Raw genomic sequence first — 455155 nt, forward strand, 5'->3', positions numbered from 1 at the left:
ATCGCAGCCGCACCAGCTCCAGAAGCGGCACGGTGACACCTTCCCACCATTGATCGGAGAGGATATCGAGGAGCAGCGCATGCCGGGCGGCGATAGCGGGAATTGCCGTCTGTTCATCCAGCGCCGAAGCGATTTCGATGAGCTGGCGCTTCAGCTTGTCGAACCGCCGCGTGCCCTTCAAAAGCGCGATTTCGAGATTGAACATCAGGAGATCGAAGCGCTTGGCCTCTTCGCCCTCTGACCGCTGCTCGTTCGGCAGCGGCGCGATATGGTCGAGAAGCTCGGCCCGGACATCATCCGTTAGGTCGTCCCAGGCTTCGGGTTTTTGATATTTCTCCACCAGTCGCCGTTCAGCGCGAACGATAAAATTGTCTAGGTTCATCGCGGCGACATAGTCTTTCAGGGATTTCAGCGATCGGTGACGCACCACGCTCTCGTTGAGTGCCTCGTCGCCGGCGTCATAGGCATCGCCCTGTTCCGCCATACCCGTGGGAGCATCGTGGTTCTGTAGCTGTTCCTTCTCGTCCAGCGCCCGGATCAGGTCAAAGCGGGCGGCAAACAGCCGTTCGCTGAGTGACCTGGCGTTGCGCCCGTCATCAGGCGAGGGGTTCTGGCTGAAGAATTCGAGGTTCTGGCAGTAGTCGAAGACGCGGAAGAACTCCTTGTCCTCGCCGGGCGCGAATAGGTTCGGGCAAAGCCGCGTGCCACGGCCGATAATCTGCCAGAACTTGGTCTTGGAGCGAATGAGCTTGAACAGCACCAGATTGACGACCTCCGGCACATCGATGCCGGTGTCGAGCATGTCGACGGAAATTGCGACATGCGGATCGCTGTCCTTTTTCGAAAAGTCATCGATCAGGCTTTGAGCGTATTCGGTCTTGAAGGTGATGATCCGGGCGAAATGGCCGGCAAGGTGCGGATAGGCTTTGTTGAAGCGCTCCTCGATGAATTCGGCATGGGCCTGGTTCTTGGCAAAAATGATGGTCTTGCCCAGCCGGTCGCCGCCCGCAACCTTCAGCCCCTCGCGCATGACATGGGCGAGAACCTTGTCGACCGTATCGGCGTTGAACAGCCATTTGTTGACCGCCGCCGCATCGACGCTGTCGGGCGGATCGCCGCCCTCTTCGTCCCAATCCAGCATGTCCCACTGGTCTTTTTCCGCCTCCGAGAGATCGTCATAGCGGATGCCCTCCCGCACGAAACGCAGGGGAACGGAGACGGCACGCGGCGGCACCAGCCATTCGTCCGCCACCGCCTTGTCCAGCGGGTAGGCATCGGTCGGCACGCCGTCTTCGAGGTCGAACAGACCGTAGGTATTGTGGTCGATCTCCTCCGTCGGCGTCGCCGTCAGACCCATCAGATAACTGTCGAAATAGTCGAAGATCGCCCGATAGCGCTGATAGACCGAGCGGTGCGCCTCGTCGATGACGATGAGATCGAAATGGCCGGGCGAGAACCGGGCAGCGCCGCCCTTGCGCTCGTCTATCAGGTTCATCATCGTCGGATAGGTCGAGAGAAACACGCGGCCCTCGGTGTTCTTCTCGGTCACCAGATTGACAGGTGCCGCATCCGGCAGATGCGCCTTGAAGGCGCGAACTGCCTGATTGACCAGAGCCACCCGGTCAGCGAGAAACAGCGTGCGCTTCACCCAGCCGGCTTTCATCAGCGCGTCGATGAGCGCGATCACCGTGCGCGTCTTGCCGGTGCCGGTCGCCATCACCAGAAGCGCCTTGCGCTGGTTCTCGGCCTCGAAAGCCTCCACCACCTTGGAAATCGCCTTGCGCTGATAGGGACGCTCGACAATCGCGGTGTTGATCTTCTGGCCGGAAAGCGGTCGCTTCGTCGTCCGGCGCTGGATCAGAAGCTGCAACTCGTCTTTCTTGAAAAAGCCGGACACGCGGCGGGGCGGATGGGCGCTGTCATCCCAGATCCAATGTTCATAACCATTGGTATAAAAGATCACCGGCCGCTGCCCTGTCGCCTTTTCCAGGCAATCGGCGTAAAGCCTGGCCTGCTGCTGGCCGGCGCGCGGATCGCGCTTGGTGCGTTTCGCCTCGATCAGCGCCAGTGGTTTACCGTCATCATCCCAGAGCACATAGTCGACGAACCCATTGCCCTCATTGTTGGGCATGCCCGTCACCGGAAATTCGCGGTCGCGGGGTTTGTCGAGCGCCCAGCCGGCTTCCTTCAGCAGGAGATCGATATAGAGATCGCGGGTTTCGGCCTCGGAATAATCATGATGGTCGGGACGGGCCTCGTTTTCGCGGCGGATGCGGTCACGCTCGGCGCGCGCGGCCTTCAGTTCATCGTCGAGCCGGCTCTTGTCGCGCATCAGCTCGGCAAAGGCAGCGTGGCGGGCCTCCATCTCCGCCTTCATCCGCGTCAGTTCGGCAAAGGCGCGTTTCAGCAGTTTTTCGTCACCGGAAAGGGCGGCAGCATCGAAGGCAAGCCCATCATCCGGCGGAGCCTTGGCATAGGTGCGGGCAAGCCAGAAGGTGAGGTGAAACAGTTCGCGCACCGCGTCGCCCGCCTCGCGGGCCGAAATTTCGCGCGTCTCATGCACGGCGCGATTGCCGATGCGGATGATCAATTTGGCCTTGGTAAACACCGCCTCGCCGGCGCGCGCCTTGAAGCTCGGCTCATGGATCAGCGCCGAAATCCGGTCATCATAGGGAAAAGTCAGCCCCGGATCGTGTTTGTAGGCCCATTGCACCGCAAGCTCGACCGTGCGCCTGGCATGAAACGCCGCCGTGCGCGGATCACCCGCAGCATAACGCTCCGCCCTTCTGGCGCTGTCGGCGATTTCCGGAAACTCGGCGGAAAGAAAGGCGAAATTGGACATCGGCTTGCATGATTCACGGTATCAATAGGCAGGCCATCCTTGCCGCTGTGCGCAAAAGTTGCAAGTTTAATTGAGGCAGAAGCTCAGAGTTCGCCGGCAAAGGCGCGGAACTGGAGGGAGGCGAAGAGGGATTCATAAACCTCGGAAGACAATATCAACTGGTCAGTCCAGTGATTTATTCGTTCGATTGCTTGTTTGAAATCTTGTTGACGGGCACTGTCCGGAACTTTGATATCAATACTGCCGACGATCTCAAGGTTTAGGTTCGGCTGATTTCCACCACGTCCCATTGACCTGATTTCGTTGTATTTTAACTTGAGTTGATGAAAGAGAAATGTTTCATCCAGCCCTTCAGGTTCGATCGCTGCGCAGGCTTGGTTGATAGTCGCGGGAATACCTAGAATCGCTACATTGCCACGAGTGGTGCCCTGGCCATACATCGCCATAAGAATGGTGCCCGGTTGAAAGGTTTTAAGCCGTGCGGCGGTAGCGCCCTTTTGCGTTACGGTTTCATCGGTAAAATGTATGACTTTCCCTTTGACTTCTGTTGTTTTGACCCAAGGAATCGAACCACCAAAATTCTCAACATCCGACCGACTTGGTGTAGAGCCACTTCTGATAGAAGCTACTTCTGCGAGCTTTCGTGTTTGAGTTTCCTCCCCAAACATCTCCACAAAAATCGACTGGGTGAGGCTGTCGAGAAGGGCGATGGCCTGACGGCGCTTCTGGCGTAACTGATCGGCCTTGTCCAAAATCGCCGCAATCCGCTTTTGCTCCTCTAGGGGCGGTAGGGGGATTTTGAACTTTGCGAGTGTTTTGGGGCTCAGTCGAGGCAAGTTGACGCCCTCCGCACGAGAGGTCGCGAAATCAACCAGTGACGGTTGGCGAAGATAGTGACATAGAAAGCCTCGGTCGATATGTGATCCAGGCAGAATTGGTAGAATGTCCGTGCTACAGATACCACTGAAACTCGGCAGCGCGATTTTCGCTAGATAAGGCCTTAGTTTGCCATACAAGATATGGTTTGAACCAAAAATGAATTTTGTGCTCTTCAGGTCGCCATTTTTAACATTTGTTACTTCTGTGAGTTCACCTCCCGTTTTGATGTTTTCAAGGCCTACATAGGGCGTTTCGCTCTCCAACGACTTAGGATCGATGCCGCTCCTTTCGATGGTGGCAACTTCTTCAAGGGGCACTACTGGCCAAGTCACAGAATCGCCTCCAGTTCCTTCAGCCCCTTGGCAATCTCATCCTCCATCTCCATCAACTCTGTGATGATCTCCTTCGGCGGGCGGTGGTCGACGGCTTCGTGCTCAACTTCCTTGTAGCGATTGATCGAAAGGTCGTAATCGGCGGCGGCAATGTCAGCGCGCGGCACGGTGAAGCTTTGCGCAGTGCGCGGATTGTCGCGTTCCGTTCCGTTGCGGTCTTTCCAGCGGGCGAGAACATCCGGCAGGTTGTTCTTTTCATGCTCGGCCGGTTCAAGCGGCGTTTCCGGCGTCGGCCCCTGCTTGTCTGCGGGCAGAAGCGGCTGGCGCTTGTCGTCAAGGCTCAGACCATCGGCCTGAACGTCATAAAACCAGACATGATCGGTGCCGCCGGAATTGGTCTTTGTGAACAGCAGGATCGCCGTCGACACACCGGCATAGGGGCGGAACACGCCGGAGGGCAGTTTGACGATGCCGTCGAGCTTGTGGTCTTCAACCAGCATCCTCCGGATCGCCTTGTGGGCGCGCGACGAGCCGAACAGCACGCCATCCGGCACAATCACTGCCGCCCTTCCGCCGGGCTTCAGAAGCCGCAGGAACAGCGCCATGAACAGAAGCTCGGTCTTCTTGGTCTTGACGATCGAAAGCAGGTCCGGCGCCGTCGTCTCGTAATCCAGATTGCCGGCGAAGGGCGGATTGGCGAGGATCAGCGAATAGGCGTCTGCATCGTCCTTGGCCGCTTCCTCGCCGGTCTCCGCCGCTTGCGCCGAGGCGAGCGAATCGCGATAGCGCACATCAGCGCCTTCGACGCCGTGCAACTGCATGTTCATCGCGCCGATGCGCAGCATGGTGCTGTCGAAATCGAAGGCATGGAACATATGATTGTGGAAATGGTCGCGCAGCGCATCGTCCTGGAACAGGTTCGCATGGTGGTTGCGCAGGAATTCGCTGGCGACGACCGGAAAGCCGCATGTGCCGCTTGCCGGATCGCAGATCACATCCGTCGGTGTCGGCTCTGTCAGCTCCACCATCAGTTTGATGATCGGTCGCGGCGTGCGGAACTGGCCGTTCTGTCCGGCGCTGGCGATCTTCGCCAGCATGTATTCGTAGAGATCGCCCTTGGTGTCGCGATCGGTGAGCGGAATTTCCGCCAGAAGATCAACGACTTTCACCAGAAGCGCCGGTGTGGGGATGGTGAAGCGCGCGCCCTTCATGTGCTTGCCATAGGACGAGCCATTGCCATTCAACTCGCGCAGGAAGGGAAAGACATAGTCCGAGACGATCTTGAACATCCGTGCCGGATCGTCATTCCTGAAGCGCGACCAGCGCAGCATGTCATAGGTGATCTCGTCCTTGACCTTGCCCGTCTCTTCGTCGCGCTCTGTCCTGTAGATGCCCTCGGGAAAAATCACCCGTCCGATCGGCCGGCCAAGCATATTCGCCCGCTCCTCCGCCAGAAGCTGGGTCTCATCTAGCTGGCGCATGAACAGAAGATAGGTGATCTGTTCGATTACCTCGAGCGGATTGGCGATGCCGCCGGACCAGAAGGCGTTCCAGACAGTATCGACTTTCGAGCGGATTTCACCGGTAAGCATGCGGATGTCCTGACCAAATCAATTGGCCCCAGCTTTAGACCCTGAGAACGAGATGGCAAGAGTTGGGTCGGCGGAACTGGACAATCAGTCGCCGAAAGGCCATCGTCGGCGGGCATGCTAGGGGGATGATATGACTAAATTGGAACAGCTTGGCCGCGTCGTGAAGATTTTTGTCACCGGGCAGGATCCACGCAGCCTGCGCACGGTTGAGCTCGATAACTGGACCGGCGTTGCCACCATGGGCAAGGCGGCCTTCTTCAAGCAGGCTTTGCGGCATGAGGGCATTGATCGGTCTTGCGTCTATCTCTTGATCGGCAGTGGCGGTGACGATGATTTGCCAGAGATCTATGTCGGTGAGAGCGATGACTTTTCCCAGCGCTATGCCAGCGGCAAGTTTCCGATCACCTTCGATACCTTCATGATCTTCACCAGCAAGGACGACAACCTCACGCGGGCGCATGTAAAGTGGCTGGAGCGGGAACTGTGGACAACCCTGTCGGGCAATAGCGGTAAGGTCGTGCTCGCCAATGCCAACCGGCCTACAGGTTCCAACCTCCCGCGCTCGGATATCGCGACGATGCGCACCTACCTGACGAATATGGTGTATCTGCTCGAGGCACTGGGCTTTGATTTGTTTTCGAAGCCCGAGCGCACCGCTGCTATTGAGGCGACAAAACAGGAAGAGGCTGCGGTTCAGACCCCATTGTCAGAAATTCGCTTCTATACCAATGCACTTCCGAAGAATGCCCGCGAGAAGGCATATCTGGTGTTTTCGGACGGATCCTACATGCTGAAAGCCGGTTCAAAAATTAATGAGAAGGCGACAGGCAGTTTGCCCGCGAATGTTCGCAAATTGCGTGAAGGACTGATCAAAAGCGGTGACTTGGTTCTGGGCGAGGGCTATTTTGAGCTGCAGAAGGATCTTGCGTTTTCCAAACCTTCTCCTGCTTCTGCGCTGGTAAAGGGGCGCAGTTCAACTGGCCATGGTGACTGGCTCCGCGAAGATGACAATATGCCGCTGGGTAGCGTTCTCAGTCCTTCGTCGCGTGACAGCGAAGACGCTCTGGCGGATTAGTGAGATGGCCACAGCGATATCAGTAATTGGCTTCGATTCCGCCTGGACCGATCACCCGAAAAAGCCCGGCGCCATCTCCGTGATCAGGATCACGGACAATGTCTGCTCGCTTGCGCGTCAGCCGGAACTCTGCTCCTTCGCTGAGGCCGAGGCGATCATCCGGATTGAACAGGAAGTCTCGGCAAAGTGCATCGTCGCGCTGGACCAGCCAACGATCGTGCCGAACCTCACCGGTTCCCGGCCCGTGGACAAGGTTTCCGGCTCGCTGATCTCCTGGGCTGGTGGAGGTGTGCAACCTGCAAGCCGTGCCAAGAGAGGCACGTTTGACGATGCAGCGCCAATCTGGCGCTTCAAGACGGCGCTCGGTGCATCGGATGATCCAGAGGGCGCGCGCCTTGCCGCTCGTGGGCTGTTTCTTGTCGAAGTGTTTCCCGCCCTCGCGCTCGTGCTGCTCGAACCGAGCTTTCATCAGCGGCTGGCAGCACCAAAATACAACCCGTCCTATCGGAGCAAGTTTCGTCCGGAAGACTGGCGGAAGGTGGCGCACTGTGCTGCAGCCATGGCTGAGCGCTATGGTATCGCGGAAGCAGCCGAATGGTCCCATCGGTCTGCTGCCATGGCGTTACCGCGCAAGGCCGACCAGGATCGGCTGGACGCAATGCTCTGCGCTCTTGTCGGGCTGCACTGGCTGCTGGAACCGCGAGAGCGGTCCCTGATGATCGGCGATCTCCAGACCGGCTACATGATCGCTCCGGCCCTCGACGGGCTTCCCGAGCGATTGGTGCATGCCGCGCGTATTCGGGACGTAAAGCTCTCTTGATCCGGCACACCCCGGCCACACGAAACCGGTGCCGTTGCCTCAAATCTGCAAGACACAGCATTGCCCGTTAAGAGACACCCCGCGTTCAAACGCAGACCACGGCACTTTATGGAGAGGTGGCAGAGTGGTCGAATGCACCGCACTCGAAATGCGGCATACGGGCAACCGTATCGAGGGTTCGAATCCCTCCCTCTCCGCCAGATTTCCGTTAAAATTCAGATACTTATTTACATTGCAGCGCTAGCTTCAATTTGTGCGGTTGTTCGATCCTGTGTGGGAATGATCGAGGGCCACGCTCACGGCACTTTCCTGTCGCCGAGGGGCGTGTCGGCATCTCCCGGCGGCGCGGAAACATCGCGAGACTTTTCATCACCAGAATTTCTCTAACGCAATGATACTCAAAGAAGTTCTGCGAGGCAGACAGAAAACAACGCGATCGATCTGAATTGACTCTTTACAGCCTCGTATAAAACGGCAATGATCCAATTGGTATTCTAATGGTATTGTTGAAGGGCTGATTTTTGGCGCGTCTATCACTCAAGGGTATCGTCAAGCGCTTCAAGGAAACGGAAGTGCTGCACGGGATCGATCTGGAGATCGGAGATCGTGAACTCATCATCTTTGTCGGACCATCAGGCTGCGGAAAATCGACGCTGCTGCGGCTGATCGCGGGCCTCGATCCGATTACCGGCGGCACGCTTTCGATCAATGGCAAGGTCATGAATGACGTTGCGCCCTCGAAGCGCGGGGCTGCCATGGTGTTTCAGTCCTATGCGCTTTATCCGCATATGGATGTCTATGAGAACATGGCGTTCGGCGCACGGCTGATGGGGCTTTCGAAAGATGAGATCAGCGCCCGCATTGCCGAAGTAACCCGGATGCTGAGGCTTGAGGACTATCTGAAACGCAAGCCGCGCCAGCTTTCCGGCGGGCAGCGCCAGCGCGTGGCCATTGCCCGCGCCATGGTGCGCAAGCCTGACGTTTTTCTGCTCGATGAACCGCTTTCGAACCTCGATGCCGCCCTTCGCGCCGACGTGCGCCTCGAGATTGCGCGCCTGCACCGCGATATCGGCGGCACGATGATCTATGTGACTCATGACCAGGTCGAGGCGATGACGCTGGCCGACCGGATCGTGGTGATGAACAATGGCTATATCGAACAGGTCGGCAGCCCCCGCGAACTGTTCGAAACGCCTGCCAACACCTTTGTGGCGACGTTCATCGGCTCGCCGAGGATGTCGCTTCTCGATGTCGACAGCACAGCGGGGAAACTTGCAATAGCGGGCACCGGCGCGATTCGGGCACCGGCCGGCATCGCGGAGGGCGCGCTCACCATCGGCGCACGCCCGGACGGTCTTTCCGTCGTGGCGGGACACGCCGGCGACGGCTTTGCCGGCTCGGTAATCTACACCGAATATCTCGGCGACGATTCATATGTTTACGTTCGGCTGACAAGCGGCGAGCAGGTCACCATCAGGGTGCCGCCAACCGTCTTCTTCGATGCCGACGACGATGTCACCGTGCAGGCGCAGGCAGATGCGCTTCACGTCTTTGACAGGGCGAGCGGGCAGCGTGTTTGATAACGGCTTTTCCGCTTGTCATCGGTAATTCAGGGGAACGGAACAAAAGGAGCAATCTGATGACACCCTTTGCCAAGACTTTTCTGGTGGCCACGGCCGTCGCCGGCATCGCCGCGCCGGCTTTCGCCGAAGATATTTCCTTCTGGGGCTGGCGCGTGGAGGACGTGCCGCAATATGAAGAATTCATCGACACCTTCGAGGCGGAAAACCCCGACATCAATGTCAATCTCAGAATGATCGAAGCCGTCAATTACGGCACCATCCTGTCGACCGCGCTTGCAGGCGAGGCCGGTCCCGACGCGATGATGGTGCGCGCCTACGGCTCCTTCGAGAGCGTGGCATCCGGCGGGTATCTCATGCCGCTTTCGGAAGAAAACGTGCCGGCGCTGAAGGACTTCCCGGCCGATGCGCTGAAGGCGGAAACCCTGCGCGCGGACAACACCGTCTACGCCATTCCCTTCGCCTCGCAGACGATGATGGTGCTCTACAACAAGGATGTGTTCAGCGAGCTTGGTCTTGAACCGCCGAAGACATGGGACGATATGAAAGCGGCCGCCGAAGCGCTTCAGGAAGCCGGTCTCTACGCCTTTGCCAACGGCACGGCGGACGCATGGCAGAACGAAGTCATCACCTTCGGCCTCGGTTCATCGACCATGGGCAAGGCGTTTTACGAGGACGTGATGAGCGGCGATGCCGATTTCACCGATCCGCGCTTCGTCGATGCGCTGGCCCGCATCAAGGATATGAGCCAGTATTTCCCCGACGGCTTCATCGGCCTCGACTACGCCTCTTCGCAGCAGCTGTTTGCGACGGGCATGGCCGGCATGTTCGTTGGCGGATCCTATGAGATTGCCGCCATGAAGGGCATGAATCCCGATATCAATATCGGCGCCATTCCCGCACCCGTGGTCAATGAAGGCGATGAAGGCCTTGTCGCCGTGTTCTATGACGGCGGCTATGCCGGCAATGCGGCCACCGAGCACAAGGATGCGGTGCTGAAGTTCCTGAACTTCCTCGCCTCCAAGGAATTCGGTCAGGCCTTTGCCAACGAGCTCTCCAACATCTCGCCGATCCCGGGCGTCACCTTCGACAACCCGGATCTTGAGGCCGTTGCCGAACTGAACAAGACCTCGATGCCCTACATGATGCTGGTGAATTTCCGCTTCGACCAGCCTTCGGGCTCGACGCTGGTTCAGGAAAACGTTCAGAAGATGATGGCCGGCGAGGCAACGCCTGCAGAGGTCGGCGCGACCGTGACCGAGGGCCTGTCGAAATATTACGAGCCCTTCCAGAACAACTGATTTCTCGAAGATAACGGGCCGGCCTCAGGGCCGGCTCGCTCTGATCAAGACGGAAGCGAATGCAATGAACCGCCTGATGCCGACGCCACGTGGCCTTTGGATCACCTGTCTGATCCTGCCCGCTCTTGCGGTGATGCTGCTCTTTGTCGCCTACCCGATCGTTTCAGCGCTGGCCTACGCCTTCTATCACTGGAACGGCATGGCGCGGGGCGAATTTGTCGGCTTCCGGAATTTCTACGATGTGCTGTTTACCGAACCGTATAAATCGACGGTTCAAAACGCCTTCATCAACAATGTCATCGTCTTTGTCACGCTGATGGTGGTGCAAAACGGCGCTGCCTTCATTCTCGCCTATGCGCTGTGGCGCGAGTTTCCGCTGGCCCGGTTCCATCGCATTGCCGTATTCCTGCCGGTGGTGCTGTCGACCGTGATTGTCGGCTATTTGTGGAAACTCTTCCTCAACCCGCTGTTCGGCATCGTCAACCAGACGCTGAAAGCGGTCGGTCTCGCCGGTTTGGCGCAACCCTGGCTCGGCCAGTCCGACACCGCGCTGGCCTCGCTCATTCTGGTCAATGCGTGGCACTGGGTCGGTTTTCCGACACTGATTTTCCTGGCCGCCATGCAGCGCATTCCAAGCGAAATCTACGATGCCGTCAGGATGGAAACCGAAAGCGAGTGGGTGAAGATCCGCAAAATCATCTGGCCGCTGGTGGCGCCGGCGGCAACTATTGTCTTCGTGCTGCAATTCATCGGCTCCTTCAACTGGTTCGAACTGCCCTATGTGATGGAGGGCATGAGCGGCTCGCCCTACGGTAATACCGATGTGCTGGCGCTTTATTTCTACCGGCTTGCCTTCGGCAATCCCGGCGCCGGAAGCTCGGATTTCGGCCATGGCTCGGCGCTGGCGGCGCTCGTCTTCATCTTCATTACCGTCTTTGCCACCGCCATGACGCTTTACCTGCGCCGCCGGGAGATTGAGCTTTGAGCGATACGACCTATACCGACCGCTCCGGCCTGATGCGCACATTCGGGCGCGACGGATTGCTGCAGATCCTGCTGATCGCCAATACCTTCATCATGATCGCGCCGATCGTGATCATGGTGTTTTCGGCCTTCAAACCGTCAATGGCGATTTTCCGGCAGCCCTTCGCGATTCCCGATTTCACCGATCTGTCGAACTTCGAGGCGATCTGGACCGAAACCCATTTCGTCCGCTATTTCTTCAACTCGCTGCTGATTACCGGCTCGTCCATTCTTGCCATTCTGGTGCTGGGGTCGATGGCGGCCTATGCGTTGGGCCGCTATAATTTCAGGGGCTCCAGCTTTCTGCTGCTGTTCTTCCTGGCCGGTCTGACGCTGCCGCTGAAGCTCGCCGTCATCCCGCTTTTCGTGCTGATGCGCAAGATGGGCCTGCTCGACAGCCAGCTGTCGCTGATCCTCATCTATATCGCCATGGGCCTGCCCTCGACCGTGTTCATCATGACCGGGTTCATTCGCTCGCTGCCCGGCGAGCTGGAAGATGCCGCGCGCATGGACGGCGCGACTGAAGCGCGGATCATGTGGTCGGTCATGCTGCCGCTGGCGCGGCCTGCCATGGTGATTGCCGCCATTCACAATCTCGTGCCGATCTGGAACGATTTCTTCTTCCCGCTGATCTTCATCCAGAACGATCTTCTGAAAACGCTGCCGCAGGGACTGACGAGCTTCATGGGGGAATACACCACCAATTGGGGCGTGCTGTTTGCCGGGCTGACCTTTGCCGCAGCCCCCATCACGCTGCTCTATATCATCCTGTCCCGCCAGTTCATCAACGGCATGACCTCGGGCGCGATCAAGTGACGCTGAAGCTCAAGAAAGGCGGGCTGGTGGTCTCCTGCCAGGCCCGCGCGGACAATCCGCTCCACGGCGCGTATTTCATGGGCGCGATGGCGTTCGCGGCGCGCGACGGCGGCGCATGCGCCATCCGCGCAAATGGCGTTCTAGACGTGCGGGCCGTCAAGGCTGCGGGCCTGCCCGTCATCGGAATCGACAAGCAGTTTTCGGATGCCGTGCCGGTCTATATCACGCCGACGCTTGCAGCCTGCGATGCGCTTGCCGAGGCGGGAGCCGACATTATCGGCATTGACGCCACGCCGCGCCCGCGCCGGGGCGACGAACCGGCAAGGCTCATCCGCCACATTACCGAAACGCTTGGCCTCGAGGCCTTTTGCGATATCGCAACGTCCGACGAAGGGGCGGCCGCCGCAGACATGGGCGCAACCTATGTGGCGACAACGCTTTCCGGCTATACGGATTATTCGGCCCGCAACGACGACATGCCGGACTACGCCCTGATCGAGGCGCTGGTCGCAAGCATCAAGACGCCGGTGGTGGCAGAAGGCCGGTTCTCGACGCCCGAACGCGCGCGCCGCGCGCTGGATTGCGGCGCTTATGCCGTCGTTGTCGGCACGGCGATTACCAATCCGCGCGAGATCACCCGTGGGTTTGTCAGGCAGATCGAGGGCTGAGGCCATGGACAGCTATTTCCTGGGCGGCGATATCGGCGGAACGGCGTCGCGGTTTGTCCTTTGCGATCAGGCGGGAACGATCGTTCAGCGGGGGGCGGCGGCCGGCGCCACCGGCCACACCTTCAACGCCGAATCCCGCGACAGGCTTGCGGAAAGCATCGCCGCGATTGCCGCGCAGATCACCAAGCCGGTGGACGCGGCCGTCTTTGGCCTCACCGGGTATGGCCCGCGCGCGCGTGGCGATATCGAGGATATGCTGATTGCTGCGCTGAAGCTGACGCGCGCGAAGATTTTCATTTCCGACGATATCGAGCTTGCCTACCGCAGCCTGTTTGCGCTTGGAGAAGGTCACCTCGTTTCTGCCGGAACGGGGTCGATTGCCGTTCACCTCGACAGCGAGGGCAGGCTTTTCCGCATTGGCGGGCGTGGCATCCTGATCGACGATGCGGGCTCCGGCGGCTGGATCGGCCTTGCTGCCGTGCGCGCGCTCTACCGCCGGCTCGACGAGGAGGGCGCGCCGGGCGATATGCACCTGCTCGCCGAAGCGCTTTATGCCGCCATTGGCTCTGACGACTGGTCGGATATGCGCGCCTATATCTATGCCGGCGACCGCGGGCGCATCGGCGCGCTCGCGCGTTCCGTTGCCGATGCCGCGGAGGATGGCGACGCATGCGCAAACGCTATTCTGCGTGAAGCCGGCGCTGAGCTCGCCCGCCTTGGCAACATCCTGATTGCCCGCAACGGCAACCACCCCGTCGCCTTTGTCGGCGGCGTGCTGAAGCTGCATCCGGTCATCGCCGAGACGATCCGTCAGAGGCTTGCCGGCGAGGCGCGCTTTCCCGCACTCGATCAGGCAGAAGGCGCCGCCCGGCTGGCCCTTTCCTTTTTTCACGCTGCATCTTCAGGACCTTCCGCCTGAATTCGACTGCCGAAGCTACCTCTTGGAGATGTTTCCGATCTGAGGTCCTGGCCAGATTTCGCCTCCGTCGTTTTGAGCCGATGGGCCGGATTGTCTTTTGAACCGGAAGCTGTCGTTTCCGGTTTCGAGGATGTGACAGTCGACCCGACGCCAGGGCGACGTTACCGGTTCAACACCGATTGGAGATCACGATGGCAGCGCAAGCTCAGAAGAGGTTGGCGTATCAATAAAGCCGTTCCACAGCCGTCCAAAAGCCTGGTTTTCTGCCGTGATCGCGCTGCAGTTTTTCTAAATAGGCATGGTGCGGCTCGCATGGGCCGAAATCGTCGATCTGCAATGCAAGGGTCTCGCACGTCATCAGGTGCCCAGCTGCATGCTTGTAGCGGCTGGAACGGGCGTTCTTCAGGCTGAAGTCGATCATGGCTCTAAGAAGCAGCGTCGCCGCAAGCGGGTATTTTTCCTTCAGCGTTTCGCTGACCGGCGTCAGAAGCTCGTAATAATTGCCGTCGATCTCGGTATATCGAGCCAGAATGAGCGCATTAGCTTCGCGAAGCGCAGGCCATTCCATGAAGAACAGCAGAGCTTGATGGACGCTTGGATAGTCCACGACCCATGCCAGCGCCTTTTCCTCGGCCTCCATGTCATCGAAATCCGGCAAGCGTTTCAGATAGTCGCGGAGATGCTGCTGTTCGAGCGAGGCTTCGAAGCACGCCCATCTGAACCGTTGCGCCTCATTGGCCCTATCCAGCGCCTCAAGCGCATCGGCTCGCGTCTGCTCCCATTCCAGAACCGGGAAGGACCGGTCTTTCTCCGGGGCGGCCTGATCGAGCCGCTTCAGCGCTTCTCCCGCTCGATTAACCTTCAGCAGCCGCTCTGCCATCCTCGCGGCAATCATCGGTGACTTTAGGGCCTGCTCGGTTTGTAGCGCGATATAGGCATCGACATCACCCTCAGCATCGGCAATGGCCTCAAGAGCGATGCGGGCCGACAGATCATCGTGACGGCTATAGACCTCGTCCTCGTAAATCGGTCCGTTCTGGCTCATGCCGATGATCCGGCCGTCACGTCGGGGCTTTTCCTTTCTGGCCTCGTCGAGCCATTGGGTCGACAGGTCTTTCAGACGCACTAGTCCATCAGTTTCGAGCGCCGGTATCATCTCTTCGATTAGCGGGTCATATTGACCGTAGCCATTGTCCTGCAGCGCCTGAAATACCTTTTCGGCCAATGCTTCCGGGGAGGTTTTTGATGCCTTTGCGATGCGTCCGGCATCGACACAGGCGGCATGAAAGCTCTCAACCAGCGAACCGCTGCCATCATCCGAGCGTGCAAAGATAGAGTCTGCGAGGTGCAGAAATCGCCAGATCAGTTCGAGCGCTTCGTCAGGGTCTGCCGGTTCGAGCTTCTCGACGATGGCCGAGCGCTGGGTTTCGAGGTCCGACTTCAGCTTTTTGACCTTCCTCCAGTCGATGAAGCTGCGGGCGCGCTGAATACGGGTGAGATGTTTCCGAATTTCTCGGGCCACCTCGCCACTGCTTTGTTCCCCAGCCAGTTCCAGGCGCAGTCGCCGTTTGTGAGCAGCACTTCCGGTGGAGATTTCGATCAGAAGCTCCGCCAGCCGCTTCGCCCCCAGCGCTTCCAGGTTCTTCGCGTTGAGCGTTGTTTTCTTGGCCATGCGCCAGCCTCCTTCATGTCCGTGTGCACGCTATACCGCAGGCGACAACAGACCAAGACCGCCGCCGTGTTGTGCCGGGATAATCCTTGGCCCTGCCCGTAACCTGATCAGACGTTCAACCAGGACAAAGCTCGGGCGGTCGTTGAGAGCTTCAGCGTCGCACTGGTTCTGTCACCGCGGGGATCTTCACATGCTTGCGCCATTCATGGCGGAATCCGTAGCAGGTAGCCAGAGCGTTCAAACGCTTCTGTCTGGCGCGGATGTTGCGAAGTGAGGCGGTGCGTCCGAGGTAAGATGTTACAATCTGGTCGCTTCGCACGCCGACCTCAAGGCGATCGAGTTCACGCTGAACGCGGTTGATTGCTTCTGGCTGCTCAGCAAGCGAGAGGCACGCAAAAGCTTTATGCGACGGAACGCGAAGCCCAAGTCGACAGGTTCGATGGGCCCGTTGCCGTCACTCTGAATTGCAGACTGTTCCGTCATGATAGTCCTTCCTTCAGTCATGAAATGATGAGGGAAGGCTAGGCGGCGTGGTCAGCGCGCTCATTGACGGCCATCAACAATTCGGGGTTTCCGTGGTCTCGGTATAATTGGCGAAAAGTCGTCGGCCATGGCCTGCTCCCGTTGATGGCTATCAATGACCCGCCGCCCTCTCGCGCTCACGTTTGCGGTCCCAGGAATCCAACGGAATTCCTCAGGGAGGTTGTCATGCAGGACAAGACATTGCGCCAGAACATAATCGATGAACTGGAATTCGAACCCAGCATTGACGCGGCGGATATCGGCGTAGCGGTGGAAAACGGCGTCGTCACCCTGACCGGTCATGTTCCTGCCTACACACAGAAGACGACGATCGAAGCGACTGTCCGGCGGATCCGGGGCGTGCGCGGCATTGCCGAGGAGATCGAGGTCCGTCCAAGGGGCTCTCATGTCACCGCCGATGACGTGGTTGCCCAGCGGGCGGTCAATGCCCTGAAATGGCACGAGATCGTTCCCGACGAAAAGCTTCAGGTGACCGTCAGCAAAGGCTGGTTGACGCTGACCGGGGCGGTGGAGTGGCAGTATCAACGCGATGCGGCGATGCACGCGATAAAGGGGCTTGCAGGCATAACCGGGATCAGTAACCTGATCGAAGTCGTGCCGAAGGTTTCCGCTCCTGACGTCAAGAAACGCATCGAGGACGCGTTCAAGCGGGATGCGGAAATCGAAGCCGATGCGATCAAGGTTCACGTTCAGGATGGCAAGGTCACGCTTGAAGGCAAGGTGAAGGCCTATCGCGAGCGTCAGGCCGCGGAGCGTGCGGCATGGTCGGCAGCGGGCGTCCGACACGTCGATGACCGCATCACGGTTCTTTAGGACATTCCGGGCTGGCAGCAGTGTCGGTCCGTTATCGGAGCGATGACATGAAGGCTATGGTTCTGCGGACCTTGCGAACGCCGCTGGCTCTGGAGGAGAGGCCCGACCCTGTTCCCGGCGCGGGCGAGGTGAGCGTCAGGGTCGAAGCCTGCGCCGTCTGCAGGACCGACCTGCATGTCGTCGACGGCGATCTGCCGGAGGTGCGGCTACCGGTGATCCCCGGCCACGAGATCGTCGGGATCGTCGAACGGCTCGGCGACGGCGTGACCTCGCTCGCGATCGGGCAGAGGGTCGGCATTCCCTGGCTCGGGCACACATGCGGCCATTGCGCCTATTGCCTGGAAGACAGTGAAAACCTCTGTGATCATCCGCAGTTTACCGGCTGCACGCGGGATGGCGGGTTTGCCACGCATGTGATTGCCGCAGCCGATTTCACCTTTCCCATGGAGGGGTTCGACGATCCGGCGGCCGCGGCCCCGCTGATGTGCGCCGGCCTGATCGGGTGGCGGTCGCTGAAGATGGCGGGCGAGGGCAAGCGCATCGGGCTTTATGGCTTCGGCGCGGCGGCGCATATCCTCGCGCAGGTGCTCGCCTGGCAGGGCCGCGAGGTCTATGCGTTTACACGCGCCGGCGATCGCGCCAGCCAGGACCATGCGCGGCGCCTCGGCGCCACCTGGGCCGGGGCGTCGGAAGACAAGCCGCCGCAGGCGCTCGACGCTGCCATCATCTTCGCGCCGGTGGGCGAACTCGTGCCGCTCGCGCTCCGCGCCACCCGAAAGGGCGGCAGGGTTGTCTGCGGCGGCATTCATATGAGCGATATTCCGGCCTTTCCCTATCGCCTGCTTTGGGAGGAAAGGCATATATTGTCGGTGGCCAACCTCACCCGGCAGGACGGACATGAGTTTCTGAAGATCGCGCAGGCCGCCCGCATTTCCACCACCATCAAGCGCTATCCGCTCGAAGCGGCCAACCGCGCCCTCGATGATCTGCGGCATGGTCGGTTTCAGGGGGCTGCGGTTCTTGTTCCCTGACCGGCGTCATCTCGTTTGTTGATAATGATCAATGCCCTTTGCGACAGCCCGTGATCGACTGTCACCAATAAAGGCAACAAGGGAGACCGACATGGTCAAGGATTTGTGTGTGCATCTCGATGGCGGCGATGGCGACAAGGACCGCCTTGAAGCCGCGCGTCAGATCGCGGTGATGTTCGACGCCCATCTTTCCGGCGTCTTCGTCAATCGTCTGCCCGACATGCCGGCGGCGGAGATTTACAGCTATTCGGCGTCCGCTCTCGATGACATGCAAAGACAGGCACGGGAGAAGGGTGACAGGATTGCCGCTGCGCTGGAAGGCCTGCTTTCCGGCCTCGACGTCCGGAACGAGCTGCGTCGTTTCGATGTGCTCTCGTCCCGGTGGCAGCAAACCTTCCTGGCCGAGGCGCGGCTCTACGACCTGTTCGTCTCGACGCTGCCGCAGGAGGACGATCACGAGACAATGGCGCTGGTGGAATCCGTGCTGTTCGGTGCCGGGCACTCGGTCTTGCTGGTGTCGCCGAAATGCATCTCCGCCCTTGATTTCTCGACCATCGTGCTCGGCTGGCGCAACACGCGGGAGGCCGCGCGGGCGGTCGACGAGGCCCTGCCGTTCCTCAAACGGGCCGATCGCGTGTCGGTCTGCATGATTGGCGATGACGAACTGGGCCGGATCGAGCGGGTCACCCAGGGCAATGACATCGCCCGCCATCTCGACCGCCACGGGGTCTCGGTCGAACTCAATCCCCTGCCGGAGGGCAAGGGCGTGGGCGCCACCCTGCTCGACGAGGCCGATCTGCTGAATGCCGGCCTGATCGTCATGGGCGGCTACGGCCATACCCGCCTGCGCGAGTGGGTGCTCGGCGGCGCTACGCGGGAAATCCTGAAGAGATCGGAAGTCCCCGTTCTGATGGGGCACTGACGCAGCCCGTTAACGGGTCGCATTCGGACTTCCACCAATGGGACTGGCCGTGGCGGATGTCGCGGCCGGGCGAAATTTGCGGCATAGATCGCGAGGCACACCATGACGGGTCCCAAGCCATGCCGCGCGGGTTCGCCGTGGCGGGTACGTACGGCTCGTGCCTGCCGAGAGCCTCGTGCCGGGCGATATCCTTCTGGTGGAGGCCGGTGACAGGCTGTCGGCGGATCTGCGGTTGATCGAGGCCGTGAACCTGACGGCGGACGACGCCGCCCTGACCGGTGAATCCCTCCCGACGGACAAGGGCGTGGCGCCGGTCGAACGCGACGCGCGGATCGGTGACCGCCATTCAATGCTCTACAAGGGGACCGTCGTTGCCTCCGGCAGTGGCATCGGTCTTGTCGTTGGGACGGGACTTTCCACGGAACTCGGCCGCATATCGCAACTGATCGCCAAAGCCGAAACCGGGCGTTCTCCGCTGGAAAAACGGCTTTCACGGCTCTCCGGTCAACTGATCTGGATCATCCTTGCGACTGCCGTACTCGTTGCGGTTGCCGGCATTATCTCGGGCAAGGACCCCATGCTGATGGTCGAGGCCGCGATCGCTTTGGCCGTGGCCGCCATACCGGAAGGGCTGCCGATCGTCGCAACATTGGTGCTTGCGCGCGGAATGAGCCCTTTGACGATTTCCCCTGAAAGCAGGAGGTAGAAGGCGGCGGGCACCCAGACCGCGCTCAACGAGAAAGCGCAGGTTCATCATGTCGACGGACTTCAGTAATCTTCCAGCGGATTGGTCTTCAACAACCCTGCCCCTAACTAAAGTCGCCTATAGCTATGAAATCCAGCTACACCAGGCTGCGGGAAGCGATCTCAGATTTAGGTGGCCCACGATGCGTTTGTCGTCACTTAAGCTTGACCAACCGGCTTGCGACCATCCAAGTTGGTTGAGTCGGTTTTTCGCCTGAGGCTCAAAGGTTGACCGCTGTACAAACTGGAGGAATGATTTTGAAAGCAAACAGATCGCTTTGGCGCAGCCTGACACTGGCCGCCGCGCTTTCGGTGGCCGCGGCGCCGATCGCCGATGCTTGCACGCGTGTTGTCTATCATGGTCCGGAAGACCGCATCCTGACGGCGCGTTCCATGGACTGGAGCCTGCCGATGCTTTCCAACCTGTGGGTGTTCCCGCGCGGCATGGAGCGAAATGGCGAAGCGGGCGAGAATTCGCTGACCTGGACATCGAAATACGGAAGCATGATTGTATCCGGTTATGACTTCTCTACCGTGGATGGCATGAACGAGGCCGGCCTGGTGGCCAACATGCTCTGGCTGGTGGCGTCCGAATACCCGAAGAATGACGGGTCGAAGCCCGAAATGTCGCTGTCGATCTGGGCGCAGTATTTCATGGACAATTACGGCAGTGTTGCCGAAGCGGTGGAGGATTTGGAAGCCAATCCTTTCGACGTGGTGACCGCCGACGTTCCCGATCAGCCCGGACGCCTGGCGAAGGTGCATCTTTCGCTCTCGGACGCCAGCGGCGACAGCGCTATTCTGGAATGGCTGGACGGCGAACTGGTCATTCATCACGGCCCGCAATACCGCACCATGACGAACGATCCGCCATACGATCAGCAACTGGCGGTGAAAAGGTATTGGCAGGACGTCAATCCGCGTGAGACGCTGCCCGGCACAACCCGTTCTTCCGATCGCTTTACCCGTGCTGACACCTATATCGACATGGTGGTCCAGTCGGATGACCCGCGCATTGCGGCGGCCGCCGCCATGAGCGTGGTCCGCAATGCTTCCGTTCCCTATGGCATCAACACGCCGGACGCGCCGAACCTGTCGACCACGCGCTGGAGGGTGGTCGCGGATCACAAGGACAAGCTGTTTTATGTCGAATCGGCGATTTCCCCGAACCTGTTCTGGGTCGATCTGAACAATCTGGATTTTTCGGCTGAAGCCGGGGTGCGGATGCTGGATCTGGGCGTTGACATGGTCACGCTGCAGTCAGGCGAAGTGTCGGCGGACTTCAAGCCTGCCGAACCTTTCAAGTTCGAACCGGTCAACTGAGACGTGCCGGCCACCGCATTCCCGTGTGGTGGCCGGATCATCCTGTTCTCAACGGGACTTGTCGTTCCGATCGCGGATGTTCGCGACCAGGCCAATCTCGGTCAGAACCGGTAGGTAATTCCCACAACCGGCCCGCTCAGCCTCGTGTCGTAGACATGACCGTCTTTTTCGTAATCGGTGTCGACGATCTTATAGCCTGCCGAAAATGACAGGTGCTCGCTCAAGGTATAGTTCGCCGTCGAGAGGAACGACCAGGTCAGATCGGAATTGACGTCAAAGCCGCCGATATCGGCCTGAGCCTGAACCGATAAACGATCCGTCAGATTGAAAAACACGCGGGCGCCGACGACGGGGTCAATCCAGCCGAAGCTTTCGTCATAACGGACTGATCTGCCAAGTCCGCTGGCCGTGATCTCATTGGAAATATGCCACAGACGTATGCCGGCCAAAGCGTCGAGCGTAAATGCGGGCGTATCGACAACGCGGTATCCGCCCTGCACGGTGGCCATGAACTGCCTGGTATTGAGTGTGCCGGCCGCTTCAAACGCCGGCAGCTGCGATGTGCCCGGAAACCCATATGTATTCTCGTCGCTCGTATCCGTATACATCATGTCCGCTGAGAGAACGAAACGGTCGTGGCGGCCCCAGACATTGACAAATCCGGCAATATTCAGCCCGTCCCGGCCCTCGGAAAAAGAGCGGTCGATATTCACGGTCGGCCCGACGCCGAAGGGAGAGACCTTCCCCGTGACCCCGGTTGCCCACAGATAGGGAGTGATCTGGAGTGCCCCGTCAGAGGCGCTCGCTGCGGAGGTTTCCGGGGCGGCGGTGGCACTGTCGGCCGCATGGAGAATCTGCGGGACGCATAGAGAAAAAGCGCACGCAAGGATATATTCTTTCAATGTGTTCCCCCCGGTCCGGCAACCTGAACCGATTCCACTTGTATCATCGTCTTTTGTAAGCAGTTACCATCATAGAAGCGAGGTGCAACTCTGCGGTTCCACAGAAACAGCGATTGGCGTGCGGTCCGTCGCCGGTAGGCGAGCGTCTCGGTAACCAGATTTTTAACCGGGCAATTCTATTTTCAGGAAAGCGTAGCCCGTGTTCTCCCTGAAGTGGATTTCAATGTCGTATTTTCTGAACCTGGCACTGGTTCCCTCAATCCTGCTGTTTCTGGTCTTCGGTCTCGCCTTGTTCACCATGACCTATTGGGTTCTGTGCCTGTTTGCCCGATTTGCGCGCACGGATGCTCTCGTCATTCCGCTGGGCGCCTTCATTGGAACGATTGCGACGTCCTGGGCTCTGTCTCTCGGCTTCGTTGCCGCCGACATCTGGACGCTGCACGCAAAGGCTGACCAGGAACTCACCTCGGAGCGGTCCGCGATCAATCGACTGATCGGAAACGCCGAAGCCGAGGTGCTGAACAGGCCTGACCTTGAAGCGGCGATGGAGTTCTATCGTGAAAAGGTGATCTCGGACGAATGGGGTGCCAACGGAAACCTTCATCCCGCGGCTTCGGTCGAGCAGGCCCTTCAGAAAATACGTATCATCATCATGGATATCGCCGAGGGCGATGCGCCCGCTCCGATCATCAACCAGACCGTTGCCATTTTCAACGACCTGCAGGAAACGCGCGATGTGCGCCTCGCCATCGCCAGCACGACCGTCAATCAGTATAAATGGTATATGCTGCTGACGCTGACGATCTTGACATCGCTTACGATCGCCGTGACGCACGCAGACAGAACACGCGCGGGGAGTATAGCGATATTCCTTTATGTGCTTGCAGCCACAACAAGCCTCTGGCTGCTGACGGTGCACGCAAGCCCCTATGCCGGCATCGAGACGATAGAGCCAAGCGGACTGTATCTGAATTTGACCTGACAGCGGACCGTATTTGGGCCCGCGTTCGCACGGCGTCAGGCGCCACGCTTTCCGGGCCAGGCGGTGAGTGCGAGATCGATCAGATGCTTCAGCCGTGCGTTGCAGGCGCCGTCGCAGGCCTGTGCCGACATGCCCTGAATGATCGCGCCATAGAAGCGCGCGAGGGTATCGGTGTCGGTCTGCGCCGGCAATTCGTCGTCCTCGACGGCCCGGTCAAAGCGGGTTTTGAGGGTCTTCATCGAGGCTTCCCGCAAGGCCGCCGTCATCTGCGCGACGGATGCGTTTTCTTCCGCATGCTGCAGAACGGCCGTCGAGACCATGCAGCCGCGCGGCTTGCCGGGCTGCGTGTCTCCATCAGCGATATCGTAGAGATACAGCCTCAGGGCATCGTAAGCCGGAAGAGGGGATTGCAGGATCTCCATCCGGCGGCCGCTTTCACGGGCGATGCCGAACGCGAGCGCCTGCCGGTACAGTTCCTCCTTTGAGCCGAACATGGAGTAGAGCGTCGGCGGATTGATGCCCATGGCCCTGGTGAGGTCGGCGGTCGAGGTGCCTTCATAGCCGCGTTCCCAGAACAGGCGAGCCGCGATGTCGAGGCCCACGTCGCGTTCGAGCGCGCGCGGTCTGCCCCGTTTGCGAGCCGGATTCGACATTAAATAGTGATCCCTATTAAATTGTTGACGACGGCATTCCAATAGTTATTATAGCGGTCACTATTTAATTTAGCAACGGAGTGACCCATGACCAAGAGACTGGAAAACAAGATAGCCCTGATCACCGGTAGTTCACGCGGCATCGGCCGGGCGGTTGCCCTTGCCGTGGCGAAGGAAGGTGCGGCGCTGATCGGCGTGCACTACACCGCCAATGCCGATGCGGCCGATGCCACGCTTCGCGACATCGAGGCGCTCGGGGTAAAGGCGGTTGGCGTCAAGGCCGACCTGCGAGAGGGCAAGGCGGCGGCCGACAGCCTTTGGGAACAGTTCGCCGAAGCCGCCCGTGCCGAGACGGGTTCCGCCGCTCTCGACATTCTGGTGAACAATGCCGGCATCGCGCCCGCCCTGCCATTGAAGCAGACGGACGAAGCCGTGTTCGACGCGGTCATGGCCATCAATTACAAGGCGCCATTCTTCCTGATCCAGGCCGCGGCTGACCATATTCGCGACAATGGCCGCATCATCAATGTGTCGACCGGGTTCACCCGGGTCGCGGCGCCGACGCATCCGGCCTATGCGGCCTCCAAGGGGGCGTTGGAGACCTTGACGCTGGCACTGGCGCCGGAATTTGCCACGCGCGGAATCACGGTCAATGCCGTGCTGCCGGGCGTGACGGAGACGGATATGAATGCCGAGTGGCTGGCATCGCCGGACGCGCGCGCCGGCGCGGAGGCCCTCTCGGTCTTCTCACGTGTCGGAAAGCCGGAAGACGTTGCCGACGTCATCGCCTTCCTGGCATCGAACGAGGCGCGGTGGACGACGGGTCAGATGATCGATGCGACCGGCGGCGCGCGGATCTGAATAACCCCCGCTACGCGGCCATGAGAGGTCCGCTCATGGCCGTGGCGAGCGCGCCGCACTCAAAATGCGCTCGCCGCAGCGTCGTTATCGCAAAGCTGTCAGATCAGCTCAATCCTTCTTCCTCAAGCGCCCGGATGACCGAGGGCATTGCCCTCATACGTTTCAGGCAGTTCAGCAGGTTTGCGGGCAGGTCAACGCCGCTCCGTGGCGCGACCATCAGGACCCAGAAGAGATAGCAGTCGGCAATCGTCATCTCGGAACTGATCAGGAATGCCTTGTCGCCCATCTGATCGGCGAGAAGCGCGAAGGCCTTCTCGATCTTCTCGCGGGCGCGCTGCTTTTCCGGTTCGGGGAAATCCCTGAAGAACGGGGCGTAGGCGCCGTGGATTTCGCTGGACATGTAGGCGAGCGCCTCGAGTGTCCGCCACCTGAGCAGGCGGTCTTCGGGCAGAAGCTTGCCGCTTTCCTCGGCGATATAGGCCAGGATGACCTGGTTCTCGGTCAGGACCACTCCGTCGTCCATCTCAAGGGCCGGAATGTAGCCCTTCGGGTTGAGCGCCAGAAAATCGCGACCGTCCCCGGTCCTTTTTTCGTGGTCGATGCTGACGAGCTGATAGGCAAGCCCGGCCTCGATGAGCGCGATGTGATCGGCCAGGCTGCAGGCGCCGGGATAATAAAACAGCTTCATATGTGGTCTCCTTGTCTGAACCCGGCCAGAGTCAATTTCTGGAACCAGGTCTGAATTGTTGACCACAGCCATTTATGGGACTTAAAAAGGGCCGTCAAAAGCATAAATTCCGGAGCAGGTCAGATGGATATGACCGTCAAGTCCGCCGGCGCCGATTGCCGCGCCGTCAGCGAGATCCTCAGCCGCATCGGCGATAAGTGGACGATCCAGGTGGTCGTCGCGCTTCGCCCGGGCCCACACCGCTTCAACGAAATCAAGCGGCGCGTCGGCGGCATTTCGCAGCAGATGCTGACCAGGACGCTCAAGACGCTGGAACGGGACGGCATGATCGAACGCAGCGTGCGCCACACCACGCCGCCGCAGGTCGCATACGCCCTGACGCCGCTCGGACATTCCCTGTCCGACACGGCAAAGCATCTCGCCGATTGGGCGGCGGCCCACCGTGGAGCGATCGCGGACAACCGCATCCGTTACGACAACCGTAAGCCTTGATGCGTTCACCGTGGCAATAGGGCCGAAGCCCGGACCATCCACACCGGAACGCCTGAATTGGCCTGAGCATCTTCAGGGCAGGAAAGCGCCGTCATCCGCCGCTACGGGAAACTGACTGACCCGATCTGAGGCCCTGCCATCAGCTTGGCGCTTCACAGGCGACAACCCGCCGGTCTCCCGCAAGTAGCGACGCGGCGGACAACCCATTTCACGTTTGAACGCCGCGGCGAAGGCGTATTCCGACACATATCCCAGCGAGGTCGCGATTTCGGCGATACTGTCGCGGGTTTCGATCAGCCGTTCGCCCGCCAGCATCATGCGCCAGCGGGTGAGATAGGCGATCGGCGTCGCGCCGACCTTCCGCTTGAACCGCTGCGCAAAGACGGTGCGCGACATACCGACCTCCCGGGCCAGCGTCTCCAGGGACCAGGCACGCGCGGGCTCCCCGTGAATCGCGCGGATCGCCGGGCCGACATGCGGATCGGCGAGCGCGGCGAGCCAGCCGGTCTCGTCCGGACCCTGTTCCTCCACATGAAGACGCAGCGCCTGGACCAGCATCATGTGTGAAAGCTGTTGCGCCATCAGCGACGATCCGGCGCGCGCCTCCCGCATCTCCTCCATCATCATTTCGATCAAGCCCCGCAGCCGCGCCTGGCCGCCGGTGGCTCTTATGCGAATGAGCGGCGGCAGCGATCGCAGGAGCAGCGCGGCATGCCGTCCGCTGACCTCGAAGCGACTGCCGACCAGATAGCACGCCCCGCCGCCATTGACGGAGATGACATTGCCGCTGCTGTCGGGGTCGAGCACCTCGCTTGCCGGACGGGGCGCAACATCTGGTCCGCTGGCGATGATGACGTCCCGCCCGCTCGGCAGCACGAAGCATTCGCCGGCGGCCAGCCGGATGGCTGTCTCCGTCCCCTCCGCCTTCAGCCAGCAGCTACCGCGGATCACCGCGTAGCATTTGATCCGCCCGGCAAGGTCATCGAGTGAAAGCGCCCATTCGCCGCCGGCGTCGAAACCGGCGGTGATGTAGCTCCGGGGCTTCAGCAGTGACAGCAGGTCGGACAACGGGTCCATGGCAAATCCGAACGATCGCGTAAAAATATGGCACTCTCTCACATAGATCGTATGGGCCAGCGTGTCTATCTGACAGTCTCGTTTCGCACGCCGACATGCATCATCGAAAGGGACAACACACATGACTGAGGTTTATGCGAGCGGCGTCATCGACGCCGATGCGGATACCGTCTGGGCCGGTTTGAGGGACTTCTCAGGCCCCGCGCGTTGGGTATGCAACATCGCGTCCAGCGATATCGAGGGCGAGCATGCTGTTGATCAGGTCGGCGCGGTCCGTCGCCTGGTGTTCGAAAGCGGCAATGAATTGCGCGAACGCCTGATCGCGCTGTCGGACCACGAGCGATATTTCCGCTATGCCCTTCTGCCCCCGACATCGCTTCCGATCCATGACTATAACGGCAAGGTCCAGGTCCTGCCGGTTACGGATGGCAACCGCGCGCTGGTTTATTGGTGCGGCAACTTCACGATCCGCGAAGGCAATCCGGAAGAGGTCAAAGCCTGGGTCCAGGGCATTTACCAGCGCGACATCGATGATATGCGGGCCTATTTCGCCCGATCCTGATCCTTACCCACGGAACAACGCTACCGAGACGGCATCTGCGCAAAGCCATTGGCCGTCTATGTCAAAGAACTGGAGAACGCACCATGAAAGCTGCGATCATCACATCGCCCGAGGCTGGCCCCCGCTACGTCGATTTCCGGGAGCCGGAAGCCGGTGACGGCGAAGCCGTCATTTCGGTAACCGCGGCGCCGATAAGCCCGATCGTGCGTGCCCGGGCCGCGCTGAAACCCGTATCGGATGACGGCAATGGTTTCGTGGCCGGCGTCGATGGGGTGGGGAGGGATGCGTCGGGCCGCCGCGTCTATTTTCTGTTTCCCAAGGCTCCCTTCGGCGCTCTGGCGGAGCGGACGCTTGTCCCGGCGGCGATGACCGTTCCCGTTCCGGACGGATTGAGCGACACGCGCGCCGCTGCCGTTGCAACCGCGGGGCTCGCATCCTGGGTTGCGCTGACCCGCCGCGTGCCGATCAGAGCTGGACAGACGGTTCTGGTCACCGGCGCCAACGGCGCGGCCGGACGCATGGCCCTGGAGATCGCGCGGCATCTCGGCGCGGGACGCACCATCGCGGTCGTCCGTTCCGCTGACAAACTGGATGGCCTTGCTGCCGACGCCGGCATCGCACTCGACGCGCGGGATGCAGACACGGCTCTGAAGACAGCGTTCGAGGCCGGCGTCGACATCGTCCTCGATTTCGTCTGGGGACCGGTGGCAGAGCGTGTTCTCGCCGCGGCCACGGCAGGGCGCGGTTCGCCCGCGGGCGAACCGGCGCGCACATACATGGTTCTCGGAACGCTCGGCGGCGCCACGGTGCCGCTTTCCGGGTACGGACTGCAAAGCTCGGGGCTCGACATTCTCGGCTCGGGTATCGGCTCGGTTCCGGTCCACGACTATCTGGCAGGCGCCGGCGAATTGATGGTCGCGGCGCAAAAAGCCGGATGGACGCTGCCCTTCAAGGTCGTGCCTCTCGCGGATATCGCCAGCGTATGGAGACGGTCGGCCGAAGTGCGCTACATCGTCCATCCGGACAGAACGGGCTAAGGCCGCGCGGATTGCAATTCAATAACAGCGCGGACTTTCGTCTGGACCAGGGAACCTGATGCATTGGTCGACGGATTGACTCCGGTTCAGGGCAACGGTTCCAGCCGTGAGCTTTGCCCCGTAGCCCTTTCGGACCACCACGTCGTCGCCCTCGTCTGCATCGTTCGGCAGCTCGAACAGCCAGTGCATGGGAACGCCGACCGCATTGCTGATCCGCTCCACCGCGCGCAGCGAAGGCTGGCTCAGGCCGCGCTCACCATGGATGGCCTGCCGCATCTGCATATGTCCGATGACGGGCTGATGGTTGCGCTCGGCTACAATGGTCGGGGCATTGCCATGGCGACGGCGCTTGGAACGGCGCTTGGCCGGAATATCGGCGAGGGCGCGCCGCTGGTGTTCCCCGTCACGCCCATCCGCCCGTTGTTCTGGCATGCGCTGCGCAAGCCGATCGTCAATATCGGCGTGCGCTGGTACTGGCTGAAGGATCGCCTCGGCTACGCATCGTGATTGGCGCTTGCAGGCCATCGGGCGGTTTTGTCGAAACGTCCGATGGCCTTGGTGCTCTTCCCGTTGGGGCGGGTTTTCTCCGTCCGCTTCAGTCTATCGTTTCAAGGACGCCGCGAAGGGTCTCCACCATCTGGCCGATCTGGTCTTCCTCGACGATCAGCGGCGGCGACAGGGCGATGATATCGCCGGTGACGCGGATCAAGAGCCCGGCCTCGAAGCACTTCACGAAAGCCTCATAGGCGCGCGCGCCGACCGCGCCATCGCGTGACTGAAGCTCGATGCCCGCCATCAGGCCGAGATTTCGGATATCCTTGACGAAGGGCGCCTCTTTCAGCGAATGGACAGCTTCTTCAAAGAGGTCCGCAAGCGAGGCGGCCCGCGTCAGCAGGCTGCGGCTTTCATAGACGTCGAGCGTCGCCATGCCGGCCGCGCATCCGAGCGGATGACCGGAATAGGTGTAGCCGTGGAACAGTTCGATGCTGCCCTCGGGGCCGGTCATGAAGGCGTCGTGGATATGGTTCTGCGCAAACACCGCGCCCATGGGCACCGTACCGTTGGTGAGGCCCTTGGCGGTGGTGTAGAGGTCGGGCCTGACGCCGAAATAGTCGACCGCGAAGGGCGTTCCCAGCCGGCCGAAACCGGTGATCACCTCGTCGAAGATCAGCAGAATGCCGTGGCGGTCGCAGATTGCCCGGAGCCGTTCCAGGTAGCCCTTCGGCGGGATCAGCACGCCTGTGGAGCCCGCGACCGGCTCGACGATCACGGCCGCGATCGTCTCGGCCCCATGCAGCGCCACGATCCGCTCCAGATCGTCGGCAAGGTTCGCGCCGGTTTCCGGCTGGCCTTTCGTGAAGGCGTGGGCGGAGAGATCATGGGTGTGGGGGAGGTGATCGACGCCGGTGAGCAGCGTGCCGAAATGGCGGCGGTTGCTGACGATCCCGCCGACCGAGATGCCGCCGAAGCCGACGCCGTGATAGCCGCGCTCGCGGCCGATCAGCCTTGTGCGCGAGCCCTCGCCGCGGGCGCGGTGATAGGCAAGCGCGATCTTCAGCGCGGTATCGACCGATTCCGAACCCGAACCGGTGAAGAATACGTGGTCGAAACCCTCCGGCGCAAGCGCCTTCAGCCGTTCGGCAAAGGCGAAGGCCGCGGGGTGACCCAGCTGGAAGGAGGGCGCATAATCCATCTCCTCGAGCTGGCGGGTCACCGCCTCGGCGATCTCGCGATGGCCATGGCCGGCATTGCAGCACCACAGCCCCGCGGTGCCATCGAGAATCTGGCGGCCGTCCTCGCTGCGGTAATACATCCCCTTGGCGCCGACCAGCATGCGCGGCGCTTCCTTGAATTGGCGGTTGGCTGTGAAGGGCATCCAGTAGGCGTCGAGCGCCCGATTATTGCCGACATGTGCGTTCATGAGCGTTCTCCTTTCCCGCAATTTGCGCACCGTTTGCGAGCGGAGAAAAGTCTGTTTCTTTTCTGGCGCAGCCCATTGTTTTTGTTGAATTCGAAGGAGAGGTGTCTACAATCATAAACATGCAGAACACGGATGCGCTTTCGATCGATGTCGGCATCAGGCTGCGCGCCATCCGCGAGGCCCACGGCTACTCGCAGCGGGAGCTGGCGCGCCGCGCCGGCGTCACCAATGGTTTTATCTCGCAGCTTGAATCGGCCAGGATCAATACCTCGCTCAGCGCCCTGAAGCGGGTGCTGGACGGCATCCCGATCGGGCTTTCGGACTTTTTCGCCTATGAGCCGGAGCGGCAGGACAAGGTATTCTATGCGGCCTCCGAACTCAGGGAGATCGGCAAGGGCCGCATCTCCTACAGACAGGTTGGCGGCAATCTGCTCGGCCATGATCTGCAGATGCTCTACGAGGTCTATGAACCGGGCGCCGATACCGGCCGGGTGATGCTGAGCCACGAGGGCGAGGAGGCCGGCATCGTGATCGAGGGCCATCTGGAGCTGACCGTGGACGGCGAGCGCAAGATCCTCGGTCCCGGCGATGCCTATCTGTTCAAGAGCCGCAAACCCCATCGGTTCAAGGCCCTCAGGAACGGCCGCTGTGTCGTCGTCAGCGCCTGCACGCCGCCGTCATTCTGAGGAGAACGTTCGCACGCGACAGGGCGCATAAGTCGCGACAACGTCGCGACCGGACCACGCTGAGGGATCGGAAGCTCCAGCTTCGCTTTACATGGGCCATGAGCGTTCTGCTCCGAAGGTCGTCCTTTCACAGAAGGTTCATATCCCACCAAGACCCGGGAAACGTGGCAAGACTGACTGCATCCTGAGGAGAAGCGCTCCGCGCTGACCGCGACAAGTACCTTCATCATTGAGCGGTGGCCATGTACTCTAGAACTGTTCGTGTCCCGGCCCTGAATGGATCAGGTGGGAGGCTAGCTGGATTCGGCGAAGAAGGTGCGAAAGTCGCAGCATTGTTGCGCCATTTCGGCAATGCGTTTCTTGAAACTGGAACTACGGTCGTGACGGTAAAGCACGGCGTAGCGAATGTGTGGCAGGTCGCCGCGCATGGCCAGGTGCTTCAGCCTTCCGTCCCGAACGAGCTGCCGGGTCACCGGTACGGGCAGATAGCTGACGCCCAGGCCTGAAACCGTGAAGCCGATCTGCGCCAACATGCTTTCGCAATAGATCGTCTTGGAGGGGATAATATTATGCTCGGCAAGCCAGCGGCCGTAGATAAGACCCGTGCCGGAGCGGGTGCCTTGAACCAGCATGGTAAAATTTGAAAGATCCTCGAGCGACAAGGTTTCCCCGCCCGGATCAAGTTCCGGGACGCACATCCAGGCATTCTCCACGGCCTTCAGCGGCGTCACGACGCAGCGCGAATCGTTGAACACGTCGGGAATGACGATCAGATCGATCGTATCGTCCATCAGGCGGTCGAAAAGCGTCGCGCTGAGTTCGACCTCCGGTTCGATGCTGACGCGCGGATATTCTGTCTTGATTTCCTTCACGAGCTGGGGAAGCCAGGTCATGGCGGTCAGCTCCGTGACCCCGATCCGGAAGTGCCGGATCAAAACCTGGTTTGAGCTGACGCGCTCGATGAAATTGTCGCGCTCCTCAAGCAGGGACTTGGCATAGTGCAGGATTTCCGCGCCCTTCTCTGTCAGGCGCGCTGTGCGCTTTGACCGGTCGAAAATTTCGACGCTGAACTGCTGTTCCAGCTCCTGCACCCGCTTCGAGATTGCCGACTGGGTGGTGTTGAGACGGTCGGCAGCCGCTGCGAAGCTCCCAAGTTCGGTTATCCAGTATATCGCTTCAAGCTGTTTGAAGGTAATCAAGCGGTCGCGCTCCCTCTGCCGGCCTTGCAGGTCCGGCATACACTCTGCGGATTTTGCCGTCGCGGGCAAGAGCCCGCAAGCCTTCAGAGGGAGGCGGGTGATACCGGATTCTGTCAGGCAGCAGGACCGGCCGGCTTGCCATAGGCGCCCTTGTAGGTGCCATCGGCAATGCTCTTCATGATCTCGGCCTCCTTCGCTTCCTGGGCGCGGACGCCCTTCAGCAATTCGGCGGCAATGGACTGCGGAAAGGCGACCACGCCGTCCTCGTCGCCCACGACAATGTCGCCGGGTTCGATGACGAAGTCGCCGATGGAGACCGGAACGTTGATCTCGCCGGGACCATTCTTGTAGGGGCCGCGATGGACGGCAGAGCGGGCGAAACACGGAAACGGGTTCTGCGCAAGCGCGCCGGCGTCGCGGATCGATCCGTTGATGACGAAGCCCACGGCCCCGCGCGATGCGCCGATGGAGGTCATGATTTCGCCGACAAGAGCACGGTTCTCATGCCCCTCGCCATCGACCACAAGAACGTATCCGGGTTGCATCTGGTCCAACGCTTTATGAATGAGGAGGTTGTCGCCAGCCGGCACCCGCACGGTCAGGGCCGTGCCCACCATTACGCCGTCCATCTTGTGGAAGGGGCGCAGCCCGACGGCCCCGGGAAGGCGCTCGAGATTATCGCTTATGATCGCTGTTGCGCTGGCGCGGAAGGCTTCGATGATTGCGGGGTCAGCCAGTGCTGCGTTCGGGAAGATGCGATTTCCGATCATGATCCGGTTCCTTCAAGCGGTGCCCGACTGGCGGGCTTTGTTTTCAAACAGCACCTCACAGGCGGCAACAACATTGGCGCAGCCCTGCTCGATGGTCTCGATGCCGGTTGCGAAGGAGAGGCGGATATAGGGAGAGAGCCCGTAGGCGCCGCCATCCACAACGGCGACATTTGCCGCTTCCAGCAGGTAGAGCGCGACGTCCGTGTCGGTCTCGAGCGTCTTTCCGCCCTGCGTGGTCTTGCCGATGAGGCCCGCCACGCAGGGGTATAGATAAAAGGCGCCGGCAGGCGCGCGCACTTCGAGGCCGGGGGCCTCTCCGAGAAGCTCGACCATCCTGTCTCTGCGCTTGCGATAGAGCGCTGTCGCTTCCTCCACACAGGTCTGGTCGCCGTCGAGCGCGGCGACGGCCGCAGCTTGGCTGATGGAACTGGGGCAGGTGGTGCTCTGGCTGAGGAGCTTGGTCATGACATCGATCAGCGTCTTGGGGCCGACCGCATAGCCGATGCGCCAACCCGTCATCGCATAGGCCTTCGAGACCCCGCTGATCACAAGTGAACGGTCCGCCAGGTCCGGCGCGACTTCGATGATGCTTGGCGAGCGTTCGCCTTCGTAGAACAGGTTTTCGTAAATCTCGTCCGTCATGATCCAGACATGCGGATGGCGACGCAGCACATCGGCCAGCGCGGCAAGCTCCTCATGTGCGTAATAGGCCCCGGTCGGGTTGTTCGGGGCGTTCAGCACCAGCCACCGCGTTGCAGGCGTTATGGCCGCTTCGAGTGCCGCCGGCGTGAGCTTGAAGTCATGCTCCGCGCCGCAGGTTACGGTTATGGCCTTGCCGCCCTGCAATCCGACGATATCGGGATAGGAAACCCAGTAGGGGGCGGGAACGATGACCTCCACGTCCGGCTCGACGGTGGCGGCGAATGCTTCATAGATGAGCTGCTTTGCGCCGCAGCCGATGACCACGTTCTCTGCCTTGCAGGCAACTCCCTTTTCACGGACGATCTTCCGGGCCACTGCTTCGCGCAGCGCTGGCGTTCCCGCGGACGCGGTGTAATGCGTCTCGCCGTTCTTCATCGCCGAAATCGCTGCCTCGATGATGTGCGCGGGCGTTGGCTGATCCGGCTCGCCAAGGGTGAAATCGAGAATCTTCCGGCCCGCCGCCTCCAGCTCCGTCACCATTTTCTTGGCGGCGATGCTCGCCGACGGTTTCAGCTTTACGACCCTCTCGGCCAGTTTCAGCGTCATTTCAAGTACCTCGTCGCATGCCGCCTTGCGGCTTTTGAAAGATCATATTCAAACTAAAATATGAATAATAGCGATAATTATTTATGTTTTATCATGAATAATTCGACTTAATTAAGAGTTGCAATTCCCTGTCTTCCGGCCTCTTCCTATGCCGGGATTTCAGCCTTTGCCGGACGTTACCTGCCGGGAATCAGAGCTTGCTGGGCAGGAAGGTCGCGATCTGTGGGAATGCCGCCAACAGGAACACAAAGGCGATCATGATCAGGAAGAAGGGGAACACCGCCCTGGCGATCCGCCCGAGCTTCTCGCCCGTCAGGCCCTGGATCACGAAGAGATTGAGGCCGACCGGCGGGGTGATCTGCGCCATTTCCACGACGATGACTAGGAAGACGCCGAACCATACCTTGTCGTAGCCGACATTCGTGACCAGCGGCAGCACGATCGGCAGCGTCATGACGATGAGCGACATGCCTTCGAGAAAACAGCCAAGAACGATATAAATCACGACGAGAAGCGCAATCAGCATCATCGGGCTGAGATCAAGCGCGTTGATCTGCGCGGAGATCGCCTGTGGCAGGCCGAGATAGACAACCGCTGTCGAAAGGAACGAGGCCGCGCCGATGATGAGGCCGAGCATGCTCGCCGTTCGGGCCGTGCCCAGGCAGGCATCGGTCACGGCCTTGACACTGAGCGTACCCTCGACCGCCATGATCACAAGGGTCGTGAAGACGGCGATGGCGGCCGCCTCCGACGGGCTTGCCAGACCGCCATACATCGATCCGAGCAGCACGCCCATCAGGATGAAGAAGGGCAGCAGGGTGGGAAAGGCGCGAAGGCGCTCCTTCCATATGTTTTCCGACGCGTCTTGCTCCGGTTCGTATTGCCGTTTGAGGACGATGGCGCGAATGGCGAGATAGAGAATGAACATGCAGGCGAGCAGCAGCCCCGGCAGAATGCCCGCCGCGAAAAGCTTCAGCACCGAGGTCTGCGCAAGGACGCCGTAGATGATCAGGATGACGCTGGGTGGAATGAGGAAGCCCAGCGTACCGGCACCCGCCAGCGATCCCATGACGATCGAGCGTTCATAGCCACGCTTTTCCAGTTCGCGCACGGTAATACGGCCGACGGCGCTCGTTGTCGCGGCGGAAGAACCCGAGATCAGCGCGAAGAAGGTGCAGCCTATGACATTCGTATGCAACAGGCCACCGGGCAGACGGCGCACCCATGGTTCGAGCGCGCTGAAAAGCCCGTCGATGAACCGCGAGCGAAACAGAAGCTCAGCCATGAGGATGAAGAGCGGAAGGGCCACCAGTTCCGGTGAGGTGAGGCCGTTCCACACGGTCTGCGCCAGAATTTTGTCCACCGGCAGGGAGCGGAACAGGGTGAGTCCGCCGATACCCACGCCCATCAGGGCAAGGCCGACCCAGGCGCCGCTTGTCAGCAGCACCAGGAACAGGAGAATCGTTGTAACAATCGGCATCATTTCTGCTTCCCTCCGCTCAGTCGGCGCGTGCGGTTTCGTGCCACGGCACCACGAGCGGATTGCCTATGACCGCCTGAACGAGGCGAAGCGCGAGTTGCACAGTCAGCATTGCCGCGCCTGCCGAGACGAAGATTGCCGGAATGATGAGTGGGACGTCATTGATCGTTCCGGATGTGCGACCGGTGGCGCCATAGCCCCATGCCATCCCGAAAAGTGCTTTTGTCAGGTAGGCCGAGATTGCCAGTCCGATTACGGTTGCAACGATTTCGAACAGGCGCGGATTGAGGCCGCGGACCAGCGTGACGCGGATATGCCCGCCGGTCCTGAGCGTGAAGGCCGCACCGAGAAAGATGGCGCTGATATGAAGATAGGATGCGTATTCCCAGACGAAGGGCAGGCTTGTGCCGGCGAAATTGCGAAGAATGATCTCTGCCATCTGCATGACGGCAATGAGCAGGATCGCGGCGCCCGAAAGATAGGCGAGCATGCGGGAAAAGCGATCGACCAGCGAATTGACGGCCTGCCACATCGGTTTCTCTCCTGGAAAGAGCGAGGCGGGCGCGGTTTGTCGCAGGCCTGCCATGCGAGCGCCACGTGGGCGGTCAAACGGATTGCGCCGGCCTGTTTGGCCGGCGCAGGTCTCGATTACTGGTTCTGGAACTCTTCGACAACGGCCTTCGCCTTGTCGCCCATTTCGTTGAGGGCGGCTTCACGCAGCGGCGCTGCACGCTCGCGAAGCGCATCGCGGGTCTCTTCCGAAAGCGTGCCGATCACCATGCCATTGTCGGCAAGGGTCTCCATCGCGTTGGCGTCAACATCCTGTGCTGCCGCCCAGAACTTCGGTTCCAGTTCCTCGGCGATTGCCGAAATTTGATCCTGCTGTTCCTTGGTCAGTGCGTTCCATGCGTCGAGGTTTACGCTGACGACATTGGTGTTCCAGGTCTGCCGGGTCGGGTAGGCGTAGCCCAGGAACTCCCAGAATGCGCCGTCGATCGCGGATGGCGAGGAGGTCGCGACGGCATCGATGGCGCCGGCGGCCAGCGAGGGAATGACTTCGCCCCAGGGAAGCTGTACCGGCGTCATGCCGGCGGCCTTGAAAATCTCGGTCGAGGACTTGTCGTAGGAGCGGATCTTGATGCCGCTCATGTCTTCGATCGTGTTGATTTCCTTCTTGGTGAAGATCTGCTGCTGCGGCCACGGAATGGTGAAGAGCACCTTCTGGTTGGCAGCGCCGAACACCTCGTCGAGGAGCGGACGGTAAGGCTTCTGGAATTCGCGAAGCTCGTCGAAGCTGCCGATCAGGTAGGGCAGGGATTCAAGGCCGAGCAGCTTGTTTTCACCGACCTGCTGGTTGAGCAGCATGTCGCCGATCGGCACCAGACCATCGCGCACGGCGGAAAACATCTCCGGCCCCTTGAAGCCCAGCGAACCGCCGGGATGCAGCGTGATGACGACGTCGCCATTGGTCGCTTCCTTTACCTCATCGGCGAAGATCTGCTCATTCTCGGCAATGTAGTTGTCGGCCGGCCAGGCAAGCGGTAGGTCCCAGCTGGTCTGGGCCACGGCAGATGTTGCGCCAAGCATCAACGATGCGGTGAATGCGGCCGAGAGCAAGGATTTGATCATGAATTTCCCCTTTTGCGTTGAGGGCAAGGTCAAGAGTTTTGCGGAAATGCCCTTCATTATCAGCTATCGAGAGTTTCATAATAGTTCTATTCTGAATAGCGATAATAATTTATCGTATTATATCTCTTTAATTCATTATTTTAGTGGTGCCTTCTCGTGCTGGCGTCAGAAGGCGTGCCGGCAAAACCTCTGCCTTTAGCCATGTCTTTCAAAGCCGGTAGCGGGGCTTGCTGGACTGCGGAGGTTAAATCATCTGATTTAAGAATGATTCAAAATGCGAATTTATCGCTTTTTTGCGCGTTCGGTTTTGGCCATGACTTCATTGGTAATCTTGGAGACCGAAACCGTGAAAATCGACAAGATCAAGGCCTATATCGACCTGGTCCGGAAAGGTGGAATAGCTGAGCTGGAAATCACCGAAGGTGATACGACATCGCGCGCGGCCAGCCCCTTTCATTCGCCCGGCAGGGTCTGGTTTTTACCGGCCATGCCATCGAGTGCCGCCTCAATGCGGAGGAGCTCGCGCGGTTGCGCGGCGCATTGCTTGAAATAGTCGTGGAGGGCATAGAGACCAATGTTCCGCTGCACCGCCGCTTGCTTGATGACCAAGGCTTCATGGTCGGAGGATGCAGCATCCACCATCTGGAGCGCTTATTGAAAGAGCCGCAGGATGCATGAGACCCAACCCTTGCGCTTCAGCCCATTCGGCGAGGCGGCCATCCATTGCGATGCGGCCGGCGAGAAGCTCGACCATGCGGTGCAGGAGCGCATCTGGAGCCTGGCCGCGCTTGCCGCCGGCTGGCCGCATGTCCGCGAAGCGGTCCCGGGCATGAACAATCTTCTTCTGGTTTACGACCCCGAACGTGCCGATTTCGAAGTCATGCGCGCTGCTGTGGAAGAGGCATGGTCAACACTGGACGTGAGTCGCAGGCAAGGTCGCGTCGTGGAGATCCCGGTTTGCTATGGCGGCGAAGCAGGGGTCGATCTGGAGGAGGTGGCACGCCACGCCGGCCTTTCCGTCGAGGCTGTCGCCCAACGCCATGCAGCCAGCGAATGCACGGTCTATTGTCTGGGGTCGCAGCCCGGTTTCGCCTATCTCGCCGGCATGGATGAGCGTCTTGCAACCCCGCGCCGCGACGTGCCGCGCACGCGCGTCGAAGCGGGCAGCGTGGTGATCGGCGGCGCGCAAACGGGCGTTATTTCCTGCGATTCCCCGTCCGGCTGGCATATCATCGGTCGAACGGAGATCAGGCTCTTCGACCCGGATCGCGAGGCGCCCATTCTGCTGTCGCCTGGCGACCGTATACGCTTTCGCATTCAGGAGGTGCGCTGATGATAACGGTGCTTGCCTCCGGCCCGATGATTACCGTTCAGGACCTCGGGCGTCCCGGCTATCGCGCGTCCGGCGTTGGCCTGACCGGCGCCATGGATACGCTTGCCCTCAAACTCGCGAACCTTCTGCTCGGCAATGAACCCGGGGCAGCAGGCATCGAGATTGCCGCTTCCGGCCTTACAATACGCTTCGAGCAGGATATGGTTTTCGCCCTGACCGGGGGCGACTGCAATGCGCGGCTTGGTGAGCGCGCCGTGCCACCCTGGTGGACAATGCTGGCGCGAAAGGGCGATGTGCTTGCCCTGCAGCCGCCGCGCGATGCCTCTTTTGCTTATCTCGCTGTGGCCGGCGGCTTGTCCGTCGAGCCTGTCTTTGGCTCCGCAAGCACTGATCTGAAAGGCCGTTTCGGCGGTCTCGATGGGCGGGCGCTCCGGCCGGATGATCGCCTGCGGGTCAATCCCGCCGCCAATCCCGCGCCTGCGACGAACGGGCCCGAGGCCGGCTTCGGTCTTTCGCCGAGGCTTTTTGAAAAGACGCCTCACGAGCCGGCAATCCTGCGTATTCTCACTGCCGCCGAATATGATGCGTTTACCCCGGAAAGCCGCGATGCCTTATGGGAGAGCGAATGGCGGCTCGAGAGAAACAATAGCCGCGTCGGCTATCGCCTTTCCGGTCCGCAACTGCATCTTGAAGCGCCGATGGAGCTCTTTTCTCACGGCATTCTGCCGGGCGTGGTGCAGCTTCCACCTTCAGGTCAGCCGGTCGTGCAGATGGCCGATGGCAATACGTCAGGAGGCTATCCGCGGCTCGGCGTGATCATCGCAACCGATTTGAGGCGACTGGCCCAATCGAGGCCGGGTGAGGCGGTTCGTTTTGTTGAGGTTTCGCAGCGCGAGGCGCTGGCTGCCGCCCATGAGGAGGACGCTTTCCTTCGCAAGGTCGCACATTTCATATCGCTCGCCGCCATGAGGTCCAAGCCGTGAAACCAGCTGAAATTGCGGCGCTTGCAGAGCGCATGCGCGCGGTGGGCGCGTACGGCCTGGACGTGAACATGACGGGTTTTTCTCTCCGTGTCCGGCTTGCCGCCGCTGCTGCTGCGGAGAGGATTGTTCCGGACCGTGCGCGCAAACAACCCAGCAGTACCGTTGCGGCGGAGACGCCCGGCCTGTTTCGCGCCGCTGAACAGGTTCGGGGTGGGGCGGTTTCGGCTGGCGATGTGGTTGCTTTTATCGATGCGGGACCGCTGGCGTTTCCGGTTCTGGCCCACCGGGAAGCGCGCCTTGGCCTTCCTCTCGTGCGGGAGGGAGAGGCTGTGGAATTCGGTCAGGTTCTTTTCGAGCATGAGGAGATCTAGCATGCGGGTGATCGACATCAATTCGGATCTGGGGGAGGGGTTTGGCCCCTACCGCATTGCCGATGACGAAGCGCTTCTGTCCATCGTCTCGTCGGCAAATATCGCCTGCGGCTTCCATGCCGGAGACCCGTTGATCATGGATGAGACCGTGCGGATTGCCGTTCGCAATGGCGTCGATATCGGCGCCCATGTGGGGTTTGCCGACCGCATGGGGTTCGGGCGCCGTCAAATTCCGATGGATAGCCGCGAACTGGAAACCATGCTTCTCTATCAGCTTGGCGCGTTGCAGGCGATTGCGGGCGCTCACGGGCGCAAGGTTAGCCATGTGAGCGCCCATGGCGCGCTCGGCAACATGTCATTTGTCGACCCCGCGCTGGCGGCCTCTTTGATCCGGTCCTACAAGGCTTTCGATCCCGAGATGATTGTGGTGACCCTGCCGAACACCGAAGCCGAACGGGCTGCGCGCAAGGCGGGAATGCGCGTTGCCTGCCTGTTCCTCGCCGACCGCGCCTATGACGATGCGGGCCGGCTTGTGGCCCGCAATGTGGATGGCGCCGTCATCGCGGACCCGAAGGCAATCGCGCGACGCGTGACCCAGGCAATCGTTGAGGGCACGATCGACACGATTGAGGGCAACACCATTCGCACACAGGTGCACTCCATCCTGGTCCACAGCGACACGCCCAAAGCCGTCGATCTCGGCCAGTCCATCCGAGCTGCTGTCGAGACGGCAGGTTTCACGGTGTCGGGCCTGAGGCAACATCCAGACCTTTGAACGGTGGGACTGCTGCGCGAGATAGGTGGACCGTGCTTCTTTTAAATTTTCCCCTGGCTGCGAATAGAAAACACGACGGGACAAGATCTTGGCGACCGCCAAGGGCTCGAAATCGATGTGACCGTCGTCCGCAGCCGCTACGCGCGGTCCGCGCCCATCAACAGGCTTGTCCAGAAAGGCCTCAATCGCGGCGCGGTGCTCCTTGGTGGCGACAGTCTTCGCGCTATCGGCGGCGGTGCGAACGCAGGCGCTCTTCCGTTTCGACGATCTGCCGGCGTTGATGCCAGACCGCGCCCGCGGTCTCTATGTCCGTCTGCTGTCTGTGTCGTCTCCTTCAGAACCGGCAACCGGCGGCGGTTCAAAGCTGACGGCGTCTTTCTTGCCGGTGTCGACCGACAGCTTGAAAACATCCGGGCGGGCATAGTGACCAACCACATCCAGATCATATTTGCCGCGGGCGATGACGCGCCGATCGATTTCCGCAATCCTGATCATCTCGCCCGAAAAATCCGGCTCGACCAGGATATTGCCGAGCGGGTCGATGATGCACGATCCGCCGCGGATCAGCACGGTGGCTGGGTCATCGCCTTGAATGGGCGCGTAATCCGTCGGCGCATCGCCGCGGGTGAAATACTGGCAGGCCGACAGAACGAAGCAGCGGCCCTCGATGGCGATCGTCCGCATCGTCGGCAGCCAGGTATCGCGGTCATCGACCGTCGGCGCGCAGTAGAGTTCGACGCCCTGGGCATACATCGCCATGCGCAGAAGCGGCATGTAGTTTTCCCAGCAGATCACGCTGCCGATGCGCCCGAGCGGCGTTTCCGCGACGCCGATGGTCGATCCGTCTCCGAAGCCCCAGACAAGACGCTCCAGCGCCGTCGGCATCAGCTTTCGGTGCTTGGAAAGGAGTGCGCCCGTGGGGCCATAGGTCAGCGTGCTGCAAAACAGGGTTCCGCCGTCGCGCTCGATGACGCCGGTGACGAGGTGTACGCCATTGTCGCGCGCGACCGCGGCGAGGCGCTCTGCCTCCGGTCCCGCCATCTCGATCGCGCTTGCAAAGTAACGGCGAAAATCCTCGCGTCCTTCCGGGCTGCGCATGCCGAGGCGCGCGCCGAAATCCAGACCCTTCGGATAGCCGCCGACAAAGGCTTCCGGCAGCACCACGAGCTCAGCCCCTTGATGGGCGGCGTCATGCACGAGGTCGGCCAGTTTCTCTATGGTGCGGGGGGTATCGAACAATACCGGTGCGGCCTGAACCACGGCTGCTTTAAAAGGTTGGGACATGAAAACATTCCTCCGGAAAATCAGACGATGGCTCTGGTGCCGGGCAGGGGCTGGGCAATGAGGCCGGACAGCAGGGAAAGTCCTTCCTCCAGCACGTCGCGGTCGGGCGCCACTCCAAGCGAAATCCGCACTGCCTCGAGGGGGTGCGCGACGGTCGCGAAGGCAAGCGCCGGCACGATGGAAACGCCTGCCCGGTTCGCATGTTCGGCCAAATCCGATGCACGCCAATGCGACGGCAGGCGAAGCCAGAGGTGATGCCCGTGCGGATCGGCGGAAAAGTCCAGACCTGCGAGGTTGGTCGCGGCGATCTTCTGGCGGGCCATGTTCTCCGAACGGATCGACCGGGCGGTTGCATTGAGCGCGCCGGTTGCGATCCAGCGGCTTGCCAGCGCCGACATCAGCGGCGGCGCCATCAGCATGGTCGCGCGCAGGACGCTGGCGAGACGACGCGCTGCATGGTCGGAAGGGGTTGCGACATAGGCGACCCGTAGCGCCGGCGTGGCGCATTTCGAAAGGGTGGCGATGTGCCATGTGATATCCGGGGCGAGCACAGAAAGCGTCGGCGCCGGATCGGGCAGGAGAGCCGCATAAGGGTCGTCTTCCACGATCACGACGTCATGGCGGCGCGCAATCTCGGCGAGCGTCCGCCGGCGCTCTTCCGGCAGCGTTGCCGTCGTCGGATTGTCGATGCTGGGAATAACGTAAAGCAGCTTCACATGGCGATCCCTGCATGCCTTTTCGAAGGCGTCGGGCAGTATCCCGTCGCTGTCCATGGCCAGCGGCGCGATTGAAAGCGCCTTCTGGATCGCGACCGCCTTCAAGCCGGGATAGGTCATGGCGCCTGCGGCGACAACGTCGCCCCGCCCGAGCAGAAGGTCGCAGATAGCGAACAAGGCACACTGGGCGCCGGCGCTGACAACGAGACGTTCCGGGCCGAGACCGTCGATCCGCTCGCCAAGCCAGCGCGCGGCGGCAATCCTATCCGGCTCCGCGCCGGTGCTTTCCTGATAATGAAGATGCAGCATTCCCGCCGGGCTGTTCAGGATTTCCTTCAGCGTGTCGGGGATCATGTGGCCGAAAGCCGCGTCGGCTGGTTGCGGCGGAATGTTCATGCTGAGATCGATGAAGGGCGTGGCGTTCTCCGCTGCGCCGTATGGTATTTCGGAAATGAACGTGCCGCGTCCGGCCTGCGCCGACACCAGGCCGCGCCGGCGCGCCTCGTTGAAGGCGCGGGTTACGGTCGTCAGATCGACGTCAAGCGCTTCCGCGATGGCGCGCTGTGCCGGCAGGCGCTCTCCCCGGACGACCCGGCCGGACTGGATATCAGCCTCGAGCGCCTCGACAATGCCGAGATATTTCATCCGGGCACCTTCGATCAGTCGCGGTGTCCACATCGCCTTAAACTCCAAAAGCCATACAAAAACTATATATTGTATGGATATGTGTGTAAAGCGGATATGATGTAAGTCGACCAGATAGCGCCGTAAAAATATGTTTAAGCTATATAAACTGACTTTTTGTAATTGATTTGTATGTCGTGGCGGGAAGTGTATGGACGAAAATTGATTGCAATAGGCGCATACACGAACTATGTTTCAGCAAATTGTATGGCTCCGCGAGCATTCCACACGCGGTTGGAACATGGCCGCACAGCGCGGGTTGGCACATTATGGTGGATTACGATGACACGTTTCAGATCCTGCTCTCAGAGCTGAAACTTGAGGGACGATACAGGACATTCGCGTAGCTGGACCGCATCGCGGGCGCTTTCCCGGCAGTGCCGCGCCTGAGGCCGCACAATCTCGCAGTCGAGAGCGTAAAACAACACAAAGTGACAGGGTAAAACGATGAACTGGGTTCCTATAGTCCTCATCATTTTCAAGATTGGCGTGCTGGGCGCGACCATGTTCTTCGCAATCAAGTCGCACCGTGATGGAGAAAAGGAGCAGGAAAGAGAGAAGGCAGCCAACCGACGGGATGCCCCCGACGAGCACGCCTTGGATCCCTCAACGCCCGACTTGAAGGTCGATGGTTGACATCAAAGTGAACATAATTGGCCGACCTGCACTTAAAGAGGGCGCGTTGATTTACACATCAGGCCGGATTTCCGATCTGGTCGCGCTGAAACGCCTGGCCGCATGATGTGCTTGTCGAGGCCGGGCAGGGGCTCGGCTGGCGTGGCACCGTCCGCAAGGTCGCCCGAAACAGAATGGACATCAGCCCATGACAGAACCAAAAGACAATACGATGACCGAGACAAATGACCAATGGCCTCGGCTCGAACCCTGGCGTGTCGGCATCCGCGGCAAATGTCCGCGCTGTGGCAAGGGCAAGCTGTTTTCAAGCTTCCTCAAGCTTGCACCCCGTTGCGACGTCTGCGGGCTCGACTATGACTTCGCCGAACCGGCCGACGGCCCCGCCTTTTTCGTGATCTGCTTCGGCTGCGTGCCCTCGGTGTTCTTCGCCGTGTGGGCTGAAGTCACCTTTCAGCCCTCGATGTGGTTTCATGTCCTGGTTTCGATGCCGCTCGTTTTCCTGTCCTGCGTGCCGCTGTTGCGGCCGCTCAAGGGCTGGCTGGTCGCAAGCCAGTTTCACCACAAGGCCGAGGAAGGAAAGCTGGTCGAGCGAGAGGATGCATAGATTCGGCATGCTGGAGTATCCGTTCGAATGGACAACCTTTTGAAAGTCCACAGCTAGAGCGCGCCCCGGCAGCGGATAGGACGAGAGCCAGACGGTGTTTGCGATGACCTGCACCCCTTGCGTCCCTCGTTCAATTCGAGAGTCTGCGGGTTAGTGCTCTGCGCCCATTTATTGGACCGCCGGCTGTTAGATTTTTCCGGCTCTGATCACGATGGCGGGCTGGCAGCGCCACCGGGATTGTGCAACGCGATCGGGACGTTGTATCCGATCGCCGAATGAGGACGATCCTCATTATAGTGCTTACGCCAATCCTCCAACTTTTCGCGCGCATCCGCAAGGGTCATGAACCAGTTTGCGTTCAGACATTCTGCACGCAGCTTGCTGTTGAAAGCTTCGATGAAGCCGTTGTCGGTCGGTTTGCCAGGCCGCGAGAAGTCCAGCGTGACCTTGTTCACATAGGCCCACAGATCGAGGTCACGGGAGATAAATTCGCTGCCATTGTCGACCCGTATCGTCTTCGGATAACCGCCTTTCCTGCAAATCCGTTCCAGCGTTTGCACCACATCCTCACCGCGATAGGTAAAGCGCGGGTCGGTGGCCGGGCTGAAGCGGGAATGGATATCCACAATGGTCAGGATTCGCAGCTTCTTGCCTGCCGCGAGCTGATCATGAACAAAGTCCATCGCCCAGATATCGTTCGGCCCTACGGCCTCCTGGCGATCCTCGCGCAGCTTTACCTTCACCCGGCGTTTCGGGTGCTTGTTCCTGAGCTGCAGCCCTAACGCCTTGTAAATCCTGCGGGTCTTCTTGATATTGACCATCCAGCCTTCTCGTCGAAGGAGTACGTGAACACGCCGATAGCCAAACCGGACGCGTGTCTCGCATATCTCCTTGATCCGTCTTTCAAGAGCGGCCTGACCGATGCGGCGGGATTTGTAATGGTAGGTCGAGGTGTCGAACGTCAGAACCTTGCAGGCTCGCCTGATCGACACCCCCCAGTCCACCAGCATCCCATCCACAAGCTTGCGCGTTCGGGCAGGCCTCAGAGCTTTCGGCGGATGACATCCTGAAGCATCTCGCGGTCCAGCGTCAGGTCCGCCACGATCCGCTTCAGTTTCGCATTCTCATCTTCCAAAGCTTTCAGCCGGCGCATCTCGTCAGGCAGAAGACCTGCGTATTTTTTCTTCCAGTTGAAGTAGGTCGCCTGGCTGATCCCGGCCTTGCGGCAAATCTCCGCCACAGGCACACCGTCATCCCCCTGCTTCAGAATAAACACCTTCTGGGCGTCCGAAAACTTCGATGCCTTCATCTCTTCCACTCCTTCTCCCAGCCAGGAAAATACCGCGGAATACTCCAACAGCAAACGATCCAGTTTTCAGGGCGCAGAGCATTAGTGATTGGTATTTTGGTTGGTCTGCGTGGGCAAGGGCCTGTGCGGCTTCTGCATCAAAACCTTCCATTTCTCGCCGCACTTCGATCGGTGTCTTGTTGCCCAGCGATGAGTGCGGCCTGACATTGTTGTAGTCGTATCGCCACAGGGCCAGTTTCCGGCGCGCTTCCTCCAACGTGTCGAACACCTCTTCATTCAACAGCTCATCGCGCAAGCTGCCATTGAAGCTTTCGATAAAGGCGTTCTGCTGTGGCTTTCCCGGGTCGATATAGTGCCACGGGATGGAGCGCTTGTCGGCCCACTGCAAAATGGCCCGGCTGGTGAACTCCGTCCCATTATCGCTGACGATGCGGGCCGGCTTTCCATAAAGACGAACCAGTGCATCAAGCTCCCGGGTAACGCGCGCACCGGAGATGCTGGTATCGGCAATCAGACACAGGTTTTCCCGGCAGCAATCGTCAATCACCACCAGAACGCGGAATTTTCGGGAAGCGCCGAAGCTGTCCGACAGGAAATCGAGTGACCAGCGGGCGTTGGGATGTGCGGCCTGCGGCATCGGCGACAAGTGAGCCACGTGCCCGTTTGCGTCCGCGCCGGCGTTTTACCGACAGCCCCTCTTCGCGATAGAGCCGATAGAGCTTCTTGTGATTCATGATCATACCCTTGCGCTCAAGCAGGACGCCGATCCGGCGATAGCCAAAACGACGCCGAACATCGGCGATATCCTTCATCTCCTTGCGGACTTCCGGGCTGTCCGGCGGGCGTTGTCGCCGGACGGTCTTCGGGTCGACACTGACAAGCCTGCAGGCGCGGCGTTGCGAGATGTCGTGATCCCGCATCGCACGCAGCGCTGCATCTCGCCGCCTGCTCAATGTCGTCAGTTGTTTCCCAGGAGGTCCTTCAGCACGACATTGTCGAGCATCGTGTCAGCCAGTAGCCGCTTGAGCTTGGCGTTCTCGTCTTCCAAAGCCTTGAGACGGGCGGCTTCAGAAACCTCCATGCCACCATATTTGGCCTTGAACTTATAAAAACTCGCCGGGCTGAGGCCGTGCTTGCGGCAGATCTCGGACGTCGGAAGTCCGGCTTCCTGTTCCTTGATCATCCCAATAATCTGCGCCTCGGTGAAACGGCTCTTTCGCATAAATCTGCTCCATATGAATGAGCAAACTCTACATCAAAACGCGGGACCATGCGGGGGCAGGTCAGCGATGATGGGTCTTCTGGCCGCAAACGACGAGGCCACCGGTTCGGTAAAATTCGACGGAACCGAAATTCTCAACGCCCCGCCTAGGACGAATCGACATTCACCGGATCCAGATGGCGATTGCGGCAAGGTAGGCAAATCCCTCGAAGTGACGTCTTCACCTGTCATATCGCGTGGCGAAACGTCGGAAGTGTTTGAGCCGATTGAAGCAACGTTCGATACGGTGGCGGTAGGCTTCCGTATCGTGGGGAATGATGATCTTGCGCGAATGGTCCAAGAGGATGACCGCCGCAGCCTTCATGGCGGCAATCTTCTCACGCAAGGCATTGCTGTCATAGGCTTTATCAGCAAGAACAGCGCAAGCGGTCTGTCCTTCCAGAAGCGCTTCAGCCTGGGTGCAGTCGCCAACCTGTCCGGCGGTGACGATGAGACGTACCGGACAACCGAGCGTATCGGCCAGCATATGGATCTTGGTCGTCAGTCCGCCTCGCGAACACCCCAACGCCTGATCCTTTGCCCCCTTTTCCGCTCGCCGTCTGCTGATGGGCGCGGACGATGTCCGCGTCACCTTCGATATTTACCGACGGGGCAGCATGCCCTGGCACAAGCCTTTGTCCCTGCATGCCGTCAATGGCGTCAGCTTCGAGCTTCGCCCGGGCGAGACATTGGGTATTGTCGGCGAATCCGGCTGCGGCAAGTCGACGCTGGCGCGCGCCATCATCCGCATGGTGCCGGCAACAGGCCAGGCGCTGTGGAACGGCCGGACGAACCTGCTGGACCTGTCTGCGCGCGAAATGCTGAAATATCGCAGCGATATCCAGATGATTTTTCAGGATCCTCTGGCGAGCCTCAACCCGCGCATGAAGGTCGGCGATATCATCGCGGAACCGCTCATCACCCACCAGAAGGGCATGGCGAAGGAAGAGGTGCGCGAACGGGTTCAGGAAATGATGAGCCGGGTCGGGCTTCTGCCAAACCAGATCAATCGTTATCCGCATGAGTTTTCCGGCGGCCAGTGCCAGCGTATCGGCATCGCGCGGGCTCTGATCGTCCGTCCGAAGCTGATTATATGCGACGAGCCGGTCTCGGCGCTTGACGTGTCGATCCAGGCCTAGGTCATCAACCTGCTGATGGAATTGCAGCGCGAACTGGGCCTTGCGCTGATGTTCATTGCCCACGACCTGTCGGTGGTCAAGCACATCTCGACGCGGGTCATGGTGCTTTATCTCGGGCGTGTGATGGAAGTGGCGCCGAGTGACGAGCTTTATGCCTCGCCGCAGCATCCCTATACGCAGGCCCTGCTTTCCGCCGTGCCGATTCCCGATCCCGAAATCGAACGCAACAAGAAGGCAGTGCCCCTCGAAGGTGATCTGCCGAGCCCGCTCAATCCACCGTCAGGCTGCGTTTTCCGCACCCGTTGTCCCCGGGCGACGGCAATCTGCGCCGAAGAGGTCCCGGCTCTTCGCACTGATCCGGGCAAGGGGCCTCAACACAGTTTCGCCTGCCACCATCCGGGGCCGGAGATAGAGGGTGTCCGCGCCTGATTGCGTTCATCATTTGTGCGCGCGGACGGCCTCGCGCTTGCAGATTGAGGGCCGGTTTCCGCTTTTCCCGGACAAATGCTAAAGCATAATCCGACCGGAGCGAAGCGAGGATCGACAAGATTATGCGTCTCAAACAAATGCATAGAGCGCAGATCTGATCCAATCAGATCGAAACGCGCTCTAGCGGATTCGCTGCTCGTCTGCATCGAAGATGCACATGGCCTCGGGGTCGACCGTCAGGTGGAGAACCGTACCGGGTTTTGCGATCGCCGAACGTTCGACCTCCACGGTGCAGCTCACTTCGCCGATGGTGCCGTAAAGATAGCTCGCGCCGCCGAGAAACTCCGAGAAATCGACCTTGAACGGCACGGAAGACTGGCCCTCCTGCGCGATCTTCCAGTGTTCGGGGCGGATGCCGATCATGATCCGATCCCCGTCGCCGGGCCTGTCCGCGAGCGCGGGCAGAGCCAGCGCCGCGCCAGCCACCTCCGCCGCCGGGCCCTTTACGACGCCCGGCAGGAAGTTCATCTTTGGCGACCCTATAAAGCCGCCGACGAACATGTTGTCCGGGTCATCGTAAAGGGCCGCGGGAGAGCCGACCTGTTCAATGCGGCCGCTGCGCAGAACCACGATCTTGTCTGCCAGCGTCATCGCCTCGGTCTGGTCGTGGGTCACATAGATCATCGTATTGCCGAGTTCCCGGTGCAGCCGCGCGATCTCGATCCGCATGCCGACCCTGAGTTCGGCATCGAGGTTGGAGAGCGGCTCGTCGAACAGAAAGATTTCCGGATCGCGCACGATCGCGCGCCCGATGGCGACACGCTGACGCTGGCCACCGGAAAGCTGGCCCGGACGGCGATCAAGATATTCGGTAAGCTTCAGGATGTCGGCAGCCTGCCGCACCTTGCTCTCCACCTCGGCCCTGGACCGGCCTGCCACCTTGAGGCCGAAACCCATATTCTGCTCCACGCTCATGTGCGGATAGAGCGCATAGGTCTGGAACACCATCGCTATGCCGCGATCCGAAGGGTCCTCATCGGTGACATCCTTGCCGGCAATCAGCACATCGCCGCTGGTCACCTCTTCCAGCCCGGCGACAAGCCGCAGCAATGTCGACTTGCCGCACCCCGAAGGCCCGACGAAGACGACGAACTCGCCCCCTTCTATTTCGAGATCGACATCATGGATAACCTGAACTGCGCCAAACGACTTCGAAACCCGCCGAAGCGAAAGGCCGGAAGGCGCGCGGTCCTGTCTGAAGCTCTGCAATTCGCCGGTCGCCATCTTCAAGCCTCCCTGCGCAACCAGACCAGCATTTCGCCGGGTGCGCGGTTATCCCAGAGATAATAGGGGATCGCCTTCAGTGTCACCGGAGCACGCCTGGGGGGCGTTGTCACGTAGAGCGCATCGTCCGGCTGGCTCTCGGCAATGGCCTCGATCGCAAGGCCGACGGTTTCCGGCAGGTCATCGATATCGGCGACGCGAATCGAAGCGCCATCCTTGACGACATAGGCGTTCAGCGGCGCGTTGTTGTCAGTCTCCTCGACGCAATAGACCAACGGGCCGCGCAGGATCGCCGTTCGACCCTGGTCGGGCGCGACCTTCGGGTTCGCGTAGAGCATCTCGGCCTCCATGGCGAGATCAAGCTTCACCGTGTCGCCGGCCGACCATTGCCGTCTGATCCTGAGATAGCCCTTCTCGGGGCTCGCTGCCAGGGTTTCGCCATTCACCGACACGGCAAAGCCCTTTGCCCAGCCCGGAACGCGCAGCGACAAGGTGAATTCAACGGGCGTTTCCGGCGTCAGCGTAACAGTGATCTGGCCGTCGCGGGGATACTGCGTTTCCTGCCGGAGAGCGACCCTGGCGCCGGCCATATCAATCTCGGCTGTGTTCTCGCAATAGAGGTGCAGCGCCAGCTCATCTTCCGCGACGCCGTAAAAATAGGTTCCGATCGACGCCACCAGCCGCGAAATGTTCGGGGGGCAGCAGGGGCAGCGATGCCAGCGCCAGCGGTGATGCGCGCCATAGCTTTCCAGCGGATTGTCATAGAAGAAGCGGGTCCCGTCCCGGGAGATGCCGGACAGCGCGCCGTTGTAGAGCGCGCGTTCCATCACATCGGCAAACCTGGCATCCGGCTCGCGTCCGAGCATACGGCTTGACCAGAAGACGAGTGCGACGGCGGCGCAGGTCTCGGCATAGGCCGTCTGGTTCGGCAGGTCATAGTCGAAGGTCAGCCCCTCATTGGCTTTGGACGGTCCGAAGCCGCCGGTCGCATAGAGGTTCTTTTCGGTCAGATGCGCCCAGAGCGCCTCAAGTGCAGGATCGAGGCTGTCGTCGGAAAACTCGGTCGCCACATCTGCCATGCCGGCATAGAGATAAGCGGCGCGGACGGCGTGGCCGACCACTTCGCGCTGCGCGCGCACCGGCTTGTGGGCCTGGCAATACTCCAGCGTTCCAAAGTGGAAGTCGTCCGGCGTCTCGCCGCGCGCCTCGGCCTCGACCTCAAAATAAAGCGGCGCCTGACCGCGCTCATCGATGAAATATTTCGCCAGATCGAGATAAGGTTGTTCGCCGGTCACCCGGCCGAGCTTGACCAGCGCCAGCTCGAGTTCCGGATGCCCCGGATAGCCGCGCTTCCGGCCGTCACCGCGCCCGAACGTCCGGTCGATGCAATCGGCATAGCGGCACATGATGTCGAGGAATTTGCGCTTGCCGGTGGCATGATAATAGGCGATCGCGCCTTCGATCAGATGGCCGGCATTGTAGAGCTCGTGACGATCGCGCAGATTGGTCCAGCGCTGTCCAGGCTGGATGCGCTGATACCAGGAATTGAGGTAGCCATCCTCTGCCTGGAGACGGCCATAGGCGTCGATCACGGCATCGACGCGGGCTTCGAGTTCGGCATCGCGGCGGCGGTAGAGCGCGTAAGCCGCCGTTTCAATGCTCTTGCCGAAATCGGAATCCCAGAACATCTGGGTCGTGACCGTATTGCCGTGGTCGAAGGGGATCACGATGCCCGGATTGGGGACATCGGGATCGACCTGCTCCAGCATCCGCGCCTCGATGCAGCGATCGAACAGAAGCTTCGCCGTCGTCGTCGCGATCACGTCGACATGCGGTCCGAAGAAACCGCCGACCTCGACCTGATTGACCGCCAGCGGCCTGAATTTCGATTTCGGCCGAAGCGCGTCGGCAGTCTTGAAGGGGTTGGCTTCATTCATGTTTCTGTCCTTTCGGAAATTCTGGATTACTTGACCGCGCCGGCCGTCAGACCGCGAATGTAGGAGCGCTGGAGAACGAGGAAGAGGATCATGCAGGGGATCATCATCAAGGTGACGCCGGCCTGCACCGCGCCCCAGTCTACCGAGCCGTAGCGGCCGTAGCGCACGGCGGTCATCAAAACGGGAAGCGTGAATTTCGACTGGTCCGTCAAAAGCACCAGGGCCGCCAGAAACTCGTTCCAGGCGTTCAGGAAGGCGAACAGTCCGACCGTAACGACGCCGGGCAGCACCAGCGGCCCCATGACCTGCACGAGCATGCGAACGCCCTTGACGCCGTCCATGCGCGCGGCTTCCTCGATCTCCTTCGGCACGGCATCGAAGGCATTGCGCATCATGAAGACCGAGAAGGGCAATTGCAGCGTCGAATAGATCAGGACGAGGCCGGTCAGCGTGTTCTGCAAACCCATTTTCGCAAGCAGCAGAAACAGCGGCGTCAGGATCGACTGGAACGGGATCATCATCGTTGAAAGCACCAGCACGAAGGCAAGGCCCTTCATCGGAAAGCGGTGTCGCGAAAACCCGTAGCCGGCGAGAATGGCGACGACGATCGTGAGCGCTGACGTGCCGAGCGCCACGAACAGCGAGTTGCCCGCATAATGCAGCACCGACTGGCCGAAATTTTCGAGCCGCTCATAGCTTGCGATGCTGAAACCTTCCATTGGCCACGGCGGCAGCGGCGGCCTGGCGCTTTCGGCCGGCGAGCGGAAGCTCGCAAGCACGACCCAGGCCAGCGGCGCGAGGAACAGCAGAGCCACCAGCGTTGCCGTCGCGTGGAAGATCGCCCGGTGATAGCGGAACCGGCCCCGCCGGGTGGCAGGTGCGACTGTCTGCGAACGGGACAAGGCGGCGGTCATTTCTCCCTCCTGTCGCTCAAAAGCGTCAGCTGCACCACGCTGAGCGCCAGGAGAATGAGGAGCAGCACCATGGAAAGGGCCGCGCCATAGCCGAGGCGGAAGGAGATGAAGCTTTCATTGAAGATCTTGTAGACGGCGGTCACGGTCTTGTTCTGGGGACCGCCATTGAGGATGATATAGAACTGGTCAAAGGCCAGCATCGACCCCGAAACGCAGAGGATCAGCGCCAGGGCGAACGGTTTGCGGATCAGCGGCATGGTGATGTAGCGGAAACGCTGAAGCCATTTGGCGCCGTCGATCCGGGCGGCCTCCTGATAGTCGGCCGGGATCGACTGAAGTCCGCTCATCAAAATCACCATGAAGAAACCGGCCATCTTCCAGACCACCATGGCGATCACCGACCAGAAGGCAGGCGTGAAGCTTGCGAGAATGTTCACGCGTCCCTCGGTCAGCCCGAGATCCTGCGCGAGCGGGGAGAACAGGCCGGTATCGACATTCGACAGCCAGACCCAGAGCAGGGCCGCCGAGGCAAAACCGGTCACCACGGGCAGAAAATAGATGGTTCTGTAGGCCGAAACCGCGCGTCCCTGCCCCTGAACGATGAAGGCCAGCGCCAGGGCGACGCCCAGCAACGCCACCGTCACCACTACGGTATACTCGATCGTGAACCAGAGCGAGGACCAGAAGCTCTTGTCGAAGACAAGCTTCTCGTAATTGTCGAGACCGATGAAGCGGGGCACGCCCATGAGCGGCCATTTGTGTAGCGACATCCACACCGTCATGCCGAGCGGAACAAGGAAGAAGACGGTTACCAGGGCAAGGGCCGGGAGAACATAGAGCAGGCCGGTCCATTGCGAGGATCGTCGCCGGCGCCGGCGCGTGGGTTCCGGCCGCGCCGCAGCGGTCGCCGCGTCATCGGGTATTGTGCTGTCGGACATGGCTGGTTCCTCTTGCAACAAGATATCGGGCAGCGACTGCCGGCCGGTGCGGCCGGCGGTCCTTTCAATGCGTGCGGTATGAAGTCTCAGCGCGAGGAGTCGATGATCGACTGCATCTCTTCCTGGGCCTCGGCCATGGCTTCGTCGACCTCGTCTTCGCTATCGGCGTAGAAGGCCTTGTTGAGCATGGTGATCCAGGGACCGTTGCGTGAGTTGATCAGGTCGTTGAAGACCGGGCTGTAAGGCGTTCTGCCCTTGGCCATCGCTTTCGCAGCGATCAGATACCGTGCATCGAGGCCTTCAAGCGCCTGTTCCGCGATATCGTCACGCACCGGCAGGGAGCCGTTCTGCGCCAGGATCTTCTGCCCCTCGGGCGAATAGGCGAATTCGATGAAGGCCTGGATCGCCGGCATTTTCGAGTCCGCCGTTTTCGCCGACACGACGATATTGTCGCCGCCGGCAAAAGACGACCAGTCGCCATCCTTGCCCGGCAGATAGGTCACGCCATATTCAAGATCCGGATACTGGTTGTTGAGCGCGCCGATCGCGAACGAACCGGACGGCGTGATGCCGATATTGCCGCCGGCGAACGCCGCAAAGAAGTTGGAGCCGGCATCGGTCTGCGATCCGGCGGGAACCAGGCCTTCCTGAACCATGCCGCGATAGAACTCGATCGCCTCCTTCATCTGCGGCGTTTCGACGGTCGCCTTCGCGCCCTCATCCTCGAACAGGTTTCCGCCCGATGCCCAGATCAGCGGCGTGAAGGTGAAGATGTTGCAGCCGCCGCAATTGCCGGAGAAATAGAACCCGTAGGTATCATCCCCCAGCGCCGACACGGCTTCAGCATCCGCACGGATATCGGCCCATGTTTCCGGGGCCTTGTCCGGATCGAGACCTGCTTCCTCGAACAGGTTCTTGTTCCAGATCAGCACCGAGGCATCGGCCGAGAACGGCATGCCATAGATCTTGCCGTCATAGGTGCCGACCGACAGATGCGCCTTCGACAGGCTGTCGTAATAGGGCAGCCCCTCCGCAAACTCGGTAAGATCCTTCAACTGACCGGCCTGCGCGAAGGACGGCGTGTAGATCAGATCGAGCGAAAGCGCATCGGGCTGCGAGCCGCCGGCGGCGGCGATCGCATATTTCTGCACCAGTTCGTTGACCGGCACGATCTGCAGCTCGGCGTTGTCCTCGCCCATGGCGTTGAAGGCTTCGACCAGTTTCGGCATGAACTCCGAACCGTCGGAGCGCACCCAGAGTGAAAACGTCTCCGCCTGGGCAAGGCCAGGCAGCGCGATCGCGGCGATGGCGCCGCCGCCGAGAAAAGTCTTGATATTCATTCCCATTACCTCCCGTTTTGGTGTCATCCGTTGACGCCAATGCATTGCGCCAACGTTTGCGCAAACAGCGCATTCTTTCCCTTCCATCTGGTCGTTCAGCGTGAAGGGGTCAGTTCCGGCGCAAATTCAAACGTCGTTTGCGCCGCAGGACTCACGCACGACAAGCTGACAGGGCGTCTCCCGAACACCCGGTTCCACCGGCTTGCCATCGATGAGGTCGAGCAGCGCCAGACCGGCGCTGCGTCCGAGGCCCGGAAGCCCCATATCAATTGTTGTGAGCGGTGGCCGCGTGGCCTGGGCAAACACTTCCCAATTGTCAAAGCCGACAACCGCCACATCCTGGGGCACCCGCACGCCGGCAAGCGTGAAGGCATCAATCACGCCGCGCGCGATCTGGTCGTTGCCGCAAAAAATCGCATCCGGGACTCCGCCGGCGTCGATCATCGCGCGGGCGGTCTGGAATCCATGCGCTTCCGTCCAGGCGGAAAAGACAGCCGGGCCATGCGGCGCCAGCCCGGCTTCCCGGAGCGCCGAGCGCCAGCCCGATTCCCTCAGACGCGCAGCCTTGAAATCCTCCGGCCCGGTGATATGCGCGATCCGGTTGCGCCCGAGACCGATGAGATGGCGAACGGCAGCACGCGCCGCATTCTCGTCATCGGGAACGAAGCTCACCGCACCCTCGGGCGCGGCGGCATAGACATAAACCACAGGCATACCGAGCGGCGGCAGGTCGATCGGCAGCCCGCGATCGATGCGCTTGCCGGCGATGATCAGGCCATCGACACGCTTTTCCTCCATCGCTCTCAGATTGAGGGTCAGGCTTTCAGGTTCGTACTCACCGGCGCTCAGAAACACGGAAACGCCGCGATCGGCCATTGCGGCGGACAGGCCGGAGGCGAGCGGCAGCGTGAACCGGCCATAGGTATCGTTCGTCAGAAGACCAAGCGTGAAGGAGCGCTGCTGGACCAGACCGCGGGCAATCGAATTCGGACGATAATCAAGCTCGGCGGCTACGGTGCGGACGCGCTCCCGGGTTTCCTCCGACATGCGGCCGGTTCCGTTGAGGGCGCGCGATGCGGTGGTCACACTGACATTCGCCCTGGCCGCAACGTCGCGGATCGTGCTGCGCTGGTACACGCCCGCCGATTGCAGCTTTGCCGCCCTGTCCGTCACCGATGTTCCTCCCTTTGATGCAATCGATAATACATTGAACAAACGTTTGTTCACGTATGGTTTATCGTTTGCGCAAAGAGATAATTGCACTTCATCGACAAAGCGTCAATCCGGTTTTGATGACAATTTCATGCGCTAGGAATACGACGGGCCACGCACCCAGCGCGACAGCCCCTCATGCGATTCGGCTTGCGGGCCTTTGATAGCGTGGCAGTTGCTATCGCTTTGGGGCGCATGCAAAGTCGAAATGGTCACCCGGCCCAGGGATTAAAGTTCTGGGCGTCACGCTTCACGACGAAGAAAACTGGATTGTTTCCGCTGCGGCAAAACCATCCCTCTCTTGAAGGTGTCAGCCGGGATCGCTGCGGCCTTCACGCCCAGGCCGCCAGGGAAGGAGCACCGCAAGCAAGACAAAGGGGCAGATCAACCGCCTGAAGTCTCTGAAGCGAGCAATAATGAATGCCGCGGCAGAGCTACCGTGCGACGAGTCCTGTTTTGAGTGTAGGAAACTCACATCTGAATTGACCTGTCCCTCGCAAGCGCGCGCATTATGTCGGGAAGGCGCGCCTTTGCGTCTGCGCTGAGATCGGCATAGACAGAGTTTCCGTGCGCGTCGATGGCCACTGTCAGCGGTCCGAACATGTCCAGCCTGACCCGGGAAAGGCGGAACTGGACGATCAGATCGTTCCAGCCGGTTTCGCAAATCGCCTCGATACCTTCCGTCAGCAATGGCGCACCACCGCCAAGGATGGAAAGATAGACGCAACCCGTCTTCTTCATGGCCGCGACACAGGCGTCATCGAGTCCTCCCTTGCCGCCGACAAAGGTCAGGCCGAAATGCTCGATGATGCGCGGCATGAAGGCGTTGAAGCGTGTGCTGGTGGTGGGATTGACGTAAAGCGGCCGCAGCGCGCCTTTCTCCTCGCGGCTCATGCAGCCGAGATGGAAGAATGCCCCGCCATCCATCGAAACCGGTGGCGGCCTGTCCTGCTCGACGCAGTCCATCAGGCGCTGATGCGTGGGATAGCCGGCGGTGATCACGGCGTCACCGCGCAAAAAGACTGTATCGCCGAGCTTCAAGGAGCGAGCGAGATCGCGGGAGACCGGCAGATCGAGAATGTATTCACTCAAGATAGGCTACCTCCCCGTCATTGTTGATGCGCGCCCGGGTGCGTCTGTTGATCCAGCAATTGAAACAAACGGCGACAGGGGTAAACCCATGGCCTGAAGCATAATCGATGTGGACACCGAGCGCGGTGGTATCGCCGCCGGTGCCCATCGGCCCGAAACCGGTCTTGTTGACGGCGCGGGTAAGGCGTTCCTCCATCGCGGCGAGGATCGGCTCGGGATTGAGCGTTCCAAAGGGACGCAGCGTCTGCAGTTTCGCCATTTTCGCGGCATGGTCGAACGACCCGCCTATGCCAACGCCGATAACCACCGGCGGACAATGCTGCGAGCCTGCCCTTATCGAGACATCGAGAATATAGCGCTCGATCTCCTCAAGCTTTGGATAGCTGAAGATTTCCAGCGCGGCCCAGCGCCCGGAACCGAGCGCCTTGGGCGAACAGGTGATGTCGATGCAATCGTCGTCCGAGACGAAGTCCCAGGTGATATGCGGCATGTCCTTGCCGTGGTAGCTGCGCTCGCCGGTCAGCGGATTGGTAACGAATTTCAGGATCGGCGGCTCGATCGTTCTCACCAGTTCGTCGAACGCATCGACAAACGCGCTCTTTATGTCGCCCTCGAACCGGGCGTTCGTGCCGATCTTGACGAAATAGACCGGAAAACCCGCATCCGAACAGACATAGGTCGCCTTCTCTTCGGCGCGGCGGGCGCTCTTGATCATGAATTCGAGCGTCGTGCGGGCAGAAGGCGAGCTTTCTGTTTCGAGGGCTTTCTCCAGCGCCGCCTTCGAATTTTCCGGAATGCGCTTGAGCGCCTGATCATACAGCGTCCGCGCGGTTTCCCTGATGATGTCGTAGCCGATGGTCATGGCTCATCACTCCAGAAGTTCCGCGGGCACGGTGATGCCCAGTTGCCGCCCGCGTTCGGCAAGCGCTTTTACGACGGCGGGGGCGAGTCGGATCTCGCCTTTGCTCGTCGCGAGCTGTTCCGCGCTGCGTTCACCGGGTGTATAGAGCCGGTCCACGCCTTCGGCCCTGCGTGATTGCCGTACCCCGGCGATCGCTTCATCCGCTTCCGCCTTGAATTCCTCAAGTGGCCGGAAAGACGCGATATCGAGCACGATGAAAAGATAGGACGACATCTGTGGCCCGACGGTGCTGTCGTCGATCAGGCCAAGCTTTGTTCCCCAGGCCCCGCCGGACAACAACCCCGCGAGAAGGTCGATCATGAAGGACAGGGCAAAGCCCTTCGCGCCGCCGACAGGCAGCAACAATCCTTTCATCGCCTCCGCCGGGTCCGTGGTCGCAATGCCATCGGCATCCAGCGCCCAGCCGGCGGGAATATCCAGGCCAAGTGCGTTTGCCTGACGGATGCGGCCGTAGGTGCCCGCGCTGGTTGCCATATCCAGCACGACCGCCTCCCGCGTCGCCGGTATGCCGATCGCAAGCGGATTGGTGCCCACGAGTTTTTCCACACCGCCGGGAGCGGCCATCACGGGCTTGGTGTTGCCCATGGCAATTCCCACGCAGCCGGCCTCGGCGGCCATGCGCACATAACGCCCGACCACGCCCATATGCTGCGCCCGGCGAACCGCGACGGCCGCAATGCCGGTTTCACGGGCCGTTTCTATGGCCAACATCATCGCATCCTCGGCGACCAGATGCCCTTCCATGCCATCGGCATCGAGCACGATCGCGCCGTGACTTCGGCTGACGACCTGTGGCGCGTCGGCGATCGACATCGCACCGGCAATCAGCCGCTCGATATACCTGTCGGCCTGCAACATCCCGTGCGAACCGCGCCCGGACAGATCGGCCTCGATCAGGGCGTCGGAAACGCGCCCCGCCGCCTGCGCCGAAAGACCCGCCGCCGTGAAAAGATCAGTCGCGTAGCGGCGCAGGAGATCGGCTGAAAAAGTTACCTCATCTGACATTGGCAGAGCTCCGCAGCATGGCAAAACGCATTCGCCTCCAGGCGGGCATGCGTCGGGAAGCCGGGCACGAACTCCGTCCTGCCCGGCTTGTCTGGCTTATTGCGCGGTGATGCCCGCTTCCTTGATCACCACCGCGAATTTTTCATAGTCGCCGGCAATCACCTGTTCGAATTCTTCGGGCGTGCTCGCGGCGATCGCGGTTCCGAGCTTGCCGAAGAACGCCTTGGCCGCGTCGGTTTCGAGATATTCCACGATCGCGGCGTTCAATTCGTCGACGATTTCCCTGGGTGTGCCCGCCGGCGCGACAAAGCCGTTCCAGGCGGTCAGTTCGTAGCCTTCAACGAACTCGCCGACCGCGGGCACGTCCGGCAATATCTCGGACCGCTCGGAGCTGGTGATCGCCAGAGGGATAAGCGCACCGGATTCGATGTGCGGCACGGCCGTGGTCAGCGTATCGAAGGCGAACGGAATCTCGCCCGAGATCAGGGCGCCGAGCAGGTTGCCGCTGCCGGCATAGGGGATATGCACGACATCGCCGCCGATATCCTGCAACAGCATTTCCATCGACAGATGCTGGCTGTAGCCGATCCCGCCGCTGCCATAGTCATACTTGCCGGGATTGGCCTTGATCTTGTCGACCCATTCCGGAAAGGTTTTCACGCCGAAGGACGGGTTCACGAGCAGCAGGTTTGGCGCATAGGAGACCATGGTAATGGCCTCGAAATCCTTGACCGGGTCGTAGTTCACATCCGGGTTCAGCGAGGGCAGGATCGAGAACGACGAGAAGATGAACTGGATGGTGTAGCCATCCGGCTCCGCGCTCCTGACCTCGGATGCCGCAAGCGCGCCGCCGGCCCCCGGCAGGTTCTCGACGACGAAGGTTTCGCCGAACTTGTCGCTCAAGGCGTCGGCAACGATCCGGGAAACGGTATCGGCCGTGCCGCCCGGCGATGAACCGACGACAACGCGGACAAGGTCGTTTGGATAGTCGCTCTCCTGTGCAATGGCGGCGCCTGTCAATGCCGCAAGCGCCAGGGAAACGGAAGTCAATAGTGTCAGGGGTTTCATGGGGTCCTCCTCCTCATTTTGGGTTCAGATCGCGCCTGTTGCTCGCAGGTTGGCGATTTCTTCGGCGCTATAGCCGAGCTCGGCGAGCAATTCCTCGTTGTGCTCGCCCAGACGCGGTGGCGGGCGATCGATCCGCGCGCCGCCGTGATCCAGTTTGAACGCGGCCTTGGGAGCCGTGATCTTTCCGGGAATACCGGGCTCATCTTCGTAATGGTGCAGAATGTCGCGGCTTTCGAGCTGGCCGTGGGCCAGCGTTTCCGGCAACGTCCATATCCGGGCGGCGGGGATATGATGGTCCTGAAACCAGTTCTCCCACTCGGCCGCCGTCTTGGTAAGCAGGATGGGCAACAGGATTGCGCGCTCGGCATCGGCGCCCTTGCGGCGTTCACCATTGTTGGTCTTGACCAGTTCGGGATGCCCCAGCGCCTTCCAGAGCCGCGCCTGCTGGCGCAGATTGATGGCGGCGATCTGAAGCTTGCCGTCAGCCGTGTCGTAGAGCCCGCATGTCGAAAACTCGTGCCGGTTGCCACCCGCCTTCGGTTCCTTGCCCGAACGGCTGTAATTGGTCAGGTGAGCGCCCATCAGCATCAAGGCGGTATCGAGCATGGAAAGATCGATATATTGCCCAAGCCCGGTCCTTTCTCTCTGGAAAAGGGCTGCGGCGAGCGCGAACGCGCCCATCGCGCCTGTGGAATAGTCAACGGCCGGCGTGCCGACCTTCATCGGCACCATATCGGCTGTTCCGTTGACCATCATCAGGCCCGACACCGCCTGGATGACCTGATCGTATCCGGTCTGCCCGCCGCGCGGCCCGTCCTGCCCGAAGGCGGACATCGAGGCGTAGATCAGGCGGGGGTTGAGTTTTCTGAGATCCTCATAGCCGAGCCCCAGCGCCTTCAGTGCTCCCGGCCGGAAATTTTCGACCAGAATATCCGCGCCGGGCACCAGCTTGCGCAGGATCTCACGCCCTTGCTCGGTTTTGAGGTCCAGTGTGAGCGATCGCTTGCCGCCATTCTGGATGATGAAATGGGTGCCGATATTGTCGGCCGAAAGCTGCGGATCGCTGCCATCGATACGGGTCTGTTCCGGTTCGTGCGGGTTTTCGATCTTGATGACGTCGGCCCCGAAAACCGCGAGCTGATAGGTCGCGAAGGGCGCCGCCAGAACATGGGTGATGTCGAGTACCCTGATGCCCTCGAAGGGGCGGATGTCGTTGATGGGGTCCATGGTCTAGCCCTCGCTTTCAATGAAGGCTTCTTCGCGCTTGCGGGCGATCGACGGCAGCGCCAGCAGGGCGAGCACGATGGCGGCGGCAACGAGAAATGCCAGGCTGATCGGCTCGGTCAGGAAAACGGTCGGATCGCCGCGCGACATCAACATGCTGCGCCGCAATTGCTCCTCCATCATCGGGCCGAGAATGAAGCCGAGCGTCAGCGGCGCCGGCTCGCAGCCAAGCCGCATCAGCAGGTATCCGAGCAAGGCGAAGAAACCGAGTTCGTACATCGAGAACAGCGTGCCGGAGGCCGAATAGATGCCGACCGCGCTGAACGCCATCACCGCCACGACCAGCACCGAATAGGGCACCGACAGAAACTTCACCCACAGGCCGATCAGCGGCAGGTTCAGCAGCACCAGCATGAAGTTGCCGATCCACATCGAGACGATCAGCCCCCAGAACATGCCCGGCTGCTTGACGATGATATCGGGTCCCGGCTGGATGCCCTGGATGATCATCGCCCCGATCATCAGCGCCATCACGGCATTGGAAGGCAGACCGAGCGTCAGCATCGGAATGAAGGCAGTCTGCGAACCGGCATTGTTGGCCGCTTCGGGTGCGGCGACGCCCTCGATCGCGCCCTGGCCGAATTCGGCCCGGTTCTTCGAGACCTTCTTTTCCACGATATAGGCCGCGAACGAGGAGAGCATCGCGCCCCCGCCCGGCAGAATGCCGAGTGCCGAGCCAATCGCGGTTCCGCGCACCGACGGCATGAAGATGCGCTTGAGATCGGCCAGCGATAGCCACAGCCCCTTGACCTTTTCGTTGAGGACATCGCGGACCTCGTTCGTCTCCAGATTGCGCAGGATCTCGGCGATGCCGAAGAGCCCGATGGCCAGCGCGACGATGTCGACGCCATCGGCAAGTTCGAGCATGCCCATGTTGAGGCGGGTCGTGCCGGTGTAGATATCCGTGCCGATAATGCCGAGCAACAGCCCGAGCAGCACCATGGCGATCGCCTTCAGCACCGAGCCATGGGCAAGCACGACGGACGCGATCAGGCCGAGCACCATCATCGAGAAGTAGGAGGGCGGCCTGAAGGCCATCGCCACATGGGTAAGCGGGGCCGCAAACAGCGCGATGACCAGCGTGGCAATGGTTCCGGCAAACAGGGAGGAAAGCGCCGCGGTCGCAAGCGCCGGCCCCGCTCTGCCCTTGCGGGCCATCTGGTAGCCGTCGAGCGTGGTGACGGCTGATGATGCCTCGCCGGGAAGGTTGAGCAGGATCGCGGTGGTCGAGCCACCATACTGGGCACCGTAATAGATGCCGGCAAGCATGATCAGCGCCGAATCCGGCCCCATGGAAAAAGTGACCGGCAACAGGATGGCGATCGTCGCCAATGGTCCGACCCCCGGCAGAACGCCGACCAGCGTACCGCCCAACACGCCAACAAAGCAGAAAAACAGGTTCTTGACGGCGAAGGCGACCGAAAAACCGAGCGCGAGATTGTTAATGAAATCCATGGGATCCGCCTCCTATCGCAGCCAGTTGCCGAGAAGCGGCAGGTTGAGGCCGAGCGCGACGGAGAAGATGCCGATGCACAGCAGCGTGACCCCGACAGACAGCGCAGCCGCCTTCGTCAGCGTCATCTCCTTGATCGCCATGGCCGAACAGAAGCACAGCAGGAGAAGGGCAATGGCAAGGCCGAGCGGTTTCATGGCCGCGCCGAACAGGATGAGCGCCACTGGCAGGAGCACGACAGCCCGCCACGGAACATTGGCAAGCGTCAGCGGCGCTTCATCCGACCTCAGACCGTTGACGACGATGACAAGGCCGAGAAGCGCGAGAAGACCGCCAAGCACGGCCGGAAAGAAGCCCGGTCCCATGCGAAACGCGTTACCGATTTTGAGTCCATAGACCGAAGAACCGCAGAACCAGAGACCGAACGCTATGAACAGCAATCCGGAGATCAGATCGGCGTTGAGTTTTGTTTTCTGCATGTTTCGAGCATTTCTCGTCTTTTTTGAAGGAATCCGCTACGGCGCGTTCACAATATCCGCGTGCCGATTCAGCGATACAGCCACTCGCCGACGTTTCGACAGGCGAAAGGCGGGGATAACGACAAGGTGCGCGTCCCCCGGCTCCGGCAAGATGGGCCGGCGCAAGGCTGCTGCCAGAACGGCACGGCTTTCCGGGTAAGCGAGGGAGGCGATAACCGACATGAAAATTACCGAAGTCCGCTGCAGCGGCTACCGATTGCCTTTGAAGCAACCCTTTACCTCCAGCCGCGTGACCATGACCCATCGCGAACTGGTGCTGGTCGAGGTAAACACGTCGGATGGGCAGAGCGGAACCGGCTGGTGCACGACGGCGGGCGTGGGCGCAGCCGCCGTTGAAGCGTTGATCACCGGCTATCTCGCCCCCATGCTGACCGGGATGGATCCGCGCAACACCGAGCAGGTCTGGCAGCGGCTATGGATGGAATGCCATGCCGCCGGGCCGGGCGGCATCACCACGCTGGCGCTCTCGGCGATCGACATCGCCATGTGGGATCTGAAGGCGAAGGCCGCCGGCGAGCCGCTCTACCGGTTGCTGGGCGGCGCCCGAAGCACGGTTGAAGTCTATGCCAGCGCCATCAACCTTCATCTTTCGAAGGACGACCTTCTGGCGCAAACGCGCGGGCAACTCGAAGAGGGCTACAGGGCCTTCAAGCTCAAGGTCGGCAGGCCCGGATTGGATGAAGACCGCGAGCGGGTCATGGCGGTCCGCAAACTGATCGGGCCGGACTGCCAGCTCATGCTCGACGCCAACCAGAAATGGTCGCCCGGCGAAGCCATTCAGCGTTCCCGCCTGCTTCTCGAGGCCGCGCCGCTGTTTCTGGAGGAGCCGCTGCTTTCCGATACGATCGATGGCCATGCCGTCTTGCGGGCAGCAACCGGCATGCCGATCGCGGCAGGCGAGCAGCTTTGCAACCGTTTCGAATTCTGGAACTATATCCGTGCCGGCGCCCTGGATTTCCTGCAGCCCGACGTCTGGAAGGTCGGCGGCATAACCGAATTCGTCAAGATCGCCGCACTCGGCGCGGCGGCGGGCATTCCGGTCTCGCCCCACGGGGCCGCGGAGCTTTCGGTCCATCTCGCGGCGGCGCTGCCGAACGCCATGCATGTGGAGAATATCTTCGGCCTCAACCTGTTCGATTTCGGCGCGACATCCGCACCGCTACCGATCAGCGGAGGAAAACACCAGCTCTCCGATGCGCCGGGTCACGGCGTCCGGTTCGAAAAGGATGCGCTTCAAGCCCACAAGCTCATTCCCGGAAGCACCGTCGAAAGAAAGCCGCTCTACCACTTTTCCAGCTAGCTCATCGTTTTGACGTATCGGGTTATCGAAAACCCGGCGACCACTTTTCGCCCGATGTGTCATTCCGCGCGGCATCGGGACCCCGCATGCTTTGAATATTTCAAAGAGCTATCGTGCCGATCGGCATCGACCCCCTATGCCGATTTACACCGATGGTCAGCCGGTTTCCTCCGGCTGGTATTCCAGGATATCGCCCGGCTGGCAATCGAGGGCGGCGCAGATCCTTTCGAGCGTTTCAAAGCGCACGCCCTTCACCTTGCCCGAACGCAGCAGCGAGATATTCTGCTCGGTGATGCCGACATGTTCGGCGAGGACCTTCGCCCGCATCTTGCGGCGGGCGAGCATGACATCGAGATTGACAATGATCGGCATGGGTCAGACGAAACGCTCATAGTCTTCGTTGATCGAGGTGGCGAGAACCATCACATGGCCCATCACGAACAGGAATCCGGCAAGCAGGAGCAGCATCAGCTGGTCGCTGCCTAGCCCGATTGATATCGCCCGCGCGCCGGGAGGATTGGCAAGCGTTGCCAAGAGCGTTGCGACCGGGCGCAGGACCATGCCCGCAATCGCGCCGGTAAGCGCGATCAGCCCCGCGCGGCGCATAAGGGCGGCCGCCTCGTAGGAAAACGGGCGCTCGCGTTGCAGCCGGTCGAAAAGCTGCCAGACGGTTTGCAGCCCCGCAAGAACCAGCCCCGCCATGATCGCCGCGAGGGCGATGAAAGCCAGCCCGGTCGCCGGGGTGATCGTCACGGCGACGTTCAGGTCGAGAGCGTCCGCCAGCCATGCGGCGAGCCCGTCCGGTCGAAAAAGCGTCGTCCATGATGCGTAGACCAGGCCGACCGCCAGCGCGGCCTGAAGAACCCGCGTCAGGAGTTTCATCCGCTTGCACAGCCGGATCATGGCGGGGGAATTTTGGGTGTTCATCATGATGCCTCTTGATTGACGATATAAAATTATCGTAAAACAATAATAAATATCTGTCAATCGAGAGGAATATCATGCTTCGTCGTTTCTTGCTTCGCGCCTTTTGTTGCGCCGTCCTGGCGCTTCCGGCTGCCTGTTCCACCATTGGCGGCGGTGGACCGCAAGCGCTTGAGGACGCTTCCCCGCTCGATGCCGATCCGCATGCGCTTGTGGTCGCGCTGACCAAGCCGGCAGCGTTGCCGGTCGAGGATGGCGATCTCGCCCTTTCGCTCAGCTGGGCCGTTCCCGGGCGGGACGCGCAGGAGGAGCGGGCGGGCCTGCAGGTGGCGCGCCGCCTTGGCGCCGCGCCCGGCCGCGATACGGTCGAACTCGTGCTTGCGCCCGATGATGCGGAGCGCATGTCGGCGCTGTTGTCTGAGATCAGAGCGGACAAACAGAAGGGTATTGAGGGCAAGGGCGCGTTTTCCGTTTCCTTCACGGCCCGCTGCGTGGATGGCGGCTTTGATCTTGCCGACATGGTGGTCGATGTCGCGCTCACCCTCCAGCCCGGCGAGCCGGCGATTCCGCTGCTGAAGAACTCGAAATTCGGAGCGCTTCTGGCGGCGCGGGGCATCGAGCGCCTGCCGGATTGCGGACGCGGCGCGTGAGCGCGAGGCAGCAATGCCGTTAACTGCCGCCGGACAAGCTGATATCGACCCACCTGTCGATACTGATCCGGGTCGGCAGGATATCGCCGTGCTCGCCGATCGGCGGCCTGGAATACGAGATGGATTGCCGCCGAGTTTTCGATGAATTCGTTCTCTGAACGCCGCGAAACGGTCGGGCGCGCTCCCGCGCGCCATCACAATTGTCAGGCGCGCTGCGGCTCCGCTCCCTGCAGCGCCAGCCGCGCCTTGCGGTGTTCTGCCTGCACGTCCGGATCGGGGTCGAGGCCGGCGGCGAGGAGGCGCTGGGTGTAGAGTTCCTGCGGGTTTTCGAAAATCTGGCGGACGGTGCCCTGTTCGACGATCTCGCCGCGCTGCATCACTAGCACCCGGTCGGCGAAGTCGCGCACCACGGGCAGGTCGTGGGCGATGAAGATGAAGGCGATACCGAGCCGGTCGCGCAGTTCGCCGAGAAGGGCGATCACCTGCGCCTGGATAGAAACGTCGAGCGCCGAGACCGCCTCGTCGCAGATGATCACCTCCGGCTCGAGCGCCAGAGCGCGGGCGATCGCGATGCGCTGGCGCTGGCCGCCGGAAAACTGGTGCGGGTGACGCGCGGCATGCTCGGGTTTCAGCCCAACTTGCTGCAGCAGTTCATTTACCCGGTCGCGCCACTGCGCCTTCGGCAGGATTTCGGGGTGAATGACCCAGGCCTCTGAGATGATCTGGTAGATCGACATATGCGGGTTGAGCGACTGCGTCGGGTCCTGAAAGACCATCTGCAGGTGACGGCGGACGGCGCGCATCTGTCGGTGCGATTTCGTCAGCAGATCCTCGCCCTTCCAGAGCACCTTGCCGCCGGACGCCTCCTCGAGCCTGAGGATCAGCTTGGCGACTGTCGATTTGCCCGAGCCGCTTTCGCCGACGACGGCGAGGGTCTCGCCGGCATGAAGCTCGAAATCGGCATTCTTCAGCGCGGTGAACGCGCCGTAGGTCTTGGTGAGGCCGGAGACCTTCAGGATCGGCTGGCGCGCGCTTTCGCCCGTTCGCATCTCGCCCTTGCCGGGGGCCGCGGCCAGCAGCTTTTGCGTATAGGGATGCTTCGCATTGTGATAGAGGTCGCGCGGCGTGCCGGTTTCGACGATCCTTCCGCCTTCCATCACCACGGCCCGGTCCGCCGCCTCGGCGACGACGCCGAGATCATGGGTGATCAGCAACAGGCCCATGCCGGTTTCCGCCTGCAGTTCCTCCAGCAGCGACAGCACCTCCGCCTGCACGGTGACGTCGAGCGCGGTGGTCGGCTCGTCGGCGATCAGAATGTCAGGTTTGAGCGCCAGCGCCATGGCAATCATCAGCCGCTGGCGCTGTCCGCCGGAAAACTGGTGCGGGTATTTCTTCAGCGCGGCCGTAGCGTCGGGAATGCCGACGCGCTCCATCAGCTTCAGGGCGCGGGCAAAAGCCTCGTCCTTGCCGGTGCCGTGGCACATCGCCGCTTCGGCAATCTGCCAGCCGACCGGATAGACCGGGTTCAGGTGGCTGAGCGGGTCCTGGAAGATCATCGCGATCCGCTTGCCGTTGATCCGGCGGCGTTCCTCGTTGGAAAGCGTCAGCAGGTCGCGGCCCTCGAACAGCACTTCGCCGCTTACGATTTCGCCGGGCGGGCAGTCGATCAGGTTCATGATCGCCGACGCCGAGACCGATTTGCCCGATCCGCTTTCGCCAAGGATCGCCAGCGTCTCGCCCCGGTCCAGGTGCCATGACACGTCGTTGACCGCATCGACCGTACCGCGCGCGGTGTGGAAGCGGACCGAGAGGTTGCGCACTTCGAGGAGGTGGGAACTAGCCATTGGACTTTCCTCCGATTTCGAGCCGCCAGCGCTGGGTCGGGTTCAGCGCGATCCGCATCCAGCTTGAAAGCAGGTTGAGCGACATGGTGGTCAGGATGATCGCGAGCCCCGGCCAGAAGGCGAGCCACCAGGCGCTGGTCAGATATTGCCGCCCCTGGCTTACCATCAGCCCCCAGGTGATTTCCGGTGGCTGAATGCCGATGCCGAGGAAGGAGAGGGCGGATTCGGCCAGCATCACGAAGGCGAAGTCGAGCGTCGCGATGGTCAGCAGCGTCGGCAGTACCACCGGCAGAATGTGAAATAGCACGATGCGCAGATTGGACGCGCCCATCACCTGCGCCGCCTGGACGAACATGCGCTTGCGCACTTCCAGCACCTCGGCGCGCGTGGTGCGCAGATAGATCGGTATCCGGGTGATGGCGAGCACCAGCACCAGATTGGCGATTGACGGTTCCAGCACGTAAAGCACGGTGACGGCCAGAAGCAGCGAGGGGAACGACATGATCACGTCGGCAAGCCGCATGATGATTTCGCTGTGCCATCTGTCGCGGTAGCCGGCGATGAGGCCGAGCGTGGAGCCGATCAGCAGCGAGGCGGCGACCGCGCCGGCGGACACCACCATGGTGTTGCGCGCGGCGACGATGATGCGGGCAAGAAGCGGCCGGCCTAGCGCATCGCCGCCGAGCAGATAGAGAAAGCCGCGGTCGAGCGAAAACGGCGGCGCGTTGCGGGCGCGCAGGTTCTGCTTTGCGGCGACGCCATCCAGCAGCATCGGCCCCAGCACCGCGCAGGCCACGATGACGATCAGGAACAGCACGGCCGCGAAGGCGAGCTTGTCGGCCCACAGCATTTTGAGAAAGCGCCGGAAGGCGCCGGGTTCCTGTCGGCCCATGGTCTCGCCGCCGGTTTGTGTGATGGGTGCACTCATCGGCGGTCCTCAGGTTCGAATGCGCGGATCGAGCACCGCATAGGCGAGATCGATCAGGAGGTTCATGATGAAGATCGCGATAGCGGTCACCATGATGGCGGCGAGGATGACGTTGAAGTCGCGCTGCATGATGGAATCGATCATCAGCTTGCCGACGCCGGGAAAGCCGAAAATGGTTTCAACCACCACCGCGCCGTTCAGAAGGGCGGCAGCCTGATCGCCGATCACGGTGATCACCGGCAGCATGGCGTTGCGCAGCGCGTGGACGAAAATGATCGGCCGGTTCTTCACGCCCTTGGCCCGCGCCGTTTTCACATAGGCGGAGCCGAGCGCGTTGATCATCGATCCGCGCACGATCTGCAGGATCAGTCCGAAAGGCCGGATGAACAGCACGGCCACCGGCAGAACCCAGTGCCATGGGGTGCCCGTTCCCGAGGTCGGAAGCCAGCCAAGCGTGACGGAAAAGACCACGATGCCCACGATCGCCACCCAGAAATCAGGCGCCGATGCGCCGATCAGCGACAGGACGGAGGCGGCCCGGTCGAACCAGGTGCCGACATTGAAGGCCGCGATGGCGCCGACCGTGATGGCGGCGGCGGTCACCAGAACCATGGTGATGAAGGCAAGCTGCAGCGTCCAGGCAAAGGCCTCGATGACCACTTCGAGCGCGGGGCGGGCCTTCCTCAGGCTCTCGCCGAAATCGAGGCGGGCGATATCGGTGACATAGTGCCAGAACTGCACCAGAACGGGATCGTTCAGGCCGTGGATCTCGCGGAAGTTCTCGCGCATCGTCTCGGATGCATCGACCGGCAGGTAAAGCGATGTCGGATCGCCGGTGAGCCTGGATAGGAAGAACACAAGCACGATCAGGACCAGCAGCGAGACGAAGCTCGTCAACCCGCGTTTTCCCAGCGTTTTCTTCATCGTGTTCTCTCGTTTCAAAAAAGGGAAGCACGCGCGGGATGACCGCGCGCGCTCTTCGTGCGAAAGGTCTTACTTCAGGCCGATTTCGGCAAGCTGAAGCTGGCTGTTGGTCGCGATGGTCGGCGTGAAATCCACGTCTTCGCCGACGCGGGCGAACCCGACCATGTGGAACAGCAGCACGTCCGCGATCACATCGTCATGCAGGTAGCCGAAGAGTTCCGACCACAGCGCCTCGCGCTCCGCGCCGGTTGCCGCGGTTGCTTCCTCGATCAGCTCGTCGGCGTGCGCGTCGGCGATACCCGACTGGCGGCCTTCGGAGTGGTACTTGAAGAACATCGAGAACACCGGATCGCCACGCGAATTGTCATGCTGCGCGCCGACCATGATCGGGCCGCGATCATCGACATAGGGCTTGGAGTAGAACTGTTCGTGTTCCGCCACCTCGACCATCTGGAGCTTCACGTTGAAGCCCGCCTCGTTCAGCATGCTGGTGATCGCTTCGTAGAACTCGGTTGCGCCGGGGAAATTGCCGGTGCGGCCGACCAGCAGGATCTCGGTGTCCACCGGAACGCCATCGGCGGCGGCTTCCTCGAGAAGCTGACGGGCGCGTTCGGGATCATAGGGCCATGCCTTCGTGTCCGGGTTCCAGCCGAGCGTCGTCGGTACGTTGATCGCCGTGGCGATATCCGCGCCTTCGGGCAGAATGGTGCCGATAAAGGCTTCACGATCGATGGCGATGTTGAGCGCCTCACGAACCCGCTTGTCGGAAAGCGGCGGCACGGAGTGGTCGATCCGCAGATAGGTCGTTTCCGAGTTCGGGTAGGCGTGGTCGAGATCGGTGGTCGCGTCGATGGCCGAGATCGAGGGTGCGATGTCAGCCTCGCCGGTCTCCACCATGGCGGCGCGCACGGCGGCGTCGGTGCGGAAGACGTATTCCGCCGTCTCCACGGCCGGGGCGTCGCCCCAGTAATCGTCGCGGCGGGTCAGCGTGATGCTCTGGCCCGGCGTCCAGTCGGACAGCACGTAGGGCCCGGTGCCGATCGGCTCGCGGGTGAATTCGATCGGCGTTTCCGACGGCACGATGGTCAGGAGCGACAGCAGCAGCGGCAGGATCGGCTGCGCCGGCTCCGTAGTGAAATCGATGGTGTGGTCGTCGACGACCGTCGGCGTGATCGTGATGCCGTCATAATAACGCGAGATCTCGCAGACGATCTGGTCGCTCTGCGCCCGGTCGAAGGAATGCTTCACGTCTTCCGCGTCGAAGGCCGAACCGTCGGAGAAGCTGACGCCCTCGCGCAGGTGGAAGCGCCAGGTGTTGTCGTCGGTCATCTCCCAGCTTTCCGCCAGGCGCGGTTTCAGCCCCTCATCGCCGCGGACATCCAGTTCCGTCAGCGTTTCGGAGATGTTCTGGAGCACGATGCGCCCGATATTGGAGCGCGTCGCCATGCACGGCTCGACCAGATCCGGCTCTTCCGCCAGAACGACGGTGACCGATACTTCCTCCTGTGCAAAGGCCGGCGTCAGCGATGACGCCAGCATAAGCCCGGCAAGCAAAGTTCTGCGTTTCATTGTTTTCCTCCTCCAGGAACGTCGCAGCATAACGTCGTTCAGGCCCTTGCGCCGCTGCCCGCGCAAAAAAAAAGGACTGACATGGCCCGTCGATGACGCAGGTCCGGCCCGAATGCCGGATCAAGCTCTGCGCAATATTGGTAAAGTTGATAACCTTTGTCAAATGCCTTCTCGATTTAGAGGTGACATCAGATTTTGATATAGAGATAAATAATTGAATTTAAACTATAAAATAATATGTCTGTATGAACGAAAGAGCCCATCGTTTAAAACTTCAACTTGACAACTTGTTTTTGCGCCTGTTTTTTGAAGACCAGAATCAAGCGGAGGAACGTGTGCATGATGCCGGAGGATATCGCCCGGACAATGACGGGAAAATTTGAGGCGCGTCCGGACGGCAGACAGGCCGTTCTTCCCGCGTCGACGGTGCAGAACCATGCCGCCTTCCTGTCGCGCCTGCCGGGCGGGAGCCTTGTCTGCGCCTGGTTCGGCGGCACGCTGGAAGGCAAGTCCGACATTTCCATCCACGCCGCCCTGCTCGATCCCGATGCGGAGGCGTGGGGCGAAGCCGTCCGGTTGACGGATGATCCCGACCGCTCGGAACAGAATCCGGTGATCTTCGTGACGCCGGCAGGCGAGATACTGCTTTTTAACACCGCGCAGCCCGCCGGCAATCAGGATGAGTCTCGGGTGTTCATGCGCCGGCTCACGCTGGAAGGCGGCCGGCTGGCGGCTGCTGAGGCGCGCGACACGGGCCTGCCGCCCGGCACCTTCGTTCGCGCCGCTCCCTATGTGCGGGATGACGGGGCCTGGTGCCTGCCGCTCTTCCGTTGCAATCCGCGGCCCGGCATTCGCTGGACCGGCGCCTTCGACACCGCGGCGGTCGCCGTCAGCATGGATGATGGCGAAAGCTGGAAAGTTATCGATGTGCCGGACTCGGCCGGGTCCGTGCACATGACGCCGGTGAGCCTGGGCGGCGGCGAAATGATCGCGCTTTATCGCCGGCGCCAGGCCGATTTCGTCCATCGCTCCGAAAGCCATGACGGCGGGCGAAGCTGGAGCGCGCCCGCGCCGACGGATGTGCCGAACAACAACAGTTCCGTCAATGCCGTCCGCCTTGAGGGCAGCATCGTGGCGATGGTCTGCAATCCGGTCTCGGCTGCGCAATCGGATGCGCGCCGTGCCTCGCTTTATGACGAGCTTGAGGAGAAGGATGGTCGGCCCGAGGCGGCCGAGGGCTGCAATCCGATCTGGGGCGTCGAGCGCGCGCCGCTCACGCTCTGTCTTTCAGGCGATGGCGGCCGCTCGTTTCCGGTGCGCTACACGATCGAGGACAGCCCCGGCACCTGCCTCACCAACAACTCGCTCGACGGCCGGAACAAGGAGCTTTCCTATCCGGTGCTGCTGCCGCGCGCCGATGGCGGGCTCGATTTCGCCTATACGCTTTACCGCCGGGCTATCCGGCATGTCGCGCTCGATGCCGCAACCGTCGCGGCGCTGGTCGCGCGGGTTCCGGACCGCCGGACGTGAAAGGAGAGAAAATGAACAGCATGGATCGCCCGATCACGCTCCATCAACCGAAGCGACTTGAAGTCGGCGTCGGCACGGCGGCACGGCTCGGCGCGTGGGCGGCGGCCGCGAAACGGCCTTTCGTCATCGCCGGCGGCCCGACGGCCGATTATGTCGCGCGGCTTCGTCTTCCCGGCGATGTGCGGGTCTATGCCGAAGCACCGCCGGAGCCCGATCTTCCCGCCTTCGAGGCGGTACTGGAAGCAGCCCGCGCGCACAGGCCGGACCTCATCGTCGGTCTTGGCGGCGGCTCCGTTCTCGACGTCGCCAAGCTGACGGCGGCGCTCTGGGACGGGGAGCAATCCGTCCGCGATGTCGTCGGACCCAACAAGGTCGCCGGTAGGCGCACGCCGCTGGCGCAGGTCGCGACCACGGCGGGCACCGGCTCGGAAGCCGGTATCCGCGCGCTACTGACCGACCCCGAGACGAAATCGAAACTCGCGGTCGAAAGCCCGTTCCTGCTGGCCGATATCGCCATCCTCGACCCAGAATTGACCTATTCCGTGCCGCCGGCGGTAACGGCGGCGACGGGGATTGACGCGCTGGCCCATTGCGTCGAGGCTTTTACCAATATCCGGGCGCACGACCTGATCGACGGTTACGCCCGGCTCGGCATTGGCCTGATCGGCCGATATCTCGGCCGCGCGGTCGAAAACGGCAATGACGCCGAAGCCCGCGCGGGCATGATGCTCGCCTCCTATTACGGCGGCATCTGCCTCGGGCCGGTCAATACCGCTGCGGGCCATGCGCTCGCCTATCCGCTCGGCACCCGGCTCGGCCTGCCGCACGGGCTCGCCAACGCCATCATCTTTCCGCATGTGCTGGCCTTCAACCAGCCCGTGGCGGCGGATAAGACCGGTGAAATCATGGCCGCGCTCGGCCTTTCGGCGGAAACGCCGGAAGCGGTGCACCGCGCCGCCCATCAGTTCTGCGAACGTCTCGGCGTCGAGATGCGGCTTGAGGTCCACGGCGCCGACGAGGCGGATCTGCGGCTCTGGGCCGAGGAAGCCCATGCCATCCGCAGGCTGATGGACAACAATCCGCGCGACATGTCGGTCGATGACGTGCATGCGATCTATCGGGCTGCATTCTAGGCATTGCCGCAAGAAGGGGAGCGCGGCCATCGGGCCGCCTCCATCCTGTTTTCAGAGTGAAAGGTCGAACAGGCCGCCGCCGAAAAGCCGTTCGCGCGAATGCTCGATATGGGCGCGCATGGCGGCGCGGGCGGTGTCCGGCGCGCGTTCCCTGATGGCGGTGTAGATCGCCTTATGCTCGGCCAGCACCTCCTCCAGCGCCCAGGCGCCATCGGACATCAGCGTCTCGCCGTGCAGCTTCATGCCCACATAGATGTGGTCGCGCAGCGCCTTCAGCGTTTCGCCATAATACTGGTTGTTGGTGGCCTGTGCGACGGACTGGTGAAAGGCGAAATCGGCATCCTCGCGGTGAAGTTGCTGGCCGGTCGCATCCGACAGGAGGTGCAGCGCCCGCTCCATTTCGGCCAGTGCCGCCTCATTGCGCCTGAGCGCCGCAAGGGCGGCGGCATCGGTCTCGACGGTCAGGCGGAATTCGTAACAGCGCTGGATATCGGCGATGGTTTCAACGGGTGTGTAGCCAAGCGCCGTCTCTCGCTTGATCCGCACGAAATTCCCGGCGCCCTGGCGCGAATAGATCAGCCGCTCGTCGCGCAGCCGCTCCAGCGCCACGCGCAGCACCGGGCGCGACACGCCGAACTTGACCGACAAATCCTTTTCCGCCGGCAATTTTTCATTGGCGCCGTAATCGCCGCGCATGATCCGCCCGCGCAGCGCCTCATAGACTTTGTCCGACAGCGAGGTGCGCCGTTGGGCGGCGCCGCGATCCGCGTCCTGGTTCAGATTGTCGGTCATCGCATGTCCTCTTCGTCATCGCCGCTCTCCGCCTCGGCAAAAATCTCGGCGAGAAGCGACGGCGTACCAAAACCGCCCGATTTTGTCACTAGTTGTAAATTTCCCCAAGGCGCAGCGGCGTAACTGACCGGCAGGCCGGGCCGCAATTCGGCGACCACTTGTAAACTCCGGACATCGAGGCGGTCCAGTATGCCGTTGCAGCTCTCACCGCCCGCCACCAGCAGGGATCGTGGCCTGAGTGCCTGCAGCAGGCGGCTGACACCGTCGCAGAAACGGGCACCGGCTGCTTCGCCGGAAAGGTCGCCGCCGCCATCACAGATGGATACTACGAGCGGCAATTCGGTCTCGGCGATTGCCGGAACCGCACCATCGGGCGCATCGACCACCGGCGTTAGAGCCCGCAGACGCTCGGCCTGCGCCACCGTGATCGGATCGCGCGAACCGTTGACGATCATCAGCGGCGGTGTGAGCCGGAAAGGCTGCGGCTCGGGGTGCCCCGCAGCGCGCGCCAGTGCAAAGGCGAGGCCGCGCGCGCCGACCCACAGGACACCGGAACCGGCGCAACGGACAAGGCTATCCATGTCGCGGTCGCTCCCGGTATCCGGTATTTCGGCAGAAACCCCGATGCGGGAGGCGACGTCGATCGGCGCGGCAATGCCATCGCCGCTCAGTATGCCGTCCGTTACGCGACGGCCCATCGTCGGGATCGCCGGGGCGGCGATGATGCGGCGCGTGCCGAGGGTTGCCTGTAGCGCGCCCATTTCGGCGCCGATATTGCCCTTGAGGCGCGAGTCGATCTTCTTCATGATGATCGGAATTTCGCTCATCGGCAGATGGGCGAGAGCTGCCGCCACGCGTTTTGCCGCCTCGTCCGCACCGCATTCCCGGCTTGCCGTGTTGACGGCGAGCACATCCGGCGATTGGCACAGAAGCGCGGGAATGGCACCCGGTTTGCGCGCCACCAGCACGGATCGCCTCGGTCCCGCAAAGGCAACGCTCGAATCGAGCGCGCCCGTCAGGTCATCGGCTATGATCAGAACGTCCGGCGGCACTATCGTCTCCCAAGGTTGTTATTATTGTTACGTTACGATCTTGCGATAAAAAGAGGATAAATTTCAAGGTGAAATGACGCTTCCCATTAATTTATGCGCCGGTTATTGAAACCTGTTTACCTATAAGTTAAAAGCTGTGCGACGCGTCGTTCTCGGGAGGCCTTCATGAAACAGTCAATCGTCATCACCATGGGGGATCCCTCCGGGGTGGGCGCTGAGGTAACGGTGAGGGCGCTTGCCGCGCGCGATGCCGCCTTGCGGGAGCAGGTCCGCGTCATCGGGGACCGGTCGACGGTTGCCCGCGCCGCGGCGGTGTGCGGCGTCGACCTGCCAATCCTCGCGCCGGATGAGGACGGTGACGGTATCCGCGTCGACCATGTCGCCGTCGATGGATTGCCGGGCAAATTCGGCGTCCTGAGCCCGGCTTGCGGCGAGGCCTCCTACCGCTATATCGCCCGCGCGGTGGAACTGGCCATGGGCGGCGATGCCGCCTCAATCGTCACCGCGCCGATCAACAAGGAAGCGCTGAATGCGGCAGGGCATCACTATGATGGCCATACCGGCATGCTGGCGCATCTGACGGGGTCGAGGTCGTCATGGATGCTGCTCGCCTCCGAGCGGCTCAACGTCGTGCATGTCTCGACCCATGTATCGCTCAAGGATGCGATCGGGCGGGCCACCACGGGGCGCGTGCTGGAAACCATCCGCACCGGCCACAAACATATGAAGCGTATGGGGCTCGAAGCGCCGCGCATCGCGGTGGCGGGCATCAATCCGCATTGCGGCGAGAACGGGCTTTTCGGCCGGGAGGATGACGAGGCGATCGCGCCGGCCGTGGCGGCGGCAAAGGCCGAGGGCATCCATGTGGAAGGGCCGATCTCGGCCGATACGGTCTACCACCGTGCCTATAACGGCGCTTTCGACCTGGTCGTCGCCCAGTATCACGATCAGGGCCATATCCCGATCAAGCTTGTTGCCTTCGATACCGCCGTCAACGTCTCGCTCGGCCTGCCGATCGACCGCTGCTCGGTCGATCACGGCACGGCTTTCGATATCGCCGGCACCGGCAAGGCCAATCACGTCAATATGCTGGCGGCGCTCGATTATGCCGCCAAAATGGGCGCCGCCGCGCGCGGCTGAGGGGGAAGAATGACCGACAAAAGGCAAGCGTTCGTCGCGCTCGTCACCTGTTTCAACGACGACGAAACCATCAATTACGCGGCGACGCGGGTGCAGGTACGCCGGCAGGTTGCTGCCGGCAACAACATCATGTGCGCCGGAACGAACGGCGATTTCTCGGCGCTGACCTTCGAGGAGAAGGTGCGGCTTTGCGGCGAGGTGGTCGATGAGGTCGCCGGTCGCGCCCGCGTCATCGTCAATGCCGGCATGCCCGCGACCTTCGAGACGGTGAAGCTTGCGCGCGAGTTCGACCGTCTCGGCGTGGACGGCATCGCCGTCATCACGCCGTTCTTCATCGCCTGCACCCAGGATGGGCTCGAGCGCCATTTCACCACGGTCGCCGATGCGGTGGAAACGCCGATCTATCTCTACGACATTCCGGCGCGCACCCAGAACCATATCGAGCCTGAGACCGCGCGCCGGCTGGCCGCCCACGGCAATATCGCGGGCATCAAGGACTCGGGCGGTGCGCAGGACACGCTTGAGGCCTATATGGAGGTCGGCCGTTCGGTCGCGGGTTTCGACGTCTATTCCGGCCCGGACCAGTTGGTGCACTGGGCGCTGACCAACGGCGCGAAGGGCTGCATTTCCGGCCTCGGCAACGTCATGCCCGACGTGCTGGCCAGGATCGTTTCATGCGTTAACGCAGGCGACGAAGAGGGGGCGGCCAGGGCGCAGGAAACCTACGCCGCCTTCCGCGCAGATCTCTACAAGCTTGGTTATCCGCCGGCGCTGGTCAAGCGCGCCCTCTACCTGCGCGACCCCTCCGTCGGCCTCTCCCGCCAGCCCGCGCTTTTGCCGGATCCGGAACAGGACCGGGCGATCGAGGCGATACTTTCACGGTACGGCCTGTAGAACATCAGGCGGAATGCCTCTGGAGAATAGCGAAATCTGCGGCCCCCGGCCAGGCGATTGCAGTGTAGTAACCCGGCTATCCGCTGGCCGGGGAAGCTTTTCGGGCTGCCGACGCTGTCGTGCGGGGCCTTCCGGTCGATGATCAAGCCCGGGAAAGGCGTTCCGGACGCCATCGTGCAGCTTGTGCGAACAGGCCGGAATAGCTACCGTTGGGCATGAAGAACAAAAAGCCAAGGTCCGGGCCGGGCCGCCCTTCCAGCATGGAAGATCCTTATCGCATGATCTGCGACGCCGCGGCGGCGTTGTTTGCCGAAAAGGGCTTCGACAATACGTCGCTTCAGGATGTCGCAACCGCGGTGGGCGTCACAAAGGCCGGTCTCTATCATTACTTCCGGACCAAGCATGCGCTTTTCGAAGCGATCGTGCTGGACACGCTGCGGGACCTGCATGCGGGCGCGGTTGCCGCCATCGCCGCCCATGATGGCTACCCCGACAAGCTGACCGCCTTCATGACCGCGCATGCGCGGTATTTCTCGGAGCATGGCGAACGGTATCGCGCAAGCTTTTTCGGCCGGGGGGGCGGCGGCGAGCGCGCGCACCTGACTCCGGACGAGCGCGCCATGCGCAAGGCCTATGTCCAGCTTCTGGAGGGCGTTGTGGAGGCCGGCGTCGACGCGGGCACGATCACGGTTTCCGATGTGCCGACCTTCGCCAGAGGCGTGCTCGGCATGCTGAACTGGATGGCCAGATGGTATCGCCCTGACGGGCGGCTCACCGCCGCTGAAATCGCCGAATCCTACGCGCAGATATTGCTGGCCGGCGCGCTGCCCCGATAGGCGTCTCCACGTGCGGACGGATTGACATGTTGCGCGGCATAATTTATTACCGGCCAGACGGTAGTTAAATATGTCATGGCTTTACAGGGATGGGCGCGACATGGGAAAGACCGAACCTTCGGGCGGTTATCTTTCGAAGGAAGATCAGCAGTTTCGTGAAGAAATGCGTGATTTCTTTCAGGAAAAGATTCCCGCGGAAATCCGCGCCAAGGTCAGCGCGGGTCAGCCGCTGGCCAAGCAGGATTTCGTGACCTCGCAGCGCATCCTGAACGCTCACGGCCTAGCGGTGCCGAACTGGCCGCTGGAATGGGGCGGCAGGGACTGGACGCCGATCCAGCGCTATCTCTACATCGAGGAACTGCAGTTCAACGCCGTGCCGCTGCCCTTGCAGTTCAACTGTTTCATGGTCGGCCCGGTGATCGCCGCCTTCGGCAATCAGGCGCAGAAGGAGAAATTCCTGCCGCGCGCCGCCAATCTCGATGACTGGTGGTGCCAGGGCTTTTCGGAACCCAACGCCGGCTCGGACCTTGCCTCGCTGACGACAAGGGCGGTGCGCGATGGAGACGACTATATCGTCAACGGCCAGAAGGCCTGGACGAGCTACGGCCAGTATGCCAACTGGATTTTCTGCCTGGTCCGGACGGATACCGAGGCCAAGAAGCAGAAGGGCATCTCGTTCCTGCTCATCGATCTGGATACGCCCGGCGTGGAGATGCGGCCGATCATTACCATGGACGGCCGGCACGAGGTCAACGAGGTGTTCTTCACCGATGCGCGGGTGCCAGTCGAAAATCTGGTCGGCGAGGAAAACCGCGGCTGGGATTACGCCAAGTTCCTGCTGGCCAATGAACGCTCGGGCATTGCCCGGATTGGCCTCTCCAAGGAGCGCGTTGCGCGCATCCGCCGCCGGGCGAAAGACAACGGCGCCTGGGACGATCCGCTGTTCCGCTCGGAGGTCATCAAGCTTGAAATCGAACTGAAGGCGCTCGAAGTCGCCCAGATGCAGATATTGGCGCGCGCCGGAGAGAGCCAGGGCCGGCCGGACCCGGCATCGTCCATCCTGAAGCTGCGAGGATCGCAGCTTCAGCAGCGCGCTTCGGAACTCCTGATGGAACTCGAGGGCGTGGCGGCGCTGCGTGCGCCGGGCGATGTGGCCGATCCTTACCATGCGGCGGAAGAACAACTGGCGGCCGCTGCCGCACTCAATAACTATCTGAATTTCCGGAAGGTTTCGATCTATGGCGGGTCGAACGAGATTCAGAAGAACATCATCGCCAAGACAATTCTGAATCTGTGAGGCGCACATGGAAGCTTTGACCGACGAAGAACGGATGCTGTGGGACAGCGTGGCCGGCATATTGTCGGAAATCGCCGATCCGGCGGATCTGTGGCCGCAACTGGCCGAACTCGGCATGCTCGGCCTCGCGCTCCCGGAAAGCGCCGGCGGGGCGGAGCTCGGGCCGCAGGCGCTGATGGTGTTTGCCCGCGCCTTCGGGCAGGCGGGTCTCGCCACGCCATTCCTTGCGTCGGAAGCGCTCGCCATGCCTCTGCTTGCGCAATGGACGGATCGTCCGGAGGTCTCTGCCTTACTGGGCGAGATCATGAGCGGCGCGCGCATCGCCACATTGGCGCTCCATGATCTGAAGCCGGTTGTCGCGCGGCGCGCGGCTGACGGCTTCGTTCTTTCCGGCGTCAAGATGGTCGTGCCGGCGGGATCGGTCGCCGACATCGTGATCGTCAGCGCCATGCTTGAGGAGCGCCCGGCGCTGTTCCTGCTCGATCTCCAGGCCATTGCCGCGACCAAAACCGCTTATATGCAGGCCGGCCCGGCGGCCGATGCCGACATTGCGCTGGACGGCGTTACCGTGGGAAAAACGGCGCTCATGGCCGAGGGCGAAGAGGCCGTGCGATTGATTGCCGAGGCGGAAGCGCGCGGCCAGTTGATCACCTGCGCGGAAATGCTGGGCGGCATGGAAAAGCTGCTGGAACTGACGGTGGACTATCTGCGCGACCGGCGTCAGTTCGGCCAGCCGCTCGCAGGCTTTCAGGCGCTGCAACATGCCGCGGTCGACATGTATGTCGAACTGGAAACCGCGCGCGCTATGCTGGATTTCGGCGGCCGGATGTTTGGCGCATCTGCCGATGAGCGGGCGGCGGCGCTGGATGCCGTGAAGCTGAAAATGAACGCGGCGGCAAAGCTGATCGGAGAGAGCGCAGTCCAGCTTCATGGCGGCATCGGCATGACCGAGGAGAGCCTGACCGGCCGCATCTTCGGGCGGCTGACCGCCCTGCGGATCAGCGCCGGCGACAGCCGAAGCTGCATGAAACGGCTGCTCGAAAGCGATCGCAGCGTTGCGCTTGCCTGACGGCATCATAGGACAAGATTGAACTTGCAGGGGAGGCTGCGTGAGATGAAGGTGGATATCGAAAAATTCGGCAGGATCGCGGTCATCACCATTGATCGCCCGCCGGTGAACGCGCTGTCGCAGGCGCTGCGGAAGCTGATAGAGGTGCGGCTGGACGAGGCGGCGGGCGATGAGGCGGTCAAGGGTGTGGTGCTGGCCTGCGCAGGGCGCACCTTCGTTGCCGGGGCCGATATCGAGGAACTGGGCGAGGTCCGGCCGCCGACGCTGCACGCGGTGATCGACAAGCTCGAAGCGCTGGGCAAGCCGAGCGTTGCCGCGCTACACGGCACGGCGCTTGGCGGCGGGCTGGAACTGGCGCTCGGCTGCACCTTCCGCGTGGCTAACCGCGATGCGCGGCTCGGCCTGCCGGAGGTAAAGCTCGGCCTGTTGCCGGGCGCGGGCGGCACGGTCCGCACAACCTATCTGATCGGCGCGGAGGCGACGCTGAAACTCGCCGGTAGCGGCAATATGATGGGCGTGGAAGCGGCACAGGGCATCGGTCTCGTGGATGCTGTCTTCGACAACGACCTGGTCGCCAATGCGATCCGGTTCCTCTCCGACAGGATTGACGCCGACGACATCCCGCCACCTGTGCGCCACCGCCGCGAGGCGATGCCGGCATGCGACCCGCAGGCGCTGGAAAGCCTGACCGCCGAGCTCTGCCGCAAGGCGCGCTCCTCCGCGCCCGAGTTGGCGGCGCAATCGGTGCGCAATGCGCTGACGCTCTCCTTCGAGGATGCGATGGCGGAGGAACGGCGTCTGTTCGAAACCGCGACCCAAAGCGACAGGTTCGGCGCGCTGCGCCATCTGTTTTTCGCCGAGCGGGCGGCGGCGAAACCTTCGGGCGATGTCGCCGAAGCTGAGCCCCGCGCGGTGCAGACCGTCGCCGTGATCGGCGCGGGCACGATGGGCAGCGGGATTGCCATGGCGTTCGCCAATAGCGGTTTCGACGTGATCGTGCGCGAGACCGATGAAGCGGCGCTCGCGCGCGGCATGGAACGTATCGCGGACACCTATGATCGCTCGGTCAAGCGCGGGTCGCTGAGCGCGGAGGAGGCTGGCAGGCGCAAGGCGCGGATTGCGGGTACGGTCGCGATCGCCGATCTGGCATCCGCCGATCTGATCATCGAAGCGGCGTTCGAGGATATGGCGGTCAAGAAGACCATTTTCGCCGAGATTGACGCCGTGGCGCGGCAGGGCGCGATCCTTGCGACCAATACCTCCTATCTGGACGTGAACGCGATCGCGCGCTCGACCACGCGGCCCGCCGATGTGCTCGGCCTGCATTTCTTCTCGCCGGCCAATGTGATGACCTTGCTGGAAATCGTGCGCGGCGACCAGACAGCGCCCGATGTGCTGGCGACGGCGCTGAAACTTGCACGGCGCCTCGGCAAGCAGCCGGTGGTGGTCGGCGTCTGCCACGGCTTTGTCGGCAACCGCATGCTGCAGGCTCGCAACGCAGATCTGTCGCAGCTTATCCTGGAAGGTGCGAAGCCCGCTCAGATCGATGCCGCTTTCCGGGCCTTCGGCTGGCCGATGGGGCCCTGCCAGATGCAGGACCTTGCCGGGCTCGATATCGGCTGGCGGAACCGCAAGGCGCTCGGTGAGACCGATGCGCTGCCCGACCGGCTGTGCGAGCTTGGCCGGCTTGGCCAGAAGGCCGGAAAGGGCTGGTATCTTTACGACGACAACCACAAGCCGCAGCCCGATCCGGATGTGGACGCCATTATCGCCGAGATTGCGGAAATAGGCGGCATCGCGCGGCGGGCGGTCACCGATGCCGAAATCATCGACCGCACGCATGGTCCGATGATCGCGGAGGGGCGGCGCATTCTCGATGAGGGTATTGCGGCGCGCAGTTCCGATATCGACGTCGTGTGGGCGCATGGCTACGGCTTCCCCCGCGATCTCGGCGGGCCGATGTACTGGGACGATCATTTGCGCGAGAGCGCGCAGGAAAAGAAGAAGGTGTAACATGGGTGACGCACACGGGCCGGAACTCGGTCGATTTGTCTGGGACGATCCGTTTCTGCTGGAAAACCAGTTGACGGATGAGGAGCGTATGCTGCGCGACGGGGTCAATGCCTTCGCCCAGGACAGGCTCCAGAGCCGGGTGATCTCGGCCTACGCGAATGAAACGGTCGATCCTTCGGTTTTTGCCGAAATGGGGGAAATGGGCCTGCTCGGCGTGACCTTTCCGGAGCAATATGGCGGGGCGGGCGCGGGCTACGTGGCCTATGGCCTGGTCGCCCGCGAAATCGAGCGGGTCGATTCCGGCTATCGCTCGATGATGAGCGTGCAATCCTCGCTGGTCATGTATCCGATCTATGCTTACGGCTCGGAGGAGCAGCGCAACAGATATTTGCCAAAGCTGGCTTCGGGAGAATGGATCGGCTGTTTCGGGCTGACCGAGCCCGATGCCGGGTCGGATCCCGGCGGCATGAAGACCACGGCGCGCAAGACCGACGGCGGCTATGTGCTGAACGGCGCGAAGATGTGGATTTCCAATGCGCCGATCGCCGATGTCTTCGTTGTCTGGGCAAAGTCGGAGGCCCATGGCGGCAAGATCCGCGGCTTCGTGCTGGAGAAGGGCATGAAGGGCCTCAGCGCGCCCAAGATCGGCGGCAAGCTCAGCCTGCGCGCCTCCGTCACCGGCGAAATCGTCATGGATGGCGTCGAGGTCGGCGAGGAGGCGCTGCTGCCCAATGTCGAGGGGCTCAAGGGTCCGTTCGGCTGCCTCAATCGCGCCCGCTATGGCATTGCGTGGGGCGTGATGGGGGCGGCCGAGTTCTGCTGGCACGCCGCGCGGCGATACGGTCTCGACCGCAAGCAGTTCGGCCGGCCGCTGGCCCAGACCCAGCTCTTCCAGAAGAAGCTGGCGGACATGCAGACCGAGATCGCGCTCGGCCTGCAGGCGGCACTCAGGGTCGGGCGGATGCTGGAGGAGGGCGATGCCGCGCCGGAGATGATTTCGCTGATCAAGCGCAACAATTGCGGCAAGGCGCTGGATATCGCCCGCAATGCCCGCGACATGCATGGCGGCAATGGCATTTCCGAGGAATTCCAGGTCTTCCGCCACATGGTCAACCTCGAAACCGTCAACACCTATGAAGGCACCCATGATGTCCATGCGCTGATCCTGGGCCGCGCCCAGACGGGCCTTCAGGCATTTTTCTAAGGGAAGCGCCGCGGCTTTGGCCGCGGCGACAATCAAAGGGCGTAGTCCTCAAAGCCGCGCAAAGGCGGCGCTGGCGGATGCGGGTGTCCGGTCGCCAGCCCCATCGGTCGTCCCCACGATGTGGTCGGACACAAGGGTGTCGATCTCGTCCTCCGACAAACCAAGCTCGGCCAGTACTTCGCGCGAGTGCTCGCCAAGGCGCGGGGCTGGGGTCGTGGGGGCGATCGCGGCGCCGTTGGCCTTGAAGCCCGCCGTCGGGACATGGACGGTGGTGCCGGGCACTGCTTCCATCGGCGTCGTGAGCTGGCGGACGGCGGCGTGCTCTTCTGCCAGCATCTCGGCGAGATTGCGCACCCTTCCGGCAGGCACGCCGACGGCGTTGAGGTCTTCCTCCCATGCGCTGGCCGACCGGGCGAGAAGGGCGGCCTCAAGGGCGGGGCGCAGCCCGTTCAGTTCGTCCCTCATCGCCGCCGGGTCGCGTCGCGCCTTTTCGGCAAGCTCGGTCAGGCCGAGCGTTTCGAGCAGCGGCACGATCTGGCGGATATTGTTTGCCGCCACCATCAAAAGACCGTCGGACGTCTCGAAGCAGCCTGATGTCGGGCTTCGGCTCCAGGCCTCGTTGCCCGCCGGCTCGGGCTTCCAGCCGGAGCTGAGATGGCTGGTCAGCAGCGATGCCATCAGCATCATCGAGGTGTCGAGCATGGCGACGTCGAGATGCACGCCTTCGCCGGTTGCGCGCCTTTGATGCAGCGCCGCGGAGATGGCATAGGCCGCGTTGAGCCCGGTGGCGAAATCGACATAGGGCGCGCCGACCTTGGTCGGGCCGCTCTCCCGGGTGCCTGTCGTGCCCATGATGCCGCACATGCCTTGGATCACATGGTCATAGGCGCCGCGCCGGCTATAGGGGCCGTCCTGGCCGAAGGCCGAGATCGAGCAATAGATCAGGTCGGGCTTGACCGCCTTCATATCCTCATAGCCGAGCCCGTTGCGCGCCATTGTGCCCGGCCGCATGTTCTCGATGAACACATCGGCGTTCGCCGTCAGGCGCTTGAGGATGTCGCGCCCCTCCGGCGTCTTGATATCAAGGGCGAGCGAGCGCTTGGCGGCATTCTGGGACATGTAGGACAGCCCCATGCCGGCTTCGTTGAGTTCGGGAAGCTGGCCGCCCTTGCGGGTCCAGTCGCCGATGCCCGGGACTTCGATCTTGATGACGTCGGCCCCCAGCAGGGCCAGCTGATAGCCGGCATAGGGGCCGGCAAGAACATGGCTGGTATCGATGACGCGGAGGCCTTTGAGGGGCTCGAACACGGATAATACTCCCGAAAATTCCGGGACGCGACCATCGCGCCCCGGGTATGGTTGGTCAGTTGGGCGCCTCGACGGCTTCCTTGAGCTTGAGCTCGGCGGCGTAGGCCGCCTTGACCTCTTCCATAAGCTCGGCCGATCCCTTCTCGACGGGCGGGAAGTCGAGATTGGCCATGACCTGTCGCACGCTTTCGGTGCGGCCGGCCTCCAGCAGGGCTTTCTCGAGCGTGGCGACCACGTCTTCCGGCATGCCGGCCGGGCCGACCAGAACCAGCTTCGAGCCGTAGCTCGACATGTAGCCGTACTCGTCCATCGTCTTGATGTCGGGGCTGGCGACCAGGCGGTCCTCACCGGTCGAGGCGATCGTCTTGATCTTGTCGGGGTATTTCTGGTGCGCGCCGCCGCTATAGGCGATGTCGAAATCGCCGCCGAGCAGACCGCTGATCATGCCCGCGCCGCCCTTGACCGGCACGAAGTTCAGCTCAAGGCCTTCCTGCTTTGCGACCAGCTCCATCTGCACCTTCGAGGCCGGCGTGATCGTCGCGACCTTGGCGCCGGGGTTTTCCTTGGCGAAGGCGACGAATTCATCGAACGTGTCGTAGGGGCGATCCATCGGCGCGGCGAAGGCCGGCTGGTAGGCCGCGATCGAGCCGATCATGGTGAAGTCGTCGACTTCGTAGTCTGCGGCCGGGTTCCAGATCTGGTTGGTGGCAACGGCGGTTGAAGGCGAGAGCATCAGCGTGTAGCCGTCCGGCTTCGCCATCTTCAGCTTCAGCGCCGCGACGCTGCTGGCCGCCCCCGGCACGTTGACCACGATGATCTGCTGGCCGAGGGTCTCCTTCATCTCCTCGAACAGGACCCGGCCGATCGTATCGGTGCCGCCGCCGGCCTCATAGCCGATCAGCGCGGTGATCGCTTTCGTCGGATAGTCTTCCGCCAATGCCGCGCCCGCGACGAGTGTCGCCGTGGCGACCGCGGCGGCGGCGAGTTTCTTCAGTATGGTCATGAGTTCCTCCCGGTTTCATTGAGTGCGGCGGTCCCTGCGGATATGGCGAGGGCCGCCCGAGTGCGGCGCCGGATTTCGGCCAGCGCCAGGATCGCGATGAGCGCGACTGTCAGGCCGATGAAAACGGCCGCGATTGGATGCTGCACAAGGTTGGTCACGTCCCGGTCGAGCAGCGGGATCGTCTGGCGCAGGGTCAGTTCCAGCGACGGTCCGATGACGAAGCCGATCAGGAAGGTGACAAAGGAAAAGTCGAGTTTCTTGGCCAGCACGCCGAACACGGCGAAGATCAGCATCACCCCGATGCCGAACAGTCCGCCGCCCTGCATGAATGCTCCGATCATGCAGAAGAACAGGACGGCGGGTGCGATCACGCGCATCGGCGAGCGGATCACCCAGGCGAAGAATGATTGGCCGATGATGCCGATCGCCAACAGGGCGAAGCTTGCCACGATCATCGCCGCGTAGAGGGCCTGGACGATCTCTGCGTCCTCGACGAACATCAGCGGACCGGGCGTGATCCCGTGGATGACGAAGGCGGAAATCAGGATCGCCGCGATCACCGAGCCGGGGATGCCGAGCGCGAACAGCGGCACGAAGCTGGAGGGCACCACCGCATTATCCGCGCTTTCGGATGCGGCGACGCCTTCGATTGCGCCCTTACCGAAGCGTTCCGGGGTCTTCGACATGCGCGCCGTGGCACCGTAGGACATGAACGAGGCGACGCTGGCGCCGAGGCCCGGCAGGATGCCGACGAAAACGCCGATCCCGGTGCCGCGCAGGATCACGGGCAGGCAGCGGCGCCAGTCCTGACCGGTCACCCGGCTATCGTCCGGATCGGACGAGACGCGGATTTCGGCCACCTGGCGATCCAGCGCGCGGTGGTTGGCCATCTGCAGGATCATTTCCGATACCGCCATCATGCCGATCGCCACGGGGATCAGCGACAGGCCGTCGAACAGTTCCAGCCGGCCGAAGGTGAAACGGGGCACGGCGGTTTCAACCTCCATGCCCACCGTGGCGACCAGGAGGCCGAGCGTGCCAGAAATCAGGCCCTTGACCAGCGAATTACCGGCAAGCGCGCCGATGAAGGTCAGCGAGAACAGCAGGATGGCGAATTGCTCGACCGGCCCGATCTCGAGCGCGAACTGGGCGAGCGGCGCGGCCAGCGCGATCAGGCAGAGGGTCGAGATCAGGTCGCCGATCACCGAGGCGTAAAGCCCCATCTTCAGCGCCTTGCCGGCCTTGCCCTGCTGGGCCAGCGGGTAGCCGTCGAAGGCCGTGGCCGCCGAGGAGGGCTCGCCGGGCGTATTCATGAGGATGGCGGAGATCGCACTGCCGGCAGTCGAACCCTTGGCGATGCCGATCAAGAGGCCGATGGCGGCGACGGGTTCCAGATAGAAGGTCACCGGGATCAGCACGGCAGTGGCGGTGCCCTTGCCAAGGCCTGGGATTGCGCCGACGGCATATCCCACGGCCACGCCGATGAAGACGTAGAACAGCGTCCAGAAATTGGCGATCGACGCGAAGCCGGCCGCGAGCGGAGTGAAGAATGCATCGATCATTGGAAGCTCGTCCCCAGTACGACGTAGAACAGCAGCCACGCGCCGCCCATGAGACCGGCCGGCAGCAGGGTGAGCATGGCGATCCGCCGCTCGCCCAAGGCCAGCATCGGCAGGATGATGATCATCAGCCCGGGCAGCAGCGGTCCGGTGTAGACGAAGAGCAGCGTGGCGACGGAGAAGAGAACGACGACGCCGAGCGTGGCGATGACTTCACCCCGTGTGAAAATCGGTCCGCTGTCATCGCGTAGCTGGCGCAGAGCCAGCAGTGACTGGCCGATCAGCACCAGGCTCAAGATCACCAGAATGGCCGCGCAGAGAAGCGGCATCATGCGCGGCGATATGATCGCCATCGGCGCCTCGGCGATTTGCCAGGGGATCAGGACAAGCCATAATAAAATACCGAATGCCAGAAGCACCAAGCCGGAAACCAGCTCTGCCTTTTTCATGTTTCCCTCCCGCGCCAGTCTGTTTTGGCGCTCTTTTGCCGCTACCTTTACGGGAGTTTTGGAGGCTTGAGTAACTCAAAGATTGACCACCGGGTATAAGGTTTTTATTATACCACCGCATGAAACTCAAAAATCTGAACACCTTTATCGAGATCGCCCAGGCCGGATCGCTGTCGAAGGCGGCGGGCAGTCTGGGTATCGCGCAGCCGGCGCTGAGCCAGCTTGTCGCCAATCTCGAACATCAACTGGGGGCGACGCTGTTTCACCGCCGCACGACGGGCATGGAACTGACCCCGGCGGGCGAAATGTTCCTGAAATACGCCAAGAAAATCTCTTCGGACCTAGAACAGGCCAGGCTCGACGTGAAGCATGCCAGTCAGGTGCCGGCGGGCGAGGTGTCGGTGGTGATCGCCGCCGCCATCGCCAACCTGCTGGCGCCGGAACTGATGATGCGCGCGGAGGCGCTGTTTCCCGATGTGAAGATCACGGTGCGCCGCGCGATGAGCTATCCGGCCGCACAACTGATCCGGGAAGGGCAGGTCGATGTCGGCATCGTGCCGGGGGCGAAATCCATGTCCAACGTCAAGGCGGAACTCGCCTATATCGACGAGATGATCTTTGCCGGCGGCATCGGCACGCCGCTCGATCAGCCGGGGCCGATCTCGTTTGCCGAGGCCTGCCGCGCGCCGCTGGTGCTGCCCTCCCAGGGCCATCTCACCCACAGGACCATCGACCAGGTCGCCTTCGATCGCGGCCTGCATCTGAACCTGCGCACCCGGCAGGACAGTTCCTCGCTGCTGCGCAAGCTGCTTGCCTGCGGCTATGCCTATACCATCATGCCGCGGGCGGGCATGCTGGAGGGCGTGCGCGAGGGCAAGCTCTTCATCCGCCAGATCCCCGACCTGCCGCTCACCAGGCAGATGTTCGTCATCACCAGCACGGACCGCCCGAACTCCGCTGCAGTGCGCGCGGTGCGTACGCTGCTGTGGCAACAGCTCGAACGGCTGAGCGCGGAGGGAATAGTGCCCAGCCTCGTGCCGCGGGAACCCTCGCCAAACGACTATCCGATTCCGGCGCCCGTAACGGAGGACGCGTCTGTCCGGGCCAGGACCATCTGAGGGCGTCGGCCAAAGGCGTAGCTTGCACGGAACCTATATCGGGATCGCGGCGGCGAGAGCCGTTGATAACATCATCCCGCGTTCTGCAGCGAGATCACCCGGCTTTCGGAGAGTTCGCCGGCCTCAGACAGGATCGGGTAGGAGACAGCGGCGATATGGGCGTTAATGCGCTTCAGGTCGCGCAGGATGTCGAGATGGAGCGTGGATGAGCCGAGCGTTTCCGGCTTTCCGTCCTGCAGGCGCTCGATATGTTTCTTCTGCGAGCGTTCCTCGATCTGGCGGACATGCACCTTTTCGGCGGTCAGGCGGCGGGCGAGATTCACGTCGCGGCTGAGAAACACCGATTGCGCCAGTTCGAGGTTCAGCAGCGTCTTGCGGTAGAGCTCGCCGATCTCCTCCTCGCCTGCGGTGGAGAACTTCACCTGCCGGTCGGCCTTCTTGCGCGCCATTTCGGAAAGGTCGCGATCGATGATATCGCCGATATGTTCGAGATTGATGGCGTAGGACAGGATTTCGCGCATGCGGGCATTTTCGTCCTTGCTGAGCTCGGTGCGGCCGAGGCGGGCGAAATAGAGCTTCAGATCGGTCAGCGCTGCGTCGACGCGGTCGTCGAGCTTGGAGATGTCGCGCCCGGCATCAGGGTCGTCAACCAGCAGAGCGCGCAGGTTCAGTTCCATCATCAGCGCCACCTTGTCGCCGATGCGCAGCACTTCGCGTGCCGCGCCGCCGAGGGCGAGAGCCGGGGTTTCAAGCGCCGCGTCGTCCAGATAGGAGGTCTCGCCGCGCTCCGTGGCGGGGTCGGGCCACAGCAGCCGGCAGAGGCGGTCGAGCGGGCCGAGCAGCGGCAGGAACAGCGCGAGCAGGATGGCGTTGAAGGCCAGATGCGCGGCGATGGCGAGCCGGGCGTCCGGCGGCATCAGGTTGGCGAGATATGGTCCGGCAATGCCGGCTGTCGCCAGCACCAGCAGCGCGCCGATGCCGCGCACCGCCAGATTGCCGCGCACGAGCCTCCGCGCCTTGGGGCCATCGCCGGCAACAGCCAGGCAGGGCGGCACCGCGCCGCCGAGATTGGCGCCGGCCACCAGCACCAGCACCAGCGCGGGCGTGACCGCGCCGCTCTGGGCGAGCATCGAGATGAACAGCACGACGGCGAGGCTGGAGGATGAGGCGAAGGCGAGCACGGCGGCAAGCAACAGGCCGAAGATCAGCCCCTGATCGAGCGCGGACAGGATCGCGCCGGTCACCTCCGCCTCGCGCAGCGGTTCCGTCGCGGCGCCGAGCAGTTCCAGCGCCAGCAGCATCAGACCCAGGCCGATCAGCGCCTTGCCGATGCCGCGCCCGCGCGCCAGCCGGCTGCGGCCATGGGTCACGACGCCGCACAGAATGAGCGCCGGAGCCAGCCAGTGCAGATCGCGCACCAGGATCGCGGCGGTGAGCGCGGTGCCGAGATTAGCGCCCAGAAGCACCGCCTGCGCCATGCGGGGCGCAATGATGTTGCGTGACACGAATGATCCGGCAATCACCGCGGTCGCGGTCGAGGATTGCACGGCGATGGTGACGAGCATGCCGGAGATCGCCGCGAAAACCCTGTTGCCGGTGCCCTTCGCAATGCCCTGCCGGAGCGAGGCGCCGAAGCCCGACAATATCCCCGACTTGATCATGCGCAGCGCCCAGAGAACCAGCGCGCCCGCGCCGAGAAGATCGATGAGAAGGATGGTCGAGTTCATGCCGCGCCTCCGCGTCGTGTCGCGGGCGGTGTGCCGCTGTCAGCTTTTGCTTGAGCGGCGCGGGGCAAGGCATTACGGTGATGAATGAACATGAGTGCAGATATTTTCAAAGGTTGTGCATGACCGGATCGACGACGCCGCGCGCCGACAGGGTTTCCTACGTCAGCGCCAACGAGGTGGCGGAACGCGCCGGGGTCTCCCGCTCGGCCGTGTCGCGCACCTTTTCCGGCGCCGGCAGCGTGGCCCCGGCCACGCGGCGCAAGGTGCTGAAAGCGGCAGAGGAACTGGGCTATCATGCTAATCTCCTTGCGCGTGGTCTGGTCGGCGAGCCCTCCCGGATCGTGTGCCTGATCGCGGCCGATGTCGGTCAGCCTTATCATAGTGCGATGATCGACAAGGTCACCCGCCAGCTTCAGCTTCACGGCAAAGTGGCGATGATGATCAATACCGCCGGCGACGATGATAGCGTCAGCCAGGCGCTGAGGCAAAGTTTGCACTTCCGTGCAGAGGCTTCGGTCGTGCTCAGCGGCTCGCCGCCAGCGAAACTGGTACAGAGCTGTCTTTCGAACGGCCAGCGCGTGGTGCTGGTCAACCGCGACGACGATGCCGAGGGCGCCGAGCGCATCCGCATCGACAACGCCACGGCGTGTCGCGAGGCCCTGGCGCTGCTCAGGCGGGCGGGCTGCAAGCGTCTGGCCTGCGTGTCCTCGCAGGCGCGCACCTCGTCCATGACCACGCGCGAAAGCGCTTTCGCCGCCGCCGCCGCCGAGATCGGCGTCGAGATCGATGTCGTCCGGGTCGGTCCCACCAGCTATGACACCGGGCAGGAGGCCGCGCGCGTGCTGCTCGGGCGGTCGAACCCGCCCGACGGCGTGTTCTGCGTGACCGATCTTCTGGCCTTCGGCTTCATCGATGCCGCCCGCACCATATTCGGCGTCGAAATCCCGCGCGATCTTTGCGTGATCGGCTTTGACGATGTGCCGCAGGCGCGCTGGTCGGGCTATGAACTCACCACGTTCCGCCAGCCCATGGACGAGATGGTGGCGCGCATTGCCGAGATCCTGACGTCTGATACCAGCGGTAGCGATTCCGCTTTCGAGGCCCTGCCGGTTTGGCGCAAGACCGTGCGAATGGGATAGAGCGAGGGCGCCGTTAACGCATAGGCGTAGTCGCTCTAGCACGGCACGAAGGCCTCCCTCAGCCGATCGAGCGCCGTCCTTTTCGCGTCATTTCCGGTCAGAAGTAGGCCGAGCGTGCGCAGAAAAACGGCGAGGATCGCGGCGTCGGAGCCTTCCGGAAAATCCATCCCGGCGCAGCTTCGCGCAAGTTCAGCATAAAGCGCGCGGCGCTCTTTCGAGATGCCGGCCGCAGCACCCCCGCCGGCCTCGCGCAGGCGGTACCAGTCGACGAGGATATCGGCGACGGCAATGGCGGGAAGCCCGGCTTGCGGAAGCGACAGAAGGTCGGCGATCTCGGGCAGGCGCGCGGATCGGGCCATGGCCTGCATCTGCGGCGGCCAGTCCTCCGGCAGGCGGCGTTCAAGAACGATTGCGCGGAAGTGGCGGTCCAGAAACTCGCGGTAATCCGCGACGGACAGGATCGAACCATCCTGGTCTGTCCGATCCGCCTCGGCGACATAGCGGGCGAACCACGCGTCGAAACCGGGGGCGTCGGAAACAGCGCGGTCCGATATGTCCATGCCCCCGGAGCCGATCTCGAGGCACTTCCAGCCGGGCGGATAGGCGACGGTCGAGGGAACGGAGACGTTGACAAGCCCGGCTTCGGCGGCGGTGGCATCCACATGCCAGTGGCCGCTGAAATGGAGCGGAAGGCCGGTGGCCGCTATGGCGGCGGCTACATCGGGCGTCGGCATCCGGCGCGCGCCGGCGCGCGAGCCGGGCAGGGTCTCGAGCGCCGCCGTCAGCCCACGAAAGATATCCGCGACGGGGTAGTGCGAAAAGGCGACGAGCCGTTTGTTTTCGGCTCTGGCCCGGCGGGCGACATCGCGCATCCAGTGGAGCAGATAGGGCTTGTGCCGCACCGTAGCGTTCCAGCCGTCCTTGCTGCAGTCGTCATGGCCGCCGTCCGTATTCGGCAGATAGACGTTGGCGTCGATGGAAAGTAGCCACAGCCCCTCGACCGGCTCGACCAGATAGGACATGTCGCTGATGAGGGCGCTCTCGCCGCCTTCAACGGCGGTCCGCGCCCTGCGATCCGCCATATCGGGCGATGTGCCGAAGGGCGTTTCCCAGTAGAGGTCTGACGGCTGGGGGCGATAGCCGAACTGGCCGGCATAGGGCAGGGTCTCGTCGTAACCGACCATGCGCATGCCGGGACAGGGACGCGCTTCCTTTCCGGGCGCAGCCCCTGGGGCAGCGTACACATCGACATTTCCGACCGGATCCACGAAATTCTTCGCCAGCGGCTTGCCGGTCATCGACCACTGGTCGTGGTTGCCGGGCGTGGCGAAGAAGCGGATGCCGTGAAGCCGGCTGTAGTCTGCCAGAAGGTCCGAGACGGCCTGCCAGTTCGCGGGCTGGCCGTCATCCGTCAGATCGCCGGCGATGATGCAGAGCCTGATTCCCTCGGCGACGACGGCATCGAGCGCCGCGCGAAACGCCGCCTCGCTTTCGTTGAAGATGCGCGTGGAATGCAGGCTGTCGGCCAGCGAGCGCACGAACGGCGCCTCGGCGGCGGCGCTGCCGAAGCGGACGTCATGCAGATGCGGATCGGCGAGGACGGCGATGCGGATCATCGCGGCTCCCTGTCGGCTTGTTCAGGATCGCGATGGTCGATCCGGTCGATCCAGGCGGATGCCTTGCGGGTGGCTTCGACCAGCATCGGCTTGGGCGCCTCGAACCATTCGTCGGGGCGCAGTTCGCGCCGCGTTCGGACATGGTCGAGCGCGACCTGAAGCGTCGGGTAGCGGTCGGGCATCTGCTTGTGCAGCAGCAGCGCCACCAGCGCCACCGAGCGGCTGCGGCCGCCCCGGCAGTTCACCAGCACGTTGCCGCGTTCGCGACGTGGATAGGAGGCGCGGTCGGGCAGGATCTGCGACAGCGCGCCGAGCAACTGGTAATAGCCGGCGAGCATCATCGTCTCGGCATTGCCGGCGCCATCGACGAGGCCGAGCTTGTAATAGCGGTAGGCCCCGTGGCCATAGGTCAGATGGCCCTCTTCCACTGCCGGATCGGGCGCGTCGACCACGTTGATGTCGAGATTGACGGCGCAGTTCACCACGGTCGTGATGTTGTGTTCGCGTAAAAGCGGCAGGTTCGACATGCCCTCGCGGCCGCCGACATAGACGGCGATTCCATAGGGCTCCAGCCGTTCCTCGATCAGGCTGATTTCGGGACGGTCATAGCGGGGCGACTTGGGCATCGGGCTGGCGTGGTTCATGCGATCATCCTTGCGCGATCTGTTTCGTTCGAAAGCGATGCCAGCGGAATGCCGGTCGCGGCGCTGACTTCCGAGGCCAGCGCCGGCACGACGGCCAGCACGGGGCCGCCCTGGCCGAGGCCATCTGCCGGCAGGTCGCTGACCCGGCCGCCGGCCTCCTCGACCAGCAGCAGTCCGGCGAGGCAATCCCAGGCATTCATGTGCAGCTCGGCATAACCGTCCGAGCGGCCATCGGCAACATAGGCAAGCCCCAGCGCGCCGGAGGCGGCGCGGCGGACATTCGCGCCGTAATCGAGCAAGCGGTTCATGACCGTCAGATAATCCTTCTGCGGGCGGCGGTTGCTCCAGCCGAGCTCCAGGCAGGCGGCGGAGAAGCTGCGGGTTCCGGCGACATGGATCGGCCGATCGTTGCAGGTCGCGCCCGCGCCGCGCCGGGCAAACCACAGCTCCTTCGTCGCGGGAGCGTAGATCGCGCCGATCTCGGTAATGCCGTCACGCACATAGGCGATCGAAATGCAGAAATGCGGGATTCCGCGGGCAAAGTTGGCGGTGCCGTCGATCGGGTCGACGACCCAGACCGAGCGTCCGGAAACCGCGCCGCCGGTTTCCTCGCCGAGGAATTCGTCTTCCGGCAAGGCTTCGGCGAGGCGTGCTTTCAGGTGGGCTTCAACGGCGGCGTCGGTCTCGGTCAGGAAGTCCTGCGATCCCTTCATCGCGATCTCTTCGGATTCGCGGCGGCGGAAACCGTCGAGCGCGATCCGGCCGGCGCTTTGGGCAATGGAAAGGCACAGCTCGGCACGATCGATGATCTGCTTGTCTGCTGATTTGGCTGCTTGGCTCATGCAGGGGAGACTCCGTGTAAGAGACGGCGCGCTGGCGCCAGAAATTTGACATGTGCGGGAGCGCGGAACGTCATAGCGCCGGGGCCATGGCGCTTGCGCGGCGGCGGAAATCGATGGCGTCTGCGACCCGGTCGAGCGTCGGAAAGCGGCTGCCGGGGCCGTGGGCGACGTAACCCGGGCAATGATGCGCCGGCGCGCCGTCCGGCTGTTTGCCGAGCGTCAGCGGGCGGTAGCTGCCACCGGCGCGTTCCAGGATCAGGATCGCGGCGGTGACGTCCCAGGCGTTGACGCCGAAACCGGCCGCCGCATCCGCCCAGCCTGCCGCGACATGGCAGAGGCTGAGCGCCGCGCTGCCGGGCCGGCGCAGGCAGGAGAAGGCGGAGATCAGATCGCCGAGCCCGGCCAATGCCGCCTCGCGGCCTTCAAGGCGGAAATCGCGCTGCACCGGATAACCGGTAATCAGCGTCGCGCGCGCCTCGTCGCGGGCTTCAGGGCAGCGGAGCGGCGCGCCGTTGACAAAGGCGCCGTCGCTATCGGCGGAAAACATCGTGTCGGACATCGGATCGTAGACAGCGCCGGCGACGATCTTCCCATCGACCACGGCCCCGATCGAGACGCACCAGAAGGCAAGGCCCGCGGCGAAATTCGAGGTGCCGTCGATCGGATCGACGAACCACTTGACCGGCCCCTTGCCGATCTCGCCGCCTTCCTCGCCGACAATGGCCGACTGCGGGACTTCGGTCAGAAGATGCTCGCGGATTGTTGCCTCGGTGCGCTTGTCATGCACCGTCACCGGATCGTGCAGGTCGACCTTGTAGTCCACGGCCATGTCGGCGCGAAACACCTGGGTCAGCGGTGTTCCGGCCGCGCGCGCCACGGTTTCGGCGACGTCGCGCAGGCGGGCGGGGGAGGGGATCGCGGTTTCGGCGATGGCGGTCATCGTGTTTGGTCCTTCATTGTCCTGTCCCCGGGCCCATCGAAGGCCCGGGGTTTCGCGGCTTGGGAGATCAGCGGCTGTAGTGGATGCGCCAGAAATCCTGCCAGTCCTGGCGGGTGTCCCAGTCTTCCAGGCCGGTCGTGGAATCATAGGCCTGCAGGTTGTCCCAAAGGTCGACGATGCCGGATGGCTCGTCCGCGGGCATGGCGATCGTGGTGTTGGTCGGCACCTTGCCGTCAACCATCTGCGGCGCGATGCCTTCCTCGGTCAGGACGTAGTGCACGAACAGCTTGGCCGCGTTCGGGCTGTCGGTGCCGGTCGCGATCAGCGCCAGCTTGGAATAGGTCCAGCCGACCCAGGGCTCCAGCGTGTCGCAAATGGCCATCGCATAGCCCTTGTCCGCGACGTCGCGGAACTTGGCGGAAGACATCAGTCCGATGAACGGCTTCTCCTGACCGGGCGCGCCGACGGCGGCGGAGGTGTTGTCGTCGCCTTCGGTCACCAGCGGCGCGTTCGCCCCGATGGCCGCGACCCAGGCCTTGGTGGCGCTGTCGAACTCGGTTTCGAGCGGCTTGCCGTAGTGTGCCTCGTAGGCGGCCCGGATCTCGTCGTCGTGATGGCTTTCCATCTGGCTGAACCAGTCGGTGTAGCTCGACTTCGAAAGCGGGTCGATCATGGCGAAGCGACGGTTCCATTCCGGGTCCGTCAGCGCCCAGATGTTGTCCACCGGGCAGGCATCATGGACCTCGGTATTATAGGCGAACACATTGGCATTCGTGGTCACCGTCAACGGGTCCTGATAGCTTTCCGGGATAACCTCGGCCATGTCGGGCGGCAGGTAGTTGTAGATGAAATTTTCCGGTATCAACTGGGCCAGCGCCGCCGGGGCGTCGGTGATCATCAGAACGTCGCCCTGAACGTTGCCGGCCTGCGATTCCCGGATCACCATTTCGAGCTGCGAGGTCGCGCTGACCTTCTGGCCGATGGCGTCGATGCCGTACTTGTCGGAGAAGGCCTCGGCCATCTCGACGATCTTGCCGGTGCTGTCATAGACGGTGAGCTGCGGCTCTCCCTTTGCCGCCTCGACAAGCGCATCGAGGTTGAAATCCTGTGCAAGGGCCGGCGTTGCCAACGCGGCGGCGAGTGCCAGGGCGGTGATGCTCGTTTGCATCTGGGTCAATCTCTTCATTTCGGGTCTCCTCCCCTTGTGATGGCCGGGCGGCGGTGCGCCCGGCCGTTTTGTCTATCGGCTGTAGTTCAGGCGCCAGAAATCCTGCCAGTCCTGCCGGGTGTCGTAGTCCTCGGCGGCGGTGGAAAGGTCGTAGGTCAGCAACTGGTCCCAGGCGGCGCCGATGCCCGAAGGCTCGTCGTCGGGCAGGGACACCTCGGTATTGGCGGACTTCTTGCCGTCGTCGGCCTGCGGAGCAATGCCTTCGGCCGTCATCACGTAGTGGATGAAAAGCTTCGCCGCGTTCGGGCTGTCGGTACCGGCGGCGATCAGGCCGACGCCGGCATTGGTGAAGCCGAGCCAGGGCTCAATGCCCTTGCAGAGGCCGAGCTTGTAGCCGGAATCCGCATTGTCGCGGTACTTGGCCGAACTCATCAGGCCCATGAAACCTTCCTTCTGGCCGGGCGCGCCCACTGCCTCCGCCGCGTTGCTGTCGGAGCTGCCCAGAAGCGGCGCGTTGGCCGCCAGCATGGCGACCCATTGCTCGGTCGCGCTTTGCTCTGAGGTGTCGATCGGCTTGCCGAAGAAGTCCGCATAGGCGGCGGCGAGCGCGTCATTGCCATGGGATTCCATCTGGTTGAACCAGTCGGTGTAGACCGACTTGTTCAGCGGGTCCTGCATGGCGACCTTGCCGTGCCATTCCGGCTGCGTCAGTTCCCAGACATTCGAGACCGGGCAGGTATCATAGAGCTCGGTGTTATAGGTCCAGACATTGGCCATGGTGACCACGACCAGCGGGTCCTGGTAACGCGCCTCGATCGCGTCGGCGAGGTCCGGCGGCACCCAGCTCACCGCGAAGTCGTTGGGCAATAGTTCTGCAATTGCCGCCGGCGCATCCGAGATGATCGAGACGTCGCCCTGCACGTTTCCGGCCATCGCCTCGCGCGCCATCATTTCGAGTTGAGCGTGGGCCTTGACCTTCTGGCCGACCGCGTCAACGCCGTATTTCGCGGAAAAGTTCTCCGCCATGGTCACGATCTTGCCGGTGCTGTCGAACACGGTCAGTTGCGGCTCTCCCTTCGCCGCCTCGATCAGCACGTCGAGATCGAATTCCTCGGCCTGAGCGCCCATAGCCGTCAGGCAAAGGGCGATCGCGCCGGTGGCTTTCAACATCATCAGTCTCATGTCTTTCCTCTCCTCCCGTTGAAATGGTTGCGGCCCGCTCCTCCGGCGGGCGGGCATTTATCGGCTGTAGTGAATACGCCAGAAGTCCTGCCAGTCCTGGCGTTTGTCGAAGTCTTCCGCCGCGGTGGCGGTGTCGTACACCATCAATTCGTCCATGTAGTCCGCGACACCCGATACCTCCTCCGGATTGGCCGGCACGGCGGCGTTGGACGAGACCTTGCCGTCGACCGACATCGGCGCGATGCCCTCTTCGCTGAGCAGGTAGTGGACGAACAGCTTCGCCGCGTTCGGGCTGTCGGTGCCGGAAGCCATCACGGCGAGACCCGGATAGAGCCAGCCGGCAAAGGGCTGCATGCCGCCGCAAATGCCGAGCGCGGTTTCGCCGCTCTCGTTGGAGCGGAACTTGGCGGTGGACATGATACCGAAGAATGGTTCTGCCTGCCCGACCGCGCCCACGGCTTCAGCCACCGACGTGCTGTCGCCCAGAAGCGGCGCGTTCTCGCCATACATCCGCACCCATTGCTGGGTTGCGCTTTCCTCCGACCGATCGATCGGCTTGCCGAAATGGGCCTCGTAGGCCTCCGCCATGGCGTCGTCGTGATGGGTCTCGAGCTGGTTGAACCAGTCGGCGTAGTTGGGCTTCACCAGCGGGTCGAGCATGGCGACCTTGCCGTGCCATTCCGGCTCGGTCAGAGCCCAGATATTGTCGACCGGGCAGGCATCATAGGCCTCGGTGGAATAGGCCCAGACATGCGGGTCCGAGACCACGACCAGCGGGTCCTGCTGGCCTTCTGGAATGTTGCCCGCAAGGTCCGGCGGCAGCCAGCTAGTGACGATGCCTTCCGGGATCAACTGCGCCATGATCGAGCCGACATCGGCGGCAACGCTCAGATCGCCGACAATGTTGCCGGCTTGGTATTCGCGGATCATCAGGTCGATCTGGTCGGCCTCGTTCACTTTCTTGCCGGTGGCCTCGACGCCGTAGGCCTCGGTGAAGGCCTCGGCGGTGCGCACGATCTTGCCGGTGACCGCATAGACGGTGATCGGCGGTTCGGCGCGTGCGGCCTCGACGAGGGCGTCGAGATCGAAGTCACTTTCCTCGGCCGTTGCCGCGCCTCCCAGCGCGATGCCGATGGCCAGGGCGACAAGCGCAGTGGTGGTTTTCAGTTTGATCGTCAAATGGTTCTCCTCCCTTTGAAACAGTGGTTTAAGCGGCGGCCGCGGCCAGAACCTCGTCCGCCGCGCGGATACGGTCGCCCCTGGCGTCGAAGACGTTGAGCGCGCGCGCCGGAACGCGGAAATACATCCGGTCGCCCTCGCGCACGTCTGGCGCGACGTGGGTATTCATGAAGATCACCTCGTTGCCGGTCTCGAGCTCGATGATCCAGCTTCCGCCGGTGGGCAGGATCGCGGCCACCCGCGCCGGCGCGCCGAAATCGCTGTCGGCGAGGTCGTCCTTGCCGGCGACCAGCGAAATCGCCTCGGGCCGGATACCGACCGAGCCGATGCCGGAAATCTCGGGATGACGCCTGGCAAGAAAGCGCATCACGGTCTGGACCAGTTCGTCCTTGCGCTCGAAGTCGAGGATGTTGATCGGCGGCGAGCCCACGAATTCGGCGACGAAGCGGTTTGCGGGTCGCTCGTAGATGTCGTCCGGTGTGCCCAATTGCTGCAGCGTGCCCTCGTTCATCACCGCGATCGTGTCGGCAAGCGTCATCGCTTCCCACTGGTCGTGGGTGACGAACACGATGGTGGTCGAGAACTGGGTGTGGATGCGCTTCAGTTCCGCCCGCATTTCAAGGCGCAGGCGGGCGTCGAGGTTCGACAGCGGTTCGTCGAGAAGCAGCACGCTCGGGTTCACCGCCAGCATGCGGGCGAGCGCCACGCGCTGCTGCTGGCCGCCCGAAAGCTGCGAGGGGTAGCGTTTGCCGTACTTGCCGATGCCGAGCGCCTCCATCACCTCGGCGGTGCGCTTCTGGCGCTCGGCCTTGGCCACTTTGCGCAGCTTGAGGCCGAATTCGACATTCTGCTCGATGGTCAGGTGCGGCCACAGCGCGTAGCTCTGGAACACCAGCCCCATGCCGCGCTTTTCGGGCGCGATGAAGGTGGCCGTCTCGGGGCAGTCGACGACGCGGTCGCCCACGGCCAGTTCGCCGCTGGAGAGGTTCTCCAGCCCCGCGATCATCCTGAGCGTCGTGGTCTTGCCGCAACCCGAGGGGCCGAGCAGGCAGAGGAACTCTCCATCGGCGACCGAAAGGTCCAGTTGGTGGATCGCCTCATAGGCGCCGTAGCTCTTCTTGATGTTCTTCAGCGTAATTCCCGGCATGGCTTATCCTCCCAGGCCTTCGGCGAGATTTGTCTTGGTAAGTTTCTGTGCTGCGAGCGTGCCGAAATAGGCGAGCCCCGCGACGATCAGGACCACCGCATTGGCGGCCTGGGTGTAGTTGTAGTCGACGAGCCGCAGCGAATAGGTCGTCAGCACGTCGGTGGAAGGCACGGCCAGCACCACGAACAGGCTGAGCCCCTTGATGCCGGAGATGAACGGCAGCAGCACGCCGGTGACCAGCGAGCCCTTCTGGATCGGCACGACGATGCGGGTCATGCGGTGGAACCAACCCGATCCCGCGACCTGCGCGGCCTCCTCCGGCTCCTTGCCGAGCTGCATCATCGCCGAGATGCCGGCGCGCGAGGCATAGGGCATCTGGTCGGCAATCAGCGCCAGGATCAGGATCGCCATCGTGCCGTAAAGCGCCGGTATCGGGCCGCGCTGCACGGCGAACAGCGACAGATAGGCGGCCGCGAAGGCGATGCCCGGCACCAGATAGGGAAAGAAGGTCACCTGCCTGAGAAAACTGCCAAGCGGGCGCAGCGGCGTACGAACCACGGCATAGCCCACGAGCAGGCCAAGCAGGCCCGAGACGACCGAGGCCGAGCCGACGATCCACAGCGTGTTCCAGGCCGCGCTCCACAGTTCCGGCGTCAACAGAATGCCCTGCTGCAGCGCGACCGTGTCCAGATTGGTGCCGAGCCAGTAATCCAGCGTGAAATTGTCCCAGGTAAAGCGGGCCGGAACATGCATGACGGTGGACAGGAACAGGGTCAGGACCGGCAGGCCGACGCTGATCAGGAAGATGAAGGCGGCGAAGCCGGTTGCCGGCAAGCGCAAGCCGCGCAACCGGCTCAACCGGTTCATCGAGCCCTTGGAGCCCACGGTCACGAACCGGCGCGCCTCGCGGATCAGATAGGCGTCGATGAGCAGAGTCATGATGCCGAGGATCATGATCGAGGCGGCCAGCACGCCGGCAACGCCGGTCTGGCGCGAGCCGAGATTGCGGTAGAGCGAGGTGGCGAGCACGTCGAACTTCACCGGCAGGCCCAGCACATAGGCGACGCCGAACTCGCCGAGGCATTTTGCGAAGATCAGCACGATCGCCGAAATCAGCGCCGGCTTCATCAGCGGCAGCACGATCGACCAGGCGATCCGGCCGCGGCTGGCGCCCAGCATGCGCGCGCTGTCCTCAAGCTGGCTGTCGAAGCGACGGAGCGCGCTGCCGAACAGCAAAATGATGAAGGGGGTATAGTGCAGCGCCAGGATGACGGTGATCGGCACCTGGCCGTAAGCCAGCCAGTCCGGCGGCGAGAAACCCATCGCCTCGACCCAGCCCTGCTGGCCGCCGACCGTGCGGTTCTTGAACAGCGTGGTCCAGGCCAGCGCGAAGGTCCACGCCGGCAGCATGTAGGGCACAATCAGAGCCGTGGCGAACCAGCGCCGGGCAAACATGTCGGTGCGGCTGATCAGCCAGGCAAGGATGCCGCCGACGATCACCGATACGATGATCGCGCCGAAGGCGACGCTGAGCGTGTTTCGCAAAGGCTCCCAGAACATGTCGCGGGCGACCGGAGAGAAGAAGGTCCTGTGCAGGTAATAGCTGGTCCACTCACCGACAGCTGTATCGGTGCGGCGTGAATCGCCGAACTGCGTCTGTACCGCGTCAAGCAGGATCGAGATAATCGGAACGACGATCAGATAGGTGAACAGGGCCGCCATCAACAGGCCGATCACCGTGGTCGGTTCCCGCATGGCGATCCGGGTTCGGTATTTCAGTCGTGTGGTCCAGCTCGACCGGGCCGGTCGGCCAATTGGCTCCGCGGCGTTACTCATTGCGCAAACCCCGCATGCGCAGCGGTCGCATAATCTGTTTCATATCTCTCCTCCCGTGCTCGCCGCCACCTGCCATCTGTGGGCTTTCCTGTTTGCACTCCCGTGCATCGCGGAAGGCGATATGGCCGTGGATCGACGATCTGATGCCCACGCTTGCAGCATTTTCCAGGAGAGTCAAAGGGAAAATTATAAATATAACACGCAAGTGCAATAAAAAATATCAGCTAAATAACTGATAAAATTATATTTTCTATAACTCTAGAAACTATGATGAGATAATAATGCACATATGTGCATAACTACGAATGCTACTCGTTCGGCAAGCGAATGGCGAGGCAGACGGTTGGGAAATTGGCGCGTAATGCCTCGCTTGCCGAAAGCATGGGCGGCCCGGGCCGGCGCGTTCCGAGCAGCCGGGAGGCGCGGCGATATACGCTCGCGTCCGTTTTTCTGGAAGAAAGCGGCCCTGATGACCGACGTGCCGATACTGATTCCAGGCTACGTTCCGGCCGCCATGACTTGTCTATTAGGTGCGGGCTGGTGGCTTTCGCGTTCTCCCCGCGGTTCAAGGGCGGGTGAGAGGCAAAGCTGTTGGCGCGGCGCTTGTGCCGCGCCGGCGGTCAGGCGAAGATCACGCCCTTGCGCAGGATGAAATTGCCGTAGGGGCGCATTTCGCTGGACTGGACCACGGCAAATGCCTCCTTGGCGCGCTCGTAGAAGGCGAACCGTTCCAGCCCGACCGGCTTGTGGCCAAGGGCGTCGAGCGTCGGCATGGACTCAGCGATCACCGGCGGCACGGTTTGGGGTTCGCCAACCACCTGCATGGTGAGGACGGGGTCGGGCTCGAACTCATCGAGCGGCAGCAAGGACGTGATCGCCGACAGAGCCTGAAGCGCGTCGCAGCCGATCGAAAGCGCCGAGCCGTAGACGGTCTGCTCGCCAACGGAGGCAGCGGGGAAATTGGCGTCCACGATCACGATCTCGTCGCCATGACCCATCATGGCGAGCACGTGCAGCAGGTCGGGTCCGAGAAGCGGGTCAATCCCTTTCAGCATCAGGTTTCCTTTCAGGGCAGCGGGTTGCGGGCCCACGCTCGAATTGTCGCCGTGGAAAAGAGCCCATCGGCCTGTCTTATGGCTTGCCCGATCCGAAAGCAAGACGGTCCACGCCTGCGCGATTTCACGACGTTTTGCGCCGTTTGCCTATCCCATGTCCCGCAGCTATAGTGCCACAAAAACAAAAGCCAAGTTGCGGGAAGGAAACGACTTTCTGCTCAGGCGGGGAGCCGCGATGACCTTCGAGCAATTGCGCATCTTTGTCGAAGTGGCCGAGCGGCAGCATGTCACGCAGGCGGCGCAGGCACTCAATATCGCCCAGTCTGCGGCCAGCCACGCGATCGCCCAGCTCGAGGCGCGCTATGACGTGCAGCTTTTCTACCGCGTCGGGCGGCGGATCGAACTGTCCGAGGCCGGCCGCGCCTTGCTTGCCGAAGCGAGCGCGATCCTCGGGCAGGTGGAGCGCGCCGAACTGGCGCTGAGCGAGTTCAGCACGTTTTTGCGCGGGACGCTGCTGGTCGAGGCGAGCCAGACGATCGCGAGCTACTGGCTGCCGGCTCGGCTTGCCGCCTTCCGCCGCGCCCATCCCGGCATCAACCTGCGCATGAAGATCGAGAATACCCAGCAGGTCGCAGACGCGGTGCTGACGGGGGCGGTGGAGCTCGGCTTCGTCGAGGACGAGGTCGCGCATCCGCAACTTGTCTGTCACCCCGTCGCCGCCGACCGGCTGATCGTCGTCGTCGCGCCCGATCATCCCTGGGCGGGGCTGAAGCGGCTCGATCCCGCGAAAATGTCGGAAAGCGACTGGGTGCGGCGCGAGACCGGATCCGGCACGCGCTCCGCCTTCGAACACGCAGCCCTTGCCATGGGTGCGGATGTGGCGGGTTTCCGCATCGCGATGGAACTGCCGTCCAATGAAGCGGTGCGCGCGGCCGCCGAAGCCGGGCTCGGGGCGGCGGCGATGTCGGCTTCGGTCGCGGCGCCCAGCCTGGAGGCCGGCCTGCTGCACCATGTCCCGATCGAATTGCCCGAACGCCAGTTCATCGCCCTGCGCCTCGCAGCCCGCCGTCCGACCCGGGCGGTGACAGCGTTCCTGAGCCAGCTTGGCATTGTCGAAGCGGTCAATGACGCGGAGGCCGAAGGGCAGGGTTGAGCCCTAGGCTCGGCGCGATGTATGGGCGATGCCTCCCATAAATGATCGGTGGACCGGATTTCGTGTCCGCAATCCATCTTGAATCCAGATCGATTGCATCCGATCACAGTATTGGACCGCCTTGCCCGGCTTCTCTACCTTTGCGCTAACCGGAATTCCGGATGAGGAAGCCGACAATGCGCAACGCCAGTCACGAAGGTATCAAACCGCAGGCCGATCATAGGGTCGAAAGCCCGGATGCGGGCAGCGCCTTGACCGGGCCGCAATTCCCGCCCGAAGGCCATGAGCCCGACTACCGCTTCACGCTTGCCAATGAACGGACCTTCCTTGCCTGGGTGCGCACGGCGTTGGCGCTTCTGGCCGGCGCGGTGGGGCTGATGCATTTCGCCAAACCGCTGACCGGCCTCGACCCCGACAAGCTCTTCGGCATCGCGCTGGCTTCAGCCGGCCTCGTGGCGATCGTCTATGCGACCTGGCGCTGGCACAGCGTCCAGCGGGCCATGTCGCATGACGCGCCGCTGCCCGGCGGCACGGCCATCTGGTTCCTGTCCGGCCTCATCATCTTGACCGGCAGTCTCGCCGGGATCACCGCGCTCGTCAGCGGAGGTCTGCTGTGATCGGGAAAGGACAGGCTCATGAGCGAACGTCTCATCCCCGGCCGACCCGGATTGCAGCCCGAGCGGACGGACCTCTCCTGGGTGCGCACCGCGCTGGTGGTTGCCATCAATGGTGGACTGCTGCTTCTGCGCGAGGGCGGGACGCCGGGCCTGCTCTCAATCCTTGGCGGCAGCTTCGCCATGGCGCTTGCCATCATGATGGTGCTGACCGGGATGAGGCGTACGCGTCTGCTGCGTCTGCGTCCGCTGCCGCTTCACCTCGCGCCGCGACAGGAAGTGCTGATCACCGGCATCTCTGTCGCTCTGCTGGGAGCGCTCACGCTCCTGATGATCGTCGTTCGCTGACCACGGCGGCATCCCCATCGTTTCCGACCGTTCCCACACTTGAAGGAGCCTCAGATGGTGCGCAATGATCGCGGGGCGAACGCCGCCCCATCGCAGCAAGCCCTGCGTGACAGTGCCGCCCCGGATGAGGGCGATGGCGTCGTCACCTCCCCCAAGGTCGGCGACCATGTGGCGAAGACCACCTGCTACATGTGCGCCTGTCGCTGCGGGATCGACGTCCATATCCGCGATGGCAAGGTGCGCTACATCAGCGGCAACAAGGACCATCCGGTCAATCGCGGCGTGTTGTGCGGCAAGGGCAGCGCCGGCATCATGCAGCACTACAGCCCGGCGCGGCTCAGGAAGCCGCTGTTGCGCACCGGGCCGCGCGGCAAGGGCGAATACCGCGAGATCGAGTGGGACGAAGCGCTCTCTATCGTCACCGAGCGGCTTGCCCGCATCCGTTCCACGGACCCGAAGAAGCTCGCCTTCTTCACCGGCCGCGACCAGTCGCAATCGCTGACCGGCTGGTGGGCGACGCAGTTCGGCACGCCGAATTTCGCCGCCCATGGCGGCTTCTGTTCGGTCAATATGGCCGCGGCCGGCCTCTATTCCATCGGCGGCGCGTTCTGGGAATTCGGCGAGCCCGACTGGGAGCGCTCGAAATATTTCATGCTGTTCGGCGTCGCCGAGGACCATGATTCCAATCCGATCAAGATCGGCCTCGGCAAGCTCAAGGCCAATGGCGCCAAGGTGGTGGGCGTCAATCCCTGTCGCACCGGCTATAACGCGATCGCGGATGAATGGATCGGCATCCGCCCGGGCACGGACGGGCTGTTTGTGCTGGCGCTGGTGCATGAGCTGCTGCGCGCAGGCAAGGTCGATCTCGATTACCTGATCCGCTACACCAATCTGCACCAACTGGTCATTCGCGACGAGGGGGCCGCCGATGACGGCCTGTTCCTGCGCGATGGCGACGGCAATATCCTGAGCTGGGAGCGCGAGAAAGGCACAACCGCGATTTCCAGCGATCCGGCGATCGCGCCGGCGCTGACCGGCACCTTTCAGGCGCTGGGCCGCACCGTCAGCCCTGCCTTCCAGCTTCTCGCCGAGCGCTATCTGTCGAAGGACTACGCGCCGGATGCGGTTGCCGACAAGTGCGGCGTACCCGCCGACACCATCCGTCGCATCGCGGCGGAACTGGCGAAGGTCGCCTTCGAGGAGGAAATCGAGATCCCCGTCGCCTGGACCGACTGGGCGGGCCGCGAGCACAAGACGATGAAGGGCCGCCCGGTCTCGATGCACGCCATGCGCGGCATCTCGGCCCATTCCAACGGTTTTCACACCTGTCGCGCCCTTCACCTGCTTCAGGTTCTGCTTGGAACCGTCGATGTGCCCGGCGGCTTTCGCTACAAGCCGCCCTATCCGAAGCCGGTGCCGCCGCCGCTGAAACCTGCCGGCAAGGATGGCGGCAAGCCGAACACGCCGCTTGGCGGCGCGCCGCTCGGCTTCGTCACCGATCCCGCCGACCTGCTGGTGGATGAGAATGGTGGGCCCGTGCGCATCGACAAGGCCTATTCCTGGCAGGCGCCGTTCTCCGCCCACGGGCTGATGCATATGGTGATCCGCAACGCCTATGAGGGCGATCCCTATCCGATCGACACGCTGTTTCTCTACATGGCGAACATGGCATGGAACTCGTCGATGAACACATCCGAGACGACGCGGATGCTGACGGCGAAGGACGAGAACGGCGAGTACAAGATCCCGTTCATCATCTATTCCGACGCCTATCATTCCGAGACGGTTTCCTATGCCGATCTGGTGCTGCCGGATACGACCTATCTGGAACGCCACGACTGCATCAGCCTGCTCGACCGGCCGATCAGCCATGCGGACGGGCCGGGCGATGCGATCCGCCACCCGGTTCTCGAACCCGACCGCGACGTGCGCGGCTTCCAGTCGGTGCTGATCGATATCGGCGCGCGGCTGGGGCTTCCGGGTTTCGTCAACGAGGATGGCAGCGCGAAATATCGCGATTATGCCGATTACATCGTGAACCATGAACGCAGCCCCGGCATCGGTCCGCTTGCCGGCTGGCGCGGCGAGAACGGCGACCAGCACGGCCGCGGTGCGCCGAACAGGAACCAGCTCAAGCGCTATATCGAACATGGCGGCTTCTGGCATCACGATTTCAGGCCGGAAGAGCGTTTCTACAAGATGGCCAACAAGGCCTATCTGGAGACGGCGGTGCAGTTCGGCTTTCTGTCGAAACCCGAACCGATCATCTTCCAGATCTATTCCGAACCGCTGCAGCGCTTCCGCCTTGCCGCGAAGGGCCACGGCCCGATCCAGCCGCCCGAGGCCGAACGCGACCGCGTCGCCACCCATTTCGATCCGCTGCCATTCTGGTCCGAGCCGCTTGAGCAGAGCCTGGTTTCGGCGGATGACTACCCGATCCACGCGCTGACGCAGCGGCCGATGTTCATGTACCATTCCTGGGGCTCGCAGAATGCGTGGCTGCGGCAGGTGATGAACCAGAACAAGCTGTTCGTACATCGCGATCTCGCCGCAAGCCTGAACCTCGTGGATGACGACTGGGTCTGGATCGAAAGCCCGCACGGAAGGGTGCGCGGGCAGATTTCGCTGGTGGAGGGCGTGAACCCGCAGACGGTGTGGACCTGGAACGCAATCGGCAAGCGGCGGCGAACCTGGGGTCTGCACGAAAATGCCGGCGAATCAAATCGTGGCTTCCTGCTGAACCATGCCATTACCGAACTGCTGCCGCCGGATGCCACTGGCCGCCGGTTCTCCAATTCGGACCCGGTGACCGGGCAGGCCGCCTGGTTCGACCTGCGCATCCGCCTGATCAAATGCACGCCGGAAGAGGCCGGGAGCACCGAGCCTCTGGAACCGCCCGTCGAATTGCCGCCGGGCCTTTCCGAGGGACCCGACAAGCTCACCTACGGTGCGGAATTCAGGCCGGGCCACCCACACAAGGAGCGCGCGAAATGACCTGTCTTCCCGAAAAGACCGACCGCAAGCTCGGTCTCGCGATCGATCTCGATACCTGTGTCGGCTGCAATGCCTGCGTCACCTCCTGCAAGGAATGGAATGCGGGCGGCCACATGGCGCCGCTGACCGATCTCAACCCCTATGCCGACAAGGTGGACGGGGTGTTCTTCAACCGCGTCCACACCTATGAGCAGGATACGCCGAAGGGCGGTTCCACCATCCATTTCCCGCGCTCATGCCTGCATTGCGAGACGCCGGCCTGCGTCACGGTCTGTCCCACCGGCGCGTCCTACAAGCGCGCCTCGGATGGCATCGTGCTGGTGGACGAGGACAAGTGCATCGGCTGCAAGCTGTGCTCCTGGGCCTGTCCCTATGGCGCGCGGGAATTCGATGTCGATGTCGGCGTGATGAAGAAATGCACGCTCTGCGTCGACCGAATTTACAATGAAAACCTCGCCGAGGAGGATCGCGTGCCCGCCTGCGTCGCCGCCTGTCCCACCGGCGCGCGCCATTTCGGCGATTTCGGCGATCCGGATTCGGCGATCTCGAAGCTTTCGGAGGAACGCGGCGGCGTCGCGCTGATGCCCGAGCTTGGCTATAACCCCACCAACCGCTACCTGCCGCCGCGCCCGCGACGCGACGCCGCCACCGCGACGGATGCCCTGCCGCTTGAGGATGCTTCGCCAGAGGGCGGCTTTCTCGGCTGGGTCGACCGCATGCTTTCGAGGTAGACGCCGATGCATCCCGCCTTTTCCGTTATCTTCTTCACCACCGCGTCCGGCGCGGGTTACGGCCTGCTGTTCCTGCTCGGCCTTGCCGCCGCCTTCGGCCTGCTGCCGCCAGATCCGTGGCTCGGTCTCGTCGGCTTCGGCCTGTCGCTCGGCCTGATCTCGGCCGGGTTGTTGTCGTCCACCGCCCATCTCGGCCGTCCGGAGCGCGCCTGGCGCGCCTTCAGCCAGTGGCGGTCGTCATGGCTCTCGCGCGAAGGCGTGTCCTCTGTCGCGACCTATGTTCCTGCTGTCGCGCTCGCCTTCGGCTGGGTCATCCTGCAGGCCAGCGGCGGCTGGATGGCGCTTGCCGGCGGCCTTGCCGTCATTGGCGCGGTCGCGACCGTCATCATGACGGCGATGATCTACGCCTCGCTCAAGCCCGTCGCGGAATGGCATGGTCCCTGGACGCTGCCCGCCTATCTGGTCTTTGCCGCGATGACAGGTTTGACGCTGCTCAACGCATTGCTTGTAATCTTCGGCCCAGCCAGCCGGCTCGTTGCCGCGCTGGCGGTGCTCCTCGCGCTGGCAGGGTGGGCGGTCAAGCGCGGCTACTGGGCCTATCGCGACAGCGGCAAGGGTCAGCCCACCGCCAATCAGGCGCTCGGGCTGGGCGAGGGCCAAATCCGCCAGGTGCAGTCCCCGCACAGCGAGCAGAATTACCTGCTGAAGGAAATGGGCTATCGCGTCGCGCGCAAGCATGCCGCAAGGCTGCGCCTGATCGCGCAAGCGCTTGCCTTTGCCCTACCGGCGGCCTGTCTCGTGCTGTCGCTGCTGCTTCCCGGACCGCTGGCGCTGGTGCTCGCCCTTGCCGCCGTGCCCCTGCAACTTGCCGGCATGCTGGTCGAACGCTGGCTGTTCTTCGCCGAAGCGCGGCACACGGTGACGCTTTATTACGGCATGTGAGCGCCGCCGAAGCGGCAGGGCAGCTCAGAGGTCCTTCACCAGCCGCAGGGCGTCATAGATCGCCGCGTGGATGTTGCGGGCTGAAACCGCGTCTCCGATCCGGAACAGTTGATAGTTACCCTCGGGATTGCTGTGCACCGCTTGCGGGTCGCCCGCCACCAGCGCCTCGTAATCGACCGCGCCGAGATTGGACGATTCGGGTTTCAGTTCGAAATAGATATCGTCGAGCGGTCGTGTGCCGTGGTTGACGATCACCTGATCGACAGAGCGGGTGCGGGTCACGCCGCCATAATCGCTGTCGATCGTCGCCAGAAGCCGGTTGCCGTCGCGTTCCACGCGCTGCAGTTTCCATGTCACGGTGAAGGTCACGTCGCGCTTTTGCAGGGCGCGCATGAAGGGCGTCAGCGACATCGCCATCACCTCCGGCGCAAACGCCCGGTCGCGGGTCATGATCTCCACTTTCGCGCCGGTCTCGGCGATTTTTTCAGCGGCCTGAAGGGCCGGATAGTCGCCGGCATCGTCGTATATCAACACATTCTGGCCGGGTTTGACGTCTCCGGTCAGGATGTCCCAGGCGGAAACCACGAGGTCGTCACCCGCGCCCGTCACATCGGTGTGCGGCAGGCCGCCCGTGGCGATGATGACGATATCGGGCTTTTCCGCAAGCACCGCGTCGCCATCAACGAAACTGTTGAAATGGAAGGTGACGCCGAGCCGCCGACATTCGGCAAACCGCCAGTCGATGATCGATATCATCTCGCGGCGGCGCTCGCTCTGGGCGGCAAGCCGAACCTGGCCGCCGGGGTCGTTCGCCGCCTCATGCACGATCACGTCGTGACCGCGCTCGGCGGCCACGCGCGCGGCCTCCATGCCCGCCGGGCCCGCGCCGACAATCACGATGCGGCGTTTCATGTCAGCCGGGGGAATGGCGTGCGGCATGGTTTCCTCGCGGCCCGTGGCGGCGTTATGGACGCAGAAGGCGAGCCCGCCCTGATAGATCCTGTCGAGACAGTAGTTCGCGCCGACGCAGGGGCGGATGCGCTCTTCCTCGCCGGCGATGATCTTCGCCACGATATGCGGGTCTGTCATATGCGCGCGGGTCATGCCGACCATGTCGAGCTTGCCGCTGGCAATCGCGTGGCGGGCGGTCGCGACATCCTGGATCTTGGCGGCATGGAAGGTCGGGAAATCCGTCGCCACGCGGATTTCGCCCGCGAAATCGAGATGCGGGGCGCTGGCCATGCCCTGCACGGGGATAACGTCGGTCAGCCCGGCATCGGTATCGATATGGCCGCGCACGACATTGAGGAAGTCGACCAGCCCGCTCTCCTTCAGCCGGCGCGAAATCTCGAGACCGTCTTCGCGGTCGAACCCGCCCTCGAGCCGCTCGTCGCCGGTATAGCGCACGCCGACGATGAAATCCGGGCCGACGCGCCGACGGATTTCGCCCAGCACCTCGAAGGTGAACCGCAGCCGGTTATCGAGCGAGCCGCCATAGGGCGCGTCCAGATCATTGGTCAGCGGCGACCAGAACTGGTCCATCAGGTGGCCATAGGCCTGGATTTCGATACCGTCGAGACCGGCCGCCTGCATGCGTTCGGCGGCATCGGCATAATCGGTGATCAGGCGGGCGATATCCCAGTCCTCCGCCTTTTTCGGAAAGGCGCGGTGGGCCGCCTCGCGTTCGTGGCCGGCGGAGACGACCGGCAGCCAGTCGGCCTTGTCCCAGCGGGTGCGGCGGCCGAGATGGGTGAGCTGGATCATCACCGCGCAGTCATGCTCGTGACATTCGTCCGTGAGCTGCCGCATCCAGCCGACCACCTCGTCCTTCCAGGCGAGGATGTTGTTGAACACCGGCGGGCTGTCGCGCGCCACCGATGCCGAACCGGCGGTCATGGTCAGCGCCACGCCGGCGCGGGCGCGCTCGGCGTGATAGGCGCGATACCGCCCCTTCGGCATGCCGTCCTCCGGATAGGCAGGCTCGTGCGAGGAGATCATGATGCGGTTTTTCAGGGTGAGGTGCTTGAGCTGGTAAGGGTGCAGCAGCGGATCATTATGCATGACGGTCTCCTCTGGTTGGGAGAAGTTCGCCATAAATGTACATAACTGTCAAGTTAATCGACGTAAGCGTCTATTTTCTTGTTTCGTATCCGCCTTGCGGCTAGTCTTTGGCGCATGGATGCTGAAACGGAAAACACTGCCGGCTGGCGCGGCTCGCGCGCATTGTGGCTCGATGCGGCCCGGCAGGTCTTTGTCGAAACAGGGGTGGATGCGGTCAAGATCCAGCCGCTGGCCGAACGTCTCTCCTTGTCGCGGACCAGCTTCTACTGGTTTTTCAAGGATCGTGCGGCGCTGCTGAACGCGCTTCTGGAACATTGGGAAGAAACCAATACCGGCGCGCTGATCGACGCCTGCGATGCCTATGCCGAAACCCTGAGCGAGGCCATCCTCAACCTGATCAGCGTCTTCATCGCGGAAACGGATTTCGATCCGCGTCTCGATTTTTCGGTCCGCGGCTGGGCGGCGCAATCCGCCGATGTCATGGCCCGCGTCGCCAGCGCGGATGAGAGGCGGATCGCGGCCATCAAGGCGCTGTTCGTCCGCTTCGGCTTTGCGCCGGGGGAGGCGGATGTGCGGGCGCACGCGGTCTATCTGGTGCAGATCGGCTATATCTCGCTGCAGGTCTCGGAGGATACCGCCACGCGCGTGAACCGCGCTTCGGAATATGTCAGGATCTATACCGGCCGGACGCCGAGCGAGCGCGAACTCGCCCGCTTCCGCGCCCGTCATGAGTGCTGAGCCTGCACGGAGCCGGTCGCTGCCGCTCAGCAGGAGCGGAAGTGGATCTGCGGGCGGCCGTGATAGGGAGAGGCGCTGACGGCGGCGGAAACGCGAAAGACGCTTCCGATCATCTCTTCGGTCAACACGGTTTCGGGCGCGCCCGAGGCGACGATGGCGCCATCCTTCAGCACGATGATCCGGTCACAGAACATCGCGGCGAGATTGAGATCGTGCAGGGCAACGATGCTCGTCAGGTCCAGTTGCCGCACGGTGTGCAGGATCTCGATCTGATGGTGGATGTCGAGATGGTTGGTCGGTTCATCGAGGAACAGAACCCGCGGGCTCTGGGCAAGCGCGCGGGCGATGTGCACGCGTTGCCGCTCGCCGCCCGAAAGCGTCTGCCAGGACTGGTTCTGAAGCGGCTCCATGCCGACGCGCCGGAGTGCGTCGGATACCGCTTCCTGATCGGCCGAACTCCAGCCGGAAAGCGCCGAGCGATGGGGCGTGCGTCCCAGGCGGACGACGTCGCGGACCGTGACATTGGTATCGGTCGCCGCATTTTGCTGAACGAATGCCACCTCGCGCGCCAGCAAGCGTCGGGGCACGTGGGCGATGTTGCGGCCATGGATCTCGACATGGCCGCGATCCGGCCGCTTCAGGCCGGCAAGGAGCCTTAGCAACGAGGACTTGCCCGAGCCGTTCGGCCCGATCAGTCCGAGGGTTTCGCCCTCCCGCACGTCAAGGCTGACATTCTTCACGATGACCTTTCGCCGGACGCCCCAGCTTAACTGGTCTGCAACGACGCTCATGTCCGGGGCCTCGCGCGATAGAGGATGATGGCGAAGAACGGTACGCCGACCAGCGCGGTGACAACCCCGATCGGAATGGTCTGCTGCGGCACCAGCACGCGGGAGGCGATGTCGGCGATGACCATGAAGACGGCGCCGAGGATCGCCGAGGCGGGCAGGAGGCGCATATGCACCGGCCCCACGACATAACGCGCGGCATGCGGCACCACCAGCCCGACAAAGCCGATCGCGCCGACCTGGCTGACGATCGTCGCCGTCATCAGCGCCGTGACCCCGAACAGGATCAGCCGCGTGCGGGCCACGGGGATGCCGAGGGCTGCGGCATCCTCGTCGCCGAAGGTGAACGCGTCGAGCGTGCGGGCCATCCATATGCAGATCGCGAGGCAGATGCACAGCACCACGGCCAGCAACTGAAATTCGGGCCAGCGGACGCCGCCGAAACTGCCGAGCAGCCAGAACATGACATTGCGCGCCTGCTGGGCATTGGCGGAGGTGGTGACGATATAGGCGGTGAGCGCATTGAACAGCTGCGAGGCCGCGACGCCGGCGAGGATCGTATGGCTCGGGCCGCTGGTCGCGCCATTCGAGAGCAGGGCCACCAGCGCGAAGGCGGCAAAGGCGCCAACGAAGGCGCCGAGCGACAGCGACACGGCGCCCGCGCCGATGCCCAGCACGATGACGCAGACGGCGCCGGTCGAGGCTCCCGCCGAGACGCCGAGCACGAACGGCTCCGCCAGCGCATTGCGCAACAGCGCCTGCAGGATGGCCCCGCAGATCGCCAGACCCGCGCCGCAGAGCGCTGCAACGAGGCTCCGGCTCAGCCGGAGGTTCCAGACCACGCTCTGTTCGATCCTGGGAATATCGGCGGTCGTCAGGCCGAAATGATTGGTAACCGCCAGAAAGACGGATCTGACAGGTATGTTGTAGTCGCCGATCGCGGTCGCAAAGGCGATCACGCCGATCAGGACAATGGCCGACCCGGCCAGCAGCAGGGCCAGCCTGAGGCCGGCCCGCGTGTCATCCGCGGTGTTCATTTCGAAAGGTCGATCGCCTCGAGCTGTCGGGCGATTTCCTCGGCGCCGTAGAGCGTGCGAATGCTGGGGTTCATGGCCGCCCCGTTCATGACCACGATGCGCCCCTTGCTGACGGCGTCCATCTGGCTCACGGTCGGATCGGACTCAAGGAATTCGATCTTGTGTTCGGCGGTGTCGAGGTCCCACCGGTTGCGGTCAACCTGCGCGGCGACGATGATGGTGGGGTCGGCCGCCATGATGCCTTCCCAGTTGGAAGTCGGCCACTCCGCCTTGGTGTCGAGTGCGTTGCGACCGCCGAGAAGGTCGGCGATGAAGCCGGAAGGGCCGTTGCCGCCGCCCAGATAGGCGTCGTCGGCGGGCGACGGGCTCGAGAACCAGAACAGAAATGTCAGGTCCTCGTTTTTGGAGAATCGATCGCGCAGCGCCTGTTCGCGCGCCTTGAAGTCGGCGATGAGGGCCTGTCCGCGGTCCTCGACATCGAAGATTCGGGCAAGATCGTCGATCTCCTTGTAGAGGAGATCCATGTTCCAGAGCTGGTCGCGGCTTCCATAGGCGTCGCCCGTATCCAGCGTGGTCGAGCAGGCGCTCGGCGAGAGGTAGGCGGGAATGCCCAGGCTTTCGAAGTCGTCGCGCTTGGCCAGTTTGCTGTCCGGTCCCATCAGGATCGGCAGCATCGCCGCGACGAAATCGGGCTGCTGCTCCAGGACGGACTCCAGCGTGGGAAACTCGACGCTCAACAGCTTGACCTTTGCATTGGCCTCCGCCAGTTCGGGCAGAACCTCATTGGGCCAGAAGGCGGTGGCCGCCATCCTGTCTTCCAGGCCCAGCAACAGCATGATTTCGGCGCTGTTCTGGCCAAGCGCAACGGCATGTTCCGGCGCCTTTTCGAAGACCACGGTTGCACCGCAGTTTTCGATCGTGAGCGGGTAGGAGGTGGAAGCGGCCAGCGTCGGCACAGCCGTCAGTCCAATGATCATGCTGCCAATGATGCCCAGCGTCTTCTGCATATCCATGTCGGGTCCCGTTCGCTTGTGTCGTCGGACCGCTCTTTAGAAGTGCCACATCACCAAATCAAGACAAGATTACTCATATTTTATATTACGCCGCTCTTCGGCCCTTCATCGGGATCAACGATCCGTACGCTCAGTATCGTCTTTCTCCGAGGGCCTCGTCTCGGCCAGCAGCCGGCCCGGCGCGCCGGCGGGAATCTCGCCGGTTTGCAGCCATGAAAGCGCGATCGGCCATAGACTGTCCTTGAAGCGGTCGTGGAAGAAGGCGAAATGGCCGATTGTCTCGACGCCTATGTCGTCGGGATGGAGACGCCAGTGCCGCCGGTGACTGGCGGTGAAATAAGCCAGAAGCCGATCGATCGCCGCGGGTGTTCCGTGGGGATCGTCATCGAGGCCGATCGCCAGGATCGGCGCTGTCACGCCGGCGAAGCGCTGGCGCAGTTTCTCGGCCTGGCGCTGGTCGTCGATGATGCGATCCTGCCGCACGGTCTGCTCGAAACGGGCTCTCATCCGGCTCCAGTCGCGCACCACGCCGGCGGGCGTGTCTTCCATCCAGCCAAGACGCTTGGCGGGGAAATAGCCAAAGAGCCCCGTCAGCATCGGCATGACGATATGCCATTTCGCAAACATCCGCAGGCGGTGTCTGGCCGCATAATCGCGCCAGTGGGCGAATTGCGACCCGACGGTGAGGATGCGTCCGATCCGGTGGTTCGATGGCGCAAGGCCGATCGCAAATCCGCCGATCGAGTGGGCGACAACCTGGATCGGCTGGCCGGGAAATTCCGCCCGGGCATGGCAGAGCGCGCCTTCGAGATCGAGTTCACCCCAGTCCACCCAGTCGGCGTCGAAGCCGCGCAGCGATTTCGGGCGGGATTCGCCGATGCCGCGATAATCATAGGTGATGACGTTGAAACCGTGACCATAAAGGTAATCGGCAAATCGCGCGTAATATCGGCAGCGAACCGATGTCGCTGCCGAGATTACCACCACGGGTCTTTCGGCCACGCCATGGCTCCATATGAAGCCGCCGAGCCACATGCCGTCGGGCGCCTGAAGACGCAGCGGCGCGCCCGATCGCGCCTCTCCGGCATGACGTTCCGTCGATTGTATATCGGCTTGTTCGTCCATGCCTCCGCCCCGGTCAGCATCCCTGCATGTTGGATTTTATACGGGACGGCGGCTGAGTCGAATGAGTATCTGTTATGAGTGCGTGAGGAACGCTCATCTATCGAGTGCTCCCGATGGCATCAACGCGCCATGCGCTGACCGGCTTCATCGAAGAGATGGACATCGGCGACATCGAAGGCGACGCGGATGGTCGTGCCGGTTTTAAGCGCGTGCTGGCCGGCAAGCACGGCCATGACCCGTTCGCCGTTTCCGGCTTCTCCGTAGACCACGGTTTCCGTTCCCAGCGCCTCGACCAGGGTGATGGCGATTTCGAAGCCGGTCTGGTCCTCCGCCGCCAGCCTGATGTGCTGCGGGCGCACGCCGAGCGTTACCCTGGCGCCGGAGGCAGGTCTTGCGCCGGTGATCGCGATATCCAGGGTCTCCTGGTCGAGGAGGCTGATCTTCAGTCCGGCCTCATCGGCATCGACAACGCTTGCCGGCAGGAAATTCATTGCCGGTGAACCGATGAAGCCGGCGACGAACAGGTTGGCAGGCGTATTGAACAGCTCCAGCGGCGTTCCGATCTGCTCGACCTTGCCGGCGCGCAGCACCACGATCCGGTCGGCAAGCGTCATCGCCTCCACCTGGTCATGGGTCACATAGACCATGGTGGTCTTCAGCCGGTCGTGAAGGGCGGAGAGTTCGGCGCGCATATGCACGCGCAACTCCGCGTCGAGGTTGGAGAGCGGCTCGTCGAACAGGAAGACGTCCGGGTGGCGCACGATGGCGCGGCCGATCGCGACGCGCTGTCGCTGGCCGCCCGAAAGCGCCTTCGGCTTGCGATCGAGATAGGATTCCAGCTCCAGCATCCGGGCGGCTTCCATTACCCGGGTCTCGATCTCCTGTTTTTTCATGCCGGCGAAACGCAGCGCGAAGCCCATGTTCTCGCGCACCGTCATATGCGGGTAGAGCGCATAGGTCTGGAACACCATGGCGATGCCGCGCTTTGCCGGGTCCTCGTCTGTCATGTCCGTTCCGCCGATCGACAGCGAGCCGGATGTGATGTCCTCAAGCCCCGCGATCATCCGCAAGAGGGTCGACTTGCCGCAGCCGGAGGGACCGACGAAGACCACGAACTCGCCGGACCTTATGTCGAGATCGACGCCCTTGATGACCTCGATCGCGCCGAAAGACTTGCGGATTTGGTTGAGGGAAACATCTGCCATGGCAAACCTCAGCTGATCGTGAAGGCGATAGTATCATCGGCAAAGGCGGCGCAGCGGACCGAAAGCGTCAGCGTCCCGGTCTCGTCGCCCGCCTCGATGTAAAGCCCCGCTGTGCCGCCCCGGAAGCTGGTGATCTCCGGCCCGACGATCCGGCCGGGCCCATCGAGCGAAAGCGCGACCGGCTCATCGAAGAACGGCATGATGTTGCCGCACTGGTCGAGCGCGCGCAGGATCACGCGCACGCAGTCCTTCTCCGCAGCCCTCAATTCGGTCGCATCCGGCGCGATCTCGAGCGTCGTCGGCACGGGGTTGCCGGCAAGCTTCATGGTCCTGGCGGGTTTTCCGTCGATATAGCCCGTCAGCGTGCCGTCGAACCACTGGCGACCCCAGTCTCCGAATTCTTCGGCGGAGACATTGTGGCTGTCGAGAATGACCGGCGGATGAGGGAGGTGCGGGTATGTCGAACGTGCAGGTTCCACCCGCTTGGGCGCGCTGTCGCCGACGGTGAGTTCGATATAATCGCAATTGGTCAGGATGATCAGTGGCAGCACGCCGCCGATATTGCGCTCGCCGCGGGCCCAGAAGGTGACCGGCTGGAGCACCACGCCATTCTCGGGTTCGCCCTGCGAGGCATAGGCATAGGCCGCGAATTTTGGCTCGCGATACATGTCCATCACGCCGTGATAGCAGATCCGGTCGCCGGAGCCGAAATCGCTGTGGGTGTTGTAGTCGAACATGCACCATCCCGTGCTGCCCGCGATCGTCGGGTCGCCGGCAACCGCGTTCAGCATTTGCAGGTGGCGGGTGACGTGCTCGGCCTGGCGGCTCTCCTGATCGAAGCGCTTGGTGGGATACATGTGGCCGTTATACTCGGTGATCATGTAGGGCACCGTCTTCGAAAGCCCGGTCACCTGCCTCTGGTCGCGGGTGCAGATCCGGGCGTGGTTGCGGCCCGGCTGCTCCTCGTCGCCGAGGACGAAGTCGTTCATCGTATAGACGTCTTCCAGCATCTCGCTGTTTTCGATGCAGCGCACGCCGCCGGTCTGGCGGGTGGCGTCGAGTTCGCGGGCGACCCGGTTGGTCTCGGCGTAGAAATCGTGGTCGTCGGCGGATTCGTTGATGCGCACGCCCCAGATGATGATCGATGGATGGTTCCAGTCGCGGGTGATCATCCGGCGGACATTCTCGACCGATTCCCGTTTCCACGCGTCGCCGCCGATATGCTGCCAGCCCGGGATTTCCTCGAAAACCAGAAGGCCGATCTCATCGCAGCGGTCGAGGAAATATTTCGACTGCGGATAATGCGAGGTCCGGGCGATATTGCAGGCGAGTTCGAATTTCAGGATGTCGGCATCCTTTTCCTGCCCGCGCCTGCCCATGGCGTAGCCAAGATGCGGCCAGCTCTGGTGGCGGTTGAGGCCGCGAAGCTTCAAAAGCCGGCCATTGAGGCGGAAGCCATCGCTGGCAAAGGAGGCGGTGCGGAAGCCGAAACGGTTCGCAAAATCGTCCGTGCCTGCTTCGGTTTCGAGCGTCACGGTGAGAGTATAGAGCGCCGGATCATCGATATCCCAAAGCCGGAGGCCTTTCAGGCCTGACAATTCAAGGCGCGCCTGTCGGCCCGAGACGGAAGCTTCGGTGGTGGCGATCACGCTGCCCTCGGCATCGCTGAGCGTCGCGCTGAGCCTGCCGGTGGTCTCGTCGGTCAGGAACACGTCGGCGGTCACGCTCTTGGCGTCGGCGAGCGCGTCGGGCGTTTCGATCTTGACGTTGTCGATCGCGACCGGGGTCGTGATCTTCAGCCAGACATCGCGATAGATGCCGGCAAAGGTCAGATAGTCGATGACATTGCCGAAGGGCGGGATGTCCGGGTTCTCCGATCCGTCGATCTTCACCGTCAGCAGATTGTCGCCGTCTTTCAGGTGCGGGCCGATCTCGACCTCGAAGGGGGTATAGCCATCCTTGTGGGCGGCGATCTCCGTGCCATTGAGGAAAACGACGCTGTCGGCCATCGCCGCGTCGAAGACCAGCGTGACCCGCTTGCCGGCGAAATCGGGCTCGCTGGCAAAAACCTTCTGGTAGGTGAAGGCGCGCTGATAGCGCTTCTCGTCGAAATAGTTGAAGGGCAGTTCGACGGCGGTATGCGGCAGGCGCACGCTTTCGCCATCGCGCAGGGTGTTGGTCGCCGCATCGTCGAACCCTTCGGAGAACACCCAGCCGGCATTGAAATTCTGAACTTTACGCATGTGTATGACCTATTTGACGGAACCGAGCATGCCCTGGACGAACTGACGTTGCATGGCGAAGAAGATGAGGAGCGTGGGAAGGGTGGCGAGGATCGTGCCGATCATCACCGTGCCGTAATCGGGGTAGTAGGCGGAGGCGAGCGAAGAGACGACCAGCGTGATCGTCTTGGTCTCGTTGGATTGAAGCACGATCAGCGGCCACAGATAGTTGTTCCAGTAGAGCATGAACACGATGACGAAGGCCGCCGCATAGGTGGAGCGCATTACCGGAAAATAGATATGCAGGAAGATCTGCCACTCCTTCAGCCCGTCGACCTTGGCGGCATCGCGCAGTTCGGACGGGAAGGCCTTGGTGGCCTGGCGGAAATAGAAGATCACGAAGGCCCAGGCGATGAAGGGCAGGATGATGGCGATATGGGTATCGATCAGCCCGGCCTTGGCGGTCATCATGAACAGCGGGATCATGATCGCCGCGAACGGCACCATCAGAGTCAACAGCACGATCGCGTAGACCCGGTCGCGCAGTTTCGAGCGGAATATCTCGAAGCCATAACCGGCCAGCGAGGTGACCGTGAGCGTGAGGAAGGTGCCGAGGCCCGCGATCTTGATCGAGTTCCACATGATCAACGGCACATCGACCTGCGTGACGAAGGCATTGATATTGGTCATCAGCGCGTTGCCGAAGGTGACCTTGCCGACGACGATATCGGCGGTGGTGTTGGTCGCGCCGATCACCATCCAGATGAAGGGGAACACCGAGATGAAGGCGGCGAGCCCGAGCAGGATATAGGTCAGCGAACCGGCGGCGAGGCGGATGAGGCGGCGGCTCGTCATGCGCGTTCCCTCGCGGCATAGAATTGCAGGAAGGAAAGCACCGCGACGATCAGCACGATGACGTAGGAGACCGTGGCTGCGTAGCCGAAATTGGGCATGAAGCGGAATGTCAGGTTGTAGATATAGAGCGACAGCGTCAGCGTCGCATTCGCCGGCCCGCCCTTGCCCTCGGTCAGGTTATAGACCTCGTCGAAGAGCTGCAGCGTGCCGATGGTGGAGGTGATCGTGGTGAACAGGATCACGGGTTTCAGCATCGGAATGGTGATGTGCAGGAAGCGCCGCCATGAAGGCACGCCATCGATGCGGGCGGCCTCGTAGATCGACCTGTCGATGTTCTGAAGTGCGGCCAGATAGAAGATCATGTTGTAGCCGGTCCAGCGCCAGGTGATGGCAAGGATCACCAGCACCTTTGCCCAGAACGGATCGGTGAACCATTCGATCGGGCTGTCGGCGAGCCCCACCGCCATCAGCGTGCTGTTGATGATGCCATCGGTGGCGAACATGCTCTTGAACAGGATCGAATAGGCAACCAGCGATGATACGCAGGGCAAGAAGATCGCTGTGCGGAACAGGCCGGAGAATCTGAGCCGAGGATTGTTGAGCGCGTTGGCGAGGATCAGCGCCAGCACGATCATGACCGGCACCTGGATGACAAGGAAGGTCAGCGTGTTAGTCAGCGCCTGCCAGAAAATGGCGTCATACCAGAGACGCTCGATATTCCCGAAACCGACGAAATTCATCATCATGCCGCGGCCGGAAAAGAACGACAGCACCAGCGAGCGGATGATCGGATAGAACATGAAGGCGGCGACGAGAATGAGGGCCGGTGCCACGAACAGCCAGCCGTTGACGTCGTAAAACCGCTTCAGATTGCCGGGTCTTGCATTAGCCATGGTCGGTCCCAGTTGCCGGCGGGCCGGCTTTCCAACAATCGTGATGGCGAAAGCCGGGGCAGGCGGGCCCGCCCCGGCAAAGCGCCTTTACTGGATCTGGAACTTGGCCTGATCGTTGATCGCCTTCAGCACCTCGTCGACCGGCTTGCCGTCGATCAGCGACTGCAGGTTGGAGGTGACCGCGACATCGAGTTCGTTGGTGAAGATGCCGTAATCGACGGCCGGGATCTGGTTCAGCCAGTCGGAAAACTTCTGCCAGACCTTCTCGCCGCCGAAGAACGGATCGGCTTCCTGATAGGCTTCGCCCTCGCGCGCGGCCAGAAGCGAGCCGACGGCGCCGCGCTCGACCAGGATTTTCTGGTAGAATTCGGTGTCCTTGGCATAGATTTCGTTGAGGAAATCGATCGCCTCGTCCTTCACATCGGAGCTGTCGAGCACGTACCAGCTCGAGCCGCCGAGATTGGAGGCGTTGCCCGCGCCGTCGACGCCGTCGAGCTTCGGAATGGGCGCGACGCCCCATTTGCCGGACTGGTCCTCCTGCGCCTTGATCGTGCCGGTGATCCATACGCCGGTGATGACCGAGGCGACATTGCCGGAGGTGAAGGCGTTGACATAGTCCGACCAGCCGGTCGCCGGATAGATCAGGCCTTCCTCGGCGATCTTCGCCTGGGTTTCGAGTGCTGCCTTCAGCGCGGCGTTGTCGAGGACATTGAGATCGCCGTTTTCGTCGAAATACCAGCTTCCGGCCGACTGCATCATGATCCGGGTCATGCCGCCGTCATTGAGGTCGAGCGTGGTCATCTTGTGGCCGGTCTTGGCCTCGACTTGCCTGCCGATCTCGATGAACCGGTCCCAGGTGATGTCCTGCATGTCCTCGGGCGTGAAACCGGCTTCCTCCAGATAGTCGCGGCGGTAATACATGCCGGTGACGCCGGTGTCGAAGGGCATGCCGTAGACCTTGTCGCCAACCGTCATGAGCTGCACCTTGTAGGGCGCGAAGGCATCGTAATCGACAACGCCATCCATGGCCGCAAAGGCGCCGGGGAAGGACTGAAGATATTTCTGCGCGCCGTAATCCTCGATCAGCACGATATCCGGCAGCGCATTGGTCGCGCCGGAGGCCAGCGCCGTCTGCAGCTTCTGCTCGACATCGGTCTTGGCGAAGTCGACGACATTGAAGGTCGTGTCGGGGTGAGACTTGGTGTAGATCTCGCCCGCTTCCTTCATGATCGCGACGTTGAAATTGGGGTCCCAGCACCAGATGGTGATCTCACCCGCAAAGGCGGCGGTCGCGCCGAAGACACATGCTCCCGACAGAGCCACACCCGTGATGCGGCCCAGCACTTTCTGCTTATCCATTGGTTCCTCCCGTTTGGACAAATTGCCCGACGGCTCTCCATGCCGCCCCACACGGGAAGCTAACTACAATTTGGAAAACTTGACAATAAAATTTTTAGTAAAAATCAGTAAATAAATTTACCCGGCGGGCGGATGGCGACAGCTGTCGCGCCAGATCATCTCGCCGGGGATGGTTACGCGCTTGGTGTATTCGCGCCCGTTGATGCGCTCGACCAGCAGGTCGACCGCGCATTCGCCGATGGCCTCGCCCGGTATCTTCATGGTGGAAAGCGCTGGATTGAGAAACTGGGCGACCGGTATGTCGTTGAAGGAGGCGATGGCGATATCATCGGGCACCGAAAGTCCTGCCTCGGCCAGTGCCCGCCCGGTTCCAATCGCGATATTGTCATTCGCGGTGAGGATCACATCCGGGCGTTCGGCGCGGTCGAGCAGGTCGCGGGCATGCTCGTAACCGACCTCGAGCCGCAGATTCTGCCCGTCATTGCAGTCATTGTTGAGGGCGATCAGGGTGGGGTCGAAGGTGCCGCGCGCCTTCTGCCAGTCGACATAGGCCCGGCAGCGCGCCTCGCTGTAGGGCACATCGCCAAAGCTGATCCGGTCCTCCGCGCCGATGAAGGCGATGCGCCGATAGCCGGCAGCGGCGAGGCCGTCGAGAATTTTCGTGGTCGCCAGCGCGAGGTCGCTGTAAACACAGTCATAGTGCTCGTCCGAAGGCTGGAAATCGGCGAACACCAGATGGTCGCAACATTCCTCGAGAAAGGCGATCTCCGCCGGCCTGTGCTTGCCGATGGCGATAATGCCGGCAACGCCCTGCAGCAGGCTGCCCTCGTTGAAAAGATCGGCGTGAAACACCTTCACGATCTCGCTCTGGTAATGCTGCGACCGCCGTTCTATGCCCAGCCTCACCCCGATATAATAGGGGTCGATCAGTTCCTCGTCGCGCTCCAGGAAGTGAACCGTGGCGATGCGGGGCATGGCGGCGGTCGGTTGCGGCTGGCGGAACGGCGCGGGCTTGCGGCGATTGCGGTTGCGCGGCGTTGCGTAATCCAGCGCCTCGGCGGTCTCGATGATCGCCTTGCGCTTGGCCTCGCTCACCGACAAAGTCGGGTCGTAGTTCAGCACGCGGGAAACCGTGCCGGCCGAAACGCCGACCGCCTTCGCAATTTCACGGATTGTGACCATCATCTCCCCCGAAGCAGCCGGGACCACAATGGTCTGGCAGGTCTAGTAAATTTTTACCGAAACGTGGATGAAGCGCAACCCTTTCCTGAGCGTTTCGACACTGGCCTTCTGGAAGGGCCCCACTCTGTTTTCGCCGCGCGCCCGAACAAAACCGGGCTGCGCGGCCAAGGCCTAACCTTTTACCGCACCAGTGGTCATCGAGCCGAAGATCTGCTTGTACATCAAAAGCCCGATCACGGCGGGCGGCAGCGCGCCGATGACCATGACAGCGGAGGCCGTGCCCCAGTTGACGCCACCGCCGCTGGCGGCGAAGAAGAACGAGGCGCCGACCGTCATCGGAACGGCCTTGCTGGTGGTCAGCATCAGGCCGAACAGGAACTCGTTCCAGGCGGTGATGAAGCCGAAGATGAAGGTCGTCAGCAGCGCGGGGCGGACCACCGGCCATATGACCTTTCGAAGGATCTGCGGCGTCGACGCGCCGTCGACCTTGGCGGCCTCATCGAGTTCGATCGGCACTTCGGAAATGGCGTTGACGAGGATGACGAGCGCCAGCGGTATGTTGACGATCGTGAGGATAAGCCCGAGGCCGATCCGGGTGTCGAGCAGACCGAGCCACTGATACATCATGTAGAGCGGGATCGCGAAGATGATCAGCGGCACGGCGCGCAAATTGACGACGACGGGAAACAGGACCTTTCGGCCGACCTCCGACCGGGCAATGGCATAGGCCGCGGGGAAGGTCAGGATCATCGCCAGCACGGTGCCGATCAGCGCCGCGACCGTGCTGTTGAACAGGTAAAGCCAGATGTTGAACCGGGTCGTGTCGGTCAGCACCGAGATATAGTTGGAAAGCGTCGGGCTGTTGATCCAGAGCCCGGCATTGGAACTGATTTCGCGCGCGCTCTTGAACGAGGTGATCAGCGTCACGATCACCGGGAAGTTCATCGCGATCGCGGCGATGGCGAATACGATCCAGCGCAGCGTCTTCATCATGATCGGCCCTTTCTGCGTCCGCCAAACGCTGTCAGGGCATAGAGCACGACAAGCGAGGCGATGAACAGGATAACGGAGGCGGCGACGGCCTTGCCGATCGCGCCCTGCTTGAAGAAGGCCTGATAGATGTATATCGACAGCGATGTCGTGGAGCCGCCCGCGCCGGCGCCGGTGAGCGCATAGATGTTGTCGAACACCCGGAACCCGTCGATGAAGCGGATGAAGAAGGCGATCGCCAGCGTCGGCATGATCAGCGGCAGTTCGATCCTGGTCAGCATCATCCATCCGCGCGCGCCGTCGAGCGATGCGGCTTCCCGCACGTCTGTCGGTATCGCGGAATAGGCGGTGTGGAACAGCAGAAACGCGAACGGCGTCCATTGCAGCGTTTCAATGACGACGAGCGTCTTGAAGGCGTTGTCGGCATCGAGGAAGGCCGGACTGTTGCCGAACCACATCCACAGATAATAGGGAACGGGACCGGCAAACTCATGCAGCACCAGCCGGTACATCAGGCCGACCATGGCGGGCGCGACCATCAGCGGCAGCATCAGCGGCGCCATCAGATAGGGCCGCTTGCCGAGAAGCGGATTGAGGAAGATCGCCAGGAACAGGCCGATCACGCATTCCGCAAGCGCCGTGATGATGCCGAAGCGCAGCGAGAACCACGAGGCCTGCCAGAAGTAGCGGTCGTTCAGCACCTCCAGATAGTTTCCAAGCCCGCTGAGTTCCGGAGCGCGGAGATTCTCGAAGGAGACCGACGAGATGGAGTAGACCAGGTTGACGATCGCCGGAAAGCCCAGAAACAGCAGCAGGAATATGACGAGCGGCGACAGAAACAGCCGTCCTTCGCCCGGTTTCACAAGTTGCATGAGGTTAACCGCCGATCTTCATCGTTTATCCGGGAGCCGTCATGGCGGCGGCGATCGCCGCCGCCATGGGGTTTCCTGTTACTGGTTCAGCAGTTTTTCCATTTCCGCCTTGGTGTTGGCGAGCGCCTCGTCGAGGCTCTGCTGGCCGGACCAGTAGCCGGTGAATTCGCGCGCCTGTACCTCGTAGATCGACAGCGCGTTGGCCGAGGTGCCGCCATCCATCACATAGCCATACTGGCTGGCGAAATTGCCGAGGTCCACCAGATCCGGCCGCTCTTCGGCGATTTTGGCGACCACATCGGGCATCAGCGCGGGCGAGCCGCCGTTTTCGGCGTAGAGCAGGGCAGCGTCTTCGGTGGCGAGCCATTGCAGAAATTTCAGCGCGCCTTCCTTGTTCGCCGCGTTCTTGTTGAGGCCGAGGCCGAGACCGTGGATATGGTCGGCGCGGCCTTCCGGGCCCGCCGGCGGGGCGACCACGCCGGTGACATCGGCGACGGCCGGCGTCTTTTCGGGATCGGTCAGCTCGGCTGCCGCCGCATTCCATTGCAGGGCGGTCGCCACCTGGCCGGAGGCGAAGGCCGCATTGGTTTCGGCATATTCGTAGGACAGCGAATCCTTCGGCGTCGCGCCGGCATCATAGAGCGTCTTGTAAAGTTCGAGGCCCTTGCGATAGCCCTCGGAATCGATGGTCACGTTGCCCTCCGCATCGCGCCAGTCGGCGCCATAGGAACGCGGCAGCGACTGGAACACCATCATGTTGAACAGCAGGTTCTTCATCTGCAGAACCGTGCCGTAGCGCACCGGGCTGTCGCTATTGACGGATTTGGTGAAATAGAGCGCGGTCGCCGCCCAATCATCCCAGGTCCATTCGTTGGCGGGCTTTGGTTCCATCGCCTTGCCGAGATATTCCTCGGCGATCTTCGAATATTCGGTCTTGGCGTCGTCGTCGCCCAGCAACTCGTCCATCAGGTCGGTGCGGTAATACATGAAGTGCAGCGAGAGGTCGGTCGGCACGCCATACTGCTTGCCCTCATACTGCATGGTTTCCAGAACCGCCTTGCCGAATACGCTTTCCGCTGCATCGCCAAGGTCGATCGGCTCCATATAGGGGGCGTAGCGGCCGATCGAATAGGTGGCGATCAGGTTGATGTCGAAGGCATCGGAGCCGGCGGCGAGGTCGGCCTGCAGCTTGTCGTAAAAGCCGTCGCGGCTGAAGAAGATCAGCTCGACCTTGTCCTCGTCTGAGGCGGTTTCGTTGTAGACCTCGGTCGCGGCGCGCAGGGCAGCCTCTTCCGAGCCGCCCGGCCAGCCGAGCACGGTGACCGTGGCATTGGCGATATTGGGCAGGGCGGTGCCGGCCATAAGCGCGGCGATCGCCGCCAGTGTCGTTTTCTTGATCATGTTGAGTTCCCTTCTCTTATTGGGTTTCTTCAGTCTTCAGATGATGCACTTGCCTTGATTGTTGCCGCGCGCCAGATCGGCGACGCCGATCAGTCCGGCCTCGGCCCCGCAGCGCGCCGAGACGAGTTCCGGCCTCAACCGGGGCGGCAATGCGGCGAGATGCTGTGAAATACGGGTGAGAAAGCCGTCGGCGAGCCCGATGCCGCCGCCGATGACGATGGCGTCGGGGTCGAACATCAGCTTGATATCGCCGCAGAGCGTCGCGACCTTGGCTGCCGAGCCGTCGACAATATCAGCGGCCCAGGCCTCGCCATCGGCGGCGGCCTTGAACACCGCCGGCGTGTCTTCTTCGTGGCCAAGACGGGCAGCTTCGGCGGCAATGAACTTGCCGGAGACCCGGTCCTCAAAGGGCGTAGCGCCGCCGGAAGCGCTGCGGGTCAGGCCGAAATGTCCGGCAAGTCCGGTCATCAGCGCGCCCTTGCTGACAACGCCGCCGCCGATGCCCGTCGAGATCGTCAGAAACACGATGGTGCCCATCGTCTTGCCGGTCGCCAGATATTCGCCCCAGGCCGCCGCCTGGGCATCGTTGACCGCAAGGGCCGGCGCGCCGAACAGGCTCTCGGCTTTTTCCTTCAGGGGGTAGCGGTCTGGAATATTGAGCGTGGCCCGGTTCAGCGCCTGCCAAACGCCATCTTCCACGAGCCCCGTGGCCGCAATACCGACCGCGCCATAGCGGCCATGCCAGCCGCCGGTGGCTGCGTGGATGGCGGAAAGCCAGCCGTCGGGCGTGCCGCCGACCGCCGTCGGCACCCTGGTCCGCTCAAGCACTTTGCCGCCGGAGATCAACGCCGCCATCGACTTCGTTCCGCCGATATCGATGGCCAGAACCGGCCGGTCGTCGGCAGTGCCGTAGGCGTCGGCGAGCGCGTCGCGGAACCAGGCGGTGGTGTGCTCGGTGCGGGTGATGGCGGAGCCGACCGTGACCGCAAAGGCCCCGGCGCGGGCGGCATCGGCGGCCTGCTGCGGCGTGCGGATTCGGCCCTCGGCAATGACATAGGGCGTGAGCCGGGCCATTTCGGTGATCAACGCGATATCCGGATCATCCGGCTCGGGGCCGCCGACATAGCCGGACAACGTGGTGCCGACGAAATCCATGCCGCAATCCAGCGCATGGCGCGCGTCTTCGAGCGAGGAGCAATCGGCCATGGTGAGCTTGCCCAGCGCCCGGGCCGCGACGACGAGATCGGCAAGGGTTTCCGGGCGCGGCCTGTCGGTCGCGTCGATCGCTATGATATCCGCGCCTGCGTCCGCCAGGTCCTGAACATCGGAGATGAACGGCGTGATGCGAACCGGGCTGTCTTCAAGGTCGCGCTTGACGATGCCGATGATCGGCACGTCGACCTTCTCGCGTACGGCACGGACATAGCGCGCGGATTCGATCCTCAGCGCGCTCGCACCGGCCGCGACAGCCGCCATGGCAAACCCCGCCACGAACACCGGCTCGTCCATCGGCCCGCCGGGCACGGGCTGGCATGACACGATCAGGCTGTTTTTCAGAATGTCTGGCTGCACCGGAGTCCTCGCTGCTTTTTGCCCATAGCAACGCAATAGAGACCAGAATGCAACCAGTTTATGACTGGTATTATCGCTGAAGCTCGAAGACGAAGTCGTAGACATCGCCGCGATAGCGCGTCTCGCAATATTCCACGACCTCGCCCTGCGCCAGGAAGCAGCGGCGCTCGGTCACCAGAAGCGGCGCGGCGGGCGGGCAGGCAAGCCGTTCGCTGTCCTCGCGCGAGGCCGCGCGGGTGCGCATGCGCTGAACCGCCCGTTGCGGCAGAAAGCCGCGCGCCTCCAGCGCCTCATAGAGCGAATTTCCGACCAGTTCGGGCGCGGGCAGATAGCGCTGCGGCACGCTGGCGATCTCGATCGCGATCGGTTTGCCGTCGGCCGTGCGGATGCGCTGCATGCGCAAAATCTGCTCGCTGCCGCCGATGCCGAGCGCCATCATTTCGGTGGGCGAAGGCCGGCTGATAAGCTTGGAAAGCCAGATACATCCGGGCTCCATGCCGCGCGAGCGGATGTCTTCCGAAAAGCTGGTAAGCGTCGATAGCGTCTTTTCGACCTTGGAGGCGATCTCCGTTCTCGCGCCGTGGCGGCGGCTGAGCAACCCGTCCTCCTGCAACAGCGCAAAGCTCTTGCGCACCGTGACCCGCGAAAGCCCCAGCGCATCGGCCAGAATCCGCTCACCCGGCAACCGCTCGCCGGCATGCAGCGCATTGGACAGGATCACCTGCTCAAGCGCCGCCTTCAGCCGCTTGTACAAGGGGATATCGGCTGAACTGCCGGCAAGGGCAGTGCGCACCCGCTCGATAATATCCGTCGCGGCCATGGGTGATTCCGGTGGCTCCAAAAAAAGTTATGTGGACTTATACTGGTATTATCCCTGGATGGCAAATCTGCGAGGTCGCCCACCCGCAGCCTAATTTCCGCGTTGGCTGGATTGCCGGGGACTGCAAAGATTATAAGTAAAAATAGTAATAAATATCGGTATATACATGTTCATATCACAATAATTACTATTAATAAAAATTAAAATAGCCAGAAAAGTTTATTGATATTGATTAAACATAAATATAAAATAGAAGATATTGAAGGTACATGTAGTATAAATTCGAATTAAGGCTATGCCGAGGGCGGTTGCCGTTGTCGGCATGTTGCCGGAGGTATTTTGATGACCTTGGCGCAGCACAGGGAAGGGTCCGTTCTCGCATTGAGACAGTGGCTTCAAGAACCGCAGTCACGACTCTTCCGCATGGTCGTCGGCGGGGCGGTGGCTGGCTGCCTTTTCCTTCACGGCGGCGCGTTTCCCGGAGGGTCAGGCGTGGCTCATGCGCAGAGCTGTGAGTTGAACACCGTGTCCAACGACGGCAGCGTTAGCATCCCAACCGGGCACCGTCGCCAGCAATGCGAGGTCGCTCCCGCTTCAAAGACCCTTTTCCAGAATGATATTTCTCCCGTGATCACGGATGCCCGCGCGCCGGTTGAGACCACCGGCGGCAGTGTCGATGCAGTCGCATCCGGCCAGGGCGAACCCAAAAATGACCCGATCCGCAGGGGAGCCGGGCTAGGGAAAGTGATCAGCAGCCGGGCCAGTTGGACCAACGAAAAGGGCACGCGCACCTATGACTGGAAATCGAACAGCGTCTTCGTCGGCGGCGATGTCGCGGCGTTGTCCAACATGCGCTTTGGCGCGCTTGCCGGCTACGGTCATTCGAGCTACGAGGTCGACGAGGGAAATGCCAGGGGAACGTCCGACGACTTTACGGTCGGCATCTATGGCGGCGGCGTTTTCAGCGGCTTCGATGTCGATTTCGGCGCGGCCTATATCTGGCGCGACGCGTCAAGCCGGCGCGACATCGAGTTCCTGCAACTGTCCGAGCGGATCAGGGGCCGCTTTGATGGCGGGACCTTCCAGCTTTTCGGCGGCATCAGCTATGCGTTCGAGATCACCGACACTTTCCAGTTCGGGCCATTCCTGGATGTTGTCTATGTCCATCAGAAAGCGGATGCGTTCACGGAAACGGGCCGGTTTGCTGTGTTGTCTTCTTTGAGCCAGACCATGGATACCGGGTTCACCACGATAGGCCTCAGCGGGGCTCACGAATTCGCGCTCGGCAGCTATGAGAGCCAGATCACGTCGTCGGTCGGATGGCGCCATGGTTATGGCGATCTCGATTCGGATACGATGGTGGCGTTTTCGGGAGGCGATCCCTTCGGCGTGACCGGCACGCCGCATGCGGTTGACCATGCTGTGTTCTCGGTCGGCTGGCAAACCGCGTTGCAGGATAGGGTCAGCGTTGGCATCACCTATACTGGCGAGTTTGGCGACAGCGCCCGGAGCCAGAACCTGACGGCGTTGCTAAGTGTCAAGTTCTGAGAACCGGTAAGGGAAACCGCCTTTGGCGGCCTATCCGGAACCGCATTTCGGTCGTTTGAAGCAAGCAACGGCCAGAGTTCACACCGCCAGGAAGCCGCCGTCGATCGGCAGCACCGCGCCCGTGACCATCGCGCAGTCATCCGAAAGCAGCATCGCGATGCTGGCGGCGACATGGTCGGCCTCGGCAAACCGTCCGAGCGGATGGCGCACCATCATCGGCTCGCTCTTGGCCGGATCGCTCCAGGCTTCAACGGCGAGTTCGGTCAGCGTGATCGTCGGGGCGACGGCGTTGACGCGGATATTGTGCGGGCCGAGTTCCTTGGCCATCACCCGCGTCGCGCCTTCAAGACCGGCCTTGGAGGCGGCGTAGCAGAGATGTTCCGAGAAACCGCGATGCCCGGCGATCGAGGTGATGTTGACGATCGCCCCGCCGCCGCCGGCCGCGCGTCGGGCCCGCGCGAATTCCTGGCAGGTGATCAGCGCCGCGCGCAGATTGATGCCCAGCACGGCCTCATAGCCCTCGTCGGTCATGTCGAACGTGCTTTCCAGCACGTTGATCCCTGCGCTGTTGATCAGATAATCCGCGGTGCCGGCTTCGGCCATGGCGGCGCGGGCGGCCTTCGGGTCCTGCAGATCGACCTGAACGATGCGGCAGCCGATCTCGGCCTTGAGGTTTTCGAGATCGCTCATGGTGCGGCTGAGGGCGACCACCTCGGCGCCGCGCGCGGCCATGAGCTCGGCGCAGGCGCGCCCGATCCCCTTGCCCGCGCCGGTGATGATGACGGTTTTTCCGGAAAATTGCATGATGGCCTCCATTGCCGCATTTCGCGGCCAGTGGCGAAGATGCGTTCCTAAACCAAAATATGGAGCGGGACCCGCTCCGGTGTGATTGCGCCTATTCGAGAAGCGCCATTGTCGTCTGGCGTATCTCCCGTGCGTTGCGCTGCAGGGTCAGGAACGCCTGATAGCGATTGTCGTGCAGGCGGCGATTGAGCCCTTCTGCCGGATGGCATCGCGTTTCGACGCGGGACATGGTCGGCATCGCCGCTTGCAGGTTCGGATAGCTGCCGGCCGCGACCGCCCCCAGCATGGCCGATCCGAGCAGAACCGGCTCGGGGCAGGCGGTGATCTCGACCGGATAGCCGGTGGCATCGGCCAGCATCTGTCGGCTCAAGGGGTGCGCGCCGCCGCCGCCGCTGACGGAAATCGCGTCAATGGTCGCGCCATTCTCCGCCTGGGTCTCGATGATCTGCCGCAAGCCGTAGCCAAGGCCGCAAATACCGGCGACGTAAAGCGCCACCAGATTGTCCGCGCCGCTCTCCATGCCCTGGCCCATGATGACCGCGCGGGCATGCGGATCGGCGAAGGGCGCGCGGTTGCCGAGAAATTCCGGCACCACATGCAGGTCGTCGGCAAGGCGAACGGCATCGCTCGGCGCGGCGACAATGGCCAGCGCCCGGTCGGCCAGCCATGCGGGCAGGCTTTTGCCGTCCTGTTTCGCTTTCGTTTCGGCTTCTGCGAAATGGGGATGGAGGCGAACGAGCTGATCGATCGCAGCACCCGCGGCCGATTGCCCGCCCTCGTTCAGCCACATGCCGGGCACCATGGCGGAATAATACGGACCCCAGACGCCGGGAACGAAAGCGGGGTCGCGGGTCGTGGTCATGGTGCAGGAGGAGGTGCCGAAGACATAGGCCATGGCGCGCGTCGGATCGCCGGCCCCGCCGCTGGCGCCCACCGTGCCAATGCCGCCGGCATGGGCATCGATCAGGCCGGCGGCGACGGCCGTGCCGGCGTGAAGGCCCATGGCCTCGGCGGCTTCCGCCGTCAGGCCGTGGCCAAGGGCCGTACCGGGATCGACAACCGTCCGGCCGATACGGGCAAAGTCTTCGTCGGCGAGGTCTTCAAGGCCGATCCGGCGGAAATAATCCGCGTCCCAGCGGGTTTCATGGGCAAGATATGTCCATTTACAGGTCACGGTGCAGGCGGAGCGTTCCGTCGCCCCGCTCGCCTTCCATGTCAGGAAATCGGTCAGGTCGAAGAAATGCTCCGCCGCACCAAAAGTCTCCGGGCGGTTTTCCTTCAGCCACAGAAGCTTCGGGGTTTCCATTTCCGGGGATATCCGGCCGCCGACATAGCGCAGCACGTCATGCCGTCCGCTGTTGATCCGTTCGGCCTGTTCGACCGCGCGGTGATCCATCCAGACGATGATATCGCGGTCGGGATGATCGCCGACCGGGAGCGGCCCGTCCGGCCCGCGCACCACCAGCGAGCAGGTGGCGTCAAAGCCGACGCCTTTGATATTTAAGGGGTCGACCGCCGAAGCGCCCACCGCCTCGGCGACGGAGGCGCAGACGGCCTGCCAGATCTGCTCGCTGGATTGCTCGACGATGCCGCCATCAGCGCGGTGGATGTCGATGGGGCGCTTGGCCGTGGCCAGCAGATTGCCCGCCGCGTCGAAAACGCCGGCTCTGGCCGAGCCTGTGCCCACATCGATGCCCACGAAATAGCCGGTCACGCGTCTCTCCTTGTCAGCGCCAGTATCAAACCCTGTCGAAAGCCGTCGGCAGCACGATCATGTCACGAATGGTGACGGTGCGCTTGCGGGTCAGCATGTACTCGACCGCGTCGGCGACTTCTTCCGGGTCGATCAGCGCGCCTGCTTCCTTGGCCTTGCGCAGGTTTTCCTCGGGCCAGTCGGCAAGAAGCGCGGACACCACGGGGCCGGGCGAAACCTGCCCCACGCGCACGCCATGCGGGATCATCTGGCGGCGCATGGTCTGCACGAAGCAGGTGATGGCCCATTTCGACGATGTGTAGATCGGCTCCCAATAGGCCGGGAAATGGCCCGCGATCGAGCAGGTGACGATGATATCGCCGGTCTTGCGTTCGCTCATATGCGGCACCACGGCATGGACGTTCTTCATCACCGCGTTGACGTTGAGGTTCAGCATGCGGTCGATCGTGGCCGGATCGGTATCGACCAGATCGCCGCCGATATAGGTGCCGGCATTGCAGTAGAGAATATCGATGTGATCGACCTTCTGCAGGATTTCGGGCACCATGGCGTTGCAGCTGTCGAAATCCAGGAGATCGGTGACCTGCGCGACGGCCCTGGGTCCGAGGCGGGCGACGAGTTCATCAAGCGCCTTTTCGTTGCGGTCGACCATCACCACCGTCGCGCCTGCGGCCAGAAGCTTTTCGGTTGTGGCAAGCCCTATTCCCGAGGCCGCACCGGTAATGACGGCGATCTTGCCATCCAGCGAAACAGACATTCTTTTCTCCTAGAATCTGCGTTTGTTGTTGTTTTTGAAACCGTTTCAGCGCCACTCGCGGCCGATATAGATGGCGAGCAGGATGATGAAGCCCTTGATCACGTCCTGCAGATAGGGGTTGATCCCCATCAGGTTCAGGCCGTTGTTGAGGATGCCGAGAAGTACCGCGCCGATCAGCGTGCCGAGCACCAGGCCGCGTCCGCCGGCAATCGCGGTTCCGCCGAGGACCACTGCGGCGATCGCGTCGAGTTCGAAGCCGACGCCGGCATTGGGCTGGCCGGACATCAGACGCCCCGTCAGCACCACCGCCGCAAGCGCCGCCGTCAGACCCGAGATCGCGTAGACGGCGAATTTCACATACTGGGTCTTCACGCCGGAGAGCCTTGCCGCCGTCTCGTTGCCGCCGATGGCATAGACATGACGGCCGAAGGGCGTGCGCTGCAGCAGCACCCAGGCGAGCGCGTAGACGATGAACATCAGGATCACGGGAACCGGCACGTTGCCGATCCGCCCGATGCCGAACCAGGCGATCCAGGAGGGCAGGCCGCTGATCGGATAACCGCCGGAGTAGATCAGGCCCAGGCCGCGGGCGATGCCCATCGTGGCAAGGGTGACGATGATCGCCGGCATGCGTCCCCAGGCCACCAGCACGCCGTTGAAGATCCCGAGGCCGATGCCGACGCCGATGCCGGCCAGAAGTCCCACCCATCCGGGCATCCCCATATTGACCATCAGGCCCGCCGCGATCGTTCCGGCAAACGCCATCACCGCGCCGACGGACAGATCAATGCCGCCGGTGAGGATGACGAAGGTCATGCCCACCGCCAGAATGCCGACGATCGAAACCTGCCTCAGCACGTTGAAGATATTGGAGACGCTGAAGAAGTTGTCGCTGGCGATCCCCATCAGGATCGAGACGACGATCAGCCCGGCGAGAGGCAGTACCAACGGCGAATGAAGCAGCGCGCTCCAGTTTCTTTCGGTTGCCTTGTCGTCCGCGTCGGCCGCATTGGCATTTGCATCATGCGACATGTTGAACCCTCCCGGTGGTTGCATGCTTCATTATTTCTTCCGAATTTATGTTCTCGCCCTCGACGGTGGCGACGATGCCGCCCTGGCGGAAAACGCAGACCCGGTCGGACATGCCGACGATTTCCGGAAGCTCCGACGAGATCATGATGATCGAATAACCCTTGGCCGAGAATTCCCGCATCAGCTGGTAGATCTCGGCCTTTGCGCCGACATCGATGCCGCGCGTCGGCTCATCGAAGATCAGGACCTTCATGTCGTGGTTCAGCCAGCGGGCGATCACCACCTTCTGCTGGTTGCCGCCGGACAGCGTGTCGACCCGGGCGCGGGGGCCTTGCGCCTTGACGCGCACCTGATCCATCGCGGTTTGCGTCGACAGCATCTCCTTCTTCATGTCGATGAAGAAGCGGGCCGCGCGATATTTGCGGTAATTGTTGAGCGAAATGTTCTGGACGATCGAAAAGCTGGTGATCAGCCCTTCGGTCTTGCGGCTTTCCGGCAGCAGCCCGATGCCGCGCGCCAGACCGTCTGCCGGTGAGGAGAGGCGCGTTTCCACGCCGTCGATCAGCATCTTGCAGCGGCTTGCCGGATGGGCCCCGAGCATGGCCAGCGCTGTTTCCGTGCGGCCGGAGCCGACTAGACCGGCAAAACCGACAATCTCGCCCTCGCGCAGTTCGAACTTCGAGACCGGCCCGCCCTTGCGCAACTGGAGTTCCTTGACCTCAAGGCGCATGGCGGCATCCGGCCTTGGCTCCGGTTTGGGCGGAAAGCTGTTTTCGATGCGCCGTCCGACCATCATTTCGACGAGCCGGTCGTGATCGACATCGGCGACGCGACAGGTGGCGACGAATTCTCCGTCGCGCAGCACGGTGATGCGGTCGCAGATCTCGAAAATCTCCTCGAGATGATGCGATATGAACACCACCGCGACGCCCCGGCCGCGCAATTCGCGCATGACCTTGAACAGGTGCTCGACCTCCGATGGCGTCAGCGTTGCCGTCGGCTCGTCCAGCACCAGGATCCGCGCATTGAGCGACAGCGCCTTGGCGATTTCGACGAATTGCTGTTCGGCGACCGAAAGCCGGCCGACCGGAACATCGAGCGGAAGGTCGACATCGAGCTGGCGCAGGATCGCGCGGGCGCGCTTATGCATGGCTTTGCGGTCGAGAAGGCCGAAGCGGTTGCTGATCTCGCGCGCGAGAAACATGTTCTCGACGGCGGTGAGATAGGGGATAAGGCTGAATTCCTGGAAGACGATGCCGATGCCGGCGTCGATCGCCTCGTCATAATCGGCGAAATGGCGCTCTTTTCCGTCAACGCGAATTACGCCCTCGCTCGGCCGGAAAATGCCGGAGACGATCTTCATGAGAGTCGACTTGCCGGCGCCGTTTTCGCCCAGAAGCGCATGGATTTCACCCGCCTCGACATGAAGGTCCACGCCGTGCAGGACCTCGATCTTTCCGAAGCTTTTCTTGATCCCGTTCAATTCCAGCATGATCTTTTCCCGAGCATGGAAGAGGAAGCCCGCCCCCGGTTCATGAAGAACGCGGGGGCGGCCCGGAGGAGACGTTACCAGCTGAAGTCGGCTGCGTTCTCGCTGTCGACCACGCGAACGTCGATCGGAACCTCGGCCGGCACAACGCGGGCGCCCCATTTCTGGGCAAGCGCCATGGCAAGGCCGACGCGCACCTGGTCGCGCGGGAACTGCGCGGTGGTTTCGATGAAGGGCGTGCCGTCGCTGATCGCCTTGACGGCTTCAGGCGCGCCATCGACCGAAGTCAGCTTGATGTCCTTGCCGGAACCCTGGATGGCCGCCATCGCGCCCATCGCGCCGCCGTCATTGACGGAAAAGATGCCGGCGAGATCGGGGTGCGACTGGATCATGTTCTCGACCACGCCCAGCGCCACCGAACGGTCCTGGCGGCCGTTCTGGACGTCGACCAGCTCAATGCCGTCGAACTCATCAAGCGCGGCCTTGCAGCCTTCGACACGCTGAAGGATCGGGATCACCGGAATGCCGTCGAGGATCGCAACTTCGCCCGAGCCGCCGAGCGCCTCGCCGAGATATTTGCACGACTGGTAGCCGGCATCGCGGTTCTTGGAGCCGACGAAGGTGTCGACGGGGCCCGCGGCATTGGCGTCCACCGCCACCACGATCACGCCCTGCTGCTTGGCCATGTTGACGGCGGATTCGACGCCGGCGCTGTCGGTCGGGTTCAGCAAAAGAATGTCGATATTCTGCTGCAGCATGTCCTCGACATCGGAAATCTGCTTGGCGACGTCATGGCCGGCATCGGTGACGATCACCTCGGCGCCGAGGCTGGCGGCGGCTTCGTCCAGCGCTTCCTTCATCGAGACGAAATAGGGGTTGTTCATCTCCTGAAAGGTCATGCCGATCTTCAGGCCGTCATCCTGGGCCATGGCCGGCAACGCGGTCGTCGCGGCGAGCGCTGCAGCGGTCAGTGTCTTGGTCACGATATTCATATCAGGTCCTCCCGTTGGTGAGGGCAGGCAAAGGCCGCCCGTTTCCGGACAACACCATGTCGCCCGAATTGCTGAATTCCGGTTGTTGGTCTGCGCCTAGTCGGCCATGGCCAGAGCCCCGTTGGCCGCAAAGGTCGTCCTGAACTGCGAGGGCGACATGCCCTTGAACTTCAGGAAGTGGCGATTGAAGTTGGACAGGTTCGAAAACCCGACCTCGTAGCAGATCTCGGCGACCTTGATCTCCTCTGAATCGAGAAGAAGCCGGCAGGCGAGATCGATCCGCAACTGGTTCTTGTAACGCACCAGCGTTGTGCCCGTGTGCCGCTTGAAGGCGCGCGAAAAGGCGCTCGGGCTCTGTCCCACGAGGTCGGCGAGCTCGCTTTCGTCCACCGGTTCCGTCAGGTGCTCGCGCAGATAGGCGATGGCGCGGTTGACCCCGCGGGAATCGATATCGGAAAGGTCGAGCTCGTAGCTGAGGCTTGCGAGCACTTCCGGATCCTCGGACTCGGCCAGAATGTCGAGGATTTGCCAGAACAGCGACAGGCGCTGCATGCCGCGCGCCTCGATCAGCCGTTCAAGCAGCGGCCGCACGGCCCGGCTCGTTGCGTCGTCGAAGAGCAGGCCGCGATGGCTGCGCTCCAAAAGCGGGCGGATCGCCTGCATCTCCGGCATCGCCGCGCAGGCGTCCTCGATGAATTTTTCGGGAAACTGGATGATCAGCGAGCGTAATGGGACGGTTTCGTCGTGCTCGATATCGCTGATCCAGTTCTGCGGCAGGTTGGGGCCGGTCATGATCAACTGGCCGGGACCGAAATCGCCGATGAAGTCGCCGATATAGAATTTGCCCGAGGTATCCACGACAAGATGAATTTCGTACTCGGGATGATAGTGCCAGCGGACGGTGCGGAACGGGTAGCCGTGCTTCCATGCCGCGAAGGACTCACCCTTGCGAATATGAACAAGCTCCAGATCCGGTTGCATCCTCTGATCCTCCCTCGCCGACTGGCGGCGTTTGCCGTGGCTCCCTCCACGGCATCAACGTTGGAGAAACACTACGCTGCGGCCACCGTTTGCCTCAACATCACCACGGAAAATTTACTGATACTTTTTTGACCGGGAATTATTCGAAATTGAAAGGGTGGCGTTTGTGAGCGCGCCTGAGGCGGCCGCAATGCAGCAGCCTCATATCGCAACGCAGCGTAAAACGGTCGGACTTTCGGCCTAAATTGAGGAAAATGCTGCGAAATACGTCTGACTGCCAATAGTCAATCAGGAAGGCGCGTGGTCGATAAGCACCATTTGGCGCTTATACTTTTCTTGCAGTTTTGAGGGGGTAAAACGGGTTTTCATCAGAACAGGGGGCGCTCGGCCCCAAACCGGTCCCGCCAAGCCGCGGGACCGGTAATCGACGGATCAATCCGGCATGACGATCTGGAGTTTGACGTCGGTTTCACGCGCTTCGACGGCGCGATCGAAGGCGGCGATGCTGTCGGCAAAGGGCAGGGTGTCGGAGATCAGTGGCTTCAGGTCGACCTTGCCAGACGCGATCAGGGCGATTGCGCGGTCATAGACATTGGCGTAGCGGAACACGGTCTCGACGCGAAGCTCCTTCGCCTGCAGGCCGACAATATCGACGGGCACTGGTTCGACTGGCATGCCGACCAGCACGACCGCGCCGCCGGGGCGGGCGAGCTTATCGACGCCGAGGATCGCGGGGGCAGCGCCCGAGCATTCGAAGACCACGTCTGCGCCCCAGCCATCGGTGGCCTCGGCAACCGCCTCGGCGGCGGGACGGTTCCTGATATTGACCGTCTCGATGCCGTCGTAAGCGCCGATAATATCCAGCTTCGGCTGGGCCAGATCGGCGACAATCACCTTGGCGCAACCGCCGGCCAGCGCCGCCAGCGCCACCATCATGCCGATCGGGCCGGCGCCGGTGACCACGGCGATATCGCCGGGCTGGATGCGGGCGCGCAGTGCGGCCTGCATGCCGATCGCGAACGGCTCTACCATCGCGCCCTCGGCGAAGCTCACCGTATCCGGCAGCTTGTAGGTGAAGGCGGCCGGGTGGATCACCTCCGGCGTCAGGCAGCCATGGATCGGCGGCGTTGCCCAGAACCTGACGGCGGGGTCGACATTGTAGATGCCGAGCTTGGACGCGCGCGAGGTGAAATCGGGAATGCCCGGTTCCATGCAGACCCGGTCGCCCGGCGTCAGATTGGTGACCTCGGAGCCGGTCTCGACCACGGTGCCGGAGGCCTCATGGCCGAGGATCATCGGTTCGCGCACGACGAAATGGCCGATCTTGCCATGGGTGTAATAGTGGACGTCGGAGCCGCAAATGCCGACCGTATGGGTTTTGATTCGCACATCCTGCGGGCCCAGCGTAGTGGCGACCGCGAAGTCGCGCAGCGAGAGTTCGCCCTTCTTTTCGAGAACCAGTGCCTGCATGTCATGCCCTCCCATATGAATTTGAAATAATCTCGGCCGCTTCGGCCTCGCATTATCCTTTTCGCTAAACCGGTTGAAACACGCCCGTAAACAAAAAAACGCGTTTCAGCGTCGACAATTTTGGCGGCGGTGAAAAAAGTATCGGGGTCGTTTCTCTGGCGTATCAATGGACGCCTTGGCAGTGTCAATCGGCACGTTACCGATCAGCTCTCGCCGGTGCGGTGGACGCGCGCTCCACCAGCCAGCAAGCCAGCTCCACGCGTCGCGCGGGCAGGCGGGTGACGCCGAGATCGTCGAGCAGTAGGCTGAGCGCGGCGGAGCCGATGTGGCGCATCGGGATATGCATCGTCGTCAGTGGCGGATCGGAAAAGCCCGACAGCGGCAGATCGTCCATGCCGACCACGGAAAAGTCCTCTGGTACGAGGTAGCCCGCCTGCTGGATGGCGAGCATTGCGCCGTAGGCGAGGCTATCGCCGGCGGTCAGCACGGCCGTGAAATCGGCGCCGCGCTGTTCCAGCCGGTCGGCGATTGCGCGGCTTGCAAGTTCCGGCAGCCAGTCATCGACGGTCACCACGAGATCGTTGATATCTTCGATGCCGCGGGCGCGCAGCGCATCGCGCCAGCCTTCGAAACGGCGCTCGATCGTGCGGCGTCCCGGATGCATCAGGAACAGGATGCGGCGGTGGCCGAGATCGAGAAGGTGGTCGGCGGCAAGCCGCGCGGCGGAGCGGTTGCAGGGCGTCACGCTGGAGTGGCGCATGGCCGGATCGTCGCCGTTTATCAGCACGATCGGCTTGGAAAATCCGCCCGAGCGGGTAAGCACCTGCGCATCATCCAGCGTCAGAAACAGGCAGCCGGCAACGGAGGCGTCCGCCTCGCCCTCGGCCAGAAGCTGCGCCTCATCCTCGGGGGTCGCGACCGCGCGGGTGACCAGCTCGATGCCGAGCGCCTCGGCCCGTTCGTTGAGGCCGTCGAGAACGTGGTAGGTGAACTGGTTGCGCTGGTGGTCGATCATCGCAACGCTTGACGTGGCAAGGATAATGCGGCGGCCGGCGGCCGATGTCGGGTTGACATAGCCAAGCGCCAGCGCGGTTTCCACGATCTTCGCGCGCAACTCGTCCTTGACCCCGCCGGTGCCCGCAAGCGCCCGCGAGGCGGTCGATACCGACACCCCGCAATTGCGGGCGATTTCTTCCAGCCGGACCCGTCGGTTCGGCTTGCCGCGCTTGCCGTGAATCGTGAATGCCTCCTGTTTGCGCCGAAACTGCAAAAAATTTGCAAATTGCGCAACCGATTTTTGTGTGGAACAGTTCGGTCGGAGGAATGAATGGGAGGAAGCATGCCGATCACGGCCGATCAGATTTCCGATATGTTGTCGGCGCTGGTGCGCGGGATGACGGGGTTGCGCCATGACGGGCGCTTCAACGAGCCGAATCTCGACGGCACGCCGGGCGATTATGTCAGCTTCGACAGTTGGGAATGGCCGCAGGGCGTCGGGCTGTACGGGCTCACGCGCCTGTGGCGGCACACCGGCGATTCCGCGCATCTGAAAATCCTCGAAGACTGGTACGACCGCCGGATCGAGGCGGGGCTGCCGAAGATGAACGTCAACACCACAGCACCGATGCTGGCGCTCAGCGAAATCTGGCGTCATAAGCGCCAGCTGCGCTATGAGGCGGTTTTGCGCGACTGGGCCGAGCGGGTGGTTTCCGACATGCCGCGCACGCCGGAAGGCGGCTTCCAGCACGATGTTTCCGACAAGATCAACGACAATGAATTGTGGGACGACACGCTGTTCATGGTCGCGCTTTTCCTGGCCTCCTATGGTCAGGCCTCGGGCGAGCGGCGCTTTGTCGACGAGGCGGAGCGACAGTTTCTGGTTCACGCCCGCTATCTCGCCGATCCGAAATCCGGGCTTTGGTATCACGGCTGGACCTTTGCTGGCCGGCACAATTTCGCCCGCGCGCTCTGGGGCCGGGGCAATGCCTGGATCACGGTCGGCATTCTCGAACTGATCGAACTCTGCGACCTGTCTCCCTCGGTGGAGGCCTATCTGCTCGGCGTGCTTGAAACCCAGATCGAGGCGCTGCTGAAATTCCAGACGGCCTCGGGGGCGTGGACCACGCTGGTCGACGATCCCTCGTCCTATGAGGAGATTTCGGCGACGGCCGGCTTCGGCTTCGGGCTGATGAAGGCCGCCCGTAAGGGCCTCGGGCCCAAGGGCTGCGAGGCGGCAGGGCTGCGGGCGCTTGAGGCAGTCATGGCCAATATCAGCGATGACGGCGTGGTTTCGAACGTCTCCTACGGCACACGCATGGGTCACGATCTGCAATTCTATCGCGATATTCCGGTGCAGCCGACAGGCTATGGCCAGGCGCTTGCGATCCTGTGCCTTGCCGAAGGGCTGCATCACAGCAATGAAAGGATGAAGAAAGCATGCTGAAAACGCTTTATGGCGCTTCGCCTGCCGATATCGACAACATGAACACGGCGCGGCTGCGCGACGAATTCATGGTGGAAGACCTGTTCACGCCCGGCGAAATCCGCTTCGCCTATACCCATGTCGACCGCATGATCGTCGGCGGCGCGGTGCCGACCTCCGGCGCGCTCTCCTTCGGCGATGGGGCAGAGGTTGGCACCGAGGCGTTTTTCGACGCGCGCGAAATGGGGATCGCCAATCTCGGCGGGCCGGGCGCAATCACGGTCGATGGCACGCGCCATGAACTCGACAATCGCGATATCCTTTATATCGGCCGGGGCGCCAAAACCGTGAGCCTGGAAAGTGCTGATGCCAGAAAGCCGGCGCGGTTCTACATGAACTCCGTCCCCGCCGGCGCGGACATTGCGCACCGCCTGATCAAGCGGGCCGAGTCCAAGCCGCTGGTGATGGGCGACGAGGCGAAATCCAACAAGCGCGAGTTGCGGATGTATATCCACCCGGAGGTCGTGCCCTCCTGCCTGCTTTTGATGGGGATCACCGATCCCGCGCCGGGCAGCATCTGGAACACCATGCCGCCCCATCTCCACGAGCGGCGCATGGAGGCCTATTGCTATTTCGATCTCGGTGATGAGGACCGCGTCTTCCACTTTATGGGCCGTCCCGACAATACCCGCCATCTGGTCGTCGCCAATGGCGATGTGGTGATCTCGCCGGCATGGTCGATCCATATGGGCGCGGGCACCGGGCCCTATGCCTTCGTCTGGGGCATGACCGGCGAAAATAAAGTCTATACCGATGTCGATCCGGTTGCGATCAGGGAGCTCAGATGAATTCGGCTTTGAACCAGATGGAGACGGACAGGACGCTCCGGCGTCCGCTTGCGGCGGGCCAACCTGTCGTCTACTGGCGGCTTTCGGCGACGGAAGAGGCGCGCTATGACGCGCCCGACCAGCCGATGCAGGGGGAGATGGACCCCTTCTTCTTTCTGACCAAGCACAAGAACTTCATCCCGCACGAATATCCCTGCCGGACGCAGTTTGCCGCCGAGCGGCGCGGCAAGCGGCCCGCGATCGGCGAGACAAGGCCGGACCTTTCGCGCACCTGGCTGCCCTTCGGTTCGCCGCGCGTGGATCTGTCAGGCTTCTGGTTCCGCGCCACCGAGCTCAAAACCTTCGCCGAAACGACGATTCGCGCCGCAACGGCCGGCGAAGCCCGGCTTGCGCTGCGCACCTGCGGCGGCGCGGTGCTGTTCGTCAATGGCCGCGAGGTCGGCTTCATGGCGCCATATGGGCGCAATCTCGAGACCATCGAAGAGTTTACCGTCTCGCTTGAAGCGGGCGACAATGTCATTGGCATCGCCTTTGACGATCTGGCCGAGCGGGATGCGCGCTATTATTTCCAGCTTGATTATCTGTCCGGCCCGGCGGTCGAACACGCCCTGCCCATTCCGGTCGAGGCATCGGTTGCCGATGCCATGGAAGCCATGCTCGCCTCCATGCATTTCGAAAAGCCGGCCTATGGCGCGGGCGAGGTGGCGCTGGTCGCCGATACCGGCCTGCCGGTCGATGTCGCGGCCAAGGTGGTGATCGAGGGCGACTTCATGTCGATCGAGAAGCCGCTGAGCTTTGAGCGGACGCTTGCCGCCGGGGCGCTGCGGCTCGCGGTCGCCGATACCGCGGACCTGCCCGCCGATTTCCGCCATTTCAAGGTGACGCTGGCGCGCGGCGATTACGCCGTTTCGCGTGTCTTCGGCGTTGAACTCTGCCATGTGGCGCGTCAGGGCAAGGCTCCGGAAAGCCTCCCCGAGCGCATCACCGAAGCGCTCGGCGAAGTCGCGAACCACGCCGAGGCCGATACGGTGCGCGCGCTCGCGCGGTTCGCCATCGGCATCGCCGGTGAAGAGACCGACGCGATGATCGAAAGCGCGCTGCCGGCGATCGAGGATTGCCATGATTGCGCCGATTTCATTCTCGTGCCGCTGATCTGGTGCCGCGCCGCCTATGGCGACGAGATCGGGGACAAGGTCCGCGACCACGTCGATGCCGCCATCCTCAACTATCGCTACTGGATGGATGAGCCGGGCAATGACGTGCAGTGGTATTTTTCCGAGAACCACGCACTGCTGTTTCATACGGCGGCTTATCTGGCGGGGCACATGCTGCCCGAGGCCCGGTTCGTACGGTCGCAGCGTACAGGCAAGGAACAATCCGCCATCGGCGCCGCGCGGGTGCGCGCCTGGCTCGATCACTTCGAAAAATGGGAAATGGCCGAATTCAACTCCGCGCCCTATTTCCCGATCGATCTGAAGGGCCTGTGCGCGCTCTATGCGCTGGCGCCCGATCGCGACATTGCGGACCGCGCCGGCAAGGCCATCATCCGGCTCATCGAAATCCTCGCCCGCTCGGCCCATCACGGCGTCATGACCGGCGCGCAGGGCCGATCCTACGAGCACACGCTCAGGGCCTCGCGGACGCTCGAGCTTTCGGGCATTGCGCGGATGATCTGGGGGCGCGGCAATTACGGCATGCGCTTCCACGCCCTGCCGCAACTGGCGCTCTGCCTGCGCGATCACGGTCTGGATATCCCGGAAGAACTGGCCGCCATCGCCTCGGTTTCCGGCAGCGAAGGCCATGAATGGACCTTCGCCCAGGGGCAGGACCGGTTCGCGCGGCTCTATCACTACAAGACCGCCTCCCATGCGCTTGGCAGCGCCGCCGCCTATCGCTGGAACCAGTGGGGCTATCAGGAAACGGTGGTGCATCTCCGTCTCGGCGACAATCCGGATGCGACGATCTGGATCAACCATCCGGGCGAGGTGCTGCATTCGGGCTATGGACGGCCGTCCTATTGGGGCGGCTCGGGCACCCTGCCGCGCGTCCATCAATATCGCGGCCTTGCCGTGGTGCGTTTCGATTGCGCCGCCGAGCAGCCGGATTTCACCCATTGCTGGTTCCCGCAATCCGTCTTTGACGAGGCGCGCGTCGAGGGCGATACGGCGCTGGCGCGCTGCGGCAGCGGCTGCGTGATGCTGAAGGTCGATGCCGGGCTGACGCTTGTCGCGACCGGACCGACGGCGGGCAACGAGTTGCGCGCGCCCGGTCGCAAGGCTACATGGATCGTGCGCATGGCCGAACGCGACAGTCTGGGCGCTGTTGCCGATGACTTCAGGACCCTCGCTCTTGCCGATGAGGCCAATGGCGATATTCTGGTCGACGATCCTGAATATGGCAGGGTCCGCTTCGGGGCCGATGGCTCCGTCGAGGCGGAGGGCCGCAGGCTCGACCCGGCGGAATGGACGATCGCGGGCGAGGCGCGGACGTTCCGGGATTAAGTTTTGCCGGAGGGCAGGGAGAGCCCACGGGAGATGACCGCCGCAAGGCGGGCAACAAAAGCCGATGATCGGCAAGGGCGAGAGCCCGGAAAAGAGGAGGAATTGTTATGAAAAATGCAGTCAGCATTCTATCCATCGTCGCGGCGGGGTTCATGGCCTCGACATCCGCTTTCGCGGGCGATGTGCGGATCATGTGGTATTCGGATGGCGTCGAGGGCGATGTCATGCAGGACCTCGTCAACCGCTTCATGCAGGACAATCCGGATATCAATGTCACGCTCGACAATGTCGCCTACAAGGTGATCCAGGAGCAGCTTCCGATCCAGCTCGAAGCCGGACAGGGTCCCGATATCGCCCGCGTCACGGATATCAAGGCGCTGGCCGATCACTGGCTTGACCTGCGACCCTATCTGTCCGACCCGGCCTATTGGGAGGAAAATTTCGGCGCCCAGGCCGACTGGATGCGTCCCGACGGCTCCGATGCCATCACCGGCTTCATGACCCAGCTCACGCTCACCGGCGGCTTTGCCAACAAGACGCTATTCGAGCAGGCGGGCGTGGAAATGCCGGGCGACAAGGCCACCTGGGATGACTGGGTCAATGCATCGGCCGAAGTCGCCAAGAGCCAGCAGACGGCGGCGGCCTTCGCCATCGACCGTTCCGGCCACCGCATTTCCGGCCCGAACGTCTCCTATGGCGCAAACTATATCGGTCCCGATGGCATGCCGGCGCCGGTGGATGATGGCACCAAGACGTTTGCGACCAAGCTCGTCGACTGGACCAATGACGGTCTGATGCTGAAGGATACCTGGGTATCGGCCGCCGGCTCCACCTATCGCGCGGCCGCCGATGATTTCATCAACGCCCAGATTCCGTTCTATTATTCGGGAAGCTGGCAGGTTGCGAACCTCTCGACCAAGATCGGCGACGCCTTTGACTGGGTGGCGATCGGTTCGCCCTGCGGCACGGTCGGTTGCTCGGGCCTCAAGGGCGGAGCAGCGCTCGTCGGCATCAAATACACCAAGAACCCGGAAGATGTCGCCAAGGTCATGGAATATCTCGCGAGCCCCGAGATCGTGAAGGAGTTCTCCGAGCGCACCCTGTTTCTGCCCGCGCATAAGGGTGTGGTCGCCGCAGGCGGCCTGAACTGGGATACCGACGACAAGAATGTCGGCCCGGCGCTCGATGCCTTCGTCAAGTCCTCGGCGGAGACGCTGCCTGCGGCAGACGCGCTGCCGGCATGGAAATGGGCGTCCGCCTATTACGGCGCGCTCGTCACCCGCATCAGCCAGGTCATGGCCGGTGAACTGACCCTCGACGAAGCCTGGACGCGTATCGACCAGGATATCGCCGACAAGGTCCAGCAGTAGGCAAGCGCGGAAAAGTGGCGAACCTGTCCGACATAAAACACATGGCCGGCGCCGTTATCACGACGCCGGTCATGTGGCTGGCCGCGCTTTTGAACCCGCCGCTCAAGGCGTGGCAGCGGGCCACCGGCACCGGCGGCATGGCGGCGTTCTTCCTGGCGCCGAACATGGCGATCTTCGGCGTGTTCGTGCTGATTCCGCTGGTCATGAACTTCTTCTATTCGATGACATCCGGCTCGGCCTATTTCCTGGCCGACCGGACCTTTGTCGGCCTTGAACAATATGGCCGGCTTCTCGATTGCGGAAATTATCTCGATCCCGGCACCTGCCGCGAGGACCTGTTCTGGAAAGCGGCGCAGAACACCGCGATCTTCGTGTTCTTCCAGGTCTCGCTGATGACGCTGACGGCGATGATCACCGCGCTGATCCTCAACCGCAAGATCGCGGGCCGGGGCTTCTGGCGCGCGGTGTTCTTCTTCCCCGTGCTGCTGTCGCCCGTGGTCGTCGGCCTGATCTGGCGCTGGATCCTGCAGCGTCAGGGCCTGCTCAACTACGTTCTCTACACATTCGGCGCCGATACCCATGACTGGCTGACCGAGCGCCTGCCGGCCTTCACGGCGGCGGTCTCGGTATCGGTCTGGGCGCATATGGGCTTCTTCACGCTGATCCTGCTCGCCGGTCTTCAGGCGATCCCCCGCGATCTCTACGAGGCCGCCGAGATGGACGGCACCAAACCGGCGCGGGTGTTCTGGCGCATCACGCTGCCGCTGCTGATGCCCAATCTTCTGGTGGTCATCGTGCTGTCGCTGATCCGCGCGGTGCAGATATTCGACGAGGTCTATGTGCTGACCGGCGGCGGACCGGGCACCTCCACCATGTATCTGACCCAGTATATCTACGAGGTCGGTTTCGCCTCGCTGCTGCGCAATCCGGGCCTTGCCGCCGCCGCCTCGATCATGATGGGGCTGGTGCTGGTAGTGCTCACGCTGGTGCAGCTTGGCCTCGGGCGGCGCAACGAACAGAAGGGAGCGCGCGAATGAGTGCCGTTTCGAAGTTCCTGTTCCGCCGTCGCGGCGGCAATGGCTGGCACTGGACCGATATCGTCACCTGGGTCTGGCTCATCGGCGGTCTGATCATCATGTTCGGCCCGGCGCTGTGGTTGGTGTTCTCCTCCTTCAAATCGCCGGCGCAATTGGCCGAGTTCCCGCCGACCATCCTGCCCTATGTCAGCCAGCAGGCGGAGGTTGAGGGTTACGACAAACCGCTCAACCTCTATGACGTGACCCTGCCGGACGGCTCGACCAGGGTACTCGCCGAGGTGCGCCGGATCGGCATCGTCGCGCAGATGGTCGATCCCGCCGATCCCGGCGAGATCATCAAGGTCAATATCGCCGAGCGTACGCCGGTGCGCGAGATCGGCTTTGCCACGGAGAACTACGTCACACCGCTGGAGAGCAATGACTTCCTGCTCTATCTGCGCAATTCCGTGTTCGTGACGCTGATGGCGACGCTGATCACGCTGATCACCAACTCGATGGCGGCCTTTGCGCTTTCGAAATACAAGTTCCGGGGGCGTGATGCGGTGCTGATGCTGATTGTCGGCACGCTGATGGTGCCGCTATCGGTGCTCTTGGTGCCGCTCTACTCGGTGGTCAGTGCCGTCGGCCTCTACAACTCGCTCTGGGGCGTGATCCTGCCGACGGTAGCGACGCCCACGGGCGTGTTCCTGCTGCGCCAGTACATGCTGACGATCCCGGACGAATTGCTGGATGCCGCGCGAATGGACAACGCCTCGGAATGGCAGATCTACTGGCGCATCGTGCTGCCGCTGGCCGCGCCCGCACTGGCGGTGCTTGCGATCTTCTCGGTGGTCTGGCGCTGGAACGACTTCCTCTGGCCGCTGGTCGTGCTGTCCTCGAAGGAGGTCTACACGCTGCAGGTCGGGCTCAACACCTATGCCGGCGAACTGAACGTCCAGTGGCATTATATCCTGGCGATGACGGTGGTGACCATGATCCCGGTCGTGCTGGTCTTCGTCTTCCTGCAACGCTTCATCACCTCCGGCATTGCCGGTTCCGGACTGAAATAGGGTGCCATCATGGGACAGATAACGCTGAACAAGGTTGATCGGGCTTATGGCAAACTCAAGGTCCTGCACGACATCAACCTCGATATTCCGGATGGCGAGTTCACGGTTCTGGTGGGCCCGTCGGGCTGCGGCAAGTCGACGCTCTTGCGGCTGATCGCCGGCCTCGACAAGCCCACCTCCGGCGAGATCATCATCGACGGCAAGGACGTTACAAAGGCATCGGCCGCCGATCGCGGGCTTGCCATGGTGTTCCAGTCCTACGCGCTCTATCCGCATATGACGGTGCGTCAGAACCTCGCCTTCGGGCTTGAGAACATCCGCATGCCGAAGTCGGAGATCGAGAGCCGCATCCAAGAGGCCGCGCGCATGCTGGAAATCGGGCCCTATCTGGACCGCCGTCCGGGCCAGCTTTCCGGCGGCCAGAAGCAGCGCGTGGCGATCGGCCGGGCGGTGGTGCGCAATCCGACGGCCTTTCTGCTCGACGAGCCGCTCTCCAATCTCGACGCCGAACTGCGCATCACCATGCGCGCCGAGCTTTCGGGCCTGCATGAGCGGCTGACGACCACCATGGTCTACGTCACCCACGATCAGGTCGAGGCGATGACGCTTGCCGACCGGATCGTGGTGATGCGCGCCGGTCGGATCGAACAGATCGGCAAGCCGCTGGACCTGTTCCACCGGCCGGCGAACCTGTTCGTGGCCGGCTTCATCGGCGCGCCGCGCATGAATCTCGTCCCGGTCACCGTCACGTCGGTCGATGGTGACGCGGTCAATGTCGAAGGCCCCGGCGGGCTGGAGGCGCGGATCGCCTGCAAGGACAGCGGGCTTGCGCCCGGCGATGCAGCGACGCTCGGCATCCGCCCGCATGATTTTTCCGAGGGCGGAGAAGACGCAATCGAGGCGGAGGTCACGTTGATCGAGGCGCTCGGCCCGGAAACCGTTGTCCATGCCAATACGGATGGCGGGCAGAAACTGGTGGCCGTTTTCGGTGGCGGCGCGGTCGATCCCGAGGCGGAGCGCGTTTCGCTGCGCTTCGATCCCGAACGGGTGCATCTGTTCAACAGCGACGAGCAGCGGGTGAACTGAAAAGGCGCGTGTTTCAGTCTGATCTGTCTTCACCGGACGAGGCGAGATGACGGTCGAGAAAGGCAAAAACCGCCGCGCGCATGGCCGGCGTTTCCACATGGCCGGCCTCCGGCTCGCGCACGAGAACAAGCCGGTCAGTGGCCCCCGCCTCTTCATACGCGCCGCGCGTCTGCGCGAAGGCCGTCTCGAAGGCTACGGGCGGCGTCAGCGGATCGAGGTCGCCCACGCCGATGAGCTGCGGTCGGGGTGCGATCAGTCCGGCGATCTCGCCATTGCCGGCAAGCGTGAGAAGGCCGGGGACGGTGAGATAGATGCCGTGGAGGTCGATATTGCCGGCGTCAATCAGGCCGGCGTAATCGGCATAGGCGCAAAGATGCGCGCTGGCCGCGATGCGCGGCTCGGCGGCCGCCAGCCAGTAGCTGAAGGTCGCGCCCATGGAGATGCCGAAAACGGCGATCCGGTCGGCGATGATATCGGGGCGGGATGCCAGCCAGTCGAAGGCTGCGGCCTGCTCGCCGAGCATCTGGCCGGCAAGGCTTTTGCCGTTCCAGAGTGCTGCCTTGGCGCGGGCGCTTTCGCCGGGGCTGGAGCGGGTGCCGAAGGCTGGCAGCTCGATCATCAGCACCGCATAGCCCCGGCGCGCGAATTCAGGCCCGAGCGGCGAGAGCAGCGCCTTGCGCCCGGAGAGAAGTTCGTCCGCGCCGATATCATAGGCATTGCCATGGGCGTGGATGTAGAGAATGGCGGGAACCGGCGTCTCGCCCGGCGGGCGCAGAAGAAAGCCGCGCACGCTCTCGCCATCGCTGGTGGCGAAGGTCAGCCGTTCCAGCACCAACCCCTCGTGCTGGATGCCGATGCGTTCGCTGAGCGTCAGCGGATGCGCGCTGATCTCGAACTTTTCACGCAAATCCTGTCGTAATGTCATCAATCACCCGGAGAGCCGACCATGAGTATCGAAGCCTATCTTAAACACCAGTTCAGCCTTGAAGGCCAGCGCGCGCTGGTCACCGGCGGGGCGAGCGGTATCGGCCAGGCGATCGCCGTGGCGCTGGCGGAAGCCGGCGCGGACGTGGCGATCACCGTGCATTCCAACCCGGGGGATGAGACCGCCCGGCTTGTCGGCGAGACCGGTCGCACCTTTGCCCGCGTGCCGGCCGATCTCGGCGCGATCGATGCCGCGGGCGCGGAAAAGCTGCTCGCGGCCGCTTCGGATGGCCTCGGCGGCGATATCTCGATCCTTGTCAACAATGCCGGCACGATCCGGCGCGGCGATGCGGTCGACCATGCGGCGAGCGACTGGCGGGCGGTGCTTTCCGCCAATCTTGACGCCGTCTGGTTCCTGTCGCAGGCCGCGGCAAGGCGGATGCAGGCAGCGGGCGGCGGGCGGATCATTATGACCGCCTCGCTGCTGTCGTTTCAGGGCGGCATCCGCGTGCCGGGCTATACCGCCTCGAAGCATGGCGTCGCCGGCTTGACCAAGGCGCTCGCCAACGAACTCGCGCCTCACGGGGTCACGGTCAACGCGATCGCGCCCGGCTATATCGCCACGGCCAACACAAAGGCGCTCAGGGAGGACCCGGACCGTTCCCGCCAAATCCTCGAGCGCATTCCCTCCGGGCGCTGGGGAAAGCCGGAGGATATCGCCGGCGCGGCGCTGTTCCTCGCCTCCCCCGCCGCCGCCTATGTCAACGGCCACATTCTTGCGGTCGATGGCGGCTGGCTGGCGCGCTGAGCCCGCGCCGTCAGCCGCTTTCGCCTTCCACCAGCGTCATCGGCCAGATCCGGCGGCTGACGATGTCGGGGTAGAACTCGCGATAGGCGGGCATGGAGCCGAGCAGCGTTTCCGCAAGGGCGATGCCGAGATCGCGCAGCGACAGGTCGAATGAGGTGAGGCTTGGCGACAGAAACTTCGCCTGCGGGCTGTGCCGGCCGATGATGGCGAGATCCTTGCCAGGCGTCAGGCCGACTTCCGACAGCCCCCGGTAAAGCCCCATGACAGTTGCCTCGTTGACGAGCACGATCGCTGTCGGCGGTTCCGCGCATGCCTTGATGTCCCTGGCGATCCGGTAGCCACCGTCTTCATTGGGCGGGCCCTTGAAAATATAGGCGTCGGGCAGGGAGAGGCTGTGACGCGCGAGCGTCTCGCGGATCCGGTCGATGAAGATATAGGCGAGATTGTAATCGCCATGCGGCCAGATGATGCCGATGCGGCGATGCCCGCTTGCGACGAGGCGGTTGACCGCCGTTTCGGCCATGCCTTCGAAATCGAGGTCGATCCAGGGCTGGCCGACGTCTGTCAGGCTGCGGCCGAGCGGGATGAAGGGTATCTTGCGCCGCGCCAGAAGCTCGAAGCGCGGATCGTGCCGCCGCGTGCCGGACAGGATGATGGCGTCGGCGAAGCCGCGCGCGACGATACGGTCGAGATAGGCGTCCGGTTCCTCGCTGGAGGAGCAAAGCAGCGTCACGAGATCGAGCTGGTGACGCGACAACACGCTTTGCACGCCATCGAACACGCTGGTGAAGAACAGATCGCCGTAGCGGGTGGATTCGGTATCGGTTTCCATCATGAAGCCGACAATGCCGGTCTTTCCCTGACGCAAGGCGCGTCCCGCCTGATTGGCGACATAGCCCAGCTTTTCGGCCGCTTCGAGGACGCGGCGACGGGTGTCCGGATTGACATCGGGCTTGCCGTTCAGGGCGCGCGACACCGTGCCGATTGAAATATTGAGATGATCGGCGAGCTGGCGAATGCCGGCCATCGGCTTTTCTCCACGATTCTTTTCGTAAACGATTACGGAAAATCTATTGACATATTCACGAAGCCGTTCATAGTTCCGTAAACGTTTACGGGTGGCATGGAGAAGGAATTTGCCGCCCGAAGGGAGGAAATACGTGAAAATGAAAGCCGTCCTGTGCGGATGCGGAGCTATGGCCAAGGGCTGGCTTCGCGCGCTGCAGGCAAATGAAGAGCTTCGTAACGCGATCGACCTCGTCGGTCTCGTCGATCTGGACCGTGCCACCGCCGAAGCGCTGGCGGCCGAATTCGATCTTGGCGATATCATCATCGGCACGGATTTGCCTGATACGTTGCAGCGTTGCGATGCCGACCTCCTGTTCGACGTGGTTGTTCCCGCCGCGCGCCATTCCGTTGCCGCGACCGGCCTTAGCCATGGCTGCCATGTGCTGAGCGAGAAGCCGCTTGCGGCCTCCCTGGAAGAAGCGCGCGATCTGGTGCGGCTTGCGGCGGAAACCGGGAAGATCCACGCTATCGTCCAGAATCGGCGCTTTATTCCGGGCATCCGCCGGTTGCGCCGCGCGGTTGCGGATGGCCTGATCGGCGACCTCACCGGCGTTCACTGCGACTTCTTTCTCGGCCCGCATTTCGGCGGGTTCCGGGAAGCCATGGATAATGTGCTGTTGCTCGACATGGCCGTCCATACCCTGGATGCGGCGCGGTTCGTTTCCGGCGCGACGCCGCTCTCGGTCTACTGCGTCGAGACCAATCCGGCCGGCTCCTGGTATGCCCATGGCGCGGCGGCGAATGCCATCTACCGTCTTTCCGGCGATGCGGTTCTGACCTATCGCGGCTCGTGGTGCGCGGAAGGCCGCCCGACGAGCTGGGAAGGACGCTGGCGGCTCGTCGGCGCGCGCGGCATGATCACCTGGGATGGCGAAAGCGATTTCGAAGTCACGATTGCCGGTCAGGAGCCGGGACTTCTGAACGGCTTCACGGCGCTCGATATGCCGCCGGTTCCCGATGAGGGAGAGGTTCACGGCCACGCAAGTGTGATGATCGATTTTGTCCGGGCGGTGCTGAACGGGACCCGCCCGGAAACGGCAAGCGATGACAATATCAAGAGCCTCGCAATGGTCATGGGTGCGATCGAAAGCGCGCGCACCGGCCTTCCCGTCGATTTGCAAATAAAGGAATGAATTCGTGACCAATCCCGCAAAAGCGATCCGCATCGGCACCATGATCAAGGCAACGGAAGGCGGCGCGGCCGAACGCATCGCCAAGATTGCCGACATGGGCTTCGAAAGCTTCGAACCGTTCTTCTGGCAGTCCACCCGCGGCCAGGATCTCGCCGAACTCGGCAAAAGCTGCCGCGAAGCCATTGGCGACCGCGACATCACGATCTCGACGCTCGGCATGTTCGGCAATCCGCTTGAGACCACCGATATCGACCGCGAGACGCTGCAGGGCTGGAAGGATTGCATCGACAATGCCCATCATTTCGGCGCGACCTGCGTTGCCGGCTTTACCGGCCGCATCCGCAACAAGCCGCTGACGGACAGCCTGCCGCGCTATCGCGAGATCTGGAGCGAGCTTGCAAAGCGGGCGGCCGACAAGGGTGTGAAGATCGCCTTCGAAAACTGCGCCATGGACGGCAACTGGCAGACCGGCGACTGGAACATCGCCCACAATCCCGACGCCTGGGAGCTGATGTTCAACGAAACGCCGGACGACAATATCGGGCTCGAATGGGAGCCCTGCCACCAGATGGTCTACCTCATCGATCCTCTGCCGCAGATCCGCAAATGGGCGCACAAATTCTTTCACGTGCATGGCAAGGACGCCACCATCCGCTGGGAGGTGATCCGCGAGCATGGCGTTTTCGGCAAGCATCCCTTCGTGCTCATGCGCTCGCCGGGCTTCGGCGATACCAACTGGACCGATGTGATCTCGGAGCTGAGGCTCGCCGGCTGGTCCGGTTCGATCGACATCGAGGGCTGGCACGACCCGGTCTATCGCGATGAATTGGAAATGACGGGGCAGGTTCACGCGCTGAACCACCTGAAAAATTGCCGGGGCGGCGAATTCGTCGTCGATCCGCAATAGCCGCCTTCCCGGCTGTGGGAGCCGGGATGACGCGAAAAATCAAAAGGAGGAGAAAATGACAATTCGCAAGACCCTTATGGCAGGCGCCGTCGCGCTTGCCGGCGTATCGGCCTTGGCCGTTGCTGCCCATGCCGAAGATACGACGATCACCGTCTGGTCGCTGGACAAGGATATCCAGCCCGCGCCCAATCTGGTGAAGGAGTTCAACGATCTCGATAACGGCATCCATGTCGAATACCGCGAGATCCAGTTCGATGACGTTGTGAGCGAGGCCATGCGGGCCTACGCCACCGGCAACGCGCCCGACATCATCGCGATCGACAATCCGAATACCGCCATGTTCGCCTCGCGCGACGCCTTTCTCGATCTCACCGACATGATCGAGAATTCGGATGTCATCAATGCCGACAACTACTTCCCCGGCCCGCTGGCATCGGCGACCTGGGACGGTAAATATTACGCCGTGCCGAAGGCCACCAACACGATCGCGCTCTACTACAACAAGGACATGTTCCGCGTCCACGGGCTCGATCCCGACCAGCCGCCTGAGACCTGGGACGAGCTTGTCGAGACAGCCCGCACACTGACCGATCCGGAAAACAACGTCTATGGCCTCGCGTTTTCGGCCAAGGCCAACGAGGAGGGCACCTTCCAGTTCCTGCCATGGGCGCAGATGGGCGGTGCGACCTATGACAACATCAACACCGAAGGCGCGGTCGAGGCGCTGGCGACGTGGAAAGAGATCATGGACGAGAAGCTTGCTTCTCCCGATACCCTGACCAACAGCCAGTGGAACGCGACGGCGACCTTCAACGCCGGCAATGCCGCGATGGCCATTTCCGGCCCGTGGGAAATCGACCGCATGCTTGCGGACGCCGATTTCGACTGGGGCGTGGCGCTGCTGCCCGTTCCGGAAGAGGGGGCCGAGCGGTCGTCGGCCATGGGCGACTATAACTGGGCGATCTTCTCCAGCACGAAGCATCCGAAGGAAGCCTTCGAGGTACTGGAATATTTCGTCTCGCAGGATGACACGATGTTCGAGAACTACGGCCAGATCCCGGCCCGTTCCGACATTGCGATCCCGCCGACGGGCAATGCCCTGAAAGACGCGGCGCTGGCGACCTTCGTGGAGCAGTTGAAATACGCCAAGCCGCGCGGCCCGCATCCGCAATGGCCGAAGATCTCCAAGGCGATCCAGGATGCCATCCAGGCCACGCTGACGGGCCAGATGGACCCGCAGGCCGCCCTGGACCAGGCCGCCCAGAAGATTTCCGCCGTTCCGGACCGGTAATCTCAGCCTGACCGGCGGCCCTGGTCCTTGGTATCAGCCGCCGGACCCTTTCCTCCCGGAGAGATCATCCGCGCCGCTTCGGCGGGGCGGATGGTTTTACGGGCAACGCCGGAGGAGACATGAAACGCATCCTTTCCAGCCTGACCGATGGTCGCGGCTTCGATATCACGCTGGTGGCCGTGCCGCTCGCCTTCCTGTTCCTGCTGTCCGGACTGCCGCTGCTCTACAACGTGCTGATGAGCTTCCAGGAAGTCGACATGTTCAGCATGGGGCAGCTTGCGCGGCCGTTCGTGGGTTTCCGGAACTATGTCGATCTCTTCAGCCAGCCGGAAACCTTCGGCATCCTCCTCAACACGGCGGTCTTCGTTCTTGCCTCCATCGCCGGTCAGTTCGTCCTCGGTTTCGGCCTTGCCCTGTTCTTCGGCACCCAGTTTCCGGGCGCCTCGTGGCTGCGCGGCCTGTTTCTTGTGTCCTGGGTGATGCCCGGCCTTGTCGTCGGCGCGATCTGGAACTGGATCCTGTCGGGCGATTACGGCGTTCTCAATTTCCTTCTGACCTCCACTGGGCTTACCGATGGCAACATCTACTGGCGCTCCGACCCCTCCTATTCCCTATGGGCGGTCATTCTCGCCAATATCTGGCTTGGAACCTCGTTCAACATGATCCTGCTTTCGGTCGGCCTGTCCTCGATCCCGCGCGATCTCTACGAAGCGTCCGAGCTTGACGGCGCCAACGTGTTCCAGCGGTTCTGGACCATCACGCTTCCGATGATGCGTTCGACGATCGGTGCGGTTGTCGCGCTCGGTCTGATCTTCACCCTGCAGCAGTTCGACCTGTTTGCCGCCATCACCGACGGCGGTCCCAACAATTCGTCCAATGTCGCCCAGTACTGGGCCTGGGATCTGTCGTTCCGCCAGTATGATTTCGCCAAGGGCGCGACGGTTTCGGTCATCATGATCGTGTTCGTGATGTTCGCCTCGCTGGTCTATGTCCGTTCCACGCGCCATGAGGTGAGAGGATGAGCGATACCTCCCGCAACCGCCTGATGCTCGTCATCGCCATCCTGCTGGCGATCGTCTACCTGTTCCCGCTCTACTGGATGTATGTCACCAGCCTGAAGACCGGCTCGGCGATGTTTGCCACGCCGCCGCGCCTGCTGCCCTCCGATCCGCAGTGGGCGACCTATGGCGATGTCTGGGCGAGCCGCAACATGGCGCGCTATCTCTGGAACTCGCTGGTGATCGCCACCGGCTCCGTCGCGCTGATTGCGGCGCTGGGTGTGGGCTGCGCCTATGTGCTCGCCCGCTATCGCAGCGGCTGGGTCGATGCCGGCCTGTTCCTGATCCTGCTGTTGCAGGTCCTGCCGGCCTCGCTGATGATCACGCCGATCTTCGTCGGGTTCTCGCAGGTCGGGCTGCTCGACTTTCCGCGCTTCGCGGTGATCCTTGCGATTGCGGCCAAGAGCATGCCGTTCTTCGTGGTGCTGGTCCGCGCGACCTTCATGAGCGTGCCGATCGAGCTTGAGGAGGCGGCGATGGTCGACGGAAATTCCCGGATCGGCGCGTTCTTCAGGATCGTGCTGCCGCTGGCGCGCAACGGCATCCTCGTCAGCGCCATCCTGATCTTCATGCAGGCCTTCGGGGAGTTCGTCTACTCCAAGTCGATGATCCAGGCCGCCGAGCTTCAGCCCGCCAGCGTCGGACTGAACAGCTTCATGGGCCCGAACACCACCGAGTGGAACAAGATCATGGCCTATGCGACGATCTACGTAACGCCGATCCTCGCCATTTTCGTTCTTCTGCAACGCCGTATTGTGTCCGGCCTCACTTCTGGAGCCCTCAAATGACGTATCACATCCAGTTCGAAGGCGTGAATAAGCATTATGGCGCCTATCATGCCCTGAAAAACATCGATCTCGGCATCCCCAAGGGCACCTTCGTCGCCCTGGTCGGCCCCTCGGGATGCGGCAAGTCAACCCTGCTTCGCTCGCTCGCCGGCCTTGAAAAGATCACCAGCGGAAATCTGACGATCGCCGGCGAGACGATGAACAATGTGCCGCCGCGCAAACGCGATCTGGCCATGGTGTTCCAGTCCTATGCGCTTTATCCGCACATGACGGTCGAGGAAAACCTGACCTACAGTCTTCGCATTCGCGGCGTCGCCAAGGCCGAGGCGAAGAAGGCGGCCGAAGAGGTTGCGGCAACGACCGGGCTATCGGAACTTCTCGGCCGCTATCCGCGCGAATTGTCGGGCGGGCAGCGTCAGCGCGTGGCGATGAGCCGGGCGATCATTCGCCATCCCAAGGCCTTCCTGTTCGACGAGCCGCTCTCCAACCTCGATGCCGCCCTGCGCGTGCAGATGCGCAAGGAAATCCGCGCGTTGCACGACAGACTGGGCGCGACATCGGTCTATGTGACGCACGACCAGATCGAGGCGATGACCATGGCCGATCATGTCGTCGTCATGCGCGCCGGCATCATCGAACAGCAGGGCCCCCCGCTCGAACTCTACGACCGCCCCGTCAACCGCTTCGTCGCCGGCTTCATCGGCTCGCCGGCGATGAATTTCGTGTCGGCGCGCATTGGAGAGGGTGGCGGATCGCTCGTGCTCGAGCTTGGCGGGCCGCAGACCATTGCCGTGGAAACGGGCTTGCCGGAAGGGCGTGCGGTCACCGTTGGCCTGCGGCCGGAGCATCTGCGTCTCGTTGCCGATGACGAGGCGCTGCTGAAATTCTCTGTCGAGACCGTCGAAAGCACCGGCTCCAGCACCTATCTCGCCGCCGCGGGGGCCGAGGACTTCAATCTGGTTGTGAATGGTCGTACCGAGGTCAAGCCTGGGGATGTCGTCGGCGTTGGCTTCGATCTCGCACAGCTTCACCTCTTCGACGCGCAAACCGGCGAAAGGTTGCCCTTCGAAAGCCGGTAGCCGCCGGTGGAGGTTTTGGTTGGAGAGCCGCGGGGTCCGCCTCAGTGGCAGTGAACCTTGCCGACCTTTTTCTCCATGTGGCAGCATTGGCCGGGCGGCGAGCTCTTGCGGCAGCCGCCGCCATGGGCGAAGGCCGTCGTGGTTGAAAGCACCAGCAAGGCCGCGAGGCAGAACCTGATCATGGCGTTTCCCCTCTCCAATTGACATTCCGCTTGTGCCGGTTCGGCGGCATATGCGGTTCCATCAGGCGCATTGAAGCATACATCACCGGAATTCACTTCCGCCCACAAGTGAAAACTGCTTTGGTGCCGTCATGTCTTCCGAACAAACGAATGCAACCGGCCAGCTCACCGGTATTGCCCTGATCACCTTTGCGGTGCTGCTGCTGTCGCTGTCGGACGCTCTGGTGAAGCTGACCGGGGCGCATTACAGCCTTGGACAGCTGATCCTCATGCGCTCGCTGGGGGCCGGTCTTCTGCTGTGCCTGTGGGCATGGGCGCGGGGCAGGCTGCTTGGTGCGGCCCGTCCGCTCTGGGTAACGCTCAGAAGCCTGTGCCTTGTGGCGATGTGGTTCTTCTACTATGCGGCGCTGCCGGAAATACCGCTGGCGCTGGCCGCCGCCTGCTTCTACACCGCGCCGCTCTGGATGGCGCTGCTCTCGCGCGTCGTGCTTGGCGAGCCGCTCGGATTGCGCAGGTCGGTGGCGGTGGTTGTTGGCGCGCTAGGCGTGTTTCTGGCGGTCAATCCGGCTGCCGCCATGCCATCGCCCTATGTCGTCCTGCCGCTGCTTGCGGCGTTCTGCTATGCGTTGAGCGGCATCATTACCTGGAGCCGCTGCCGTTCGGAGCAGCCGGTGGCGATGGCGTTCAACCTGAACGTCGCCCTGGTCGTCGCCGGCGGCGGGCTTGTTGCCGCGCTTTCTATGACGGGGGCGGGCGTCGAGGGCAGTTTCATTTTCGGCGTCTGGCCTTCGCTCGGCGCTGTCGACTGGGCGGTCCTCGGCCTGTTGGCGACGTTCCTGATGATCATCACGGTTTCGGTGGCCGGGGCCTATCGCATGGCGCCCGCGCCGGTGATCGGCCTGTTCGACAATGCCTATCTAGTTTTCGCCGCGCTCTGGGGCGTCGCGTTCTTCGGGCAAATTCCGTCGCCGGTCGAAATGGCCGGAATGGCGCTGATCCTGGCGGCGGCGATCGCGGCGGCGCGCGCGCCCAGGGCCCGGGTCGGCGGTTCGGTGCCCACCCGGATCGCGGCGAAATGATGTCCGCCGGTGTTCATGGCTGGTTTTTAATGCAGGTTAAATTATCGTAAGATATTGAAAATTATGCTAAAATAACAAAACATTCATTTTCCGGAAATTGCAATCGAGAGTAGGCAGTCTTCCGCGGCGAGACGTTTGTCTCCGCCTGCCTCAACAACCGAGGAATACTGTCATGAAGAAGATCATAGCCCTTTCGCTCGCAACCCTGATGATCGGTTCCGGCGCGGCGCTGGCCGCCCAGCCCTTCAACCCGACCATGTACGGCGCGAAGCAGACCACCGCCGATCAGGAGATCGCCCGCATCTCCGCGCCCGGAACCATCTTCACCACCCAGGTTAGCGGCGGGTCCGGCTGGACGGCCTCCAAGACCTACAAGGTGCAGCCGGACGGCACGGCGAAGCTGATCGATCTCGGCTATATCAACAACAACTGATCCGAAAGCCCGTTGATCAGCTCAAGGCCCTGCGGCTGACTGCCGTGGGGCCTTTCATTTGCGCGGATGGGCCCGGTCGTAGATCTCCAAGAGCCGGCCGGTATCGACGCCGGTATAGACCTGTGTCGTCGACAGGCTGGCATGGCCGAGCAGTTCCTGGATGGTGCGCAGATCGCCGCCGGCGGCCAGAAGATGGGTTGCGAAGGAGTGGCGCAGCGCATGCGGCGTCGCCTTGTCGGAGAGGCCGAGCGCACCGCGCATCGCCTGCATTTCGCGCTGTATGATCGCGCTTTGTAGTTTCTTGCCGCGCGCGCCGAGAAACAGCGGCCCCTCCGGTTCAAGGTGATAGGGCACTAGACGGATATAATCGTTGACGGCGGCAAGCGCTGCCGGCAGCAGCGGAACGATCCGCGTCTTGCTGCCCTTGCCGGTGATCCGGAGGCTTTGCGGCGCGCCGGCAAAATCGGCAGGCGTCAGTCCCAGCGCTTCGGAAATGCGCAGCCCGCAGCCATAGAGCAGGCAGAACACGGCGGCGTTCCGCGCCGCGATCCATGGCTCTTCCGCAAGCTGGCTGTCGGCCCGCGACAGCGCCAGGGCATCTTCGGCGTTCAAGGGTTTCGGCAGCGATTTCGGCTGTTTCGGCGCGCGCATGGCCCGCACGCCGGCGGCATTGGCAAGCCCGCGTTTTTCCAGCCAGCGCAGGAATGAACGGATGCCGGCAAGATCGCGCCCGAGCGTGCGCGCCTCCGCGCCACCCTTGCGGCGAAACGCCAGATAGGCGCGAATATCGGCAGGCCGGAGCGCGTCGATATCGGAAAGGCGCACCGGCCGCGCCACATGGCGGCACAGGAACTGCAGAAACTGGCGCGTGTCGCGCTCATAGGCGTTGATCGTATGGTCGGCGAGCCGCCGTTCGCTGTCCAGCGTTTCGAGCCAGTCGCGCCGAAGCGCCATCAGGGCGTCTTCTGCCGGAATGAGCACGTTTTCCATCGATCGCCAGCCGTCATCCACAGGTGTTTATCCACGCCGGCCGGCCCGGGCCATGACCTCGGCGCTTGACGAAATCTTGTTCGCCGACAATCCTGCACTAGATTGCGTTAGAAAAAAGCTAATGCTTCGAGGGGGTGTCATTGTCTTATCATATCGAGTTGGGATATAGACCTTCCACCATTGACGGGACTTTATATGGCGCGCCGTGATTCCTCATCTGCCTTGACGCATTTTGCCGAGACGCTGGCGCTTGTCTCGCAGGGACGGCCGGGCCATATCGTCGACACGCTGATCGCCGAGCGCGGCGAAAAGATTGTCCACAGCCCGTTCTGGCCGGTGATGCGGCCCTTCCTTTATTCCCTGCTCGGCTATGGCAAGGCGATCGAATTCGCCACCGAAACCCAGTCGATGGATGGCTACGGGGTCTTCAACTATCTTTCCGAAAAACTGACGCTGGACATCCATTGCCAGCGCGGCGAGCGGATTCCTGAAGCCGGCGGTTTCATCATGGTCTCCAACCATCCGACCGGCATTGCCGACGGCGTGGCGGTGTTCGACCTCTTGAAGGAACGCCGCCCGGACATGATGTTCTTCGCCAATCGCGATGCGGTGCGCGTCAATCCGCGCCTGGTCGAGATGATCATTCCGGTCGAGTGGCGCGAGGAGTTCAAGAGCAAGCTCAAGGCGCGCGAAACCCTGCAGGTCACCAATGACGCGATCAAGCAGGAAAAGGCGATGGTGCTGTTTCCCTCCGGCCGCATTGCCTATTGGGCCGAGGGCAAGCTCAACGAGCGGCCATGGAAGAATTCGGCGATCGGCTTTGCCCGCAAATACAACCTGCCGATCCTGCCGGTACATCTGAAGGCGCGCAATTCCGGCCTGTTCTACTGGTTCGCCAAATGGTCGACCGAACTGCGCGACATGACGGTGTTCCACGAACTTCTGAACAAGAAGGGCGACCGGTTCGATTTCACCATCGGCAAGATGATCATGCCCGAGGAACTCCACGGCGACGCCGCCGACGTGACGACCGCACTCGAAAACCATACGGTGCATGCGCTGGCGAAGGACCCTGATGCGGACTTCGCGCTGCCGCCGGCCGAACCCAAGGCCGAGGCAGAGGAAGGGGCGGCCTGAGCCGCGATCTGCTTTGCCGCTTCACTTTCCAGGCGTCGGCAGGCAAGCTTGCCAGTCATGACTTCAGATTCGCTTGATCTTTTCGGAAAACCTGTGACGCCTGCCACTTCACGCAGCGTGCCGGTGATGGTGCCGCTGCCGGTGGCGGGGCCGTATTCCTATGCGGTGCCCGATGGCATGGCGGTGATCCCCGGCTCCGTCGTGCAGGTGCCGGTCGGTCCGCGCAAGGTGATCGGCATCGTCTGGGATGAGGGCGATGAGACCGGCGCCGTGGACGCGAAGAAGCTCAGACCCATCGAGCACGTCTTCGACTGCCCGCCGATCAGCCCGGCGATGCGGAAATTCATCAATTGGGTGGCTGGCTATACGCTGACGCCGCCGGGCCTTGTCGCGCGCATGGCCGTGCGCGCGCCGACCGCGCTCGAGCCCGAGCCGATGGTCGAGGGGCTCAGGCTGACCGGCACCACGCCCGAACGGATGACGCCGGCGCGGCAACGCGTGCTGGAACTGGCCTCCGACGGGTTCTCCTGGACGCGGCTCGGGCTCGCCCGCGCCGCCGGCGTCAGCGCCAGCGTGGTCGAGACCATGATGAAGCAGGGCGTGTTCGATACCGTGTTCCTGCCGCCGCCGCCCGCCGTCGGCGCGGCGGATCCCGATTACGCCCCGCCCGAACTGTCGGCGGACCAGCGGGACGCCGCCGACAGGCTGAAATCCTCGGTCGGGCAGGGCTTCGGCGTCACCCTGATCGACGGCGTTACCGGGTCGGGCAAGACCGAAGTCTATTTCGAGGCGATCGCCGAAACGCTGAGACAGGGGCGGCAGGTGCTGATCCTGCTGCCGGAAATCGCGCTGACATCGGCGTTTCTGGAGCGCTTCGAGGCCCGCTTCGGGTCGAAACCGGGCGAATGGCATTCCGATCTCGCGCCGCGCATGCGCGAAAAGGTCTGGCGGCAGACGGCGGAGGGACGCATCCGGGTCGTCGCCGGCGCCCGTTCGGCGCTGTTCCTGCCATTCGAGGATCTCGGTCTGATCGTGGTCGACGAGGAACACGACACCGCCTACAAGCAGGAAGACCGGGTGTTCTACAACGCCCGCGACATGGCCGTCGTGCGCGCCCGGATCGGCGATATCCCGACGGTTCTCGCCTCGGCGACGCCCTCGATCGAAAGCCAGGTCAATGCGCTTGCCGGCCGCTACGAACGGCTGCACCTGCCGGGCCGTTTCGCCGAGGCGGCGCTTCCCGATCTGAAGACCATCGACATGCGGCGCGACCCGCCGGCGCGCGGCGGCTTCCTGTCGCCGGTTCTGCTGAAAGCGGTGGAGGGCGCGGTCGGGCGCGGCGAGCAGGCGCTGCTGTTCCTCAATCGCCGGGGCTATGCGCCGCTGACGCTCTGCCGAGTCTGCGGTCATCGGTTTCAGTGCCCCAATTGCTCGAGCTGGCTGGTGGAGCACCGGTTTCGCGGGCAGTTGATGTGCCATCATTGCGGCCATGCCGAGCCGGTGCCCGAGGCCTGCCCGGAATGCGGCACGCTCGACCATCTGGTCGCCTGCGGGCCGGGCGTCGAGCGCATCGCCGAGGAGGTCGAGCATCATTTCCCCGAAAAGCGTACAATCGTTCTCTCTTCCGATCTCTCCGGCGGCGTCAAGCGGCTCAGGCTGGAGCTGGAGGCGGTGGCAAACGGCGAGGCGGATATCGTCATCGGCACGCAATTGGTGGCGAAGGGGCATAATTTCCCGCTGATGACGGTTGTCGGCGTCGTCGATGCCGATATCGGCCTTGCAAACGGCGACCCGCGCGCGGCGGAGCGCACCTTCCAGTTGCTCGCCCAGGTGACCGGGCGGGCAGGGCGCACGGGGCTCACGAGCCACGGCTTGATCCAGACCTATCAGCCCACCCATCCGGTGATGCGCGCAATCGTTTCCGGCGAGGCGGAGGGCTTCTATGCCCGCGAGATCGGCGAGCGCGAGAAGAGCGGCCTGCCGCCGTTCGGACGGCTTGCCTCGGTGATCGTTTCGGCGGAAACGCGTGGCGAGGCCGAGACGCATGCCCGCGCGCTCCGGGCTGCCGCGCCGCAAAGCCGCTCGATCTCGGTGCTCGGCCCGGCGGAGGCGGCCCTTGCCCTGATCCGCGGCCGCTACCGGTTCCGGCTGCTGGTGCATGGCGCGCGCGGCGACGACATGCAATCGTTTCTGGCGGCGATGCTCGAAAACGGGCCGAGGGCGCGCGGCTCGGTAAAGGTGCAGGTCGACATTGACCCGCAGAGCTTTCTCTAGATAATGATCCCCAAAGGGATGCGGGCGCGTGTCCCGCAATACTGGAGGGTGTGTAATGAGTTTCTATTGGCCGGAGAGCTTCGTGGGTCAGGTCGCCCTGTTCATGGCGGTGGTGATCCTGATCTGGGGGCTGATCGTGGCGCTGGCGCCGCTGCGCCTGATGGCGTTGACCGGGTTTTCGGGCCACAAGGTCGAAGATGGCGAAACGATCCATGTCCGCTCGCTGATCGGCGGCACCTATGCGGCAATGTCGCTGATGGCGCTGCTGTTCGATCAGCCGATGATCTACCGCACCTTCGGTCTCGCCCTGATATTCGGGTTTCTCACAAGGCTATTGTGGATGGCGACGCTCAAGAGCCGGTCCATCAAGGGCGGTATATTCCTGGCCTGCCAGGCCGTGGCCGGGGTGTTCATGCTGCTCTACGGTCTTGGCTGGGCATAGCGTGACCGGGTAAGCGGCAGGCGAGGCGCATCTGCCTCCTGCATGTGTCGGCGCGGCACGGTTTCCGTTTCGGGGAATAAATGTGCTTCGGCGGTTGCTGTAAAATCTCGTTTTTACAGGGCTTTTCGGAGATTGCGGCAAGAAACGCGCGCCAATGCTCCAAAGGGGCTTTGAGCGTGTTGCGAGTCGCTATTACCTGTGCTAGACGGACCCCGACTATTGGGAAAGGCGGGTTTGATCACCGCAGTTCTCCTGGGGATATTGAAAAGTTCTAAGGGGTGGAAACGTCGGCAACAACCGCCGTTCCTACCGGTTAAAAAAAGGGAATCTGTGCCTGTGGCGGACCTATCCCATTCTGTTTCGAGCGTCGCGCAGCGCTATGCCGTTTCGCTGTTCGAACTGGCCAAGGAAGAAGACAAGATTGACGCCTTCGGCGCTGATCTCGACCAGATCGACAAGATGCTCAAGGATAGCGACGACTTCCGGCGTCTGGTCATGAGCCCCGCATTCAGCGCCGATGAGCAGCTGAGGGCGGTGAAGGCTATTCTCGAAAAGGCGAAGATCGGCGGCTATGTCGGCAATTTCGTCAAGGTCGTGGCGAAAAATCGCCGTCTGTTTGTCCTGCCGGGCATGATCGCCGCCTATCGTGGCGCGGTTGCGGCCTATCGGGGCGAGGTGACGGCCGAGGTGACGGTGGCCCATGCCCTGTCGAAGGAACAACAACAGGAATTGAAGACTGCGCTGAAGGATGTGACGGGCAAGGATGTTGCGCTCGACATAACCGAGGACGCTTCCCTTCTCGGCGGCATGATCGTCAAGGTGGGATCGCGTCAGATCGACACATCGCTGCGCACGAAACTCTCCAAACTTAAGCTTTCACTGAAAGAGGTTGGCTGATGGATATCCGGGCCGCGGAAATTTCCGCAATTCTGAAAGAGCAGATCAAAAATTTCGGCGACGAGGCGGAAGTCTCTGAAGTCGGCCAGGTGCTTTCTGTTGGTGACGGCATTGCCCGCGTCTACGGTCTCGACAACGTTCAGGCCGGCGAGATGGTGGAGTTTGCCGGCGGCGTGCGCGGCATGGCGCTCAACCTCGAAAGCGACAATGTCGGCGTCGTTATCTTCGGCTCCGACCGCGAGATCAAGGAAGGCGACGTCGTCAAGCGCACCGGCGCCATCGTTGACGTTCCGGTCGGCCCCGGCCTGCTCGGCCGCGTTGTCGACGCGCTCGGCAACCCGATCGACGGCAAGGGTCCGATCAATTCCGATACCCGCGCCGTTGTCGACGTCAAGGCGCCCGGCATCATTCCGCGCAAGTCGGTTCACGAGCCGATGTCGACCGGCCTCAAGGCCATCGACGCGTTGATCCCGGTCGGCCGCGGCCAGCGCGAGCTGGTCATCGGCGACCGCCAGACCGGCAAGACCGCGATCATTCTCGACACCTTCCTCAACCAGAAGCCGATCCACGACAACGGCCCGGACGCCGACAAGCTTTACTGCGTCTACGTCGCTGTCGGCCAGAAGCGTTCGACGGTTGCCCAGTTCGTGAAGACGCTCGAAGAGCGCGGCGCGATGGAATACTCGATCGTCATCGCCGCTACCGCCTCCGATCCGGCGCCGATGCAGTATATCGCGCCGTTCGCCGGCTGCGCCATGGGCGAGTATTTCCGCGACAACGGCATGCATGCCCTGATCGCCTATGACGACCTTTCCAAGCAGGCCGTTGCCTATCGTCAGATGTCCCTGCTGCTGCGCCGTCCGCCGGGCCGCGAAGCTTATCCGGGCGACGTTTTCTACCTGCATTCGCGTCTTCTCGAGCGCGCCGCCAAGCTCTCCGACGAGCGCGGCGCCGGTTCGCTGACGGCTCTGCCGGTCATCGAAACCCAGGGTAACGACGTTTCGGCGTTCATCCCGACCAACGTGATCTCGATCACCGACGGCCAGATCTTCCTTGAAACCGACCTGTTCTACCAGGGCGTTCGTCCGGCCGTTAACGTCGGCCTGTCGGTTTCGCGCGTTGGTTCGGCCGCCCAGATCAAGGCGATGAAGCAGGTTGCCGGCTCGATCAAGGGCGAGCTTGCCCAGTATCGTGAAATGGCCGCCTTCGCCCAGTTCGGCTCCGACCTCGATGCCGCGACCCAGCGCCTGCTGAACCGCGGCGCGCGCCTGACCGAACTCCTGAAGCAGCCGCAGTTCTCGCCGCTGAAGACGGAAGAGCAGGTTGCCGTGATCTTCGCCGGCGTCAACGGCTATCTCGACAAGCTGCCGGTTGGCAAGGTACGCGACTTCGAGAAGGGCCTGCTGTCGCACATGCGCGGCGAAGCCAAGGACGTTCTCGAAGCGATCCGCACCGAAAAGGCGCTGAGCGACGATCTGAAGGCCAAGCTGAAGTCCGCCATCGAAGCATTCGCCAAGAATTTTTCGGCCGAGTAACACCAGACGGGGACTGAACACCCATGGCTTCATTGAAGGATCTGAAGCTTCGCATTGCCTCGGTGAAGGCGACGCAGAAGATCACCAAGGCGATGCAGATGGTCGCCGCGGCGAAGCTGCGGCGCGCCCAGGAGGCCGCCGAGAATGCGCGGCCTTACACCGAGCGCATGGCGACCGTGATGGCCGACCTGACGGCGGCTGTCGGCGAGGGCGAGGAAGTGCCCGCGCTGATGAAGGGCACCGGCAAGGACGATGTCCACCTGCTGGTGGTCTGCACGGCCGAACGCGGCCTTTGCGGCGGCTTCAACGCGCAGATCGCCCGTCATGCCCGCCTGCATGCCCGCAAGCTGATTGCCGAGGGCAAGACGGTCAAGATCTTCAGCGTCGGCCGCAAGGGCTATGACGCACTGCGCCGCGAATTCGCCGACCTCGTCGTCGAGCGCAAGGATCTGCGTGACGTCCGCAAGATCGGTTTCGAAAATGCCGAGGATATCGGCAACCGCGTCATCGAGATGTTCGCAGCCGGCGAGTTCGACGTCTGCACGCTGTTCTATTCGGAGTTTCATTCGGTGATCTCGCAGGTCCCGACGGCGCTCCAGCTCATTCCCGCCGCTCCGCCCGCAGAGACGGAAGAGCGCGAGAGTGCGGCGCTTTACGAATACGAACCGAGCGCCGAGGCTATCCTTGACGATATCGTGCCGCTCAACATCCGCGTTCAGATTTTCCGGGCGCTTCTGGAAAATGTCGCTGGCGAGATGGGCGCGAAGATGAGCGCGATGGATAACGCCACGCGCAATGCCGGTGAGATGATCGACAAGCTGACGCTGTCCTACAACCGTCAGCGTCAGGAAAAGATCACCACGGAACTGATTGAAATTATTTCCGGCGCGGAAGCGCTGTAAGAGCTTGAAAAGAGGGTTTTATCATGGCTGAGGCCTCTATCGGTAGAGTGACGCAGATTATCGGCGCCGTCGTTGACGTCGCTTTCGACGGCGACCTGCCCCCGATCATGAACGCGCTTGAAACCGACAACCACGGCAACCGGCTGGTTCTCGAGGTCGCGCAGCACCTCGGCCAGAACGAAGTGCGCACGATCGCCATGGACGCGACCGAAGGTCTCGTTCGCGGTCAGGAAGTCAAGAACACGGGTTCGCCGATCCAGGTGCCGGTCGGCGTCGAGACGCTTGGCCGCATCATGAACGTCATCGGCGAGCCGGTTGACGAAGTCGGCCCGATCAAGACCAAGGAAAAGCGCGCGATCCACCAGGACGCTCCTCCCTATGTCGATCAGTCGACCGAAGCGGAAATCCTGGTCACGGGCATCAAGGTCGTGGACCTGCTCGCGCCTTACGCCAAGGGCGGCAAGATCGGCCTGTTCGGCGGCGCCGGCGTTGGCAAGACGGTTCTCATTCAGGAACTGATCAACAACATCGCCAAGGCGCACGGCGGTTACTCCGTGTTTGCCGGCGTTGGCGAGCGGACCCGCGAAGGCAACGACCTCTATCACGAAATGATCGAGTCCAACGTGAACGTCGACCCGGCCGAGAACAACGGTTCGGCCGAGGGTTCGAAGTGCGCTCTGGTCTACGGCCAGATGAACGAGCCGCCCGGCGCCCGCGCCCGCGTTGCGCTTTCCGGTCTGACGATCGCTGAAAACTTCCGCGATGAAGGCCAAGACGTTCTGTTCTTCGTGGACAACATCTTCCGCTTCACCCAGGCCGGTTCGGAAATCTCGGCTCTGCTCGGCCGTATTCCCTCGGCCGTTGGCTATCAGCCGACGCTGTCGACCGACATGGGCGCTCTGCAGGAGCGCATCACCACCACGACCAAGGGCTCGATCACCTCGGTTCAGGCGATTTACGTTCCCGCCGACGACTTGACCGACCCGGCGCCGGCCACCTCGTTCGCCCATCTGGACGCAACGACCACGCTGTCGCGTTCGATTGCGGAAAAGGGCATCTATCCGGCCGTGGACCCGCTCGACTCGACCTCGCGCATGCTCGACCCGATCATCGTCGGCGAGGAGCACTATCAGGTGGCCCGTGCGGTTCAGTCGACCCTGCAGCGCTACAAGTCGCTTCAGGACATCATCGCCATTCTCGGCATGGACGAGCTTTCCGAAGAGGACAAGCTCACGGTTGCTCGCGCCCGCAAGATCGAGCGCTTCCTGTCGCAGCCGTTCCACGTGGCTGAAGTGTTCACCGGCGCTCCGGGCATCCTGGTCTCGCTGGAAGACACGATCCGCTCGTTCAAGGGGCTGGTCGAAGGCGAATACGACCACCTTCCGGAAGCCGCCTTCTACATGGTCGGCACCATCGACGACGCCGTCGAGAAGGCCAAGAAGCTCGCTGAGGCGGCTTGATTTTTTGAAACGGGGCGGCGCAAGCCGCCCGGTTCAACCGGTAATCTGTGAAGACGGGAAAGTAGAACGTCATGGCTGACACGATGGTTTTCGAGCTGGTGACCCCCGAGAAGCTTCTGGCTTCTGCGGAGACGGATGCAGTGGTTATTCCGGCCTCCGAGGGTGAAATGACGGTCATGCCGAACCATGCGCCGACCATGACCACGATCCGGCCGGGTCTGGTGAAATTCAAGAACCACGACGGCAAGGAACTCCAGTTTCTGGTGTTCCACGGCTTTGCCGATATCCAGGGCAAATCCTGCACGGTGCTGGCCGAAACAGCGGTGCCCGTCGGCGAGGCGAGCGGCGCGATTGAGGATCGCATCGCCACGCTGCGCAAGGAACTGGACGAGGCGAGCCATCACGAGCACAAGAACGCTCTGGAGCAGATGCTGGGCGAACTGACGCATCTGGGGCAGACTGTACTGCCTGCCTGACGTCTTCTTCTATTCAAGACATTGTTATTAAAGCCGCGGTTTATGCTGCGGCTTTTTTCGTTTCTCTGATATTCTACATGGACCGAGCGGCCGTCGGAGCCGCAATGGACGTGCTCGATATGACCTTCCGTTCTGGTATGTCCGCCAACAAGATCAGGATGCGCGCCTTTGCACTGGCCGAAATTTGATAAGAGATATCTAAACGACGTCATCGTCATGATCATTCTCGGCGTAATGGTGATGGCGTTGCTGGTGTCGATTGATTCTTTCGAACGCTTGCATGATTTTTCCCGGGCGCATGAGGATTGGCAGCTCGATGAGCTGTTTACGGGCTTTATGGTCGCCAGCCTGGGTCTGGCGATATTGTTGTGGCGGCGGTCAGGTGCGCTGCGCAAGGAGGTCGACCGGCGTCACAAGGCCGAGCGGTTGGCGCAGGCGCTCGCCAGACAGGATTCTTTGACGGGCCTGCCGAATCGACGCTCATTCGAGGAAGAGTTCGACCGTCGGCTAACGCGTGCGCGGCGCAAGACCGACGGGCTTGCAGTCTTGTTCATCGATTTCGACAGGTTCAAGCAGATCAACGACAATCTCGGCCACGAGGCCGGCGACCGCCTTCTGCAGGAGGTGGCCGAGCGACTGAAGAAGAGCCTGCGGCCACAGGACTTTCTCGGACGGCTTGGCGGTGACGAATTCGCAGCGCTTGTCGAAGGCGATGTGTCTGGCGATTTGACCGAACAGATCGCGGAACGTCTGCTTTCCGCGGTCGCCGTGCCTATAACGCTGCTTGGACGCGTGGTCACCCCCTCGGCCAGCATCGGCATCGCTGTCTATCCGCGCGATGGCGGTACCCGGGAGATGCTGCTGAAGAAGGCCGATGCGGCGATGTACAAGGCCAAGGAGGACGGTCGCAGGCGGTTTGTGGTGTATGATCCCGAAATTATCCACGCCGCGCGCGATCATCAGATGCTTGAGCTTGAACTGAAGGATGCGATTGCCAAGGGCGAGATCGTGCCATTCTATCAGTTGATCCGGAATTGCGAGAACGGTGCGGTGGGCACTGTGGAGGTTCTGGCGCGCTGGCGGCATCCAAACCTCGGTCTTCTGAGCGCTGGCGATTTTGTTCCGCTTGCCGAGGCGGCGGGGCTCATCCAGGAGATGTTCGAATCGGTGCTCGATCAGGCCTGCCGCGACGCGAGGGACTGGCCGGGCACGCCGGCAATTGCTGTCAATGTCACGCCCCATCAACTCGCCGACAAGGCATTCTCCGGAAAGCTGTTCTCCTTGCTTTCGCGGCATGGCTTCCCGGCCGCGCGGCTCGAGATCGAGATCACCGAGGATGCGCTGATTGTCGATGTCGCCGCCACGCGTCGCTGTATCCGCAAGCTGAAGGAGCGGGGCGTGCGGGTCGTACTCGATGATTTCGGCACGGGCTATTCGAGCCTGCGGCAGTTGCGCGAACTGCCGTTCGACCGGGTCAAGATCGACCGCAGCTTTATCGCCGGCGTCGGCACGGACCGGCAGAGCGAGGAAATCGTGGTATCCACGATCAATCTTTGTCGGGCGCTGGGGCTGCAGACAGTTGCCGAGGGGATCGAGGACCAGGTTCAGGCGGACTGGATCTGCGCCCATGGCGCGGATGCCGCGCAGGGCTTTTTCTATGCCCGCCCGGCGCCCGCCGCGGAGGTTCTGGAAAAGCTGAAGGGTTTCAATCCGCGATCGTGATGATGCCGCAATCGCCGGCTTCGGAGGCAAAGGCGAGCCGTTTGCCGTCCTCATCCCAGGAAAGCGCGGAGATCGCGCCCTTGCCCGGCCGGCGCAGCAGCGCTTCCTTGCCGTCGGAAATCCTGACCGCCAGCACCATGCCGTCGACAAAGCCGATCGCAAGCATTTCTTCATGCGGGTGGAAGGCGACCTGGGTGACGAGGATATCCGAACGCGTCCCGAGCTCGAGCGGGGCCTTGCCCATCGGGCCGTCCTTGCCGGAAAACGGCCAGACGATCGCCGCCGGCGCGCCGGAGGTCGCGAGCCATTTTCCGCGCGGGCTCCACGACCATGACTTGACCTTGGCGGGGTAGCCGCTCATGCGCATGTCGCGAAAACCGTCCTTCGGCTTGCCGTCGAGTTTCCAGCCGTGCAGCGCGTTTTCCTGCATGGTGGTCACGAGGAAACGGCCGTCCGGCGAAAAGGCCGCACCGAGATGGGCGCCTTTCCAGGGCAGCCAGATCGCGGGCGCGGCGCCGCCGACCCAGCGCAGGCTGACGCCGTCATAGCGGGCAACGGCAATTCTCAGCCCCTTCGGCGCGAAGGCGATGCCCTCGACGCTGCGCTCCTCCGGAAAGCTCACGGTCTTGCCATCGGCAATCACCCGCGACTCGCGGCCTACGGCATAGGCAACCGCGCCCTGCGGCCCGCCGGCGACGACCGAGATCCACTTGCGTGGCTCGTTTGCGAGTTCTGTGAGGGAACCATCTGCGGAGATGCGCAGCACCCGCCCATCCTCGCCGCCGGTGATCAGAGAGCGGCTGAAGGGATCACGGATGCAGGTCAGCAATCCGTCATGAGCCTCGGTAACCTTCTCGCCCTCGTCCAGCCTGTGGATCGTGCCGGAAGCGGTGGCGAAAAACGGCACGCCGCCAAGAAAGGCGGCGGCGATGACATGGTCGTCGATGTCGAAGGGCGCGACGCTCGGCATTACGACTTGGCCTCGCAGGCGCGGAAGCTCTTCTCAAGCTTGTCGCGGTCGAGCTCGCGCCCGATGAACACAAGCCGGCTTTCACGGGCCTCGCCATCCTTCCATGCGCGCTGGTGATCGCCCTCGATGATCATGTGAACGCCCTGCACGACATAGCGCTCGGGGTCGTTCTTGAAGGCGATAATGCCCTTGAGGCGCAGAATGTTCGGCCCCTGGTTCTGGGTGACCGACTGGATCCACGGGAAGAACCGGTTGGGATCGAGCTCGCCGCCGCGCAGCGAGACCGACTGTACCGTCACGTCATGATGATCGGACAGGCCGTGGTGGTGGTGATGGTCGTGATCATGGTCATGATGGTGGTGATGATGGTCGTGGTCGCAATCCGGGCCGCATTCGTGGTCATGATCGTGATGGTCGTCATGATCGAGGAAGTGGGGATCGTCGGCGAGCACATGCTGCAGGTCGAAGGCGTTCTGGCCGAGAATGTTATTGAGGTCTATGCTCGAGCGTTCCGTGTGATGGATCTTCGCTGCCGGGTTGATGGCGCGCACCAGGCGTTCGACATTGGCGAGCTCCTCGGCGCTGACGAGGTCGGTCTTGTTCAGGAGCACGATGTCGGCGAAGGCGATCTGGTCCTCGGCCTCGCGGCTGTCCTTGAGGCGCAGCGGCAGGTGTTTGGCGTCGACCAGCGTGATCACGGCGTCGAGCGCGGTCTTGGCGCGGACATCGTCATCCATGAAGAAGGTCTGGGCCACGGGAACGGGGTCGGCAAGGCCGGTGGTTTCCACGATGATGCCGTCGAAGCGCGGGCGACGCATCAGGCCTTCGACCACACGGATCAGGTCGCCGCGCACCGTGCAGCACACACAGCCATTGTTCATCTCGTAGATTTCCTCGTCGGATTCCACGATCAGGTCGTTGTCGATGCCGATCTCGCCGAACTCATTGACGATCACCGCATATTGCTTGCCGTGGTTTTCAGAGAGGATGCGGTTCAGAAGCGTGGTCTTGCCGGAGCCGAGATAGCCGGTCAGCACGGTCACGGGAATGGGCTTTGCGAGCGTTTCGGTCATGGATCAATCCTTGAAGCGGACCTTGAGAGGGCGTTTGCGCCTATATAAGGAGCGCAGCAGGGAGGAGCAAGAAGGCGGTGGGGATGAGCCATCCCTGTTGATAAGACGCGGCGATTAAAACGATTGTAGATGCACAGTTGAAATAGCCAAGATTTTTGTTTAAAAAATTTAAATGAACGCGGCGCAGAGGGGCGCCGCACGTCAATTCGGAGTATGTCGTGGCTCAGAAAGTCAAACTCTCCACCATCGCGGAGTCGCTGGGCATCTCGACGGCCACGGTCTCGCTGGCGTTGCGCGACAGTCCGCTGGTGGCGGCGGCAACGCGCGACCGGATCAAGGAACAGGCCCGCGCGCTCGGCTATATCTACAATCGCCGCGCGGCGAGCCTGCGCACCTCGCGCTCCGGCATTATAGGGGTGGTGGTGCATGACATCATGAACCCGTTCTACGGCGAGATCCTGAAGGCGATCGAGAGCGAGCTCGACCGCAACCAGCATACATTCATCCTCTCCAACCATTACGATTCGGTCGAAAAGCAGCGCAACTTCATCGAGACGCTGCTGCAGCTCGGCGGCGACGGCGTGATCATGTCGCCGGCGATCGGCACGCCGGCCACCGATGTTCAGCTTGCCGAGGATAACGGCATGCCGGCGATTTTCGTGGCGCGCACGCTGGAAGAACTCGACCTGCCGACCTATCGCGGCGATGACAGCTACGGCATCGCGCTTGCGACCAACCACTTGATCGGTCTCGGCCATCGCTGCATCGCGATGATCGGCGGGACCGACCAGACGTCGACGGGCCGTGACCGCTATGCCGGGTACGTGAATGCGCTGAAGAAGGCCGGAATTCCGGTCGATCCGGGCCTGCGCATTCCCGGGCCGCGCTCCAAGCAGGGCGGATTCGAGGCGGCGGTGCATTTCCTGTCGCTGCCGCAGAAGCCGACGGCCGCGGTATGCTGGAACGATCTGGTGGCGATCGGCCTGATGAACGGCATTTCCCGCGCCGGGCTGACGCCGGGCGTCGACATTTCCGTCACCGGCTATGACGATCTCGAGGAAGCCTCGATCGCCACGCCATCGCTGACGACCGTTTGGAACGGCCAGGCCGAGGTCGGCCGGCTTGCCGCGCGCGCGCTGCTCGACCGGCTCGCGGGTTCCAGCGCGCCGAACGGCATGCATCTGATCAAGCCGGAGATGCGCATCCGCCAATCCACCGGTCCCCATCGCGAGACCGCGGACAACCCGCTCGCGGTCTAATTCATCATTCAGAAAAAAATACCCTCGGAGGCCCCATGCCCAAACCCGCCGTGCTGCTGTCGCAAAAGCTGAACAAGTTCATCGAAGAGGCGCTCGCCGATGATTACGACCTGCTGGACATGCCGCAGGAGGGCGTGAACGCGCTCGGTGCCCGCGCGAATGATATCCGCGCGGTGATTGCCTTTGGCGGGTTTTCGGCGGAGCAGATGGACGCGCTGCCGAACCTTGAAATCATCACCTGCCCCGGCGTTGGCTATGACGGCATCAATACCGACCATGCCGCAAGCCGCGGCATCATCATCACCCACACGCCGAATGTGCTGAACGATGAGGTGGCCGACACGGCGGTGGCGCTGCTGCTCAACACGGTGCGGCAGTTCTATTTTGCCGAAAAGTGGGTGCGCGACGGCCGCTGGGAGCGCGATGGCGCATTCGAGCTTTCGCCGTTCTCGCTCAAGGGGCGCAAGGTCGGGCTTTACGGCCTCGGCCGGATCGGCGAGGAGATCGCGGCGCGCCTGGAGCCGTTCAAGGTCGAGATTTCCTATCACACCCGCAGCCCGAAAAAGGGCGTGGCCTATGCCTATCACCCGACGCTCGCCTCGCTGGCGGACGCCGTGGATACGCTGATTGCCATCGTTCCGAAAACCGACGAAACCCACAAGACCATCAACGCCGATATCCTGAAAGCGCTGGGCCCGAACGGCATCCTCATCAATGTCGGCCGTGGATGGACCGTGGACGAGGACGATCTGATCGCGGCCCTTGAGGCCGGCACGCTCGGCGGCGCGGGCCTCGACGTGTTCTATGACGAGCCGCACGTGCCGGAAAAGCTTCTGAGTTTCGACACGGTCAGCGTCCTGCCGCATGTCGCCTCGGCCTCCGTCGCCACCCGCCGCGCCATGGCCCAGCTTGTCGCCGACAATCTGAAATCCTGGTTCGCCGAAGGCCGCCCGGTCACCCCGGTCCCGGAAACGCCGTTCACGCCGAAAGTGTAAGACTGAAGTTTACGATTGCCGCTTTCTGGCCGCGATGATCTTCTGCATGAGTGAGATGAATTCTGCGCTCTCCTCGTCCGAAAGGGCGAGGAGAGCGTCTTCGTTTTCCGCCGTGGCGGCGGCGATCGCGGGATCGCGCAGGGCGCGCGCGCGCTCCGTCAGCCGGATGCGCTGAACGCGGCCGTCCCCTGGGTCCTTTTCCCGCCTGATCAACCCGTCGCGTTCCATGCGGGACAGGGTGTTGGCCATGGTCGCCTGCTCGATATCGAGCCGTTCCACCAACTGCTTCTGCGTCAGTCCGTCATTTTCCCACAATTCCAGCAGCGCCGGGAAGGTGCCGGTCGTCAGCCCGAGCGGCCGGATGCGGGCGGCAAGCCCGCGCTCGAGAAGCCGCGCGAGGTGGTTGGTGAGATAGCCGGCCGACAAGTCTTTGAAAAAGGTCATAAGCACCAATAGCAATTGCATAGCTTGCTATGCAATGATATATAGCTTGCTATATAAATTGACAGGAGCATGATCATGCTGAAGACTTTGCATCCCGTGGCCGGCGCGTTCGCGCTTGTGCTCATCACCACATTCTGGCTCTCGACCGTTATGGCGGAGGTCTTCGCCGGCCCCGAACTGGTGGCGCTGGTCAAGGCCGCTATCCCCTGGGGCTTTCTGCTGCTGGTGCCGCTTCTGGCACTGGCGGGCGTTTCGGGCTTTCGTCTTGCGGGAAAAATGCGCGGGCCGCTGGTCGCGGCAAAGCGCAGGCGTATGCCGATCATCGCCGCCAACGGTATCGTCGTGCTGATCCCCTGCGCGCTGTTCCTCGCGTCAAAGGCGGAAGCGGGCGCGTTTGACGCATCGTTTTATGCCGTGCAGGCAATCGAACTCGTCTTCGGCGCGATCAATATCGCGCTGATGGCGATGAACATGCGCGACGGATTGCGGATGAAGGGGCGGCGGCGCTGATCCGCGCAGTGGCTCGCAAATTTTGCCTGGCTTTACTGAGCGGCGGCGTTGACCCCGTCCTTCGACCGGGCGAATGCGCGCACGGCATCGCCGAAAGCTTCGAACAGCTTGCGGGACGCGCTATCGGTGCGGGCCCAGTATTCCGGGTGCCACTGGACGCCGACGGCGAAATTCGTGGCTCCGATGACCGAGACCGCCTCGACGGTGCCATCCTCGGCGACAGCCTCCACCGCCAGTTTCGGCGCGAGATCGCCGATCGCCTGCCGGTGCAGCGAATTCACCGCCACTTCGCCGGCCCCGAGAATGTCGGCAAGGCAGGTGCCTTCCCTGATGAAGACCGGCTGGCGGATCACGAATTTCTCGTCGCGATTGCCGGTTTCGGGCTCGCGGTGGTCGTGGCGGTCATCGAGTTCGTGCACCTCGCTGATCAGCGTGCCGCCGAGCGCGACATTCAGTTCCTGAATGCCCCGGCAGATGCACAGAAGCGGGATGCCGCGCGAAATGGCGCCGCGGATCAGCGGCAGGGTGATGGCGTCGCGGCCGGGATCGAAGGGCCCGTCCTTTTCCTCGGCCTGTTTGCCGTAAAGCTGGGGGAAGACATTGCTGGCCGCGCCCGTGATCATCACGCCCTCGACCCGGTCGAGCACGGCGTCGATGTCCGCGCCCTGGGCATAGGCCGGGACGATCAGGCTCATGACTCCTGCGACATCCATCGCCGCCCCGACATATTGCTGCTGGGCCGAATGCCAGGTGATCTCGCCCATGACCTTGGTATCTGCGGGAACGGCAATGATGGGGGTGGACATGGATTTTTCCCTGCCTGTTGCGAATGAGTGAAGTGATGTCGAGTGGCAGCAGCGCTGTCAAATGTTTCCTTTGACCGCGCGATGCGAATTTCGATTGGCCTGATAAGCGAAATTGATGCGCCGCCTATTAGACCTTCGTTTAAAGCCGGGCATCTGACGGCCTAAAAACGCGCCCGGCGGCTCGTGCAGGAGTTGAAACCACGGGAGCAAAGTGCTTTCCTCAAAGGACGTCCGCCGGAGGAATTATGTGCGGGCACATCACAACTGGGAGGTATTTATGGACCGTCGTTCCTTTATGAAAAAGGTCGGTGCGGGCGGCGTCGGCGCTGCCGCCGCCACCGCGCTCGCCGCGCCCGCCATCGCGCAGGAAAATCCGAAGATCACCTGGCGCCTGACGTCGTCGTTCCCTAAGTCGCTCGATACGATCTACGGTGGCGCGGAGGATGTCGCCAATCACGTCGGAGCCGCCACCGGCGGCAATTTCGAGATCCAGTGCTATGCCGCCGGCGAGATCGTTCCCGGCCTGCAGGCGCTCGATGCCGTGCAGGACGGCACGGTGGAAGCAGCGCACACCTGCTCCTATTATTTCTGGGGCAAGGACCCGACATTCGCAATCGGCACGGCAATTCCCTTCGGGCTCAACGCGCGGCTTTCGAATGCCTGGTTCTATCAGGGCAACGGTAACACGCTGATGAACGAGTTCTTTGACGGTTACGGCGTCTACGGGCTTCCCGCCGGCAATACCGGGGCACAGATGGGCGGCTGGTTCTCCAAGGAAGTGAACACGGTCGACGACCTCAAGGGCCTGAAGATGCGCATCGCCGGCATCGCGGGCAAGGTGATGGAAAAGGTCGGCGTCGTGCCGCAGCAGCTTGCCGGCGGCGATATCTATCCGGCGCTGGAAAAGGGCACGATCGACGCCGCCGAATTCGTCGGCCCCTATGACGACCAGAAGCTCGGCTTCTACAAAGTGGCCAAGTACTACTACTATCCCGGCTGGTGGGAAGGCGGTCCGGTGATCCACGCCTTCTTCAACAAGCAGAAATATCAGGAACTGCCGAAGCACTATCAGGCCGCGCTTGATGACGCCTGCGCCTTCGCCAACACCAACATGATGGCGAAATATGACGTCAAGAACCCGGTCGCGATCCGCGAACTGATCGCCGATGGCGCGCAGATGAAGGGCTTCAGCACCGACATCATGCAGGCCTGCTACAATGCCGCAATGGAAGTCTATGCGGAGATCGGCGCCGAGAACCCGACGTTCAAGAAAATCTACAACGATCAGACCGTCTACAAGAACGACGCCTATGGCTGGCTGAAGACCTGCGAATTCCGCTACGACCAGTTCATGATGGCCGCCCAGAACGCCGGACAGATCAAGCCGCTTTCGTAAGGTATAAATGCTTTTTGAAAAACGAACCCCGGAGGCCGGCGCTTCCGGGGTTTTCTAATGCCTGACCCCACGATACTCCAATCTCCCCCCTTGAGGGGGAGATGTCGCGAAAGCGACAGAGAGGGGTATGAGGCACAGGCCGCCAACGCCGTGCTCTCGGAAAGGGTTCACCCCTCTCTGCCCCTGTCGGGGCATCTCCCCCTCAAGGGGGGAGATTGTTTGCTGATCGATTGTACGAAAAAACAAACGCCGGGCTTTTTATTTCCGGCGTTTGTCATATCGATCAGTTGAAATTCAGATCCGGCGGATCATCGAGGTTGAGGCCATCTGAGCCGCCGTCCGCGGGCTGGTCGCCGCTGCCGAAATCGGGCAGGGCGAACGGATCGCTGCTTTCGCCGCCGAAGCCGCTGTCGAAGCCGAAATTGTCGCCGCCTTCGCCGAAGGAGGGCATTTCGATCTGGATCGTGTCCGGATCAACCCGGACGACGTCATCCTGATAATGGGTGACCAGTTTCGGGAAGAAGATCACCGCCAGGATCGCCAGGAACTGGATGATGATGTAGGGCACGATCCCCTTGTAGATCTCCAGCGTTCTGACGCCGCGCATCATTCTTCCCGTCGCCTTGTCCTGCCATTCGCCGGCCGGCGTCACCGAGCGCAGATAGAACAGCGAGAAGCCGAAGGGCGGGGTCAGGAACGAGGTCTGCAGGTTGAGGCCGAGAATGATGCCGAACCAGATCAGGTCGATGCCGAGCGCCTGGGCAGGGGCCACCAGAAGCGGCACCATGATGAAGGCGATCTCAAAGAAATCGAGGAAGCAGCCGAGGATGAAGACGATGATCGTGACCACGATCAGGAAGCCGTATTCCCCGCCCGGCAGGCTGGTCAGCAGGTCCTCGATCCAGACATTGCCATTGATGCCGTAGAAGGTGAGGCTGAAGACGCGCGCACCCATCAGGATCATCATCACGAAGGCGGAGAGCTTGGTGGTGCTGTCGAGCGCGGCCTTCAGCGCCGTGAAATCGAGGCGACCCTTGGCGATTGCGAGCAACAGCGCACCGGTCGCGCCCATCGCGCCGCCCTCCGTCGGCGTGGCAATGCCGAGGAAGATCGTTCCGAGCACCAGGAAGATCAGTGCCAGCGGCGGCACCATCACGATGATGACCTGCTGGGAAAGCCGCGACAGGATGTTGAGCTTGAACCGGTCATTGGCGAGTGCCGCGAGATAGATCACGATCACGCCGAAGAACAGCGCCGCCACGAACCGCCAGGCCTCGTCAAGCGCCGTGAACAGAACGTGATAACCGAGAAAATAGAGCGCCGCCGCGATCGCGATCATCACGAACAGCGAGGTTACGCCATTGCCCAGCGTACGCGCCTCCACCGGCATGGCCGGCGCCGCCTTGGGGCGGATCATAGTGGTGATAAAGACGTAGAGGCAGTAGGCCGCGATGACCATCAGCGAGGGATAGAGCGCGCCGACATACATGTCGCCGACCGAACGGCCGAGCTGGTCGGCCATGACGATCAGCACCAGCGAGGGCGGCACGATCTGCGCCAGCGTGCCGGAGGCGGCGATCGTGCCTGTCGCGAACGAGCGGTCATAGCTGTAGCGCAGCATCACCGGCAGCGAGATCAGCCCCATCGCCATGACCGAGGCCGCGACCACGCCAGTGGTGGCGCCCAGCAGCGCGCCGACCAGAACCACGGCATAGGCAACCCCGCCGCGGATCGGGCCGAACAACTGCCCGATCGTGTCGAGCAGATCCTCGGCCATCCGCGAGCGCTCGAGGATGATGCCCATGAAGGTGAAGAACGGAACCGCCAGCAGTGTCTCGTTCGACATGATGCCGCCGAAGAAACGATCTGGATGGGATTGCAGCAGCGGCCAGAACAGGTTGATTTCCGGCGAGATCGAGGAGAACTCGACGCCTAGCACGAAGAAGATCAGCCCGCCGGCGGCGAGCGTGAAGGCGACCGGATAGCCGAGAAGCAGCATCGCCATCACGGAAACGAACATGATGGGAGCAAGGTTGTGCGCGACAAGGTCAATCATGCGGCAGGTCCTTGGTCATCATGTGGGCGGCGTTGCCGGCGTCGGCATAGAGTTCTTCGTCTTCTTTCAGATGACCGGAAAGCGCGGCCGCCCGTTTGATGATCTCGGAAAAGGCCTGCAGCAGAAGCAGGATGAAGCCGATGAGGATGAAGGATTTCGCCGGCCACAGGATCAGCCCGCCGGCATTGGTCGAGTGCTCGCCGGAAAGGAAGGAGCGCAGGAACCATGGCCAGCTGAGATAAACCATCATTGACGCGAACGGCACCAGGAAGATGATGTGCAGCACGAGATCGATCCAGTCACGGGTCCGCCGGGACCACGATCCTGACAGGATATCGATGCGGATATGCTCGTTCTTCAGAAGCGCGTAGGCGGTCGCCAGCATGAACACGGCGCCGTAAAGGTACCATTGCAGCTCCAGCATGGCATTCGAGGACAGCGAAAACAGCTTGCGGCTGACCGCATTGCCTGCGCTGACCAGGATCGCTACCAGAAGGAGCCAGGACACGGAATGTCCGATGAATTCGTTCAGCCTGTCGATCGTACGGCTTATTATTATTAGTGGTCTCATTGGGGCCTCCAAACCGTCCGTCCTCCTTAATGGAAGTTGTCAAGGCCACGCAACATGCCTTTGGTACAATACGGACCGAAAAACGCACGGTTTTGGAACAAAACGACGGTTTTCCGCTCTTTCGGGATGGAAAATTGCTGAAAGGCGAACTGATCGTGGTGAGAGCCGGGGCTTTTATTGGTCTGGAAAGCGCTCGACATGGGTTTCGGCGGTCCGTCCGAAGTAAACGGCGCGGCGGCCGGAGAACGATACGATGTAGCCAGCGCACCCTGCCTGCGCTGCCTTCCTGCAGAAGCCCTCATAGGTGTAGCCGGGAACCATCTGCTGGGCCTCCCGGATAGCGGTCTCCAGACGCGCTGCGTCGAGCGCCGCCGCCACAGGAGCATCGACCCGATGGGCCGGCAGCTCAATGTTCTCGCCGTCGGGCAGATAGTAGATTCCCGTCGAGCGCCGGAAGTCGATGGCATAGCTTTCGAAGCCGGCCTCCATCAGCTTTGCCACGATCTGGGGAAAGGCGAGGGTGTTGTCGCTTGCGCCCTCAAGGCAGGTTCGGGCAATAGCTTTCTGTTGATCGTTCATTGTCGTTTCTCCGTGTGGCAGGGTCGAAATTGTTCATTTGACCGGGATTGCTGTCATCTGGCTGCGCTGGGCCAGGCTCTTCAGGAGGCGCTCCAGGGTTTCACGTTCATCCGGAGCAAGGCAGTCGAAGAATTCGGCATCGTTGCGGTCGGCGAGTGCCGCCAGATCCGGCACGATCGCGGTTCCGCGTTCGGTCAGCGCCAGCGTTTGCGCGCGGCCATCGTCGTCGCTGGCCTTCCTCGTGACCAGCGATTTTGCGATCAATCGGTCAGCGAGCTTTGTGATCGCACCCCTCGTCATACCCATCTCCTCGGCAAGACGGCTAGGCGGCGTCGGCGCCTTGCCATAAAGCGCGCGCAGGAAGCACCATTCGGCAACCGTAACTTCCCGGCCGGCGAGTTTGGTTGCGAAGGCCTGGGATACATGGTTGGAGACCATGCGCAGCCAGAAGCCGAGATGCGCGGTGAGTTCGGGAACGGGACGAACGGGGAGCATGGCATGCCTCAATTGAAGTTGACTAGGAAACTATACGAGTATGGTTTCCTAGTCAACTATATGACTGGCGACGCGAGGGCGCAGCCTCTCTCACACGCATGCGAACCGCATCGCCCTCGGCGCGTTCCCCATGCGTGCATCTGAAAGTGCGGTTCATGCCGGCTGCGGCGCGGCCGTGCCGCGGCTTGCGCGGGAGCGGAAGGTCAGCGCCATCAGCGTGGCTCCGATGCCCATGCCCCAGGCGCCGACATACATCCAGGTGTATGTCGCAAAGGCATCGTAGATCAGCCCGCCGGCGAGCGGGCCGAGCGCCATGCCGAGGCCGCCGGCGAGCCCGGTGCCGCCAATGACGGTGCCCATCATCCGCTGCGGGAAGTTCTCGCGCGCCAGCACCGCATAGAGCGGCATTACGCCGGCATAGATGAAGCCGAAAAGCGCCGCGACGGCGTAGAAGCCGGCAAGCTCGCGCACGAAGGCGTAGGCGAGCGCGCCGAAGGCCTGGGCGAGAAGGCCGGCGACCAGCACCCGCTTGGCTCCCAGCCGGTCGCCGAGAATGCCGAAGGCGACGCGACCGCCGAGCCCCGCCAGACCTTCGATCGAATAGATCGAAACCGCCGCCATCAGCGGAATGCCGCAGGTCACGGCATAGCTGACGGTGTGGAAGATCGGGCCCGCATGGGTGGCGCAGCAGAAGAAATTGGTGAGGCAAAGCACGATGAATTGCGGCGAGCGGATCGCTTCCGCCACCGTGATCTCCGGTTCCGCGCCGGCCATGCCGGGCTGGCTTGCCTCGATCTGCGGCGGGCGGCGGATCAGCATCGCGGCGGGCAGCATCAGCACGGCCACCACGATCGCGATGATCTGCATCGCGGTGCGCCAGTCATACCCCTCGACCAGCCACGCGGCGAGCGGCGACATCGTCATCGGCGCGACGCCGAAGCCGACCGAAACCAGAGACACGGCGAGCGAGCGGTGGGTATCGAACCAGCCGACGATGGACGACATCATCGGGGCCATCAACGCCGCGATCGCCAGGCCGGATACCAGGCCGAAGCTCATTTGAAACGCCAGCAGGCTGGGGCTGACGCTGCCGAGGAGGAGGGCCGCCACCATCGCCACGCTACCGGCGAGAACCACGGGGCGCGGGCCGATCCGGTCCGACAGCGATCCCATGATCATGCTTGCAAGGGCCGAGACGATGAAGCCGATGGTCATGGCCGTGGAGATGCCGGTGGTCGACCAACGGGTCGCATCCGCCATTGGCCGCAGGAACACCGGCAGCGAGAAGATCGCGCCGATGGCGAGGCAGCCGATCACCGCGCCCGCGGCAACCATGATCCAGCGATAGGGAATAGTGCGCATCAAAATCCGGCCCCCCGTGCCATCACGACCGCGCAGGTCGATCGTCTAATGATATAAGTTGATATCAACCTAAATAAATGCTGTCAATTGTCCTCATCAATAATCGATTGAATGGGCGGAGTTTTCCGATGGCGTTGTTGAAAGCGTGAAACAAGGTATGATAATCGGGAGCCCCGAGGGAGTTTGGCCGGCCGGAGATGGCGGCGAGCGCGGTGACGCCGCAAAGGAGGGAAGTCTATGCAGAATGTCGAAATGTCCCAGCCCGCAGACGAGGCGGATTTTTCGGAACACGCCAAAACCTACAAGATGTTCGTCAATGGCACGAAGTACGGCACGATCCATCTGGTCGCGCTCATGGTGGCCATGGCGGCGGGTCTGCTTGGACCTTTCGGTTTCATCGGCAGTCTGATCATCTTCATCGTCATCAGCGTACTTGGCTACGTTATCCTGCGCTGAAAGCCTTGGAAGAAATTCGATTTTCTGCGGAACAGGGCGTACCGGCAAGCCGGCGCGCCGCTGACGGCTGCCGTCCGTTCCGACTTCAATCTGGGAGCATGTCTTGAGCAAGACACTATTCGTACCGAAGGAGACGGCGGACGCGGAAACGCGCGTTGCCGCTTCTCCTGACACGGTCAAGAAACTGAAGGGCCTCGGCTTCGATGTTGTCGTCGAAAGCGGCGCTGGCCTCAAATCCCGCATGGATGACGAGGCGTTCCGCGCCGCCGGCGCCGAGATCGCCGGTCCCGAAGCGGCGGCCAACGCCGATGTCATCTTCCGCGTCCGCCGCCCCGGCGAGCAGGAATTTTTCGGCTACAAGAGCGGCGCGATTGTGATCGCAACCATGGACCCCTACGGCCATGAGGACGCGCTTGCGGCAATGGCCGGAAAGGGGATTTCCGCTTTTGCGATGGAACTGATGCCGCGCATCACCCGCGCGCAGTCGATGGACGTTCTGTCCTCGCAGGCAAACCTTGCCGGCTATCAGGCCGTGATCGAGGCGGCGTCCGTGTTCGACCGCGCCATGCCGATGATGATGACGGCGGCGGGCACCGTGCCGGCCGCGCGCGTGTTCGTGATGGGCGCGGGCGTTGCCGGCCTCCAGGCGATCGCAACGGCGCGCCGTCTCGGCGCCGTGGTTTCGGCGACGGACGTGCGCCCCGCCGCCAAGGAGCAGGTCGCCTCGCTCGGCGCGAAGTTCATCGCGGTCGAGGATGACGAGTTCAAGGCGGCCGAGACCGCTGGCGGTTACGCCAAGGAAATGTCGGCCGAATATCAGGCCAAGCAGGCCGAACTCGTCGCCTCGCACATCGCCAAGCAGGATATCGTCATCACCACCGCGCTGATCCCCGGCCGCCCCGCGCCCCGGCTTGTCAGCCGCCAGATGCTTTCGGCGATGAAGCTCGGCTCGGTCGCCGTCGACCTCGCGGTCGAGCGCGGCGGCAATATTGAAGGCGCGGTCGCCGGCGCGGTTACCGAGGTCGAGGGCGTCAACGTCATCGGCTACGAAAACCTGCCGGGCCGGATCGCCGCCAGTGCCTCGGCGCTTTACGCCAAGAACCTGCTGACCTTCTTCGAAACGCTGGTCGACAAGGAAACCGGCGATCTGAAAATCAACCGGGAAGACGAACTCGTCGCCGCCACGCTTCTGACGCATGAGGGCGCGCTCGTTCATCCGAAATTTGGCGGTCAGCCCGCCGGGGGAGAGGCCTGATGCCGTTAGATGATGTTCATAGCTCGATCGACCAGGCGATGATGTCGCTGGAGCACGCCAAGAGCGCGCTCGGCAATCTCGAGGACGGCTCGCTCGCAGCTCTCGCCCATGGCGCGACCGGCGGGGTTGTCGATCCTTTCGTATTCCAGCTCGCGATCTTCGTGCTTGCAATTTTCGTCGGCTATTACGTGGTGTGGTCGGTCACGCCGGCGCTGCATACGCCGCTAATGGCGGTCACCAACGCGATCTCCTCGGTGATCGTGGTCGGCGCGCTTCTCTCGGTTGCCCTTTCGGCAAGCGGCATCGCCACCGGCATGGGCTTTGTTGCCCTGATCCTGGTCGCGATCAATATTTTCGGCGGCTTTCTCGTCACCCAGCGCATGCTGGCGATGTACAAGAAAAAAGAGAAGTGAGGCCATAGACGATGTCTGTCAATCTTGCAGCCTTGCTGTTTCTCGTTTCCGCCGTGCTGTTCATTCTGGCGCTGCGCGGCCTGTCGCATCCCTCCACCAGCCGCAAGGGCAACCTTTACGGCATGGTCGGTATGGGGATCGCGATCGTCACGACGCTGTTGCTCGCCAAGCCGGATTTCCCGGCGCTGATCCTGATCGTGCTGGCGCTTGCCATCGGCGGCGGCATCGGGGCCTATATCGCCCGCACGATACCGATGACGGCGATGCCGCAGCTCGTCGCTGGTTTCCACTCGCTCGTCGGTCTTGCCGCCGTGCTGGTGGCGGGCGCGGCGCTTTATTCGCCGGAAAGCTTCGGCATCGGCACGCCGGATGATATTCATCTCAGGGCCCTGATCGAGCTTTCGATTGGCGCCGCGATCGGCGCGATCACGTTCACCGGCTCGATCATCGCCTTCCTGAAGCTCGATGGGCGCATGTCCGGCAAGCCGATCATGCTGCCGGCGCGCCACATCATCAACATCGCGCTTCTGGCCGGTCTGGTGCTGTTCATCGTGTCGCTTTCGGCAACGGCCAATCCGATCCACTTCTGGCTGATCGTCATTCTGGCGCTGGTGCTGGGCGTGCTGCTGATCGTGCCGATCGGCGGAGCCGACATGCCGGTCGTGGTCTCGATGCTGAACTCCTATTCGGGCTGGGCTGCTGCCGGCATCGGCTTCACGCTCGGCAATATGGCGCTGATCGTCACCGGCGCGCTGGTTGGCTCGTCGGGCGCGATCCTGTCCTACATCATGTGCAAGGGCATGAACCGGTCGTTCATCTCGGTCATTCTCGGCGGCTTTGGCGGCGATAGCGCAGCGGCAGCCGGGGCGTCGGATATCGACCGCACCGTCAAGACCGGGTCTGCTGACGACGCGGCCTTCCTGATGGAAAACGCCTCCAGGGTCATCATCGTGCCCGGCTACGGCATGGCGGTTGCCCAGGCGCAGCATGCGCTGCGCGAGCTTGCCGACAAGCTGAAGGAGAAGGGCGTCGAGGTGAAATATGCCATTCATCCGGTCGCTGGCCGCATGCCGGGGCACATGAATGTACTGCTGGCCGAAGCCAACGTGCCCTATGACGAAGTGTTCGAACTGGAGGATATCAACTCCGAATTCGCCCAGGCGGATGTCGCCTATGTCATCGGCGCTAACGACGTCACCAACCCGGCGGCGCGCGACGACAAGGCTTCGCCGATCTACGGCATGCCGATCCTCGATGTCGACAAGGCCAAGACCTGCCTGTTCGTCAAGCGATCGCTCGGCTCGGGCTATGCCGGCATCGACAACGAGCTGTTCTACAAGGACGGCACGATGATGCTGCTGGGCGACGCCAAGAAGATGACCGAGGACATCGTCAAGGCGATCGAATAGCCAAAGCCTTGAAATAACTGGAAACCCGGTGGCTCATCCCGCCGGGTTTCCTGTTTGTTGCGTCCGCTTGAGCGGAACCGTCCATCACCACTGCACGTTGTCCCATGGCAACATCAACCGAGGACAAACCGTGGCCATTCCCAGGAAACCCCTGACCGTCGCTCTCATTCCGGCGATGGCATTATGCCTGATGGCGCTCGACCTTCCCGACAATCCGCCGGTGCCGGAGCAGCGCCCGGATGGCGAAGCCGCCGCGGAAGCGGAGGCTGCGCCAACGCCGGCAACGGAAGAAACGACGGAGACGGCGGAGCCCACTCCTGCGGAAGACGAGGCCGCCGAGGAGGTCGAGGAGGATCTCCCGGACGATCCGCCCGTGCCCGAGGAACGAGCGGAGAACCCGCCGCCGCCCGATCCGAAGCCGCCGGAGGAAGACAATGGCGAATTTCTCCGCTGCACGGCGGCGCTCACCGCGCTCGGCGCGGAATACGAAGTGCTGGAGCCGATCGACGGGGAGGGGGCTTGTGGCATGGCGCGGCCGCTGAAGGTGACAAAGGTTATGGAAGGGGTGGCGCTTTCGCCGGAAGGCACGATGCGCTGCGAGACCGCGCTTGCGCTTGCCACATGGGCCAAAACCTATGTCGAGCCGACGGCGAAGATCGCGCTGTCCCCGGATGCGCGGCTGACCGAGGTGGAGCAGGCGTCAACCTATGTCTGCCGCAGCCGCAACAATGTAGACGGCGCCAAGATTTCCGAACATGCCAAAGGTAATGCCGTCGATATCCGTTCGCTGACCTTTTCCAGCGGCGAAACCGTGGAGATGCTGCCGCGCATGAAGGACGGCAGCGTCACAGGCGCCTTCCAGCGCACCGTCAGCGCCGCCGCCTGCCTCTATTTCACGACGGTGCTTTCGCCCGGCAGCGACGCAACCCATCAGGACCACATGCATCTCGACGTGATAAAGCGCAACAGCGGATTCCGCTACTGCCGGTAGGTTTTGGTTAGTGCGGTCAGGTCGCCAGCCAGGAGATGGCCTCGTTCTGGTTGTCAGGGGCGAACACCTTCACGTCCGCATGGAACAGCATGCCGAACATCTGCACCGCCTGGGTAAAGCCCTTGTTGGCGCTGACGATCGCGATACTCTTGAACTCCAGCGGTTCGGAACGGCGGAAGGGCTGGCCGCCCATCGCGGTGCCGACATCCGAGCCGGCGAAATCCGCGCCGGTTACCAGGAGCAGGCGCAGCCCGCCACCCTTGGTGCTCTGGGTTTCGAGCGCCGGCAGCAGGACATTTTGATAGTCATTGGCGCTCAGCGCCTTGCGGATCGTGAAGCCGATCATGTTGTCCGGCAGGCTTTCGATTTTCTCAAGCATGGAATTCCTCCGATTTTGCGTCGTGTTGTAACGCGGCCATGGCGACTTTGAAAGCGCCGCAGGGCAGGATTGCCGATTTGTAATCCGCAAAACCGGGTCAGGATAAAAACATGAGTAGAACTATCATATTTAAACTTTACCTTTTTTATCATGTTTTATATGCTCGCCGCGACAATGCGAAATTCCCCGTATCGAGGAGGCATTCATGGCGAAGAAGAACCGGCGCAAGGCCACGCGGTCCGAACAGAAATCCGATGAGGTGACGCGTGTCGCGGACGCGCCGGAGGGACTTGCCGGACGGAGTTTTCTCTATGTCGGCGGGCGCGACTGTCAGGTCGCCCATCTGCGCGCGGTGGCCGACGGCTTCGGCGCCGAACTGATCCATCACGATGGCGGCCTGCGCGAGGCGGTATCACGGATCGACCGGGTGCTGCCCTCCGTCGACTGCGTGTTCTGCCCGATCGACTGCATCAGTCATGACGCCTGCGTCCGGGTCAAATCCGGCTGCAAGAAATTCAACAAGGCGTTCATCCCGCTCCGCAACGGCTCGAAATCCTCGCTGGAGCGCGCGCTTCACAGCATGAACGAGCGCGGCAACGGATGATCTGTGATCTTGATGGGGTCCGCCTGATCGGCCTGCACCGCGCGGACGCGGCCGGTAATGTTGCGAGCCGGTACGGGCCGATGCGCGCCGGGGCCGCCATTCTCCCCTTTCCACAGCGCCGACGTCGCGCCGGTATATACGGCGCCGGTGAGGTGATACACGTGGCGGACTGGCATCGCCGGGTTCAGAACAAGACAGCAGAGGTAAGACAATGTATATCGCAATGAACCGCTTCAAGGTCGCGACCGGTTCCGAGGAGGCGTTCGAGGCCATCTGGAAGGGGCGCGATTCGCGCCTTGCCGAACTCGCCGGCTTCATCTCCTTCCACCTCCTGAAGGGCAAGCACTTCGCCGCTGACGGCTATACGCTCTATGCCTCGCACACGATGTGGGAGAGCGAGGAGGCGTTCACCAACTGGACAAAATCCGAGCAGTTTCGCGATGCCCATAAGAATGCCGGCGAACGCAAGGCGGAATATATCGGCCCGCCGGTCTTCGAAGGCTTCAATACGGTCGAGGGCGCGTGATGAGCGATCCGGCGCAAATCGAGGTCCTGCCCGTTCTGCCCTCGGTCGATCTTGCCGAGACCAAGGCCTTCTACACCGAAAAGCTCGGATTGTCGGAAGTGGTGCACGAGGATGACACCTATCTCATCCTCCGCCGCCCCGGGCTTGAGCTGCATTTCTGGCTGACCGACGACAAGACGCTTTGCGAACGGACATCGGTCTATATTCGCGGCGGCGGCATTGACGCGCTTTATGCCGAATACGAAAAGCGCGACATCCTCCATCCGATGGGCTTCACCGAGCGCGAATGGGGCATGAAGGAATTCTATGTCTCCGATCCGCACGGCAATCTGCTGCGCTTCGGTCGCATACCGGATGGCCAGGAGGGATAGTCAGTCCCGGCTCGCCGGCAGCAGGGCGGCGAGCGCCGCCATCAGCCAGCCGGCGATGATCGCGGTGCCGCCGACCGGGGCGGCCATGCGGAAAAGGCCGGAGCCCATATAGGAAAGCGCCGCGATATCGCCTGCGAACAACAGCGTTCCGAGCGCGATCGCGAGCCCCGCCGCGGTTGCAACGGCCGTGCGCATCGCCAATACGGCGAGCGCCAGCAGCGCCGGGCCATTGGCAAGGCAGACCAGCGCCGCCGATTGCAGCACGGCGCTGTCGCCGTGATAGGCGGCGGCGGCGAGCATGATTCCGGCGGCTCCGGTGAGGCCTCCGCAAAAAAGCAATATGCGCGATGAAAGCGGAAGGCCAGCCATCCTCAACTCCTGTTTTGCATGTGATAGGCGAGTTTTTCGATCGGCGGCATGATCACGGCGCGCAACCGGATATCGGGCACGGTCTCTTCCAGCGCACGGCGGAAGCACAGCAGCCACTCATCGCGCTCCTCCGGCCCGATCGGCGCCGGCATGTGGCGCATCCTGAGGCGGGGATGACCGTGCTTTTCCACATAGACCGGCGGGCCGCCGAGATAACCGGTCATGTAGTCGCGGAATTTCGCTTCCGAGCCCGAAAGTTCGGCGGGATGGATGGCGCGGCAGCGCGCGGCCTCCGGCAGGGTGTCCATCAGCTCGTAGAAGCGGCGCACGAGCCGTTCAACGGCATCAGCGCCGCCTATCGCCTCGTAGAGTGTGATGGTTTCGCGCGCGTTCATAAGCGCTCCAAAACTGGGGTTGATGGTGTGGTCTGTTGAATACCGATATTATGCCTCAACGCAATGCAGCGCGACGCCTTTTTCCTGCAAGACGTTGCGATGCTCCTCGGCCAACTCCGATCCGGTGAACACGGCGGTGAAGGTTTCGAGTCCGGTCAGGAAGTGCAGTCCGGGGCGGCCGAACTTGGTGTGGTCGGCGAGAAGCACGCGGCGTTCGGCGCCCTTCACGATCAGCCTTTTGGTCTGCACCACTTCCGGATCCTGATGGAAGGCCGCGCCCTCATAGATCGCGGAAGCCGAGATGAAGCCGATATCGGCGCGAAGCCCCCTCAGCGCGTCTTCCGTCAGCAGGCCGAAAAAGCCGTTGAACTTGCGGCTGTACTGGCCGCCAAGCGCCATCAGCTCGATGCCGGCAATGCCGGCGAGTTGCGATATAACACTCAGATTGTTGGAAATCACAGTCAGCGGCAGGCGGTGGGTGAGATGTTCGGTCAGGTTCGCCGCCGTCGATGAATCGTCGATCATCAGCGTCATGCCGGGCTCCACCAGCGCCGCGGCGCTTGCCGCGATCCGCGCCTTTTCGCTTGCCGCCATCTTCTGGCGATAGCGGAAATCGGCCTGAAACATCGCCGATGACTGGACAGAGGCCCCGCCGCGCACCTTGCGGAGCTGTCCGGAAGCCTCGAGCTCATCGAGATCGCGGTGCACCGTCATCTTCGAAACATGGAATCTGAGACTCAGCTCATCGACGCTCGCCGTGCCTTTTTCCATCAGCAGCGCCATCATCGCCGCCCGTCTTTCATCGGCTTTCACCGGCCTCTCCATGTCCAATGTTGTGGCGTTTTTGATGTAACACCCTTGTCCGTGATAGATATCACATTTTATAACGATTAAAATAACAATTAATGTGTTGTTTGTAAAATAGTATTGTTATTTTCTTCGCAACTCCTATCATCAAAATACAAAGCTGCCATACTCGGGCGGCTAAGGAACATTTGATGAGCCGCCGGCAGAGGCGGCGCGCAATCACAGGAGACTTGGCGATGCCCATGATTACCTTGCGGCAGTTGCTCGACCACGCGGCCGAATACGGCTACGGCGTTCCGGCCTTCAACATCAACAATATGGAACAGGGCCTTGCGATCATGGCCGCGGCGAAGAAAACCTCCTCGCCGCTGATCATCCAGGCAAGCAGGGGCGCGCGCTCCTATGCCAACGATCTGGTGCTTGCCAAGCTGATCGAGGGCCTGTCGGAGCTTTATCCCGACATTCCGCTGGTGATGCATCAGGACCACGGCAACAATGAAGCCACCTGCATGACGGCGATCAAATACGGCTTCACCTCGGTGATGATGGATGGCTCGCTGAAGGCCGATGGCAAGACCCCGGCGGATTACGAATACAATGCCGGCATTACCCGGCGCGTATCGGATTTCGCCCACTGGGCCGGCGCATCGGTGGAAGGCGAGATCGGCATTCTCGGCTCGCTGGAAACCGGCGAGGGCGAGAAGGAGGATGGCCACGGTTTCGAGGGCAAGCTGGAGCATGACCAGTTGCTGACCGATCCGGATCAGGCCGTGCAGTTCGTCAAGGAAACCCAGGTGGATGCGCTGGCGGTTGCCATGGGCACCAGCCACGGCGCCTACAAGTTTACCCGCAAGCCGGATGGCGACGTGCTGGCGATGAATGTGATCGAGGAAATCCACCGCCGCCTGCCGGACACCCATCTGGTCATGCACGGTTCCTCCTCCGTGCCGGAAGAGCTGCAGGAGATCATCAACAAGTATGGCGGCGAGATGAAGCCGACCTGGGGCGTGCCGGTGGAGGAGATCCAGCGCGGCATCAAGCACGGTGTGCGCAAGGTCAACATCGACACCGACAACCGCATGGCGATGACCGGCGCGATCCGCAAGGTGTTTGCCGAAAACCCGTCCGAGTTCGATCCCCGCAAATATCTCAAGCCTGCCATGGAGGCGATGACCAAGCTCTGCGTCGAGCGCTTCGAAGCCTTCGGCACGGCCGGCCACGCCGACAAGATCAAGGCGATCCCGATGGCGGACATGGCCAAGCGCTACGCCGATGGCTCTCTGGCGCCGAAGATCGGGTAAAGGTCGGCGGGCGCGTCAGCCCCGCCTGTCCATCGAGCGCGACACCAGCAGCACCGGGATCAGCCCCGCCAGAATGATGATGATGGCGGGCACCGAGGCGCTTTCGACCTCGGCGCGCGACGCATCCTCGTAGACGAGGGTTGCAAGCGTGTTGAAGTTGAAGGGGCGCAGCAGGATCGTGGCCGAAAGCTCCTTCAGCGTTTCGATGAACACCAGCAGCGCCGCGGTCCAGAGCGCCGGGCGCATATTGGGCAGCAGCACGGCAAACAACGCCTTCAGCGGCGTTCGCCCGAGCGTGCGGGCGGCCATGTCGAGATTGGGCGAGAGCTTCTGGAAGCCGGAATCCACGCTGCCTTCGGCCATCGCCAGAAACCGCGCGGTGCAGGCATAGACGATCGCAAAGCCGCTGCCCGAAAGCACCAGACCGGTGGAGATGCCGAAGGAGGATCGCATCAGCCCGTCGGTCCAGTTATCGAGGCCGGCAAGCGGGATCAGCACGCCGATCGCCAGCACCGTGCCGGGAATGGCATAGCCGAGCGAGGCGAGGCGGGCGAGGCTGCGGGTCCTGGGCGAAGCATGGCTTCTGACGGCATAGGCGAGGGTGAGGCCGAAGATGACCGCCACGATCGCGGCGAGCCCGGACACGGTGATGCTGGTCACCAGCGCTTCCAGCAGGCGGGTGGATGCGAAATCGTCCAGCCGTTTCAGCGCGAAGTCGAGCAGCACCAGCGCCGGCACCAGAAAGCCGATGGCAACCGGAATAGTGCACGAAAGGGTCGCGAGCGCGGCCTTCGCGCCGACAAGGCGCTGGCGGGCGGCCTCGCCGCTGGCGCGAGAAGTCGCGTAGCGCTGATTGTGCCGCGCCAGCCGTTCGAGCAGGATCAGCGCCAGCACGAAGACCAGCATGATCGCCGAAAGCTGGGCGGCGCCGCCGAGATCGCCCCGGTTCAGCCAGGTCTCGTAGATCGAGAAGGTCAGCGTGTTGACGCCGAGATACTGAACCGCGCCGATATCGTTCAGGCTTTCCATCAGCACCAGAGTCACGCCGACGATGATGGCGGGCCGCGCCATCGGAAACTGCACCCGCCGCAGCACCCGCCATCGCCCCGCGCCAAGGGTTCGCGCCACCTCCGCCGCATTGCGCCCCTGCATGGCGAAAACCGCGCGGGCGGTCAGATAGACATAAGGATAGAGCACGGCCGACATCACCAGCACCGCGCCGCCCAGCGAGCGGATATCGGGGAAATAATAATCGCGCGCGCTCTGGAAGCCGAAGATCGAGCGGTAAAGCGTCTGCACCGGGCCGGTGAAATCGAGGAATTCGCCGAAGGCATAGGCGGCGAGATAGATCGGCATGGCGAGCGGCAGCACAAGGAGAGACGAGAGCAGGCGGCGGAAGGGGAAGTCGAACGACACCACCAGCCATGCCGTCATCACCCCGACCACCCCGGTGATCAGGCCGTTGAGCAGCAGCAGCCAGAAGGTCCGCCGCGCGGCGCCCGGCAGCACCGTCGTCGCCAGATGGGCGAGCGACGAAAGATCGGATGTGAACGCAAGCCAGACGATCGCCGCGAGCGGCAGCAGCATCAGCGCCGCAATCGCGCCCGCCGCAAGCGTGAGCGGCGCTGGCGCAACCCGCCGGAATATGCGCGTAGGGGTGTTGATCTCTGTTGCGGACATGGGGTGCGGCCTTCAGCCGAGCCGTTGCGGATGACCGTTCTTACGATCTCACTCCGCTCCGGGCAATACGCGTCGCGCGCTCAATAATGCAGCGGCCTTGTCTGCCGCTCGGGCAGGAACACCTCGACCAGCATGCCTTCATTCGGAACCGCCTGCACCTCAAGGCGCGCGCCGAGACTTTCGGCAAGCCTGCGGGCCTTTTCCAGATGGGTATTTTCCGCGCCGCCCTGTTCGGACCGCGCGCCGCCATTGCCGACGCGCCGGCGCGAGGGCGCGATGCCGTTGTCGCGGAACCGCAGCACCGTCGCCCCGTCCGCCGTCAGTGCAGTCGACACCACGACCTGGCCGCCCGCCGGGGTGAACTGAACCGCGCCCATCAGCAGTTCCTGGGCGATTTGCCTGAGTGTTTCCGCAGAACCCGGCGCATTGCCGACGCTCGGCGAAAGGGCGGCGCGGATGATGATCCGGCGTCCATTGGCGCGCGGCTGGACCATGCTCACGGCCTCGGCAACGGCGTCATTGATGCGCGCCGCCTCATCCTTGCGGGGGGTGATTTCGGGTTCGGCCGGGGGCGGAGCGATCTCGGGTTCGGGCTCCGGCTCGCCCAGAAGCCTGCCGATCACGCCGCGGGCATGACGGCCCTTGAGCGCGATTTCGCGGGCGATGCGGTGATAGCGCTGATCGCCGATCGCGCCAAACGGCTGGTGATCAAGCGTTTCGGAAAGCGATACGATCGCGTCGATCGGCTGGCGCACTTCGTAGCGCAACGCCGAGATGAAGGCATCGCGGTCGTCTTCGGCCTGGCGCGCCTCGCGCCGGGCCGCCCGCAGATCATCCTCGCGGCGCTTCAGCGCGGTGATGTCGCGCAGCGCCATGCAGATGCCGTCCGATTGCGGCAGCGGGCCGAGCGTCACGTAGAGCGGTATCAGGCCTCCGCCGGATTCGCGGCCGATCACCTCCAGCCCCTCGGTGGCGATCTCGCCGGCCGGCCGCTGAGCGAGGCGGTCGAGGTGCCTGTGGATGTCGCCGTGGCTTTCCTCGGCAAACAGGATATCCACCGGCTCGCCCGCAATCTCGGCCGTGTCGGTGGCAAACAGCGCGGCGGCGGAGGCGGAGAGCGAGCGTAGTTGCCGTTTCCCGTCCAGGATCACGATGCCGTCGGTGGCGGTGTCGAGGATCGAGGAAAGTTCCGCAACCTCGGCGTCCTTGTCGGCGCTGGGGGCGGGCGCCTCCGCCGGCTTCGACGCGGCGCCGACCAAGGGCGTTGCGAGCGTGTCGGAATCCTGCGCCGGTCGCAATGTCAGGGCAAGCGCACGGCCATCGTTCCAGGCGATCGCCTGCATGTGGAAGGATACCGGAAGCCTGTCGCCGTCTGCGGTGCGGAGGAACAGGCGGTCGTCGCTGCCGCGCTCGACAAAGGCATCAGTGCCGCCGGCGGCGATCACCGCCTCGAGCGAGCCATAGCCGGACACCGCCAGAAAGGCAGGATTGACGTGAAGAATGCGCTCTCCCGCCTGGATCACGATCGGGTTCTCGCTGCGATCGAATTCGGAGGTGTCCGCTGTGGTTTCGGATTTCTCGGCAGGCGCGGTGGTGCGGCGGATCACCGGGCCGCAGGGCTGCGGCTCCGGCGCTTCCGGCTGAATGTCTTCGGCGGGGGGCTCAGGGCGCAAGTCTTCGGCAGGGGCCGCGGAGCGCAACTGGCTCGCGATCTCATCCAGCGCATGGCGCTCGTCATCCGTCAGCGTCTTCGCGCTTGTGGTCTGTCGGGCCTCCGGAATACGTGCAGGCCGTGGCGCTTCCCGTTGCTCGCCGAGCCGAACGAGGCCGAATCCGCGAAAACCGTCGAAACGGCGCTCCCGGGTAAAGGTGGGCAGGGCCGCAAGATCGACCGGCACGAGCATATTGGTTTTGCCGAGCGGCCATTCGACGCTGCGGCCCGACCAGGTTTCCGTCGTTTGCAGCAGGTCGCCGATCGCGCCGGCGCCCTTGACGCCGAGCCGCGATTCGACCTCGGCGAAGGTGAGACCGGAGATCGCGCCGGTCTCCTCGCCGACGGCTTCCACCAGTTCGCTCGAGACCTCGGTGATCCGCCCATAGATATCCGTGCGCCAGACGAAGCGGCGCGGAAGCGGCCCTTCTACGGCTTCCGGTTCCGGGGTCCGCGTCTCCTCGGCCGCCACAAGCTCGGGCTGCTTCCTTATCACCGGAGCGGCGGGCTGAATTGCCGGGTCAGCAGGCTCCAGGATGGGTGCAGCGGACTCCGCCGGGCTTTCCTCCATCAACGCGCCGAAGCTTTCGTCAATCGCGGCGATGACGTCGCGCGCCGGTCTTTGTGGCACAGGCGCTTCGCCGCGTTCTGGGCGTATATGCGGCCTGATCTCCGCCGAAAGGTCCGGCGAGACGGCGAGCAGGAAAAGGTCGGGTGTGCTGGAAAGCCGCCCCAGCGCCACCGGCCAGATTCCGGCTTCGTTGGTGACCAGCCGCTCGATATAGCTGTCGGCCCGTCGCGAAAGGCTCTCGACGATGTCGGCAATATCGGCCTCGCCAAGGCTAGTGGCCGCGAAATCGTCAGAGCGGAGCGTGATCTGCCCGTCGCCGTTCACGAGCGCCAGATGTTGCGATCCGCGCACGAGGCTTGCGTCATCCCTTGCGTCGGATTCGCATTCCAGCAGGAAATATCGATGGTTGGCGAGGATGAACAGGCTCGCCGTCGCCTTTCTCGTCACCCGCCGGAAGCGTTGCGTCAGGTGAATGGTAAGGCTTTCGCTGTCGCCCGGCTCGGTAAGCCTGCCGGCGACGGCGGCGAACTGGCGGCGGAGAATCGGATCGCTCGGGCCCGTCCCGATCGCCGCGTCTACCCCGGAATAGCCGAAAAGCCTGGCGCCTGCTTCATTGGCCCAGACGATCGCGCCGTCCGGCGCATCGAGCACGAGCATCGGCCGCGCTTCCAGGAATCGCTGGCGCAGGGCAGGGTGCGATGCAAAGGCGATGAAGGGCGGGTTGCTCATGAACGGCTGTCCGGTTCGCGTTGTCGGCCTGGCGCTTGGCCTTTTAATGCTTTTTTAATGATAAATGCCAATACGGTCCAGAATGCGGTGCGGTTTTTCACGCTCCACGGTTAATGTCCGGAGGCCCGGCGTCTCAAATCTACTCGGGAAGAGATGTTGGGGCTTGCAAATTCGGTTCAGGCATTTTAAACGGGCCGCGATGCATCACGCGTCGCCCTTAAAGCGTCGCCCATCAAGCGTCACCTTGTGCGGTTGTAGCTCAGTTGGTTAGAGCGCAGGTTTGTGGCACCTGAGGTCGGTGGTTCAACTCCACCCAACCGTACCATTTCTTCATCTTATCGTTTTTCGCCAAAGAGGCCTTTGCTGGCCGTGTTTATGGCCGCGCAGCAACTATAAGTTAACGTTAACATCCGATTGTGATCGTTATAAACAAGTCGCTGTGCTGGTGGTATTGCGGCGTCCGGATGGTGCTGGCAATGAATGAAGACCTTTCGGGCGCTTGTGAACAGCATGACGATGATCTATGGTTCCGGCGATTTCAGAGACATTTTCGGCCGGGACCTGGCGGTTGACAGATAGTATGACCAACCTGACCGCTTATATCACGGGACTTTGCCTTTCGGCTGCCGCTGGCCTGTGCGCTGGCGTAGAGCCGGCATCGGCGCAGTTGCTGGAAGGGCCGGGCGCCCTGTTCCTCGATCAGACCCCGATCGAGATGATGGCTTCCAACTATTCAAGCTTCGAGACCGGCTATCTCCTGCCCCGCGGCGCGGTCTATCTGCAAGTCGGCTCCGACCAGACGACTGCTGGCTCAGGAACAGGCACCGAGGTTTATACCTTGCGCGGCGATTGGGCCGTTGCCGACTGGCTTCAGGTCAGCGCCTTCGGCCATGCATTCGACGATCCGCCGCTTTGCGGGACGTCGGCATGCGCTGACAACCTGACCTTCCTTGCCGGCGGCGGCGGTTTGAAGCTCGGTCTCGTCGAAAGCTATGGTCTTTCAATCGCCGCTTCCGGGTCGCTTGAAACGCTGTATCTCTCCGGCGATCTTTACGGCAACGAAGCAAACGGCAATTGGGAGATGGCGGGCAGCCTGCAATTGCCGATGAGCCTGACGGTTACCGACAGTCTGAGGTTTCACCTGACCCCCGGCGTCTCGTTTCTGCCGGAGACCGTCAACGGCGTGCCCTATTACGGCACGATCCCCTATGTCGGCGCGGGGCTCACCTGGCAGCCCATCACCGGCCTCCAGTCCTATGCCACCGTCATGCTGCCCTATGGCACGGATGGCAATGCTCTTTCGAGCTCCGGCGGGTACGAGGTCACACCGGTGTGGTTGGCAGGCGTCAAGCTTGCGGTGACGCCCAAGGCGGCCGTCGATATCTTCGCGACCAATGGCTGGGGGCAGACGCCGGCGACCAGTATTCTGGCGTTTCCCGGCAATGACGAGATCGCCTACGGCATCAGGCTGAGCTACACGCCGTGGGTCGGGGTTGCGACTCGGGATGTCTATTTCGACAGCTATCGCGTGGATATGCTGAGCCCGGTCACCCAGCTCGAACAGGCGCGCCAGTTCGACGGATTGACGCTGACCAGCGCCAATACGCTCACCCCTCATCGTATCCTGGCCGAGGCCGGCATCGGTAGCCGGGATTTCATGGATGTCCATCTCGGCTTCAGCCCGGACCAGGATCTGCAGCTTGACGCGATCTTCTCGCAATATCCGGGCGGCGGCATGGCGGGAGACGCGGTCAGCCCCTGGGGGGATGAATGGGCCTATATGGCCGGCGGCAAATTGCGGCTCATGGACCAGAACTACGGCGACCTGTTTTCGCTGGCGGGGCAGGTTCTTGCGGGCCGGGATTTCAACGAGCCCACGACCGGTATAATTTACGCCTCGCTGCCGGCGAGCCTTGACCTTTCGGATGCGGTCTCCGTGGCAGTCGAGCCGAAATTCGCGGCCTATGGCGACGAACGTCTGAAAGCGATCGGCGGCGGCGTGACCGTGCGTCCGCTGCGCGATCTGGCGCTGATCGGCGAGGTTACGGCGGTTCTGGACGGCGGCGACCCGGTATGGGCGGGCGGCGCGCGCTACGCCCTTCCAAACACACCGTTCAGCGCGGATGCCTATGTTACAAATGCAACAGGTCTGCACGGAGTCGGAACAATGCTCGCTCAGGATGAGGCCCGCTATGGACTCACTTTACGTTTTGCGTATTAAAGTCATCGCATAAATTTGGAATGCGATATTTAACGGGATGCCTGCAGTCCGTTTGGAAGCTGTTTAGGCATTAGATTATTTAAATGCTTCTTGAGGTAGGTCTGTTTTAATCCATTCTCAACTGTTCGCGCGTATCCCGTAAGCGTAAAAGTGCGTTTCCTGGTGCATGTGTTCAGAAGGCTCGAATGCCAGAGCAAAAACAAGGCAATTCGGAGAGTTTCTAGGTGCGTGCCGTAACAACCATTTGTCTGACCGTGCTGCTTTCCAGTTGCAGCGCCATTTACAATGTGTCGGAAGTGCGCCCGGTCGTGGGCCAGAGTTCGTCCGTGAAAGTTGTGCCGGTCACGAGCGAGAACGTGCTGCTTGCCAACGCTCTTACGCCTTATAAGCCCTTGTCGCTGCCTCCCGTGTTCGATCAGACGACGACCCTTCAGGGCTCTGCTGTTCCGCAGATCTCCGCCTACAAGCCGCAGGCGCAACCCGGCCCCATCGCGACCAAGTTGCCGCCGCTCCAGCAGCCGAAATCCTACCGTATCGGAGTTGGCGATGTGGTGCTTCTGGCGACTCCGAACGCTGAGTCGGCGCTGGACGAGATCAATGGCCTGCTCGCGGCGCAGAACGCAAGACAGGGCTACACGGTCCAGGATGACGGCGCCATTGCGATCCCGACCGTGGGGCGCGTCAACATCGCGGGCATGACGCTCCAGGAAGCGCAGTCCGCGCTGTTCCAGAAGCTTGTCGCAAGCCAGATCGATCCGACCTTCAATCTAGAGATTTCGGAATTCAACTCGCAGCGCGTAGCCGTGGGCGGCGATGTCGGCGACCCTCAACTTGTGCCGATCACGTTGACACCGCTCTATCTCGACGAGGCGATCACCGCGGCGGGGGGCGTCCAGACGATCGATCCGAGCTATGCCACGGTGCGGCTCTATCGTGACGGTGAGGCCTACCAGATCGCGGCTACGAAACTGTTCGCCAAGAACGACATCCCGAAAGTGCTGTTGCAGACCGGAGACCGTGTTTTCGTGGACAGCGAATATTCCGTGGAACTTGCCGAGGGCTATCTCCAGCAGGAGCTCAATCTGGCACGATTCCAGCGCGACGTGCTGGAAGAACAGCGCGATATCTTCAAGACCAGGGTGAGCATGGACGCCGTCGATCGCGACTATGTCTATGTCTTCGGTGAAGTGAAGACCCAGGGCCGTTGGCCGTTGCCATTTGATCGCTATGCGAGCCTTGCGGACGCGATGTTCGAACAGGGCGGGATTTCGCCGGTCACCGGCAATCCGCGTCGGATATACCTTCTGCGGAAGAATCCTCTGCAGACCGCCGGCCCGATGGAAATCACCGCATGGTCGCTTGATGCGCAGAACACCGCCAACCTGCTTTTGGCGACGGAACTGCAGTTGCGGCCGAACGATATCGTCTTCGTCGCCAGCCAGCCGATCACCAACTGGAACCGCGTGATTTCCCAGTTGCTGCCATCGATTTCCATTCTCGGGACCGCGAACGCGATCCTGGATTGATAAGGACGAGTCTTCTCGTCTGATTTTTCTGAACACATGATAGCGAAACGGCGGCAAATTGCCGCCGTTCGTTTTCGCGAGGGACCCCTGACAATCAGGGGCCGTCGTTGAACCTTACCTTGTCGACCAGTTCCGAAGCTTCCTTGCGGTGGGCGGCCACCTCGGAAAGCGGCAGCGTATCGGGATTGATTTCGCCGAAGGATTGCACGATCTCGGAGGCCTCGGCGCCGGGCAGAACGGGATATTCGAAAACCTGCTCGGCATAGATTTCCTGGGCCTCGGGCGAGGCGAGGAATTCCATCAGCTTCAGCGCGGTATCCGGATGGGGGGCGTTCTTGGCCATGGCCATGCCGGAAATGTTGACATGCGTGCCGCGATCATCCGCATTGGGGAACAGAACCGTGATTGCCTCGGCCCAGTCCTTCTGCTCCGGCTCCTTGTCGTTGGTCATCATCAGGCCGACATAATAGGTGTTGCCGAGCGCGATATCGCATTCTCCCGACATGATCGCCTTGGCCTGACCGCGGTCATTGCCGTTCGGCTTGCGCGCCAGATTGGCCTTGAAGCCCCGCAGCCATTCCTCGGTATATTCGGCTCCGTGGTGCGCGATCATCGAGGCGATCAGCGCGATATTGTAGGGATGCTGGCCGTCGCGGATGCAGATCGCGCCCTTCCATTTGGGATCGGCCAGTTCCTCATAGGTGATCGGAATATCGCCGACGCGATCCTTCGAGGCATAGACCACGCGGCCGCGCTTGGTCAGCGCGAACCATTCGCCATCTTCGTCGCGGTATTGCTCGGGAATATCGGCATTGATCAGTTCGCTTTCGACCGGCTGGGTGACGCCGCCGTCCTTTGCTTCCGTCAGACGTCCGATATCGACCGTGAGGATGACGTCGACGGGGCTGTTGACCCCTTCGGCCTGAATGCGTTCGACAAGACCCTTGTCGAGGAAGAGGACGTTCGTCTGGATTCCGGTTTCCTCCTCGAACCGCTCCAGGAGCGGCGCGATCAATTCCGGCTGGCGGTAGGAGTAGATGTTGACCTCGTCGGCGGCGAAGGCCGGCGCGGCGAACGCCACTACCCCTGCCGTCGCCAGAATGCGGGTGATCGCTGAAAGTCTTGTCATTGCCTTCTCCCTGTGATCTCATATCTTGAGTATCGTAATCAGGTAATAGCGGGTCCCTGTCAACCATGCCCTGGAAGACTTGAGTGAAAATTTCTTCTTTTGGAATTGTTCAAAAGAGGCAAAGGCGCTATAACGTGGAAAGATTCTAAAGAGGAGCACGGCATGCGCCTGACAAAGCAGACAAATTACGCGGTTCGGATGCTGATGTATTGCGCCGCCAATGACGGCAAGCTGAGCCGCGTGCCAGAGATTGCCAAGGCCTACGGGGTTTCCGAACTGTTCCTGTTCAAGATCATCCAGCCGCTGCACAAGGCCGGCATCATGGATACCGTGCGCGGCCGCAATGGCGGCGTGCGTCTCGGCCGGGCGGCCGCTGATATCACGCTCTTCGATGTCGTGCGGGTCACGGAAGAAAATTTCGCGATGGCGGAATGTTTCGAAGTCGGCGCCGAGACGGATTGCCCGCTGGTCGATAGCTGCGGCTTCAATTCCGCGCTCCGCGAGGCGCTCAACGCCTTCTTCGCGGTTCTGGCGAAATACACGATCGCCGATCTCGTGCGCCGCCGCACCGATATCTTCAAGCTGCTCAACATCGAGGAAGACCGCAAGACCGAGCAGTCCGCGGCCTGAAGCCTAGCCGTCGCCGATCTAGGATCGGACGTCGGCAAACACCTCCGCGATGGTCTTTTCCAGCGTATCGAACATCCCCTCCATTTCCTGACGGGTGATGATGAAGGGCGGCGCCAGCACGACGGAGGCGCCGAGCGGACGGCAGATCAACCCGTTCTGAAGCGCCGTGTTGGCGATCTTTTCGGAGATGCCGACCTTGCTGTCGAAAGCGGCTTTGGTGTTCTTGTCGGCAACAATCTCGATTGCACCCATGAACCCGACGCCGCGCACCTCGCCGGCGTGAGGGTGGTCGGCGAACCGGCCAAGCCGCTCCTGAAAGTGCGGGGTAAGCGCACGCACATTGTCGATCAGCCCCTCATTTTCGATCACATCGAGGGCCTTCAGCGCCACCGCGCTGCCGAGCGGGCTGCCGGCGGCGGTGAAGCCGTTGGGGAATTCGCCGAAGCGCTCCGACGCCTCCATCAATGCGGCCGTGAGCTGCTCACCCAGAATGACCGCGCCCATCGGATAATAGCCGGCCGTCAGGCACTTCGACGCGATGATCGCGTCGGGTTCGATGTCGTAGACGTCGCTGCCCCACATTTCGCCAAGGCGTCCGAAGCCGCAGATCACCTCGTCGGCAATCAGCGGAATATCATATTTCCTGAGGATCGGGCGGATTGCCTGGAAATAGCCCTTCGATGGCGGAATCACGCCGCCGGCGCCCTGCACCGGCTCGGCAAACATGCCGGCGATGGTTTCCGGTCCCTCGCGCTCGATCAGGTCTTCGAGGTTGCGCGCCATGCGCTGGGTGAAGTCCTCCTCGCTTTCCTCCGGCAGGCCGTAACGCCAGAAATGCGGGCAATCTGCATGGAGAAAACCGGGCAGCGGCAGGCCGAATTCGGCATTATAGGGCTTGCCCGTCATCGAGGCGGTGGCGATGGTGACGCCGTGATAGGCGTTATGCCGGGTGATGATCTTGCGCCGCTCCGGCTCGCCCCTGGCGCGGTTGATCATCCACAGCATCTTGACCATGGTGTCGTTCGCCTCGGAGCCCGAATTGGTGTAGTAGACCTTGCCATCCTCGAACGGCGACAGGCCGATCAGTCGCTTCGATAGTTCGACCGTGACGTCGGCCACCCGGCCGAAGAAGGAATGGTAGCCGGGAAAACGCCGGGCCTGCGCGCACAGCGCATCGATCAGGCCCTGATGGTTGAAGCCGGCGACATTGTTCCAGAGCCCGGAATTGGCATCGAGATAGCGTTTGCCGTCGATATCGACCACGTAAATGCCGTCGCCGTGGGAGAGCACGATCGGGCCGACCTCATCCAGCGAGGCGAAATCGGAAAAGCCCGGAAAGACGTTCTCCATCCCTTGTTTTTCCCATGCGTGCATCATCGTCTCCGTCATTTCCCGTGGCAGCGAGGTTTGTCGCGAACGGCCGCCGCCGTCAACCCGTGTCGACCGTCCGGTGTAACGGCGGATTTAGGCCACGCGACGATACCAATTGTCTACGAAACGATTTAAGCAGGGCGGGAGCGTTTTTGCTGGCCTCTTTGCGGCCAGCGGTTGAGGAACCTATCGGGAGGACATCATGACGGATAACGGTATCAGAAACCCCATATTGCCGGGGTTCAATCCCGATCCCTCGATCTGCCGCGTCGGCGATGATTACTATATCGCGACATCGACCTTCGAATGGTATCCCGGCGTGCAGATCCATCATTCCCGTGATCTCGCCAATTGGCAGTTGGCGGCGCGACCGCTGAACCGCGCCGGGCTGCTGGATATGCGCGGCAATTGCGACAGCGGCGGCATCTGGGCCCCATGCCTGACCCATGCGGACGGACTGTTCTGGCTGGTCTACACCGATGTGAAGCGCATTTCCGGCAGCTTTAAGGACGCGCCGAATTACCTCACCACCGCACCGACGGTGGAAGGGCCTTGGTCGGACCGCGTCTTTCTCAATGCCAGCGGCTTCGATGCCTCGCTGTTTCACGCGCCGGATGGTCGAAAATATCTGCTGAACATGCTCTGGGACCACCGCCAGAAAGGCCATGGCGACCAGTTCGCCGGGATCGTGCTGCAGGAATATGATGTCGCGGCGCAAAAGCTCGTCGGTCCGATCCACAACATCTTCCGGGGATCCGAGCGTAAGCTCACCGAGGCCCCGCACCTCTATTACCGTAATGGCTGGTACTATCTGATGACGGCCGAAGGCGGCACGGGCTATGAACATGCGGTGACGCTTGCCCGCTCGCGCGATCTTCTCGGGCCGTACGAGATGCATCCGAATACCCATGTGCTGACCACGTTCGATGCGCCGGACGCGCCGCTACAGCGCTGCGGCCATGCCGATATCGTCGAAACGCAGACGGGCGAGACCTATATGGTGCATCTCTGCTCGCGCCCGGTTGACGTGGAATGGGACGAGGGCAAGGCCGCTTTTCGCCGGGGGCTGCCGGGCGAGGAAAACGAGCGTCGCCGCTCGCAGATGGGGCGCGAGACCGGCATCCAGAAAATGGAATGGCGCGATGATGGCTGGCTCTACCTCGCCGAGGGCGGCCATGCGCCGACCAGCCTGATCACCCCCGCGCCGAAAGGGCTTGAGCCCGCGCCGTTCGACGCGCCGCCGGTCCGCACCCGGTTCGCGTCCGGTCCGCTGCCCACCGACTTCCAGTGGCTGCGCAGCCCGGAGCCCGAGCGGATGTTCTCGCTCGATGCCCGGCCGGGTCACCTGCGCATCTTCGGCCGGATGTCGCCGGGCAATGTGTTCGAAAACGCCATGCTCGCCCGCCGCCAGACAGAGCATCGCTTCACGGCGACCACTGAGATCACGTTCGATCCGATCGACTTCCAGACCTTCGCCGGGCTGATGTGCTGGTACAACATGGCGCAGCATCATTTCCTCGCTGTCTGCCGCGAGGATGACGGTAGCCGCGCCCTGCGGATCATGTCGGCGCTCGGCGATTTTCCCTTTGGCAAAACCGTTTTCGGCTGCGATCCCGAGCTGGTGCCGGATGGACCGCTGGAACTTCGGGTCTCGGTCGACAAGGCGGCGTTGCAGTTTTCCTGGCGCAGCGGGGAGGGTGCGTGGCGTGATATCGGGCCGGTGCTCGACGCGACGATCCTTTCCGATGAAGCGGGCGTGGGTGAGGGCAATAATTTCACCGGCGCCTTTGTCGGCATGGCGGCCTATGACACCGGCGGTCGCGGCCACCATGCCGATTTCGCCTGGTTCGATTACGCGCTTCGCGATTGAGGGTGGCCTCGCTCGATTGACAATGCTGACTGTTTAACTCAACTATTGCGCCCTGTTCATAACCAGCAGGGGTCATCATGCATTCGGGCATTCTCGCATCCGCCGTCCTTTCCATCTCGCTCCTTACCGGTGGCGTCGCGTTCGCAGGGCAGGTGATCGACCATGCCATGGGTACGACGGAGGTGCCGGACGCGCCGCTCAGGGTGATCACGCTCACCAATGAGACGACCGAGGCCGCGCTGGCGCTCGGCGTAACCCCGGTCGGCGCGCCGCAATCCTGGTATGGCGATCCGTGGTATCCGCATCTGGGCGACAGGCTTGAGGGCACGGAAGTGCTCGGGACCGAACTCGCCGTCAATGTCGAACTGGTGGCCGCGCTCGAGCCGGACCTGATCATCGGCAGCCGCAAGCGCGACGAGGAGATTTACGGCCAGCTCTCGGCGATCGCACCCACGGTATTCATCGAAGGGCTCGGCGCCTGGAAGGACAATTTCGCCTTCGTCGCCGATGTGCTGAACCGCGAGGCCGAGGGCGAGGCGGCGCTCGCCAGCTACGAGGCGCGGGTTGCGGCCTTGAAGGACGGTCTCGGCGACAAGGTGGGCGAGAGCCTGTCCGTGGTGCGCTTCGTGCCGGGCCAGACCTATCTCTACCTCAAGGGCAGCTTCCTTGGTCATGTGCTGGCCGATGCCGGCTTCGCCCGCCCGCCGCAGCAGGATGCCGACGGGCTGTCGCTTGCGGTCGGGCGCGAAAGCATTCCCGACATGGATGGCGACCGGATATTCTGGCTGACCTATGACACCGGCGACGGCAAGGGCGATGCGATGGCCGAGGAATTCCTGTCCGACCCGCTGTGGTCGCGGCTTTCGGCGGTCAAGGATGGAAAGGTCTACGAGGTTGATGACGGCGTTTGGGCAACGGCCGGCGGCTGGTTCGCGGCGCAGGAAATGCTGGACGATCTCGCCGATGTCTACGGCGTGGAACTGCCGCCGGCGGAGGCGGCCTCGGACTAAGCCGACTGTCGCGAAAGCGGCACGATCACCGGCAGGTCGGTTTCCGGCAGCGGCAATATCCGGCAGTCGATATCGAATACCGCGCTGATCCGCTCTTCGGTCAGCACGTCGCGGGTCGCGCCTTCCGCCGCGATGCGGCCGTTTTCGAACAGCACGACATGATCGGCATAGCGCAGCGCGTGGTTCAGATCGTGCAGCACGATCACGAAGCTACGTTGTTCGCGCCGGTTCAGCATCACCAGCAAATCCAGGATTTCGAGCGCGTGGGCGATGTCGAGGTGGTTGGTCGGCTCGTCGAGGAATATCCGCGGCGCGTCCTGCGCCAGCGTCATCGCGATCCAGGCGCGCTGCACCTGTCCGCCTGAAAGCTGGCCGATGCTGCGCCCGGCAAGCGCCTCCATGCCCGTGGTCCTGAGCGCGTTTTCGACCGCGCGCCGGTCCTCGGCGGACGGGCCGGAAAACCGGCTGCGGCGGGAATAGCGCCCGAGCATGGCGAGATCAAACACGGTCATGTCCTCCGGCGCATCCGGCGACTGGCTCAGCATCGCGATTTCGCGGGCCAGCGCGCGCGGCGTCCAGTCGTCAAGCGCCTGACCTGCCACCTCCGCCTCGCCGCCGCTTGGCGCATGAAGCGCGCGCAGCACCTTGAGCGCGGTGGATTTGCCGCTGCCGTTCGGCCCGCAAAAGGCGATGATCTTTTGCTCCGGCAGTGTGAGGTCGATCGCATCAAGCGCGGTGAACCCGTCATAATGCGCGGAAAGCGTGGACATTTCGGCAAGCGGCTTAGACATTGCTGCGCTGGCTCCTGAGGATAAGCATGAGGAAAAGCGGCGCGCCGATCAGCGCGGTGACCGCGCCCGCCGGCAGTTCCAGCGGACTGGCGATGGTGCGGGCGAGCGTATCGGCAACCAGCACCAGCATCCCGCCGATCATCGCGGTCGCGACGAGATAGCCAGCGGCGAACTGGCCATGGAAGAGACGCGCGGCGTGCGGCGCGATCAGCCCGACAAAGCCGATCGCGCCGACCTGCGAGATCGCGAGCGCCGTCAGCAGAACCGAAAGCACCATGAGCGCGATCCGGTTTCGGTCGACCGAAAAGCCGGTGGTCGCCGCCGTCTGGGCATCGAGCACGATCTGGCGCATCGGCAGGCGCATGAAGATCAGCACGGGCACCGCCGCCGCGAGGCCGAGCGTCACCACGCCGACATCGATCCAGTGGGCGGCGCTGACCGAGCCGGTGATCCATTGCAGGGCCTGGCTTGCGCGATAAACCGGGCCGATGATCATCATCAGCGTGACGGCGGCCTTGGCGAGCGCGGAAAGCGCGATGCCGTAGAGGATCACGCGCACGGGATCGCGGCGGCGGGTATCGGCGAGCGTCAGCAGTCCCACAAGAGCGGCGAAGGCGAGCGCGCCGATGATCGCGGCGAGCGGTTGCCACTGGATCGAGACGGTCAGCACGTTGGCTTCATCCGAAAACAGCCACAGGAAGGTGACGACGCCAAGCGCCGCGCCATCGGTGATGCCGAGGATCGAGGGGGCGGCCATCGGATTTCTGAGCGCCCGCTGCAGAATCGCGCCGGCAAGGCCGAGCGCCATGCCCGCCGCCGCCGCCAGCGCCACCCGCGGCAGGCGCAGGGTCCATACAATCACCGTATCCATCCGGGCGCCGTCGCCGAGGAGGGCGGCGATCACCCGATCGGGGCCGATGAAGCTCGAACCGAGACCGGTCGCGCCGATCACGCAGAGCGCCAGCAACGCGGCAAGCACGGTCAGGCGGAGGGCAGGGGCGTTCATACGCCGACCTCCCGCAAACGCTTCGCGCGCAAGAGCGCGATCAGGAACGGCACGCCGACAAAGGCGAGTACCGCGCCGATCGGCGCCTCGCCGGGGGCGACGATCAGGCGCGCCAGAATATCGGCCAGCACGGCGATGATCGCGCCCGTCAGCATGGCAAGCGCAGCCATGCCGATAAAGGCAGGGCGGCCCGGCGAAAGCCGGCGGGCAATATGCGGCGCAATCAGCCCCAGAAAGGCGACCGGGCCGGACATGGCGACCGCGCCGGCGGAAAGCAGCGCCGCAAGCGCCAGCGCGGCAATGCGCGTGCGCGCCACGTCGACGCCGATGCCGGCGGCGCTGTGATCGTCAAGCCGCAGCGCATCGATCGACGGGCCGAGGAGGGCGCAGCCGGAAAGCGCGACCGTGAGCGCCAAGACGCCGAGCCAAAGCAACGCAAGCGGGCGATCGGCAAAGCCGCCGGAGAGCCAGAACAGCAGCGTCTCAAGCGCGGTTTCATCGAGAAGCAGCGCAAGCTGGGTGAGCGAGGCAAGCATGGCGGCGACCGTGACGCCGATCAGCAATATGCCCGTTGGTCCCGTCTGCGGCCCGAGCGCGGCGGACAGGCCGAAGACCAGCGCGGTGGCGGCAAGCGCGCCGCAGACCGCAAGCAGGCCGATCGCGCCGACCGAGACCACGCCGAACAGCACCAAGCCGAAGGCGACCGCGAAGGCGGCGCCGGCATTGACGCCCAGAAGGCCGGGTTCGGCGAGCGGGTTGCGGGTGGTCGCCTGCATCAGCAGGCCGGATATGGCAAGCGCCGCGCCGGTCGCCATCGCGTTCAGCGTGCGCGGCAGGCGCAGCGTGCGGATGATGATGTCTGCCGTGTCATTGCCGCCGGAAAAGGCCGACCACACCGTTGCCGGTCCATAAAGCCGCACGCCGAGATGCAGGCTTGCAATCGCGGCGATCAGCAATGTCAGGCTCAACAGCAGCAGCGTCTTTCGCACGGGTTCCCCTTTCGCAGCGACGATTGACATTGCTGATTGAAATGGTCAACTTTAAAACCAAAAAGATGAGTACAATATTCAACTAGGGAGTTTCAGTGGTTCGACCGATACGACTGGCAGCAATGGCTGCCCTTGCCATCCTGTTTGCAACCCCGCTTGCCGCCCGCGAGGTGAGCGATGCCATGGGCACCGTCACCGTTCCGGACCTGCCGGAGCGTATCGTGGTGCTCACCAATGAGGGCACCGAGGCGCTGCTGGCGCTCGGCGTTCACCCGGTCGGCGCGGTCAATTCCTGGCAGGGCGATCCGTGGTGGGATCACATCGAGGCGCAGATGGGCGATGCCGAACCGGTCGGAACCGAAAGCGCGGTCAATCTGGAACTGGTCGCAGCACTTCAGCCCGATCTGATCATCGGCAACCGCCAGCGCCAGGAGGATATCTATCCCCAGCTTTCCGCGATCGCGCCGACGGTGATGTCGAGCGAGTTGCGCGGCGACTGGAAGGTCAATTTCAAGCTCTATGCCGAGGCGCTAGGCCTTTCCGACAAGGGCGAGGAGGTGATCGCCGAATATGATGCCAAGGTCGCCGATCTCCGGGAAAAACTCGGCGATGCGACGAATGAGGAAGTCTCCGTCATCCGCTTCCTGCCGGGGCAGATTCGCATCTACCAGCTCGACAGCTTTTCCGGCGTGTTGCTGAAGGATATCGGGTTCCAGCGCCCGGAAAACCAGAATGTCGAGGAGTTCGCGATCCGCACCGGCAAAGAGAGCATTCCCGACATGGATGGCGACCGTATTTTCTATTTCACCTGGGAGGTCGGCAATGGCGAGGGCAAGGCGCTTGAGGAGGAGGTTCTGGCGGACCCGCTCTGGCAATCGCTCTCCGCCGTCAAGGCCGGCAAGGTCCATGGCGTTTCCGACGCGATCTGGAACACCGCCGGCGGCGTGATCGCGGCCGACCTGATGCTCGACGATATCGCCCGGATCTACGGCGTTCAGTAACTGTTTCCGGTCTTCTTGAAGTCTCGTGCCGCGCGGGTGGAGAGCCCGCGCGGCATTTGCGTCTGAGCGCGCCCGATTGACCTTCCGGCAACGAAGCGGTAAACGGGCGACATATGGTGTCCGGCCGGGTTCGAACCCCGTCAGACCGGATCGATCAAGAACACGAACGAACCAGGACTTTTATGACGAGAGCTACCTCCTCGGCGCCCTCCCAGCGCATGCTTCGCGTTGGCGAACAGGTGCGCGCCGCCATCACCAAGGTGCTGCAGCGCGGCGACCTTCTCGACCCGCTGATCGAGACCACCGTGATTTCCATTTCCGAAGTGCGGATGTCGCCGGATCTCAAGGTCGCGACCGCCTATGTCACGCCGCTCGGCCAGACCGATCACGACGCGGTGGTCAAGGCGCTCAACCACCATGCCAAGTTCCTGCGCGGCCGCATCACCCGGGAAATCCGGCAGATGAAGAACATTCCCGAACTCAGGTTCCGCGACGACACAAGCTTCGAGAATTTCCGCAAGATCGACGAACTCCTGCATTCGCCGGAAGTGGCCCGCGATCTCGATCACGATGACGACGACGGTAAAGAATAAGAAAATGGCGCGACAGAGAAAACCCAAGGGCCGTCCGATCTCCGGCTGGCTGATCCTCGACAAGCCGATCGATTACGGCTCCACCGAGGCCGTTTCCAAGATCAAGTGGCTGTTCAAGGCGCAGAAGGCGGGACACGCCGGCACGCTTGATCCGCTCGCCTCCGGCATGTTGCCGATCGCGCTCGGCGACGCCACCAAGACCGTGCCTTACGTGATGGACGGCCGCAAGATCTATGAATTCACCGTCACCTGGGGCGAGGAACGCACCACGGACGATCTCGAGGGCGAGGTCAGCGAGAGCTCCGACAACCGCCCGCAGCGGGCTGATATCGAGGCGCTGCTGGAAAAATATACCGGCGTCATCGAACAGGTGCCGCCGCAGTTTTCCGCCATCAAGATCGATGGCAACCGCGCCTATGATCTGGCGCGCGAGGGCGAGACCGTCGATATCCCGACCCGCGAGGTGGAGATCCACCGCCTGACGCTGCTCGGCTGCCCGGACGAAAACACCGCGGAATTCGAGGTGGAATGCGGCAAGGGCACCTATGTGCGCGCGCTTGCCCGCGACATGGGCCGCGATCTCGGCTGCTTCGGCCATATCTCGTCGCTGCGCCGTCCTTTCGTGGCGCCGTTTTCCGAGGATATGCTGGTGCCGCTCTCGGAACTGACCGCGCTCGAGGAGATCGAGGACGACGAGGAGCGCTTCGCCGCGTTGGAAGAATATCTCGTTGACACCTCGGAAGCGCTTGCCAGCCTTCCCCATGTTCCGGTGAACGAGGATCAGGCCCGCCGGCTGAAGCTCGGCAACCCGATCATCCTGCGCGGTGCCCATGCGCCGGTGGAGGAACCAGATGCCTACGCCTCGCTCGCCGGCAAGCTGGTCGCGATCGGCGAGATCGCCGAGGGCCAGTTCAAGCCCAGGCGCGTATTCGGGTGAGACTTTGCCCCACCGGTTTTGAAATAAGGCGGGCGCCATCTCATAGGCTGGGCTTCAACGGAATCGCATTCGGTATGACTTATTCACGGTGATTTCTTCAGCAGTTCCGGATGTCGTGACAGACGATAGCTGATCACGCTCGCCGCCAGAAGCGGTATCAGTACGCAGATGAGAAGTGCCGTGACAAGCCATGGCCCTGTGGGCAGCAGGAAAGTCAATACGGCGAGCACCACCGCGAATTGGATCATCAGCTTGCCGGCGATTCGGTGCGCGGCCTGCCAGATGGCAGCATCGCGCATTGTCCATGGCAATCGCAACCCGGCAAAGGCGTTGGCGCGCGATTTGGGCATGGCATTGCCGACAAGCGCCAGCAGCAGGGCCACCGCCAAGGTCACGATCTGCGGCATGTCGATGTTACGGTCGAGAGCCGTCATCACAATGCCCGACTGTATCGCAAGGCATATTATGAGTGAGGCGGTGATCGCCGCCCTGGCTATATGCCTGCCATTTGCGGCGGCCCTGCGATGGGCGACCAGAATATTCAAAAGCATCGTTGCGAGCGCGACGCAGGGCGGGACGGCCAATGCATAATTGCGCTGCCAATAGGCATCCACCTCGCCCCGGACGTTCCAGTGCACGGGAAGCGCCGTCAGCGCCGGGATCTCGATCAGCCCGAATATCGTGATTGCCGCAATTGCGGCCAGCAGCAGGATCTGTGTGAGTGTAACGGAGTCAGTTTTTCTCATCAGGACGATCCTTCAAGCTAAGAAGCCCCGCGATCGATTCTTCCAGAAGCGAAGCATTGAGATGGTAGATGAGGCTGGTGCCTTGACGCTCTACCGTCACAAGTTCCGCCTCTCTCAGTTTTGCAAAATGCACCGATAGCGTCGGCTTGGTCAGGGCGAAATGCTCCGCGAGCGCGCCGGCGCTCAAAGGGCCTGTGCGCAGCAGAATCAGAATCTGCCTTCTGACTGGGTGAGACAGGGCCTCGAAAACGACGCCGATACCGATAATAGTCTCCCTATATAATTCGTAATTTATCTAATTAGTGTTTTTTCTAAATATGTCAAGACCCCTCGTTGGGCTATGTATGTCATCGAAGACCGTGCTGGCGATAGGGCGGATTTAGCCCTCCAGGTTGAAACGGAAGGGTGGCCGGTTAGGCGAAAATTCGGACAGCCATTGCGTCGCCGTTCATCCTGTGTTGGAAAACTTGTTGTAGTGGGGGAGAGTGTCGTTCTCGCCGGATTTGCCGTCATAATGTCTTTCGGTTCCGGTGGCAAAAGCGTACAGAGTCTGATAACGCTGGCTTACTACAAGGGGAGGTTGCATGCTGGATATGCTCATGCGGTGCATCGTGCCGATCGCCGCCGCCTTTTTCACCGTCATTGCGATTGCCACGGGCTGGTTCTGGATCCTGCTGATCACCATTCCGTTGCTGGCGATCGCCTTCTATGACTGGTTCCAGTCGTCCTGGACCATTACCCGCAACTATCCCGTTGCCGGCCGCATACGCTGGATCGCATTGTCGCTGCGGCCTTTCATCCGCGCCTATGCGGTGGAGGATGACACCCACGGCACGCCCTATTCCTATGCCGCGCGGCAACTGATCCGGACGCGGGCGCATGGTCTTTCCGACACGGTGCCCTTCGGCACGGAACTTGAGGTCTACGAGGATCCGCATCACTGGATCTCCCATTCCATGGCGCCGCATACCGATCCCGATCGCTCGCCGCGCGTCACGGTCGGCAACGAGCAGTCGTCCAAGCCCTATGAGGCGTCGATCCTCAACATCTCGGCTATGAGCTTCGGCGCGCTTTCGGCCAATGCCGTGCGCGCGATGAATATCGGCGCGAAGACCGGCGGGTTCTACCAGGACACCGGCGAGGGCGGGCTCAGCCGCTACCATCTCGAACATGGCGGCGACGTGGTCTGGGAAATCGGCTCCGGCTACTTCGGCGCGCGCGACAAGGATGGCCATTTCGATCCCGAGAAGTTTCGCGACAAGGCCGCCAATGACGCCGTCAAGATGACCGAGATCAAGGTCAGCCAGGGCGCCAAGCCCGGCCATGGCGGCATGCTGCTCGGCTCCAAGGTCACGCCCGAGATCGCCGAGGTGCGCGGCGTACCGGTCTACCAGAACTGTCTGTCGCCGCGCGGCCACTCTGCATTTTCGACGCCTGTGGAGATGCTCGAATTCGCGGCCAAAATGCGTGATCTTTCCGGCGGCAAGCCCGTCGGCATCAAGTTCTGCGTCGGCCAGCCGCATGAGCCCTTCGCGCTGGTCAAGGCCATGCTTTCGACCGGCATCTATCCCGATTTCATCGTGATCGACGGCGCCGAGGGCGGCACGGGTGCTGCCCCGCTGGAGCTTGCCGACTGGGTCGGCATGCCGCTCTGGGACGGGCTGATCATCATGCGCAACGCGCTTGTCGGCGCGGGCGTGAAGAAGCATGTCCGTCTTGCCGCCAGCGGCAAGGTGTTCTCCGGCATGGGGCTTGCGCACAACCTCGCGCTTGGCGCTGACTGGTGCAATGCGGCCCGCGCCTTCATGATGTCGGTCGGCTGCATCCAGGCGCAGCGCTGTCACACCGGCACCTGTCCCACCGGCGTCACCACCCAGGACAAATGGCGCCAGCGCGCGCTTGTGCCGGAAGAGCAGGGCGCCAACGCCGCCCGCTTCCACAAGAAGACCGTAGAGGCGCTGTCGGAAATCGTGGCCGCCTGCGGTTATGCCCATCCGCAGGACCTGCAGCCGCACCACATCATGCACCGTCTCGGCTCGCATGACGCCGTGCCGCTCGACAAGCTGCATACCTTCCTGCCGGAAGGCGTGCTGGTGGACGACCCCGATTCGACGCTCTACGCCGACTGGTGGCGGGCGGCGAGCCCGGACAGTTTCCGCCCCGCCGCCGACCTGGTGCGGATGCGCGCCAGCGCGGGCTGAACCTGCCGGTCCGTTCGGCAAGGCCGCCGTTTGATCGGTTCCGGTTGCAATTTGGACGCAATGCCGACGAATTTAAACGTAAGGCGCGAAACCGATTGACTCGGTTTCGCGCCCGTTCAAATAATTGAAGCCGAATATTGCATATTCACTGTAGTAAGCCAGCAGGGGTGGTCGGCTGCACTCGTTGAAGCGCATTGAGCTAAGGGGGATTTTCTATGGCGATGCGACGCGAAATCGGGCTGATCGGACTGACATTTGTCGCGGTCGGCGGTGTTCTGGGCTCCGGCTGGTTGTTTGCTCCGCTTGATACGGCGCAGCTGGCGGGACCCGCCTCCATCATAGCCTGGCTGATCGGCGCGGTGGCGATGCTTCTGATCGCGCTCACCTATGCCGAAAACTCCACGCTGTTTCCGATCGCCGGCGGCATCGCCCGCATTCCGCAGTTCTCCCACGGCCGGTTGCTGGCGCTCGCCATGGGCTGGAGCGCCTGGGTCGGCTATTGCACCACCGCGCCGATCGAGGTGAAGGCCTCGCTCGGCTATGCCTCATCCTATCTGCCGTGGCTGACAAACAGTGCCGGCGGCCTGACCGTTTCCGGCTATCTCGCCGCCGCCGTGTTCCTCGCGGTGCTAACGGTCATCAACGTCTTCGGGGTGGCGTGGTTCGCCCGTATCAACACCGCGATGACATGGTTCAAGCTGTTCGTGCCGGTGGTGTTCATCGTGGTCATCGTCGCGGCCCGGTTCGAGCCCTCGAACTTCACCTCCGCCGGCGGTTTCGCGCCGTTCGGCGTTCCCGGCATTTTCGCCGCCGTTTCCACCGGCGGGGTCGTGTTCGCCTTCATCGGCTTCCGCCATGCGATCGACCTTGCGGGCGAGGTGCGCAATACCCAGCGGGTGATTCCGCTGGCGCTGATCCTGTCGGTGCTGATCTGCCTTGCGATCTATGTCGGCCTGCAGATCGCCTTCGTCGGCGCCATCGACCCGGCATCGCTTGCGGGCGGCTGGCAGACGATCGAGGCGACCCATGAACTCGGTCCGCTTGGCGCGCTGGCAACCTCGATCGGGGTGTTGTGGCTGCTCAGCATGCTGAATGTCGCCGCCGTGATATCGCCCGCCGGCAGCGGCCTCGTCTCGGTCAGCTCGAATGCGCGTCTGGCGCTGGCGATGTCGAACAATGGCGTGTTTCCGCGCCTGTTCGCCAAGCTTAACGAATTTGGCGTTCCGCTCTGGGCGCTGATCCTGAACTATGTGGTGGCGCTGTTCATGCTGATCGTGCTGCCGTTCCAGCAGATCCTGGCGCTGAACAGCGCGGCGGTCGTACTGTCGTTCATCGCCGGCCCGGTTTCCATGGTCGCCTTCCGCTATCTCGCGCCCAATGCGCGCCGGCCCTTCGTGGTGCCGGCCGCGGGCTTCGTCGGCGCCGTCGCCTTCGTGATCGCGAGCCTGATGATCTTCTGGTCCGGCTGGAGCACGATCTGGCTTCTGCTGGCGCTGCTTGCCGTCGGCGCGGTGCTGTTCCTGCTGCGCTTCGCGGTGATCGGCCGGGAGGATCTGGAGCCGAAGAGCGCGGTCTGGTTCGGCATCTACATGGCCGGCATCGCCGTCATCTCCTATCTTGGCGGCTATGGCGGCGGTCTCGGCGTTATCCCGCACCCGCTCGATTCAGTGCTGGTCGGCCTGTTCGCCGTGGTGATTTTCCTGATGGCCGTCCGCGGCCGCGTCTCCCAGGAGGTCTTCGACCGCTTCCGCCACGAGCAGCACGAGATCGAACGCCAGGAATATGACGGCGACGACATCGAGGACGCGATGACGCGGGAGTAATCCTGTCGACCTGCCAATATGCCTGAGCCGCCCGTTGCTATCGACGGGCGGTTTTTATGTCACTTCTCTGGCCCGGGAAATCAATGCCGGCTGCCGGCGTCATAGGGCGAATCCAGCGAGAAGGCGGGGATGTCGATCTTGAGGAGGCGATTGTCGGCGGTCCTGGCGATATAGTGGCCGACCATGATGCCGGAGGGCGTGTCGAGGGGAGCGGCGGACTGGTAGGCGTAGCGCGCGCCCGGTTCGATCGTCGGCTGCTTGCCGGCGATGCCGCTGCCCGACACGGTCTCGACAATGCCCTCCGCATTGGTAATCGTCCAATGGCGGGAGAGGATATCGATCCGTTCCGCGCGGTGATTGACGATTTCGATGTCATAGGCCCAGACAAAATGCCTGTCTTCCGGCATCGAGTGGCCATCAAGGAAGCTCGGCCTGACGCTGACCTCGATATCGTTGGTTATTGCCCTGTAGGCCATTGGCATCCCCCGGCGACGGCCAGCGCGGTTGCGATCGCGCAACCGCTCATCAGGGCAATGTGGCTCAAGCTGGCAATTTCGCAAGGGCCTGGGCGAAATCCTCGATGAGGTCGTCGGTATCCTCGATGCCGGCCGAGAACCGGATGGTGCCGCCGGTGATGCCAAGTTCGAGGCGGGCTTCCTCCGCGAGGTTCTTGTGCGTCGTGGTCGCCGGATGGGTGATCAGGCTCTTGGCATCGCCGAGATTGTTGGAGATCGAGACGATGTCGAGCTTGTCCTGCAGCGCGAATGCCGCCTCCTTGCCGCCCTTCAGCTCAAAGGCGATCAGGGTGGAGCCGGCGGCCATCTGCTTCTTCACGATATCGGCCTGCGGATGGTCGTCGCGGCCGGGATAGATGACGCGGGCGACCTGTTTCTGGTCGGCCAGGAAATCGGCGATCCGGCCCGCGCTTTCCGTCTGCTGGCGCACGCGGAGCGGGAAGGTTTCGAGCCCCTTCAAGAGCAGCCATGCATTGAACGGGGAGAGCGCGGGGCCGGTATGGCGGAAATAATCCTGCAGCTCTTCCTCGATCCATTCCTTCGACGACAGCACGATACCCCCAAGGACCCGGCCCTGACCGTCGATATGCTTGGTCGCGGAATAGACCACGATGTCGGCGCCAAGTTCCAGCGGCTTCTGGTAGAGCGCCGTGGCGAACACATTGTCGACCACGGTGCGCGCGCCGGCCTGTTTGGCGAGTGCCGCGACGCCGGCGATATCGACCACTTCCAGCGTCGGGTTGGTGGGGCTTTCGAGGAAGAACAGCTTGGTATTCGGCCGGATCGCGGCTTCCCAGTTGGCAAGGTCGCGGCCATCAACCAGCGTGCATTCGATGCCGTATTTCGGGGCCAGCGTTTCGACCACCCAGCGGCAGGAGCCGAACAGCGCGCGGGCCGCGACGATATGATCGCCGGCCTTCAACTGGCACAGGATCGCGGCGGAAACGGCGGCCATGCCGGAGGCGGTGGCGCGGGCATCCTCCGCACCTTCCAGCGCGCACATGCGTTGCTCGAACATCGCATTGGTCGGGCTGCCGTAGCGGGCGTAGATGAAGCCTTCTTCCTCGCCCTTGAAACGGGCCTCGGCGGCGGCGGAATTCTCGTAGAGAAAGCCCTGGGTGAGGAAGATGCCCTCCGACATTTCGCCATACTGCGAACGGAGGCTGCCGCCGTGAACGAGCTTGGTCTGAGGACGCCAGGACTTTTTCATCATATCTCTCCAAACAAAAAAACCGGTCGCCAAGGGACCGGTTCACCCGGCCTTTTAGCTAGTTGTTTAACGTGGCTGCAAGCCGACCGGCCAAATCACCACGGGTATAAAGGCGGCATAATCCCTATAAGCGCTTGCGTCAATTCTGAAAGCTTGGTTTTGTCGCCCGACAGGAGCAAAACATGTCACAAAAGCCCGGAATTCTGGCAGATCGCGCGATCGCCAGCCTGTTTGAGAACGGAAATCTGATCGCCGGCGCACCGCGCGATCACGACCAGATCCAGCCCGCGAGCCTCGATCTGCGGCTCGGCGCGAAGGCCTATCGCGTCCGCGCAAGCTTCCTGCCCGGGCCCGGCCACAAGGTCGAGGACAAGCTGTCCCGCCTCAGCATGCATGAGATCGACATTACCGAGGGCGCGGTGCTGGAGACCGGCTGCGTCTATATCGTGGAACTGATGGAGGCGTTGAAGCTTAAGGACGGGCTGTCGGCCTCGACCAATCCGAAAAGCTCCACCGGCCGCCTCGATATCTTCACCCGGGTGATCTCCGATTACGCCCAGGAATTCGACATCATCCCGGCCGGCTACGAGGGCCCGCTCTATCTCGAAATCTCGCCGCGCACCTTCCCGATCATCGTCCGACAGGGATCGCGGCTGTCGCAGATCCGCTTCCGCACGGGGCAATCCGTTCTCACCGAGGCAGCGCTTCTGGCGCTCCATGAGCGCGAGACGCTGGTGGCGAGCGAGATGCCGAATGTCTCCGGCGGCGGGATCGCGCTGTCGATCGATCTGGCGGGCGAGGGGCTGGTCGGCTATCGCGGCAAGCACCATACCGGCGTGATCGATGTCGACCGCAAGGCCGGTTACGACATTCTCGATTTCTGGGAGCCGATCCATGGCCGCGGCAAGGGCGAACTGATCCTCGATCCGGATGAATTCTACATTCTGGTCTCGCGCGAGGCCGTTCACGTGCCGCCGCTCTGTGCCGCCGAGATGACGCCGTTCGATCCGCTGGTGGGCGAATTCCGGGTGCATTATGCCGGCTTTTTCGATCCCGGCTTCGGCCATGCGGGCGCCGGCGGCAAGGGCGCGCGGGCGGTGCTGGAGGTGCGCAGCCACGAGGTGCCGTTCATCCTCGAACACGGACAGATCGTCGGCCGGCTGATCTATGAGAACATGCTGGAAATGCCCGAGACCCTTTATGGCGCGGGCCTCGGCTCAAACTATCAGGCGCAGGGCCTGAAGCTTTCCAAGCACTTCAAGGCCGGATGAGCGGATCAATTCTGCGTTGCGGCAGGCCTTGCGGCCGTGCTCAGTAGAGCCGCGGCATGACGCCGGTGAGGATCAGGCGCTGCAGGAAGAACACGATCAGAAGCACGATCACCGGCGAGATGTCGATCCCGCCGAGATTGGGCAGGAAATTGCGGATCGGCCGGTAGACCGGCTCGGTGACCGCGTAGAGCCCGCGCCCGATCGAGTTGATGAACGGGCTGTGTGCATTGATGATGTTGAAAGCGTAGAGCCAGGAGAAAATGGCGCTGGCGATGATCACCCACTTATAGATTTCAAGTGCGTAGTAAATCGTCTCGAACAGCGCGATCATGAAGGACTCCCGTTTTTTCCTTGCAAACATTTAGACATTCAATTCTAAACGAGCAAGGGGCGGCGGGTTTTGTCCGGTATTTATTGCCGGTTGCGCCCTCAGCGCAATGTGTCTCCCGAAAGCTTATCTAATACCAAGGACCGATGATTAGGACCCATATGATGCGCGCTGGAATGGCTATCCGAGTAGGAAAACACCGCAGAGCGATGCTTGAGCATCGCGCGAGGATTTTGACGCCCTCGGGGGCCATTCCAGCCGCACCCTTTCAGGGCCGGGCGCTTTTGAAAGCCTGCGTCGTTGAAAGTCCTCGCCGTAGCTATGGCTACGACTGCGGCTTTCGCCTAGCCGGCTTTCAAAAGCGCTCCGGTCATATGGGTTCTAATCATCGGTCCTTGGTATAAGATGACCCTGTCCCAGTCCGGCGCACGCTTCGATGCCTTCCGCCACAAAGGCTATTCGCTCTATTTCTTCTCGCGGTTTCTCGGCACGTTCGCGGTTCAGATCGTGTCCGTCGCCGTCGGCTGGCAGATGTATGACGAGACCGGAAACGCCTTCTATCTCGGTCTGATCGGCCTGTTCCAGTTTCTGCCGGCGTTGCTTTTGACGCTGGTGACCGGCACTGTCGCCGACCGCTACAACCGCCGGATGATCGCGGCGATCTGCTTTGCGGTGGCCACCGCCTGCGCCGCCTGCCTTCTGGCGATCACAGTGCTCGGCCTGTTCTCGCCCTGGCCTGTGTTCGCGCTTCTGGCGCTCTTTGGTACGGAACGCGCCTTTTCCGGCCCGGCACTGCAGTCGCTCGCGCCGAACCTGGTGCCGGAGAAGGATCTCGCCAATGCGATCGCCTGGAACTCCTCGTCCTGGCAGATCGCCTCGATCGTCGGCCCGGTCGCTGGCGGCCTGCTTTACGGCGGCGGCGCGACGCTTGCCTATTCCTCCGCGCTCGCTTTGTTCGCCGCCGCCACGGTGCTGATGCTGACGGTGCCGAAGCCGAGCCAGCGCCGCCCGGCCAGCGCGGTCACGCTCAACACCATTCTCGCGGGCTTTCGCTTCATCACCTCGGAAAAGGTGGTGCTCGGGGCGATCTCGCTCGATCTGTTCGTGGTGCTGCTGGGGGGCGCGGTGGCGCTGATGCCAGTCTTTGCCCGCGACATTCTGGATCTCGGCCCGTGGGGCCTCGGGTTGTTGCGCGCGGCCCCCGGTTTCGGCGGCGTGCTGGTCGCGCTGCTGCTTGCCAGCGTGCCGATCCGCCACCATGCCGGCTATTACATGTTCGCCGGCGTGGCGATCTTCGGCCTTTCCACCGTCGTCTTCGGCCTGTCCGAAAGCGCCTGGATTTCGATTGCCGCACTCGCCGTCATGGGCGGGGCCGACATGATCTCGGTCTATGTCCGCGAAACGCTTATCGCGCTGTGGACGCCGGACGAGTTGCGCGGCCGGGTCAACGCCGTCAACATGGTGTTCGTCGGAGCCTCAAACGAACTTGGAGAGTTTCGCGCCGGCACGATGGCGCATGTCATCGGCGCCGTGCCGGCGGTGGTCTTCGGCGGGGTGGGGTCGCTGGCGGTCGCGGTGATCTGGGCCGCGAAGTTCACCAAACTGCGCAAGGTCGACAGCCTGGAGACGCCCGAGCACCTGCTGGGCGAATCGGATCAGCCCTGAAGCGTTTTCGCCGGTACGCGTTCGAACACGATGTCGAGGAATTCGCTGAGCCAGGCCTTCAGCGCCCGGTCGTGCAGCATCCGGCCTTCGAGGTGAAGGTGGCCCGCCTGCGCCTGGGGCAGCGAGAACCGGCTGGCGCCGTGCACCACCCATCTCTGCATCATCGCCCGCGTCAGTTCGGCGTGAAACTGCACGGCATAGGCTTTCTCGCCATAGCGGAAGGCCTGGTTGGGGTAGAGGTCGCCGCTGGCCAGCAGTTCGGCGCCGTGCGGCAGCTCAAATCCCTCGCGATGGAACTGATAGACCATGGACGGCCATTTCATCAGCAGCCGGCCGTGTTCGGTCGCGTGCAGCGGATACCAGCCGATCTCGACCGAGCCGTCGCTATTGCTCTGGACCTTGCCGCCGAGCTGGCGGGCCAGCATCTGGGCGCCCAGACAGATGCCGAGATAGGGACGGTTTTCCTTCAGCGGAATTGACAGCCAGTCGATCTCGCGGCGGACATAATCCTCGTTGTCATTGGCGCTCATCGGGCCGCCGAACACCACCGCGCCCGAATGGGCGGCGAGCGTCTCCGGCAATTTGTCGCCGAGCGCCGGCCGGCGGATATCGAGGCGAAAGCCCTTTTCGACAAGCATCTGGCCAACGCGGCCGGGGGTCGAGCGTTCCTGGTGAAGGATGACCAGGATCGGTCGTGTCGGTTCAATCGTCACCGGGCAGTTCTCCATCGTCGACAATGGCCGCGCGCTTGAGCGCGGCCTGGCGCTCCAGCACCCGCTCGCGGCCCGAAACCCCGATCAGTTCGGCAATCCGCCAGACGACATTGTCCTCCATCTCGCTGCGGCTACCATCGGCATAGGCGATATCCCACAACAGCCCGATAAGGCGCACGCGCTGGTCCTCGTCGAGATGGCGCTTGACGTCGGAGGTGAAGCGGTAGAAATCCACCGCCTCGTTGCCGGCTTCCTCGCCGGCGGAGATCAGCTCTTCCAGCCCGGCGCCGTGCAGGTCGTACTGGTTTTCAATCAGTTCCCGAAGCCTGCTGCGCTCGCTGTCGCTGATGACGCCGTCGGCCTCCATCACCTGATAACAGAGCGCCACCACCGCCACGCGGGCATCGTCGGGTCGGGCCTCGCCCCTTGGAGCGTCATTGCCGATGTCCTGGAGAAACCTGCTGATCTTTTCAAACATTCTGGGAGATTCGCCTTGTTCAATACGCCATCATGACCCGCGCGGGCCGCTACGCCAATAGATCACTTAACATCAGTCAATCAAATTACGGTTACGACACATGATACGACCGGATCAGAAAAACAGGCGTTTTTTCGCGGCCGGCGGCGTTTCGTCGTCGTCGCTGTCGTCGATCCCCGGATCGTCCGGCGTGCGTCCGCCAAAGGGTTTCAACGGCGCGCTGGCGTCATCGTCCTCTTCCACGCTGCCCTCGGCGGGCTTGGGCGGAATGTCTTCCGAACGGGCTTCCACCACGAGCGGCTTTTCCTCCGGCGCGATCTTCGCTTCCTCCGATTTGATCGCGGAAGCGCCGGTGGGCGCGTCCATGATCACCGGCCGGACCGATTCCGTTTTCGGGGCGTCTTTCTTGCTTCCGTCCTCGGCGGGGGCCACAGGCTCGGGCGTTTGCGCCGTCTCGGCCTCAGCTTCAGGCTTGGCCTCCTCCTGGAAGATCGGAGCGTCCTCCGCAGGCGTTTCCGGTTCCGCTCGGCTTCCGCCGACAGGGGGAAGGCTCTTCAGCGCCTCATCGAGGCGGGAGGCGCTGCCTTCCTCGATCGGGCCGGCGATTTCGCCGTAGGGCACCTTCCATGAGAAGGCGTCAAGCTGGCCGGTCGTGGGCGAGAACGGCCGCCAGTATTCGGACACCAGACCATCGGCGACCCAGGTCGGGTCGCGTTCGGAGCGGAGCGCCTGCGCCATCCAGTGGCGCACGCGGCCCTGATCGCCGGTTTCGGCTTCCTCGAGATCGGCGAGCAGCAGGAAGGCGCTTTCGCGCGGCTGCATGCGCGCGGCGGCTTCGGCCTTTTCGCGGGCCTTTTCGAATTCGCGTGCGTCGAGTGCTGCGCGGGCGACGACCATCAGCGAAACCCAGTTGTTGGGCTTCAGCGCCTCCAGCTTTTCCGCCCGCTTCAGCCGGTCGACGGCGCTGTCGCCGCCGCGGGCGCGCACGTAAAGCGCGCCGGTCTGGGGGTGGGGTTCCTTCTTCCACACCATCTCCAGCACGCCCGCGGATTTTCTGAGATTGCCCTGCGCCAGATAGGCCTTGGCGGCGATGATCGCGGCGGGGTGGAAATCATCGCGCAGCTTCAGCGCCTGCAGCGCGTCGGCCGCGGCCGCTTTCGGATCGGTATCGAGCCTGCTTTCGGCGCGCGCGGTCAGCACCACGGATTTCAGACGCGCCGATTCGTCCTTGTCGGTCACCTTGGCGGAGCGCTGCTGGTCCAGAAGGCGGATCGCGTCGTCCCAGCGGCCCTGGCGGGCGCGGGTCTCCAGCGTCGCCTTGGCGGCCCAGGCGAGATAGGGCGCCTTGTCGGCGGCCTGCTCGGCGAAATGCTGGGCGGCCTCGTCGGCGCCGACGCGCTTGGCCTCAAGATAGAGCCCGCGCAGACCGAGCTCGGCGGTTTCGGGATCCTCCGACATCGCCTCGAACAGACGCCGCGCCTTGTCGTAATTGCCTTCGGTCAGCGCAACCTGCGCATCGAGCACATGAATAAGCGGCTCCTGATCGGCGCTGAGCAGCGCATGGGCACGCGTGCTCATCTTGCGCGCCTGCACGAGATTGCCGGAGCCGACGGCGATCAAGCCGGTCGAGATCGCCTGATAACCGCGATCGCGCTTGCGGGCGCGGAAATAGCGGGTCACGCTTTTGGGCGAGGTCCAGATCGCGCTGATCAGCCACCAGACGATCATCACAACGAAGATGAGGGCGATCAGCAGCGCGAGCGCGGTCGTCAGCGGCGTTTCGAACATCTGGCCCTGCCAGACAAGCGTCAGCTCGCCGGGCCGGTCGGCAAACCAGGAAAAGCCCAGCGCGAAGGCAAGAACGATGATCGCGAAAATCAAGAGCCTGATCATATCCTACCTCCTCAATTGCCGGATGGCGTAACGGGCGCGCCGGCGGTGGCGCCAAGCGCGCTCGAAAGCGTGGTGGAAACCAGATCATCGGCCTCGATCCGCGCCTTCAGCCCGTCGGCGAATTTCTGCGAGGCCTGTTTTCCGGCCTCAGGCAGCGTTTCCCATTCGCTCTCCGCTGTCTTCAGGTCGCCCTTCGTCAGCGCGCTCTCGATGCGCGCGACGATTGCCGGCACGGTGTCGCCCTCGACATCGCCGACGGGACGCACGCTGACGAGGCCTTTGGCGCTGTCGACCAGACGATTGAGGATATTGCCCTCCGGCGGCGGCGGTTCGGCGGCCGCGATGATGGTGTCGGCGGTCTCGGAGAATTCGGCGGCGAGTTCCTCGCGGGTCGGGATGCCGCTTGTCGCGAGCGCCTTGAGCTTCGAGAGATCGGCGTCTGCTGGCGCGACCTCGGCATAGGTCGCAAGCTCGGTCGCGAAACTGTCGCCCCGGTCGATCGCCGATTTCAGGGCGGCGGCGGCGATAGCGCGGGCAACGGCCAGATCCTTGCCGGGCGTATTCACCTTGGTTTCCAGCGCCGAAAGCTTCTGCTGCATGTCCTGCTGGCCGGAGGCAAGGCTGGATTTCAACTGGTCGAGGCCGGATTGCAGGCTCTTGACCGCGCCGACATCGTTCTGCTGCGTGCTCTGGATGGCATCGATCTGCTGCTTCAGGCTGGCAATGTCCTCGCCCGAGGAACTGGAGCTCTGCACCTGCTGTTTCAGCGCATCAAGTTGCGACTGGATCGCGGCCGAGCCGTCATTGGCCTTCAGCGTCTCGATTTCCTGGCGGAGCGCGGCGATCTCGTCATTGACCTTGCCGCCCATGCCATTGCCGAGCATGCCGGCGGAGGAGAGCGCATATGCGCCCGCAAGCGCGATCACGGCGCCGGCCACACCAGCCAGAAGCACGAGGCCGAAGCCGGGGCCTTTGCGGGGTGGAACAGGCGGAGCCGGCGGTTCTGGCGGCGGCGCGCTGCCTACCTTTTCTTCGACGACCTCTTCATCGCCAAGCCTCGCCGCCTCCGAAATCTCCTCGCCCTGATGTTCCTCATGGCGCTTGATCGCGGCGGCGACATCGGCCATCGCTGTTTCGACGGCGGCATCATCCGTCCGGGGCGGGACGGGCGCTTGCGCGTTCGTGGCTTCCGGCGCCGTGTCTTCTGTTGTCGCGTCGTTTTTCTTGTCGTTTTTCGAAGACGGCGTATCCGAAACCATGGCTACCTCTTTTGCAGTTCTCGGTTCTAGGGTAGTGGCCGAGTGGTATTAAGAAAAGGCTTTTGTTGAAGACTTGTTCCCCGCCGCCCCGGCCTTTCTGGCGAAACGCCTCACGCCAGCAGCGCAAGCAGGCTTTTCTCGTTCGTCCTGTCGGCGATGCGCACATGATCGGCCAGTTCCGCCGGCACGGCATGCGCCACATTGGCCGAAAGACAGATAAGGGCCGGCGGCTCGCTGCGTTTCGCGAGCGCCTTGCCCGCGCCGAGCGCGAAGAAGCGCGCCGCCGTCATATGGGAATAGAACAGGATCGCGTCGACCGCTCCGACAAGGGCATCGATTTCCGCCACGACATAGGTCACAGGCTCCATGGCATAGACAGTGACGGTCTCGAACGGCACGTGCAGGGCCTCGAGCCTGCGCTCCAGCCAGGGCGCGCGGGGAGAACCCGCCAGATAGAGGAGTGGCGCGCGGATAAACAGCGAGGGTTCGGCGGCGATCGCCTCCGCAAGCCGCTCGCCATTGCCCTGGCCGGTGAAAACGCGCGTGAAACCGACGTCCTTCGCCCTGCCGGCGGTCTCCGCCCCGACGGCGAACACCGGACGATCGAGCATGTCCGGCGAGTCGCGCTTCGCCTCGATCCCGTGCAGGGCCTCGGTGCTGGTGACCGCAAGCGCCGCCCAGCTTTCGCGGGCGATCCTATCCCTGGCTTTGTCCGGATGGTGCACGGTCTCGAACAACGGCATGGAAACCGGCTGGTGGCCCATGGCAGTAAGCAATGCGCCGGTCTTTTCGGCCTTGTTTTGCGGACGGGTCACCAGAACGCGCATCGCAAGCCTCAGACCCAATCCTCGAAAAAGCGCGGGCCGGCCCGCCCGCGCAGCGTTTCGCCGGCCGCGCGCCCGAGCGCTTGGGCTTCGGCGCGCAAGCCTTCGACGGCGATGTCGTGGGCCTGCCGCCCGTCCGGCGTCAGGATCAGGCCGGAGAAACGGATCGTATCGCCGTCAAGCAGCGCATGGCCCGCGATCGGCGTGCGGCAGGAGCCATCGAGGGCCGCCAGAAAGCCGCGCTCGCAGGCAACGGCGTCATAGGTGTCGCGATCGTTGATCGGGGCGAGCAGGGCCGATATCCGTTCGTCGCTCTCGCGCTGCTCAATGCAGATTGCGCCCTGGGCCGGGGCAGGAATAAATTCCTTCGGATCGAGAACCTCGGTCGCCACATGCTGCATGCCAAGCCGCGTCAGGCCAGCATAGGCGAGGAAGGTGCCGTCAACGGCCCCATCGGCGAGCTTCTGCAGCCGCGTCTGCACCGAACCGCGGAAAATCACCACTTCGATATCGGGCCTGAGCCGGCGAATCAGCGCCTGGCGTCTGAGCGAGGCGGAGCCGACGATCGCGCCTGCCGGCAGATCGGCGAGGTTTTTCACGGTGCGGCCGATAAAGGCATCGCGCGGGTCGGCGCGCGGCAGGAAGGTGGAAAGCGTCAGCCCTTCCGGCAGCGCCGTCGGCATGTCCTTGGAGGAATGCACGGCGAAATCGAGCGCGCCGGAATGCAATTGCTCCTCGATCTCCTCGGTGAAAAGCCCCTTGCCCCCGATTGCCGCCAGCGCGCGGTCGGTGATCCGATCGCCCTTGGTGGAGAGCACCACGATCTCGAACATCTCCTCCGGCAGGCCATGGGCGGCCATCAGCCGGTCGCGGGTTTCATGCGCCTGGGCCAGCGCCAGCGGGCTGCCGCGCGTTCCGATCCTGTAAGGTTTCGTTTGCATCCTGCGTCCACCATTGTTACCGGGTGTCTCGTAAACCGGATTGCGCCCTGCCGCAAACAATCGCGATGAAAAAACAGACACGCTTTCTCGGCATCGAATCGAGTTGCGACGAAACCGCCGCCGCCATCGTGGCGATGGACGGGGATGGTCGCGGCGAGATTATCGCCGATCTGGTGCTGAGCCAGTTGGAAGAACACGCGGCCTTCGGCGGCGTGGTGCCGGAGATCGCCGCGCGCGCGCATGTGGAGGCGATGGACGGGTTGATCGCTGGCGCACTTCAGGAAGCAGAGATCGGGTTCGGCGATCTCGACGGCATTGCCGCGACAATCGGTCCCGGGCTGATCGGCGGGCTGATCACCGGCGCGATGAGCGGCAAGGCGATCGCCTATGCCGCTGACAAGCCGTTTTACGGAATCAATCACCTCGAAGGTCATGCGCTGACGGCGCGGCTGACCGATGGCGTCGCCTTTCCCTTCCTGATGTTGCTGGTTTCCGGCGGCCATACCCAGATCGTGCTGGTCAAGGGCGTCGGCGAGTACGAGCGCTGGGGCTCGACAATCGACGATGCGCTCGGCGAGGCTTTCGACAAGACGGCGAAGCTGCTCGGGCTCGGCTATCCCGGTGGGCCGGCGGTCGAGCGCGCGGCGGCTGAGGGCGATCCGAAGCGGATCAGGCTGCCGCGGCCGATGAAGGGCGAGGACCGGCTGGATTTCTCCTTCTCCGGTCTCAAGACCGCCGTGCGTCAGTCGGCGCAGGCGCTGGCTCCGGTGAGCGAGCAGGATATCGCCGATATCTGCGCCGCCTTCCAGCTTGCCGTGACAGATACGCTGGAAGACAGGATTGCTCGCGCGCTTCAACGCTTCAGGGCGGAAGGTCTCGCTGGCGATAATCAGCCAGCGCTGGTGGCGGCGGGCGGCGTTGCCGCCAATGGCGCGATCCGCGCGATGCTGACAGGGCTTTGCGCAAAAGAGGGGTTCGCCTTCGTCGCGCCGCCCTTGCGGCTTTGCACGGACAATGCGGTAATGATCGCCTGGGCGGGGCTGGAGCGCCGGCGCGCCGGATTCGATCCGGATGGCATGGAGATCTCGGTGCGCTCACGCTTTCCGCTCGACGGCAATGCGGCGGCGCTGATCGGCAGCGGCAGAAGAGGGGTCAAGGCATGACCAGGAACACAGTCGTCATCGGCTCCGGTGCGTTCGGCACGGCGCTTGCCGCCGTCTTTGCCCATGAGGGCGAGGACGCTGTCACCCTGCTCGGCCGGGATGCCGGGCTGATCGCGATATTGCAGAAGACCCGGCGGCATCAGGCAGCACTTCCGGGCATCACTCTGCCTCAAGCCCTTGCGTTCACGATCGATCCCTCGGTGCTCGAGACGGCCGATATCGTGGTGCTGGCGGTGCCGGCGCAGGCCCAGCGCGCGGCGGCACTCTACTACGGCCCCTATCTCAATCCCGATGCCGTGATCGTCTCGGCCGCCAAGGGTATCGATCGCGCCAGCGGCCGGCTGATCACCGATGTGCTTTCCGAGGCGTTGCCGAACCATCCCGCCGGCGCGCTGTCCGGTCCCGGCTTCGCCGTCGATCTCGCCGCCGGCAAGCCGATCGCCATGGTGTTGGCGTTTGCAAACGGAGAGCGTGCCAAAGAGACCGCGACCATTCTTTCCGGCCGGACCTTCCGGCTTTATGCCTCGGGTGATCCCGTCGGCGTGCAGATCGGCGGGGCGCTGAAGAATGTTCTGGCGATCGCCTGCGGCATTGTCGAGGGCGCGGATCTCGGCGAATCCGCCCGCGCGGCGCTGATATCGCGCGGCCTTGCGGAAATGTCGCGGCTCGCGGTCGCCATGGGCGGTGAACCGGAAACCGTGCGCGGGCTTTCCGGCCTCGGCGATCTTGTGCTGACCGGCACCTCGCGCCAGTCGCGCAATTTCCGCTATGGCGTGGCGCTGGCCGAGGGTAATTTCGAGAGCGTTAATGCAGCACTTGTCGAAGGCGTCTACAGCGCCTCCGTCGCCAGCGAGCTTGCCGCAAGCCATGGCGTGGAGATGCCGATTTCAAGCGCCGTCGCCCGCGTGCTCGAGGGCAAGCTCGGCATTCCGCAGGCGCTCGAGGAACTGATGAGCCGGCCGATCACGACCGAATGAAGGAGAAAACCATGCTCTATGCCGTCTTGTGCAAGGACAAGCCCGACCATATCCATGTCCGCATGGAAAACCGCCCGCGCCATCTCGAATGGCTCGACGGGCTCAACGATAAGGGTACGCTGAAGATCGCCGGCCCGTTTCTCGATGGCGACGACAAACCCTGCGGCTCGATGCTGCTCATCGAAGCCGACAGCCAGGCGGACGCGGAAGCGATCGCGGCCGAGGATCCCTATGGCAAGGCCGGCCTGTTCGAAAAGGTCGAGGTCAAGCCCTACAAGTGGCTCTACAACAATCCGGAGGCATAAGGCATGGCCTATTGGCTGTTCAAATCCGAGCCGTTCAAGTTTTCCTGGCAGATGCTGAAAGACAAGGGCGCGGCCGGGGAAGAATGGGACGGCGTGCGCAATTATCAGGCGCGCAACAATATGCGGGCGATGGAAATCGGCGACAAGGGCTTCTTCTACCACTCCAATGAGGGGTTGGAGGTCGTCGGCATCTGCGAGGTCTGCGCGCTCGCCCATCACGACAGCACCACCGATGACCCGCGCTGGGAATGCGTCGACATCCGCGCCGTCGAGGACATGCCGAAGCCGGTGACGCTGAAGGATGTGAAGGCCAATCCCAAGCTTGCCGACATGTCGCTCGTCACCTCCATGCGGCTCTCCGTTCAGCCGGTGAAGGAAGACGAGTGGCTGGAAGTCTGCCGCATGGGCGGGATGGACGTCTGAGAGGCGGAGCGATTTCATGAGTATCTGGAATTTGTTGATTCTTGCGGTATTCGTTGTCGGCTACATCTGGCCAACGACGATCATCCTGAAGCGGCTGGGCTATTCGCCCTGGTGGGCGCTCCTTTCGGTGATCACGCCGCTGAACATGATCGGCCTCTGGGTACTGGCCCGCGCCCGCTGGCCCCGCGTCGAGGAAAAGCTTTAGGCCTCACATAGCCCGCCATCTCTATCGTCTAAAGTGCGCCAATGGCACTTGACGCTTCGGCTGCGGCCCATCACTCTCCCTTTGGCTGCGGGACGCGGGAGGAACAGGACGTCCCGGCAGCGCTATACGGCGGTTTCGGACCAGCCGGCAGGTGGGAAACCTTCCGACAGGGCGATTTTCGCCGCGAGGTCAATTCGGTCGACATGCGCCTTCGCGCCGGCCGTAGAGGGAAGGAAAGCGAAATGACGATACTGCTTGCCGTGATTGTCTGCGGCCTTTTGTCGATCGTGTACGCCCTGTGGGCGATCCGCTCGGTCATGGTCGCCGATCAGGGAACCCCGCGCATGAAGGAAATCGCGGGCTATATCCGGGAAGGGGCGCAGGCCTATCTGACGCGCCAATATACCACGATCGCCATCGTCGGCGTCGTCGTCTTCATTCTGGCCTGGCTGCTGCTTTCGCTGACGGCGGCAATCGGCTTCGTCATCGGCGCGGTGCTTTCCGGTGCTGCCGGCTTTATCGGCATGCATGTCTCCGTGCGCGCCAATGTGCGCACCGCCCAGGCGGCGTCCTACAGCCTGGCCTCCGGCCTCGATATCGCCTTCAAGTCGGGCGCGATCACCGGCATGCTGGTGGCCGGTCTCGCGTTGCTCGGCGTCTCCGTTTACTACTATATCCTGACCGCCATCCTGGGCCACGCGCCGGATGACCGCCATGTCATCGACGCGCTGGTCGCGCTCGGTTTCGGCGCTTCGCTTATTTCGGTGTTCGCGCGTCTCGGCGGCGGCATCTTCACCAAGGGCGCGGATGTCGGCGGCGATCTGGTCGGCAAGGTCGAGGCCGGTATTCCGGAGGACGATCCCCGCAACCCGGCAACCATCGCCGACAATGTCGGTGACAATGTCGGCGACTGCGCCGGCATGGCGGCCGACCTGTTCGAGACCTATGCCGTCTCGGTGGTCGCGACCATGGTGCTCGGTGCGATCTTCTTCGGCGGTGCGGCGGTGCTTGGCGATGTCATGCTGCTGCCGCTCGCGATCTGCGGCGTCTGCATCCTCACCTCCATTGTCGGGACCTTCTTCGTCAAGCTCGGCACCAATGGCTCGATCATGGGCGCGCTCTATCGCGGCCTGATCGTGACCGGGTTGCTGTCGATCGTCGGCATCGGTCTTGCCATCTGGGCGACCATCGGCTTCGGTTCGATCGGGGAAGTCGCGGGCCGCAACATCACCGGCCTGGCGCTGTTCATCTGCGGCATTGTCGGCCTGATCGTCACCGCGCTGATCGTGGTGATCACCGAATATTATACCGGCACGGGCAAGCGCCCGGTGGTATCGATTGCCCAGGCATCGGTTTCCGGCCACGGCACCAATGTGATCCAGGGGCTGGCGGTTTCGCTTGAGTCGACGGCGCTTCCGGCAATCGTGATCTGCGGCGGCATCATCTCCACCTATCAGTTGGCGGGCCTGTTCGGGACCGGCATCGCGGTCACCGCCATGCTCGGAATCGCGGGCATGATCGTGGCGCTCGATGCCTTCGGCCCGGTCACGGATAACGCCGGCGGTATCGCGGAAATGGCGGGACTGCCGCCGGAAGTGCGTAAATCCACCGACGCGCTCGATGCGGTTGGCAACACCACCAAGGCGGTGACCAAGGGCTATGCGATCGGCTCGGCCGGTCTCGGCGCGCTGGTGCTGTTTGCCGCCTATTCGAACGATCTTGCCTTCTTCGCGGCGCACGGTGATCAGTATCCGTTCTATGCCAATATGGGCGATATCTCGTTCTCGCTCTCCAACCCTTACGTGGTCGCAGGCCTGATCTTCGGCGGGCTGATCCCCTACCTCTTCGGCGGCATCGCGATGACGGCCGTGGGGCGGGCGGCAAGCGCCGTGGTGGCCGAGGTGCGCCAGCAGTTCCGCGACAAGCCGGGCATCATGAACGGCACGGAGAAACCGGATTACGGCCGGGCCGTCGACATGCTGACCCGCGCCGCGATCCGCGAGATGATCGTGCCCTCGCTGCTGCCGGTGCTGGCGCCGCTGGTGGTGTTCTTCGGCGTCTGGCTGATGTCGGGCTCCAAGGCCTCCGCCTTCGCGGCCCTCGGCGCCTCGCTGCTCGGCGTCATCGTCAACGGCCTGTTCGTCGCGATCTCGATGACCTCCGGCGGCGGTGCCTGGGACAATGCCAAGAAGAGCTTCGAGGACGGTTTCGTCGATGCAGACGGCGTTACCCACGAAAAGGGCTCGGAAGCGCACAAGGCCTCGGTCACCGGCGATACCGTCGGCGATCCCTACAAGGACACCGCCGGCCCCGCCGTCAACCCGGCCATCAAGATCACCAACATCGTGGCGCTGCTGCTGCTGGCGGTGCTGGCGTAAGGTTCATTCCCCCGGCTTCGGCCGGGGGAACTTTTCGGGTTGGTCGAGCCCGCGGAAAAGGAGAGGAATTGCATGAAAAGACTTTTGGTGGCCGCTCTCGGCCTTGGCCTTCTTGCGGGTTGTCAGTCGACGCAGGAAGCAAATGAATTTGCTGTGGCCCAGACGGCGCTGGCCGGCAGCAAGGCCATGCAGCGGGAAGTTTCAAAAGAGTGCGTCAACGAGATGAAGGTGCTTGGCGCCGAAGACATTCGTATGATTGCGGTCTTGCTCGACACGACAAAGTCCAAGGCTCTGCCCCTACTATGCTCGCGCATCGTAACCGCCATGGCCAATGGTGATCTGACCTATCAGGATTACAAGGCCGCCCAGCGTGGAGGACTTTCGCCGAAGGTCGTTCGGGTGATGCAGGGCACGAACTGAGCGCCTGCAAAAATCGCCGGTCAAATGAAATGGCAGGCCCGAGGGCCTGCCATTTGCTCTTGAGGATTACGGTCCGACCACGCCGGCATTGTTGCCTGCGCCGAAGAAGTCGCGGGCGGCGCTGCCGCCAGTGCCCTGCAGGATCTGCTGGATGAAGGTGATGTCCTTGCCGCCGGTCGGCGTCGTTTCGGTCGCCATATCGATGACGTTGCCGTCCTGCAGCGTGTAGCGGCCGATGCGTTCGACCCGGCCATTGCCGTCGAAATAGACCGCGAGGATTTCCTGGTCGACAAGGCGCGGCTTCTGGAAGGTGAAGCGCTTTTCCTTCTTCTGAGAAATGTAGAAGAACACCTCATTGTCGAAGGTCGCGGTGGTCGAGGGCTCGCCGAGCGTGAGCACAACCTGTTCGCGGCTGGAGCCGACCTTGACGAGTTGCAGCATCTCCTCGTCGACGACATAGCCCTGGTAATAGACGTTCTTGCTGCCGATGACATCGCTGGTCGAGCAGCCTGCTACAAGAAGGGTAACGGCGACAAGGGCACCGGCGGCTGCCGGTCGGGCCGGCCTCAGATCAAATTTCACACCGTGCGTCTTCAACATACACTCCCTGGCAGGTCTCGGTGCCGGTGGGGCGAACCCCCCGGCTGTTTGTTTTCATCATTCGCCAACGTCAGGCAATGCCTGTTGCCGGCGACGATTCCCGGTTGCGGCCAGCCCCCGCGCAAACTACCATTGTCCATGGTTGGTGCAGGGGACTGCAGCCATCTTCGGTCGGCCCGTCATCGAGCTTCGCGTTTTCCAGGGTAACTGGATAAACCAGCTTGGGTCCGGATGCAATTGCGTCGGGCGGGTGCGATGCCATGGAATTTTTGTAAAGAGAGTGGGACGACCTTGGGACTATTCAGCAGAAGACGCGGCAACCGTCAGGTGGTGCAGCGCCAGTATGGCGTAATCACGACCACGGCGCGCCAGCCGTGTTTTTATACCGATTATAACGTGCCGGACACGGTGATGGGGCGTTTCGAGATGCTGTCATCGGTGATGATCCTGTTCCTGTGGCGCACCGCGAAGTCATCCGACAGCGGCAAACAGCTCTCGCAGGAGGTCGTCGACGCCTTCTTTCTCGACATCGATTACTCCATCCGCGAACTGGGCGTCGGCGACAATTCCGTGCCGAAGCGGATGAAGAAGCTCGCCGGCATGTTCTACGGCCGGCTGGAGCGTTATGTGCGCTGCCTCCAGGACCGCGATCTCGGCCAGCTCGCGATCGCGCTTTCGCAGAATTTCCACGGGGTCGAGTCCGAACCGGTCGACATGGCGGAACTCGCGCGCTGGATGCTGGCCAATGCCGATCATCTCGCGCGCATGGACGAGGTCATGGTCGAAACCGGCATGGTGAGCTTCCTGGTGCCGGAAAGCACGGAGGTTGCCCGTGGCTGAAGAAAATGCCGACGACAGAAAACTGCCTTTTTCGCGGCCGTTCGCCGTTGCCCGCGCTTCCTCCGTCGCCTTCGACATGCGCGTCGAGGCCGATGAAGCCGAACGCGCGGCGATCGCGGCGTTTCTCGATGTCCGCTCGGTCGAAAGCCTTTCGGCGGATCTGAGAATCTCGCCCTGGCGGCGCGATGGCGTCCGGGTCAAGGGCACGGTCAGGGCCGACATCACCCAGAACTGCGTGGTCACGCTCGAGCCACTGGAGGCGACGATCGAGGAGGAGGTGGATGCCACTTTCCTTCCGGAGAATTCCCGCCAGTTCCACCGCAAGTTCAACGAGGAAGGCGAGTTGATCGTCGATCCCAACGGGCCGGACGAGCCGGAGCCGTTTGCCGGAAGCGAGGTCGATATCGCCGCCTTGGTGATCGAGACGATCGGCCTTGCGATCGACCCCTATCCGCGCAAGCCTGACGCGGCCTTGCCCGATGACCTCGCGGAAGACGACGATCCCGAAGAGGAGGACGCCGCGCCTTCGCCCTTCGCTGCTCTGAAGAACTGGAAAAAACCGTCGGAATAAGGGGTTGGCCTGCTGTCAACAGCGGTGCTGCCGGTGGAAACTGGGGTTTTTCAACCGGAGTAGTTGTCTCGGGAAGCAAAAAGGGTATTTTGGCCCGGCTCCGCCGATGCACGTGTAAACAGGGACCTGGAACGTTTGATTAGAATTTCCATTGATGTCATGGGGGGGGATGTCGGGCCGGAAGTCGCGATTGGAGGCGCTGCCCAGTCGCTGATGCGGCATCCCGATATCAGCTTTCTCCTCTACGGCAGGAAGGACGCGATCGAACCGATTCTCGCAGGCTATCCGAAGCTTGCCGAGCGATCACAGGTCATCGATTGCGAAGTCACCGTAGAGATGGATGAGAAGCCGAGCCAGGCGCTCAGGCGCGGCCGTAATGTTTCCAGCATGTGGCGCGCGATCGACGCGGTCAAGGAAGGCCAGTCCGATGCCGCCGTCTCCGCCGGCAATACCGGCGCGCTTATGGCGATGGCGATGTTCTGTCTCAAGACCATGCCGGCAATCGACCGCCCGGCGATCGCCGGCATCTGGCCGACGCTCAGGGGCGAGAGCATCGTGCTCGATATCGGCGCCACGATCGGCGCCGACGCCAAGCAATTGCTCGATTTCGCGCTGATGGGCGGGGCAATGGCCCGCGCGCTGTTCGAGATCAAGAAGCCGACCGTCGGCCTCGTCAATGTTGGCGTCGAGGAGGTCAAGGGCGTCGAACAGGTCAAGGAAGCCGGCAAGCTCTTGCGCGAGGCCGATATCGACAATCTCGAATATGCCGGTTTCGTCGAGGGCGACGATCTCGGTCGCGGAACCGTCGACGTGTTCGTGGTCGAGGGTTTTACCGGCAATATCGCGCTGAAGACCGCCGAGGGCACGGCCCGCCAGATCGCGGAATATCTGCGCTCCGCGATGTCGCGAACCTGGATGACGCGGCTCGGCTATGTGCTCGCCCGCGGCGCGTTCCAGATGCTGCGCGACAAGCTGGACCCGCGCAAGGTCAATGGCGGCGTGTTTCTGGGGCTCAACGGCATCGTCATCAAGAGCCATGGCGGCACGGATGCGGAAGGCTACGCCTCGGCGATCGATGTCGCCTATGACATGGTCCATAACGGTCTGCAGGCCAAGATCCAGCATGATCTGAACGAGTACCACGCCCGTAATGAATCACCGATGGGGCCGGAAGCGGCCTGAGGCCGGCGACGCCGGATAAACGCAGCCCGCGGCTGCCAATAAGGAAAAGAAACATGACCCGTTCAGTCGTTTGCGGTTTCGGTTCGGCCCTGCCCAGACGCGTCGTGACCAACGAGGAGCTCCAGAAGCTTGTCGATACCTCCGATAGCTGGATCCAGCAGCGCACCGGGATAAAGCAGCGCTATATTGCCGGCGAGGGCGAGACCACGGCTTCGCTTGGCGAGGCCGCCGCGCGCGCAGCCCTTGCCAATGCCGGTCTGAGCCCCGATGACATCGACCTCATCGTGGTCGCGACCTCCACACCCGACAACACCTTCCCGGCCACCGCCGTCAATATTCAGCATCGCCTGGGGATGAACCACGGCTTCGCCTTCGACATGCAGGCGGTCTGCTCGGGTTTCGTCTACGCGGTGACGACGGCGGACAATTTCATCCGCGCGGGGCGGGCGAAGCGGGTTCTGGTGATCGGCGCCGAGACATTCTCGCGCCTGCTCGACTGGACCGACCGCACCACCTGCGTGCTGTTCGGCGATGGCGCCGGCGCGATCATCCTTGAGGCCGCGGACGACGCGGCGGCCGGCGATCGCGGCATCATTGCCGCCAGCCTGCGGTCCGATGGCGCGCATTGCGAAAAGCTCTATGTCGATGGCGGCGTATCGACGACGGGCGATATCGGCCATTTGCGCATGCAGGGCCGCGAGGTCTTCAAGCACGCGGTCGGCATGATCACCGACGTGATCGTGGCCGCGTTCGACGAAGCCGGCATCACCGCTGACGAACTCGACTGGCTGGTGCCGCATCAGGCCAATCGCCGCATCATCGAGGGCTCGGCCAAGAAGCTCGGCATCCCGATGGAGAAGGTCGTGGTCACGGTTGACCAGCACGCCAATACCTCCGCCGCCTCGATCCCGCTGGCCCTAGCGGCAGCCGCTGGCGATGGCCGGATCAAGCGCGGCGACACGGTGATGCTGGAGGCCATGGGCGGTGGGTTCACCTGGGGCGCGGTGCTTTTGCGCTGGTAGCGGCGCTCATCGCGGATTCCGTCCCATCAGGCGCTTGACCGCCATGCCGGTCGGCAATAGTGTCTATGCGACGGGGAAATAGACAAAAATCGGGATGCGGTAATGCCTGGCAAAACTGTGACGCGCGCGGATCTGGCCGAATCGGTTTTCCGCAAGGTGGGACTTTCGCGAACGGAATCCGCCGAACTGGTGGAAACCGTGATCGATGAAATCTGCGACGCCATCGTGCGCGGCGAAACGGTCAAGCTCTCCTCTTTCGCGACCTTCCAGGTGCGCGACAAGAACGAGCGAATCGGCCGCAATCCCAAGACCGGCGAGGAAGTGCCGATCTCGCCCCGCCGCGTGATGACCTTCAAGGCGTCCAACGTGCTGAAGCAGAAGATCCTGAAGTCGCACCTGACGCGCCGCAACAAGGCCGAGAAGGCCGCCGCCAAGTCGGCGGGCTGAATCTCAAACCCAAAATTCCAGTTCCGTCTTGTCATCGCGGTTCATTCGCGGTGAAATGATTGCGATTCGATTGTAGCGGGGAGCGTTTGACTGGCATGGACAAAAGTCCCGAGGCGTTTCGCACCATTTCCGAGGTTGCCGAAGAACTGGAACTGCCGCAGCACGTGCTCCGGTTCTGGGAAACGCGCTTTACTCAGGTCAAGCCGATGAAACGCGGCGGCGGGCGGCGCTATTACCGGCCCGAGGATATCGAGCTGCTGAAGGGCATCCGCCACCTGCTCTACGATCACGGCTACACCATCAAGGGCGTGCAGAAGCTTTTGAAAAGCAATGGCAATCGCTTTGTGACCGCCGTCGGCAGCGGCGATGCCGAGCTGATCGAGGCGCTGGCGCCGCAACCCGAGGCCCGTAAGGAGGATCAGCATTCGATCTTCGACGATGACCAGGTCGTCGGCCGGCCCAAAAAGGCAAGCGGAAAGAGCTTTTTCCGGCGCGCCAAGGAAGGCGAGGGCGATGTCGATCCCGCGTTCGGCCTTGCGCGTTCCGACGACGCGATGTTGAAGGAGGTGCTCTCCGACCTTCTGGAATGCAAGCGTCTTCTCGATCAGGTGCGATAGCTACCGCCAAAAACATGCCGGTTTGATCGACGTCATCCAATTATCGCGCTTTTCGTGTAGCGATCCCTTGGTACACGCATATTGCCAAACCGCCCGCGTTCTGTTTCCACTTATGGTGGCGAGACCGTGCGGTCTCGCAAGCGCCTTTGCTGGAGTTGGACGATGGCTGATGAAGCGGCAGGAACGGACCTCGAAAACGCGCCGGTCGACGCGGTTGTGGATGAGCTGAAAACTGATATCGCGTCCGGCCTTTCCGAGGACGAGGCCTCCAGGCGACTTGCGACCTATGGCCCGAACGCGCTGCCGGAGAAAAAGACCAGTCTGGCGCGGCAGATCCTGCGGCACTTCGTCGGGCCGATCGCCTTCATGATCGAGGCGGCGGCGCTGGTCTCGCTTCTGCTCGGCGATATGGGCGATTTCGTCATCATTTTCGGCCTGCTGCTCTTCAATGCCGGCCTCGAATTCTATCAGGACAGCAAGGCCACCAATGCGCTTGCGGCGCTGAAGAACTCGCTCGCCCCGCAGGCAAGCGCGTTGCGCGGCGGCGTTGTCAAGACGGTGGATGCCGCGACGCTTGTGCCGGGCGATATCGTCAACATTCGCCTCGGCGGCATCGTGCCGGCCGATATCAGGCTGATCTCCGGCGACTATGCCTCGATCGATCAGGCCGCGCTCACCGGCGAATCGCTGCCCGTCACCAAGAAGGTTGGCGATCTCGCCTATTCCGGCAGCGTTGTGAAGCAGGGCGAGATGGCCGGCGTCGTGATCGGCACGGGCGGCAACACGTTTTTCGGCCGCACGGCCAGGCTGGTGGCGGGCGCGGGCGCGGTCAGCCAGGCGCAGAAGGCGATGTTCCACATCGGCAATTTCCTGATCGTGCTCGCCGTGGTTCTGGCGCTGATCATGGTCGCCGTTCAGGTCTATGTCGACATCGTGAAGGCCGACAATTGGGGCCTTGCGGATGCGCTGGCGATCCTGCAATTCGTGCTGGTGCTGCTGGTTGCCTCGATCCCGGTGGCCATGCCCGCCGTGTTTTCGATCACCATGGCGCTCGGCGCGTTGGCGCTGTCGAAGGAAAAGGCGATCGTCTCGCGGCTTTCCTCGATCGATGAAATGGCTGGCGCCGACATCCTCTGCTCCGACAAGACCGGCACGCTGACCAAGAATATCCTGACGCTCGGCGAGCCGATCCCGCTTGATGGCGTCGATTCCGCCGAGATCGTGTTCTGCGGCGCGCTCGCCGCACGCGCCGAGGACAGCGACGCGATCGACGGCGCGGTGATTGCGGCGCTGCCGGACAAGATGGTGCTTGGAAAGTACCGGCTGTCGCGGTTCACGCCGTTCGACCCGGTCTCGAAACGCACGGAGGCGTCTGTCGCCGGGCCGGATGGCAAGACGTTCCTGGTCTCCAAGGGCGCGCCGCATGCGATCGTGGCGCTTTGCGGCGGGGAAAATGCCGCGGCGGTCGATGCCCATGTGGCGGAACTCGGCGAAAAGGGCTACCGCGCGCTCGCCGTGGCGCGCTCGGATGATGACGGGGCGCATTGGCAACTCCTCGGCATCCTGCCGATGTACGATCCGCCGCGCGATGATTCCAGGCAGACCATCGACAATGTCCGCGCCAAGGGCGTGACGGTGAAGATGATTACCGGCGACGACACCGCGATTGCGCGCGAGACCGCCCGCCAGCTTGGCCTCGGCGCAAATATCCTTGCCGCGGCGGATGTGTTTCCCAAGGACATGGACCCCGACAATGTGCCGGGTCCGATCGCCAACCGCATCCTGACGGCGGATGGTTTCGCGCGCGTCTTTCCCGAGCATAAATACGCCATCGTCAAGACATTCCAGAAGAATGGTCATCTGGTGGCGATGACTGGTGACGGGGTCAATGACGCGCCGGCGCTGAAACAGGCCGATTGCGGGATCGCGGTCTCGGGCGCGACCGATGCCGCGCGCTCCGCCGCGGCGCTGATCCTCACCGCTCCGGGGCTTTCGGTGATCGAAAACGCCATCGACGAGGCCCGGCGGATTTTCGGACGGATCACCAGCTACACCGTCTATCGCGTGGCGCTGACCATGACGATCATGTTCCTGGTGGTGCTGTCGACGATCTTCCTCGGTTTCCAGCCGCTGACGCCGATCATGATCGTGCTGATGTCGCTGCTCGACGATATCCCGATCATGACGGTGGCCTATGACAATACCACCGTGTCGGATCAGCCGATCCGCTGGCGGATGCCGCATCTGCTGACGGTCTCGGCCGTGCTTGGCTTCGCCTCGATCGTCCAGTCCTTCGGGCTTTTGCTGATGGGCATGGAGGTGATGTCGGAGCCGGCGCGATGGCCGGGGCTTGGCATTACCGACACTGCGCATCTGCAATCGATGATGTTCCTGCAGCTTGTGGCCGGCGGTCATCTGCTGCTTCTGGTCGCGCGCAAGGAAAACTGGTTCACGAAGAGACCCTATCCTGCGCCGCCTCTGATGATCGCCATGGTCGCCACGCAGCTGGTGGCTGTGCTGATGTGCGGTTTCGGCATTCTGGTGCCGCAAATCCCGTGGCTGCTGATCGGCCTCGTCTGGATCTACCTGATCGTCTGGCTGTTCGTGCTCGGGCTGGTGCGGATCGGCATTGACCAGGTGCTGGAAAACCGCAGCGCGCGGCGGGCGATGTCGATCGATGTGATGAACGAGCGCCTGTTCCGCTAGAGCCTTTCCGCATTTCACGGAAACGCGGGAAGGCTCTATCTCTTTGTTTTTACGCAATTCCGGACGGTGAACCGGTGTCCACTTCACCTGGAATTGCTCTAACAAGAATTTGCTGCCGTTTTTGTTGCTCGTGCGTTAGATTTCATGACAGCGCAGAGCATGGGAGTATGTCATGGATTTCCGTAAGAAGCTTGCCATCGAGCCTGGCAGCACGGTTTCGCTTGCCGATATCAATCCGGAACAGGATGGCGGGATCGAGAGCAAGGAGGAGGGCAAGGAGAAGCTTTCCGGCATACTGGACGAAATCACGCCGCTCCAGGAAATGCTCTATGCGGAAAAGAAGCATGCGCTGCTGATCGTGCTGCAGGGCATCGATGCCGCCGGCAAGGACGGCGTCTGCTGGCACGTGATCCGCGCCATGAACCCGCAGGGCACCTATGTGGCGAGCTTCAAACAGCCGACAGAGGTCGAAAAGGCGCATGATTTTCTCTGGCGCGTGCACCAGCGCGTGCCGGCCATGGGGCAGGTCGCGGTCTTCAACCGCTCGCATTACGAGGATGTACTGGTGGCGCGGGTGCACAATCTCGTTTCAAAGCAGGTTTGGTCGAAGCGCTATCACGAGATCAACAATTTCGAGGAATTCCTGACCGAGAACGGCGTCACCATCGTCAAGTTCTTCCTTTATATTTCCAAGGATGAGCAGCTCGAACGGTTCGAGAAACGGCTGGAGGACAAGGACCGGCAGTGGAAGATTTCGGCTTCCGATTATGCCGAGCGCGATCGCTGGGATGAGTATATCGAGGCCTATGAGGCGATGCTATCGCATTGCTCGACAGCCCATGCGCCCTGGTATGTGATCCCGGCAAACCGCAAATGGTTCCGCAATCTCGCCGCCGCCGATATCATCCACCGCGCTATGCTCGACATGCAGATCGAAAGCCCGCGGCCGACGGTGGATATCGATGAAATCTATCGGCGCTATCATCACGCCGTGCGGGAGGCGTAAGCGCTTTGGTTCGGGCGGAAAGCACGGCGCGGTCGAGCCTCTGACAAGAGGCCCTGACCGCAGGATTTTTTATCGCGGTTTGATACTCTTCAGGGAGATGGTGCTTCTTATCTTTGTTTCTGGTTGATTGCTATTGTCGGTTGTGTAAAGTGGTAGTTGCTTTTAACGGCTTGCAAGGAGCCGGTTATGCGTATTTTCAAGTGCAAGAAGTGCCATCATCATCTTCGATATGGCACCAATGATTGTTCGATCTGCTACACACCCTCGCCGATTGCCAACAGGAAATGGGCCCTGCCGGCGTTTCTTGTCGTGATCATCGGTCTGGTCGCGGTTCTTATTTCTTTCTTCTGATCGATTTTCATGCCCGGCTGACGGCGTCCAGCCCGCGCCGTCTTTCCTGCAAACAATGGCTGTCTGAAAACCTGTCGCGGTTTTTGTGCGCAAACCCGGTTTTGCCTCTTGCGCCTGCGTGAGCGAAAGTCTAAAGGGGACGGGCCGTCTAGACGGTTGGTCGGGGTGTAGCGCAGCCCGGTAGCGCACTTGACTGGGGGTCAAGGGGTCGTGGGTTCGAATCCCGCCACCCCGACCATTTCTCCGGATTTTCTTCTCGATTTGGATCGTCTTCCGCGTCCCCCGTTTGCGGGACTGCGACAACGCGCCGTTGGCAATCGCCGGCCGGAATTGCTACAGGGAACGCGATGAGACGACAGCAGCAAGACTGGGAGCGGATCGATGAGCGTTGAGGGCAAGGGGAGCTGCTGTGCGGTATCCCGCAACAGTGAAAAACCTGCTATTGAGGCCGCTCCGATCATCCCGGCAGGCGTCGGTGAACGCTCCAACGCGATTGCCCTTCCAGGCGGGCGCAGCCATGTCGGCATTGATAATCCCGCGATCCCGCAGGATGGCGAGGGGCCGGCGCGCTTCGTCAAGCTCAATCCCTTCGCCCTCGAGGCGCAGACCGTCACGATCAGGCGCTTTGCGGAATTCGTCGATGCGACCGGTTATGTCTCCGAGGCCGAGCGCTTCGGCTGGTCCGCCGTGTTTGCCGGCCTGGTCTCGAAAGATACAGAGGTGATGGGCAGTGCCCCCGACACGCCGTGGTGGTGGCGGATCGACGGCGCCTGCTGGCGCCACCCGGAGGGCCCCGGCAGCAGCGTCGAGGACCGGCTCGATCACCCCGTCACCCAGGTCTCCCACGCCGATGCGGTGGCGTTTGCAACCTGGGTTGGCGGAAGGCTGCCGAGCGAGGCGGAATGGGAGCGGGCGGCCCATGGCGGCGTCGTCGGCCGCAAATTCGTCTGGGGCGATGAGGAACCGACCGACACCAAGATCTTCTGCAATATCTGGCAGGGGCGTTTTCCCGATCACAATACCATGGCTGACGGCTATATGGGCACCGCGCCGGCGCGATCCTTCGAGCCGAACGAGGGCGGGTTCTACAACATGGCCGGCAATGTCTGGGAGTGGACCGCCGATCCCTATCGCATCCGCTCGCTCTCCCGCCACGCCAAGCAGCGCAATGCCGCAGCCGTTGCCGCCGATGAGCGCCTGCTCAAGGGCGGCTCGTTCCTCTGCCATTACAGCTATTGCTACCGCTACCGGATCGCCGCGCGCATGGCGCTGACGCCGGACAGCGCCGCCAGCAATGTCGGTTTTCGCGTCGCCTACGACGCCTGATCAGCCGAGCTCGCTTTCGGGCCGGTGCGGCATGCGTTCGGGATGAACGCCCGCTTGTTTCAGGGTCCGCTCCAGCAACTGCTCGTAGATCGGCTGTCCGCCGAGCCAGCGGGCCGCGACATTGGCGGTGACGCATGTGGCGATCAGCGGCAGCGTCATGGTGTAGGCCCCCGTCAGTTCCAGCGTCAGCGCGACGCCGACCACCGGCGCGCGCACCGAAGCCGAAAACAGCCCGCCCATGGCGGCGATGCCGAAGGCGAGCGGAATGGCGGTTCCTTCCGGCAGCACGCCTTCCAATATTGTACCAAAGGCAAGGCCGATCGCGATGGCGAGCGCCAGCATGGGCGCGAAGATGCCGCCGGGTGTGCCTGCGGAATAGCTCACCACCATGGTGGCGAACCGCAAGACCGCAAGCAGCAGAAGCGCGCTCAGCACGACATGGTCGCGGGCAAGCGAGACGATCACGTTCTCGCCGCCGGTGACGGCGCGCGGAAACAGGATGAACAGCGCCCCGATCGCAAGCCCGATCAGCGCCGGCATGAGGTAGGGAATGCGCTTGTGCATCGCGATGGTGAAGCCGGAAACGCTCATCAGGCTGGCGTTGAGCGCAACGCCGACGAAACCGAGAAGCACGCCGAGAACAACGAAGGCCGGGAGCAGGGCCAGCGCGGGCGTGGCGACCGACATCGAGAAATCCGGAGCGGTGCCGCCGATCACTTCCGTCATCACGGTGGAGAAGAAGGCGGCGACGATGACGCCCATATAGCTGCGGAAGTTATAGGGAAACTGGTTGTGCGTTTCCTCGATGATGAACAGCACGGCGGCGAGCGGCGCATTGAAGGCGCAGGCAAGACCGGCGGCCGCTCCGGCACCCAGCAGGCCGCGCCTTTCGGTATCCGAGACCTTGAAGAAATCCGTGGTCGCCGCCGCGATCGACGCGCCGATATGGATCGTCGGCCCTTCTCGTCCGAGCACAAGGCCGGATGACAGGGCCCCGATGCCGGTGAGGAACTTGACCGGCAGAACCCGGCGCCAGCGCACATTGCGCAGATTGCTCATCGCGCCTTCGATTTCCTGCACGCCGCTGCCGGCGGCCTCCGGCGCGTAGCGGCGCACGACGGCGACCATGGCGACGGTGACGACCATGGTGATCAGCGCCGCCGCCAGAACGAGCCAAGGCCCGTGCAGAAGACGCCCCAGCGCCTGCGGCCAGGTCGACAGCCGGTCGATTGCAAGGTGGAAAAACGAGCCGATCGTGCCCGTGACAATGCCCGTCACGGCCGCCATAGCGATAAAGCGGGTCTCCGCGCGTCGGTCGCGCCCCTCAAGCGCTGCGTCTTCCGGTTCGCTCATCTTGCGCGTGCCGCGCTGAGGCGCGCCGAAGTTGGTCTGTGCATATATGGCCCCTCTTTCTGATTGCACTATGCAGACTGAAAATGTCTTGTCCAGAGCGCCGCCAGCAGCACGCGTCCTCATCCAGCGGCATAGTTTGCTGTTGATTGCATGCAGCTTTCGGGCAAGACTCCGGCCCGATCGAAAACGGCCTGCAAAGAGGGGACATGAATGGACCGCGAACACGATCCCAGCCAGCTTGAAATGGTGGTGCTGATGACGCCGGACATGGCGAATTTTTCCGGCAAGGTGCATGGCGGCGCGCTGTTGAACCTGCTCGACCGCGTGGCCTATTCCTGTGCGGCGCGCTATTCACAGGATTATGCGGTGACGCTGTCGGTGGATCAGGTGACGTTTCGCGAGCCGATCAATGTCGGCGAACTCGTCACCTTGCGGGCATCGGTGAACTATACCGGCCGCACCTCGATGGAGATCGGCATCAGGGTCGAGGCGGAGGAGGTGCGCAGCGGCCATCGCCGCCACACCAATTCCTGTTATTTCACCATGGTCGCTGTGGACGCGCATGGCAAGCCGACGCCGATCCCGAAGCTCGACCTCAACACGCCGGACAAGGAGCGCCGCTTCAAGGAGGCGCAGATGCGCCACCAGTTGCGCCGCGAATATGAGAGCCGGTTCAAGGAGTTGAAGGCGGATTAGAGCAATTCCAGGTGAAGTGGACACCGGTTCACCGTCCGGAATTGCGTAAAAACAAAAAGATAGAGCCTTTTCGCGTTTCCGTGAAACGCGAAAAGGCTCTAGAGCACTGCAAGCTGCAGCGCGTATGCGATAATGCCCCGCGACGGCATGGATCCGTCGCGGGGCGTCTCCTCAGTAATACGGCGAAACGCACTGCTGCCTTGGCCCATGATAGGGCTGGTAGGTGTTGTCGGAGACGCGGTACGATTTGTAATGATCCTCGCACCATTGATAGTGCTTCGGATTGATCGTCGGCGTGGTCGCGGTATTGACAGTGTTGTCGTTGTTGGTCGCCGCAACAACGCCGCCGCCGATCAGCGCGCCCGCCGCAAACGGTACCCAGGCGGTGCCGTTCCAGCCCCAGCCCGGTCCATAGGGGCCATAGGGCGGGCCGTACCAGTAGGGGCCAAGTGCTGCCGGTCCGTAATAGGGACCCCAATTGGGCGGCGGCGGACCATGCCAGTGCGGCGGCGGCGGGCCGTGCCAATGCGGGGGCGGGCCGCCATGCCAAGGCTGGCCATAAGGCGCGCGAACCGGGCCGGGGCCGCGCGGGCCGCCATCATGCGGACCATTGTGCCAGTGGGGCGGAGGGCCCTGCCAGTGGGGGCTGCCGCCGCCATGAAAGGCCGGGCCGAAGCCCGGGCCATGCGGCGCAAACCCGCCGTGAAAACCACCGCCGTTAAAGCCGCCATGAAAGCCGCCGCCGTGGAAACCGCCTGCCGGGTGGGCAAGCGCTGCCATCGGCGAAAGGGCAAGCGCCGCGGCCGCCACAACGGCCACAAGTTTACTGCGTGCAAGTCCGAACATCGCATTCCTCCTGCATCTCGAACAAAAACCGCCACGCGATCATTATAAAACCGCAGGTAGCATTTCTTTGCTGAACGCAAGCTGAATAATTCGGGACCTCGCCCACCCGGGTTTCTCAGCCGTCCTCCATGCCCAGGAGCACGTTTGCGACATTGTGGCCGATCTCGGTGACGCCGTAGCCGCCTTCCATGACGGTCACGATCGGCAGGTCCGACGCCGCCAGAACCGCACCCATGCGCTGGAAATCGGGCGTGGTCAGCCGGAAGAAGGAGATCGGATCCTTCTCGAAGGTATCGACGCCGAGCGAGACCACCAGCGCCTCCGCGCCGAAATCCGCGATCCGCTTCATCGCGCTTTCCAGCGCCGCGCGATAGGCGTTCCACGGCGTGTTGCGGGGCAGCGGAAAATTGGCGTTGAAGCCTTCGCCCCTGCCTTTGCCGGTTTCCTCCGCATGGCCCCAGAAATAGGGGAACGCATCGTCCGGATCGCCATGGAGCGAGGCGAAGAAGATATCGTCGCGCTCATAGGTGATGTCCTGCGTGCCGTTGCCGTGGTGAAAGTCGACATCGAGGATCGCGACCTTCGCCGCGCCGTGATCGATCAGCCGCTGGGCGGCGATCGCGGCATTGTTCAGGAAGCAGTAGCCGCCGAAGAGATCGATGCCGGCATGGTGGCCCGGCGGGCGGCAGAGCGCGAAGACGTGGCGATTGCCGGCGGTGATATGATCGGCCGCCGAAATCGCGCAGTCATTGGCGGCAACGGCTGCCCGGTAGGTGCCGTCGGTGATCGAGGTCTCGACCGAATTGGCGTAATAGCCGAGCAGCCCGTCGATATTCTTCGGCGGGCGGGCGTGGTAGGAGCGGCGGACGGGCAGCGAAATCGGGATCGCCTCGCTGGTGAAGCCGGCAGCAGTCCAGCGCTCCCATATGGTTTCCAGAAATTCGAGATAGCCGGCATCGTGAAGCTTGCCCGCGACCGAAAGGCCGTGCGCCTCGGGCGCGACAATGTCCGAAAACCCGTTCTCCTGCAGCGCCGCCAATATCCATTCCGCCCGGAACGGCCCTTCGAACGGCTTCACCAGTTCGCCGCCATGCAGCTCGGTTTTGGCATCGCGGAACTTGTGGTCCTCGGAATAGATAATACGCATGGTTCAAGCCTTCCCTGTTGACGTTCTCATAGCGCATCTGCGGGAAGACAGGAATCGCTTTCAGTGCATCATCGGGGCATCGAGGTGTCTTAGCTTGTCGGGATTGCGGATGACATAGATCGCGGCGATCTTGCCGTCGCGGGGCAGGAGGGCGGTGACCTGCAACTCGCCATCCGCTTCGCGCGTGACGAATCCCGGCAGGCCGTTGACATAGCATAGTCGCACGAGCTCCGTGTGCTGCGTCCAGGCGATCTCGGCAAGTCGTTCATGGATGGTGATGATATCCTCGACGCCGGTGACAACCCGGAATGCCGCCGACCGCTTGCCGCCTCCATCGGCATGAAAGCTGGCATCGGCCACCAGCATGTCGCGCAAAGCGGCAATGTCGCCGCTGCGCGAGGCCGCGTGAAAGGCGCGGGCGACATCGAGACCCAACTGAGGTTCGACCGGGAAGCGGGGCCCGTCTTCGCGAACATGGGCGCGGGCGCGGGCCGCAAGTTGTCGGCAGGTCTGCGGGCTGCGCTCCAGAGCGTCGCCGACGGCGGCGAAATCAAGGCCGAAGACGTCATGCAGCAGGAAGGCGGCGCGTTCCAGCGGCGAAAGCCGTTCAAGCGTCAGCATCAGCGGCAGGGTGAAGTCGACCTCCGGCTCCTCCTCGATCGCCGGCTCCGGCAGCCAGGGACCGATATACGTCTCGCGTTGCGCCCGCGCCGATTTCAACTGGTCGAGGCAAAGCCTCGAAACCATGCGCCGGAGAAAGGCTTCGTCGGATCGTATCGCGGCGTGGTCGGCCTTCATCCAGCGGATGAAGGCCTCCTGAACCATGTCTTCGGCATCGGCGTGGGAGCCCAGCATGCGATAGGCCATCCGCTTCAGAAGCGGGCGATGCTTCTCGAAAGCTGTCGTTGCTGCCCTGCCATGATCGGTGAGCATCAGGCCGCCGCCGCCGGTTCGAACCACATTTTGAAACCGATCGCGATACGGTTCCAGCCATTGATCACATTGATCATCATTGTCAGCTTTACCTGCTCCTCGGGGCTGAAATGTCGCGCCAGTTCGTCATAGGTGTCCTGCTCGACCGATGCCTCTGAAATCCGGGTCAGTGCGTCGGTCCAGGCGAGCGCCGCGCGTTCGCGTTCACTATAGCACGGCGCCTCGCGCCATGCGGAGAGAAGGTAGATGCGCTGTTCGCTCTCGCCGGCACGGCGTGCTTCGGCGGTGTGCATGTTCAGGCAATTTGCGCAGTTGTTGATCTGGGAGGCGCGGATTTTCACCAGTTCGACAAGCTCTTGTTCAAGACTGCCGGCAATCTCGGTGGAAAAGCCGAGCCATTTGCGGGCAATGTCGGGGCTGGAGGCAAAGATATCGACGCGGGCATTCATGGGGATACTCCTTTCAAGGTTTGCATCTCCATGACGATCGCGCGCCGCCAAACGTGACATCGGCCAGGAAAAAAAGTTGAATGCTCGCGATAGCGGGCCTGTTTGGGTTGGCGTCAGACCCCGAGCCGCTTGTAGAAAAACGTCGTGCCGCAATAGCCGCCATCCGGATAGAGCGCGTATTCGGGCACAACGCCCACGCGCTGCCAGCCGAGGCGGGGATAGATCGCTTCGGCAGCGCTTCCGGTCGCGGTGTCGAGCACCATCAGCCAGCGGTCGCGTTTCAGGCATTCCGCCTCCAGCCGCTCCATCAACAGGCGGGCGATGCCCCGGCCGCGCATGTCGCGGCGCACGATCAGCTTCATCACATCGCCGCGATGCGGCTGGTTGGGCTTGCGCGCGAACCCGGCCTGCACCGTGCCGACGATATCGTCTCCGTTCGCCGCCACGGCGAGCACGGTGAAACCGTCCCCCAAGCCATCGGCAACCCCCTGCCAGAAGGCGCGGGCTTCGGAGCGGTCATAGGGCGCCATGAAACCCATCGAAGCGTTGTCCTCGATGCTGTCGCGCAGGAGTTCGCTGAGCGCCGGGATCGCGGCCACGGCTTCCTCGGCGGATAGAAATCTGATGGTCGTCATGACGCTCCTTATCGCGTGCGTTCGATGATGACGGCGTAGAGCACATCGGTATCGCCGGCATTGGCAAAGCTGTGCGGATCGGCGACCGGCATATAGAGGCAGTCTCCCTTGAACAGGAGATGGGTCTCCTCGCCGATCTCGACTTGCAACGTCCCGCTCATGATCCAGATATGCTGGCTCAGCCCGTCTGCGCCGTGTTTGGGCGGATAGGAAATGCCGCCGCCGACCGGAAAGCGTATCAGCACGATGTCGACGCCGGAACCGGTGCCGGATGGCGAGATCGAGCGGCGCGAATAGCCGGTTTCAGGATCGCGCCACACCGGCTGGTCGACCCGGCGCGAGAGCGGATCGACGGGCCGGTCGGCATCGGCGAAGAACGCCGACAGCGTGGTGCCGAGCGCGGCGCAGAGCTTCGCCAGAATGAGCGCCGAGGGCGAGGCCTCCGCCCGCTCGATCCGCGAGATCATCGCCCGGCTGACGCCGGAGGCTTCCGCCAGCCCATCCAGCGTGAAGCCGCCGGCGGTGCGAAGGCGCTTGAGGTTGACGGCAATGGCGTGGTCAAAGGTGAGGTCTAGATTTTCCATGATGAGATCATGGAATTCTATTATCTTAGAGTCAAGGGTGTGATCATAGAAACGGCCTGCCATGAGAAGCTGCCTTTATGGCGGGATTACCGTGAGCCGCCATATCAGTTCCTGCAGACGCTCGTCTTCTGATCTCGCGGTCCCGCCCGCAATTTCGCTTTGAAGATGCCGCGTCCACTGCTATATGCGCGCGCATGAGCACAAATGAAGATCGCGTTCCACTCGACCATATCCGCAACTTTTCCATCGTGGCCCATATCGACCACGGCAAGTCGACGCTTGCCGACCGGTTGATCCAGATCTGCGGGGGGCTGGCCGAGCGTGAAATGTCGGCGCAGGTGCTCGATAACATGGATATAGAGCGCGAGCGCGGCATCACCATCAAGGCCCAGACCGTGCGCCTGCACTACAAGGCGAAGAACGGCGAGACCTATGTGCTGAACCTGATCGACACGCCCGGCCATGTCGACTTCGCCTATGAGGTCTCGCGCTCGCTTTCGGCCTGCGAGGGCTCGCTGCTGGTCGTCGACGCCTCTCAAGGGGTTGAGGCCCAGACGCTCGCAAACGTCTATCAGGCGATCGACAACGATCATGAACTGGTGACCGTGCTGAACAAGGCCGACCTGCCGGCCGCCGATCCCGAGCGGGTGAAGGAGCAGATCGAGGATGTCATCGGCATCGATGCCTCCGACGCGCTGCTGATTTCCGCCAAGACCGGCATGGGCGTGCCGGACGTTCTGGAAGCCATTGTCCACAAGCTTCCGCCGCCGAAGACGGAAAAGGGCGCGGACGCGCCGCTGAAGGCGCTGCTGGTCGATAGCTGGTACGACACCTATCTCGGCGTCGTGGTTCTGGTGCGCGTCATCGACGGCGTGCTGAAGAAGGGCCAGACCATCCGGATGATGGGCACGGATGCGAAATATCCGGTCGACCGCGTCGGCGTGCTGACCCCGAAAATGCTGGTGGTCGACGAACTCGGCCCCGGCGAGATCGGCGTTATCACCGCCTCGATCAAGGAAGTGGCCGATACCCGCGTCGGCGATACGATCACCGAGGACAAGCGCCCAACCGAGACCATGTTGCCGGGCTTCAAGCCGGCGCAGCCGGTGGTGTTCTGCGGCCTGTTCCCGGTCGATGCCAATGATTTCGAGGATCTGCGCGCCGCCGTCGGCAAGCTGCGCCTCAATGACGCGTCGTTCTCCTACGAGATGGAAAGCTCGGCCGCCCTCGGCTTCGGCTTCCGCTGCGGCTTTCTCGGCCTGCTGCATCTCGAAATCATCCAGGAGCGGCTGGAGCGCGAATTCGATCTCGATCTGATCGCAACCGCGCCCTCCGTGGTTTATGAACTGACCATGACCGATGGCCGCGAGATCGAGCTGCACAATCCGGCCGACATGCCGGACGTGGTCAAGATCGCCGAAATCCGCGAACCGTGGATCAAGGCGTCGATCCTGACGCCGGACGATTATCTCGGCGGCATCCTCAAGCTCTGCCAGGACCGTCGCGGCGTCCAGACCGATCTGACTTATGTGGGCAACCGCGCGATGCTGGGCTACGAGCTTCCGCTCAACGAGGTCGTGTTCGATTTCTATGACCGGCTGAAGTCGATCTCCAAGGGCTATGCCTCGTTCGACTACCATCTCGCCGATTACCGCGCCGGCAATCTCGTCAAGATGTCGATTCTCGTCAATGGCGAGCCGGTCGATGCGCTGTCCATGCTGGTCCACCGCACGGCTGCCGAGAAGCGCGGCCGCGACATGTGCGAGAAGCTGAAGGAACTGATCCCGAAGCACATGTTCAAGATCCCGATCCAGGCCGCGATCGGCGGCAATGTGATCGCGCGGGAGACCATCTCGGCGCTGCGCAAGGACGTAACCGCCAAGTGCTATGGCGGCGATGCCTCGCGCAAGCGCAAGCTGCTCGACAAGCAGAAGGCCGGCAAGAAGCGCATGCGCCAGTTCGGCAAGGTGGAAATCCCCCAGGAAGCCTTCATCGCCGCGCTGAAGATGAGCGACGAGTAAGGGCTTGGGTTAATCCGGTTCAGCCGAAGCGCAATTGTTTTTCGGTTCCTGGCTTTTTACGGAACTCTCAAATTCAATCTCTCCCCTTGAGGGAGAGATGCCCCGAAGGGGCAGAGAGAGGTGAACCCTATCCGAGAGCACGGCGTTCGCGGCCTCTGCCCATACCCCTCTCTGTCGCTTGCGCGACATCTCCCCCAAAAGGGGGAGATTGGGAACGGTGGGGTCTCAGGTGAGGGGACGCCTCGTGATTCGGCGCTTATCGGTTAAAGATATGCAGTTCGTCAGCCCGTGCTCAGGCTCGACGCCCGTTCGCCCCGTCACTCCGCCGGCGGGGTTGCGGTGGCTGCGGCGCCGAGGGGGCGGATGCGGAGTTTGGTGATGCGGTTCTTCTCGCGTTTCATCACGATGAAGCGCTTGCCGTAGAAGGTGAAGGACTGGCGCTCCTCGGGGATGGTCTGGCTTTCGTGGATGACGAGGCCTGCGATCGTGGTCGCTTCCTCGTCGGGCAGGTTCCAGTCGAGCGCGCGGTTGAGGTCGCGGATCGGAACCGTGCCGTCGACCACGATCGAGCCATCGGCCTCCTGCTGCACGCCGGAGATTTCCAGATCGTGCTCGTCGGCGATATCGCCCACGATTTCCTCGAGAATATCCTCCAGCGTGACGATGCCCTGCACCTCGCCATATTCGTCGACCACCACCGCGATATGCACCTTGCGGCGCAGAAAGGCGTTGAGCTGGTCCTTCAGATTGGTGCTGTCGGGCACGAACCACGGCTTTTGCGACACCTTGACGATATCGATGGTGGAGGGTGCGGCATGCGGTTCGGCGAGCGCGCGCGAGAGGTCCTTGGAATGGACCACGCCGATGATGTTGTCGATCGAACCGCGCCAGACCGGAAGGCGGGTATAGGGGCTTTCGAGCACGGTCTTGACCGCCTGTTCCGGCGGGTCGTCTGCATTGACGGCGCGCATGGCGGTGCGGTGGATCATCACGTCGGAGACTTCGAGTTCGCCGAGATCGAGCACGCCGCCGAGGCGGTCTCGGTCGGCCTTGATCACAGAGCCCTCGCGGTGGAGAAGATCGACCGCGCCGCGCAGTTCCTCATGCGCGGTCAGCATTTCCGTGCCCTTGGTCAGAGTCACGCCGAAGACGCGCAGGATGCCGCGGACGACGATGTTGACGAGGCTCGAAAGCGGACCGACCACCAGAACGAACACCCGCACGAAGGGCGCCACGACAAGCGCGAACCGGTCGGTGGCCGAGATCGCCCAGCTTTTCGGCAGCACCTCGGCGAAGATCACCAGAAGCGTCGTCATGATCAGTGTCGCATAGGCAACGCCCTTGTCTCCGAAAATGCTCAGGAACAACGTGGTCGTCAGTGACGAGGCGAGAATGTTGACGAGGTTGTTGCCGATCAGGAGCGCGCCGATCAGCCGGTCGCGCCGGGCGATCATGGCATTGACGAAGCCGGCGCGGCGGTCGCCCTGCTGCTCCAGCGTATGCATGCGCGCCCGCGAGACGGCGGTCAGCGCCGTTTCCGAACCGGAGAAGAAGGCCGAGACCACGATCAGGGCGAAAATGATCGCCATGGTGAGGCCGTAGTCGGAGAAGAATTGCGAAATATCGCCTGTGGTCATTGCGGATGTTTTTCCGTCAGAAACGCCAGAACCTCGGAAGGCGGCACATCATCTGCGATGAAGGCTTCTCCGATGCCGCGGGTGAGAATGAAGGTCAGCTTGCCGCCCTTCACCTTTTTGTCCTGGCCGATGGCATCCAGCATTATATCAGGCGGTGGCAGGTCCCCGTCAATATCGCCAAGCGATGTCGGCAGGCCGGCCTCCTTCAGGTGACTCGCGATTCGTTTGGCGTCGTCCGGGCTTGCGAGGTTCATGCGCGCGGAAAATTCGTGCGCCAGCACCATGCCGATCGCGACGCCCTCGCCGTGGACCAGCCGGGCGCTGTCGTAACCGGTGGCCTTTTCCAGCGCGTGCCCGAAGGTGTGGCCGAGGTTCAGCAGCGCGCGCCGGCCGTTTTCGCGCTCGTCGGCGGCAACGACGGCGGCCTTGGCCGCGCAGCTTTGCGCGATCGCCTCGATCCGGGCATCGCCGCCGGCAAACACCGCCTCGCGGTGCTTTTCCAGCCAGTGGAAGAAGTCGGGCTGGTCGATCAGCCCGTATTTGACGACTTCGGCATAGCCCGCGGCGAATTCGCGCGGGCTCAGCGTATTGAGCGTTGTGGTGTCGGCGAGCACCAGATCGGGCTGGTGGAAGGCGCCGATCAGGTTCTTGCCGTGGCGCGAATTGATACCGGTCTTGCCGCCGACGGAACTGTCGACCTGGGCCAGCAGCGAGGTCGGGACCTGGATGAAGCGCACGCCGCGCCGGGCGATGGCGGCGGCAAAGCCGGTGAGATCGCCGATCACGCCGCCGCCGAGCGCGATCACCGCGTCGGAACGTTCGATCCGGGCTTCGAGGATGAAATCGACCACGGCGGTGAGGTTGTCGAAGCTCTTTGTTTTTTCGCCCGCCGCAAGCGTCATCGCGAACGTCTCGATGCCGTCGGTCTGCAGGCTTTCGACGAGCGTATCGAGGTAGAGCGGCGCGACATTGACGTCGGAGATGATCGCGACCTTGCGGCAGTCAAGCCGGGCGAGCGTCTCGCCGCCGGCGCTGGTCAGAAGGTCCGGGCCGATCAGGATGTCATAGCTGCGGTCGGCGAGATCGACGCGGACGATCCGCTTGTCGGATACGCTTTCAGTCATGGGACTATTTTCCTTCATCAACGGCGGCGAGCGCCTTCAGCACATCGCGCATCACGGCTTCCTTGCGGACATTGCGGGAGTGGACGATGACGTCAGCCTCGGCATAGACCGGATAGCGCTTGTCCATCAGATCCTTGAGCGTCTGCTTCGGGTTCTCGGTCTTCAAAAGCGGGCGGGTCTGGCGGCGCTTGACCCGGTCCCACAATGTCTCGAGGTCGGCCTTCAGCCACAGCGACAGGCCGGAACGGGCGATCAGTTCGCGGTTCACCGGATTGATGAACGCACCGCCGCCGGTGGAGACGATCGCCGGCCCTTCCGCCAGCACGCGCTCGATGACCCGCGTTTCGAGCGCCCGGAATTCCGGCTCGCCATAGGCCGCAAAAATATCGGCGATCGACATCTGGGCGGCGGATTCGATTTCGTGGTCGGTGTCGATATAGGGCAGGCCGAGCTGGGCGGCGACGAGCTTGCCGATCGCGCTCTTGCCGGCGCCCATCAGGCCGACCAGGATCAGATTGCGCCCGGCAAGGCCGGCAATCGCCTTTTGCCGCAGTCCCGCGCCGCCGGTATCTTGTTTTACGTTCATAGCGTGCCCATTCTTGTCCTGCCACGTATCGGCAAATGCCGTGATGGCGTCAAGGCGAAGGGCGTCGAATTCCGGTTTCAGATGGCAGGGAGTTAAACGCATTGGATCTTTCCGGCGCCCATATCGAGGCGTTCATCGAAATGCTGAGCGCGGAGCGCGGGGCGGCAGTCAATACGCTTGCCGCCTATCAGCGCGATCTCGACGATTACCGTGATTTCATGATTGATCGCGGGGTTGCGGTCGATGACGCGGCTTCCGGCGACGTTTCGGCCTATCTCGCGGACCTTGCAAAACGCGGCTTTGCGGCCACGTCCCAGGCAAGGCGGCTTTCGGCGCTGAAGCAGTTCTATCAGTTTCTCTATGCCGAAGGCCTGCGCGGCGACGATCCGACCGGCGTCATCGATGCGCCGAAAAAGGCGCGGCCGCTGCCGAAAACCCTTTCGGTCGCCGATGTCGACCGGCTGCTGGATCAGGCGGCGGCCGAGGCCAGCGCCCCCGGTCCACAGCATTTTGAGAAGCTGCGCATGAGCGCGCTTCTGGAGACGCTTTATGCCAGCGGCATGCGGGTTTCCGAGCTCGTCACGCTGCCGGCGAACGTGATGAAGAAGAAGGAGCGGTTCCTCACGGTGCGCGGCAAGGGCAACAAGGAGCGCGCCGTGCCGCTGTCGCTGAGGGCGCTGGAGGCGCTCACGGCATTCGACGCCGAGCGGCAGAAGGCAGCGGGCGACGACGAGAACCCCTATCTGTTCGCCTCGAGAGGCGCTGCCGGGCATCTTTCGCGCCAGGTCTTCGCCCGCGACCTGAAAGGCTTGGCCGCGCGGGCGGGGCTCAGGACCACAGCGATCTCGCCGCATGTGCTGCGCCATGCCTTCGCCAGCCATCTGCTGCAGAACGGCGCGGACCTGCGCGCGGTGCAGGAAATGCTCGGCCATGCCGATATCTCGACCACCCAGATCTACACCCATGTGCTGGAAGAAAGGCTAAGGGAACTGGTGGAAATGCATCACCCCCTTGCAAAAGAAGCCAAAAAACGGGATTAAGCGGCACAATATTGTAAGTGGAAGCCCGAGAACGCGGTTCCGGGCGCGGCGGAAAACCCAGGGAAATTGCGACAATGTACAGCTATCTCGATTTCGAAAGGCCGATCTCCGACCTGGAGGCCAAGATTATCGAGCTGAAGAAACTGGCCGACGACGGCGAGAGCATCGACACGTCGGAAGAGATCGCGCGCCTGGAAACCCGCGTCAGCGAGGCGATGACCGATATCTACGGCAAGCTTTCGCCGTGGCAGAAGGCGCAGGTGGCCCGCCACCCCCAGCGCCCGCACTTTCTCGACTATGCCAAGCGGCTGTTCACCGAGTTCACCACGATTGCCGGCGACCGCAATTTCGGCGAGGACGCGGCGATCCAGGCGGGCCTTGCCCGGTTCCGCGGACGCCCGGTCGCCGTGATCGGCGAGGAAAAGGGCCACGACACCAAGAGCCGCCTGAAGCATAATTTCGGCATGCCGCGGCCGGAAGGCTACCGCAAGGCGATCCGCCTGATGGAGCTCGCCGACCGCTTCAACCTGCCGGTGATCTCGATCGTCGACACGCAGGGCGCCTATCCGGGCGTCGGCGCTGAAGAGCGCGGACAGGCCGAAGCGATCGCGCGCTCGACCCAGATGTGCCTCAGGCTCGGCGTGCCGATGATCACGCTGGTGATCGGCGAGGGCATGTCGGGCGGCGCGATCGCGATTGCGGCGGCCAACCGGGTCTATATGCTGGAGCACGCGATCTATTCGGTGATTTCGCCGGAAGGCGCGGCCTCGATCCTGTGGCGCGATTCCGCCCGCGCCAAAGAAGCGGCCACCAACATGAAGATCACCGCCCAGGATCTGAAGGGTTTCGGCATCGTCGAGGAGATCATCCCCGAGCCGGTCGGCGGCGCGCATCGCCATGCCGATACCGTGATCGATGCTTCGGGCGACCAGATCGCCGAGGGGCTCAACGAATTCGAAGGCAAGTCTTCCGAGGAAATCCGCAATATGCGGCGGCAGAAATTCCTTGCCATCGGCCGCAATCTCTGAGGGCTGCGCGCTCTTGCCGGGTTGCCGCCATCGGGGCGGAAAGAAAGAGTTAACGCTTTCTTGAAGTTTGACTGTGCATTATGGTGCCACTCAGCGGCGGGCGACCGTTGCGTTTGAAAGCAAAATCCGGCAGGTTCTATCCATGCGCTTGACTGTACTGGCCCCGATAATGTTCGCCGCTGTGGCGCTGACGGGCTGCAACAGCTTTTTTGACAGTACCGACTTCTCCTCCGTGCAGGAGAAGATGAACTATTCTTTGCCGTCTTCCATGGTGGCGAAGATGAGCAAGTACGACATGGCCAAGAACGCGCCGATCACGATCCGGATTTTCAAGGAAGAGGGCGTTCTCGAAATCTGGAAGCAGAAGCGCGACGGCACCTATGGCGAACTCGAGACCTACGAGATCTGCGCCTGGTCCGGCAAGCTCGGCCCGAAGAAGAAGGAGGGCGACCGGCAGGCGCCCGAGGGCTTCTATCCGCTCTCCAAGGGTCTTCTGAACCCCTATTCGCAATATTTCCTGGCGATCAATACCGGCTATCCGAACCGCTATGACCGCGCCAACCAGTTCACCGGCTCCGATCTGATGATCCACGGCGCCTGCTCCTCGCGCGGCTGCTATTCGATGACTGACGAGCAGATACTGGAAATCTTCGCCTTCGCGCGCGATGCCTTTTCCGGCGGCCAGCAGGCGATCATGCTGCAGGCCTATCCGTTCCGCATGACCGCGGAAAACATGGTGCGCCACCGCTATAACGAAAACTATCCCTTCTGGCAGATGCTGAAGGAAGGCTACGACTATTTCGACGTGACCCACAAGATTCCGGACGTCGATGTCTGCGGCGGCGAATATCTGTTCAACAAGGACCCGGTCAATGGCGGCGATCTCGCCTCCGATCGCGCCTGCCCGGTCATGGCGTCCAATCTTTCCGCCCAGGACAAGATGGCGCTGGCTCAGAACCAGAGCGACTATCAGAAGCAATTTGCCAAGGCGCTCGCCGAGAACGACGACAAGGTCTGGATCGATCCGAGCGAAGCGGAACGCAAGGCCATCGTCGCCGATCTGCGCGAGGATCCGACCGATGCGCTCTACCAGCCCACCGGTTCCTCGCTGGAAGCCGGCCGCTTCGTGACCGTGGAACAGTACCGGATCTCGAAATACGGCCCGCTGGAAACGCCGGAAGATGTCGCTTCCGAAATCGATACCGTCACCCAGACGGCCGCGATCCCGGATGTTCCGGACGTGCCGGTTTCCTCTGCGGTGCCGATTCCCGAGCCGAGCCCGATGGCGGCCTATGCCGAGCCGGAGCAGCCCACGAAAGGCGACAGGCCTTTCTGGAAATTCTGGTGAGCGACGGCTTCGTGCCGAAGTCCTTCCATTATGATCTGAAGGGGCTGAAATGCCCTCTGCCGGCGCTCAAGACCGGCAAGCGTCTGGCCGAGCTTGCGCCCGGAAGCCTGCTGACGGTGGAAACCACCGATCCGCTTGCCGTGATCGACATACCCCATCTCTGCCAGCAGGACGGACACCGGCTGATCGAAAGCGAAAAGACCGAGAGCGGTCATCGTTTCGTGATCGCGCGATCGTGAACCCTGTCAGCGCCTGAAGCCGAAGGCCGCGAGCGGATTGTCCTCAAGTGCTGCCCGGTCCGGACGGTCGATCGCCGGCCGGTTCAGGAAGCTTGCGAAGAGATCTCGCACCGCCTTCTCGCTGAGGTCCGCGCCAATCACGACGATCCGCGTTTCAGGCGCGCAGTCCACCGGCCAGCCGGCGAGATAACGCGACGGATAGACAGTGGCGCCGACGCCGTGGATCACAAGCGGGCGAGGCTCGCCGGCAATCGCCAAGATCCCCTTGATGCGCAGGATATGGTCGCCGTGTTCGCGGGCAAGGCGATGCTGGAAGGCTTCGATGACCTGTCGCGACGGGAGCGCGCCCGCAAGAAGCGCGAAGGCGCGGATATGCTCGTCATGGCGATTGACGTCGTGATGGTGGTGGTCGTGGCCGGTTTCGGCCGCCCGCAGCCATTCGCCGACCTCGGCCGATTTGCGCGCCGGATCGAACAGGCCCGCGACCAGAAGGCCGGGACTGGCGGCCATCGGCGCCGCGCCGTCCACGATTTCCGCGGTCGGATTGATGCCGGCGAGCCGTTTGGCAAAGCTTGCCGCAACCTCGGTGGCGACGAGATCGGTCTTGGTGATGACGAGGCGATCGGCGACCGCGACCTGGCGGGCCGCTTCGTCATGGCGTTCCAGCGCCTCGATCCCGGTCACCGCATCCACCAGGGTCACCACGCCATCGACCGAAAAGGCGGCGGCGATCGCCGGATGCGCCATGATCGCCATCAGCACCGGAACCGGATCGGCAAGGCCGGTGGTCTCGATGATCACCCGGTTAACCGGTTTGATCTTCCCGGTCTGCATCCGGTCCAGCAGGTCGGCGAGCGTGTCGATCAGCTCGCCGCGGACGGTGCAGCACAGGCAGCCATTGGCAAGCTCGATGACCGAATCGCCGGAGCGTTCGACCAGAAGATGGTCGATGCCGACCGCGCCGAATTCGTTGATGATCACGGCCGCGTCGGCAAGCGCCGGATCACCGAGAAGGCGGTTCAGAAGCGTCGATTTGCCCGCGCCGAGAAAGCCGGTGACGATCGAGACGGGGATGGGATGCGATGGCTGATACATTCTGGCTTCTATTGCTCGGGCCGGGCATAGGGCAGCGGCACATAGGTGAGATTATCGAGCGCGCCCGCCACGGTTTCGGTGTCGTTCGGCAGGCGGAAGGCGTCGATGGTCGCGTATTCCTTCGGCAGCGGCTTCAGATAGGGCGACTTGAAGATGTAGTTGCCGTCCTCATCGCGGATATCGCCGCGGTCCTGGACGGCCTGCGCGCTGCAGACCTCGTTGGTGATATCGGCAACGGGGCGATCCGGAGCGGGCGGCGGCAGATAGCTCGAAAGCTCCGGCCCGGAACGGTCGTTGGACGTCAGCCCGGCCTGCAGCAGCTCGGCGGCCTTGTCGGCGCGCGCGGGCACGCTGTTGGCGCCGAAGGCGACGGCAATCACCTCGCGGCCGCCGCGCTTGGCCGAGGACACCTGATTATAGCCCGAGGCGCAGACGAAGCCGGTCTTCATGCCCGTGGCGCCGTCGAAATTGCCGACCAGCAGATTGGTGTTGCGGTATTTTCCGCTGTCGGCCGCTATGCCGGGGATGGTGAAATAATACTGGTATTCCGGAAAGTCGCGGCTCATGGCAAGCGCCAGCACAGCCATGTCGCGCGCGGTGGTATATTGGCCGGTCTGCGGATTGGCCATCGAGGTCATGCCGTTGGCGTTGACGAAATGGGTGTCGACCATGCCGAGTTGCTTGGCCTTTTCATTCATGCGCGCGATGAAGGCGTCGCGGCCGCCGATCGCGGCATCGGCCACGGCATGGGCGGCGTCATTGGCCGAATGCACCAGCATCATCTTCAGCGCGTTGTCGACCGACACGCGCGTGCCGGGGGCGAAATACATCTTCGAGGCGGGCTCGTTGGCGGCGGCGGCCGAAAAGGTGATCGCCGCGCGCGGATCGAGCCGACCCGCTTTCATGTCCTCGAATACGAGATAGGCGGTCATCAGCTTGGTGAGGGACGCCGGATACCATTTCTTGAACGGTTCATTGGCAAACAGCACGCGCCCGGTTTTGGCATCGACCACGATATAGGGATGAGCGAGCGCCGCCGCGCCGGCGGAAACCAGCGTTGCGAGCATTATTCCGGCGAACAGCACAGCGGCGGCCATCCTCCGACCAAGGTGCCGGGTTGTCGATTTCGTCCTGGCGATTTGAAACACGGTAGCTCTCTCTGCTTGCCTGTCGGCTGCTATCGATATACCCCTTGAAGGGCTCGTCTTCTTGATGCGGACACGTTTTGATCCCACTTAATATTAGCGTGTTTTACAACGAATTTTGCAAAAATGCAGGGGTATCATTAATGCCGGTGCTGAACTACGCCGCCGAACTCCAAAGTCAAGCGACCGAATGGCGCCATCACCTTCATCGGCATCCGGAACTGCTCTACGACGTCGAGGCGACGGCGGGCTTCATAGCAGAACAATTGCGGCAGTTCGGTGTCGACGAGGTCGTTGAAGGCATCGGCCGCACCGGGCTTGTCGGCGTCATCCATGGCCGGGCGGGCGAGGGGCGCACGATCGGCTTGCGCGCCGATATGGATGCCTTGCCCATCAATGAGAAAACCGGCCGTCCGTGGGCCTCGACGGTTCCCGGCAAGATGCATGCCTGCGGCCATGACGGCCATATGGCGATGCTGCTGGGTGCGGCGAAATACCTCGCCGAGACGCGGAATTTCAGGGGCAGGGTGGTCGTGATCTTCCAGCCGGCGGAAGAAGGCGGCGGCGGCGGCAAGGCGATGATCGAGGACGGGCTGATGGACCGGTTTTCGATCGCCGAGGTCTACGGCATGCATAATTTCCCCGGCCTTCCCGTGGGAGAATTCGCGATCCGGCCCGGCCCGATCATGGCGGCGACCGACGAGTTCCGGATCCTGATCCGGGGAAAGGGCGGTCACGCGGCCCAGCCGCACACGACCATAGATCCGGTCGTGATCGGCAGCCAGATCGTCGGCGCGCTGCAGACCATCGTCTCGCGCAGCGCCGATCCGGTGGGCGCGCTTGTGGTTTCGGTGACCGAATTTCATGCGGGCTTTGCCCACAATGTCATCCCTTCGGAGGCCGAACTCGGCGGCACGGTGCGCTCCTTCACGCCGGAAAACCGCGACATGGCGGAGCAGCGGCTCAAGGCCATCGCCGAAGGCATTGCCGCTGCCCAGGGCGGCGAGGCCGTGGTGACATACACCCGCAACTATCCCGCGACGGTCAATCACGAGGAAGAGACGCGCCATGCCGCGGATGCGGCGATCGCGGTTGCCGGGGCGGAGGCGGTCAACACCGCGGTTGCGCCCTGGACGGCGGCGGAGGATTTTTCCTACATGCTGGAGGCAAGGCCCGGCGCCTTCATCATGCTCGGCAATGGCGACAGCGCCGGCCTGCACAATCCGGACTATGATTTCAACGACGAGGCGCTCGCCCACGGCATTTCCTACTGGGTCCGCCTTGCCGAAGCCCGCCTCGCCGCCTGAGGCATGGTTGCCGCAAAGCAAAAACAGGGCTTTTCATCGGGGCCCTGCTTTTGTATGGAGAGGCGAGTGGTCCCGTAGCTCAGCAGGATAGAGCATCAGATTCCTAATCTGAGGGTCACGCGTTCGAATCGCGTCGGGATCACCATCGATTTCAATCATACAATCCGTCATCCAGAGCGGCTCACCGGATTTTCCAGGTTCGGTGCTTTGTCCAGCCTCGTCATCTTGTTGCCTCAGGCCTTGCCTCGCCTGCCGGGTCCGTAAGTTGTCCTGTATTCACTGATAAAACTTGACTACAAAAATCATGTTAATATAACGCGATTCTTGTATCGCTTTACTCGTGGGAGACGTTGATGAAAGTCTGCATAGCCACTGGAATCCTGTCAGGCGCGTTCATTGCCCTGGCCGCGCATGCCGCCATGGCCGATCCGATCGAAATGACCGATCAGGCGGGACGGGAGGTCAGGCTCGAAGGGGCGGCGGAACGGGTCGCGTCGATCCCGATGCCGATGGCATCGACGCTGATAGCGATTGATGGCGGCGTCGAAAAGCAGGTCGGCATGAACCCGGTGGCCAAGCAGGCCGTTCTGGAAGGCATTCTGGGCAAGATCTATCCGGAAGCCGTCAACATTCCCTCCGACATCACCGCGCCGAACTTCATTCCCAATGTCGAGGAACTGGCGGCTACCAATCCAGACCTCGTCGTCCAATGGGCGGATCGCGGCGATGATCTTGTCGATCCGATTACCAATGCCGGCCTTACCGCCATGCTGATTTCCTACGGCACGGAGGAAAAGACGCGCGAATACATGACGATGTCGGCCAAGGCCATGGGGCGCGAAGACCGTATCGGTCCGCTGATCGAATGGCGCGAAGACGTGGCTTCGGATGTCGCCGGCAAGGCCTCCGCGATCGCAGACGCAGAAAAGCCCAAAGTGCTCTACCTGCAGCGCGCCATGGAAACCCTGATCGCTTCCGGCGCCAGGAACAACTACAACACCTGGTATATCGAATTGACGGGCGGAACGAGCGCGTCGGCCGATCTCGAAGCCAACGGCGTCACGATCAATCCGGAACAGATTGCCGAATGGAACCCGGACGTCATCCTGCTCAACAATTTCGAGAGCGACATCTCGCCGGAACGGATTTACGACGACCCCATCCTCTCGCTTACCAATGCGGCTCAGAATCACAAGGTCTATCGCATGCCGCTCGGCGGCTACCGCTGGGACCCGCCGAACACCGAGAGCCCGCTGACCTGGATGTGGCTCGCCGATCTTCTCCATCCGGATGTCTTCGACTACGACCTCAGGGCCGAGATGAAGAAGGCCTACAAGACCATCTATGACTATGACCTGACCGAAGAAGATATCGACAACATCCTCTGGATCGACCTCAACGACGGGGCAGCCAACTACGATCAGTTCAAGTCGAAGTCATGAGCATGACGGAAGCCGGCGCCCGGCTGCATGGCGGGGCCGGCGCTCTCAGGGCGGGCCTGTTCGGGGCGATGCTGGCGGCGCTCGCCGCAGCCTTCATCTTTTCGATCGGAGCTGGGCGGTTTTCGGTCTCCCCGGGGCGGATCGCGGAAATCATCCTGCAATGGATCGCCAATCCGTCCGCGCCGCTAGACAGCATCGACCAGCGCATCGTGCTTCTGGTGCGCATGCCGCGCGTGCTGATCGCGGCCGTCTCGGGGGCCGCTCTTGCTGTCGGAGGGGCGGCGCTTCAGGGGGTCTTCCGCAACCCTCTGGTCTCGCCCCAGGTGCTCGGCATCAGCCAGGGTGCGGCCTTTGGCGGAGCGCTCGCTATCCTGCTTGGCTATGCCGGCGTGACGCTGCTGGGGCTTGCATTCATCTTCGGCCTCGCGGCCCTTGTGCTGGTTGGCCTTCTCGCCCGCATCAACGGGCGGACCGAGATCGTCACCGTCATCCTTTCGGGTATGGTGATCGGCGCGCTTTTCGCCGCGCTCGTTTCGATCGTCCAGTTCCTCGCCGACCCCAACACCTCGCTTCCAGCGATCGTCTACTGGCTGATGGGATCGTTTTCGACGGCCACCTGGGCCCGGTTCTGGCTGGGGCTGCCGGGGCTCGCCATCGGCCTCCTCGCCGTCTGGCTGTTTCGATACCGGCTGAACCTGCTGGCGCTGGAGGACACCGAGGCCCGTTCGCTCGGCGTCGATCCGGATCGCGAACGCTGGTATATCTTCGTCGCCACGGCGCTGATGACGGCGACATCCGTCGCGGTTGCCGGCATCATCGGCTGGATCGGTCTCGTCGTTCCTCATGCCGCCCGCATCCTGGTCGGCGAGGACCACCGGGTTTTGATACCGGCATCCGCCATTCTGGGCGCGGCCTATCTCACCTTTGTCGATACGCTCGCCCGCACGCTGACCGCGGCGGAGATACCGCTCGGAGTGCTGACGGCGCTGATCGGCGCGCCGGTGTTCGGCATTCTGCTCAGGCGTCATTTTTCGAAGGCGAACCAGCCATGATCGGACTTGAGGGGGCTGCCATTTCCTTCGGTAGCCGGGTTATCTTTCGCGATGTCACCTTCGAGGTCCCTGTCGGGCGGAGCATGGCCGTTCTCGGACCGAACGGGCGCGGCAAGACGACGCTGCTGCGGGCCCTGCTAGGCTTCCAGCCGCTTGCGGCCGGCAGGCGTACCGCCCCGAAGATTGCAGGTTATGTGCCGCAGCATGGCGCGTCGCAGGCGAAGCTTTCCGGCATTGACGTCGTGGTCATGGGCCAAGCCGCCCGCATCGGGCTTTTCGGCCAGCCCGGGAAGGATGATATCGAGGCGGCGCGGGAAGCGCTGGATATCGTAGGCGCTTCCCACCTTGCCGATCAGCGCTACGACCGCATGTCCGGCGGTCAGCGGCAGATGATCCTGATTGCTCGCGCGCTCGCCACCGGCTCTCCGGCGCTCGTCTTCGACGAACCGACCTCTGCGCTCGATCTCGGCAACCAGTCGAAGACACTCGACCTTCTGAACATGTTGCGCGCCCGCCGCGACCGGGCGATCCTGTTTACCACGCACGATCCCAACCATGCGCTGGCGGCGGCCGACGACGTGCTGCTGATGATGCCGGGCGGACGCGAAATCAACGGCACGGTCGAGGCAATGGTCACGCCGGATCTGTTGAACACGCTCTACGGCGTCGACATGCGCTGGGTGGAAATGGAAGGCCAGGCCGGAGGCGCGCGTCGCGCCGTGGTGCCGGCGTTTGCGGGACGCGAATACGCATGACCGTGCTCTATGTGAAATCATCCTTTGAAGGCCCCTCGGAAACCGTTCGTCGCGCCGCGGCCGATGGCGTGCTGGACATTGTGGAACAGAACGCCCTGAAACCGCAGGATCTGTCGCGATATAACGGGCTGATTACCTCCAACCAACTCGATCAGAATGCAATGCTGGCTTTCGGGCCGGCGCTCGAAGCCTTTCTCGCACGCGGCGGCCGCTGGTTCTTCAATGGCCATATGGTGCGCCCACTGGTCGCCGGTATGGAACAATACCGGCCGATCAGGATGCCCAAACGGGCCGATTTCGACCTCACTGCCGTGAACACCCACCCGATCTTCGACGGTATCGACCTGAAAAAGCTGGAAACCAACAAGAATGTTGCCGGATTCTACGGACGAGGTTGCAATCCGCTGCCCGAACGCGCCGTCGCCGTCAATGGTCTCGGTCCGGCCCAGGTGCCTGTCGATTGGGTCTGGGAGCGGCCCGGCGGCGGACGTATCTTCAGCCATTCCGGCAATGATCTGGCGACCATGGGGCGCGAATGGGAATTGCCGGCGACCCTTACCGCCCGGATCATGAACTGGACAGCCGGCGGCGCCTGCATCGACGGCATGTCTGCTGTCCGTACCGATGAGAGCTACCGGCAAGCTCTGGCGGAACCGGAAACCTATCGGGGTACGGGAGGCGCGTCGGGAAACGGGAGGCGTCTCGTCCTGCCCTCCTCCGGCTGCTATTATCATATCCATGCGCTGGAGGCTCCGCGTCATGCGCAATATCTGGACGTCATCACCACCCCAGAAGCACTGCCAGAAACGCTGATGCCTGACGATGCGTTGTGGGTGCCTTGTCGCACCCCTGCCCAGCGAATGATTGCCGCAAAGGATTTTGTCGCGGCCCATCTTCGGGCTGGCGGGACCGTCGTGGCATTGGGCGAAAGCCTCTCCCATCTCTGGCTGCCGAATGTGGAATTTACCCCGACGCCGACAAATTGGTGGTGGTGGCTGGAAAAGGGCGCCGATCTCGGCGTGGATATCGTTGCTCCTGAGCATCCGTTGACGGCGGGAATGACCGGCAGGGATGTCACCTGGCATCTGCACGGCTGGTTTACGCCGCCCGACGGCGCGGACGTCCTGATTCAGGACGGCGAAGGCAGGGCGATTCTTTATGTCGATGAAGCATCGACTCCGGGGCGGATGATCGTCTCGTCGCTCGACCCGATATTCCATCACGGTTCGCATTTCATGCCGGCGACGACCCGTTTCCTTGACCGGTTCATTCCCAATCTGAAAGAATTTCTCAATGCATGACACGATAACTGTTTGCGAAAACGGACGGGAACTGACCTTTTCGTTCGGTATGATCATGGCCTATCACGGCGGCGGCTTTCCCGGCGGCGTGGTGCATGGGCTGAAAGCGATGCAGGCGGCGTTTCCGCTTCTGGATGAGAGGCCGCTCGAGCGACGCGAGATCTCCATTCTGACCGCCTTCACCGGGCCGGGCGGCCGCGATGCGCTGGAAATGGTGACCCGCGCGCTGACCGAAAACCGGTTGGCGGTCTTCCGTCCGCTCGGCGGCAAAGACGTCATCTCAGATCCGCCAGGCCCCTATGTCTTCCGCTTTGCCTATCGCGGTAAGGTCGCGGAAGCAGTGATAAAGCCCGGCCATGTTCGTGAGGAATTCGTGCGGCTTGGCGGCAAGGCCCACAAGTCTGCCGACGAAACGGCACGCCACGAAGCCCTGAAGGCCGAGATGGCGGAACGGCTCCTGCCGCTGGCCGCGGATGAGATATACCGAGCGCGGCTGCTTGAGTGATCTTCGATCGGTTTTACTACAGAACGCGTTTCCGAAGGCGATCCGGCGACGCCCACAGGCAGAATATGCAGACTTCGCGCGTTCGTTCTGGCCGCCGACGTAAACCGGTCGCTCTTCGAGGCACGGCGGGCTGTTCCGGATCGGGCGCAGAGCCCGCTTGCGGCGGCGAAATGGTATCGTCCCTATGGCAAAGGAAGGGGCGCGCGGCTTATAAAGCTTGCGATACACATGCTGCCCGATAGCCCCGGCGCGCGGAAGACCCGCGTTCCAGGGAGCTCAGGCCGTCATCGGAGGCGGAACTGTCGATGAACGCGTGGCTTCCCAGATACCTCAAGGCCGGCCTTCTTGCCATTGCCGCGCTCGGGCTTGGCGCGGGACTCGCGCTCAACCTCGCCGGCCTTTCAGAGCCGGCGACCGTTCTCTGGGCGGCGGGCGTGATGCCCGTCCTTGCCGCTTTGCTGGTCGAGATCGTGCGCAGCCTTGCGAAGGGCGAGGTCGGGCTCGATATCGTGGCGGCTCTGTCGATGTCGGCGGCCCTGTTGGTTGGCGAAACTCTCGCCGCGGCGGTGGTCGCCGTGATGTATTCGGGCGGCACGTTTCTGGAGAGTTTCGCCGAGGGCCGCGCCCGCCGCGAAATGAGCGATCTTCTCTCCCGCGTGCCAAGAACCGCGACGCGGTACAGCAATGGCGCGCTGGAGGAGGTGTCGTTGAACGCCATCGCGCCGGGCGATCTTCTGCTGATCCGCCAGGGCGATGTCGCATCCGTCGACGGCACTGTGGAAAGTGATCGGGCGGTGCTGGACCAATCGGCGTTGACGGGCGAATCCATGCCCGTGCGTCTGGACCGGGGCCAGGATGTGATGAGTGGCTCCACCAATGCCGGCGATGCATTCGATCTGCGGGCCACGCGGCGGGCCGCCGAAAGCACCTATGCCGGGATCGTCCGGCTGGTCGAGGCGGCGCAGGCGTCCAAGGCCCCGATGGCCCGGCTGGCCGACCGCTGGTCGCTGATATTCCTCGCCGTCACCATCGCTCTTTCGGCGGCGGCCTGGTGGACAACCGGCGATCCGATCCGCGCGGTGGCGGTTCTGGTCGTGGCGACACCCTGTCCGCTGATCCTTGCCGTTCCGGTGGCGCTGGTCGCAGGCATGTCGCGGGCGGCCCGGTTCGGCGTTCTGATCAAGGGCGCAAAGCCGCTGGAGGCGTTGGCGCGGATCAGGACGCTGATTCTCGACAAGACCGGTACGCTGACAGACGGACGCCCGCAGCTGGTATCAACCCAGACGCTTGGCGATATGACCGAAGACGAAGTCCTCTATTTCGCCGCCGCGCTTGATCAGGCATCGAAACACCCGATTGCGCAGGCGGTCGTGGCTGCCGCCCGGCGCCATGATGCCATTCTCCCGGTTCCGGAAAACGTGGTCGAGATGCCCGGACAGGGTGTTTCGGGAACCATCGGAGGCAGGAAGGTGGTGGTCGGGGGCGCGCGTTTCGTCGCCTCTCAGATCGGTATGGCCGATACCGACAGCGCGGTGGTCGCGGCCGGTTCGGTCGTCGTGTCGCTGGCGGTCGATGGCAAGATCATGGGTCATCTGGTGATGGCGGATGCGCTGCGGGCAGGCACCGCAGGGCTTCTGGCGGGATTGCGCCGGCTTGGAGTTGCGCGCATCCTGTTGGCGACCGGTGATCGCCGAGCGGTGGCGGAGGCCGTGACGGACGGCTTGGGTCTCGATGCGGTGCGGGCCGAACTGACGCCAGACCAAAAGGTGCTTCTGGTTTTGACGGAGCGCAAGAATGGCCCGGTGATGATGGTCGGCGACGGCGTCAACGATGCTCCCGCGCTGGCGGCGGCCGACATCGGGGTCGCGATGGGGGCACGCGGCGCCGCGGCCTCGGCGGAGGCCGCGGACGTGGTTCTGCTGGTCGACAGCCTTGACCGGCTTCTGTCGGGGATCGAGGTCGCCCGACGGTCGCGCAGGATCGCGCTTGAAAGCGTGGCGGTCGGCATCGGCCTTTCCGTTGCCGGGATGATTGCCGCGGCCCTGGGGTATCTCACGCCCGTCGAGGGCGCGATACTTCAGGAAGTGATAGACGTTGCCGTTATCCTGAACGCGCTGCGCGCCTTGAGGATCGTGCCAAAGCAGGCGGCGCAATCCGCACAAGGCCTCCAATCAACGGGCTTCACAGAGCAGCGGGTCAGTGCGCGGCCATGAGCCCGTCAGCGTCGAATGCGTGTTGGCCGAGCGCTTCGAGCGGGATGATCTTCGGCGTCGATGCCTGCTCCTTCAGCGTCGCCAGATCGAACTTCGCATAGCCCAGGCTGTTGTAAGTCCGAACGAAGACGGCGCCGCGGGCGAGGTCGATCAGGGTGATCCACGAGGTATATTCGGTAATGAATTCGGGCGGCGCCCCGCCGGACTGGCCCGTCAGGTCGCCTGCCGATTTGGTCAGGGCGCTCGCTTTCGCGCTCGAATAGACCGAGGCGCCCTTCGGGCGGTCGAACTTGTTCATGACATGGCCGAGCTGTCGGATCGTCGCTTCCTGGCCGTCGGTCTTTTCGGAGAAATTGGCATAGTAGACCGCGCGTACGAAGCGATCGACAGCGGTGTCGGAGGAGGGCAGCGTAACCGTGGCGATGCCCGAATCCGGCTGGATGAAGTCCTGGCCGAGAAAGGTCGCGTTGGAATGATCGACATTGCTGAGATGGGTGTAATTGTTGAGGTTGGTCAGGTGCCAGTCGAAGCGCGGGCTGTTGGTCATCACCCCGGTCGGATTGTCGAACACATGGCGCTCGCCGTTGAAGAACTCGATCACGATCGATGCGCCGGTCTTGTCGTGAACGGTGTAGTGGAACGGCGGCACGACGCCGCCCAGCGCGGCCAGCGGATCGACCAGCACGGACTGTTCCTCCAGCGCGGCCTTGACCTCGGCGACAGTGGAAAACCGCGCCAGCATCCAAGCGCCGAGATCGATGGCGGAAAGCACCGGCACATCGGCGGCAAACGTGTCGTCCGGACCATGGGTCTCGGAAAAGGCGAGCAGGCTGAAGTTGAGCCCGGCATCGTTCAAGCCTTCGACGACCTTGAGGTCGTCCGCGCTGCCATTGGGCACGACGATGCCGAACACGTCATATTTGCAGTCGTAATTCAGCGGCGCGTGGTTGCCGGCCTTCGATGAAAGCTTCGTGCCCTTCGGAAGGAACGCGACGAGATAGGGCAGTTCCACCGGCAGTTCGAGTGTGCGCCCCGCATAGACGGAGCCCGAAAGGTCTTTGAGAAGAAGCGATGTGCACATGGTATCCTCTTTGAAGCTTTGCTGGCCTGGTAGGTCGTTCGCGGTTACCGAAGGCGGATCAGATTACCGTGACGGCGTGTTTTCGTGCACTGTCCGATCGAACAGTCGGCATAGCCCTTGTCCGTCATCCGATCTCCCCCTTGTCCTGTCGGTTTCAGCATATCAGACGCCATTGTTCAATGCGCCGCGTGGCGCGCCTCGACCATGCTCAGCGCGGCGGCGACGAAAAAGCAGAAGGCCCCGAACCAGAGATTGGCGTTGGAGGCATCGAGCGCCCATTGCGGATCGGTGCCATGGGGCACATAGGCGACCGTCGAGGCGATCATGAAGGCGATGCAGCCGAGAAGATTGATCGCGACGATCCACCAGGCGATCTCGCGCCGCGGGCGGATGTCGTGCGCATGGCTGGTCTCGATATAGGCGAGATAGGCCGAGACCAGGAACAGCACCGAGCCGATCATGCCGGGCAGCCAGATCACGGTATTCTGCATCAGCCAGCCGGACGGGGCCTTGATGGCGTCGAAGGTGTTGAAGTTGAAGGCGACGGTACCCACGAACTGGGTCGCGGCGCTGATCCAGCCGACGCTTTTGGGGTCCCATCCGAAGAGGTTGGGCCGCTTCGCGCCGCTGGTATAGGTCTCGTCGGCATTGGCCGCCTGGAAAAGCTGAAGATAGGCGGCGGTGGTAAACGGGATCGAGCCGGCGAAGAAGGTGACATTGGCCGCCCAGTCCGGCAGGCCTTTGGTCAGCGCCGGAAACAGCGCCAGCACGCTGCCGAGCATGAACAGGAACGAGCCGATGCAGAAGATCAGCCCCATGATCCAGTTGTAGCGCGCGGTGTGCCAGGGCGCTGCCCGGGTGTGCTCCAGCGCGCGCCGTTCCCGGAACAGTCCCTTGCGGTGGTCGCGGGCGAGCCAGAGCAGCGGTCTTCCGGCCCTGTGATACCGGCGGAGCGTCACGAACGGCCAGGGGCCGCGCGCCTCCTCATGGGGCTCTCTGGCGGGGTTTTGGGCTTTCTGGTTCATCATCTCGTCCGCACCATCAGCTTATCAGCACGATCACGATGCCGAACAGGGTCAGGATCGTGCTCGATGTTGCGTAGGGGACCGAAAAGCCGAGAGACGGCACCTGGCTTTCCGCCTTGTCGGTGATCATGCCAAGCGGAGCGGCGGCCGTGCGCGCGCCGGCGCAGCAACCGAGCAGGATCGCATCATCGAAGCGGAAGATGTATTTGCCGATATAGATCGACAGCAGCATTGGCAGCGCAGCCGCGAAAATGCTCCACAGCACGAAGACGAAACCAAGCTCCTTCAATCCCGCGATCACGCTTGGCCCCGCCGAGAGGCCGACCACGGCGATGAACATGTTGAGCCCGATCGAGTTCATGAACCAGGTCGTTGCCTGCGGCACCCGGCCGAAGGCAGGGCGGATCGAGCGCAGCCAGCCGAATAGCAGGCCGACCAGCAGCACGCCGCCAGCCGTCGACAGCGTCAGCGGCACCGAGCCGACCCGGAGCGTCAGCGAACCGATCAGCGCGCCGACGATAATGGCGGCGGCGATGAAGGCGATGTCGGCGCGGTTGGTCTCGCGGTCGAGATAGCCGAACTTGCGTGCTACCGCTGAAATATCCGCCGAGCGCCCGACCACGGTGACGACATCGCCGCGATAGAGCCTGGTATCGGGCAGGATCGGTATGTCGACCGACATGGCGCCCCGCCGGATGCCCGTGAGGAATATCCCGCGCGTCTCGGGCATGTGGGCGAGTTCGGAAAGCGACTTGCGGTGAATGTTCTTCGCCGTCACCAAAATGTCGGTGCCCTCGACCTGCACGCCGAGAAGCTCCGCGTCATCGACCTCGGCGAGCACCCTGCCGATCTCGCCGAGCAGCACGTGGCGCTCGCCGGCGAAGGCAAGGACATCGCCCGGCTTGATAACCGTGTCGGCGGTCGCCTCGGTGATCGCGCCGTCCCGGCGCAGGCGGGCGATGAACAGGCGGTGGCCCTTGAAGAAATGTTCGGCCGCAAAGACCGTCAACCCGTCGAGCGGCGCGCCCTCGTCAACGCGGTAGGCGCGCGCGACATATTGATGCCAGGCCGTGCCTCGGCCGCTGCGGTCGCCGGCGCCGCCGACCCGGCGGATATAGTCGCGGCAGGCGGCGGCGATGTCGACCCGCATCAGCTTGGGGCCCAGTATGCCGAGCATCACCACCGAGCCGAATGTGCCGATCACATAGCTGATCGAGAAAGCGGCGGGGAGGATCTGGTTGGCGCTGGTCTTGGCGGCGGCAGAGATCGCCGATTGCGAAATCGCTGTTTGGGAGAGGCCGAGCGCGGATGATGTCGTGGTCGAGCCGGCGTAGAGCCCGGCGGCAATGCCGACGTCATATCCGGCAAGGCGGACGGCGAGGTAGACCGCGCCGAGGCTCATCAGGCAGACGAGCGCGGCGAACGCCGCCTGCTGCAGCCCGCCCGAGAAGAGACCGCGCACGAATTGCGGCCCCGCGCTGTATCCGACGGCAAACAAATAGAACACGAAGAACACCGTCTTCACGTCGTTCGAGACGGTGATGCCGATCTGGCCGATCACCAATGCTGCCAGCAGCGTTGCGGTGACATCGCCGAGCGAGATGCCAGCGATCTTGACCCGTCCGAGAGTGTAGCCCGCGAACAGGGCGAGGAAGAGGGGAATTTCCACGTTTTCACGCAGCGTGGTTGCCAGCCAGTCGAGCATGTTATGCATTCACTCCGTTTTCAGGGCACCAGCGTCAACAGGACGAAGACGACGAAGATGACGAGGTGCACCGCGCCTTGCAGCACCGTCGTCCGTCCCGTGCCGAGCGTGAGCGTGCTCACGAACAGGGTCAGAAGCAGCATCACCATCTGTTCCGGCTCGAGGCCGAGGGTGAGCTGCTGGCCGATGAAGATCGACACCAGCGCCACGATCGGGATCGACATGCCGATGCTGGCAAGCGCCGAACCCAGCACCAGGTTGATGCTCTGCTGGATCCGGTTCTTCGCCGCCGCCTGCACCGAGGAAATGCCTTCCGGCAACAGCACGAGCGCCGCGATCACGACACCCACCAGCGCATGCGGCAGGCCGGCTGAGGTGATGGCGAGGTCAAGAGGGTGCGACAGCGCCTCGGCGAGCAGAATCACCACCAGCAGCGACACCGGCAGCATGACGGCACTGATCGCCGTCATCCGTGCCGATGGCTTTTCGGGGTGTTCGGGGAAGAAGCCTTCTTCGCCCTCCGGCGCAGGACCATCGGCGTCGTCGACGAAATAGTTACGATGGCGCACGGTCTGCACGAACAGGAATACGCCGTAGAGCGTCAGGCAACACAGGCTGATGACCAGAAGCTGCGCCCAGGAATACTGCCTGTCCGCGCCGGAGATCGCGAAATTGGGGAGCACGAAGGCGAGCGTCGAGAGCGTGCCGAGCACGGCGAGCGCGGCCGAGGCGGCGGGCAGCTTGAAGCTCTGCTCGTGATAAATCCGGCCGCCACGCACGAGGCAGAGGCCGATGATACCGTTCAGCACGATCATCACCGCGGCGAACACCGTGTCGCGTGCGACCTCTTCTCCGCCCTCGATGCCGGAGAGCATGATCGAGATGATCAGCGCGACCTCGATCAGCGTCACGCAGCAGGCGAGGATGATCGAGCCCATCGGCTCGCCGAGCCTGGCGCCCAGCACCTCGGCATGCAGCACCGAGGCGAACACCGAGCCGCCGAGAAGCAGGATCGCCGGCAACACGAACACCGTGGCGGTGTCGTGTAGCACGCCGGTGATCTCAAGCGCGGCCCATGCGAGGGCGGCGATCGGCAGCAACAGGCTCCACCGGGGGATCGAATTGCGGGCGTGCATGGGTTTCTCTCTTCTCGGCTGTCTGTTCCGGTCATAATGCCGGAACTGGCTTTCTGTTATCGTGGCGTCCCGGCCGGTATCGCGCTGGTCGATGTGCCGAGCACGAAGGCGAGGTTGGCCGCCGCCGTGAAGGCCGCCTCGCGCGCATCGCCCTCGGCGAGCCGCGCGTCGAGCAGGCCGTTTTGCGCCGTGGCGAGAGCGGAAACCGTGCCGACGCCGTTCTGGTAGGATTCGAGCGCCGAATCATATGTCTTGTAGGCCGCCTGCCGCAGCTTGACGGCGGAATCATTGGCCTGGATCGCCGTTGTCAGCGCATTGGAGGCGACCACGATTTCGCGGGCGGCGGCATCCTTCAACTGGTCGAAATTGCGCTCGGCGGCCTCGACCCGGCTTTGGGCCTGCTTCAGATTGGCGTCGCGCATGCCGGCATCGTAGAGCGGGATGGTGGCGCCGAACATGATGTTGCCGTTGAGGCCGTTGTTTTCCACCGCGGGCAGCCCGGCGGCGTCGAGCTGGGTCTCATAGGTGGAGAGCGTTCCGAACACGCCGATCTTCGGCATGAAATCGGATTTCGCCTTCTTGACGCCCTGACGGCTCGCCTCAAGCGCGGCATAGCCTGCGAAGATATCGGGACGGTTGGCGAGCGCGATTTCGATCATCGTCTCGGTCGGCATGCTGGAGGCGCGCGGAAGCCTGCGATCCTTGGTGTCCTCGATCTTCAGCTTGGTCATCGGCGAGAGGCCGACCGCCCCAAGCAGCGCCTGATAGGTATCCTGTTCGCTGCCGCGCGCCTGAACCACGCGCAACTCCTCCTGCGCCACGATCTGCTCGGCCTGGGCAAGGTCGACCGAGGTGGCGAGCCCGCGCTCGCGCCGCGCCCTGATCGCGTCGTAAACCGTGCGGCTGTTGGCAAGCGCCTGGCCGGCAGCGCGGCTGTGGGCGCGGGCGGCGTTGTAATCGTGGAATGCGCTGGTGACCTCGAAGATCAGCCGCTGATGGGTGGCGTTGAACTGGTAGTTGGCGGCCAGCGACAATTGCTTCGCCCCTTCCACCACCGCGCTACGGCCACCAAAATCGAAGGCCAGCCACTGCAGCGCCATGAACGGCACGACGCCGTTGATATTGGAGTTGAAATAGGCATTGCCGCCGATCGGTATCGGCAGTTCGGCGGCATTCTCGTTGCTGCCGCCGATGACATTGGCGGTGATCACCGGCAGATAGGTCGCCTCCGCCATGCCGACGGCGAGCGCTGCCTGCCGGGCCTGTTCCCAGGCGACGCGGGTATCGGGATTGCTGCGCTGGGCGAGATCGATCAGTTGCGGCAGGCTGTAGAGCCGGCTTTCGTCCACCGCCGGCGCTGTGAGCGCCAGCGCGCCGCTTGCCTCGGCCTGCCGGCGCATCTCGCCGGCGGAATCGCCGTCACCGGGCTGCCATTGCGCGTCGGGTGATTGCGGGGCGAGCGCGAGCGTGTCGGCCACGCAGCCGGAAAGCGCCAGCATCATAGCGAGAAACGCGCCGCGGCCGAGGGCAGGCATCAGATGTCGTCTCATCGGCTCTCTCCCGTTCCCGCCTGTTCCATCCCGGCTGTTTCCTCCGTTGCGGCGGTCTCCCCCGCATCGATGCGTCGTTCCGCAACAGCCAGCCGCGACCGTGTCTCATCATCGACCACGGGCCTGAAATAAAGCGCCAGCGACAAATCCTCCAACATGGCGGCGTCGCGACGATAGGTTTCGCGCTCGGTTTTCCCCGGACGCATATGTCGCGGTTCATAGGAGGCCATGTCAACCGCTTCCCGGATAACGCCGAGGTCGGTCTGGATCGATGCGACGAGCCCGGTGGAGGCCTGGCGCACCGGCTGGTCCGCGTTTGCGAGCGATTTCAGCTTGGCGATCGCCGCCGCCGTGCGCCGCTTCACCTCGTCCTTGACGCTGACCGGCCAGATATTGGTGAAGATCACATAGACCACGGCATTGCCGAGCAGGATTCCGACGATGCGGTCGCTGGCGGCGCTCAGGCTGGTGCCGGGGCCGAAGCCCTGGATTACCGTCAGCAGGAAGGCGAGCGCGATCTGCACGCCGCCATAGGAGATGCGCTCATTGCCTGTGGAAACCCAGGCGGCAAGCGACACGACGGCGAAGATCAGGAAGGCCAGTCCGCCGACCGAATCAAGCTGCGGGATCACGAACAGGATGGCGATCAGGCCGAAAAACGCGCCGATCAGGCAGCCGGTGATCCGCAGCACCAGTTTGTGGACGGTGTCGCCGGTGGTGCCGAGCGCCGCGACATAGCAGGTGATCATCGCCGTATGGATGCCCTGCCAGTCGATCGCGGTATAGATGAAGAAGCATGTGACGGCCGCCAGCGTCGTTTTCAGCGCGAAATGCAGGTGGCGCGGATGGGAGAAGATGTCGGGCGCGACTGGCGGATCGTCCACCGGGGCGCCCTTTTCAAGCGGTGCGACTCGGCTGATATCGCCGAGTGCGCCGGCAACCGGTTCAAACTCCACCGGCAGGTCGGCAGCGGGTTCAGGTTCGGGGAGGTCCTTCCTGGCCAGCACCGCCGCGGCAAGCGCGCGGCAGTCAGCCGCAAGCCCTTGCCGCGCCGGGCCAGTATCTTGCGCGGGGTCTTCCTCCGGCAGGGCCGAGACGGCCAGCATCAGGCGATAGCTGTGGGAGTGCGTCCGCTCCAGAAATTCATAGGCCCGACCGCGCAGGATGGAGAGCAGCTTGATCAGCAGAAGCCGCTTTTCCTGTTCGGCGGTTCCCTCGCCGATGAGGTCCATCAGCTTTTCGCGGGCGTCCTCTCTTCCTTCGAGCGCGTTGGCGGATTGCTCCAGCCGCTCGGCGATGGCTTCCCGCAGCAGCTTTTGCGGCGGAATGCCGAAAAGGAGGTTGTAGACCGCCATTACCGCCATCGGCACGAACACCATCGCCCAGGCGTAGAGCACGGCCCGGGTCGCGATCTCGCCAATCGGCACATTGCCGAGCAGGGTCAGCACGAAGGCGATGACGAGGGCCACGATACCGGCCTGCTCGCCGGCCTTGGTGGCGGAATCGAGATAGAGGAAGATGAACGAGGCGATCACGATCGCCGCGATCTGCGCCGGCGGGAAATCGATGGTGAGGTTGATGATGCCGATCAGCAGGAACACCACGAGGCTCACCGCGATGATGATGCCGATGCCAGTGACCACATTTTCGGCGGCGTTGGCGCGCATCAGGAAGATCACGAGGTAACAGCCGATCGCCGCTTCCGGAAAATGGTACATCATCGACAGCACGGTCGAGATCGCGCAGATCGCGCCGATCGACAGGGACAGCCTGAGCCGCCCCGGAAACGGCATCAGGTCCTCGATCAGGCGGTGGGACCGCCGCCTGAAGTCGCTGCGTTCAGCAGTGCTCGCCATGGCGAACCACTGTCGAGGCGGATGCGCCGATGCGCATCAGGTTTTCCGGCGGATCGATAAGCTTGATGCGCACCGGAAAGCGCTGCGCGATCCGGACCCAGTCGAGTTCCTTCGGCACATAGGGAAGGGCGCTCGGAATATCGATCGCGCCGCCGGAGATGACGCCCCAGCCGATGCCCTGCACCACGCCCTTGATCTCGACGGATCGGTCGGCCATCACATAGACCGAGGCGCAGGTGCCTGCCGGCAGTTTTTCCAGTTCGGCCTCCCGGTAGAGCGCGGAAGCGTACCATTCGCCGGTGTTGACCAGCGTGAACAGCGGCGCGCCGGAGGCCACGAACTGGCCGCTCGAAGTCGTCAGCCCGACCACCCGGCCGTCATGCGGGGCGTAGATCTTAGTGTTGGCGAGATTGCGCCGGGCGATGTCGAGCGCCGCCTGCCGGCTCTGGATCAGGGCCAGCGTTTCTTCCGGGGAGGAAACCAGCGCATCGGCCGCCTTGCTCTGCTGCAGGGCCTGTTCGAGCGATACCTCGGCATCGCGCTTGGCCGTGCGCGCGTCCTGCACTTCCTGATCGGTGACGTAGCCCTTGGGCTGGAGCGGCAGCAGGCGATCGAGCGTTTCCTGCGCCAGTTCGAGGTTGACGCGGGCGCGCTCGATCTGTTGCAGGGCGATCTCCGCATTCGCCGCCTCTGCGTCGATATTGCGTTTCTGGGTCTCGTGCATCGCCTCGGCTGCCTTCAGGTCGCCTTCGGCCTGGACCACGAGGAGGCGGTAGGATTCGTCCTCGATCTCGAACAGCAACTGCCCCTTCTCGACCTTGTCGTTCTCCGCGACATGGATCTCCGAGATCCGGCCGGGAACGGTCGAGGAAATCTGGGTGATCGGCGCGGTCAGCGTGGCGTCCTGCGACAGGATGTCGGCGCCCATCCGCGCCATGTGCTTCCAGCCGAGAAAGGCGGTTGCGCCGATGACGACGATGGGGATGAGGGCGAGGGCGGCGGTTTTTGGGCTCAGCATGGCTCTACCGTCCGAACAGGATGAGGGAGGCGGCAAGCCCGATGGCGATTGCCAGGAACAGGTAGACGATCACCCGCACGGGCATCACGTCATCGAGCCCGATCTTGATGAACACCAGACGGACGATGACAGCGCCGAAAATGCCGATCAGCGAACAGGCGATCCAGGATGGGAAATAGGCGCCGAAGAAGGGAATCACGGGACTGCTGCTCGCGAATGCGCGAAACGGCGTGAAAAGTCCCGCCATGAGGAGAAGCATTGAACCCGTTATACGCACGCAAGCACCCAGTTTTATTATATTCCGCCCCCGAGGGTTGTGGCGCAGGAACGACTATCCTGCATAGCAGGAAAGTCTGTCAACCGTTAGGGCTGACAGTCTGGGGCTAGAACCGGAAGCTCAGCCCGACGGTCGGGCCTTGCAGGACGGTGTCGAAGACATGCCCGTCATCATCGTAGTCGATGGACATGTATCTGTAGCCGAAGGAGAGCGCGGTCGCTTTCGTGATCCGGTAGTTGACCGTGGCCATCGCCTGCCAGGTCAGGTCCGAGCCCACCGAGAAGCCGCCGACATCGGCCTGGCCGACGAGGCTGACGCGGTCGCCGGCATCATAGGCCATCCGGAACCCGAGGGCGGGATCGACCCAGCCGAATTCGCTTTTCGCGCTGTAGCCGAGCGGGACCGACGGAATTGTGGCCGTCACCTCGGTGGTGAGATGCGCGAAGCGGACGCCGCCAAGCGCATCGAGGCGGAAGTCATCGGTTTCGGCAAGCCGCACAGCGCCGAACAGCGCGCCGGAAAACAGCTTGCTGTCGACGCTGACGTCTATACCGGGCACGGTGATGCCGTAAGCCGGGATCGCCACCGGGCCGGAGGCCTCGTTGGCGGTGGTGTCGACATACATCAGGTCAGCGTAGAATCCGAACGCGCCGTTGGTCCCCCAGGCATTGGCGAAACCGGCGATATTCAGTTCCTCGAGGATATCCGAGAAGCTGCTGTCGATATGAACGGTGGGCGCCCGCCGGAAGGGCGATACGCTGCCCGACATCCCGGTCATCCAGACATAGGGCGTGATCTCGAACTGCCAGCCCTCGGCCGACGTCTCCATCACGGCTGGCGGCTGCGGCGCGGGCGGCGCGGCCGACAGGTCGGCTGCCTCCGCGGTCAGGGCCATCGGGCATGCCAAAGCCGACACGGCAAATAAAACGGACTTCAAATGTGCCCCCAATTGTCTAGCCCTCTAGGCTGTTCTTGAAAATGCGGCCGTCCTTCATGATTACCGCGAAATTGTCCGGATTTGCAACCAGGGCGATATTATCGAGCGGATTGCCATCGACCAGCAGCATGTCCGCGAAGGCGCCCTTCTCGATCACGCCGAGACGACCGTCATAGGGGTTGCGCTCGCCCGACAGAGCCAGCAGTTCGCCGCTGCGGCTGGTCGCGAGCTTCAGCACGTCCGCCGGCGAGAACCATTCCGACAGTCTTGCGAGCTGGGCGCCTTGCGTTTCGGTTTTGGCCGGGTTGAACAGGATATCGGTGCCCCACACCATGCGCTCGAAATTGAACTTCTGCGCCCATTCGAAACAGCGTCTCGTGCCCTCGGCAATCATCTGCTGCTCGCCGCGTTGCTTGTCGGTGCTCATCGGATTGGCGAACTCGCCGCCGAGGAAGGGCTGGATGCTCCACCAGATGCCCTTGTCGAGCATCATCCGCACCGTCTCCTCGTCCGCGAGCTGGCCGTGTTCGATGCACTGGACGCCGTTGTCGATCGAGCGGCGAATGCCCTTTGCGGTGTAGACATGGGTGCAAACATAGGTGCCCCAGTCGGTTGCCGCCTGCACGGCGGCGCGGATTTCATCCGGCGTGAACTGCAGGCTCGGCACGGGATCGTAGAGCGAGGACACGCCGCCGCCGGTCATGATCTTGATCTGGCTGGCGCCGAGCAGCAACTGCTCGCGCACCCGGTTCAGGACCTGCGGCACGCCGTTGGCGATCGAGGAAATGCCGGCCTCTTCGGCATGGCTGAGATTGCTCTGGTCGGAGGCAGGGATCTCGTATTCCATGCGGAAATCGCCATGGCCGGAGGTCTGGGAGATCATCGCGCCGGATGGATAGGTGCGCGGGCCCACCGCCTTGCCGGCGTCGATCGCGCGCTTCAGGGCGAAGGACGGCCCGCCGACATCGCGCACCGTGGTGAAGCCGCGCATCAGCGTCTTTTCCGATTCATTGGCGGCCACCAGATGGACATAGGGAACCTGCGCGGCCATGGCGGTCTGCATCGGAATGGCGCAGAGCAGCGAATGCCAGTGCGAATCGATCAGGCCCGGAATCAGCACCCGGTTGCCGCAATCGATGACGTCGACATTGGCGATATCCTCGTTGACCGGGACCAGCGCCTCGATGCGATTGCCGCGCACAAGAACGTTGTGCCCTTCGACAAGCGCATTGGAAAGACCGTCGAACACCCGGACATTCGAAAACAGGATCGCCCGTTCGCCGTCCTGCGCGAAGGCCGGGACCGAGGCGAGCGTGCTGGCCGCCGCCGCTCCGATGATGGCCTTAAGCACCGAGCGCCGGTTGACGCCCTGCATCAACCGCTCGTTCAGCCGGATCACCTCTGGCGTGTGGCAAGGACAGCCTGCATGGTGGACAAGGTGCTGGTATTTGGAGCCGGCGCGCATTTTTTTCCTCCCGAGGCTGTGACAATTTTGGGGACGATTGTTTGGGAAGATCGCCGCGATTGCAAGGCGGCGATCGCGAAACGGCTCATGCCTATTGCACGGTCAGGGCGACGCGGCCTGCGCAGGTTCGAAGAAACGTCCACCGGCCTGACGGAAGCCGCTGCTCACCATGTCGTCATTGTCTTCCAACTCTTTGTATAGCGACGCCATGGCGGTGTAGCGGCTGTGGCGCAGGGCATCGGTCGAGGAGATCGACGAGATGTCGAGGAGCAGGATATTCATTTTCTTGGCGGCTTCCACGACCTCCGGATCGGTGATGTCGAATTGCCCGGCGCGCTGGCGGTTGCCCTGCAGCAGGCGCGATACGCGCAAGGCGTAATCGTCGCTCGAAACCATCACCATCATCGGCGGATCCAGCGGCCCGATGGCGTCAACCTGGGTGGCGAACACATCTTCATCGATATCGGGCGCCGCCAGGATGACGTTGAGCTTTTTCAGAGCCTTGACGTCGCCCTCGAGGCTGAGCTGTCGGAGCGCCTCCATGGTCAGCCAGCCGCCCATGCTGTGGCCGAACAGGAGAACCGAGCGCACGCCCGGCTGGCCGGTGACCTGCTGCAGCACGTCCGTCAGACCGTCGCGGGAGAAGGTCGCGGATTCCTTGTCGGTCACATAGTCGAAGATGCGGGCCTGAGACGGCCAGGAGAACAGGATCGGCACGCCGGATATGTTGGAATCGGCCGAAAGCTGCGCGATCCGGAACACCGCCTCCTGGAAGCTGACATTGAACCCGTGGACGAACATCGCCGCCTTGCCGCTTTCACGGGCGGCCCTGCCGATCCGGCTGTCGAAGGCGGCCCGCGAGAGCGCCGTGTGGCGGAGCACGGTGAAATCCTGATCAGGACGGGCCTTGCGCGAAAGCGGCCATTCGATCTCGCCGGGAACATGATCCGGCGGGATCGAGATCACGAATTCGGCATAGCTTAATTCGTCTTCGCGCTCCCGCGTATACCCCTCGATGCGGTTTTCGGCCGGCTCCCGCGTGGTCGCGACATAGATGGTCACGGTCCGCGCCGGCGCGGCGGCATCGGGATGCGGATAGAGGACTTCGGTTCCGGGACGCTTTCCGCAGCCGGCGGCGACGAACAGCAGCAGGCAAAGGGAGATCGCGCGCAAGGTGACAGCCAGAACGCGGCGCGGATCTGCAAGTTCCTGCTGTGGAAAGATGACGTTTCCGACATAAACCGCGATCCGCATTGTCGCTGCCCTCGATAACTCGTGATCTGTCGTCCCGCGTAGATGCACCGCCGGACCCCTCGCTTTTTACTACGGACGAACCCGCCGAAAATCAATGGCGCGCCCTTATGGCACGGCCAGACCAAGCATCGAGGCGGTGATCGTGAAGTAGAGCAGCAGGCCGGTGAGGTCGACAATGGTGGTCAGCGCCGGGCCGGAGACGACGGCCGGATCCTGCCGGACGGCGACGGCCACCAGTGGCAGCACCGCGCCGATCAGCGTTGCGGAGATGACCTGGGCGGCAAGCGCGATCGCGATTGCAAAGCCGATCCCCTCGAGCGTCATCGTGGCGGGCACATCGGCGGCGTTGGAGATCAGCAACACCTTCAGGAAGGCGAACAGGAACAAGGTTCCGGCCATCAGCAGTGACACGCGCGTCTCTCGCCACAATATCCAGAGCGTTTCGCGCGCCTTGACGTCGCCGGTCGTGAGCGCGCGCGTCACAAGGCTTGCGGATTGGGTGCCGACATTGCCGCCGGTGTCGGCGACCATCGGCATATAGAGGGCGAGGATCACCAGCGCGTCGAGCGCATCTTCGTAGATGTGGACCACGTAGCCCGCGGCAAGGCCCGCGACGGCCAGCGCCAGCACCCAGGGAACCCGGCGGCGGAAGTCGGACCAGACGGTGTGATCGAAGTAATCATCCTTCACCCCGCCCGCGATGCCGACCCAGCGATCGGCGTCCTCATGCAGTTCCTCGACCAGAAAGGCGTTGGCCTTTTCGGCGTGAACCACGCCGGCCACGCGGCCATCCCGTTCCAGCACGGGCATGATGTCGATCCCGCGGTCGATCATGTCATAGGCCGTCCGTTCGGCCCCGGCTTCACCGCGCCTGGCGGACGGAACCTTCGTCGTCATGACCGCTTCGATGGGACCGCTTCCGTTGAGGCAGTCCCTGAGGCTGACAATGCCGAGAAGACGGCCATCGCCATCGACCACGCAGGCGCTGGTGTGAAAAGCGCCGCTTCGGCTGGCAAAGCGATCCGTCGCCTCCGGGCAGGTGAGGTCGGGGGTAAGCAGCAGCGGCGCGGCATCCCAGATCGCTTCCACCGGATGTTCCGGCGCGAGCATGGAACTGGCAATATCGGTCATTTCGTCGTCCCCCATTTCCTTCGTCACAGGCCTTCCGGCGCTTTTGCCGGTCATCGGCGCCGCAGCAATAGCGCGCCAGCATTAAAGTTTTTCGAAAGCCGCGATCGCGGCAGACGCCGAGCATGAGACAGTATCAGCTTACCGTCACTCCTTGACCCCAAGTCAACCGCTGGGTACTTCTTTTGCTGGTTCCAGATTAGGGGAGAGACCTGTGGCTGACAAATCCGCCGAAGACGACCTGTTCGATCCGAATGACGAAACCTACGGCTCTGCAGATTTCCTGACCGTTCTGCCCAAGGCGGAATTCCCGCAGAAAACCCGCGCGCCGCGTTCCGTCTATGCCGCGGTCAAGGACGAGTTGATGATGGACGGCAATGCCCGCCAGAACCTCGCCACCTTCTGCCAGACCTGGGAAGAGCCCGAAGTCCACCAGTTGATGGACGACTGCATCGACAAGAACATGGTCGACAAGGACGAATATCCGCAGACCGCCGAGATCGAGGCGCGCTGCGTGAGCATGCTCGCCGACCTGTGGAACGCGCCCAAGGGACCAGCGACCGGGGCTTCGACGACCGGTTCGTCGGAAGCCGCGATGCTGGGCGGGCTGGCCATGAAGCGGCGCTGGGAAGCGCGACGCAAGGCAGAGGGCAAACCCACCGACAAGCCCAATCTGATCACCGGGCCGGTGCAGATCTGCTGGCACAAGTTCACGCGCTACTGGGATATCGAGCACCGCGAAATTCCGATGGAAAACGGGCGGCTGCTGATGACGCCCGAGGAGGTTCTGAAGCTCTGCGACGAGAACACGATCGGCGTTGTGCCGACCCTCGGCGTCACCTTTACCGGCGAATACGAGCCCGTGAAGGCCATCGCTGACGCGCTCGATGACCTGCAGGCGCGCACCGGGCTGGATATCCCGATTCATGTCGATGGCGCCAGCGGCGGCTTTCTCGCGCCGTTCTGCGCGCCGGAGCTTGAATGGGATTTCCGGATTCCGCGGGTGAAATCGATCAATGCCTCCGGCCACAAGTTCGGCCTTGCGCCGCTTGGCGTGGGCTGGGTCGTGTGGCGCGAGGAACAGGACCTGCCCGAGGAGATGATCTTCTGGGTCAACTATCTCGGCGGCAATATGCGCGACATCACGCTCAATTTCTCACGTCCGGGCGGTCAGGTCGTCTGCCAGTACTATAATTTCCTGCGCCTCGGCCGTGACGGTTACCGCAAGGTGCATGAGGCCTGCTATCGCAGCGCTGCCTATCTGGCAAGCGAACTGGAAAAGACCGGGCTTGTGGATATCGTGTTCGACGGCGACATGAAGCGCGGCATTCCGGCGGTGTCATGGAAGCTCAAGGAAGGGGTGAAGACCGAATACACGCTGTTCGACCTTGCCGACAGGCTGCGTTCGCGCGGCTGGCAGGTGCCGGCCTACACGCTTCCCGCCAATTGCGAGGATCAGGCGGTGCAGCGCATTCTGGTGCGCAACGGCGTCAGCATCGATCTCTGCTCGCTGCTGATCCGCGATATCAAAGCCTCGGTGGACTATTTCAAATCCCATCCGATCACCAGGTCGGTCTCCGAGGAAGAAGCCTCCGGCTTCCATCACTGAGTAAGCAGAGCGACCGTCGCGCCATTGAGGCGCGGCGCTGTCGGTCCGGTCAATCGCTGAACCCCATCGCGGCATAGAAGGCCGCCGCCTGGGCCCGTGAGGTGACGTCGAGCTTGGTGAGTATCTCGCTCACATGGTAGGCGATCGCGCGTTCGGTGCGCCCTACGATGCTTGAGATTTCGTTGTTGGTCTTGCCTTTGGCCATCCAGCTCAGGATTTCCACCTGAAGGTCCGACAGCAATTTGAAACGGCGGAGATCATATTCGGTGAACTGGCCTTCCTTGAACGCGGCCAGGCGCGCCACTGCCACGCTCGACAGGATCGTGACCTCCGGTATCACGTCAGGCGATTGCGGCGTCGGGTCGATGGACAGAAGCGTAATTGCACTGGCCTTTCCGTTGAGCGCCGGCAGCGACAGCGTCAGCCCGCCCATGATGCCCTGGAAACGGACATAATCATAGTATTCCTCTTGTCCGGGCATATCCCAGTTCTTCTGGTGCCACAGCAGCGGTGTCTTGTTGAACTCCAGATGCGCCATCAGCGGATCGCGCCCGGCCCACCTGTCGTTGACATAGGTGTCCAGCTCTTTCGTCGTGAAGGTGCTCAGCGTCGGCTTCTCCATGAACTCGGAGACGGTCGATCTGTTGATGCTGATGTTGTAGCCGACGAAACCCAGCCTGTTCACACTCTGTGTGAAGGCGCTCTTGACCTCCGGAAGGCTTTGGGCGAAAGCGATTCTGGTGACATCGTTGGATAGCGGCTTTAGCATGGTGTCCCCCAAAACTCTCTATACATTAGTGCATCCTAATGTTGAAAATTGATGACTGTCAATTCTGACAGTCGGTGCTCGCGATCGGTCCGTCTCCTGTCTCGCCGCCACAGGGCGCCACGACTAGAATATGCGTTTGAGCAAAAAAAACAAAGGCGCTCAGGGGCTTGAATGAAGTGGACGCATGCCGGCGTTTATTCGCGTGGAAAGGTTTGCGACCATGTGAGTTGCCGTGTCTCCGGTTGTATCCGCGCAACTGTCCGTTCTGACAGTTCCCTCTTCTGCGCGCTATCATTTAACTGTGGAAGCCGGTCAGGCTGGCCGGCTTTCAATTGGCTTTTGCGTCCGCAACGTCGGACTTCGGTCGCCGATTTTCATCATCAAACGCTCTCTTGGTCTTCAGAAAAGTATGACGTTTCTGTCTTGACGTCATACTCGTTCGTACTAAATTGCTTACTCACTGAACCAGGGGGCGTTTCATGAAAATTTTCGGTGCAGGTGTGTTGATCGTATCGGGTGTGCTCGCCGCAGCGGTCCCCGCCGCCGCCAAATCCGAGCTTATCCTTGCCATCGGCGGCGAGCCGGATACCGGCTACGATCCGCTGCTGGGCTGGGGGCGCTATGGCCATCCGCTGTTTCAGTCGACCCTGCTGAAGCGCGATGCGGCGCTTGAAACCGTTCCCGACCTCGCCAGCGCGCGGTCGCTTTCCGACGACAGGCTGGTCTGGACCATAACGCTCAGGCCGGGCGTGACCTTCAGCGACGGCACGCCGCTTTCGGCCGAGGACGTGGCCTTCACCTTCAACGAGGCGGCCAAAGCCGGCGGCGTGCTCGACCTTACGGTGATGGACAGCGCCGAGGCGATCGACGACCTGACGGTGGAAATCCGCCTGAAGCGCCCCTGGGTGACATTCTCGGAGAACTTCTACTCGCTCGGCATCGTGCCGTCGGACGGCTATGGGCCCGGCTATGCCCGCAACCCGGTCGGCTCCGGCCCCTTCAGGATGGTCTCCTGGACGGAGGGCGAGCAGCTCATCGTCGAGGCCAATCCGGATTATTATGGCCAGAAGCCGGAATTCGAACGTCTGACCTTCGTGTTCTCGGGCGAGGACACCAGTCTCGCAGCGGCCCGCACTGGTCAGGTCGATATGATCTCCGTGCCGGCGTTGATGGCGGATGACGACATTGACGGGTTCCGCAAGGTCATCATGCCCTCGGTCGACAATCGCGGTCTTTCCTTTCCCATGACCGCGCCCGGCGAGGTGAACGGCGAGACGGTGGGCAACGACGTGACGTCCGATCTCGCCATCCGCCGCGCCGTCAATCTCGGCGTCGACCGGGAGCAGCTCGTCGAGGTGGCGCTGAACGGCTATGGCCGCCCGGCCTATGGACCGGCGGACGGATTGCCCTGGTCCAATCCCGATGCAGCCGTCGCCCATGATCCGGATGGCGCGCGCGCTTTGCTGGACGAGGCGGGGTGGGCTGTCGGCGATGACGGCATCCGCGTTCGCGACGGCGTGAAGGCCGCGTTCGACATCTATTATCCGGCCTCCGATTCGGTGCGCCAGGCGCTTGCCGTCGTCACGGCGGAACAGTTGAAATCGCTCGGGATCGCCGCCCGGCCGATGGGTGCGACCTGGGAGCAGATCGGCCGCGTCGACCACCAGCAACCGGTCATGTTCGGCTGGGGCAGCCATAGCCCGCTCGAGGTCTACAGCCTTTATAATTCCGCCTGGGGCGGCATCGAATTCTACAATCCCGGCTATTTTTCCGACGAAACCGTCGACGCCCATTTCGCCGATGCCCAGCAATCGGCAAGCCTCGAGGCGTCCTATCCCGACTGGCAGGCGGCGGAATGGGACGGGCAGACGGGCTTTTCCGCGCGCGGCCTTGCCGGTTGGGCCTGGCTCGTCAATCTCGATCACGTCTATTTCGCCAACGACTGCCTCGATATCGGCGATACCCAGATCGAACCGCACGGCCACGGATGGCCGATCACCGCCATGATCGAACAATGGAAATGGACGTGTGAGTAATCCCGGCTTGAGCTCCGTCCCAAGGTTGGTGGCCACGCGCGTCGCGCGGCTTGCGGCCGTGCTTCTTCTCGTGGCCGTCGTCGCCTTCGCGCTCGCCAAAATCTCCCCGGTCGATCCGGTCAATGCCTATCTCGGCATCGATATCGCCCGGGTGGGGCCGGAACAGCGCGCCTTGATCGCGGCGCGCTGGGGGCTCGACCAGCCGCCCTTGGCGCAATTCACGCTCTGGGTGCGCAACCTGTTGCACGGCGATCTCGGCTATTCGATGATCTACAATGCGCCGGTTTCGGAGGTGATTGCCGCGCGGTTCTGGACCTCGCTGCCGCTTGTGGGTCTGGCATGGTTGTTTTCAGGCATTTTCGGCTTTGCGCTTGGCGTTGTCGCGGGCGCGAATTCGGGTTCCTGGGCCGACCGGGTGATCCGGCTCTACGCCTATTTCCTCTCCTCCGCGCCGACCTTCTGGATCGCGATCCTGCTCTTGATCGTATTCTCCGTCGAGCTCGGCTGGGCGCCGGTCTGTTGCGCCGGACCGCTCGGCGTCGTGCCCGCCGATGTCACCTTCGCCGAGCGGTTGCAGCATCTCGCCCTGCCGCTCGCGGCTCTCACCCTGCTCGGCGTGGCGCAGGTCGCGCTGCACACGCGGGCCAAGATCGCCGAGATCCTGCAGCTTGACGCCGCCCTATACGCCCGCGCCCAGGGGGCGGGCAAATGGGACGTCGTGCTCCGGCACGGGGTGCGCAACGCGGCGCTGCCGGCGATCACCATCCTGTTCGCCTCGCTTGGAGAACTGTTTGGCGGCTCGATCCTGGCGGAACAGGTCTTCGCCTATCCGGGTCTCGGCCAGGCCGCCGTTGCTGCCGGCGTGCGGGGCGACGTGCCGCTGCTGCTCGCCATTACCCTGTTCCTCACCTTGTTCGTGTCGGTCGGCAACATGATCGCCGACATGCTCTATCATCTCGTTGATCCGCGGATCCGGGAGGCGGAATTCACGGCGGGAGGCGCGCATGGCTGAAACCCTCCACCAGCCGGTGCCGGAACCGATGATCCTGCCGCGCATGGGCAACAGGGTCTGGACGCTGTCGTTCGCTTCGCTCGGGCTGGCGCTGATCCTGTTCGTTCCCGTTGCCGTGCAGATGGCGGGATCGGCGGGTGTGGCCCCCGATTTCGCCGCCCGGCTGTCGCCGCCCGACTGGCAGCACTGGTTCGGAACCGACCAGATGGGGCACGACATGTTGGCGCGCACGTTGAAGGGCCTCAACACCAGTCTCTGGGTCGGGCTTGTGGCCTCGACCTGTTCGGTGCTGATCGCCACGGTTCTGGCGATCGTCTCCATCGTCGGCGGCAAGTGGGTCGACGGGCTGGTGTCGCTTCTGGTGGATGCCGCCATCGGCCTGCCGCATCTGGTGCTGCTGATCCTGATCTGCTTTGCGCTCGGCGGCGGACCGGTTGCCGTGACGCTCGCGGTCGCGCTGACCCACTGGCCGCGCCTGACGCGGATATTGCGCGCCGAAGTGCTGCAGATCCGGCAGGCGCCCTATGTCGTCGCGGCCCGCCATTTCGGCAGGTCCTGGGCGTCGATCGCATTTGGGCACATCCTGCCGCATCTGCTGCCGCAGATGCTGGTCGGCCTAGTCCTGATGTTTCCACACGCGATCCTGCACGAGGCGAGCCTGACCTTCCTCGGGTTCGGCCTTGATCCGACGCGACCGGCGATCGGCGTGATGCTGGCGGATTCGATGCGTTACCTGACCGCCGGAAAATGGTGGCTGGGCCTGTTTCCCGGCCTCTGCCTGCTGGCGCTGGTGCTGTGCTTCGATGCCGTCGGCAACGGCCTTCGTCTGATTCTCGATCCAAGGACGGCAGAGACATGACGCTCCTTTCCTTCCACGATTTCGGCATCGGCTTTCGCCGCTACAGCGGCCTGCTTTCGACGCGGGAGGTGCCGGTGGTCAACGGTATCGGCTTTACCGTGCGGCGCGGCGAGGTGGTGGCCTTGATCGGCGCTTCCGGCGGCGGCAAGAGCCTGATCGCTCATGCACTGTTCGGTGTGCTGCCGCCCAATGCTTGCACAACAGGTGCGATCCGCTTTGAGGGCCGGGTGGTCGATGAGCGCAGCCGCCCATCGCTGCTGGGACGACGCATGGCGCTGATGCCGCAATCGGTGAGCCATCTCGATCCGATGGCGCGTTGCATCAGCCAGCTTCGCTGGGCGGCGCGGCGGGCGGGTGCTGCGGCGGATGATGCCCGCCTTGCCGCGACGCTCGCGCAGTTCGGGCTCGGGGCTGAGGCGGGCAACGCCTTCCCCCACCAGCTTTCCGGCGGCATGGCGCGGCGCATGCTGATGGCGATCGCGACCATCGGCGATCCGGACCTGATCGTCGCGGACGAGCCCACCAGCGGGCTCGACGACGACAATGCCGATATCGTGCTGGCGCGGCTTCGCAAGCTTGCCGGCGACGGCAAGGGTGTTCTGCTGGTCACGCATTCGCTCGCCTCCGCGCTTGCCTATGCCGATCGGGTCTGCCTGATTCGCGATGGCCGGCTCGAGGGCGAGGAAGACGCCGCCGGATTTTCGGGCGGCGGCGGCGGGCTGCGCACGGCCTATGCCCGCGTGCTCTGGCGGGCACTGCCGCAGAACGAGTTTCGGGGTGGCGACCATGCTTGAGGCGAGACGCGTTCGGTTCGGGTACGGCGTGCGCGCGCCGGTGGTCGACGGGGTCGATATTTCCATCCGCCCGGGCGAGATCGTCGGCCTCACCGGCCGGTCGGGCGCCGGCAAGTCGACGCTGGGGCGGCTTCTCGCCGGCTACCACAGGCCGGCCGCCGGCGAGGTGCTGGTCGATGGCAAGGCCCATGCGAAGGGCTACAACACGGTGCAGTATCTCCACCAGTCGCCGATCTTTGCCGTCGACCCGCGCTGGACGGTGGGCCGAATCATCGCGGAGGGCTGGTCGCCCGACGAGGAGACCCGGCAGGCGCTCGGCGTTTCGAAGAGTTGGTACGATCGTTTCCCGCACGAAATCTCGGGCGGGGAACTGCAGCGCATCGCGGTGCTGCGCGCGCTTGGCCCGCGCACAAGATACCTCGTGGCCGACGAGATCTCCGCGCCGCTCGATCCGCTGACCCAGGCCCAGATCTGGGACGCCCTCATCGGCGCGGTGCGCAAGCGCAATCTCGGCATGCTGGTCATCAGCCACGACCGTCCGCTGCTCGCCCGCCTGTCCGGGCGCCTCGTCACGCTTTGATCCTCTCTGCCCGGTTGGCGAATGCTGAGAAGGCGGCTATCAAGGGGTGGTGGAGCAATGAAGGAACCGAGCCATGCAGCGCGTCACCGTAACCCTCGACGACAATCTGATGGACGAGTTGGACAAGGTCGTCCGTGAACGCGGCTACCAGAATCGATCGGAGGCGATCCGCGACCTGACGCGCGCCGGCATGCAGCAGACCCTCGTCGACAGCGGCGCGGTGGAAGAATGCATCGGCGTGCTGAGCTATGTCTATGACCACGAGGCGCGCGATCTGGCGCGCCGGCTGACAAACACCTTCCACCACGATCACGACCTCTCGATCGTCAGCACCCATGTTCATCTCGACCATGATCGTTGTCTGGAGGTCTCGATCCTCCGGGGCGAGCCGCGCATGGTGAAACATCTCGCCGACCACGTGATCACGGAGCGTCATGTGCTCCACGGCAAGCTGGTGCTGATACCGGTGGAGGACAATGAGGCGGGCGGCGAGGGCGCCTAAGCCTTTCTGTCGGTTGGTTCAGGATTTTCTGGCGTTCGTCAGTAGCGGCAATATCAGCGCGGCAAGCGCGATCCCGCCGATCGTCAGCAGCACGCGGTTCGCCGTGATCTCGAGAACGCTGCCATCGGCCTGCAGATTGAAGGCCAGGGCGATGGCGGTCAGGCAGAACGACCACGGCGCATATTTCTTGGCGCCGATCATCAGCATCGTGAAAACGAGCCCGCCCACAAGCGCGGCATGGAGCCACGGGATGGGAGACAGGCCGAGGATCAGCCCGCCGGCTGCGGCGCCGAGCGTGGTGCCGAGGCCCCGTGCCTTCATCCGGTAGAGCGTCTGCTGACGCGTCGGCTTCATCACCCTGAGGCCGGCCGCCGGAAGCCAGCACGGATGGGAGCCGGGCAGGAAGCAGGCGAGGCCGCTTCCCGCAAGCGCAACGCCGACCATGCCGGCGGCAAACCGCCGCTGGCCGGAATCCGCCGCAAGGGCGAGCCTCCCGCTTTCGGGCGGGGAGACGGCCAGGGGAATGGCGAGGCTGACGAAAATGCCTGCCCAGAGCGTTCCGGCGAGAAAGCTCAGGCCATAGGCGGGAATCCCTCCGGCCGGCACCTGACCGACCGAGAGAAAATAGGCGAGCGCGCCAAGGGCGATCGGCAGGCGAAGATAGCCGCCCTTCAATTCGCCGAGGCATTGCGCCAGCGCCGCGATCACCGCACCGGCAAAAAACAGGCCGGATCCCAGCGAAACGGAAGCGCCCAGCGTTGCGAACAGGCTGATGGCGATGGCCGAGGAAAGCAACAGCGGAACGCGGCCGGAGGGCGGAAGGCGGGGAAACGAAACGCCAAGCAGATAGGCCCCGAAGGAAGCAACCATGCCGTGCGCGGTTTCGCCCGCGGCAATGCCCGCAACCCAAGGAGCGATAATGGCCAGCGCCATTATGGCTGCGCTTCGACCTTTTCCGCCAAAATCGATCAAGCGCATTTCCAGTCGAGAACCTGCTTTAACGCGTGGAAAACTTGGTTGGCGGTCGCAGGCCGCGTCGCCCGTGGAGGTCGCGTCGGGCGCGTTCGCAAAGCGATATGCCGGCCACAGATTATCAAGCATGCCTCCGTTCCCAAGACCTTACAACTGTCAATCCTGACAGTTTATCGCGCAATATCTTACTCATATCCTTCTTCTCACAAAGCGGGACTTCAGATCGAAGCGGCTCCTCCTCGGCTTCTGGATTCTGGAAACGTCTCCGGAACCGGGCGGAAAATATAAAGTCGATACTTTTCAGTTATTTACCTTGGCGGGTGTCGTCGACAAAGACGTTTTTCTGAAGATCACGCTGGTGCGCATCCAGCCTTTATGACAGGGGAGACCTATATGCATTTCACGCCTCGAGAGATCGACAAGCTGATGATCTACACGCTCGCGCAGGTCGCGCAGCAGCGCAAGGATCAGGGCCTGAAGCTCAACCATCCCGAAACCGTCTCGCTCATATCCGTGGCCGCGCTGAACGGCGCGCGCGCCGGCAAGACCGTCGAGGAGGTCATGGAAATCGCGCGCAAGGAAATCACGCGCGACGATGTGATGGAGGGGGTCGTCGACATGATCCCCTATGTCCAGGTGGAGGCCGTCTTCACCGATGGCAGCCGTCTCGTCACCATCCACGATCCGATCCAGTGAGGGCTTGAACATGGCGAATGAAAAGAAAACCCCGGTCGGCGGACTGGTCCTCGGCAAGGGCGACATCGAGATCAATGCCGGCTATCCGACGACCACGCTCAAGGTGCGCAACACCGGCGACAGGCCGATCCAGATCGGTTCGCATTTCCACTTCTTCGAGGTCAATGCCGCACTGGAATTCGACCGCGAACAGGCGTTCGGCAAGCGCCTGAACATTCCTGCAACCACCGCCCTGCGTTTCGAGCCGGGCGATGAGAAAGAGGTCACCCTTGTTCCCTATCAGGGCAAGCAGCGGGTGCTTGGCTTCAACGGTCTCGTCAACGGCTGGGTCGGCGACGAGAGCTACAATGACAGCCGCCCGCGGCTGGTCGACGCGATGGAGCGCGCGGAACGCTACGGCTTCAAGTCGTCCAAGTGACCGCCCCGCACAACCTCATTCGACAGGATTTCTGAAATGGCCAAGATTTCAAGACAGCAGTATTCCGACCTCTACGGTCCGACGACCGGCGACAAGATCCGCCTCGGCGACACCGATCTCTACATCGAGATCGAAAAGGACCTCCGGGTCTATGGCGAGGAAGCCGTCTATGGCGGCGGCAAGACACTGCGCGACGGCATGGGCTACGACAACGAGCTCACCAATGCCGCCGGCGCCCCGGACCTCGTCATCACCAACGTCACCATCCTCGACCCCGTGCAGGGCGTCATCAAGGCCGATGTCGGCGTCAAGAACGGCAATATCTGCGCCATCGGCAAGGCCGGCAACCCGTCCACCATGTCGGGCGTGACGCCCGGACTGGCGCTCGGGCCGGGTACCGACGCGATCTCCGGCGAGCACCTGATCCTGACGGCGGGGGGCATCGATGCCCACGTCCACTTCATCTCGCCCCAGCAGGCGGAAGCCGCGCTTTCCAACGGCGTCACCACGCTGTTCGGCGGCGGCATCGGCCCGACCGACGGCACCAATGGCACCACCATCACCCCCGGCACCTGGAATGTCGAGATGATGCTGCGCTCCTTCGACGGCTGGCCGGTCAATGCCGGCGTGCTGGGCAAGGGCAATGTCTCCGCCCGGCTGCCGATCGAGGAGCAACTGCGCGCCGGCGTCATGGGTCTGAAGATCCACGAGGACTGGGGCAGCACGCCGGAAGCGATCCGCACCTCGCTGCGCGTCGCCGATGAGTTCGACGTTCAGGTCTGCATCCATACCGATACGCTGAACGAGGCCGGCTTCGTCGAAAACACCATCGCCGCCTTCGAGGGCCGGACCATTCACACCTACCATACGGAAGGTGCGGGCGGCGGTCACGCGCCGGACATCATCCGGGTCGCCGGCCAGTCCAACGTCATTCCGAGCTCGACCAATCCGACGCTGCCCTATGGCATCAATTCGCAGGCCGAATTGTTCGACATGACGATGATCTGCCACAATCTCAGCCCCAAGATCCCGACCGACGTCGCGTTCGCCGAGAGCCGCGTGCGCCCGGAAACCATTGCTGCTGAAAACGTGCTGCACGATCTCGGCGCGATCTCGATCCTGTCGAGCGACAGCCAGGCCATGGGCCGCGTCGGCGAGAACTGGGCGCGCACGATCCAGACCGCGCATCTGATGAAGGACCGGATGGGCGCCTATGATGGCGACACGTCGGGTAATGACAACGAACGCGTGTTGCGCTTCGTCGCCAAGGTCACGATCAATCCGGCGATCGCGCAGGGCGTCAGCCATGTGATCGGCTCGGTGGAGGTCGGCAAGATGGCCGACCTCGTGCTCTGGGAGCCGGCCTTCTTCGGCGCCAAGCCGAAAATGGTGATCAAGGGCGGCCTCATCTCCTGGGCGCTGATGGGCGATCCGAACGCATCGCTGCCGACGCCGCAGCCGGTACTCTACCGTCCGATGTTCGGCGCCTACGGTTCGGCGCTGCCGAAGACCCGCGTCACCTTCACATCGCTGGCAGGCTATGAGGACGGCATCGTCGACCGCTACCAGCTCCAGTCGCAGGTGGTGCCGGTCTATGGCACGCGCACGATCAGCAAGAGCTCGATGGTGCGCAACAGCGCCCTGCCGGAGATCGAGGTCAACCCGGAGACCTTCGCAGTGACCGTCAACGGCAAGCACGCGACCGTCGAGCCGGCGACCACGATCCCGCTGAACCAGCTTCACTTCTTCAGCTGATTGCGATGCCGGGCGAAGCAAACCTTCGCCCGGCCCGTCCAACAACAAAGACGCCGGGGACGTTCAGCCGGAAGGCGGCATCGTGGGCCAGACAGGCTCCGGTGCATTTCGGCTCTTCTTTCCAGGCGCAGAGAATGCGGCGAACACCATGATCCTTGTCGAAAAAATCCTTGGCAACCTGAAGGATGCCGACTGGCACAAACGCTCCCACGACGCGACGGTCGACTATCTCGCGCTCGAACAGTGGGAAGCGCCTAAGAACCGCCTGCGCAAGGCGAGCGAGGGCGGAACCGAACTCGCGATCTCGCTGCCGCGCTCGGAGCATCTCCACAATGACGATGTCCTTTATTACGATGAGGCCAGCAACACCATCATCGCTGCCCGCATCGCGCTGAAGGAGGTCATGGTGATCGAGCTCGAAGGGCTCGAAACGCTGGCGCCGCAGGAAATCCTGCGGATCTGCTTCGAGCTGGGCCACGGGCTCGGAAACCAGCACTGGCCGGCAGTCATCAAGGGCAGCACCGTCTATGTGCCGCTCTCCGTCGACCAGAAGGTCATGGCCTCGGTGATGAAGACCCATGCCTTTGAGGGCGTGAAGAGCCATTTCGCGCCGGGCGAGGAAATCGCCGCCAAGCTCGACGCGCGCGAGGTGCGCATGCTCTTTGCCGGGGCCGATGCGACGCCGCATCACCACCATGACCATGGTCACGGCCATGGCGACCATCACCACCACTGATCGCGAGGCAGGGGCATGGCAGATGAGAACAGCAGCAGGACAGGCTCGGCAGATGACATGATCCTGCTCGCGCGTCTTCTGCAGTTTTCGGATTCGACGTTGCCCGTTGGCGCGTTCGCCTTTTCCAACGGGCTGGAATCGGCGATCCAGACCGGCGTCGTCGCCGATGCGGCAAGCCTGGAGCGCTTCGTCGAGACGGTGGTGCGACAGGCCTCGGGCATGGATGGCATCGCTTTCCTCCATGCCCATCGCGCGGCCCGCCGCGGTGCCTATGACGCCGTGCTTGAGGCCGATCGGGAATTGTGGAACCGGCGCGTGGGCGAGGAGCAGCAGATGATGCTCGCCCGCATGGGCCGCAAGTTCGCGGAGCTTTCCCTGAAGATCAGCACGTTTCCCGTTCTCGAACGCTGGCTTGCCGATATCAAGGCCGGAGCGACGCCGGGCTGCTTCCCGGTCGGCCAGGCGGTGGCGCTGGCGCATATGGGCGCCGATGAGAAGCAGGCCTTCGTGGTCCATCAGTACGGCGTCGCGGCGATGATCATGAGTGCCGCGGTGCGGCTGATGCGGATCGATCATCTCGATACCCAGCGCATCCTGTTTGCCGTGCAGGGCCGCGTTGCGGACGATTACGCGCGCGTCAGCGGGCTGGAACTCGACGAAATGTCCGGCTTCGCGCCGGTCTTCGATGTCCTCGTCGCCCATCACACCAGAACCCATGTCCGGCTGTTCATGAACTGACCGGCGAAACAAGGCCGGCGGAAAAAGAGGATTGGCACAATGAAGAAAATCACGCGTATCGGCATCGGCGGCCCGGTCGGATCGGGCAAGACGGCCGTGATCGAAACCATCACCCCGCGGCTGATCGAACTCGGCGTCAAGCCGCTGATCATCACCAATGACGTCGTCACCACCGAGGACGCCAAGCAGGTGCGTCGCACGCTGAAGGGCGTGCTGGTCGAGGAAAAGATCGTCGGCGTGGAAACCGGCGCCTGCCCGCATACCGCGGTGCGCGAGGACCCGTCGATGAACATCGCCGCGGTCGAGGAAATGGAGGAGAAATATCCCGACAGCGACGTGATCCTGATCGAATCGGGCGGCGACAACCTGACGCTGACCTTCAGCCCGGCGCTCGCCGATTTCTACATCTACGTCATCGACGTCGCCGCCGGCGACAAGATCCCGCGCAAGAACGGCGCCGGCGTCTGCCAGTCGGATATCCTGGTGATCAACAAGACCGATCTCGCGCCTTACGTCGGCGCCGACCTCGGCGTCATGGACCGGGATTCCAAGCTGATGCGCGGCAAGAAGCCGTTCGTGTTCACCAATTGCAAGACCGGCGAGGGCGTGGACGAACTGATGAAGCTGATCATGGATATGGCGCTGTTCGACGTGACGCCCGCCTCCGGCCAAGCCGCCGAGTGATCTGATGAGCCTGCATGAAAGCCTGCGCCGGATCGACGAATACCGGGAACTGAACGGTTTCAGGACCGAGCCTCAGCAGATGCGCGCGGCCGGACCGGGAAAGATCGGGGCGTTGCGCCTCGGCTTCTCGATGCGGGGCGGCCGCTCCGTGCTGTCCGATCTCTACCGGGTCACGCCGCTTCTGGTGCAGCAGGCGCTCTACTGGGATGAGGCGATGCCGGAACTGCCGATCTGCTCGATCATCTCGATCGGCGGCGGCATTTTGCAGGGCGATCGCTACACGATCGATATTTCGGTGGATGAGGGGGCGTGCGCCCAGGTGACCTCCCAGGGCGCGAACCGCATCCACCAGATGGACGCCAACTACGCCTCGCAGCACCAGACGGTGACGCTTGCAAGAGACGCCTATCTCGAATTCCTGCCGGACTTCACCATTCCCTATCGGGACTCGCGCTTCATCAACGACACCGATCTTGTGGTCCATGAGGATGCAACCCTGCTCTATGGCGAGATGATGATGACCGGCCGCAAGCATCACCACGCGAGCGAACGCTTCGGCTTCGACCTGCTGTCGATGACCGTCAATGCCCGACGGCCCGACGGACGCAAGCTTTTCACCGAAAAGGTGCTGATCGAGAAGGGCAACGAGACGATCGATTTTGCAGCGGTGATGGGCGGCTACGATGCCTTTGCCAACATTCTCTGCATCGCGCCGCCGGCGGTTGCCGAGCGCATCCGGGAGCGGGTGAACGTCAATTTCGGCGACGAACCTCCGCGCGCGATCTCGGGTGTCTCGACGCTTCCTAACGGCGCGGGACTGATGCTGCGCGTGGTCGGGATCGAAAGCTACGACGTGCGCGCGGAGGTTCGGAATTTCTGGAAGGTCGTCAGGGAAGAAACCCGCGGCAGAACGCTGCCGGAGGAATTTCTCTGGCGTTGATCAAGGGCCAAGAAGGGGGTGCGGATATGACGGAGAAGCGGAAAGATTTTGGAACGCAATGCCTGAGGGGCGCGGGGCAGGTGTTCTTCATGGAGAACGCGCTCACGGGCGCGTTGTTCATCGTCGCGATCGCCTATGCAAGCTATGCCGGCGGAAACTGGTCGACCACGATCGGCGCCGTCGTCGGCCTCATCGTCGCCACGCTGACCGCCCGGCTTCTCGATTGCGATGAGGATTCGATCACCTCCGGCCTGTTCGGCTTCAACGGCATTCTCGTGGGCGTCGCGCTGCCGACCTTCATCAGCGTCTCGCCGCAGCTCTGGTTCTATGTCGTCATCGGCGCGGCCATGAGCACGGTGGTGACGGCGGCGCTCGGGGCGATGATCACCAAAAGCTGGGGCATTCCGGGCTCCACCGGCCCGTTCGTGCTGACCGGCTGGCTGCTGGTGGCGGGCGCCTATACGTTTGGCGCGCTCGATGTTTCCGGCGACCATCCCGAACTGGCCTCCGACTATATCAAGGGCGTGACGATGATCCCGTCCCATGTCGAACTGGTCCAGATCTTCTTCCGCAATATCGGCCAGGTCTATCTTCTCGGCAACGAGATCAGCGGCGCGATCATCCTGCTCGGCATTCTGATCGCCTCGCGCGTGGCCGGCCTCGCCGCCATTTGCGGATCGCTGATCGCCATGGCGACTGCGATCATGCTCCGAGCGGAGCCGCATTCGGTGGTTCAGGGGCTCTACGGCTTCAGCGCGGTGCTGACGGCGATGGCGGTCGGCGTCATCTTCCTGAAGCCATCGCCGCGCGTGGTCGTCTATGCGCTGCTGGCCACCATCGTCACCGTGTTCCTGCAGGGCGCCTATGACGTGCTGACCGAGCCGCTCGGCCTGCCATCCTTCACCGCACCCTACGTGCTGACGATGTATCTGTTCATCGCGCCGAAGAAGCTGCTCGCGCCGCATCCGCACAGTGCGGTCGGAGAGCATCTGGTCACCGATACCAACAACTAAAGAGCGGCGCGACCGGGGCGGTCGCGCCAAAAAAACAAGCTTTTCAAAGGAGAAGGTTATGCAAGCGATCAATGCGGGGGACACCGCGTTTGTTCTGATCTGCACGGCGCTGGTCTGCATGATGACCCCGGCCCTTGCGCTGTTTTACGGTGGCCTGGTGAAGCAGCGCGATGTGCTGTCGATCATGATCCAGAATTTCGTGTGCATTGGGATCGTCAGCATCATCTGGGTGTTTGGTGGTTTCAGCCTGGCCTTCGGTCCGTCGATCGGCGGCATCATCGGCGATATCCGGCCTTATTTCGGCATGTATCATGTGGGTATCAGTCCGAATGACACCTACGCGCCGCACATTCCCTTCATGATGGTCTTCGCCTATCAGATGATGTTCGCGATCATCACGCCGGCACTGATGACCGGCGCCTTTGTCGGTCGTTTCAAGTTCGGGGCCTATCTGTTCTTCGTCGGTTTGTGGACGATCCTGGTATACCTGCCGGCAGCGCACTGGATCTGGGGCGGCGGTTTCCTGGCCAAGATGGGCGTCGTCGATTTTGCCGGCGGCATAGTGATCCACACCGCTGCGGGTTTCTCGGCCCTTGCGGCTGCCCGCTTCCTCGGCAAGCGCAAGGTCGCCGTCGGCGATCCTGAAAGCCAGCCGGCGAGCCTGCCGCTGGTGGCGCTCGGCGCGGGGCTGTTGTGGTTCGGCTGGTTCGGCTTCAATGCCGGCGGCGCCTATGCGGCGGATGCGCTTGCGGCCTACGCCTTCACCAACACCATGCTCGCCGGCGCGATCGCCATGCTGGTCTGGATGTTGTGGGAGTGGCGCGAGCACAAACGGGTCTCCTTCTCCGGCGTTCTCGTCGGCGCGGTGACCGGCCTTGCGACCATCACGCCCGCCGCCGGCTATGTCGAGCCGATGGCCGCGCTGCTGATCGGGGCTATCGGCGCGACGGTCTGCTACAACGCCAAATATGTTCAGGAATGGTTGAAGATCGACGACACGCTGGAAGTCTGGCGCGCCCATGGCGTCGGCGGCATGACCGGGGCGATCCTGATCGGCTTCATGGCCAGTTCGCATATCAACGCCGTCTCGGCGAGCGTTAAGCAGCTTGGCGTGCAGGTGCTGGCCGTCGTTATCGTCGCCGCCTATTCCTGGATCATCACGACGATCCTTCTGAAGATCCTCGCGGGCTTCGGCCATCTGCGGGTAGCTGACGATATCCAGGAAGGAGGCGTCGATGAAGACATGGTCGGCGAACGCGCCTTCAACCTCTTCAACATGAAGAACGACATCAACAAGTAAGCAAAAACCACGACAGCCGGGCGGTCTCAAGGCTGTCCGGCTGTCGTTTTGTATTTCCCGTCAACCGCCGGAGCCTTCGTGGATATCACCGTCATCATCTTTCTTCTGGTCTATCTGGCGCTGGCGCTTGGTTATCTGCCGGGTTTTCGCGTCGACCGGACCGGAGCGGCGGTTGTTGGCGCGCTGGCGATGATCGGTTTCGGGCGGATCACCGACAAACAGGCCTGGGACGCGATCGATTACCACACAGTCGGGCTGCTGTTCGGCCTGATGGTCGTATCGGGGGCTTTCACGGTTTCCGGTTTCTATCAGTGGTTGGCCGGGCGGGTTGCCTCGCTGAAGGTCTCGCCGCCGGCGTTGCTTGCTTTCCTTGTGGTTACCGGCGGTGGGCTTTCCGCCGTGCTGACCAATGATGTCGTGATTGTCGCGATGACGCCGCTTCTGGTCTCGATCACCATGTCGCGCGGCCTCAATCCGGTTCCCTTCCTGCTCGGCTTCTGTTTCGCGACCAATACCGGGTCGGTGGCGACGATCATCGGCAGCCCGCAGAACATGATCGCCGCGCAGACGCTCGGCCTGTCGTTCACTGGCTTCATGAAGGTGGCGCTGGTGCCGGCGCTGATCTCGCTGCCGGTCGTCTGGGGCGCGGTATGCCTGATCTATCGCGGGCGCTGGAACCTTGCCGCGGTGGAAGAACGGCCCCCGTCCGCCACGGTCGCCGCGCCCGCCCAGAAACTCGATATCGCCGAGACCATCAAGGCGGCCATCGTTACCGTCGCCGTTGTCGCCGCCTTTGTCTTTACAGACTGGCCGCGCGAAATGGTGGCCCTTTCGGCCGCCGCCGTCATGCTGGTCAACCGTCAGGTGTCGTCGAAGGAGGTCATCGGAACGGTCGATGGCAATCTCCTTCTGCTGCTGGCCGGGCTGTTCGTGGTCAATGCGGCGCTGGCCCAAACCGGAATGCCGCAGAAGGTGGTTCACGATCTTCAGGGAGCAGGCGTCGATTTCGCCAACCCCTCGATCCTGTTCCTCGTCGCATCCGCGCTCAGCAATATCGTCGGCAACAATCCGGCGGTCATGCTGCTCGCGCCCTTCCTGCCGCATGCGGCCAATACCGATGCGCTGGGTGCGGCCCTTGCGCTCGGCACGGGCTTTTCCAGCAACCTGATCATCTTCGGCAGCCTTGCCGGCATCATCGTGGTCGAGCAGGCGAAGGACCGGGGCGTGAAGATCGGCATGGGCGAATTCTGCCGTGCCGGCGTCCCCGTCACGCTGCTGTGCATGGTGCTTGCGCTCCTCTGGATCGCGTTTCTGACCTGACGTCGCCCTGCCCAAAAAGGGGCGTGGTGATCAGCGGCTCGCTTCGATAAGCGTTTCGGCGCCCGACGTCAGCAACAGCGCGCCGTCCGGCCCGAAGTCGAAGCTTTCGCTCGCATCCAGCGCCTCAAGGAAGGCCTGTTCCTGCTTCATCAGGGCGTCGTCGCAGGCCATCCGCGTCGTTGCCAGCGGGCCGATGGCGATGCCGCCCTCGCCATTGACCGAGAACGCCCCGGTGAAGCGATTGCAGCCTGTGGTGCCGAAGATCTGGCCTTCGTCGCTGATCGAGAAGGCGGGGCGAGCGGCCATGTCGGCGAGCACGCTGCCGTCGATCGCGTCGACGGTCCAATCGGGGCCGGTCAGCAGTTCGAGCGTATCGCCGCCGCAGCCCTTCAGCGTTCCGGTTGCCGTTTCCAGTTCGACGCTTTGCGGAAACAGCCGGCCGCTCATGTCATCCTGGCATAGGCCGGCTCGTACGGTGAAGGCGAGGGCGTATTGGTCGAAACCGTAGCGATAGGCTCCGTCGACCACCTCCGGCTCCGGCAGGCGGAGGTCGAGGCGGTCTTCCCCGTAATTCATGTCCAGCCCAAACCGGTCACCTGCGATGACGGCGCGCCAGCCGGGCTCATTGCCCTGCGCCGACCATGCCTTTTCCGCCTCAGCCGGCACCATGACGCAATCCGGCAGGTCCTCGCCATCGAGCGTCACCAGCGCGCTGTCGCCCTTGCTCCAGAAGACGTTTCGGCCGTCCTCGGACTGGTATTTCGCGCCATCCGCGGAGATTGCCGGGGCGAGGTGGTAAATCCTCTCATCGGTCTCGACCACGGCTTCCTCGCCCTGAAAGCCGGCCTGAAGGCGGATATCACCGCACATGAAGGTGCTGCTGAAGGCCGTGGGCGTGAACGCCGTCAGCATAAGGTCTCCGATATCGGCATCATTGTTTCCCGCCGCGATCATGACCGGTTCGCTCACAAACCGGTTGGCGCCGTCGATCCGGATCGCCGCTGTCAGCTTCGCCGCGACGCCTTGTGGGATGGCCAGTTCGAACGGCCATGGCACCTGCCGGCCGTTCGACTCATCGCTGTGCGTCGCCAGCAGGGCGTTTTGAAAACCGCGTGCCTCGACGACAAGTTCGGCATCGTCCGGCAGCGCCATGCGTTCGCGCATCATGGCCTCGCCGGTGATCATACGCATGTCCTGCGCATGCGCGGTCGTTGCCGCCAGAAGGCTAGCCAGAACTGTCAGAACGGAACGGGACATGGTGTTTCCTTTGTCGTCTTCACGGGTGGACGGTATGCCGCGCCGGAGACGGTTCCGCGTTTCTGGCGGAGCAGCCCGGACCCACCGGCGAGGGCCGCGCTGCGCGGTCAGGCACGCGCGCCGTCGCTGCTAATCTAACACGGTATTTGTAGGTTACCGCAACCGGTCGAACAACATGTCAGACCATACAGTTGACCCTTTGCGCGCAGGCTGACTATCAGCAGATCGGGCCTGCTAGAGCGCAGGTCCCGCCCTCCGGCAGGACGTAGCGATCACGGAATCGTTGCTCATTTTTTTTAATCCCCCTCTGGACATGAAGCGCCATGGATAATTCCGCAGAAGAGCTCGAGCAACCGGGAAGCCGGAACGCGCAGATCCGCTTCGTCGCCCTTGCGGCCCTGGCGGGAATTCTGACGGGGTCCGTCGGGTCCGTGTTCCATTTGCTGATCGACTGGCTTCAGGCATGGCCCCGCGTCCTCGCAACGCATGTTGATGGCGTCGTGCTTGTCGCCGCTGCCGCCCTGATCACGATGTGCGCGACGCTGGTCTCGGTCTATGTCGTCCGCCGATACGCACCCGAGGCTGGCGGCAGCGGCGTGCAGGAGATCGAAGGCGCCATGCAGGGCTTGCGCACCGTTCGGTGGCAAAGAGTGCTGCCGATCAAGTTCCTGACCGGCATCGTCTCGATCGCGTCGGGGCTGGTGCTCGGCCGCGAAGGCCCGACGATCCATATCGGCGCTTCGTTTTCGGCGGCGATCACTGATTTCTTCAAGGTCAGCGAAACCGAGCGGCGCGGCATGCTGGGCGCCGGTGCGGCCGCCGGTCTCGCCTGCGCCTTCAATGCTCCGCTCGCCGCCATCCTGTTCATCGTCGAGGAAACCCACCGGCAGTTTCCCTATACCTTCCGCACCTATATGGGCGTGATCATCGCCGCCGTGCTCGCGACGGTCATGACCCAGGTTATCGGCGGCACGGCGCCGGATTTCTCGATGGCGGTGGCGAGCCCGGAGCTCTACCTGCTGCCGGCCTTCGTCGTCCTTGGGGTGCTGCTTGGTTTCCTGGGCGTCAGCCTCAACGCGGCGCTGATGTGGACGGGCTCGTTCGCCGCCCGTCTCAACGGGCGCGTGCCCTATCTCTATCCTGCCGTGGTCGGCCTCGTCGTCGGCGGATTGTTCGTGACGATGCCGCTTGCGGTGACTGGCGGCGAGCATGTGGTGACCTCGCTTGCCGCCCACAGCGCCAGCCTTCAGGTTCTGCTGGCGCTTGCCGTAATCCGCTATGTCACCATGACGGCGAGCTATTCGGCGGGCACGCCGGGCGGCATTTTCGCGCCGATCCTGGCGCTTTCGATGTGCGTCGGTCTGGCCTTCGGTGGCATCGTCGAACTGGTGACGCCCCACGGCATACCGCTCGCCTTCGGCATGGCGGCGATGGGCGGACTGTTTTCCGCCTCCGTGCGCGCGCCGATCGTCGGCGTGGTGCTGACGCTGGAACTGACCGGCGCCTACACCATGGTCATGCCGCTGATCGTCACCTGCATGACGGCAAACATGGTCGCCGAATGGATCGGCGGACGCCCGATCTACGACCAGTTGCTGGAACGCACGCTGAGAAAGGCCGGCATCGACCCGGCGGCCAAGGGCGAGGACAAGACCGGCCTGGCATGAGCCTCTAGTTCACATCATCATCACGATCACCAGGCCGAACAGGATCAGCAGCGTGGTGGAGACCGCGTATCCGACCGAAAAGCCGATCGCCGGGACCTGGCTTTCAGCCTTTTCGGTCAGCATCGCCAGCGCCGGGGATGATTTTCGCGCTCCCGCGCAGCAACCGAACAGGATGGCGTCATCGAAGCGGAAGACGTATTTCCCGAGATAGATCGCCAATAGCGACGGGACGATGGAAGCGACCAGGCTCCAGAGCAGGAAGACCGGCCCCAGCTCCTTCAGCCCGCCGGCAAGGGCGGGCGCGGCGGCAAGGCCAAGGGCTGCGATGAACAGGTTGAGGCCGATCGAGTTCATGAACCACAGCGTGGCTCCCGGTACCCGGCCGAAGACAGGGTGCACCGAGCGGAGCCAGCCGAAGAAGAGACCGATAAGCAGGATGCCGCCGGCCGTCGACAGCGTCAGCGGCACCTCGCCGACCCTGAAGCTCAGCGCGCCGATCACGGCGCCGGCGACGATCGCGGCGCTGATGAAGGCGATGTCGGCGCGCTCGGTTTCCCGGTCGAGATAGCCGAATTTCTTCGCGAAACCGGCGATGTCGGTGGGCCGCCCGATGATCCTGATCACGTCGCCGCGATAAAGCGTCGTGTCGGCGAAAACCGGTATCGACACGGACAGGGCTCCGCGATGGATAGCGGTGATGAACACGCCGCGCGTCTCGGGAAGGTCCGCGAGCGCCTTCAGCGTCTCGCCGGCCAACGCGCTCGACGTGATCAGCACGTCGGTGCCCTCGACCTGGACGCCGAGCAGCTCCGCGTCGTCGACTTCCTCGAGCACCTTGCTGACTTCGCTGAGAAGCACATGCCGCGATCCGGCAAGGGCGATGATGTCGCCGGCCGCGATCGTGACGGAGGTGGTGGCCTCCATGATCTCGCCTTCCCGGCGCAGGCGCGCCAGGAACAGCCGGTGATTGTCGAAGAAATGTTCGGCATCGGCGACGTTGAGGCCGACCAGCGGGGATTTTTCATCGACGCGATAGGCGCGCGCGACATATTGATGCCAGGCGGTTCCCCGACGGGCCTTGCTGTCATTGCCGCCCATTTTTTCGACATAGGCGCGGCAGGCGGCGGCGAGATCGATTTTCAGAAGCCGGGGCCCGACGATCGCCAGCACGATCACGGAACTGAGCGTGCCGATGATGAAGCTGATGGAGAAGGCAGCCGGCATGAGGTCGAGCGCGTGGGCCTTGGCCGCCGCCGTCATGGACGATTTCGCGATCGCGGTTTCGGAAAGCGGGAGGGATGGCGAAGTGGTTGCCGAGCCGGCGAAGAAACCTGCCGCCGCGCCCACATCGAGACCGGCAAGCCGGGCGACGGCATAGACACTGAGCAGGCTCATGATACAGACGACGACCGCAAACCCCGCCTGCTTGAAACCGCCCTCGAACAGGGCGCGGACGAATTGCGGACCGGCGCTGTAACCGACGGCGAACAGATAGAGCGAGAAGAACACGAATTTCATCTTCGGCGAGATTTCGAATCCGATCTGGCCGATGGCGAGCGCCGCAAGCAGCGTGGCGGTCACTTCGCCAAGCGAGATGCCCCTGACTTGAACCCGCCCCACGGTGAAACCGACGACAAGGCAGAGAAAGAGCGGTATTTCCACGTTTTCTCGCAACGTGGCGACAAGCCATTCGGTCATTCACTACATTCTTTTTATCGTGCTTTGCATCGCGCCGGCGCAAGGTCGGTGGCCAAGAATAAGAGCAAAGGTCGATCGGGAAAACTGTAAGGTCTGACAACCCGGCTGAGAGGCCCGGAATTTGTGGCATCGAAGGCTTTCAGGTGGGGTAGACGTTTGGTTACGCGCTCCAACCGGCTCCGCAGCCCCACGAACGCCAGAAGCCCGGATTCCCGCCTGAGGGCTCCAAGCTTCATGGTTTCATGCCTTCTTCGATTTTGTTCCCTCAAGGACGGAAAAAAATCACCTTCTCTCACCGGCGATCATGAGTCACAATGCTCGATATAGAGGGTTTCGGCCCGTCGCGCGTGACGGGCCGTTGGTCTTCCGGAGACATCCGGAAGCAAATGGAGCCGCCTCCGTATCCGGAGCGAAATCCGGGCTATTCGCAGGCGGGGAGAGATGACCGGCCCCCGGCCGGCGAAAGGAAATAATCATGCGTGAGATGCCAGGACGTCCGTCTCGGCGCGGGTTCCTCAAGGGAACGGCCGCCGGGGTGGCGATTGCTTCGCTTGCCGGCTCGGCCAATGCGCAAGCGCCCCAGAAGGAACCCCCGCCGCCGCTCGATCAGTATGAGCGGGTCTATTTCAACGAGGCCGAATGGGCGTTCGTGATGGCCGCCTGCGACCGTCTGATTCCCTCCGGCGGCAATGGTCCCGGCGCGATCGACTGTCGGGTGCCGGTCTTCATCGACCGGCAGCTCGCAGGCAATTTCGGCACGGCCGCGGACTGGTACATGCAGGGCCCGTTCGATCCTGCCGCCAATCCCACGCTCGGTTTCCAGAGCCCGCTGACGCCGGCAGAAATCTACCGCCAGGCGATTCCCGTCTTTCAGGACTGGTGCAAGACCAACCATGGCGACAGTTTCGAAAATCTCGAAGCGGCAACACAGGATGCCGCGCTGACATCGCTGCAAAAGGGCGAGGTGGGGCTGGCCCCCGAGCTGCGCGATTTCTTCCAGTTCCTGCTCGCCAACACCAAGGAGGGCTATTTCGCCGATCCCGGTTATGGCGGCAATCACGACATGCAGGCCTGGGTCTATATCGGCTTTCCCGGCGCGCGCGGCGCCTTCACCTCCTGGCCGGGCCGCGAGAACGCCAAATATCCGCTCGGTCCCGTGTCGATCAGCGGGGAGAGGGCGTAAACCATGGCAACGAGAACAGATCCCAAGAAAGACGTCGTCATCATCGGGCTCGGCTGGACCGGGGCGATCATGGGCATGGAACTGGCCAATGAAGGGCTGGATATCCTCGCGCTCGAACGCGGCGACGACCGCAGCACGGTGCCCGATTTCCAGTATCCCAACATTTTCGACGAGCTGAAATACGCCGTCCGCTACGACCTGATGCAGAAGCCGGTCAACTCCACGCTGACCGTGCGCCACAATACGCAGGAGACTGCGCTTCCCTACCGTCATCTCGGCTCGTTCCTGCCGGGCGACGGCGTTGGCGGGGCAGGCGTCCACTGGAACGGCCAGAACTGGCGCCCGCAGGCGGTCGAATACCGTCTGCGCTCCTATGTCGAGGAGACCTTCGGCGCCGATATCATTCCCGAAGACATGCAGCTTCAGGATTGGGGCGTGACGGCAGAGGAGCTGGAACCGCATCTCACCAAGTTCGAGAGTGTGGCGGGCATTGCCGGCAAGGCGGGCAACATCAACGGCGAGATTCAGGAGGGCGGCAATCCGTTCGAAGCGCCGCGATCGGTCGAATATCCGATGCCGCCCTTGAAGAACACCTGGGATTCGGAACTGTTCGCCGATGCCGCGCGCAAGATGGGCTACCATCCGTTCCCGCGTCCTTCGGCCAATGCGTCGATCCAGTATGTCAACGACTACGGCATGCAGCTCGGGCCCTGCAATTATTGCGGCTTCTGCGAGCGCTTCGGCTGCAACAACTATTCCAAGTCGTCGCCGCAGGTCTGCATTCTCGACGCGCTGAAGCGCAAGCCGAATTTCAGCTACAAGGCCAAATGCGAGGTGCTGAAGATCGAAAAGGCCGCCGACGGCAAGACCGCGACCGGCGTGACCTATTTCGACGACAATACCGGCGAGGAGGTGTTCCAGCCGGCCGATCTCGTGCTGGTCTGCGCCTATTCGCTGCACAATGTTCACCTTCTGCTGCTTTCCGAGATCGGGCAGCCCTACGATCCCGATACCGGCGAGGGCGTCGTCGGGCGGAACTATTCCTATCAGATGACCGGCGGCACCAGCCTCTGGTTCAAGGACAAGGTGTTCAACCCGTTCGTGGGAACCGGCTCCGGCGGCATGACGATCGACGACTTCTCGATGTCGCAGATCGATTTCGGCAAGGAAGGCTTCATCGGCGGCAGCTATATCACCTGCGGCCACACCGGCGGCCGCCCGATCCAGCAGATGGCGCTTCCGCCGGGCACGCCGGCCTGGGGCGCGGGCTGGAAGGAGGCCGTCGGCGAATGGTACGGCCACAACCTCTCGATCGGCTCTCATGGCTCCAACATGGCCTATCGCGACACCTGTCTCGATCTCGATCCGACCTACAAGGACCGCCATGGCCGTCCGCTGATGCGCATGACCTTCAACTGGAAGGACAACGACATCAAGATGACCCAGTTCATGAAGGCCCGGATCGAGGAAATCGCCGAGAGCATGAACCCGGATGCCATGGCATCGGGCTACAAGGGCGACGGCGCGCAATATGACGTGCGTCCCTACCAGTCGACCCACAATGTCGGCGGCGCGATCATGGGCACCGACCCGAAGACCTCGGCGATCAACCGCTATCTCCAGAGCTGGGACTGTCACAACGTCTGGGTCATGGGCGCCTCGGCCTTCCCGCAGAACATCCAGTATAACCCCACGGGCGCGGTCGGTGGCCTTGCCTACTGGGCGCTGGAGGCGTTGCGCAAGGATTACCTGCCCAACCCCCGGCCATTGATGTGAGGAGTGCGGATCATGAAAACCTTTCTTCGCATCATTCTCGCCCTCATCGTCATCGGCGTCGTGGCGCTCGCGGCGATCATCTTCGTGCCGCCGTCCCTCACCAAACCGGATGACAAGCTGGCAGCCGACTGGCAGCCGGCGCCCGGCGAAGCCCAATACGTCACCCAGATGGCCGACTGTCAGGCCTGTCACACCGCCGAGGGCGGCAAGCCCTTTGCCGGCGGACGGGCCATCGAAAGCCCGATGGGCACGATCTGGTCGAGCAACATCACCCCCGATGGGGAGACCGGGATCGGCAATTGGACCTACGACCAGTTCCACGCCGCCCTCGTCGACGGCATCGCGCCCGGCGGGGTGCACCTCTATCCGGCCATGCCCTACGAGAACTACCGGCACATGAAGGAGGAGGATATCCGGGCGATCTGGAGCTATATCCACAACGATGTCGCGGCGGTCGACAACCCGGTGAAGGAGACGGCGCTCGACTTCCCGTTCAACCAGCGCTGGGGCATTCGTCTGTGGAACTGGGCCGCACTCGGCAAGCCCGGCTTCCACCCCGATGACGTTGCGACCGAAAGCGACACGCTTGATCGCGGGGCTTACCTGGTGCAGGCGCTCGGCCATTGCGCGGCCTGCCACAGCCCGCGCAACATGATCATGGCGCAGGATGGCACCAATGCCGACAATCCGGCCTTCCTGACGGGCGGCGAGATCGGCGGCTGGACGGCGCCCGACCTGCGCACGGCCGCGTCCGCACTGCAGACATGGACCGACGCGGACCTGAAGGACTATCTGACGACCGGCCGCAACGCCCATTCCGCGGTGGTCGGCGAGATGCAGCTCGTGGTCGGCGAATCCCTTCAATACATGAAGGACGAGGATGCCGATGCGATGGTCGCCTATCTCCGGGCGATCTCGGACGTCAAGCCCGACCCGCAGCCCGTGCCCGACGAGCGGACGACGGACCGGCTCGATGCCGCCGACGATCCGACGACGGCGAAGCTCAAGGCAGCGGCAGACCTTACGGATGGAGAAATTCTCTATCTCAACAACTGCAATGCCTGTCATATGCCGGACGGCCGCGGCGCCCCCGGCGTGTTCCCGGCGCTGAAGGGCAACTCGCTGGTGACGGCTCCGACGACGAAGGGTCTGACGGAGGTCATTCTCCATGGCGCCGCGATGCCTTCGACGGGCGAGCGTCCGGAACGGCTGGCAATGCCGGCCTTCGGCGTCCGGCTTTCGGATGCCGATATCGCAACGCTGGCGACCTTCCTGCGCAGCGCCTGGGGCAATTCCGCGCCCGCCGTGAGCGCGGACGACGTCAAGGCGTTGCGCCAGTAAGACCAAGGGCCCGCCGCTTCGATGAGGCGGCGGGCTCTGCAGGATCGGGCAATGCCCGCAACGGGAAATGCCCCTCTTTCTGAATGACGCAGGCAAACCGTGCCCGGCGCCGCGAGCCGTTGCGGAAGCCTCCGGCAATGCGCTGTCGCCCCGTGCGCAAAGCGACACTCGACATTACGCTCTGTTTGGCCTATATGGGCGCCAGCATTGAAACAGATGCGCATGAATGGCCCCTGCTGGACGACATCCCGGCCCGGGCGACTTGAAACACCCTCATTTCTTAAAGAAAGGATGACCGATGTCGATTACTGCTGAACGCAAGGCAGCGCTGATCAAGGAATACGCAACCAAGGAAGGCGACACCGGTTCACCGGAAGTACAGGTTGCCATCCTGACCGAGCGGATTACCAACCTGACCGAGCACTTCAAGGACCACAAGAAGGACAACCATTCCCGCCGTGGCCTGCTGACGCTGGTTTCGACCCGCCGTTCGCTGCTCGACTACCTTAAGCGCATCGATGAAAGCCGCTATACGAGCCTTATCGGCCGTCTGGGCATTCGCCGCTAGGCTTAATCCGGCGGGCGTTTGCGCCCGCCGTTTCCATTTGCGCTGACAAAGCGCCGGTTTTGCGCCGTGGCGGGCGCTGGATCAGAAGACGCGGCCCCGGAACGTCCGGCGCCGCATGCCGAAACGGACCTGTCATGGGGCAGGATTGCAGGCTGCTTCGCAACCGGAAGCAGCACGTTGTCTTGCCCGTGACGTGTCGAACGAAACGTGACGCCGTGATTTCGCCTTTCCTTCGGGCAGGAGCGGGATCGCTGCATTTGTTAAAGGACAAGACATGTTCAACTCCCACAAAGTGGAAATCGAGTGGGCCGGCCGCACGCTCACGCTTGAGACCGGCAAGGTTGCCCGTCAGGCTGACGGCGCGGTTCTGGCCTCCTATGGCGAAACCACCGTTCTGGCCACCGTCGTCTCCGCCAAGGAGCCGAAGCCGGGCCAGGATTTCTTCCCGCTCACCGTCAACTACCAGGAAAAGACCTTCGCGGCCGGCCGGATCCCCGGCGGCTACTTCAAGCGCGAGGGCCGCCCGAGCGAGAACGAGACCCTCGTTTCCCGACTGATCGACCGCCCGATCCGCCCGCTGTTTCCCGAAGGCTACAAGAACGACACCCAGGTGGTGGTCACCGTTCTCCAGCATGACCTCGAAAACAACCCGGACGTTCTGGCGATGGTCGCGACCTCGGCCGCGCTGACGCTCTCCGGCGTTCCGTTCATGGGCCCGATCGGCGGCGCGCGCGTCGGCTACATCAACGGCGAATACGTGCTGAACCCGCATATCGACGAAATGCCCGAAACCGCGCTCGACCTCGTGGTCGCCGGCACGGGCGACGCGGTCCTGATGGTGGAATCGGAAGCCAAGGAGCTGCCCGAAGACGTCATGCTCGGCGCCGTCATGTTCGGCCACAAGGGCTTCCAGCCCGTGATCGACGCGATCATCAAGCTTGCCGAAGTCGCCGCCAAGGAGCCGCGCGAATTCGAGCCGGAAGATCATTCCGCCCTTGAAAACGACATGCTCTCCTTCATCGAGAACGAGCTGCGCGACGCCTACAAGATCACCGAAAAGGCCGCGCGCTACGCCGCCGTCGACGCCTGCAAGGCCAAGGTGAAGGAGCGCTACGCCCCGGCCGAAGGCGAGGAAGCCAAGTACACGGCGGAAGAAATCGGCGCGGTGTTCAAGCACCTCCAGGCCAAGATCGTCCGCTGGAACATTCTCGACACCAAGAGCCGCATCGACGGCCGCGATCTCGAGACCGTCCGTCCGATCGTCTCCGAAGTCGGCATCCTGCCGCGCACTCACGGTTCGGCGCTGTTCACCCGCGGTGAAACCCAGGCGCTGGTCGTCGCCACGCTCGGCACCGGCGAGGACGAGCAGTATGTCGACGCGCTGACCGGCATGTATAAGGAACGCTTCCTGCTGCACTACAACTTCCCGCCCTATTCGGTGGGTGAGACCGGCCGCATGGGCTCCCCGGGCCGCCGCGAGATCGGCCACGGCAAGCTTGCATGGCGCGCGATCCGTCCGATGCTGCCGACCGTGGAACAGTTCCCCTACACGCTGCGCGTCGTCTCCGAGATCACCGAATCCAACGGTTCGTCCTCGATGGCGACCGTGTGCGGCACCTCGCTGGCGCTGATGGATGCCGGCGTTCCGCTGGCAAAGCCGGTTGCCGGCATCGCCATGGGCCTGATCCTGGAAGGCGAGCGCTTCGCGGTTCTCTCCGACATTCTCGGTGACGAGGACCACCTCGGCGACATGGACTTCAAGGTCGCCGGCACGTCCGACGGCATCACCTCGCTGCAGATGGACATCAAGATCGCCGGCATCACCGAGGAGATCATGAAGGTCGCGCTCGGCCAGGCCCAGGGCGGCCGCAAGCACATTCTTGGCGAAATGGCCAAGGCCATCACCGAGGGCCGCGAGCAGCTCGGCGAATACGCCCCGCGCATCGAGATGATGACGATTGCCGTCGACAAGATCCGCGACGTTATCGGCTCGGGCGGCAAGGTCATCCGCGAGATCGTGGAAAAGACCGGCGCCAAGATCAACATCGAGGATGACGGCACGATCAAGATCGCATCGTCCTCCGGCAAGGAGATCGAGGCGGCCAAGAAGTGGATCCACTCGATCGTCGACGAGCCGGAACTGAACGCGATCTACGAGGGCACGGTCGTCAAGACTGCCGATTTCGGCGCTTTCGTGAACTTCTTCGGCCCGCGTGACGGTCTGGTCCACATCTCGCAGCTTGCAGCGGATCGTGTGGCCAAGACCACCGACGTGGTCAAGGAAGGCGACAAGGTCTGGGTCAAGCTCATCGGCTTCGATGAGCGCGGCAAGGTCAAGCTGTCGATGAAGGTCGTCGACCAGGAGACCGGCAAGGAAATCGAGCGCAAGCAGAAGTCCGACGCCGCCGAGTAAGGCTGACGGACCAACGGGTTCTGAACCTTCGGAGCAGTGATGCTCCCTCCAATCTCCCCCCTTGAGGGGGAGATGTCGCGAAAGCGACAGAGAGGGGTAATGGGTATCAGCCCGTAGCTCCGCATTTGCCGATAGGGTTTACCCCTCTCTGCCCCTTCGGGGCATCTCTCCCTCAAGGGGAGAGATTGAGGGAGAGAACCGCAAGGCATTCATTTTCAGGCGTGAGCAGCTATCGCTCGCGCCTTTTTCACAGGTAGAATCATGGCTCGTGAGACGCTGAAAACCATTTTCCATCCCTTCGAAAGCGGCACGATCGCCATGCCCGAGGCTGGCCGTTGCCTGTTTCTGGGCGCCGAGCCCGGTTACCGGGTGCCGGAGGGCTTCGGCGCCTCGATCGAGGCGGTGCAGCCCTATCGCCCGCATTTCATCGGGCTGGAGCGCGCGCATGCCGATGTCGCGCCGGAGGCGGGCGAGGGGCCTTACGATCTGACGCTCATCCTGCTCACCAAGCATCGCGGCGAAAACGAGAACCGGATCGCGGAAGCGCTCGCAAAGACCGTGCCCGGCGGCTTCATCGTGATCGCGGGCACCAAGGAGGAAGGCATCCAGTCGCTGAGGAAGCGGCTCGGCCATCTGTTTTCCGATCTCGAATCGATGCCGAAATATCATGGCGTGGCGGTGTGGTTCACCCGCCCGGATGATGCCTCGGAGGCGATAGAAAAGCTGACCCATCCGACCGTCGAGATCGATGGCCGCTTCACCACCGTGGCGGGCCTGTTCTCGCATGACCGGATCGACGAGGGCTCGCGCATTCTGGGCGAGCGCCTGCCGGAAGATTTTTCCGGGCTTGCGGCCGATTTCGGCGCGGGTTGGGGTTATCTTGCCGCCATGCTCGCCGAACGCGCGCCGCGCGCGGAGGGCATCGATCTCTACGAGGCGGATTACCGCGCGCTGGAACGCGCCAAGGTCAATCTCGCCGGCCAGCAGGGCGCGTTTCGTTATTTCTGGCAGGACCTTGCGGGCGAGAAGGTCAGGACGCGCTACGACCTGATCGTCATGAATCCGCCCTTCCACGCCGGAAAGGCGGCAGAGCCCTCGCTCGGCAAGGCGCTGATCAAGGCCGCTTGCGATGCGCTGAAGCCCGGCGGGCGACTGCTTCTGGTCGCCAATCGCGGCCTGCCCTATGAGCCGGTACTCGCGGAAAACTGCAAGTCGAGCGGCGAGGATTATCGCAACGCCCGCTTCAAGATCCTCTGGGGCCGCAAGTGAGGTTCAACGCCCTCATCCCGGAACTCGGCGTGAGGGACCTGGCTCAGAGCCTCGAGTTCTACGTCGGGTTGATCGGCTTTTCGGTCGCCTATGACCGGCCGGAGGAGGGCTTTGCCTTTCTGGAACTGGGCGCGGCGCAGCTTATGCTGGACGCGATCGGCACGGGGCGAACGATCGGCGATGAGGAGTCAGCACTCGGCGGCGGTATCAATTTCCAGCTCGAGGTTAGGGATTTCGACGGCATCGTCGCGCGGCTCGCGAAAGCGGAGTGGCCGCTCGTGCTTGGTCCGGAGGAGCGGCGCTATCGAACGCCGAATGGCGAAAGAGGCCAGCGCCAGCTCTGGGTGCGGGACCCGGACGGATATCTCTTGAGGCCGTTTCAGCCGATCTGATCTTTCCGCCCGGAGCGAGCCTCACTGTTCGCCGAGCTTGATTGACGGGTCATACTCCTTGCCCTCGACTTCCTTCACCACGGCCTGGCCGCAATAGGTCTTACCGAGATTGGGATCGAAGGTCAGCGACGGCGAGCCATGCAACTCCCAGCCCTTGTTGAGGGCGTCGGTGACGCGGTGGCAGAAGGACGATTCGTCCGGGCCGGTGAGAAAGCGATAGAGTTTCATCGGGTATCCTTTGTCGATTGAATGGCGGTGACCTGCGCCAGCAGCGATCGGGCCTGCTCCAGATGCAGGCGCTCGACCATGCGGCCATCGAGATCGATGACGTTTAGCGCCTCCGCGCCCGGTCTGGCAAATGCTTCCACGATCGCGCGCGCCTCGGCAATAGCGTCTTCGGACGGGCTAAAATGGCGGTTGGCGGCCTCGATCTGGTTCGGGTGAATCAGCATCTTGCCGTCAAATCCCATGGCTGCGCCTTCGGCGCATTCTGCTTCGTAACCCTCCTGATCCGTGAAATCATTGTAGACGCCGTCGATGACGCGGATACCATAGGCGCGGGCGGCAAGCACGGTCTGCATCAGCCATGGCACCAGATAGGCGCGGCTGGGCGAGGGCGCCACGCCGGTTTCCGCGCGCAGATCATTGACCCCGACAACCAGCGCCTCCAGCCGCCCGCCGGCCCGCACATCGGAAAACGCCCCGGCAATGGCCGCGGCATTGACCACGCCCTCCGGCGTCTCGATCATCGCCCAGAGCTTGATGCGCTCCGGCGCGCCGTTTCTCTTCAGCAGAGCGCCCGCCGCGGCCATGCTTGCCACATTGCCGACCTTGGGCAGCAGAACGGCATCCGGCTGGCAGGCCAGCACGGTCTTCATGTCCTCGCTGCCGTCTGCCGTATCGAGCGGGTTCACCCGGATCGCGGTCACGCCCTCGGGCCGGTCCTCGCTGTAAAGCCGCTCCAGGTTCTCGCGCGCCTCGGCCTTTTTGCCTGGCGCAACGGCATCCTCGAGATCGTAGATTATGATATCGGCCGCAAGCGTCCTCGACTTTTCCAGCGCGCGGCGGTTGATGGCGGGTACGCTTAGCAGAGAACGCCACAGTTTTATGGGGGGCATGGCCATATTCCTGACAATTTCCGGACTCACTGGTTTTAGCAGTGCCTGAAAATGATGCTTCGCAAAGTTTTGGTTCGCATTCAATGAGACAAAATGGTCGCTGCCCCTTGCGCAACGGTCACCGACGCGCCAGATTAGCAAGTGTGAAAGGAAACTGACGATGGAAAACATCCGCTCCGTAGTAATGGCAATTGTCGGGCTGGCCGCCGTGGCCTTCGTGACCGTATTTGCTTTTTCCGTTGGTCTGGCGCTGGTTGGCGTTCTCGCCGTGCTGACCGTTGCTCGCGTGGTTGCCGGCAAGCTTAACCGTGCACCGGTTCCGGTTCGCACCCGCGATTGCCGCCGCAAGGATGGCATGCGCGTATGGGATGATGGCAAGGGCAAGATCATCGACCTCTGAGAGGTTCGATTTCGCAGCTCGATCGCTTTTCAGGCAGCCCTTGCGGCTGCCTTCTGTTTTTCCGCGCCCGTACCAAAAGGTACAGTTTTTCGTTGAAAGCGGCGTGAAACCGCTATAGAGCGATGGCAAGCTCAATAAACGTGCCGAGGATGTCCCATGGAAAAATTTGTCAAGCTGACGGGTGTTGCCGCGCCGCTGCCCGTGGTCAATATCGATACCGACATGATCATTCCCAAGGATTATCTGAAGACGATCAAGCGCACCGGTCTCGGCGCCGGTCTGTTCGCCGAAGCGCGCTTCAATCAGGACGGTTCGGAAAATCCGGATTTCGTGCTGAACAAGCCGGCCTATCGCGAGGCCAAGATCCTCGTGGCGGGCGACAATTTCGGCTGCGGCTCCTCGCGCGAACACGCGCCCTGGGCGCTGGCCGATTTCGGCATCCGCTGCGTGATCTCGACCAGCTTCGCCGACATCTTTTACAATAACTGCTTCAAGAACGGCATTCTGCCGATCATCGTGTCGCCGGAAGAGCTGGAAAAGCTGATGGACGATGCCGAGCGCGGGTCGAACGCGGTTCTGACCGTCGATCTTGAAAGTCAGGAAATCACCGGTCCCGATGGCGGCTCGATCAAGTTCGAACTCGATGCCTTCAAGCGCCACTGCCTGCTGAACGGTCTCGACGATATCTCGCTGACGCTGGAAAAGAGCGACAATATCGCCAGCTACGAAAGCAAGCTCGCCACCGAGCGCCCCTGGGCCTGATTATCACGGCAATATAATCAAGCGAGGCCGGCCTGAAGCTGGCCTCAGTTCTTTCCAAAGACGCTATCGCTCTGCGGTCCCCCGTCAAGGTTCGGGCGACATTCTTCCCTTTCGTGATGAGCAACAGCCGCTCTATTGTCTCATGGGGAGAACATGAAAGACCCCAAGGCCTTCATTCTCGAAAACACTGAAATCCTCGTTCCACCGCATGTGCCGGAAATCCGCCTGCGGCTGGCGAGCGAGGTGCATGATCTGTGGCAGAAGACCGAGAGCGAGCTTGAGGAAATCGGCCTGCCGCCGCCATTCTGGGCCTTTGCCTGGGCCGGCGGGCAGGGGCTGGCGCGTTATGTGCTCGATCATACGGATTGCGTGGCCGGCAAGCGGGTCGTCGATTTCGCCAGCGGCTCCGGACTGGTGGCGATCGCCGCTGCAAGGGCGGGCGCCGCCTTTGTTCTCGCAGCGGATATCGATCCGTTCTCTGGCGTTGCCGCAAAGCTCAATGCAGACCTGAACGGCGTCACGATCAGCTTCACCGAAAAAGACTTGATGGGAACCACCCCCGATTGCGACGTTTTGCTCGCCGGCGATGTGTTTTACGATGCCGCATGGGCAGCCGCGCTGCTGCCCTGGTTCGAGCGACTGACGGCACACGGCATCACCATTCTCGTCGGCGATCCGGGGCGGGCCTATTGCCCAACGGAACAATTGCAAAAACTTGCCGAATACCAGGTGCCGGTGACGCGGGTTCTGGAGGACAGCGAGGTGAAGCGGACCACGGTCTGGCGGTTCGCCGGACACGACTGAGTCGTTAAACTTGAGTTCAGTGCTCATGTTAAGCGCTTGAAATTCCACGCCCCGGATGGACTTGTTGACAAAAGCATGCGATTTTCCGGGCCCGATAAACGGTCTTTTTCAATCCGCCGACTGTCAAACCGATTAAATCGGGACGGGCGGAGCGAATCGACTTGTCGCGGCGGTTTGCGGTGGCTACACCACCGGTGAACGTCGGTTGCGTCCGGCTCTGGTTGCCGGGCGACGCCGATTGCACAATTGCCGCGTCCTACAGAACGCCTGCGAGGTTTTGATGGCCACTCCGACCAGCAACCGGCCCCTATCGCCGCATCTTCAAGTCTACCGGTTCATTCCGACCATGGCGATGTCGATCATCCACCGCATTACCGGCGGTGCGATGTATTTCGGCACGATCCTGCTTGCCGCCTGGCTGGTGTCCGCCGCCATGGGCAAGGAAGCCTTTGATTGCGTGAGCTGGTTCTTCGGTTCCTGGCTCGGGCTTTTGATCCTGTTCGGCTACACTTGGGCGCTGGTGCATCATCTGCTCGGCGGTCTTCGCCATTTCGCCTGGGATCTCGGCCACGGTCTCGGCAAGGAATTCACCACGAAGCTGGCGATCGCGCTGCCCTTCGTGTCGGTCGCGGTCACGGTCCTGCTCTGGATCGTCGGCCTCACGGTCTGGTAGGGAGAGCACCATGGATATGCGTACACCGCTGAAAAAGGTTCGCGGCCTCGGCTCCGCCAAGGAAGGGACCCATCATTTCTGGATGCAGCGGATGACGGCCGTCGCGCTCGTGCCGCTGTTCATCCTGTTCATCATCTTCATCATCGCCCATATCGGCGCGCCCTATGAAGAGGTGGTGGCGAGCCTTGCCAACCCCTTCATCGCCGTGCTGATGGGCCTGATGATCGTCGCCGGCCTCGTGCATATGCGCATCGGCATGCAGGAGATCATCGATGACTACATCCATGGCGAAGTGCTGAAGCTCGTCGCGGTGATGGCGAACACCTTCTTCACCGTGCTGATTGGCGGGCTCTGTCTGTTCGCCATCCTGAAAATCGCGTTTGTAGGATAATATTCACATGGCTAATCCTTCTTCCCCCGCCGCCAACGGCAAGGCCTATGAATATGTCGACCACGCCTATGACGTGATCGTGGTCGGCGCCGGCGGTTCCGGCCTGCGCGCCACGCTCGGCATGGCCGAGCAGGGCTTCAAGACCGCCTGCATCACCAAGGTTTTCCCGACGCGCTCGCATACCGTAGCCGCCCAGGGCGGCATCGCCGCCTCGCTGCAGAACATGACGCCCGATTGCTGGCAATGGCATCTCTACGACACCGTCAAGGGTTCCGACTGGCTCGGCGATGTCGACGCCATGCAGTATCTCGCCATGGAAGCGCCGCAGGCGGTCTATGAGCTCGAGCATTACGGCGTGCCGTTCTCCCGTAACGAAGAGGGCAAGATTTATCAGCGCCCCTTCGGCGGCCACATGCAGAATTACGGCGAAGGCCCGCCGGTGCAGCGCACCTGTGCTGCCGCCGACCGTACCGGCCACGCCATCCTGCACACGCTTTACGGCCAGTCGCTGAAGAACAACGCCGAGTTCTTCATCGAATATTTCGCGATCGACCTGATCATGAGCGATGACGGGACCTGCACCGGGGTCGTCGCCTGGAACCTTGATGACGGCACGATCCACCGCTTCTCCGCCAAGATGGTGGTGCTGGCGACCGGCGGCTATGGCCGCACCTATTTCTCGGCGACCTCCGCGCATACCTGCACCGGCGATGGCGCCGGCATGATCGCGCGCGCCGGCCTGCCGTTGCAGGACATGGAATTCGTGCAGTTCCACCCGACCGGCATCTATGGCGCGGGCTGCCTGATTACCGAGGGCGCGCGCGGCGAGGGCGGTTATCTGGTCAACTCCGAGGGCGAGCGCTTCATGGAGCGCTATGCGCCGTCGGCCAAGGATCTGGCCTCACGCGACGTTGTCTCGCGCTGCATGACGATGGAAATCCGCGAAGGCCGTGGCGTTGGCAAGAACAAGGACCACATCTTCCTGCATCTCGACCATCTCGATCCGGCTGTGCTGCATGAGCGACTTCCGGGCATTTCCGAGAGCGCCAAGATCTTCGCCGGCGTCGATGTCACCCGCGAGCCGATCCCGGTTCTGCCGACGGTCCACTACAATATGGGCGGCATTCCGACGAACTATTTCGGCGAGGTGCTGAACGCCGATGGCGACAATCCCGAGCGTCTCGCGCCCGGCCTGATGGCCGTCGGCGAGGCCGGTTGCGCCTCGGTGCACGGCGCCAACCGTCTCGGCTCCAACTCGCTGATCGATCTCGTGGTCTTCGGCCGCGCCGCCGCGATCCGCGCCGGACAGGTGATCGACCGGGAAAGCCCGATCCCGGCGCTGAACACGGCCGCCTGCGACCGGATCATGGAGCGCTTCGACAAGACCCGCCACGCCTCCGGCTCGCAGCCGACGGCCGTGCTGCGCGACAAGATGCAGCGCGCCATGCAGGAAGAGGCGGCCGTGTTCCGCACCCAGGAAACGCTGGAGGAAGGCTGCCGCCGGATTTCGGAAATCTGGAAGGAACTGCCGGACGTCAAGGTCACCGACCGCTCGATGATCTGGAACTCGGATCTGGTCGAGACGCTGGAACTGCAGAACCTGATGGCCTGCGCGATCACCACAGTCTACGGCGCCGAGGCCCGCAAGGAAAGCCGTGGCGCGCACGCCCGCGAGGACTATGCCGACGGCCCGTTCTCCGGCCGCGACGACGAGAACTGGCGCAAGCACACGCTCGCCTGGGTGAACGAGGCCGGCGACGTCAAGCTCGACTACCGCCCGGTCCATACCGACCTCATCGCCGACGGCATCGACATCAAGAAGATCGCGCCGAAGGCGCGGGTGTATTGATCGAGGATAGATGTGATGGGTGAGATAACGATCAAGGTCGCGGACGAGGCGCTGGTACGGCGGCTGACCGAACTGGCCCACACCCATCAGATCTCGCCGGAAGCCGAGGCGACCGCAATTCTCCGCCGCGCTACCGGCGTTCCGCTCGATCGGGAGAGCAGACTGGCGACGGCGAGGCGTATTGCCGCCCTGACACCGCACCGGCGGCAGACGGACGCGACGGAAATGCTGCGCGAGGATCGCTCGCGATGACGTTGGTCATCGATTCTTCGGTGATCGTGAAGTGGTTCGTGCGGGAAGAAGGGCACCCGGAGGCGGTGAAACTGTTGGAGATGACGGAGCAACTGAGCTGTCCAGACTTTGCCTTGGCCGAAGCCGCCAATGTTCTTTGGCGGAAGGTGCGGCTTGGTGAAATCGGCTCCGGGCAGGCAAGGGAGGCCGTGGGCCAGATGACGGTTTTTTTCGATTCGATCGTTCCGTCTTCCGCCCTGCTGGAGGCAGCTTTCGATCTGGCTGGAACGCTTCAGCACAGCGTTTATGACTGCATGTTTCTCGCTTGTGCGCTGCGGAGAGAGGGCGACGTTCTGGTGTCGGCCGATGAGAAATTTCTGACGAAAGCTTCAGAGAACGGATTTGCGGCGTCGGTCCGGCCGCTGTCCGGGTTGAACCTCTGAGGCGAGACGGTATATTTTAGGAACACAGGATAACCGCCATGGTTGAATTCACGCTTCCCAAGAACTCGAAGATCAAGACCGGCAAGACCTGGCCGAAGCCGGAAGGCGCTTCCAATCTTCGCGAGTTCAAGATCTACCGCTGGAACCCGGATACCGGCGAGAACCCGTCGATCGACACCTATTTCATCGATCTCGATGATTGCGGGCCGATGGTTCTCGATGCGCTGTTGTACATCAAGAACAATATCGATCCGACGCTGACGCTGCGCCGCTCCTGTCGCGAAGGCATTTGCGGTTCGTGCGCGATGAATATCGATGGCACCAACACGCTCGCCTGCACCAAGGGCATGGACGACATCAAGGGCGCGGTGAAGATCTACCCGCTGCCGCATATGCCGGTGGTCAAGGACCTCGTGCCGGACCTCAACAATTTCTACGCCCAGCACCGTTCGATCGAACCCTGGCTCAAGACCGTCTCGCCGCCGCCGGCGAAGGAGTGGAAGCAGAGCCATGAGGACCGCGTGAAGCTCGACGGGCTTTATGAATGCATCCTGTGCGCCTGCTGCTCGACCTCCTGTCCGTCCTACTGGTGGAACGGCGATCGCTATCTCGGTCCCGCCGTGCTGCTGCAGGCCTATCGCTGGTTGATCGACTCCAGAGACGAGGCGACCGGCGAGCGGCTCGACAATCTGGAAGATCCTTTCCGGCTCTACCGCTGCCACACCATCATGAACTGCACCCAGGCCTGTCCGAAGGGGCTGAACCCCGCCAAGGCGATCGCCGGCATCAAGAAGATGATGGTCGAGCGTTCGGTTTGATCGTTCTTTCCGGCGCTACGGTTTCTTACGCCGCTTACGCAATCGTGAAGCCGGTTGAGGCCCCGGCGTGGTTGCGCTTTCGGGTGAATGTGGTGTAGCCCTTGCCGTATTGGACTTGCGCACGATATGATTGCCGGCAGGTCCGGTCGTCTCCTCGCCTTGTTGGCGTGGCGGGCAGGCAGGCACTTTGAAGCTGTGCAACGGGGCTGTGCCCCATTGCGCCAGAGGAGCAGGAGTTCGGGTTGATGGTTCACAAGGTTTTGGTGGTCGCGGCAGTGACCGGGGTTCTCGCCCTCAGCGCATGTCAGCGGACGACCTATGATTATTCTCCGCCGGCGCCCCCGCCGCCGCAGCCGCTGACCCCGGCGCCTGCCGGACAGGTGCAGAGCGGCTCGCTGCCGCCGCCCGCTGGCGCTTCGGCCTATCCGACCAGCACTTACGGCGCCACCCAGCCGGGCATGACCGATACGGCGACCGGGCAGTATCCGGCAGCCCCGGGTGCCCCGACCGAAACGGCGGGGGGCATGGGCAATGTCGCGGCTCCCGCAGGCGCGGTTGCTGTTTCCAACGCGGCGCTGGTTGGAAGCTGGAAGGTCAATGAGGGCGGTGTTTCCTGCGACATGTTCCTGACGCTCACCAATCTCGGCGAAGGCCTGCGCGGCGGCACGCGCGGCTGCACCGGCGGGCTTTCCACCATGAAGTCCTGGGGCATCAACGGCGACCAGGTCGTGCTGAATGATGCCAATGGCTATGCCATTGCAAGGCTTTACAAGACCGCCGACAATCGCATTGAAGGCACCAGCAGCTCCGGCCAGCAGGTTGTGCTGAGCCGCTGATAAAAGGGCCCGGACGGGCCCTTTTTTCTGCCTTCCCCGGCGGACCCGCCTGGCTGAGCCCGCCGCAGATTCCCAAAAACCGGAAATATTGATGGCTGCGACCGTGACCGAGCGCCTGCAGGCGCTGACTGACGACAAGACACTGAGCCCGGATGAAGCGCAGCGCGCCGTGGCGGCCGAACTCGACACGGTGCTGGAGGGGCTGAAGGCCGCGCCGTCGCGGCGGAAGGGCAAGCTGCTGTCGCGGCTGTTCAACGGCGGCAAGAGCGGCGGACCGCTGACGCGCGGGCTCTATATTCATGGCAGCGTCGGGCGCGGCAAGACCATGCTGATGGACATGTTCTTCGAACTTGCGCCGATCGCGGACAAGCGCCGCGCCCATTTCTTCGCCTTCATGGCCGATGTGCAGGACAGGCTGAACGCCTATCGCCGCAAGCTCAAGGCTGGCGAGGTGAAGGAGGCGGACCCGATCGGCCCGGTGGCCGACGAGATCATCGCCGAAAACCGGCTTCTGTGCTTCGATGAATTCACCGTCACCGATATCGCCGACGCGATGATCCTGTCGCGGCTGTTCTCGGCGCTGTTCGAGCGCGGCTGCGTGCTGGTCGCGACCTCCAATGTGGCGCCGGACGACCTTTACAAGGACGGCCTCAATCGCGGCCTGTTCCTGCCCTTCATCGATGTCCTGAAAGAGAATGTCACGGTAACGACACTCGATTCTGCTACCGACTATCGCATGGAGAAGTTCGAGGGTCGTCCGGTCTACCTGACCCCGCTTGACGAGAAGACGGCGGCGCGAATGGACGAGAACTGGGATCTGCTGACCGGCGGCAAGGAGGGAGAGCCCGAGGAGATCGAAATGCGCGGCCGCGTGCTGCATGTGCCAAAGGCCTGTGGCGAGGTTGCCCGGTTCAGCTTCGATGACCTCTGCAGGAAGCCGCTTGGGGCAACGGACTATATGGCGATCGCCAAGCGATACCGCACCGTGTTCATCGATGGGGTGCCGGTGCTTGGCAGCGATAGCCGCAATGAAATCAAGCGCTTCATCATGCTGATCGATACGCTTTACGATCAGACGATCCGCACGGTGATTTCGGCGGCGGCCATGCCGGAGGATCTGCTTCCGGAGCGCAAGGGACGTGAAGGCTTCGAATTCGATCGCACCGCGTCGCGGCTTTTCGAGATGCGCAGCACGGATTACTTTGCAGCGCACAAGAAAAAATGGGCCGCAAATGCGGCGGAATGACGATCACGTCTTTTTGAATTCTTACCTTTACGTCAATTAAAATATATATAACCGATTGAAAATATTAGCGTCCGAAAAACCGGTTGAAAATCGCCCGGATAGGGGCTATCCCAACGTGCGACATGGGCAGGCTTTGCGGCGTGCTCGGAAATGGATTTTTCAGAGGATATAATTCATGGCGCGCAATAAAATCGCATTGATCGGTTCGGGCATGATCGGGGGCACGCTCGCGCATCTCGCCGGGCTCAAAGAACTGGGCGACGTCGTCCTGTTCGATATCGCGGACGGCCTGCCGCAGGGCAAGGCGCTCGACATCGCCGAATCCTCGCCGGTTGACGGCTTCGACGCCAAGCTTACCGGCGCATCCGATTATTCCGCCATCGCCGGCGCCGATGTCTGCATCGTCACCGCCGGCGTGCCGCGCAAGCCCGGCATGAGCCGCGACGACCTGCTCGGCATCAACCTCAAGGTCATGGAAGCCGTTGGCGCGGGCATCGCGCAGCACGCTCCGAACGCCTTCGTGATCTGCATCACCAACCCGCTCGACGCCATGGTCTGGGCGCTGCAGAAATTCTCCGGCCTTCCGGCCAACAAGGTCGTCGGCATGGCCGGCGTTCTCGACTCGGCCCGCTTCCGCTACTTCCTCGCCGAGGAGTTCAACGTTTCGGTTGAAGACGTCACCGCCTTCGTCCTCGGCGGCCATGGCGATACCATGGTTCCGGTCGCGCAGTATTCGACGGTTGCCGGCATTCCGCTGCCCGACCTCATCAAGATGGGCTGGACCACCCAGGAAAAGCTCGACGCGATCATCACCCGCACCCGTGGCGGCGGCGGCGAAATCGTGGCGCTCTTGAAGAACGGCTCGGCCTATTACGCGCCTGCCGCTTCCGCCATCGCCATGGCCGAAAGCTACCTCAAGGACAAGAAGCGCGTCATGCCGGCCGCCGCCCACCTCACCGGCGAATACGGCGTTGACGGCATGTATGTCGGCGTTCCGATCGTCATCGGCGAGGGCGGTGTCGAGCGCATCGTCGAAATTCCGCTGGAAGGCGAGGACAAGGCCGGCTTCGACAAGTCGGTGGACGCCGTGAAGGGCCTTTGCGATGCCTGCAAGGAAATCGCGCCCTCTCTGAAATAAGCCGCTTTCTCTAAAAGGACGGATATCGAATGAATATTCATGAATACCAGGCCAAGGCTCTGCTCAAGAGCTACGGCGCGCCGGTGGCCGATGGCGTCGCCATCCTGACCAAGGATGAAGTCGACGCCGCGGTGGCGAAGCTCCCGGGCCCGCTTTACGTGGTCAAGAGCCAGATCCATGCCGGCGGTCGCGGCAAGGGCAAGTTCAAGGAACTCGGCCCCGATGCCAAGGGCGGCGTGCGTCTGGCGAAGTCCGCCGATGAGGTGAAGGCGTTTGTGGACGAAATGCTCGGCAACACGCTGGTGACCAAGCAGACCGGCCCCGCCGGCAAGCAGGTCAACCGCCTCTATATCGAGGATGGCGCCGATATTGATCGCGAGCTTTACTGCTCGCTGCTGGTTGACCGCACGGTCGGCCGCGTGGCCTTCGTGGTTTCGACCGAAGGAGGCATGGATATCGAGACCGTTGCCGAGGAAACCCCGGAAAAGATCGTGACAGTCGCCATCGATCCGGATACGGGCGTGACGGCCTCCGACGTCAAGACGCTCTGCGAGGCGCTGAAGCTTGAGGGCGATGCCGCCAAGGACGCCGAGCGTTTGTTCCCGATCCTCTACAAGGCCTTTGTCGAGAAAGACATGAGCCTTCTCGAGATCAACCCGCTGATCGTCATGGAAAACGGCCGTCTGCGCGTCCTCGACGCCAAGTGCTCTTTCGACGGCAACGCGCTGTTCCGCCACGACGATGTGCGCGCCCTGCGCGACACCACGGAAGAGGATGCCAAGGAAATCGAGGCCTCCAAGTATGACCTCGCCTATGTCGCGCTCGACGGCAATATCGGTTGCATGGTCAATGGCGCAGGCCTTGCCATGGCGACCATGGACATCATCAAGCTCTACGGCGCCGAGCCCGCGAACTTCCTCGATGTCGGCGGCGGCGCGTCCAAGGAAAAGGTTACGGCGGCGTTCAAGATCATCACCGCCGATCCGGCCGTGAAGGGCATTCTGGTCAACATCTTCGGCGGCATCATGCGCTGCGACGTTATCGCCGAAGGCGTGATCGCCGCGGTCAAGGAAGTCGGTCTCAAGGTGCCGCTGGTCGTCCGTCTCGAAGGCACCAATGTCGAACTCGGCAAGAAGATCATCAACGAGAGTGGCCTCAACGTCATCTCCGCCGATGATCTCGACGACGCGGCCCAGAAAATCGTTTCGGCCGTTAAGGAGGCCTGAGTACCCATGTCCATTCTGGTAAACAAAGACACCAAGGTTCTGGTTCAGGGCCTCACCGGCAAGACCGGTACCTTTCACACCGAGCAGGCGCTTGCCTATTACGGCACCAAGATGGTCGGCGGTATCCACCCGAAGAAGGGCGGCGAGCAGTGGAGCTCGGGCGTTGACGGCACAAATCTGCCGATCTTCGCTTCGGTTGCCGAAGGCAAGGAAAAGACCGGCGCCGATGCATCCGTGATCTACGTTCCGCCGGCTGGCGCGGGCGCTGCGATCCTGGAAGCCATCGAAGCCGAAATTCCGCTGATCGTCTGCATCACCGAAGGCATTCCGGTGGCCGACATGGTCAAGGTCAAGGCCAGGCTCGACAAGTCGAAGTCGCGCCTGATCGGCCCGAACTGCCCCGGCGTTCTGACGCCGGAAGAATGCAAGATCGGCATCATGCCGGGCTCGATCTTCAAGAAGGGCTCCGTCGGCGTTCTGTCGCGCTCCGGCACGCTTACCTATGAGGCCGTGTTCCAGACCACCAATGAAGGCCTCGGCCAGACCACGGCCGTCGGCATTGGCGGCGACCCGGTCAAGGGCACCGAGTTCATCGACATGCTGGAAATGTTCCTGGCCGACGACGCCACCCAGTCGATCATCATGATCGGCGAGATTGGCGGCTCGGCCGAGGAAGAGGCTGCCCAGTTCCTGAAGGACGAGGCCAAGAAGGGCCGCAAGAAGCCGATGGTCGGCTTCATCGCGGGCCGTACCGCCCCTCCCGGCCGCACCATGGGCCATGCCGGCGCTGTTATCTCCGGCGGCAAGGGTGGCGCTGAAGACAAGATCGAGGCGATGGAATCGGCCGGCATCACCGTGTCGCCGTCTCCGGCGCGTCTTGGCAAGACGCTGGTTGAAGTCCTGAAGGGCTGATCCAGTTGAGAAAGATGTCGTGGCGACCGGCGGGTCGCCACGAAAATACCGTTTTCCGCGTGATGTCACGGCGGCTCGACGGAATTTCAGAGGGTGGACCGGCGTGAGGCCGGTTTCACCGTTTCAAGCGGGAGGCGGACGAATTCGTCCGCGCGTGCACATGTCCAGGCAAGAAGCCAACGAACAATTTCTCCTGACCTCGTTTCTCGATGGGGCGAATGCCACCTATATCGAGCATCTCTACGCGGCCTATGAGGATGATCCGAATTCGGTGTCGGAAGAATGGCGCGATTTCTTCAAGGCGCTCGGCGATGATCCGGACGCGGTGAGGAAGGCGGCCGAGGGCGCGTCCTGGAAAAAGGACAACTGGCCGGTAAAGCCCGCCGACGAGCTGACCGCCGCCCTTGACGGCAATTGGGGCGATGTCGAGCGCGTTGTGGAGAAGAAGCTCACCGCCAAGGCGGCGGCCGAGGGTGCCGCCCTTTCCGGCGAGGAAGTGCTGCGCGCCACCCGCGATTCCGTGCGCGCGCTGATGATGATCCGCGCCTTCCGCATGCGCGGCCATCTGCACGCCAAGCTTGACCCGCTCGGTCTCGCCGGCATGGCGGACGACGATTACAACGAATTGTCGCCCCAGGCCTACGGCTTCACCGAGGCCGATTTCGACCGCCCGATCTTCATCGACAATGTCCTGGGACTGGAATACGCCACGATCCCGCAGATGGTCGATATTCTGACCCGCACCTATTGTTCGACGCTCGGCGTCGAATTCATGCACATCTCCAATCCGGAGGAAAAGGCGTGGATTCAGGAGCGGATCGAAGGTCCTGAAAAGAGCATCACCTTCACCGAGAACGGCAAGAAGGCGATCCTGCAGAAGCTGGTCGAGGCCGAGGGCTTCGAGAAATTTCTCGATGTCAAATACAAGGGCACCAAGCGTTTCGGCCTGGATGGCGGCGAGTCGCTGATCCCGGCCATGGAGCAGATCATCAAGCGCGGCGGTTCGCTGGGCCTGAAGGAGATCGTGCTCGGCATGCCGCATCGCGGCCGCCTCAACGTGCTCTCGCAGGTGATGGCCAAGACCCACCGCGCGATCTTCCACGAGTTCAAGGGCGGCTCGTTCAAGCCCGACGACGTCGAGGGTTCCGGCGACGTGAAGTACCACCTCGGCGCGTCCTCGGACCGCGAATTCGACGGTAACAATGTCCACCTGTCGCTGACGGCGAACCCCTCGCATCTGGAAATCGTCGATCCGGTGGTGATGGGCAAGGCCCGCGCCAAGCAGGATATCCTCGCCACCCAGCGCGAGGGCGAGATCGTTCCGCTTTCCGAGCGCGCCAAGGTCATGCCGCTCTTGCTGCACGGCGATGCCGCCTTTGCCGGCCAGGGCGTGGTGGCCGAGGTTCTGGGGCTTTCGGGCCTGCGCGGCCATCGCGTGGCCGGCACGGTGCATTTCATCGTCAACAACCAGATCGGCTTCACCACCAACCCGGCCTTCTCGCGCTCCTCGCCCTATCCGTCGGATGTGGCGAAGATGATCGAGGCGCCGATCTTCCACGTCAATGGCGACGATCCGGAAGCCGTGGTCTATGCCGCCAAGATCGCGACCGAGTTCCGGATGAAGTTCCACAAGCCGGTCGTCATCGACATGTTCTGCTATCGCCGCTTCGGCCATAACGAGGGCGACGAGCCGTCCTTCACCCAGCCGAAGATGTACAAGGCGATCCGTGGTCACCAGACCGTGACCCAGCTCTATGCCGAGCGGCTGATCAAGGAAGGCCTGATCACCAAGGACGAGTTCGAGCAGATGCTTTCCGACTGGAAGGATTTCCTCGAACAGGAATTCGAGGCCGGCTCCTCCTACAAGCCGAACAAGGCCGACTGGCTGGACGGCGAGTGGTCGGGCCTGCGCGCCGCCGACAATGCCGATGAGCTGCGCCGCGGCAAGACCTCGGTTCCGATGAAGACGCTGAAGGAAATCGGCAAGAAGCTGACCGAGGTTCCGGAAGGCTTCAACGTGCACCGCACCGTGCAGCGCTTCCTCGACAACCGCGCCAAGATGATCGAGACCGGCGAGGGGATCGACTGGGCCATGGGTGAGGCGCTGGCCTTCGGCGCGCTCTGCCATGAGGGCTTCAAGGTCCGTCTGTCGGGTCAGGATGTCGAGCGCGGCACCTTCTCGCAGCGCCATTCGGTGCTCTACGATCAGGAAACCGAGGAGCGCTATATCCCGCTCCAGCATATTCACCAGGCGCAGGGCCGCTACGAAGTCGTGAACTCGATGCTTTCGGAGGAAGCCGTGCTCGGCTTCGAATACGGCTATTCGCTGGCCCGCCCGAACGCGCTGACGCTGTGGGAAGCCCAGTTCGGCGATTTCGCCAATGGCGCGCAGGTGATCTTCGACCAGTTCATCTCGTCGGGCGAGCGTAAATGGCTGCGCATGTCCGGTCTCGTCTGCCTTCTGCCGCACGGCTATGAGGGGCAGGGGCCGGAGCACTCGTCCGCCCGCCTGGAGCGCTGGCTGCAGATGTGCGCCGAGGACAACATGCAGGTTGCCAACTGCACCACGCCAGCGAACTATTTCCACATTCTGCGCCGCCAGCTGAAGCGCGACTTCCGCAAGCCGCTGATTCTGATGACGCCGAAGTCGCTGCTGCGCCACAAGCGCGCAACCTCGACGCTGTCGGAAATGGCGGGCGAGACCGCGTTCCACCGCCTGTTGTGGGATGACGCGGTCGAGCACGACACGCCGATCAAGCTGGTCAAGGATGCCAAGATCCGGCGCGTGGTTCTGTGCTCGGGCAAGGTCTATTACGACCTGTTCGAGGAACGCGAGAAGCGCGGCATCGACGACATCTACCTTCTGCGCGTCGAGCAGCTCTATCCCTTCCCCGCCAAGGCGCTGATCAACATGCTGTCGCGCTTCAAGAACGCGGAGATGGTATGGTGCCAGGAAGAGCCGAAGAATATGGGCGCATGGTCGTTCATCGAGCCTTATCTGGAATGGGTGCTGACCCATATCGACGCCAAGCACACCAGGGTGCGCTATGCCGGTCGTCCGGCGGCTGCTTCCACGGCCACAGGCCTGATGTCGCGCCATCTGGCGCAACTCGAGGCCTTCCTGGAAGACGCGCTCGGCGAGTGATTTGAACTTTCCCAGCATGCCGGTCGAGGAGCCCGGCATGCGCAAACCGCCTCAAGGCGTTTTGAAACAGACATTATCAAGATCGGGACTTTTGAAATGGCCACTGAAATCCGCGTTCCCACTCTGGGCGAATCCGTTACCGAGGCGACGGTCGGCACCTGGTACAAGAAGGTCGGCGACGCGATTGCCGCCGACGAGCCGATTGTCGAGCTTGAAACCGACAAGGTGACCATCGAGGTTCCCGCACCCGCCGCCGGCGTGCTGTCGGAAATCGTCGCCGCCGAAGGCGAGACGGTTGAGCTGAATGCCCTGCTCGGCCAGATCGGCGAGGGCGACGCCGCCGCCGCCAGCGAGAAGAAGGAAGAAAAGCCCAAGGAAGAGGCGCCGAAGGAAGAGGCCAAGGCTGAAGAAAAGGCCGATGGCAAATCCGGTGATATGCCGGCCGCTCCCGCCGCCGCCAAGATGATGGCCGAGAAGAACATCTCGGAAGATCAGGTCGAAGGCACCGGCAAGCGCGGCCAGATCCTGAAGGGCGACGTGATTGCCGCAGCCGCCAAGGGCACGTCCTCGCCCGCTCCGTCGGACACGAAGGCGCCGGCGCGCGGCCCCTCAAAGGTCGAGGATGCCGACCGCGAAGAGCGCGTCAAGATGACCCGCCTGCGCCAGACCATCGCCAAGCGTCTCAAGGACGCCCAGAACACGGCCGCGATGCTGACCACCTTCAACGAGGTGGACATGACGGCGGTGATGGAGATGCGCAACAAGTACAAGGACCTGTTCCTGAAGAAGCACGACGTCAAGCTCGGCTTCATGGGCTTCTTCACCAAGGCCGTCTGCCACGCGCTGAAGGAAATCCCGGCGGTGAACGCCGAGATCGATGGCACGGACATCATCTACAAGAACTTCTGCCACATCGGCATGGCCGTCGGCACCGACAAGGGCCTCGTGGTCCCGGTCGTGCGCGATGCCGACCAGATGTCGATTGCCGAGATCGAGGCCGAGATCGCGCGTCTCGCCAAGGCGGCCCGTAGCGGCCAGCTTTCCATGGCTGACATGCAGGGCGGCACCTTCACGATCACCAATGGCGGCGTCTACGGCTCGCTGATGTCCTCGCCGATCCTGAACGCGCCGCAGTCCGGCATTCTCGGCATGCACAAGATCCAGGAGCGGCCGATGGCGATTGGCGGCCAGGTCGTCATCCGCCCGATGATGTATCTGGCGCTGTCCTACGACCACCGCATGGTCGATGGTCAGGAAGCGGTGACCTTCCTGGTGCGCGTCAAGGAAACGCTGGAAGATCCCGAACGCCTCGTTCTCGATCTCTGATCAACAAAACCTGGGGGCCGGGACATGAGCATCGAATTCCTGATTACGGCGCTGATTGTTGTTCTGGCTCCCGGCACGGGCGTGGTCTACACGCTCGCGACAGGGCTGGCGCAGGGCAGGATGGCAAGCGTGGCGGCCGCCTTGGGCTGCACGCTCGGCATCATTCCGGCAATCCTGGCCTCCGTCTTCGGCCTCGCCGCGCTGTTTCATACCAGCGCGCTGCTTTTCCAGACGGTCAAGTTCGCCGGTGTTGCCTATCTGCTCTATCTGGCCTGGCAGACGCTGAAGGATCGCGGCGCAATGCGTGTCAGCGGCGAGGGCGTCGAGCGGCGCAACCTTTTCCAGATCGCCCGCAACGGCTTTCTCATCAATATCCTGAACCCGAAGCTCTCGATCTTCTTCCTCGCCTTCCTGCCGCAATTCGTTTCGCCGGCTGCCGCTTCGCCGGTCCTTGAGATGCTGGCGATGTCGGCCGTGTTCATGGCGATGACCTTTGCGGTCTTTGTCGTCTACGGTCAGTTTTCCGGTCTGATGCGTGACCGGGTGCTTTCGAGCGAGCGGGCAATGGCATGGATGCGGCGGAGCGTGGCGCTGGCCTTTGCCGGTTTCGGACTGAAGCTGGCGCTCTCCAGCCGCTGACAACATGCCAAGGAGTTTTCCGTCAGTCATGTCTTCGTCCGCTTCGATTGTCTCTGCACTGGCTGTCGCGTTGACGATTGCTGGCTGTCAGAAAAAGGAGCCCTTCGATATGGCTGCCGTCTCCAGCAATCTCGAAGTCTTCTCCATGGACAGCGCGGCCATGAAGGCGAACTATCTGGTAGAAGTCCCGATCGGCGAGCTTGAACTACCGGATGGCCGGCTCGTCGCGATGGACCCGCTGGTGATGCCGGAAATGGAATCATTCGAACGGAAGGTTCCCGAAGGCGTCTACCCGGTGACGTTCATCCGGGGCGACGAAGAATATGCCCGACCCGCGCTTCTGGTGATCCGTTTCTCGGATGAGCCGGTCGAGCGCTTCGAACTGGCAACGCGACCGGGACAAAACGTGGAAGACCTCGAAGAGGGCTATTTCTATGGCATTCCGGTCGACACCGGACTTGCCGCATTTGCCAATAGCGGCTTTGCCGCCGCCGAGAAGAAGCGCGACGCCGAGGAACGCGAAAGGCACGGTGACGACTATATCTCCTATTACGACGATGTGCTCGCCGAGGCGCTGCCGGGCGACAGCAATGATGAGCATGTGCTCCACCATCCCATAGAGGGCGATTTCGGTGCGGCGGCGATCAGCCAGTCAGGCTGGGGCGACGGGTTTTACCCGGTGATATGGGGGCTTGCCGCAGACGACAGCCCGGTGCTTGCCTTTATCGATTTCTATGTGATCGAGAACGGCGAGGGGCTGGAGCCCGGCGAACTTGCCAGCCGCAGGGCGCTGGATGCGATGACCGAGCAGCAAAAAGCGGATAATGTCGCCGCATATGACGCCATGAAGATGGGCGATATGAATGGCTTTGCCGCCTATGTCGACGACAAACGGATCAAACCCGAGGATCCGGTCATCCTTACGGGTGGGTCATTCATGGCGGAGGCGATCAGGCTGAACAACGCAGAGGCGCTGAAGATCATGATGGACGCTGGCGCGCGCGCCAAGCCCGGTGCGGTCGATTCGGAGTGGATCGAAAGTTATTACGGTTATGCGGAAGACCTGAACGAAGGCGCCCGCAAAACCGGAACGATACCGCCACGCTCCGAGGAGTTGATGGCGCTGTTGAGACAACTCGAAAGCGGGAACGCCGGACAATAGGCGGTTTCTGCCCAAGCAGAGGATAGAAGAATGGCATATGATCTCATCGTAATCGGTTCCGGTCCCGGCGGCTATGTCTGCGCGGTCAAGGCATCGCAGCTCGGCATGAAGGTCGCCGTCGTCGAGAAGCGCGCCACCTATGGCGGCACCTGCCTGAACATCGGCTGCATCCCCTCCAAGGCGTTGCTGCATGCCTCGGAATATTACGCACACGCCGCCCATGGCATGGAAAGCCTCGGTATCAAGCTTTCCGGCGTCGAACTCGACCACGACAAGCTGATGGGCCACAAGGACGCGGTGGTGAAGTCGAATGTCGAAGGCGTCGCCTTCCTGTTCAAGAAGAACAAGATCGACGGCATTCAGGGCACGGGCAAGATCCTCGCGCCCGGCAAGGTGCAGGTGACCAAGGAAGACGGCTCGACCGAGGAGCTTGAGGCGAAGAACATCGTGATCGCCACCGGCTCCGATGTCGCCGGCATTCCGGGCGTCAATGTCGAGATCGACGAGGAGACCATCGTTTCCTCCACCGGCGGCATTGCGCTCAAGAAGGTGCCGGAAAAGATGATCGTTGTCGGCGGCGGCGTGATTGGCCTCGAGCTTGGCTCGGTCTGGTCGCGTCTCGGCGCCAAGGTGACGGTTGTCGAGTTTCTCGACAAGATCCTCGGGCCGATGGATGGCGAGGTCTCCAAGCAGTTCCAGAAGATGCTTGTCAAGCAGGGCCTTGACTTCAAGCTGTCCGCCAAGGTGACGGCGGTCGAGAAGGCCGAAAACGGCGCGAAGGTGACCTTCGAACCGGTGAAGGGCGGCGATGCCGAAACCATCGAGGCCGATATCGTGCTGATTTCGACGGGCCGCAAGCCCTACACCGAGGGCCTCGGGCTGGAAGAGGCCGGCGTCAAGCTGGACGATCGTGGCCGCGTGGAAATCGACAACCACTTCAAGACCAATGTCGACGGCATCTATGCGATCGGCGATGTGGTCAAGGGCCCGATGCTCGCGCACAAGGCCGAGGACGAGGGCGTGGCGCTCGCCGAAATCCTTGCCGGCCAGGCCGGCCACGTGAATTATGACGTCATCCCGAGCGTGGTCTACACCCAGCCGGAAGTCGCCTCCGTCGGCAGGACCGAGGAAGAGCTGAAGAAGGCCGGCGTCGCCTACAATGTCGGCAAGTTCCCGTTCATGGCCAATGGCCGCGCCCGCGCGATGGAGGCGACCGACGGTTTCGTCAAGGTGCTCGCCGACAAGGAGACCGACCGCGTGCTCGGCGTTCATATCGTCGGCTTCGGCGCGGGCGAGATGATCCACGAGGCGGCGGTGCTGATGGAATTCGGTGGCTCGGCCGAAGACCTCGGCCGCACCTGCCACGCACACCCGACCATGTCGGAAGCGGTGAAGGAGGCGGCACTCGGCGCGTTCTTCAAGCCGATCCACATGTAAGGCAGGCGGGGTGCGCCAAGGCTCGTTGAGCCTATCCCACTCTCCTCCGTCATGCTCGGGCTTGTCCCGAGCATCTAAGCACGTATCAACACGACAGGCGTTTCGGATGAAAAGGTCTTCAAAGACAATTCATTACGAACCGCCCACGCCGCTCGTGCGGAAGGGTGGTTAGATCCTCGGGACAAGCCCGAGGATGACGTCCGCGCAAGAGGTAGGGTCGTCGACAATCTGAGAGCGCTTTCCGCCCGCTTCATGAAAACTTCGTGACCTTCGAAAGTGCGGCTTGCTTTGCGGGCCGCATTTTCGTTTCATGGTTTATACGAACAAGCTCTTGATAAGAGGGGTAAATCCTGTGCGTCCGACTCCGGTTTCCTTTTCGCGTTCGCAGCGCGCCCTGCACTGGATCATGGCGTTGCTGATCCTGTTCAACCTGCTGTTCTCCGATGATCTGGTGCGCTGGGGCGTTCTGTATTACGGCAACAAGCCCATTCCGGACGATGTTCAGCTCTCGGCCAATATTCATGCCTATGTCGGTATCGCCGTACTGATCCTCGCTTTGATCCGGCTGGCGCTGCGCTTCATCCAGGGCGTGCCGCCCGAGCCTGCGGGCGAGCCGGCGATCTTCCGGCTGCTTTCGAAGGTGGCGCACTGGACGTTTTATCTGATGTTCATCGTGATGCCGCTTGCCGGCATCGCCGGCTATTATTTCGACAGCGGGGCAGCCGCGCTGGCGCATGCCAATCAGATGAAGCTCGTGATGTGGTTTCTGATCATCACCCATATCGCCGCCGTCGCGGTCCACCAGCTCTACTGGAAGACCGGGATATTGAAGCGGATGACCACCGGTTGACGGCTACCGCGCGGTCGCGAGGCGGTGTCCGGCCTCGTCGAACGCATGGCAATGCGCGGGCGCGGCGGCGAGGTGGATCGTGGCTCCGGCGGCAAGCTCCCGGCCGGCCGGCTGTTCCAGGATGATCGGACCGTGGCCTTCGACATCGGCATGGACCAGCCGCGCATTGCCGAGATATTCCGTCAGCCTGACCTTCGCGGCGATGGCGCCCTGATTCTCTGACGTGATTTCGAAACTGTCCGGTCGGATGCCGCAATAGCGGGTTTCGGGCGGAAGCCCGCTCGCGGCGCGAAGGGTTTCGAAGGCCGGCGTCAGCTCGAAGATGTTCATCTTCGGCGCGCCGATGAACTGGGCGGCGAACAGATTTGCCGGGCGTTCATAGAGATCCTCGGGGCTGCCGACCTGCTCGATTTTGCCATCGCGCAGGAGCACGATCTTGTCGGCGAGCGTCATCGCCTCGACCTGGTCATGGGTCACATAGATCATCGTCCGCTTCAGCCGCGCATGCAGCTCCGAAATCTGGGTGCGCATATGTACCCGAAGCTCGGCATCGAGATTGGAGAGCGGCTCGTCGAACAGGAAGGTTTCCGGCTGGCCGACAATCGCGCGGCCGATCGCCACGCGCTGGCGCTGGCCGCCGGACAGCTCGCGCGGATAGCGCTCGGTGAGCGTGTCGAGCTGCAACGTGGCGACCGCCTCTTCCACCAGCCGGTCGATCTCGGCGGTCGGCGTCTTGCGCACCTTCAGCCCGAAGGCGATGTTTTCGCGCACCGTCAGATGCGGATAGAGCGCGTAGGACTGGAAGACCATCGCCACGCCGCGCCGGGCGGGCGCGATGTCGTTCATGCGCTTGCCGCCGATTTCCAGTGTGCCGCCGGTGATGTCCTCAAGGCCGGCGATCATCCTGAGCAGCGTTGACTTGCCACAGCCCGACGGGCCGACGAACACGCAGAACTCGCCGTCCTCGACCGCAAGATCGATGCCCTTGATGATCTCCGCCGCGCCATAGGACTTTCTGACGCCCTTCAGTTCAAGCTTGGCCATGTCTTCACTCCACGCGTCCGAACAGTTCGAGTCGCGGCGTCTCGCGGATATGCTGCGGCCATGCGAGTGGCACCTCGAAGCGGCTTGTCAACAGGTTCTGGAAGTCCGCCAGCCGCTCCGGCGTCTCGCGCACGCCGCGCGGCGAGATGTCGTTGTCGAGGCAGTAGGCGGCAAGCGCCCCGACGCTTTCGCCGATGTTCCACTCGACCGGATGCAGCCGGTAACAGCCATTGGTCAGATGGGTGGTTCCGATATTCTTGCAGGCGGGCAGCATGTTCTCGACCCGCTCCGGGATCAGGCTGCCCAGCGGAATCTGGAACGGCCAGTTGGCGATGTCGACATAGTTGCGCGGCGCGGTGGAGGGGTGAAGGTCGATGCGATAGGAGCCGACGCCGACGCTGTCGAAGAACTGCTCGGCGCCCTTCAGCCCTTCGCGGGCATCGATGCCGACATGGTTCTCGGTCACCGTGAAAAGCGCCTTGATGCGGCGGCTCTCGCGGATATAGGGGGCGACCGTCAGGCCATCAAGCGTGCCCATCACGCTTCCCGCCGGCTTTAGCCCGCGATAGCCGTAGCCGCCGTCATGGCGCGGGGCTTCGGTTTGCATCCAGTAGAGCATGGAGAGCGAGAGCTGGCGCGCACCTTCCAGATGCTTCTCCGCTTCCTCGGGCGAAACGCCGACGATCGGCCCGCCGCAATAGTCGATCTGCGGCCAGTTCACGAGGCAGATGTCGGAGGGATAGCGGTTGCCGACATGGTTCTTGCGATAGAATATCCGCCGGTAGTGCCAGTTGTCCGGCGCGAATTTCGCGTCGCTGTCGCCCACGAACAGCGGCCGGTTGTCTGGCTCCAGCGTCACGGGATTGGGGCCGATGAAGGAAAGCTGGCGGTCGGGCCAGAAATCGAGCCTGAAATCGCGCCAGATATCATAGTCGCGCGGGCGCTCGATGGTGTGGTCCTCGTCCGGGTGGTAGCTCATGGCGAAGCACCAGCTCACCGCCTGCTGGTCATTGGGGTCGGCCTCGCCCGCAAGGGCTGCCGGCTCGCCGGTCTGAGCCTGGCTTTCCGCGCCGATGACGTGCTCGACATTGCCGAGTTCCAGGAGATCGCCGAGCTCGGTGGCGTCGATGAAGTAGCGGCCGGTCAGAACCATCTCGCCGTGCTCGGCGGAGCGAACGGTGACGGCGGTGAAGCGGTCGCCATCGGTTTCGGCGGAAATCGGTTTGGCGTTCATAAGTACGGTCAGCCGCCCGGTCGCATACCACGGCGCAAGCAAGGCTTCGATCGCCGCCACACCGGCGCGCGGCTCAGCGCAGATCGGCGAGACATTGCCGCTGCCAGGGTTGAGGTTTTCGTCGTTGCGGGCCTCGTCGGTCAGCGGATAGTGGTCGCGGTAGTAATCGCGGATGTTCCGGCGAAGCGCGCGGTAGCTCGCGGTCGAGCCGTCCTTTTCGATCCACGGATTTTCATCCGGCGGCACGGCCTGCGTCGTCAACTGGCCGCCGAGCCATTTGAATTCCTCGGTCAGGATGACGCTGCGGCCGAGTTTCAGCGCCGAAAGCGCCGCCGCGACCCCGCCCAGACCGCCGCCGATGATGACGATGTCGCTGGTGAGTTCCTTCATTTTGTTATCCTTTCACGCCAGACAAGGCGAAACTTTCAACGATCTGGCGCTGGGCCAGAATGTAGACGATGAGCATGGGAATGACGGCGAGCGCGGTGGCCGCAAGCTGCAGGTGCCAGAGCGGCAGGCCGTAGGTGTCGGTGAAATTGGCAAGCGCCAGCGGCAGGGTGAACAGCTCGATGTCGTTGACAAACACCAGCGGCTCCAGAAACAGGTTCCACGAAAACAGGAAGGTGATGATGCCGACGGCGGCAAGCGCCGGCTTCGACAGCGGCAGCGCCACCTTGAAATAGACGCCGAAGCGCGTCAGCCCGTCCATGCGGCCGGCCTCCTCCAGCTCCTTCGGCAGAGCCAGGAAATACTGGCGCATCAGGAAGGTCGCCATCACCCCCTGCGAGCCGAAGATCGGGAGCAGGATCAGCGGCATATGGGTGTTCATCAGGCCGAGATTCTTCATCAGGAAGAAGTTCGGCACGATGGTGACCTCCTCCGGCATCATCAGCGCCGAGATCAGCAGCAGCAGCACCAGCGCGCTTCCGGCAAAGCGCAGCCGCGCCAGCGCATAGCCGGCCATCGACGACAGGAACAGCGTCAATCCGGTGACGAGCACGGCGATATAGAGCGAGTTGAAATATTGCCGCGCGAAGGGCTGATAGGCGAAGACCTCGGAAAAGTTCGACCAGTGGAATGTCGCCGGGATCAACGCGGCCGAGGAGAACACGTCCGCCTGACCCTTGAGCGCGCCCGACAGCATCCAGATGAACGGGAACACGAAGGGAATGGCGAGTGCGGAAAGGCCGATAACCCAGCAGATGCGGGTGATCTTCTGTTGCAGGCGGTAGTTCATTTGCGCACCGTTTTCAAAAGCATCTGCAGGATGGTGAGCGCCAGGATCAGCACGAACAGGACCACGGCGAGCGCCGAGGCATAGCCGGTGTTGAAGAACTTGAAGCCCTGCTCATAGATATAGAAGGCGAGCACGAGGGTGGCGTTCTGCGGCCCGCCGCCGGTCATCAGATAGATATGGTCGAACACCTTCAGCGAGCCGACCACCGTGATCACCATGATCACCAGCGTCGTCGGCGCCAGAAGCGGCCATGTGATGCGGCGGAAGATGTCCCAGCCATTGGCACCCTCCAGCCGCGCGGCCTCCTCATAATCGCGCGGGATCGCCTGGAGTGCGGCGATATAGAGGATCATGTTGAGGCCCACCGTTTTCAGCACGCGGGTGACGATCACCGAGGCCATGGCCCAGCGCGGCTCGTGCAGCCAGTTCGGCCCGTCAATGCCGACGACCGAGAGCGCCTGATTGACCGCGCCGCTTTCATGCTGGAGCAGGAACGTCCAGATGATCGCCCACGCCACCGCCGATGTGATGACGGGCGCGAAAAACAGCGTGCGGAAGACGACCACGCCCCGGAAGGGCCGCGACAGCGCAATCGCAAGCCCGAGCGCCAGCGCCATGTTGAGCGGCACGAGGCCCGCCGTGAACACCAGCGAATTGCCGAGCACGTGCCAGAACGTGTCGTTGCGGGTCAGCGCGTCGACATAGTTCTCCATGCCGACGAAGCGGGATTGCTGGGTCAGCAGGTTCCATTCCGTGGTGGAATAATAGAACACGGCGATCAGCGGGCCGACGAAGAAGATCAGGAACCCGGTCAAGATCGGGCTGACAAACAGCCAGCCGGCGATCGCCTCACGCGTCTTCAGTGTCAGTCCGGAACGGAGAGCGGACATCATCGCTTCCTTTATGCGGGCGAATTTCGAATGTTTTTGGTTTCCGGCGGATTGCCTTTGTCAGAAGGCAGACCGCTGGGTATTGCAAAGCGCTTCCCCGTCTTCAGCGTCATCCTCGGGCTTGTCCCGAGGATCTAACCACCTCACCTCGCGAGAAGCGTGGGCGGGCTTCCCGGTCGCGGGGGATCGGAGCCAAAACCCGCTGGCTCCTCTCGCGACAATGGGGATTAGATGCTCGGGACAAGCCCGAGCATGACGCCAAGGAGGAGGCTAGTCTTCCTTACTTCAACAGCGGGTCGATATCGTCGCAGAGCCTGGCAAGCACGGCGGGCACATCGGCGTCAGCTGCCCACAGCGCGTCGAAATCGGGCCGCGATGCTGCCTCGATCTGCGGGTAGCGCTCATGGCTCGGCAGCACTGAGCCGCCTTCGATCCCGGCCGCCACGATTTCCATCTGTTCCGGCGTCACGGCAGGGTTGCTGGAGAGGAATGCGTCGCTTTCCAGAACGCTGATGCGCGCCGGCGGGAAGAACTCGGCCATCTTGGCGACGTTTTCCGCCGAGGTCATATGCGCCAGGAATTCGGCCGCGACCTCCTTGTTCTTGCCCTGCGCGAAGGCGACGACGGCGGCCTGGCCGACGGTCGAGGCTTCACCCGCCGGACCGGAGGGCAGGGGCGCGATCCCCCAGTCGAAGCCGACATCCGCCAGCTTGGTGACGCGCGAAATCTGCGTCATCGTGAGCGCGGCGTTGCCGGAGAAGAAATCGCCCTGCTCGCCCGGCGGCACAGTCGACTGATCGGCATAGACCATGTCGTGGAAAAGCTGGACGGCCTCGGCCGCTTCCGGGCTGTCGAGCGTGCAGGCGCCATCGGTCCAGGCCTCGCCGCCATAGGCGCGCACGATCGGCATCAGACTGTGCATCACGCGGGCGCCATAGCCCTGGCCGTCGACGGTCTCATAGCCCCAGACGCCGGCATCGGCGTTGCGCAGGGCCGCCGCATCGGATTTGAGCTGTTCCCAGGTCCATGTGCCGTCCGCCGCGCGCTCGGCAGGCGTTTCCAGACCGGCCTCGTCATAGAGCGTCTTGTTGAAGTAGATCAGGAAGGGCGAGGTGGAGAAGGGGATGCCGTAAACCGCATCGCCCTTGGTCCAGAGCCCCATCGCCGGCTCGGAGAAATCGGCATAATTGTAATCATCAGCCGCCGTCAGCGTGTCGGAAACATTCTCAAGCACGCCGGCATTCACAAACGCGGGCGCGGAGCTTTCCAGCAGCCAGCCGAGATCAGGCGGATTGCCGCCGGCAAGCTGGAGCGTCAGCTTCTGCACATAATCGCCGAACGGAATGGTGTCGAACTGCACAGTGACGTCCGGATGGGTTTCGGTAAAGCTTTCGGCAATGCCGTTCAGCATCGCCAGATGCGCCTCGCTGCCGGTCCACACGGTGAACCGAAGCTCCTCGGCCGCCGCCGCCGAGGCGAGGGTGCCGGTGAGGGCTGTTGCGATGATTAAACGCTTAATCATTTGGGTCGACATGATCTCTTAAACCTCCCGTTTCAGATCAGATTCAAATTGCTTGCAATGTTGCCCCCGGCACATAGCCGCAGGGCAGTGTGGTGCGCATGATGTCGTGCTCGGGATCGCCGATCCTGGCAATCAGGTTGCGCACCGCGCGTTCCCCCATCTCTTCGCGGGGAATGGATATCCGGGTCCATCGTTCGACTCCGGCCGGGTCGAGCATCGGCGCGGCGAGCGCGACGATGGAAGCGGTGCCGGGCACGCTGCCGCCGGTCGCCGCGATCTGCCGTTCGAGCGCGACGGCATGGCTGAAGGTCTCGGTCAGGAAGACCGTGACGCCCGCGCCAAGCCAGGCGGAAACCTTCTCGGTGTCGATCGCCGCGGGCTCAAGCCGTTCGACCGCAAGGGTCAGCCCCTCGGCGGCGCTCTTGCGGAAGCCCGCCTCGCGGTCGGCATGCTGTTCGCGCACTTCGGTGCCGCCCAGAAACAGCATCTTCTTGTGGCCGAGTGCGGCGCAACGCTCGACGACGTCGCTGACGGCGGAAGCATAGTCGGCGGCAACCCAGTCAATCTCGGCGCCTTCCGCCTCGCGGCGGCCGATCGTCACGAAGGGAAAGCCGGTGTCATGAAGCCGTTTCAGCTCGCTTTTGTCCGGTTCCTCGCCCAGCAGCACCGCGCCATCGGCCACGCCCATGCGGTTGGTGCCGGAGGGAAAGATGCTGCGCGGGCCGGTGTCGAGCGAGGACGAGGTGAACAGCAGCAGGTCCTGCCCAAGCTTCATCGCGCCGCGTTCGATGCCCAGCAGAAACGGATAGAAGAAGTTCTCCCGGTCGGAGGGAAACATCGCCTCATAGGTGAACACGCCGATGATATTGCGTCGACCGCGCGCCAGCGATTGCGCCACGATATTCGGCGCATAGCCAAGCGCTTCCATGGCAGCGCGAACGCGCTTTTCGGCCTCCTCGCCAACGCGGATGGTCTTGCCGGGCTTCGGCGAAATCACGGCGGATACGACGGCGGTGGAAACCCCCGCCATCGCCGCGACATCGCTCTGGGTCACGCGCCGCGCGCGCTTCGGCCCGGTCAAAGTCAAGATATCCTCCCGAATGCTTTTGATTAAGCGTATAATCAAAGCGAAACGCGGTCAATGGGGTCGGTGTGAAATCTTTGCCAGGTGCGGATTTGAACTGACTTTTCGCCCTAGACGCCTGTCGAGCAGACGCGTTCTTAGATGCTCGGGACAGGCCCGAGCATTGGCGGCGTTGAGGGGGAAGGCCTTATCACCAGACTGAGTTATCTGGATGGCTATCTCGTCATCAACGTCTCGAAGCATTAGAATTCTGGTGCTGCCGATGAACGGCAAGGGGTGAAAAGGAGAACCAGATGACAAAGTCGCAATTATCGGTGCGCAGCGCCCGCGCGCGCAATTTGGCGCATCGTCTGGCCCAGCGCGAAAGATGTTCCATTGCCGATATCGTCGAGCGCGCGCTGGAGGCTTATGCCGAGCGGGAGGCCGGATGGGAGCCGGCACGGCAATTCTACGCGCGAATTGGCGGCGCGAAGGATGACGATTTCGAAGTAATTATCGCTGCCCACCGCAAACCTCATGCAGGGCCGGAATTGTAGCCTTTTCGGCTCCGACACTCAACGAGCCCTTACCGCCGCGACAGCGCAACCGACGAACAGGGCGCATCCAGCAGGTCGGCCAGTTCGTCATCGAGATGCATCAGCGAGATCGAGACGCCGGCCATGTCGAGCGAGGTGTAGTAGCGCCCGACCAGCGATCGCGTGACCTTGAGCCCGTGCGCCTTGAGCCGCTTTCTGATGCGGCCGTTCAGGATGTAGAGCTCCATGTCCGGCGTCGCGCCCAGCGAATTGACCAGCAGGGCGACGCGATCGCCTTCCTTCGGCATCATTTCATCGAGCAGGCGGTCGATCACGAGATCGGCGGCCTGATCGGCCGTGCCGATGGCGGCGCGGGCAATGCCGGGTTCGCCATGAACGCCGACGCCGATCTCCATCTCGTCGGGTCCGAGCTGAAAGGTCGGGCGGCGGGTTTCGATCGAAGCGCCGGGCTCCAGCGCCAGTCCCATGGTGAAGGTGCGCTCATTGGCCCGCCGCGCCACTGCCACGCAGGCGTCAAGCGGCATCATCCGCTCGCAGGCCGCGCCCGCGACCTTGAAGATGAACACATTGCCGGCGACCCCACGCCGCGTGGCCCGCATCTCCTTTGGCGATGAGGCGATGTCGTCGGTGGTGACGACGGCCTGCACTTCAATGCCCTCGGCCGCGGCCATTTCGGCGGCGATCTCGAAATTCATCACGTCGCCGGAGAAATTGCCGAAAATGTGCAGCACGCCGGCCCCGCCATCAACCGCGCGGGTGGAGGCGAGGATCGGGTCGGGCGGCGGGGCGGCGAACACATTGCCGACGACGACCGCATCCGCAAGCCCCTGGCCGACATAGCCGAAAAAGCCGGGCTCGTGCCCCGCGCCGCCGCCGATGACGAGGCCGACCTTGCCGGGGCGGGGAGCGTGAACCGAACGCAGGGCGCGCGGTGCGCCCGGAACCGGGGCCAGGATTTCCGGATGCGCCAGAAGCGCGCTCGCCAGCGTTTCGTCGACCGCGTCCTGCGGCCGGTTGATGAATTTCTTGGTGTGGACCCGTTCGGGCAGTTGCGGCGCTCTGGCGGTCTCCATCCGCTGCGGGCGAATATCCACATTCTCGGAGCGCAATATGCCCCAGGCGGTGTCCACATCGGTGACCAGCACGCTGACATAGCCGCCGCGCAGCGCCGCGAGGATCGCCTGTACCTTGTCGATCCCGCCGGCGACCGCGATCCTCTGGGGAATGGCGCGCAGCGCGGCAAGCTCGATGCCGACCGTGCGCCCGTCGAGCGGGCCGGCCACGGGTTCGCCGCGCGCATTGATCAGCCGCCCGGCAATGCTGCCGACAGCGGCGTGATAATGCTCGTTGACATCCACCTTGTCGAAGAAGCCGCTGGTGTGGATCGTGCTTTCAGCGCGCAGCGACGAGATGCCGAGCAGGATGCGGTTTGCTGCTGCCAGCACGCCGAGCTGTTCGGCGATGACCGGCTCTTCGAACAGCACGTCCCTAACTGAAGCGGATGACAGGATCGCGGGCGAGGACAGCGGAATGCAACGGGCGTCGAGCGCCTCGGCCAGCCGCGTCGCGCAGGCTTCCGGCGTCCACGGGATCTTGGCGGTCGTGCCGCCGGTGGCCTGAACCACGCGCATGTCTCTGAGATTGACGCGCTCGACGGCATTGGCGATCGCCAGCATCGTCCGGCCCCAGGTCACCGCGATGGTGTCGCCGGATTGCGCATGCAGCGCCAGCACCTGCGCGCCCGCGGCCCCCAGCCGCTCCGTCAGCGTGCGCTCGCCGCCGGTTGACGGGATCACCAGACAATCGGCGAGGCCGAAATGCTCCTTCAGGCTCTGAGCGAGCGACAATTGCCGGAATTTTTCCGGCGCGATCTCGATCGAGACAATGCCGCGTGTGCGGGCATCGGCGAGATAGGCGTTCACGGTGGGGCGCGAAATGCCCATGGCGACGGCAATGTCGCCCTGGGTCATGCCCTCCTCGTAATAAAGCCATGCCGCCCACAGCAGTGGATCGCCGCCGAAGCGCAGGGGCAGTTGGGAGCTGGATTGCCTCTCGGAGGCGGACAGGGCGCGCGGACCGCTCTTTCGTGCCATCAAAGGGTCTCTCGCTCAGTTGCCGAGCAGACCCATTCGCGGGCGGTGTCGATCAGCGCGGCCGCGGAGACCGCGCCGGGATCGAGATGGCCGATAGTGCGCGCGCCAAGGCGAGCGGCGCGGCCCTTGGCCGCCACCATGCCGCGCGTCGCCTCGGCCCCTTCTTTGGCGGCGGCAGCGGCGCGGGTCATGATCTGAGCGAGTGTTTCACCCTCATTCCTGGCATCGCGGATCGCATGGGTCGCCGGCAACCACGCATCCAGCATGGTCTTGTCGCCGGGGGATGCCTTGCCGCGTTCCTCGATTCCTTCCGAAATCGAGATCAGAATATCGGCAAGGCGCTCGATCGGCACCTGTTTGTCTTCCGGCATGGCAAGGCCCGCGCGCGTCAGCCCGCTGGCATAGAGCGGACCGGTGGTGGCGCCGACGGCGTTGAGAAAGGAGCGGCCCGCCTGCGTCAGCGCGATCCGGAGCGAGGGATAGTCGGCGGCATCGTGGGTCAGCGCCACGGCGGCGGCGGAAAAGCCTTCGGCCATGGCCGTGCCGTGATCGGCATCGCCGATCGCCCCATCCAGTTCCGCGAGATAATCGCGTTCATCATTCATCCGGCGCGCGAAGGCGCGAAACAGATCGGCGAGGGCATGGCAATCGAGATACATCATGGCCGCATTATGCTGCGAGGAGGCGGGCGAGCACAAGCGATTCCGTGCCCGCCCGCGCCGCCTTCATCAATCCTGAAGGCGGCGGGAGAACCCGTTTCCAAGTTCGGTCAGGATCATGCAGCAGGAGGTGGCGCCTGCATCCAGAACCCCGCGCGAGCGCTCGCCGAGCCGGCTGGCGCGCCCGATGCGGGCAACCAGATCGACGGTGGAATCCCGACCCTTTTCCGCGGCTTGCGCCATCGCCTGAAGGGCAGGGGCGAAGCCGTCCGCCTTCGCGGCGTCGAATGCCTCGACGGCCGGAACCAGCGTGTCGATCAGCGTCTTGTCGCCGACCTTGGCCGAACCGGTGGAGCGCACGCCCGAAAGACCCGCATTTAGCATCTGCGAAAACGCATCGGCATCGATGGCGGTGCGCCCCTTGATCGACGAGGCCATTTCCTGGAACATCAGACCATAGAGCGGACCCATGGAACCGCCGATCTCCGACATCAGAACATCCGACAGCACGCTCATCGCCTCGTCGAGCGTCATCTGCGAACCAGCGATCCGCTCGGCGGCGCGGCCGAAGCCCTTGGCCATGTTGATGCCGTGGTCGCCATCGCCGATCTTGCCGTCGATCTCCGAAAGCCAGGCCTTGTTCTCGACGATCACCGCCGCGATCTCCTCGACGATCGCTGCATTGCCGGCATTCTTCACCGAAGGGCCGTTGATGGTTTCGGGCGCGCGCGGAGCGTCGTTCTCGGTGTTTTCCGTCTTCGCTGGAGCGATGGTCGAAGCCTTGGCGGCAGCTGGCTGGATGTTCGGCGCGGCATTGCCGGTCTGGCTGAAGCCGGGCGCGGTCGCTTCCATATCCAGCAGCGCCTTCATCTCGTCATCCAGCACCATGACCGACAGGGTCGCGCCGATCATTTCCAGCGAGGTGAAGTAATTGCCGACATAGGCGCGGTAGACGGTGGCGCCGCGCGCCTCGATTTCCTGCTCCATGCGGTCGTAAAGCACATAGAGTTCGTTGACCGGGGTTGCGCCCAGGCCGGAGACCAGCACGGCGACTTCGCTGCCCTTCGGCAGATCATGATCGTCCATGACGATCTTGACCATGTCGGCGGCGACCTCATTGGCGCTCTTCAGCGGTTCCACGCGGGTGCCAGGCTCGCCGTGGTGGCCGATGCCGACCTCCATCGTGCCCGGCTCGATCTGGAAATTCGGATGACCGACGGCCGGCAGTGTGCAGGGGCCAAGCCCGACGCCGACGGAGCGCACGCTGTCGATCGCCTTCTGGGCGGCGGCCTGCACGTCGGCAAGCGTCCCGCCTCTAGCGGCGACCGCGCCGGCGATCTTCCACATGAAGATCTCGCCGGCCACGCCGCGGCGCTTCTCGCGCTCGGAAAGCGGGGCCGAGCAGACATCGTCATTGGCGACCACGGTCGCGACCGCGATGCCCTCTTTCTCAAGCATGCCGGCGGCCATTTTGACGTTCATGTTGTCACCGGCGTAATTGCCATAAAGCACCGCAACGCCAGCCCCGCCATCGGCGGCGCGCATCGCATCGGCAAAGCTCTTGGCCGTCGGCGAGGAGAACAGTTCGCCGACGGCGACCGCGTCCACCATGTTGCGGCCGGTATAGCCGATGAAGGCCGGCTCGTGGCCCGAACCGCCGCCGGTGACGATGCCGACCTTGCCGGAAACCGGCGCTGTCTGCGATACGATCACGCGCGGATTGGCCGGGTCGAGCCGCACCAGATCGCGGTGGGCCCTGACGAAACCGGCCACGGTCTCGTCGACAAGATCGTCGGGGTTGTTGATAAATCTCTGCATTGAAGCGACCTTATCGTTCATCATTTACCGGACGGTGTAGCCGCCATCGACAAGAAGGTCCGCGCCGTTGATCATCGCCGCCTCATCGGAAGCGAGGAACACGGCGGCGGCGGCGATTTCTTCCGGCTCGGCAAAGCGGCCGCTCGGGATCTGGGCCTTCATCGCCTCGCCCTTTTCGCCTTCCCATGCCTTGCGGCCGAGATCGGTCATCACCACGGTGGGCGAGATCGAATTGGCGGTGATGCCGTGTTTGCCCCATTCCAGCGCCAGCGTCTTGGTGACGCCGATGACGGCGAATTTTGTGGCGCAGTAGGCGACATGGCCTTCGATGGCGACCGAGCCGGCCTGGCTTGCAAGGTTGACGATCCGCCCGCCCTTGCCAGCGGCAATCATCGCGCGCCCGACGGCCTGGCACATCAGATAGGTGCCGGTCAGGTTGACGGCGATGGTGCGGTCCCACGCGGCCTTCGAAAGTTCTTCGGCGGGGGCGAGGTCGACAATGCCGGCGGAGTTGACGAGAATATCGATCTCGCCGAGTGCCGCTTTGACGTCGGAGACCGCAGCTTCGATGCTGTCGCTTTCGGTGACGTTGCATGCGAAGGCCTTCGCGCCGTCAAGCTCGGCGGCCATGGCATCGGCCGCATCGCGGTTCATGTCGAGAATGGCGACGCGCGCGCCCTTGGCAGCAAACGCCCGGGCAATCGCCGCGCCGATGCCGGATGCCGCGCCGGTGACAACCGCGACCTTGCCGGCAAGTGAAAATTCAGGGGAAGACGCCATCGAAACGTCCTTTCTTCTGGCTGCTGTGACGGCCGTGCCGCGACGGTGACGCCTGCGGCCGGCAAAGGCCGCAGGCATGTTTCAAAGCTTACTGACGCTCTTTCAGAAGCGCGTCGACATTGTCGGCGGTCACCGGCGTCCACGGCACATTGTACTGCTTGGATTCGCCGTTATTCCACTGCATTTCGGGGTATTTTTCCCAGATGCCAGAGGTCGGCTCGTAGTCCGGGTTGACGGCCTTGATGGCGACGTCGATCGCGCCGAGCGCCTGGGCCTGGCCATCCTGCAGGATCGAATGCATGTCGCCGCGCTTGACGGCTTCCAGAGCATCGGTCACGCCGTCGACGCCGGCAATCGAGAAATCGCTGACATTCATGCCGGCGGCCTTGATCGCCTCGATCGCGCCGAGCGCCATCTCGTCATTCTGCGCGATCACGCCCTTGATGTCGCCGCCATGGGCGGTCAGCCAGTTTTCCATCAGCGACTGCGCTTCCGCGCGGCTCCAGTTGGCGGTCTGCTGTTCGACAACGCTGACGCCGTCGCCGCATTCGGCGATCGCCTTTTCATTGCCTTCGCCGCGCTGGATCTGCGCGGACTGGCCTATCGGGCCTTCGATGATGACTACATCGCCCGAGCAACTGATGTCATCGAGAACGGCCTTGGCTTCGAGATAGCCGGCTTCGACATCGTCGGAGCCGACATAGGAGGTCAGCAGGTCGGAGTTGACCTGGGTGTTGGAGCCCACGACCGGAATGCCGGCATCGTGTGCTTCCTCGACGGCGGTTGCGCCCGCTTCGATGTCGATCGGCACGAAGACGATGGCGTCATAGCCCTGGGTGATCATGGTTTCGAACTGTTCCTGCTGAACCAGCGCGTCATAACGACCATCGAAGATGGTCAGGTCGACGGAACCGTCCTTCACCGAGGGATGGTTTTCTGCGGCATTGGCCCAGAGCTGCATGAATTCGGCGTTGAGACCGTAAACGGCGGCGCCGATCTTCAGCGGGTCCTGCGCGCTGGCGGTGGTGGCGACGAATGCGGCGCCGACCAGGGCTGTGGTTGCCAGGATATTACGAAGTTTCATGTCGGGTTTCCTCCCTTTGGTGACATGGTGGGTGCCGCTATGCGGCGTGGAAGAACCGGCGATGCCGGATTTCAGGCTTCGCTCTTGCGCGAGCGGTCGAGCATGACGGCGGCGACGATCAGCGCGCCCTTGATGACCTGCTGGTAGTAGGATTCGACGCCCAGCAGATCGAGGCCGTTGTTCATCACGCCGATCAGCAGCGCGCCTATGACGGTGCCGCTCACCCGGCCGATGCCGCCGGAAAGGCTGGTGCCGCCGATCACTACCGCGGCGATCGCGTCAAGCTCGTAGGCGACGCCGGCCTGCGGCAGCGCGGAACCCGTGCGGGCGGCAAGCACCATGCCGGCGAGCCCAGCCAGCGCGCCGGAAATGACATAGACCATGAAGCGGATGCGGTTGACGCTGAGGCCGGAGACCTTGGCCGCATGCGGATTGCCGCCGACGGCATAGATGTGGCGTCCGAACCTTGTGTTGGTCAGCACGAAATGGGCGACGAGGAACACCAGCGCGAACAGGATGATCGGGACCGGAAGGCCGAAGATATCGCCCGTGCCGATCCAGCGATAACCGTCGGTCAGTGCCGGGATCGGGCGGCCGCCGGAATAGATCAGCGTTAGGCCGCGCGCCGCCGACAGCATGCCGAGCGTGGCGACGAAGGCGGGCACCGAGAACCGCGCCACCGCCGTGCCGGAAATCGCGCCCATGGCGATGCCGGCGGCAAGGCCGATGACGATCGCGATCGGCGCGATATAGGGCGTGCCGGGAATGAAGGCGCTGGATGAGGTGGTGGCGAAGGAGGCCGAGACCACCCCGGCAAGGGCGACCACGGAGCCGACCGAAAGATCGATGCCGCGCGTCAGGATCACGAAGGTCATGCCAATGGCGAGGATGCCGTTGATCGAGGTCTGCCGCAGCACGTTGACGATATTGCGCGGGCTTAAAAAATTCTCGCTGACGATCGAGAGCACGATGCAGACCAGGATAAGCGCGATCAATATGCCGTAGCGCTGGGCGATCGGCCCCAGCCGCTCGGTCATCGGCCGCTTCTGCTCGGTTCCGGCGCCCGCCGGGTTTTTGGCATTATCAGTGTCAGTCAACGTATGGTCCTCCCCGATTGACGGGTTATCGGCAGGTGGAAGGCGCTCGTTTTGCGGCGTCCAGGTCCTGCGACATTTTTTTACGCTGCGAGATGCAGCAGTTTTTCGGCGGACATCTCCGCCCGGTCCAGCGTTCCGGCAACCCGGCCGTCGCGCATCACGATGGCGCGGTCGGCCATGCCAAGCACTTCGTCGGTCTCTGAGGAAATCATGACCACGGTTCCGCCGGCCTTGGCGAAATCGGACATGACGCGATAGATTTCCCGCTTGGCGCCGACATCGACGCCGCGGGTCGGCTCATCCAGAAGCAGCACGTTCGGCTCGGTCAGGAACCACTTGCCGAGAACCACCTTCTGCTGGTTGCCACCGGAAAGATTGGAAACGCCGAGCTTCAGCGATGCGGTCTTGATATTGAGCGTTTCGACCATGCGCCCTGCGGCCTCCGTCTCGGCCCTGCCGTTCATCATCAGCGGGGTCGACATCCGGTCGAGGGTCGCAAGGCAAAGGTTCTCCCGGACATCGCCGGTGAGGACAAGGCCCGAGACCTTGCGGTCCTCGGTGACATAGGCAAGGCCCGCCGCAATCGCCTCGGCCGGGCGGCTGATCTCTCGGCGCACGCCGTTGATCTCGATCGTGCCGGCGGTCTCGTCCGACAGGCCGAACAGCCTGTCGAAAATCTCGCTGCGTCCGGAGCCCATCAGCCCGTAAAGCGCCAGAATTTCCCCGCGATGGGCCTCGAATGAAACGTCGCGCACGCCATGGTTGGCGGCCAGACCCTCGACGCGCAGGGTTGGCTCGGTTCCGGCGGTGTTGTCCTTGACGAATTCCTCCGTCAGCGGACGTCCGACGATCAGGCTGATCAAGCGATCCTTGTCGATATCGGCAAGCGCGCCGTCCTCAACGAAGCGGCCATCGCGGAACACGGTATAGCTGTCGCAGATCGTGAAGATTTCGGAGAGGCGGTGGCTGACATAGATCACGCCCTTGCCGCGCGCCTTCAGCGTCTTGACCGCCTCGAAAAGCTGGTCGGCCTCGGCCTCGCCAAGCGCGGAGGTCGGCTCGTCCATGATGATGACTTCGGCATCATAGGAAAGCGCCTTGGCAATCTCGACGAGCTGTGTCTGGGCCACCGTCAGGTCCATCATCATGTCGGTTGCGCGGATGGTGAATTTCAGCCCGTCCAGCAGTTCTTGCGCTTTTGCGTTCATGGATTTGAAATCGATGCGGCCGAAGGCGCCGCTCGGCTCGCGCCCGAGAAAGATGTTTTCGGCCACCGTCATCGCCGGCACGGGGCTCAGTTCCTGTTCGATAATGGAAATGCCGTTGGCAAGCGCCTCGCCGGGGGAGGAGAACTGCACGGTCTCGCCATTGCGCTTGATTGTGCCGCGGTCGCGCGGCTGGATGCCCATGACGATCTTGAGGAATGTCGACTTGCCGGCGCCATTGCCGCCGCAAAGCGCGTGAACCGATCCCGGCATCAGCCGGAATGCGCCGTCTATCAGCGCGGGCACCCCGGAAAACGATTTTCCGAGCCCATGCACCTCAAGCAAAGCCTGCACGACAATTCCTCCCATTCTCAGTCCATCGAACTAATGTAAAATTACGCTCGACAATTGTCTTTTAACGGTATCGCTTTGCGTATGTCAAACGTGTTCTGACATTTTTAAAGCTGGTATGTGGATAAGCGGGATCGTCCCGGCTGATTGAGGCGGGTGTTCGGGACGGTGATGCGGAAAGGGTAAGGCGGCCGGAATCCTGGCGCGCTTTCAGACCCGGCGCCTCGGGCGCGGGCGAATGTCGACGTCTCTATCCGAGTGGTTACAGCCTGCGGCCGTCCTTCGAGAACAGCATCAGGCGTTCCGCGTCGAGCGACAGCGAAACGGTCTCGCCGGCGCGGATCGCGGGCTGGCCGCGCAGTTCGGCGACGATGCCTTCGCCATCGGCGCTTCTGGCGTGCATGTAGGTGACGTTACCGAGCCGTTCGGTGACCTCGCATGTGAGGGTCACGGGTGTTGCCGCACCCTCGGCGGAGAAGCAGTCCGGCCGTACGCCAACCACGACGTCGCCGGAGAGCGGCGCGGCGGTGTCGCGCGGCAGGACCTGAAGCCCCTCAAGGCCGAGTTCGGGGATGGCGAGGAGGACAGCGCCATTGTCGCCGCGTCCCGTCACCCGGGCGGGGATGAAATTCATCTTCGGCGAGCCGATGAAGCCGGCGACGAACATGTTGTCGGGGTCATTGTAGAGTTCGATCGGCGCGCCGACCTGCTCGATATTGCCGTCGCGCAGCACCACGATCTTGGTGGCAAGCGTCATCGCCTCCACCTGATCATGGGTGACATAGACCATGGTTGCACCGATCTCCTCATGCAGACGGGCGATCTCGAGGCGCATGCGGACCCTGAGTTCGGCGTCGAGGTTGGAGAGCGGCTCGTCGAACAGGAAGATCTTCGGATTGCGCACGATCGCGCGGCCGATGGCGACGCGCTGCCGCTGGCCGCCCGAAAGCGCCTTCGGCTTGCGGTCGAGATAGGGGCCGAGATGCAGGATATCGGCGGCCTTGCGCACCTCCGCCCTGCGCTCCTCCTTGCTCATCCCGGCCATTTCCAGCGGAAAGCCGATATTCTCCTCCACCGTCATATGCGGGTAGAGCGCGTAGGACTGGAACACCATGGCGATGCCGCGTTTGGCGGGGTCGGTGTTCGTGACATCGTGGCCATCGATCGATATCGAACCCGCCGTCACCTCCTCGAGACCGGCGATCATGCGCAGCAGCGTCGACTTGCCGCAGCCCGACGGGCCGACGAAGACGACGAAGGCCCCGCTTTCCACGTCCAGATTGACGTCGTGGATGACTTCGGTACCGGAAAACGACTTGCGGACATTGCGGAGCGAGAGTTCTGCCATCGAAGCAATCCTATTTGACCGCGCCTTCGGTCAGGCCGCTGACGAACCAGCGCCCGATGAAGGCGAACAGAATGACGACCGGCACGGTGCGCTTGGCGTCGGAGATGATGAGAACCGAGGCGAAGACGTATTCGGTCCATGAGGTGATGAAGGCGAAGATGGCGACGACGAAAAGTCAGATGCCGCGGAAATCGCTGGGCGCGATGCCGCTTGCCCGCACGGCCTCGGCAACGACCGTCTTCGCCGCCTGCCATGAGCGCGCCGGGTCGAGTTCGCTGAAACCGGGCTTCGGCCGGTCGATCGGCGTGCGCTCGCTGGCCTCGCTCAATTGCCGCCCGGAACGGTCGAAAACCGCGCATTTGAGAAGGGATGAACCGGCATCGATGCCGATGAAATAGTCTTTCATGGGAAGGTCCTGCTGTCATGGCGGCCCTGAAGCCGACACGCGCATGATATCGCGGAACGCAGGCCGGATGTCGACCCTCAAGAGGGCGACGCCGTGATTGCTTGCAGGATCTGACCCTCCGCGTAACGCCTTAGTTGCTCAGCCGCACCAGCGCCGCCAGCACATCCGAGCGGCGGATGAGGCCGACGAGGCGGTCGCCGTCTATGACGGGGAAAATGCGGTGCGGATGTTCGAGGAAGGCTTCAGCGGCGGTCATCAGATCGGCGCTGGCCGGCAGGGTCACCAGCTCGGTGGTCATATAGTCGCCGACCGTACCCTTCCATTCCTGGTAATAGCTCGCCTGCAACGTCGGGCGGAAACAATCCTTCTGGGTCAGAAGGCCGCAAAGTGTGCCGGTGTCATCGATGACGGGCGCGCCGGCGGCCTTGTTTTCCACCAGAAGCGCCACGGCGCGGCGGATCGCCATGTCCGGCGTCACCGTCAGCGCATCGGCGCGGGTGATGTCTTCTATGGTGCCGGTCACTGCGCCTCCTTTTCCGCGCGGTGCGGGCAGCCTTCGCAGGCGACGTCCTTGAGGCAGGCCATGCCGCCGCAAGAGCCCTTCAGCGGTCCGCGCCCCAGCATCAGCCCGAGCCCGAGCCCGGCCGCCACCAGTGCGAAAATACCGATTGCCAGAACGATTTCCATTACCGCCTCCTTGCCCCCTTTATAGCAGAAAACGGTCGAAACCGTTCACGCTTTCGCTTCTGAGACCGGTCCCGTCATGAAACAGGAACAGTGCGGAGATGCCACGGCGTCTCGCCAGTGCCGGGCCTTCAGCGCCCGCAGCCGTCAGCGCCGTCGCCCAGCCATCGGCGGTCATCGCATCCGGGGCGATCACCGAGACGGAGGCGATTGCGCCCGCGACCGGGCGGCCGTGATAGGGATCGATGATATGGCTGTAGCGCGTGCCGCCAAGATCGTAGCTCTGGGCTCTGAGGCCCGAGGTCGCGATCGCCGCATTGTCGAGCCCCAGCACGGCGAACGCCCCATCGGCTTCAAGGCGCGGGTCTTCCACCGCCACCTGCCATGGCCGGCCCTCGGGGTGGCGGCCGCTGGACAGGAGTTCGCCGCTGATGGTGATCAGGAAATCCTCATGGCCGGCTTCGCGCAGTTCCAGCGCCATAAGATCCAGCGCTCGGCCCTTGGCGATGCCGCAGAGATCCATGGTGAGGCCCGGCGCGCGCTTGACCAGCCTGTTGCCTTCGACGGCGAGCGCGCGCCAGCGCGGCGCGGCCTCATCCTCGGGGCCGACATTGCCTTCGATCGGGCCGAAGCCGTAGCGAGCGACGAGCGGGCCGATGGTCGGGTCGAACCAGCCATCGCTTGCCGCTGCCACGGCAAGCGCGGCTTCTGCCGTGAACGCGGTTTCGGCGGAAATCCGAGCGGTTTCGCCCTTCTCCGTGTTGAAACCGGTGATCTCGCTGTCGGCGCGCCAGGGCGACATCATCCGGTCGATGCCGGCGAGCAGCCGGTCAAAGCGCTGTTTCAGGCCGGCCGCATCGGTGCTATCGGCCAGCGTCACGCTCCAGTCGGAGGCGAAGGCGGTGCCGGTGACGTGCCGTGTCGCGGGGGCCGCGCGCAGCAGGCCGGGGACGGCGAGGGCGCAGCCGGCAGCGCCCGTGGCGGCGAGAAGATGACGGCGGGTCAGATATGCGGTCATGGCTCAGACTCCGAAATCGTCGTTGAAGATGGAATGCGGCTCGACCCCGAGCCGCGCCAGCGTCGCCAGCACCGCCGAGATCATCACCGGCGGGCCGCAGAGATAATATTCGCAGTCCTCCGGCGCGGGGTGCTTTTGCATCGCGGCGCGGACATTGTCGTGGATGAAGCCGGTCGCGCCGGTCCAACGGTCGCCGGGGGCGGGATCGGAGAGCGCCGGCGTCCACGAGAAGTTCGGATGCTCGGCGGCGATCGCATCGAACTCCTCGACATAGAACAGATCGGCGAGCGAGCGGGCGCCGTAGAAATAGCGCATCTTCCGCGTCGTGCCCTTGCCGATCTGTTCGTGGATCATGGCCCTGAGCGGCGCCATGCCGACGCCGCCGCCGATGAACACCATCTCGCGGTCGGTCGGCTGCACGTGGAATTCACCGAACGGGCCGGAAGCCTGCACCTCATCGCCCGGCTTCAGCGCGAACAGATAGGACGAGACGATGCCCGGCGGGATTTCCTGCTCGCGGCCCGGCGGCGGGGCGGCGAGCCGTATGTTGAACACGGCGCGGCCTTCCGCTGCGTCCTGTGGGCGGTTGGCGATCGAATAGGCGCGGGTGACCGGGTTATCGGAGGTTCCCGTCATCTCCTGCCAGCCGGCAATGCGCCAGGAATCTGTGAAGGCCTCGTCGATTTCGATATCGTGGAAATCCAGCCGGTAGGGCGGCGCGGTTAATTGCATGAAGCCGCCGGCGCGATAATCGAAGGGCTGGCCCTCGGGGAGCTGCAGCACAAGCTCGCGGATCAGCGGGGCCTTCATGGTGTTGGAAACCACGGTGCAGGTGAAGCCGGTCGCGCCGACGAAATCCTGCGGGACCGTGACGGTGCAGGGCCCGCGCAGCGCCGTCTGGCAGGCAAGGCGCATGTGGGACCGGCGCTCGGCGGCCGACAGCACGCCGCGCTCGGTCGCCTGCGGTTCGCCAGCACCTTCGCCCTCGACATGGACGCGGCAGAGCCCGCACGTACCGGAACCGCCGCAGGCTGCGGGAATGCCGATGCCCGCGCGGTGCAGCACGCCAAGCAGCCGCTCGCCGCGCTGGGCCTCGAGGGACATCGCGCCGTTCACGCTGATCCTGATTTTCTCGGCCGGGATCAGACGCGTGCGGGTCATCAGCAGCGCAAGCGTCAGGATCACGACCAGCGCGACGACGATGACGGCGGCGAGCGCGATCTCGTTCATGGCGACACCATCTGCGCGAAGGCCGAAAAGCCGAGCGACATCATGCCGGCAATGGTGAAGGTGATTCCCAGCCCGCGCAGGCCGTTCGGAAGGTCGGAATAGGCAAGCCGGGTGCGGATCGCGGCGAGCATGACCACGGCAACCCCGAAGCCGAAGCCCGCGCCGAGACCGAACACGGTCGATTCGACCAGATCGTAGTCCCGCTCGACCATGAACAGGCTGCCGGCGAGGATGGCGCAGTTGACCGTCAGCAGCGGCAGGAACACGCCGAACGAGGCATGAATTGCCGGAAAATAGCGGTCGAGCACCATTTCGACGAGTTGCACCACGGCCGCGATCACGCCAATGAAGGCGATCAGCTTCAGATAGGAGAGGTCGGTGTCCGGCATGCCGGCCCAGGCCCATGCGCCGGGTTTCAGCAGCGCGTTGTAGATCAGGTTGTTGAGCGGCATGGTGACGCCCATCACCGCCACCACCGCGATGCCGAGGCCGAGGGCCGAACCCGTGCGGCGCGACAGCGCCAGAAAGGTGCAGAGCCCGAGAAACAGCGTCAGCGCCATGTTCTCGACGAAGGCCGCGCTCAGGAAGAGGCCTGCAAGCTCGCTCATCGGCCTGCCTCCTCTGTGTCCGGCGGCGTGAACTCGGCGGCTTCAACCTGTTCCGGCAGCACGGAACGGATCGCCCACACGAGCCCGCCGATCAGGAAGAAGGCGCTGGGCGCGAGCAGCATCAGGTTCAGCGGCTCGAACCAGCCGCCCTGGTCGGTCGTGGCGAAGAGTTGATAGCCCAGCAGCTTGCCGGTGCCGAACAGTTCGCGCAGCGATCCGATGACGATCAGCACCAGCGAATAGCCGAGCCCGTTGCCGAGCGCGTCGACCATTGACGGCAGCGGCGGGTTGTTGCGCGAAAAGGATTCGGTGCGCCCCAGCACCAGGCAGTTCGTGGTGATCAGGCTGACGAACACCGACAGCCGCTTGCTGATGTCGAAGAAATAGGCCTGCAGGAACTGGTCGATGACGATCACCAGCGAGGCGACGATCACGATCTGCACGATCAGCCGGATCGAATCGGGAATGTGGCGGCGGATCAGGCTCACCAGCAAGGCCGACAGCACGATCACGACCGTCAGCGATGCCGACATGGTGACGGCGGTGGCGACCGATGTCGTCACCGCCAGCGCCGAGCAGATACCGAGGATCTGCAGCGTTACCGGGTTTTGCCGGATCAGCGGTTCCGTCAGCGTCGTCCACAGGCTGATGGGCTTGGCCATATCAGAACTCCCCGCGCTTGATCGCCGCGATCAGCGGGCCGTAGCCATCCGGGCCGAGCCAGAAGCGGATCGTTCTGGTGAGCGCGTTCGAGGTTCGGGTCGCGCCGGTGATGCCGTCGACCTCATAGGCGTTGCCGGCCTTGCCGTGGGCGACGGCGAAGCGGATATTGCCCGATGGATCGGCAACTTCCGTGCCGGCGAACTGGGCGAGGAAGGCGGGTTCCTCGATCCGCCCGCCAAGACCGGGGGTCTCGACCTGGTCGGTGATCGCAAGGCCGGCGATCGTGTTCATGTCGCCGTTAAGCGCCAGAATGCCGTTGATCGGGCCGACATAGCCCGCGCCGCTGATCGGCAGCAGAGCCAGTTCGATATCGCCGGCATCATTGCGCAGCAGGTAGATCTGCACGAAATCCGGGCGGCGGCCTATGCCGGCGGTATCCTCGCCGGGCGTCAGCGTCTTCCAGTTCGCGGCATTGTCGAGTGCCGCCGGCAGGGTTTCGGGCGTGATGTCGTCGGCGGCCCGGCCCTTGGGCAGGTTGATGACGACGGTCGAAAGCGCGCCGCCGGATTGCTCCAGAAGCTGCGTCATGCCGGGAATGCCGGCCACCAGCGCCTCCAGCCGCGCCTGCTGTTCGGCGGCACGGTTCGCCGCCTGGATCGGGCGTAGCACCACGGTCGCGCCGCTCACCATCAGCGCGCAGACGGCCGATACGATGAAGGCGATTGCCACCGTCTTGAAGCGGTTCTCGTTGGGCAGGGCCAGAAAACGGCGCCATGCCGAAATCGGGTTCAGGTCAGCCATGACGTTTTCTCCTGCTGGCATGCCAGAGGGCGATCGCCGCTTCATCCAGAAGCGGGGCGAGAAGCGAGGCAAGAAGCGCCGCCGAAACCGTCGCACGCACCGGCGAAGCGCCCTCCCAGTTGAGCGTGAACATGATGACGAGGGCGGCGAAAATGCCGCCGTTCAGCCAGCCGCCAAGCCGCGTCGAGGCGCTTGCGACGGGGTCGGCCACCAGCAGCACAAGCGCCAGCGCGAAGGCCGGCAGCACCGGCTGAAGCGGCATGCCGGCGAGGAAGCCGGCGGCGAGCGCCGCCACCGCGCCAAGAATGACTCGGGCCGGCATGACGCCGACGAACATGCCGATGATCGCTGCCGGGATCGCCGCCCAGGCGACGGGCAGGTCGATATCCGGCCAGGGGGCGGTGACGAAGCCGAAGCCGAGAAAGGCGAGCGTCACGGTCGCCGGGTTCAGGATATTGCGCCCCCAGCCGCCGAACACGAGTTCCGCCATCACCGAACCGAAGCTGATGCCGAGCACGAAGGGCAGGAAGCCGAGTTCCTCCGGCGCCAGAATGGCGACGGCAAGCGCCGTCAGCGCGCCGGCGAAGGAGGGAGGCTGGGCGCGCGCCAGCATGAAGATCAGATGCCACAGCCCGGAAATGACCAGCGCCAGAACCAGCCGCAGCGCGGCATCCATGCCGCCATACCAGAGCCAGGCAAGGGCGACCGGCATCGCCGCCGCCAGCAGCAGCAGGGCGACCATCTCGCGGTCCCACATTCCCCGCGTCGGGCCATGGGTCATGCTGCCACCTCTTCCTGCTCGATCTTGTCCAACAGCACGCGAAGCTGGGCGGAGAGGCTCGGCTCGGCCGCCGTCACGTAATCGGCGAGCGCCAGATCCTCCTCCACCAGCGAAAGCGCGCCGAGGCGGGTGGCGGTTTCCTGATCGCCGGCCGAAAGCGCGCGGATCAGCGCCACGGCCGGAATATCGCTGCCCAGCGCCTGTTCGAGCGCTGCGGTCGGGATGATCGGCAGCGGCCGCGCGGCTCTCGTCAACGCCGCCGAGAACCAGTGGTTCCGGCGGTGGCCGGCGTCATCGCCGAGCACGGTCACCTGCCGGTCGCGGGGGCCGAGCCAGTGGCCCGGATGGCCGTCGATATGCGAACCCGCGATGATGTGATGCGGGCCGGGCCGCACGAAGCCGAAGCACAGGCCGCGCATATCCGCGCCGGGCTGGCAGCGCACCAGACGCTGCTCGGTGAGCGCGGGGCCTGTAACGGAGACCAGCCGCGTTTCCGGCACCATTCCGGTCTCAAGCAATTCGCCGATATCGGCGACATCCTCGGCATGGATATCCCATACCCTGCGATCGAGCGCGGCCGGCGCAAGCCGGTGCACCTGTAGGCCCGCAAGGCCGAGTGGGTGCAACGCGCCGACCTTGACGCGCTGCACGCCTCGCGGCAGGTCGGCCTCGATCTTCGCCGACTCGCAGAAGAAAAGCCGCCCGCCAGCCAGAGGTCCGAGTGCCGCCAGCCCGCGGGCCAGCGCTTCCTCGCGGCCCTTCAAGGCGTGGACGGGGGAGGGCGCGCCGGGCCTGCTGTCGGTCGCCATGACGATGATCGCCGACGGTGTCTCGTCCGGCCCCGGCATGCGGCCGAAGGGGCGGCTCAGAATCCGGCGCCAGAGCCCGGATGCCTTGAGCCGCGAGCGCAGGCTGGCGGCATCATGGTCGGCGTCTCCAACGTCATAGGCAAAGCGCGCGCCGGTGTCCTCGGCGAACAGCAAAAGCCGGGTCAGCCGTCGTCCGGGCTCCAGGTCGATGGCGGCGATGCGCGCGGCCATCGGCGCGACCAGTTGGATGTCCGGCGCATTGCGCAGGCTCAGCACCGGCTGGCCCTGCGACACGATGTCGTCGACGCCGACGAGCGGCGTCACGCGCAACGCCTCGCCCCGGGCCGGCGTCAACGCGGCCTCGACGGTCAATGCCGTTGTAATGTCGTTATAATCCGGTGATATCGAGCCGGTGGTCAAAGACAGACCAGTGCCGAAAAGGCCGACCAACGCGTCGCTCCTCAAGAACTTGAATGCAAATACAACGCAAACATCATGACATTTGATTTGCCGGGATGGAACAGATTGTTTAGCATTCCCACACGTTCAAACTGAAGTTTTTCAGCGGGGGTGGAAAGATATGTCATCGGTAGTTGGTCGCGTTAACTCAAGAACTCTGTTCATGATTGCTGCGATATTGACAATTGTCAATTTTTGTACTGCCAATGCACAGGAGAATTCTTCCGACGCGGTGGAGGCGCTGAAGCTCTATGTCATGCCGCAGTCCGGCCCGTTCCGCCCGGATCAGATACCGGTTCCCCAGCAGGAGCTGATTTCCGCCTGGGCACGGTCCGCCCATGCCGATGCCTCCGCCGAAGCCTTTACCCACTGGGATGGCGAGGGCGAGATTCCCGCGAATTGCGCCGCCTGTCACTCCGGCGCGGGCTTCCGGGATTTCCACGGCTTGGATGGCAGCGCGCCGGGCATCGAGGGGCCGACGCCGGTCGGCGGCGTGGTCGATTGCGACACCTGTCACAACCCCGGCCTCGGGGAAATCGCCGCGATCACTCTGCCGAGCGGCATCGAGCATCCGGTGGCGCCGGGCGCCCAGGCCGCCTGCATGACCTGTCACATCGGCCGCGAGGCCGGTGTCAGCGTGACGAGGGCCGTCGGCGAAAAGGCCGCGGATACGCCGGACCCGTCGATCAATTTCGTCAATCCCCACTATGCGCTCGCCGGCGCGATGTGGCTCGGCAGCATAGGCGGGGGCGGTTTCGAATATCCCGGAAAGTCCTATAGCGGACTGTTCTTCCATGCCCGACCGATCAATGATTGCGCGTCCTGCCACGATCCGCATACGCTGACCGTTGCCGAGCAAACCTGTCTCAGCTGTCACGAGAGCGGCGCGCCGGGCGCGATCCGCATCTCCAGAATCAGCTATGACGGCAGCGGCGATCTCTCCAAGGGCATCCGTTCCGATATCGAGGCCAATTCGGCACTGCTGCTGAAGACCATTCAGGACTACAGCGTCGACATCGCCGGCGCGCCGATTGTGTTCGAGCACTCCTATCCCTATTTCTTCCTTGATGCCGATCAGGACGGGCGCGGCGACAGGATCGACGGCAAGCCGCAGACCTACAAATCCTGGACCCCGCGCATGCTGAAGGCGGCCTATAACTGGAAATTCGTCAATGCGGATTCCGGTGCCTTCGTCCACAACCCGCATTATGCGCTGGAACTGCTCTACGATTCGATCGAGGACCTTGCGGGCCCGCTGAACATCGACGTCGAGGCGCTGGGAATCCAGCGCTGACGGCGAAGCGTTAACCCTTGCCTGCGACCCGGCGGGCCATTTCGTCGGGGCCCAGGCCGGTCGTCGGCACGCCGCCCCGGAACAGGCTGTGCCAGCTTCGTTGCCGGCATAGCCATGGACCTTGGTCAGCCCGCACATAGATATCTTCCACGCGACTGATGGCGATCGGCGGCGCGGAAAGCTGGGGCGCTTCGCCGTCATGGGCGTAGAGCGTGCAGATCCAGTCGGCCTCGGCTCTGATCCCGGTGAGTGACTTCAGCCAGAAATTGCCGACGAGATGCACGTTCACCCTCGCGCCGCGCTCCTTGCGCCAGGCGTAGAATTCCCGGATCTGGTCGCGGCCTTCGTAGCGGGCGGTCTGGCTTACGAACACCGCGTCATGCGTATAGTCCGCCGCGGCGTTTTCGCCCCAGTTGAAATCGACATCGTGCCAATAGGCAATGAGGCGCTGCTCAAGATGGCGGGAAACCGCCTCGATCTCGTCGGTCATCATCCTCACGCGCCGCCCGCGTTCCAGTCGTTGAAGCAGTCGCGCATGGTCACGGTTTCGGTCATCACATCGTCGCTGCTGGCGTTGAGGAAGTCCTGATGGACGTATTCGATGGCCAGCGCGCCGTCATACCCGGCATCCCGGAGCGTGCCGAACAGCGCTGGGAAATTGATGCTGCCGCGGGCAAAGCGTTCCTGCAGCTTGCCCATGCGCGCCTGCCGCAGATGGATGTGGGCGGCATGCCGGCACAGCGGATCGATCTGTTCCTGGGTATAGCCGAGGCAGACGAAGTGCGAATAATCGAGCGCCAGCCGGATGCCGGTGCGATCGACCAGCTCTTCGACCACCGCCGGAGATTCCGCAAAGGAGCGGATGATCGGCTCGATGCAGATCTCGGCGCTGAAGTCCTTGGCCACATCCAGCAGCGCCCTGATGCTCTCCGCCGCCGCCGTCATCGCCTGAGACCGCGACTGGCCGGGATTGATGATGCCGGGCAGGAAGAAGATCGTCGCAATCCCGGCCGCATCGGCAAATGTCAGCACCTTTTCCAGATCGCGCTGATTGGCGTCGATCGTGCCGGGCAGGGCGAGGTTGCGGTCGGCAAGGCTGTCGCCGAAATGGTGGTAGAAATTGGGGACCTTCACCTCCAGCGCGGCGACCCGCTCGGCGGTCGCGCGGGGATCATCGAGCAATTGCGCCTTGTCGAGGCCGGGCCGGCCCTTGGTGCTGATGTCGAGCGCGCCGATGCCAATGATGCGGGAAATAGCTGCGGTCTCCTCCAGCGTCAGCGCTGGAAACGACCAGGATGTGAGCGACAGATACATGTTTCCTCCTCGGCCTTTCGATGCCAGAGCAAACATCGTTTCGGTCCATATTGAAACAGAATAACGCGGCGCGATCGGCGGAAAACGGGCGAGGGTGGCCGTTTCATATCCTGAAACGCGAACGCCTGCCGGCTTGCGCCGGGCGGTGCGGGGAGCGGTAAAACAGGCAAGCCGGGCAATGGGAGGAACCGATGAACGATATCCGTCTGGGCGACGTCACCATCTCCGCCATCCTCGAACACCAGAAGTTCGGTATGAAGCCCGAGGACCTGTTTCTCGGCAGCGACACGGAAACCATCCGCCGTCACGCCGCCGCCATGGAGCCGTTTCTGTTCGACCCGGAAACGGGACGCATCACACTTGCCTTCCAGAGCTTCCTGATCCGCACGCCGTCAAAGATCATCCTCGTCGATACCTGCAACGGCGCCGACAAGATGACGGACGCGGTGACATGGGATACGCAGCCCTGGCTCGACCGTTTTCACGCGCTGGGCCTGACGCTCGAGGACGTCGACTATGTCCTCTGCACCCATCTGCATATCGACCACACCGGCTGGAATACCCGGCTGGAGAAAGGCCGGTGGGTACCGACCTTTCCGAACGCGACCTATCTGTTCGACCGCGGCGAGTATGCCTATTGGCAGGAAGTCTCCAGAACCGGCATCGTGCCGCCAAGACAACGCGAGGAGGTCTGGCGGATAAACTGTCTTCCGGTCGCCGAAGCCGGCCAGGCGGTGCTGGTCGATGGCGCTTACCGGCTGGACGAGCATGTCTCGATCGTGCCCACGCCCGGCCACAGCCCCGGACACTATTGCGTGCGCGTGCAATCGCGCGGGTTCGAGGCGATCGTACTGGGCGACCTTGCCCATCACAAGCTGCAATGCTGCGAGCCCAACTGGTCGACGCCGTTCTGCCACGATCCTGCGATGGCGGCGAAATCGCGCCGGAAGCTGTTCTGCGAGGCGGTCGATAGCGGCGCGCTGCTGCTGCCCACCCATTTCCCGAGCCCGACGGCCGGCCGCCTGAGCGCGCGGGGCGAGGCGTTCCAGTTCGATTTCGTGACGGATTGAGGGCGGGCGTTTCAGACAGTGAAACCGGTTGGATGGGCGATAGAACCGCCCGGTTGTGCCGGTACGGTATATGTCAACGGTCGGGAGGCGCAGGCGCTGTCCGCCGTTTGGGGAGATCAAGGGAGGATACTATGACCATCGCAATATGCAGTTTCCGCACGCTCGCAGTCGCCGGCATGGTTGTTGCCACGCCCGCGCTTGCCGCAGAATGCCCGGAAGGCTTTCCGCAAAAGCCGGTCGAATTCGTTGTCGCCTATGGCGCGGGCGGAGGAACCGATGCCATTGGCCGCACGCTTGCCGCCGTGATCGAGGAACAGCAGGGCTGGACGGTTCCGGTCAGCAACCGCCCGGGCGCAGGCGGTGCCGTGGCAACCACCGTGCTGAAATCGACCAAACCCGACGGCTATACCCTGCTTGTCGGCGCGACCAACCCGATCGTGATCGATCCCTATGCCAGCGACGCCGTCGATTACGACTGGACGGATTTCTACTATCCGGGCTCGGCCATGGAGGTGTTGTTCGGCCTCGTGGCGCTTGAGGACAAGCCCTATGATACGCTGGAGGAACTGGCCGACTATGCCCGAGAAAACGGCCGGGCGACGATTTCCACCTCGGCCATCCATCTGGAGCGGCTGGTGCGCGATATCGGCGATTTCTACGGCGTCGAATTCGTTCCGATCCCGAGCGACGGTTCGGCCGATGCAATGCAGAAGGCGCTCGGCGGCCATGTGGACGCGACGATCCAAGGCAGCCAGCACATCCAGCAGATCGCCGCCGGCAACATGGTGCAGCTTGCAACCCTCACAGACAGTCGCGTGCCTTACGCGCCCGACGTCAAGACGCTTCAGGAATACGGCATGGACCTGTCGGCCTCCGCCTACACCATCTTCGTCATGCCGAAGGACCTGCCGGAGGCGCTGCAGGTCTGCTTCGAAGGCGTGATCGAGGAGGCGATGGCCTCAGATGCCTATCAGGAACTGATGGCCAATTTCGACAACCGGGCCGCCAATCTCGGCCCCGACGGGCTCACCGCGCTGATGGAGAAGCAGGCGGCCCGCTATCAGAAGATGTTTGCAGAGTGAGACCGGCGGACCAGACGACATGACCGCTGATCGCATCCTGGGGGGAGCCGTCGCGCTGTTCGGCGTCTTCCTCCTCCTCTGGGGCATCCCCGAAAACGTCAGGACGGTGCCGGGCATATTCGTCTATCCGAATCCGGCATTGTTTCCGCAGATTGCCGCCGCGCTCCTGGTTGCGCTCGGCGTGATGCAGATGGTGTTCACCAAAACGAATGCGGATGTGCCGAGCTTTCGCAAGATCGCGCTGTTCATGGCGGTGGCGGGCGCGACGCTCCTGGCCATGGTCGGCATCAGAACCGTCGGCTACCTGCCCGTCGCCATCGCGTTGATGGTTCTGATCTGCCTCATCACCGGTGAAAGACGGCCGCTCTGGCTTGCCACTGTGGTCATCGGCCTGCCGGTGGGAACCTGGCTGTTCTTCGAACAGATACTGAGCCGTCCCTTACCCTGACTGGAGCCGTCGATGCCTGACCTGAGTATCATCCTGGCCGGAATGACGGACGTCTTCACCGTCTCCACCCTCCTCTACATCGCCCTTGGCGTTCTCGTGGGGCAGATCGTGGGCGCGATCCCCGGCCTCAGCATCTTGATGGCGCTCGCCATCGCGATCCCGCTCACCTATGCGCTCGACACGCTGACGGCGATCGCCTTCCTGATTTCCGTCAACAAGGGCGGAACCGTCGGCGGTGCGGTGCCCGCCATTCTCCTGAATACGCCCGGCACGCCCGAAAGCGCGGCCACCGCGCTTGACGGCTACCCGATGGCCAAGAAGGGGCTGGGCGGCAAGGCGATGAAATATTCGCTCTACTATTCCGTCTCCGGCGACGTGTTTTCGGACCTCATCCTGATCACCGTTTCGGCGCCGCTGGCGGTGGTGGCGCTGAAAATGGGCCCGATCGAGATCACGGCGCTGATGATCCTCGCCTTTTCGGTCATTGTCGGGCTCGTCGGGGAATCGATGATCAAGGGCATGATCGCGGTCGCCTTCGGCTGCCTGCTGGCCTCGGCCGGCATCGACCCTTCCACCGGTTCCGGACGGTTCACATTCGGCAATGTCGAGATGCTGGACGGGTTGCCGCTGACCGCGCTTGCGGTCGGCATGCTGGCGCTCAGCGAAATCTTCGTACGTCTCTCCGACCGCGCGTCGCCGAAATCAAAGGAAGGCGGACAGACGAGCGTCACCGACAAGACGCTCGAATTTGCAGATAGCGCGGATCAAAAGCTCACTTTCGCGGAGTTCTGGGCAAACCGGGTGGTCGCCTTCCGGGCGATGGTTATCGGCACGGTCATCGGTGCGATCCCCGGCCTCGGGTCCACGACGGCGGGTTTCCTGAGCTATTCGATCACCAAGCAGGCCGCCAGGGACCCCGAAAAGCTCGGGACCGGCGATCCGCGCGGGATCGCGGCCTCGGAGGCGGCGAATTCCGCCGTGGTGGGCGCCAACCTGATACCGCTTCTCACCCTCGGCATCCCCGGCAATATCGCGGCGGCGCTGCTGGTTTCGGCCTTCATCATTCACGGCGTCCAGCCGGGGCCGCTGTTGTTCCAGAACCAGGGCCAGCTCATCTACGGCCTGTTCGCGGCCATGCTGATCGCCAACCTGTTCAATCTCGGTATCGGCCAGTTCGGCATGCGGTTCTGGGCCTTCGTCGTCGGTGCCCCGGCATCGGTGATCTATGCGAGCGCATTGCTGATGTGCGCGACCGGCATGTTCTTCGCCACCGGAAGCACGCTTGGCATCGTCATCATGGTCGGCGCCGCCGTCGTCGGCTGGGGCATGCGGATCTACGGCTATTCGATCATCGCCTTCATCGTCGCCTTCGTGCTGACGCCGATGCTGGAGCGCTCGATCAACCAGACGATCCTTCTGACCAATGGCGACTGGTCGATCCTGCTGAAACACCCGATCGCGATCGCGCTGTTCGTCATGGCGATCGTCTCGATCCTCTATCTCGGCCGCCGCAAGCGTCTGCCCGGCGCGGTCGCCGCAGGATGAGGCGGAGCCGCTTCGGCGGAGCGGCGAGGTAACAAAAAAGAAGGCCGGGGGCGATGAACCGCCCCCGGCCTTTTGTCTTCGGTTGAACCCGGCTCAGCGCAGGAATGCATCCATGCGCGCCAGAAGATCGTCGCGGCCGCGCTCCGGGCGGTCGAGCAGGACGTAGTGGGTGGTGTTCTTTTCGGCCCACACATCGACCGCTTCGGCATGTTCCAGATCGGCAACCAGCGCTTCGAGGTCGGCGGGCGTGCAGAGCGTGTCGAATTCCGGTTTCACGATCATGACCTTGCAGTAGATCTGGCTTGCGTGAAACAGCTTCTGGGCGTTGCAGCCCATGCGGTAGAGGTCCTCCAGCATGCCGTTGGGGCTGCGGTAGCTCGGCGGGTCGCGGTCCATCGCGGTCGGGTCGCCGTCGATGAGCGCCTGCCGGAACGCCTCGAACATCGCCGGGTCGCGCCAGGAATCCTTGTCCGCGATCGGGATCTGCTCGTTCCAGTGCCTGTCCAGAACCTCGAGCGAATTGAAGGTGTAATTGCCGAAGCGCTTCTGGTTGAAGTGGCCCGGATTGTCCGGGTCGTCCCAGATCGAGCCGATCTGGAAGCTGGGCTGGTCGCCGGCCCCGCCATAGATCACGGTGTAGAGCACGATATGGCTGATCTTTTCCGGCCAGAGTGCAGCATACATACCGCAGCAGGTGCCGCCCACACCCCAGCCGAACAGACCGACCTTGTCGTTTCCGGTCGCAGCCCGGAGATGGTCGACCGCTGCATCGACATCGCGGGTGATCTCGATGGTCCTCACCAGCGGATCGGCGCCGGGAACCGGCGGTTCGTCCATGGCGGCCGGTCGCTCGGAACGGCCGAAACCGCGGGCATCAAGGATATAGACCACATGGCCCTTGGCCGCGAGGTCTGCTGCAAGCGAGCCGTGCTCCACCGGCAGATCGAATTCCGAAAGGCCCGGAATTCGCGTGCCATGCAGCAGGATCATCGGAACGCGGTCGGTCCTGTCCGAGCGGACCTCGCGGATCGCGACCGAATAGCCGTCGACCGTTTTGACGTGGAAATCCTTTCGCACGACATCTGACATAAAAGCTTACTCCTCTTGGTAATTGGGCGCGGCCTATCTCGGGCCGGAAATGGTCTGCGCTGCGTCGATCTTCAGGGTGATACCGGTGATCGACCGCGCCTCTTCGGACGCAAGAAATACCGCGCCGTCGGCGATTTCGTCGGCCTGCACCAGCCGGTTGAAAGGCGACAGCGCCTTGCGCCGCTCGAGCGCGGCTTCGTCGGCAATCGTCGCCACCCCCGGCGTCGGCACCGTTCCGGGCGCCAGCGCGTTGACGCGGATGCCAAGCGGCGCAAGCTCGATGGCCTGCTGCCGGGTGAATGCGTCGATGGCGCCCTTGATCGAGGTGTAGACTGCCGCGCGGGGAATGGCGATGGAGACGGCGATCGAGGACAGCGTGATGATCGATCCGCCGCCGGATTTCGCGATATGCGGCGTCGCCGCCGCCACCGCCCAGAACGTGCCCTTGAGGCCGATATCGAGCATCCTGTCGACCACGTCCTCGGGCATGTCCACCAGCGGCGCATAGTTGAAGTACACAGCGTTGGGTACCAGAATATGCAGGCCGCCATTCGCGGCGTAACCGTCGATCGCTTCGAACACCGCCTTGCGGTCGGAGACATCGACGACGATGGACGTGGCGTTCGGGATCTCGCGCGCGGCGGCCTCCGCGGTTTCGGGATCGATGTCGGCGATGGCGACTTCGGCGCCCGCCTCTGCAAGCCCCATGGCGATCGCCTTGCCGATGCCGCGACCGGCCCCCGTTACAAATGCCCGTTTGCCTTGCAGCCGTTTCATCCCTGCGCCTCCCGCCAATGTTGTGTTGCTACCGGCGAAATCAGCATCTCGAGGGTGCTTCGGTCGACCCGTTCCTGACCGTGTTTCATAGTGTGAAACCCTGTGAATCCCCGGTGTCTTGGGGATCGTGTGCCGCACTAGTTTCACGGTGAGGAAACGAGAGGGACAGATCCGAATATGTCAACGGAACAAACCGGCTTTGCGGCGCGATTGCGGGCAGGCGAGCCGCTTTACGGCACATTCGTCAAGACGCCGACATTTCACGCCACCGAGATCCTTGGATCAGTCGGCTATGATTTTGTCGTCATTGACGAGGAGCATGCGCCGATCAACCGCGAGTCGATCGAGGCCATGATCCTCGCCGCGCGGGCGCGGGGTGTGGCCGCGTTGGTGCGCGTCGGCGAGCCGACCGATTTCAACCTGATGGCGCAGCTCGATGCCGGGGCGGCCGGCGTCTTCATCCCGCATGTCAATTCGGTGGAGAAGGCCGAGCGCGTGGCGGGGGCCTGCCGCTACAAGGGCGGCCGTCGCGGCTTTTCGCGCACCGGCAGGGCCGGGGATTACGGCGCGGTCGCAACCGGCCAGCATCTGGCCGAGCAGGATGCCAACACGCTTTGCATCCCGATGATCGAAGACCCGGAAGCAATAGAGGTGATCGATGCCATCGCCGCCGTGGACGGGATCGCCGCCCTGTTCGTGGGGCGCGGCGATCTGTCGGTCGCGATGGGGGAGGCGAGCCAGACCTCGCCGGCCATACAGGCCGCTTCCGAAAAGGTGATCGCGGCGGGCCGCAAGGCGGGGAAGCCGGTCCTGATGCTTGCCACCAGCAGCGAGGACCAGGCCGCGCTCACGGCGTTGGGCGTCAGCGCCTTTCTGACGGGCTCGGATCAGGCGTTTCTCCGCCGCGCGGCTGCCGAGGCGCTCGCCGCCTGCCGCGCCGTCGACCAGAAAACGAAATCATAAAGGACGATATCATGTATGTTGCCTCCGACCCGAGGTCGAAACTGGCCAAGGCCGCGAGCGAGGAAAAGCCGGACGCGGCCCCGGTCGCTGCCGCCGGCTATTTCATGTTCGATGACAGCCAGCCCTGCGACCAAAATGGCGATGTCCGGACCTGGTATGCCGAGGCGCAGAATTTCGTCGCGACCTATGCCGACCAGCCGGCCGGCAGCCGGATCGTGCGCGACCGGCAGGAGGACGAATATGTCGTCATCCTGCCCGAAAGGGAGACCCGCGCCGTTGTTTCATGGAACGGTTCGGAAACCCCGGTCGACGGATATTCCGTGGTCGTGGTGCCGGGCGGGCCGAGCGTGATTTCGTTCGAGGCCGGCGGGCCGGCGATCTGCTTCTTCACCCGAAAGGCCGCCGATATCGTCGCGCGCTGCGAGGCGCTGCTACCGGCCCATGAGCCCGATCGCAACGTGCCGCCGCTCGAGCCCTGGCCCGATCCCGTCGGCGGGTTCAAGGTGCGGGCCTATTCGCTGGACGTGCCGCAGGAGGAGGGCCGGTTCGGCCGGATCTTCCGCTCCACCAATTTCATGATCAATTTCGTCTATCCGCGGCAGGGACCGCGCGACCGCACCCAGCTCTCGCCGCACAAGCATGACGATTTCCAGCAATGCTCGCTGTGCCTTGCCGGCACCTATGTTCATCACCTGCGCTGGCCGTGGGAAACGGACGCCAATCTGTGGCGCGACGACGACCATGTGACCATCGGCGCGCCGTCGATCGCCATCATTCCGGCGGGCGCGCTGCACACGTCGGAAGCGGTTGGCGGGGGCACGAACCAGCTTGTGGACGTCTTTTGCCCGCCGCGCCGGGATTTTTCCAGACAGACCGGCTGGGTACTCAACGCCGATGATTATCCCGCCCCCGCCAATGAGACCTGAGGAGACACTGAATGGCTGAATTCGAAGCGCCGCCGAGACCGGAATACAATGCGCGGGTGGAAAAACTACTGGAGGGATCGGTCGATCTGCATTGCCACAGCGGCCCCGCCGCGATGCCGCGCATTCTCGACCATCATGAGCAGTTGATGGAAGCCGGCGAGGCCGGGTTCAAGGCCGTGGTCACCAAGGATCACTACTATCTCGGTACCTCGCACGCCATCATCCTGGAGAAGCTGTTCCCGGAAACGGGAGTGCGTTTCTTCTCCGGCATCGCGCTCAACAATGCCTCGGGTGGCATCAATCCGCATGCGGTCGATCATGCCGTGCGCCTTGGCGGCAAGATCGTGTGGATGCCGACGCTTTCGGCGGCCAACCACATCAACAAGGTTTCGACCGAGGCCAAGGGTTTCCCCAAGGTCGCCGGCGCGCCCGACCCGATCCCGCTGACGGTGCTGGACGCAAATGGCAGGCTGACGGACGAAACGAAGCATGTGCTCGATATCATCGCCGCCGGCGACATCATCCTGGCGGGCGGTCATCTTGGCGTCGACGAGCAGTTCATCATGTTCGAGGAGGCGAAGGCCCGTGGCGTGCGCAAGATGCTCGTCAACCATCCGACCTATCTGATCGGCTGCAACGAGACCCATATCCGTCAGCTTGCCGGCATGGGGGTGATGATGGAGCATTCCATCACCCAGTTCATTCCCGGTCGCGGCCAGAAGAGCCCGCCGCAGGCCGTTATTCCGCTGATCGAGGCGGCGGGCGTGGCGAACACCGTGTTCGGCTCCGACCTCGGCCTCAAGGGCGCCGCGCGTCCGGTGGACGGCTTCCGAATCATGATCGCCGAACTGCTCGACGCCGGTTATTCCGAGGATGATATCCGCAGGATGTTCGGCAGCAATGCCGCCGGGATGCTGAATCTGGATTGAGACGGCAGGGCGAAAGCCGCGGGCGGCAACGTCCGCGGCCTTTTGTTTTCTCGCGGCCAAAGCTTCAGCGGTCCTGCGTAAGCCCCATAAGCTGCGCCGCGTTTTTCGCCAGCATCATCGTCATGTCTTCCTGCGCGATCCCGTGCTGCAGGCAGAGCCCGATCAGCGCGCGCAGCCCTTCCACGGGCTTGAGATTGCCGGTGTGACCGAGGCCCGAGCTGAAGACGATGCGTTCGGGACTTGCCGCCGCGATAACCGATGTCAGAACGCCGGGCGGGTGGCGGCGGTCCGGACTCTCGATAAAGGCGGCCGCGGTCAGTTCGATGAACGCGCCGTCCCGCGCCAGCTCCTCGATGTCCGCAAGCGTCGCGCCGGCGTAGTGCAGCGGCTGATTGACAAGCATGCGTCTGACGCCCGCCGCCCGCGCCGCTTCAAACAGCGGCAGGATTTCGCTGATATGCAGATGGCCGGACGCCAGCACGGCATCGTGTTGGGCAGTGATTTCGAGGATTTCGCGCACCGGCGCGGTAATCGCCCCTTTGGTGTCGAGCACGCTCAATGCCTCGCGCGGACGCATGGCGGGTCCGTCGTCGTTACTCCGATAGGCCATGCGGAGGTGATTGGCCGCCGAGATCGTCGGCATCCAGATGATCCGTCCGCCGAGCTTGAGTTCATGCTCGACCGCGTAGGGATTGAGACCGCCGACATAGTTGTTGAGCACCACGCCTGAGAGGAGTTTCAGCGGCAGATCGGCGTAGACCGTCTTTTCGAGGATCGCGGCGACCGGCGTTGTGGGATAGAAATCGTCCCGGAACGCCACGGCGGCCATGCCGGCTGCGGCGGCTTCCTCGGCGGCGTAATCATGGGTGAAATGGCGCGGCTCCAGCGAAGGGCCGGTGCGGCAGTCGAGGTCGATCGCGCCGGTCAGGAGATGGTCGATATCGTCAAGGGGCGTGGTCATAACGGATCATCCGGCGGGTCGATGCCGATCAGGCGGCAGGCATTGGTCGAGGTCATGGTCCGGATTTCCTGGACGGTGAAACCGAGATCGAGGCAGAGTTCGATGACCGCGCGAAAACCGGTAACCGGCTTGGGGTTGAAGGTCTGGCCGAGATCGGAGCCGATGATGGTACGGTCGAGACCCGCAGCGTCGACATAATCGCGCAGCGCCTCGAACGGAAACTTGCGCGACGGCCCCTCGATCAGCATGCAGGCGCAGTGTTCGAGATAGACCCCGAGTGCGGAGAGTTCCTTGAGATCATCCAGCTTGGCCTCGATCCAGTAGGTCGGATGGCTGACGAGCATGCGCGTGACGCCGCGCGCGCGGGCCTCGGTGAACAGCGGAAACATTTCGCTGACATGCAAATGTCCGCCGCACAAAACCGCGTCATGTTCGGCGATCAGGTCGAGGATGTCCTTGACCTCCGGCTTCAGTCGGCCCCGGTCGTCCAGTACGGAAAGACGCGTCGGTTCGCGCAGGCCGAGACGGCCGTGGAGGTTGTAGCGGAAGGCGGTCGTGAGGTGATTATGCGCGCATAGCGTCGGCATCCAGACCATGCGCGCGCCAAGCATCAGCCCGTGTTCGACCGCATACGGGTTCAGCCCGCCGAGCTGATTGTTGAGCGGCACGCCCGAAAGCAAGGTGAGGTTGGCATTGCCTTCCCTGAAACGCTCGAGCACCTGCATCACGGGCGTGTTGGAATAGAAATGATCCTTGAACAGCACGGCGTGGAGCCCCACCGCCTCCGCATCCCGGATTTCCTCCATATGGTCGAGCTTGCGCTCCATGATCGAGGGGCCGCTGTGGCAATGCAAATCCACGGCCCCGCGCAGCAGGCTGTCGACGATTTCGGAGCGCGATTGCGTCGCGTCTTGCTGGTTGGCCATTTCTTTCCTCCCCGGCACCTCTACAGGGAAACAGAGCGCATGCGCGGCGACACCGCCAATTCAACTCCGTTTCACAATGTGAAATCCCGGGAACGAGCAAGTCCGCATCGCCGAAGACTTGGCTAGCCTTCCTGAAGATTTCGGGAGGATAACCAGAATGAATACACTCCACCCTCTTGCCAATGACCCGACAGCCACGGTCGAGCGCCATGATGTGCTGGTCGAGCGTTTGTCGGATGCCGACCCGTCCGCGCTGGTGATGGTTCTCGTGCAGCTGACCGGCGACATGGCGCTGCTCGACCATTACGGTCCGATGCTTTCCAAGCCGGGCGCCTTCGAGCACAGCATTCCCGATGGCGATATGCAGGCGTTCTTGAGCCGGCTTGCCGATGTCCTGCTCGATCCGCACCATGTCGAACCGGAAATCACCCCGGACCAACTGCATCGCATGATGAACGTGTTCTGCCGGGAGGAGGTCTCGGCGCGCTACCTGCCCATGCTGTTCGAGGATCTGGGCTTCAAGCCGACGCCTGAGCATTTCGAAAACGCCAGTCCCAGGGCCAGGGCCCGCGCCGAAAAGTTCAACGTGCTGGTGATCGGGGCGGGCGCTTCGGGCATCAATGCCGGCATCAAACTGAACGAGGCCGGCATTCCCTATGAGATCATCGAGCGAAATGAGGATGTCGGCGGCGTCTGGCATGAAAACACCTATCCCGATTGCGGCGTCGACAGCGCCAACCATCTCTACTGCTATTCTTTCGCGCTCAATCACAACTGGTCGCGCTACTACGTGCGGCAGGAGGAGCTGAAATCCTATCTTCGGGACTGTGCCCTCCGCTACGACGTTCTGAAACATGTCCGGTTTCAGCAGGAAGTGCTGTCGCTCAGATACGACAATGAGGAAAAACTCTGGCATGCCGTGATCCGCATGCCGGATGGCACGACACGCAGGGCGAGCGCCCACGCGATTATCAGTTCCGTCGGCCAGTTGAACCAGCCGATGATCCCCGACATCAAGGGGCTTGAGAACTTCAAGGGCGAGCAGATGCACACCGCGCGCTGGAATCACGATTATGATTTCACGGGCAAGAACGTGGCCATGGTGGGAACCGGCGCGAGCGGCATGCAGGCCGGCCCGGCGACGGCCCGGATCGCGAAGCATCTGACCATTTATCAGCGGGCCGCCCCATGGGTCATTCCCCGGCACAACTACCACAACCTCGTCACCGACAATGTCAAATGGGTGCTTGCCAATGTGCCGCACTATGCCCGCTGGTACCGGTTCCTGCTGTTCTGGGCCTATGGCGACGGCATTCACGACGCGTTGGTGCGCGATCCGGCCTGGGCGGGCCGCAAGGATGCGATATCCCAGCGCTCCGCGGATATCCGCAAGGAATGGACGAAATATATCGACGAGGTGATGGCCGACCGCCGGGATCTGCGCGCCAAGGTGCTGCCGGATTATGCACCCTTCGGTAAACGGTCGCTCCGCGACAATGGCTGGTTCGAGACGCTCAAGCGCGACAATGTCGAGCTTAACAATGACGGCATCGATCATATCGAGGCCGATGCGATCGTCGACAAGGCGGGCAGGCGCACGCCGGTGGACGCGATCATCTGGGCGACGGGGTTCCATGCCAGCCGGATGATCTATCCGATGGAGGTCGTCGGCGCGCATGGAAAATCGCTGCGCGAACTCTGGGGCGATGACGATCCGCGCGCCTATCTCGGCATCTGCGTGCCGGACTTCCCGAATTTCTTCATGACTTACGGTCCCAATACCAATCTCGCCCATGGCGGCAGCATCATCTTCCAGGCCGAATGCCAGGTGCACTACATCGTCGAGTGCCTCGAAATGCTGCTGGAGCGCGGCGACGCGGCGATGGAATGCACGAAGGCGGCGCATGACGCCTATAACGAGAAGCTGGACGCGATATTGAGCCGGATGGTCTGGACCAATGAGGGGGTCACCAACTGGTACCAGAACAAGCGCGGACGGGTGACCACCAATTCTCCCTGGAAGCTGGTGGAATACTGGGAATTGACGCGCAAACCCGACCCGGAAGCCTTCGAATTTATTGGCGAGGACGCCTGATATGCAGGAACAACCCGACAAGTCCTATATGCTCATCGGCACCTGGAAACTGGTCAACATCGAAAACCGTGATGCCGACGGCAATATCCTGCGCTCCTCCTATGGGCCGAAGAAGATGGGACTGATCAGCTTCAACGACGATCACCGCATGATGGTGGTGATCCAGGACGGCCGCGAGCACCGGCCGTCCACAAGACCGCGCGAATATTCATCCTATGCCGGAACCTATCGTTTCGACGGTGAGACGCTGGTGACGCGGGTTGATTGCTCGACGGTGCCCGACCGGATGGACACCGATCAGGTGCGCCCGGCGCGCTTCGAGGGCATGCGGCTGGTGCTGACCGCGCCGCCCGCCACATTCGACGGCGTCGTTAACTATCGTAATCTCACCTGGGAGAAGATACACTAGCCCGATGGCGGAAAGATCGGAATGCTCCGCCTTCGATACATGCGCATTCTCAGGGCAATGGATCGCCGCACCGCGTTGGAGGACGCGCGGCGATCGGCATCCGGTTCTCGCGAGCGGGTGCGGCTGAGAATGCGAGCGGGGTTCAAGGGAGGAAAACATGAACTCTTATCTGCCGGTCAATTCCGTTCTGCGTTCGCTTGAGGTCCTGAAGATTCTCAACCGCCAGCGGGTTTCGTCCGTCGATCATATCCACCGGGTATCGGGTCTGCCGAAACCGACGGTGGTGCGTCTTCTCGAAACGCTGATCGAAGCGGGCTATGTTTCCAAAAGGGAGAGCGACAAGGGCTATCGCGTCACCTCGCAGGTGGCAGCGCTCAGTTGCGGTTTTCACGGCGCGCCGCTGGCGGTGGAGGCGGGGCGGCCCTGGGCGCAGGAACTGACCCGCGTCCACAAATGGCCGGTCGCGATCGCCGTACCCAACGGCAATGCGGTGATGGTCTGCGACACCACCTGCGGGGAAAGCCCGATGGCGCCCTATCACGCGCTGATCTACAAGCGCATGGGGCTGGTGACGACCGCGCTCGGTCGCGCCTATCTTGCCTTCTGCCCGCCGGAGGAGCGCCGGCTGACGATGCAGTTGCTGAAGAATTCCTCCCATCCCGACAGCGAGATCATGGAACTCTCCGACATGGTGGATCACGTGATCCGCGTGACCCAGAAAATGCGGTTTGCCGAACGCATCGGCGTCAAGGCCTCGGAGCCGTCCTCCAGCGTCGCCGTGCCGATCTACGGACATGACGAAGGCAAGATTCTCGCCACCATCGGGATGACCTATTACACGCGGGCGGTGCGCCGTGAGGATGTTCTCAAACGTTATGTGCCCCAGTTGAAGGCTGCCTCCGCCGCGATCACGGAAAGCATCAAGCGCATGAGCAACGCGCTCGATACCGAAAGGGCGGAATGGCCAGGCGATGTTCCCGCCAGAAACGGCGAGTCCGAGCCGGTTGCCATCGGCGCCTGAGGCATATCGTGCCTTGGCCGCTCCCGGTTTTCATGCGGGCGAGTTTCATGGCGTGAAATGCGTGGGGCTGCCGCTGGCGCAGCCCTCTGCTTCCTCTACTCTCCCGCTTCAAGCCTTGACTGGCGCGCCTGCCGGAAGTGGAAAGGCGTTTCGGCTTTCACTGGAGGAAATGGCAAGCCGACCGTCGGGCGACTGCATTCGGAGGAGCAGGCCTCAGGGCCGCAGGAGGAGAAAAAATGTTTCAGAAGCTCTCGATCATCGCCGGATTGGCCTTGATGCCGGCATCGGCCGTTCTGGCCGACGATGTCAAATTACCGAGCACGATTGCCGTCACCGCGGCCGATGTCGGCGGAACGTCCTATAACCAGGCGATCGCCATCGGCAAGGCGCTGCAGGACGCCTATGGCGTTTCGCTGCGCGTGGTCGGCACCGGCAATCCGCAGGCCAAGGTGGCGCCGGTGCGCGAGGGCCGCATGCCGTTCTCGATCGCCGGCAGCGACGTGTTCTTCGCCTTCGAGGGGGTGGATGACTACGCCTCGCCGGATTGGGGGCCGCAGGATCTGCGCGCCGTCAGCCTCGTCGGCGGCGACAATTGCCTCACCTATATCGTGGCCGGCGACGCCGGGATCGAAACCATGGCGGATTTCAAGGGCAAGCGCATTCCCTGGGTCGTCGGCTCCAGTCCGCTTCAGGCCAATGCCAAGGCGATGCTGGCCTTTGGCGGGCTGACGATCGACGATGTCACCCTTGTCGAAATGCCGAGCTATGGCGCGGCGATCGACGCGATGATCAACGGCCAGGTGGACGGCGTGACCACGGTCAGCACCGGCGGGCTTGTCGAAAAAGCGGTCGCCGGTCCGCGCGGCCTGAAATATATTCCCTATCCCCATGACGATGCCGAGGGCTGGGCGCGGATGCGCGAGGTCAATCCGCATTTCGCCAAGCGGGTCGCGACCCAGGCGGCGGGCGGTCTCAAGGAGCCGCTGGAATGCATCGGCGTGCCCTATCCCGATGTCATCACCTATTCCGAGGATGACGACCTCGTCTACAATTTCACACGGGCGCTGATCGATCAGGTCGACGTCTATTCCAAGGCCGATCCGAGCACGGCCGGCTTTGCCGCCGACAAGCAGATGTTCGAGTGGACGGTTCCCTATCATGAGGCTTCGATCAAGGCCTATAGGGAGGCGGGCGTGTGGACCGACGAACTCGACGCCCACAATGACGCGCTTCTGGCGCGCGCCGCCGTGCTCGCCGATGCCTGGGCGACGACCGAGGATATTCGCGGCGATGCCGACTTTCAGGCAAAGTGGATGAAAATCCGCGCGGAGGCCCTGCAGGCGGCGGGCATGCCGGCCTATTTCGAATAGACGAAAGCGCGATATGTCCGACACTACGGTCAATAACGATGTTTCAGGCGGGGACACGGTCTCCGCCAGAGAACTCGGGGGCGCGGCGCGCTGGATAGCCCGGCTCGCAACGGTGGCACTGATCGTGCTGTCGATCAACCAGGCCTTCAACATCAGTTCGCGCATGGGCTATACGCTGATCGAGCAGCAATATCTCTATACCGTGCTGTTCCTGACCATACCCGTCGCCTTCCTGCTTTTCCCGATGCGGGCAAGCCAGGCAAAGCGCGGGCCGACGATCATCGACTGGGTTCTCGCGGGCCTCTCGGCCGCCTGCTTCATCTTCTTCATCTATTACGCCTACTCGATCATCCGCTATGGCTGGGAGATGATGCCGCCCTTCAACACGGTCATTGTCGGCGCGGTGCTGTGGGTTCTGGTGATCGAGGCGGCGCGTCGGGCCGGCGGGTTGGTTCTGGCCGTCATCGTGCTGTTTTTCTCCGCCTATCCGCTTTTCGCCGACAAGCTGCCCGGGCCGATCTCGGCCTTTGCGTCGCCGTTCGAATATGTCGCGGCCTATCACGCGATGTCGCTCGAGAGCATGATGGGGATACCGCTCCGGGCCTTCGCCAATCTGGTCTTCGGCTTCATCCTGTTCGGCGTGGCGCTGGAGCATACCGGGGCAGGGCGGTTCTTCATCAATCTCGCCTTCGCCCTGCTCGGCCATGTGCGCGGCGGGCCGGCCAAGGTGGCGATCATGTCGAGCGGGCTGATGGGCTCGCTTTCGGGCAGCGTCGTCACCAATGTGCTGACCACCGGGGTGATGACGATCCCGGCGATGAAGCGCTCGGGCATGAAGGGCGTCACGGCGGCGGCGATCGAGACTTGCGCCTCCACCGGCGGCGTGCTGATGCCGCCGGTCATGGGCGCCGCCGCCTTCGTGATGGCGAGTTTCCTGCAGGTGTCCTATTCGACGATCGCGCTCGCCGCGGCCATACCCGCGCTACTCTATTTCTTCGGCCTGTTCATCCAGATCGATGCGCGGGCCGCTCGCGACGGGCTCAAGGGACTGCCCGAGGCGGAACTGCCCGATCTGAAGCAGACACTGAAGGAAGGCTGGCACCATAGCTTCGCGATCGTGCTACTGGTCTTCATGCTGCTGGTCATGCGCCAGGAATCGCTCGCGCCCTATTATGCGACCGCGATTTTGCTGATCATCAACCAGATCGTCTCGAAGGACGGACGCTGGGGCAGGAAAGAGGTGCTGGCCTTCATAGATGGCAGCGCGCAGCTGTTTTCCAATCTTGCCGCGATCCTTGCCGGCGTGGGCATGATCGTCGGCGGTCTGTCGATGACCGGGCTTGCCGGCACGCTGGTGAACGACCTGCTGTTCATCGCCGGCGGTAACCCTTACGTGCTCTTGATCATGGGCGCGGTCACCAGCCTTGTGCTCGGGGTCGGCATGCCGTCCACGGCCTGCTACATCTTCCTGGCCATCATGCTGGCGCCGGCGCTGATCCAGGCCGGGCTGGAGCCGATCGCGGTGCATCTGTTCATCTTCTACTGGGGCATGCTGAGCTATATCACGCCGCCGCTTGCGCTTGGCGCGTTTGCGGCCGCCTCGGTTGCCAAGACGCCGCCGATGCAGACCGGCTATGAATCGATGAAGATCGGCTCGGTGATCTATTTCATCCCGTTCTTCTTCGTACTTGATCCCGGTCTGGTTCTGGTCGGGCATTGGCAGAACATCGTGTTTTCCAGCGCGCTCGCCGTGTTCGGCGTGTTCATCTTCGCCGGGGCAATTCAGGGCTATCTGGCGGGGATCGGACCTCTGTTCACGAGAACGCCGGCGGGACTGTTGTTGCGGGTGCCTATCCTCGTGGGCGCGGTATTGATCGCCCTGCCGGGCGAGGCCATTCCGGGCGTCAGCGATGTAGAACTGCTGATCGCGGGACTGGCGCTGATCGCGCCGATCCTGACCGCGGCATTTATCCTGAACCGCAGGACGGCTGTCGCCGCTGCCTGAAGCGTCCCAAAGGCCTCAAACGCCGGATTATTGCGCGTGAGAGGGCAACGGGCTAAGAGTTTCGGCCGGGTCGCCGGAGACGATCGTTTTTTGCGCTTGCGGCGAGATAGCCGGTCCCGCCTTTGCCGGGCGCGCTTGAGAACGGGCGCACCGCATGCAATGTGAGGGGCAATGCCGAAGACGATAGCCAGGGTCGAGGACCTTCTCGATACGCTTTCAACGTTGCCGGCCGGCGCGCGCCGGCTCGTTGCGATTGCCGGGGCGCCCGGCAGCGGCAAGTCCACGCTTGCTGACGACCTCGTCGCCCGGCTCAATCGGCGTGCGCCGGGCTCAGCCGCCGTCATTCCGATGGACGGGTTTCACCTTGATGACGGGTTGCTGAAGGCGCGCGGAACGCTGTCGCGCAAGGGCGCGCCCTATACGTTCGATGTCGGCGGGCTGGCGGCGATGCTCCGCCGTCTCCGCGCCAACGAAGAGGATGAAATCATCGTTCCGCTGTTTGACCGTAAACTCGAAATCTCCCGAGCGGGCGCGCGCGCTGTCCCGCGCGCAGTTCCGCTGTTGGTGGTCGAGGGCAATTATCTGCTGCTGGACGAGCCCGGCTGGCGCGAACTTCGCGCCATTTTCGACCTGACCATCAGTCTCGATGTCCCATTCGATGTTCTGAAACAAAGGCTTTTGCAGCGCTGGACGGATATGGGTTTTGCGCCGGAAGCGGCGCATGCCAAGGCCTATGAAAACGACCTCCCCAACGCCAGGACCGTCATTGACCGCAGCCACCCGGCGGATATCGTCTTCCGGCCGGTTGGCTGACAGTCTTTTGGCTCAGCTCACGCCGCCAAGCAGCTTGGCGTTGCCGCCGGCCGCGGTGGTGTCGACGCAGACATGGCGTTCCTTCAACGCGTGGCCGGCATCCGGCGCGCCCGTCACCAGCGGCAGGATCGGGCCCTTGCGGCTGGCGAGTGCCTTGCGGAGCGCCCGCGCGGTCTCCTCGTCGCCCCACCAGAGAACGGCTGAAATGCCTTCCAGATCGGCAAGGCTTTCCGGCGCGATCGAGCCGGTTGCGACGGCCGGACGACCGCCCTGCGCGCCGACCATCATCGCCTGCTGTCGGGCGGCCTCCTTGCCTGGGCCGAGGCAAAGCAGCGGCGCGCGGGGCAGCGCGGTGAGCACGTTCGATTCGCCCGTTGGCCCGGGAAGCGTGTCGCGGAACACGCGGCCCGACTCGACGGCCGCGCGCGCAATTTCGTCCCTGAGCGCTGCCGGCGACATTTCCGTATCCCAGGCCTCGCTAGCGGTCTCGGCCGCGTGTTTGCGGAAACGGTCGAGATAGCGCGGGCCGCCTGCCTTCGGGCCGGTGCCGGACAGGCCTTCGCCGCCGAAGGGCTGGCTGCCGACGATCGCGCCGATCTGGTTGCGGTTGATGTAGATGTTACCGGCCTGGATGCGGTCGGAAACGTGCTGCACGCGGTCGTCGATCCGGGTCTGGAGGCCGAAGGTCAGGCCGTAGCCGGAGGCGTTGATGGCATCGATCACCGCGTCGATCTCGTCCGCCTCGAAGGTTACCACATGCAGGACCGGGCCGAAGATTTCGCGCTCCATATCCGCGATGCCGCCAATCCTGATCAGGGTCGGGGCGATGAAATGGCCGGTGTCGGGCGTCGTGGTCGTCTTGAGGATGCGTCCCTCGTCCTCGGCGACGGCGAGATATTCGGCAATGCCCGCCTTGGCCTCGGCATCGATGACCGGGCCGACATCGGTGGAAATATGCCATGGCCGCCCGATCCTGAGCGCATCCATCGCGCCCGTCAGCATGCGCAGGAAATGGTCGGCAATGTCCTTCTGGACGTAGAGGCAGCGCAATGCCGAGCAGCGCTGGCCGGCCGACTGGAACGCCGACTGGACGATGGCCGCGACCGCCTGTTCCGGCAGCGCCGTGCTGTCTACGATCATCGCGTTGAGGCCGCCGGTCTCCGCGATGAACGGCGCGCCGGGCGCGAGGTTTTCGGCCATGGCGCGGTGGATGATCTGCGCTGTTTCGGTGGAGCCGGTGAAGGCGACGCCGCCGACCGCCGGATTTGAGGTCAGCGCCTTGCCGACATCGCCGGCGCCGGGTAGAAGCTGAAGCGCGGTTTCGGGCACGCCAGCCTCATGCAGAAGCTGGCAGGCGCGGAAAGCGATCAGCGGCGTCTGTTCGGCGGGCTTGGCAAGCACGGCGTTGCCGGTTGCAAGGGCTGCGGCGATCTGGCCGGTGAAGATCGCCAGCGGAAAGTTCCACGGGCTGATGCATGCAAAGACGCCGATCGGCGGCGCGCCCTCGGCCTGTCCGGCGTAGTAGCGCAGGAAATCCACCGCCTCGCGCAGTTCGGCAACCGCGTCCGTAAGCGTCTTGCCGGCTTCGCGGGCGAGAAGCGCGAAGATTTCGCCGAAGTTTTCCTCGTAGAGATCGGCGGCCTTTTCCAGCACCTTGCGGCGCTCGCTGGCGTCGGCCTCCCATGGGCGTGCAGCCGCGCAGGCGGCATTGACGGTTTCAGCCGAAGCCCAGGTTACGCTGCCGACGATATCATGCTGGCGGGCCGGATTGTTCATCTCGGCCGTCTCGCCGGCGGGGGCTTCACCGGCAATGATCGGTCCCGCCTGCCAGCGATGGCTCTCGAACCGATCGCGCGCCTCATCGATCATCGCCAGCGTCGGGCGATGGGCGAGATCGAAACCGGCGGAATTCTGCCGTTCCGGCGCAAACAGGGTGGAGCCGGTCCGCAGCTTGGTCGGCTTCACCTTGTCGAACGGATCGGCGGCAACGGTTTCCGGCGGCACATCCTCGTCGACGATCTGGTTGACGAAGGAAGAGTTGGCGCCGTTTTCAAGCAGGCGGCGGACCAGATAGGCCAGAAGATCGCGGTGCGCGCCAACGGGCGCGTAGATCCGGCAATGGGTGTTGTGGCGTTCCTTCAGGATCGAATGCAGCGCCTCGCCCATGCCGTGGAGGCGCTGGAACTCCCAGGCCTGGTTGTCGCCGGCCATATCCAGGATTGCCGCGCAGCTATGGGCGTTGTGGGTGGCGAATTGCGGGTAGATCCGGTCGGTCATGCCCAGCAGCTTGCGGGCATTGGCGATATAGGAAATGTCTGTGGCGGGCTTGGCGGTGAACACCGGGAAACTGTCGATGCCCTCGACCTGGGCAAGCTTGATCTCGGTGTCCCAATAGGCGCCCTTGACGAGCCGCACCATGATCTTGCGGTCGAGCCGGGTCGCAAGCGCGTAGAGCCAGTCGATGGTCGGCCCGGCGCGCTTGCCGTAGGCCTGCACCACCACGCCGAACCCGTCCCAGCCGGCAAGCGACGGCTCGGACAGAACCGCCTCGATCACGTCCATCGACAGGCTGAGGCGGTTGGCCTCCTCGGCATCGATATTGAGCCCGATGCCGGCGGAACGGGCAAGCTGGGCGAGCGTGCGCAGACGCGGCACGACATGATCCATCACCGTGTCGTGCTGGGCTTCTTCGTAACGCGGGTGGAGCGCGGAGAGCTTGACCGAGATGCCGGGATTGTTGCGGATATCGTCTGCGGTCGCGGCTTCGGAGATCGCGCCGATCGCACGGGAATAGGCGAGGTGATAGCGTTTGGCATCGCCTTCGGTGCGGGCGGCCTCGCCGAGCATGTCGTAGCTGTAGGTGTAGCCCTTTTCTTCCATGTTCGCGGCGCGCTTCAGCGCAGAGGCAATTGTCTCGCCGAGCACGAATTGCGAGCCCATTTCCTTCATCGCGCGGCCGACGGCGGTGCGGATCACCGGTTCGCCGAGGCGCTTCACCGCGCCGCGCAGTGTGCTCACCACGCCCTTGTTTTCTTCCTTGAGAACCCGGCCCGTCAGCATCAGCGCCCAGGTCGAGGCATTGACCAGCGGCGAGGTGGAATGGCCCATATGCCGGCCCCAATCCGACGGCGCGATCTTGTCCTCGATCAGCGCGTCGATGGTTTCGGCATCGGGCACCCTCAGCAGCGCCTCGGCGAGACACATCAGCGCGATGCCCTCATCGGTGGAAAGGCCGTATTCGGCGAGAAACACCTCCATCATGCCGGGCTTGGCATGATTGCGGATGGCGCGCACCAGATCGGCCGCGTCTTCCGAGATGCGGGCGCGATCCTCGGCGCTCAGCTTCGCCTCATCGCGGAGCCGCTCGATCAGTTGCGCCTCGTCGGCATAGGTGCCCGCGTCGATAGCGTTGCGCAGGTCTGCCTCATTGTTTTCTGTCATGACAATTCCCTCTGGACTACCCTATTATAATCGGTAGACGGCAGGCGTTTTGCCTGATTGATATGAAAAATATTATCGTTTCGTCTGAATTTGAGGGGTTTTCCAGTGAATGAGAGCAGTGCCGATCTCGACCGATTCGACCGCGCAATCATGAGCACGCTGGCCGAGAACGGCCGCATCTCGATCACCGATCTCGCCAAACGCATCGGCCTGTCGAAATCGCCGACCCAGGCGCGGGTGCGTCATCTGGAGGAGGCTGGCATCATCAGGGGCTATCGCGCCATCCTCGATCCCATTCAACTGGGCCTCGACTATGTCGCCTTTGTCGAGGTGAAGCTGTCGGATACGCGCGAGAAGGCGCTGTCGGAATTCAACAAGGCGGTGGTCGGGCTCGTCGAGGTCGAGCAGGTGCACATGATCGCGGGACGCTTCGATTACCTGCTGAAAATCCGCACCGCCTCGATGCGATCCTACCGACGGGTGCTCGCCGAGCGGATTTCGACGCTCCCGCATGTGGCCTCGACCTCGACCTATATGGCGATGCAGTCGATCAAGGAAAACGGCATTTCAGAGGACGGCTGATGGCGCTGGAGCATCGGGCGATTGGTCGGCATCGCCCGATGCTCCAGAGTCGTTCTTTTGGCGCGTCGGGTTAGCGGAAAACCGGTGACCACTTTTCCGCCCGACGCTTTATCCGCCGCGGATCGAAGAGCGCCATACGAGCTCGGCATGCAGCGTCACGGTCGGGCTTGCAGCGGGTGCGGAAAGCGGGGCGGAGAGCCACTCGACCGCCTGTTGGGCGATCTGGTCCACCGGCTGGTCGAAGGTCGTGAGATCGTAGGATTCCCAGCCGGCCTGTTCGATATTGTCGAAGCCCGCGACGCAAAGCTGATCGGGGATCGACAGCGAAAACTGGTTGCGCGCGGCATCCATGAAGCCGCAGGCGAGCAGGTCGGTGGCGCAGAACACCCCGTCTGGCCGGTCCTTTCGGGTCAGCAGGCGCTGGGCGAGCGTGCGGCCTGAAGCATAGGCCGTCTGGCCGTAGCGCTCGACGATCACCTCGATGCCCTCGGCCTGTCCCGCGGCGAGGAAACCGCGTTCGCGCGCCAACAGGCTCGGCGTCATCGAGGCCGAATTGGCGAAGGCGAGGCGTCGGCAGCCGGCGCGCAGGAAGGCGGTCAGGATCCGCCGCGCGGCCTCGTCATTGTCGAAATTGATCCTGAGCGGGCCTTCCTGATCGTCATCGCGGTTGATCAGCACCAGCCGCTGGCCGTTGCGCAGACAGAGCTGGACGATCGACTTGTCCGGCAGGCCCGAGAGAATGATGGAGGCATCCGCCCGGTAGCTGATCGCCTGGCGCAACGCCTTGTCGGCGCTGCCGTCGGAACGGTCGGTGTTGACCAGCATGGCGATCTTGCTGTGATCCTGCAGCTTCTGGGTAATGGCGCTGACGAGCGCAGAGCGATAGGGGGTCGCGACTTCGGAGGCGATCAGGCAGACGATCCCGCTTTCATTGCGCATCAGCCCGCGGGCGAGATGGTTGACGTGGTAGCCGAGCTCCTCGGCCGCCGCCATCACCTTGCGGCGCGTTTCCGCCGAGACGCTGGCGCCCGGCGTGAAGGTGCGCGAGACGGCTGAGCGGGAAACACCGGCGCGGCGAGCGACTTCCTGCGCGCTGACAAATTCTTTCTCGGCCATCGTTCCCCCTCGACAACCTCATTCTGCTTTGGAATGCACTGTTGTGCAACAAAGCCTTTATGAAGTTTTTGCGACCGAGCATTGACTTTCGAGAGCGGCCAAAGCGCATGGTGCACACCTTTGCAGCGACGCATGCACTGTTCCCTGCGTTGCTCCTATTCGATGGCGGCAGTGCGGAGCGCCCGGCGCTCAGCCCACCGCGATCGTCTTCTTCTCCTTCACCGCCCGCACGGCCGCATCCGCAAGCGCGAGCGCCATCAATCCGTCCTCGATCGAGGGCGAGGGGGCGGTGTCGTTTTCGATGCTGTCGATGAAGGCGGAGATTTCCGCGGCATAGGCGGCGGTGTAGCGGGTCATGAAGAAATCATGCAGCGGCGGACGGGTGTAGCCATCCTTGTTGGCGATCTCGATCGACACCGGGCGCTGGTTTTCGGCCGACACCGAGCCGAGCGAACCCAGCACCTCGATGCGCTGGTCGTAGCCATAGGCCGCGCGGCGCGAATTCGAGATCACGCATTGGCGTCCGCTTGCGGTGGCGAGCACCAGGCTGGCGCTGTCGTAATCGCCGAGTTCGCCGATTTCCGGATTCACCAGTACGGACGCCGTGCCGGAAACGGTGGCGATCTCCTCGCCAAGCAGGAAGCGGGCCATGTCGAAATCATGGATGGTCATGTCGCGGAAAATGCCGCCGGAGACCTTGATGTATTCCGCCGGCGGCGGGCCGGGGTCGCGGCTCACGATCGTCACCATCTCGACATCGCCGATCCGGCCATCGTCAATCGCCGCGCGCACCGCCAGGAAATGCGGATCGAAGCGGCGGTTGAAGCCGAGCATGACGCGCCCGCCCACCTCTCTCACCACGTCGGCGCAGGCGCGGGCGCGGGCGACATCGAGATCCACCGGCTTTTCGCAAAAGACGGCCTTGCCGGCGCGGGCGAAGCGCTCGATCAGGTCGGCATGGGTGTTGGTCGGGGTGCAGATGATCACCGCGTCAATGCTGCCATCGGCCTCGATCGCGTCGATGGTCATCACCGCAGCACCGGTCGCCTCGGCGATTGCGGCGGCAGCCGGCGCCATCGCGTCGGCGACGGCCACCAGCCGGGCGCGCTTGTCCTCGGCGATCGCCTTCGCATGTACCTTGCCAATGCGGCCTGCGCCCAGCAGCGCTATCGTCGTGACCATGTTATCCTCCCGGTGAGCGCTGCCGGGCATGCCGGCGGCGTAAATCTTGTTGGAATATATATTCCATTTTGCTAGTTTGCGGCATGGTTTATGTCAATATCATTGTTGAGGGGAATCCATGACGGCGCCGGCCACGATCAGGGAATTCGAGGAACGACTGGCGGAGCTTGCCGGCACAATGCCCAAAAGGCTGCGCCAATGCGCGGATTTCGTGGCCGCCAACCAGGACAGGATCGCGGTTTCGACCGTGGCGGAAATGGCTGAGGGCGCGGGCGTTCAGCCCTCGGCCTTCATGCGGTTCTGCCAGATCATCGGCTTTTCCGGCTTCTCGGAAATGCAGAAACTGTTTCGCGATTCCTATGTCGGCGGCTGGCCGGATTACCGCACCCGGCTCAAGCATCTGCGCGAGACGGCGGCGGGAAGCCCGGTGGCGCTGCTTGCCGAATTCACCGATGCGGGCCGGACCTCGCTGGAAGGTCTGCTGAAGACGGTGGAGCCGGCCGAACTGGAGAAATCGGTGGGACTGCTTTCCGAAGCGAAAATGATCCACATCATCGGCCTCAGGCGGGCGTTTTCGGTGGCGACCTATATCGCCTATGCCTTCGAGCGGATGAATGTGCCGGCCATGCTGCACGGCGCGGTCGGCGGACTTGCCAATTACCAGGCCGTGCGCCCGGGCGATGTGGTGATCGCCATCAGCTTCGCGCCCTATACCGCCGAGACGGTGGCCTTTGCCGAGCAGGCGGCCGAAAACGACATTTCCGTGGTCGGCATCACCGATACGGTCGTCAGCCCGTTGCGGCCGTTTTCCGCCGCCACGCTTTCGGTCACCGAGGTGGATTTCGGGGCCTTCCGTTCGCTCTCCGCCACGCTCGGTCTGGCGATTGCCCTGACGGTCGCCGTCGGCGCCGCGCGCAATGGTTCGTGAGGCCTGAAATCCGAATAATTTTATTGAAATGAGAAAAAATAGAATTTATAGTCTAAAATGAAATTTGGACGGACGTCGTGACCCCACGCGGCGCAGAGGCCGGGAACGATTCCGGCAGGGAGGCATCATTGTCGTCACTTGACCTGATCACCATCGGCCGGTCGTCGGTCGATCTTTACGGCGCGCAGGTTGGCGGGCGGCTGGAGGACATGGCCTCCTTCAACAAGTATATCGGCGGTTCGCCCACGAATATCGCCGCGGGCACAGCGCGTCTCGGCCTCAAGTCCGGACTGCTGACGCGCGTCGGCGACGAGCATATGGGGCGGTTCATCCGCGAGCAGCTCGTGCGCGAGGGCGTCGATGTGCGCGGCGTCAAGACGGATCCGGAGCGGCTGACGGCGCTGGTCCTGCTCGGCATTCGCGACCAGGAACAGTTTCCGCTGATCTTCTACCGCGAGAACTGCGCAGACATGGCGCTGTCGGAAGAGGATATCGACCCCGCTTATATTGCCGAGGCGCGCTGCGTCTGCGCCACCGGCACGCATCTTTCCCATCCCCGCACCGAGGCCGCCGTGCTGAAGGCGCTCAGGCTGGCGCGCGGGAACGGCGCGCGGACCGCGCTCGACATCGACTACCGTCCCAATCTCTGGGGCCTTGCCGGCCACGGCGCGGGCGAAAGCCGCTACATCGAATCGGATGCCGTCACCGCCAAGCTGCAATCGACCCTTGGCCTGTTCGATCTGATCGTCGGCACGGAAGAGGAGTTCCACATCGCCGGCGGCAGCACCGATACGCTCGCGGCGCTGAAGGCCGTGCGAAGGGTCTCGAAGGCGACGCTGGTCTGCAAGCGCGGCCCGATGGGCGCTGTGGTGTTTGATGGCGACATCCCCGCGAGCCTCGATGACGGCCAGACAGGCGAGGGATTCCCGATCGAGGTGTTCAACGTGCTCGGCGCCGGCGACGGCTTCATGTCCGGCCTGCTGAAGGGCTGGCTGAGCGACGAGGACTGGCCGACCAGCCTGAAATACGCCAATGCCTGCGGGGCTTTCGCGGTGTCGCGTCATGGCTGCACGCCGGCCTACCCAAGCTGGGAGGAGCTGCAGTATTTCTTCCGCACCGGCATTCGCGACAAGGCGCTGCGCAAGGACAGGGCGCTGGAGCAGGTGCACTGGTCCACCAACCGCACGGGCGACTGGCCGGAAATGCGCGTCTTCGCCTTCGACCACCGTATCCAGCTTGAGGAGATGGCGGACGAGGCGGGCGTTGCGCATGACAGGCTCGGCCCGTTCAAGGAACTCTGCCTGAAGGCCGCGCTCCGGGTCGCCGATGGCAGGCCGGGCTACGGCATTCTCTGCGATGGCCGGCTCGGGCGTGTTGCGCTCTATGCCGCCACCGGAACGGGGCTCTGGATCGGTCGCCCGGTGGAGCTGCCCGGCTCGCGCCCGCTTGAGACCGAGGCCGAGATCGGCCCGGATTTCGGCGGGCTCGGCGAATGGCCGGTCGATAATGTCGTCAAGGTGCTCTGCTTCTATCATCCGGATGATGACGCCGCCATGCGGGCCGGGCAGGAGGCGACCGTATCGCGTCTGTTTTCCGCCGCGCGCCGCAACGGGCTCGAATTCCTGCTGGAGGTGATTCCGTCCAAGGTTGCTGCCATCCACGACGACACCACAGCGGCGATTATCGACCGCTTCTATGAGATCGGCGTCTATCCCGACTGGTGGAAGCTGGAGCCGATGAAATCGGCAGAGGCCTGGGAAAAGGCATGCGCGGCGATCGCTCGCCACGATCCCTATGTGCGCGGCATCGTCGTGCTGGGGCTCGATGCGCCGGCAGCCGAACTGGAGGCAAGCTTCGCGACGGCGGCGAAATTCGATCTGGTCAAGGGCTTCGCCGTCGGCCGCACGATATTCGGAGACACCGCGCGCAAATGGCTCGCCGGCCGTATCGACGATGATACCGCCATTGCCGAAATGGCGGAAAAATACCGCAGTCTCGCCGCAGTCTGGGACCGCGCGCGCAAGGAGAATGCAGCATGAAAACCATCCGGCTCACGGCGGCGCAGGCAACGGTGCGCTATCTCGCAAACCAGTATAACGAGGACGGCGAGCCCTTCATCGCCGGCGTTTGGGCGATCTTCGGCCATGGCAATGTCGCGGGTCTGGGCGAGGCGCTTTACGGCATGCGCGACACGCTGCCGACCTATCGCGGCCAGAACGAGCAGACCATGGCCCATGCCGCGATCGCCTATGCCAAGCAGTTGCGGCGCACCCGCGCGATGGCGGTTACCTCCTCCATCGGCCCGGGCGCGCTCAACATGGTCACGGCCGCCGCCCTTGCCCATGTCAACCGGCTGCCGGTGCTGCTGCTGCCGAGCGACGTCTTCGCCAATCGCGGGCCCGATCCGGTGCTCCAGCAGCTTGAGGATTTCGGCGACGGCACCATGACCGTCAATGACTGCTTCCGTCCGGTGAGCCGCTATTTCGACCGCATCATGCGCCCCGAACAGCTGATCACCGCATTGCCGCGCGCCATGCGGGTACTGACCGATCCCGCCGAATGCGGCCCGGTGACGCTGTCGCTATGCCAGGACGTACAGGCGGAGGCCTTTGATTTTCCCGAGACGCTGTTTCAGAAGAAGGTCTGGCGCCAGCGCCGGCCGGAGCCGGACGCGGCCGAGTTCGAAGCCGCCGTCGCGGCGATCGAGGCCGCGAAGAACCCGGTGATCGTCGCCGGCGGCGGGGTGCATTTTTCCGGCGCGACGGAGACGCTCACGGCATTCGCCGAGCGGCATTGCGTTCCCGTGGTCGAGACGCAGGCCGGCAAATCCGCGCTTGCCTGGGATCATGAGCTGAATTTCGGCGCGGTTGGCGTTACCGGCACGGCAAGCGCCAACGCGGTTGCCGAAAAGGCCGATCTGGTGATCGGCGTCGGCACGCGGTTTCAGGATTTCACCACCGGCTCGTGGTCGCTGTTCAGCCATCCCGAGCGCCGGATACTGGCGCTCAACGTGCAGCCCTTCGACAGCGCCAAGCACGATGCGATCCCGCTTGTGGCCGATGCCCGCGTGGGGCTCGAAAAGCTGAGCGCGGCGCTGGGCGACAAACGCTTTGCCGAGCCCGATGCGACGTTGAAGGTCGAATGGTTTGCGAAGGCCGACGCCTATACCGCGAAGCCCGAAGACACCAATGCGCTGCCGACCGACATGCAGGTGATCGGCGCGGTCCAGCGCGCCGCGCGCGACAACACCGTGGTGATGTGCGCCGCCGGCACCATGCCGGGCGAGCTGCACCAGCTCTGGAAGGCGAAGCTGCCGCTCTCCTACCATATGGAATACGGCTTCTCGACCATGGGCTACGAGATCGCGGGCGGGCTTGGCATCAAGATGGCGGAGCCGGAGCGCGACGTGATCGTCATGGTCGGCGACGGCTCCTACATGATGGCGAATTCCGAGCTTGCGAGCGCCGTCGCCATGGGCGTCAAGATCACCGTCGTGATCACCGACAATCGCGGCTATGGCTGCATCAACCGGCTGCAGATGGCGACCGGCGGGGCCGAGTTCAACAACCTCTACGCCCATTCCAATCACGAAAACCCGATCGCCATCGATTTCGCCGCCCACGCGGCGGCTATGGGCGCGAACGCCACCAAGGTCGCCTCGATCGCGGAACTTGACGATGCGCTGGCCGCGGCGCGGGAGGCGAGCGCGGTGACCGTGATTGTGATCGACACCGATCCCTATCCGACGCCGGATGCCGGCGGCCACTGGTGGGATGTCGCGGTGCCGGAAGTCTCCGAACGGAACGAAGTCAACGAAGCGCGCGCCGGCTATGAGGCCGCGCTCAAGAAGAGAAGCTGAGCATGATCCTCTACGGCACAAATCCGATTGCCTGGACCAATGACGATGACCGCAGCCTCGGCGCCCATATCAGCCTCGAGCAATGCCTGGACGAGACCGCGAAGATCGGTTTCGACGGTATCGAGAAGGGGCACAAGTTCCCGCAGGACCCCGAGGGCCTGAAGGCGGTGCTGGAACCGCGTGGGCTGAAATATGTCTCCGGCTGGCATTCGCTCAACCTGCTCACGCATTCGGTCGAGGACGAGAAGAAGGCGATGCAGCCCGCGCTCGATCTCTTGAAGGCGATGGGCGCGAAGGTCATCATCGTCTGCGAGACCTCCAACGCGATCCACGGCGATGATGGCAAGCCGGTCAACGACCGGCCTAAGCTTGCCGATGACAAGTGGGCAGATTTCGGCGCGGGCGTTGAGGCCCTGGCGCAATATGCCGCCGATCAGGGCATCGCGCTGGTCTACCATCACCATATGGGCACGATCGTCGAGACCGAGGATGAGATCGACCGGCTGATGGCAAACACCGGGCCGGCGGCAAGGCTGCTGCTCGACACCGGCCATTGCCTGTTCGGCGGCGGCAATCCGGAACGGCTGGCCGCAAAACATATGGCCCGCGTCGGCCATATCCACGCCAAGAACGTGCGGTCTGCCATTGCCCGGCGGGTGCGCGACGAAAATCTCTCCTTCCTCGAAGGCGTGCGCCGCGGCGTGTTCACCGTGCCGGGCGATGCCGAAGGCGGCGTCGATTTCGCGCCCGTGCTGAAGATTGCTGCCGATGCCGGCTATCAGGGCTGGCTGGTGATCGAGGCCGAGCAGGACCCGGATGTGCGCAATCCGTTCGAATATCAGTCGCTCGGGCTGAAAAGCCTAAAGGCGATGGCGACGGAAGCGGGTCTCGACACCGCCGCCTGAGGCGGACGACAGAAAAAGGGAAAGCAAGCGATGAGCAATCTTCTCAGAAAACCGACGGCCGCTTCGGGCAAGGTGCACGACATCACGCCGGAAACCGCGAACTGGGGCTATGTCGGCTTCGGGCTCTATCGCCTGAAACCCGGCGAAAGCGCGCACGAAGACACCGGCGACACCGAAGTGATTCTCGTGCTTGTCGAGGGCAAGGCCGAGATTGCGTCGGGCGATGTCTCCTTCGGCGCGCTTGGCGAGCGCATGAGCGTGTTCGAGCGCCTGCCGCCGCATTGCGTCTATATTCCCGCTGGCAGCGAATGGTCGGCCACCGCCACGACCGATTGCACGCTCGCGGTCTGCACCGCGCCGGCAAAGCCCGGTCGCAAGGCGCAGGTGATCGGCCCGGAAGGCATCGCGCTGACCGAGCGCGGCAAGGGCGCCAATACCCGCTACATCTATCCGATCGCCATGGAAGAGCGCGATGTCGCCGACAGCCTACTGGTGACGGAGGTGTTCACGCCTGCCGGCAACTGGTCCTCCTATCCCCCACACCGCCATGACGAGGATCGCTTCCCCGACATGACCTATCTGGAGGAAAGCTATTACCACCGCCTGAACCCGGCCCAGGGCTTCGCCTTCCAGCGGGTGTTCACTGAGGACGGTTCGCTGGACGAGACCATGGCGGTGGCCGATGGCGATGTGGTGCTGGTGCCGAAGGGGCATCATCCGTGCGGCGCGCCCTATGGCTATGAACTCTACTATCTCAACGTCATGGCCGGGCCGCTACGCAAGTGGCGATTCGAAAACCATCCGGATCACGACTGGATCTACCAGCGCGACGCCAAATCCGAGTAAAATCGGGTCTTCCGGGGAGGGCGGGACAGGCGGTCTGGCGACGGTTTTCCAGGCTGCCTTCAGCTCAGAGGCTCCGGGCGGTTCATAACCTTACGCCTCGCGTCAAAAAAATATCGCGGGGCGCTTGCCGAAGCAGGCAGGCTGTTTTATAGAGCAGCCGCTGGTCACGGAGTGTAGCGCAGCCTGGTAGCGCACCTCGTTCGGGACGAGGGGGTCGCAAGTTCGAATCTTGCCACTCCGACCATCGCAATTTCCCGAAAAATTCCTGAAAATTTGCGCCTTGAGGCTGTTATTCGACTTCGCGCAGAGGGCGGAAGCTCATGCGGTGAAGCGGGCAGGGCCCGGTGTCGATGATCGCCGCGCGATGGACCGCGGTGCCATAGCCGACATGGCCGTCAAACCCGTAGGCGGGATAGATGGTCGCGGCCTGTGCCATCATCCGGTCGCGGGTGACCTTGGCGATGATCGAGGCGGCGGCGATCGATAGCGAACGGGCGTCGCCCTTGATCACGGCTTCGGCGCGGCACGGGATTCCGGGCGGCTGATCGCGACCATCGGCAAGCACCATCGCCGGCGGCAGCGCCAGGCCCAGCACCGCGCGGCGCATCGCATCGAGGGAGGCCCGCAGGATGTTGATCCGGTCGATCCGGCCGGGACTGCTTGAGGCGACCGAAACCAGCGCCGTATCGAAGATCGCCTCGAACAGCGCCTCGCGGGCCTTGGCCGTGAGCTTCTTAGAGTCGTTCAGGCCTTCGGGAATATTATCCGGGTCGAGGATGACGGCGGCCGCCACCACCGGGCCGGCAAGCGGGCCACGGCCGGCCTCATCGCAGCCGGCGACGGGCCAGAACCCGCGCAAACGCGCAGCACTTTCCAGCGAAAAATCAGGCACTGCCGGCGGCAGATCGAAAAGGGCAGGAGAATCGGAAGGAAGCGCGGATGACATGAAGTCATTTCACACCGCCTTCCGATCTCCCGCAAGTCCCCTTCGGAGCAATTCTGAGAACTGCTCATGTGCGGCAGTGAAGGGGACCTCTTCGGCCGGGTCCAAGGGCTTTCCCGGCCGGAAAGGGATCAGAACAGGTTGAGCTGCGCGCCGCCGCCATCGGGCGGGGTGAACAGGTCTTCCCTCAGCGCCGTGCTGCGGCGGGTGAGCTTCAGCCGCTTGACGGCCATTTCGAAGCGGCGGGCGATCTGCCAGGCATAGGGGCCGCTGCCCTTCATCCGCTTGCCGAATTCTGCGTCATAATCCTTGCCGCCGCGCATCGATCGGATCAGGCTCATCACATGGCGGTAGCGGTCCGGATGGTTCTCCAGCAGCCAGTCCTTGAACAGCGGCGCGACCTCGAGCGGCAGACGCAGCAGGATATAGCTCGCCTCGGTCGCGCCGGCCGCAGCGCCGCTGTCGAGGATCCGTTCCAATTCGTGATCGGTCAGCACCGGAATGATCGGCGCAACGGAGATGCCGACGGGTATGCCTGCCCCGGCAAGCGCGCGGATCGTCTCCAGCCGGCGCGGCGGGGTGGCGGCGCGTGGCTCCATGCTCCGGGCAAGCTTGCGGTCGAGCGTGGTCACCGACATCGAAACCTTGACCAGATGCTTTTCCGCCATCTGCGACAGGATATCGATATCGCGCAGGATCAGCGCGGATTTGGTGGTGATGGAAACCGGATGGTTTGCATCGGCAAGCACTTCCAGCACCTGGCGCATGATCCGCCATTCCTTCTCCACCGGCTGATAGGGATCGGTATTGGTGCCGATCGCGATGGTCTTGGCATGGTAGCCGGGTTTGGAAAGCTCACGGGCAAGCTGGCGGGGCGCATCTGGCTTGGCAAACAGCCGGGTTTCGAAATCAAGTCCGGCCGACAGCCCCATGAAGCCGTGGGTGGGCCGCGCGAAGCAGTAGATGCAGCCATGCTCGCAGCCGCGATAGGGATTGATCGAGCGTTCGAACGGCACGTCCGGCGAGGTGTTGCGGGTGATGATCGACTTCACCTTCTCGACCTGCACCTCGGTGGCAAAGGCCGGCAGATCCTCCTCCAGATGCCAGCCGTCGTCAAAGCCCTCCCGGCTTATCGGCTCGAACCGGCCGGACGGGTTGGCGGTCGCCGCGCGGCCGCGCCGGCGTCCATGATCGACCGGGTCGAAATGACGGGTCGGGGGCGGCGTGAAGCCGGCGATGTCCATATCGAATGCGTCTTCCATGATCATCTCCCGTCTGTTTTACCGGAGGGTCTTCATGCCCTTTGGCAACACCTGACAGGAAATATAGGTTAACTTTTAGAACAAAGCAAGAACATACGACGCGGCTTTCGTTCACATGGGCGTTCGCCCTTGGCAAGAGCCGTGCAAATTGCCTAGATAGCGGCATGTTAAGCGTTCTGATCGAAAGCAGAAATCAGGAGGCCGAGCTTGCGCACACGCTCTCGGCTCTGGTCGCTGGCGCCGTCGAGGGGCTTGTCAGCGATGTCATCGTTCTCGAACACGGCGCCGGCGAGGGCGTCGAGCGCGTGGCCGATGCCGCCGGCTGCCGGTTCATGCGGAGCTGGGACCTGCCCGACGTCATCCGCCAGTCGCGCGGCGATTGGGTGCTCGTTCTGGAGCCTGGCGCGCGGCCGCTTTCCGGCTGGGTGGAAACGGTGTCGGAGCATATCGCGCTGGAAAACAGTCCCGCGCGGTTCTCGCGTTCGAAAAGGCACCGGCGCTCGCTCCGGCAACGGCTTTTTTCGAAACGCTGCCCGCTGGAAGTGGGCGTGCTTCTGCCCAAATCCATGGCCCTGGAAAAGGCCAGTGCCGGTGGTGATTCGCCGTTCCTGCTCGCCCGAAGGCAGATGACGCGGCGGCTTTCCTGCGAGATCATCCCGGCCTGGGCGATGATCCGGACCTGACCCGAATCAGGCGCGATGCCGGCGTTTACGCGTTCCGCTTCAGGTGTTCGTCCAGCCGGGGCATGATTTCCACGAAATTGCAGGGCATGTGGCGATAGTCGAACTGCTGGGCGATGATCCCGTCCCAGCCATCCTTGCAGGCGCCGGGCGAGCCCGGCAGCACGAAGACGAAGGTTTTTCCGACGAGCCCCGCGGTCGCGCGCGACTGGACCGTCGAGGTGCCGATCTTCTCGAATGAAATCCGGTGGAAGATCGCCGAAAAGCCGTCCATCCGCTTGTCGAACAGCGGCTCGATCGCTTCCGGCGTCACATCGCGGCCGGTAAAGCCGGTTCCGCCTGTGGTCACCACCACATCGATCGCGTCATCGCCGCACCAGGCTTTCACCGTTTCGGCAATCGCCGTTCGGTCGTCGCCGACGATGCGGCGATCGGCCAGAACATGACCCGCGGTTTCGATCCGCGCGGCCAGCGTATCGCCGGAGCGGTCGTCGGCAAGCGTCCGGCTGTCGGAAACGGTGAGCACGGCAAAGCGGACGGGAATGAAGGGGCGGTCGCTCATGCGGCATCTCCTGAAGAAATTGTGGTCGTGGCAACGACGAACCAGTCGGGATAGGCGGCCGCAAGGTTGCGCGCCGCAATCTCGGCGCTCGCAAGATCGGGGTAGAGCCCGAAACAGGTTGCTCCCGATCCCGACATGCGCACGAGTTCGGCCCCGGTCGCCGCCAGCGCATCGGTAACGGCAAAGATCACCGGCGCGATGCGGCTTGCGGGAAATTGCAGATCGTTGCGCGCGCTCTTGATGAGGGCAAGCCAGTCCTCGGCCCGTTGCGGCATATCGCCGTCCAGAATTGGCGAATTATCGCGATGTTCCAGCGCCCCGAAAACCTCGGGCGTCGCGACCTGGTGCAAGGGGTTTACAAGCACGAGGAAGAGCCTCGGAAACCCGATTGCCGGCGTTATCGCATCGCCGATCCCGCGCGCAAACAGCGGCTTTCCGGCAAGGCACATCGGCACGTCGGCGCCGAGCGAAAGTGCGAGCGGCGCGGGTATTTCTCCGGGCAGGCGCCAGAGCCTTGCAAGGCCGCGCAAGGTCGCGGCGGCATCGGCCGAGCCGCCGCCGATGCCGGATGCGGGCGGCAATTGCTTTTCCAGGTGGATATGCACAGGCGTCGCCGAAAACCCTTCCGCCTCGGCATACTCCCGCAGCAGGTTGCGGGCCTTCAGCACCAGATTGCCGCGGTCCGGTTCATCCCCGCGCGGCACGGCGTCGGCAAACCGGCCGGAAAGCGTGAACCGGTCGGCATCGGCTTCCGCGAATGTCAGCCGGTCGCCGAATGTGGCGAACGTCACCAGCGTGTCGAGCAGATGATAGCCATCGCCGCGCCTGCCGGTGACATGAAGCGCAAGGTTGATCTTGGCGCGGGCGTCGACCGTCAAAGCCGCGCCGTCAGCCGTGGTCACGGCGTCTTGACGGCGTCTCCGTCTCCCTCAGCCTTGGCAAGCGGCGTCTTGTCGTCTTCAAGCGTCAGCCCGTTGGCGATCTTGTCGTTTAGCTCCGGCACCAGGTCCTCCGGCGGGTCGTCGGAAAGCGCCTTCTTCCACTGGTAGATCGCCTCGAGCTTGCGACCCACCTGCCAATAGGCATCGCCAAGGTGATCGTTGATCGTCGGATCGCCGGTGTCGAGCACCACCGCGCGCTCAAGCTCGCGCACCGCGTCGTCATAGCGCCCGAGCCGGAAATAGGCCCAGCCGAGCGAGTCGATGATATAGCCATCATCGGGGCGCTGATCGACGGCCTGCTGGATCAGGTCGAGACCCTCCTCCAGATTGATGCCCTGATCTATCCAGGAATAGCCGAGATAGTTCAGCACCTGCGGCTGGTTGGGATAAAGTTCGAGCGCCCGTTTGAAATCGGGTTCGGCCTTGTCCCACTCCTTCAGCCGCTCATAGGCAATGCCCCGGCGGTAGAAAATGCCCCAGTCCTCGGGCGAGGCGACCGGACCGATGCGCGCCACCGCCTGGTCCAGCAGATCGGCCATCGCCTGGAAATCCTTTTGCTCCGAATAGACGCCCGACAGCGCCAGATAGGCGCGGCGGTCATCCGGCGCCTCTTCGATCAGCGCGGTCAGGTGGTCGCGCGCCTCGTCAAAGCGATCGAGCCCGGCAAGCGCAAGTCCCTGCTGCAGTTCGGCGAGACGATATTGCGGGGCATCCTCGGGAATGCGCGAGAAATAGCCGAGCGCGCGCTCCGGCTCGTCATTGGCGGCGGCAACCACGCCGCGAAGATAAAGCACATCGGTATCTTCCGGCGTCAGCGCCTCGGCAAGCGCCAGATAGAGCGTAACAATATCATCGCTGCCGCCCTGATTGAGCGCCGCCGCCACTTCGAACAGGGCGCCGCTGGCGCCCTCCGCAGCGGTTTCCGGCAGCGACTGGATCGGTTCGCCGGCCTCGATGCGTTCACGCACCGGATTGAGCACGGCCGGATTGAGGCCGTAGGTCTCCGCGGTCGAGACCGTATCGAGCGCCTTGCGGGTATTGCCGGCCTTGGCCTCGATCGCCGAAAGCGCGATGACGGTCTTCAGCATCGTGTCGGGCGAGGTCGCCGAGCCCTGGCGGTCGAGCAAGGCATCGTTGAAATAGCTGCGCGCCTTGGCGGTATCGCCGGAAGCGGCCGCAATCGCGCCGGCATTGTAATTGGTGAAGAGATCGTACCAGGGCGGGCCGGAGAGCGCGTCGACCGTCTTCAGCGCTTCGTCGGTCTTGCCCTCGCCATAAAGCGCCCAGGCTTGAAGCAGGCCGGAAACCAGGTCGTTGAGCGGCGCGCCGCCATAGGCTTTGAAACGGGGAATCGCTTCCGCGTAGCGTCCGTCCTGCAGGGCCGCGAGCCCGAGCGCCAGCTCGCGCACGGGCACGAGTTGCGGTTCGTCGGATGTCCTGTCCGCCTGCGCCTCGGCGGCCTTCAGGTCGCCGTTGAAGATCAGGGTGACGAACAGCTGATTGTTGGTGCCGCTGTCATAAGGTTCGTGCTGCAGCGCCCGCCGGAAATAGGCGATCGCCCGTTCCAGGTCATTGTCCATGGCAGCGGTCTGGCCGGCCAGCAGCGCGCCGGCAAAGCTCAACGCGCCCTGGGCATCATAGGCCGGGTCGTTCACCGTCGCGTCCTTGGCGCCCGCCGTCATCGGCAAGGCCAGCGCTGCGGCAAAAAGCATGGTTCTCAGGCGACGTTTCTTCAGGCTGGTCATCCGCTCCCTTTCATTGACGGTCCGGCATTGGCAGTCCGGGCGGCACCCGCCGATCAGTTGATCCGCGCGATGCAGAAGTCGATCACTTCCTCAAGGGCGTGACGGCCGTCGGAACGCGGCAGACCGGACAGTGCCGCGCGCGCCGCTTCGCCATAAGATAGGGCACGATCAACGGAATCGGCGAGCGCTGCGTGTTTTTCGAGGAGGAATCGGGCTTTTTCGAGGGCGGCATCGTCGTTCTCGCCGCCTTCGATGGCATTGCGCCAGAACGCCTTTTCGTCGTCGTTGCCGCGCTGATAGGCGAGAATGATCGGCAGCGTCACCTTGCCTTCGCGGAAATCGTCGCCGACATTCTTGCCGAGATCGGCGCTGTCGCCGCCATAATCGAGCACATCATCGACGAGCTGGAAGGCAATGCCGAGCGCCATGCCGTAATCCCGCAAGGCCTTGCGGTCGGCAGCGGTTGCGCCGGCGATGATCGGCCCGACTTCGGCGGCGGCGGCGAACAGCTCGGCCGTCTTGCCGCGGATGACGGCGATATAATCATCCTCGGTGGTTTCCATCTTCTTGGAAACGGAAAGCTGCAGCACTTCGCCCTCGGCGATCACGGCGGCGGCATCGGAGAGCACCGAGAGGGCCTCCATGGAGCCGGTTTCCACCATCATCCGGAAGGCCTGGCCGAGCAGAAAATCGCCGACCAGAACGCTTGCCTGGTTGCCCCAGATCATCCGGGCGCTGGATTTGCCGCGCCTCAGATCGCTCTCGTCCACGACATCGTCGTGCAGCAGCGTTGCGGTGTGCATGAATTCGACGCTGGTCGCGAGCCGGATATGATGCTCGCCGCGATAGCCGAACAGAGCGGCGGTCGCGAGCGTCAGCATCGGCCGCAGCCGTTTGCCGCCGGATGAAATCAGGTGATTGGCGACTTCCGGAATCATTTCGACATCAGAGCCCGCCTTCGACAGGATCAGCGCGTTGACGCGCTCCATGTCGGAACGGGTCAGGTCCACGATGGGCTTGACCGAGCCGGATGTTTTGTTCTCTTTAACCAGTGGTGCGACGGAACCCAAGTGAGCTCGCTCCTTTTCATGCATTCATGCCGACAATAGGGAGCGGCATAAGCAGCGACAAGGGGCAATGTGCTCCTTTCACGCGAATTTCGGGAGTGAAGAATGGCCCTTGTCAATCTGTTGAGGACCAATGACGCCGTGGTGCTGGGCCTTGTCGAAAGCCTCATGAAAGAAGCCGGAATCCACTATTTCGTGGCGGATCGCTCGATGAGCGTGATGGAGGGTTCGCTCGGCCTTCTGCCGCGCCGGCTGATGGTGGAAGAAAGCGCGAAGGCGGAGGCCCGCGCCTTGTTGATCGATGCCGGGCTCGGCAAGGAACTGGAGCCGGAATGACGGCCGAGGCTTCCACCGTCGACGCGTTCCATCGCGGGCGGTTCCATCTCGTGCAACCGAAGGGAAGGGGGCACCGCGCCGGCATGGATGCGATGCTGCTCGCCGCGATGGTCGAATCGAAGGCCGCAAGGGGCGAGAAGGGGCTGCGCATCGCCGATCTCGGGGCCGGGGCAGGGGCTGCCGGATTTGCCGTTGCCGCCCGCATTCCCGAGGCAGAGGTCTCGCTGTTCGAGCTTTCGCCGGAGATGGCGGATTTCGCCCGCCGCTCGATGGCGCTTGCGGAAAACGCCGCGTTCAACGCCCGCATGAAAGTCTTCGAGGCCGATGTCACGCTTACCGGTGCGCGACGCAATGCCGCGGGCCTTGCGGACGACGCCTTCGACCACGTCATCATGAATCCGCCCTTCAACGCGGCCGGTGACCGAAAGACGCCGGACCGGCTGAAACAGGTCGCCCATGCGATGGAGGAGGGACTGTTCGAGGCATGGATCCGCACCGCCGGCGCGATCCTGAAGCCCGGCGGCCAGCTCTCCCTGATCGCCCGCCCGCAATCGCTCGCCGACATCATCGCCGCTTTCGGCATGCGTTTCGGCGGGATCGAGATCACGCCGGTGCATGCCCGCGCCGGCGAGGATGCCTTCCGCGTCCTGGCAAGCGCCATCAAGGGCTCGCGCGCGCGGCTCTCGCTGCGCCCGCCTATCATCATGCATGGCAGTGACGGCCACGCCTTCCTGCCCGAGGTTGATGATCTCAACAATGGCCGGTCATGCTATCCGCGCCGTCAAACCGGCAAAACGGGCTGATCAAGGCGTTATTCGTCTGTCCGGCCTTGTCTTCGGCGGGATCGCGCATACATGCGGGCAATCGAGTTGAAACGCGCAGAGGACGCCATGAAAAACCTGGTCGCCGGTCTTGTTCCCAAGAGGTTCCGCAAGGACAAGACGATCATCCCAGTCGTCCGGCTTGCCGGCACGATCATGGCCAGCGGCTCGCCCGGGCGGCGCAATCTGAACCTCGCCTCGGCGGCGCCGGCGCTTGAAAAGGCGTTTTCGATCAAACAGGCGCCCTGCGTCGCGATCTCGCTCAATTCGCCCGGTGGTTCGCCGGTGCAGTCGCGGCTGATCTATCAGCGCATCCGGGCGCTTGCCGAGGAAAAACAGAAGAAGGTGCTGATCTTCGTGGAGGATGTCGCGGCATCCGGCGGTTACATGATCGCGCTTGCGGGCGATGAAATTTTCGTCGACCCGACATCGATCGTCGGCTCGATCGGCGTCGTATCCGGTGGTTTCGGCTTCACCGAGATGATCGGCAAGATCGGCGTCGAGCGCCGGGTCTACACCTCCGGCGAGAACAAGGTGATGCTCGATCCCTTCCAGCCCGAGAAGGAAAAGGACGTCGAGTTCCTGAAGGACTTGCAGAACGAAATTCATCAGGTCTTTATCCAGATGGTCAAGGACAGGCGCGGCGCGAAGCTTGCCGACGATCCGGATCTGTTTTCCGGCCTGTTCTGGAGCGGCAATGGCGGCGTCGAGCGCGGTCTGGTCGATGGTATCGGTGATATGCGCGCCACGCTGAAAGGCCGCTATGGCGACAAGGTGGAACTGAAACTCGTGACCGGCCCGACCAATTTCCTCGGGCGCAAGCTGCCGGGTGTCGTTGCCGGCGGGTTCAACGGTGCGGAAATTGCCGCAGGCTTTGCATCGGGGCTTGCCGAAACCGCCGAAGAGCGGGCATTATGGGCGCGTTACGGTCTGTAGACGACGGAGGAGCGTGAAATGGGACGACTGATGTTTCTGGCAGCCATCGCCGGTGGCGGCTACATGCTCTACCGCAAGTTCATCAGCGACGCCGAGGCGCTTTCTGCCCGCGGCGAGCAGAAACGCGCCGAACAGAAGAGCGGTGCCACCGGCACGCTGGTGCAGGACCCGGTGACCGGCGAATATCGGGTCAAGAACGCCGATTAACCTCTCGTCAGCCGACGAAATCAGGCTTGATCTTTTGCGTGTCTGAGCGTTCAATGGCGATCGGAACGAGCTCCTTTGTGACGTCCTCGGATGATCACGTGCCCGCACTTCATGTGCTAGGGAGCCGTTCCACCCTCGCGCTTTCTCCCCTCCGTTTGCTCCGTTGAAAAGTTGACGTTTCGCAACCCGCTTGCTCCGGCTTTCTTCCCGGTGCTACAGTTTCCATCTGAACGGTAACCGGGGATTCGCGCCGAAGACGCGACGCCGTTCAGCCGGAGTAGGGCTGTGCGCCGTTTCAAGGCCTGCTCCTCGCCACAGGAAAGACGCGGCGGCCATCGGCTTTCGCGATTTCCTTTAGGGGAAACCAAGCGAAGGAGAGGGCCATGAGTCTTGGTATCACGATCAGCCTGACGGCGTATTTTCTGCTGATGATCGGCATCGGCATTTACGCCTGGCGGAAATCCACATCGAATTCCGAAGAATATTTGCTCGGCGGCCGACAGCTCTCGCCGGGCGTTGCGGCCCTTTCCGCGGGCGCCTCCGACATGAGCGGATGGCTGCTGATGGGGCTTCCGGGCGCGTTGTTCGTCTCCGGTCTTACCCAGAGCTGGATCGGCATCGGCCTCGTCGTCGGCGCGTTCTTCAACTGGGTCATCGTCGCGCCGCGACTGCGCGAACAGACCGAGCGCTATGACAACAGCCTCACCATCCCGGAATTCCTGTCCAAGCGCTTTCCGAGCAAGGCGCTTTCGCTGAGAAGCATTTCGGCGATCGTGATCGTGATCTTCTTCTCGGTCTACACCGCCTCGGGGCTGGTGGCGGGCGGCAAGCTGTTCGACACCGCCTTTCCCGATCTGATCCATATCGGCGGCATGAGCGCCTATCAGACCGGCATCTATCTCACCCTCGGCATCGTGCTGATCTACACCATGGTCGGCGGCTTTCTCGCGGTCAGTCTCACCGATTTCATCCAGGGCTGCATCATGATGCTGGCGCTGGTGATCATGCCGATCGTCGTGCTCATCAAGGCTGGCGGCTTCGGCGTCTCCGAGGCGCGGATGATGAGCGTCGATCCGAATTTCCTGTCGATGTTCCACGGACTGACCGTGATCGGCTTCCTGTCGGCTGTCGCCTGGGGGCTCGGTTATTTCGGCCAGCCGCACATCATCGTACGCTTCATGGCCGTACGCTCGGTCAAGGATGTTCCGGCCGCGCGCAATATCGGCATGGCATGGATGATCATCTCGCTCGCGGGCGCGGTCGGCGTCGGCATTTTCGGGCGTTCCTATACCGTCGGCAACGATATCAACGTCCCCGATCCCGAAACGATCTTCATCATTCTCGCCAATCAGCTCTTCATTCCGCTGATCACCGGCTTTCTGCTGGCCGCGCTGCTGGCGGCGGTGATGAGCACGATTTCGAGCCAGCTTCTGGTGGCCTCGTCGTCGCTGACGGAGGATTTCTATCGGCTGTTCCTGCGCCGCAACGCCAGCGAACGGGAAATCGTCAATATCGGCCGGTTGTTCGTGTTGGTGGTGGCGATCGTTGCTGCCCTCATCGCTCACAATCCCGATTCTGAGGTGCTTGGTCTCGTCTCCCACGCCTGGGCCGGTTTCGGCGCGGCCTTCGGCCCGCTGATCATCCTGTCGCTGACGTGGCGCGGCATGTCGGGCGCGGGCGCGGTGGCTGGCCTTGTGGCAGGTGCTGCGACCGTCATCCTCTGGATTTCCCTTGGTCTCGACCAGAGCTTCATGGGCGGTCCCGGCATCTATGAAATCATTCCGGGCTTCATCGTCGCCTGGCTTGCGATCTGGCTGGTCAGCCTGGCAACGCCGACCAAGGATGAGTTCCGTCCACTCGCGGCGGAATAGGCATCAACCGGGTGGCCGTGCTTAAGCGCGGCCACCCGACCCTTGACCCTTCTCTGCTTTAGTGGCACTCACCGCTCATCCAAGAATGACGGAAGCCTTCTGCCATGTCCGAAGCGACGATACCGCCCCACATGCACCCGACCCGCTCCTTTCAGGGGCTGATCCTGACATTGCAGGCCTATTGGGCCGACAAGGGTTGCGCCATCCTGCAGCCCTACGACATGGAAGTGGGCGCCGGTACGCTGCATCCCTCGACAACGCTGCGCGCGCTCGGGCCGAAGCGCTGGAACGTCGCCTATGTGCAGCCTTCGCGCCGCCCGGCCGATGGCCGTTATGGCGAGAACCCGAACCGCCTGCAGCATTACTATCAGTATCAGGTACTCCTGAAGCCGTCGCCGCCGGACCTGCAGGAACTCTATCTCGGCTCGCTGAAGGCGATCGGTCTCGATCCGCTGCTGCATGACGTGCGCTTTGTCGAGGACGACTGGGAAAACCCGACGACAGGCTCCTGGGGGCTTGGCTGGGAATGTTGGTGCGATGGCATGGAAGTCTCGCAGTTCACCTATTTTCAGCAGGTCTGCGGCATCGAATGCGCGCCGGTCGCCGGCGAACTGACCTACGGGCTTGAGCGCATCGCCATGTATGTGCAGGGCGTCGACAGCGTCTACGACCTCAATTTCAACGGCCGCGAGGGCGACGAGAAGGTCACCTATGGCGACGTCTTCCTGCAGACCGAGCAGGAATATTCGCGCCATAATTTCGAATATGCCAATACCGAGATGCTGCACCGGCACTTTCTCGATGCGGAAGCCGAGTGCAAGGCGCTGCTGGCAGCGGGCAACCCCGGCGAATCTGGCATGCTGCATAAATGCGTGTTCCCGGCCTATGACCAGTGCATCAAGGCCTCGCACATCTTCAACCTGCTCGATGCCCGCGGCGTGATTTCCGTGACCGAGCGGCAGAGCTATATCCTGCGCGTGCGCACACTGGCCAAAGCCTGCGGCGAGGCCTATCTTCTGACCGATGCCGGGGGCTTTGAAGCCCGGGCCGCCTGAAGCCGGCCATTCGACCGGCGATTAAGAGACCGGAGCGGGAAGGAATACGCATGATCACCCTGATCGTTGTCATCGTCATCATCGGAGCCCTCATCGGCTTCGTCATCTCGCTCTATAACGCCCTCGTGCGCGCCCGGCAGACGGCGGAGGAAGCCTGGTCCGGCATCGACGTGCAGCTGAAGCGCCGCGCCGATCTGATCCCCAATCTGGTGGAAACCGTGAAGGGCTATGCCAGCCACGAGCGCGGCACGCTGGAAGAGGTGGTCGAGAAGCGCAACAAGGCCCAGAGCGTCGCAGCCAACGACGTGGCCGGCCGCGCCCAGGCGGAAGGCGAACTCAGCCAGGCGCTCGGCCGGCTGTTCGCGCTGTCGGAAGCCTACCCGGACCTCAAGGCCAACCAGAATTTCGCCGATCTTCAGGCCTCGCTGGAAAAGACCGAAAGCGAAATCCAGATGGCGCGGCGCTATTACAACGGCGCTGCCCGCGACCTGAACATCAAGGTCGAGAGCTTCCCGAGCAATATCATCGCCGGACAGTTCGGTTTCCAGAAGCGCGACTATTTCGAGATCGAGGAACCCGGCGACCGCGCCGTGCCCAACGTCTCGTTCTGACCGTTCGCCGCCGCAACAGGCGGCCTGATGAAAGTGCCCTCGCATGGACAAGCTCACCATCATTCCGCCCGGCCGCGCGCTTTCGGGCCATGTCAGCCCGCCCGGATCGAAATCGATCACCAACCGGGCGCTGCTGCTCGCCGGCCTCGCCAAAGGCAAGAGCCGGCTCACCGGCGCGCTGAAAAGCGCCGATACCAAACATATGGCGAATGCGCTCAGGGCGACGGGCGTCAAAGTCGAGGAACCGGATGAGACGAGCTTCGTCGTCACAGGCAGTGGCCACCTCGAAGCGCCGTCCGGACCGCTCTTTCTGGGCAATGCGGGCACGGCGACCCGGTTCCTGACGGCGGCCGCGGCGAGCGTCGACGGCACCGTCATCGTCGATGGCGACGAGCATATGCGCAAGCGCCCGATCGGCCCGCTGGTCGAAGCCCTGCAGCGGCTCGGCATCAAGGCCGAGGCCCCGACCGGCTGCCCGCCGGTGACGATCACCGGCAATGGCCGCTTCGGCTCCGGCCGCATCGAGATCGACGCCGGGCTTTCCAGCCAGTATGTCTCTGCCCTGCTGATGGCAGCGCCCCTTGCCCCCGCCCCGGTCACCATCGCGCTGACCGGCACGGAAATCGGCGCGCGCGGCTATATCCGGCTGACGCTCGACGCCATGGCCGCCTTCGGCGCGACCGCCGAACAGGTGGATGAGGCCACCTGGGAGGTGCAACCGGGTCACTATCAGGCGACCGATTTCCACATAGAACCCGACGCTTCCGCCGCCACCTATCTCTGGGCCGCCGAGCTTCTGATGGGCGGAAAGATCGATATCGGCACGCGCGCGGAAAGCTTCACCCAGCCGGATGCGAAATCTTACGCGGTGATGGCCGCTTTCCCGCATATGCCGGCCGAGATCGACGGCAGTCAGATGCAGGATGCCGTGCCGACGCTCGCCGTGCTGGCCGCCTTCAACGAGACGCCGGTGCGCTTCACCGGCATCGAGAACCTGCGCGTCAAGGAATGCGACCGCACCCGCGCGCTGTCGCTCGGGCTCAACGCTATCCGCGAGGGACTGGCGGAGGAGGACGGCGACGACCTGATCGTCCATGCCGATCCGGGCCTTGCCGGCCAGCGCCTGCCTGCCGAAATCGACACCTTCGCCGATCATCGGATTGCGATGAGCTTCGCGCTCGCGGGCCTGAAGATTTCCGGCATCACCATTCTGGACCCGCTCTGCGTCGGCAAGACCTATCCCGGCTACTGGGACGCGCTGGCCTCGCTGGGCGTTGAATACGAAACCTGAGGAGAAACACCATGGCGAACCGGACACTGTCAGTCTCGCGCGAGGTAGCCATGCGGCGGGTTTCGAGGATACAGACCTCCCTTATAGCAGCGCTCCCACCAATCTGCCCTTTTGAGGGGAGATTGGTGGGTGGTTTTGCCGCAGAGCCCCCAAGTCTTCTCGCCCCGGAGGGGAGAGATGTCGCGACAGCGACAGTGAGGGGGGAGACCTTCCTCACGAAAGCCCTCACGAAACTGAAAAGCTGCTTCACCCTCACTGCCCCTTTCGGGGCATCTCTCCCGCAAGCGGGAGAGAATATTGGGTGCAAGCCTCAAGACCGAGCACGACCGACTTGCCTCAAGGGGGGAGATTGGAAGGCGCGCGGCATCGCCGTGCTTCTCACAACGCTCCTCCTCGCCGCCGCACCCGTGCACGCCGCCGAGGTCATCAACAGCTTCACCTCCGACGTCACTGTCGAAAAATCCGGGGTTTACGACGTCACCGAGACCATTGCCGTCCATGCCGAGGGCGACCAGATCAAACGCGGGATATTCCGCGACTTTCCGCTGCGCTTCGAGACGGATGATGGCCGCACCGGCGATGTCACCTTCGATCTCAAATCCGTCACGCTCGATGGCCAGCCGGTGGATCATCACACCGAAAGCATCACCAACGGCATCCGCATCTATATCGGCTCCGCCGACACGGTTCTGCCGCCCGGCAACCACACCTATCAGCTCACCTACGAGACCGACCGGCAGGTCCGTTATTTCGACGACCACGACGAAATCTACTGGAACGCAACCGGCAATTTTTGGGCCTTTCCGATCGAGCAGGCGACCGCGACGATCACGCTTCCGGAAGGCGTGACGCCGACTCGGACGACCTTCTACACCGGTGCCTACGGCTCGCGCGAACAGAACGCCCGGGAGACGACCAACGGCAATGTGGTGACCTTCGAGACCACGGCCCCGCTGGGCCCCAAGGAGGGGCTTTCGGTCGTTGTCGCCGTGCCGAAGGGCGCGATCGACGCGCCGACGACGTCGGAAAGCGCGTCGTGGTTCCTGAGCGATTACCGCAATTATTTCATCGGCTTCGGCGGGCTGCTGCTGGTCTTCCTCTATTACCTCCTGTCTTGGCGCAAGGTTGGCCGCGATCCGCCCGCCGGGGTCGTCGTGCCCCGTTGGGAGCCCCCGGAGGGCCTGTCGCCGGCGCTTGTCGCCTATGTCCAGAACCAGGGGTTCGGAGCAAGCCGGTTCGATGCGATTGCCGCCACCGCGATTGACCTTGCCGTGAAGGGCTTCCTGATCATCGACGAGCCGAGGAAGGGCATGACGCTGAAGCGTACATCGAAGCCCTATGACCCGGCCCTGCCGGCGGGGCAGAAGGCCTTGCTGAAAGCAGTCGATGACGCCGGCGGCGTGTTCATCGTCGACAAGGCGCATGGCTCGAAAGTGTCGGCAATGGCCAGCGCCTTCACCTCGGCGATCACCGGCGAGCATCGCGGCGAGTTCTTCGTCCGCAATATCGGTTATCTGGCGGGCGGTATCGCGCTTTCCGCGCTTGCGGGCCTGGCGCTGCTGGTGTTCGGCACGATCTCGAACGCCGTCATTCCGGTGCTGTTCTTCTCGGTGTTCATTTCCGTGTTCATCGGCCTGTTTTCGTCGATGATCGCAAAGTCGTTCCGGCGGCGCGGCCGTTCGATGTCCTCGGCGATCGGCACTCTTGTCGCCGCCGGATTTATCGGGTTCTTCCTGCTGCAAGCCCTCGGCGGCATGGCGGTGACGATTCTCAGCGACAGTATCGATGCCGCGGATTGGGCGGTGATCGTTGCCTGTGGCGGGCTCGTGCTCACCAACCTGATCTTTGTCTTCATCATGGGCGCGCCGACGACGGCGGGCCGCAAGAAGATGGATGAGATCGCCGGGCTGAAACAGTATCTGACACTCGCGGAAGCCAACCGCATGAACATGGCTGGCGCGCCGAAAATGTCGCCGCAGCACTTCGAGACGCTGCTGCCCTATGCCGTGGCGCTTGGCGTCGAAAAGCCATGGTCAAAGGCCTTCGATACGTGGCTAGCCGCAGCGGTCGCCGCCGGCACGGCCGGCTACTATTCACCCTACTGGTATGCCGGCGATTTCCGCCACCAGAACCTCTCCGACCAGATCGGCAGCTTCTCCTCGTCGATGGCCTCCACCATGTCATCATCGATGCCGACGCAAAACACCTCTTCCTCCGGCTTTTCGGGCGGCGGCGGGTTTTCCGGCGGCGGCGGTGGTGGAGGCGGCGGCGGCGGCTGGTAGGTCGCTCAGAGCATCGGGCGAGAAAGTGGAATCCGGTTTTTCGATAACCCAAAGCGCCGAAACAAAGAGCTGGATTATCGGGCGGTTAGTCTGAACCGCCTGATAAATCTAGTCGGCCATGCGGGTGAAGAGGATGCCGGACGACCGCTCGGGATAGCCGGCATCCGGGGCGCTGTCCCATACCAGAGGCAGGCGACCGAACTCGATGCCGTTCTGGTTGACCCAGACGCTGTCCTTCAGTTCCGTGCCGATGGTGGGGAACGTGTAGGGCGCGCAGGTTCTGCCCGCGGCATCGCGCGGCACGTCGGTCTGCCAGCCGTCCAGGCCGCAGCCGGCGGAATCCACATTGGCGTTGTAGTAGGTGGTCACGTCATCGGCGAGCAGCGTGTAGAGAAACGGTCCCGTTTCCTGCGTGAAATCGATGCGATTGCCAGTCTCCCGAGCGCTGGTAACGATGCCGCGATAGTCGGCGCGCACGGTCGGGACATCGCAATTATTATGCGCATAGGTTTGTGCGCTGGCTGAAATCGTGTCGCCCTCGATCGAAACCTCGGCGATCAGCCCATGGCGGCCGTCCTTGCCGATCTGCAGGCATTCGGTGCGGAAATTGCCCTGGGGCAGCAGCGTTTCGGCAGCAGCCGGGGCGGCGTTACTCGCCAGAATGACGAGCGGCAAAAGCGACAATGTGTGCAAGTTCGGTCCTCCTGTCTGTCAGCACAGAATAACAAGGAATCCGGCTCAATGCGGGCGCAAAAACGGTTCTTTTCCGGCCATGCTTCGAAAAAGCGCATTGCCGGATGACTTTTTTCCCGGAGCTTGCTAACACCGCCACACCCAAGTTCCTGACAATGATAGAAGCCCTTTCCGATGCCAGACCTTTTGCTTGAACTTCGCTCAGAGGAAATCCCCGCCAGCATGCAGCGCCGGGCGGCGGGCGAGCTGAAAAAGCGCGTCACCGATGCGCTGGTGGACGCGGGTCTGACCTATGAGGGCGCGCGCGACTATTTCACGCCGCGCCGGCTGACGCTGGACATTCACGGGCTGACGGCGCGCTCCGCCGATGTGCGCGAGGAGCGCAAGGGCCCGCGCGTGGGCGCGCCGGAAAAGGCGCTCGAAGGCTTTCTGCGTGGTGCGGGACTTTCCGATATTTCCGAGGCGAAGATCCAGTCGGACCCGAAGAAGGGCGATTTCTATGTCGCCGTCATCGAAAAGCCCGGCCGTGACGCCGAGGAGATCATCCGCGATGTGATGCCCGGCATCATCCGCAATTTCCCCTGGCCGAAATCAATGCGCTGGGGTGCGGCCTCGGCGGAGCCGGGAAGCCTGCGCTGGGTGCGCCCGCTGCAGTCGATCGTGTGCACCTTCGGCACGGAGATCGAGGAGACCAAGGTCATCGATTTCGAGATCGACGGCATCGTCGCCTCGAATGTCACCTATGGCCACCGTTTCCACGCGCCGGAACCCTTCACGGTCAAGCGCTTCTCCGATTACGCCGCCGGGCTGGAAAAGGCCTGCGTGGTGCTCGATGCCGAGCGCCGGAAGGACATCATCCGCGATGACGCCGCCAATCTCGCCTTCGCCAATGGGCTCGACGTGGTCGAGGACGAGGGGCTCTTGGACGAGGTTGCAGGGCTGGTCGAATATCCGCAGGTGCTGCTCGGCGAATTCGAGGAGGCCTTCCTCGAAATTCCGGACGAGATCATCCGGCTGACGATCAAGACCAACCAGAAATGCTTCGTGGTCAGGAAGCACGGCGAGGAAAGCCTCACCAACAGGTTCATCCTGGTCGCCAATATCGCCGCCACCGACGGCGGCAAGGAAATCCGCCATGGCAATGGCAAGGTCGTGCGCGCGCGCCTTTCCGACGCGCTGCACTTCTGGCATATCGACCAGCGCGACCTGCCGGACCTCGCCACGCTGAAGGCATCGGCCGAAAAGTTCGGCCTCGACCTGAACAAGCCGCTCGACCAGCGCATGGCCAAGCTCGATGCGCTGAACGTCACCTTCCACGCCAAGCTCGGCAGCCAGGGCGACCGCGTCGCCCGCATCCGGGCGCTGGCCGCCAAACTCGCGCCGATTGTCGGCGCCGATCCGGCAGAAGTCGACCGCGCGGTGGTGCTGGCCAAGGCCGATCTCAGAACCGAAGCCGTCGGCGAATTCCCCGAGCTGCAGGGCGCGATGGGCCGCAAATATGCGGTTCTTCAGGGCGAAAGCGAAGATGTCGCGGCGGCCATCGAGGAACACTACAAGCCCCTCGGCCCCTCCGACGTCGTGCCGCGGGGCAAGGTCTCGCTGACGGTCGCGCTCGCCGACAAGCTCGACACGCTCACCGGCTTCTGGTCGATCGACGAAAAGCCCACCGGCTCCGGCGACCCCTATGCGCTGCGCCGCGCCGCGCTGGGCGTCATCCGCATCATCCTTGAGCGCGGCGTCCGTCTTCCGCTGTTGTCGGTTTTCGATGACCGCGATCTCCTCTCCTTCTTCCACGACCGTTTCAAGGTCTATCTGCGCGACATGGGCGCGCGGCACGACCTGATCGACGCGGTGCTGGGGCCTGATGCCGATGATCTCGAAGTCGTCGCCCGCCGGGTTGAGGCGCTGACGAAATTCCTCGACAGCGAAGACGGCCAGAACCTGCTGGCGGGCGAGAAGCGGGCAGGGCAGCTTCTGGCGGCGGAAGAAAAGAAGAAGACGCGGGTTGCCGACACGGTCGATCCGGCCCTGTTCGAACTCGATGCCGAAAAGGCGCTTCATGCCGCCATTCAGGATGCCGCCCGGAAGGCGAAGGCCGCTTCCGACAAGGAAGACTATTTCGCCGCCATGGAGGCGCTCTCGGTGCTGCGCGCGCCGGTGGACACCTTCTTCGAGGATGTGCTGGTCAACGCCGAGGACGAGGCCGTGCGCGCCAACCGCCTGGCGCTGCTGGCCATGATCCGCGAGGCCACCGGCACGGTGGCGGATTTCTCGAAGATTTCGGGCTGAGGGCGTCGGGGCGCTGTGGTTTCAGCGTTCTGCCTCGCCTTTCGACCATACCTCGGATATTCTGAAAGCACTTGCGGCCATTAATCTCCCCCCTTGAGGCAGGGGAATCGCGTATGGCTTTTAAGCTATTGAATATTTGACGCAAATCGATTCATCTTCAGCCTTTCTGTTGTGGAGGGTTGGATGGACGGATTTGCGTCTCTTTTCGGGTCGGTTCCGGACCCTCGGGCGGCCAATGTCCGCTATTCGCTGAACAGCGTTTTGTTCATTGCCTTGGCCGCGGTGCTGTGCGGGGCCGAAACCTGTCAGGACATGGCCGACTTTGGCGTCTCCAAGCACAAGCTTTTGAAGGAGATCGTGCCTCTGCCTTACGGCACTCCCAGTCACGACGTTTTCTCGAATGTTTTCAGACATATCGACCCTGAGGCTTTCGAAACGGTCTTTGCACGCTTCGCGCAGGCTTTCGCAAAATCCATCAGCGGCGTCATCGCCATCGACGGCAAGGCCGTGCGCGGGGCCTACAAACGCGGCGACAAGGCCTCGCCCCTGCATCTGGTCAACATCTGGGCCGCCGACCAGCGCATGGTCATCGGCCAGCAGCTCGCGCCGGGCCGCAGTGAAGTCAAAGGCGTTCTGCAAGCTCTTTCATGCTTGTCGCTGGATGGCTGCATCGTCACGGCTGACGCGCTGCATTGCAGGGCAGACACAGCCTCTGCCATTCTCAAGACCGGCGCCGACTATGCGCTTGCACTCAAGGGCAACCAACCGGGCCTTCTCAACCGGGCGATCGCCCTGCTTGAAAAGGAAAGCAACCCCGACAGAGCCGAAAAGGCCGATGGCAAGGCCCATGACAGAACCGAAACCCGACGCGCCGTCATCGTCAAGGCGGAAGGAATGGATTTTCCCGGCGTCAAGGCGATCGCACGGCTTGAAAGCATCCGGGTGGAGCCCGATGGCCGGCAAACGCGTCACATCCGACATTTCCTGCTGTCCAGGTCAGTCAGCGCTACCGCCTTTCTGGACATCGCCAGAGCGCACTGGACGATCGAGAACCAACTGCACTGGGTGCTCGACGTCGCCTTCTGCGAAGACGCCGCCAGAAACCGAAAGGATCACGGGCCCCGGAACCTCTCGATCCTTCGCAAGCTCGCTCTCAACATCATCCGACACCACCCGGACAAGGCGTCCATCCGGCGCAAAATGAAAAAAGCCGGATGGGACGATACCTTCCTAATCTCAATGATCGCTCATATGCGATAGCCCTGCCCCTTGAGGGGGAGATGTCGCGAACGCGACAGAGAGGGGTATCGGCGCAAGCCGCAAGCTCCGAACCTGTCGAGAGGGTTCACCCCTCTCTGCCCCTGTCGGGGCATCTCCCCCTCAAGGGGGGAGATTGTCTGGTGGCTTCCTGCGGCCTTTCACAGAACCTGAACTCCTCGCGGTTAACGCCCCGTCACCGCCGCGTTCACGCTCTCTCAACCCTTCGAAATCGGATTTTGATAACCATTGATGCGCGTTGGAATTTCTTAACCGTGCTTGTTAAGGCGGCTGGTAACAACCTCGCCTATGATCGCCCTCAGACGAACGGAAAAGTTCGCAAATGTGCGCCGGATACCGGGGACTAAGACAAGGGTGACGAGATGACGAATACGCAAGTTTTGAGGGGGCGGGATGATACGGTTCTGAGAATCGACCCCGCATATTTTCCGCAGAAATTCTCCTACACGGCCAAGGGCACCGATGCCCGCATCGCCGTCAAGCTCGATACCCGCGGCGCGGTGGTGCGGCGCAACCTGCCGTCGAGCAACCTGCCGTTCTCGATCGCGCTTCCGGGCCGGGCTTTCAAGGGCGTTGCCGCCCGCGCGGTGGCCCATGTCGATGGCGCGATCACGGTGACGCTGGAGCTGCATCACGCCGATCCGGAACTGTGCATTCCGCTGCTCGTCGCCCATGATCTCGAGGCGATCGTGGCCGACTGGCAGGAATGGGCGCTGCTTTATGATATTCCGATGCTGATGGTCGAAGCCGATGGCGCCGCTCGCGCGGTCGATTTCCAGCCGCACCGGGTGACGGCTGCCAACGATGAAGCCGGCCCGCGTCGCCGCAAGGCGACTCGACCCAACCCGCGTCTGACGGTGCGGATGGAAGACGGCAAGCTCGGCGTTGCCCTCAAGGTTGCGGGTCGCGCGGTCGCGGCCTGACGGCCAACCTCAAAGATCAGCCAATGAAGATCGCGGCCACCAGTCCGGCGAAGATCGCGATGCCAACATGGTGGTTGGCAAGAAACAGCCGCTTGCACTGGTCGCCATCCTCGATATCGAGTACCAAGATCTGCCAAAACAGCATGCCGCCGCCGACCGCGAGCCCGGCAAAGGCTGGCCAGCCAAGCCCGGCTCCCCGGAAGGCAATCGCCATCAACACCAGCATCACGCCGTAAAAGCCGATCAGCCAGGGCTTGGTGTTGTCGCCGAACAGACGCGCCGTGGAGCGCACGCCGATAAGGGCATCATCTTCCTTGTCCTGATGCGCGTAGATCGTGTCATAGCCGATGGTCCAGAGAACCGCGGCGACATAGACGAGCAGCGCCGGCCCCGACAGCGCGCCGAACACCGCCGCCCATCCCACCAGCGCGCCCCAGGAAAAGGCGAGCCCCAGCACGAATTGCGGCCAGTCGGTGAAGCGCTTGGCGAAGGGGTAGATCGCGACGATCGCAAGCGAGGAGATCGCCAGTACGATCGTGAAGAGGTTGAAGCAGAGCAGCACCGCAAGTCCGGTGAGCGCCTGCAGCAGGATGAAAATCTTCGCCTGGCGGCGGGTCACCCGGCCGGAGGGCAGCGGCCGCGAACGGGTTCTCGCCACCTGATTGTCGATGTCGTGATCGACCAGATCATTATAGGTGCAGCCCGCCCCGCGCATGGCGACGGCGCCGAGCCAGAACAGCAGACAATGGGCGATAAACTGGCCGGGCCGAAAGGCGCCGGCATCCGCCGTCACGCCAGCGGCCATCGCCGCCGACCAAAGGCACGGCCACAACAGCAACTGCCAGCCGATCGGCCGGTCCCAGCGGGCGAGCTGGGCATAGGGCCACAGCGAAGGCGGCAGCAGCCGGTAGACGAAATTATCCGACGGCGCGTCGACCACGCGGCCGTTATCCTCGAAAATATTGCTCATCTGCCTGCCCTGAATAAAGCCGGATCAGGAAAACGCGACCGGCTCCAGCGGCGCCCGGTTCGCTTCCGCGGCTTTCAGTTTGTCTTCCGCCTCGAACATATAGCGGCGGTTATTGGGCGTGGCAAACTGGCTCTTTGAAAGCTGCATCTGGAAGATGAACATCTTGTCCCACTCGAACGCCATTTCCGAGCCGGCGAGATAGAATTCCCACATCCGGAAGAATTGCTCGTCATAGAGTTTGATCGCCTCTTCCTTGCGCGCAACAAAGCGCTCCCGCCATGCCCTCAGCGTATAGGCGTAGTGCATCTGCAGGATTTCGATGTCACGCACCAGCAGGCCGGACTTTTCGACCGCCGGCAAGACTTCCGCAAGCGAGGGGATGTAGCCGCCGGGGAAGATGTACTTCTCGATGAACGGGTTGTTGAAGCCATGGGCCGCGACATCGCGTCCGATCGAATGCAGCACCATCACGCCGTCGTCGTCCAGAAGCTCGAAACACTTGTCGAAAAAGTTCTGGTAGCGACCGATGCCGACATGTTCGAACATGCCGACCGAGACGATCCGGTCGAAGGGCTTGGCCTTCATGGTGCGATAGTCCTGCAACTCGAAACGAACCTTGTCCGAAAGTCCGCGCTTTGCCGCGCGATCGGCGGAAATCGCAAGCTGCTCGTGGGAGAGCGTGATGCCGGTGCAGTCCACGCCAGCCATCTCGGCGATATACATGCTGAGCCCGCCCCAGCCGGAACCGATTTCCAGCAGGCGCTGGCCCTCGTTCAGCCGCAGCTTGGCGGCGATATGGCGCTTCTTGGCAAGCTGCGCCTCGTCGAGCGAGATATCCGGCGGATCGAAATAAGCGCAGGAATACTGCCAGTCCTCATCCAGAAACAGGCTGAACAGCGGCGGCGTCAGGTCGTAATGGTGCGAGACGTTCTTGCGGTTCCTGTTGATCGGCAACCGCGTCTGCAACTGGGCAAGTCCGGTGCGCCAGAACAGCCTGGCCGCCATCAGCGGCGAGAACACGATAGCGAGCGTATTGCGGCGCACCAGCGACAGAAAGTCGTAGATATTGCCTTCTTCCATCTGGAAGCGGCCCTGCATGTACATCTCGCCAAGCGCGAGCGCCGGGTCTCTGGCGATCAGCTTTTCCGCTTCGCTGTCGGTGAACCGGACGGCAATCGGGTCGCCGGTGCCATCCCCGAATGTTGTGATCGTCCCCGTTGCGTCTTTGACCCTTAATGTCCCGGTATTGATGATCTTTTCGATCAGGTTGAATAGCTGTGAAGCCATCGCAATCCCCCGAATGCCTGCTTATGTCATATATTATTTCACGCACATTATTCATTCTGTCGCAAGAAACAAGGGCAGCGGAAACGCGGCAATGCAATGGTAAATCGGACGGTTGACAGGCCCATCTGCGGGAAATCGGCCTTGTTTCACCCTGCGCTTGCAACGGCGAAGGGATCAACTCCCATATCATGCCGAATCGCGAATCGGCGCTTTTGGCCCTTTGGATTTTCCGCGCATGCGCGCGATCGCCTGCCGGCGGGTCATTCAGGCGCGCGGACCCGCGAGGCCGAGCGCTCACTTCTTCCGCAGCGCATCCGCAAGTGCTGCGCCGAACGCACCCTGCGACTGCGGCTTGCCGCCCCGGTCATTGCTGCCCGCACGCGGCCGATCGTTGCGGGGGCCGCGGGCGGCCTGCGCGCCGTCGTCCTTCTTCATCGAAAGGCCGATGCGCTTGCGCTTCACGTCGACGTCCACGACCCGAACCTTCACCACGTCGCCGGCCTTGACCACCTCGTGCGGGTCCTTGACGAAGCGGTCGGCGAGCTGGGAGACGTGAACGAGGCCGTCCTGATGCACGCCGATATCGACGAAAGCGCCGAAGGCGGCGACATTGGTGACGGTGCCTTCCAGCACCATGCCGGGTTTCAGGTCGGAGATCTCGTCAATGCCATCGGCAAAGCTTGCCGTCTTGAACTCGGGGCGCGGGTCGCGGCCGGGCTTTTCCAACTCCGACAAGATGTCGCGCACGGTCGGCAGGCCGAAGCGGTCATCGACGAAGGCGCGCGGATCGATGGCCTTCAGCGCCGCGCTGTCGCCCATCAGCGCGCGCAGATCACGTCCGCAGGCGGCGACGATCTTCTTCGCCACGTCATAGGCTTCCGGATGGACGGCGGACGAATCGAGCGGCTCGACGCCGTCGCGGATGCGCAGGAAGCCGGCGCTCTGCTCGAACGCGCGCGGGCCGAGTCGGGCGACCTTCAGCAATTCCTTGCGGCTTTTGAACGCGCCATTGGCATCGCGGTGGAGCACGATCTGCTCGGCGATCGAGGGGCCGAGGCCGGACACGCGGGCAAGCAGCGGCGCGGACGCGGTGTTGAGGTCAACGCCCACGCCATTCACCGCATCCTCGACCACGGCATCCAGCGAGCGCGACAGCTTCATCTGGTCAACGTCATGTTGGTACTGGCCGACGCCGATCGATTTCGGCTCGATCTTCACAAGTTCCGCCAGCGGATCCTGCAGGCGGCGGGCGATCGAAACCGCGCCGCGCAGCGAGACGTCGAGCTCGGGAAACTCCTTCGCCGCCGTCTCCGAGGCTGAGTAAACCGAGGCCCCGGCCTCAGACACGATGACCTTCATCGGTTTCGGCTCGGGCACCGCCTTCAGCACGTCGGCGACCAGTTTTTCGGTTTCGCGGCTGGCCGTGCCGTTGCCGATCGCGATCAGCGAGACGTTATGGCGCGCGATCAACGCCTTCAGCGCGGCCATCGCGCCCTGAATATCATTGCGCGGCTGGAACGGATAGATGGTGGCGGTATCGAGCAGCTTGCCGGTGCCATCGACGGCGGCGACCTTGACGCCGGTGCGGATGCCCGGATCGAGACCGAGCGTGACGCGGGAGCCGGCGGGGGCGGCCAGCAGCAGGTCCTTCAGGTTGCGGGCGAACACGTTGATCGCCTCGTCCTCGGCGCGTTCGCGCATTTCCCGCATCAGATCAAGCGAGAGCGAGGTGGACAGCTTCACCCGCCAGCACCAGCCGGCGACCTGCATCAGGAAGGCATTGGCCTTGCCCTCACCGTCGATATCGAAGAAGCGCGCGATCATCTGCTGGGCCGGTTTCACGGGGGAGGGATTGTCGCGGTCGGCCTCGATCGCCACCGACAGCACTTCCTCGTTGAAGCCGCGCAACATGGCGAGAACCCGATGGCCGGGCGCGGTCGCGAATTTCTCGGCATGGTCGAAATAATCCGAGAATTTCTGCCCGGCCTCTTCCTTGCCCGCGACCACCGTGGCGTAGAGCATTGCATTGTCGCGCATATAGTGCCTGAGCCTGCCGACGAGTTCGGCGTTTTCGGCGAATTCCTCCGACAGGATATCGCGCACGCCGTCGAGCGCCGCGCGCGTGTCTCCGACCTTGTCGTTGACATAGGCCTCGGCAAGCTTCTCCGGGTCCGAGGTCCGATCCTGGAAAATCGCGTCGGCCAGCGGCTGAAGTCCGTTCTCTCGGGCGATCATCGCGCGGGTGCGGCGCTTCGGCTTGTAGGGCAGATAGAGGTCTTCCAGTTCGGACTTGGTGGTCACAGCGGCGATCTTGCCGGAAAGCTCATCCGTCATCTTGCCCTGGCTGGTGATCGATTCGACGATCGTGGCGCGCCGGGCTTCCAGTTCGCGCAGATAGCCGACGCGTTCGGCGAGCGTGCGCAGCTGGCCGTCATCCAGCCCGCCGGTGGCCTCCTTGCGGTAGCGCGCCACGAAGGGCACGGTCGCGCCCTCATCCAGAAGCTTCAGCGCGGCATCCACCTGTTCAGGGCGGGCCTTGATCTCTTCTGCGACGATGCGGGCGATTTTTTCTGCGGCCATGTGTCTCGTTCCATCTTCCAAGGGAGAGGCGAATTTAGGCGTTCATAGCGCCGAAACAATGGCTTTGGCGAGGGCGCGCGCGGCCTTCCACAATATTGCCCCGGATGTTAACGCGTCCCGGCCTTGACCTTTGTCGCCGGCCTGCTTACCCAACCGCCAGCAGGTGACAACTGGAGCGAACCCCATGCATGTCCTTCTGATCGGCTCTGGCGGGCGCGAACACGCGCTGGCCTGGAAACTCGCGCAATCCCCCGAAATTGGTGATTTCTATGCGGCTCCGGGCAATCCGGGCATTGCCGCCCATGCAGTCTGTGTGGCGCTCGATGTCACCGACCATGCGGCGGTCACGGCGTTTTGCCGCGAAAAGGCGATCGACCTCGTGGTGGTCGGTCCCGAGGCCCCGCTGGTCGCCGGGCTAGCGGATGACCTGCAGGCCGCAGGGCTGAAAGTGTTCGGCCCCACCAAGGCGGCGGCGCAGCTTGAGGGTTCCAAGGGCTTCACCAAGGATCTGTGCGCCCGCTACAACATTCCGACCGGGGCCTATCAGCGCTTCGACAATGCAGAGGCCGCAAAGGCCTATGTGCATGAAATCGGCGCGCCGATCGTGATCAAGGCCGATGGCCTTGCCGCCGGCAAGGGGGTCACCGTCGCCCGGACCAATGACGAGGCGCTCGCCGCGATCGACGATTGCTTCTCCGGCACGTTTGGCGCTGCCGGCGCGGAAGTGGTGGTCGAGGAATTTCTGGTGGGCGAGGAGGCGAGCTTCTTCTGCCTTTCCGACGGAAAACACGCTTTGCCGCTCGCCACGGCGCAGGATCACAAGGCCGTTGGCGATGGCGATACCGGACCGAACACCGGCGGCATGGGCGCCTATTCGCCGGCGCCCGTGATGGATGCGGCGATGATCGAACGCACGATGAAAGAGATCATCGAGCCGACGATCCGGGGCATGGCGGAGATGGGCCATCCGTTTCAGGGCGTGCTCTATGCCGGGCTGATGATCACCGAAAAGGGCCCTGAGCTGATCGAATACAATGCCCGCTTCGGCGATCCGGAATGCCAGGTGATGATGATGCGGCTGAAGAGCGATCTGCTGCCGATCCTCGTTGCCTGCGCCGAGGGCAGGCTTGATTCGGTTGGCGCCGATTGGAGCGAGCAGACTGCCCTGACGGTGGTGATGGCGACCAAGGGCTATCCCGGCGCCTACAGGAAGGGCAGCGAGATCAAGGCGCTGCCCGCCGATGACGCCACCGCCCGCACCTTCCATGCAGGAACCGCGATCAAGGACGGCAAGCTTGTCGCCAATGGCGGACGGGTGCTGAACGTCACCGCGCTTGGCCCCAACGTCACCGAGGCGCAGACCCGCGCCTATGAGTTGATCGAGAGCATCGACTGGCCGGAAGGCTTCTGCCGCCGCGATATCGGCTGGCGCGCGGTTGCCCGCGAAGAGGGCTGATCGGCGAGCCGCCGGCAGGCCACAGTTCCAGCAGGTTACCCGTGGAAAAGTGCCGGCCGGGACACGACCCGGCGATGGTTAAAGAGGCTTTAACCCATCGCTGTTAGCCTCGGCTGCGAATCTGCCGGGAGACCCCTTCGTTTCCGGGCGGGTGCGTTCGGTTGAAGGTATGAGGGTATTGGTCATGGCTGCACGGGCAGAGCGGTTTGAACACGGAAGAGGCGGCGAGTTCTCGCTTATCGGGTTTGTCCGGCGCTATGTGGCAGCCCTTTTCGGGTTCGCGCTGTTCGTGGTCCTCTGCCTTGCGATCGCGGCGATGGCGACGTGGAATGTCGATGATCCGAGCGCGCTTCATGCCACCGGCCGCCTGCCCACTAATATTCTCGGCTATCCCGGCGCCGATTTCGCCGACATCGTGATGCAGGCCTTCGGGCTCGCAAGCGTGTTCGCGCTGCTGCCGGTGCTCGCGTGGTCGCTGGCGATGATGGCGGGAAAGCGTATCTATCGCAAACCCTCGCGCTTCTTCGCCTGGATCGGCGCCGCGATCCTCACCGCCGCGGTGCTCGGCTGCGTGCCGCCGCCGCCGACATGGCCGCTGCCGAACGGTCTCGGCGGGGTTTCCGGCGATCTGATCCTGCGTTTCCCGGCCCTGTTCATCGGGCAATATCCCTCGGGCATTGCCGCGATGATCGTCGGCGGCATTTTCGCGTTGCCGGCGCTGTTTCTCCAGCTTTATGCCGCCGGCCTGATCATTCGCCAACCCCGGATCGTTCCGGAAAAGCCCGCTGCGAAACGTCAGTCGAGCGATCCCGGCGCGCCGACCGTCTCCGATCTTTCGGAGGAGCGCGAAGGCTGGTTCTCGCTTGCGCCGCTGATCGGCTATGCCGCCCATACCTGGTACATTTCGCGCGCTCGCCTCAACAAGATCTTCGGCCGGCGGCGGGAGGAGGACGAGGATTTCGACGCGCCCTATGACTTCAACGAGGACGGTCTCGACCGGCTGGACGATGACGAGCCGGCCTATCCGTCATGGCGGCGCAGCGGCGAGCCGAGCCTTGTCGATCCCGACCGTCCGCGCGAGACGGGCTACAGGCCTGCCGACCCGCCGCCCTTCGATTATGACGGCCGGATGGGCGATGATTTCGACGATGATAACGACCTGCCCGAGGGCGTGCTGAGCGCCGATTTCGGGCCTACCGAGCCGCGCGTCACACGCCAGGCGCCCCGCGCACCGGTGGTGGCGGCCCCCGCGCCGCCGCCCCAGCCGGTGAACGCGGAAACCATGCGCCGGCCCTCCCGAGGCGCGTTTTCGCCGCACGGCTTCGAACTGCCATCCGCAGCATTGCTGGCCGAGCCCAAGGGGCTTGCCCGCGACAAGGCGCTGTCGAAAGAGGTGCTGGAGGACAATGCCCGCACGCTGGAAAAGGTGCTCGACGATTTCGGCGTGAAGGGCGAGATCATTCATGTCCGGCCCGGCCCGGTGGTGACGCTTTACGAACTGGAGCCGGCGCCCGGGATCAAATCCTCGCGGGTCATCGGCCTTGCCGACGACATCGCCCGCTCGATGGCGGCGATTTCCGCCCGCGTCGCGGTCATTCCCGGCCGCAACGCCATCGGCATCGAACTGCCAAATCCGCACCGTGAGACGGTATTCCTGCGCGAGATCATCGCCAGCCAGGATTTCCAGAATTCCAAGGCCAAGCTCGCCATGGCGCTCGGCAAGACGATCGGCGGCGAATCGGTCACGGTCGACCTTGCGAAGATGCCGCATCTGCTGATCGCCGGCACCACCGGTTCCGGTAAGTCGGTCGCGGTCAACACCATGATCCTGTCGCTGATCTACCGGCTGTCGCCCGAGCAGTGCCGTCTGATCATGATCGATCCGAAAATGCTCGAACTCTCGGTCTATGACGGCATTCCGCATTTGCTGTCGCCGGTCGTCACCGATCCCAAGAAGGCGGTCGTTGCACTGAAATGGACCGTGCGCGAGATGGAAGAGCGCTACAAGAACATGGCCAAGCTCGGCGTGCGCAATATCGACGGCTTCAACAGCCGCGTCGCGCAGGCCCAGGAAAAGGGCGAAACGTTGTCGCGCACCGTCCAGACCGGCTTCGACCGGGAGACCGGCGAGGCGATCTACGAGACCGAGGAATTCGATCTCGAGCCGATGCCCTATATCGTCGTGATCATCGACGAGATGGCCGACCTGATGATGGTCGCCGGCAAGGACATCGAGGGCGCCGTCCAGCGTCTGGCGCAGATGGCGCGCGCGGCCGGCATCCATGTGATCATGGCCACCCAGCGACCGTCGGTCGACGTCATCACCGGTACGATCAAGGCGAACTTCCCGACCCGTATCTCGTTCCAGGTGACCTCCAAGATCGACAGCCGCACCATTCTCGGCGAGCAGGGGGCCGAACAGCTTCTCGGTCAGGGCGACATGCTGCACATGGCCGGCGGCGGGCGCATCCAGCGCGTTCATGGCCCGTTCGTTTCTGACCCCGAAGTCGAGGACATAGTCGCCTATCTGAAGACCCAGGGCACGCCGGAATATCTCGATGCGATCACCGCCGATGACGACGAGGACGGCGACGGCGGCTATGATGGCGACGGCGGCAGCGCCGGCAATATGGCGAAGTCGGACGATCCTTACGACCAGGCGGTGGCGATCGTGCTGCGCGACGGCAAGGCATCGACCTCCTATGTCCAGCGTCGCCTCGGCATCGGCTACAACCGCGCGGCGAGCCTGATCGAGCGGATGGAGCAGGAAGGCATCATCGGCTCGGCCAATCACGCCGGAAAGCGCGAAATTCTGGTGCCGACGGAACAGGACATCATTGAAGGCCCGCGCTGACGCCCCATCTTTGCCGCGAGAGACATGCAGGCCGCCGCGCCCCGAAAACGCCCTTTTGGCGGCGCAACGGGGCCGCAATCAGTTTTCAGGATCGGATATATGAGCAAGACTAAAAACACTTCGTCCATGGTTCGCCGGCGGTTCCTCGGCGGTCTCGCTGGCGGCGCCGCGCTGCTGATCGGCCTGCCGGCCGTTGCGCAAACCCTTCCGACGGGCGCCAATGTGCCGACGCCGACCAAGCGGGACGGTTCGGTTCAGGTTGCCCAGGCCGCGCCTGTCTCCTCCGGCGTCGCGGCACAGCGGGTTGCCGACCACTTCTCCTCGGTCAAGTCGATGACCGGCGAGTTCATGCAATTCGGTCCGCGCGGCGAGCAGTCGGGCGGCAAGTTCTATCTGGAACGGCCCGGCAAGCTGCGCTTCGACTACGATTCGCCGTCGACGCTGAAGGTGATCGCGGACGGCCGCAACGTCGCCGTCGGCAATGGCGATCTCGATACCTGGGATTTCTATCCACTGTCGCGCACGCCGCTGTCGCTGCTTCTCGCCGACCAGATCGACCTCCAGCACCGCATGGTGCGCGATGTGCGCGAGCAGAACGGGCTGACGGTGATCGTGCTCGGCGACAAGTCGATCTTCGGCGATCAGGTGATCACCATGATGTTCGACAGCAAGACCTTCGATCTGCGGCAGTGGACGATCACCGACGCTCAGGGCAAGGACACCACCGTGATCCTCTCCAATGTCCGCACCGGCGTCAAATTCGCCCGCTCGGTGTTCCGCATTCCCTATGACCAGATCATGGCAAGCCCGGGCAGCAACAACTGACGCCCTTCCGGTCTCCGGGCGAATCGCCTATTGCTGATGCCCCGTTCAGCAAGGAAGGCGCGCGCCCGTGGAACTCAGTCTCACCACCTGGAACATCAATTCGGTGCGCCTGCGCCTGCCGATCGTCGAGCGGTTCCTGAAGGATTATCAGCCCGATATCCTGTGCCTTCAGGAAATCAAATGCCTGAACGACCAGTTCCCCTACAAGCCGCTGCGCGAACTCGGCTACGAGCATATCGAGGTCCATGGCCAGAAGGGCTATCACGGGGTCGCCATCGTCTCGCGCGTTCCGCTGGGCGAGGGGTTTTCGACGGATTACTGCGCCATGGGCGACACCCGCCACATCTCGGTGGTGTTCGATGCCGGCGGGCGGAAGATCAGGCTGCATAATTTCTACGTGCCGGCCGGCGGCGACGAGCCCGATCCCGAGATCAACCCGAAATTCCGCCACAAGCTCGATTTTCTCGAGGAGATGAAGGTGCTGAAGGCCGATCAGGGCGACGGCATCGGCTCGATCCTGGTCGGCGACCTCAATATCGCGCCGATGGAAAACGACGTCTGGTCGCACAAGCAGTTGCTGAAGGTCGTCAGCCACACGCCCGTGGAGACCGAGGGCATGAAGGACCTGATCGCCAAAGGCGGCTGGGTGGACCTGATGCGCCACGTCACGCCGGAAGACGAAAAGCTCTACACCTGGTGGAGCTACCGCGCCAAGGACTGGCAGGCCGCCAATCGCGGCCGCCGGCTGGACCATATATGGACCTCGCCGGACCTCGTCCCGGCGTTCCAGCGCTTCGATATCCTGACGGAAGCGCGCGGCTGGGAAAAGCCGTCCGACCACGTGCCGGTGACGGCGTCGTTTGCGTTTTAATTCTTCGGCGGCAGTTCCCGTACCGCGCCCATCAGCAACAGGCCAAGGACCGTGGCATTGAGGATATGCCAGAGGAAGTGGGTGCCGATTCCGGCCGTCGCCATGCAGGTGGACTGGTCGAGGCTGCGGAATGTCAGCGACATGATGAAGATCGCGGTGGCGCCGGCGAAATAGCGCCAGACCGGATGATCGCGCCAGACCGCGATCACTGAAGCAACCGCCATGGCGATCAGGGCAGGGGCGTATTGCAGCGATCCGTTGAGCGGCGCCTCTCCGCCGCGCGAGAGAAGACCGACCAGATAGACGACGAGCGCGAAGCCCATGATCGTCGCGATCATGTAACCGATGATATCGAAGGTCTTGCCGTTGGTGATCCGCACGAACAGCAGCAGGATATAGAGAAAGAAGAACAGCCAGATCGGGATCACGTCGAGCGCTGCCGAAAGCGGCGTGGCGAGCGTGTGGAACAGGAACGAGCCGACGCCGATGACGCCGACCAGCGCGATGACCGTCAGTTCCAGCAGGCTGCGCTCGCGCCTGCGCCAGGCCGCGGGCCAGACGACGAGCGCCGCGATGATGAAGGCAAGGTTCGTTAGCGCGTTGATCGGCTCCGCCCAGAAGGCGCCGGTCGTGCGTTCGCAATAGATGTCGATAAAGGGTGCGGGGTCCATCGTTTTCACCGGAGCGTTGTGCCTGAACGTCCCGGATGGTTTCCCTGTTTTGCCCCCTCATGCAAGGGGCAGTGGGCATTTTTCGGCGCTTTCGAGAAACTCAGTATTCGCCCTCGTCGCCGTCCGCCTTCGATTCGTCCTCGGCGACGGGGATGGCGTAGGAGCCGGTCAGCCAGCGCGACAGGTCGAGTTCGCGGCAGCGATTGCTGCAGAACGGGTAGTCCTCGCGGGTCGAGGGGCGTCCGCATTCGGGGCATTTGCGCGGTTTGCGCAGCGGTTCCACGCTTGCCTTGGTCGTCATGTCCATTCTCCTGCGATATTGAAGCCGCGCCCGGAAAGCAGCATCGCGGTCTCATAAAGCGGCAGGCCGATCACGGCGGAATGGGAGCCGACGAGCTGGCTGATAAAGGCTGCCGCCGGCCCCTGGATGGCGTAGCCGCCGGCCTTGCCGTCCCAATCGCGCGAGGCGAGATAGCCCGCCATTTCCTGTTTCGAAAGATGCTTGAAGGTGACGCGGGTTTCGACGACCCGCTCCTTGTGGCCGCTTTCGCCGACCGGGTGAACGCAGAGCCCGGTATAGACCCTGTGCCCGCGCCCGGACAGAAGCGCCAGACAGGCGCTCGCCTGGTCCTCGGTCTCCGCCTTCGGCAGCACCCGCCGACCGACGGCCACCACCGTATCCGCCGCGATCACAAGCGCGCCCTGCCATTCGGGATCGCCCGCAAGTGCGCTGCAAACGGCCTCCGCCTTCTGCCGGGCAAGCCGACCGGCAAGCTGGCGCGGGGTTTCCTTTGCAAGCTGGCTTTCATCGATATCGGCGGGATAAACGCGGTCCGGCGTCACGCCGATCTGGGCGAGAAGCTCGACTCTGCGCGGCGACGCCGATGCCAGCACGAGTTTGGGGTTCGGTGCGGTCAAGCCGGATCCTCGGCGCCGGGCGCTTTTACTTGAAGCGGTAGGTGATGCGGCCCTTGGTCAGGTCATAGGGGGTCATCTCGACCAGGACCTTGTCGCCGGCGAGAACGCGGATGCGGTTCTTGCGCATGCGGCCAGCGGTGTGGGCGATGATTTCGTGCTCGTTTTCGAGCTTGACCCGGAAAGTCGCGTTCGGCAGAAGCTCGACGACGACGCCCGGAAATTCAAGTACTTCTTCTTTTGCCATGTATGTCGTTTCTTTTCCTTGTTGCGTTGCCGGAAGACCGGTCAAAACGCCACGACCCCGCAGGGGCTTGACGCCGGCGGGGAAGTGCCAGTTTCATTGAGTTGCAGCCCTGGCGCAGCGGGTGAACGCGCGGAGAACTGCGGGATTTGCGGCGGAACCTACACAATAGTTCGCCGTTTGTGAACCTTGTTTGCTGGCATGAACGCTTTTTGTTCCGTCCAGCCCGCAAGGCCTGCGCCGCGCCGATCAGCCGCGCCAGTAGAGCACGCAAAACAGGGTGAAGAGCCGTCGCGCGGTGTCGAAATCCATCTCGATCTTGCCCTTCAGCCGGTCCTGCAGCGTTTGCGAGCCTTCGTTGTGGACGCCGCGCCTGCCCATGTCGATCGCCTCGATCTTGGCGGGGGAGGCGGATTTGATCGCTTCGTAATAGCTGTCGCAGATCATGAAATAGTCCTTCACGATCCGCCGGAACGGCGTCAGCGACAGAATATGGGTCGCGACCTTCTCGCCGTTTTCGAGCGTGATGTCGAACACCAGCCGCTTCTCGATGATCGAGAGCGTCAGCTTGTAGGGGCCGCCGGCATGGCCGACCGGTTTGAAGTGGTTTTCCTCCAGGAGATCGAAAATCGCGACCGCGCGTTCGTGCTCGACATCGGGCGAGGCCCGGCCGATGCTCTCGTCGAGTTCGACATCGCTCAGCCTGAATTCGCCCTCGCTCATTGCTATTCCTTGCGGTTGAGGCGGATGGATACCGATCGCCCGTGGGCGGACAACCCTTCGCATTCTGCAAGCTCGATGGCCGCCGGCGCAAGCGCATTCAGCTGGTCGGGGCCAAGTTTCAGGATCGAGGTGCGCTTCATGAAGTCGAGTACCGACAGGCCGGAGGAAAACCGGGCGGAGCGGGCGGTCGGCAGAACATGGTTGGAGCCGCCGACATAATCGCCGATCGCCTCCGGCGTGAAATGGCCGACGAAGATGGCGCCGGCATTGCGCACGGAGGGGATCAGCGCGTCCGGGTCATCGACGGCGAGCTCCAGATGCTCCGGCGCGATGCGGTTTGCGATCGGCATGGCGGTATCGAGATCCGGCACGGTGATGATCGCGCCGAAATCGCGCCAGCTCGCAGCCGCGATCTCGGCCCGGGGCAACGTCTTCAACTGCCGCTCCACGGCCTCTTCAACGGCGCGGCCCAGTGCCGCATCGGTGGTGATCAGGATCGCCTGCGCGCCGGTATCGTGTTCTGCTTGGGCCAGAAGATCGGCCGCGATCCAGTCGGGATTGTTGTCGCCGTCGGCGATCACCAGCACCTCGGAGGGGCCGGCGATCATGTCGATGCCGACCGTGCCGAACACGGCGCGCTTGGCGGCGGCCACATAGGCATTGCCGGGGCCGACGATCTTGGAGACCGGCGCGATGGTTTCGGTGCCGTAGGCAAGGGCCGCCACCGCCTGTGCGCCGCCGATGCGGTAGATCTCAGTGACGCCGGCGATCTTGGCGGCCGCAAGCACGGCCGGATTGACCGCGCCCTTCATCGCCGGCACCACCATGACGACGCGCTCCGCGCCCGCGACCTTCGCCGGAACCGCATTCATCAGAACCGAACTCGGATAGCTCGCCGTGCCGCCCGGCACGTAGAGCCCGACCGCCTCGACCGCCGTCCAGCGATGGCCGAGCCCGACACCGATATCGTCCTCGTAGAAATCGTCCTTCGGCAGTTGCCTTGCGTGGTGGCTGCGGATGCGCTTTTCGGAAAGAGTCAGCGCTTCGATCACCTTGGGGTCGACCGCCGCATGGGCGGCTTCGATCTCGTCCGCGCCGACCCGCATCGGGGTGACGGCCAAGTCGATGCTGTCGAAACGGGCCGAGTAATCGGCAAGGGCGGCATCCCCTTCGGCGCGCACGCGGGCGAGGATCGTCTCGACGACGTCGGAAACATCCTTCGAGACCTCGCGCTTCATCGAAAGCAGGTCCTTGAAGGCGCTCTCGAAACCGTCATCCGCCGCGTTTAGCCAGATCGCCATATTTGCCTCGGTCACTCAATTGAAGAAAGGGTCAGCGGAAGGGTTCAGCGCGGGTGGTGCGGTCTGGCGCGGGCTTCCCAGCTACCGGAAAGATCGCTCATCAGCGCCTCGATGCACTCGACATCCGCCACGATCTCGCCGCCGCCCGACAGCGTCAGCACGATCGAGCCTTCCGGCCCATCGCCGGTCTTCTCGAACTGGATCGACAGCAGATTGTTGACCGCGTCGCGGGCATCGCGTTCCAGCCCGATGCTGCGCACCGCCTTCACCCGCTTGAACACCAGCGCCGCGCGCCGCCGCTCGGGCTTTTTGAAGAAGCCGCGCTTCTTTTCCCAGACGAAACGGTTGGTGAGAAGCTGAAGCTGCCCGGCCACCTTGGAGAACGACACATCCGGCGAGAGAAAGACGGCATCCTGCATATGCGCCGAAATCACGGCGAGGTCTTCCTCGTCGAGCGCCATAAGCTTCAGGGGATCGGTCGTCATTGCATAAATTCCCGGCGATTGGTGTTTACACCGAGATAGAGCCAAGGGAGGGATTTCGCAACCGCTCGACCCCGTCCCCGGCCAGTTTATCGGCGTCAGTCGGAAATCCGCTCGATTTCGGCGCCGCAATTGGTGAGTTTTTCTTCCAGACGCTCGAAACCGCGGTCGAGATGGTAGACGCGCGAGACATTGGTTTCGCCCTTTGCGGCAAGCCCGGCGATTACCAAAGACACGGATGCGCGCAGATCGGTCGCCATCACCGGCGCGCCGTGGAGCTCCTTGACGCCGCGAATGGTCGCCGTCTGGCCGGACAGTGCGATATCGGCGCCGAGGCGTGCCAGTTCCTGCACATGCATGAACCGGTTTTCGAAAATGGTCTCGACGATCCGCGCCGTGCCCTTGGCGCGGGTCATCAGCGCCATGAACTGCGCCTGGAGGTCGGTCGGAAAACCGGGGTAGGGCTCGGTGGTGACGTCCACCGGGCAGATATCATCGCCGTGGCCGACGATATGGATGCCGGTTTCGGTGGTGGTGATCTCCGCGCCGGCGGCGCTCAGCGCGGCGAGTGCCGCCGAAAGCAGCTTGGCATCGGTATTTTCAAGCGTGACTTCGCCGCCGGTCATGGCGACCGCCATGGCATAGGTGCCGGTCTCGATCCGGTCCGGCAGCACGGTATGGCGCGCGCCGGAAAGCGAGGTGACGCCCTCGATGGTGATCGTGGTCGTGCCCGCGCCCTCGATCTTCGCGCCCATGGCCTTCAGGCAGTTGGCGAGGTCGATGATTTCAGGTTCGCGCGCGGCGTTTTCCAGAACGGTGGTGCCATTGGCGAGCGTCGCAGCCATCATCAGCGTGTGGGTGGCGCCGACCGAGACCTTGGGGAACACATAGCGCCCGCCGGCAAGCCCGCCCTTGGGCGCCTTCGCCTCGACATAGCCGCTGTCGATCTCGATCTCCGCGCCCATCGCCTTGAGGCCCTCGATGAACAGGTCGACAGGGCGGGTGCCGATCGCGCAGCCGCCGGGCAGCGAGACCCGGGCAATGCCCTCGCGCGCCAGAAGCGGGCCGATGACCCAGAACGAGGCGCGCATCTTGCGCACCAGTTCATAGGACGCGGTGGTGTCGGTAATCGTCGGGCAGGAGAAATGAATGGTGCGGGCATAGCCGTCGCCCTGGCGCTCGCGCCGGCCCTTGACCGAGATATCGACGCCATGGCTGCCGAGAATGCGCATCAGCGATTCGACATCGGCCAGATGCGGCACGTTCTCCAGCGTCAGCGTGTCGCTGGTGAGCAGCGAGGCGATCATCAGAGGCAGGGCGGCGTTCTTCGCGCCGGAGATGGGGATGACGCCCTTGAGCGGGTTGCCGCCGACTACTCTGATTCTATCCATATGATGTCAATCCGGGGCAGGCCCGGCCTCTCCTTGAAGCTATGGGGCGTCGCATTAGACGAAACGGCCCGTATGATCAATCGCATTGGTTGACAAGTCGTTGCCGAAACCGGCGGATTTGCGCGAGATTGAATGAGTTGCGCGGGATAGGCCCAAGGGACCGGCCAAAAATGGCAGGGGCGTGGCGGACATGGCGGAAAGCGCCGGGTCAATTCGCCAGGGTTAATCCTCTGTGTTCTTCCGGCTACTGGAGGCCGGCAGGCCGTCGGTCTCGTCGGCCGCGCCCTTGCGGCGCGCGCGCGACTGCTGCTTGCGCCGCATCAGGTTTTCCCTGAGCTTCTGCGCCGCGCGGGCCTTGCGTTCTTCTGCGGCGCGCTCGGATGCTTTCTTGCTCGGCTTGTCGTCCATGGCTGTTATCGTTTCGGCAAAACGGTTGGGATCGGAAAGAATTATCCTGAAGCGTCTTGCACTCGAAGTCGAGCTATGGCAATAGGCCGCTTGCCTGCACCGGACCGGTGCCGGAAACCTTCCGCAAGTCGGAAATACGGGCTGCCGTAGCTCAGGGGTAGAGCACTCCCTTGGTAAGGGAGAGGTCGAGAGTTCAAATCTCTCCGGCAGCACCAGTCATAACTCACGTATCATTCCAAGAGTTTCGATCCGGCTGCGCTGGCTTCTGCCTGGTTGCGCGGCAGTTTTCTGCTTCCATTCCGGAGCCCTGCGTTTTTTGCATAGGCGCAATGCTCAAACGTCTCTGTTCGCGTTCGGATCAATCGATTATATCCCGGGTCAAGACGAATTGATGAGCGTCAATCAGACGCTGCCGAACGAAGGAGAATGACAATGGGTGTTACGCGCACTTTCAACAACTGGATGAAGTACCGCCAGACTGTTGCCGAGCTTGACCGCATGTCGACCCGCGAGCTCTCCGATCTCGGCATCAACCGTCAGGATATCCGTCGGGTTGCCCGCAAGGCTTCCTTCTGACACGACAAAATTCGGAATTCGTGGGGCATCCTCCTCCTCCTCCCAAATGCCCCTCGATAGGTCGGTGATCCTCCTCCTCCTCCCAAATCACCGGCCAACCAAAATGACGCTCACCGGATCCTCCTCCCCCGGTGAGCGTTATTTTTTTGTCTTGATGGCAGCGTCATGACCGATCCGCATCCCTCTTCCGTACCGGAAATATCAAGCCTTGCGTTCAGTGCATAGGACTGTTGCTTTTGCCTATCTGCCAGGCAGCCGTTGAAACGCCTATATCGGGATTGTCGAAAGACAGGGATGCGCCGCAAGGAATGCGACGCCAGAAACCTTCAAACGAAGGGAGATAGACATGAGCATGGCACGTAGCTTCAACAGCTGGATGAAATACCGTCAGACCGTCAGCGAACTCAATCGCATGAACAGCCGCGAGCTGGCCGATCTCGGTATCAACCGCGAAGACATTCGTAACATTGCCCGCAAAGCGGTCAAGTAAGCGATAGCGGTTCAGCCGCCCAAAGCCGGCGGCACATTTTTCCCCTGCGCCCTCTGCCCATCCTCCCGGGCAGGGGGCGTTCTTTTTGGGCCTAACGAATGCGCTTTCTTCGCGCGCGCGGACCAGCAGGCGCCGGCGTTTCCACCGCGCTCATCGCGTCAACCGTACCGAAATTTAAAAAATTAGCGTCTTGCCCAGCGCGGCAATGTCGCGTAACAAAGCGGCTATCGAATTTGTTTGTTAAGTTACGTCTGCGCGAAAGCGCCCAGAACGATCTTCTATCAAAGTCGAGCAAATGCATGATGTAGATCATGTGATCTTTGAACGCACGATTTGAAAGGAAATCGTTATGAGCGTCGGAACCGTAAAATTCTTCAATTCCACCAAGGGCTATGGCTTCATCGAGCCGGAAGATGGCAGCAAGGACGTATTCGTTCACATCTCCGCCGTTGAGCGCTCCGGCATGACCACGCTTTCGGAAGGCCAGAAGGTCAATTTCGAAGTCGTCGCCGACCGCCGCACCGGCAAGAGCGCCGCTGAAAACCTCAGCGCCGCCTGATTGGCGAAAGCCATCGGCTGAAATTGAAAACCCTCCGAGGCGATCGCTTCGGAGGGTTTTTGGTTTACTGACAAACCTATCCTTTTTTACGGGCGTCATCCTCGGCCCTGTGCCGAGGATCTAACCACCTTTCCGCACGAGCGGCGTTGGCGTTTGGTCGTGGCGTGTAGTGAAATAGAGTTTTCGTCCGAGACGCTTGTCGTGTTGATACGTGCTTAGATGCTCGGGACAGGCCCGAGCATGACGGATGAGAGTGGGACGAATCCCGTCGGCCCTCCGAGGCGCCGCTTCGGAGGGGTTGTCAGGGATCGATATGCTACTTGTCCGTGCCCAGTTCGGTTGCAGTCTCGTAGCCTTCCATCTCGATTGTCTTGATATCGGCGGCATCGAGGTCCTGCGCCTTCAGGTCGACAAAGCGGATGCTGCTGTTGTCGTAGGTGCGGAAATAGAAGCGCTGCTTCTCCAAGTCGTTGGCCGTCGTCCACTGCGTGTAATCCTGATGCACCTGGCCATCGGCGTCGGTTTCGCGGATCGCGCCCTTCGGAATATCGAAATTGTTCAGGATGTGGAACGCCTCAAAGACATCGTCCTCACTGGTCGCGCCCTGGTCCACGCCGGTCTGGAACAGCGCCGCGCGCACGAAACGCGAGGGTGAGGTGAAGTCGCCCGGCACGCCCAGCATGCCCGTGCCTTCTCCGAAGCCGGTGATCTTGACGTTGCCGAATTGCTTGGGTGGAACGTTGTCATAGCTCAGATTGACGTAGTTCTTCAGATTGGTCATGTGCCAGTCGAAGGGCGGGTTGTTGGTGATCACGCCGACTTCGTTGTCATGGATGTTCAACTCGCCGTCGACATATTCGACGACGATGGTGTTGCCGGCGGCGTCGGTGATGACATAGTGCAGCGGCAAAACGATACCGAAATGCGCGAAGGTGACCGGTGCCACGGTGATATCGGAAAGCGCGGCCTTGGCCTCCTCGACCGTCGCGAAATTATCGAGAATGTAGGAGCCGAGCTGCCAGGGGGCCAGCGTGCTGTTCTGCGCATCGGCGGTATAGGGCTGGTAGCCGGCCGACTGGCTGAAATAGAAGATGCCGATCGAAAGGCCCTTTTCGTTGAGGCCGTCGACGATGACCGGCATGTCGACGCCGTTGGTGCCCACACTTGCGTATTTCGAGGTCCAGGTCAGGCCGGGCTTGCCGTCCGGGGTTTCGCCGACGCGTTCGAAATTGCGCGGCGAGACGATCACGTTGGACTGAAGGTCGACGCCGAATTCCATCGTGCGCGCACGCACGACCGAGCCGTCCTTGGCCATCAGCGTGATGCCGGTGCAGGCGTCCGCCGTCGAGGCAAGCAGCATTGTGGATGCCAGCGCGCCCGCCGTAAATCGGATGCACTTGGAAATTTTCGTTCTGAACATGGTCTTCTCCGGTGTTTCGGTGTCGGCCCTGTGTGTCGCCGGTCTCGGTCTCACAGGCGTTCTGGCGCGCAATAGCCGATGAAGACCGGGCTAGCAGATAGCGGTTTGCGCGTCTGCACACGTTAACGGAGAGCAGCGGGCCGCTGGCGCAATTCTCAGGGAATTATGCAATATAAACAATCGCCTGAGGGCTGGATGCCGGCGCGGCTGGTCGCTGGAGACACCAAAAAAAGTCCGACGCCTTTGAACGCGCGCATGGCTGCAGCCACGCGCGCGCTGATCCTTGGCATTATCGCACCAGCAGAACCGGGATCTTGCAGGCGCGCAGAACGGCCGTCGTGGTGGAGCCGATCACCAGCGTGCGGATGCGCGAATGGCCGTAGGCACCCATCACCAGAAGATCGGTCTTTTCCTCCGCGGTAACCTCCTCGATCACCGTTTCGGCGTGGCCGGGGCGGATGACGAGCCGGGCGGCGACATTGGCGGCCGCGAGCCGCTTGACGGCATCCGCCGCCTTTTGCGCCAGCTGGTCGCTCTCCTTGCAGACGGCAAGCAGCGTCACGTCGGTCTTTTCCAGGATCGGGCTTGAGGTTACCCGCTCCACCGCCTTTTCGGCGCTCGCGCCGCCATCATAGGCGATCAGCACCTTGTGGATCGGTTTGAACGCGCGGGCGGCAACGAAGACCGGGCGCTTGGCGGTGCGCACCGCCCGCTCCAGGTTGGAGCCGAGATGACCGGAGGCGAAATCCGCGCCTTCGCCACGCTTGCCGATCACGATCAGCCGCGAATCCGAGCCGACGTCCTCGATTGCCTCGACGAAATCGCCATTGCGCATCTTGGTGGTGACGGCGGTGACGCCTTCCACCGAAAGCCGCTCGACGGCGGCTTCCAGCAGCAGCCGGCCGCGCTGTTGCGCAAGCTTGGCATTCTGCGCATCCGCCTCGGCAAGCTCCTCCAGCAGCGCCGACCGCGCGCCAAGGCCGATGGAGCCGGAGAGGTTGGTATGCGCCTGGCCACTGCGCTCCAGTACATGCACCAGCTCGACGGAGATGCCCAGTTGCCCGGCTATCCATGCGGCATGGTCGCACACGCTTTCGGCATAATTCGAGGCATCGATGAAAGCTGTCAGCTTTTCCATTTCCATATCCTCCTCTAGTGGCCCTGTTGCTTCATGTATTCTTCGAGCGCGTCCGGCTTGTCGTGGACGGCGAGACGGTCGACGATCGTGGCGCTCGCCTCGTTGAGGCCGATAACCTCCACATCCGCGCCCTCGCGGCGGAATTTCATCACAACCATGTCCAGCGCCGCAACACTGGAAATATCCCAGATATGGGCGCGGGTGAGGTCGATCACCACTTTTTCAAGCACTTCGCGGAAGTCGAAGGCGGCGTTGAAATCCTCCACCGAGGCGAAGAACAACTGTCCCTCCACATGGTAGGTCCGGGTCTTGCCGTCCTCGGAAAGCGCCGAACGCACGCCGAAGAACTGCGCGATCTTCCAGGCGAAGAAAATGCCGGAGAGCAGCACGCCGACGAGCACGCCGATGGCAAGGTTGTGGGTGGCGACCACCACCGCGACCACCGCGATCATGACGACCGAGGAGGAACGCGGGTGATCCTTGAGGTTCCTGATCGAGGACCATGAGAAGGTGCCGATCGAGACCATGATCATCACGGCCACCAGCGCCGGCATCGGGATCTGGCGCACCCACTGGTCGAGCACGACCACCAGGATCAGCAGCACCACGCCGGCGATGAAGGTCGAAAGCCGGCCGCGGCCGCCGGATTTGATGTTGATCATCGACTGGCCGATCATTGCGCAGCCGGCCATGCCGCCGATGAAGCCGGTGCAGAAATTGGCGATGCCCTGGCCGGCGCATTCCTGGTTGCGGTTGGAACGCGTGTCGGTCAGGTCGTCGATCAGCTGCGCGGTCATCAGGCTTTCCAAGAGGCCGACGACGGCGACGGCGAGCGAATAGGGCAGGATGATCAGCAGCGTTTCAAGCGTGAACGGCACCATCGGCAGGTGGAAGAACGGGAAGCTTTCCGGCAGTTCGCCCATATCGCCGACATTGCGGACATCGAGGCCGAGGGCGACGGCGACGATGGTGATCGTGACGATCGCCACCAGCGGCGAGGGCACGGCCTTGGTGAAGCGCGGCAGGATGTAGATGATCGCGAGCGCACCTGCCACCAGAACATAAGTCATCGGCGTGACGTCGATCAGCTCCGGCAATTGCGCCATGAAGATCAGGATCGCCAGCGCATTGACGAAGCCGGTCATCACCGAGCGCGAGACGAAGCGCATCAGCGCGCCGAGTTTCAGCACCCCGAAGATCACCTGAATGACGCCGGCAAGCACGGTGGCGGCCAGCAGATATTCCAGCCCGTGGCCGGCGACCAGCGGCGTCATCAAGACGGCGGTGGCTGCCGTTGCCGCCGAGATCATGCCCGGACGGCCGCCGACAAAGGCGATGATCACCGCGATCGAGAACGAGGCGAACAGGCCGACCTTGGGGTCGACGCCGGCGATGATGGAAAAGGCGATGGCTTCCGGAATGAGCGCCATCGCCACGACGAGGCCGGAGAGAATATCGGCACGCGGCGTGCCGAACCACTCGCGGCGGTACGTGGAGAGCGAAAATGACATGTATGGTCCCTGAAATACTGTTTGCGGCGGGCAGCGCCCGGCTTTGGGAGGAAACAGGTTTCAACGGTTGTCCGGCGGATCGGCGGCCGGAAGAGCCACCCGGATTTTCACCGGGTCCGGGGTTCAATGCGGCTTTCAATAGCGGGGAGCCGGGCCGGGGGCAAGGTTCGGGCGCGCAAAATATGGCGGAAATGCGCCAGCCGGACGGCCTAAGCGACATTTGGCCCCTAACGCCTTGGGGAACCAAAGGCCCTGCCTCCCCGTTGCAATCGCGTAAAGAGTATTTGTATCCGGAGCATGGACCATGGCCTCGAGAGCGATTTGGAAAGGGCAGATGCGGTTGTCGCTGGTGTCGATCGCGGTGGAACTTCATTCGGCCACCAGCCGGGCGTCCAATATATCCTTTCGCCAGATCCATAGGCCCACGGGCAAGAGGGTGCGTTATGAGAAGGTGGTCGAGGGCGTCGGGCCGGTCGATGCCGACGATATCGTCAAGGGTTACGAGCAGAATGACGAGTATATCCTGATCGACCCCGAGGAAGTGGACGCGATCAAGCTAGAGACCAAGAAAACCTTCGAACTGGTGCAATTCGTCGGCTCCTGCGAAATCCCGCCGATCTATTACGACAAACCCTATTATATCGTACCCGCCGATGATCTGGCGGAGGACGCCTACCGGGTGATCCGCGATGCGCTGAGGCGCTCGGAGAAGACCGCGCTTGGCCAGCTCACCATGCGCGGCAAGGAGTATCTCGCCGCCGTGCGCCCCTGCGGCGACGGGTTGCTGCTGGAGACGCTGCATTACGCCGACGAGATCCGCAATGCCGATCCGCTGTTCTCGTCGATCGAGGACGAGGCGAGCGACGACGAATTGCTTGAGGTCGCCACCTCGCTGATCGAGCGCAAGAGCGCGCCGTTCAAGGCGGAGAACTATCACGACCACTATCGCGAGGCGCTGACGGAGCTGTTGAAGGCCAAGCAGAAGAACCGCAAGACCCCGCGTGCCAGCGCCGACGAGAAGGACCGCGGCTCCGGCACCAGCGACAATGTGGTGGACCTGATGAGCGCGTTGAAGAAGAGCCTGGACGGCGCGAAATCCGGCAAATCCTCGTCCACCGCCAAGCGCGGTACGGCGGCGAAGAAGACCTCCGGAAACAAGTCATCGACAAAATCCACAGGCCGCAAGAAGGCATCGTGACATGGCCGCCCCCGACACGCTTGCCGAATACGAAACCCGTCGCGACTTTGAAAAGACGAAGGAGCCCAAGCGCGGCCGCGCCCGCAAGAGCCGCTCCGGCGACCTCAAATTCGTGGTGCAGAAGCACGACGCCCGCCGGCTGCATTTCGATTTCCGGCTGGAGTGGGACGGCGTGCTTTTAAGCTGGGCGGTCACCCGGGGCCCGAGCGACGACCCCGGCGAAAAGCGGCTGGCGGTGCGCACCGAGGACCATCCACTCGACTATGCCGATTTCGAGGGCACCATTCCCAAGGGGCAATATGGCGGTGGCACGGTGATGGTGTGGGACACCGGAAGCTGGGAGCCGCTGCATGACCCTGATGAGGGGCTGAAGCAGGGCAAGCTGCATTTCCGCCTGAAGGGCGAGCGCATGCAGGGCGGCTGGGCGCTGGTGAGGATGCGCGGCCGGCGCGGCGAGAAGCGCGAGAACTGGCTGCTGATCAAGGAGCGCGACGACAAGGCCGGTGAGGAGCCCGACCGGCTGACGGAGGACTTCGAGGACAGCGTCACCACCGGCCGCTCCTTCAGCGAGATCGAAGCCGGCCACGATGTGTGGAAACGCCGCACGAAAAAGCCCACTGACAAGCAGGAACCGCAGAAGAAAAAGCCGCGCGTAAAGGCGAAATTCCCCGCCTTCCGCAAACCCCAGCTCGCCACGCTCTATGATGAAGCGCCCGACGGCGAGGACTGGATCCACGAAACCAAGTTTGACGGCTACCGCTGCATCGCCGCCCTCAGCAATGGCGAGGCGCGGTTCTACACCCGCTCCGGCAAGGACTGGACGGAGAAATATGGCGATCTGGCCGAGGCCTTCGCGCCGCTTGAGGGCGAAAGCCTGCTGATTGACGGCGAGATCATGGCGGCCTCGGTGCCGAAGGATGGCTCCGCCTTTTCCGCCCTGCAGGCAGCGCTTCAGGATGGCGCGCCGCTGATTTTCTACGTCTTCGACATTCTGGAGCGCGACGGCAAATCGCTGACCGACCTGCCGCTGAGCGAGCGCAAACAGGCGCTGGAGGAGGCGCTGTCGCCGCTCGATACCGAAAAGGGGCCGATCCGGCTTTCCACTTGGGTCGAGGGCGATGGCCGGGATATCCTGGCAAAAATCTGCAAGGCCGGCGGCGAGGGGATCGTGTCGAAGCGGGCGGATGCGCGCTATCGCCACACCCGCACCAGCGCGTGGCGCAAGATAAAATGCTCGCGCCGGCAGGAATTCGTGATCGGCGGCTATTCGCCGTCTACGAAGAAAGGCCGGCCCTTTGCCTCGCTCCTCATCGGCCAGTATGATGATGACGGCGTGTTCTGCTATCGCGGCCGCGTCGGCACGGGGTTTGACGAGAAAACGCTGGATGATCTCGGCGACCGGCTGAAGCGCCTTGCCCGCAAGACCGCGCCTTTTGCCGAGGTGCCGCGCGCGATTGCCCGCGATGCGCGCTGGGTGACGCCGAAGCTTGCGGCGGAGATCGATTTCGCCGAGTTCACCGCCGATGGCCATGTCCGCCACGGCGCGTTTCTGGGCTTGAGAGAGGACAAGGAGGCTGGCGCGGTGCAGGCGGAGAAAGCGAAGGGCGACAAAGTCGCCGGCATCGAAATCACCCATCCGGACCGCCAGCTTTACGGCAAGGCCGGCGTCACCAAGGCCGATGTCGCGCGCCATTACGCGGCGGTCGGCAGCCGCATGCTGGAGATCGCCGGCCGCCGCCCGGTCTCTCTGTTTCGCTGCCCGTCGGGTATCGATGGCGAGAGCTTTTTCCAGAAACACGCAGGCAAGGGCTTTCCCGACGAACTCGCCCGCATCGACATCGAGGAGAAGGACGGCGACACCGGCGAATATCTCTATGCGAAGGATGTGACGGGCTTTGTCGCCGCAGCCCAGATGGGCACGATCGAGTTTCACGGCTGGGGCGCGCGCGCCGACAGGATCGAAGCGCCCGACCGGCTGATCTTCGACCTCGACCCGGATGAGGGCCTTGGCTTTACTGAGACGAAGAAGGCCGCCTTCGAGATGCGCGAAGCGCTTTCCGACATCGGCCTCAAATCGACCGCCATGGTCACCGGCGGCAAGGGCATCCACGTCATCGTGCCGTTGAAACGGACGGTGAGCTGGGACACGGTCAAGGCCTTCGCCAGGACCTTCGCCCATATGATGGCCGAAGAAGACCCCGAACGCTACATCGCCACCATGTCGAAGGAAAAGCGCAAGAACCGCATCTTCATCGACTGGCTCCGCAACGAACGCGGCGCCACCGCCATCCTCCCCTATTCCCTCCGCGCCCGCCCGAACGCCTCCGTGGCAACCCCCGTGACCTGGGAGGAACTGAACGACCTGAAAAGCGCCGCGACGTTCACGATCGGCGATATGGCAGGGCGGCTGAAGGGCAGGGACCCGGCGCTGGCGGTGAAGCCGCAGACGCTGGGGAAGGCGGTGATTGGAAGGCTGGAGAAGCGGGTGGGGTGAGGGGATGGAATGGAGCTGGGGGGACTTTCGGGTTTAGAACCAGCGATTAGCGAAGCGGACATTCCTGCTTGGAAGGTGCATCGTCACACCTGGCCTATGGCAGGCTTTGGGCCTGAAGTCCTGATGCTGCGGTGCAGCTTTCCTAAAGCAGACATTGATGGACCACCAATGCTGACGGTTCAACCTATGATAAACCTGCCAGATTTGCTCAGAGGTGTCAGCGCCAACCGACTAATCTCGGGCGAATCAATAGATCCGACGAACCGTGGCTATTTTCGAATTCAGGAGGCCGTGGAAGCATCCAGATATTGGTATTTGCCGAATTCTTGATCCGCTGTTACCTGTTGGCGACGCCAAGGAAAGGGAAGAGATGTTTCCAGTATCGGTTATAAACTCCAGCTTGTGGAGTAGTGCATTCAGGGATCAATCAGATCACAGCGATGTCATTCAGCGGCTTATAACGTCCCTAACCATCATGAGATCGAAGGCTGGCCAGCTATCGTCACTCGTCCGAGCAGATTTTCCTGATCTAACAGCACACGATGTTTCCCATTTGGATGCATTGTGGGAAGTCGGAAGTACGATTTGTGGGCCAAGTTATCCGATCAACCCACTCGAAGGTTTCATTCTCGGTGCCTCCATTTTGCTGCACGATACAGCTCTTAGTTTCACCGCGTATGAGGGCGGTGCTGATAAACTTCGTGAGACTACTGTTTGGAAAGACAACTATAGTTTTTATCATCGATCCAATCGAAGCGGTGATGATGAAGTTGCTCGAAATAACGCAGATTTTGCGACTGTTCGGTATCTTCATGCATCTGAATGCCGAGAGCTTGCAGTAAGAGAGTGGCGTAGAGATGACCGCAACGGGGAATACCTAATTGACGATGCTCATTTGAGAAATCACTATGGAGAGTTGATCGGTGACATCGCTGGCTCCCATCATTGGGATATTGACCATGTGGCCGATCATTTCAACGAACAAAAGAATCCGACTGGCGAGCTTCCACCGTCTTGGGTCGTTCATCCTCTAAAGTTGGCATGTATCCTGCGTTGCGCTGACGCCGGCCATATCGATGGCAGAAGAGCACCAGATTTCCTATTGTCGGTCCTAGCGCGCAACCGCGTCTCTCAAAGCCATTGGCTTGCACAGAACTACCTGAGCAGGTTGTGCGAGCATCAGGCGGACCGCTCTGGGCAAACGCTCTCAATCAATTCTACTAGGCCCTTCAAAGCCACAGAAGCACCAGCTTGGTGGGTAGCGAAAGAAGCTATCGATATTTTGTCTAAAGAAATCCGAGATAGTAACAAAGTCTTAGCGGACTACGAACGGCCTAATGCTCCGGCGTTTAAACGCAAGTTCGTCTACGGAGCTGAAGACACTGCGAGTCTGACTTTGCTCGTCACTACGCAGGGCTGGCACCCAACTGAGGCGAAAGTAAAGATTGGAAATGTTGAGTCGGTTGTGACTCAGCTTGGGGGGGATCAACTGTATGACGGTCAAACAAAGTTTGGCGTTGTTCTAAGAGAATTAATTCAAAACGCCAGAGATGCGATCTGTGCACGCCAAATCATTGAGCCGACATTCAAGAATGGTGCGGTTAAAGTTTCGCTTGAAAAATCAGACGATGGGTGGGTTCTGGTTGTTAAAGATAACGGTGTCGGTATGTCCGAGTCCACACTAACTGGGCATCTACTAGACTTCGGTTCAAGTTTCTGGAAGTCGCAGCTGATACAGTCTGAATGGCCAGGGTTACTTTCGTCAAGTTTCCAATCTTCAGGTAGATTTGGAATTGGCTTTTTTTCATCATTCATGATTGCTAACTCTTTAACCATATCATCGCGGCGGTTCTCGTCTGACATCACGAGCTTTAGGACACTTGAATTCCAGAATGGTATGACGCTCCGACCACTTCTTTCGTCAACGCTACCGCCCGATGTTAGCACCGATCTGTCCACCCGCGTTGCTGTCAAGTTAAACAGTGGTTTAGTCAATCAGTTGGGAGAAGTCTTGATGTTTGATGGCGGACACAGAGACCGGCGTACTGTTCCATTTTGTGATTTTTTGGGTGCGACAACTGCATTGCTCGATGTTCCGGTTTATTATCTGAACGAATCCGATCAGAGTGTGTTGCTTCCGAGTATGCCGGATCAGTTAGCCGACCATGCGATCGTACTTGATTGGATTTCCACTCTTAATGCGCACGAATATGGAGAAAAAATTAGCGAGCACATTGATCCGGAACGCGACTTAACTCGCTTGCGATATGTATACGACAATGAAAAGAAGGTGGGCTTGGCCGCGTTGGACATAGGTTATCGACAAGGATACTATTATTCCCACGGAATGGTGGGTATCTCGGGCCTTATATCTCTGGATGACGGTGGAAACAGCAACATCATTGGTGCGGTGAGTGTGCCACCCTCTGGAGCGGCACGAGAAACCCGAACAGACAACTGGATTCGCGCAATTGCGCACGCTTCGGCAAGTGCTTGGCTAGTCGAACAGGTAAGTATCCTAGCTGGAATGGACATCCAACTAAAAGATATTCAAGACACTATTCAGAACGTTGTTGGATGGGGCTTCGATGCGTACCCTATTTGGAAAGAGAACCAGTTCATGTTGGATGGAGAGGTTCACTTGGTAAAAAACTCTGATCTACTTGGTTTTGTCGGCAGCCGAACGATACTGTTTAACATAGATTTAAGGAGACACATGCGTCCAAATCAAGTAAATCAGCATATTTGGCTTGGACCCTCTGGATACAAAAGAAACTTTGACGACGAAATTCTATATTTAAATGAATTCACCATTCTGTCAGGCGATGACTATTGGGATGCAGATTACTCCAACCCTGATCTGGCCAATCAAAACTGTCTGATTGGATACTTCGAGAGATACATCCAATCTCAAGGATGCAGGTCTCGATGGGAAGAAGTCACCAGATCGATAAAAGATGAGGATGGTGGTGAGCGCGAGGTACGATACCTGGCACTAAACATTGAGCAATAGATGCGCGTATGCGGACAGGTGCACTCGACCAAGTTGATTGAAGTCTTGGACAGAGGTTTGTGTCAACAATGTCAGCTTTCTGCCTCGGGTCTTGGAATGCTTGTTATTGCAACGAACGAAAGCTCTCCGCCCGCTCCAGACATTTTTTCGACCCGCCACGGACGGCAGCTTTGCAAACCGGGCCGAGAACTCTTGAGCGTCCGAAACGAAGGTGCGGAGCGGACTGAGCTCTTCTCTTCACCCCCCAAGCGCCGCCCCCACCAGCGCCTTGGCATCGGCGCTATCCCATTCCGCCGGCCCGTTCATCGCGCCCAGCAAACACCCGTTCTCATCGATCAGCACCGTCGACGGCAGGCCGAAGGCCAGGCCTTGCTTTTTCAGGGTGTTGAAGGTCGTCATGGTTTCGTCGCGGTAGAAGGCGAGGGCGTTTATGCCGATGTCTTCGAGGAAGCGGAGCGGTTTTTCGTCGGTTCCGGTGTCGATGTTGACGGCGACTACCTCGAAGTTTTCGCCGCCCATATCGGCCTCCAGCCGGTCGAGCGCCGGCATTTCCTCGCGGCAGGGGATGCACCATGTGGCCCAGAGGTTCATCAGCACGGTCTTGCCGGAAAGGTCTTCAAGCGCGGTTTCGCCGTCGCTGTCGCGGAAGGCGAGGTTCGGGAGCTTTTGCGGCTTTTCGGCGGGGATGAAGGCGGCGACTTCGCCGATCGCGAGCGGCTTCAGGCGTTCGGCGGTCTCGGCGGCGGGTTTGCACTGGCTTTCGGCGAGATCGCCCATGCCATTGCCAGTCACGGCGTTTTTCACGTATACCGCGACGGCGCCGGCAATCAGGCCAGCGGCAAGCGCGATTAGAACCAGTTTGGC

General features: G+C 62.8%; 418 protein-coding genes, 6 tRNA genes, 3 pseudogenes, 1 riboswitch and 1 other annotated feature (2 of these 429 only partly in view). Of the genes and pseudogenes, 223 read left to right on the top strand and 204 right to left on the bottom strand.

From position 1 onward, the window contains the following. The 3 genes from Mame_RS08930 to Mame_RS08940 form a co-directional block, all read right to left on the bottom strand. A protein-coding gene (locus Mame_RS08930) for a DEAD/DEAH box helicase family protein (RefSeq protein WP_018067806.1) crosses the window boundary here: on the bottom strand, nucleotides 1–2842 show its 5' portion. The gene continues 584 nt to the left of window position 1, outside the view; 2842 of the gene's 3426 nt are visible here — the first part of the coding sequence; it begins with the start codon at nucleotides 2840–2842; its stop codon lies off the left edge, out of view. A gap of 83 nt (nucleotides 2843–2925) precedes the next feature. Then, the gene (locus Mame_RS08935; RefSeq protein WP_079920738.1) at nucleotides 2926–4053 is read right to left on the bottom strand and encodes a restriction endonuclease subunit S; all 1128 of its coding nucleotides are present in this window, start codon (nucleotides 4051–4053) and stop codon (nucleotides 2926–2928) included. Beyond that, nucleotides 4050–5645 carry a type I restriction-modification system subunit M gene (locus Mame_RS08940; protein ID WP_018067804.1) on the bottom strand — a complete coding sequence of 532 codons (1596 nt, stop codon included), beginning with the start codon at nucleotides 5643–5645 and terminating at the stop codon, nucleotides 4050–4052. Before Mame_RS08940 ends, Mame_RS08935 begins: the two co-directional genes overlap by 4 nt. A 130-nt stretch (nucleotides 5646–5775) precedes the next feature. On the opposite strand from Mame_RS08940, the gene Mame_RS08945 reads away from it, so the two are divergent. The 9 genes from Mame_RS08945 (at nucleotide 5776) to Mame_RS08985 (ending at nucleotide 13847) form a co-directional block, all read left to right on the top strand. Further along, a complete protein-coding gene (locus Mame_RS08945) occupies nucleotides 5776–6720 on the top strand; it encodes a DUF4357 domain-containing protein (RefSeq protein WP_033411408.1) in 945 nt (314 codons plus the stop codon). Nucleotides 6721–6724: 4 nt separating this feature from the next. Beyond that, the gene (locus tag Mame_RS08950) at nucleotides 6725–7540 is read left to right on the top strand and encodes a DUF429 domain-containing protein (protein WP_018067802.1); all 816 of its coding nucleotides are present in this window, start codon (nucleotides 6725–6727) and stop codon (nucleotides 7538–7540) included. Between the two features lie 110 nt (nucleotides 7541–7650). Next, nucleotides 7651–7740 (top strand) — tRNA-Ser (locus tag Mame_RS08955). A gap of 321 nt (nucleotides 7741–8061) precedes the next feature. Continuing rightward, nucleotides 8062–9120, top strand: coding sequence for an ABC transporter ATP-binding protein (locus Mame_RS08960; protein ID WP_018067703.1), 1059 nt, complete (start codon nucleotides 8062–8064; stop codon nucleotides 9118–9120). A gap of 59 nt (nucleotides 9121–9179) precedes the next feature. Next, complete coding sequence (locus tag Mame_RS08965) at nucleotides 9180–10421, top strand: extracellular solute-binding protein (RefSeq protein WP_018067702.1); 1242 nt, start codon at nucleotides 9180–9182, stop codon at nucleotides 10419–10421. A gap of 76 nt (nucleotides 10422–10497) precedes the next feature. Further along, nucleotides 10498–11406 (top strand): carbohydrate ABC transporter permease, encoded by a 909-nt coding sequence (locus tag Mame_RS08970; protein WP_235726891.1) that lies wholly within the window; start codon nucleotides 10498–10500, stop codon nucleotides 11404–11406. After that, nucleotides 11403–12260 carry a carbohydrate ABC transporter permease gene (locus tag Mame_RS08975; RefSeq protein ID WP_018067700.1) on the top strand — a complete coding sequence of 286 codons (858 nt, stop codon included), beginning with the start codon at nucleotides 11403–11405 and terminating at the stop codon, nucleotides 12258–12260. Before Mame_RS08970 ends, Mame_RS08975 begins: the two co-directional genes overlap by 4 nt. Then, complete coding sequence (locus Mame_RS08980; protein WP_018067699.1) at nucleotides 12257–12928, top strand: N-acetylmannosamine-6-phosphate 2-epimerase; 672 nt, start codon at nucleotides 12257–12259, stop codon at nucleotides 12926–12928. Before Mame_RS08975 ends, Mame_RS08980 begins: the two co-directional genes overlap by 4 nt. 4 nt (nucleotides 12929–12932) lie before the next feature. Continuing rightward, nucleotides 12933–13847, top strand: coding sequence for an N-acetylglucosamine kinase (locus Mame_RS08985; protein WP_018067698.1), 915 nt, complete (start codon nucleotides 12933–12935; stop codon nucleotides 13845–13847). A gap of 223 nt (nucleotides 13848–14070) precedes the next feature. Here the strand turns inward: Mame_RS08985 and Mame_RS08990 are convergent, their stop codons facing one another. Then, a complete protein-coding gene (locus Mame_RS08990; RefSeq protein WP_018067697.1) occupies nucleotides 14071–15519 on the bottom strand; it encodes a DUF6880 family protein in 1449 nt (482 codons plus the stop codon). A 708-nt stretch (nucleotides 15520–16227) separates the two neighbouring features. On the opposite strand from Mame_RS08990, the gene Mame_RS09000 reads away from it, so the two are divergent. From Mame_RS09000 to Mame_RS09020, 5 genes and pseudogenes are all read left to right on the top strand, one after another. Continuing rightward, complete coding sequence (locus Mame_RS09000; RefSeq protein WP_018067695.1) at nucleotides 16228–16875, top strand: BON domain-containing protein; 648 nt, start codon at nucleotides 16228–16230, stop codon at nucleotides 16873–16875. A gap of 47 nt (nucleotides 16876–16922) precedes the next feature. Continuing rightward, on the top strand, nucleotides 16923–17906 hold the full coding sequence (locus Mame_RS09005) for a zinc-dependent alcohol dehydrogenase family protein (protein WP_026173969.1): 984 nt from the start codon (nucleotides 16923–16925) through the stop codon (nucleotides 17904–17906). 91 nt (nucleotides 17907–17997) lie between these two features. Continuing rightward, on the top strand, nucleotides 17998–18828 hold the full coding sequence (locus Mame_RS09010) for a universal stress protein (protein WP_018067693.1): 831 nt from the start codon (nucleotides 17998–18000) through the stop codon (nucleotides 18826–18828). A gap of 130 nt (nucleotides 18829–18958) precedes the next feature. Then, nucleotides 18959–19534 (top strand): annotated as a pseudogene (locus Mame_RS09015) (P-type ATPase actuator domain-containing protein); the annotation flags it as partial. A 290-nt stretch (nucleotides 19535–19824) separates the two neighbouring features. After that, the gene (locus Mame_RS09020) at nucleotides 19825–20895 is read left to right on the top strand and encodes a linear amide C-N hydrolase (protein WP_018067691.1); all 1071 of its coding nucleotides are present in this window, start codon (nucleotides 19825–19827) and stop codon (nucleotides 20893–20895) included. A gap of 101 nt (nucleotides 20896–20996) precedes the next feature. Here Mame_RS09020 and Mame_RS09025 read toward each other — a convergent pair whose 3' ends face one another. Continuing rightward, on the bottom strand, nucleotides 20997–21797 hold the full coding sequence (locus Mame_RS09025; protein ID WP_018067690.1) for a hypothetical protein: 801 nt from the start codon (nucleotides 21795–21797) through the stop codon (nucleotides 20997–20999). Nucleotides 21798–22020: 223 nt separating this feature from the next. Between Mame_RS09025 and Mame_RS09030 the strand changes: the two genes are divergently transcribed. Next, nucleotides 22021–22779, top strand: a complete 759-nt coding sequence (locus tag Mame_RS09030; protein WP_018067689.1) for a bestrophin-like domain — start codon at nucleotides 22021–22023, stop codon at nucleotides 22777–22779. A gap of 35 nt (nucleotides 22780–22814) precedes the next feature. Here the strand turns inward: Mame_RS09030 and Mame_RS09035 are convergent, their stop codons facing one another. Beyond that, nucleotides 22815–23432: a TetR/AcrR family transcriptional regulator gene (locus Mame_RS09035; RefSeq protein WP_018067688.1), complete on the bottom strand. Its 618-nt coding sequence runs from the start codon at nucleotides 23430–23432 to the stop codon at nucleotides 22815–22817. Between the two features lie 87 nt (nucleotides 23433–23519). Between Mame_RS09035 and Mame_RS09040 the strand changes: the two genes are divergently transcribed. After that, nucleotides 23520–24293 carry an SDR family oxidoreductase gene (locus tag Mame_RS09040; protein ID WP_018067687.1) on the top strand — a complete coding sequence of 258 codons (774 nt, stop codon included), beginning with the start codon at nucleotides 23520–23522 and terminating at the stop codon, nucleotides 24291–24293. Between the two features lie 103 nt (nucleotides 24294–24396). Here the strand turns inward: Mame_RS09040 and Mame_RS09045 are convergent, their stop codons facing one another. Beyond that, on the bottom strand, nucleotides 24397–24981 hold the full coding sequence (locus Mame_RS09045) for a glutathione S-transferase N-terminal domain-containing protein (protein ID WP_018067686.1): 585 nt from the start codon (nucleotides 24979–24981) through the stop codon (nucleotides 24397–24399). A 123-nt stretch (nucleotides 24982–25104) separates the two neighbouring features. Here Mame_RS09045 and Mame_RS09050 point away from each other — a divergent pair, with 123 nt between their 5' ends. Continuing rightward, nucleotides 25105–25473, top strand: a complete 369-nt coding sequence (locus tag Mame_RS09050) for a winged helix-turn-helix transcriptional regulator (protein ID WP_018067685.1) — start codon at nucleotides 25105–25107, stop codon at nucleotides 25471–25473. 72 nt (nucleotides 25474–25545) lie between these two features. Here the strand turns inward: Mame_RS09050 and Mame_RS09055 are convergent, their stop codons facing one another. After that, nucleotides 25546–26550, bottom strand: a complete 1005-nt coding sequence (locus tag Mame_RS09055; RefSeq protein ID WP_018067684.1) for an AraC family transcriptional regulator — start codon at nucleotides 26548–26550, stop codon at nucleotides 25546–25548. A gap of 121 nt (nucleotides 26551–26671) precedes the next feature. Between Mame_RS09055 and Mame_RS09060 the strand changes: the two genes are divergently transcribed. The 3 genes from Mame_RS09060 (at nucleotide 26672) to Mame_RS26655 (ending at nucleotide 28656) form a co-directional block, all read left to right on the top strand. Further along, nucleotides 26672–27112 carry an SRPBCC family protein gene (locus Mame_RS09060; RefSeq protein WP_018067683.1) on the top strand — a complete coding sequence of 147 codons (441 nt, stop codon included), beginning with the start codon at nucleotides 26672–26674 and terminating at the stop codon, nucleotides 27110–27112. Between the two features lie 83 nt (nucleotides 27113–27195). Continuing rightward, nucleotides 27196–28149, top strand: coding sequence for a quinone oxidoreductase family protein (locus Mame_RS09065; protein ID WP_018067682.1), 954 nt, complete (start codon nucleotides 27196–27198; stop codon nucleotides 28147–28149). A gap of 63 nt (nucleotides 28150–28212) precedes the next feature. Then, nucleotides 28213–28656: an FAD-binding oxidoreductase/lyase gene (locus tag Mame_RS26655; protein WP_155122066.1), complete on the top strand. Its 444-nt coding sequence runs from the start codon at nucleotides 28213–28215 to the stop codon at nucleotides 28654–28656. An 88-nt stretch (nucleotides 28657–28744) separates the two neighbouring features. Here the strand turns inward: Mame_RS26655 and aptA are convergent, their stop codons facing one another. Next, a complete protein-coding gene (gene aptA, locus Mame_RS09080; RefSeq protein WP_018067679.1) occupies nucleotides 28745–30070 on the bottom strand; it encodes an omega-aminotransferase AptA in 1326 nt (441 codons plus the stop codon). Nucleotides 30071–30189: 119 nt separating this feature from the next. Between aptA and Mame_RS09085 the strand changes: the two genes are divergently transcribed. Further along, a complete protein-coding gene (locus Mame_RS09085; protein WP_018067678.1) occupies nucleotides 30190–30756 on the top strand; it encodes a cupin domain-containing protein in 567 nt (188 codons plus the stop codon). A gap of 293 nt (nucleotides 30757–31049) precedes the next feature. Here the strand turns inward: Mame_RS09085 and Mame_RS09090 are convergent, their stop codons facing one another. The 7 genes from Mame_RS09090 to Mame_RS27005 all read right to left on the bottom strand — a co-directional run bounded on the left by Mame_RS09090 (nucleotide 31050) and on the right by Mame_RS27005 (nucleotide 37724). Further along, nucleotides 31050–31955 carry a LysR family transcriptional regulator gene (locus Mame_RS09090; RefSeq protein ID WP_079920992.1) on the bottom strand — a complete coding sequence of 302 codons (906 nt, stop codon included), beginning with the start codon at nucleotides 31953–31955 and terminating at the stop codon, nucleotides 31050–31052. 113 nt (nucleotides 31956–32068) lie between these two features. After that, entirely contained in the window at nucleotides 32069–32725 is a 657-nt protein-coding gene (locus Mame_RS09095) for an RraA family protein (protein ID WP_018067813.1), read from the bottom strand. A 12-nt stretch (nucleotides 32726–32737) separates the two neighbouring features. Next, complete coding sequence (locus Mame_RS09100) at nucleotides 32738–33973, bottom strand: aminotransferase class I/II-fold pyridoxal phosphate-dependent enzyme (RefSeq protein WP_018067814.1); 1236 nt, start codon at nucleotides 33971–33973, stop codon at nucleotides 32738–32740. A gap of 190 nt (nucleotides 33974–34163) precedes the next feature. Beyond that, entirely contained in the window at nucleotides 34164–35456 is a 1293-nt protein-coding gene (locus Mame_RS09105) for a TRAP transporter large permease (RefSeq protein ID WP_018067815.1), read from the bottom strand. Nucleotides 35457–35472: 16 nt separating this feature from the next. Next, the gene (locus Mame_RS09110) at nucleotides 35473–35985 is read right to left on the bottom strand and encodes a TRAP transporter small permease (RefSeq protein WP_018067816.1); all 513 of its coding nucleotides are present in this window, start codon (nucleotides 35983–35985) and stop codon (nucleotides 35473–35475) included. 116 nt (nucleotides 35986–36101) lie between these two features. Further along, nucleotides 36102–37082, bottom strand: a complete 981-nt coding sequence (locus tag Mame_RS09115) for a TRAP transporter substrate-binding protein (protein WP_026173997.1) — start codon at nucleotides 37080–37082, stop codon at nucleotides 36102–36104. Between the two features lie 453 nt (nucleotides 37083–37535). Beyond that, nucleotides 37536–37724 carry a hypothetical protein gene (locus Mame_RS27005; RefSeq protein ID WP_018067818.1) on the bottom strand — a complete coding sequence of 63 codons (189 nt, stop codon included), beginning with the start codon at nucleotides 37722–37724 and terminating at the stop codon, nucleotides 37536–37538. Between the two features lie 28 nt (nucleotides 37725–37752). Between Mame_RS27005 and pxpB the strand changes: the two genes are divergently transcribed. Genes pxpB through Mame_RS09140 form a run of 4 tightly spaced genes read left to right on the top strand, consistent with a single transcriptional unit; the run spans nucleotide 37753 to nucleotide 40544 of the window. Next, entirely contained in the window at nucleotides 37753–38415 is a 663-nt protein-coding gene (pxpB, locus tag Mame_RS09125) for a 5-oxoprolinase subunit PxpB (RefSeq protein WP_018067819.1), read from the top strand. Further along, nucleotides 38415–39398, top strand: a complete 984-nt coding sequence (locus Mame_RS09130) for a 5-oxoprolinase subunit C family protein (RefSeq protein WP_018067820.1) — start codon at nucleotides 38415–38417, stop codon at nucleotides 39396–39398. The genes pxpB and Mame_RS09130 overlap by 1 nt, the downstream gene beginning before the upstream one ends. Continuing rightward, on the top strand, nucleotides 39395–39769 hold the full coding sequence (locus Mame_RS09135) for a biotin/lipoyl attachment domain-containing protein (protein WP_033411414.1): 375 nt from the start codon (nucleotides 39395–39397) through the stop codon (nucleotides 39767–39769). Before Mame_RS09130 ends, Mame_RS09135 begins: the two co-directional genes overlap by 4 nt. Before the next feature lies 1 nt (nucleotide 39770). Then, the gene (locus tag Mame_RS09140; RefSeq protein WP_018067822.1) at nucleotides 39771–40544 is read left to right on the top strand and encodes a LamB/YcsF family protein; all 774 of its coding nucleotides are present in this window, start codon (nucleotides 39771–39773) and stop codon (nucleotides 40542–40544) included. Nucleotides 40545–40847: 303 nt separating this feature from the next. Here Mame_RS09140 and Mame_RS09145 read toward each other — a convergent pair whose 3' ends face one another. Continuing rightward, complete coding sequence (locus Mame_RS09145) at nucleotides 40848–41828, bottom strand: carbon-nitrogen hydrolase family protein (protein ID WP_079920745.1); 981 nt, start codon at nucleotides 41826–41828, stop codon at nucleotides 40848–40850. Nucleotides 41829–41848: 20 nt separating this feature from the next. Next, the gene (locus Mame_RS09150) at nucleotides 41849–43222 is read right to left on the bottom strand and encodes an aminotransferase-like domain-containing protein (RefSeq protein ID WP_026174002.1); all 1374 of its coding nucleotides are present in this window, start codon (nucleotides 43220–43222) and stop codon (nucleotides 41849–41851) included. 453 nt (nucleotides 43223–43675) lie between these two features. On the opposite strand from Mame_RS09150, the gene Mame_RS09155 reads away from it, so the two are divergent. Together Mame_RS09155 and Mame_RS09160 are read left to right on the top strand one after the other, a co-directional pair. After that, nucleotides 43676–43864 carry a hypothetical protein gene (locus Mame_RS09155; RefSeq protein ID WP_018067873.1) on the top strand — a complete coding sequence of 63 codons (189 nt, stop codon included), beginning with the start codon at nucleotides 43676–43678 and terminating at the stop codon, nucleotides 43862–43864. A gap of 187 nt (nucleotides 43865–44051) precedes the next feature. After that, on the top strand, nucleotides 44052–44468 hold the full coding sequence (locus Mame_RS09160; protein ID WP_235726898.1) for a DUF983 domain-containing protein: 417 nt from the start codon (nucleotides 44052–44054) through the stop codon (nucleotides 44466–44468). A gap of 206 nt (nucleotides 44469–44674) precedes the next feature. On the opposite strand, the gene Mame_RS09165 is transcribed toward Mame_RS09160, so the two are convergent. The 3 genes and pseudogenes from Mame_RS09165 to Mame_RS09175 all read right to left on the bottom strand — a co-directional run bounded on the left by Mame_RS09165 (nucleotide 44675) and on the right by Mame_RS09175 (nucleotide 47630). Next, nucleotides 44675–45777, bottom strand: a protein-coding gene (locus tag Mame_RS09165) for an IS3 family transposase (protein WP_155122068.1) whose coding sequence is annotated in 2 segments (ribosomal slippage) — nucleotides 44675–45516 and nucleotides 45516–45777 — 1104 coding nt in all. Because the reading frame shifts where the segments join, the coding sequence is not laid out codon by codon here. 88 nt (nucleotides 45778–45865) lie between these two features. Continuing rightward, nucleotides 45866–46999, bottom strand: a pseudogene (locus Mame_RS09170) (IS3 family transposase); the annotation flags it as partial. A 220-nt stretch (nucleotides 47000–47219) separates the two neighbouring features. Next, nucleotides 47220–47630 carry an IS5 family transposase gene (locus Mame_RS09175; protein WP_157624474.1) on the bottom strand — a complete coding sequence of 137 codons (411 nt, stop codon included), beginning with the start codon at nucleotides 47628–47630 and terminating at the stop codon, nucleotides 47220–47222. On the opposite strand from Mame_RS09175, the pseudogene Mame_RS09180 reads away from it, so the two are divergent. Then, nucleotides 47605–48606: pseudogene (locus Mame_RS09180) on the top strand (oligopeptide/dipeptide ABC transporter ATP-binding protein). The gene Mame_RS09175 and the pseudogene Mame_RS09180 sit on opposite strands and share 26 nt — an antisense overlap. A gap of 180 nt (nucleotides 48607–48786) precedes the next feature. On the opposite strand, the gene Mame_RS09185 reads toward Mame_RS09180, so the two are convergent. The 13 genes from Mame_RS09185 to Mame_RS09250 form a co-directional block, all read right to left on the bottom strand. Further along, complete coding sequence (locus Mame_RS09185; RefSeq protein ID WP_018062971.1) at nucleotides 48787–49890, bottom strand: ABC transporter ATP-binding protein; 1104 nt, start codon at nucleotides 49888–49890, stop codon at nucleotides 48787–48789. 2 nt (nucleotides 49891–49892) lie between these two features. Continuing rightward, on the bottom strand, nucleotides 49893–51827 hold the full coding sequence (locus Mame_RS09190; protein WP_018062970.1) for a glycoside hydrolase family 127 protein: 1935 nt from the start codon (nucleotides 51825–51827) through the stop codon (nucleotides 49893–49895). Between the two features lie 26 nt (nucleotides 51828–51853). Then, the gene (locus Mame_RS09195) at nucleotides 51854–52741 is read right to left on the bottom strand and encodes a carbohydrate ABC transporter permease (protein WP_018062969.1); all 888 of its coding nucleotides are present in this window, start codon (nucleotides 52739–52741) and stop codon (nucleotides 51854–51856) included. Beyond that, nucleotides 52738–53679, bottom strand: coding sequence for a carbohydrate ABC transporter permease (locus Mame_RS09200; protein ID WP_018062968.1), 942 nt, complete (start codon nucleotides 53677–53679; stop codon nucleotides 52738–52740). The genes Mame_RS09195 and Mame_RS09200 overlap by 4 nt, the downstream gene beginning before the upstream one ends. An 86-nt stretch (nucleotides 53680–53765) precedes the next feature. Beyond that, the gene (locus tag Mame_RS09205; RefSeq protein WP_018062967.1) at nucleotides 53766–55019 is read right to left on the bottom strand and encodes an ABC transporter substrate-binding protein; all 1254 of its coding nucleotides are present in this window, start codon (nucleotides 55017–55019) and stop codon (nucleotides 53766–53768) included. 126 nt (nucleotides 55020–55145) lie between these two features. Beyond that, on the bottom strand, nucleotides 55146–56192 hold the full coding sequence (locus Mame_RS09210; protein ID WP_018062966.1) for a LacI family DNA-binding transcriptional regulator: 1047 nt from the start codon (nucleotides 56190–56192) through the stop codon (nucleotides 55146–55148). 510 nt (nucleotides 56193–56702) lie between these two features. Next, nucleotides 56703–57323, bottom strand: a complete 621-nt coding sequence (locus tag Mame_RS09220; RefSeq protein ID WP_018062965.1) for a fumarate hydratase C-terminal domain-containing protein — start codon at nucleotides 57321–57323, stop codon at nucleotides 56703–56705. Then, nucleotides 57316–58185: a fumarate hydratase gene (locus Mame_RS09225; protein ID WP_018062964.1), complete on the bottom strand. Its 870-nt coding sequence runs from the start codon at nucleotides 58183–58185 to the stop codon at nucleotides 57316–57318. Before Mame_RS09225 ends, Mame_RS09220 begins: the two co-directional genes overlap by 8 nt. 6 nt (nucleotides 58186–58191) lie before the next feature. Next, nucleotides 58192–59250: an Ldh family oxidoreductase gene (locus Mame_RS09230; RefSeq protein ID WP_018062963.1), complete on the bottom strand. Its 1059-nt coding sequence runs from the start codon at nucleotides 59248–59250 to the stop codon at nucleotides 58192–58194. Between the two features lie 96 nt (nucleotides 59251–59346). Beyond that, nucleotides 59347–60318: a Bug family tripartite tricarboxylate transporter substrate binding protein gene (locus Mame_RS09235; protein WP_026173163.1), complete on the bottom strand. Its 972-nt coding sequence runs from the start codon at nucleotides 60316–60318 to the stop codon at nucleotides 59347–59349. A gap of 24 nt (nucleotides 60319–60342) precedes the next feature. Continuing rightward, nucleotides 60343–61545: a CaiB/BaiF CoA transferase family protein gene (locus Mame_RS09240; RefSeq protein WP_018062961.1), complete on the bottom strand. Its 1203-nt coding sequence runs from the start codon at nucleotides 61543–61545 to the stop codon at nucleotides 60343–60345. Between the two features lie 3 nt (nucleotides 61546–61548). Further along, entirely contained in the window at nucleotides 61549–63057 is a 1509-nt protein-coding gene (locus Mame_RS09245) for a tripartite tricarboxylate transporter permease (RefSeq protein ID WP_018062960.1), read from the bottom strand. Between the two features lie 12 nt (nucleotides 63058–63069). After that, complete coding sequence (locus tag Mame_RS09250) at nucleotides 63070–63534, bottom strand: tripartite tricarboxylate transporter TctB family protein (RefSeq protein WP_018062959.1); 465 nt, start codon at nucleotides 63532–63534, stop codon at nucleotides 63070–63072. Nucleotides 63535–63754: 220 nt separating this feature from the next. Between Mame_RS09250 and Mame_RS09255 the strand changes: the two genes are divergently transcribed. Further along, nucleotides 63755–64894, top strand: a complete 1140-nt coding sequence (locus Mame_RS09255) for a mandelate racemase/muconate lactonizing enzyme family protein (RefSeq protein WP_079920747.1) — start codon at nucleotides 63755–63757, stop codon at nucleotides 64892–64894. Between the two features lie 156 nt (nucleotides 64895–65050). Here the strand turns inward: Mame_RS09255 and Mame_RS09260 are convergent, their stop codons facing one another. Together Mame_RS09260 and Mame_RS09265 are read right to left on the bottom strand one after the other, a co-directional pair. Next, nucleotides 65051–65266: a helix-turn-helix domain-containing protein gene (locus Mame_RS09260; protein ID WP_018062957.1), complete on the bottom strand. Its 216-nt coding sequence runs from the start codon at nucleotides 65264–65266 to the stop codon at nucleotides 65051–65053. A 3-nt stretch (nucleotides 65267–65269) separates the two neighbouring features. Further along, complete coding sequence (locus tag Mame_RS09265) at nucleotides 65270–65824, bottom strand: DUF2975 domain-containing protein (RefSeq protein WP_018062956.1); 555 nt, start codon at nucleotides 65822–65824, stop codon at nucleotides 65270–65272. A gap of 71 nt (nucleotides 65825–65895) precedes the next feature. On the opposite strand from Mame_RS09265, the gene Mame_RS09270 reads away from it, so the two are divergent. After that, a complete protein-coding gene (locus tag Mame_RS09270; RefSeq protein ID WP_018062955.1) occupies nucleotides 65896–66468 on the top strand; it encodes a hypothetical protein in 573 nt (190 codons plus the stop codon). Between the two features lie 203 nt (nucleotides 66469–66671). On the opposite strand, the gene Mame_RS09275 is transcribed toward Mame_RS09270, so the two are convergent. The 4 genes from Mame_RS09275 to Mame_RS09290 form a co-directional block, all read right to left on the bottom strand. Beyond that, a complete protein-coding gene (locus tag Mame_RS09275; protein WP_018062954.1) occupies nucleotides 66672–68312 on the bottom strand; it encodes an ABC transporter ATP-binding protein in 1641 nt (546 codons plus the stop codon). After that, nucleotides 68305–69204 (bottom strand): ABC transporter permease, encoded by a 900-nt coding sequence (locus Mame_RS09280; protein ID WP_026173162.1) that lies wholly within the window; start codon nucleotides 69202–69204, stop codon nucleotides 68305–68307. The genes Mame_RS09275 and Mame_RS09280 overlap by 8 nt, the downstream gene beginning before the upstream one ends. Before the next feature lie 45 nt (nucleotides 69205–69249). Continuing rightward, nucleotides 69250–70164 (bottom strand): ABC transporter permease, encoded by a 915-nt coding sequence (locus Mame_RS09285; protein ID WP_026173161.1) that lies wholly within the window; start codon nucleotides 70162–70164, stop codon nucleotides 69250–69252. Nucleotides 70165–70233: 69 nt separating this feature from the next. Continuing rightward, nucleotides 70234–71733: an ABC transporter substrate-binding protein gene (locus Mame_RS09290; protein ID WP_026173160.1), complete on the bottom strand. Its 1500-nt coding sequence runs from the start codon at nucleotides 71731–71733 to the stop codon at nucleotides 70234–70236. Between the two features lie 339 nt (nucleotides 71734–72072). Here Mame_RS09290 and Mame_RS09295 point away from each other — a divergent pair, with 339 nt between their 5' ends. Next, nucleotides 72073–73263: a sialidase family protein gene (locus Mame_RS09295; protein ID WP_018062950.1), complete on the top strand. Its 1191-nt coding sequence runs from the start codon at nucleotides 72073–72075 to the stop codon at nucleotides 73261–73263. 11 nt (nucleotides 73264–73274) lie between these two features. Continuing rightward, the gene (locus Mame_RS09300; protein ID WP_018062949.1) at nucleotides 73275–74396 is read left to right on the top strand and encodes an iron-containing alcohol dehydrogenase; all 1122 of its coding nucleotides are present in this window, start codon (nucleotides 73275–73277) and stop codon (nucleotides 74394–74396) included. 51 nt (nucleotides 74397–74447) lie between these two features. Here the strand turns inward: Mame_RS09300 and Mame_RS09305 are convergent, their stop codons facing one another. Next, the gene (locus Mame_RS09305; protein WP_018062948.1) at nucleotides 74448–75188 is read right to left on the bottom strand and encodes a FadR/GntR family transcriptional regulator; all 741 of its coding nucleotides are present in this window, start codon (nucleotides 75186–75188) and stop codon (nucleotides 74448–74450) included. Continuing rightward, on the bottom strand, nucleotides 75185–76240 hold the full coding sequence (locus Mame_RS09310) for a four-carbon acid sugar kinase family protein (RefSeq protein ID WP_018062947.1): 1056 nt from the start codon (nucleotides 76238–76240) through the stop codon (nucleotides 75185–75187). Before Mame_RS09310 ends, Mame_RS09305 begins: the two co-directional genes overlap by 4 nt. Nucleotides 76241–76405: 165 nt before the next feature. Between Mame_RS09310 and pdxA the strand changes: the two genes are divergently transcribed. The 7 genes from pdxA (at nucleotide 76406) to Mame_RS09345 (ending at nucleotide 84693) form a co-directional block, all read left to right on the top strand. Further along, nucleotides 76406–77380, top strand: coding sequence for a 4-hydroxythreonine-4-phosphate dehydrogenase PdxA (gene pdxA / locus Mame_RS09315; protein WP_018062946.1), 975 nt, complete (start codon nucleotides 76406–76408; stop codon nucleotides 77378–77380). A 9-nt stretch (nucleotides 77381–77389) separates the two neighbouring features. Then, nucleotides 77390–78274: a dihydrodipicolinate synthase family protein gene (locus Mame_RS09320; RefSeq protein ID WP_018062945.1), complete on the top strand. Its 885-nt coding sequence runs from the start codon at nucleotides 77390–77392 to the stop codon at nucleotides 78272–78274. Nucleotides 78275–78552: 278 nt separating this feature from the next. Continuing rightward, nucleotides 78553–79110, top strand: a complete 558-nt coding sequence (locus tag Mame_RS09325; RefSeq protein WP_018062944.1) for a TetR/AcrR family transcriptional regulator — start codon at nucleotides 78553–78555, stop codon at nucleotides 79108–79110. Between the two features lie 100 nt (nucleotides 79111–79210). Continuing rightward, the gene (locus Mame_RS09330; RefSeq protein WP_018062943.1) at nucleotides 79211–80407 is read left to right on the top strand and encodes an acyl-CoA dehydrogenase family protein; all 1197 of its coding nucleotides are present in this window, start codon (nucleotides 79211–79213) and stop codon (nucleotides 80405–80407) included. 7 nt (nucleotides 80408–80414) lie between these two features. Next, a complete protein-coding gene (locus Mame_RS09335; protein WP_018062942.1) occupies nucleotides 80415–81476 on the top strand; it encodes an acyl-CoA dehydrogenase family protein in 1062 nt (353 codons plus the stop codon). 45 nt (nucleotides 81477–81521) lie between these two features. Next, nucleotides 81522–83489 carry a 3-hydroxyacyl-CoA dehydrogenase NAD-binding domain-containing protein gene (locus Mame_RS09340; RefSeq protein WP_018062941.1) on the top strand — a complete coding sequence of 656 codons (1968 nt, stop codon included), beginning with the start codon at nucleotides 81522–81524 and terminating at the stop codon, nucleotides 83487–83489. 1 nt (nucleotide 83490) lies between these two features. Beyond that, entirely contained in the window at nucleotides 83491–84693 is a 1203-nt protein-coding gene (locus tag Mame_RS09345) for an acyl-CoA dehydrogenase (protein ID WP_018062940.1), read from the top strand. 48 nt (nucleotides 84694–84741) lie between these two features. On the opposite strand, the gene Mame_RS09350 is transcribed toward Mame_RS09345, so the two are convergent. From Mame_RS09350 to Mame_RS09365, 4 genes are read right to left on the bottom strand one after another with little or no spacing between them, the layout of a single operon-like run. Beyond that, nucleotides 84742–86001, bottom strand: a complete 1260-nt coding sequence (locus Mame_RS09350; protein ID WP_018062939.1) for a CaiB/BaiF CoA transferase family protein — start codon at nucleotides 85999–86001, stop codon at nucleotides 84742–84744. A gap of 55 nt (nucleotides 86002–86056) precedes the next feature. After that, nucleotides 86057–87004, bottom strand: coding sequence for a Bug family tripartite tricarboxylate transporter substrate binding protein (locus Mame_RS09355; RefSeq protein WP_018062938.1), 948 nt, complete (start codon nucleotides 87002–87004; stop codon nucleotides 86057–86059). Then, nucleotides 87001–88566 carry a tripartite tricarboxylate transporter permease gene (locus tag Mame_RS09360; RefSeq protein WP_018062937.1) on the bottom strand — a complete coding sequence of 522 codons (1566 nt, stop codon included), beginning with the start codon at nucleotides 88564–88566 and terminating at the stop codon, nucleotides 87001–87003. The genes Mame_RS09355 and Mame_RS09360 overlap by 4 nt, the downstream gene beginning before the upstream one ends. Further along, the gene (locus Mame_RS09365) at nucleotides 88563–89012 is read right to left on the bottom strand and encodes a tripartite tricarboxylate transporter TctB family protein (protein ID WP_018062936.1); all 450 of its coding nucleotides are present in this window, start codon (nucleotides 89010–89012) and stop codon (nucleotides 88563–88565) included. Before Mame_RS09365 ends, Mame_RS09360 begins: the two co-directional genes overlap by 4 nt. Nucleotides 89013–89131: 119 nt before the next feature. Between Mame_RS09365 and Mame_RS09370 the strand changes: the two genes are divergently transcribed. Further along, a complete protein-coding gene (locus Mame_RS09370; protein WP_018062935.1) occupies nucleotides 89132–90130 on the top strand; it encodes a LysR family transcriptional regulator in 999 nt (332 codons plus the stop codon). 71 nt (nucleotides 90131–90201) lie between these two features. Here the strand turns inward: Mame_RS09370 and Mame_RS09375 are convergent, their stop codons facing one another. Continuing rightward, complete coding sequence (locus Mame_RS09375) at nucleotides 90202–91857, bottom strand: Na/Pi cotransporter family protein (RefSeq protein WP_018062934.1); 1656 nt, start codon at nucleotides 91855–91857, stop codon at nucleotides 90202–90204. Nucleotides 91858–91976: 119 nt separating this feature from the next. On the opposite strand from Mame_RS09375, the gene Mame_RS09380 reads away from it, so the two are divergent. After that, nucleotides 91977–92996 (top strand): LacI family DNA-binding transcriptional regulator, encoded by a 1020-nt coding sequence (locus Mame_RS09380; RefSeq protein WP_018062933.1) that lies wholly within the window; start codon nucleotides 91977–91979, stop codon nucleotides 92994–92996. 35 nt (nucleotides 92997–93031) lie between these two features. Here Mame_RS09380 and Mame_RS09385 read toward each other — a convergent pair whose 3' ends face one another. The 10 genes from Mame_RS09385 to Mame_RS09430 form a co-directional block, all read right to left on the bottom strand. Beyond that, nucleotides 93032–94612, bottom strand: a complete 1581-nt coding sequence (locus Mame_RS09385; RefSeq protein ID WP_018062932.1) for a metallophosphoesterase family protein — start codon at nucleotides 94610–94612, stop codon at nucleotides 93032–93034. Beyond that, nucleotides 94609–95256, bottom strand: coding sequence for a dual specificity protein phosphatase family protein (locus Mame_RS09390; RefSeq protein WP_018062931.1), 648 nt, complete (start codon nucleotides 95254–95256; stop codon nucleotides 94609–94611). Before Mame_RS09390 ends, Mame_RS09385 begins: the two co-directional genes overlap by 4 nt. Beyond that, complete coding sequence (locus Mame_RS09395) at nucleotides 95253–96098, bottom strand: inositol monophosphatase family protein (RefSeq protein ID WP_018062930.1); 846 nt, start codon at nucleotides 96096–96098, stop codon at nucleotides 95253–95255. Before Mame_RS09395 ends, Mame_RS09390 begins: the two co-directional genes overlap by 4 nt. 70 nt (nucleotides 96099–96168) lie before the next feature. Continuing rightward, a complete protein-coding gene (locus Mame_RS09400) occupies nucleotides 96169–97038 on the bottom strand; it encodes an inositol monophosphatase family protein (RefSeq protein WP_018062929.1) in 870 nt (289 codons plus the stop codon). A 67-nt stretch (nucleotides 97039–97105) separates the two neighbouring features. Then, the gene (locus Mame_RS09405) at nucleotides 97106–98224 is read right to left on the bottom strand and encodes an ABC transporter substrate-binding protein (protein ID WP_026173156.1); all 1119 of its coding nucleotides are present in this window, start codon (nucleotides 98222–98224) and stop codon (nucleotides 97106–97108) included. A 54-nt stretch (nucleotides 98225–98278) separates the two neighbouring features. Further along, on the bottom strand, nucleotides 98279–99379 hold the full coding sequence (locus tag Mame_RS09410; RefSeq protein ID WP_026173155.1) for an ABC transporter substrate-binding protein: 1101 nt from the start codon (nucleotides 99377–99379) through the stop codon (nucleotides 98279–98281). A 66-nt stretch (nucleotides 99380–99445) separates the two neighbouring features. Continuing rightward, the gene (locus Mame_RS09415) at nucleotides 99446–100567 is read right to left on the bottom strand and encodes an ABC transporter substrate-binding protein (protein WP_018062926.1); all 1122 of its coding nucleotides are present in this window, start codon (nucleotides 100565–100567) and stop codon (nucleotides 99446–99448) included. Nucleotides 100568–100595: 28 nt separating this feature from the next. Beyond that, on the bottom strand, nucleotides 100596–101714 hold the full coding sequence (locus Mame_RS09420; RefSeq protein ID WP_018062925.1) for an ABC transporter ATP-binding protein: 1119 nt from the start codon (nucleotides 101712–101714) through the stop codon (nucleotides 100596–100598). 3 nt (nucleotides 101715–101717) lie between these two features. Continuing rightward, entirely contained in the window at nucleotides 101718–103550 is a 1833-nt protein-coding gene (locus tag Mame_RS09425) for an ABC transporter permease (protein WP_026173154.1), read from the bottom strand. A 620-nt stretch (nucleotides 103551–104170) separates the two neighbouring features. Next, entirely contained in the window at nucleotides 104171–104605 is a 435-nt protein-coding gene (locus Mame_RS09430) for an RbsD/FucU family protein (protein ID WP_018062922.1), read from the bottom strand. Nucleotides 104606–104840: 235 nt separating this feature from the next. Here Mame_RS09430 and Mame_RS09435 point away from each other — a divergent pair, with 235 nt between their 5' ends. From Mame_RS09435 to Mame_RS09460, 6 genes are all read left to right on the top strand, one after another. Next, nucleotides 104841–105758 (top strand): LysR substrate-binding domain-containing protein, encoded by a 918-nt coding sequence (locus Mame_RS09435; RefSeq protein ID WP_018062921.1) that lies wholly within the window; start codon nucleotides 104841–104843, stop codon nucleotides 105756–105758. A gap of 161 nt (nucleotides 105759–105919) precedes the next feature. Further along, nucleotides 105920–106375, top strand: a complete 456-nt coding sequence (locus Mame_RS27510; protein WP_210162214.1) for a YidH family protein — start codon at nucleotides 105920–105922, stop codon at nucleotides 106373–106375. An 18-nt stretch (nucleotides 106376–106393) separates the two neighbouring features. Continuing rightward, nucleotides 106394–106720 carry a DUF202 domain-containing protein gene (locus Mame_RS09445; protein ID WP_018062919.1) on the top strand — a complete coding sequence of 109 codons (327 nt, stop codon included), beginning with the start codon at nucleotides 106394–106396 and terminating at the stop codon, nucleotides 106718–106720. A 54-nt stretch (nucleotides 106721–106774) separates the two neighbouring features. After that, the gene (locus Mame_RS09450; protein WP_018062918.1) at nucleotides 106775–109714 is read left to right on the top strand and encodes a molybdopterin oxidoreductase family protein; all 2940 of its coding nucleotides are present in this window, start codon (nucleotides 106775–106777) and stop codon (nucleotides 109712–109714) included. Next, nucleotides 109711–110445: a 4Fe-4S dicluster domain-containing protein gene (locus tag Mame_RS09455; protein WP_018062917.1), complete on the top strand. Its 735-nt coding sequence runs from the start codon at nucleotides 109711–109713 to the stop codon at nucleotides 110443–110445. Before Mame_RS09450 ends, Mame_RS09455 begins: the two co-directional genes overlap by 4 nt. A 6-nt stretch (nucleotides 110446–110451) precedes the next feature. Beyond that, nucleotides 110452–111387 carry a dimethyl sulfoxide reductase anchor subunit family protein gene (locus Mame_RS09460; protein ID WP_018062916.1) on the top strand — a complete coding sequence of 312 codons (936 nt, stop codon included), beginning with the start codon at nucleotides 110452–110454 and terminating at the stop codon, nucleotides 111385–111387. A gap of 24 nt (nucleotides 111388–111411) precedes the next feature. On the opposite strand, the gene Mame_RS09465 is transcribed toward Mame_RS09460, so the two are convergent. Beyond that, the gene (locus tag Mame_RS09465; RefSeq protein ID WP_018062915.1) at nucleotides 111412–113448 is read right to left on the bottom strand and encodes an NADH:flavin oxidoreductase; all 2037 of its coding nucleotides are present in this window, start codon (nucleotides 113446–113448) and stop codon (nucleotides 111412–111414) included. 114 nt (nucleotides 113449–113562) lie between these two features. Between Mame_RS09465 and Mame_RS09470 the strand changes: the two genes are divergently transcribed. Then, nucleotides 113563–114186: a TetR/AcrR family transcriptional regulator gene (locus tag Mame_RS09470; protein ID WP_018062914.1), complete on the top strand. Its 624-nt coding sequence runs from the start codon at nucleotides 113563–113565 to the stop codon at nucleotides 114184–114186. 26 nt (nucleotides 114187–114212) lie between these two features. Here the strand turns inward: Mame_RS09470 and Mame_RS09475 are convergent, their stop codons facing one another. From Mame_RS09475 to Mame_RS09545, 15 genes are all read right to left on the bottom strand, one after another. Next, a complete protein-coding gene (locus Mame_RS09475) occupies nucleotides 114213–114977 on the bottom strand; it encodes an ABC transporter ATP-binding protein (protein ID WP_018062913.1) in 765 nt (254 codons plus the stop codon). Beyond that, the gene (locus tag Mame_RS09480) at nucleotides 114974–116011 is read right to left on the bottom strand and encodes a FecCD family ABC transporter permease (protein WP_018062912.1); all 1038 of its coding nucleotides are present in this window, start codon (nucleotides 116009–116011) and stop codon (nucleotides 114974–114976) included. Before Mame_RS09480 ends, Mame_RS09475 begins: the two co-directional genes overlap by 4 nt. Then, the gene (locus Mame_RS09485) at nucleotides 116008–117024 is read right to left on the bottom strand and encodes an ABC transporter substrate-binding protein (RefSeq protein WP_018062911.1); all 1017 of its coding nucleotides are present in this window, start codon (nucleotides 117022–117024) and stop codon (nucleotides 116008–116010) included. Before Mame_RS09485 ends, Mame_RS09480 begins: the two co-directional genes overlap by 4 nt. 114 nt (nucleotides 117025–117138) lie before the next feature. Next, nucleotides 117139–118149: an alpha/beta hydrolase family protein gene (locus Mame_RS09490; RefSeq protein ID WP_018062910.1), complete on the bottom strand. Its 1011-nt coding sequence runs from the start codon at nucleotides 118147–118149 to the stop codon at nucleotides 117139–117141. Nucleotides 118150–118268: 119 nt separating this feature from the next. Beyond that, the gene (locus Mame_RS09495; protein WP_018062909.1) at nucleotides 118269–119354 is read right to left on the bottom strand and encodes an ABC transporter ATP-binding protein; all 1086 of its coding nucleotides are present in this window, start codon (nucleotides 119352–119354) and stop codon (nucleotides 118269–118271) included. Nucleotides 119355–119362: 8 nt separating this feature from the next. Further along, nucleotides 119363–121597: a glycoside hydrolase family 2 protein gene (locus Mame_RS09500; protein ID WP_018062908.1), complete on the bottom strand. Its 2235-nt coding sequence runs from the start codon at nucleotides 121595–121597 to the stop codon at nucleotides 119363–119365. 9 nt (nucleotides 121598–121606) lie between these two features. Continuing rightward, nucleotides 121607–122431, bottom strand: coding sequence for a carbohydrate ABC transporter permease (locus Mame_RS09505; protein WP_018062907.1), 825 nt, complete (start codon nucleotides 122429–122431; stop codon nucleotides 121607–121609). Continuing rightward, a complete protein-coding gene (locus tag Mame_RS09510) occupies nucleotides 122428–123324 on the bottom strand; it encodes a carbohydrate ABC transporter permease (protein WP_018062906.1) in 897 nt (298 codons plus the stop codon). The genes Mame_RS09505 and Mame_RS09510 overlap by 4 nt, the downstream gene beginning before the upstream one ends. Nucleotides 123325–123411: 87 nt before the next feature. Beyond that, a complete protein-coding gene (locus Mame_RS09515) occupies nucleotides 123412–124683 on the bottom strand; it encodes an ABC transporter substrate-binding protein (protein WP_018062905.1) in 1272 nt (423 codons plus the stop codon). Nucleotides 124684–124800: 117 nt separating this feature from the next. Then, nucleotides 124801–125865 (bottom strand): LacI family DNA-binding transcriptional regulator, encoded by a 1065-nt coding sequence (locus tag Mame_RS09520; protein WP_018062904.1) that lies wholly within the window; start codon nucleotides 125863–125865, stop codon nucleotides 124801–124803. Nucleotides 125866–126036: 171 nt separating this feature from the next. Beyond that, a complete protein-coding gene (locus tag Mame_RS09525; RefSeq protein ID WP_018062903.1) occupies nucleotides 126037–126858 on the bottom strand; it encodes a carbohydrate ABC transporter permease in 822 nt (273 codons plus the stop codon). Further along, nucleotides 126855–127727 (bottom strand): carbohydrate ABC transporter permease, encoded by an 873-nt coding sequence (locus Mame_RS09530; protein WP_018062902.1) that lies wholly within the window; start codon nucleotides 127725–127727, stop codon nucleotides 126855–126857. Before Mame_RS09530 ends, Mame_RS09525 begins: the two co-directional genes overlap by 4 nt. A gap of 78 nt (nucleotides 127728–127805) precedes the next feature. Then, nucleotides 127806–129128 carry an extracellular solute-binding protein gene (locus Mame_RS09535; protein WP_018062901.1) on the bottom strand — a complete coding sequence of 441 codons (1323 nt, stop codon included), beginning with the start codon at nucleotides 129126–129128 and terminating at the stop codon, nucleotides 127806–127808. 36 nt (nucleotides 129129–129164) lie between these two features. Continuing rightward, on the bottom strand, nucleotides 129165–130700 hold the full coding sequence (locus Mame_RS09540; RefSeq protein ID WP_018062900.1) for a putative N-acetylmannosamine-6-phosphate 2-epimerase: 1536 nt from the start codon (nucleotides 130698–130700) through the stop codon (nucleotides 129165–129167). A 70-nt stretch (nucleotides 130701–130770) separates the two neighbouring features. Beyond that, nucleotides 130771–131520, bottom strand: a complete 750-nt coding sequence (locus Mame_RS09545) for a GntR family transcriptional regulator (RefSeq protein ID WP_018062899.1) — start codon at nucleotides 131518–131520, stop codon at nucleotides 130771–130773. Between the two features lie 342 nt (nucleotides 131521–131862). Between Mame_RS09545 and Mame_RS09550 the strand changes: the two genes are divergently transcribed. After that, on the top strand, nucleotides 131863–133068 hold the full coding sequence (locus Mame_RS09550; RefSeq protein ID WP_079920748.1) for an autotransporter outer membrane beta-barrel domain-containing protein: 1206 nt from the start codon (nucleotides 131863–131865) through the stop codon (nucleotides 133066–133068). A gap of 78 nt (nucleotides 133069–133146) precedes the next feature. Here Mame_RS09550 and Mame_RS09555 read toward each other — a convergent pair whose 3' ends face one another. The 9 genes from Mame_RS09555 to Mame_RS09595 all read right to left on the bottom strand — a co-directional run bounded on the left by Mame_RS09555 (nucleotide 133147) and on the right by Mame_RS09595 (nucleotide 143577). Continuing rightward, nucleotides 133147–133872, bottom strand: coding sequence for an SDR family oxidoreductase (locus tag Mame_RS09555; protein ID WP_026173150.1), 726 nt, complete (start codon nucleotides 133870–133872; stop codon nucleotides 133147–133149). 91 nt (nucleotides 133873–133963) lie between these two features. Beyond that, nucleotides 133964–135586: an FGGY-family carbohydrate kinase gene (locus tag Mame_RS09560; protein WP_018062896.1), complete on the bottom strand. Its 1623-nt coding sequence runs from the start codon at nucleotides 135584–135586 to the stop codon at nucleotides 133964–133966. 25 nt (nucleotides 135587–135611) lie between these two features. Continuing rightward, complete coding sequence (locus Mame_RS09565) at nucleotides 135612–136343, bottom strand: SDR family oxidoreductase (protein WP_018062895.1); 732 nt, start codon at nucleotides 136341–136343, stop codon at nucleotides 135612–135614. A 45-nt stretch (nucleotides 136344–136388) separates the two neighbouring features. Further along, nucleotides 136389–137375, bottom strand: coding sequence for an ABC transporter permease (locus Mame_RS09570; RefSeq protein WP_018062894.1), 987 nt, complete (start codon nucleotides 137373–137375; stop codon nucleotides 136389–136391). Then, nucleotides 137365–138867 carry a sugar ABC transporter ATP-binding protein gene (locus Mame_RS09575; protein WP_018062893.1) on the bottom strand — a complete coding sequence of 501 codons (1503 nt, stop codon included), beginning with the start codon at nucleotides 138865–138867 and terminating at the stop codon, nucleotides 137365–137367. The genes Mame_RS09570 and Mame_RS09575 overlap by 11 nt, the downstream gene beginning before the upstream one ends. 74 nt (nucleotides 138868–138941) lie before the next feature. Beyond that, nucleotides 138942–139856 carry an ABC transporter substrate-binding protein gene (locus Mame_RS09580; protein ID WP_018062892.1) on the bottom strand — a complete coding sequence of 305 codons (915 nt, stop codon included), beginning with the start codon at nucleotides 139854–139856 and terminating at the stop codon, nucleotides 138942–138944. Between the two features lie 96 nt (nucleotides 139857–139952). Next, nucleotides 139953–140837 (bottom strand): AraC family transcriptional regulator, encoded by an 885-nt coding sequence (locus tag Mame_RS09585; protein WP_018062891.1) that lies wholly within the window; start codon nucleotides 140835–140837, stop codon nucleotides 139953–139955. A gap of 432 nt (nucleotides 140838–141269) precedes the next feature. Beyond that, the gene (locus Mame_RS09590) at nucleotides 141270–142307 is read right to left on the bottom strand and encodes an NAD(P)-dependent alcohol dehydrogenase (protein ID WP_018062890.1); all 1038 of its coding nucleotides are present in this window, start codon (nucleotides 142305–142307) and stop codon (nucleotides 141270–141272) included. A 196-nt stretch (nucleotides 142308–142503) separates the two neighbouring features. Next, nucleotides 142504–143577: a LacI family DNA-binding transcriptional regulator gene (locus Mame_RS09595; protein WP_018062889.1), complete on the bottom strand. Its 1074-nt coding sequence runs from the start codon at nucleotides 143575–143577 to the stop codon at nucleotides 142504–142506. Between the two features lie 69 nt (nucleotides 143578–143646). Between Mame_RS09595 and bglB the strand changes: the two genes are divergently transcribed. From bglB to Mame_RS09630, 7 genes are all read left to right on the top strand, one after another. Beyond that, entirely contained in the window at nucleotides 143647–144750 is a 1104-nt protein-coding gene (bglB, locus tag Mame_RS09600; protein WP_018062888.1) for a beta-galactosidase BglB, read from the top strand. After that, complete coding sequence (gene kduI / locus Mame_RS09605) at nucleotides 144744–145577, top strand: 5-dehydro-4-deoxy-D-glucuronate isomerase (RefSeq protein WP_018062887.1); 834 nt, start codon at nucleotides 144744–144746, stop codon at nucleotides 145575–145577. Before bglB ends, kduI begins: the two co-directional genes overlap by 7 nt. Beyond that, nucleotides 145574–148078 (top strand): hypothetical protein, encoded by a 2505-nt coding sequence (locus tag Mame_RS09610; protein ID WP_018062886.1) that lies wholly within the window; start codon nucleotides 145574–145576, stop codon nucleotides 148076–148078. The genes kduI and Mame_RS09610 overlap by 4 nt, the downstream gene beginning before the upstream one ends. A 107-nt stretch (nucleotides 148079–148185) precedes the next feature. Next, nucleotides 148186–149448 (top strand): ABC transporter substrate-binding protein, encoded by a 1263-nt coding sequence (locus Mame_RS09615; RefSeq protein WP_018062885.1) that lies wholly within the window; start codon nucleotides 148186–148188, stop codon nucleotides 149446–149448. 71 nt (nucleotides 149449–149519) lie between these two features. Beyond that, entirely contained in the window at nucleotides 149520–150485 is a 966-nt protein-coding gene (locus tag Mame_RS09620; protein WP_412768640.1) for a carbohydrate ABC transporter permease, read from the top strand. Then, on the top strand, nucleotides 150482–151534 hold the full coding sequence (locus Mame_RS09625) for a carbohydrate ABC transporter permease (protein WP_018062883.1): 1053 nt from the start codon (nucleotides 150482–150484) through the stop codon (nucleotides 151532–151534). The genes Mame_RS09620 and Mame_RS09625 overlap by 4 nt, the downstream gene beginning before the upstream one ends. A gap of 9 nt (nucleotides 151535–151543) precedes the next feature. Continuing rightward, on the top strand, nucleotides 151544–152620 hold the full coding sequence (locus Mame_RS09630; RefSeq protein WP_018062882.1) for an ABC transporter ATP-binding protein: 1077 nt from the start codon (nucleotides 151544–151546) through the stop codon (nucleotides 152618–152620). Nucleotides 152621–152633: 13 nt separating this feature from the next. Here Mame_RS09630 and Mame_RS09635 read toward each other — a convergent pair whose 3' ends face one another. After that, nucleotides 152634–153545, bottom strand: a complete 912-nt coding sequence (locus tag Mame_RS09635) for an alpha/beta hydrolase family protein (protein ID WP_155122074.1) — start codon at nucleotides 153543–153545, stop codon at nucleotides 152634–152636. A gap of 21 nt (nucleotides 153546–153566) precedes the next feature. Between Mame_RS09635 and Mame_RS09640 the strand changes: the two genes are divergently transcribed. After that, a complete protein-coding gene (locus Mame_RS09640) occupies nucleotides 153567–154352 on the top strand; it encodes an SDR family oxidoreductase (RefSeq protein WP_018062880.1) in 786 nt (261 codons plus the stop codon). Nucleotides 154353–154362: 10 nt separating this feature from the next. Here the strand turns inward: Mame_RS09640 and Mame_RS09645 are convergent, their stop codons facing one another. After that, nucleotides 154363–155379 (bottom strand): LacI family DNA-binding transcriptional regulator, encoded by a 1017-nt coding sequence (locus Mame_RS09645; protein ID WP_018062879.1) that lies wholly within the window; start codon nucleotides 155377–155379, stop codon nucleotides 154363–154365. A 133-nt stretch (nucleotides 155380–155512) separates the two neighbouring features. Between Mame_RS09645 and Mame_RS09650 the strand changes: the two genes are divergently transcribed. The 6 genes from Mame_RS09650 (at nucleotide 155513) to Mame_RS09675 (ending at nucleotide 161676) form a co-directional block, all read left to right on the top strand. Beyond that, complete coding sequence (locus Mame_RS09650) at nucleotides 155513–156553, top strand: Gfo/Idh/MocA family protein (RefSeq protein ID WP_026173146.1); 1041 nt, start codon at nucleotides 155513–155515, stop codon at nucleotides 156551–156553. Nucleotides 156554–156557: 4 nt separating this feature from the next. Next, the gene (locus Mame_RS09655) at nucleotides 156558–157460 is read left to right on the top strand and encodes a sugar phosphate isomerase/epimerase family protein (RefSeq protein WP_018062877.1); all 903 of its coding nucleotides are present in this window, start codon (nucleotides 156558–156560) and stop codon (nucleotides 157458–157460) included. 55 nt (nucleotides 157461–157515) lie between these two features. Beyond that, on the top strand, nucleotides 157516–158751 hold the full coding sequence (locus Mame_RS09660; protein ID WP_026173145.1) for an ABC transporter substrate-binding protein: 1236 nt from the start codon (nucleotides 157516–157518) through the stop codon (nucleotides 158749–158751). 119 nt (nucleotides 158752–158870) lie between these two features. Further along, nucleotides 158871–159773, top strand: a complete 903-nt coding sequence (locus tag Mame_RS09665) for a carbohydrate ABC transporter permease (RefSeq protein WP_018062875.1) — start codon at nucleotides 158871–158873, stop codon at nucleotides 159771–159773. Beyond that, a complete protein-coding gene (locus Mame_RS09670; protein WP_018062874.1) occupies nucleotides 159770–160597 on the top strand; it encodes a carbohydrate ABC transporter permease in 828 nt (275 codons plus the stop codon). Before Mame_RS09665 ends, Mame_RS09670 begins: the two co-directional genes overlap by 4 nt. Further along, the gene (locus Mame_RS09675) at nucleotides 160594–161676 is read left to right on the top strand and encodes an ABC transporter ATP-binding protein (RefSeq protein WP_018062873.1); all 1083 of its coding nucleotides are present in this window, start codon (nucleotides 160594–160596) and stop codon (nucleotides 161674–161676) included. The genes Mame_RS09670 and Mame_RS09675 overlap by 4 nt, the downstream gene beginning before the upstream one ends. 41 nt (nucleotides 161677–161717) lie before the next feature. Here the strand turns inward: Mame_RS09675 and Mame_RS27010 are convergent, their stop codons facing one another. Continuing rightward, entirely contained in the window at nucleotides 161718–161858 is a 141-nt protein-coding gene (locus Mame_RS27010) for a hypothetical protein (protein ID WP_018062872.1), read from the bottom strand. Between the two features lie 131 nt (nucleotides 161859–161989). On the opposite strand from Mame_RS27010, the gene Mame_RS09680 reads away from it, so the two are divergent. Together Mame_RS09680 and Mame_RS09685 are read left to right on the top strand one after the other, a co-directional pair. Next, complete coding sequence (locus Mame_RS09680) at nucleotides 161990–162937, top strand: DMT family transporter (RefSeq protein WP_018062871.1); 948 nt, start codon at nucleotides 161990–161992, stop codon at nucleotides 162935–162937. A 172-nt stretch (nucleotides 162938–163109) separates the two neighbouring features. Then, nucleotides 163110–163370, top strand: coding sequence for a hypothetical protein (locus Mame_RS09685; protein ID WP_018062870.1), 261 nt, complete (start codon nucleotides 163110–163112; stop codon nucleotides 163368–163370). Between the two features lie 54 nt (nucleotides 163371–163424). On the opposite strand, the gene Mame_RS09690 is transcribed toward Mame_RS09685, so the two are convergent. After that, nucleotides 163425–164360, bottom strand: coding sequence for a tyrosine recombinase XerC (locus tag Mame_RS09690; protein WP_018062869.1), 936 nt, complete (start codon nucleotides 164358–164360; stop codon nucleotides 163425–163427). 195 nt (nucleotides 164361–164555) lie between these two features. Here Mame_RS09690 and Mame_RS09695 point away from each other — a divergent pair, with 195 nt between their 5' ends. From Mame_RS09695 to Mame_RS09735, 9 genes are all read left to right on the top strand, one after another. Beyond that, the gene (locus tag Mame_RS09695; RefSeq protein WP_018062868.1) at nucleotides 164556–165497 is read left to right on the top strand and encodes a GNAT family N-acetyltransferase; all 942 of its coding nucleotides are present in this window, start codon (nucleotides 164556–164558) and stop codon (nucleotides 165495–165497) included. A 57-nt stretch (nucleotides 165498–165554) separates the two neighbouring features. Continuing rightward, nucleotides 165555–167771 (top strand): primosomal protein N', encoded by a 2217-nt coding sequence (locus tag Mame_RS09700; protein WP_026173144.1) that lies wholly within the window; start codon nucleotides 165555–165557, stop codon nucleotides 167769–167771. Nucleotides 167772–167826: 55 nt separating this feature from the next. Next, the gene (locus tag Mame_RS09705; protein ID WP_018062866.1) at nucleotides 167827–168213 is read left to right on the top strand and encodes a hypothetical protein; all 387 of its coding nucleotides are present in this window, start codon (nucleotides 167827–167829) and stop codon (nucleotides 168211–168213) included. A 330-nt stretch (nucleotides 168214–168543) separates the two neighbouring features. Beyond that, nucleotides 168544–169110: a F0F1 ATP synthase subunit delta gene (locus tag Mame_RS09710; RefSeq protein ID WP_026173143.1), complete on the top strand. Its 567-nt coding sequence runs from the start codon at nucleotides 168544–168546 to the stop codon at nucleotides 169108–169110. Then, entirely contained in the window at nucleotides 169110–170645 is a 1536-nt protein-coding gene (atpA, locus tag Mame_RS09715; protein WP_018062864.1) for a F0F1 ATP synthase subunit alpha, read from the top strand. The genes Mame_RS09710 and atpA overlap by 1 nt, the downstream gene beginning before the upstream one ends. A 23-nt stretch (nucleotides 170646–170668) precedes the next feature. Next, the gene (locus tag Mame_RS09720) at nucleotides 170669–171547 is read left to right on the top strand and encodes a F0F1 ATP synthase subunit gamma (protein ID WP_018062863.1); all 879 of its coding nucleotides are present in this window, start codon (nucleotides 170669–170671) and stop codon (nucleotides 171545–171547) included. Nucleotides 171548–171570: 23 nt separating this feature from the next. Beyond that, the gene (gene atpD, locus Mame_RS09725; RefSeq protein ID WP_018062862.1) at nucleotides 171571–173007 is read left to right on the top strand and encodes a F0F1 ATP synthase subunit beta; all 1437 of its coding nucleotides are present in this window, start codon (nucleotides 171571–171573) and stop codon (nucleotides 173005–173007) included. A gap of 71 nt (nucleotides 173008–173078) precedes the next feature. Further along, the gene (locus Mame_RS09730) at nucleotides 173079–173483 is read left to right on the top strand and encodes a F0F1 ATP synthase subunit epsilon (RefSeq protein WP_018062861.1); all 405 of its coding nucleotides are present in this window, start codon (nucleotides 173079–173081) and stop codon (nucleotides 173481–173483) included. A 216-nt stretch (nucleotides 173484–173699) separates the two neighbouring features. After that, nucleotides 173700–175205: a putative bifunctional diguanylate cyclase/phosphodiesterase gene (locus Mame_RS09735; protein ID WP_018062859.1), complete on the top strand. Its 1506-nt coding sequence runs from the start codon at nucleotides 173700–173702 to the stop codon at nucleotides 175203–175205. Here the strand turns inward: Mame_RS09735 and Mame_RS09740 are convergent. Together Mame_RS09740 and Mame_RS09745 are read right to left on the bottom strand one after the other, a co-directional pair. Continuing rightward, nucleotides 175189–176175, bottom strand: a complete 987-nt coding sequence (locus tag Mame_RS09740) for a WD40 repeat domain-containing protein (protein WP_018062858.1) — start codon at nucleotides 176173–176175, stop codon at nucleotides 175189–175191. The two genes, Mame_RS09735 and Mame_RS09740, sit on opposite strands and share 17 nt — an antisense overlap. Next, nucleotides 176175–177248 (bottom strand): CobW family GTP-binding protein, encoded by a 1074-nt coding sequence (locus Mame_RS09745; RefSeq protein WP_018062857.1) that lies wholly within the window; start codon nucleotides 177246–177248, stop codon nucleotides 176175–176177. Before Mame_RS09745 ends, Mame_RS09740 begins: the two co-directional genes overlap by 1 nt. Nucleotides 177249–177466: 218 nt before the next feature. Between Mame_RS09745 and Mame_RS09750 the strand changes: the two genes are divergently transcribed. Then, nucleotides 177467–178507, top strand: a complete 1041-nt coding sequence (locus Mame_RS09750; RefSeq protein ID WP_018062856.1) for a LacI family DNA-binding transcriptional regulator — start codon at nucleotides 177467–177469, stop codon at nucleotides 178505–178507. A 35-nt stretch (nucleotides 178508–178542) separates the two neighbouring features. After that, nucleotides 178543–179502, top strand: coding sequence for a 2-hydroxyacid dehydrogenase (locus tag Mame_RS09755; protein ID WP_018062855.1), 960 nt, complete (start codon nucleotides 178543–178545; stop codon nucleotides 179500–179502). A gap of 9 nt (nucleotides 179503–179511) precedes the next feature. Here the strand turns inward: Mame_RS09755 and Mame_RS09760 are convergent, their stop codons facing one another. Continuing rightward, nucleotides 179512–179946, bottom strand: a complete 435-nt coding sequence (locus tag Mame_RS09760; protein ID WP_018062854.1) for a MarR family winged helix-turn-helix transcriptional regulator — start codon at nucleotides 179944–179946, stop codon at nucleotides 179512–179514. A 75-nt stretch (nucleotides 179947–180021) separates the two neighbouring features. Here Mame_RS09760 and Mame_RS09765 point away from each other — a divergent pair, with 75 nt between their 5' ends. Beyond that, on the top strand, nucleotides 180022–180456 hold the full coding sequence (locus Mame_RS09765) for a hypothetical protein (RefSeq protein ID WP_026173141.1): 435 nt from the start codon (nucleotides 180022–180024) through the stop codon (nucleotides 180454–180456). 32 nt (nucleotides 180457–180488) lie between these two features. On the opposite strand, the gene Mame_RS09770 is transcribed toward Mame_RS09765, so the two are convergent. Beyond that, nucleotides 180489–181262 (bottom strand): gamma-glutamyl-gamma-aminobutyrate hydrolase family protein, encoded by a 774-nt coding sequence (locus Mame_RS09770; protein ID WP_018062852.1) that lies wholly within the window; start codon nucleotides 181260–181262, stop codon nucleotides 180489–180491. 277 nt (nucleotides 181263–181539) lie between these two features. Here Mame_RS09770 and Mame_RS09775 point away from each other — a divergent pair, with 277 nt between their 5' ends. Continuing rightward, the gene (locus Mame_RS09775) at nucleotides 181540–182658 is read left to right on the top strand and encodes a TRAP transporter substrate-binding protein (RefSeq protein WP_018062851.1); all 1119 of its coding nucleotides are present in this window, start codon (nucleotides 181540–181542) and stop codon (nucleotides 182656–182658) included. Nucleotides 182659–182941: 283 nt separating this feature from the next. On the opposite strand, the gene Mame_RS09780 is transcribed toward Mame_RS09775, so the two are convergent. From Mame_RS09780 to Mame_RS09800, 5 genes are all read right to left on the bottom strand, one after another. After that, nucleotides 182942–184714 (bottom strand): TRAP transporter large permease, encoded by a 1773-nt coding sequence (locus tag Mame_RS09780; protein WP_018062850.1) that lies wholly within the window; start codon nucleotides 184712–184714, stop codon nucleotides 182942–182944. Beyond that, a complete protein-coding gene (locus Mame_RS09785) occupies nucleotides 184707–185285 on the bottom strand; it encodes a TRAP transporter small permease subunit (RefSeq protein WP_033409247.1) in 579 nt (192 codons plus the stop codon). Before Mame_RS09785 ends, Mame_RS09780 begins: the two co-directional genes overlap by 8 nt. 174 nt (nucleotides 185286–185459) lie before the next feature. Further along, the gene (locus Mame_RS09790; protein ID WP_018062848.1) at nucleotides 185460–185864 is read right to left on the bottom strand and encodes a DUF1398 domain-containing protein; all 405 of its coding nucleotides are present in this window, start codon (nucleotides 185862–185864) and stop codon (nucleotides 185460–185462) included. 33 nt (nucleotides 185865–185897) lie between these two features. After that, a complete protein-coding gene (locus Mame_RS09795; protein ID WP_018062847.1) occupies nucleotides 185898–186359 on the bottom strand; it encodes a MarR family winged helix-turn-helix transcriptional regulator in 462 nt (153 codons plus the stop codon). Nucleotides 186360–186512: 153 nt separating this feature from the next. Then, nucleotides 186513–187721 (bottom strand): MFS transporter, encoded by a 1209-nt coding sequence (locus tag Mame_RS09800; RefSeq protein WP_018062846.1) that lies wholly within the window; start codon nucleotides 187719–187721, stop codon nucleotides 186513–186515. A 237-nt stretch (nucleotides 187722–187958) separates the two neighbouring features. Here Mame_RS09800 and Mame_RS09805 point away from each other — a divergent pair, with 237 nt between their 5' ends. The 5 genes from Mame_RS09805 (at nucleotide 187959) to Mame_RS09825 (ending at nucleotide 192245) form a co-directional block, all read left to right on the top strand. Further along, nucleotides 187959–188177: an aa3-type cytochrome c oxidase subunit IV gene (locus tag Mame_RS09805; protein WP_018062845.1), complete on the top strand. Its 219-nt coding sequence runs from the start codon at nucleotides 187959–187961 to the stop codon at nucleotides 188175–188177. A 103-nt stretch (nucleotides 188178–188280) separates the two neighbouring features. Then, entirely contained in the window at nucleotides 188281–189432 is a 1152-nt protein-coding gene (locus tag Mame_RS09810) for a Re/Si-specific NAD(P)(+) transhydrogenase subunit alpha (RefSeq protein WP_018062844.1), read from the top strand. Then, nucleotides 189432–189845, top strand: coding sequence for a proton-translocating transhydrogenase family protein (locus tag Mame_RS09815; RefSeq protein ID WP_018062843.1), 414 nt, complete (start codon nucleotides 189432–189434; stop codon nucleotides 189843–189845). The genes Mame_RS09810 and Mame_RS09815 overlap by 1 nt, the downstream gene beginning before the upstream one ends. Nucleotides 189846–189856: 11 nt before the next feature. Beyond that, nucleotides 189857–191254 carry an NAD(P)(+) transhydrogenase (Re/Si-specific) subunit beta gene (locus tag Mame_RS09820; RefSeq protein ID WP_018062842.1) on the top strand — a complete coding sequence of 466 codons (1398 nt, stop codon included), beginning with the start codon at nucleotides 189857–189859 and terminating at the stop codon, nucleotides 191252–191254. Between the two features lie 130 nt (nucleotides 191255–191384). After that, nucleotides 191385–192245, top strand: coding sequence for an extensin-like domain-containing protein (locus Mame_RS09825; RefSeq protein WP_235726775.1), 861 nt, complete (start codon nucleotides 191385–191387; stop codon nucleotides 192243–192245). Nucleotides 192246–192261: 16 nt separating this feature from the next. On the opposite strand, the gene Mame_RS09830 is transcribed toward Mame_RS09825, so the two are convergent. Continuing rightward, nucleotides 192262–192624 carry a SpoIIAA family protein gene (locus tag Mame_RS09830; RefSeq protein ID WP_018062840.1) on the bottom strand — a complete coding sequence of 121 codons (363 nt, stop codon included), beginning with the start codon at nucleotides 192622–192624 and terminating at the stop codon, nucleotides 192262–192264. Between the two features lie 205 nt (nucleotides 192625–192829). Here Mame_RS09830 and Mame_RS09835 point away from each other — a divergent pair, with 205 nt between their 5' ends. The 3 genes from Mame_RS09835 to Mame_RS09850 all read left to right on the top strand — a co-directional run bounded on the left by Mame_RS09835 (nucleotide 192830) and on the right by Mame_RS09850 (nucleotide 194125). Continuing rightward, nucleotides 192830–193228, top strand: coding sequence for a DUF2325 domain-containing protein (locus Mame_RS09835; RefSeq protein ID WP_018062839.1), 399 nt, complete (start codon nucleotides 192830–192832; stop codon nucleotides 193226–193228). A 211-nt stretch (nucleotides 193229–193439) separates the two neighbouring features. After that, nucleotides 193440–193754 carry a heme-degrading protein HmuQ gene (hmuQ, locus tag Mame_RS09845; RefSeq protein ID WP_018062837.1) on the top strand — a complete coding sequence of 105 codons (315 nt, stop codon included), beginning with the start codon at nucleotides 193440–193442 and terminating at the stop codon, nucleotides 193752–193754. Then, nucleotides 193754–194125, top strand: coding sequence for a bleomycin resistance protein (locus Mame_RS09850; protein ID WP_018062836.1), 372 nt, complete (start codon nucleotides 193754–193756; stop codon nucleotides 194123–194125). The genes hmuQ and Mame_RS09850 overlap by 1 nt, the downstream gene beginning before the upstream one ends. Here the strand turns inward: Mame_RS09850 and Mame_RS09855 are convergent, their stop codons facing one another. From Mame_RS09855 to Mame_RS09865, 3 genes are all read right to left on the bottom strand, one after another. Beyond that, entirely contained in the window at nucleotides 194126–194425 is a 300-nt protein-coding gene (locus Mame_RS09855) for a DUF423 domain-containing protein (protein WP_235726774.1), read from the bottom strand. A 71-nt stretch (nucleotides 194426–194496) separates the two neighbouring features. Next, the gene (locus Mame_RS09860) at nucleotides 194497–194889 is read right to left on the bottom strand and encodes a group II truncated hemoglobin (protein WP_018062834.1); all 393 of its coding nucleotides are present in this window, start codon (nucleotides 194887–194889) and stop codon (nucleotides 194497–194499) included. Between the two features lie 48 nt (nucleotides 194890–194937). Next, nucleotides 194938–195702 (bottom strand): DeoR/GlpR family DNA-binding transcription regulator, encoded by a 765-nt coding sequence (locus Mame_RS09865; RefSeq protein ID WP_026173138.1) that lies wholly within the window; start codon nucleotides 195700–195702, stop codon nucleotides 194938–194940. Between the two features lie 230 nt (nucleotides 195703–195932). Between Mame_RS09865 and fba the strand changes: the two genes are divergently transcribed. Next, nucleotides 195933–196997, top strand: a complete 1065-nt coding sequence (gene fba / locus Mame_RS09870; protein ID WP_018062832.1) for a class II fructose-bisphosphate aldolase — start codon at nucleotides 195933–195935, stop codon at nucleotides 196995–196997. A 15-nt stretch (nucleotides 196998–197012) separates the two neighbouring features. Here the strand turns inward: fba and Mame_RS09875 are convergent, their stop codons facing one another. Next, the gene (locus Mame_RS09875; RefSeq protein WP_018062831.1) at nucleotides 197013–198677 is read right to left on the bottom strand and encodes an ABC transporter permease; all 1665 of its coding nucleotides are present in this window, start codon (nucleotides 198675–198677) and stop codon (nucleotides 197013–197015) included. A gap of 80 nt (nucleotides 198678–198757) precedes the next feature. Next, nucleotides 198758–201688, bottom strand: a complete 2931-nt coding sequence (locus Mame_RS09880; RefSeq protein WP_018062830.1) for a PAS domain-containing sensor histidine kinase — start codon at nucleotides 201686–201688, stop codon at nucleotides 198758–198760. Between the two features lie 248 nt (nucleotides 201689–201936). On the opposite strand from Mame_RS09880, the gene Mame_RS09885 reads away from it, so the two are divergent. From Mame_RS09885 to Mame_RS09895, 3 genes are all read left to right on the top strand, one after another. Next, nucleotides 201937–202013 (top strand) — tRNA-His (locus Mame_RS09885). A gap of 255 nt (nucleotides 202014–202268) precedes the next feature. Beyond that, the gene (locus Mame_RS09890) at nucleotides 202269–203909 is read left to right on the top strand and encodes a hypothetical protein (protein WP_018062828.1); all 1641 of its coding nucleotides are present in this window, start codon (nucleotides 202269–202271) and stop codon (nucleotides 203907–203909) included. Between the two features lie 224 nt (nucleotides 203910–204133). Further along, a complete protein-coding gene (locus tag Mame_RS09895) occupies nucleotides 204134–205435 on the top strand; it encodes a polysaccharide biosynthesis/export family protein (protein WP_210162213.1) in 1302 nt (433 codons plus the stop codon). Nucleotides 205436–205529: 94 nt separating this feature from the next. Here the strand turns inward: Mame_RS09895 and Mame_RS09900 are convergent, their stop codons facing one another. Beyond that, nucleotides 205530–206564, bottom strand: coding sequence for a Fe(3+) ABC transporter substrate-binding protein (locus Mame_RS09900; protein ID WP_018062826.1), 1035 nt, complete (start codon nucleotides 206562–206564; stop codon nucleotides 205530–205532). Between the two features lie 162 nt (nucleotides 206565–206726). Here Mame_RS09900 and rirA point away from each other — a divergent pair, with 162 nt between their 5' ends. Beyond that, nucleotides 206727–207194 (top strand): iron-responsive transcriptional regulator RirA, encoded by a 468-nt coding sequence (rirA, locus tag Mame_RS09905; RefSeq protein WP_018062825.1) that lies wholly within the window; start codon nucleotides 206727–206729, stop codon nucleotides 207192–207194. Between the two features lie 18 nt (nucleotides 207195–207212). Here rirA and Mame_RS09910 read toward each other — a convergent pair whose 3' ends face one another. Next, on the bottom strand, nucleotides 207213–208544 hold the full coding sequence (locus Mame_RS09910; protein ID WP_018062824.1) for an aminotransferase: 1332 nt from the start codon (nucleotides 208542–208544) through the stop codon (nucleotides 207213–207215). A 223-nt stretch (nucleotides 208545–208767) separates the two neighbouring features. On the opposite strand from Mame_RS09910, the gene Mame_RS09915 reads away from it, so the two are divergent. Continuing rightward, a complete protein-coding gene (locus Mame_RS09915; protein WP_018062823.1) occupies nucleotides 208768–210435 on the top strand; it encodes a glycoside hydrolase family 43 protein in 1668 nt (555 codons plus the stop codon). Nucleotides 210436–210512: 77 nt separating this feature from the next. Then, nucleotides 210513–211445: an ABC transporter substrate-binding protein gene (locus tag Mame_RS09920; protein ID WP_018062822.1), complete on the top strand. Its 933-nt coding sequence runs from the start codon at nucleotides 210513–210515 to the stop codon at nucleotides 211443–211445. Here Mame_RS09920 and Mame_RS09925 read toward each other — a convergent pair. The 3 genes from Mame_RS09925 to Mame_RS09935 are packed head-to-tail and all read right to left on the bottom strand — an operon-like array spanning nucleotide 211442 to nucleotide 214231. After that, nucleotides 211442–212236, bottom strand: a complete 795-nt coding sequence (locus tag Mame_RS09925; protein ID WP_018062821.1) for an ABC transporter ATP-binding protein — start codon at nucleotides 212234–212236, stop codon at nucleotides 211442–211444. The two genes, Mame_RS09920 and Mame_RS09925, sit on opposite strands and share 4 nt — an antisense overlap. Then, nucleotides 212229–213242: a FecCD family ABC transporter permease gene (locus Mame_RS09930; protein WP_018062820.1), complete on the bottom strand. Its 1014-nt coding sequence runs from the start codon at nucleotides 213240–213242 to the stop codon at nucleotides 212229–212231. Before Mame_RS09930 ends, Mame_RS09925 begins: the two co-directional genes overlap by 8 nt. Next, complete coding sequence (locus tag Mame_RS09935; RefSeq protein WP_018062819.1) at nucleotides 213239–214231, bottom strand: FecCD family ABC transporter permease; 993 nt, start codon at nucleotides 214229–214231, stop codon at nucleotides 213239–213241. Before Mame_RS09935 ends, Mame_RS09930 begins: the two co-directional genes overlap by 4 nt. A gap of 122 nt (nucleotides 214232–214353) precedes the next feature. On the opposite strand from Mame_RS09935, the gene Mame_RS09940 reads away from it, so the two are divergent. The 3 genes from Mame_RS09940 to truB all read left to right on the top strand — a co-directional run bounded on the left by Mame_RS09940 (nucleotide 214354) and on the right by truB (nucleotide 216762). Beyond that, a complete protein-coding gene (locus tag Mame_RS09940) occupies nucleotides 214354–215232 on the top strand; it encodes an ABC transporter substrate-binding protein (RefSeq protein ID WP_018062818.1) in 879 nt (292 codons plus the stop codon). Nucleotides 215233–215414: 182 nt separating this feature from the next. Next, nucleotides 215415–215825 carry a 30S ribosome-binding factor RbfA gene (gene rbfA, locus Mame_RS09945; RefSeq protein ID WP_026173135.1) on the top strand — a complete coding sequence of 137 codons (411 nt, stop codon included), beginning with the start codon at nucleotides 215415–215417 and terminating at the stop codon, nucleotides 215823–215825. A 4-nt stretch (nucleotides 215826–215829) separates the two neighbouring features. Next, a complete protein-coding gene (truB, locus tag Mame_RS09950; RefSeq protein ID WP_018062816.1) occupies nucleotides 215830–216762 on the top strand; it encodes a tRNA pseudouridine(55) synthase TruB in 933 nt (310 codons plus the stop codon). Between the two features lie 83 nt (nucleotides 216763–216845). On the opposite strand, the gene Mame_RS09955 is transcribed toward truB, so the two are convergent. Continuing rightward, nucleotides 216846–217508, bottom strand: a complete 663-nt coding sequence (locus Mame_RS09955) for an SdpI family protein (protein WP_018062815.1) — start codon at nucleotides 217506–217508, stop codon at nucleotides 216846–216848. Then, nucleotides 217495–217803, bottom strand: a complete 309-nt coding sequence (locus Mame_RS09960; RefSeq protein WP_210162217.1) for a metalloregulator ArsR/SmtB family transcription factor — start codon at nucleotides 217801–217803, stop codon at nucleotides 217495–217497. Before Mame_RS09960 ends, Mame_RS09955 begins: the two co-directional genes overlap by 14 nt. 289 nt (nucleotides 217804–218092) lie before the next feature. Here Mame_RS09960 and Mame_RS09965 point away from each other — a divergent pair, with 289 nt between their 5' ends. Both Mame_RS09965 and Mame_RS09970 read left to right on the top strand, forming a co-directional pair. Continuing rightward, the gene (locus Mame_RS09965) at nucleotides 218093–219709 is read left to right on the top strand and encodes an FMN-binding glutamate synthase family protein (RefSeq protein WP_018062813.1); all 1617 of its coding nucleotides are present in this window, start codon (nucleotides 218093–218095) and stop codon (nucleotides 219707–219709) included. A gap of 215 nt (nucleotides 219710–219924) precedes the next feature. Then, complete coding sequence (locus Mame_RS09970; protein WP_018062812.1) at nucleotides 219925–221532, top strand: APC family permease; 1608 nt, start codon at nucleotides 219925–219927, stop codon at nucleotides 221530–221532. Between the two features lie 80 nt (nucleotides 221533–221612). Here Mame_RS09970 and apaG read toward each other — a convergent pair whose 3' ends face one another. Both apaG and Mame_RS09980 read right to left on the bottom strand, forming a co-directional pair. Next, on the bottom strand, nucleotides 221613–222008 hold the full coding sequence (gene apaG / locus Mame_RS09975) for a Co2+/Mg2+ efflux protein ApaG (RefSeq protein ID WP_018062811.1): 396 nt from the start codon (nucleotides 222006–222008) through the stop codon (nucleotides 221613–221615). Between the two features lie 64 nt (nucleotides 222009–222072). After that, nucleotides 222073–223257, bottom strand: coding sequence for an O-succinylhomoserine sulfhydrylase (locus tag Mame_RS09980; protein WP_026173134.1), 1185 nt, complete (start codon nucleotides 223255–223257; stop codon nucleotides 222073–222075). Nucleotides 223258–223291: 34 nt separating this feature from the next. Beyond that, a riboswitch (SAM riboswitch) is annotated at nucleotides 223292–223369 on the bottom strand. 70 nt (nucleotides 223370–223439) lie between these two features. On the opposite strand from Mame_RS09980, the gene Mame_RS09985 reads away from it, so the two are divergent. Beyond that, nucleotides 223440–224528, top strand: a complete 1089-nt coding sequence (locus Mame_RS09985) for a 2'-deoxycytidine 5'-triphosphate deaminase (RefSeq protein WP_018062809.1) — start codon at nucleotides 223440–223442, stop codon at nucleotides 224526–224528. A gap of 40 nt (nucleotides 224529–224568) precedes the next feature. Here the strand turns inward: Mame_RS09985 and Mame_RS09990 are convergent, their stop codons facing one another. Then, complete coding sequence (locus Mame_RS09990; protein WP_018062808.1) at nucleotides 224569–224859, bottom strand: YggT family protein; 291 nt, start codon at nucleotides 224857–224859, stop codon at nucleotides 224569–224571. A 402-nt stretch (nucleotides 224860–225261) separates the two neighbouring features. Here Mame_RS09990 and Mame_RS09995 point away from each other — a divergent pair, with 402 nt between their 5' ends. After that, nucleotides 225262–226521, top strand: coding sequence for an MFS transporter (locus tag Mame_RS09995; RefSeq protein WP_018062807.1), 1260 nt, complete (start codon nucleotides 225262–225264; stop codon nucleotides 226519–226521). Here the strand turns inward: Mame_RS09995 and Mame_RS10000 are convergent. The 6 genes from Mame_RS10000 to hemC form a co-directional block, all read right to left on the bottom strand. Next, entirely contained in the window at nucleotides 226512–227234 is a 723-nt protein-coding gene (locus Mame_RS10000; RefSeq protein WP_018062806.1) for a glutamine amidotransferase, read from the bottom strand. The two genes, Mame_RS09995 and Mame_RS10000, sit on opposite strands and share 10 nt — an antisense overlap. Next, the gene (locus tag Mame_RS10005; protein ID WP_018062805.1) at nucleotides 227224–227712 is read right to left on the bottom strand and encodes a tellurite resistance TerB family protein; all 489 of its coding nucleotides are present in this window, start codon (nucleotides 227710–227712) and stop codon (nucleotides 227224–227226) included. Before Mame_RS10005 ends, Mame_RS10000 begins: the two co-directional genes overlap by 11 nt. 114 nt (nucleotides 227713–227826) lie before the next feature. Further along, complete coding sequence (locus tag Mame_RS10010; RefSeq protein ID WP_018062804.1) at nucleotides 227827–229605, bottom strand: heme biosynthesis protein HemY; 1779 nt, start codon at nucleotides 229603–229605, stop codon at nucleotides 227827–227829. 11 nt (nucleotides 229606–229616) lie between these two features. Continuing rightward, nucleotides 229617–230864: a hypothetical protein gene (locus Mame_RS10015; RefSeq protein ID WP_018062803.1), complete on the bottom strand. Its 1248-nt coding sequence runs from the start codon at nucleotides 230862–230864 to the stop codon at nucleotides 229617–229619. Between the two features lie 110 nt (nucleotides 230865–230974). Further along, nucleotides 230975–231691 (bottom strand): uroporphyrinogen-III synthase, encoded by a 717-nt coding sequence (locus Mame_RS10020; RefSeq protein ID WP_018062802.1) that lies wholly within the window; start codon nucleotides 231689–231691, stop codon nucleotides 230975–230977. 8 nt (nucleotides 231692–231699) lie between these two features. Then, nucleotides 231700–232629 (bottom strand): hydroxymethylbilane synthase, encoded by a 930-nt coding sequence (hemC, locus tag Mame_RS10025; RefSeq protein ID WP_018062801.1) that lies wholly within the window; start codon nucleotides 232627–232629, stop codon nucleotides 231700–231702. A 65-nt stretch (nucleotides 232630–232694) separates the two neighbouring features. Here hemC and tsaD point away from each other — a divergent pair, with 65 nt between their 5' ends. From tsaD to Mame_RS10060, 7 genes are all read left to right on the top strand, one after another. After that, nucleotides 232695–233792 (top strand): tRNA (adenosine(37)-N6)-threonylcarbamoyltransferase complex transferase subunit TsaD, encoded by a 1098-nt coding sequence (gene tsaD / locus Mame_RS10030; RefSeq protein WP_018062800.1) that lies wholly within the window; start codon nucleotides 232695–232697, stop codon nucleotides 233790–233792. Next, nucleotides 233789–234769: an NAD(P)H-dependent glycerol-3-phosphate dehydrogenase gene (locus Mame_RS10035; protein ID WP_018062799.1), complete on the top strand. Its 981-nt coding sequence runs from the start codon at nucleotides 233789–233791 to the stop codon at nucleotides 234767–234769. Before tsaD ends, Mame_RS10035 begins: the two co-directional genes overlap by 4 nt. Nucleotides 234770–234780: 11 nt before the next feature. Further along, nucleotides 234781–235074, top strand: a complete 294-nt coding sequence (locus Mame_RS10040) for a YciI-like protein (RefSeq protein WP_018062798.1) — start codon at nucleotides 234781–234783, stop codon at nucleotides 235072–235074. A gap of 3 nt (nucleotides 235075–235077) precedes the next feature. Further along, nucleotides 235078–235497 carry an EVE domain-containing protein gene (locus Mame_RS10045; RefSeq protein WP_018062797.1) on the top strand — a complete coding sequence of 140 codons (420 nt, stop codon included), beginning with the start codon at nucleotides 235078–235080 and terminating at the stop codon, nucleotides 235495–235497. A gap of 16 nt (nucleotides 235498–235513) precedes the next feature. Then, entirely contained in the window at nucleotides 235514–235702 is a 189-nt protein-coding gene (locus tag Mame_RS10050) for a hypothetical protein (protein ID WP_018062796.1), read from the top strand. A 242-nt stretch (nucleotides 235703–235944) separates the two neighbouring features. Continuing rightward, the gene (locus Mame_RS10055; RefSeq protein WP_018062795.1) at nucleotides 235945–238080 is read left to right on the top strand and encodes a sodium-translocating pyrophosphatase; all 2136 of its coding nucleotides are present in this window, start codon (nucleotides 235945–235947) and stop codon (nucleotides 238078–238080) included. A gap of 72 nt (nucleotides 238081–238152) precedes the next feature. Beyond that, nucleotides 238153–238500: a hypothetical protein gene (locus tag Mame_RS10060; RefSeq protein WP_018062794.1), complete on the top strand. Its 348-nt coding sequence runs from the start codon at nucleotides 238153–238155 to the stop codon at nucleotides 238498–238500. 66 nt (nucleotides 238501–238566) lie between these two features. Here Mame_RS10060 and Mame_RS10065 read toward each other — a convergent pair whose 3' ends face one another. Then, nucleotides 238567–239100: an outer membrane protein assembly factor BamE gene (locus Mame_RS10065; protein WP_051085053.1), complete on the bottom strand. Its 534-nt coding sequence runs from the start codon at nucleotides 239098–239100 to the stop codon at nucleotides 238567–238569. Between the two features lie 255 nt (nucleotides 239101–239355). Between Mame_RS10065 and Mame_RS10070 the strand changes: the two genes are divergently transcribed. The 11 genes from Mame_RS10070 (at nucleotide 239356) to Mame_RS10115 (ending at nucleotide 249168) form a co-directional block, all read left to right on the top strand. Further along, nucleotides 239356–239940, top strand: coding sequence for a ubiquinol-cytochrome C chaperone family protein (locus tag Mame_RS10070; RefSeq protein ID WP_051085052.1), 585 nt, complete (start codon nucleotides 239356–239358; stop codon nucleotides 239938–239940). Next, entirely contained in the window at nucleotides 239933–240511 is a 579-nt protein-coding gene (locus Mame_RS10075) for a YceD family protein (protein ID WP_026173130.1), read from the top strand. Before Mame_RS10070 ends, Mame_RS10075 begins: the two co-directional genes overlap by 8 nt. Before the next feature lie 135 nt (nucleotides 240512–240646). After that, nucleotides 240647–241693, top strand: coding sequence for a phosphate acyltransferase PlsX (gene plsX / locus Mame_RS10080; protein ID WP_026173129.1), 1047 nt, complete (start codon nucleotides 240647–240649; stop codon nucleotides 241691–241693). Nucleotides 241694–241746: 53 nt separating this feature from the next. After that, on the top strand, nucleotides 241747–242715 hold the full coding sequence (locus Mame_RS10085) for a beta-ketoacyl-ACP synthase III (RefSeq protein ID WP_018062789.1): 969 nt from the start codon (nucleotides 241747–241749) through the stop codon (nucleotides 242713–242715). A gap of 102 nt (nucleotides 242716–242817) precedes the next feature. After that, entirely contained in the window at nucleotides 242818–243162 is a 345-nt protein-coding gene (locus tag Mame_RS10090) for an integration host factor subunit alpha (protein WP_018062788.1), read from the top strand. Nucleotides 243163–243257: 95 nt separating this feature from the next. Continuing rightward, on the top strand, nucleotides 243258–243779 hold the full coding sequence (locus Mame_RS10095; protein ID WP_018062787.1) for a MerR family transcriptional regulator: 522 nt from the start codon (nucleotides 243258–243260) through the stop codon (nucleotides 243777–243779). A gap of 162 nt (nucleotides 243780–243941) precedes the next feature. Next, the gene (locus tag Mame_RS10100; RefSeq protein ID WP_018062786.1) at nucleotides 243942–246485 is read left to right on the top strand and encodes a plasma-membrane proton-efflux P-type ATPase; all 2544 of its coding nucleotides are present in this window, start codon (nucleotides 243942–243944) and stop codon (nucleotides 246483–246485) included. A gap of 172 nt (nucleotides 246486–246657) precedes the next feature. Continuing rightward, the gene (locus Mame_RS10105; RefSeq protein WP_018062785.1) at nucleotides 246658–247491 is read left to right on the top strand and encodes a polyphosphate kinase 2 family protein; all 834 of its coding nucleotides are present in this window, start codon (nucleotides 246658–246660) and stop codon (nucleotides 247489–247491) included. Between the two features lie 186 nt (nucleotides 247492–247677). Continuing rightward, complete coding sequence (locus Mame_RS26660; RefSeq protein ID WP_018062784.1) at nucleotides 247678–247842, top strand: hypothetical protein; 165 nt, start codon at nucleotides 247678–247680, stop codon at nucleotides 247840–247842. A 161-nt stretch (nucleotides 247843–248003) separates the two neighbouring features. Continuing rightward, nucleotides 248004–248080: transfer RNA gene (locus Mame_RS10110), tRNA-Pro, on the top strand. A gap of 143 nt (nucleotides 248081–248223) precedes the next feature. After that, nucleotides 248224–249168 (top strand): formylglycine-generating enzyme family protein, encoded by a 945-nt coding sequence (locus Mame_RS10115; RefSeq protein WP_018062783.1) that lies wholly within the window; start codon nucleotides 248224–248226, stop codon nucleotides 249166–249168. Here Mame_RS10115 and clcA (Mame_RS10120) read toward each other — a convergent pair whose 3' ends face one another. After that, nucleotides 249169–250455, bottom strand: coding sequence for a H(+)/Cl(-) exchange transporter ClcA (gene clcA / locus Mame_RS10120; protein ID WP_018062782.1), 1287 nt, complete (start codon nucleotides 250453–250455; stop codon nucleotides 249169–249171). It abuts the gene before it with no gap. A 276-nt stretch (nucleotides 250456–250731) separates the two neighbouring features. Between clcA (Mame_RS10120) and Mame_RS10125 the strand changes: the two genes are divergently transcribed. Continuing rightward, nucleotides 250732–251217 (top strand): acyl-CoA thioesterase, encoded by a 486-nt coding sequence (locus Mame_RS10125; RefSeq protein WP_018062781.1) that lies wholly within the window; start codon nucleotides 250732–250734, stop codon nucleotides 251215–251217. A gap of 171 nt (nucleotides 251218–251388) precedes the next feature. Here the strand turns inward: Mame_RS10125 and Mame_RS27615 are convergent, their stop codons facing one another. From Mame_RS27615 to Mame_RS10155, 6 genes are all read right to left on the bottom strand, one after another. Further along, nucleotides 251389–252063 carry a BA14K family protein gene (locus Mame_RS27615; RefSeq protein ID WP_051085051.1) on the bottom strand — a complete coding sequence of 225 codons (675 nt, stop codon included), beginning with the start codon at nucleotides 252061–252063 and terminating at the stop codon, nucleotides 251389–251391. Nucleotides 252064–252178: 115 nt separating this feature from the next. After that, nucleotides 252179–253210 carry a histone deacetylase family protein gene (locus Mame_RS10135; protein WP_018062780.1) on the bottom strand — a complete coding sequence of 344 codons (1032 nt, stop codon included), beginning with the start codon at nucleotides 253208–253210 and terminating at the stop codon, nucleotides 252179–252181. A gap of 60 nt (nucleotides 253211–253270) precedes the next feature. Next, nucleotides 253271–254143 carry a sigma-70 family RNA polymerase sigma factor gene (locus Mame_RS10140; RefSeq protein WP_026173128.1) on the bottom strand — a complete coding sequence of 291 codons (873 nt, stop codon included), beginning with the start codon at nucleotides 254141–254143 and terminating at the stop codon, nucleotides 253271–253273. After that, nucleotides 254143–254592: a carboxymuconolactone decarboxylase family protein gene (locus Mame_RS10145; RefSeq protein WP_018062778.1), complete on the bottom strand. Its 450-nt coding sequence runs from the start codon at nucleotides 254590–254592 to the stop codon at nucleotides 254143–254145. The genes Mame_RS10140 and Mame_RS10145 overlap by 1 nt, the downstream gene beginning before the upstream one ends. Nucleotides 254593–254705: 113 nt before the next feature. Further along, on the bottom strand, nucleotides 254706–255227 hold the full coding sequence (locus Mame_RS10150) for a GNAT family N-acetyltransferase (RefSeq protein WP_018062777.1): 522 nt from the start codon (nucleotides 255225–255227) through the stop codon (nucleotides 254706–254708). A gap of 8 nt (nucleotides 255228–255235) precedes the next feature. Next, nucleotides 255236–255811 (bottom strand): helix-turn-helix domain-containing protein, encoded by a 576-nt coding sequence (locus Mame_RS10155; RefSeq protein WP_018062776.1) that lies wholly within the window; start codon nucleotides 255809–255811, stop codon nucleotides 255236–255238. A gap of 194 nt (nucleotides 255812–256005) precedes the next feature. On the opposite strand from Mame_RS10155, the gene lepA reads away from it, so the two are divergent. After that, complete coding sequence (lepA, locus tag Mame_RS10160; RefSeq protein WP_018062774.1) at nucleotides 256006–257832, top strand: translation elongation factor 4; 1827 nt, start codon at nucleotides 256006–256008, stop codon at nucleotides 257830–257832. Nucleotides 257833–258149: 317 nt separating this feature from the next. On the opposite strand, the gene Mame_RS10165 is transcribed toward lepA, so the two are convergent. From Mame_RS10165 to Mame_RS10175, 3 genes are read right to left on the bottom strand one after another with little or no spacing between them, the layout of a single operon-like run. After that, on the bottom strand, nucleotides 258150–259469 hold the full coding sequence (locus Mame_RS10165) for an HlyC/CorC family transporter (RefSeq protein WP_018062773.1): 1320 nt from the start codon (nucleotides 259467–259469) through the stop codon (nucleotides 258150–258152). After that, nucleotides 259466–260593 carry a 3-dehydroquinate synthase gene (aroB, locus tag Mame_RS10170; RefSeq protein ID WP_018062772.1) on the bottom strand — a complete coding sequence of 376 codons (1128 nt, stop codon included), beginning with the start codon at nucleotides 260591–260593 and terminating at the stop codon, nucleotides 259466–259468. The genes Mame_RS10165 and aroB overlap by 4 nt, the downstream gene beginning before the upstream one ends. A gap of 4 nt (nucleotides 260594–260597) precedes the next feature. Beyond that, nucleotides 260598–261179 (bottom strand): shikimate kinase, encoded by a 582-nt coding sequence (locus tag Mame_RS10175; protein WP_026173127.1) that lies wholly within the window; start codon nucleotides 261177–261179, stop codon nucleotides 260598–260600. 101 nt (nucleotides 261180–261280) lie between these two features. On the opposite strand from Mame_RS10175, the gene xerD reads away from it, so the two are divergent. The 4 genes from xerD (at nucleotide 261281) to Mame_RS10195 (ending at nucleotide 264834) form a co-directional block, all read left to right on the top strand. Then, on the top strand, nucleotides 261281–262219 hold the full coding sequence (gene xerD / locus Mame_RS10180; RefSeq protein ID WP_018062770.1) for a site-specific tyrosine recombinase XerD: 939 nt from the start codon (nucleotides 261281–261283) through the stop codon (nucleotides 262217–262219). A 74-nt stretch (nucleotides 262220–262293) separates the two neighbouring features. Beyond that, on the top strand, nucleotides 262294–263247 hold the full coding sequence (locus Mame_RS10185; protein ID WP_018062769.1) for an acetyl-CoA carboxylase carboxyltransferase subunit alpha: 954 nt from the start codon (nucleotides 262294–262296) through the stop codon (nucleotides 263245–263247). A gap of 142 nt (nucleotides 263248–263389) precedes the next feature. After that, nucleotides 263390–264595: a L,D-transpeptidase family protein gene (locus tag Mame_RS10190; RefSeq protein WP_026173126.1), complete on the top strand. Its 1206-nt coding sequence runs from the start codon at nucleotides 263390–263392 to the stop codon at nucleotides 264593–264595. Then, nucleotides 264592–264834: a sulfurtransferase TusA family protein gene (locus Mame_RS10195; protein ID WP_018062767.1), complete on the top strand. Its 243-nt coding sequence runs from the start codon at nucleotides 264592–264594 to the stop codon at nucleotides 264832–264834. The genes Mame_RS10190 and Mame_RS10195 overlap by 4 nt, the downstream gene beginning before the upstream one ends. Nucleotides 264835–264840: 6 nt before the next feature. Here Mame_RS10195 and Mame_RS10200 read toward each other — a convergent pair whose 3' ends face one another. After that, nucleotides 264841–265929 (bottom strand): CobW family GTP-binding protein, encoded by a 1089-nt coding sequence (locus tag Mame_RS10200; RefSeq protein WP_018062766.1) that lies wholly within the window; start codon nucleotides 265927–265929, stop codon nucleotides 264841–264843. A gap of 8 nt (nucleotides 265930–265937) precedes the next feature. Then, a complete protein-coding gene (locus tag Mame_RS10205) occupies nucleotides 265938–267026 on the bottom strand; it encodes a D-alanyl-D-alanine carboxypeptidase family protein (protein WP_018062765.1) in 1089 nt (362 codons plus the stop codon). 191 nt (nucleotides 267027–267217) lie between these two features. Between Mame_RS10205 and Mame_RS10210 the strand changes: the two genes are divergently transcribed. The 8 genes from Mame_RS10210 to Mame_RS10245 all read left to right on the top strand — a co-directional run bounded on the left by Mame_RS10210 (nucleotide 267218) and on the right by Mame_RS10245 (nucleotide 275649). Further along, nucleotides 267218–268381: a M20 aminoacylase family protein gene (locus tag Mame_RS10210; RefSeq protein WP_018062764.1), complete on the top strand. Its 1164-nt coding sequence runs from the start codon at nucleotides 267218–267220 to the stop codon at nucleotides 268379–268381. A gap of 68 nt (nucleotides 268382–268449) precedes the next feature. Beyond that, nucleotides 268450–268526: transfer RNA gene (locus Mame_RS10215), tRNA-Arg, on the top strand. 208 nt (nucleotides 268527–268734) lie between these two features. Further along, on the top strand, nucleotides 268735–269823 hold the full coding sequence (locus tag Mame_RS10220; RefSeq protein WP_018062763.1) for an ABC transporter substrate-binding protein: 1089 nt from the start codon (nucleotides 268735–268737) through the stop codon (nucleotides 269821–269823). Next, a complete protein-coding gene (locus Mame_RS10225; RefSeq protein ID WP_018062762.1) occupies nucleotides 269820–270875 on the top strand; it encodes a FecCD family ABC transporter permease in 1056 nt (351 codons plus the stop codon). The genes Mame_RS10220 and Mame_RS10225 overlap by 4 nt, the downstream gene beginning before the upstream one ends. Further along, nucleotides 270872–271630, top strand: coding sequence for an ABC transporter ATP-binding protein (locus Mame_RS10230; RefSeq protein WP_018062761.1), 759 nt, complete (start codon nucleotides 270872–270874; stop codon nucleotides 271628–271630). The genes Mame_RS10225 and Mame_RS10230 overlap by 4 nt, the downstream gene beginning before the upstream one ends. Further along, a complete protein-coding gene (locus Mame_RS27295; RefSeq protein WP_018062760.1) occupies nucleotides 271627–272931 on the top strand; it encodes a hypothetical protein in 1305 nt (434 codons plus the stop codon). The genes Mame_RS10230 and Mame_RS27295 overlap by 4 nt, the downstream gene beginning before the upstream one ends. Next, nucleotides 272924–273436, top strand: a complete 513-nt coding sequence (locus Mame_RS10240) for a hypothetical protein (protein ID WP_018062759.1) — start codon at nucleotides 272924–272926, stop codon at nucleotides 273434–273436. The genes Mame_RS27295 and Mame_RS10240 overlap by 8 nt, the downstream gene beginning before the upstream one ends. Before the next feature lie 305 nt (nucleotides 273437–273741). Beyond that, complete coding sequence (locus tag Mame_RS10245) at nucleotides 273742–275649, top strand: heavy metal translocating P-type ATPase (protein WP_018062758.1); 1908 nt, start codon at nucleotides 273742–273744, stop codon at nucleotides 275647–275649. Here Mame_RS10245 and Mame_RS10250 read toward each other — a convergent pair. The 12 genes from Mame_RS10250 to Mame_RS10305 form a co-directional block, all read right to left on the bottom strand. Then, nucleotides 275633–276730 carry a linear amide C-N hydrolase gene (locus Mame_RS10250; RefSeq protein WP_018062757.1) on the bottom strand — a complete coding sequence of 366 codons (1098 nt, stop codon included), beginning with the start codon at nucleotides 276728–276730 and terminating at the stop codon, nucleotides 275633–275635. The two genes, Mame_RS10245 and Mame_RS10250, sit on opposite strands and share 17 nt — an antisense overlap. A 176-nt stretch (nucleotides 276731–276906) precedes the next feature. Next, the gene (locus Mame_RS10255; RefSeq protein WP_155122077.1) at nucleotides 276907–277755 is read right to left on the bottom strand and encodes a YrhK family protein; all 849 of its coding nucleotides are present in this window, start codon (nucleotides 277753–277755) and stop codon (nucleotides 276907–276909) included. A gap of 16 nt (nucleotides 277756–277771) precedes the next feature. Further along, a complete protein-coding gene (gene aspT, locus Mame_RS10260) occupies nucleotides 277772–279460 on the bottom strand; it encodes an aspartate-alanine antiporter (protein ID WP_026173125.1) in 1689 nt (562 codons plus the stop codon). A gap of 20 nt (nucleotides 279461–279480) precedes the next feature. Continuing rightward, entirely contained in the window at nucleotides 279481–280596 is a 1116-nt protein-coding gene (locus Mame_RS10265; RefSeq protein WP_018062754.1) for a calcium:cation antiporter, read from the bottom strand. Between the two features lie 56 nt (nucleotides 280597–280652). Further along, the gene (locus tag Mame_RS10270) at nucleotides 280653–282146 is read right to left on the bottom strand and encodes a TolC family protein (RefSeq protein WP_018062753.1); all 1494 of its coding nucleotides are present in this window, start codon (nucleotides 282144–282146) and stop codon (nucleotides 280653–280655) included. Then, complete coding sequence (locus Mame_RS10275; protein ID WP_018062752.1) at nucleotides 282143–284002, bottom strand: FUSC family protein; 1860 nt, start codon at nucleotides 284000–284002, stop codon at nucleotides 282143–282145. Before Mame_RS10275 ends, Mame_RS10270 begins: the two co-directional genes overlap by 4 nt. Further along, a complete protein-coding gene (gene mdtN, locus Mame_RS10280; RefSeq protein ID WP_018062751.1) occupies nucleotides 283986–285020 on the bottom strand; it encodes a multidrug transporter subunit MdtN in 1035 nt (344 codons plus the stop codon). Before mdtN ends, Mame_RS10275 begins: the two co-directional genes overlap by 17 nt. Before the next feature lie 4 nt (nucleotides 285021–285024). Further along, on the bottom strand, nucleotides 285025–285219 hold the full coding sequence (locus tag Mame_RS10285; protein WP_026173124.1) for a YtcA family lipoprotein: 195 nt from the start codon (nucleotides 285217–285219) through the stop codon (nucleotides 285025–285027). Between the two features lie 184 nt (nucleotides 285220–285403). Beyond that, a complete protein-coding gene (locus Mame_RS10290; RefSeq protein WP_018062749.1) occupies nucleotides 285404–286192 on the bottom strand; it encodes a porin family protein in 789 nt (262 codons plus the stop codon). Nucleotides 286193–286250: 58 nt separating this feature from the next. Beyond that, nucleotides 286251–287699 (bottom strand): metal-dependent hydrolase family protein, encoded by a 1449-nt coding sequence (locus Mame_RS10295; protein ID WP_018062748.1) that lies wholly within the window; start codon nucleotides 287697–287699, stop codon nucleotides 286251–286253. A gap of 102 nt (nucleotides 287700–287801) precedes the next feature. Next, nucleotides 287802–288953, bottom strand: a complete 1152-nt coding sequence (locus Mame_RS10300) for an alpha/beta hydrolase (RefSeq protein WP_018062747.1) — start codon at nucleotides 288951–288953, stop codon at nucleotides 287802–287804. A gap of 105 nt (nucleotides 288954–289058) precedes the next feature. Further along, nucleotides 289059–290084 (bottom strand): magnesium transporter, encoded by a 1026-nt coding sequence (locus Mame_RS10305; protein WP_033409301.1) that lies wholly within the window; start codon nucleotides 290082–290084, stop codon nucleotides 289059–289061. 211 nt (nucleotides 290085–290295) lie between these two features. Here Mame_RS10305 and Mame_RS10310 point away from each other — a divergent pair, with 211 nt between their 5' ends. Beyond that, nucleotides 290296–291690 carry a glutamate decarboxylase gene (locus Mame_RS10310; RefSeq protein WP_018062745.1) on the top strand — a complete coding sequence of 465 codons (1395 nt, stop codon included), beginning with the start codon at nucleotides 290296–290298 and terminating at the stop codon, nucleotides 291688–291690. A 49-nt stretch (nucleotides 291691–291739) separates the two neighbouring features. Here Mame_RS10310 and Mame_RS10315 read toward each other — a convergent pair whose 3' ends face one another. Continuing rightward, nucleotides 291740–292459 (bottom strand): LuxR C-terminal-related transcriptional regulator, encoded by a 720-nt coding sequence (locus Mame_RS10315; RefSeq protein ID WP_018062744.1) that lies wholly within the window; start codon nucleotides 292457–292459, stop codon nucleotides 291740–291742. 479 nt (nucleotides 292460–292938) lie between these two features. Between Mame_RS10315 and Mame_RS10320 the strand changes: the two genes are divergently transcribed. The 6 genes from Mame_RS10320 (at nucleotide 292939) to nikR (ending at nucleotide 298242) form a co-directional block, all read left to right on the top strand. Next, nucleotides 292939–294495: an ABC transporter substrate-binding protein gene (locus tag Mame_RS10320; RefSeq protein ID WP_026173122.1), complete on the top strand. Its 1557-nt coding sequence runs from the start codon at nucleotides 292939–292941 to the stop codon at nucleotides 294493–294495. Continuing rightward, nucleotides 294488–295507, top strand: coding sequence for an ABC transporter permease (locus Mame_RS10325; RefSeq protein ID WP_235726773.1), 1020 nt, complete (start codon nucleotides 294488–294490; stop codon nucleotides 295505–295507). The genes Mame_RS10320 and Mame_RS10325 overlap by 8 nt, the downstream gene beginning before the upstream one ends. Next, nucleotides 295500–296366, top strand: a complete 867-nt coding sequence (locus tag Mame_RS10330; RefSeq protein ID WP_018062741.1) for an ABC transporter permease — start codon at nucleotides 295500–295502, stop codon at nucleotides 296364–296366. Before Mame_RS10325 ends, Mame_RS10330 begins: the two co-directional genes overlap by 8 nt. Then, entirely contained in the window at nucleotides 296363–297160 is a 798-nt protein-coding gene (locus Mame_RS10335) for an ATP-binding cassette domain-containing protein (RefSeq protein ID WP_018062740.1), read from the top strand. Before Mame_RS10330 ends, Mame_RS10335 begins: the two co-directional genes overlap by 4 nt. Next, nucleotides 297153–297740 (top strand): ABC transporter ATP-binding protein, encoded by a 588-nt coding sequence (locus Mame_RS10340; RefSeq protein ID WP_018062739.1) that lies wholly within the window; start codon nucleotides 297153–297155, stop codon nucleotides 297738–297740. Before Mame_RS10335 ends, Mame_RS10340 begins: the two co-directional genes overlap by 8 nt. Nucleotides 297741–297813: 73 nt before the next feature. Continuing rightward, nucleotides 297814–298242: a nickel-responsive transcriptional regulator NikR gene (gene nikR, locus Mame_RS10345; protein WP_018062738.1), complete on the top strand. Its 429-nt coding sequence runs from the start codon at nucleotides 297814–297816 to the stop codon at nucleotides 298240–298242. 18 nt (nucleotides 298243–298260) lie between these two features. Here nikR and Mame_RS10350 read toward each other — a convergent pair whose 3' ends face one another. Next, nucleotides 298261–299175, bottom strand: a complete 915-nt coding sequence (locus Mame_RS10350) for an FUSC family protein (RefSeq protein WP_018062737.1) — start codon at nucleotides 299173–299175, stop codon at nucleotides 298261–298263. Nucleotides 299176–299607: 432 nt separating this feature from the next. Here Mame_RS10350 and Mame_RS10355 point away from each other — a divergent pair, with 432 nt between their 5' ends. The 10 genes from Mame_RS10355 to Mame_RS10400 all read left to right on the top strand — a co-directional run bounded on the left by Mame_RS10355 (nucleotide 299608) and on the right by Mame_RS10400 (nucleotide 308814). Continuing rightward, nucleotides 299608–299910 carry an urease subunit gamma gene (locus Mame_RS10355; RefSeq protein ID WP_026173120.1) on the top strand — a complete coding sequence of 101 codons (303 nt, stop codon included), beginning with the start codon at nucleotides 299608–299610 and terminating at the stop codon, nucleotides 299908–299910. A 10-nt stretch (nucleotides 299911–299920) separates the two neighbouring features. Continuing rightward, a complete protein-coding gene (locus Mame_RS10360; RefSeq protein ID WP_018062735.1) occupies nucleotides 299921–300328 on the top strand; it encodes an urease subunit beta in 408 nt (135 codons plus the stop codon). Nucleotides 300329–300364: 36 nt separating this feature from the next. Further along, on the top strand, nucleotides 300365–302083 hold the full coding sequence (locus Mame_RS10365; protein WP_018062734.1) for an urease subunit alpha: 1719 nt from the start codon (nucleotides 300365–300367) through the stop codon (nucleotides 302081–302083). A gap of 148 nt (nucleotides 302084–302231) precedes the next feature. Then, the gene (locus Mame_RS10370; RefSeq protein ID WP_026173118.1) at nucleotides 302232–302819 is read left to right on the top strand and encodes an urease accessory protein UreE; all 588 of its coding nucleotides are present in this window, start codon (nucleotides 302232–302234) and stop codon (nucleotides 302817–302819) included. 15 nt (nucleotides 302820–302834) lie between these two features. Further along, nucleotides 302835–303557: an urease accessory protein UreF gene (locus Mame_RS10375; protein ID WP_051085049.1), complete on the top strand. Its 723-nt coding sequence runs from the start codon at nucleotides 302835–302837 to the stop codon at nucleotides 303555–303557. A 39-nt stretch (nucleotides 303558–303596) separates the two neighbouring features. Further along, a complete protein-coding gene (gene ureG / locus Mame_RS10380) occupies nucleotides 303597–304241 on the top strand; it encodes an urease accessory protein UreG (RefSeq protein WP_018062731.1) in 645 nt (214 codons plus the stop codon). Nucleotides 304242–304245: 4 nt separating this feature from the next. Further along, a complete protein-coding gene (locus Mame_RS10385; RefSeq protein ID WP_018062730.1) occupies nucleotides 304246–305181 on the top strand; it encodes an urease accessory protein UreD in 936 nt (311 codons plus the stop codon). A gap of 26 nt (nucleotides 305182–305207) precedes the next feature. Further along, complete coding sequence (gene yut / locus Mame_RS10390) at nucleotides 305208–306194, top strand: urea transporter (RefSeq protein ID WP_026173117.1); 987 nt, start codon at nucleotides 305208–305210, stop codon at nucleotides 306192–306194. A 58-nt stretch (nucleotides 306195–306252) separates the two neighbouring features. Next, nucleotides 306253–307494 (top strand): ammonium transporter, encoded by a 1242-nt coding sequence (locus tag Mame_RS10395; RefSeq protein ID WP_018062728.1) that lies wholly within the window; start codon nucleotides 306253–306255, stop codon nucleotides 307492–307494. A gap of 78 nt (nucleotides 307495–307572) precedes the next feature. Beyond that, complete coding sequence (locus tag Mame_RS10400) at nucleotides 307573–308814, top strand: ArsB/NhaD family transporter (RefSeq protein ID WP_026173116.1); 1242 nt, start codon at nucleotides 307573–307575, stop codon at nucleotides 308812–308814. A 30-nt stretch (nucleotides 308815–308844) separates the two neighbouring features. Here Mame_RS10400 and Mame_RS10405 read toward each other — a convergent pair whose 3' ends face one another. Then, a complete protein-coding gene (locus Mame_RS10405; RefSeq protein WP_018062726.1) occupies nucleotides 308845–310071 on the bottom strand; it encodes an META domain-containing protein in 1227 nt (408 codons plus the stop codon). 323 nt (nucleotides 310072–310394) lie between these two features. Between Mame_RS10405 and clcA (Mame_RS10410) the strand changes: the two genes are divergently transcribed. Next, nucleotides 310395–311738, top strand: a complete 1344-nt coding sequence (clcA, locus tag Mame_RS10410; RefSeq protein ID WP_018062725.1) for a H(+)/Cl(-) exchange transporter ClcA — start codon at nucleotides 310395–310397, stop codon at nucleotides 311736–311738. 9 nt (nucleotides 311739–311747) lie between these two features. On the opposite strand, the gene Mame_RS10415 is transcribed toward clcA (Mame_RS10410), so the two are convergent. Continuing rightward, a complete protein-coding gene (locus tag Mame_RS10415; protein WP_018062724.1) occupies nucleotides 311748–313436 on the bottom strand; it encodes an aspartate-alanine antiporter-like transporter in 1689 nt (562 codons plus the stop codon). A 475-nt stretch (nucleotides 313437–313911) separates the two neighbouring features. On the opposite strand from Mame_RS10415, the gene Mame_RS10420 reads away from it, so the two are divergent. From Mame_RS10420 to Mame_RS10450, 7 genes are all read left to right on the top strand, one after another. After that, nucleotides 313912–314619, top strand: a complete 708-nt coding sequence (locus Mame_RS10420; RefSeq protein WP_026173115.1) for a gluconate 2-dehydrogenase subunit 3 family protein — start codon at nucleotides 313912–313914, stop codon at nucleotides 314617–314619. 3 nt (nucleotides 314620–314622) lie between these two features. After that, complete coding sequence (locus tag Mame_RS10425; protein WP_018062722.1) at nucleotides 314623–316395, top strand: GMC family oxidoreductase; 1773 nt, start codon at nucleotides 314623–314625, stop codon at nucleotides 316393–316395. 12 nt (nucleotides 316396–316407) lie between these two features. Next, the gene (locus tag Mame_RS10430) at nucleotides 316408–317736 is read left to right on the top strand and encodes a cytochrome c (protein ID WP_018062721.1); all 1329 of its coding nucleotides are present in this window, start codon (nucleotides 316408–316410) and stop codon (nucleotides 317734–317736) included. A 298-nt stretch (nucleotides 317737–318034) separates the two neighbouring features. Continuing rightward, the gene (gene rpsO / locus Mame_RS10435) at nucleotides 318035–318304 is read left to right on the top strand and encodes a 30S ribosomal protein S15 (RefSeq protein WP_026173114.1); all 270 of its coding nucleotides are present in this window, start codon (nucleotides 318035–318037) and stop codon (nucleotides 318302–318304) included. A gap of 274 nt (nucleotides 318305–318578) precedes the next feature. Beyond that, nucleotides 318579–320717 carry a polyribonucleotide nucleotidyltransferase gene (pnp, locus tag Mame_RS10440; RefSeq protein ID WP_018062719.1) on the top strand — a complete coding sequence of 713 codons (2139 nt, stop codon included), beginning with the start codon at nucleotides 318579–318581 and terminating at the stop codon, nucleotides 320715–320717. A 261-nt stretch (nucleotides 320718–320978) separates the two neighbouring features. Beyond that, nucleotides 320979–321986, top strand: coding sequence for a class I SAM-dependent methyltransferase (locus Mame_RS10445; RefSeq protein ID WP_018062718.1), 1008 nt, complete (start codon nucleotides 320979–320981; stop codon nucleotides 321984–321986). A gap of 29 nt (nucleotides 321987–322015) precedes the next feature. Further along, nucleotides 322016–322378, top strand: coding sequence for a bleomycin resistance protein (locus Mame_RS10450; protein WP_235726772.1), 363 nt, complete (start codon nucleotides 322016–322018; stop codon nucleotides 322376–322378). Nucleotides 322379–322399: 21 nt separating this feature from the next. Here Mame_RS10450 and Mame_RS10455 read toward each other — a convergent pair whose 3' ends face one another. Together Mame_RS10455 and Mame_RS10460 are read right to left on the bottom strand one after the other, a co-directional pair. Next, complete coding sequence (locus tag Mame_RS10455) at nucleotides 322400–322606, bottom strand: DUF1737 domain-containing protein (protein ID WP_018062716.1); 207 nt, start codon at nucleotides 322604–322606, stop codon at nucleotides 322400–322402. Beyond that, nucleotides 322603–323502 (bottom strand): HpcH/HpaI aldolase/citrate lyase family protein, encoded by a 900-nt coding sequence (locus tag Mame_RS10460; RefSeq protein WP_018062715.1) that lies wholly within the window; start codon nucleotides 323500–323502, stop codon nucleotides 322603–322605. The genes Mame_RS10455 and Mame_RS10460 overlap by 4 nt, the downstream gene beginning before the upstream one ends. 154 nt (nucleotides 323503–323656) lie before the next feature. Here Mame_RS10460 and Mame_RS10465 point away from each other — a divergent pair, with 154 nt between their 5' ends. The 20 genes from Mame_RS10465 to Mame_RS10560 all read left to right on the top strand — a co-directional run bounded on the left by Mame_RS10465 (nucleotide 323657) and on the right by Mame_RS10560 (nucleotide 343784). Further along, complete coding sequence (locus tag Mame_RS10465) at nucleotides 323657–323896, top strand: hypothetical protein (RefSeq protein WP_026173112.1); 240 nt, start codon at nucleotides 323657–323659, stop codon at nucleotides 323894–323896. A gap of 156 nt (nucleotides 323897–324052) precedes the next feature. After that, a complete protein-coding gene (gene leuD / locus Mame_RS10470; protein ID WP_018062713.1) occupies nucleotides 324053–324658 on the top strand; it encodes a 3-isopropylmalate dehydratase small subunit in 606 nt (201 codons plus the stop codon). 153 nt (nucleotides 324659–324811) lie between these two features. Further along, entirely contained in the window at nucleotides 324812–325462 is a 651-nt protein-coding gene (locus Mame_RS10475; protein ID WP_018062712.1) for a class I SAM-dependent methyltransferase, read from the top strand. A gap of 280 nt (nucleotides 325463–325742) precedes the next feature. Then, the gene (gene sdhC / locus Mame_RS10480) at nucleotides 325743–326135 is read left to right on the top strand and encodes a succinate dehydrogenase, cytochrome b556 subunit (protein ID WP_018062711.1); all 393 of its coding nucleotides are present in this window, start codon (nucleotides 325743–325745) and stop codon (nucleotides 326133–326135) included. Nucleotides 326136–326145: 10 nt separating this feature from the next. Then, nucleotides 326146–326526, top strand: coding sequence for a succinate dehydrogenase, hydrophobic membrane anchor protein (sdhD, locus tag Mame_RS10485; RefSeq protein ID WP_018062710.1), 381 nt, complete (start codon nucleotides 326146–326148; stop codon nucleotides 326524–326526). 7 nt (nucleotides 326527–326533) lie between these two features. Then, entirely contained in the window at nucleotides 326534–328375 is a 1842-nt protein-coding gene (gene sdhA / locus Mame_RS10490) for a succinate dehydrogenase flavoprotein subunit (RefSeq protein ID WP_018062709.1), read from the top strand. A 15-nt stretch (nucleotides 328376–328390) separates the two neighbouring features. After that, nucleotides 328391–328627 (top strand): hypothetical protein, encoded by a 237-nt coding sequence (locus Mame_RS10495; protein WP_018062708.1) that lies wholly within the window; start codon nucleotides 328391–328393, stop codon nucleotides 328625–328627. After that, entirely contained in the window at nucleotides 328624–329049 is a 426-nt protein-coding gene (locus tag Mame_RS10500; protein WP_018062707.1) for a type II toxin-antitoxin system VapC family toxin, read from the top strand. The genes Mame_RS10495 and Mame_RS10500 overlap by 4 nt, the downstream gene beginning before the upstream one ends. Before the next feature lie 38 nt (nucleotides 329050–329087). After that, nucleotides 329088–329867 (top strand): succinate dehydrogenase iron-sulfur subunit, encoded by a 780-nt coding sequence (locus Mame_RS10505; RefSeq protein ID WP_018062706.1) that lies wholly within the window; start codon nucleotides 329088–329090, stop codon nucleotides 329865–329867. A 245-nt stretch (nucleotides 329868–330112) separates the two neighbouring features. Next, a complete protein-coding gene (locus Mame_RS10510) occupies nucleotides 330113–330703 on the top strand; it encodes a protease inhibitor Inh/omp19 family protein (RefSeq protein ID WP_018062705.1) in 591 nt (196 codons plus the stop codon). A gap of 91 nt (nucleotides 330704–330794) precedes the next feature. After that, nucleotides 330795–331949, top strand: a complete 1155-nt coding sequence (zapE, locus tag Mame_RS10515) for a cell division protein ZapE (protein WP_018062704.1) — start codon at nucleotides 330795–330797, stop codon at nucleotides 331947–331949. Between the two features lie 175 nt (nucleotides 331950–332124). Further along, entirely contained in the window at nucleotides 332125–333087 is a 963-nt protein-coding gene (mdh, locus tag Mame_RS10520; RefSeq protein WP_018062703.1) for a malate dehydrogenase, read from the top strand. Between the two features lie 29 nt (nucleotides 333088–333116). Then, nucleotides 333117–334313, top strand: coding sequence for an ADP-forming succinate--CoA ligase subunit beta (gene sucC / locus Mame_RS10525; RefSeq protein ID WP_018062702.1), 1197 nt, complete (start codon nucleotides 333117–333119; stop codon nucleotides 334311–334313). A 6-nt stretch (nucleotides 334314–334319) separates the two neighbouring features. Then, a complete protein-coding gene (sucD, locus tag Mame_RS10530; protein WP_018062701.1) occupies nucleotides 334320–335225 on the top strand; it encodes a succinate--CoA ligase subunit alpha in 906 nt (301 codons plus the stop codon). Between the two features lie 160 nt (nucleotides 335226–335385). Next, nucleotides 335386–338370 (top strand): 2-oxoglutarate dehydrogenase E1 component, encoded by a 2985-nt coding sequence (locus Mame_RS10535; RefSeq protein WP_018062700.1) that lies wholly within the window; start codon nucleotides 335386–335388, stop codon nucleotides 338368–338370. A 96-nt stretch (nucleotides 338371–338466) separates the two neighbouring features. Next, nucleotides 338467–339696 carry a 2-oxoglutarate dehydrogenase complex dihydrolipoyllysine-residue succinyltransferase gene (gene odhB, locus Mame_RS10540; RefSeq protein WP_018062699.1) on the top strand — a complete coding sequence of 410 codons (1230 nt, stop codon included), beginning with the start codon at nucleotides 338467–338469 and terminating at the stop codon, nucleotides 339694–339696. A 24-nt stretch (nucleotides 339697–339720) separates the two neighbouring features. Beyond that, nucleotides 339721–340335 carry a LysE family translocator gene (locus Mame_RS10545; protein ID WP_018062698.1) on the top strand — a complete coding sequence of 205 codons (615 nt, stop codon included), beginning with the start codon at nucleotides 339721–339723 and terminating at the stop codon, nucleotides 340333–340335. 109 nt (nucleotides 340336–340444) lie between these two features. Next, a complete protein-coding gene (locus tag Mame_RS10550) occupies nucleotides 340445–341497 on the top strand; it encodes a DUF4241 domain-containing protein (RefSeq protein WP_018062697.1) in 1053 nt (350 codons plus the stop codon). Between the two features lie 30 nt (nucleotides 341498–341527). After that, nucleotides 341528–342934, top strand: a complete 1407-nt coding sequence (gene lpdA / locus Mame_RS10555; protein WP_018062696.1) for a dihydrolipoyl dehydrogenase — start codon at nucleotides 341528–341530, stop codon at nucleotides 342932–342934. A gap of 310 nt (nucleotides 342935–343244) precedes the next feature. After that, complete coding sequence (locus tag Mame_RS10560; protein WP_051085057.1) at nucleotides 343245–343784, top strand: cytochrome b; 540 nt, start codon at nucleotides 343245–343247, stop codon at nucleotides 343782–343784. A 3-nt stretch (nucleotides 343785–343787) separates the two neighbouring features. On the opposite strand, the gene Mame_RS10565 is transcribed toward Mame_RS10560, so the two are convergent. The 6 genes from Mame_RS10565 to Mame_RS10590 form a co-directional block, all read right to left on the bottom strand. Continuing rightward, complete coding sequence (locus Mame_RS10565; RefSeq protein WP_018062694.1) at nucleotides 343788–344828, bottom strand: ABC transporter ATP-binding protein; 1041 nt, start codon at nucleotides 344826–344828, stop codon at nucleotides 343788–343790. Nucleotides 344829–344832: 4 nt separating this feature from the next. Further along, a complete protein-coding gene (locus tag Mame_RS10570) occupies nucleotides 344833–346452 on the bottom strand; it encodes an FAD-dependent oxidoreductase (protein ID WP_018062693.1) in 1620 nt (539 codons plus the stop codon). A 4-nt stretch (nucleotides 346453–346456) separates the two neighbouring features. After that, nucleotides 346457–347299, bottom strand: coding sequence for a carbohydrate ABC transporter permease (locus Mame_RS10575; RefSeq protein ID WP_018062692.1), 843 nt, complete (start codon nucleotides 347297–347299; stop codon nucleotides 346457–346459). Beyond that, complete coding sequence (locus Mame_RS10580) at nucleotides 347296–348192, bottom strand: carbohydrate ABC transporter permease (RefSeq protein ID WP_018062691.1); 897 nt, start codon at nucleotides 348190–348192, stop codon at nucleotides 347296–347298. Before Mame_RS10580 ends, Mame_RS10575 begins: the two co-directional genes overlap by 4 nt. Before the next feature lie 277 nt (nucleotides 348193–348469). Then, the gene (locus Mame_RS10585; RefSeq protein WP_018062690.1) at nucleotides 348470–349711 is read right to left on the bottom strand and encodes an ABC transporter substrate-binding protein; all 1242 of its coding nucleotides are present in this window, start codon (nucleotides 349709–349711) and stop codon (nucleotides 348470–348472) included. A 43-nt stretch (nucleotides 349712–349754) separates the two neighbouring features. Further along, nucleotides 349755–350798, bottom strand: a complete 1044-nt coding sequence (locus tag Mame_RS10590; RefSeq protein WP_155122079.1) for a LacI family DNA-binding transcriptional regulator — start codon at nucleotides 350796–350798, stop codon at nucleotides 349755–349757. 290 nt (nucleotides 350799–351088) lie between these two features. Here Mame_RS10590 and Mame_RS10595 point away from each other — a divergent pair, with 290 nt between their 5' ends. Then, entirely contained in the window at nucleotides 351089–351331 is a 243-nt protein-coding gene (locus Mame_RS10595; protein WP_079920750.1) for a type II toxin-antitoxin system VapB family antitoxin, read from the top strand. A 29-nt stretch (nucleotides 351332–351360) separates the two neighbouring features. On the opposite strand, the gene Mame_RS10600 is transcribed toward Mame_RS10595, so the two are convergent. The 18 genes from Mame_RS10600 to Mame_RS10690 all read right to left on the bottom strand — a co-directional run bounded on the left by Mame_RS10600 (nucleotide 351361) and on the right by Mame_RS10690 (nucleotide 369216). Beyond that, entirely contained in the window at nucleotides 351361–353424 is a 2064-nt protein-coding gene (locus tag Mame_RS10600; protein ID WP_018062687.1) for a bifunctional sugar-binding transcriptional regulator/dihydroxyacetone kinase subunit DhaK, read from the bottom strand. After that, nucleotides 353424–354086, bottom strand: a complete 663-nt coding sequence (gene dhaL, locus Mame_RS10605) for a dihydroxyacetone kinase subunit DhaL (protein WP_235726769.1) — start codon at nucleotides 354084–354086, stop codon at nucleotides 353424–353426. The genes Mame_RS10600 and dhaL (Mame_RS10605) overlap by 1 nt, the downstream gene beginning before the upstream one ends. 66 nt (nucleotides 354087–354152) lie before the next feature. Beyond that, nucleotides 354153–355901: a dihydroxyacetone kinase subunit DhaL gene (gene dhaL / locus Mame_RS10610; protein WP_033409288.1), complete on the bottom strand. Its 1749-nt coding sequence runs from the start codon at nucleotides 355899–355901 to the stop codon at nucleotides 354153–354155. 24 nt (nucleotides 355902–355925) lie between these two features. Continuing rightward, entirely contained in the window at nucleotides 355926–356681 is a 756-nt protein-coding gene (locus Mame_RS10615; protein WP_026173109.1) for a GolD/DthD family dehydrogenase, read from the bottom strand. 88 nt (nucleotides 356682–356769) lie between these two features. Further along, nucleotides 356770–357765, bottom strand: coding sequence for a substrate-binding domain-containing protein (locus tag Mame_RS10620; RefSeq protein WP_018062683.1), 996 nt, complete (start codon nucleotides 357763–357765; stop codon nucleotides 356770–356772). A 71-nt stretch (nucleotides 357766–357836) separates the two neighbouring features. Next, nucleotides 357837–358862, bottom strand: a complete 1026-nt coding sequence (locus Mame_RS10625) for an ABC transporter permease (protein ID WP_018062682.1) — start codon at nucleotides 358860–358862, stop codon at nucleotides 357837–357839. A gap of 80 nt (nucleotides 358863–358942) precedes the next feature. Next, the gene (locus tag Mame_RS10630; RefSeq protein ID WP_026173107.1) at nucleotides 358943–360421 is read right to left on the bottom strand and encodes a sugar ABC transporter ATP-binding protein; all 1479 of its coding nucleotides are present in this window, start codon (nucleotides 360419–360421) and stop codon (nucleotides 358943–358945) included. 259 nt (nucleotides 360422–360680) lie between these two features. Continuing rightward, nucleotides 360681–361766, bottom strand: coding sequence for an ABC transporter ATP-binding protein (locus Mame_RS10635; RefSeq protein WP_018062680.1), 1086 nt, complete (start codon nucleotides 361764–361766; stop codon nucleotides 360681–360683). A 175-nt stretch (nucleotides 361767–361941) separates the two neighbouring features. Then, nucleotides 361942–362172: an FGGY family carbohydrate kinase gene (locus Mame_RS10645; protein WP_079920751.1), complete on the bottom strand. Its 231-nt coding sequence runs from the start codon at nucleotides 362170–362172 to the stop codon at nucleotides 361942–361944. Between the two features lie 130 nt (nucleotides 362173–362302). Continuing rightward, nucleotides 362303–362695, bottom strand: a complete 393-nt coding sequence (locus Mame_RS10650; RefSeq protein WP_018062678.1) for a CBS domain-containing protein — start codon at nucleotides 362693–362695, stop codon at nucleotides 362303–362305. Continuing rightward, nucleotides 362692–362859 (bottom strand): (Na+)-NQR maturation NqrM, encoded by a 168-nt coding sequence (gene nqrM / locus Mame_RS10655; RefSeq protein WP_018062677.1) that lies wholly within the window; start codon nucleotides 362857–362859, stop codon nucleotides 362692–362694. The genes Mame_RS10650 and nqrM overlap by 4 nt, the downstream gene beginning before the upstream one ends. Nucleotides 362860–362878: 19 nt before the next feature. Next, on the bottom strand, nucleotides 362879–363874 hold the full coding sequence (locus Mame_RS10660) for an FAD:protein FMN transferase (protein ID WP_018062676.1): 996 nt from the start codon (nucleotides 363872–363874) through the stop codon (nucleotides 362879–362881). A 3-nt stretch (nucleotides 363875–363877) separates the two neighbouring features. Continuing rightward, nucleotides 363878–365104, bottom strand: a complete 1227-nt coding sequence (nqrF, locus tag Mame_RS10665; protein WP_018062675.1) for an NADH:ubiquinone reductase (Na(+)-transporting) subunit F — start codon at nucleotides 365102–365104, stop codon at nucleotides 363878–363880. Continuing rightward, nucleotides 365101–365712: an NADH:ubiquinone reductase (Na(+)-transporting) subunit E gene (nqrE, locus tag Mame_RS10670; RefSeq protein ID WP_018062674.1), complete on the bottom strand. Its 612-nt coding sequence runs from the start codon at nucleotides 365710–365712 to the stop codon at nucleotides 365101–365103. Before nqrE ends, nqrF begins: the two co-directional genes overlap by 4 nt. Next, nucleotides 365709–366374, bottom strand: a complete 666-nt coding sequence (locus Mame_RS10675; RefSeq protein ID WP_018062673.1) for an NADH:ubiquinone reductase (Na(+)-transporting) subunit D — start codon at nucleotides 366372–366374, stop codon at nucleotides 365709–365711. The genes nqrE and Mame_RS10675 overlap by 4 nt, the downstream gene beginning before the upstream one ends. A 1-nt stretch (nucleotide 366375) precedes the next feature. Beyond that, nucleotides 366376–367176 carry an FMN-binding protein gene (locus tag Mame_RS10680; RefSeq protein ID WP_018062672.1) on the bottom strand — a complete coding sequence of 267 codons (801 nt, stop codon included), beginning with the start codon at nucleotides 367174–367176 and terminating at the stop codon, nucleotides 366376–366378. Beyond that, the gene (locus Mame_RS10685; RefSeq protein WP_155122080.1) at nucleotides 367169–367957 is read right to left on the bottom strand and encodes an RnfABCDGE type electron transport complex subunit D; all 789 of its coding nucleotides are present in this window, start codon (nucleotides 367955–367957) and stop codon (nucleotides 367169–367171) included. Before Mame_RS10685 ends, Mame_RS10680 begins: the two co-directional genes overlap by 8 nt. Next, complete coding sequence (locus tag Mame_RS10690) at nucleotides 367954–369216, bottom strand: hypothetical protein (RefSeq protein WP_018062670.1); 1263 nt, start codon at nucleotides 369214–369216, stop codon at nucleotides 367954–367956. The genes Mame_RS10685 and Mame_RS10690 overlap by 4 nt, the downstream gene beginning before the upstream one ends. A 172-nt stretch (nucleotides 369217–369388) precedes the next feature. Here Mame_RS10690 and Mame_RS10695 point away from each other — a divergent pair, with 172 nt between their 5' ends. Next, nucleotides 369389–370519 carry a cytochrome c3 family protein gene (locus Mame_RS10695; RefSeq protein ID WP_155122081.1) on the top strand — a complete coding sequence of 377 codons (1131 nt, stop codon included), beginning with the start codon at nucleotides 369389–369391 and terminating at the stop codon, nucleotides 370517–370519. A 10-nt stretch (nucleotides 370520–370529) separates the two neighbouring features. Here Mame_RS10695 and Mame_RS10700 read toward each other — a convergent pair whose 3' ends face one another. Beyond that, nucleotides 370530–371009 carry a Cif family virulence factor gene (locus Mame_RS10700; RefSeq protein ID WP_018062668.1) on the bottom strand — a complete coding sequence of 160 codons (480 nt, stop codon included), beginning with the start codon at nucleotides 371007–371009 and terminating at the stop codon, nucleotides 370530–370532. Between the two features lie 5 nt (nucleotides 371010–371014). Then, nucleotides 371015–371833: a sugar phosphate isomerase/epimerase family protein gene (locus Mame_RS10705; RefSeq protein WP_018062667.1), complete on the bottom strand. Its 819-nt coding sequence runs from the start codon at nucleotides 371831–371833 to the stop codon at nucleotides 371015–371017. A 191-nt stretch (nucleotides 371834–372024) separates the two neighbouring features. Here Mame_RS10705 and Mame_RS10710 point away from each other — a divergent pair, with 191 nt between their 5' ends. The 4 genes from Mame_RS10710 (at nucleotide 372025) to Mame_RS10725 (ending at nucleotide 375978) form a co-directional block, all read left to right on the top strand. Then, nucleotides 372025–372903 (top strand): MBL fold metallo-hydrolase, encoded by an 879-nt coding sequence (locus Mame_RS10710; RefSeq protein WP_018062666.1) that lies wholly within the window; start codon nucleotides 372025–372027, stop codon nucleotides 372901–372903. A 131-nt stretch (nucleotides 372904–373034) separates the two neighbouring features. Next, nucleotides 373035–373985 (top strand): tripartite tricarboxylate transporter substrate binding protein, encoded by a 951-nt coding sequence (locus Mame_RS10715; protein WP_018062665.1) that lies wholly within the window; start codon nucleotides 373035–373037, stop codon nucleotides 373983–373985. Between the two features lie 19 nt (nucleotides 373986–374004). Next, nucleotides 374005–374433 (top strand): tripartite tricarboxylate transporter TctB family protein, encoded by a 429-nt coding sequence (locus Mame_RS10720; RefSeq protein ID WP_018062664.1) that lies wholly within the window; start codon nucleotides 374005–374007, stop codon nucleotides 374431–374433. A 12-nt stretch (nucleotides 374434–374445) separates the two neighbouring features. Further along, complete coding sequence (locus Mame_RS10725) at nucleotides 374446–375978, top strand: tripartite tricarboxylate transporter permease (RefSeq protein ID WP_018062663.1); 1533 nt, start codon at nucleotides 374446–374448, stop codon at nucleotides 375976–375978. A 93-nt stretch (nucleotides 375979–376071) separates the two neighbouring features. Here the strand turns inward: Mame_RS10725 and Mame_RS10730 are convergent, their stop codons facing one another. Beyond that, on the bottom strand, nucleotides 376072–377067 hold the full coding sequence (locus Mame_RS10730; protein WP_018062662.1) for an alpha/beta hydrolase: 996 nt from the start codon (nucleotides 377065–377067) through the stop codon (nucleotides 376072–376074). Between the two features lie 33 nt (nucleotides 377068–377100). Next, the gene (locus tag Mame_RS10735; RefSeq protein ID WP_020397276.1) at nucleotides 377101–377844 is read right to left on the bottom strand and encodes an SDR family NAD(P)-dependent oxidoreductase; all 744 of its coding nucleotides are present in this window, start codon (nucleotides 377842–377844) and stop codon (nucleotides 377101–377103) included. 177 nt (nucleotides 377845–378021) lie between these two features. On the opposite strand from Mame_RS10735, the gene Mame_RS10740 reads away from it, so the two are divergent. The 3 genes from Mame_RS10740 to Mame_RS10750 are packed head-to-tail and all read left to right on the top strand — an operon-like array spanning nucleotide 378022 to nucleotide 380662. Beyond that, the gene (locus Mame_RS10740) at nucleotides 378022–378807 is read left to right on the top strand and encodes an HpcH/HpaI aldolase family protein (RefSeq protein ID WP_018062659.1); all 786 of its coding nucleotides are present in this window, start codon (nucleotides 378022–378024) and stop codon (nucleotides 378805–378807) included. Between the two features lie 11 nt (nucleotides 378808–378818). Next, nucleotides 378819–379733 carry a cupin domain-containing protein gene (locus tag Mame_RS10745; RefSeq protein WP_018062658.1) on the top strand — a complete coding sequence of 305 codons (915 nt, stop codon included), beginning with the start codon at nucleotides 378819–378821 and terminating at the stop codon, nucleotides 379731–379733. Nucleotides 379734–379744: 11 nt separating this feature from the next. Then, on the top strand, nucleotides 379745–380662 hold the full coding sequence (locus Mame_RS10750; protein WP_018062657.1) for a DUF6282 family protein: 918 nt from the start codon (nucleotides 379745–379747) through the stop codon (nucleotides 380660–380662). Between the two features lie 64 nt (nucleotides 380663–380726). Here the strand turns inward: Mame_RS10750 and Mame_RS10755 are convergent, their stop codons facing one another. Together Mame_RS10755 and Mame_RS10760 are read right to left on the bottom strand one after the other, a co-directional pair. Continuing rightward, on the bottom strand, nucleotides 380727–381623 hold the full coding sequence (locus tag Mame_RS10755) for a DUF6282 family protein (protein ID WP_018062656.1): 897 nt from the start codon (nucleotides 381621–381623) through the stop codon (nucleotides 380727–380729). After that, nucleotides 381620–382549 carry a DUF6282 family protein gene (locus tag Mame_RS10760; RefSeq protein WP_018062655.1) on the bottom strand — a complete coding sequence of 310 codons (930 nt, stop codon included), beginning with the start codon at nucleotides 382547–382549 and terminating at the stop codon, nucleotides 381620–381622. The genes Mame_RS10755 and Mame_RS10760 overlap by 4 nt, the downstream gene beginning before the upstream one ends. A 157-nt stretch (nucleotides 382550–382706) precedes the next feature. Here Mame_RS10760 and Mame_RS10765 point away from each other — a divergent pair, with 157 nt between their 5' ends. The 6 genes from Mame_RS10765 to Mame_RS10790 all read left to right on the top strand — a co-directional run bounded on the left by Mame_RS10765 (nucleotide 382707) and on the right by Mame_RS10790 (nucleotide 390262). After that, the gene (locus tag Mame_RS10765) at nucleotides 382707–384644 is read left to right on the top strand and encodes a flavin-containing monooxygenase (protein WP_018062654.1); all 1938 of its coding nucleotides are present in this window, start codon (nucleotides 382707–382709) and stop codon (nucleotides 384642–384644) included. Between the two features lies 1 nt (nucleotide 384645). Then, nucleotides 384646–385053, top strand: coding sequence for a lipocalin-like domain-containing protein (locus Mame_RS10770; protein WP_018062653.1), 408 nt, complete (start codon nucleotides 384646–384648; stop codon nucleotides 385051–385053). A gap of 157 nt (nucleotides 385054–385210) precedes the next feature. After that, the gene (locus Mame_RS10775; RefSeq protein ID WP_018062652.1) at nucleotides 385211–386074 is read left to right on the top strand and encodes a helix-turn-helix domain-containing protein; all 864 of its coding nucleotides are present in this window, start codon (nucleotides 385211–385213) and stop codon (nucleotides 386072–386074) included. A 236-nt stretch (nucleotides 386075–386310) separates the two neighbouring features. Next, nucleotides 386311–387444 carry a TAXI family TRAP transporter solute-binding subunit gene (locus tag Mame_RS10780; protein ID WP_018062651.1) on the top strand — a complete coding sequence of 378 codons (1134 nt, stop codon included), beginning with the start codon at nucleotides 386311–386313 and terminating at the stop codon, nucleotides 387442–387444. A 13-nt stretch (nucleotides 387445–387457) separates the two neighbouring features. Next, nucleotides 387458–389449, top strand: coding sequence for a TRAP transporter permease (locus Mame_RS10785; RefSeq protein ID WP_018062650.1), 1992 nt, complete (start codon nucleotides 387458–387460; stop codon nucleotides 389447–389449). A gap of 171 nt (nucleotides 389450–389620) precedes the next feature. Then, the gene (locus tag Mame_RS10790; protein WP_018062649.1) at nucleotides 389621–390262 is read left to right on the top strand and encodes a nucleoside triphosphate hydrolase; all 642 of its coding nucleotides are present in this window, start codon (nucleotides 389621–389623) and stop codon (nucleotides 390260–390262) included. 12 nt (nucleotides 390263–390274) lie between these two features. Here Mame_RS10790 and putA read toward each other — a convergent pair whose 3' ends face one another. Beyond that, the gene (gene putA, locus Mame_RS10795) at nucleotides 390275–393703 is read right to left on the bottom strand and encodes a bifunctional proline dehydrogenase/L-glutamate gamma-semialdehyde dehydrogenase PutA (protein ID WP_018062648.1); all 3429 of its coding nucleotides are present in this window, start codon (nucleotides 393701–393703) and stop codon (nucleotides 390275–390277) included. A 105-nt stretch (nucleotides 393704–393808) separates the two neighbouring features. Here putA and Mame_RS10800 point away from each other — a divergent pair, with 105 nt between their 5' ends. Further along, entirely contained in the window at nucleotides 393809–394285 is a 477-nt protein-coding gene (locus tag Mame_RS10800; RefSeq protein ID WP_018062647.1) for an Lrp/AsnC family transcriptional regulator, read from the top strand. A gap of 108 nt (nucleotides 394286–394393) precedes the next feature. On the opposite strand, the gene Mame_RS10805 is transcribed toward Mame_RS10800, so the two are convergent. After that, nucleotides 394394–395401, bottom strand: a complete 1008-nt coding sequence (locus Mame_RS10805) for a LacI family DNA-binding transcriptional regulator (protein ID WP_018062646.1) — start codon at nucleotides 395399–395401, stop codon at nucleotides 394394–394396. A gap of 189 nt (nucleotides 395402–395590) precedes the next feature. Further along, the gene (gene iolG / locus Mame_RS10810) at nucleotides 395591–396583 is read right to left on the bottom strand and encodes an inositol 2-dehydrogenase (protein ID WP_018062645.1); all 993 of its coding nucleotides are present in this window, start codon (nucleotides 396581–396583) and stop codon (nucleotides 395591–395593) included. Nucleotides 396584–396701: 118 nt separating this feature from the next. On the opposite strand from iolG, the gene Mame_RS10815 reads away from it, so the two are divergent. From Mame_RS10815 to Mame_RS10840, 6 genes are all read left to right on the top strand, one after another. Next, on the top strand, nucleotides 396702–397511 hold the full coding sequence (locus Mame_RS10815; RefSeq protein ID WP_018062644.1) for a MurR/RpiR family transcriptional regulator: 810 nt from the start codon (nucleotides 396702–396704) through the stop codon (nucleotides 397509–397511). 128 nt (nucleotides 397512–397639) lie between these two features. Beyond that, nucleotides 397640–399550, top strand: a complete 1911-nt coding sequence (locus Mame_RS10820) for a bifunctional 5-dehydro-2-deoxygluconokinase/5-dehydro-2-deoxyphosphogluconate aldolase (protein WP_018062643.1) — start codon at nucleotides 397640–397642, stop codon at nucleotides 399548–399550. After that, nucleotides 399547–401370: a 3D-(3,5/4)-trihydroxycyclohexane-1,2-dione acylhydrolase (decyclizing) gene (iolD, locus tag Mame_RS10825; RefSeq protein ID WP_018062642.1), complete on the top strand. Its 1824-nt coding sequence runs from the start codon at nucleotides 399547–399549 to the stop codon at nucleotides 401368–401370. The genes Mame_RS10820 and iolD overlap by 4 nt, the downstream gene beginning before the upstream one ends. A 2-nt stretch (nucleotides 401371–401372) precedes the next feature. Then, nucleotides 401373–402275: a myo-inosose-2 dehydratase gene (iolE, locus tag Mame_RS10830; RefSeq protein WP_018062641.1), complete on the top strand. Its 903-nt coding sequence runs from the start codon at nucleotides 401373–401375 to the stop codon at nucleotides 402273–402275. A 30-nt stretch (nucleotides 402276–402305) separates the two neighbouring features. Continuing rightward, the gene (gene iolB, locus Mame_RS10835) at nucleotides 402306–403121 is read left to right on the top strand and encodes a 5-deoxy-glucuronate isomerase (protein ID WP_018062640.1); all 816 of its coding nucleotides are present in this window, start codon (nucleotides 402306–402308) and stop codon (nucleotides 403119–403121) included. 167 nt (nucleotides 403122–403288) lie between these two features. Continuing rightward, nucleotides 403289–403365 (top strand) — tRNA-Pro (locus tag Mame_RS10840). Between the two features lie 45 nt (nucleotides 403366–403410). On the opposite strand, the gene Mame_RS10845 is transcribed toward Mame_RS10840, so the two are convergent. Beyond that, nucleotides 403411–404067: a ribonuclease HII gene (locus Mame_RS10845; RefSeq protein WP_018062639.1), complete on the bottom strand. Its 657-nt coding sequence runs from the start codon at nucleotides 404065–404067 to the stop codon at nucleotides 403411–403413. A 128-nt stretch (nucleotides 404068–404195) separates the two neighbouring features. Next, nucleotides 404196–405308: a PA0069 family radical SAM protein gene (locus Mame_RS10850; protein WP_051085054.1), complete on the bottom strand. Its 1113-nt coding sequence runs from the start codon at nucleotides 405306–405308 to the stop codon at nucleotides 404196–404198. 182 nt (nucleotides 405309–405490) lie between these two features. On the opposite strand from Mame_RS10850, the gene Mame_RS10855 reads away from it, so the two are divergent. Then, nucleotides 405491–406009: a glycosyltransferase family protein gene (locus Mame_RS10855; protein ID WP_018062637.1), complete on the top strand. Its 519-nt coding sequence runs from the start codon at nucleotides 405491–405493 to the stop codon at nucleotides 406007–406009. A 25-nt stretch (nucleotides 406010–406034) separates the two neighbouring features. Here Mame_RS10855 and moaB read toward each other — a convergent pair whose 3' ends face one another. Genes moaB through Mame_RS10875 form a run of 4 tightly spaced genes read right to left on the bottom strand, consistent with a single transcriptional unit; the run spans nucleotide 406035 to nucleotide 410324 of the window. Continuing rightward, nucleotides 406035–406568 (bottom strand): molybdenum cofactor biosynthesis protein B, encoded by a 534-nt coding sequence (gene moaB / locus Mame_RS10860; RefSeq protein WP_018062636.1) that lies wholly within the window; start codon nucleotides 406566–406568, stop codon nucleotides 406035–406037. Beyond that, complete coding sequence (locus Mame_RS10865; protein WP_018062635.1) at nucleotides 406565–407470, bottom strand: 4-(cytidine 5'-diphospho)-2-C-methyl-D-erythritol kinase; 906 nt, start codon at nucleotides 407468–407470, stop codon at nucleotides 406565–406567. Before Mame_RS10865 ends, moaB begins: the two co-directional genes overlap by 4 nt. Beyond that, on the bottom strand, nucleotides 407467–409254 hold the full coding sequence (locus Mame_RS10870) for a tetratricopeptide repeat protein (RefSeq protein WP_018062634.1): 1788 nt from the start codon (nucleotides 409252–409254) through the stop codon (nucleotides 407467–407469). The genes Mame_RS10865 and Mame_RS10870 overlap by 4 nt, the downstream gene beginning before the upstream one ends. A gap of 53 nt (nucleotides 409255–409307) precedes the next feature. Then, the gene (locus Mame_RS10875) at nucleotides 409308–410324 is read right to left on the bottom strand and encodes a polyprenyl synthetase family protein (protein ID WP_018062633.1); all 1017 of its coding nucleotides are present in this window, start codon (nucleotides 410322–410324) and stop codon (nucleotides 409308–409310) included. A gap of 102 nt (nucleotides 410325–410426) precedes the next feature. On the opposite strand from Mame_RS10875, the gene Mame_RS10880 reads away from it, so the two are divergent. The 9 genes from Mame_RS10880 (at nucleotide 410427) to Mame_RS10920 (ending at nucleotide 419731) form a co-directional block, all read left to right on the top strand. Further along, the gene (locus Mame_RS10880; RefSeq protein WP_018062632.1) at nucleotides 410427–410657 is read left to right on the top strand and encodes a putative signal transducing protein; all 231 of its coding nucleotides are present in this window, start codon (nucleotides 410427–410429) and stop codon (nucleotides 410655–410657) included. Beyond that, nucleotides 410654–411460 (top strand): tRNA1(Val) (adenine(37)-N6)-methyltransferase, encoded by an 807-nt coding sequence (locus tag Mame_RS10885; protein ID WP_018062631.1) that lies wholly within the window; start codon nucleotides 410654–410656, stop codon nucleotides 411458–411460. The genes Mame_RS10880 and Mame_RS10885 overlap by 4 nt, the downstream gene beginning before the upstream one ends. 87 nt (nucleotides 411461–411547) lie before the next feature. Next, on the top strand, nucleotides 411548–412414 hold the full coding sequence (locus Mame_RS10890; RefSeq protein WP_018062630.1) for a S49 family peptidase: 867 nt from the start codon (nucleotides 411548–411550) through the stop codon (nucleotides 412412–412414). A gap of 18 nt (nucleotides 412415–412432) precedes the next feature. Continuing rightward, nucleotides 412433–412621 carry a hypothetical protein gene (locus tag Mame_RS10895; protein ID WP_018062629.1) on the top strand — a complete coding sequence of 63 codons (189 nt, stop codon included), beginning with the start codon at nucleotides 412433–412435 and terminating at the stop codon, nucleotides 412619–412621. A 383-nt stretch (nucleotides 412622–413004) separates the two neighbouring features. After that, on the top strand, nucleotides 413005–414492 hold the full coding sequence (gene putP, locus Mame_RS10900) for a sodium/proline symporter PutP (protein WP_018062628.1): 1488 nt from the start codon (nucleotides 413005–413007) through the stop codon (nucleotides 414490–414492). Between the two features lie 104 nt (nucleotides 414493–414596). Then, the gene (locus tag Mame_RS10905; protein ID WP_018062627.1) at nucleotides 414597–415547 is read left to right on the top strand and encodes a glycine--tRNA ligase subunit alpha; all 951 of its coding nucleotides are present in this window, start codon (nucleotides 414597–414599) and stop codon (nucleotides 415545–415547) included. Nucleotides 415548–415597: 50 nt separating this feature from the next. Next, a complete protein-coding gene (locus Mame_RS10910; protein WP_018062626.1) occupies nucleotides 415598–416158 on the top strand; it encodes a LemA family protein in 561 nt (186 codons plus the stop codon). A 43-nt stretch (nucleotides 416159–416201) separates the two neighbouring features. Further along, nucleotides 416202–417449: a 3-phosphoshikimate 1-carboxyvinyltransferase gene (aroA, locus tag Mame_RS10915; protein ID WP_018062625.1), complete on the top strand. Its 1248-nt coding sequence runs from the start codon at nucleotides 416202–416204 to the stop codon at nucleotides 417447–417449. Between the two features lie 371 nt (nucleotides 417450–417820). Further along, nucleotides 417821–419731, top strand: a complete 1911-nt coding sequence (locus tag Mame_RS10920; protein ID WP_018062624.1) for a DUF2207 domain-containing protein — start codon at nucleotides 417821–417823, stop codon at nucleotides 419729–419731. Between the two features lie 108 nt (nucleotides 419732–419839). Here the strand turns inward: Mame_RS10920 and Mame_RS10925 are convergent, their stop codons facing one another. Next, nucleotides 419840–420424, bottom strand: a complete 585-nt coding sequence (locus tag Mame_RS10925) for a hypothetical protein (RefSeq protein WP_155122082.1) — start codon at nucleotides 420422–420424, stop codon at nucleotides 419840–419842. Between the two features lie 174 nt (nucleotides 420425–420598). On the opposite strand from Mame_RS10925, the gene glyS reads away from it, so the two are divergent. The 3 genes from glyS (at nucleotide 420599) to Mame_RS10940 (ending at nucleotide 424914) form a co-directional block, all read left to right on the top strand. Then, the gene (gene glyS, locus Mame_RS10930; protein ID WP_026173103.1) at nucleotides 420599–422713 is read left to right on the top strand and encodes a glycine--tRNA ligase subunit beta; all 2115 of its coding nucleotides are present in this window, start codon (nucleotides 420599–420601) and stop codon (nucleotides 422711–422713) included. A gap of 183 nt (nucleotides 422714–422896) precedes the next feature. Next, nucleotides 422897–423973, top strand: a complete 1077-nt coding sequence (locus tag Mame_RS10935) for an ISAs1 family transposase (RefSeq protein WP_079920686.1) — start codon at nucleotides 422897–422899, stop codon at nucleotides 423971–423973. 380 nt (nucleotides 423974–424353) lie between these two features. After that, nucleotides 424354–424914, top strand: coding sequence for a DUF6101 family protein (locus Mame_RS10940; RefSeq protein WP_018067578.1), 561 nt, complete (start codon nucleotides 424354–424356; stop codon nucleotides 424912–424914). A 16-nt stretch (nucleotides 424915–424930) separates the two neighbouring features. Here Mame_RS10940 and ubiA read toward each other — a convergent pair whose 3' ends face one another. The 3 genes from ubiA to Mame_RS10955 form a co-directional block, all read right to left on the bottom strand. Further along, nucleotides 424931–425884, bottom strand: coding sequence for a 4-hydroxybenzoate octaprenyltransferase (gene ubiA, locus Mame_RS10945; RefSeq protein ID WP_018067577.1), 954 nt, complete (start codon nucleotides 425882–425884; stop codon nucleotides 424931–424933). A 24-nt stretch (nucleotides 425885–425908) separates the two neighbouring features. After that, nucleotides 425909–427171, bottom strand: a complete 1263-nt coding sequence (locus tag Mame_RS10950) for an SAM-dependent methyltransferase (RefSeq protein ID WP_018067576.1) — start codon at nucleotides 427169–427171, stop codon at nucleotides 425909–425911. A 294-nt stretch (nucleotides 427172–427465) separates the two neighbouring features. Next, nucleotides 427466–429751, bottom strand: a complete 2286-nt coding sequence (locus Mame_RS10955; RefSeq protein WP_018067575.1) for a Tex family protein — start codon at nucleotides 429749–429751, stop codon at nucleotides 427466–427468. 184 nt (nucleotides 429752–429935) lie between these two features. On the opposite strand from Mame_RS10955, the gene purD reads away from it, so the two are divergent. From purD to xth, 4 genes are all read left to right on the top strand, one after another. After that, complete coding sequence (purD, locus tag Mame_RS10960; RefSeq protein WP_018067573.1) at nucleotides 429936–431207, top strand: phosphoribosylamine--glycine ligase; 1272 nt, start codon at nucleotides 429936–429938, stop codon at nucleotides 431205–431207. Between the two features lie 184 nt (nucleotides 431208–431391). Beyond that, complete coding sequence (locus Mame_RS10965; protein ID WP_018067572.1) at nucleotides 431392–434061, top strand: FtsK/SpoIIIE family DNA translocase; 2670 nt, start codon at nucleotides 431392–431394, stop codon at nucleotides 434059–434061. A gap of 99 nt (nucleotides 434062–434160) precedes the next feature. Then, nucleotides 434161–434886 (top strand): outer membrane lipoprotein carrier protein LolA, encoded by a 726-nt coding sequence (locus Mame_RS10970; protein ID WP_026173957.1) that lies wholly within the window; start codon nucleotides 434161–434163, stop codon nucleotides 434884–434886. 67 nt (nucleotides 434887–434953) lie between these two features. Next, nucleotides 434954–435757: an exodeoxyribonuclease III gene (gene xth / locus Mame_RS10975; protein WP_018067570.1), complete on the top strand. Its 804-nt coding sequence runs from the start codon at nucleotides 434954–434956 to the stop codon at nucleotides 435755–435757. Here xth and Mame_RS10980 read toward each other — a convergent pair. The 9 genes from Mame_RS10980 to Mame_RS11020 form a co-directional block, all read right to left on the bottom strand. Beyond that, nucleotides 435754–436428, bottom strand: a complete 675-nt coding sequence (locus tag Mame_RS10980; RefSeq protein ID WP_018067569.1) for a ceramidase domain-containing protein — start codon at nucleotides 436426–436428, stop codon at nucleotides 435754–435756. The genes xth and Mame_RS10980 overlap by 4 nt on opposite strands. A gap of 100 nt (nucleotides 436429–436528) precedes the next feature. Further along, entirely contained in the window at nucleotides 436529–436729 is a 201-nt protein-coding gene (gene yacG / locus Mame_RS10985) for a DNA gyrase inhibitor YacG (protein WP_018067568.1), read from the bottom strand. After that, complete coding sequence (locus tag Mame_RS10990; protein ID WP_018067567.1) at nucleotides 436726–437346, bottom strand: Maf family nucleotide pyrophosphatase; 621 nt, start codon at nucleotides 437344–437346, stop codon at nucleotides 436726–436728. Before Mame_RS10990 ends, yacG begins: the two co-directional genes overlap by 4 nt. 25 nt (nucleotides 437347–437371) lie before the next feature. Further along, on the bottom strand, nucleotides 437372–437590 hold the full coding sequence (infA, locus tag Mame_RS10995; RefSeq protein WP_018067566.1) for a translation initiation factor IF-1: 219 nt from the start codon (nucleotides 437588–437590) through the stop codon (nucleotides 437372–437374). Nucleotides 437591–437836: 246 nt separating this feature from the next. Continuing rightward, nucleotides 437837–438310: a UPF0262 family protein gene (locus tag Mame_RS11000; RefSeq protein WP_018067565.1), complete on the bottom strand. Its 474-nt coding sequence runs from the start codon at nucleotides 438308–438310 to the stop codon at nucleotides 437837–437839. 2 nt (nucleotides 438311–438312) lie between these two features. Then, on the bottom strand, nucleotides 438313–439611 hold the full coding sequence (gene hisD, locus Mame_RS11005; RefSeq protein ID WP_018067564.1) for a histidinol dehydrogenase: 1299 nt from the start codon (nucleotides 439609–439611) through the stop codon (nucleotides 438313–438315). A 44-nt stretch (nucleotides 439612–439655) separates the two neighbouring features. Continuing rightward, on the bottom strand, nucleotides 439656–440096 hold the full coding sequence (locus Mame_RS11010; RefSeq protein WP_018067563.1) for a DUF2948 family protein: 441 nt from the start codon (nucleotides 440094–440096) through the stop codon (nucleotides 439656–439658). Nucleotides 440097–440191: 95 nt separating this feature from the next. After that, the gene (murA, locus tag Mame_RS11015; protein WP_018067562.1) at nucleotides 440192–441484 is read right to left on the bottom strand and encodes a UDP-N-acetylglucosamine 1-carboxyvinyltransferase; all 1293 of its coding nucleotides are present in this window, start codon (nucleotides 441482–441484) and stop codon (nucleotides 440192–440194) included. Between the two features lie 222 nt (nucleotides 441485–441706). Next, nucleotides 441707–441892 carry a hypothetical protein gene (locus tag Mame_RS11020; protein ID WP_018067561.1) on the bottom strand — a complete coding sequence of 62 codons (186 nt, stop codon included), beginning with the start codon at nucleotides 441890–441892 and terminating at the stop codon, nucleotides 441707–441709. Nucleotides 441893–442032: 140 nt separating this feature from the next. Between Mame_RS11020 and Mame_RS11025 the strand changes: the two genes are divergently transcribed. From Mame_RS11025 to Mame_RS11040, 4 genes are all read left to right on the top strand, one after another. After that, nucleotides 442033–442107: transfer RNA gene (locus Mame_RS11025), tRNA-Thr, on the top strand. A 217-nt stretch (nucleotides 442108–442324) separates the two neighbouring features. Continuing rightward, nucleotides 442325–442468: a DUF1127 domain-containing protein gene (locus tag Mame_RS11030; protein ID WP_018067560.1), complete on the top strand. Its 144-nt coding sequence runs from the start codon at nucleotides 442325–442327 to the stop codon at nucleotides 442466–442468. A gap of 346 nt (nucleotides 442469–442814) precedes the next feature. Beyond that, complete coding sequence (locus Mame_RS11035) at nucleotides 442815–442958, top strand: DUF1127 domain-containing protein (protein ID WP_018067559.1); 144 nt, start codon at nucleotides 442815–442817, stop codon at nucleotides 442956–442958. Between the two features lie 349 nt (nucleotides 442959–443307). Further along, nucleotides 443308–443517, top strand: a complete 210-nt coding sequence (locus Mame_RS11040) for a cold-shock protein (RefSeq protein WP_018067558.1) — start codon at nucleotides 443308–443310, stop codon at nucleotides 443515–443517. A 316-nt stretch (nucleotides 443518–443833) separates the two neighbouring features. Here Mame_RS11040 and Mame_RS11045 read toward each other — a convergent pair whose 3' ends face one another. The 3 genes from Mame_RS11045 to Mame_RS11055 form a co-directional block, all read right to left on the bottom strand. Further along, nucleotides 443834–444937, bottom strand: coding sequence for a linear amide C-N hydrolase (locus tag Mame_RS11045; protein WP_018067557.1), 1104 nt, complete (start codon nucleotides 444935–444937; stop codon nucleotides 443834–443836). 289 nt (nucleotides 444938–445226) lie between these two features. Then, the gene (locus tag Mame_RS11050; protein WP_026173956.1) at nucleotides 445227–446075 is read right to left on the bottom strand and encodes a universal stress protein; all 849 of its coding nucleotides are present in this window, start codon (nucleotides 446073–446075) and stop codon (nucleotides 445227–445229) included. Between the two features lie 14 nt (nucleotides 446076–446089). Next, a complete protein-coding gene (locus Mame_RS11055; RefSeq protein WP_018067555.1) occupies nucleotides 446090–447586 on the bottom strand; it encodes a SulP family inorganic anion transporter in 1497 nt (498 codons plus the stop codon). Nucleotides 447587–447651: 65 nt separating this feature from the next. Then, nucleotides 447652–447707, bottom strand: a sequence feature (sul1 is cis-regulatory element that is thought to sense ions involved in sulfur or methionine metabolism; They are found in Alphaproteobacteria). A 213-nt stretch (nucleotides 447708–447920) separates the two neighbouring features. On the opposite strand from Mame_RS11055, the gene ku reads away from it, so the two are divergent. The 3 genes from ku to Mame_RS11070 all read left to right on the top strand — a co-directional run bounded on the left by ku (nucleotide 447921) and on the right by Mame_RS11070 (nucleotide 454291). Further along, nucleotides 447921–448784 carry a non-homologous end joining protein Ku gene (gene ku, locus Mame_RS11060; protein WP_018067554.1) on the top strand — a complete coding sequence of 288 codons (864 nt, stop codon included), beginning with the start codon at nucleotides 447921–447923 and terminating at the stop codon, nucleotides 448782–448784. A gap of 1 nt (nucleotide 448785) precedes the next feature. Beyond that, entirely contained in the window at nucleotides 448786–451278 is a 2493-nt protein-coding gene (gene ligD, locus Mame_RS11065; RefSeq protein ID WP_018067553.1) for a DNA ligase D, read from the top strand. 265 nt (nucleotides 451279–451543) lie between these two features. Then, the gene (locus tag Mame_RS11070; RefSeq protein WP_155122084.1) at nucleotides 451544–454291 is read left to right on the top strand and encodes an HD domain-containing protein; all 2748 of its coding nucleotides are present in this window, start codon (nucleotides 451544–451546) and stop codon (nucleotides 454289–454291) included. 237 nt (nucleotides 454292–454528) lie between these two features. On the opposite strand, the gene tlpA is transcribed toward Mame_RS11070, so the two are convergent. Further along, nucleotides 454529–455155, bottom strand: partial view of a thiol:disulfide interchange protein TlpA gene (tlpA, locus tag Mame_RS11075; protein ID WP_018067549.1) — the 3' portion only. Its footprint extends 36 nt past the window's final position; the window shows 627 of its 663 coding nt (coding positions 37–663); its start codon lies off the right edge, out of view; the stop codon is at nucleotides 454529–454531.

It is taken from the genome of Martelella mediterranea DSM 17316 (genome assembly GCF_002043005.1).
In the GTDB taxonomy this organism is placed as follows: Bacteria; Pseudomonadota; Alphaproteobacteria; order Rhizobiales; family Rhizobiaceae; genus Martelella; species Martelella mediterranea.

What these genes read in the sequence shown, in the direction of transcription:
- Mame_RS09690 (WP_018062869.1), bottom strand. Translation starts at nt 164,360, where the DNA reads ATGGAAAACGTGCTCATTCCGGCAGAAGACGCCCTGATGGCGCTTCGG.
- Mame_RS10720 (WP_018062664.1), top strand. Translation starts at nt 374,005, where the DNA reads ATGACCGCTGATCGCATCCTGGGGGGAGCCGTCGCGCTGTTCGGCGTC.
- sucD (WP_018062701.1), top strand. Translation starts at nt 334,320, where the DNA reads ATGTCCATTCTGGTAAACAAAGACACCAAGGTTCTGGTTCAGGGCCTC.
- Mame_RS10405 (WP_018062726.1), bottom strand. Translation starts at nt 310,071, where the DNA reads ATGTCCCGTTCCGTTCTGACAGTTCTGGCTAGCCTTCTGGCGGCAACG.
- Mame_RS09295 (WP_018062950.1), top strand. Translation starts at nt 72,073, where the DNA reads ATGATGCCGGAGGATATCGCCCGGACAATGACGGGAAAATTTGAGGCG.
- Mame_RS09930 (WP_018062820.1), bottom strand. Translation starts at nt 213,242, where the DNA reads ATGAACGCCCCTGCCCTCCGCCTGACCGTGCTTGCCGCGTTGCTGGCG.
- Mame_RS09200 (WP_018062968.1), bottom strand. Translation starts at nt 53,679, where the DNA reads ATGTCCGACAGCACAATACCCGATGACGCGGCGACCGCTGCGGCGCGG.
- Mame_RS09890 (WP_018062828.1), top strand. Translation starts at nt 202,269, where the DNA reads ATGACCAACCTGACCGCTTATATCACGGGACTTTGCCTTTCGGCTGCC.
- Mame_RS09835 (WP_018062839.1), top strand. Translation starts at nt 192,830, where the DNA reads ATGGCGAAGAAGAACCGGCGCAAGGCCACGCGGTCCGAACAGAAATCC.
- Mame_RS10785 (WP_018062650.1), top strand. Translation starts at nt 387,458, where the DNA reads ATGTCCGACACTACGGTCAATAACGATGTTTCAGGCGGGGACACGGTC.
- Mame_RS09280 (WP_026173162.1), bottom strand. Translation starts at nt 69,204, where the DNA reads ATGGGCCGACAGGAACCCGGCGCCTTCCGGCGCTTTCTCAAAATGCTG.
- Mame_RS09830 (WP_018062840.1), bottom strand. Translation starts at nt 192,624, where the DNA reads ATGCTTGAGAAAATCGAAAGCCTGCCGGACAACATGATCGGCTTCACG.
- Mame_RS10365 (WP_018062734.1), top strand. Translation starts at nt 300,365, where the DNA reads ATGGCCAAGATTTCAAGACAGCAGTATTCCGACCTCTACGGTCCGACG.
- Mame_RS10715 (WP_018062665.1), top strand. Translation starts at nt 373,035, where the DNA reads ATGACCATCGCAATATGCAGTTTCCGCACGCTCGCAGTCGCCGGCATG.
- pdxA (WP_018062946.1), top strand. Translation starts at nt 76,406, where the DNA reads ATGAAACAGTCAATCGTCATCACCATGGGGGATCCCTCCGGGGTGGGC.
- Mame_RS09515 (WP_018062905.1), bottom strand. Translation starts at nt 124,683, where the DNA reads ATGGATAAGCAGAAAGTGCTGGGCCGCATCACGGGTGTGGCTCTGTCG.
- Mame_RS10880 (WP_018062632.1), top strand. Translation starts at nt 410,427, where the DNA reads ATGGCCCTTGTCAATCTGTTGAGGACCAATGACGCCGTGGTGCTGGGC.
- Mame_RS10705 (WP_018062667.1), bottom strand. Translation starts at nt 371,833, where the DNA reads ATGTATCTGTCGCTCACATCCTGGTCGTTTCCAGCGCTGACGCTGGAG.
- aspT (WP_026173125.1), bottom strand. Translation starts at nt 279,460, where the DNA reads ATGCTCGACTGGCTGGCAACCACGCTGCGTGAAAACGTGGAAATTCCC.
- atpD (WP_018062862.1), top strand. Translation starts at nt 171,571, where the DNA reads ATGGCTGAGGCCTCTATCGGTAGAGTGACGCAGATTATCGGCGCCGTC.
- Mame_RS09335 (WP_018062942.1), top strand. Translation starts at nt 80,415, where the DNA reads ATGGAAGCTTTGACCGACGAAGAACGGATGCTGTGGGACAGCGTGGCC.
- Mame_RS09590 (WP_018062890.1), bottom strand. Translation starts at nt 142,307, where the DNA reads ATGCAGGCACTGGTTCTCGAAAAGAAGGGCGAACTCTCGCTGCGCGAC.
- Mame_RS09375 (WP_018062934.1), bottom strand. Translation starts at nt 91,857, where the DNA reads ATGAACTCGACCATCCTTCTCATCGATCTTCTCGGCGCGGGCGCGCTG.
- Mame_RS09035 (WP_018067688.1), bottom strand. Translation starts at nt 23,432, where the DNA reads ATGTCGAATCCGGCTCGCAAACGGGGCAGACCGCGCGCGCTCGAACGC.
- Mame_RS09730 (WP_018062861.1), top strand. Translation starts at nt 173,079, where the DNA reads ATGGCTGACACGATGGTTTTCGAGCTGGTGACCCCCGAGAAGCTTCTG.
- Mame_RS10660 (WP_018062676.1), bottom strand. Translation starts at nt 363,874, where the DNA reads ATGACCGCATATCTGACCCGCCGTCATCTTCTCGCCGCCACGGGCGCT.
- Mame_RS09355 (WP_018062938.1), bottom strand. Translation starts at nt 87,004, where the DNA reads ATGACCATACTGAAGAAACTCGCCGCCGCCGCGGTCGCCACGGCGACA.
- Mame_RS10040 (WP_018062798.1), top strand. Translation starts at nt 234,781, where the DNA reads ATGCTCTATGCCGTCTTGTGCAAGGACAAGCCCGACCATATCCATGTC.
- Mame_RS09705 (WP_018062866.1), top strand. Translation starts at nt 167,827, where the DNA reads ATGAGTTTCTATTGGCCGGAGAGCTTCGTGGGTCAGGTCGCCCTGTTC.
- nqrE (WP_018062674.1), bottom strand. Translation starts at nt 365,712, where the DNA reads ATGAGCGAGCTTGCAGGCCTCTTCCTGAGCGCGGCCTTCGTCGAGAAC.
- Mame_RS10675 (WP_018062673.1), bottom strand. Translation starts at nt 366,374, where the DNA reads ATGGCCAAGCCCATCAGCCTGTGGACGACGCTGACGGAACCGCTGATC.
- Mame_RS11050 (WP_026173956.1), bottom strand. Translation starts at nt 446,075, where the DNA reads ATGGAAAAGCTGACAGCTTTCATCGATGCCTCGAATTATGCCGAAAGC.
- Mame_RS09270 (WP_018062955.1), top strand. Translation starts at nt 65,896, where the DNA reads ATGCTTCGTCGTTTCTTGCTTCGCGCCTTTTGTTGCGCCGTCCTGGCG.
- rpsO (WP_026173114.1), top strand. Translation starts at nt 318,035, where the DNA reads ATGTCGATTACTGCTGAACGCAAGGCAGCGCTGATCAAGGAATACGCA.
- Mame_RS10090 (WP_018062788.1), top strand. Translation starts at nt 242,818, where the DNA reads ATGCCTGGCAAAACTGTGACGCGCGCGGATCTGGCCGAATCGGTTTTC.
- Mame_RS10940 (WP_018067578.1), top strand. Translation starts at nt 424,354, where the DNA reads ATGACGAATACGCAAGTTTTGAGGGGGCGGGATGATACGGTTCTGAGA.
- Mame_RS10430 (WP_018062721.1), top strand. Translation starts at nt 316,408, where the DNA reads ATGAAAACCTTTCTTCGCATCATTCTCGCCCTCATCGTCATCGGCGTC.
- Mame_RS09760 (WP_018062854.1), bottom strand. Translation starts at nt 179,946, where the DNA reads ATGACCTTTTTCAAAGACTTGTCGGCCGGCTATCTCACCAACCACCTC.
- Mame_RS09255 (WP_079920747.1), top strand. Translation starts at nt 63,755, where the DNA reads ATGAAAATTACCGAAGTCCGCTGCAGCGGCTACCGATTGCCTTTGAAG.
- Mame_RS09160 (WP_235726898.1), top strand. Translation starts at nt 44,052, where the DNA reads ATGACAGAACCAAAAGACAATACGATGACCGAGACAAATGACCAATGG.
- Mame_RS10935 (WP_079920686.1), top strand. Translation starts at nt 422,897, where the DNA reads ATGGACGGATTTGCGTCTCTTTTCGGGTCGGTTCCGGACCCTCGGGCG.
- Mame_RS10805 (WP_018062646.1), bottom strand. Translation starts at nt 395,401, where the DNA reads ATGGCCGAGAAAGAATTTGTCAGCGCGCAGGAAGTCGCTCGCCGCGCC.
- Mame_RS09230 (WP_018062963.1), bottom strand. Translation starts at nt 59,250, where the DNA reads ATGTCAGATGAGGTAACTTTTTCAGCCGATCTCCTGCGCCGCTACGCG.
- Mame_RS09920 (WP_018062822.1), top strand. Translation starts at nt 210,513, where the DNA reads ATGCATTCGGGCATTCTCGCATCCGCCGTCCTTTCCATCTCGCTCCTT.
- Mame_RS09780 (WP_018062850.1), bottom strand. Translation starts at nt 184,714, where the DNA reads ATGATTGACCTTGTCGCGCACAACCTTGCTCCCATCATGTTCGTTTCC.
- clcA (WP_018062782.1), bottom strand. Translation starts at nt 250,455, where the DNA reads ATGGCGGCCGTGACGGGCATTGTCACGGGCACGATCGGCTCGTTTTTC.
- Mame_RS09765 (WP_026173141.1), top strand. Translation starts at nt 180,022, where the DNA reads ATGCTGAAGACTTTGCATCCCGTGGCCGGCGCGTTCGCGCTTGTGCTC.
- yut (WP_026173117.1), top strand. Translation starts at nt 305,208, where the DNA reads ATGACGGAGAAGCGGAAAGATTTTGGAACGCAATGCCTGAGGGGCGCG.
- ureG (WP_018062731.1), top strand. Translation starts at nt 303,597, where the DNA reads ATGAAGAAAATCACGCGTATCGGCATCGGCGGCCCGGTCGGATCGGGC.
- Mame_RS09520 (WP_018062904.1), bottom strand. Translation starts at nt 125,865, where the DNA reads ATGGTCACAATCCGTGAAATTGCGAAGGCGGTCGGCGTTTCGGCCGGC.
- Mame_RS10165 (WP_018062773.1), bottom strand. Translation starts at nt 259,469, where the DNA reads ATGACCACAGGCGATATTTCGCAATTCTTCTCCGACTACGGCCTCACC.
- iolB (WP_018062640.1), top strand. Translation starts at nt 402,306, where the DNA reads ATGAGCAATCTTCTCAGAAAACCGACGGCCGCTTCGGGCAAGGTGCAC.
- Mame_RS09685 (WP_018062870.1), top strand. Translation starts at nt 163,110, where the DNA reads ATGAAGAAGATCATAGCCCTTTCGCTCGCAACCCTGATGATCGGTTCC.
- purD (WP_018067573.1), top strand. Translation starts at nt 429,936, where the DNA reads ATGCATGTCCTTCTGATCGGCTCTGGCGGGCGCGAACACGCGCTGGCC.
- Mame_RS09500 (WP_018062908.1), bottom strand. Translation starts at nt 121,597, where the DNA reads ATGCGTAAAGTTCAGAATTTCAATGCCGGCTGGGTGTTCTCCGAAGGG.
- Mame_RS27295 (WP_018062760.1), top strand. Translation starts at nt 271,627, where the DNA reads ATGACCGTGCTCTATGTGAAATCATCCTTTGAAGGCCCCTCGGAAACC.
- Mame_RS10455 (WP_018062716.1), bottom strand. Translation starts at nt 322,606, where the DNA reads ATGAAACTCTATCGCTTTCTCACCGGCCCGGACGAATCGTCCTTCTGC.
- Mame_RS11045 (WP_018067557.1), bottom strand. Translation starts at nt 444,937, where the DNA reads ATGTTCAGAACGAAAATTTCCAAGTGCATCCGATTTACGGCGGGCGCG.
- Mame_RS09670 (WP_018062874.1), top strand. Translation starts at nt 159,770, where the DNA reads ATGAGCGATACCTCCCGCAACCGCCTGATGCTCGTCATCGCCATCCTG.
- iolG (WP_018062645.1), bottom strand. Translation starts at nt 396,583, where the DNA reads ATGGTCACGACGATAGCGCTGCTGGGCGCAGGCCGCATTGGCAAGGTA.
- Mame_RS09475 (WP_018062913.1), bottom strand. Translation starts at nt 114,977, where the DNA reads ATGAGCGTCGTTGCAGACCAGTTAAGCTGGGGCGTCCGGCGAAAGGTC.
- Mame_RS09320 (WP_018062945.1), top strand. Translation starts at nt 77,390, where the DNA reads ATGACCGACAAAAGGCAAGCGTTCGTCGCGCTCGTCACCTGTTTCAAC.
- Mame_RS09855 (WP_235726774.1), bottom strand. Translation starts at nt 194,425, where the DNA reads ATGCTCGCCGCCGCCGCCTATCACGGCGACAGCGCCGTGCTGCAATCG.
- Mame_RS09445 (WP_018062919.1), top strand. Translation starts at nt 106,394, where the DNA reads ATGAGCGAACGTCTCATCCCCGGCCGACCCGGATTGCAGCCCGAGCGG.
- bglB (WP_018062888.1), top strand. Translation starts at nt 143,647, where the DNA reads ATGCCGATCACGGCCGATCAGATTTCCGATATGTTGTCGGCGCTGGTG.
- Mame_RS09980 (WP_026173134.1), bottom strand. Translation starts at nt 223,257, where the DNA reads ATGAAAAAGTCCTGGCGTCCTCAGACCAAGCTCGTTCACGGCGGCAGC.
- Mame_RS10385 (WP_018062730.1), top strand. Translation starts at nt 304,246, where the DNA reads ATGAGCCTGCATGAAAGCCTGCGCCGGATCGACGAATACCGGGAACTG.
- Mame_RS09565 (WP_018062895.1), bottom strand. Translation starts at nt 136,343, where the DNA reads ATGTCTGTTTCGCTGGATGGCAAGATCGCCGTCATTACCGGTGCGGCC.
- Mame_RS09115 (WP_026173997.1), bottom strand. Translation starts at nt 37,082, where the DNA reads ATGATCAAATCCTTGCTCTCGGCCGCATTCACCGCATCGTTGATGCTT.
- Mame_RS10185 (WP_018062769.1), top strand. Translation starts at nt 262,294, where the DNA reads ATGTACAGCTATCTCGATTTCGAAAGGCCGATCTCCGACCTGGAGGCC.
- Mame_RS10970 (WP_026173957.1), top strand. Translation starts at nt 434,161, where the DNA reads ATGAGCAAGACTAAAAACACTTCGTCCATGGTTCGCCGGCGGTTCCTC.
- Mame_RS10175 (WP_026173127.1), bottom strand. Translation starts at nt 261,179, where the DNA reads ATGAACGTAAAACAAGATACCGGCGGCGCGGGACTGCGGCAAAAGGCG.
- Mame_RS09305 (WP_018062948.1), bottom strand. Translation starts at nt 75,188, where the DNA reads ATGACCGACAATCTGAACCAGGACGCGGATCGCGGCGCCGCCCAACGG.
- Mame_RS09100 (WP_018067814.1), bottom strand. Translation starts at nt 33,973, where the DNA reads ATGACGCTGAAACTGGCCGAGAGGGTCGTAAAGCTGAAACCGTCGGCG.
- Mame_RS11010 (WP_018067563.1), bottom strand. Translation starts at nt 440,096, where the DNA reads ATGACGACCGATCCCCTGAAGCTTATGGCGCTCGACGAGGAAGACCTC.
- Mame_RS10600 (WP_018062687.1), bottom strand. Translation starts at nt 353,424, where the DNA reads ATGGCACGAAAGAGCGGTCCGCGCGCCCTGTCCGCCTCCGAGAGGCAA.
- Mame_RS10340 (WP_018062739.1), top strand. Translation starts at nt 297,153, where the DNA reads ATGCTTGAGGCGAGACGCGTTCGGTTCGGGTACGGCGTGCGCGCGCCG.
- odhB (WP_018062699.1), top strand. Translation starts at nt 338,467, where the DNA reads ATGGCCACTGAAATCCGCGTTCCCACTCTGGGCGAATCCGTTACCGAG.
- Mame_RS27615 (WP_051085051.1), bottom strand. Translation starts at nt 252,063, where the DNA reads ATGTTCGGACTTGCACGCAGTAAACTTGTGGCCGTTGTGGCGGCCGCG.
- Mame_RS09550 (WP_079920748.1), top strand. Translation starts at nt 131,863, where the DNA reads ATGACCTTGGCGCAGCACAGGGAAGGGTCCGTTCTCGCATTGAGACAG.
- Mame_RS09205 (WP_018062967.1), bottom strand. Translation starts at nt 55,019, where the DNA reads ATGAATATCAAGACTTTTCTCGGCGGCGGCGCCATCGCCGCGATCGCG.
- Mame_RS10295 (WP_018062748.1), bottom strand. Translation starts at nt 287,699, where the DNA reads ATGCGCGCCGGCTCCAAATACCAGCACCTTGTCCACCATGCAGGCTGT.
- Mame_RS10495 (WP_018062708.1), top strand. Translation starts at nt 328,391, where the DNA reads ATGGGTGAGATAACGATCAAGGTCGCGGACGAGGCGCTGGTACGGCGG.
- aroB (WP_018062772.1), bottom strand. Translation starts at nt 260,593, where the DNA reads ATGACTGAAAGCGTATCCGACAAGCGGATCGTCCGCGTCGATCTCGCC.
- Mame_RS09805 (WP_018062845.1), top strand. Translation starts at nt 187,959, where the DNA reads ATGCAGAATGTCGAAATGTCCCAGCCCGCAGACGAGGCGGATTTTTCG.
- Mame_RS09620 (WP_412768640.1), top strand. Translation starts at nt 149,520, where the DNA reads ATGTGGCTGGCCGCGCTTTTGAACCCGCCGCTCAAGGCGTGGCAGCGG.
- Mame_RS11000 (WP_018067565.1), bottom strand. Translation starts at nt 438,310, where the DNA reads ATGAGCGAGGGCGAATTCAGGCTGAGCGATGTCGAACTCGACGAGAGC.
- Mame_RS10015 (WP_018062803.1), bottom strand. Translation starts at nt 230,864, where the DNA reads ATGGTTTCGGATACGCCGTCTTCGAAAAACGACAAGAAAAACGACGCG.
- Mame_RS10910 (WP_018062626.1), top strand. Translation starts at nt 415,598, where the DNA reads ATGATCACCCTGATCGTTGTCATCGTCATCATCGGAGCCCTCATCGGC.
- Mame_RS09405 (WP_026173156.1), bottom strand. Translation starts at nt 98,224, where the DNA reads ATGAAGAGATTGACCCAGATGCAAACGAGCATCACCGCCCTGGCACTC.
- moaB (WP_018062636.1), bottom strand. Translation starts at nt 406,568, where the DNA reads ATGAGCGACCGCCCCTTCATTCCCGTCCGCTTTGCCGTGCTCACCGTT.
- Mame_RS09130 (WP_018067820.1), top strand. Translation starts at nt 38,415, where the DNA reads ATGATAACGGTGCTTGCCTCCGGCCCGATGATTACCGTTCAGGACCTC.
- Mame_RS09385 (WP_018062932.1), bottom strand. Translation starts at nt 94,612, where the DNA reads ATGATCCGCATCGCCGTCCTCGCCGATCCGCATCTGCATGACGTCCGC.
- Mame_RS09250 (WP_018062959.1), bottom strand. Translation starts at nt 63,534, where the DNA reads ATGCAGAAAACAAAACTCAACGCCGATCTGATCTCCGGATTGCTGTTC.
- Mame_RS09085 (WP_018067678.1), top strand. Translation starts at nt 30,190, where the DNA reads ATGCAGAACACGGATGCGCTTTCGATCGATGTCGGCATCAGGCTGCGC.
- Mame_RS09720 (WP_018062863.1), top strand. Translation starts at nt 170,669, where the DNA reads ATGGCTTCATTGAAGGATCTGAAGCTTCGCATTGCCTCGGTGAAGGCG.
- sdhA (WP_018062709.1), top strand. Translation starts at nt 326,534, where the DNA reads ATGGCTAATCCTTCTTCCCCCGCCGCCAACGGCAAGGCCTATGAATAT.
- Mame_RS09030 (WP_018067689.1), top strand. Translation starts at nt 22,021, where the DNA reads ATGTCGTATTTTCTGAACCTGGCACTGGTTCCCTCAATCCTGCTGTTT.
- Mame_RS09365 (WP_018062936.1), bottom strand. Translation starts at nt 89,012, where the DNA reads ATGAAAAAGGCAGAGCTGGTTTCCGGCTTGGTGCTTCTGGCATTCGGT.
- clcA (WP_018062725.1), top strand. Translation starts at nt 310,395, where the DNA reads ATGGATAATTCCGCAGAAGAGCTCGAGCAACCGGGAAGCCGGAACGCG.
- Mame_RS10505 (WP_018062706.1), top strand. Translation starts at nt 329,088, where the DNA reads ATGGTTGAATTCACGCTTCCCAAGAACTCGAAGATCAAGACCGGCAAG.
- Mame_RS09680 (WP_018062871.1), top strand. Translation starts at nt 161,990, where the DNA reads ATGTCTTCCGAACAAACGAATGCAACCGGCCAGCTCACCGGTATTGCC.
- Mame_RS10035 (WP_018062799.1), top strand. Translation starts at nt 233,789, where the DNA reads ATGACCAGGAACACAGTCGTCATCGGCTCCGGTGCGTTCGGCACGGCG.
- rbfA (WP_026173135.1), top strand. Translation starts at nt 215,415, where the DNA reads ATGACGAGAGCTACCTCCTCGGCGCCCTCCCAGCGCATGCTTCGCGTT.
- Mame_RS09060 (WP_018067683.1), top strand. Translation starts at nt 26,672, where the DNA reads ATGACTGAGGTTTATGCGAGCGGCGTCATCGACGCCGATGCGGATACC.
- Mame_RS09490 (WP_018062910.1), bottom strand. Translation starts at nt 118,149, where the DNA reads ATGGACGAACAAGCCGATATACAATCGACGGAACGTCATGCCGGAGAG.
- Mame_RS10845 (WP_018062639.1), bottom strand. Translation starts at nt 404,067, where the DNA reads ATGTCATCCGCGCTTCCTTCCGATTCTCCTGCCCTTTTCGATCTGCCG.
- Mame_RS10500 (WP_018062707.1), top strand. Translation starts at nt 328,624, where the DNA reads ATGACGTTGGTCATCGATTCTTCGGTGATCGTGAAGTGGTTCGTGCGG.
- Mame_RS09330 (WP_018062943.1), top strand. Translation starts at nt 79,211, where the DNA reads ATGGGAAAGACCGAACCTTCGGGCGGTTATCTTTCGAAGGAAGATCAG.
- Mame_RS10730 (WP_018062662.1), bottom strand. Translation starts at nt 377,067, where the DNA reads ATGTCAGATGTCGTGCGAAAGGATTTCCACGTCAAAACGGTCGACGGC.
- aptA (WP_018067679.1), bottom strand. Translation starts at nt 30,070, where the DNA reads ATGAACGCACATGTCGGCAATAATCGGGCGCTCGACGCCTACTGGATG.
- Mame_RS10100 (WP_018062786.1), top strand. Translation starts at nt 243,942, where the DNA reads ATGGCTGATGAAGCGGCAGGAACGGACCTCGAAAACGCGCCGGTCGAC.
- Mame_RS09755 (WP_018062855.1), top strand. Translation starts at nt 178,543, where the DNA reads ATGCCCAAACCCGCCGTGCTGCTGTCGCAAAAGCTGAACAAGTTCATC.
- Mame_RS10685 (WP_155122080.1), bottom strand. Translation starts at nt 367,957, where the DNA reads ATGACCCATGGCCCGACGCGGGGAATGTGGGACCGCGAGATGGTCGCC.
- Mame_RS09880 (WP_018062830.1), bottom strand. Translation starts at nt 201,688, where the DNA reads ATGAGCAACCCGCCCTTCATCGCCTTTGCATCGCACCCTGCCCTGCGC.
- Mame_RS10850 (WP_051085054.1), bottom strand. Translation starts at nt 405,308, where the DNA reads ATGGACATCGCCGGCTTCACGCCGCCCCCGACCCGTCATTTCGACCCG.
- Mame_RS09005 (WP_026173969.1), top strand. Translation starts at nt 16,923, where the DNA reads ATGAAGGCTATGGTTCTGCGGACCTTGCGAACGCCGCTGGCTCTGGAG.
- Mame_RS08965 (WP_018067702.1), top strand. Translation starts at nt 9,180, where the DNA reads ATGACACCCTTTGCCAAGACTTTTCTGGTGGCCACGGCCGTCGCCGGC.
- atpA (WP_018062864.1), top strand. Translation starts at nt 169,110, where the DNA reads ATGGATATCCGGGCCGCGGAAATTTCCGCAATTCTGAAAGAGCAGATC.
- Mame_RS09000 (WP_018067695.1), top strand. Translation starts at nt 16,228, where the DNA reads ATGCAGGACAAGACATTGCGCCAGAACATAATCGATGAACTGGAATTC.
- Mame_RS08945 (WP_033411408.1), top strand. Translation starts at nt 5,776, where the DNA reads ATGACTAAATTGGAACAGCTTGGCCGCGTCGTGAAGATTTTTGTCACC.
- Mame_RS09860 (WP_018062834.1), bottom strand. Translation starts at nt 194,889, where the DNA reads ATGAACGCGCGCGAAACCATCACACTCTACGAGGCGATAGGCGGCGCT.
- Mame_RS10055 (WP_018062795.1), top strand. Translation starts at nt 235,945, where the DNA reads ATGACGATACTGCTTGCCGTGATTGTCTGCGGCCTTTTGTCGATCGTG.
- Mame_RS10085 (WP_018062789.1), top strand. Translation starts at nt 241,747, where the DNA reads ATGACCCGTTCAGTCGTTTGCGGTTTCGGTTCGGCCCTGCCCAGACGC.
- Mame_RS10060 (WP_018062794.1), top strand. Translation starts at nt 238,153, where the DNA reads ATGAAAAGACTTTTGGTGGCCGCTCTCGGCCTTGGCCTTCTTGCGGGT.
- Mame_RS10095 (WP_018062787.1), top strand. Translation starts at nt 243,258, where the DNA reads ATGGACAAAAGTCCCGAGGCGTTTCGCACCATTTCCGAGGTTGCCGAA.
- Mame_RS10150 (WP_018062777.1), bottom strand. Translation starts at nt 255,227, where the DNA reads ATGACGACCATCAGATTTCTATCCGCCGAGGAAGCCGTGGCCGCGATC.
- Mame_RS10760 (WP_018062655.1), bottom strand. Translation starts at nt 382,549, where the DNA reads ATGGCCAACCAGCAAGACGCGACGCAATCGCGCTCCGAAATCGTCGAC.
- Mame_RS10570 (WP_018062693.1), bottom strand. Translation starts at nt 346,452, where the DNA reads ATGAAGGAACTCACCAGCGACATCGTCATCATCGGCGGCGGTCTGGGC.
- Mame_RS11030 (WP_018067560.1), top strand. Translation starts at nt 442,325, where the DNA reads ATGGGTGTTACGCGCACTTTCAACAACTGGATGAAGTACCGCCAGACT.
- Mame_RS09260 (WP_018062957.1), bottom strand. Translation starts at nt 65,266, where the DNA reads ATGCCGATCATTGTCAATCTCGATGTCATGCTCGCCCGCCGCAAGATG.
- Mame_RS09495 (WP_018062909.1), bottom strand. Translation starts at nt 119,354, where the DNA reads ATGGCAGATGTTTCCCTCAACCAAATCCGCAAGTCTTTCGGCGCGATC.
- Mame_RS09465 (WP_018062915.1), bottom strand. Translation starts at nt 113,448, where the DNA reads ATGCATAATGATCCGCTGCTGCACCCTTACCAGCTCAAGCACCTCACC.
- Mame_RS09665 (WP_018062875.1), top strand. Translation starts at nt 158,871, where the DNA reads ATGAAACGCATCCTTTCCAGCCTGACCGATGGTCGCGGCTTCGATATC.
- Mame_RS10755 (WP_018062656.1), bottom strand. Translation starts at nt 381,623, where the DNA reads ATGACCACGCCCCTTGACGATATCGACCATCTCCTGACCGGCGCGATC.
- Mame_RS10905 (WP_018062627.1), top strand. Translation starts at nt 414,597, where the DNA reads ATGTCCGAAGCGACGATACCGCCCCACATGCACCCGACCCGCTCCTTT.
- Mame_RS10870 (WP_018062634.1), bottom strand. Translation starts at nt 409,254, where the DNA reads ATGACCAGCCTGAAGAAACGTCGCCTGAGAACCATGCTTTTTGCCGCA.
- Mame_RS11035 (WP_018067559.1), top strand. Translation starts at nt 442,815, where the DNA reads ATGAGCATGGCACGTAGCTTCAACAGCTGGATGAAATACCGTCAGACC.
- Mame_RS09700 (WP_026173144.1), top strand. Translation starts at nt 165,555, where the DNA reads ATGACTTCAGATTCGCTTGATCTTTTCGGAAAACCTGTGACGCCTGCC.
- Mame_RS09585 (WP_018062891.1), bottom strand. Translation starts at nt 140,837, where the DNA reads ATGCAACCGGATCTGGAGCTTGTTCATATTCGCAAGGGTGAGTCCTTC.
- Mame_RS09660 (WP_026173145.1), top strand. Translation starts at nt 157,516, where the DNA reads ATGACAATTCGCAAGACCCTTATGGCAGGCGCCGTCGCGCTTGCCGGC.
- Mame_RS09965 (WP_018062813.1), top strand. Translation starts at nt 218,093, where the DNA reads ATGCTGGATATGCTCATGCGGTGCATCGTGCCGATCGCCGCCGCCTTT.
- Mame_RS10775 (WP_018062652.1), top strand. Translation starts at nt 385,211, where the DNA reads ATGAACTCTTATCTGCCGGTCAATTCCGTTCTGCGTTCGCTTGAGGTC.
- murA (WP_018067562.1), bottom strand. Translation starts at nt 441,484, where the DNA reads ATGGATAGAATCAGAGTAGTCGGCGGCAACCCGCTCAAGGGCGTCATC.
- Mame_RS09610 (WP_018062886.1), top strand. Translation starts at nt 145,574, where the DNA reads ATGAATTCGGCTTTGAACCAGATGGAGACGGACAGGACGCTCCGGCGT.
- Mame_RS09970 (WP_018062812.1), top strand. Translation starts at nt 219,925, where the DNA reads ATGGCGATGCGACGCGAAATCGGGCTGATCGGACTGACATTTGTCGCG.
- Mame_RS09285 (WP_026173161.1), bottom strand. Translation starts at nt 70,164, where the DNA reads ATGAAGAAAACGCTGGGAAAACGCGGGTTGACGAGCTTCGTCTCGCTG.
- Mame_RS10425 (WP_018062722.1), top strand. Translation starts at nt 314,623, where the DNA reads ATGGCAACGAGAACAGATCCCAAGAAAGACGTCGTCATCATCGGGCTC.
- Mame_RS10330 (WP_018062741.1), top strand. Translation starts at nt 295,500, where the DNA reads ATGGCTGAAACCCTCCACCAGCCGGTGCCGGAACCGATGATCCTGCCG.
- Mame_RS09110 (WP_018067816.1), bottom strand. Translation starts at nt 35,985, where the DNA reads ATGTGGCAGGCCGTCAATTCGCTGGTCGATCGCTTTTCCCGCATGCTC.
- Mame_RS09480 (WP_018062912.1), bottom strand. Translation starts at nt 116,011, where the DNA reads ATGAACACCGCGGATGACACGCGGGCCGGCCTCAGGCTGGCCCTGCTG.
- Mame_RS26660 (WP_018062784.1), top strand. Translation starts at nt 247,678, where the DNA reads ATGCGTATTTTCAAGTGCAAGAAGTGCCATCATCATCTTCGATATGGC.
- Mame_RS09360 (WP_018062937.1), bottom strand. Translation starts at nt 88,566, where the DNA reads ATGATCGATGCATTCTTCACTCCGCTCGCGGCCGGCTTCGCGTCGATC.
- lpdA (WP_018062696.1), top strand. Translation starts at nt 341,528, where the DNA reads ATGGCATATGATCTCATCGTAATCGGTTCCGGTCCCGGCGGCTATGTC.
- Mame_RS09735 (WP_018062859.1), top strand. Translation starts at nt 173,700, where the DNA reads ATGATCATTCTCGGCGTAATGGTGATGGCGTTGCTGGTGTCGATTGAT.
- Mame_RS10115 (WP_018062783.1), top strand. Translation starts at nt 248,224, where the DNA reads ATGAGCGTTGAGGGCAAGGGGAGCTGCTGTGCGGTATCCCGCAACAGT.
- Mame_RS10710 (WP_018062666.1), top strand. Translation starts at nt 372,025, where the DNA reads ATGAACGATATCCGTCTGGGCGACGTCACCATCTCCGCCATCCTCGAA.
- Mame_RS08940 (WP_018067804.1), bottom strand. Translation starts at nt 5,645, where the DNA reads ATGCTTACCGGTGAAATCCGCTCGAAAGTCGATACTGTCTGGAACGCC.
- Mame_RS09095 (WP_018067813.1), bottom strand. Translation starts at nt 32,725, where the DNA reads ATGATCGGAAATCGCATCTTCCCGAACGCAGCACTGGCTGACCCCGCA.
- Mame_RS10240 (WP_018062759.1), top strand. Translation starts at nt 272,924, where the DNA reads ATGCATGACACGATAACTGTTTGCGAAAACGGACGGGAACTGACCTTT.
- Mame_RS10270 (WP_018062753.1), bottom strand. Translation starts at nt 282,146, where the DNA reads ATGAGACGACATCTGATGCCTGCCCTCGGCCGCGGCGCGTTTCTCGCT.
- Mame_RS10595 (WP_079920750.1), top strand. Translation starts at nt 351,089, where the DNA reads ATGACAAAGTCGCAATTATCGGTGCGCAGCGCCCGCGCGCGCAATTTG.
- Mame_RS09425 (WP_026173154.1), bottom strand. Translation starts at nt 103,550, where the DNA reads ATGAGTAACGCCGCGGAGCCAATTGGCCGACCGGCCCGGTCGAGCTGG.
- Mame_RS09185 (WP_018062971.1), bottom strand. Translation starts at nt 49,890, where the DNA reads ATGGCGACCGGCGAATTGCAGAGCTTCAGACAGGACCGCGCGCCTTCC.
- Mame_RS11020 (WP_018067561.1), bottom strand. Translation starts at nt 441,892, where the DNA reads ATGGACGACAAGCCGAGCAAGAAAGCATCCGAGCGCGCCGCAGAAGAA.
- Mame_RS10415 (WP_018062724.1), bottom strand. Translation starts at nt 313,436, where the DNA reads ATGACCGAATGGCTTGTCGCCACGTTGCGAGAAAACGTGGAAATACCG.
- Mame_RS09435 (WP_018062921.1), top strand. Translation starts at nt 104,841, where the DNA reads ATGACCTTCGAGCAATTGCGCATCTTTGTCGAAGTGGCCGAGCGGCAG.
- sucC (WP_018062702.1), top strand. Translation starts at nt 333,117, where the DNA reads ATGAATATTCATGAATACCAGGCCAAGGCTCTGCTCAAGAGCTACGGC.
- Mame_RS09040 (WP_018067687.1), top strand. Translation starts at nt 23,520, where the DNA reads ATGACCAAGAGACTGGAAAACAAGATAGCCCTGATCACCGGTAGTTCA.
- Mame_RS08950 (WP_018067802.1), top strand. Translation starts at nt 6,725, where the DNA reads ATGGCCACAGCGATATCAGTAATTGGCTTCGATTCCGCCTGGACCGAT.
- Mame_RS09555 (WP_026173150.1), bottom strand. Translation starts at nt 133,872, where the DNA reads ATGCAATTTTCCGGAAAAACCGTCATCATCACCGGCGCGGGCAAGGGG.
- Mame_RS09225 (WP_018062964.1), bottom strand. Translation starts at nt 58,185, where the DNA reads ATGACCATCGGCTACGACATCATCAGGGAAACCGCGCGGACGCTGTAT.
- Mame_RS10200 (WP_018062766.1), bottom strand. Translation starts at nt 265,929, where the DNA reads ATGTATCAGCCATCGCATCCCATCCCCGTCTCGATCGTCACCGGCTTT.
- Mame_RS10290 (WP_018062749.1), bottom strand. Translation starts at nt 286,192, where the DNA reads ATGGCCCTGACCGCGGAGGCAGCCGACCTGTCGGCCGCGCCGCCCGCG.
- Mame_RS10140 (WP_026173128.1), bottom strand. Translation starts at nt 254,143, where the DNA reads ATGCTCACCGATCATGGCAGGGCAGCAACGACAGCTTTCGAGAAGCAT.
- Mame_RS09145 (WP_079920745.1), bottom strand. Translation starts at nt 41,828, where the DNA reads ATGTCCCAACCTTTTAAAGCAGCCGTGGTTCAGGCCGCACCGGTATTG.
- Mame_RS10320 (WP_026173122.1), top strand. Translation starts at nt 292,939, where the DNA reads ATGAAAATTTTCGGTGCAGGTGTGTTGATCGTATCGGGTGTGCTCGCC.
- Mame_RS10045 (WP_018062797.1), top strand. Translation starts at nt 235,078, where the DNA reads ATGGCCTATTGGCTGTTCAAATCCGAGCCGTTCAAGTTTTCCTGGCAG.
- Mame_RS09380 (WP_018062933.1), top strand. Translation starts at nt 91,977, where the DNA reads ATGACCGGATCGACGACGCCGCGCGCCGACAGGGTTTCCTACGTCAGC.
- Mame_RS10335 (WP_018062740.1), top strand. Translation starts at nt 296,363, where the DNA reads ATGACGCTCCTTTCCTTCCACGATTTCGGCATCGGCTTTCGCCGCTAC.
- Mame_RS10125 (WP_018062781.1), top strand. Translation starts at nt 250,732, where the DNA reads ATGGACCGCGAACACGATCCCAGCCAGCTTGAAATGGTGGTGCTGATG.
- Mame_RS10980 (WP_018067569.1), bottom strand. Translation starts at nt 436,428, where the DNA reads ATGGACCCCGCACCCTTTATCGACATCTATTGCGAACGCACGACCGGC.
- zapE (WP_018062704.1), top strand. Translation starts at nt 330,795, where the DNA reads ATGGCTGCGACCGTGACCGAGCGCCTGCAGGCGCTGACTGACGACAAG.
- Mame_RS10105 (WP_018062785.1), top strand. Translation starts at nt 246,658, where the DNA reads ATGGATTTCCGTAAGAAGCTTGCCATCGAGCCTGGCAGCACGGTTTCG.
- pnp (WP_018062719.1), top strand. Translation starts at nt 318,579, where the DNA reads ATGTTCAACTCCCACAAAGTGGAAATCGAGTGGGCCGGCCGCACGCTC.
- rirA (WP_018062825.1), top strand. Translation starts at nt 206,727, where the DNA reads ATGCGCCTGACAAAGCAGACAAATTACGCGGTTCGGATGCTGATGTAT.
- Mame_RS09395 (WP_018062930.1), bottom strand. Translation starts at nt 96,098, where the DNA reads ATGAGCCAAGCAGCCAAATCAGCAGACAAGCAGATCATCGATCGTGCC.
- Mame_RS09695 (WP_018062868.1), top strand. Translation starts at nt 164,556, where the DNA reads ATGGCGCGCCGTGATTCCTCATCTGCCTTGACGCATTTTGCCGAGACG.
- Mame_RS10020 (WP_018062802.1), bottom strand. Translation starts at nt 231,691, where the DNA reads ATGCGCGTTCTGGTGACCCGTCCGCAAAACAAGGCCGAAAAGACCGGC.
- Mame_RS09505 (WP_018062907.1), bottom strand. Translation starts at nt 122,431, where the DNA reads ATGACGAGCCGCCGCCTCATCCGCCTCGCCGCCGGTTCGCTGACCTAT.
- hisD (WP_018067564.1), bottom strand. Translation starts at nt 439,611, where the DNA reads ATGGCGATCTGGCTAAACGCGGCGGATGACGGTTTCGAGAGCGCCTTC.
- Mame_RS09290 (WP_026173160.1), bottom strand. Translation starts at nt 71,733, where the DNA reads ATGAAACGCAGAACTTTGCTTGCCGGGCTTATGCTGGCGTCATCGCTG.
- Mame_RS09390 (WP_018062931.1), bottom strand. Translation starts at nt 95,256, where the DNA reads ATGAACCACGCCAGCCCGATGCCCAAGTCGCCCCGCTATGACCGTCCC.
- putA (WP_018062648.1), bottom strand. Translation starts at nt 393,703, where the DNA reads ATGACAGAAAACAATGAGGCAGACCTGCGCAACGCTATCGACGCGGGC.
- Mame_RS09770 (WP_018062852.1), bottom strand. Translation starts at nt 181,262, where the DNA reads ATGTCCACCCCCATCATTGCCGTTCCCGCAGATACCAAGGTCATGGGC.
- Mame_RS09065 (WP_018067682.1), top strand. Translation starts at nt 27,196, where the DNA reads ATGAAAGCTGCGATCATCACATCGCCCGAGGCTGGCCCCCGCTACGTC.
- Mame_RS10360 (WP_018062735.1), top strand. Translation starts at nt 299,921, where the DNA reads ATGGCGAATGAAAAGAAAACCCCGGTCGGCGGACTGGTCCTCGGCAAG.
- Mame_RS09530 (WP_018062902.1), bottom strand. Translation starts at nt 127,727, where the DNA reads ATGCAACTTGTGAAACCGGGCGAAGGACGGCTGTTTCTGTCGCCGCTC.
- Mame_RS09940 (WP_018062818.1), top strand. Translation starts at nt 214,354, where the DNA reads ATGGCTGCCCTTGCCATCCTGTTTGCAACCCCGCTTGCCGCCCGCGAG.
- Mame_RS11040 (WP_018067558.1), top strand. Translation starts at nt 443,308, where the DNA reads ATGAGCGTCGGAACCGTAAAATTCTTCAATTCCACCAAGGGCTATGGC.
- Mame_RS10890 (WP_018062630.1), top strand. Translation starts at nt 411,548, where the DNA reads ATGAAAAACCTGGTCGCCGGTCTTGTTCCCAAGAGGTTCCGCAAGGAC.
- Mame_RS10745 (WP_018062658.1), top strand. Translation starts at nt 378,819, where the DNA reads ATGTATGTTGCCTCCGACCCGAGGTCGAAACTGGCCAAGGCCGCGAGC.
- mdh (WP_018062703.1), top strand. Translation starts at nt 332,125, where the DNA reads ATGGCGCGCAATAAAATCGCATTGATCGGTTCGGGCATGATCGGGGGC.
- Mame_RS10565 (WP_018062694.1), bottom strand. Translation starts at nt 344,828, where the DNA reads ATGGCCAAGCTTGAACTGAAGGGCGTCAGAAAGTCCTATGGCGCGGCG.
- Mame_RS09775 (WP_018062851.1), top strand. Translation starts at nt 181,540, where the DNA reads ATGGACCGTCGTTCCTTTATGAAAAAGGTCGGTGCGGGCGGCGTCGGC.
- Mame_RS10535 (WP_018062700.1), top strand. Translation starts at nt 335,386, where the DNA reads ATGTCCAGGCAAGAAGCCAACGAACAATTTCTCCTGACCTCGTTTCTC.
- Mame_RS10885 (WP_018062631.1), top strand. Translation starts at nt 410,654, where the DNA reads ATGACGGCCGAGGCTTCCACCGTCGACGCGTTCCATCGCGGGCGGTTC.
- Mame_RS10965 (WP_018067572.1), top strand. Translation starts at nt 431,392, where the DNA reads ATGGCTGCACGGGCAGAGCGGTTTGAACACGGAAGAGGCGGCGAGTTC.
- Mame_RS10210 (WP_018062764.1), top strand. Translation starts at nt 267,218, where the DNA reads ATGCCGGTGCTGAACTACGCCGCCGAACTCCAAAGTCAAGCGACCGAA.
- Mame_RS09020 (WP_018067691.1), top strand. Translation starts at nt 19,825, where the DNA reads ATGATTTTGAAAGCAAACAGATCGCTTTGGCGCAGCCTGACACTGGCC.
- Mame_RS10560 (WP_051085057.1), top strand. Translation starts at nt 343,245, where the DNA reads ATGGTTTATACGAACAAGCTCTTGATAAGAGGGGTAAATCCTGTGCGT.
- hmuQ (WP_018062837.1), top strand. Translation starts at nt 193,440, where the DNA reads ATGTATATCGCAATGAACCGCTTCAAGGTCGCGACCGGTTCCGAGGAG.
- Mame_RS10780 (WP_018062651.1), top strand. Translation starts at nt 386,311, where the DNA reads ATGTTTCAGAAGCTCTCGATCATCGCCGGATTGGCCTTGATGCCGGCA.
- Mame_RS09615 (WP_018062885.1), top strand. Translation starts at nt 148,186, where the DNA reads ATGAAAAATGCAGTCAGCATTCTATCCATCGTCGCGGCGGGGTTCATG.
- Mame_RS09345 (WP_018062940.1), top strand. Translation starts at nt 83,491, where the DNA reads ATGGGTGACGCACACGGGCCGGAACTCGGTCGATTTGTCTGGGACGAT.
- Mame_RS10190 (WP_026173126.1), top strand. Translation starts at nt 263,390, where the DNA reads ATGCGCTTGACTGTACTGGCCCCGATAATGTTCGCCGCTGTGGCGCTG.
- Mame_RS09925 (WP_018062821.1), bottom strand. Translation starts at nt 212,236, where the DNA reads ATGTCTAAGCCGCTTGCCGAAATGTCCACGCTTTCCGCGCATTATGAC.
- Mame_RS10375 (WP_051085049.1), top strand. Translation starts at nt 302,835, where the DNA reads ATGGCAGATGAGAACAGCAGCAGGACAGGCTCGGCAGATGACATGATC.
- Mame_RS10550 (WP_018062697.1), top strand. Translation starts at nt 340,445, where the DNA reads ATGGCTGCCGTCTCCAGCAATCTCGAAGTCTTCTCCATGGACAGCGCG.
- Mame_RS09450 (WP_018062918.1), top strand. Translation starts at nt 106,775, where the DNA reads ATGGTGCGCAATGATCGCGGGGCGAACGCCGCCCCATCGCAGCAAGCC.
- putP (WP_018062628.1), top strand. Translation starts at nt 413,005, where the DNA reads ATGAGTCTTGGTATCACGATCAGCCTGACGGCGTATTTTCTGCTGATG.
- Mame_RS09850 (WP_018062836.1), top strand. Translation starts at nt 193,754, where the DNA reads ATGAGCGATCCGGCGCAAATCGAGGTCCTGCCCGTTCTGCCCTCGGTC.
- Mame_RS09300 (WP_018062949.1), top strand. Translation starts at nt 73,275, where the DNA reads ATGAACAGCATGGATCGCCCGATCACGCTCCATCAACCGAAGCGACTT.
- Mame_RS09045 (WP_018067686.1), bottom strand. Translation starts at nt 24,981, where the DNA reads ATGAAGCTGTTTTATTATCCCGGCGCCTGCAGCCTGGCCGATCACATC.
- Mame_RS09640 (WP_018062880.1), top strand. Translation starts at nt 153,567, where the DNA reads ATGAGTATCGAAGCCTATCTTAAACACCAGTTCAGCCTTGAAGGCCAG.
- Mame_RS09470 (WP_018062914.1), top strand. Translation starts at nt 113,563, where the DNA reads ATGGATGCTGAAACGGAAAACACTGCCGGCTGGCGCGGCTCGCGCGCA.
- aroA (WP_018062625.1), top strand. Translation starts at nt 416,202, where the DNA reads ATGGACAAGCTCACCATCATTCCGCCCGGCCGCGCGCTTTCGGGCCAT.
- Mame_RS09050 (WP_018067685.1), top strand. Translation starts at nt 25,105, where the DNA reads ATGGATATGACCGTCAAGTCCGCCGGCGCCGATTGCCGCGCCGTCAGC.
- iolE (WP_018062641.1), top strand. Translation starts at nt 401,373, where the DNA reads ATGATCCTCTACGGCACAAATCCGATTGCCTGGACCAATGACGATGAC.
- Mame_RS09815 (WP_018062843.1), top strand. Translation starts at nt 189,432, where the DNA reads ATGCCGTTAGATGATGTTCATAGCTCGATCGACCAGGCGATGATGTCG.
- kduI (WP_018062887.1), top strand. Translation starts at nt 144,744, where the DNA reads ATGCTGAAAACGCTTTATGGCGCTTCGCCTGCCGATATCGACAACATG.
- Mame_RS10230 (WP_018062761.1), top strand. Translation starts at nt 270,872, where the DNA reads ATGATCGGACTTGAGGGGGCTGCCATTTCCTTCGGTAGCCGGGTTATC.
- lepA (WP_018062774.1), top strand. Translation starts at nt 256,006, where the DNA reads ATGAGCACAAATGAAGATCGCGTTCCACTCGACCATATCCGCAACTTT.
- Mame_RS10315 (WP_018062744.1), bottom strand. Translation starts at nt 292,459, where the DNA reads ATGCTAAAGCCGCTATCCAACGATGTCACCAGAATCGCTTTCGCCCAA.
- Mame_RS09265 (WP_018062956.1), bottom strand. Translation starts at nt 65,824, where the DNA reads ATGATGAACACCCAAAATTCCCCCGCCATGATCCGGCTGTGCAAGCGG.
- ubiA (WP_018067577.1), bottom strand. Translation starts at nt 425,884, where the DNA reads ATGAGCAATATTTTCGAGGATAACGGCCGCGTGGTCGACGCGCCGTCG.
- Mame_RS09545 (WP_018062899.1), bottom strand. Translation starts at nt 131,520, where the DNA reads ATGGCCGCGACGGATATTATCGAGCGGGTGCGCACTGCCCTTGCCGGC.
- Mame_RS09915 (WP_018062823.1), top strand. Translation starts at nt 208,768, where the DNA reads ATGACGGATAACGGTATCAGAAACCCCATATTGCCGGGGTTCAATCCC.
- Mame_RS10735 (WP_020397276.1), bottom strand. Translation starts at nt 377,844, where the DNA reads ATGAAACGGCTGCAAGGCAAACGGGCATTTGTAACGGGGGCCGGTCGC.
- Mame_RS09985 (WP_018062809.1), top strand. Translation starts at nt 223,440, where the DNA reads ATGTCACAAAAGCCCGGAATTCTGGCAGATCGCGCGATCGCCAGCCTG.
- Mame_RS10460 (WP_018062715.1), bottom strand. Translation starts at nt 323,502, where the DNA reads ATGGCCATGCCCCCCATAAAACTGTGGCGTTCTCTGCTAAGCGTACCC.
- Mame_RS09630 (WP_018062882.1), top strand. Translation starts at nt 151,544, where the DNA reads ATGGGACAGATAACGCTGAACAAGGTTGATCGGGCTTATGGCAAACTC.
- Mame_RS10790 (WP_018062649.1), top strand. Translation starts at nt 389,621, where the DNA reads ATGCCGAAGACGATAGCCAGGGTCGAGGACCTTCTCGATACGCTTTCA.
- Mame_RS09410 (WP_026173155.1), bottom strand. Translation starts at nt 99,379, where the DNA reads ATGATGTTGAAAGCCACCGGCGCGATCGCCCTTTGCCTGACGGCTATG.
- Mame_RS10580 (WP_018062691.1), bottom strand. Translation starts at nt 348,192, where the DNA reads ATGATGTCCGCTCTCCGTTCCGGACTGACACTGAAGACGCGTGAGGCG.
- Mame_RS10370 (WP_026173118.1), top strand. Translation starts at nt 302,232, where the DNA reads ATGATCCTTGTCGAAAAAATCCTTGGCAACCTGAAGGATGCCGACTGG.
- Mame_RS09370 (WP_018062935.1), top strand. Translation starts at nt 89,132, where the DNA reads ATGAAACTCAAAAATCTGAACACCTTTATCGAGATCGCCCAGGCCGGA.
- sdhC (WP_018062711.1), top strand. Translation starts at nt 325,743, where the DNA reads ATGGCCACTCCGACCAGCAACCGGCCCCTATCGCCGCATCTTCAAGTC.
- Mame_RS09150 (WP_026174002.1), bottom strand. Translation starts at nt 43,222, where the DNA reads ATGTGGACACCGCGACTGATCGAAGGTGCCCGGATGAAATATCTCGGC.
- Mame_RS09455 (WP_018062917.1), top strand. Translation starts at nt 109,711, where the DNA reads ATGACCTGTCTTCCCGAAAAGACCGACCGCAAGCTCGGTCTCGCGATC.
- Mame_RS09485 (WP_018062911.1), bottom strand. Translation starts at nt 117,024, where the DNA reads ATGGATATGCAGAAGACGCTGGGCATCATTGGCAGCATGATCATTGGA.
- Mame_RS09420 (WP_018062925.1), bottom strand. Translation starts at nt 101,714, where the DNA reads ATGCCGGGAATTACGCTGAAGAACATCAAGAAGAGCTACGGCGCCTAT.
- Mame_RS09155 (WP_018067873.1), top strand. Translation starts at nt 43,676, where the DNA reads ATGAACTGGGTTCCTATAGTCCTCATCATTTTCAAGATTGGCGTGCTG.
- Mame_RS09955 (WP_018062815.1), bottom strand. Translation starts at nt 217,508, where the DNA reads ATGAGAAAAACTGACTCCGTTACACTCACACAGATCCTGCTGCTGGCC.
- Mame_RS09240 (WP_018062961.1), bottom strand. Translation starts at nt 61,545, where the DNA reads ATGGACCCCATCAACGACATCCGCCCCTTCGAGGGCATCAGGGTACTC.
- Mame_RS10585 (WP_018062690.1), bottom strand. Translation starts at nt 349,711, where the DNA reads ATGATTAAGCGTTTAATCATCGCAACAGCCCTCACCGGCACCCTCGCC.
- Mame_RS10950 (WP_018067576.1), bottom strand. Translation starts at nt 427,171, where the DNA reads ATGGCTTCACAGCTATTCAACCTGATCGAAAAGATCATCAATACCGGG.
- Mame_RS27510 (WP_210162214.1), top strand. Translation starts at nt 105,920, where the DNA reads ATGAGGAAGCCGACAATGCGCAACGCCAGTCACGAAGGTATCAAACCG.
- Mame_RS10645 (WP_079920751.1), bottom strand. Translation starts at nt 362,172, where the DNA reads ATGAAAGACTATTTCATCGGCATCGATGCCGGTTCATCCCTTCTCAAA.
- Mame_RS09140 (WP_018067822.1), top strand. Translation starts at nt 39,771, where the DNA reads ATGCGGGTGATCGACATCAATTCGGATCTGGGGGAGGGGTTTGGCCCC.
- ku (WP_018067554.1), top strand. Translation starts at nt 447,921, where the DNA reads ATGCGGTTGTCGCTGGTGTCGATCGCGGTGGAACTTCATTCGGCCACC.
- Mame_RS09235 (WP_026173163.1), bottom strand. Translation starts at nt 60,318, where the DNA reads ATGAAACCCCTGACACTATTGACTTCCGTTTCCCTGGCGCTTGCGGCA.
- Mame_RS10545 (WP_018062698.1), top strand. Translation starts at nt 339,721, where the DNA reads ATGAGCATCGAATTCCTGATTACGGCGCTGATTGTTGTTCTGGCTCCC.
- Mame_RS10005 (WP_018062805.1), bottom strand. Translation starts at nt 227,712, where the DNA reads ATGTTTGAAAAGATCAGCAGGTTTCTCCAGGACATCGGCAATGACGCT.
- Mame_RS10700 (WP_018062668.1), bottom strand. Translation starts at nt 371,009, where the DNA reads ATGACCGACGAGATCGAGGCGGTTTCCCGCCATCTTGAGCAGCGCCTC.
- Mame_RS10765 (WP_018062654.1), top strand. Translation starts at nt 382,707, where the DNA reads ATGAATACACTCCACCCTCTTGCCAATGACCCGACAGCCACGGTCGAG.
- Mame_RS10895 (WP_018062629.1), top strand. Translation starts at nt 412,433, where the DNA reads ATGGGACGACTGATGTTTCTGGCAGCCATCGCCGGTGGCGGCTACATG.
- Mame_RS09625 (WP_018062883.1), top strand. Translation starts at nt 150,482, where the DNA reads ATGAGTGCCGTTTCGAAGTTCCTGTTCCGCCGTCGCGGCGGCAATGGC.
- Mame_RS09995 (WP_018062807.1), top strand. Translation starts at nt 225,262, where the DNA reads ATGACCCTGTCCCAGTCCGGCGCACGCTTCGATGCCTTCCGCCACAAA.
- Mame_RS27010 (WP_018062872.1), bottom strand. Translation starts at nt 161,858, where the DNA reads ATGATCAGGTTCTGCCTCGCGGCCTTGCTGGTGCTTTCAACCACGACG.
- Mame_RS10615 (WP_026173109.1), bottom strand. Translation starts at nt 356,681, where the DNA reads ATGGCGTCTTCCCCTGAATTTTCACTTGCCGGCAAGGTCGCGGTTGTC.
- infA (WP_018067566.1), bottom strand. Translation starts at nt 437,590, where the DNA reads ATGGCAAAAGAAGAAGTACTTGAATTTCCGGGCGTCGTCGTCGAGCTT.
- Mame_RS10010 (WP_018062804.1), bottom strand. Translation starts at nt 229,605, where the DNA reads ATGATCAGGCTCTTGATTTTCGCGATCATCGTTCTTGCCTTCGCGCTG.
- Mame_RS10155 (WP_018062776.1), bottom strand. Translation starts at nt 255,811, where the DNA reads ATGGAAAATCTAGACCTCACCTTTGACCACGCCATTGCCGTCAACCTC.
- hemC (WP_018062801.1), bottom strand. Translation starts at nt 232,629, where the DNA reads ATGCAAACGAAACCTTACAGGATCGGAACGCGCGGCAGCCCGCTGGCG.
- sdhD (WP_018062710.1), top strand. Translation starts at nt 326,146, where the DNA reads ATGGATATGCGTACACCGCTGAAAAAGGTTCGCGGCCTCGGCTCCGCC.
- Mame_RS10420 (WP_026173115.1), top strand. Translation starts at nt 313,912, where the DNA reads ATGCGTGAGATGCCAGGACGTCCGTCTCGGCGCGGGTTCCTCAAGGGA.
- Mame_RS10680 (WP_018062672.1), bottom strand. Translation starts at nt 367,176, where the DNA reads ATGGCTGACCTGAACCCGATTTCGGCATGGCGCCGTTTTCTGGCCCTG.
- Mame_RS09740 (WP_018062858.1), bottom strand. Translation starts at nt 176,175, where the DNA reads ATGCCGAGCGTCGCGCCCTTCGACATCGACGACCATGTCATCGCCGCC.
- Mame_RS09245 (WP_018062960.1), bottom strand. Translation starts at nt 63,057, where the DNA reads ATGGATTTCATTAACAATCTCGCGCTCGGTTTTTCGGTCGCCTTCGCC.
- Mame_RS10475 (WP_018062712.1), top strand. Translation starts at nt 324,812, where the DNA reads ATGAAAGACCCCAAGGCCTTCATTCTCGAAAACACTGAAATCCTCGTT.
- Mame_RS09580 (WP_018062892.1), bottom strand. Translation starts at nt 139,856, where the DNA reads ATGAATATCGTGACCAAGACACTGACCGCTGCAGCGCTCGCCGCGACG.
- Mame_RS08970 (WP_235726891.1), top strand. Translation starts at nt 10,498, where the DNA reads ATGCCGACGCCACGTGGCCTTTGGATCACCTGTCTGATCCTGCCCGCT.
- ligD (WP_018067553.1), top strand. Translation starts at nt 448,786, where the DNA reads ATGGCCGCCCCCGACACGCTTGCCGAATACGAAACCCGTCGCGACTTT.
- Mame_RS09525 (WP_018062903.1), bottom strand. Translation starts at nt 126,858, where the DNA reads ATGATGAAGACGCTGCGCTGGATCGTATTCGCCATCGCCGCGATCGCG.
- Mame_RS10815 (WP_018062644.1), top strand. Translation starts at nt 396,702, where the DNA reads ATGACGGCGCCGGCCACGATCAGGGAATTCGAGGAACGACTGGCGGAG.
- Mame_RS11055 (WP_018067555.1), bottom strand. Translation starts at nt 447,586, where the DNA reads ATGTCATTTTCGCTCTCCACGTACCGCCGCGAGTGGTTCGGCACGCCG.
- Mame_RS08990 (WP_018067697.1), bottom strand. Translation starts at nt 15,519, where the DNA reads ATGGCCAAGAAAACAACGCTCAACGCGAAGAACCTGGAAGCGCTGGGG.
- Mame_RS09400 (WP_018062929.1), bottom strand. Translation starts at nt 97,038, where the DNA reads ATGACCGCCATCGCCGAAACCGCGATCCCCTCCCCCGCCCGCCTGCGC.
- Mame_RS09535 (WP_018062901.1), bottom strand. Translation starts at nt 129,128, where the DNA reads ATGATCAAGAAAACGACACTGGCGGCGATCGCCGCGCTTATGGCCGGC.
- yacG (WP_018067568.1), bottom strand. Translation starts at nt 436,729, where the DNA reads ATGACGACCAAGGCAAGCGTGGAACCGCTGCGCAAACCGCGCAAATGC.
- fba (WP_018062832.1), top strand. Translation starts at nt 195,933, where the DNA reads ATGCCCATGATTACCTTGCGGCAGTTGCTCGACCACGCGGCCGAATAC.
- nqrF (WP_018062675.1), bottom strand. Translation starts at nt 365,104, where the DNA reads ATGAACGAGATCGCGCTCGCCGCCGTCATCGTCGTCGCGCTGGTCGTG.
- Mame_RS09190 (WP_018062970.1), bottom strand. Translation starts at nt 51,827, where the DNA reads ATGAATGAAGCCAACCCCTTCAAGACTGCCGACGCGCTTCGGCCGAAA.
- Mame_RS09570 (WP_018062894.1), bottom strand. Translation starts at nt 137,375, where the DNA reads ATGTCGCATGATGCAAATGCCAATGCGGCCGACGCGGACGACAAGGCA.
- apaG (WP_018062811.1), bottom strand. Translation starts at nt 222,008, where the DNA reads ATGGCCTACAGGGCAATAACCAACGATATCGAGGTCAGCGTCAGGCCG.
- Mame_RS09745 (WP_018062857.1), bottom strand. Translation starts at nt 177,248, where the DNA reads ATGACCGAAACGCTCGCAAAGCCCATTCCCGTGACCGTGCTGACCGGC.
- Mame_RS10695 (WP_155122081.1), top strand. Translation starts at nt 369,389, where the DNA reads ATGATTGCTGCGATATTGACAATTGTCAATTTTTGTACTGCCAATGCA.
- Mame_RS10070 (WP_051085052.1), top strand. Translation starts at nt 239,356, where the DNA reads ATGCCATGGAATTTTTGTAAAGAGAGTGGGACGACCTTGGGACTATTC.
- dhaL (WP_033409288.1), bottom strand. Translation starts at nt 355,901, where the DNA reads ATGCAGAGATTTATCAACAACCCCGACGATCTTGTCGACGAGACCGTG.
- Mame_RS09275 (WP_018062954.1), bottom strand. Translation starts at nt 68,312, where the DNA reads ATGGCTAGTTCCCACCTCCTCGAAGTGCGCAACCTCTCGGTCCGCTTC.
- Mame_RS10205 (WP_018062765.1), bottom strand. Translation starts at nt 267,026, where the DNA reads ATGGCCGCCGCTGTGCTGTTCGCCGGAATAATGCTCGCAACGCTGGTT.
- Mame_RS10575 (WP_018062692.1), bottom strand. Translation starts at nt 347,299, where the DNA reads ATGAACTACCGCCTGCAACAGAAGATCACCCGCATCTGCTGGGTTATC.
- pxpB (WP_018067819.1), top strand. Translation starts at nt 37,753, where the DNA reads ATGCATGAGACCCAACCCTTGCGCTTCAGCCCATTCGGCGAGGCGGCC.
- Mame_RS09795 (WP_018062847.1), bottom strand. Translation starts at nt 186,359, where the DNA reads ATGCTCCCCGTTCGTCCCGTTCCCGAACTCACCGCGCATCTCGGCTTC.
- Mame_RS10065 (WP_051085053.1), bottom strand. Translation starts at nt 239,100, where the DNA reads ATGTTGAAGACGCACGGTGTGAAATTTGATCTGAGGCCGGCCCGACCG.
- Mame_RS10135 (WP_018062780.1), bottom strand. Translation starts at nt 253,210, where the DNA reads ATGCGTATTATCTATTCCGAGGACCACAAGTTCCGCGATGCCAAAACC.
- Mame_RS10350 (WP_018062737.1), bottom strand. Translation starts at nt 299,175, where the DNA reads ATGGCGCTGGCCATTATCGCTCCTTGGGTTGCGGGCATTGCCGCGGGC.
- Mame_RS10305 (WP_033409301.1), bottom strand. Translation starts at nt 290,084, where the DNA reads ATGACCGATATTGCCAGTTCCATGCTCGCGCCGGAACATCCGGTGGAA.
- Mame_RS09645 (WP_018062879.1), bottom strand. Translation starts at nt 155,379, where the DNA reads ATGGCCGGCATTCGCCAGCTCGCCGATCATCTCAATATTTCAATCGGC.
- Mame_RS10355 (WP_026173120.1), top strand. Translation starts at nt 299,608, where the DNA reads ATGCATTTCACGCCTCGAGAGATCGACAAGCTGATGATCTACACGCTC.
- Mame_RS09635 (WP_155122074.1), bottom strand. Translation starts at nt 153,545, where the DNA reads ATGACATTACGACAGGATTTGCGTGAAAAGTTCGAGATCAGCGCGCAT.
- Mame_RS09105 (WP_018067815.1), bottom strand. Translation starts at nt 35,456, where the DNA reads ATGATGCCGATTGTTACAACGATTCTCCTGTTCCTGGTGCTGCTGACA.
- Mame_RS08985 (WP_018067698.1), top strand. Translation starts at nt 12,933, where the DNA reads ATGGACAGCTATTTCCTGGGCGGCGATATCGGCGGAACGGCGTCGCGG.
- Mame_RS10445 (WP_018062718.1), top strand. Translation starts at nt 320,979, where the DNA reads ATGGCTCGTGAGACGCTGAAAACCATTTTCCATCCCTTCGAAAGCGGC.
- Mame_RS09575 (WP_018062893.1), bottom strand. Translation starts at nt 138,867, where the DNA reads ATGCTGGAATTGAACGGGATCAAGAAAAGCTTCGGAAAGATCGAGGTC.
- Mame_RS09340 (WP_018062941.1), top strand. Translation starts at nt 81,522, where the DNA reads ATGAAGGTGGATATCGAAAAATTCGGCAGGATCGCGGTCATCACCATT.
- Mame_RS09510 (WP_018062906.1), bottom strand. Translation starts at nt 123,324, where the DNA reads ATGGCTAATGCAAGACCCGGCAATCTGAAGCGGTTTTACGACGTCAAC.
- Mame_RS10750 (WP_018062657.1), top strand. Translation starts at nt 379,745, where the DNA reads ATGGCTGAATTCGAAGCGCCGCCGAGACCGGAATACAATGCGCGGGTG.
- Mame_RS10955 (WP_018067575.1), bottom strand. Translation starts at nt 429,751, where the DNA reads ATGGCCGCAGAAAAAATCGCCCGCATCGTCGCAGAAGAGATCAAGGCC.
- Mame_RS09430 (WP_018062922.1), bottom strand. Translation starts at nt 104,605, where the DNA reads ATGCTGAAAGGGATTGACCCGCTTCTCGGACCCGACCTGCTGCACGTG.
- Mame_RS09820 (WP_018062842.1), top strand. Translation starts at nt 189,857, where the DNA reads ATGTCTGTCAATCTTGCAGCCTTGCTGTTTCTCGTTTCCGCCGTGCTG.
- leuD (WP_018062713.1), top strand. Translation starts at nt 324,053, where the DNA reads ATGGAAAAATTTGTCAAGCTGACGGGTGTTGCCGCGCCGCTGCCCGTG.
- Mame_RS09675 (WP_018062873.1), top strand. Translation starts at nt 160,594, where the DNA reads ATGACGTATCACATCCAGTTCGAAGGCGTGAATAAGCATTATGGCGCC.
- Mame_RS10855 (WP_018062637.1), top strand. Translation starts at nt 405,491, where the DNA reads ATGTTAAGCGTTCTGATCGAAAGCAGAAATCAGGAGGCCGAGCTTGCG.
- Mame_RS09900 (WP_018062826.1), bottom strand. Translation starts at nt 206,564, where the DNA reads ATGACAAGACTTTCAGCGATCACCCGCATTCTGGCGACGGCAGGGGTA.
- Mame_RS10220 (WP_018062763.1), top strand. Translation starts at nt 268,735, where the DNA reads ATGAAAGTCTGCATAGCCACTGGAATCCTGTCAGGCGCGTTCATTGCC.
- Mame_RS09785 (WP_033409247.1), bottom strand. Translation starts at nt 185,285, where the DNA reads ATGAGACCACTAATAATAATAAGCCGTACGATCGACAGGCTGAACGAA.
- Mame_RS09910 (WP_018062824.1), bottom strand. Translation starts at nt 208,544, where the DNA reads ATGGAGAACGTCTTTCCGGGCTTTTCCGATTTCGCCTCGCTGGATGAG.
- Mame_RS10770 (WP_018062653.1), top strand. Translation starts at nt 384,646, where the DNA reads ATGCAGGAACAACCCGACAAGTCCTATATGCTCATCGGCACCTGGAAA.
- glyS (WP_026173103.1), top strand. Translation starts at nt 420,599, where the DNA reads ATGCCAGACCTTTTGCTTGAACTTCGCTCAGAGGAAATCCCCGCCAGC.
- nikR (WP_018062738.1), top strand. Translation starts at nt 297,814, where the DNA reads ATGCAGCGCGTCACCGTAACCCTCGACGACAATCTGATGGACGAGTTG.
- truB (WP_018062816.1), top strand. Translation starts at nt 215,830, where the DNA reads ATGGCGCGACAGAGAAAACCCAAGGGCCGTCCGATCTCCGGCTGGCTG.
- iolD (WP_018062642.1), top strand. Translation starts at nt 399,547, where the DNA reads ATGAAAACCATCCGGCTCACGGCGGCGCAGGCAACGGTGCGCTATCTC.
- Mame_RS10300 (WP_018062747.1), bottom strand. Translation starts at nt 288,953, where the DNA reads ATGCGGATCGCGGTTTATGTCGGAAACGTCATCTTTCCACAGCAGGAA.
- Mame_RS09195 (WP_018062969.1), bottom strand. Translation starts at nt 52,741, where the DNA reads ATGACCGCCGCCTTGTCCCGTTCGCAGACAGTCGCACCTGCCACCCGG.
- Mame_RS27005 (WP_018067818.1), bottom strand. Translation starts at nt 37,724, where the DNA reads ATGGTGGATGCTGCATCCTCCGACCATGAAGCCTTGGTCATCAAGCAA.
- dhaL (WP_235726769.1), bottom strand. Translation starts at nt 354,086, where the DNA reads ATGATGTATCTCGATTGCCATGCCCTCGCCGATCTGTTTCGCGCCTTC.
- Mame_RS09790 (WP_018062848.1), bottom strand. Translation starts at nt 185,864, where the DNA reads ATGAACGATCAACAGAAAGCTATTGCCCGAACCTGCCTTGAGGGCGCA.
- Mame_RS10265 (WP_018062754.1), bottom strand. Translation starts at nt 280,596, where the DNA reads ATGCACGCCCGCAATTCGATCCCCCGGTGGAGCCTGTTGCTGCCGATC.
- Mame_RS10465 (WP_026173112.1), top strand. Translation starts at nt 323,657, where the DNA reads ATGGAAAACATCCGCTCCGTAGTAATGGCAATTGTCGGGCTGGCCGCC.
- Mame_RS10395 (WP_018062728.1), top strand. Translation starts at nt 306,253, where the DNA reads ATGCAAGCGATCAATGCGGGGGACACCGCGTTTGTTCTGATCTGCACG.
- Mame_RS10725 (WP_018062663.1), top strand. Translation starts at nt 374,446, where the DNA reads ATGCCTGACCTGAGTATCATCCTGGCCGGAATGACGGACGTCTTCACC.
- Mame_RS09875 (WP_018062831.1), bottom strand. Translation starts at nt 198,677, where the DNA reads ATGTCCGCAACAGAGATCAACACCCCTACGCGCATATTCCGGCGGGTT.
- Mame_RS10275 (WP_018062752.1), bottom strand. Translation starts at nt 284,002, where the DNA reads ATGGCGAGCACTGCTGAACGCAGCGACTTCAGGCGGCGGTCCCACCGC.
- Mame_RS10255 (WP_155122077.1), bottom strand. Translation starts at nt 277,755, where the DNA reads ATGAACCAGAAAGCCCAAAACCCCGCCAGAGAGCCCCATGAGGAGGCG.
- Mame_RS09800 (WP_018062846.1), bottom strand. Translation starts at nt 187,721, where the DNA reads ATGCGCACTATTCCCTATCGCTGGATCATGGTTGCCGCGGGCGCGGTG.
- Mame_RS10635 (WP_018062680.1), bottom strand. Translation starts at nt 361,766, where the DNA reads ATGGCAGAACTCTCGCTCCGCAATGTCCGCAAGTCGTTTTCCGGTACC.
- Mame_RS10225 (WP_018062762.1), top strand. Translation starts at nt 269,820, where the DNA reads ATGAGCATGACGGAAGCCGGCGCCCGGCTGCATGGCGGGGCCGGCGCT.
- nqrM (WP_018062677.1), bottom strand. Translation starts at nt 362,859, where the DNA reads ATGGAAATCGTTCTGGCAATCGGTATTTTCGCACTGGTGGCGGCCGGG.
- Mame_RS10510 (WP_018062705.1), top strand. Translation starts at nt 330,113, where the DNA reads ATGGTTCACAAGGTTTTGGTGGTCGCGGCAGTGACCGGGGTTCTCGCC.
- mdtN (WP_018062751.1), bottom strand. Translation starts at nt 285,020, where the DNA reads ATGCTGAGCCCAAAAACCGCCGCCCTCGCCCTCATCCCCATCGTCGTC.
- Mame_RS09460 (WP_018062916.1), top strand. Translation starts at nt 110,452, where the DNA reads ATGCATCCCGCCTTTTCCGTTATCTTCTTCACCACCGCGTCCGGCGCG.
- tsaD (WP_018062800.1), top strand. Translation starts at nt 232,695, where the DNA reads ATGAAAAAACAGACACGCTTTCTCGGCATCGAATCGAGTTGCGACGAA.
- Mame_RS09010 (WP_018067693.1), top strand. Translation starts at nt 17,998, where the DNA reads ATGGTCAAGGATTTGTGTGTGCATCTCGATGGCGGCGATGGCGACAAG.
- Mame_RS10145 (WP_018062778.1), bottom strand. Translation starts at nt 254,592, where the DNA reads ATGAATGCCCGCGTCGATATCTTTGCCTCCAGCCCCGACATTGCCCGC.
- Mame_RS10245 (WP_018062758.1), top strand. Translation starts at nt 273,742, where the DNA reads ATGAACGCGTGGCTTCCCAGATACCTCAAGGCCGGCCTTCTTGCCATT.
- Mame_RS10250 (WP_018062757.1), bottom strand. Translation starts at nt 276,730, where the DNA reads ATGTGCACATCGCTTCTTCTCAAAGACCTTTCGGGCTCCGTCTATGCG.
- Mame_RS10050 (WP_018062796.1), top strand. Translation starts at nt 235,514, where the DNA reads ATGAGTATCTGGAATTTGTTGATTCTTGCGGTATTCGTTGTCGGCTAC.
- Mame_RS10740 (WP_018062659.1), top strand. Translation starts at nt 378,022, where the DNA reads ATGTCAACGGAACAAACCGGCTTTGCGGCGCGATTGCGGGCAGGCGAG.
- Mame_RS09325 (WP_018062944.1), top strand. Translation starts at nt 78,553, where the DNA reads ATGATCTGCGACGCCGCGGCGGCGTTGTTTGCCGAAAAGGGCTTCGAC.
- Mame_RS09055 (WP_018067684.1), bottom strand. Translation starts at nt 26,550, where the DNA reads ATGGACCCGTTGTCCGACCTGCTGTCACTGCTGAAGCCCCGGAGCTAC.
- Mame_RS09990 (WP_018062808.1), bottom strand. Translation starts at nt 224,859, where the DNA reads ATGATCGCGCTGTTCGAGACGATTTACTACGCACTTGAAATCTATAAG.
- Mame_RS10620 (WP_018062683.1), bottom strand. Translation starts at nt 357,765, where the DNA reads ATGAAACTTCGTAATATCCTGGCAACCACAGCCCTGGTCGGCGCCGCA.